The sequence below is a fragment of the Ruegeria sp. CG11 genome (assembly GCF_056537245.1).
In genome coordinates, this window is sequence record NZ_JBQFRE010000001.1 from 620,251 (window position 1) to 1,071,263 (window position 451,013).

Consider the following 451,013-nt stretch of genomic DNA (forward strand, 5'->3'; position numbering starts at 1 on the left):
TTGTCATTCGGAGCCATCATGCTGGCCACAAGGCTCGACAAGGTCGGCGAGGCCGCTGTCTTGCGGGAAACTTCGACCGTTTTTGCCGCGCTCATAGGCTGGCTGGTCCTGAAGGAAACCGTCGGGCCAAGACGGATCGCGCTGATGGCATTGATTGCACTCGGCGCCGTAATAGTTGAAATGGGCGGGTAAACAGCAGGAAACCGTTATGACAGGCAAAAAAGAGATCAACCCGTTTCTGAAACAGGTGCTGGAGCTTGGCCCCCCGCTGGCCTTCTTCTTCATCTACCTGCGCCTGCGCGACGAAAGCTTCCTGATCGGTGGCGTCGAGTATTCCGGCTTTATCGTCGCCACGATCCTCTTTGTGCCGCTGATGCTGGCCGCCATGGGCATCCTCTGGTACCTGACGGGCAAGCTCAGCCGGATACAAATTTTCACCGCAATCATGGTCATTTTCTTCGGTGGCCTGACCGCCTGGTTCAATGACGAGCGGTTCTTCAAGATGAAAACCACACTGGTCTACGGCTTCTTTTCGATCATGCTGGGTATCGGCCTGCTGCAGGGCAAATCCTACCTCGCCTATGTCCTGGACGAGATGCTGCCAATGCGCCATGAGGGATGGATGATCCTGACGCGGCGCCTGTGTGGCTGTTTCGCGGTTTTGGCTGTGGCCAACGAATTTGTCTGGCGCACGATGTCGACCGACCTCTGGGTCAAAATCGAGACATTCGGCTTTCCCATCGCGCTGATGGTATTTCTGATGCTGCAATTCAATCTGCTGCAAGGTTACATGGACGATCCCGACCACCAATAGGGGAACAGAGGCGGACTCTTTTCGCCTCATGCGGAAACTCAAATATTTGCTATTCCCAGACGTAACGTCGGACCAAACCGACAAAATCCTTGGAAAAACGGCAAAGCTGTGGAAAGTTGTGACACCACTCACAGCCGGAGCACCCGAAACTCATGACGGCTTTTCCAGACACTGGCTTTCTGTCCGAGGCATCGGACAGGTTGAAAGCCATGCTCTCCGCGCAGGCGACCGAAATTTCTCTGGAGCGTGGCGAGGTTCTGTTCGAGCAAGGCGATGAAGGCGACGCCCTTTATGCCATCCTCGAAGGTACGCTCGAGGTATCCTTTCTGGCAATGAGCGGCCGCAAACTGTCCCTGACCCTGATGCGTCCCGGAGAGATCTTTGGCGAGATTGCCCTGTTCGACAGCGGCCCACGTACTGCCACCATCGCAGCGGCCGAACCGTCCCGCGTTTTACGAGTGCGCCAAGGCGACGTAATGGAGCAGATCCGAGAACACCCCGACCTGGCCGTCGACCTGATCCGCCTTGCAGGATTGCGCATGCGGTGGATGGGATCGCAGCTGAACGAACAGGTCTTTCTGCCGATGCCGATCCGTTTGGCCCGCAAGCTTCTGCACCTGTCCGGACTGCAAGACGACCCGTCTACCCGGATCACCTTGTCGCAAAGCGAACTGGCCGAGTTCGTGGGCGCCACGCGGGAGGCGGTATCCAAGACCATTTCCACCTGGAAACGAGACAACGTGGTTGAAGCGTCGCGCGGCGGGCTGATGATCCAGGATTTCGAAGCGCTTCGGGAATTGGCCGAGTCCGACCTAATCTGACCCTTGTGACCTGCTTCACAGACCCGATGTAGCGTTAGGCCTATCGTTGTAACTGTTACCGTAGGAGGTCAGAGAATCATCCCCGATATCTGTCCACTGACCTCTCCCTGTATCAGAGCCACGCGCCTCCCCGGTGTGTGGCTCACTACCTTGCAGTACAAAAAAGGCCGGAACATCTGCTCCGGCCTTATCTCGTTTCTGATCAGGCGAACTACTCACCCAAGCTTAGCGCCACAAAGCGGGGATCGCCTCCGCGACGGACCAACAGCAACAGCGATTTGCGTCCGGCTTCGCGCGCCTCGTCCATGCGTGCCTCAAGATCTTCGATCGAGCTGACCTTCTGCTGACCGGCCTCGGTGATCAAATCACCGGCTCGCAAACCCTTGGAAAAGGCTTCCGATGCTTCGTCCACAGCGGTCACGACCAGCCCATCAGCGTCCGCATCCAAACCCATATCCGTACGCAACGTATCGGTCAGCGGCGAAATAGTCAGACCCAGAATATCGGCGTTTTCCTCGGCCGGAGCGTCCGGCGTTTCCTCATCGCCATTTTCGGCACGCTCTGCGTCCTCACGGCGACCCAGCGTCACCAGTACGGTTTGGGTGCCCCCATCGCGGTGGACCACCACACGAACCGACTTGCCAACGGTGGTTTCACCGACCTGTCGAACCAGACCGCGGGTATCCGCAACCTCGACACCGTCAAAGCTGAGGATCACGTCTCCGGCCAGCAGGCCCGCTTCCTTGGCAGGACCGTCCGGTACGTCACTGATCAGCGCGCCGCCGGGTTTGTCCAGCCCCATGGCCTCGGCCATATCCTCGGTCACGTCCTGAATGCGCACACCCAGCCAGCCGCGGCGAGTCTCACCGAACTCACGCAGTTGGTCGACGACCTTGACCACCACATTGGAGGCCATCGAGAAGCCAATCCCGATCGAGCCGCCATTGGGCGACAGGATCGCGGTATTCACGCCGATCACCTCGCCATCCATGTTAAACAGCGGACCGCCTGAGTTGCCCCGGTTGATGGCCGCGTCCGTTTGGATGTAGTCGTCATAAGACCCGCTCAGCGCACGGTTCCGGGCCGAGACAATGCCGGCAGAGACCGAGAAGCCCTGCCCCAGCGGGTTGCCCATGGCGATCACCCAATCGCCAACGCGCGCAATGTCGCTGTCACCGAATTTCACGTATTGCAGCGGGCCCGTGGCCTCTACCTTGAGCAGCGCGATATCGGTTTTCTCATCCGTGCCAATCACCTTGGCAGGCAATTCCTTCTTGGGCTGCCCGTCGCCGGGGAAGAATTCCACAAGGATTTCATCGGCTTCGGCGATGACATGATTGTTGGTGACGATGTAACCGTCCTCGGAAATCACAAACCCCGACCCCAGCGCATTGCTGCGGCGGGGGCGGTTGCCGTCGTCACCGTTACGATCCTGAAACTCGCGAAAGAAATCCTCGAACGGTGAGCCCTCGGGCACGATCCCCTGGGGGCCGGTCTGCCCTTCGATCAGGGTTGTGGTGGTGATATTGACCACCGCCGGGCTGATCTTTTCAGCCAGCGGCGCCAGGCTTTCGCCCCGCGCCTGTGCAGCGACGGTCTGGGCCAGAACAAGCAACATCCCTGCAAAAGCCAGCCACATCAGCCGCATGAAACCAACACTATCGTCCCGCCGGACGGAAATACTTCGTGCTTGTGCCTGCACTTGGGAACTCCTTGTCGACAATTCTTCTGTGGCCGCCCCTCGGCAACCTTTCTTAGCAACCAATGTAGTCAGTTTGTTCAAGCCCGCAACTCGGGATCGCGGGGAAATCACCGGCAATTGAAATGACTGCGCTAAAACCCGACCTGGTACGCGCCCCACAGCAACACCAGACCGCTGACCACGCAAAGCAGGCCTGCCAGTCGCCGCGCTTGCTCCGGCAAGGACCGCAGCGCCTCGAGCATACGTTCAATAAGCGAAGGGGCCAGCGCGTACGCCAGCCCCTCGACAATCAATACCAGCCCAAGGGCCAGAAGGATCATACCCATTATTCAGAGGGCGCTGCAGCCGGGGCTGACCGTCCGGTAGGAGAGCTGAGGTAGTTGAAGAACTCGGAATCCGGGCTCAGGATCAACGAGCTGTTACTGCCCTGCAAGGCATTCTCATACGCTGTCAGAGAGCGGTAAAACTCAAAGAACTCCGGGTCCGCACCGTAGGCTTCGGCGAAGATCGCGTTGCGTTCGGCGTCCGCCTCACCGCGAATGATTTCGGCCTCGCGGTTGGCGTCCGACACCAGTTCGACCACGGTCCGGTCGGCCTGAGCGCGGACACGCTGCGCTGCCTCGTTACCGCGGGCGCGTTCGTCGGTGGCTTCGCGCTCACGTTCGGCCTTCATCCGGTCGAAGGTGGCCTCAAGGTTCGCTTGCGGCAGATCGGTGGCCTTCAGACGCACGTCGATCACGTTAACGCCCAGCGCCTGAGCTTCGGCAATCGCGCTGTTGCGGATGCGCAGCATCAGCGCGGCACGGTCCGAGCTGAGGATATCGCGGGACGACACCGAACCCAGGACCTCGCGCGTTTCAGCGCGCAGGATGCGATCCAGACGATCTTCGGCAACCGGGATACCGCCGACACCTACAGCCTGACGGAAACGGTTTAGATCCGAAATCCGGTAGCGCGCGAAGGCGTCAACAACCAGACGACGATCATCCAGAGGCGTCACTTCAAGCGGTTGGACGTCAATCGACAGGATACGGTCATCGTAACGCACAACTTCCTGGATCACGGGAATTTTGAAGGCCAGACCCGGCTCTTCCTTCACCGCAACCACACGGCCGAATTGCAGAACCAGCGCACGCTCACGCTCGTCCACGATGAAAATCGACGACAAGCCGACGACGCCGAGAATTACAACGACGATGAGAAGAATGGGTGACTTACGCATCAGTTGCTCTCCCCGGTCTGGTTGCGGCGCAGTTCGTTCAGCGGCAGATAAGGCACGACGCCCTGTCCCTGACCGGTCGAGTTCTCGTCCAGAATGATCTTGTCGACATCACCCAGAACCTGCTCCATCCGTTCCAGATAGAGACGTTTTCGGGTCACATCAGGCGCTTTGGTATATTCCTCCAGAACCGCGCTGAAACGGCTGGCTTCACCCTGAGCACTGTTGATCTGCTGGGCGCGATAGGCTTCGGCCTCTTCCAGAACCTGCGCAGCTTCACCACGGGCTTCCGCGAGAACGCGGTTTGCATAGGCGTCGGCCACGTTCTGAAGGCGGTCACGCTCCTGCGCGGCAGCCTGAACGTCACGGAACGAGGCGATCACGTCTTGCGGTGGGTCAGCCTTATCGAAGTTGACACGGACGATGTTGATCCCGGAATCATAGCTGTCCATTGTGGACTGGATCAGTTCCTGAAGGCGATCCGCGATGATACCACGGTCCCGGTTCAGGATCGGGGCCAGTTCGCTTTGCGCAATGATCTCACGCATGGCCGATTCCGACACGGCGCGGATCGTCTGGCGCGGGTCACGCAGGTTGAACAGGAATTTGGCCGGATCGTTGATGTTCCAAACGACCTGATAGTCGATATCGACCACGTTTTCGTCGCCGGTCAGCATCAGGCCATCGTCGCTGCCGCGCGTGCCGCCCATGTCTTCGGTCTGTTCGCGGGTGACCGGGATGACCTCAGCGGTCACGAAGGGCCACGGGGCAAAGTTCAGACCCGGATTGCCGACGGCCGAGAACTCACCCAGAAACAGCTCAACCGATTGTTCTTCGGGCTTGACGGTATAGAAGCTGGCCGCACCCCAAAGCACGGCTGCAACAACCACACCGATCAGCACGGTGCCTTTGGTAAAGATGGGACCACCCCCACCGGCACCCTGACCGCCACCACGACCCGAACCGCCACGGCCGCCCATCAGGACGCGCAGCTGTTCCTGGCCTTTCTTCATCAGCTCATCGATCTCGGGGATCTGCGGGCCGTCGCCTTCGGGGGGCTTGCGCCCGTCCCCGTTGTTACCCCGATTTCCTCCACCGCCTGAAGAGCCTCCGCCCCCCCAGGGGCCACCGCTGTTGCCCGCCATATGTATCTATTCCCTTGTGTTGGACCGTGTGATCACGGTTTCCCTTGTAACTTGTGTGCGCGCAGTTGCAAATCAAGCAGTGCGCACAGGTTGCCGCAGTGTAACCAGTTCCTCGGCCATGACCGGGTGAACGGCAACGGTGCGGTCGAAATCTTCCTTGGTCGCGCCCATCTTTACGGCAATTCCGGCCAGCTGGATCATCTCACCCGCGCCCGGGGCAACGATGTGACAGCCCAGCACCTTACGAGTCGCCTGGCTGACGATCAGCTTCATCAAGACGCGCTGCGTGCCGCCGGCAAACGCTTTCTGCATCGGTTTGAACGAGGTCGCGTAAACCTCAATCGGTTCCTGCGCCGCGGCGTCTTCCTCGCTGAGGCCCACGGTGCCGAACTCCGGCTGAGTGAAGATCGCGGTTGGGATCAACTCGTGATCTACAGGCGTCGGGTTGCCTTTGAAGACGGTTTCGACAAAAGCCATGCCTTCGCGGATGGCAACCGGGGTCAGGTTGACGCGGTCGGTCACATCCCCGATGGCAAAGATCGAGGGCACACCGGTCTGGCTGTATTCGTCCACCAGGATCTCGCCCTTGCGGCCGCGTTCAACGCCCACGGCCTCAAGGCCCAGATCATCTGCATTCGGCGTACGCCCGGTGGCGTACATGACCACATCGAAAACCTGTTCGGTTCCGTTGGTGGCTTTGACCCAGATCTTGTCGCCCTGCTTTTTCATCTCAAGCACGTTTGTGCCAAGATGCAGGTCGATACCATTCTGGCACATCTCTTCGCTGATCAGCCCACGTGCTTCTTCGTCAAACCCGCGCAGAATCTGCGCACCGCGATAGAACTGAGTGGTCTTCACACCCATCCCGTTCATGATTCCGGCAAATTCACTGGCGATATAGCCGCCGCCGACGATCAGAATACTTTCCGGCAGTTTCTCAAGGTGGAAAATCTCGTTCGAGGTGATGGCCAGGTCCGAGCCCGGAAATTCGGGCACAACCGGGCGGCCACCGGTGGCGACCAGAATGTGCTTGGCGGTCTTGCGGGTGCCATCGGCCAGTTCGACCGTATGCGCGTCCACAATATGCGCCCGCTGATCAAAGCTCTCGACGCCGTTGTTCTTCAGGATGTTGCGATAGATGCCTTCCAGCCGGTCCAGTTCCGTAACCAGCTTGCCGTGAAACGTGTTCCAGTCCAACGCACCGGGCTGAATGCCCCATCCATAAGCCTGCGCATCCCCGACCATCCCCGAAAACTCGCTGGCGAACACCATCAGCTTTTTCGGCACACATCCCCGGATGACGCAGGTCCCGCCATAGCGGTCCTCTTCGGCCAGCGCCACTTTGGCGCCGTTTTCACCAGCCGCCACACGCGCCGCACGGACCCCGCCCGAGCCGCCTCCGATGACGAACAGATCATAGTCAAAGCTCATCCTGAGTTCCTTTATACCGTCAGGCCAAAATTCGATGATTATCTGGGGTCGAAAGACGCGCTGCCAACCCTTGTCGGTGTGTAAACTTCACTTAAGGCACTGCCACCATGTGTGTTTCACGCTTCTGCACTGGTGCCAGTCGCCGGTCTCAATCCGCCAGATCCGAGAACAGGTTGTCTCCACCCTCGACCAGTTGGTCCAGTTCGGTGGTGCCCGCATTGATGTCGCGCAGCTCGACCCGGCCATCACCGTGGCCGATCACAACCTTGTCACAGATGTCGATGAACAGCCCGTTTTCGACCACGCCCGGCACCTGATTGAGAACCAGGGCCAGCTGGCGCGCATTCCCGATGCGCTGCAGGTGCAGGTCCAGAATGTGGTTGCCCTCGTCTGTCACAAAGGGCGCCTCGCTATTCATCCGCAGCATCGCCGAGTTGCCCAGAACATCCATCGTGTCCAGCGCCTCTTCAATCAGGGTCCGCGTGGTTTGCCAGCCAAAAGGGATCACCTCGACCGGCAGGGGGAAGGCACCCAGCGTTTCGACCTCCTTACCGGCATCGGCAATCACCACCATCTGATCGCTGGCCGTGGCGACGATCTTTTCTTGCAGATGCGCGCCGCCGCCGCCCTTGATCAGGTTCAGCTCACCATCGAACTCATCCGCACCGTCGATGGTCAGATCCAGCCAGCCGGCCTGATCCAGTGAGACCACTTCGATCCCGACCTCACGGGCCAGTTGCGCGGTGCGGATCGAGGTCGGAACCCCTTTGACGCGCAGACCTTCGGTTTTCACCCGTTCGCCCAGGCGGCGCACCATCCAGGCGGCGGTCGATCCAGTGCCCAGCCCGACGCGCATCCCATCCTGAACCATATCGGCGGCACGGCGCGCGGCGACGTATTTGGCCTTGGCGATGGGGGACATATCTGGGGTCATGGCAGCGTTTCCCTGTATTGCTGCAGGGTTTATACGGAATGCAACCGCCGACTGCGAGAGCGAAATCGCCCTGCTGCCACCCAAACATCTATCGAAAATACGCGTTTCCGATTGGAAACGTCGCAATCGAGGCTTCCGCGCTTCTTCTGGCGTTATACATAGATTTCATGATCGCGCCCTATCGCCTGCACTATGCCCCCGACAACGCCTCTCTGGTGATCAGACTGGTGCTGGAAGAGATGGGCCAATTCTATGAAACCGTGCTGGTGGACCGTCGCCAGAACGAGCAGGACAGTGCGGCCTACCGTCAGTTGAACCCGAACGGGTTGATTCCGGTGCTGGACACACAGCAGGGACCGATCTTTGAAACGGCAGCCATCCTGTTGTGGCTGGCGGACACGCACGGGCAACTGGCCCCGTCCCCCGAAGCACCGGAGCGGGCGGCGTTTCTGAAATGGCTGTTTTTCGCATCGAACACGCTGCACGCCGATCTGCGCATTCTGTTCTATGCTGAGAAATATATCGACGCCGCACAGGCTGACACCCTGCGGGAAGGTATCCGCCCTCGCCTGCGTCGACATTTGCAGGTTCTGGATGCCGAAGCTCAGAAGGCGCCAATCTGGCTGCACTCGGATCAACCGTCGATTCTAACCTACTATCTGGCCTGCCAGATGCGGTGGATGGCGCTGTACCCCGCCAACGCCAATCGCGGCTGGTATCACCTGTCGGATACACCCCATCTGCAAGCGATCCTGACGCAGCTTGAAACCCGCCCCGCAGCCCAAGCCGCCATCGCGGCCGAAGGGTTGGGGGTGACACCGTTCACCTCTCCGAGTTACGCTACTCCTCAAGAAGGCTCAGCTACCTGACATGTTTCTATCTGTCTTCGATATGTTCAAAGTGGGCATCGGCCCGTCTTCGTCTCATACCATGGGGCCGATGGTCGCCGCTGCGCGGTTTCTGGACCTGATGCGCGCCTCGCCGTTCGAATTCGCGGGCCTGCGCGGCTCGCTGCACGGTTCACTGGCCTTTACCGGAGTTGGTCACGCGACCGACCGCGCCACCATCCTCGGGCTGGCCGGGTTCGTGCCCGACACCTATGACAACGACAAGGCCGAGGCCGCGCTGGCCGAGATCGCCGAAACCCATACGGTCACGCCCGAAGGCCTGCCGACACTGAATTTCGATCCCAAGACCGACCTGATCTTTGACTATGATCACAACCTGCCCGGCCACGCCAACGGCATGATCCTGATGGCAACCGATGCGCAGGGCGACGTGATCCTGCGGCAGGTCTATTACTCGGTAGGCGGCGGCTTTGTCCTGACCGAAGAGGAACTGGCCGAGGGCAAGGACACAAATGATGGCCCACCCGTGCCCTACCCGTTCCATTCGGCGGCAGAGATGCTGGAGATGGCGAAAGCCAGCGGCAAGAGCATCGCGCAGATGAAGCGAGAGAACGAGGTCGCCCGCGGATGCCCCATCAGTTTCGCCAAAGGCACCGCGCGCCTTTGGGAGGTTATGAACGACTGCATCGAACGCGGCCTGAAAACCGACGGTATCCTGCCCGGCGGTCTGAACGTGCGCCGCCGCGCCAAAGGCATTCACGAAGCTCTGCTGGCCGAACGGGGTATGAACCTGAACGCGCCGCACACCATCAACGACTGGATGAGCGTCTATGCCATGGCGGTGAACGAGGAAAACGCCGCCGGTGGTCAGGTCGTCACTGCGCCGACCAATGGCGCGGCGGGCACGCTGCCTGCGGTGCTGCGCTATTACCTCGACCACGTGCCGGGGGCCTCGGAAAGCCATGTCGAGGATTTCCTGCTGACCGCGGCCGCCATTGGCGGTCTGGTCAAGTACAACGCCTCGATCTCGGGCGCAGAGGCAGGGTGTCAGGCCGAAGTCGGCAGCGCCTCGGCCATGGCTGCTGCAGGTCTGTGCGCCGTGATGGGCGGCACACCGGAACAGGTGGAAAACGCCGCCGAGATCGCGCTGGAGCATCATCTGGGCATGACCTGCGACCCGGTCAAAGGGCTGGTGCAGGTGCCTTGCATCGAACGTAACGGGCTGGCGGCGATCAAGGCAGTTTCGGCCGCCTCGCTGGCGCTGCGCGGTGATGGTCAGCATTTCGTGCCGCTGGACGCGGCCATCGAAACCATGCGCCAGACCGGGCATGATATGCACGAAAGGTACAAGGAAACGTCTTTGGGCGGTCTGGCGGTGAACGTACCCAACTGCTGACGCCACGACAGGAGGGGATACCATGCGGGGTCATTGTCTGTGCGGCACCATCCGGTACGAGGTTGACCCTCCGGCACTGTCTTGCGTCACTTGCCATTGCGACAGTTGCAGACGGCAGTGTGCTGCACCGATGACCACCTATTTCGGCGTGCGCGACGGCCAGTGGCGCTGGACCGGAGAGGCGCCGAAAACCTTCAATTCCTCTCCGGGGGTCGAGCGCAGCTTTTGCCAGAACTGCGGCACGCCGATCTCGTTCCGCTCGCAATCCTTGTCGGACGTACTGCATCTGTACGTGGCGACGCTGGAAGACCCGAACCAGCTGGAACCCACGCTGCACGTGGCGCATGAGGAAAAGCTGCATTGGCTGAAACTTGGCGACGACCTACCCACCTGCATCGGGCCGGACTACACCAAGGTGCAGCCCCTGCCCTAGGCGCACTCCGCCATACGGCTGTCCGCTTGGATGTCAGTCATCGCGGGCGGGCCAGCGCCTGATGGGCCCCGACAAAAACGCCTGCATGACTTGATCCAGAGCGTCACGAGGCACCATCACCAACAAGCCCGGTCCGTCCACGGCCAGCTCCACATCAGACAGCGCCCGGTTCGACGTACCCACGCGACCGTTCGGTTCCAGCACCAAATCGTCGATTGGCCATTCCAGCCCCTTGCTGCAGCCGGTTACACGCTGAAACGGAAACAATGACACCACATCACCAGGCGTGAGGCTTAACGTAATCTGCGGTGGCGCGTGGAAAACAACCTCACGCTCTCCTATCAGAACGCAAGGCCGATCCTGCAACCGTACCAGAGCGTTAAGCACCGCCATCTGGTGATCCAGCCGACCACCCAGAAACCCGATCCCCAGCACCAGAGGCGCGTCGATGCTGCGCAGAGCCTTGTCGAAATCCGTGCTGTCCTGTTCACGTATTGGAAACAGACGGTCCTCTGGAATCCGGTCAAGATACGTGCCGGTCAGCGAATCAAAGTCGCCGATAACGGCGTCTGGCATCCGCCCCGAATCAATCACCGGAATCGCTCCACCATCCGCTGCCACAACCGTCTTGACGCGAATCAGCGTCTGCTTCAGGTCTTCAGGGCCGATTTCACCACCTCCAACCATCGCGATTGGCTCCTCAGACCGCACAATTTGACTATTTTTTCTAAGATTGATCATTTTTCCCGGATTTGGACACATTGAGACCACAAAATGATAGGTTCATGCTGAGAGTTTCGAGCCATGGGTGTGCCCGTCGCCGGGTGAATGGCTCTTGTAGTTTGTAAAGGACGTGCGTCTGATGGTACAGAATAACAAGGTTTTAACCGTCTCCTATGGAACCTTCTCGTGCACTTTAGAAGGTTTTGACGATTCCTTTGAGACGATGAAAGCGATTGCCGAATACTTCCGTGATCTTGCCGCCGATGATCGGTATTTCGGTTCTGAACCTCCGCAGCCTGATACAGAAATGCTGACAAAAATTGCGCAGCGCGATGCCTCGCGCAAGGTCGAAGCAAGCCAGAGCGACGCTGGCCTGCTGATCCGCGCCACGAACGAACCTGCCACCAGCGCGCCGGATCTGAACGTCATCAACACCCCTCCCCCCTCGCCCCCCTCTCAGCCCGTTGCCTCTGACGCCGAAGCTGTCGAAGACGCGCCTCCCCCTGCCGCTGACAGTATCGCCGCCAAACTGCAGCGTATCCGGGCCGTCGTATCCCATTCAGAGGAGAACTCGGTCATCTACACCGAGGATGAAGAGACGACCCTGATGAAAAACACAGCGGGTCCGTCTGATGCGGTCGCGGCGGCATTCGCGGCCGGCTCACTGAACCCGGCCGACCTGGAAACCACCGCAGAGGCCGACGCGCCTGTCGAAGCATCCGAACCCGAACCGGAAATGCCCAGGGCTGAAGAGATCGAGGAACCCGCCGCTCCGGCCCAGGAAACCGAACCCGAGCCCCCGGTCTCCGCTGTCGAGGAAGAGGTCGAAGACGAAACTACCACACTGGATGTTCTGCTCGCAGATTTCGACGAAACTGATGAGAGCGAGCCTGAAGGCGATGATGTAACCAACATCCTCAGCGATACCAATGCTGACGAGGAGCCTACCGCGGCAGCCTCTGAAGGGATCATGACTGAAGAGGACGAGGCCGACCTGCTGGATGAGATTTCAAGCGTGGAAGCCATCTTGGCCAGCCGTTCTAAAACCCCGGCCGCCGAAACACCGGATCTGGACCATGATGTTTCGCGCCTGATGGACAAGGTTGGAGAGCAACTGGACAATCCGGACACAAGCAACACGCGCGAAACCTATACCCAGCTGCGTGCAGCGGTTGCGGCAACCGAAGCTGAACGCAGCGAAAAAGGTGTGTCCAATCAGGACAACGATCAGGACTATCGTGGCGATCTGTCCTCGGTCGTCAGCCCACGCCGCCCGGAGGTTGAGGTCACCAGCAAACGCCCAACCAGCGACGCATCGGCCCCCCTCAAACTGGTTGCTGAGCAGCGTGTCGACAACCAGAGCAAAGATGCCGGACCGGTGACCCCCCGCCGCGTGACATCCGAGGCCGAGGGTGAAGAAGAAGCTGCTGAGGAAAGTGGTTTTGCCCTGTTCGCGCAAGAACAAGGTGCGCAATCGCTGTCGGATCTGCTGGAAGCAGCGGCCGCTTATCTGTCCTTCATCGAGGGTCAGGAGCAGTTCTCGCGCCCGCAACTGATGAACAAAATTCGCTCGCTCAAGCAGGACGAGTTCAATCGTGAGGAAAGCCTGCGTTCGTTCGGTCAGTTGCTGCGGGACGGAAAGATAGAAAAAGCAGGCGGCGGACGTTTTGCAGCCTCGACCGAGATCGGCTTCCGCCCGGGTGACGCGCGCGCCGCAGGGTAAAGCCCAATAAAATCACGTGATGATGGGCTGGAGACTTCTTCGGCCCATTTTTTTTTGCACAAGTGTACCCAGCTGTCCCTTTGACGCCCATTTGCGGGCGCACTTGCTATGCTGCACCGCAGAAAGCTGGTATATTGGATGATAGATAATAGATGTTTCTAAATTCGTTCAAACAAGGGCCGCGCCATGTATGAACTGCCTATTCGACGCCTCCGGGTATACGACAAACCAAAAATAATAAGCCATTTCAACAACCTGGATGACGAGGCTTTAGCGTCGAGATTCGGCACTCAGGTCAGTACCACATATATTCAGAGATATTTGTCCGGGTTATTCGACAACGCGGCATTGATCTTCGGCGCATTTCCGGATTCCTGTTTGCGTGGTGTGGGGGAACTACGCGTATTGCCAGACAGTCGGACGCATGTGGCCGAGGCTGCCTTTACAGTCGAAACCGCGTGGCAGGATCGTGGTATCGGGGATGCCCTGCTGTCGCGGATCATCACCGCGGCCCGGAATCGCGGAATTCGCGAAGTACACATGCTGTGCCTGGCCACCAACCAGAAAATGCGCCGACTGGCTGCGAAACACGAGGCAGATCTGAATCTGGTCACGGGACAGGTTCAGGCAACTCTGACCGCGCCCTGGCCTACCCCGCTCAGCGTTGCCGAAGAGATTTCAGGCGAGTACCACGCAATGGCCCGTGCCATCCTCAGCTGGCCCGGGCCGGATCAGCATCCGGAGTGAACTGACCTAATCAGTCACCCCGGCCTGTCATTCCGAAGGCTGATCCGGGTCTTCCTTGCCGACGCCTTTGAACACGAACTTGAACGGCAGCGCCCAGACAATGCCCAAAGCGACATAGACCAGCAGCTCCAGCCAGATCGGTGGGCGGTCGAGCCAATTCACAATTGTCACTACCGCCACGATATAGACCGGCAACCCAATCAACAGCAGCACCAGCGACCAGCGGCGCCGTGATTTGTAGCTGAGGCCGGTCTTTCCGTCGTCGCTCATCAGTCAGCAAACGGGTCGGTCACCAGAATGGTGTCGTCCCGCTCCGGGCTGGTGGACAGAAGGGCTACGGGGCATTCGATCAGCTCTTCGACGCGACGCACATATTTGATCGCGTTGGCCGGCAGATCGGCCCAGCTGCGCGCACCTTCGGTGGATTCGCTCCACCCCGGCATTTCTTCGTAGATCGGTGTGCAGCGCGCCTGCTGATCGGCCGCGGTGGGCAGATAGTCCAAACGTTCACCGTCCAGCTCATAGCCGACGCAGATCTTGAGCGTCTCGAACCCGTCCAGAACGTCCAGCTTGGTCAGCGAGATGCCGTTCACGCCACTGGTAGCGCAGGTTTGACGCACCAGACACGCGTCGAACCAACCGCAGCGGCGCTTGCGCCCGGTGGTGGTGCCGAACTCATGCCCGCGCTCGCCAAGGCGTTGACCGTCCGCATCGTCCAGCTCGGTCGGGAACGGCCCCTCGCCTACACGTGTTGTGTAGGCTTTGACGATGCCCAGAACAAAATCGATCGATCCAGGACCGATGCCAACACCCGTTGCAGCCTGACCGGCGATCACGTTGGACGAGGTCACAAAGGGATAGGTGCCGAAGTCGATGTCCAGCAATGCGCCCTGCGCCCCTTCGAACAGGATGCGTTTGCCCGCCTTGCGCTTTTCGTTCAGCACTTTCCAAACAGGCGCGGCGAAGGGCAGGATTTCCGATGCGATCTCTTTCAGTTGCGCAATCAGCGCGTCCCGGTCCACAGGCTCGATCCCCAGACCTTTGCGCAGCGGGTCATGGTGCTGCAGCGCACGGTCTACACGTGCCTCAAGCGTAGCCGCGTCCGCCAGATCGGCAACGCGCACAGACCGGCGGCCAACCTTGTCTTCGTAAGCCGGGCCAATGCCGCGGCCAGTGGTTCCGATCTTGGTGCCCTTGCTGGCAGCCTCTTCGCGGGCGCGGTCCAGTTCGCCATGGATCGGCAGGATCAGCGGCGTGTTCTCGGCGATCATCAGGGTTTCGGGCGAGATATCAACGCCCTGCGCGCGAATGGTGGCGATTTCCTTGATCAGATGCCACGGGTCCAGCACGACGCCGTTGCCGATGACACTCAGCTTACCACCACGCACAACGCCCGACGGCAGCGCGTGCAGCTTGTAGACCTCACCATCAATGACCAGCGTATGACCGGCATTATGCCCGCCCTGAAAACGCGCGATCACGTCTGCCCGCTCGCTGAGCCAGTCGACGATCTTGCCTTTTCCTTCGTCACCCCACTGGGCGCCGACAACAACCACATTGGCCATATCCGGTCCTTTTGCGCTGAATTACCAAACTCGGCTCGTATAACGAGGACAAAGCGACAGGGAAACCGGTAATTCGCCGCAGATAAGAACCGCGCTGCGTGCGCTGCCTCCGGCGGAGGTATTTTTGGCCAGATGAAGAGCGGACCCCCTGTTCATCTGGCTCGAAATACCTCAGGGAGTCGCCCGGAACGGGCGGCGGGGGCAGTGCCCCCTACCCGTCAGCAGTCAAACGGACCGGCTGGCCGTGAGGCGTTGTCAAGTAAGCCTCTTCCCAAGCGGACTTATATTGGATGACTTCCTCTGTGACAGCCGCGCCCAGTTCGTTCAGTAGCAGTTCGAGCGTTTCCAGCCACGCATGGAAATAGTCATCGCCCCCGTCTAGATCGCGATCCAGTCCGTGGTGCTTTAGCGTCTGCGAAAAACGCGTGGCCCAGTCGGGCCAGTCAAAGCATCCAGCCTCGTTCAGAGCCACAGTCACCGCAAATACTTGAGCGTGCCAGGGTTCGGCAAAAACAGGTTCAGGCACAGAATGGGCAGCGCAATCGCTCATGCTGGCTCCAGATAGCTTTGCCAGAGGTCCAGTACGACCTCGTCTTTGGGGTTTTCCGGGTCTGCCCACAATTCCGAGGCTGGGAAGACCACCGCATAGAGCGGCTCGGGCGCCTCGCCAAATCCATGCGCATTGGCGTCCGGCAGCACATGTGTGCCATGCAGCCGCATGACCTTCCCGGTCGCACCGGATGCGTAGATCGGCAGGCGCGTGTGGCCGCCATCAACCAGTCGATTGGCGGCCGGATGTACGGTACGTACACTCTGCCCAATCTTGAACTGAGCGGGCACATCTGACGGGCGGTCTGCTGGCCCGCCCTTGGCAAGGGCTGCAGCGACGGATTCGGCTTTCAGAGCGCGGGCAGACAAAGGATGCGGGTCGTCCGAAGCTGCCCCGGACAGATCATCCACAGTCAGCACACCCGATTCCACCAGCAGATCAGCAAGGCCCGATATCCACTTTTCGTAATAGGAGAACCGCGCATAATCCTTGGGGGACAATCTCTCGCGCGCGTGGCGCGAGACGTCGATGTTCCATTGCCCCAGAAACCCCGCGGCCAGCGTCACCGCCAGCGCCCGCCCGTGCCAATTTTCGGCAAAAACCGGTGCGTCATAGGATTCGGGCTGTACCGGGCCATCACCAAAGCGACCGCCCATATCGTGCACGCGGGTCATGAGGGCACCATGGGCAGGCCCGTTCCGATCATGCTGTCACGGGTGACGAGCGCGGCCAGATCGTCTTCGCCCATCCCTTCGGTGCCTGCGAGTCGCATCGGCAATACGAGGTAACGAATCTCGGCAGTCGAATCCCAGACACGAACGGCCGTCTCGGACGGCAGTGTGACCCCGAATTCGGCCAGAACCTTGCGCGGTTCCCGGACCGCGCGAGCCCGGTAGGCATCGGACTTGTACCAGCTCGGAGGAATACCCAGCAGAGGCCACGGGTAACAACTGCACAGCGTACAGACGACCATGTTGTGCAGGTCCGGCGTGTTTTCCACCGCGACGATATGTTCACCCTGACGCCCATAGAAACCCAGATCGGCAACAACCGGTGTCGCGTCGGCAAGCAGAGCTGTCCTGAAGTCCGGATCGACCCACGCCTTAGCAACCACGCGCGCGCCGTTTTGCGGGCCGATCTTGTTCTGGTAGGTGTCGATGATCTCATCCAACGCCGCCGGGTCGATCAGCCCCTTGCGGGTCAGAATCGTCTCAAGCGCCTTAACGCGCAGCGCGGGGTCAGGTGGCAACAAAGCGTGTGGGTGGTCGGGATCGTCATGTGGCATGGGTCGCAGCCTGCGTTACCTTTTGCCCAGCTGTCCAGTCTCTTTGCCGTGATGCTGCATATCAGGGGTCGTGATGGCAACTCCTCCCTTGCCCCCGATGGCAAACTTGCATAAGTACCACGCGATACACGCCACGCTGTACAGGACCACCATGGAAAACGTCGTTCTCATCATCCATCTTCTCTTGGCTCTGGGCCTGATCGCCGTTGTTCTGATGCAGCGGTCCGAAGGCGGTGGCCTGGGTATGGGTGGCGGCGGCGGTGGCGCCATGACCGGTCGCGCGGCGGCGACGGCTCTGGGCAAGGTCACCTGGATCCTTGCTGCATGCTTTATCGTCACCTCGATCACGCTGACCATTCTGGCCGCTCAGAAATCTTCGGGCAGCTCGGTAATCGACCGTCTGGGCGTTCCGGCCCCGGCCGCGACCGAGGAAAGCACTCCGGCCGTTCCGTCGACCGATGATCTTCTGCCTCCGGCTCAGGGCGACAACGCGCCGCTGATCCCGCAAGCGGACTGATCCACTACACTTAGAAATCTAAAAGAGAGCTGCAACAGCATCTTGCGGTTCTCTTGCGCTATTGGCGCGAATCCTTTATACGTGAAGTCCCGTGATGCAGCGGTTTTTCGGAGCCGCCGGGCAGCTGATATTGACGTCTCACGGGAGCAGCCGAAAAACATGGCGCGTTTTATTTTCATCACTGGTGGTGTTGTTTCGTCCTTGGGCAAAGGACTGGCTTCGGCGGCTCTGGGCGCTTTGTTGCAGGCCCGGGGATATTCGGTACGTCTGCGCAAGCTGGACCCCTATCTGAACGTCGATCCGGGCACCATGTCGCCCTTCGAACATGGTGAGGTTTTCGTCACAGATGACGGGGCCGAGACCGATCTGGACCTTGGCCACTATGAGCGATTCACCGGCGTGGCCGCACGCAAAACCGACTCGGTCAGCTCGGGGCGGATTTATTCCAACGTGCTAGAGAAAGAGCGCCGTGGAGATTACCTCGGCAAAACCATTCAGGTGATCCCGCACGTCACCAATGAGATCAAGGATTTCATCGCCATTGGCGAGGATGAGGTTGATTTCATGCTCTGTGAGATCGGCGGCACTGTGGGTGATATCGAGGGCCTGCCCTTTTTCGAGGCCATCCGTCAGTTCAGCCAAGACAAGCCGCGCGGTCAGTGTCTGTTCATGCACCTGACGCTGCTTCCCTACATCAAGGCCTCGGGCGAATTGAAAACCAAGCCGACCCAACACTCGGTAAAAGAGCTGCGGTCGATCGGTCTGGCCCCCGACATTCTCGTCTGCCGGTCCGAAGGCCCGATCCCAAAGAAAGAGCGCGAGAAGCTGGCATTGTTCTGCAACGTGCGCCCCGACAGCGTGATCGCTGCACAGGACCTCAGCACCATCTACGACGCCCCTCTGGCCTATCACAACGAAGGTCTGGATCAGGCGGTTCTGGATGCGTTCCAGATCAGCCCGGCCCCCAAGCCCGATCTGGCGAAATGGGAAGACGTCAGCGACCGCATTCACAACGCCGAAGGCGAAGTGAAGGTTGCCATCGTCGGCAAATACACCCAGCTGGAGGACGCTTATAAGTCGATCGCCGAGGCGCTGACCCATGGCGGTATGGCCAACCGGGTCAAGGTCAAGGTCGAGTGGGTCGATGCCGAGGTTTTCGACACCGAGGATGCTGCACCTTATCTGGAGGGCTTCCACGCCATCCTCGTGCCCGGCGGCTTTGGCGAGCGTGGCACCGAGGGCAAGATCAAGGCCGCGCAATACGCGCGCGAACATAAAGTGCCCTATCTGGGCATCTGTCTGGGTATGCAGATGGCAGTAATCGAAGCCGCCCGGAACGCTGCAGGCATCACCGAGGCGGGGTCCGAGGAGTTTGACCACGAAGCGGGCAAGAAACGGTTCGAGCCTGTTGTGTATCACCTGAAAGAGTGGGTACAGGGCAACCACAAGGTCGAACGCAAAGTCGGAGACGACAAAGGCGGCACCATGCGCCTGGGCGCGTATAACGCGGTTCTGGCCGAAGGCTCGAAAGTGGCCGAGGTTTATGGCGGCACACAGATCGAAGAACGCCACCGTCACCGCTATGAGGTGGACATCAAGTACCGCGAAAAGCTGGAAAAGGCGGGCCTGAACTTCTCGGGCATGTCGCCGGACGGACGTTTGCCGGAAATCGTCGAATGGTCGGACCACCCGTGGTTCATCGGTGTGCAATACCACCCGGAACTCAAGTCCAAACCGTTCGATCCGCACCCCCTGTTCCGCGATTTCGTGCGCGCAGCGAAAGAAAGCTCGCGTCTGGTCTGATCGCGGACCGTTGACTCTATTGTTTCGGTCGGCGCGAAACATCTTTACGCGCCGACTGATTGCACGGTTAACTGCCGCCATAGCAGCGACAGGAGATCGGCATGACCAACCAGATTACCCAAGCGGAAGAATTTGCAGCCCTGCATAAGAAGGGCGATCCGGTCATCCTTTACAACATCTGGGATGCAGGCAGCGCCGGGGCCGTGCGCGATGCGGGGGCCAAGGCGATCGCCACCGGCAGTGCTCCGGTTGCGATGGCGCAGGGGTTTGGCGATGGCCAGAACATCCCGATTGACGCCGCGCTGGACAATGCCCGCCGGATCGTTGCGGCGGTTGATCTGCCAGTCACGCTGGATTTCGAAGGGGCCTATGCCGAGGACGTGCTGGGCGTGGCCGCAAACGTTCAACGCGCGCTGCAAACCGGCGTCATCGGCTTCAACTTCGAAGATCAGATCGTTGGCACCAGCGATCTCTATGACATCGAAACGCAGGAAGCGCGGGTCAGCGCCATGCGCGAAGGCTGCGATGCAGCCGGTATCCCGGCCTTCATCAACGCGCGCACAGATATCTTTCTGAAGGCCAAACCTGAAACCCACTCAGACGCTATGCTGGACGAGGCGATTGCCCGGGCCAAAGCCTATGCTGATGCCGGTGCCAGCGGGTTCTTCGCACCTGGACTGAAAAACGAGGCAATGATTGCCCGGCTGTGCGAATCGACCCCTCTGCCGGTCAATATCATTGCCCTGCCTGGCACACCCGACACGGCCACGCTGGCCGGGTTGGGCGTGGCCCGGATCAGCCATGGTCCCGTCCCCTATCGACAGATGCTGGGATGGCTGCAGGAGCAGGCAAAACAGGCCATTCAGGCCGGTTGATCCCACAACTTCGGGATCATGCTCAGCGTGTTTTTGCCAGATGTAGCGATCCTGGAGTTATTTGAGCCCATGACAAGTAGTCCGCGCTTGGCGGTCTACAAAATATGGAATATCCTCGCGGCATGTTGAAGAAGTTCTTACAGGCTTTCCGCCCGCCGCAACACGACACCCTACCAGACCCGGATGCCGAACTGGCGCTGGGTGCGCTCATGGTGCGCGTGGCACAGGCGGATCGGGACTACAAGCTTGAAGAAATCAGCCTGATCGACCGCATCCTTGCCCGGCTGTATCAGCATAACGCGATTGAGGCCGCCAAGGTCCGCGCCACCTGTGAAAAGCTGCACGCCGCCGCACCAGAGACGGACACGTTCGGCAAACTGATCCGCGAAACCACCGACCTGCACGAACGTCTGGCCGCGCTGGACGCCTTGTGGGAGGTTGTTCTGGCCGATGGCAATTCCGACGAAGGCGAAATGAATATCGTGGAAGAGGCACGCATTGCCATGGGCCTGAGTTTCAACGACAGCCAAACCGCGCGCGAACGGGTGCAAAGGCGCTTGGAAGAGCGTTAGACCCCCTCTATATCTAACACATGTTCAGTGATTTTCTGGCCCGGCTGACACAGCCCGCCCCCGACCCGCTTGCCGATGATGACGCCCGTCTTGCCCTGACGGCCCTGTTGGTGCGTATCGCGCGGGCCGACAACGACTATGCCGACACCGAAATGGCCCGAATCGACAAGATTTCGGCCCAGCGATATGGCCTGTCTCCGTTCGAGGCCGCCGCCCTGCGTGCCCGGGCCGAGGATCTTGAGGCCGAAGCCCCCGACACAGTCCGTTTCACCCGCGCGATCAAGGAAGCCATTGCCTATGACGACCGGCTCGCCGTCGTGCAGGCGATGTGGTCGGTCGCTCTGGCCGACGGACAACGGTCTGGCGAAGAGGATTCACTGCTGCGGCTGGTGGTCAGCCTTCTGGGCGTAAGCGACGTGGATTCCGCTCTGGCCCGCCAAAAGGCCGCCAAATCGTGATTGCGATGCTGGGCATGTATAACATGCCCGCGCTGCAGCCGGCGAATGACCGGTTCTGGACTTTGATTCGGAATCATCTTGGCTATGGCCCCGATCGCCTGACCCGAGATGCGGATGTCTGGGACGTCTGGCTGAACCCTAAGCTGACCTTTGCCCAGACCTGCGGGATGCCCTATCGCACTCACCTACACGGCAAAGTGCAGCTGGTCGGAACGCCAGACTACGGGCTGGCAGGCTGCCCGCCCGGCTACTACCGCTCGGTTTTCGTTGCCCGTCAGGATGACCCGCGCGACCTGAGCCAACTTGCGACCAGCGCCTTTGCCTACAACGAAAAACTGTCGCAGTCGGGCTGGGCCGCGCCGATTGTTCATCTTGAAGGTCGCGGCTTGCGGCCCGGCAGCATTGTGACAACCGGCGGTCACGCGCAATCCGCCGCCGCAGTCGCAGATGGCAAGGCCGATTTTGCAGCGCTGGACGCGCTGACATGGGAAATTCTTAAAGCGCATACCGACCTTGGCGCGGATTTGCGCGAAGCGGGGACCACGGCCCCGACGCCCGCCCTGCCCTATATCACCGCCAATAGACAGGACGCCCCCGCAATCGCCCGCGCCGTTCGCGCCGCGATTGGCGACCTCTCCGCGACGGACCGCGATTTACTGCACCTCCGCGGACTGATCGATATCCCGGATGGTGATTATCTGTCGGTCCCAAATCCGTCTCAGGTTTAGACAACCGGGCTTATTCGCTGACCAATTTGGCCAATACCTTTGGTCAATTTGACTGTTTAAGCCCCCGATGATGTCAATTGCGCATTGCATTGCCCCGATTTTTAAGCCCTATTACCGCACCAACACCGATAACACATGGACCATCCGTGACAGATTCCACTCCCGTCATCGAAATCAAGAACCTCCACAAAAGTTTCGGCAATCTGGAAGTGCTGAAAGGCGTCGATATTACGGCAAGACGCGGGGACGTTGTTTCGCTGATCGGGTCGTCAGGATCGGGGAAATCCACCCTGCTGCGCTGCTGCAACCTGCTGGAAGACAGCCAGCAGGGCGAGATTCTGTTCAAGGGCGAGCCCGTGCGCTGGTCCGGCGACGCACACCATCGCCGCCCCGCCGATCCGAAGCAGGTCATGCGTATTCGCACCAACCTGTCGATGGTGTTTCAGCAGTTCAACCTGTGGGCCCACATGACCATCCTGCAAAACGTGATGGAGGCCCCCGTCACTGTGCTGGGCCGCGACCCGAAAGAGGTTGAGGACAGCGCCCGCAAGTACCTGGAAAAAGTAGGCATCGGCGACAAGTGCGACGTCTACCCGGCGCAGCTATCTGGCGGTCAGCAGCAACGCGCCGCCATCGCCCGCGGCCTTTGCATGGAGCCCGAGGCGCTGCTGTTCGACGAACCGACCTCGGCGCTGGACCCCGAGTTGGAGCAAGAAGTCATCAAGGTGATCAAGGATCTGGCCGCCGAAGGCCGCACCATGATCATCGTGACTCATGACATGAAAATGGCCGCCGACATCTCAAGCCATGTGGTGTTCCTGCACCAAGGCTTGATCGAAGAAGAGGGCCTGCCGGAAGATATCTTTACGTCCCCCGAATCCGAACGACTTCGGGGCTTTCTATCCGCCACCAAGGCGGCTTAACTTCAGGACAGAAAACAAACTGGGGAGTATCCAATGAAAAAACTGATTCTGACCACAGCAGCACTGGCGCTTGGCGCCGGTATGGCGATGGCGGACACCATCCGTCTGGGCACCGAAGGCGCCTATGCGCCGTGGAACTTCGTCAACGACGCCGGCGAAATCGACGGCTTCGAGCGTGAGCTGGGCGATGAACTGTGCAAGCGCGCAGAACTGCAATGCGAATGGGTCAAGAACGACTGGGACTCGATCATCCCGAACCTGGTATCCGGCAACTACGACGCGATCATCGCGGGTATGTCGATTACCGACGAGCGTGACGAAGTCATCGACTTCACCCAGAACTACACACCGCCGGACCCGTCGGCCTATCTGGCCATGTCCGAAGGTGTTGACCTTGCAGGTGGCGTGATCGCGGCACAGACCGGCACCATTCAGGCGGGCTATGTTGCTGACTCCGGCGCGACTCTGGTTGAGTTCGCAAACCCCGAAGAAACCCTCGCAGCCGTGCGCAATGGCGAAGCAGATGCGGTTCTGGCGGACAAATCCTTCCTCGCGCCCTTCACCGAAGATGGCTCGGGCCTGCTCTTTGTTGGCGATGAGGTCCCGCTGGGCGGTGGCGTCGGCATGGGCATCCGTGAATCCGACGGTGAGCTGAAAGAAAAGTTCAACGCAGCCATCCAGTCCATGAAGGACGACGGCAGCCTGAACGAGCTGATCACCAAGTGGGAAGTGTCCTCGACCTTCTGATTTGAACTCTGCGGCGCGCCTGTCCCTAGGGCGCGCCGCCTCAGAGCCTTTGCCAGTCAAAGAGGCCCGCTATTTTCTCGTTCTGCACTGATCCCGAAACACTCGGCACGTTCCGTTGGTTCTCCTGTTATCTGACCAACGGTGTGCACTGGTTGTTCTATCTGTCCTTCTTCAAGGTGCTGCTGTTGCTTGCGATCACCGCGCCGGTAGCACTTGGCTTTGGCTTTTTGGGGGCAATGGCGGCCCGGTCGCATTTTCCGCCTCTCAGCTTGTTGGGCAAGGGCTATATCGCGATCGTGCGCGGCGTGCCGGATATCGCCTTCTTCATGTTCTTCGTGATCGCACTGGATCAGGCATTCGAGTGGACGCGCCACAAGATTCTCTGCCCGGAATGGACCGATCCTGTACGTCAGGGCAATGACTTCATCGTCTGTCAGGCTGCCAAACTGCCTCTGGGCACTGCACCGGAATGGGTGCACGAAACCTACGGGTTCTTCCTGGCCGTCATTACATTCTCTATCGTTTTTGGCGCGTTTGCTGCCAACGTCTTGTTCGGCGGCATGCGCGCCGTCCCACACGCCCAGCTGGAAACGGCCGAGGCCTATGGCATGACCCGCCGCCAGACCTTCTGGCGCATTCTGGTGCCGCAGATGTGGGTCTATGCGCTGCCCGGCCTGTCGAACCTGTGGATGGTGCTGATCAAAGCCACGCCGCTGCTGTTCCTGCTGGGCATCGAGGACATCGTCTATTGGGCGCGCGAACTGGGCGGCTACAAGAACCCGAAATTCACCCAATACCCGCATGGCGACTGGCGCATGTGGTATTTCCTCGCCCTGCTTGTGTTCTATCTGGGCATGACCCGCGTTTCCGAGATTGGTCTTGAACGGTTGATGCGCCGCCTGTCCCACGGTCAGGCGACCTCGGGCGGAGAGCTGCTGCGCAAGGAGACCACCGCATGAGCTGTATCCAGACTATCCAGGACTATGGCCTGCGCTCGATCGGTATTGGTGAGCGTCTGCTTCCCCGTAACGATTTCACCTTGTGCGAGCAGTTCACTCTGATCGGCTCGGGCATGATCTGGAACATCTATTTCGGGATCATGGCGCTGGCGACCGGATTCTTTTTGGCCACCGCGCTCGCTCTTGGCAAAGCGTCCACGAACAAATGGCTGCGCAAACCATCGGAATGGTTCATCTTCCTGTTCCGAGGCTCACCGCTGTTCATCCAGTTCTTCTTTGCCTACTTCCTCTTCCTGTCGCTGAAACAGACCTTTCCGTTCCTCGACGCTCTGACCTCAGCTTGGCTGGGTGCGCTCATCGTGCTGTTCTGCAACACCGCAGCCTACTCGGGCGAGATTTTCTATGGCGCGCTGCGATCGATTCCCAAAGGTGATATCGAGGCTGCAGACGCCTATGGCATGACCGGCTGGTCCCGGTTCCGGCGTATCGTCTGGCCGACCATGCTGCGACTGGCATGGCCTGCCTACACGAACGAGGCGATCTTCCTGTTCCACGCCACCACACTGGTGTTCTTCTCGGCCTTCCCGGTGTGGCAACAGCGCGGTGACGCCCTGTATTACGCGGGCTATTTCGCGGACAAGACGTTCAACCCGTTCATCCCCTACCCGATTCTGGCCTTCTACTTCATCCTGCTGACGCTGGTCGTCATCTGGGGGTTCGGCGTGGTAAACAAACGGCTTAACCGACACCTGCCCGTAGCGAAACGGAGCAAAATGAAGCTGAGATTGAACCTGGCGCGCTGATCACAGGCGCGCCAATCACCCCTTTGGGTCAAGTATTCTGAAAGTCGAAACAGCAGAGCTGAGCGTGTTACGCGCGCTGCATCAAATGCTGTTTGAGAGAGATGGTACCGCCTCCCTGGCTTGAACAGGGGACCTCTGGATCCACAATCCAGCGCTCTAACCAACTGAGCTAAGGCGGCACTCGTGAGGGGCGATGTACCGAACGCGCCGGGGGAATGCAAGAGGATTAAAGCCGAAATTTCCAGCTTTGTTCGACAAGATCGACCCCAAAGGAATGTACCGGTTTGCTGTCCAGCAACTGCCACCCGTTCACCCGATACAGCGCACAGGCCGCCCGGTGGCTTTCATGGGTCCACAGCCGCATTTCCACGTATCCTACGCTGCGTGCAAAGCCCGTACAGGTGTCCAGCATCCGCTTTCCCAGCCCCTGCCCCCGGACCTCCGGCAGCAGCAGGAACAGCCGCAGTTTCGCAGTTTGATCATCCAGCGAGACGCAAAAGATACTGCCAAGCCGTTGCCCCGCGTGTTCGGCGATCCAACCCCGCTCGCGCGTCGAATCGTGATCGGTGTTAAAATCGTCCAGTATGCGCTGCACCAGAACACCGAACGAGGCGTCAAACCCTTCGTCCCTAGTGTATAGCCTGTGGTGTTGCTCTACCAGCCAAGCCGTGTCTGTGGGGCGAAAGGGTCTGATCCAGACGTTATCCATGATGTATCTGACCGCAAAGGCAGCTTGATTCTCGACCCTTTGCGCGCTAGCACGAACGCTCAGTCCCGGAGGCGAACATGGGCATCAACACCGAACGCGACATTCAGGCGAATCTGCAGATCGGCCCCACCGATCAAGGCATGATACGGCTGTTCATCGAGGCAGATGGTATCGAGATTCCAATGGATTTCGATCCCGAAGAAGCCGAGGAAATCGCAGACGAAATTCGCGCTGCCGCGCAGGCTGCCCGCGCCGTCAAAGGCTGATCCTTCAAATCCGGGGATCACGCAGCGCCTGTAGCCTGCGGGCGGCGTCCACCGCAAATTTCTGGATCATCTTCTTGCGTCGCGCCGGGGCTAGCTTATCTTCCGGCGCCATGTGGACAATCTCGGCATCATAAGCGTCGGCGATGATCAGGCCGGTTTCCGCAGGCAACAGATCGGTCGGGAAATCGATGTCCACGGCCCAGAAAAACCGATCGCACCACTCAAGATAGCCCTGCCACTTGGAATCCGACTGATAATCCGCACGGCTGGATTTGCATTCGATCACCCACAGCTCACCCTTGGGGCCCAGCCCCATGACATCGACACGCAAACCACGGGTCGGCACGAATTCCTCAATCGAAACAATCCCATGCGCCAACAGATGGCGGGCAACGCCGCGGGCCAATTTTTGTCCGGGTTGCAGATCGAGTGTCATGATTGAAATGTGAACAATTGGTGAACAAAAATCAAGAACCACTTTACGCTTGACATGATACCTTTTGGTACTGCATTTATATGATACCAAAAGGTATCTCTAATGGTGGAACAAATGCAGCCCCAAACCCAAAACGCATTCCGTGCGCTGGCCGACCCAACCCGCAGAGACATCGTGCAGATGCTCGCCGCGCAGGACATGACCATCGCCCAACTGACCGAGCGGTTCGACATGACCCGCGCCGCCGTCAAAAAGCACCTGACCGTATTGTCGGATGGTGGTCTGATCACGGTCGAGGCGCGCGGACGGGAACGTATCAACCGGCTGGAACCGCAGGGCATGGCCCCTGTTCTCGACTGGCTCAGCTATTTCGACCAGTTCTGGGACGAACGTCTGAACAAACTGAAAGAAGCCATTGAAAGGAAAGACACATGACACCTACTGTTCTGCAAAAAACAATCTTTTTAAGGGCCGAGCCCAAGACAGTCTGGGCCTATTTGACCGACCCGGACCGCCTGGCCGAATGGTTTCACAAACCCGAACGCCCTCTGGCCGCCGGGCAAAAACTTGAGATGTTCGGCACCACCAGCGGCAACCTGCTGATCTGGGGTGAAGTGCGCGTTGCCCGACCGCCGGAGTATCTGGAATACACGTTCACTGTCAAACCCATGGGGGATGCCGTCAGCGTGGTCAAATGGACGCTCGAACCCGTTCCGGGCGGCACGCGGCTGGCGTTGCAGCACGAAGGCTTGCCACAGGATGCCGAAGCCTTTGGCCTGATCCTGTCGCTTGATAAAGGCTGGGATGAACATTTCGGCAAGATGCGCACTGCCTTGCACGAAACAGTTGATGCCTGACCCCTTGTGCAAACCCGCCGCAACCCCTACTTAGGCGCGTGGCGGGTTCTGCCCTTCTTGTGACAGGTAGCATTCTGGTGGCCTTAAGCAATTCCGAGGGGGCTGGCTCTGTTCAGGTCCTGGCCTGATTACCTGGCGCCCACCTGTACATACAGGTCCTCGGGAATCACACCGCACGGTTGACTGGTGGTCCCGCCACAACACCACCCTAGTCGTCGACCGAAAGGTCCTGCTGGACAAACCCCTCGTCCGACAGAGCGAAATCATACAGATTCCTACCCTTCCACTGCGGCATGTATTCGTCGAACAACTGGTTCTTCTGTTCGGGCCAAGACGGTACAACAAAATCCACCTCAGGCAGCCCGACACCAAAGCTTAGGACATTTGCGTTCTGATACCGCCGAGCCGCCTGCAGAACCGCATGATGCAGCAGGACATGTTCGATGTGACCGTACTCTCCCACGTGATTATGGGTGATGATGGTCGACGGCCTGATCTGTTGCATCAGGGCAAAAGCCGATCCGCTCAGCAGGTCGAACAGAGGATGGCGGTGCAAAGGGCGCAGCAACTCAGGGGGATTGTCCGCCGGCTCGGACGGCATCTTGATAAAACGCCGTAACCGCCTGTGATCCTCCTCGACGGCAAAGGGAAACTGAATCCTGCGAGCCCCGACCGCATCGCATACGCGCTGCATGGCTGCCTCGCGCGTGTTTGTATCACGGCGGTTGGGCGCCGGTCGAAAGAAGCTGGCGACCGTCACATCTGCCTTGTCCTTCAGGCGTGACAGGGTTGAGCCGCAAAACAACGTCTCGTCATCCTGATGGCACACACACAGCAATATCCGTTGGCCCATCAAGTTTTCGAAATTGGCCTTGCTCGCGACTATATCCGGCCCGGTCGTCAACACATCGTAGGTGGCGCTTTGGATATCCTGAAACTGCGAAGAAGTGACCCGACGGGCCCGCCCCTCTGCGATCATTTTCTCGGAACTGGCCTGAACATGGCCGTTCTTATTATCGCCCTGCAACAGATAGCAGCGTCCGGCCAATCCCGGCCAAACTGCCTCGACTTCTTCAATTCTGGTTTTCTTCAAAGCATCCAGGTGCAACAGGTCAATCGGGCCAAAGGGTTTTTCTGCCGCCGCTTGACGTAACCCGTCAATGGCGTCCGACATGTACAGTTTCACCCGTCCAGGAAACTTGTCCGCCAACCATTTGAAGACAATCGGAACATAGATATCTACCGGCGGCCAAGACTCCCTGAGCCGTTGCCCGAGATCAATCCCGATAAACTTGAGTTCAGGATTAGAGTGCAACGCCAGCAAGGCCGCATGTCCCCCGGCGACGCCGACCTCGACAAAACAGGAACTGTCCTGTGCCAACAGATGCAGTGCCCGCCGCTTGGGTTCCATTCCGGGTTCCAGATCGCTCAGATGAAAGTCCGGCTGCATATGGCCGTAGCAAACATTCCCGTTGATGGCGACAGGTTCACCTGCCCGCTTCAACCCCTCTGCAATGGCATGGTTCAGGTCTGCAAGATCCTCGCGAAAGGCCCGAGAGGCGATGACCTCTTCGTAAGTTCTGGTGTTCACAGGATATGCTCTTTCGCTGCCGGTTGGTGTGTTTGGCCGACATCAGATGGCAACATGTTCCTACATTCAAGCGGTTTACGCGCAATCGCTGTGAAAAGGTCAGCCCGCCAACCCAGATTCAGGTATCAACTGTTATCGGCCTTGACCATCACGGGCTCGAATTCGGCGGCCACCGGCGTTCCGCGGCGGGGCCCCTGCGGCTTCTCGGCCATGCTCATGATCGCATAGGCGAATTGCACCCCTGCGAAGACGATCCCGTTCATGAACCAGATCATACCAAGCGCAATCAAGCCCATTTCCGAGCTTGTGATCAGATGGCGCAGATTTGCGACGTTCAGGGCCAGAAGAACACCGACAAACACCGCCGAAATCACGAACCCCCAGGCAACCTGAGTGATATACAGCCGGATCAGTTTGGGCATGGTGACTCTCCTTGCGCTATAACATTCAGTTTAGCGCATGTAAGTCTCGCGTAAAGGCGTCAGAACGCCTCGGGCTGGGCTTCGCGCGCCATGTGATCCAGGACGGCGTTGACGAATTTCGGTTCCTTGCCTTCGGGAAAAAAGGCGCGGGCTACGTCAACGAATTCGGTGATGACCACCTTGGGCGGCGTGTCGCTTTGGGTCAGTTCCGCCCCCGCCGCGCGGAAGGTGGCACGCAGGGTCGGGTCGATGCGCGCGATGGGCCATTTGGCCACCAGTGCGCGGTCCGTCATCTGGTCGATCGGGGCCTGATAGTTCACGGCGTCCTCTACCAGTTTGCGGAAGACGCGGGTATCGCCGTCCAGCATTTCCTCGCCCTCATAGACAGCGCCAAACCGGTGATCCAGAAACTCGTTCACAACCTGTTCGGTCGTCTGGCCCGACTGCTCCATCTGGAACAGCGCCTGCACGGCATAGAGGCGTGCGGCGGATTTCATCAGGCGTTTCTGGTTGGCCGGTTTCGGCGCGTCTGTCTGGGTCATGCTGTCGTGGGTCCGTTGCTGTCGCCCGCCACAAGGATGGACTCGGACGGGGGCTTGAAGCCGACGCCCTTTTTCGAAGCGCCCCACTTACGGCTGAGCGCGATCAGATGCAAGGCCGCAGCGGCTGCTCCGCCACCTTTATTCATCTTTTCAGGATTTGCGCGGACTTCGGCTTGATCGTCATTCTCGACGGTCAGGATGCCGTTGCCGATCAGCAGGCCCTGCAGGCCCATCAACTGAATGGCACGGCTGGAGTCGTTGCAGACGGTCTCATAGTGCGTGGTTTCGCCGCGAATGACGCAGCCCAGAGCGACATAGCCGTCGTAGTTACACTGGCGGTCGGCCATGGCGATGGCGGTGGGGATTTCCAGCGCGCCGGGGACTTCGACCACATCGCAGGTCCCGCCAGCGGCTTCTATCTCGGCCTTGGCTCCAGCGACCATGTTATCGGCGATGGCGCGGTAGAATGGGGCCACCACCAGCAGCAGTTTCACCGGATTATCGAAAGTCGGGGTCGGCAGGACGCCGTGTTTGTCTTGTTCAGCCACGATCAGTCTTCCTTGAGAATGGAGCGGGTTCCAACGATGGACAGCCCAAACGCGTCGAGCCCCAGATATACGGTTTCCGGTGAGTCGGTCAGCAGCACCAGTTCCTGAATACCCATCTTGGACAAGATCTGTGCGCCGAGGCCGGTTTGTTTGATGGTACGGGGGCCTTCGTCCTCGGCCGCATACAGCGAGTTGCGCGGCTGGCGGAACAGGCAAACGACACCACGGCCTTCTTCGGCGATCTTTTCCATCGCGCGCGGCAATTCGCGTGACGACTTGGGACCAAGGCCCAGAATGTCTGGCGCCTCGTGCAAGGCGTGGGTGCGGGTCAGGACCGGTTCGGGCGTGGTGATATCGCCCTTGATCATCACGACGTGTTCGATGCCGTGGGTCTGGTCGGTGAACAGACGCATCTCCCACTCGCCACCGTATTCCGACGTCACGGTTTCGCGCGAGGTTTCGACCACCAGATTGTCGTTGCGCGACCGATAGGTGATCAGGTCGCTGATCGTGCCGATCTTCATGTCGTGCTCTTTGGCGAACTCGACCAGATCGGGCAGACGCGCCATGGTGCCATCGGCCTTCATGATCTCACAGATCACGCCCGAGGGGTTCAGCCCGGCCAGGCGTGAGATATCCACGGCGGCCTCGGTATGGCCCGCACGCACCAGCACCCCACCCCGCTTGGCGCGCAGGGGGAAGATGTGCCCGGGGGTTGCGATATGCGCCATCGTGTTTTGTTCGTTGATCGCAGTCGCTACGGTCAGGGCACGGTCGGCGGCGGAGATACCGGTCGATACGCCCTCGCGGGCTTCGATCGAAACGGTGAATGCGGTTTCATGGCGGGACGAGTTGTTCACGGCCATCATCGGCAGGCCCAGCGCATCCACACGTTCGGCGGTCATCGGCAAGCAGATCAGCCCGCGCCCGTGGGTTGCCATGAAGTTGATCGCCTCAGCATCAGCAAACTCGGCAGCAATCACTAGATCACCTTCGTTCTCGCGATCCTCGTGATCGACCAGAATATACATCCGACCCTTGCGGGCCTCTTCGATGATGTCTTCAATCGGGCTGATCGCGTCGCGCAGCTGGGCTTCGACGGGTCCTGGGGTTTCAAAGCTCATGAAACAGCCTTTCGCAGAGCAAGTTTGAACGGGTGGATAGACCAACCGGAGGGTAAATGCCAGACCGCAAACGACTGCGACACACTGCCGGACGACGCGCCCTCTGGGATCTGTGACAAGACACTTTTGATCCCACATCTAGACCAATAACACTAACCGACGATCATTGAACGCGACACGGCCACAAAAAAGCCCAGATGCCGTCCACCCAGCGCCAAAATAAGTCGGGAGTTTTGCGGGGAATTTTGTCAAACGGATTTCAGTGAATGGCATACATAAACCGTGGGACCATTTTTACCGGTCTCAACGCCGCGATTCACACTCTCAGGTCAGCGCTGTGGCGCAACCGCCTGTTTCTTTCTATCGTTCTGCTGCACATGTTCGCCGGCGCGGTGATCAGTTCGCTCAACGGCATTCCATATTGGGCGCTGCTATTGGAAAGTCTCGGCGCAATACTGTTGATGATCCTCAAATTCACCAGTGTGTTTGCCGCCTTTTTTATTGGGTGGCGATTTTACTACGCCATATTTCGCGCAAAACCCGACAAGCCGATTCACTGGATGATCTCTGATATCCGAAAATACCTGTTTAAATACGTGAGGCTTGTTGATGGCACATTGTGCTTTGTCTTTGTCGCGGTACTTGCGAACACATTCTCCTGCCTCAAGAACATGATCTCGGTTTTTGCACCCTTTTCATGGGATCCAATGTTCGCGGAACTGGATAGAATGCTGCACGGTGGGTTCGACGTGTGGACGCTGCTTTGGCCCGTATTCGGATACCCCTTTGTGACAACCGTGATAAACGCCGCCTACCATATTTGGTTTGTACTGCTCTACGTGCTGGCGTTTGTTGCGGCGTATGACCGGCGTGAGCCCGAAAGAGGCATGGTCTACCTAGTGGCCTTTGCTCTTACATTCATCATAGGCGGCAATGTTCTGGCAACTCTGTTTTCTTCAGTTGGTCCAGTCTATTATCAAGAATTCGGGTTTGGCGACACGTATGTAGAGCAACTGCGCAATCTGGAAATGCTAAATGAGATCAGCCCTGTCTGGTCCCTCAACGTGCACGAAATGCTCTTGAACAACTACTACAACGAAGGCGTAATCCGCGGCATTTCCGCGATGCCCAGCATGCACGTCGCAAGCAGTGTCCTCATGGCACTCTACGCGTTCCGCTTCTCGCGCTGGCTTGGCTGGGCGTTCACCATATTCGCGGTAGTGATCCAAATCGGTTCGGTGCACCTTGCATGGCACTATGCGGTTGACGGCTACCTCGGAACCCTCGTCGCCTTGATCTGCTGGTATCTCGCCCAAGTCTTGACCAGAGCGTTCTATTCAGGCTCCGTCCGGTTCCAGTCAGCAAGTCTGGCCACATAGCGGGCCAGTGTGTCGATCTCAAGGTTCACACGGTCGCCGATGGATACATCACCCCAAGTTGTCACCTCTTTTGTGTGCGGGATGAAATTGATGCCAAAGTCGCACCCGTCCACATCATTGACGGTCAGCGAGGTTCCGTTCAGCGCGACGGACCCTTTTGGCGCGACAAAGCGCGCCAAATCTTTAGGGGCGCGCAGGGTAACACGCGTGCTGTCGCCTTCGTCCTGCACGGCGACCACTTCGGCCACGCCGTCCACATGACCCGACACGATATGCCCGCCCAGCTCATCACCAACCTTCAGGGCGCGTTCCAGATTGACGCGCTTGCCGACAGTCCAGTTGTCGAGATTGGTTTTCGATACCGTCTCGGCGCTGATCTGAACGTCGTACCAGTCATCGCCCAGCGCGATCACGGTCAGGCAGACACCATCGCTGGCGATCGAGGCACCGATATCGATGCCCGCCGTGTCATAATCCGTCTTGATCCGGGCCCGCAGATCGCCCTGTTGATCCAGCTCGGTGACGGTGCCCACATCGGTGACGATCCCTGTAAACATTCCGCTAACCCTTATTCCTGACCTGGTTCAATGTTCCCCGCCGAGGTAAGCCCAACCAGCCTTGCGGGCAAGCCCCACCTTGCCGCGAAAACCCTGAACAGGCATAATTTCATCAACAAACGGCCAGAGCAGCATTGATGTCACCCCCTACAACAGTACCGAAACGCCGTGTCTTCCTGTTTCTGCAGGGGCCGCACGGTCCGTTTTTCAGTGGTCTCGGGCGGATGCTGCATTCCACTGGGGCCGAGGTTTGGCGCGTCGGCTTCAACGCGGGCGATCAGGTCTTCTGGTTCGACAAGTCCTCTTACATCCCCTTTCGCGATGCGCCCGAGCGCTGGCCGGACAGGCTGTCAGAGCTCATCGACGACCGGGGTGTCACGGATATCGTCCTCTATGGCGATACCCGCCCGGTTCATGCCCGCGCCGTGAAGATTGCCCAGGCCAAGGGCGTTACAGTTCATGTTTTCGAGGAAGGCTATTTGCGCCCTTGGTGGGTGACGTATGAGCGGTTCGGCTCGAACGGCAACTCGCGCCTGATGTCGCTGGACGTCGGGCAGATGCAGCGGGCATTGGACCAGTCGGTTCTGCAGGTCCCACCACCACCGTCACATTGGGGGGATATGCGGCAACATATCTTTTACGGAGCACTGTATCATTGGTTCGTGTTGTTCCTGAACCAGAGCTACCGCAATTTTCGGCGGCACCGGGACCTGCCTGTCTCAAAGGAGTTCAGGCTGTATTTCAAACGTCTGGCCCTGATGCCGTTTCACCGGATACAGCGTCGGTGGGCAACGGCGCGAGTGCTGGGCAACGGTCACCCCTACCATCTGGTCCTGTTGCAGCTGGGACATGACAGTTCGGTTCAGGCGCATTCGGATTATTCCTGCATGTCCGATTTTCTTGAGGACGTGTTTCAGGACTTCGCAGATGGTGCCCCGGCGCATCACCGGCTGGTGGTCAAGGAACACCCGCTTGAAAACCACCGCGAGCCCCTGCACCGCCGCGTGCGTCAGATGGCAAAGGCGCATGGCATCACGGATCGTGTACATTATGTGCCCGGCGGCAAACTTGCAAAGCTGCTGGATGGTGCCAATTCAGCCGTCACGATCAACTCGACCGCCGGGCAGCAGGTTCTGTGGCGGGGCATCCCACTGCGCATTTTCGGAAGATCGGTCTATGACAAGCCCGAATTCGTGTCACGCCAGCCGCTGGCCGCGTTTTTTGCCGACCCGATGCCCCCGGATCAGGCCGCCTATCAAAACTATCGCCAGTTTCTGCTGAAAACCAGCCAACTGCCCGGGGGTTTCTATTCGCATCGCGGTCGACGGCAATTACTGCGGGGCGTGGCGGACATGATACTGGACGCCAAGGACCCCTATCAATCGGTCCTGACCCACAAAGAGGCGCTGACGCCACAGTTGAAGGTGGTTGAGTGAAATAGACTGCTTGGCGCTAGAAGTTGTCGTGCGAACCGGATAGCCTGCGCCAAACAAAAGACCACACAAAGAAGACTGAGGATACCCGGCAGTGCAGCGCTTTCCAATCCGATGGATACGGGGGATGTCCCTTGTGGCCGCAATTGGCCTGTTGGCCGCGTGCCAGCTTCCCAAAGCGGGGCCCAACAAGACCGAGATTCTGTCGGGTTCGACGACGAATGGTGGCAATGCCTTTGTGGTCGAGGTCGATGATCGGGTTTCACGGGCGACTTCAGCCGTCCCGAAATACGGATTTTCAGCTGCCTTCAGCACCACGCCTAACCTGACCGCCGATACGGTAAGGGCTGGCGACGTTCTGGGCCTGACGATTTGGGAAAATGTCGATGATGGCCTGCTGTCCGGCGAACTCAGTTCAGCCACTTCGCTTGAAGCGGTGCAGGTGGACAGCGACGGTTTCATCTTTGTGCCTTATGCCGGACGCATCCGGGCCGCCGGCAATACGCCCGAACAACTGCGCCAGTTGATCACCAGCAAGTTGCAGGACCAGACACCCGACCCACAAGTCGAAGTGCGCCGCACCGCCGGCAACGGATCAACCGTTTCCCTGTCCGGAGAGATCAGCGCGCCGGGCGTTTATCCAATTGAACGACCCAGCAGAACCTTGCTTGGAATGCTGTCCCAAGCCGGAGGTGTCGCTGTTGGTTCGGACATCGCGCTTGTGACGCTGATCCGAGGCAACGAACGCGGGACTGTCTGGTATGACGACCTGTTCCGCAACCCCAAGTTGGATGTCGCACTGCGCGGCGGTGACCGCATTCTGGTCGAGGCGGATAGCCGGTCCTACATCGCTCTGGGCGCGACCGGCCAGTCCCGCGTGGCATTTGATACTCAGGACCTGACCGCGCTTGAGGCCCTGGCACAGGTTGGCGGGCTGCAATCGTTGTCCTCGGACCCGACCGGTATCTTCATTCTGCGCAAGGAACGGCAGGACATCGCCCGCTCGGTCATGGGCCGTCAGGATTTGCAGGGCGATCAGCGCATGATCTACCTGTTGAACCTCACTGCGCCCAACGGGCTGTTCATCGCACGGGACTTTGTCATTCGGGACGACGACACGATCTATGTCACCGAAGCGCCGTATGCACAGTGGAGCAAGTCGATCTCGCTGATCGCGGGCGGCCTGACGCCGCTTGCAAATGTCACCACACTGACGGGCGGCTGATGCAAACCGACGCAACAGCCGGGACTCAGCGCGCCCGGCTGTACGTCTATAATGGTGGCTTCCTGACCCAGCGCCGTGTGCGGCGTATCCTGAACCTCTCTGGCTATGACATCCGACTGGGTTTTCCCGGCGAAAGGGATGTCGTCGGTGTTTGGGGCAACAGTCCAACGGCCCATCGCGGCTTGAAGATTGCCACCCAACGCGACGCCCCCATCCTGCGGGTCGAGGATGCCTTTCTACGGTCTTTGCATCCGGGACGGGCTGGCGAGCCCCCGTTGGGCCTCCTGCTCGACCGGTCCGGCGTGCACTTCGATCCGGCACAGCCTTCCGATCTCGAGACGTTACTGGCCACGCATCCGCTGGACGACACCGCGCTGCTGAACCGGGCCAGATATGGCATCGAACGAGTGCGCGAATTGCATCTGAGCAAGTATTCGGCGGTTGACCCTGCCCTAACGCCCCCCGATCCAGGTTATGTTCTGGTGGTTGATCAGGCGCATGACGACGCCTCGGTGGTTGCCAGCAAGGGCGACTATGCCCGGTTCCGCGAGATGCTGGTCATGGCGCAAGAGGAAAACCCCGCCGCCCGCATTCTGATCAAAACGCATCCGGAAACCGTCGCCGGGTATCGAGGCGGGTATTTCTCGGATCCAGACGTGTCTGACAGGGTTTCGTTCATCGACACGCCGATCAGCCCGTGGACCCTGTTGGAAGGTGCGACGGGCGTCTACACTCTGTCCTCACAGTTTGGGTTCGAGGCCATCATGGCCGGGCACAAACCACGTGTCTTTGGCCAGCCATTTTATGCCGGGTGGGGCCTGACACAGGACGAGGAACACTTTCCTCGCCGCCAGCGCAACCTGACCCGAGCGCAGCTGTTTGCGGCGGCAATGATCCTGTACCCCACTTGGTATGACCCATTCAGAGACCAGCTGTGCGAGCTGGAAACCGTTCTGGACACTCTCGAGGCGCAAACGCGCGCGTGGCGGCAGGATCACCAGGGATGGACCGCATCGGGTATGCGCCTGTGGAAGCGCAAGCACCTGCAACAGATGTTCGGGCGTGAGAAGAAAATCCGTTTCACGTCTGAACCGCCGGAGGCATCTGACCGCCCGCATATGGTCTGGGCCAGCCACGCCCGTGGTGCCGAAGACGCGACCCGGATCGAAGACGGGTTTCTGCGGTCCCGTGGGCTAGGCGCCAGTCTGGTGCCGCCCCTGTCGCTGGCGACTGATGATCTGGGTATTTATTACGACCCGACACATCCCAGCAGGCTGGAAGAACTGATCGCCATGCGCGAAACCCTGCGCCCGGATCAGGAGCTGCGAGCCGAACGTCTGGTGGCGCAAATCCTTGCGGGCCAGCTCAGCAAATACAATACCGGAGGCGCAGTCCCCGAACTGCCCCAAGGACACCGCATTCTGGTGCCGGGACAGGTGCATGACGATGCCTCGATCCTGTTGGGCACCACCACGGTGCGCACCAACACTGATCTGCTGCGCACAACCCGCGAAGCGAACCCAAACGCGATCCTGATCTATAAACCGCACCCCGATGTCGAGGCCGGGCTGCGCGAAGGCGAGTTAGAAGACGAAAGTCTTGCCGACGTGATCGCCAGCAACACCGATCCGACCGCCCTGCTATCGCAGGTGCAGGAGGTCTGGACCATGACCTCTCTGCTTGGGTTTGAAGCCCTGTTGCGCGGGGTCCGCGTCACCACGCTTGGCGCGCCTTTCTATGCTGGCTGGGGTCTGACACAAGATCTGGGTACGGTTCCGGTGCGGCGGGGGGCGCGACCTTCGATGCTGGGATTGGTACACGCGGCCCTGATCGATTATCCGCGCTATATGGACCCGGCCAGTGGACAACCCTGCCCTGTCGAAGTTGCGGTGCAACGCCTTGCTGAAGGATTGGAGCGCCAAGGGAGCGCGCGTCTCCGTTTGCTGTCCAAGTTGCAGGGCGCGTTTGCCACGCACGCGCATCTGTGGCGCCGTCGCTAGCGCAGCGACCGCGCCCAACGATGCAGAACGTCCGGCCCTACGGCACGAGCTTCGATCAACTCGAACCGAGGCGCCGCATCCAGTGTTTCCAACCCAAGCGATCCAATGGCCGACAACCCCTCGGCCCCGATCGTCAGACCCGCGCTGAAGCCCACCAGCTCATCCACTAGATCATCGGCCAGCAAGGACGCTGCCAAAGCCGATCCGCCCTCGCAGAACACACGCGTCAATCCCGCCTGCCCCAGCTGCTGCAACAGGTCGGCGGCATCGATGTGATGCTCTTGCAAGGCGCAGGGGATCAGACGTGCGCCCAAACATTCCCATGCGCGGGCGCGCTCGGGATCGGGGGACGGGCCATGGCAGAGCCAGACCGGGATCTGCGACGCCGTACGGGCCAATTGCCCCATCAGCGGGATTTCCAGATAGCGTGACACGACAACCCGTACCGGCTGCACCTCACCCCCCAGGTCACGAACCGTCAGCGACGGATCATCGGCCCGGGCCGTCCCAGCGCCAACCATCACCGCATCATGGCGTGCGCGCATAGCGTGAACCGCTCGCCGTGCCTTTGGCCCGGTGATCCACTGGCTGTGACCGCTGGACGTGGCAATACGCCCGTCAAAACTGCTGGCTAGCTTGAGCGTCACAAATGGCCGCCCCTGTTCCGTCTTCAGAAAGAACCCGGCGTGGTCCCGCGCGGCCTGCTCGGCCAGAACGCCGGTGGTGACCTCGATCCCCGCCTCTCGCAGCATGGCAAAGCCTTGCCCTGCCACACGCGGATCGCTGTCCTCAATCGCCGAAACCACCCGCGACACGCCGGCCTTGATCAGCGCCTCGGCACAAGGGGGCGTTTGACCGTGATGGGAACAGGGTTCCAGCGAGACGTAAGCGGTTGCCCCACGCGCCGCCTCACCAGCCTGCGCCAGCGCCTGGGTTTCGCCATGCGGACGACCTCCGGCCTGGGTCCAGCCGCGCCCCACGATCCGACCGTCGCGCACAATAACACAGCCCACAGCCGGGTTGGGCCAACACGTGCCCTGACCGCGCTGACCCAATGACAAGGCCAGCGCCATATATCGCTTATCAGTTTCGCTCACTCGTCCGTCGAAGGCTGCGGCGGGCGCAGTTCGTGGACAAACTCCTCGAAATCATCGGCCGCCTGGAAATTCTTGTACACACTTGCAAAACGAACATAGGCCACGGTGTCGATCCGCGCCAGAGCTTCCATGACGATCTCGCCGATCTTGCTGGAGGGAATATCGGTCTCGCCCATACTTTCCAGACGGCGCACGATGCCAGAGATCATCTGGTCGATCCGATCCGGTTCAATCGGGCGCTTCTGCATCGAGATCCGGATCGAGCGCTCCAGCTTGTCCCGGTCGAAATCTTCCCGTTTTCCATTGGTTTTGATCACCACCAGATCGCGCAGCTGCACGCGTTCATAAGTGGTGAACCGCCCCCCACAAGCGGGACAGAACCGGCGTCTGCGGATCGCGACGTGATCCTCTGCCGGGCGTGAATCTTTGACCTGAGTGTCGATATTTCCGCAAAACGGGCAGCGCATCCGCCGTCTCCTCGTCCCTTGTTCGGCCTCTTTTTGTAAGCTATGCGGCTTACTTATCCACAACTATAGGGTAGCCGCTAGGATTTGGGTAGTCGGAATTTTTCACCGCTATATCGTGAATCTACGCGAAATGCGCCGCGACCTTTCGATGGTGCGGCGCAATGCGGTGTTCGAACAGATAGATGCCTTGCCACGTACCCAGAACCGGTCGCCCGGACGCAACCGGAATCGACAATGATACCGGCAATAGCGCGGCCTTGATGTGGGCGGGCATGTCGTCTGGGCCTTCATAGGTGTGCCGCAGATACGCCATCGCCGGGTGATCCGACGGTGGCACCAGCCGATCAAAAAAGGCGCGCAAATCCGTCTGCACTTCGGCGTCCGCGTTTTCCTGGATGACCAGTGAACAGGACGTATGCCGCACGAACAAAGTCAGCAACCCATCGCCCCCGACCGAGTTCAGCCAGCGCCGCACGTCCAACGTGAACTCATAGAGCGCCGGACCCTGCGTTGAAATTGTAAACTCGGTCTGCATCAAGCGGGCGGCCTTACATCAATTAATGAAGGGGCGCGTGCTGCACCGGCCATTGGCTGCCTGAACCGACATGCTGAAACCCGGCTGAAACCCTGCCGAGAAAACGCCACTGCTCTGCTGCGGGGCCCCTTCTGGCGCCGTGAGCGAGAATTGCACCGCCGTTCTGCGGCCTGTCGCCTCGCTTGGGCCGTAGCCGCGCTTGACGTAAATTCTCTGCTGCCAGCCCGCCCCCAACGTCCTGCGCGCAAAGTCAGCCGCCGCACACCAATATCCGTCCACGTCGGTACGCCCTCTTGGGATCACTTCAAATTCCGTATTGCTCAACGCAACCGTCTGGAATCCGAAACGACCGTTAGACGCCGAGGCCGGTGTGCTCAGCACAAGGGCCGCAAACACTGCGTAAGTCAAAACCTTTTTCATAACCAAACTCTTTCCTGTTTCGAGGTAGGTATGGACCTAGTTTACTCTATTCTCAAACAATGCCGCTTCACGATGAATTCAGCCCGGGCGTTGCAGATCGTGAACGGGCGCCAGCCAGCCGCGATACCGGATCAACAAACCCAACACCGGCATATCAGCCGACACGTCGAAACAAAAATGCCCTGCTTCGTCCTGCCATTCCACGGTTGAGGAGCACGGAAGCAAAAAAGCAGGACAGCGCAGCCCCATCACACTGAGACGCCGGATATGGATCAGCAGACGGCCATCAGAGATTTCGGGCACCATCCAAATGGACAACCAACCCATTTGTTCACGAACACATTCAGCTCCGTGATCAAACGTCAGTTGGGATCGCGTGGTGTGACCGTCAAAATCCCGAACCCATTGCCACTCATGTCCGTTACGGTCGATCCTGATCTGCACCGGGATGTCACCGGCGTCTCGTGGGAAACGCCCAAGACGCAAGGCCCATGCGACCAGCCACCCCCTGCCCCCAACAACACTGCATCGTCCGGCGTAAAGACCGGTGGCCTCGTGCAAGCGCCGAACGGCGGCGGACACATCAGCCCCGGAAGACAGGGCTTGCAAAAAGGGATCAGGTTGCACTCAGAACCCCTCGGGCAGAAACCGCGCACGTAGCGCAGCGTCCGGGATCATACAGGTCCGCTTGCGCCCGAAGATCTTGTATCTGTTTCGCGCAATCGAGTGGTAGAACGGGTCCTTGATCCAACCGGGCAGGAACCTGCACAGCGACAGAACTGGCCAGCCCCCGGGCAGACCCTTCATCGCGGCGGCAAAAGCATCCAGACGCTGATGCACTTTGCCGTTAACGATAACCAGATTGGTTTCGAAATCCCGCGTTGGCAGGCCAAGCTCGCTGTACAACCGTTGTCCCAAAGGCGATTGCGCCGTTGCAAATTTGAAGCACCGCGCCTTGTCCCGCTCCAGCATGAAGCGAAAGAACCCCGAACACAGGAGGCATTCCCCATCAAATACAATGGCATCCTGGATGTCCTTGAAGTCTGCGGAAACAAGGTTCGGCATGTTTTTCGGATCCGATAGTTCTTGGACCCAAACCTTTCACTTCGGCCCCAACCCGGCAATGCGACAAGAGGACATCCAACCAACCACAGCATAGGAAACGTGCCGGGGAACCACCGGTGGGGGGACATCCAGGGCTCTGCCTCCAATCACTGACAAGGCGCCGACCCGGCAACGCGCGCAACATAAAAAATCTCGGCCATCGGGTCTTGTGTTCAGGCGCCAAAACCTTTCGAATTCCGGACAATGGACATTTGCTTTGCAGAGGAGCTTCGTACCCTGCCGCTTTGGCTGCAAGTACATTGAAAACACGTTGGATAATGCCATGGAAGTTGACATCGCCCGCATCCAGTTGCTGACCCGAGCGCTGGATCAGCGCACGAATGGCACCGAAATGTCCGACCGTATCCTTGAAAAATGCAATCTGACCCGGGCGAGCATCGCACCGCCAGCGACCACCTTTACCGCCCATCAAGAGGCCTTGTTCGTACGCTATGCGTGCGACGCATTGGGGGACATCACGTTTGCCGCTCAGACCGGACTGCAGTTCAAGTCCACCTCAAGTCTGACCGCCTATATCAGTAAATACTCCCGCGATCTGCGACAGGTCACGGAGAATACGTCGCGCTTTCACAGGATCATCGACCCGGCATTAATGTTCAACTTACGGCTTGCTGGCAATTTCGCCTCGATCGAAGCCGACTGGAAAGACGCGGGTTTCGCCCGATACCATCGGCGAACCGAGTTTTTGATGTTCGCTGGGCTGTCCCGTATGCGCGCTTTGACACAAACAAATTTCTTTCCCATCGAAATCCGGTTTCAGCACGAAGTAGGTGCAAACCAGAAAAAATTTCAAAAGCTTGCCGGGTGCCCTGTTTTATTCGGCGCTGAACGGCTGGAAATCGTCATTGCGCCGTCCGCGCTGGACTTACCGGTTCCGACCTATGATCCAAACCTTCGGTCACATCTTCTGGAATACGGAGAGCGCGTATTGGCCGAACGGCGCTCGCCCGATCAAAAGCTGCGCGCGCAGGTCGAGGGCCTTATCACCCGGTCCATGCCGGGAACGGTTATCAACGCCGACGAAGCCGCGGCAAATCTGGGGATGAGTCCGCGCACCTTTGCCCGGCGTCTCAAGGATGAGGGGGTCAGCTATCGCGATATCGTCGATGACCTGCGCTGCGATCTGGCGCAGACCTTCATCACCAACGGAATGCCCCTGTCCGAGATCGCCTTTTCCTTGGGCTATTCCGATCAGCCTGCGTTTTCCACTGCCTTCAAACGCTGGACCGGTCAGGCGCCCAGCACGTTCCGCAGCCGTCTGGATTTTCCGAAATGTCTTTGAAACGAGTGGCCGAGGGTCATCAGCGTTGCCACCTCGCCCCGGCCTGTCCCGCGAGTGGACAACAAGGATATAGTGGCACACAGGAAGTGAGGCTTGTGAGTTGCCGCCAAGTTGATCATTGAACCGATCAATGTGAAGACTAAAGGCTGACAAAAAAAGGCGCCTCGTCCGAGGCGCCTTTAACTTTATTGATCTAGGAAAGACCGCAGCTTTCGCGATCGGCTGGGGTGCTTGAGCTTGCGCAGCGCCTTCGCCTCGATCTGACGAATACGTTCGCGGGTCACGCTGAATTGCTGACCCACCTCTTCCAGTGTGTGGTCGGTGTTCATGCCGATGCCGAACCGCATCCGCAGAACCCGCTCCTCACGCGGGGTAAGCGAGGCCAGAACCCTAGTCGTGGTTTCCTTGAGGTTCTCCTGAATGGCGCTGTCCAGAGGCAGAACGGCATTCTTGTCCTCGATGAAATCGCCCAACTGGCTGTCTTCTTCGTCGCCAATCGGCGTCTCAAGGCTGATCGGCTCCTTGGCGATTTTCATCACCTTGCGCACCTTCTCAAGCGGCATCTGCAGCTTTTCGGCCAGTTCTTCCGGCGTCGGTTCGCGACCAATCTCGTGCAGCATCTGACGACCGGTCCGGACCAGCTTGTTGATCGTCTCGATCATGTGAACCGGGATACGGATCGTGCGCGCCTGATCCGCGATCGAGCGCGTGATCGCCTGACGAATCCACCACGTTGCATAGGTCGAGAACTTGTAGCCGCGACGGTATTCGAACTTGTCCACCGCCTTCATCAGGCCGATGTTACCTTCCTGAATAAGATCAAGGAATTGCAGGCCACGGTTCGTGTACTTTTTGGCGATCGAGATCACCAGACGCAGGTTGGCTTCGACCATTTCCTTCTTGGCCTGACGGGCTTCTTTCTCGCCCTTCTGAACCTGCTGCACGATGCGGCGGAATTCGCTGATGTCCAGACCGACATACTGACCGACCTGAGCCATGTCGTTGCGCAGTTCCTCGACCTTGGCGGTCGAGCGTTCGATAAACATCTGCCAGCCCCGGCCCGGCTTTTCGGCCATTTCGGCCAGCCAGTTCGGGTCCAGTTCGCGACCGCGATAGGCGTCGATGAACTCACGACGATTGATACGGGCCTGGTCGGCCAGTTTCACCATCGCACTGTCCAGCGACATGATACGGCGGTTGATGCCATACAACTGGTCGATCAGAGCTTCGATCCGGTTGTTGTGCAGGTGCAGACCATTCACCAGTTCAACGATTTCGGCGCGCAGTTTCTGATAGGTCTCTTCGTCCTTTTCGCTGAACGAGCCATCTTCGTTCAGGGTGGCCGAGATCCGGCTGTCCTGCATTTCCGACAGCATCGAGAAGTCGGTCGAAATGCGCTCCAGTGTGGTCAGAACCTGATCCTTCAGGGCCGCTTCCATCGCTGCCAGCGACATGTTGGCCTGATCGTCGTCGTCGTCATCATCGTCGTTGTTCAGCGGGTTGCCGTCGGCATCCAGCTCGGGGCCGGTGTCTTTGGCAGGCTTGGCCGCCTGCACGTTCGAGGTGTCTACAACCGGCTCTTCGACATCGCCGTCTTCGTCCATCTGGTTGCCGAACGTGGCCTCCAAATCGATGACGTCCCGCAGCAGAATGTCTTCGGACAACAATTCGTCGTGCCAGATGGTGATCGCCTGGAAGGTCAGCGGGCTTTCGCACAGCCCTGCGATCATCGTGTTGCGCCCTGCTTCGATCCGCTTGGCGATTGCAATCTCGCCCTCGCGGCTCAGCAGTTCGACCGAACCCATCTCGCGCAGGTACATGCGGACGGGATCGTCGGTGCGATCCAACTTTTCGGTGGCGGCCCCAGCCAGCGCAACCTCACGGTTGCTTTCGGTGGTGGTCAGTTCGGTCGAGCCTTTGTTCTCTTCCTCTTCGGCCTCTTCATCTTCAATGATGTTGATGCCCATCTCGGACAGCATCGACATAACGTCTTCGATCTGTTCCGAGCTGACCTGATCCGGCGGCAGAACCTGATTGAGCTGGTCGTAGGTGATGTAGCCTTTCTCGCGGGCCTCGGCGATCATCTTCTTGACCTGGGCCTGGCTCATGTCCAGCGAGATTTCCTGTTCCTGCTCTTCGGATTTGCGATCTTCGGTCGTGTCTTTGGCGGCCATTCAATGCTCCTGCAGGGATGGGTGATTCGTTTGTACCGAATCATTAGCGCGTAGAAGTGATTCGGCCACCCGTTTACCTGTTTTTCTTTTCCAGTGCCTTACGAAAACACCACTTTAGCGGCGTTTCCGTTCAAAATTGATCCCGGACATGATTGCCTTGAACGCGTCTTTCTCGTCGCGGTTGATTCGCGCGCCGTTGTCGGCGATGTCGAAAACGGCCCTGTCCTCGTTCTGGCTACGGCTCGTGCGGTTACGCTCCTCGGCGGCCTGCGCCAGCCGATATGTCAGCGCCTCATCGGCCAGATCGGACAGTTCCTCTTCCGCTTCGGCAATCTCAGCATCCAACCCCCGGAGCGCTTTGATCTTTGCGAGTTCCTCGGCCAGCGTCATCTCGGCCTTTTCAACCTCGCCTGGTTTGTACACACAGGGGATTACTGCGACATGGCGAAGGGCCAGCAGGTTTTCAAGGGCGTCCGGCCCCAATGTTTCAGCGATGTGATCTTTCAGGTTGTCCGGATCATCAATTGCGTGGCGCAGAATGGCATTGCGCAAGGCTGCATGGTCGGGATCAAGGCAGTCCAGTTCTTCCAACTGATGCTCGAACTGGATCACGACCTCCGGGTTCAGCGCAGCAATCGCCAGAATGGCCGCTTCACGCAGCTGGATTTCCGCCCCCTCGGACGAGGCCAGGAATGAGGCCCGCGCACCCGCTGTCGCAGTTGGCTTGGGCTGCCATTTTCCACGTGGTTGCCATGGACGGTTCTGTGGCTGCCGTTGCGGGCGGAACAGCTGCCAGCGCAGGTCCTTGATCTCTTGCCCATAATGCGAACGGATCGACGGATCGCGGATCAGTTTGATCTTGTCCCGCAGCACCTTGTCCAATGCCGCCTTGCGTTCGGGACTGTCAAATACTTTACCTTCGGTTTCGCGCTGCCACAGTAGTTTGACCATTGGGATGGCACCATCCAGCACGGCCTGCACGGCCCCGGCGCCTTCGGCGCGCAACAGATCATCCGGGTCCTTGCCCTCTGGCATCAACGCAAAGCGTAGGGATTTCCCAGCCTCTAACAGCGGCAAAGCCAGATCAACGGCCCGCATGGCAGCCCGCAAACCGGCCGTGTCGCCGTCCAGCGCGATGATCGGCTCGTCCGAGATACGCCACAGCAGTTGCAGTTGATGTTCCGTAATTGCCGTGCCCAAGGGCGCGACGGATGCACCAAATCCAGCCTCGGCCAGCGCGATCACGTCCATATACCCTTCGGCCACGATCAAGGGCAGCCCCTTCCCCGCAGCCTGCCTTGCGGGGCCGTGGTTATAAAGACTACGGCCTTTGTCGAACAACTCGGTTTCGGGCGAGTTCAGATATTTGGCGTTGTCATTCGGATCCATCGCCCGGCCGCCAAAGGCAATACAGCGGCCGCGTGGGTCACGGATCGGGAACATGATCCGGTTGCGGAAGGTGTCATAGGGCATTTTGCCCTTGTTCGACGGTTTGGCCAAACCCGCGCCGAGGATCAGGTCCTCGGCCACGTTTTTGCCACGCAGATGATCCCACAGCGCCTGCCATCCGTCCGGGGCAAATCCGATCTCCCACCGTTCCAGCGCCTGCGCGTCTAATCCACGGCGGTTCAGGTAGTCGCGGGCGGCGCCCCCTGCCCCGGTCTTGAGCTGCAGGCGGAAGAACTGCACCGCCTGCTCCATGACTTCGGCCAATTGCGACCGGCGGTCCTGTTTCTCTTGCGCTTTGGGATCACGCGCGGGCATCGGCATCCCGGCCTCACGCGCCAAAATCTCGACCGCTTCGATGAATGAGACGTTCTCGGTCTCTTTCACGAAGTTGATCGCGTCGCCTTTGGCGTGGCAGCCAAAGCAATAATAGAACCCCTTTTGGTCGTCGACATGGAAGGACGCCGTCTTTTCGTGGTGGAACGGACACGGGGCCCACATGTCACCCTTACCCTGATTGGACTTGCGCTGGTCCCATATGACTTTGCGCCCGACAACCTGAGACAAGCTCAGCCGGGTGCGCAGTTCATCCAGAAATCCGGGGGGCAAAGACATTCGTCAAACCTGCCAGAAATGAAAACGCGCGCCAAGGGGATGGCGCGCGGTTGTCCACAGGGAAATGCGGGGCCTGTGGATTATTGCTGCAGGCACAGTTCCAGCCACGCCGCGCCGAGATCCTTTTTACGGACGTCACGCATCTTTTGCTCGTAGACCCAAGGCGTGATCAGCGGGATGGCATTGTTGTAGCTTTCGGGCCATGTCGGACCTGTGTCGGCCACCGCCTGCGGCACGTCGCGCTCTTTTACCTTGTCCAAGCGCGCTTTCTGAATCGCCGCAACGACATCGGCCTGATACTGGCAGCTTTGTTCTTTGGTTTCCTGAGCAGCCAGAGGTGTGGCCAGCAAAACAGCCGCAACGGCGATACGCAACATGGGGGTCTCCCGGAATCGTTTCTTTCGCGGCAGCTTACCCGGCAGACGCATCGGCTGCTATCACCCTTTTCACCGCGCCCAATCACATTGGGCAGAGCGGCAACAGGGGCAACCGGGTCGCAACCCGACCGCCCCCAACGCCAAAAGCTACAGCCCCTTGGCGCGATAGCTTTTCGCGACGCGGTCAATGGCCACGATATAGGCCGCCGTCCGCAGATCCTCGACATCGTCGCGGCTGTGCCACACCTCGCGCATGGACTGGTAGGCAATGCGCATGGTGTCATCCAGGCCGGAACGCACCAGTTCCAGCTCATCCGCGCCACGAAGGTACTTGGCCTTGAAGTTTGGAGACATCGACCACGCTTCGCCCAGGTAGCGATCCAGCCGCTCCAACTCACTGACGATCAGCTCGTGCCGCGCCTCTTCCTGACGGCGCTGCATCCGGCCAAAGCGGATATGGCTCAGGTTCTTGACCCACTCAAAATAGGAAACCGTCACACCGCCGGCGTTTGCATACATATCGGGGATGATCACGGTGCCTTTCTTGCGCAGGATCTCGTCCGCTCCGGCTGTGACAGGACCATTCGCCGCCTCGATGATCAGAGGGGCCTTGATCCTCTCGGCATTGGTCAGGTTGATCACACCCTCAAGCGCCGCAGGGATCAGGATGTCGCATTCCGCCTCAAGAACCTCGCCCCCCTCGGCCGAATGCGTGGCATCCGGATAGTTGCTGACCCCGCCATGCTTCACGATCCACTGCCGCACGGATTCAACGTCGATCCCGTCGGGGTTATACAGCGCGCCGTCCCATTCAATGATGCCGACGATCCGCGAGCCGTCCTCTTCGCTTAGGAACTTGGCCGCGTGGTAGCCCACGTTGCCCAACCCCTGCACGATGATACGCTTGCCGTCCAGCTTGCCCGAAAGGCCTGCCTTCTGCACATCCTCGGGGTGGCGGAAGAACTCGCGCAGCGCGTATTGAATGCCCCGTCCGGTCGCCTCGACACGCCCCGAGATACCACCTGCATTCAGCGGCTTGCCCGTCACACAGGCTCGCGAGTTGATATCGGTCGTGTTCATCCGCGCATACTGGTCGGCGATCCAGGCCATCTCACGCTCACCCGTGCCCATATCCGGTGCGGGCACGTTCTGAGAAGGGTTGATCAGATCGCGCTTGGCCAGTTCATAGGCAAAGCGCCGCGTGATCTGTTCCAGCTCATGCTCTTCGTATTGGCGGGGATCGATGCGCAGGCCACCCTTCGAGCCGCCAAACGGCGTTTCGACAAGCGCGCATTTATAGGTCATCAGCGCCGCCAGCGCCTCGACCTCGTCCTGGTTCACCGCCAAGGCGTAGCGAATACCGCCCTTGACCGGCTCCATATGTTCGGAATGAACCGAGCGATAGCCGGTGAAGGTATGAATTTCACCCCGCAGACGCACACCGAACCGAACCGTGTAGGTGGCGTTGCAGACCCGGATCTTTTCCTCCAACCCCGGAGGCAGGTCCATCAGGGACGCGGCCCTGTTGAACATGAGGTCCACACTCTCGCGAAAGCTGGGTTCTTTGATGGCCGTCATTTAATCCTCCGTGCCAGCGAACGACTTACGTTCTGACGTTTTGTCGCACCCAATGCGTAAACGATCAATATTTAAGCGAAAATAAAACTGCCAATTCCCGAGATTTATTTTCGTAGCCACCTGAGTCGGCCAACCCGGACCGCCCCGCCGGAATTGTCGCCTGTGCGACAACAGAAACACCTAACACCCTAATATTATCCTTCTTTTTCCAGAAAACCGGTCAACACGGCGGCTTTTTCGCCTAAATCCTGCCACGATTCGGCGTTAATTTTCGGTTAATATTTCCTTTGCAGTTTAGTTGTCTGCTCGGCGAGGTCATCAAGATGATAATGCGCGTTTTTCAAAGCGGCTCTAAGAGATTGAAGAGCTTCACCCCTTCGGTTCGTCGTTTCGCCCTGGACGAAGATGGTGGCGTGTTCACGATCTTCGTACTGACGGGCTTTATCATCATCCTCTGTTTGACCGGCATGGGTGCCGACATGATGCACTTTGAGCGCGACAGGGCGAACCTACAGGCGACATTGGACCGCGCGGTTCTGGCTGCCGCCGACCTTGATCAGGAACTGCCTCCGGTGGAAGTCGTCAAAGACTATTTTGAAAAGTCCGGCGTGCGAGGCAAGTTGACGAAAGAACCCGTCGTTACGCCGGGTTTCGGTTCAAGACGAGTGTCGGCCGAGGCTGAAGTGGTCGTAAAAACAGCCTTCATGTATTTTGCGGGCATTCCCGAATTGAGGGCTTCGGTTACCAGCACTGCGGAAGAATCCGTGGGCGCGATCGAGGTTTCGCTGGTTCTCGACATGTCCGGTTCCATGGATGATCCGTCTGCGGAGGCTGGAAAAGACAAGATCCAGGTGCTGCGGGAAGCAGCCAAGGAATTTGTGACGACGATGTACGAAAAGGAAAATCCCGAAAAGATTTCGATCTCGATTATTCCTTACGCCACGCAAGTGAATGCCGGAGAGAACATTCTGGGCAAAATGACGGGTGTATCCAATGAACATAACTACTCGCACTGTGTGAACTTCACGAGCAGTCAATTCAAAGAACACGACCTGAAACCCTCGGCTGTGCTTGACCGAACGGCGCATTTTGACAGGTACAAATCGAACAACGATGCCTACCAGTGGGAGCACAACCGTAGACCAACCTGCCCCACCCGACCCGGCAGTGAGATTACACCGGTGACAAACGACATCACGGAACTTCACGCCCAGATCGGAGCGCTGACTGCGAGTGGCAACACGTCAATTGACATTGGAATGAAATGGGCTGCCGCGCTGGTCGACCCCGAGTTCCGGCCCATCATCACCAAACTGGCAGGTCAGAAAAAAGACCCGAACTCGGACGCCGAGGATGCACCGACGGTCGTCCCGAAAGAGTTCGCAAACCGCCCCAAAGAATACACGTCTGATGTTCAGAAGGTCATCATCGTCATGACCGACGGATACAACACCAGTCAGTGGAAACTGAAAAATTCGTTGCGCAGCGGTAATTCCCCTGTTTGGTACAACCCCAACTACTCCCAAGTGGAAACCAGGTACAATTGGGACACTTACAAATGGGAGACGGTGACAGTTCAAGGCGAGTACAGCATCCGAACGTCCAAAAACCCAAACAGGTATTACTGGTCTCGGCAGGAACGGTGGAACATGGATCACCGCTATGGGGACAGGGACGATGAAGACGGCACCGCCGTTCGCCTGACCTACCCAGAGCTTTTCGCTCTCACGTCGCTCCGCTGGAATGCAAGATACAACTTTTATCCATGGGATAGCAGCGCACTCAGCGACTGGTATTCGAATGCCTATAATTCGGTCTCAAGAACCTCGAAGAACACGCGTACGAATAACATCTGTTCCGCCATCAAAAACAAAGGTGTACTGGTCTACGGCATCGCGTTTGAAGCGCCTGACGCAGGTCTCACCACGATCAAAAACTGCGCCACCAAACCCAGCATGGTTTATGAGGTCAACAGCACTGGCAAGCTGGGTGACGAGAACCTGACGCTAGAAGAGGCATTCCGGTCCATCGCCTCGTCGATCAAACGTCTAAGGCTGACCCAATGATCCGAAGGTTTCTTAAGAACATCGTCCGTTTCAAACGGTCAGAAAACGGGTCGCTGGCAGTTGAGTTTGTCATAATTTTTCCGGCCTACCTGTTCTTCATCATGGGGGCCGTCGAATACTCGATGGTCACGATTCAGCAGTCGTTGCTGGAACGCTCCATGGACATTGTCGTGCGCGATATTCGCCTGGGAACCGATGCTGTGATCACTCACGACACGATCAAGAAGGATGTCTGTGACATGGCGGGAATTATCCCAAACTGCACCAGCAATCTCAGGCTGGAAATGATACTTCAGGACGCATTTACCGGCTTGGATTTCCCCGTGGAGCCGGATTGCGTCAACAGAGAGGAAGAGGCCAAACCAGCCCGGAACTTCGAAGCGGGCGCGTCGAACGCACTGATGATACTTCGCGCCTGTGCCAAAGTTGATCCAATCTTCCCGACCACCTCGATGGGGCGCGCTTTGCAAAGTGACGATGGCCTGGTCACGCTTACAGCGATCACCGCCTTTGTTCAGGAGCCTTAAATGAAACGCTATTTCTTAAGTATCCGGCAATTTCTGGGTCGGTTCGCCCGCAGCGAACAAGGAAACCTCCACTTGGAGGGAATTGTGGTTTTCCCTATTTTTGTTTGGTCCATTACACTTGGATACACGTTTTTTGACGGTTTCCGCCAAAGTACAGCGAACCTGAAAGCTGCGTATACTGTGGGTGACCTTATCTCGCGTGAAACGGACGAGTTAACCGATACCTATGCGGTTTCCATGTACACCCTGATGCGGCGGATGGTGAACAACAACTCGACGCTGAACATGCGTTTGTCATTCATCATGTATCAAGAGGACGATGACCGCCATTACGTCCAGTGGTCCACAACCTGCGGGTTTGTTGGAACGTGGGATGACTCCAACATCGACAAAATAAAAGAAAATCTGCCGCCGATGTCGGACCTGGACACTTTGATTCTTGTTGAAACATTAAACGACTATGACCCGTTGTTCAAAACCGGTTGGCTGACCAAAGATTATGAGTTTACCAACTTCGTTTTCACACGGCCGCGCTTTACCGATCTTGTAACAGCGCCCGATATTTCGGCTAATTTCTGTCAAGGGGATGCTGGTCCTGTGAGTGTAGCACCAACGAGCTAATCACATCCGTCATAAATTTGGTTTCGGCGGCGGCGGTCATGCCGCCGACGCCCACCCGGCGCCCTACACGCCACCACAGCCCGGGCGCCCAGCTGTTTTCCCCGCCGACGCGTGTTTTCAACAGAAACCCGTTCGAAGGTTTGAACGCAAAGACTCCCCGGTCGACAGCTTCGATATCCTCTACTTTCGCGATAATGTGCCCTGCCCCGGTGCGGAGTTCCGAGGACGTCAGCTCGATCCAATCGTTTGTCGCGTGCCACATGCGATACGCCAACCAGAACGCCGCGCCGCCAACCGCAAGCAGGAACACCATCCACAGGGGGTCAGGCGGCTGCGCCAGCGCTACAGAGAGGACCAGCACGCCAACGATGCTCAGCATCCCAACGCCAAGCCAACGTCTGGCAGGTGACGGCTTAATAGTGGCCAGAATGTCTTGTTGCATGTGAACCCCTGTTGTTTTCCCAAGGGTTTAGCGACTTCTGGCAGGAAAAGACAGGGGGGGCTACTACTGCTGATTTCTGCACATTTCCCGTTCTTTTCTGCCGATTGACGCTGCCCCTTGCGCAAATACATGGTGACCAAAGCTTTAGGAGGCCGCTATGTCCCTACGACCCGTTCTGGAAACCCGGAAAGCCCTCGCCACAATGGAAGGCGCTGGCGTCAAACTGCACCGTGCTTTTGGATTTCAGGATCCGTCCGAGCTTGACCCGTTCCTGTTGTTCGAGGACTTCCGGAACGAGCGGCCCCAAGACTATCAGGCCGGGTTTCCCTGGCACCCTCATCGCGGGATCGAGACAATCACCTATGTGCTTGCCGGATCGGTCGAACACTCGGATTCGCTGGGCAATACCGGCACACTTGGCGCCGGAGACGTTCAGTGGATGACCGCAGGGTCCGGGATTCTGCATCAGGAAATGCCGACTGGAAATCCTTCCGGTCAAATGCACGGCTTTCAGCTGTGGGGCAACCTGCCCTCGGCACAAAAGATGACCGCGCCGCGCTATCAGGATGTCCAGAGCAAGGACATCCCGGAAATAACCGATGACGATGGCACCACGGTGCGCGTGATCGTAGGTGAGTTCTGGGGCAAGACCGGCCCGGTCGATGGGATCGCAGCGGACCCGCAGTATCTGGACATCTCAATCCCCGCCGGGGTGAAGAAGACGTTTAAGATCGACAACTACCGCCGTGCTTTTGCCTATGTGTTCGAAGGTCAGGCGGCCTTTGCCGATGCCTCGCAACCCACCGGCGTACTGCTGGAAAAGGAAATTGCCGGGCAAGAGGTCAACATCCGCGACATGTCCGGTAACCGGACGCTGGTCCGGTTTGGCACCGGGGATGAAATCACGGTTCAGGCCGGGCCTGACGGTGTGCGTTTCCTACTGATCTCAGGTGCGCCAATTGACGAGCCGGTCGCCTGGCATGGGCCCATCGTGATGAATACGCGGACCGAGCTTGAGCAAGCCTTTCGCGAACTGCGCAACGGCACCTTCATTCGCCCTGCACATTAGGCTGCTCACGCCGAAACTGACCGGCGGACCATGTCCCAATAGACCTGCTCGACCTCATCCAGCGACAGGCGTCCGCCGGCGCGATACCACGTCATCACACCGTTCAGCATGGCGATCACCGCCAATGTCGCGATCTTTGTATCCGTGACATCAAACACGCTGGCCGCCTGCCCTGCGCGCAGGATCGCCTCAAGCGCGTCCTCATAGCGGCGGCGCAACGCTTCGATCTCTGCAAAGTTCTCGGGTGTCAGGTTGCGCAGTTCCATGTAGGCAATGAACACCTCATCTGGGCGCTCTAGATGAAAGCGGATGTGGAACCCGACGAACTGGCGCAAAGCTTCGGACGCATCCATGGACTGATCCAGATCGTCATAGGCCGACAACAGCTCTTGCATGTGTTCGTGCATCAGACGGAACAGCAGGCTCTGCTTGTCGGGCGTGTAGTTGTACAGCGCCCCCGCCTGCACCCCGACCTCACCCGCGATCTGACGCATGGAGACCGCGGCATAGCCGTGGCGAGCAAACAACCCGAGCGCCGCCTTGCGAATGCGCGGGCCGGTGATATCGGAATGTGAACCTTGCGTACGTGCCATTCCCGCACCGTATCTGAACGTTTGTTCAGATAGAACCCCGCTTGAACCAATGCCGTAAAAGGTGCATCACGTTTGCAATCGACCTTGAAAGGGTTCTGAATGAAGCCCCTGCCTTTGCTGATCCTGTTGCTCGCCTGTGCCGGATGCGCAGATTTTCCGGAACTGGAAGGGCGCGAGCAGCCCAATGTCGGATCGGCCCCCTATCCCACGCTTATTCCCATTCAGGAAAACCTCGGCCCGCCTGTTGACCCGTTGAACGAGGCCGCCGAAGTCGAGGAGGACCTGATAGCCCGGCGTGAAGCGCTGGAGAAAAAGGCAGAAGAACTTCAAGCTGCGGAAATCAACTGACCCAATGCGATTCCGGGCCTGCCCCGGGCCACGACGCATTGCACCCTAGCTCCGAACCCGCTAAGGCAGCGCTGAACGGGCGGCAGGCCCGATACCACGAAATTTTCGAGCGGAAAGGAACCCACGGGATGACACAGGCGCTGCGGCTGGGAATTGCGGGCTTGGGAACGGTTGGCGTGGGTGTCGTGAAGATCGTCCGCCGCCATGCGGACCTGTTGCAGGCGCGTACGGGGCGGTCTGTGGAAATCGTCGCCGTATCGGCGCGCGATGCCAACAAGGACCGCGGCGTGAACCTTTCGGACTATGCTTGGGAAACCGACCCGGTTGCGCTGGCAAAACGTGATGATATCGACGTGTTTGTCGAGCTGATCGGCGGCGAGAACGGCCCCGCCAAAGCCTCGGTCGAGGTAGCGCTGGCCACCGGCAAAGATGTCGTCACCGCAAACAAGGCTCTGCTGGCGATCCACGGTCAGGAGCTGGCCGAAAAGGCCGAGGCCGCTGGTCGCGTGATCCGGTTCGAGGCCGCCGTGGCCGGTGGCATCCCGGTCATCAAATCCCTGACCGAAGGGCTGGCCGGGAATGAGATCACCCGCGTCATGGGCGTGATGAACGGCACCTGCAACTATATCCTGACCCGGATGCAGTCGCAGGAACTGGGCTATAACGCCCTGTTCGAGGAATGCGCGCAGCTTGGATACCTGGAGGCTGATCCGAACCTCGACGTCGGCGGCATTGATGCTGCACACAAACTGGCGCTGCTGTCCTCGATCGCGTTCGGGACCAAGCCGAATTTCGACGGCATCCAGATCGAAGGCATTCAGCAGATCAGCCTGGATGACATCCACCAAGCCGACGACATGGGCTATCGCATCAAGCTGCTGGGCGTTGCGCAACGCTCGGCCCGTGGTCTGGAACAGCGGATGCAGCCGTGCCTGGTTCCCAGCAGCTCTCCCCTTGGGCAGCTGGAAGGCGGCACCAACATGGTGGTGATCGAAGGCGATGCGGTCGAACAGGTTGTCCTGCGTGGCCCCGGTGCCGGCGAAGGCCCCACAGCCAGCGCCGTGATGGGCGATGTTTGCGATCTGGCCCGTGGGCTGCAGATCCCAACCTTTGGCCGCCCAGCGACCTCGCTGCAAGACGCACGGCCTGCGGTGACCGGCCTGCCCGCGCCCTATTATCTGCGTCTTGCCCTGTTCGATAAACCCGGTGCGCTGGCCAAAGTGGCCGCCATTCTGGGTGATGCGGGTGTTTCGATCGACCGGATGCGCCAGTACGGCCATTCGGAAAGCACCGCGCCGGTTCTGATCGTGACCCACAAGACCACGCGCGCCACGCTGGACGTGGCCCTCGATGGTCTGCGCGAGACCGACGTGGTGGCCGGAGAACCCGTTGCATTGCGGATTGAAGAGGTTTGACCCTTGCGGCCTGCATGAAACGCAGGCTATCCCGAACAAAACGCCTTTACTGACCTGAGGATACCGAACATGAGTGCTGCCAAAGTAGATTTCAACGACCGCCTGCTGTCTCTGGGCCTTGCTCGGGTTGCGGAACAGGCCGCACTGGCTTCGGCCTCTCTGGTCGGTCGTGGTGACGAAAAAGCCGCCGACCAGGCAGCCGTGAACGCCATGCGGGAACAGCTGAACCTGCTGGACATCGCGGGCGTCGTCGTCATCGGTGAAGGTGAACGCGACGAAGCGCCGATGCTGTATATCGGCGAAGAGGTCGGCACCGGCGAAGGCCCCGGCGTGGATATCGCGCTGGATCCGCTGGAAGGCACCACTCTGACCGCCAAGGACATGCCCAACGCACTGACCGTGATCGCTATGGGGCCGCGCGGCTCAATGTTGCACGCGCCGGACGTTTACATGGACAAGCTGGCCATCGGTCCGGGCTTCCCCGAAGGTGTCGTGAATCTGGACATGAGCCCGCGCGAGCGTGTCGAAGCGTTGGCCAAGGCCAAAGGCTGTGAACCTGCCGACATCACCGTCTGCATTCTGGAACGCCCACGTCATGAGGCGATGATCGCCGAAGTGCGCGAAACCGGTGCCTCGATCCGCCTGATCACCGATGGTGATGTGGCTGGTGTTATGCACTGCGCCGAAAGCGAAGAAACCGGCATCGACATGTATATGGGCCAGGGTGGCGCGCCCGAGGGCGTTCTGGCGGCGGCTGCGCTGAAATGCATGGGCGGGCAGATCTTTGGCCGCCTGCTGTTCCGCAACGATGACGAACGTGGCCGCGCCGCCAAGGCAGGCATCACCGATCTGGACCGCGTCTATGCTCGGGACGAGATGGTGACTGCGGATGTGATCTTTGCCGCAACCGGCGTGACCGGTGGCTCGCTGCTGCCGCGCATCAAGCGCCAGCCGGGTTGGGTGGAAACCACCACCCTGCTGATGCGCTCGAAAACCGGATCGGTACGCCGCATGACCTACCGCACGCCGATGTGGCCGCACGACAACGCCTAACCGCTTGCGCCCGAACCACGGGCGAGGCTATCCATAAAGATAATGAGGCCGGGTCCGTGAGGGTCCGGCCTTGGCATATCAGGGGCAGGTCATGAGCTTTCTAGGGGTTGAACAATCATTGTCCGGGCGGCGCTGGGTCGGTCCCACGGCCGAGGTGGAACGCGCGACCGAGATGCTGGTGCAACAGGCCGGTCTGCCCCGCGCCGTGTGTCAGGTGTTGGCGCGGCGTAGCGTTCCAGCGATGGAGGCCGACGGGTTTCTGGAGCCCAAGTTGAAGGAACTGTTGCCCGACCCTCGGTCGATGAAGGACATGGAACCTGCCGCAACGCGGTTTCTGGCAGCGGTGCGGAACAAACAACGGATCGCGGTCTTTGCGGATTATGACGTGGACGGAGGCAGCTCGGCCGCGTTGCTGTTGGTCTGGCTACGTCAGATGGGCCTTCAGGCAACGCTCTATGTGCCCGACCGGATTGACGAAGGTTATGGCCCCAACGTCCCGGCCATGCAGGAGTTGGCGGCGAACCATGATCTGATCATCTGCGTCGATTGCGGGACGCTCAGCCACGAGCCTATCGCCGCTGCCAAAGATGCAGACGTGATCGTGCTGGACCACCACCTTGGCGGTGAAACCCTGCCCGATTGCGTGGCAGTGGTGAACCCGAACCGACAGGACGAAAGCGGCGATCTGGGCTATCTCTGCGCGGCTGGTGTTGTGTTTTTGATGCTGGTCGAGGCCGGGCGGCAGCTACGAGAGGCAGGTGTCAAAGGCCCCGACCTGATTTCCCTGCTGGACCTTGTGGCGCTGGCGACCGTAGCCGATGTCGCCCCGCTGATCGGGGCAAACCGGGCGCTGGTGCGTCAGGGGTTGAAGGTCATGGCGCAGCGACAACGGCCGGGTCTGGTGGCCCTGTCAGATGTGGCGAGGATGGACTCGGCGCCCAACAGCTATCATCTGGGCTTTCTGCTTGGCCCACGTGTGAATGCGGGCGGTCGGATTGGGCAGGCCGATCTGGGCGCGCGGTTGCTCAGCACAGAGTCGATCCGCGAAGCGCAGGCGCTGTCACAGCGGCTGGACGAACTGAATACCGAGCGCCGCGATATCGAAAACGCTGTGCGCGCTGCCGCACTGGAGCAGGCCGAGGAACGGGGATTGGACGCGCCCTTAGTCTGGGCGGCGGGCGAAGGCTGGCATCCGGGCGTGGTTGGTATCGTGGCATCACGCTTGAAGGAAAACGCGAACCGCCCGGCGATTGTCATCGGCTTTGAAGGGGATGAGGGCAAAGGCTCGGGCCGGTCAATATCTGGCGTTGATCTCGGGGCGTCCATCCAGCGGCTGGCCACCGAGGGGCTATTGGTCAAAGGCGGCGGTCACAAGATGGCAGCGGGGCTGACCGTGATGCGGGATCAGTTGGAACCTGCGATGGAACGGCTATCCGAGTTGCTGGCCAAACAGGGCGCAGGCGAAGGCGGACCGGCCGACCTGAAACTTGACGGCACCCTGATGCCGGGTGCGGCCACGATTGACCTGATCGAACAGATCGAAAAAGCAGGCCCGTTCGGAGCCAGCGCCCCTGCCCCGCGATACGCCCTGCCCGACCTGCAGGTGCGCTTTGCCAAACGCGTCGGTGAGTCTCATTTGAAACTGTCTCTGGCGGACGGTGTGGGCGGCGGTCTGGACGCCATCGCCTTTGGGGCCTTTGACGGGCCAATGGGCGAAAAGCTGTCCAATCACGGCGGCGCACGGTTCCATTTCGCCGGGCGGCTTGAGTTGAACACATGGGGTGGGCGCCAAAGCGTGCAACTCAGGCTCGAAGACGCGGCGCAAGCAAATTGAGCCCAAGTTCAGGCCTATAAAAAAACTTTCACATCCCTGCATTTTTCGGCTTGCGGGGGTCACGGCGAAACCGTAAAAGGCCCTCCACAAGCCAGCGTGGCCCGTTCGTCTATCGGTTAGGACGCCAGGTTTTCAACCTGGAAAGAGGGGTTCGATTCCCCTACGGGCTACCACTTGTGCTTATGCCATTGGCAAATGGCCCGTTCGTCTATCGGTTAGGACGCCAGGTTTTCAACCTGGAAAGAGGGGTTCGATTCCCCTACGGGCTACCATTTCCTCCTTACACCCCGAACTTGTCGCTGCACAGATCAGTGATCTGCCCCCAGATCGATTTGAATTCCGGCGTGTTTTCTGCCGCATAGTGGAAGTTCTTCATCAACCCGGTGAGCTGCGTGAACACCTGCTGCACCTCGGCCTTATCCGCGAACTCTGCCGTAGATTGGGTCACGCCATAGACCAGTTTGAAGGTCATCTTCTGACGCTCAAGCGGAACGGTTGCGTCCACTTTGTCGAACGCGTCCTGCTGTAGATAGACCATGTCCACGAACAGCGCCTTTTGCTGAGTGACGAAGTCCTCGATGGTGACCCCCTCTTCGCCCGTCACCTGCATCATCTGGTCGACCTGCTCACCCTTTTCGATCAGGTCCAGCAGATCGCGCACCTTGCCGGTCCAGCCAGGCTCGGCGTTTTTGTCGTACCAGTCCGATAGCTGATCGGTGTAGCGCGACCAGCTGAGCATTGGATCGACTGCAGGGTAGAACCGTTTGTACGCACGCTCCGAGGACAGCCCGAGGAAGCATTTCACCGTGGACAGGGTCGACTGGGTGACCGGCTCATCAAAGTTTCCGCCAGCGGGTGAGACCGTACCGATCAGGGTCAGACTGCCCAGCTCGCCATCATTGGTTTTCATCGCCCCGGCGCGCTCGTACAGCCCCTTGATTGAGCTTTCCAGATAGGCCGGAAATCCCTCCTCACCCGGAATTTCTTCAAGTTTACCAGAGGTTTCACGCATCGCCTGCGCCCAGCGGCTGGTACTGTCTGCGATCAGCAGCACGTCATAGCCCATCTGGCGGTAATACTCGCCCAGAGTGATTCCGGTGAAGATCGATGCCTCTCGCGCAGCGACAGGCATAGAGGACGTGTTACAGATGATGATCGTCCGGTCCATCAGGCTGCCGCCCGTCGTTGGATCGGTCATCTTGGGGAATTCGTGAATCGTCTCGACCACTTCGCCCGCGCGTTCGCCGCAGGCGACAACGATCACGATATCCACCTTGGCGTTCCGCGCGATCAGGTTTTGCAGCACCGTCTTACCCGCCCCGAACGGACCCGGAATACAGGCCGTCCCCCCGCGTGCAATCGGAAAGAACGTGTCGATCAGGCGTTGCGAGGTCAGAACCGGTTCCGTCGGGTACAGCCGCTCGGACAAAGCGCGTTTCAGGATGCTTTCCGGCAATGGGCGGCGAACCGGCCACTTCTGCGACAGAGTCAACGTGTGCTCTCCACCCTGCTCATCCTCAAGCCGCGCGACGATGTCGTGGATTGTGGCCGCTCCCTTCTGGACCCAGACCACCTTGTAGTCGCCCACCCAATTGAAGGGCAGCATGATCTTGTGACTAAAATGGCCCTCAGGCACGGTGCCGATACTGTCGCCAGCGGTCACCGTGTCGCCAACCTTGACCGACGGCGTGAATGACCACTTTGCCTGATCGTCCAGCGGAGCCACATCAGCACCACGAGGCAGGAAGGTCCCGAACTCGGCGGCCACCTTGGGCAGAGGGGATTGCAGCCCGTCAAACACCTGACCCAGCAGGCCCGGAGCCAGCTCAACCGACAGCAACTGCCCCGATTGTTCGACTGGATCGCCCACGGCTACCCCATCGGTGCTCTCGTAGACCTGCACGTCGGCGATGTCGCCGCGCACCCGCAGCACTTCGGCCTTCAAGCGTTCCTGACGCCCCCCCGGACCAGCGCGTGTCGGTAGGATAAACACCACCTCGTTCTTGACCAATTGCCCGGGCTCGCCGGAGGCATCGTGATTGGCCTGTATCTGCACCAGCCCCTCCTGTACCGAGACAACGCGTGCGGTGGCGGTCTGCGTGGTGGGGGTTGGGGCTGTCATGCGCTTGCTCCATCAAAGTCTATCTCGGCGACATCGGCCATAGCCTGCTGCGCCAGATGTTCAAATCTCTTGGCCGCGTCCTGCGCATTGCTTTGCGCCCAGCGGTCGAAAATGTTCCAGATCAGCACGTAGATCGCCACGGCCTCGAAATCGAATTGGTGGCGGGCGGCGTGCCTTTTCAGCTGCTTGTGACTGACCGACAAGAGCAACCGCTCCAATCCCAGCGGGTCTTCTGCGTCCAGCAACTGTTTGGCCTCTTTGATCCAGGGCATTGGCCCGTCCAGCTTGAAGGTTGGGTCTGTCCAGTTGGCCGGGATGTGTCGAGCCCAGCGCCCCATGCCAAACGTCCCGGCCGCCAGGTTCCCCCCCTGCTTGCGCAGGCGCAGCGCGGCGACAGCCGTGCGGAGGTCCATCCGCTCGAGCAACAGCTTGCGCAGGGTTGGTTGCAGGATATCGCGCAACGCCTCTTTGCACCGCTCAATGGCCTGCGCGTCCGTGACGTCCATGTCATAGTCGCTCCAGTTCAGAGCGTGCTCCAACACCTTCAAAACGCGCGCATCTTCAGCTGTCAGCGCGGTCAACCGGCGATCCAAACGCAACCGAGACAGTGGCGGCTGTTTGGCGACAAACAACCGTTCCGAGCCCGGCAGGCTGCTGACCAGCGCGATATAGGCGTCTGGGTCCGACATGTTACCGGATCACCCCTTCCAGCACCGCGCGGAAACGAGGCTGCAGATGCTCCATCAACAGCGAGGCGACGGCCTTGTCGGTCAGGTCCAACACCACACCCTGATCCTCGGCCCGGACACGGATGCCGTCCTGCGCACCGTCCGAGGCGTGCAGTTCGACCTCTTCGCGCAACATCTCGGCGGTCAGGCCCAGCACGTATTTGGTCAGCTTGCCGGACTGGATATCATCGGCGTTCTGCTTGATATCCTCTTGCGTGGCGACCTTAGCGGGCAGGATGACCTGCACCTTGCCGTCCAGCTTGGCCTCAGCGGCAGCACGGCCCACCACCTCGAGGATCATCTGTTTCAGCAAGTCCGGATCGGCCATTTCCTTGGTGACCAGCCGTTCAACATCTTCGCGGAACCGATCGGTCAGGCCTGCTTTCATAGTCAAGACCGCATCACGCATGGCGGTGTTCAGCGCCTCTTCACCCGCAGCACGGTAATTGTCGGATTCGCTGCGGGCCTTTTTCTGATACGCATCCGCCTCGCGTTTTGCGTCGGCCAGTATCTTGGCGGCCTCGGCCTTGGCGTCTGCGCGCAGTTTTTCGGCATCCGCCTGCCCAGCCGCCACGCCGTCACTGCGCAGCTTGTCGATCAGAGCATCGACACCGTGCGAAATCATGCCATCCTGTGCCATCAGCTGATCCCCGCGCTGATGACCAAGGCAAAGACAAAGGCAAAGACGCCAAAGCCTTCGATGATCGCGGCTGGTGCCAGCGACAGACCAAAGATTTCAGGCTTTTCCTTGGTCGCGTTGATCGCGGCGGCACAGGCGCGGCCCTGCCAGATACCGCAATACATCAGTGCGATGCCCGACAGGATACCGATCCCGAACAGCCCGCCTGCGTTTTCCGGCGTCACGTCGCGGTTCAGCGTAAACATGATGACGATGCCGTAGATCACCATGGTCGACGGAAAGGCAGAAACACCCACAAACCGGCCATAACCACCCTCGGTCTCGGTCATGGCGCCGATACTGGCCATCCCCGCAATCGAACAGCCAATTGCGCTCGCTGCCGCGCCCAGCGCCATGGGGGCGTAAATCCCCAGCCAACCCAATGTCAGAACAAGCTCATTCATTCCTGAACCTCCTTGCGGGCGAACGGGCGAAAGACGATGCCTTCGTCCGGCAGACCCCATTTAAAGAATTCGATGTAATTGAGACGCAATCCGTGGACGACGCCGCTCATCAACGCGAGGGCGAAGTTCAGGATGTGGCCAATGATCAGGATCAACAGACCGAACAGAATACCCGGCCCCTTCAACGCGTGGATCACGGACATGGCAAGATCGTTGAAGGTGATCGCCAGTGAGGCCGAGGCCAGACCCAGCGCAAACAGGCGCATATAGCTGAGCACGTCCCCAAACGCCCCCATAGCCCCGGCAAGGCCCAGCACACCGTCGATCAGACGCCACAGCCAATCCGTCGGCTTCTGGATCACCCGCTCGCTTGAGAACAGCAGGATCGCTAACGCACCCACGATCAGGATCGCTGTCCCCGGTGTTGGGGAGTTCCCTTTCATATAGCTGAGCCACAGAACAAACCCGCCGATCAGCGCCCCGATCCAACCCAGATTGGCGATGGCTTTCCTCTGCCCCAACGCCGCCCGCGCGGCCAGAGCATTGGCCAGCACCAGATGCAGGACACCGACGACAATCGACACCATCATCATGGCCCCGAAATTGTTCATATCCAGCAGCTTTAGCTTGGCCCAAATTGACCCGTCAGGCGGAGAAACGCCGAAATAGCTGCCGACCAGAATCCCGTACACAATCGTCGCGCTCGAGATGATCAGCCCGTAAAGCCGCCATGATCTTTGCCCGACAGTTCCGCCCATCCGTTTCCAGAACAGCAGCAGGCCCAGCATGATAACGGCCCCGTATCCGGCGTCGGCCACAATCATCGCAAAGAAGAATGCAAACGAGGCTGCGACGATGACGCTTGGGTCCCAATCCTTGTAGCCGGGCACTTGATAAAACAGCGCCAAGTCCACGGCAGCACTGCGTTTTTCCGGTTGTTCCAACAACGTGGGCGGGGCGTCATCCGGCCCCGGTTCTTCGATCAGAACGGCTGCATCCTTGGCTTTGGCCATCTCAAGTACGGCATCAATGCGATCCTCGGGCACCCAGCCTTGCAGGGCGAACATCGCTTCTTCGTCGCGGACCTTCTGGGTCGCATGTGCCAGCTCTGCCGCGCTCTCGGCCACGGACAGATTCCGCCGCATCAGCGTCAGATACCGGGTCTGAGCAACCCGTTCAGCCTCAAGCGCTTCGATGGCGATCTCGGCCTCTTCCAGTTGTGCTTCCAACTCGTGAATGGGCAGCGATCCGGTATGGGTACGCGCAACCGGCAGGATGTCGTCGGCGGGCTCTTCCGGGGCGATCAGGACGGCGTAGATGAACCGATGATCCTGCTCCAGAATGGCCCATGGCAGTGTCAGGTCAGACAGCGCATCGCGGTGCTTCACCGGCAATTGGTAGAACCACAGCCGGTTGCCCGCCAACACGTCATCGGGTGGGAAATCCAGATCTCCCCACGGTCGCACCTGAGCGATCCGATGGGCCAAAAAGTCCCGCCGGTCGGTCATGTCACGCGAGCGCTGCATCAGGTCCAGAACGTCCTTGACGAACTGGTCCATGTCAAAATCGGGGTCACGCTGTATTTGGCGGCGCGGTGAGGGCACATCGTTCAAAAACCTCAACGCCTTATAGGCATTTCTTGCACCACGTTCGCTGATCTTTTCGGGCTCGGCCGGCGGCGGTGCCAGCGGCAGAACGTGCATACAACCTAGCTCCTGCAACGCCTCCAGCGTCTCAGTCTTCTGCCCAGTACGTCCGACCAGCGACAGTTTCTTGAGGCGCGCAACACTCATGACACGGCCTCCTGCTCGTGTTTGCGTTTGGAGATTTTCGAGCGCACGACGGCCTGCATTTGCTCATCGCTCAGATAAATGCGGATTTTCTTGATGTTGGCCTTGGCGCGCGGGATCAGAACCTTTTCGAACAAGTTGACGCGTTGGGTGATCGTGGCGACGGCCTTGTCGAATATCTTTACCCTCTCCTCGGCCACTTTGACCCGAAGGCGGGCCTCAATCATGTCGTGCAGCAACTGTGCTGCGGCATCGACCCAGTGGGGTTTAGCCAACAGAGAATAGGGGCGCACCGAAACCTCGATCCGGTCGAGCGCGGGCATCTTCACACCAACGACGTTGACCTCTTTGACCTGATAGTCCTTGAGTTCAACCAACCCTTCCAGATCGACACCCTGCTGCGCCAGCATCGGCAGCTTCGCCCCGACCTGTTGCGCCAGTTCCTTCACCTCTTCCTCAAGCCGCCGTACATCCTCGCGCGCTTTGGCGCGTTCCGCCATCAACTGCTGGCGCTTCAGGTCCAGCGACGGCAGGAACCGCTCATAGCTTTTCAGCTGCGTCTGCTGGCGGGCCAGCGACGATTTATTCAGCTGCAACCGCGCCATTGGCATCCTTCGGGAAATACTTGTCGACCAAAGCCTGCTTCATCAGCAGTTGTTCGGGCGCAAAACACTCAGCCAGCGTTTTCCAGCCCAGATCCAGCGCCTCTTCCAGCGGGATCGAGACATTGATGTCCATGAAACGCGACCGGAACAACGCGCCGAATTTCAGCAACTGGTGATCGTAATCCGACAGATCAAACGCCATCGCCTGTTTCTGCGCGGCATCCCGGCTTTCGGAATAGAACCGGATCATCGTATTCATGATCTGCCCGTGATCCTCGCGCGTGGTCTTGCCGATGACGTTCTGCTTGAGGCGCGACAGGCTGCCGAACGGGTCGATCACACCCGAGTGCAGATAGAACTGCCCTTCGGTGATGTAGCCGGTGTTGTCCGGCACCGGATGGGTCACGTCATTGCCGGGCATGGTCGTCACGGTCAGAACCGTCACCGATCCACCCTTGGCATAGTCGCAGGCTTTCTCGTACCGCCGCGCCAGTTGCGAATAGAGATCGCCCATATAGCCGCGCTGCGAAGGAACGCGCTCCTGACTGATGCCGACCTCTTTCATCGCGTCGGCAAAGGCGGTCATGTCAGTCAGCAACACCAGTACGCGCTTACCCTCTTCCACCGCAAACTTCTCGGCCACCGCCAGCGCCATGTCGGGCACCAACAGGCGCTCGACCAGAGGGTCCATCGCTTGATTGACGAACATCACCGTGCGCGAGAACACGCCCGCATCCTCGAATGAAGTCCGGAACGTGTGGTAGTCGTCAAAGATCAGCCCCAGCCCACCGAACACCACGATATCGGCGTCGGCCTGAATGCCGATTCGGCTGAGGAAGGCGTTGAACGGCTCACCCGAAACCGAGAAGATCGGAATTTTCTGGCTTTCGACCAGCGTATTGAACACGTCGATCATGGGCACATCGGTGCGGATCATCTTGTTGGGCACCGCCCGTTCAGCCGGGTTCACGGTCGGCCCGCCAATATCGATTCGAGGCTCGGCCGACAGGTCCGGTCCGCCATCGATAGCCACCCCTGCCCCATCAAACACTCGGCCCAGAATGTTGGCCGAATACGGTGTTTGCATCGGGTGGCCAAGGAAAGTTGCGGTCGCTTCGGTCGAGATCCCTTTGGTGCCGGAAAACACCTGCAGCGTCACCACATCGTGGTCGATGAAGATCGCCTGTGCTAGGGTTTTATGCCCATCGACCGTTTCGATCACCGCCAGGTCATTGAATCGAACCGCAGCGTCCGCAGAGCCGTCCAACGGCACCCTAACCTTGATCGTATCTCCGACAATTTCCAGTACACGAGTGTATTTCAACAGACTCTGGGACATTGCCTATCCTAATACGTCCAAGTGAATTTCACCAATCGGCGCCACGTCAATCTGCGGCATTTTTTGTAATTACGGGTGAAGCTTACAACGAATTCACAAATTGGCAACCGAGGATGCGTTGTCGTCGCGGAAGCCCCTGCAAAACCAATTACTAAAAATTTAGTTTGACACATATGCAAAAAATCGCTGATGCTGTCCGGCATCCGGTTCGCGCCGGAAACCATAATCTTTGGGAGGAGACAGATGCGGAGACATCTACTTTCCGCAGTGGCGGCGGCTGCCGTCATTGCGGGGCACGGTCCTGCTTGGGCCGACGAAGCCGCAGCACAACGTTGGATCGACGACGAATTCCAGCCATCGACCCTGTCGAAAGACGAACAGATGGGCGAGATGAAGTGGTTCATCGAAGCTGCACAGCCTTATGCCGGCATGGAAATCAACGTTCTGTCGGAAGGTATTCCAACGCACTCGTATGAATCCGAGGTGCTGACCAAGGCGTTCGAGGAAATCACCGGTATCAAGGTCAACCACCAGATCCTCGGCGAAGGCGAAGTGGTTCAGGCGGTTCAGACCCAGCTGCAGACCGGTCGGAACCTGTATGACGGCTATGTCAACGATAGCGACCTGATCGGCACCCACTCGCGCTTGCAACTGGCCTATCCGCTGACCGACATGATGGCGGGCGACTGGGCGGCGACGACCTCGCCGACGCTGGACCTGGATGACTTCATGGGCATTCAGTTCACTACCGGCCCGGACGGCAAGCTGTATCAGCTGCCTGACCAGCAGTTTGCGAACCTCTACTGGTTCCGCAAGGACTGGTTCGACGACGAAGCCAACAAGGCCGCGTTCAAAGAAAAATACGGCTACGACCTAGGTGTTCCGGTCAACTGGTCGGCCTACGAAGACATTGCCGAATTCTTCACCAACGACGTGAAAGAGATCGACGGTGTGACAATCTACGGCCACATGGACTACGGCAAACGCGCGCCTGATCTAGGCTGGCGTATGACCGACGCATGGCTGTCGATGGCTGGTGCTGGTGACGTGGGTGAGCCGAACGGTGTACCAGTTGACGAATGGGGCATCCGCATGGAAGCGGGCACCTGTAACCCTGTCGGCGCCTCCGTCTCGCGCGGTGGTGCGGCCAACGGTCCGGCTGCGGTCTATGCGATCCGCAAATGGGATGAGTGGCTGCGGGCTTATGCTCCTCCGGGTGCGGCGTCATATGACTTCTACCAGTCGCTGCCAGCACTCAGCCAGGGCAACGTGGCCCAGCAGATCTTCTGGTACACCGCCTTTACTGCCGACATGGTGAAGCCGAAGTCCGAAGGCAACAACACCGTGGATGACGAAGGCACGCCACTGTGGCGGATGGCGCCCAGCCCGCATGGCCCCTACTGGGAAGAAGGTCAGAAAGTTGGTTATCAGGACGTGGGGTCCTGGACCTTCCTGAAATCGACCCCGGCGGATCGCGCTCAGGCAGCGTGGCTCTATGCTCAGTTCGTGACGTCCAAGACTGTTGACGTGAAGAAGTCCCATGTGGGTCTGACCTTCATCCGCGATAGCTCGGTCAACCACGATTCGTTCACCGAACGCGCACCCAAGCTGGGTGGTCTGGTCGAGTTCTACCGCTCGCCTGATCGTGTGGCATGGTCGCCGACCGGCATCAACGTTCCGGATTATCCGAAGCTGGCCCAGATCTGGTGGCAGCAGATTGGTGACGTGAACTCGGGCGCCTTCACCCCGCAAGAGGCGATGGACCGTCTGGCCGAAGAGATGGACATCACCATGGCCCGGATGCAGGCCGCGGATGAAAGCGCCGGTGTCTACGGTGGCTGTGGTCCCCGCCTGAACGATCCACAGGACCCAGAGTTCTGGCTGGAAAAAGCGGGCTCGCCGAAGGCCAAGCTTGAGAACGAAAAGCCGCAGGGCCAGACCGTCAACTATGACGAACTGGTTCAGCGCTGGCAGTCTCAGTAAGCCATTTAAACCCGGGGGTGCCGCTTCAGGCATCCCCACCCCAAAGACCAGTGCGCTGCACTGAAGGACCGGAACCCACGGACATGATCGAACTACAAGACGCCACCAAACGGGTTGGCAATGTCATCCACATCAAGCCCACGAACCTGACGCTGCAAACCGGCCATTTCAACGTGCTGCTGGGCGCGACGGGATCGGGCAAGACCTCTCTGATCAAGATGATGGCCGGGCTGGACCCGATCGCCTCGGGCAAGGTCTTTATGGATGGGCAGGACGTCACAAAGCTGAACACGCAGAAGCGGCAGATCAGCCTGGTGCACCAGTTCTTCGTGAACTACCCCCATATGACAGTTTTCGACAACATTGCCTCGCCCCTGCGCGTGGCAGGCATGGCAAAGTCAGAAATCGAGGGCCGCGTTGAAGAGGCCGCTGACCTGCTCCAACTGCGCCCGATGCTGCACCGCCGCCCGCATGAGCTGTCGGGCGGACAACAGCAACGAACGGCGCTGGCCCGCGCGATTGCCAAGGAAAGCCGCGCCGTCTTTCTGGACGAACCGCTGGCGAACCTCGACTACAAACTGCGCGAGGAACTGCGTGAACAGTTGCCGGACCTGTTTGCCGGACGCGGGGCCGTGGTGGTCTACGCCACCTCGGAACCCGAAGAGGCCCTATTGTTGGGCGGCTACACCGCGCTGATGGAGGACGGCCGCGTGACGCAGTTCGGGCCGACCGCAGACATTTATCGCAACCCCGAAAACATCGCTGCTGCACGGGTTTTCTCGGACCCACCGATCAACGTGGCCCGCATCACCGTATCCGGCGCTCAGGCGCAGTTGGCGGGCGGCGGCGGCTGGTCGGTCAAAGACATGGCAGACGGAGACTACATGGTTGCTGTACGCCCACACCGCGTGACCCCCTTCCGCACGTCCGACGCGGACGTGGAACTGACGGGCCGTGTGATTGTGACCGAACTTTCGGGCTCGGATTCCAGCGCACATTTCCAGCACGGAGACGAAGCATGGGTTTCGCTCGCTGCGGGCGTGCATCCGTATCAGGTGGGCGAAGACCACAGCTTCTACATGAACCCGGCCCACTGCCGGTATTTCGGCCAAGACGGCAAAAGGGTGGCCTGACATGGCACAGATCAAGCTTTCAAATCTGCGACACAGCTATATGCCGACGCCGAAAGGCCCCGATGATTATGCGCTGAAGGAAATCGACGTGACCTGGCGCGACGGTGGGGCGTATGCGCTGCTCGGCCCGTCGGGCTGCGGCAAGTCCACGCTGCTCAATATCGTCTCGGGCCTGCTGACTCCGTCAGAGGGGCAGATTTTGTTCGACGGCAAAGATGTCACCACCCTGCCCCCGGACCAACGCAACATCGCACAAGTGTTCCAGTTCCCGGTGATCTACGACACGATGACCGTGGGCGAAAACCTGGCGTTTCCGCTGAAAAACCGGGGCGTTGATGCAGCAACGATCAAGCGCCGCGTCGATGAGATTGCCGAGATGCTGGACGTCACGGATATGCTGAACACCCGCGCCAGCGGCCTCAGCCCGGACAACAAGCAGAAGATCTCAATGGGGCGCGGACTGGTCCGTGACGACGTGAATGCAGTGATGTTCGATGAGCCGCTGACCGTGATCGACCCACACTTAAAATGGAAACTGCGGTCGAAGTTGAAAGAACTGCACCAGCGCGTCAAAGCCACGATGATCTATGTGACGCACGACCAAACCGAGGCGCTGACGTTCGCTGACGAGGTCGTGGTGATGCAGGAAGGCGAAGTGGTGCAGATCGGCACCCCCGTCGAGCTGTTCGAGCGGCCCCAACATACGTTCGTCGGCCACTTCATCGGCTCACCCGGAATGAACGTTCTGCCCTGCGAAGCCAAGGGCGACCGGGCAGTATTCGAAGGCCACGAGGTTATACTGGAAGGTCCCACCCATGGAGACGGAGGCCGCACCGATCTGGGTATCCGCCCGGAATATGTGGGCTTTGGCGACACCGGCATCCCGGCGCATGTCACCAAGGTGTCGGACATCGGCCGCCACTATGTGGTCAGCGCAATGGTCGGCAACACGGCCCTCAAGGCCGTGACGGAACACAGTGTCCCCGAGCCGGGCTCGCAGGTCTTCCTGCAATTCAAACCTGAACAATCCCGCGTCTACCGCGACGGCTGGATCGCAACCGAGGAGCGGGCGCAATGAGAACGGAAAACCAAAAGGCGTGGTTCTTTGTCCTGCCCGTCCTGGCGCTAGTCGCGTTCAACGCGCTGGTGCCGATGATGACGGTGGTCAACTACTCGGTTCAGGAAACCTTCGGCAACAACCAGTTTTTCTGGGAAGGGCTGGGCTGGTTCGAACAAATCCTGCGCTCGGACCGGTTTCAGGCCGCTCTGGGACGGCAATTCCTGTTTACTTTCCTAATCTTGCTGATCGAAGTTCCACTGGGCATCATCGTGGCCCTGTCCATGCCGCGCAAGGGGTTCTGGGTGCCGGTCTGTCTGGTGCTGATGGCCCTGCCGATGCTGATCCCGTGGAACGTGGTTGGGTCGATGTGGAACATATTCACCCTGCCAAAGATCGGTCTGCTGGGCTATTTCCTGAATGACGTTCTGGGTATCAACTATGACATGACTCAACAGCCGCTGTCGGCCTGGATCACAGTCATTGTCATGGATGTCTGGCATTGGACGTCGCTTGTTGTCTTGCTCTGCTACGCGGGCCTCGTGTCGATCCCCGACGCCTATTACCAAGCCGCAAAGATTGACGGAGCCAGCCCCTGGTCGGTGTTCCGCTATATCCAACTGCCCAAGATGAAAACCGTTCTGACCATCGCCGTTTTGCTGCGCTTCATGGACAGCTTCAACATCTATACCGAGCCCTTCGTTCTGACCGGCGGCGGCCCTGGCAACTCAACCACCCTGCTGTCGATCGACCTTGTGAAGATCGCTCTGGGACAGTTCGACCTTGGCCCTGCGGCTGCGATGAGCCTGATCTATTTCGCCATCACGCTGCTGGTCAGCTGGGTCTTCTACACTCTGATGACAAAGGATGACGCGCAATGAAGAAGCGGTCCCTTATCCCGATCCTCTATATCGCATTCCTGATGCTGCCGATCTATTGGCTGGTAGCGATGTCCTTCAAGACCACGAACGAGATCCTGTCGGGCTTTTCCCTGTTTCCCCAGACCTTTACGCTGGAGAATTACATCACCATCTTTACCGATCCGACATGGTATTGGGGTTATATCAACTCGATCATCTACGTAACGATCAACACGGTACTTTCGGTCTGTGTAGCGCTGCCCGCGGCCTACGCGTTCTCGCGCTATCGCTTTCTGGGCGACAAGCAGCTTTTCTTCTGGCTGCTGACCAACCGGATGGCTCCGGCGGCGGTCTTTGCGCTACCGTTCTTCCAGCTATACTCGTCGATCCATCTGTTTGACACTTATCTGGCCGTAGCGCTGGCCCACACCCTGTTCAACGTGCCTCTGGCGGTGTGGATCTTGGAAGGGTTCATGCGGGGTATTCCGAAAGAGCTGGACGAAACGGCCTATGTCGATGGCTATTCCTTCCCGCGTTTCTTCGTAACAATCTTTCTGCCGAACATCAAAGCAGGCGTCGGTGTGGCGGCCTTCTTCTGCTTCATGTTCTCATGGGTGGAAATGCTTCTGGCGAAAACCCTAACAGCGGTCGAGGCCAAACCCATTGCCGCCGTGATGACCCGGACTGCCTCCAGCGCGGGGTACGAATTGGGCCTGCTGGCTGCCGCCGGGACCCTGACCATCATCCCTGGCGCCATCGTCATCTGGTTTGTCCGCAACTACATCGCGCGCGGTTTCGCGATGGGACGTGTGTGAGGTTCAATATGCGTAAACTTCTTCTCACCCTCCCCTTCCTGCCTTCGACGGCCTTTGCCCAGGCGCAGTCCGGATGGGGCAGTGTTGGTCAGCAAGAGGAAAAGGGTTTCTCATGGACCGATCCACTGTGGCCGGATTTCTGGATGGCCTGGACCCCCGCCACTCTAGCAGTATTCGTCGGAATATTCTCAGCCATTGCCCTGATCGGCTTGCTGGAAGGCTTCAAATACCGCGACGGGATTGAGCGGCGCGGCGTGCTGGGCCTTACGACCACACTGGGCGACCGTCTGTTCATCACCCTACTTGGGTCAGCCTACATCTTCCTAGCCTGGCTTGGGTTGGTCGGTCAGCCCGTCTGGACGCCTCTTTTCCTGTCCATCGGCTGGGGCATCTTCGTCTTCTGGAAAGTTTAAGCTTTGCGAAACAGCGAAAGGATGCTTGTCTGTCAGGCATACTAAAAATGCGACACGAAAGACCGATGCGAAAAAAGAAAACAACAAACCTGCTGACCGAAGTGGAACTCGAGTTCATGAACGAGCTCTGGGCGCTGGGTCGGGGCTCGGTCCGTGACGTGCTTGATCGCCTGCCACCAGAACGCAACCTGGCCTATACGTCTGGCGCTACCATCCTGCGGATTCTCGACGACAAGGGGTTTGTCGAAAGTCACAAGGACGGAAAGACGCTGATCTATACGCCGCTTCTGGAAAAAGACAGGTATCAGGCACGGTCGCTGCAGAACCTGTCCCGGACCCTGTTCGACGACACACCTGCCACGCTGGTCGCACGTCTGGTTGACGATGCGGGCCTCAGCGAAGCCGATCTGGAGGAAATTCGGGCACTGGTAGAGAGGAGACTGCAAAATGACAGCGGTTAAACCGGTTCTCGACGCGTATCTGGAATGGAATCTTGTCCTTGGCTTGGCCGCTGTTCTCTGGCTGGTTGCCCGGGGGCTTCTGTCCCGGACCTCATTCAGCCACGGATTTGTGGCGCAGCTGCAGGCGCTCAAGGCGCTTTGCTTGTGTATCGTTGTCAGCCCATTGCTGGCGCTTGGCGTATCTGCGCTCGCCACACTCACCCAGGCCAAAGGCACCGTGGCCATTGGCGACATCGCCGTGGCCGCCTATCTGCGCGGCGACATCGGCATGCCCGCCACCCAGTTCGAGGCACTGCTGAACACGCGCCAACGCTGGGTTGCGGTGTTGTTCAGCGGAGACCATTCGATTGTATCCGCGATCCTTGTGATGATGTCGCTTGCATCGCTGGTCTATGCCCTGCGCGTGCTCCGCGATGGTCTGGCGATCCGCGAAACGGTCAACACCAGCTTTTTGTGGCGCCGTTCGGCGAAGGTAGATATCCGCTTGTCCGACCGCATCTCCGTCCCCTTCGCGGTCCGGGGTCTGCGCCGGCGTCATGTCGTGTTGCCCAGCCACTTGCTGGATACCCCGCGTGAGCTGCGCTTTGCCCTTGCGCATGAGCTTCAGCACGTACGCGCCGGGGATGTTGAATGGGAGCTTGGGTTCGAACTTCTGCGACCCCTGCTGTTCTGGAACCCCGCTTACCTGGTGCTGAAATACCAGTTCGACCGCCTGCGCGAATTGGCCTGCGATCAGTCGGTCGTGGCCCGCAAGAACATCGATGCCCACGACTATACCAAATGCTTGCTGGACTATTGCGCCCGTACCGTCACGCGCGGCAGCCCGCGGGTTCTGAACGTTGCTCTAGTCACCGGTGGCAAGGCGAAACGCGTTCTGCGGCAACGGGTGATTGCGCTGGCGGATGCGCCCGCGATGCAATCGTCAATGCCGTTCATGTTCCTCGGCCTGTCGATCCTGTTCGCGCTTGTCCTTGGGTTGGCCGCCGCGTCGGTCCAACAGACCGAGGATTGGAGTCATGATCGTCTGATGCTGTCGACAGTGGTCAACCTCGAACGGTTGGAAGCGCGCAATCAGGGCAACTGACCCTCTTACCAGCCGCGACGCCCGAACAAGGCCTGCAACCGGTTCTGCCCGGCAAACGGGTCGGCAGGCTGCGGCGCGGCTAGATTCGCAACAACCCGTCGGACAAGAACCCAGCAGATCACGGCGAAGATGACCCCTCCCAATGCCTGCCCCAACAGCACGCCGGGTGCGCCTGCGATATAGGCCCCGGCAACAGCAAAGGGCCAGGTGCCCAACGTGTGCCGCCCCCAGTTCACCCAGGTCGAATACACCGGGTGGCCCAGATTGTTGAAACTGGCATTCGCGACAAAGATCACACCGTTGAAGAATGAGGCCAGAGCAAGCGGCCCACAGAACAGATAGATCAGCGCCCGTGTCTGCCCCTGCGCCTGAAACAGATCGGCAATCGGCGCGCGCAGTACGAACAGAGTTGCTGCCATCAGGCAAACATACACGGCCGTGAATTTCACACCGGCCAGAAAGGTCGCTTTCACGCGGTCATACTGCGCTGCTCCGGAGTTCTGCCCGACGATTGGCCCGATGGCTCCGGACAGGGCGAACACAACCGAAAACGCCACCGGCATCAGTCGCCCGATTACCGCCATACCGGCCACAGCTTCCGTTCCGAACTGCGCGATTTCACGAATGACAATGGCGTTGCCGATGGGCGTAGCGATATTGGTTAGAACGGCCGGTAACGCAATCGCGCGGACAGGTCGAACATCCGCCGCCAACTGCCGCAGCGATGGTCGGGCGAAACCACGATGCACGCGCACTGCCGGTCTAACCGCCGCAATTAACATGCAGATCCGTGCAATGACCGAAGCAATGGCCGCCCCATCCAGCCCCAACCCAACGGCGAAGATCAGGATCGGGTCCAGCACCGCGTTGGCCACCCCGCCGTAAATCGTGGCCTGCATCGAGCGTCGCGCATCCCCATACGCACGCAACACCGCCATACCGGTCATGGCAACCGCCATCACCCACATGGTCGGCAGGATGATCGAAACATAGCGTACCGCCAGACGCAGCACCTCACCGTCGGCGCCCAGCAGGGACAGGCAAAATGTCAGGTTGAAAAGCACAGCCACAGAGACGACCAACCCGACCAGAGCACCCAGAACCGCGACGCTGGTGCCGAATTGGCGCGCTTGCTCATGTCGACCGGCCCCCAGCTGCCGTGCCACCAAAGCGCCCGCGGCGATCGAAAGACCGACATTGATCGAGTTGGTGAAAAACAACAGCGTCCCGGCATAACCGACCGCAGCGGCCAGGGCGTCGTTGCCCAGCATCGAAATGAATATCATGTCGACGAAATCCACCGCGAAAATCGCCATCAGGCCAATGCTAGTGGTCAGCGACATGCGGGTGACGTGGCCCATCAAGCTGCCTGTCAGAAAGACCGCTCGACCTTCGGATTGTGTTGCCATATGTTGTTCAGCCTCTGCCCTCTCTGGCCAATGTGCCCGCGTTTCCTTGGGCGATGCAACGGCAATCAGAACCGCGTGCTCATGATACCACTCTGACAACGGCACAGGCTTTGGCATCCTGTGGTCAACCAGGCGGTTCAGAGGTTCGGGCATCACCCCTGCGGCACAAATCCTGAATTCCAACGGTTCCCGGGATGGCGTTGGCTGGCTAAGCTCTTTTCAGGAAAGGTACCAGCTATGAAAATCGTCTCAGGCGGGCAAACCGGCGTGGATATGACGGCATTGGAATTCGCGCGGCAAAACGGACTGACCTATGGCGGCTGGGTTCCGAGGGGCCGCACGAATGAGGCGGGCCTAATCCCGGCGCATTTCACCGGCCTGACCGAGACAGAGTCTGAGAACGTTGTGGAAAGAACCCGGTGCAACGTGGTTTCAAGCGATGCCACACTGATCTTTGTTGATGGGTCGGCAAGCCCTGGAACGCAGCAAACCGTCGTCTTCGCCGAAGAGGCCGGGAAGCCACATCTGGTTGTCGATGTCAGAGATGGAACGGCGGCCTGCGTGCGGCAGGTACGGGTATGGCTGCAATCCACCCCGGCCTCGGTCCTGAATATCGCAGGCCCCCGAGCGTCCGAGGCACCGCAGATCGGAGCGCAAGTCCGCGCGATACTGAATCAAATACTGGACCTGCTTGAGGCGTGAATCCTAAAGCGCCCTGCCCGCCCCACCAAACCTGACCAGCACGTTGCGTGTGACCTGTTCAACCTGCCAGTCCCGCCGGGCCAGCCCCATCACCCATTCGCAGGTGCCTGCGGTAAAGACCTCGCCCTCTCCTCGTTGCCAATGCACGATCGCGCCGTTTCCTCGGCTGCTGCGATCCAGTGTTTCGGGCGTGACCTCTCCGAACAGGGCGCGGGCTTTGAATATCGCGTCCGCGTCCGCAATGTAGGCGGTCTCGCCCCAAACACCGTGTGTGGGTTCAATATTGGTCGCCAGCCCGATCGCCACGATCTCAAGCGCAGGGTCGGCCCCATCCGCCCCGGTAGCAAAGGGCAGACCGTCCTCCATCCGGTAATCCACCCCATCGACTTCATATCCAAAGATGCGGGACGCGGCCCCCAGCTGATCTCCATAGCCCAACTGAGTCCCCGCCAGCGCCCAATGGTCGGGGCGATATACCGAAAAACCCCCGCTTCCCTGCCCGACGCAGCGGCCTAGACCGGTATAGACCCCTTTCAATCCGTTGACCCCAAAGGTCTGCGCACCTGGACGGTTTGCCGGAGCAACCTCCCACGCGGTGGTGACCAGATGCTCTTGATCCGAGCCGAAAAGCGGGTCCTGATCAGCCGTGTACTTGTAACAGATTTGGGTGCGCCCCTCATCCTCGATGCGGGTTTGCCACAGGAAATTGCCCCCGAACCGTGCAACCCTACCGCCCCCGGCGGTGTACCGATCCACCGCGTCGCGCATGTTTGCTGACCAGTATTCATCATGCCCCACGAAGACAGCGCACTTGTAGCGTTTCAACAAATCGGGATCGGCCTCCAGATCATGTTGCGTGGCGAAATCGAATACGAACCCCTGTTCCTCGGCCCAGGCCGCAAAATGGCGTTCATAACTTGCCCATCCGGCCGAGGCATATTTCTTGGAGTATCCATAGGCGTAGGCCCACTCCATATACGGATAGCGCACCATCGTCCCCGGTTGGTGCGGTGCATCAGGCACCGCGCGCGGTGCGCCTTCGGGAAGTTTGCAGAACCCCCGCGTCCAAGGGCGCTGCGTTGAAACCACCGGGGAAAACGCGTTGCGGTCTGGGCCGGTGATCCCTTCGTAGTGGTTGGACCCGCCCCAGCAATTATAGGCCAGCCAGGTTCCCGTGGCACAGATAAGGACATAAGGCGCAGGTGGCTTGTCGTCCGCGCGGCGCAGCAGGAACAAATGGTGCTCCTCAACCCGATCCCCGTCGCATTCGGCAGTCAAGGTCACCAGGTATCCGCCTTCGCGCCAATCATCGGGGATCGTGAACTCGTATGAGGCCTCCCACCCGCAGCCCCTAACAGAACAATCCTCGGGGGTGACCTGATGCATTCCCGTGATACCCGTTTCTGAATGCAGCGGCTCGTAGCGTGCGCCATCACGGCCGATCTCAAGATCCCAGTGTTCCGCCGTTGTCGACACCCGCAATGTCAGCCGATCACCCGGAGCATAGGTCATATGATCCGTATAGCCCCAAATCTCCAGAACCGAGGCGTCCCGGGCCGGTCCGATATAGTAATTATCCAGAATATGTCGCGCCTTGGCACGCGTTCTTGGAGTTGTTGCGGGGTCAGAAGATTCGGAACCTGTCATGGCCAAAGCACTACCACAGTACAACCGATCCAGGGGCTACTGTTTTGACGTTTTTTGATCGTGAAGTAGCCATGCTGGGACGCTGATAGACCCGCAGTCCGTATTAAACCCCGTTGCTCTGGTCCGACCAACGGCCGATTTCGTCGCCGTCTATGATGATCGCAAGATCCCAGAACTTTCTGATTTCCGCTTCGGCCGCCAGCGCCGCCGTCGGTTCGTCCGGAACGCGTTCGACTCGAAAGCCAAACTGCTCGAACCCGCTGTACTCGACGCGGCTTAGAATGACCGGGAAGACCTCTCGCTCCAGCGCAGCAGCGGCGAGAAGTCTTGCAACATTGTAAGCAGACTCAAGCGGTTTCAGAACCCGGATACCAATATAAGTGGGGCCGCCCTTGTCGTGTTCCCACAGGGCAATGGACGGTGTCAGCTCCACCTCGGGGAACACAACTTTTCCATATGCTTTCGGCTTTTGGTTGTCGGTGATCAAAGCATCCAGCTGAACCGGGCGCTTGGGTGACGTTCTGCCAAGAATTTCGAACCAAGAGATGTCTGTCATTTTTCGTGCCTGACCTCTGCTATGATTTCAGCTGCCCTGGACGCGCCCGCTTCGGGTAATTCAATAGCGTTCAACGCAGATCGATAAAGTTCCACCTCATCGTGATCCAGACAGTCAGACACGGTCCGCTCCAGTTTCATGAGGTCTTTTTCGGTGATGATCGCGCAGAGATCGCGGTCGGCCAAAGCGCGGGCGCGCCGCTCTTGATTGTCCAGATAGGGGGCCGATTGCGGGATCAGGATCGAGGGGATTTTGTTGTAAAGGATCTCAAGGACGGAATTGTACCCCGCCGCCGAAATGACCAGATCCGCCGCCAGACACAGGGATGTGGCCTCGAATGTCTGAACCACGCGGGTATTCGACCAACCGAACGTGGCGGGCTGAACCTTGCTGCCGGGCCATGTCACGACAAGATGCAGACAGTCCGTCCGATCCTCGAGCATCCCGGATATCGCCTGCAGCTGCGCTGACCGATCCGACGCCACGCCGCCGCCCAACATGCTGACGACCAACTGTTTGAACTCGCGCCCGAACCGCTCGGCCAGCCGGGCCCTGAGCCCGTCGCGTTCGTCTTCGGACTGAACCACTTGACGAAAAATCGGGCCGACATAGTGAACGTGGTCGCCATAGCTGTAGGCGTCGTTCAGCTCTTCAAAGGCTTCCGAGGGCACGATGACTCGATCAAACACCCCCTCTCGTCGAAGCATCTTTTGTCGGGGCCGCCCATCCGGCCACAGACCTCGCCGAACCCAAACCGCGGACAAATTGCGCTCGAGGATCACTCGGTAGACGGAATCGAAGACATGGCCACCGTCAAAGACCAAGCTGTCGTTTTCCTGCAATGCGGCGCCCAGTCGACGGTAAGTCAGGATATCGTTGCCGTCGGGATTGTCTGTCATGTCGATCCGCGAGACCAGCGGAATGCAATCGATACCTTCGCGGCGGATAAGCGGCACACAACTGGGAAAGGCCGCAAAAATTGATGACATGTCATCTGGCAGAGCGTTTGCGATCACCGCACATCGCTGTGCATGGCCCAATCCCACGCCATTGGTTGGGAAGAACAACGTTCTGTGCGTGCTGCGAACAGGTTCGCGTGCCTTGGACGTAAGTCCTGCGGCGCTTTCCAGCCGGGAAATGTCCACCGAATGAAGCCACTGGGATTTTCTGGCCTGTTCGGCAATTTGCGAGGTGTTGCCAAGTATTTTGCCTGTCAGATACCCATCCAGCGAAAACGGTGTCTTGGGGCCAAGCAATGCGGGTGCGCCAGACGAAACCAACGCTTCGTCATCCGTGCAATCAATCGCAACACCTCCGGCCGCGATCAATTCGACTGCAAACGCCGCGATACGTACTCCGGCAATGCCGTGGCCGAACATCACAAGAATGTCCGTCGAATTCACCAGGGTCAGCGACGAGAGATCGGTATACAGGTTGGTCGGCAAATCATGAAACGGCGACGCATTAATAGCCTCGTTCTGTGCCCCGCTGACGACCAGTCGCAGATTGTAACCGCCCCGGTTGCTCATCCGGGAAAAGCAGGACAGCGTCTCGGGGTTATCCAGTTCCATTGAGCCTAAAACGACCGTGACATTCGGCATCTCACGCGCAGGTCGGGGCTTTGTCCGAACCTCGGCAACCAGAGGGCTGACCGCCGAAGGCAACACCGAACGGGGCTGAAAATCCGTCAGGTCGATCACCGTAGCTTCGCGCCCAAGCGCATAGGCCAGACGCGCCTTTGCACCGATGTAACTTTGCTGGCTCAGGAACCGGCCTGTCGCGATTACCGGCACGTCCGGGCCAATCTGCTTTTGTCGAAGGGATGCGAGAAGCAGATCATCGATATCCTCGGCGCCAAGCACGAATATGGCCTCTGCCTCATGCTCTGCCGGGTCGACAAGAAATCTGGCCGCCTCGTATACTCTGCCGCGCCCTGCAACTTCCGGCAGATACTCGGCATCTATGCAGGCGGTGAACCCGCGCGCGGCAAGTTGCTCGGCAAAGATCAATTGCGCGTCGAAGGATCGTAAGGAGCGCGAACCGGCCTCAATAAAAATCATTCCGATACCCCGCTGTCAGCGGAAATGACATTCGACAGCCTCGCCCTGAAATTTTCCGCGGAATAGCGCGCCAGCGCCGCTTGTGACCTGGAAACCTGTTCGTGGTACCGGCGTGGGTGCGCGATTAGGTCGGAAATAATCGCGTCTACGTCCATTGGACGGCAGCTGAGCACTGCGTCTCCGAACGTCACTCCTATGTCGGAATTGGTCAGGACCACTTTACCCGCAGCCAGAGCTTCGGCAATGACGCGGCCGAAACTCTCTTGCCAGGTTGGCGCCGTGAAATAGACGAAAAAGTCAATCATCTCAAAAAACTCGTCCACGCGAATGGCGTTGAAAGGAAGCAAGGTCCAATGCGGCCGCAGAACACGCGCATCCAGCAAGGCGTCTGCACCCAGGATCACGTTGCTCTGCGCATGTTCGGGAAAACAACTGTCGAGATCGGCAAGAGCCGGGAACTTCTCGAAACCGGGCCGCGAATGCCTGCCGCGGCGGTCCGCGGGCACGTCGCAAGGGGCTTCTATCTCGGTCTCGCAGATGTTGAACCAGTCGGCACCCAGAACCTCCCAGTGCCGGGCCACACGGGACGCGGCCAACCAATCGGTTACGGTTTTCCGGTTATACGGCGAAATCGGTGCAAGCGATTTCCTGAGCGAGAGCGCCGATGACTCAATCTGGTTCAGGCAGGATGGAACGTCGAACCCCTCTTCTCCACCCGGACGCAGAAAGTTCTCATGTGTTACCACGATCAACTCGCGTGCAAAAATCCTTGTGTTCAATGCATCCTGAAACTTTAAAAATGCCGGATTGTGCAAGATCACGAAATCCGCACTGACACGCGGCGCATCCCAAACCAGAGGAATGCGCAATTCATCCAGCACACGCCGTAGCACCGGTGCAATATATTGGTCCTCGCCAAACGTCCTTGAGGTTACTGCGTGAACCTCAAGCTCTCCGAACTCCACGGCGACACGAAGCTCGGCCGCGACAGCCGCTGACGTACCGCCAGAAAATCGAGGTTCAATAATGTAGGCGATCTTCGGGCGGGAGGGGCAACTAATGGTGTCGAACACGGGCATGGGCCTAGTGCAGCTGTGAACTTGCGCGTGAGGTTGTCGCGGTCGGGGCATCAAACGGATTGGCAGGCGTATTGGCGGGATAGCCGAAGTCCAAACTGCCCGCAGACGCGGCGTCATAAAAGTCACGCAGTTCCCGAGATAATTCGTCTTCGCCCCTCAGTAACTCCGGGTTTCTCTCTAAATATGACCGGAGCGCCCTTGTGTCATTGGTTGATAAAAGCTGATCAATCGCGATCAGGTGCTCCAACGTGATCTCGGCACGCACACCCTCTGTCGATGCTAGGAAAAGTAGCGCAGTTACAATGCCGACGAGTCTGCTATCAGTCATTTAAAAAACCTTATCAATACTTGTTAACCATACTCTCCATTGCTTCAGTCTTTCGCACCCTAGAACAAGAATAGCGTCTTTAGTTTGTTGTTGCCCGAAGTTTTTTCAGAACCTGACTTCTGAGTTGATTGATCGGGTTGTTTACCGTCGCGCTGCGGCTGCTTCGCTTGGCTTTCCGCTTGACTGGAGCACTGCTAAAGCCGTCTCCGGCCAAATATAACTCCACCACACCGCTTGGAGTTTTGGTTTTTGCCCCGGTGAAATCACGCAGCAAGGCACCGGCATCTTTCGCAAGGGCTGCGGCTTTGGCGGCATCCTGCCTGTGATAGAACCGAACGTTGGATTGCGACACCCGGAACCCTACCCGCGCCGCCCCACTCAGCTCGTGACCGGTCGTTGTCAGCTCGGCGACAACCGAGTCCACAGCATCCTGCGGCAGCTTGTTGGGTGCATACAGTCTGAACGCCGCGCCCCCTACGCCGGAACTTGCTACTGGTGGTTCGACATCGTCACCAGGCAACGCCACAAGCTCTACCGCGACCGGTGGTTCAGACCGCGGTGTCAAAGTGGGAGGCTGCAACGCCTCAGGATCAATACCCGGGACATCAATAGGTACCGAAGGCACCAAAACCACAGTCGTCAAAACGATTGCGATGGATCTTATCGGTATGGGCAGATCGGGCCTAACAGCCTGAACCTGTGCACGCAATGACGCGGGCTTTGCGGCGGGAGGTAGAGGCGCAGGCTGTCTGAACAGAACAGGATGAGCCGCAAACTTAGGTGACCGCGCCGGGGGGGTGAAGGCATCCGCCTCAATTCCTAAGGGATCGGTTCCTACTGCGGCGCCAGCCGCCAGAGCGATTGCGGGGTCAAAGAACTCCGGTGCGATTTCATACGGCAGGAAGCTCGGGTTCGCCTCTCGTGTTGGCAAATAGCCGGGGCCACCCACCGGCAAAAACGGCTGTTCGAGCGCCGGAACATAGGCCAGAACGCTTGGGGCGGCATCTGTTGTTACCGGCTCGGGGGGCTCTGCCGCCACTGTCAAACCCGAGGCAGGAGGCATCAGCGACGCAAGGCTGTTCAGATCTTCCGCCTCAGCCGAACTGCTATCTGAGAATGCTTGCCCTGACGATGGGCCAACCACATCCGTTGATATGACAATTTCACTTTGCGGGATCGTTGGCAGATCTGGCTGCAATGGAACAACGCCCTCGCCCTGTAAAGCAGAGGTTATCTCGCTGTCAGCGGTCACCGGTCCCGCCGTTTCAAGGGAGTCTGGCCCGGAAAGGACCAAAAAAACCGAAGATGAAGCGATCGCACCGATGACGCAGCCAAGGGCAAGTAACCCCAATCTGACTTTACGGCGCGTGCGTTCCTGATCTTTCAGTTTTTGAAGCGTTTTGGACAGGCGATAGTCAAACTCTTCATTGGAATATCTTAAATTCCGCCTCACATCTGTCTGAGCGGGACCTGTCGAACTGGTTTTGCTTCGCAAGGACTTGAAAGTTTCCCTGACTTTTTCGCCAGAATCGACTTTTCGGACGCCTTCAGGCGCACCGGGTCCGGGCTCTTCCGACTCACCCGTCTTTTCGGCGTTTGCGGAATTTCTTTTCTTTCTGGCTTCTTCAAGCTGGTCTGACCACGGCTTTTGCCCGACCGGCGATGGCTCACCTGTGGTTGATTGCCCTTCACCGCGACCGGCTGTTTCGGGCGCCTCGGTCTTTTCACCTTTCTGCTCGCGCGCGGCGCGGATGCTCTCCCGCTCTATCCGAGCTTTTTCAAGCACCTTCTGCCATTCAGGGGATTGAACGAAATCATAGATACCCGACGCCTGAGCAACGCCTTTCTTGGCAACTTCTGGTCGTGTCCTTTGGCCGCTCGCCTTCGTCATGAATTACCCCCGACTGGCCGCTGAAATAAGCTCCAAGCTGTTGTAGTCCGGTCAAACCGAACACATGTCGGCGCGTCAAAAACGTAAAAAAATATGGCTTAGAGTATAAAAAATTGACCCCTCTCTGACAAGTCAGCCGGTGCCAACAGGAAGAACGCGAACACTTCCAGTCAAGGATAGGATCACTGAGCCTTGTCCCACCGGACAACGTTTCCAGCCATATTTTTTGTCCCATCGCCAATTTCAAGCTAGGTTGTGGTGATTGCTACGCGCCACGAGAACGCTGTTGCCGAGTATTCGGCGGCTGTTTGGGTAACCTGTATGCAAAACTCATGGGTTTTAAATGGAAGATATTCAAAACGAACTGGACGCATTTACTCTGATCGATCACTCCAATCCCGTTCATGCCAAAGTGGTCGTGGTGGACTGGATGCTGGGGAACGCCTGCAGCTATGCGTGCAGCTATTGCCCCAAGTCTTTGCATGACGGCTCGGTCAGGTGGCAGAAGACCAAGGACGTTCTGCATTTATATCACCAGATGAAACGTCACTATGTGGACGAGCGGGACAAGATAGTCTGGCTTCAGTTCACGGGTGGCGAACCCACGATGCATCCCCGGATCATCGATCTGTTGCGTCAGGCGTCAGAGATTGATTTCAAAGTCAGCCTGATCAGCAACGCATCGCGGACGCCCCGGTTCTGGGAAAAGATAAGCGGGTGTCTGAACAGCGTCATCCTGACCTATCACTCCGAGTTCGCAGAACTGAACCATTTCATCCGCGTGGCAAAGATGATGGAAGACCGCATCAGCGTTCATATCAATGTCACGATGCACCCGGACCGCTTTGATCAGACATTTGATGATGCCCAAGAGTTGCGCGCGGCTCTGCCCGCAGCCTCGATCTCGTTAAAGCCGCTGCGGCAAGAGTTCGGGGCAAAGCTGTACGACTACACCGAAGACCAGTTGCAAGTGCTTTCGAAAGGCTTGCCCTCGAAACACGCTCCGGTTGGTGAAAAGCCGCGCTCTTTGATGCGCGCGACCACACTGTCCGGGCAGAGCGAGACGCTGCCTCCTAATCAATTCATCATCAGGGGCCTGAACCGCTGGCGTGGATACAACTGCAATGTCGGCCTTGAATCCCTGCGGGTCAGAGGGAATGGCGAGGTCTATAGGGGTGTCTGCGGCGTCGGAGGGGTAATCGGCTATCTGGGCGAAGACATTGACCTGCCCCGCGAACCGATCCGCTGCACGAATGACTTCTGCTCCTGTCTGGCCGACATCCTGATCCGAAAGGAGCTGTGATCCCGCGCCAGTACAGCCAATCAGATCGAGTTTAGGCTGCCAAGGTCCACACCGCTCCAAGCCATACGCGGGTCGGCCAACACCTCAAGCAGGTCTTTGTGTTCGGAATGGTCCGAGGAACAGACATCCAGACTTTTGAACTCCTGCGGTGTGACATGCCCCCAATTGCGCAACCTCAGGAAATAGACACCATCAGCATTCATTTCATTGGCAAGATCCACGAAGCCGGGCATTTCCCTGAAATTCGCGGCCTGCACGACAAAGTCCAATCGGAGTGTATCAATGTCTCCGCGCGCATTCAGGTCGCCCAGGAAGCGCAGGTTTTTCCTTAACGCGGTGAAATCGCCACCGCGGCGGAGCACGCTGTAAGTATCGGCCTGTGCCGCGTCGATCGATACCCAGACCGACGAAACCTTGTCCCATAGTCCGAGATCATTCCAGGCCCTTTCATTGGCCAGCAACCCGTTGGTATGAAGCTGAATTCGTCGCCCGGGCGGACCTGACTGCGTCAACCGCCCGAGAAGATGACGGAAGTGCCTGCTGCCAAACGGATCCCCCGATCCGGTCACCTTGATTTTCGTGGCCTTGCTGACCAGCGGCAGCAGGTGGTCTTCAAACACCTGGTTCAAACGTTCCGTTTCTTTGTGCGGCAGGTTGATCAGTTGTGTTCGGCAACTGGGGCAAGAGATGTTGCAGGACCGGTCATGAGACAGGATGACCCGGTCGGGACCTTCTTCCAACTCCAGTTTCAGGCTTTGCGTTTCCACGGTGCGGGCCGGAAGCCTGCGACCTGCGATCTGCGGACAATGCCAACGGCTGCAATGCGAAAAGTCGCCGTCACGGACGGACCGTCTGATTTCGCGGGCCCGGTCAGAGTTCCAGAACCCACCCTCGTCCGCCGTTTCAAGACGCCCAATTGGAACCGGCTGCCAAGCCGAGCAGCAAAAATGAACCTCACCGTTAACCCGCGTCTCCATTTCCCGAAACGGTGCGCCACACGTCCGCGTCCGCAGCCAGCGGTCGGTTTCGGTTTCAAGATCCTTCGACGTTTCGCGCGCGGCATCTATAAGCCGTTGCGCCATGAGATCATGGTGATCACGGCTGACGACCTCGCGCCCAAGCGCTTCGGTTGCCTGCCATCGCTCCTCTTGAAGAGCGAGCCACCCGGCAGCCAATAATGTCAATATCTCATACTCTGTCGCGTTATCCGAAACCTGCGCGATAAACCGTTCCAACAGCGCCTGACAGCTGGCTTGTTTGATAGTTTCCCCGCATTCGATCACCAAGTCTTTTGCATGTGCGTCAGGACCTTCAAGGAGTCTTCGCCGTCTGAGATAGGTCGCGTTCTTTTCCGACAGAGACTCGATGATTGCTGCACAGTCGGCATCTTCTGTGTCGTAAAGCAATTTGGTGTTGTCGCGCGTTGTAGGCATTGCGACTGCCATAGTGACATACCGCGACATCAAATCAAGTACACGCTTGGAAGGCACAAATATCGGCAAAGAAATGAAAGAAGTACCGGGGCTTTGGCGTGTTTTTACGCCAAAACCGCGACCAGAGTAGCCTCGGCCATCACCGCGCCCAACGCTGCGCAGAAATTGCTGCGGAATTCCGATGGAAACGTTTGAACCAGAAGAATTCCGCCAATAGCAATCAGTTTCATGGCTTACTTCAATCCAAAGCTTACGCAGAAAATCTTCCACGTTTCGAAGCGACAGAGGAAGCCGAAGGCCCAATGGCACGGCCAGACGAATGATCCCGGGACAGGCTCTGAAACACTTGATGGCGATCGCTTATTCACATGCCATGGCTATGAATTGTCGCCCTCCCGCCTCAGTACAAGTTCTTCTTACAAGACCTTGCAAACAGCAAAATCCATAAGCCTGACCTATAACATCGAAGGTATAATCGATTTTTATTGAGGTTTGAATCTGTCAAACTGCCGATACGCAATAGGGAATTTGAACGCTGCTTTAGAATAGCGAACCCGACAAAAGCCACCAACAGAGGATAACAATGAAACACACAACATCATTTTTTACCGCTCTGGCCGTCGGCGCACTGACCGCGACGGTTGCGGCATCGGAAACAGAATTGACAGTGTACACCGCCGTCGAAGCTGAAGACCTTGCCCGATACGCCGAGACGTTCAACCAGAGTAATCCTGATATCAAAATCAACTGGGTTCGCGACTCGACCGGGATCATCACTGCCAAATTGCTGGCGGAAAGGGACAATCCACAGGCTGACGTGGTTTGGGGGTTGGCCGCTACGTCTTTGCTGCTGCTGAAATCGGAAGGCATGCTGGAGCCTTATGCGCCTGTCGGGGTCGAAGAATTGGACGTGAAATTTGTCGATGGCGACAACCCTCCGGCCTGGGTGGGTATGGACGCTTGGGTTGCGTCGGTCTGTTACAACACGGTCGAGGCCGAAAAGGCCGGACTGACGCCGCCGACATCCTGGAAGGACCTCACCGATCCGATGTACAAGGATCAGGTGATCATGCCGAACCCGAACTCGTCCGGCACCGGATTTCTGGACGTTTCAAGCTGGCTGCAAATGTTTGGTGAAGAAGGCGGCTGGGAATACATGGACGCGCTGCACGAGAACATTGCGCGCTATACCCACTCTGGCTCCAAACCCTGTAAACTGGCCGCTGCGGGCGAAATTCCAATCGGTATCTCGTTTGCCTTCCGCGGTGCAAAGTCCAAGGCCGATGGCGCACCTCTTGAGATCATCGTCCCGTCCGAAGGCGTAGGCTGGGACATGGAGGCAACCGCAATTGTCGCAGGCACTGCCAATCTGGAAGCCGCGCAGAAACTGGTTGATTTCTCGGTCACAAAAGAAGCCAACGAGATGTACAACACCGGCTATGCGGTTGTGGCCTATCCGGGCATCGCAAAACCGGTCGAGCACTTCCCAGAGGGCCTTCTGGATGCAATGATTGACAATGATTTTGAGTTTGCCGCGAACAATCGGGCGGCGATCCTGAAGGAATGGCAATCTCGCTATGACGGAAAGTCGGAAGCGAAATAAACACGTTGGCAGGAGGGGCTCTTTTGCCTCTCCTGCGCGCTACCCTTTTCTTCCAAAACCCGTGACCTGCGCACCAGGCTTTGCCCGGTACGGATCAGCCGTGCCCGAGGTGCAGATGTGAGGACTTCTCCCGTGCTTCAGAAAACACCACCCGGTGAACTGTATCTCAGCATCCAAAACTTGTGGAAAGCGTTCGGCAGCTTTCTTGCACTCAAGGATATTTCGCTGGAAATCAACGAAGGCGAGTTCGTTTGCTTTCTGGGCCCGTCAGGGTGCGGGAAAACAACCCTGCTACGAGCCATCGCAGGTCTGGATTTACAGACCAAGGGGACGGTCATGCAGGACGGCAAGGACGTGTCCAACCTGCCCCCCTCAGAACGTGATTTCGGGATCGTGTTTCAGTCCTATGCGCTGTTTCCGAACCTCACGATAGAAAAGAACATCGCCTTTGGTCTGGAAAACTCGGGCCGCAGCAAATCTGAAATTGCTGTCCGCGTAAACGAGTTGCTGCATCTGGTCGGGCTGCCCGATCAGGGCAAGAAATATCCGGCACAGTTGTCGGGCGGGCAGCAGCAGAGGATAGCCCTTGCCCGGGCCATTGCAACCAAGCCCGGACTGTTGCTGCTGGACGAGCCGCTGTCGGCGCTGGACGCCAAGGTTCGCGTCCACTTGAGACACGAAATCAAAGAGTTACAGCGCAAACTTGGTGTGACAACCGTGATGGTTACGCATGATCAGGAAGAAGCCCTAGCTATGGCGGACCGGATCGTGGTCATGAACCATGGCGTGATCGAACAGGTGGGATCGCCTACCGAGATTTATCGTCACCCAAGGAACCTGTTTGTTGCCGATTTCATCGGCGAGATGAACCAGCTGCCAGCCAATGCAGGCGACCCTCAGACGCTGGAACTGGGGGGGTCGGTTCTGAAATGTGCGCGACATTCTCATCAGAAAGGAAGCCGCGTCGTTGCAGCCGTCCGACCCGATGACGTCATCCCTCATGGCGAAGGTGCGCAGTCTCCGGGTGCGCCAGACACGATAACAACCCCGGAAAACGCGTTCGAAGTGCTGATCACCGAGATGGAGTTCCTTGGTTCGTTCTGGCGCTGCCGGTTAAGCAACAAGCGCTTCGGGTCTTCGGAGCTGATTGCAGATTTCTCCGTCAACGCCGTACGCCGCCTTGAACTGGAAGAAGGGCGGACGATGATGATCGAGCTTCCCGAGGACCGCCTGATGGCCTTTGACCTTCCGGAGACCGAGGCATGAGCACGATTTCCACCAACAGCGGCACCCTGCCTCCTGGCCCGGACATAAAACCCAAGCTCAGCCGGGACGACATCCTGATGCGCGGGAGCATGATGGTCATCGTGCTCTATCTGATCGTGACGCTAGCGCTTCCGCTTTACACGATGCTGTCCAAGTCGTTTTCCACTTACCGGATGGAATTGTCACAGTACGAGTTTCAGGTCAGTGACGACGCTGGCATTTTTGACGGAACTGTTCTGACGGGCGATGCGTTGAATCGGCAGACCGAGGTGTTTACGGATACCGATCTTGTCACGGGCTCGGACGGGCGCTTGCCTGTGACGGGCTTGTTCCCGGATTTCAGTTTCCGCAGCCCGGCCATGTACCAGATCAGGAATACGACGGATACCGGGCGGTTTCTGGTCGGGTCGACGTTGCACCAAGGAACCGAATGGGTCGAGCTTGATTCCAACACCTTCCGGCGGGTTCAGCTGCGGCCCGTTCAATCGCGGGGCCTCGGCAATTTCGTAAACTACTTCTCGACGCCCGCGCTGTTCAACTCGATCAAAAACTCGCTTTGGATCTCTGTTGTCAGCACCATTGTGACGGTAACTCTGGCCTTCTGGTTCGCCTATGCTCTCAATCGCAGCTGTATGCGGTTCAAGGGTGTCTTTCGTCTGATCGCAATGGCACCCATTCTAGTTCCCTCGCTGTTGCCGGGCATTGCCCTAGTATACCTGTTCGGCAATCAGGGTATGCTTAAAGAGCTGTTGTTTGGAGCCAGTATCTATGGCCCAATTGGCATCGTGATCGGATCGGTTTTCTTCACCTTCCCGCACGCTTTCCTGATCATCTCAACAGCACTCGCGATTTCGGATGCGCGACTTTACGAGGCCGCCGCAAGCCTGCGCTCGACCCCGTGGCGCACGTTCTGGACGGTCACCGTTCCGGGGGCCCGGTATGGCCTGATTTCTGCTGCGTTTGTTGTGTTCAATCTGGTCATCACCGATTTCGGCCTGCCAAAGGTCATCGGTGGGCAATTCAACGTGCTGGCAGTGGATATCTACAAACAGGTGATTGGACAGCAGAATTTTGAGATGGGTGCCGTTGTGTCCGTGGTTCTGGTGATCCCGGCCATTCTGGCCTTTGCCATCGACCGTATGGTCCAGTCCAAACAGGTGGCGCTGCTGTCGGCGCGGTCGGTGCCTTATCAGGCGACCCCGAACCCAAAGGCGGATCGCCTGTTTCTGGCCTATTGCAGCCTGATCGGCCTGTTCATTGTCGGCCTTCTGGCCGTGTGCCAGTTCGCGGCCTTGATCAAGTTCTGGCCCTATGATCTGAGCCTGAGCCTGAAGAACTATCAGTTCGACAAAATGGATGGCGGCGGTTGGGGGTCGTATTTCAACTCGATCCGGCTGGCTCTGCTGACCGCTGTGATCGGCACCTCTGTTGTTTTCTTCGGGGCCTATCTGGTTGAGAAATCAAAAGGATTCCGCACCGGCCGATCGATCTTCCAGATGTTCGCGATGTTGCCGATGGCCATTCCGGGCATGGTGCTGGGGCTGTCCTACATCTTTTTCTTCAACAACCCCTCTAACCCGCTGAACGGCATCTACGGCACAATGGCGATCTTGGTGATCTGTACCGTGACGCACTTTTACACTGTATCGCACCTGACGGCAGTTACGGCTCTCAAGCAGATGGATCGCGAATTCGAGTCGGTATCAGCGTCGCTCAAACAGCCGACGATGAAACTGTTTGCGCGGGTTACGGTTCCTGTCTGCCTGCCGGCGGTTCTGGATATTTCCATCTACCTGTTCGTCAACGCGATGACGACCGTATCGGCCGTGGTGTTCCTGTACTCCCCTAAAACAACACTCGCCTCTATCGCGGTGCTGAACATGGATGATGCCGGAGATATCGCACCGGCTGCGGCGATGGGAATGATGATTTTCTATACAAATGCCGCCGCCCGGATCATTCACCTTATTGCGTCCAGGGGAATACTTAGACGTACCCAGGCTTGGCGAAGTCGTTAACGACCACTTTTGATACCCTGCCCCGCCAATCAGCCATTGGCGGGGTTTTCATTCAAAGTTCGCTGAACAAACTCCATGAAGGCGCGGATAATCTTCACCTCGCGGCGTTGCGAAAGCGAAATTATGCTCTCGCCCATCTGCAGGTCGATCCCCTTCAATTCGATCTGCCGCAGCCGGTTGTCATGCCCGTATTCCGCCTTTGATACAAAACCGATTCCAGCGCCAGAGGCCACCAATTCCCGAATCGCTTCGCGCCCTTCGGCCACGATGGCCGGCTTCAGCACGACCCCCTGCTTTTTTGCCTCGTCCTCCAGTTTCTGGCGTGTTTTCGACCCGGTTTCGCGAAAGATCAGCGGCAGATTTGACAGCTCTTCCAGGGTCAGGGTCGGCTTGGACGCCAAAAGCACGCCCTGCGCTGCAAAGGCCACGATCTCGGTGGACCCAAGACTCAGAATTTCCATGTCATTGCCCGGAGACAGGCTGCCCACAACGCCGATTTCCGCGTTATATGACCGGAGTTCCTCTAGAATTTCTTCGGTATTGCCCGAGCGCACGGTGATTGTAACATTTGGGTTTTTCTTCTGAAAGGCACCCAGAAAGGCCGTCAAGTGGTACGCGGAATCCGCAATGATGCGCAGCTCACCGTCAACCACGGCCTTGGTTTCGGACAGGTAATCCTCGATCTGATCTTCGATCTCGAAATATTGCTTTGTGTACCTGTAAAGCTGCTCGCCCTCACGGGTCAGCGTCACTCGTTTCCGCTCGCGCTGGAACAGCAACAAATCGTGATCTTGTTCCAGCTTTCGCACCTGCTCTGAAATTGCCGGCTGTGTCAGATACATTGCCTCTGCTGCGCGGGAAAAACCGCCATGTTTAGCCACAAAATGAAAGGCTTTGAGCTGGCTGTGTCGCATTGCGTATCCCCGATTTGCCATACATAGGCTGAGCTTATGATTAGATTGATAATTGCAATTTCACATATAGCAACCATTGCTGCAAATCTGTTCTCGAAAATGCCTGTCTGGAGCCTGTTTATGACGTCTTCAAATCCTAGAATCGAACCACCTCGCCTCGGTGAGCCATATCTTTTGACGCCTGGCCCCTTGACGACTTCCTACGCGGTTAAGGAAGCCATGCTAAAGGATTGGGGCAGCTGGGATGACGACTTTCGCGCCATGACGCGCGAGGTCCGGTCAAGCCTGCTGGCCATGCTTGGTGAAGGTGCCGATGACTTCGACTGTGTGCCGATGCAGGGCAGCGGTTCATTCTCGGTCGAAGCGATGCTTGCGTCGTTCATTCCGCGCGATGGAAAGGCGCTGGTTTTGGCCAACGGCGCCTATGGGCAACGATCGGCCCTGACATTAGAGTATCTGGGCCGCGCGCATGTCGTTCTGGACAAAGGTGATTACCTGCCGCCCAGAGGAGAGGAAGTCGCCCGCATTCTCGCAGAGGATCCCGATATTTCCCACGTGGTCGCCATTCACTGTGAAACCAGCTCAGGCATCCTGAACCCCGTGGAGGAAATATCAGAAGCCACCTATGCCGCCGGTCGCAAACTTCTGATTGATTCCATGTCTGCCTTCGGGGCGGTCGAGTTGAAGCCGACCGAAATCCGGTATGAGGCAATGGTATCCTCGGCCAACAAATGCATTGAGGGCGTGCCCGGCTTTGGCTTTATCGTCGCCCGCAAATCCGAACTTGAGGCCGCGAAAGGCAACAGCCACTCGCTATCTCTGGATGTTCATGCACAATGGGCGCATATGAACAAAACTGGTCAGTGGCGATTCACACCTCCGACACATGTGGTCGCTGCATTCATCGAAGCGCTCAGGGCGCACGCGGCAGAAGGCGGCGTTCCCGGCCGCGGAGGGCGCTATACCCGCAACCGGGATATCATGGTCTCGGGAATGCGTGAACTTGGCTTTGAGACCTTGCTGGACAACCGCTGGCTCAGCCCGATCATCGTCACCTTCTTCTGTCCTGCGGACGAGAAGTTTGTGTTCGATCAATTCTACAACCTTGTGAAATCAAAAGGTTTCATCATCTACCCGGGCAAGTTGACCGTGGTTGACAGCTTCCGCGTAGGATGTATCGGCCAAATGGACGAAGACGTCATGCGCAAGGTTGTGACCGCCGCCAAAGAATCTTTGGAGGAAATGGGGGTAACAAGTGCAGCCCCCCCACTCCGAGCACTGGAAGAACGCGCCAAACTGGCCGCTTAACAATCAAGGACGAAGAAATGACTCATCACTCTCCCATTACTGCGAATGAGCGTGTTTATCCGCAGCCGAAAGTTTCTGCCATTGCGATCTGTCTGGACGGGTGCGAGCCGGAATATCTGGAAGTCGCCATTGCCAAGGGGCTGATGCCGACGCTCAAGCGTATTCGGGAAACCGGCACCGACCGCTTGGCGCATTCGGTGATCCCCAGCTTCACCAACCCCAACAACCTCAGCATCGCCACCGGGCGCCCGCCGATCGTGCACGGCATCTGCGGCAACTACCTGATCGACCCCGACAGCGGCGAAGAGGTGATGATGAACGACGTGCGGTTCCTGCGCGCGCCGACGATCTTCTCGCAATTCTACGACGCGGGCTATCGCGTCGCCATGGTCACCGCCAAGGACAAGCTGCGCGCGCTGCTGGGTGCTGGCCTGAAGTTCGACGAAGACCGCGCGGTTGCGTTTTCGTCGGAACGCTCGGGTGAGACCACCAAGGCCGAGCACGGCATCGACAACGCCAGCGACTGGCTGGGCATGCCGGTCCCCGAAGTCTATTCGGCCGACCTGTCCGAGTTCGTGTTCGCCGCGGGCGTCAAACTGCTCAAGGAATTCAAGCCGGACATCATGTACCTGTCGACCACCGACTACATCCAACACAAGTTCGCCCCCGATCAGCAGGGCGCGCTGGATTTCTACGCCATGTTCGACAAGTATCTGGGCGAGCTGGACGAGCTGGGCGCCGCCATCGTCGTCACCGCCGACCACGGCATGAAGCCCAAGCACAACGCAGCGGGCGAGCCCAACGTGATCTATGCGCAGGACCTGATGGACGAATGGCTGGGCAAGGACGCCGCCCGTGTCATCCTGCCGATCACTGACCCCTACGTGGTGCACCACGGCGCGCTGGGATCGTTCGCCACGGCTTATCTGCCGGAAGGGGCGGACAAGGCCGACATCATGGCCCGGCTGGACGCGATCGAGGACATGATCCTGGTGGTCGACAAGGAAGAGGCGATCCGCCGCTTTGAACTGCCTGCCGACCGGATCGGCGACATCGTCATGATCTCGGGCGAGACCATGACCATCGGCACCTCGGCCGACCGCCACGATCTGGCCGCGCTGAAGGAGCCGCTGCGCAGCCACGGTGGCCTGACCGAGCAGGAGGTCCCCTTTATCGTCAACCGCGTCATCGATCTGGGCAACGCGCCCGAACTGCGCAACTTTGACGCCTTCTTCTACGCCACCACAGCGGCGGCCCAGTAAATGGACGGGATCATGAACACATCCGACATCCGCAACGAGGGGATGCGCATCGGTGGAGAGGTTGTCTTCACCGAGGCCACCGTCCCTGTGCATTACCCCTATACCAACGAAGTGGTCGGCCATGTGCCGGCCGGTACCGCCGAGCACGCCCGCAAGGCGTTCGAGATCGCGGCGAATTACACGCCCAAACTGACCCGGTACGAGCGCAGCCAGATCCTGCAACGCGCAGGGGAACTGATCGGCGAAAAGCGCGAGTATCTGGCCAAGTGGCTGACGCTGGAGCTGGGCATCTGCCACCAGCACGCGATCTACGAGACCAAGCGCGCGCAGGACGTCTATCAGTTCGCCGCCGCCGAGGCGCTGAAGGACGATGGCGAGATCTTCTCGTGCGACCTGACCCACAACGGCAAGGAACGCAAGATCTTCACCAAGCGTGAGCCGGTCAAGGCCATCAGCGCGATCACCCCGTTCAACCACCCGCTGAACATGGTCAGCCACAAAATCGCGCCCGCGATTGCGACCAACAACTGCATGGTGTGCAAACCGACCGAGTTGACGCCGCTGACCGCGCTGACGCTGGCGGATATCCTCTATGAGGCCGGTCTGCCGCCCGAGATGTTCCAGGTGGTCACCGGCTGGCCGCAGGACATCGGCGAAGAGATGATCACCAATGAACACATCGACATCATCACCTTCACCGGCGGTGTTCCGGTGGGCAAGATGATCGCCTCGAAAGCGGGTTACAAACGTCAGGCGCTGGAACTGGGTGGCAATGACCCCCTGATCGTTCTCAACGACCTGAGCGATGCCGATCTCGAGAAAGCCGCGACCATCGCCGTGGCCGGGGCCACCGGCAACTCGGGCCAGCGCTGCACCGCGATCAAGCGCATTCTGGTACAGGAAAGCGTGGCCGACAGGTTCGTGCCGCTGGTGCTGGAGAAGGCCAGGAAGATCAAGTTCGGCGACCCACAGGACCCCGCGACCGAGCTGGGTTGCGTGATCCATGCCGAAGCCGCCGAGCTGTTCGAAAAACGCGTCTACATGGCCGAGGAAGACGGGGCGGAAATCCTCTATCACCCCGGCCGTCAGGGTGCTTTACTTCCGCCGATCGTGGTCGACAAGGTGCCCCATGACAGCGAGCTGGTGATGGAGGAAACCTTTGGTCCCATCGTGCCCATCGTGCGCGTGCCGGACAATGACGCCGAGGTCATGGCGATCTCGAACAGCACCGAGTTCGGCCTGTCCTCGGGCGTCTGCACCAACGACCTGAACCGCGCGATTGCCTATATCAACGGCCTGGACGTCGGCACCTGCAACATCTGGGAACAACCCGGCTACCGCATCGAAATGTCCCCCTTCGGCGGCATCAAGGACAGCGGAAACGGCGTCAAGGAAGGCGTCATCGAAGCGATGAAGTTCTTCACAAACGTCAAAACATACTCCCTACCCTGGCCAGGGTAACACCCTTGCCCTGCCCGCTTGCGGGCGGGGCCTCAGAAAGTTCTCCCCGGAACTGGCGGACCTTGCGGGGTCCGCATCTTTCCGAAAGCGACAACAAGGAGCGGACATGCCACAGATTGTCCATACCGAAGGGGAATCAAACACCTCGGAAGCTCGCAAAGCCTGGCTGAAAAAGTCCATCGGGCCCAAATCCTCGCCTTTGCTGAAACGCGATGCGGATGTGTTCCTGCATCAATCTCTGTCAAGCCCCTGCGTCAGTACGATTGCCAAGGCCGAAGGTATCTGGATCGAGGATCTCGACGGCCGCCGTTACATGGATTTCCATGGCAACTCAGTGCATCACATCGGCTATGGCCATCCCCGGCTGGTTCAGGCGATCAAGGATCAGCTGGACGACCTGCCCTTTGCCCCGCGCCGTTTCACCAATGACCCGGCGGTGGAGTTGGCTGAAAAACTGGTGGCGATTACTCCCGATGATCTGGGCAAGGTGCTGTTCACCACCGGCGGTTCGGACGCCAATGAAGTCGCGCTCAAGATCGCCCGCGCAGCGACGGGCCGTTTCAAGACGCTCAGCTTCTGGGACGCCTTCCACGGCGCAGGCTTTGGCGCAGCCTCGGTAGGTGGCGAGGCCACGTTCCGCAGCCACATCGCCGGACCGCTTTTGCCGGGAACCGAGCATGTGGCGCCCTTCCACCCCTCCCGTTGCCCCTATGGTCACACAACGCTTGAGGCCAGCGCCGAAGCCTGCGCCAACATGATCGACTATGTGCTGGAGCGCGAAGGCGATATTTGCGCCGTGGTGGCTGAGGCGATGCGCGCCGTGCCCATCGTGCCGCCGCCGGGTTTCTGGAAGCAGGTGCGCGAGATTTGCGACCGGCATGGTGCGTTGCTGATATTGGACGAGATCCCAACCGGGTTGGGCAAGACTGGGCAGATGTTCTCGTTCCAGCATGACGAGATTGTTCCCGACATTGTCACCGTCGGGAAATCACTGGGCGGGGGCATCTTGCCCATCGCCGCCTGCATCGCCCGGGAAAACCTGGATGTTTGCGGAGATTTTGCCATCGGGCACTATACGCACGAAAAAAACCCCGTGACCGCCCGCGCCGCACTGACAACACTCCAGATCATCGAAGATGAAGGGTTGGTCGAACGCTCGGCTAAATTGGGTGAGTACGCCATCGGGCGCTTGATGGACGCGCTTCAGAATGTTCCCGTTGTAGGCGACATCCGGGGCCGTGGCCTTATGTTCGGGGTTGAGATTGTCGATGACCGTTCCAGCAAGATACCGGGCAATGCGCGCGCGGAACGGATCTATTATGCCTGTCTCGAGGCGGGGTTGAGCTACAAGATCAGTCAGGGATGCGTTCTGACCCTGTCGCCGCCACTGACCATTTCTCAGGCTGAACTGGATCGGGCAATCGACATCGTCATTGCTGCGATCAAGGACGGAATTTGACCTGTCTGGCCGTAGTACGCGATAAACGCAAAAAATGCTGGGGGACATTCGTCTATTCAGATTGGCAATGGAAGCACACGGAGCAACTTGAAAAGGAAACTGCGAAATCGACTGAACCAACTGTGACGTCGGAGTGAAGTATGGCAATTGTCACATTCCTAATAAGCCTGACCGGGGCAACCATGCTACTGCTTTTCGCCGTACGCATGGTGCGCACTGGAATTGAACGCAGCTACGGCGCGTCATTCCAGCGGGTGATGACGCGGCAACGCAGTAACCTACAGGCATCGTTGGTTGGGGTGACGATGGCCGTTGTGTTGCAAAGTTCGGCGGCTGTGGCGCTGTTGACCTCGGGATTTTCCGCCAGTGGAATGCTGAGTTTTCCAGTAGGGCTGGCAATTGTGTTGGGTGGTGATCTGGGCTCGGCTTTGATTATCCAGGTCCTGTCCTTCCAGCTGGATTGGCTCGTGCCGATGCTTCTGGCGATCGGGGGCTATCTTTTCGTCAAGACCGAGGCCAAGAAAGCACGGCAGCTTGGGCGCATCCTGATGGGCGTCGCCTTTATCCTGATCTCGCTCAGATTCCTGCGTGAGGCGATGGACCCCATCCGGGACAGTGCGTTTTTACCCGCTGTGGCCGATTATCTGGCACGCGATTACATCACGGCCTTCCTTGTCGGCGGTGCACTGGCATTTGTCATGCATTCCTCGGTCGCGGCGATCCTTATGTGCGTGACACTTGTGCAGATCGGGGCAATCCCATTTGCTGCCGGTATGTCTCTGGTCTTTGGTGCGAATTTCGGCTCGGCGTTTCTTCCTGTCTGGCTGACCCGAGGAATGCCGGTGACCGCCCGGCGGATACCCTATGCAAATCTGGCGCTGCGTGGCAGTTGGGCGTTGGCAACCTTGTTTGCAGCGAACCTTGCCTTGCGAACCGGGCTATTGGGCGACCCGCAAGGGGGGCAAATGCTGGTCAACGTACATATTGCGTTCAACCTGTCGCTGTTGGTTTTGGCCCTTCCGTTTTGCGGACGCCTGGAAGCCTTGTACGAAAGGTTCATGCCGGGTCAGAAGAAAGAACAGAAACCACAAACCGCGCGACCGGTCAGCGCATTGGACATGGAAAACGTGGCAAACCCCAGCCAGGCCTTGCCGAGCCTCAAGCGTGAGCTGCTGCGGATGAGCGACCTTCTCGAAACCATGTTCCGCCCTGCCCTGGAGCTTTACCGCAGCGGAAACAAGGAACAGATTCAGTCGGTTCAGGCTATTGACGAGGACGTAAACCAGTGTCTCTCGGGTATTCGCGCCTTTGTCGCCGCGATCCCCCCTGATCTATACGAAAAACAGGATGCAAAAACCGCGCGCGATCTCATGGAGATTGCGATCCGTCTTGAAACGGCGGGGGATGTTGTCGCCAAACGCCTGACCGTGTTGGCCAGCGAAATGCGGACCAAGGGATCAAGTTTCTCACAGGAAGGTTGGTCGGAACTTGTTCAGATGCACGAGGGTATTCTGGCAAACATGAAGTTGGCTTCGAACGTGCTCATTTCAGATGATTTGGAAAGCGCGCGGCTTCTTAGTCTGGAAAAAACCGAAATCAAACGTGTGGAACGTGACAGCCGCAAGCGACACCTGCGCCGATTGCAACGCGGCACAACGGAAAGCTTCGAAACCAGCGACATTCATCTGGAGACTTTGCGCGCATTCCGGGAGTTCAACAGTCATATAGCTTCTGTCGCCTACCCGGTCCTTTACCGGAATGGTCAACTTCTTGAGACACGGTTGATAAAGGAAATTGCAGACTAGTAAGAACCAACCTTCCTTATCGCGGCTCACCTGTTCGTCTGACCGCCCACTTCTTCAATACATACAGCGCGAGGGTTGGCATTTACCCTTTCCAACATCCTCAACACTTCGGCTTTCCAGCCTGCTTTGATCTTTAACGCCAGTTGAGACGGTGGTCGGTGGTCGGGTTCAAGGATCGCGTATTCATATCTGAGTGGCTTCTCGAAGGGTAAAAACGCAATCTTTCCGTTGGATAGGTTCATTTCTCGCTCAGTAGCTACGGTTAACGGATCCACGATTGAATAACACTGACCTGAACTGACAAAGGGTATCAAAGGCAGAAAATACTGACAGGTCACCGTTGGATTGTAGGTAGCAGATACGTCCTGAAACTCTTGCCGAATTTTGCTTTGAAACGGATGCGCATCATGCAGTCCCCCCATCGGGACCCCGTCAAGATCGGAAATAGATAGGATCTTGCGGGAGGCAAGCGGGCTGTCGCGGTCAACAGCACAAAAACAATCTGCCCGGATCAGTTCGGCCGAATACTGAGGCTCTTTCCCGACCGAGTGTTCGAAGTCCGCAAAGCCAAAATCTATGTTCTGTGTCCCTGCAAGCTCCATAATCTGAGGCGAGCTGCGCGTTGACAAGGTGATGCGTATCTTGGGGTTTTCACCTACCGACTGGCTTATGAAGCGAGGGAACAAGAAGGCGGACGGGCCCGGCATTGTAGCGACGTTTAGGCTGCCGGAATGCCCTTTGATCAACCCCTCCATCGTGCTGGAAATCGTTGCAAGCCGGTCCAGAATACCTGTGGTTTCAGCCAATAGGTAATGCGCCTCGGGGACAGGCACCAATCGCCGCCCTTTTCGCTCGAACAGTGTCAGACCAAGGCCCTTTTCAAGGTTCTTCAGGGCTAGGCTGATCGCTGGTTGGGTGCGGTTCAGTTTTTTGGCGGTTTGAGAGATAGAGCCGGTCTCCATCACCTCGCGAAAGACGGTGAGCTGCGTAAGGTTCATGGTCAATATATAAGCTAAACCTTAGTTTTGTGAAATATAACAAATTTGTTTTTATGAAAATTGCCATTACGCTTGCAGGATCGAAATTCGGCCAAACCGAATCCGACGATCCAACAAGGGAGATGATGATGAAATTTGTGAAATGCTTGACCGGACTGGCCCTGGCTGGCGCGCTTGCCGCACCTGCGCTGGCGCAAGACCCAACCTTTTTCCGCATCGGAACCGGTGGCGCAGGCGGGACCTACTTCCCCATCGGTGGCACCATTGCAAATGGTATCTCTGCCCCTCCGGGCTCGCGTCCGTGTGAGGAAGGTGGTCAGTGCGGCGTTCCGGGCCTGATCGCCATTGCGCAATCGACCACCGCGTCCGTCTTCAACAACGCCGCTGTACAGAACGGAGAGCTCGAGGCTGGTTTGGCTGCCGCTGACGTCACCCGCTCGATGTATCTGGGCGAAGGCAAATTTGAGGGCAAACCCCACCCAAAGCTGCGCATCGTGGCCAACCTTTTCCCTGAAGATCTGCATCTGGTTCTGCCAGCAGGTCAGACGATCAATGATCTGGGTGATCTGGAAGGCAAACGGGTTGGTATTGCGCAGGCGGGTTCGGGCACGCAGGTTGCCGTGCTGCAGATGTTGGATGCCTGGGGCGTGAACCGTGACAATATGGACGAAGCCGAGCTGAACAACAGCCAGAGCGCCGAGCGTTTGGCTGACGGTCAGCTCGACGCCTATTTCTATGCCGCAGGTTGGCCGGTTGCCGCGATGGTTCAGCTGTCCTCGACCAAAGGCATGAACCTGCATTCCTTCTCGGACGAAGATCTGGCGAAGATCAACGAGATCATCCCGGCCTATATCCCCTCGGTCATTCCGGGTGGTGTCTATGAAGGCATTGACGCTGAAACCAAGACCCCTGCGGTCAGTGCAATGCTGGTTGTATCCTCGGACCTGTCGGACGATCTGGTCTATGAGCTGACCAAAGCCCTGTGGAACGACAACACCCGCAAGCTGTTGGATAACGGTCATGCCAAGGGCAAGCAGATCACGCCTGACACGGCTCTGGACGGTGTCGAGGCATTGGGTGTTCCGCTGCACCCTGGAGCAGAAAAGTTCTACAAAGAAGCAGGTCTTCTCTAATCCACCACTCACTGAACTGACCTGCAGAAGTGATGCCCCAAGAGGGGCATCACATTCTCAAAGTGCACCAAAGAAACAGGGAGGCCATCATGTCCGAGACCCAGCAACTTGATGACCACGAACTGACGGCCGAAGAACTGGCCGCCATTGAGGAACAATTCGACGAAGGCGCCGCTGTACGGCAAGTTACGCCCACTACGGGAAAGGTATTGCGCGTCGTTGCCCTGATCTTTGCGTTCTACGAATTTTTCACCGCCGGATTCGGCCTGCCTGCCGACCATTGGCACATGGGCATCTACTTGGCCCTGCTGTTCATCCTGGTTTATGCCACTATCCCGATTGTCGGCGCCAAAAGCCTCTACGCTCTCAAGGTCAGCCGGTTCCGGATTGGGAACATCCCTCTCTACGATCTGGTGTTCATGGCGCTTGGCATCATCGCTGCGCTGTATGTCGGGCTTGCCTGGCGCGGCATCCCGTTTCTGGGAATCGAGGAACAGACTTTCCGCATGGGCAACCCGAACGGTTATGACGTGTTTCTGGGCGTCATCATTATCCTGTTGGTGCTGGACATCGCCCGCCGTACGCTGGGCTGGGTGCTGCCGCTGATTATCTGTGTGTTCATCTCATACGCCCTGCTAGGGCCATATTTCCCCGGATTGCTGCAGCATCCCGGCGTGAACTTCAAAACCTTCGTGTCGTCGATGTATTTCCCGCAGGAAGGCATCTATGGCGTCACCCTTTGGGTCGTCTCGACCATCGTGTTCCATTTCGTGTTGTTTGGCGTGATCGCGCAACGCACGGGGTTGGGACAGCTTTTCATCGACAACGCAACGATTTTGGCGGGCCGCTATACCGGCGGTCCGGCAAAAGTGTCGGTGGTATCCTCGGCCTTCTTCGGCACGATTTCGGGCTCTTCGGTGGCGAACACCGTTTCGACCGGCGCGCTGACAATTCCCAACATGAAGCGCCTTGGATACCCCGGCCATTTTGCAGGCGGGGTTGAGGCCGCGTCGTCAGCCGGTGGCCAGATCACACCGCCGATCATGGGGGCCGCGGCCTTCATCATGGCAGAGTTTCTCGAAGTGCCCTACACGACCATCGTGATCGCGGCGATCTTCCCGGCGATCCTGCACTATGTGGGTGTCTTCGCGGTCGTGCACCTGATGGCGCGCAAGCTGAACCTGCAGGGTCTGGCGAAAGAGCAACTACCGCAGCTCAAGGCTGTCTGGGCCGAAGGCTGGGCCAATATTGTGCCTCTGATCGGCCTGCTGGTGGTGCTGTTCACCGGTTACACGCCCTTCATGTCGGCCTTTTGCGGTATCTCGCTGGCGGTGATAGCCGGCATGTCGCGCCTGAAACAACCTCCGACACTGATCTACGCTGCTGCTTTTCTGGCCTTTGTGCTATGGAAGTTTTCAGATGGCGGGTTTGACCTGACCATGACGGCGGTCTTGTGCGCTCTGTCCGTGATCGCGACGCTTAACCCACAAAAACGGATCGAAGTGCCCGAAATGCTGCAGGCGGTCGAGTTGGGCGTGAAGTACTCGCTGGCCGTGGGGGCTGCGGCCGCTGCAGTTGGCATCGTGGTAGGTGTGATCAACACGACCGGCATCGGCTTCCGCATCGGCTTTATGGTGACGCAAGGTGCGGGTAATCTGGCGGCTGACCTCTATAACATGATCTCATTCGGCAGCTTCCAGCTGTTTGCCATGGAAGACCTTCAGCTGTTCATCTCGCTCGTCTTCATTGCTGTTGTCTGCATCCTGATGGGCGCGGGCATCCCGACGACTGCGCTGTACATCATGCTGGTTTCCGTCGCCCAGCCCGCGTTGGCGCAGTTGGGCGTTCCGCCGATCGCGAGCCACCTGTTCGTGCTCTACTATGGCGTGGTGTCCGAGATCACTCCACCGGTCTGCACGTCCGCCTACGCGGCGGCGGCCATTGCGAACTCGAACCCGTTCCGAACCGGTCTGTCCGCCTTTACGCTAGGGCTGGGCAAGGTGATCGCACCGATGGCCTTTGTCTACGCTCCGGTTCTGCTGTTCGTGTCCTCAACCGGGTTCAATCTGTGGGAGTTCACCTACACCGCGACCAGCTGTATCGCCGGGGTCATTGCCCTGTCCGCAGCTGTGGTCGGTTACTGGCTGAAACCCCTGAACTTGGTATCGCGTATTCTGATGGCGATCGCGGGCGTAATCTTCGTCGCGCCGAGCCTGACGGCTGACCTGATCGCGCTGGCCGTGGCATCGCCGGTCATCATCACCCAGCTGATCTCGCGCAATCGCAGCCAGTCGCCGGCCTGATACGATGACAGAGCAAGTCACCATCATCGGCGCAGGGATCGTCGGCATCTGTTGCGCATTGTCTCTACAAGAGCGGGGCATACCGGTCCGCCTTGTAGACCGGGGTGACCCGGGGCAGGAAACCTCGTTCGGCAATGCGGGCGTGGTGTCACCCTGGTCGATCATTCCGCAGGCGGTCCCGGGCATTTGGAAGAAACTCCCCCAAATGCTGCTGGACCCGAAAAGTGCACTTTCGGTCAGGGCATCATTCTGGCCGAAGATGATCCCGTGGGGGTTGCGCTTTTTGGGTAAGTCCGGCGAAAAGTCTGTGCGCGAGGTTTCGGATGCGATGGAAATTTTGTGTCGCCCGTCCATTGATCTGTACCGTCGGCATCTCCAAGGCACTGGGCACGAACAGTTGATCGCCGACAGCTACTACATCCACGCGTTCCGCAACCCTGGCCAAGCCAACTTGGACGAGCTTGGTTATCAAATCCGCCGGGAAAAAGGTGGTGAGTTGGAACGTGTCGATGGTGCTGAACTGCGGCGCCTGGAACCTGCATTGTCAGAGGAGTTCAAGGCGGCGATCGTGATCAAAGGTCAGGCGCGCGCAACTTCTCCGGGACGTTTGGGTGCTGTACTGGCTGAAAAAGCACGTGCGCAAGGGGCCGAATTTGTGCGAGCCGAAGTCAGCAATCTGATCCGTGCTGAGGATGGCGCCTGGAAAATTTCCACATCGCAAGACACGTTGAATGCGCCTCATGTCGTCCTTGCGGCCGGAGTGTGGTCTGCCGACCTGCTGAAACCACTGGGACTACCCGTGCCCCTTGTGGCCGAGCGGGGTTACCATGTTGAGTTCCCAAACCCTTCAGCCGTGCTGAACAATTCGGTCATGGATGTGGATGCAAAGGTCGTCGCAAGTTCGATGCAGGGCGGCCTGCGGGTTGCTGGCACGGCTGAATTCGGCAGCGTCGATGCCCCAGCCGATCCGCGAAAAGAACAGATACTGACCGATCAGGCCAAGTCTTTGGTGCCGGATCTGAACACAGGCGAAGCGCAGTTCTGGATGGGCCGGCGGCCTTCTTTTCCCGACAGCCTGCCCGCGATTGGGCGGCTCAATGGCAAAGACGGGCTCTACACTGCGTTCGGGCATTCCCACTACGGCCTGATGATGGCGCCGAAGACAGGGGAACTTGTGGCGGATCTCGTGACTGATCGCAGCCCAAACATCAATTTGGCCCCGTTCTCGCTCGCCCGCTTCTAAACACCAAATTCGAAAGGATCTAAGCGCCATGCCAATTTACGAAGGTGGTCAAAACATCTGCGGGGCTTCGATCGGGGTTTTATGCCTTGAAAGCTACTTCCCTAAACCGCCCGGACACATCAAGAATCCGTCCAGCCTTCCGTTTCCGGTGCTTTACGAAATGATCGACGGCATCACCGTCCCCACCCTGCTGAACAACCCAACGCCTGAGTTGCTCGCCCCCTTTATTGAGGGCGCACGACGGCTTGAGGCCGAGGGTGTTCGCGCCATCACCGGAAGCTGCGGATTTCTGGCCTTGTTCCAGAAGGAACTGGCCGCAGCCGTTTCCGTACCTGTCTTTGCGTCCAGCCTGATCCAGGTCCCTCTGGCCTTTCACATGACCGGGGCAAATGCCCCAGTAGGCGTGCTGACCGCAGATGCGTCAGCACTGACGCCAAGGCATTTCGAAGGTGTCGGGGCGGCGGGTATTCCCGTCGCGGTACAAGGGTTGGAGGACACCAGTGAATTCGCCGAGGTAATATTGCGGAACACGCGGACCCGCATGGACACCGATCTGATCGAGGCCGAAGTGCTTGAGGCCGCACGGCGCCTGAAACATCAATCACCGGAGATACGGTCGTTGGTATTGGAATGTACCGACTTGCCGCCATATGCCGCGCGACTTCAGCAAGAACTGCAACTACCGGTCTTCGATTTGACCACACTGGCGCAGATGGCGCATACCGTTGCGACGCGCGAAACCTATACCGGCATCATGCCTTGGACATAAGGTTTCAGCAATATTGCGCGGGACATAGGGGAACTAAGTGCCCGTTGACCTTGCTATCCTGATGGTCGCCATAGGCCTTGGTGCAATGCTGCAAGTCGGCGTTGGTATCGGGTTCAGCATTATTGCGGGCCCACCAATGATGATACTGCTTGGTACGTCGACAGCAGTTCCCGTACTGCTGCTGTTGAATACCGTCGTTTCGGCAGTCGCGACAGATCGACATGTGCTCAAGACCGACCGTCAGACAATTCGCACGGCAATCATCGGTTGCCTCGCCGGAGTGGTTGCAGGTCTCGCCGTCTACCCCTGGCTGAGCGAGGTGTTTGTCCTGGCCCTGACTGCCAGCCTTTTGTTGATCGGGCTTCTTACAACCTTGCTACCCTTGCGCCGCTCAATTGGAACAGCAGGATTTTCCATTGTCTCAGGATCGTCTGGGCTGGCGACCGTTTGGGCGGCGACGCCGGGCCCACTTATGGTATTCGGATTGATTGCAAAGGGACGTTCAGCGAAAGAGGTCGCAAAGTTAGTTCAACCCATTGCGCTAGTGGCGTACGGCATCGCGTTCCTGTTGCACAGCCTATCAAAAACGCAGGCGTTCACTTATGGGCCGCAATTGTGGGGCTTCGTCGCGCTTACCCTGATTGGCAGCTTTCTCGGTCGCGCCGTAGGCCCATACTTGCCACAATCGCTCGTCACAACAGCTATCCGCGTGGTTTCTTTGATAGCCTGCGGTGTTCTCTTTCATCGCGCATTTACGATCGCGTAAAATCGAGGGGCAGACGATGACACAAAAACACAACCCGGACAAATTTCCCCGAGCCCATCTTATGACGGGTCCGACGCCCTTGGAACGGTTGGATCGGCTGTCTGCGGAACTGGGCATAGACCTTGGGCTGAAAAGCGACGATCTGACCGGGCTTGGCTTCGGCGGAAACAAAACGCGGCAGCTTGAATTCTATTTGGGGGATGCCCTTCAGCAAGGTGCCGATACCATTCTAATCAACGGCGCGGTTCAGTCCAACTTTGTCCGATCTGCCGTAGCCGCTGCCGCCAAATTGGGTATGCAATCCGTGCTGCAACTGGAAGAGCGTGTGCCGGATACCCGCACTCTTCGGATACCAAAACGAGTTAGTAAACGACCTACCCTAAAACCAACCAAAACCACCGTAAAATCCACTAACAGAAAAGACTCGAAACATGACCATCACACGGATCGAAACCGGCCAGCGCATGAGCCGGATCGTCAAGCACAACGGCGTCGCCTACCTATGCGGCCAGACATCGGACGCACCTACAGTCGCTGAACAAACACGCGACATCCTAGCTAAGGTCGAAGACCTGTTGACCAAAGCTGGCAGCGACAAGACCCGCATTCTGAAATGCGAAATCTGGCTGGCCGACATGGCGGACTTTGCCGAAATGAATACCGTGTGGGACGCCTGGGTTCCCGAAGGCCACGCGCCAGCCCGTGCCTGCGGAGAGTCCAGGCTTGCCCGTAGTGTATTGAAAGTAGAAATGATTGTGACGGCAGCCTACGACTGAACCGCTAGAACCCGGGACGGACAACACGTCGCTATCATCAATCAGGACGTCTGGAACCGGGTTCACGAGATAATGCAACAGGCGCCGGGCAGACCCCGAGACGTTCGCTATTCTGATGCGAGCCAACAGCCCAACAACCCCGGCGCTGGCTCACGGATCTGCTGCGGGAGGCAGCAGATCCGCATCGTGCCCTGGCGCTACCCGAGGCGCGATCGGCGGAGACGATACGGACTTAGATTGACATTCTCGTTGCGCGACTTCGCAACAAGGGCGGTTACAACAGAAAAACTTGCCGGTTCTCTAAACTGCACTCCAACTGTCACAAGAAGACATCTGATGCATAATCGGGTCATAGCCACAGACCGACGTTGCCATTGCGGAAACAACACTGCGCAACGAAACAACCAGACACTGCAAAGATCAAACTTGCATTCGCGCATCTATGCGTAGTCATTTGTTAACCGATGGTTGGAGGAAAGCTATGAAGCCATGGGCTATCGTGGTTTGTGTCGGTTGCACACTAGGTCTTGTCGCTTGCTCACCTAGAGTTCGAACTTATGAAAAGACCATAACGACTTCCCTGCCCGCAACCTCGAGCAGTTCTCTTGCGCAGACCGCCAACCGTCTCGGCAACCCAAATGACGGTCGCTCAGGCGTCAAGCTCGTCAGCGACGGGGAGCAAGCTCTCGTCTCACGGCTTCTGTTGGCCGCTGCGGCAGAGAGAACGATAGACGCCCAATACTACCTTCTCCACAACGACCCCACGGGACACCTTTTTGCGGCCAGTCTTTTGCGAGCCGCAGATCGGGGGGTACGTGTCCGACTGCTGTTGGATGACATGGATACATCCAGCTATGACGCAATGACGGCTGCGCTTGACTACCACGAGAATATCGAAATCCGGCTGTTCAATCCCTTCTGGCGAGATCAAAGCCTAATCGTCGCGGGACTGACTGATTTCAAGCGTATCAACCGCAGAATGCATAATAAGTCCATGACAGCGGACAACACGTTCACGATTGTCGGTGGGCGAAACATCGGAGCCGAGTACTTTCTGGCCCGCAAAGAAATGAATTACGCCGATCTGGATGTCTTGGCCGCAGGTCCGGTTGTGAACGAGGTATCCAACAGCTTCGACGCGTATTGGAACAGCGAGTTTGCCGTTCCAGCCCGTGTAGTGGTTGGAGAGCCGGAAACCTTCAGCTTGGGTGATGCGCGAGACAGGCTTGACGAACTCGTAGAAGAGGCGAAACAAACGCAATACGGCGCTGCTCTGAGAAGATCCGCGCAGGAAAACTTTGCAGACGGCGCTCTCTTACTGGATTGGGTTCCCGCTCGATTATATGCAGACCCGCCTTCCAAGGCTGCAGGCCTTGAAAACTCGGATCCCATTCTTGCATCTCAACTCCTCCCCTATTTCGAAAATGCCGATAGCGAGGTAAACATCGTTTCGGCCTATTTCGTACCACGCAACAATGGCGTGAAATGGATGACCGAACTGGAGAATCGCGGGGTTGACGTCAAAGTCGTGACTAACTCATTGGCGTCAAACGACGTTGCACCGGTCTACGCCCATTACGCCAAGAAACGCCGGGCATTGCTGCGCGGTGGGGTCGATCTCTATGAACTGCGACCTGATGCCTACCAAGTCCAACGTCGCGGCATCAACTGGGCTCAGTCCCGATCAGGTTTACACTCCAAGGCGTTCGCCGTTGATGACCGATATTTGTTCGTCGGGTCATTCAATTGGGACCCGCGGTCGGTCAACATCAATACCGAAATGGGCATTCTGATCGACTCACCAGCTCTGACTGTTCGGACTATGGGCGCATTGGATGAAGCACTGCCAGCGTACACCTATCACGTGACATTGGAGCCTGCTGGCCAGCTTAAGTGGAGAACCCGAGACGAGGATGGAACGATCCTAGAATACGACTCCGAGCCAACCGGCTCGGCATGGGATCACATCGTCGCAGGCTTTCTGAGTATTTTACCAATCGGCTCTCAGCTTTAGAAATGCTGGTTTAGGTCACCAATCTCGGTTGGCGCGCGGCCGGGGTAAATGACGGAAAGAACTCAACCGTGAAATTTTACAAACTCTACGCCGACGCCGCAGGAGAACGGTTCCACCAGAACCGTACTGTTTCATGACTAACCTCGCCTCCGCGCTCATGTAGTAGGTCTTCCACATTTCGAATGTGAAAGAGGAAGCCTAACGCAAAGCATGACTGCCAGACGAATGACTTCGGGACTGGTTTTGAAATACTTGAAGGGTGATCGCTTATTCATGTACGGAAGCTACGAAAGCCCCCCAGCCCGCCTCAAGGCGAGTTCTTCTGACACGACTTTTTCCTATTCTTTTCAGTCACGGTCACCTGTGAAGAGACTGTGTCATAAAGTGTTTCGGGAACATTGACCGCAGCATAAACAGGCAAACCTTCAATGCCTCCTCGGGTTTGAAGATATCGGAGTGCAAATGGTAGTCGGTCCAGAGCCCTTCCAGCAAAGCAATCAAGGCGTCTGTTGCAAGCTTGGCGTCGACGTCTTCGTATTCACCTTCGACCTTAATTTGCTCCAACAGCTCCAGTATCATCGCTCTGAAACCTGTGTCGCGCGAGTCGATGAAAGGAAATATTTTCGGATTCGAGAGCGCTTCAGCCCGAAACGAAAACCAGATCGCAACGTCCCTTGCATTAAGGACTAGGGGGTCGAAATCCGCCTTTATGACGGAGATCAGCTTGTTTGCTGGGTCTAATTCCGAATCGTCCGCGATGGCCTTCCACTGCCTTGCGTAGCGGGCTGACAACTCCTCAGCCACCGCAAGCAGCAGGTTTTCTTTGGAGCCAAAGTGCAGATTTACCATGCCTTGAGACAATCCCGACAATTCTTGGATTCTTGTCGAGGTCGTGCCGCGAATTCCAAATTTATGGATTGCATCCGCAGCAGCCTGGATCAGCTGCTTTCGGTTCTGAAACTTACTCAGATCGCGGGCATTGGTTGGGATATCGGGCTCAAGAGTAATCTTGCTTGTCCTTCGCTGGGGCGCTTGCCCTTTGTCTTCTCGCATCTAGTGAAGCAGAAGTTCAAGACTTGACACTGAATGAATGATTGTTCATTTTGTGATTTATATTACATCTTGGTGCGACATGACCCTTTGGAACTCCGACTTTCAGTCCCTTCGTGACTGGGACAACGAACACTTCCTCCACCCTTGGGAGGGGATGTCATATCTCGGTAAAAATGAACGAACCTTTGCCGAAAGCGGGCTTGGCGTTCACATCGTGACTGAGGACGGAAAGCGCCTGATAGACGGACCTGCCGGGATGTGGTGTGTACAATTGGGCTATGGAAACACCGAGATTGCCAACGCGATGGCCCAGCAGGCGAAAGAAATGGCGTATTTTTCGCCCTTCAACAACGCCAACTCAGCGCCGGCCCGGTTGGCACATGAGATCGCCAAGAGAACCCCGGGTGACCTGAACCATGTGTTCTTCACAACCGGTGGATCAACGGCCGTTGATAGCGCTCTTCGTTTCATGCAGTTCCGTAACAACTTGCTGGGTAAACCCGAAAAGAAGATCGTGATTTCGCGACAGAAAGCCTATCACGGATCGACCTATTTGGCAGCCTCGGTATCCGGAAAAGAGCGCGACAAAGGGTGGTTGGACCAGGCGTCTCACTTGACGCGTTTCCTGCCGAACGTGAACCCGTACACGCGTCGACCTGGTCAGACGGTTACTGACTTCCTGGATGAAAAAATCGCTGATCTGGAGAACATGATCCTACAGACCGGAGCAGACAGGGTCGCCGCTTTTATCGCCGAACCGATCTTGTGCTCTGGTGGGGTCATCGTGCCTCCGCAGGGGTATCATAAGCGCTGCCTGGATATCTGCCGGAAATACGATGTTCTGTATATTTCAGACGAGGTCGTAACCGGGTTCGGTCGGTTAGGCCATTGGTTTGCGTCCGAAGATGTCTTTGGGATTCAACCCGATATCATCACCTGTGCCAAAGGAATGACATCCGGGTATGTACCCATGGGGGCCTGCATCATCTCCGACCGACTGATCGAAGATGTGAGCGGTGACACCGCACAGGACGCCACCTTTTCAAACGGTTTCACTTATTCGGGCCATCCAGTGAGTGCTGCGGCGGGATTGAAAACGATCGAAATCATGGAGCGCGACGGTGTTCTGGAACATGTGCGCACGATTACACCTTTGTTCGAAGAGCGACTTCGGGCTCTGGCCGACTTGCCGCTTGTTGGGGATGCCCGCGGTATGGGGCTGGTGGGGTGCGTCGAATGTGTTGCCGACGCAAAAGCCGAAAACCTGTTGGATCTGGATAAGTCAGTTGGTGCATTGATTGACCAGCATTGTCAGGAGAACGGGTTGATCCTGCGGCCAATCATCAATATGTGCGTGTTTTCGCCACCGTTGATCATTACGGACGGCGAGCTGAACCAGATGTTCGACATTCTGGAAAAAGGCATCCGGCTGGCGACCGAGGACCTGACGCGCCAAGGCGCATTCAGAAGTTAGGTACAACCTCGTAGCGGCTTCGCAACGTTATGCGTTACGAAGCCTGCCCTACGCTCAGAGGCGCTTACCCAGCGCGCATCGCTTCACGCGGCAATTTGATCGGGAACTTGAACCGAACCTCTTCATCTACCTTGCTGCCAAAGTAATTCGGATAGTGATTGGATAGAATATCGTCCACTATTGACCGGCTCCGCTCGAACATGTCCTGACGACCGGCTTTTTCCCAAGTGTCGGTCAGCTCTCGGTCCATCAGGGTCGGGTAGACATACTCGGTTTCCATGTACTGCAAGGTCTGAGCGTTACCAAGGAAATGACCGGGGTCGATTGCGCATTCATGGATGACATCGACCGATAGCGTGTCGTCGCTCACCTCAATCCCGCGAAGCGTTCGCGAAATCATGCCCGCAGCCTCGTTATCAATGACCATTGACTCAAAGCTACAGCCCATCAGGCTGCCGAGCATTCCACCAAATTCGCAGAGCCGGTTCGCTCCAGCATGGGCTGCCAAAGCGAAAGTAAGCGCCTTTTCCAGCCCATATTGCGCGTCGGGGATTTTGGAATCGGTCATGCCGCATCCAACGCTGGTCGGCAGGTTGTAGAAGTTGCCCATCTGAATGGCTGCGGCTGATATCAATGCCTGTTCGCCACTGCCGCCCGTAAACGATCCAGTACGCAGATCGGTAATAAACGGCCATGCCGCAAAGACCACCGGAGTCCCCGGATTGATCAAATTGGCGATGGCCACACATGACAAGGTTTCGGCCACCGCTTGCGCCAGCGTGCCAGCCAACGGCGCAGGAGACGTAGCCCCAGCTTGCGGTGGGACGGCCAGATCGCAAATAAGCCCCATCTTCGCTGTATCAATCAGGATCTCCAGATTTTCCCGTCCAAATCTGAGCGGTGACACAATGGGGCACCCACCAAAAATCACTGAGGGTTTCTCAAGGAATTTGCCCTCGCCGCCGGACGCCAGATCGAACAGATGGATCGCGTCCTGAATATGCTCGCGCGTACGGAATGTCAGACAGGATGGCTTTTCGCTACCCGCCAAGATCGCGTAGAGCATGCTCATGTCGTGCTCGTAGTCCTGCGGTACATCAGTCGCCAGAACCGTGTCGCCAGTCATGTGAATGTTGTCGAGCCGGTCTACCAAACGGGTAAAATCGTAGATATCCTTGAGTGTTGATGGCCGATAACTGCGAGTCTCCGCGTCGAAAGTAGTCACAGCAGTGCCGGAGTTTGCGTAGTATACCTTGTCCTTGGTGCAATGCATGTCGTCCTTACCGGCACGCGATCCGCGTGCATGGACATAGAATTCGCTGGCCGCCTTGGCCAACAGGTCTTCCATCAAGGCCCGAGGAAAGCACAGCCTGCCATGCTCGTTCACCGTTGCCCCCTTTGGCACCACGAGATCGAGAACTTCTTGCGTGGGGTCCCCTACCCCTGTGCGTTCCAGAATGCTGAGTGCGGCTTCGTGAATGCACGCCATATCAGCGTCTGACAACGGCTTGTACCGACCACCGGGAATGCCCGGCCAGATCGCCTGCGAAGGGGCGTTGCTGGCTCGTACTGCTGCGCGCGCCTCACGTCCGCCCCCGCGCCGCCTTGATCTGCGCTGCGTTAGTTCTGTCATGTTCTTTCTCCGATTTTAGCGCGTCTCAGATCATGCTGAAGTAGTTGCGATAGAAGCCTGGAATGCTCCATTCCATCTCGGAAAGTGGTCCGGGTACGAAATGGTGCGAATTCACACCTTCCTGATTGTGACGGATGATCCGCTCGTCATCGAGCGACGTGACGTGCCAGAGCCATGTAAGGGCATCCTTATTGTAGTCACGGCCCTCTTCAGCGTCGCGGCGCACGTACCAGACGATCTGAATATCCGTTTCCTGCAGGGCGCGTGGGACGAACCTATACCCAACCACGTGATCTGCGTAGACGAGAAAGTAGTTAAGGGTCCCGATCCCCAGATCAGTGGCACCGCCATCGTGGCCTTTCAGTTCACCCAAAGGCGGTGCCAAGGGCTTGCCATCCTTGCTGCCGGTTAAATAGCCGGGGAACAGCGGGTATCGCCGCCAGTAGACATCTGCGCCTGGCGCGACCGCGTTTTCTCCGGTCAGGTCCAGTTCCTCCGGGGGAATTCCGGCTTCCTCCATCCGCTCATGAAGTGCCCCGCTGAACTCTAGAACCTGAGCGGGGTCTTTCAGGGAATGGCTGCGCGAATAATCCTGATGGGACGGCGCGCAGTGATAGCATTCCAGATAGTTCTCGAGGGCCAGCTTCCAATTTGCCGGAACCGGATACGAGGCTTCGTGAGCGATCTTCAGGTTTTCAAAGTCGAACGGCTTGGAAAGTGGGGCAAGTCTATCCAATGCAGCGTCCAACTGTGGCGCGTTATCAGAGGCACATACAAAAATCAGTCCCTGAAAGATCTTCACCTGAACCGGGAACAACCCGTACTGGCCTGGATCGAAATCCGGCCCCATTGCCCGCCCGTTTCGCAACCTGCCGTTCAGGTCAAATGTCCACGCGTGATAGGGGCAGATGAAATTGCGGGCCTTGCCTTTCTTTTCAACGCAAACACGCGATCCCCGGTGGCGGCACACGTTCAGATGCGCGCGCACCTCGCCCTCGCGATCCCGAACGACAATCACGGACTCCGGCCCGTAGTCGAAGAGGAAATAGTCGCCGGGTTCAGCAACCTGGCTGACATGGCCGACCCAGATCCAGTTACGATTCCAGAACGTACTGATATCGTTCTCGTATACTGCCTGAGACGTATAGAAGTGACGCGGCAAGGCGAACCCTTCCCGGTGCGCTTCCATCAAGTCGCGCATTAGTTGCAAGTCATCTTTTGGCATAGCGCACCTCATACAGTTTCAAGGGAAACGATTTCCCGGCGGAAAAATTCGCGGTCGATATCGTCCGCATTGCGTTCGAAATTTCGGGCAGCCATGTGACCAGAGTATACGGCGTCGGCTATCAAACCGGGGTTTGCAGCATCACCGATCAGCTCCAGCTTTGTCAGTGGGCTGTCGGGCAAACCACGAAGCTCATCGTATAGGGTGGTCTCTCGCGCTCGCTGCGTCACCAAAACGACAGAGCCGCATTCAATGGATTGCTCTCGTCCCGTGTAGGCGCAAAGCAATTTCGCTTTATCAGGCGCAATGCTGGAAAGGGTTTGGGACAGGGTCAGCCGAACGCCCTTCTCAATAAGACTGCGTTGCACTTTGGTCTGTTCCAACGTCAGTTCGGTAAACGGCGAAACCATCGAGGCCGGGGTGACAAAGATGACCTCATGCCCGGCCTGAGCCAAATGATCTGCCAGCACTCCACCGAGATAGCTCTGATCATCATCGTAGACCATAATTGAGCCGCCTTCTGGCATAACCCCAGACATGATGTCGTCCGGAGTATAAACCAGAGAGCCTGAATCTATTGATACGCCGTGAAACGCCGACTTCCCGCGCCCATCCCGCCGCCATGATGCGCCAGTTGCCAGAAAGACATTTGGAATGCCCAGTTCGACAACCTCACTTGCTGACAAACGGCTGTCGGTGAACAGTTGAACATTCCCGCGTTGTTGCAGGTCGTAGATCCTGTGATCTGTCACGCGTTTCCAGGCAGATAGTCCGGTGAGGCCAGATTCCTGCAACACACGACCTCCAAGCTCTTGCTTCGCTTCGGCCAACGTTACTTCGTAGCCCCGGCGCGCGAGTTGCATGGCGCATTCAAGTCCTGCGGGACCGCTGCCGACAACAAGTGCAGCTTCCTCGTTTCCCCGACTTTCAATGATTTCAGGATGCCATTCTCGCCGCCATTCTTCGCCCATCGTCGGGTTTTGGGTACACCGGATGGGAACCCCAAGCGCATCGGATGAAACACAGACATTACAGCCGATGCACTCGCGGATTTCTTCGGTGCGACCTTCCTTGATTTTGTTGGGCAGAAATGGATCAGCAATGGATGGTCGCGCCGCGCCGATAAAATCAAAGATACCCTTCCTGACCAGTGACACCATCAAATCCGGAGAAGTCAGGCGACCCACGCCGACAACGGGCTTGGACGTGACCTGTTTTACGAATTCAATATACGATGTTTGAAAGCCGTCGCGGGGTTCAAAGCGGGTCGTCGCGGAATCATTGCTCCAATCCGCGACGTTCACATCCCAAAGGTCTGGAAGCTCGGCCAGCAATTCGACTACGGCACGGCCTTCTTCCTGCGCTTGCATCCCGTCTGATCCCAGCATTTCATCGACCGCGAACCGCAGGGCAATGGCGCAATCATCTCCAACCTCTTCCCGGGTTTCTTCCAGAAGCTCGCGGGTCAGGCGCACCCTGTTCTCCAACGAACCTCCGTATTCGTCGGTCCGATCATTGAACTGCGGCAGCAGAAAATGATGCGGCAGGGTCATGTGATGCCCGGCATAAACATACACAATGTCAAATCCTGCCTCGCGCGAACGCCTGGCGGCGGCACGGTGCCACTTGCGGAACTCGCGAATGTCCGACTTGTCCATTGCCCTGGCCTGTTTCGGGTATGGCGTCTGCAGGACGAGCTCTGATGGCGCCAGCAAAGGCGCTCGGGTCAGGTGATTTTGTGCATGATGGCCGTTATGAGCCAGCTGGATTGCCGCAAGCGATCCCTTTGCTTTAACTGCGTTTGTTATCAGACGCAGTGCAGGAATGTCCCGATCGTCCCAGATCCGGTTCTCAGAATAAGGTGACAGATCCGAAGTTGGATGAATCTCGGCCTCTTGGGTGGACACCACGGCCCAGCCGCCCTCGGCCTTCATCGCCCGCATGGCCGCTTCGGCCTGAGGTCGTAAATGCCCCAGACCGTTGCAGTGGGGCACCTGATAGAACCGGTTTCGGGCCGTAACTGGCCCGATCTGAACCGGTTCAAAGAGAACAGAATATCCGTCAGCGCCTGACATTGCCGCGCTTCCTCCAGAAAATTGGAAATAGTTCCGTGGGAAGGGGTCGGTTGCCAACCTCCCGCCCTTCCCTGTTGTTTGGTCAGAAGTGCTTAGAAGCCCGCCTTGATGCGCTCGAACTCTTTCAACATCTTCGCTTCTAGCTCAGGGTTAACCGCGTCGAAGAACAGGCTGCCGTCAAAGAAGCTGTCCACGTCCGAGAAGCCATAGGTTTCCACCAGTGCCGGATCTGCCTGCGCAAATGCGTCTTCGTTGGCATGTGCGTACCCCCAGCTTTCGAGGATGTACTTACCGCTGGCGGCAGAACTCAGCGCGTTGAGCATGTCATAGACCTGCTCATCAGACTGTTTGGCTGATTTCAAATGCACATAGCCGCAGACCCAAGTGGCGATACCCTTGTTCACATCACGCATCATAACCGCCGGGGTTTCGTTCCAGATCAGGTTCAGTTCCGACTGGTTCCAGCCCCAACCCAGTGTGACCTCGCCGCTGGCAATTGCCTGATCCAGCTGGCCGGCGTCAGACCAGTAAAAGCGTACATTCGGATGGATCGCCCGCAGGTAATCCGCGGCTTTCTGGAATTCCTCATCGCTCATATCGGAATAGCTGGAGGCTCCGGTTGCCAACGCAGCCATGGCAAAGGCGCTGGAAGCAGCATCTGGAACAGCAACCTTCCCCTGATAGGCAGGATCCATCAACAATTGCAACGAAACGTCATCCGCTGAAATCATATCGGTGCGATAGATCAGGCCCGTGTTGCCCCATTCGAAGGGCACCATGTAGGTCTGGCCGTCGATTGTGATGCCATCGACCTCTTTGATCTTGGGCATCAGTTTGTCCCAATTCTCCAGCTTGCTGGTGTCGATCGGCTTGATCATATCCGCCGCGACCCATTTTCTCAGGGCGTCCGTGCAGGGGTGGGCCAAATCCGCCTCGAATCCGGATTGAAGCTTGGTAAACGCCTCTTCCACGCTGCCGAAATAGGTGTAGCTGGGCGCGCCACCATACTTTTCGACATAATCGCCGTAGAAACCCTGGTCCTCATATCCGGACCAGTCAAAAACGGTCAGATCAGCGGCATTAGCGAGCGCTTGGCTGGCGGTAAAGGTGGCAACTACTGCTGCTGTAAGTGATGCTGTTTTATTCATTTCTCTCCTCCCAAAGAATCACGTTTGCCCAAATCGATCACCGAGGCGCTTTGAACGCCAAGCCAGACGGTATCGCCCCGGCGGTGATCGACCGTGTGAAAGTAGTTTGGCACTGCGACGGCGATGCTGTCTTTCAGACCATCGACACGCACATAGTAGTGGACACTCTCACCATAGAAGGCGACATCCGAAACCTCGCCCTGAACAAGAGCATCGTACCCATCTGGTTTTTCCGCACTGATTTCCAGTTGCTCAGGCCGAACGCCGACAAGAAGTTCCTTGTCATGCGCCTGAACGTTAGGATTTACCCCGATTTTCATCTGCCCAAAGCCCTGAACGTTGACTTCCAGCACTTCAGGGTTCCCTGCCGTTACCTCGGCATCCAGAAAGTTCATCCCCCCGATGAAAGAGGCCACTTCCCGGTTACAGGGTTGGGAATACAAGACCTCGGGTTTATCGACCTGCTTGAGCCGCCCCGCGAACATGACGCCGATCCGGTCGGACATGGTCATCGCTTCGTACTGGTCATGTGTCACCATGACGAAGGTAATGCCAAGCTTTTGCTGCAGTCGGCGCATTTCCAACTGCATCGCTTCGCGCAGGTTCTTATCCAGCGCGGACAGAGGCTCGTCCAGCAACAACACCTTCGGACGCATGACCAGCGCGCGGGCCAACGCGACGCGCTGCCGCTGACCGCCAGACAACTCATTGGCCTTGCGGTCCTGCAAACCGCCGAGCTCAACCATCTCAAGCGCCTCGGCAACGCGCTCCTTGATCTCCTGCCGCGAAAGCTTTGTCTTGCGTAATCCGAACCCGACATTATCGCCTACATTCAGGTGCGGAAAAATCGCATAGCTTTGGAACACCATGTTGGTGGGTCGTTTGTTGGCTGGCACCTCACCCATCGTCCGACCGTCAATCCGGATCTCACCTTCTTCGTGGTCCTGAAATCCGGCGATGATGCGAAGGGCCGTTGTCTTTCCACAACCAGATGGGCCAAGCAGCGAAAAGAACTCACCCTCTTTCAAGGTCAGGTTCAGATCGGACACAGCAACAAAACCTCCAAAGCGCTTCTCAACGCCCTTGATTTCGATGATGTTCTGTTCGCTCATCTTGTTCGTTTCCTTTGGCTTCAATCGGAGGATTGGATGGAACGGCGGCGGAAGTATTCGGCAATCAACAACAGCAAGACCGAGGACATCAAAAGCAGCGACCCCAATGCCAACGTGTTGGGCAACTTTGCCGGGAAGCGGATCTGGCTCCAGATATAGACAGGCAGCGTCGGGCTGTTCCCGGACAGGAAAAAGGCCAAGACGAACTCGTCAAAAGACACGGTAAACGTGACCAAAAGGCTGGCGATGATGCCCGGCGCGACGATTGGCAGAGTAACGCGCCGAAACGTTCCCACAACGCTTTCACCAAGGTCGAACGCGGCCTCCTCCAAGGACTGGTCGAAATCGTCAAATGCAGACTTCATGATCGACACGGAAAAGGGCAGCGCCACAAAGACATGGCCAAGGATAACGGTTGTCAGCGACGGTTTCAGTCCGATGCTGATGAACAGAACCAGCATCGAACTGGCAACGATGATACCAGGAATGACCAGCGGAAGCATAACCAGTCCCTCAGACAACTCGCGCCCCGTGAAACGATACCGAACATAGGCGCGCGCAGCGAAGAGACCCAGTGATGTTGCCATCAGGGCAGTCACGCTGCCGACAATCAGCGAATTCACCATAGCTTGTAGCAGCGTGTCCTGCTGACCCAGCTGCGCGTACCACTTCAACGTGAACCCCTTTAGAGGGAAGGCCACGATAGTTCCGTCATTGAACGAGAACAGCGGCAACAGCAAAACCGGCAAGTAGAGAAACATCAGGTAGGAGATCGCATAAACCAGCAGCCATGGGATACGTAACGTCTTGGTCATCTGATCCTCCGGCCCAATGCGGTGACGACCACGACGAACAGGATTGCAACGCAGCCGACCGAAAGCATGGCCAGCAGAGAAAGGGTTGCACCCAACGGCCAGTTGTTGGCGGCGCCGAACTGCACTTGGATCAAGTTCGCCACCATTTTGCCCTGCGATCCACCGACCAAGGCCGGAGTGACGTAGTCGCCCACCGTTGGGATGAAAATGATCAGGCAGGCTGCAATGATCCCCGGCACTGTCAGGGGCAGTGTCACGCGCACAAACCGTTCTAACTTACTGCAGCCAAGGTCGGTTGCGGCTTCCAGCAGGCTACGGTCAATCTTTTGGAGCGACACATAAATCGGCAAGATCGCAAATGGCGCCCATGCATGAGCTAGCGTGAGAACAACGGCAAATTCGTTGTAGAGCAGGAATGTCAGCGGTTCCTGTATCAGCCCCAGCGAAATCAGGGCCGAGTTCATCACTCCGTTGAAGCCAAGGATCAGCTTCCAACTGAAAACTCTTAGCAGGTAGCTGCTCCAGAAAGGAATAGTTATCAGCAGCAACCAGAGCGTCTTCTTTTGCGTGCGAAATGCAATGAAGTAGGCGATAGGATAGGCCAAAAAGACGGTTGCCAGTGTTACCGCCCCCGCAATCGCAACTGACCGGATCATCAAGTGCCGAACCAAGGGATCTGTAAACGCCTCTTGGTAATTCGCCCAGGTCAGCGTGCGGTCAATCTCGACATAAGTCTGGGTCCAAAAACTATAGGCGACAAGAATGCAAAGCGGCACGGCCACAAGCAAGCCGACATAGAGCGTCGCAGGCGCGCTCAGTGCCAGGCCCTTGCCCGTTTCACTTCGTAGTACTCCGGCCATGCTTCCCTGCTGAACTTTGTTTTCGGTGGCGTGACGACTTTCATTACAAAATGGACAATCGTCCATTTAAATCTGGAGTTTTCGAACTAGGTGTGTCAACTGTTATTTTCACAGCCGATGCTGGCCAATTTCACAAGGGCGGCTAGAAAGCACCGCAACAGACTGAAAACAAACAGAACAGCCTGATCAACATGACTGGAAGACGACAAGAAATACGCGAACGAAATCGCCTTTCCCTGATCGAGGCAGTACTCGACTCGGTTGCGGAGAAAGGGATTTCTGAAACCTCAGTCAGCGAAATCATTCAACGCGCCGAGCTTTCCCGTGGCATGATTCACCTTCATTTTGGTGGCAAGGACAACTTGGTTGACGAAGCCGCTCGCTACTCGTCCGAACAATACTACAATGGCATTTATGACTTGTTGGAAACGACCGGGCAAACCGGACAGGAACATATTGAGATGATTGTTCGGGGCGACTTGAGTGAAGCCATTCTCAATAAGAAAAACGTTTCCATTTGGTACGCGTTTCGAGGCGAGGCCCGAAACAGAGCGGCAATCGCTGCGTTTTCAGATACCCGCGATGCTAAGCTTCGAAATCTGGTTTTCAACGCATTCGCTCGAATTGCAAAAGAAGCCGGAACCGAACACCCTAATCAAGTTGCTAGGGACGCTACGCACGGCACACTCGCAATGCTGGAAGGCATGTGGACCGATTATCTACTCCATCCGGATTCATTTGATCGCGACGAGGCAACGAGAATTGTTTTTCGATTTCTGCGAGCAATGTTTCCCAGGCATTTTGACCTGAGCGGCGCCTTGTTATTTAAGTAGAATTTGCGAAGAGTTGTTTTTGCATCAAGCTCGACGCGTGCCATCAATCAAGGTCCAATAAATCAATTTCACACTTAACCCTTATCGGCATGGACGTCTGCTTTGGGCATATTTCGTTGAAAACTTCTTGTTTGATCATGACGTAAGTCGCTGTTTCAATCCTTCATACGAGGAGGGGTTGGCAATGATGGGGCCGAGGCAGGAAGCACAGGCGGCATAGTTCTACGAGTTTTCGCTGGAGGATCATGTTCCTCAAGATCACCTGTTGCGATCCATTGATCGGTTCGTTGATCTGGGCAGCATCTGTCGGATTTCTACAGCCATACTGGTCGTCCGTCGGTCGATCCCGAACTGCTTATTCGGATGCTTCTGGTCGGCTACTGCTTCGGCATCCGGTCCGAGCGGCGGCTCTGTGAAGAGGTGCATCTGAACCTCGCCTATCGCTGGTTTTGCCATCTTGATCTGGATGATCGCATGCCGGATCATTCGACTTACTCGAAGACCCGGCATGGTCGGTTCCGCGAGAGTGAGCTGTTGCGCCACTTGTTCGAAGCGACGATGGCACGATGCATCAAAGAAGGCTTGGTCAGTGGTCAGCGCATGGCTGTCGATGCCAGTCTCATCGAAGCTGACGCCAACAAACAATTCTCCGCATCAAAGGAAGAATGGGACGTCACGCGGATTGATGTCGAGGCAGCGCCGCGCGCCGTGAAGGCATATTTGGACACCTTGGATGAAGCTGCCTTCGGGGCAGCGACGACTGTAGAGCCGAAGTTCACCTCTTACTCCGGCCCGATGCTCGGTTGGTTGGTGGATCGAAAGATCGCGCCCCACTTCCCGGGCATCGATAAGGCTGGCAGCACTGATGGCACCTGGTCTCGTGCCGACTTTGAATGGGATGATGAGAACAACCAATACATCTGTCCTGAGGGCGAAGCGCTGAAGCAGTTCCGCCGACACTACTCAGATCGCAATCGCGGCCTCACAGGCAAAGGTGTTGCTAAATGCCGCGCGCTGAAGAACACCTGCCAGACGTGTCCTTGCAAACCCAAGTGCTGCCCGAACACGGACTTCCGCTCCATCACCCGCGAAGAGCACGAAGACGCCCGTCAGGTTGCCCGCGACATCACCAAAACCCGCTAGTATGACATCTCGATGAAGCTTCGAAAGAAGGTCGAGATGCTGTTTGCCCACCTCAAACGCATTCTCGGCCTCGGGCGGCTCCGATTACGCGGCCCCTGCGGTGCAAATGACAAATTCCTCCTCGCCGCCAACTCACGGGAATTGCGGCATAATTCAGGAGCAGAAAACACAACAGGAGTGAGACGGGTATGGGTGGCGGGGAGACAGAGATTCGAACCAGTCTCATCTAGGTCAGTAGAGCTGTCATTTACGCCGTACAAAGATCGCGCCAGTCGGCAAGAACGGCGAACCGTGTCAGCTTCAATGTGCCTCGGCTGGTGACGGATCTCTCTTGATTGGAGTTGTTGTAGACAGATGAGTGGACGGCCACGAGTTTTGCAAACTCCGCATATACCTGAAACGCAGCACCGCTCGTTTTAGTCGTCGGAATGAGAGGTCTGAATTCTCAACCCGATTGTTGAACCAGCTGCCCGTCTTTTGCTTACCCGTCGCACCAAGCTCTCTAATAACGGCACGTTATGAGTGATGCAAAGCGTTCCGTAACGAAAGCGGAAGCCGAATGCACGATTCTGCTGCAGGGCAGATGGCATCAGGACCAATTTTAAAGTACTTGAATGGCGCGGGCTTGGTCATTCCCAAACGCTATGCAACCACCCTGTCCAGCAAAGGCAAAGTTAATCTGCTAAACTCGGCCTGCATAATACGGATTTTTCAAAACTTTTCGAATAGTGCTGTCGCATTTTTACGGGTGGTTCACCCAATTCGCCCAGCGCATATTTTGGAGCACACGGCATTTCTTCAGGAGCATACATGAACACCAAGTATTTCGCACCACATGGTGGGCATCCCGGACAAGATCAACTTTTGACGGATCGCGCCGTATTTACTGACGCTTATGCTGTGATCCCGAAGGGAACGATGCGGGATATTGTGACCAGCTTCCTGCCGTTCTGGGAAGACACACGACTGTGGGTGATCTCTCGTCCTTTGAGCGGCTTTGCTGAAACCTTTTCGCAATACATCATGGAGGTTCAACCCGGCGGTGGTTCTGACCGGCCCGAGACTGCGCCTGAGGCCGAAGGTGTATTGTTCGTGGTCGAAGGCACCGCGACCTTAATCGCTGAAGGCTCTACCTATGAACTCACCCCCGGAGGCTACGCCTATCTGCCCCCGGAATGTGAATGGACTCTGCGAAACCAAGGGGATGAGATCCTACGTTTCCATTGGATTCGAAAAGCTTACGAAGCCGTAGAAGGCCTTGATAGGCCTGACATACTTGTCCTCAACGAAAATGAGATCGCACCAACACCTATGCCCGGGACGGACGGCAAGTGGGCTACAACGAGATTTGTCGACCCAAGCGATTTGCGCCACGACATGCATGTTACAGTGGTCACGTTTGAGCCCGGCGCAGTCATCCCCTTCCTTGAAACCCATGTTATGGAGCATGGCCTTTACGTCCTGGAAGGAAAGGCGGTTTACCGGCTGAACAATGACTGGGTTGAAGTGGAAGCTGGTGATTATATGTGGCTACGGGCGTTTTGCCCCCAGGCTTGTTATGCCGGCGGGCCGGGCAAGTTCCGTTACTTGCTCTATAAGGATGTAAACAGACATATGGCGCTTTGACCGGGACCCGTCGCCTATCCATTGCACATGCGTCTCAGGGCCGTGGCTAAGTCACTGTTCCGCCAATAGCCAGTGTTAACTGATGGGCCGCCTCTATGACGGGGCGGCTTAGCCTTTCAATTTCAGCCTCACCGACCCGGCTTGTCGGTCCGGACACTGAAATCCCCGCAACCGCCTCTCTATTGATGTCGAAGACTGCCGCCGCAATACACCGCATGCCCTCGTTCTTTTCTTCATTGTCCACCGAGAAGCCCTGCGCCCTAATTGCTGCAAGATCGGCTTTCAACGCTGCCGGATTGGTGATCGACTTGTCCGTGAATGCCTGTAACTGCGCGTTGGCCAATAGTCTGTCCAACCGTTCTTCATCCATATGAGCCAGCAGAGCTTTCCCGATCCCCGACGCATGCATAGGCGATAACGTTCCTGGCGGAAAGAACGCGCGGATGCTGGCATGGGTTTCCACTTGGCTCAGGAAAAGCACTGAGCCTTCCTTTTCAATCCCTAAGTTAGCAGTCTCTCCCGTGGCTTCCATCAGTTTGCGCATGATCGGTCTGGCCCGGTCCACAAGGCTGGTGCGCCGTAGAAAGCGCGAACCAATAACGAAAGCACGCGGTCCGATATGCCATACTTGTTCGTCGTGATCGAATTCAACTAGCCCCCTGCCTTCCAGCGTCACCAGAATACGATAAACCGTTGCGGGTGACTGGCGCATTTCATCAGACAGTGTGGTCAATGCCTTGCCTTGCGCCTCGCTCAGATACTCGAAAACCTCCATCGCCCGATCCAGTGATTTGATCGTATTCTGAGCAGTTTTGTCATCCCATCCCCGTGGCCTTCCTCGGGCTTTACGGCGGGTCCCAGCGCCATTTTCTTGCGAATCCATAAAAACCCTCTGATTAATTGTGAAAGGCAAATTCACAACGTGAAAAATATAACACACTGACAACTATCAAGTAAATCCACCTACCTCGATTTTGAAATGCGTTTTCAAAATAATTTCGAGCTGACCATCTTGGGCTTATTGTGTGGGCAACGACGGAAGGAGACCATCCATGAGCTTTCAAAACCCCGTTTTCATCCCGGGTCCGACCAATATCCCCGAAAGCCTGCGCAAGGCCTGCGATATGCCCACGATCGACCATCGTTCACCGCTGTTCGGGCAGATCCTGCACCCCGCGCGAGAAGGTGTGCGAAAAGTTCTGAAAAGCGACAGCGCCGAGGTCTTTATCTTCCCTTCAACCGGAACCGGAGGCTGGGAAACCGCTTTGACCAACACCCTCTCCAAAGGTGACAAGGTTCTAGCGGCCCGCAACGGTATGTTCAGCCACCGCTGGATCGACATGTGCCAGCGCCATGGGCTGAACGTCGAGATCGTCGAAACCCCCTGGGGTGAAGGTCTGCCTGCTGATCGCTACGAAGAGATTCTGACCGCTGACAAAAACCACGAAATCAAGGTCGTCCTTGCCACGCACAACGAAACGGCAACCGGTGTGAAGTCTGACATTGCAGCCGTGCGCAAGGCGCTGAATGCCGCCCAGCATCCGGCCATGCTGTTCGTCGATGGCGTCTCATCAATCGCTTCCATGGATTTTCGTTTCGATGAATGGGGCGTCGATGTCGCTGTTACGGGTTCGCAAAAAGGGTTCATGCTGACTGCGGGTCTTGCCATCGTCGGTTTTAGCCAGAAGGCCATGGATGCGACCAAAACCGGCACCCTGCCCCGTACCTTCTTTGATGTGCACGACATGGCCAAGGGCTACGCCAACAACGCATACCCCTATACGCCTGCGGTTGGGTTGATGAATGGTCTTAATCAGGCCTGCGACATGCTGCTGAATGAAGGTCTGGAAAACGTTTTTGCACGGCACCACCGAATTGCCGAAGGAGTCCGCGCCGCCGTGGGTGCGTGGGGACTAGAGCTTTGTGCCGCCAACCCGTCGGTGTATTCTGACACCGTAAGTGCGATCCGTACGCCAGATGGTTTCAACGCGACGGATATCGTAACCCACGCCGCCGACAAATACGGCGTCGCCTTTGGCGTTGGCCTTGGTGAAGTCGCCGGCAAGGTGTTCCGCATCGGACACTTGGGAAGCCTGACGGATGTCATGACACTTTCCGGGATCGCCACCGCTGAAATGTGCATGGCTGACCTGGGCCTGAACATCGAACTGGGCTCCGGCGTAGCGGCTGCACAGGACTATTACCGTGGTCATCCAGCTGCCGCTCAGAAGGACGCTGCATAATGAAGGATTGTCACATGTACATCCCGACCTATGAGGACATGCTCGCTGCGCATGATCGGATCGAACCCTATATCCGCCGCACTCCGGTGCGGACATCCGACTATCTCAACGAACTGACCGGTGCGCAGCTGTTCTTCAAATGTGAGAACTTTCAGGAGCCGGGCGCCTTCAAGGTACGAGGCGCCACCAATGCGGTATTCGGCCTTGATGATGAACAGGCGAAGAAGGGCGTCGCAACCCATTCCTCAGGCAACCACGCCTCGTGCCTGTCCTATGCGGCGATGAAGCGGGGCATCCCCTGCAACGTGGTTATGCCGCGCACCGCGCCCCAAGCAAAGAAAGACACGGTACGTCGATACGGTGGTAAGATCACCGAGTGCGAGCCTTCGACGTCTTCTCGCGAAGCAACCTTTGCCGAGGTTCAGGCGGCCACAGGAGGAGATTTTGTCCACCCCTACAATGATCCGCGAGTGATCGCCGGACAGGGCACCTGTTCACGCGAGTTCATTGAACAGACCGACGGCTTGGATGCAGTGGTCGCGCCCATTGGCGGCGGCGGTATGGTGTCCGGCACGTGTTTGACCCTGTCCACTCTCGCCCCGGAAACCGCGATCATCGCGGCGGAACCCGAACAGGCAGACGATGCCTATCGCAGCTTCAAGGCCGGTCACATTATCGCAGATGACGCCCCAAAAACGATTGCCGACGGGCTGTTGGTGCCGTTGAAGGACCTCACCTGGCACTTCGTGTCTAACCACGTCTCCGAAATCTACACGGCTTCAGAGCAAGAGATCATCGACGCGATGAAACTGACGTGGAAACACCTGCGGATCGTGATGGAGCCGTCCTCGGCCGTACCGCTGGCCACAATCCTGAAGAACCCGGACGCTTTCAAAGGCAAGCGTGTCGGTCTCATCATAACCGGGGGCAATGTCGATCTGGACAAGCTGCCTTGGCTGAATGCGTGACCGCTACCCAACAGACATCAATCCCGACATAGGAAGACGGAAATGAAAGATATGACCAATCTCGACCAATTCGAAGTAGGCTATGACATTCCGGCCAAGCCCGGAATGGATGAAGCAGATATCCAGACCCCCAGCCTGGTACTGGATCTCGACGCGCTGGAGCGCAACATCAAGAAGATGGGCGATTATGCAAAGGCGCATGGTATGCGGCACCGCGTGCACGGGAAAATGCACAAGTCGGTGGACGTAGCGAAGCTGCAGGAACAAATCGGTGGTGCCGTCGGCGTCTGCTGTCAGAAGGTTTCCGAAGCGGAAGTCTTCGTTCGCGGTGGCATCAAGGACGTTCTGGTGTCAAACCAAGTGCGTGACCCTGCCAAAATCGACCGCCTTGCAAGCCTGCCGAAGCTGGGCAGTCGTATTATCGTGTGTGTCGATGATGTGGACAATGTCGCGGATCTTTCGGGCGCGGCAGTCGATCACGGCACTCAGTTGGAGGTCTTCGTCGAAATCGACTGCGGTGCAGGACGTTGCGGCGTAACCACGACACCGGAAGTGATCGAAATCGCCAAAGCTGTGGAAGCTGCCGAAAACCTGAAATTCACCGGCATCCAAGCTTATCAGGGGGCGATGCAGCACCTCGACAGCTACGAAGCGCGTAAGGAAAAACTCGATACAGCTATCGCGATGGTAAAAGATGCCGTTGAAGGTCTTAAAGCTGAAGGCATTGAATGCGAGCTGGTCTCGGGCGGAGGCACCGGTTCCTACTACTTCGAGTCCAACTCGGGCGTGTACAACGAACTGCAGTGCGGGTCCTATGCTTTCATGGACGCTGATTACGGCCGCATCCTGGACAAGGATGGCAACCGGATCGACCAAGGCGAATGGGAAAATGCCTTCTTCATCCTGACCAGTGTCATGAGCCACGCCAAGGACGACAAGGCCATCGTCGATGCAGGCCTCAAGGCGCAATCGGTGGACAGTGGTCTGCCAGTCGTCTTTGGGCGCGACGATGTCGAATACATCAAATGCTCGGACGAGCACGGCGTCGTCATGGACCAGAACGGGGTGCTGAAAGTAAACGACAAGCTCAAGCTTGTTCCTGGCCACTGCGATCCGACCGCAAACGTGCACGATTGGTATGTCGGCGTCCGCAACGGCAAGGTCGAATGCGTTTGGCCCGTTTCCGCCCGCGGCCGCGCCTATTGAGCTGGCCAATACAATGCAGGAAAGTCCGGCTCAGACGTAGCCGGGTAGCCGCCCGTGTGCACGCCCTTCGGGAAAGCACGCGGGCGCACGAATTCTGAACGGAGAAACACATGTTGATCGTACCCGAGCGTGAAATCGCTGACCTCATGACCCGCGAAGCGGCCTTTGATGCCGTGGAAAAGGTCTTTGCTGCAATGGCGTCCAACGACGCCTACAATTTTCCCGTCGTGCGCGAAGCCATCGGACATGAAGATGCACTGTACGGTTTCAAAGGCGGGTTTGACCGCGCGGGGCTGACGCTTGGCCTGAAGGCGGGGGGCTACTGGCCGAATAACTTGGAAAAACGCGGGCTGATCAATCACCAGTCTACCGTGTTTCTTTTCGACCCGGACACTGGCAAGCCTTCGGCAATGGTTGGTGGCAACCTTCTGACAGCCCTACGCACAGCTGCGGCCTCTTCCGTATCAATCAAACATCTCGCTCGCTCGGATGCCAAGGTAATCGGCATGATCGGCGCTGGACACCAGGCAGCCTTTCAGCTGCGTGCGGCGTTGGAACAGCGCGTTTTTGAAAAAGTCATCGGCTGGAATTATCACCCTGAGATGCTGCCCAATATTGAGAAAGTTGCCAATGAAGCCGGTGTTCCTTTTGAAGCCGTCGAGCTTGATGGCATGACTGATGCGGATGTGATCATCACGATCACCTCGGCATTTGCGCCGTCACTGATGGCGGAACATGTCAGCCCCGGAACCCATGTCGCCTGCATGGGGACAGACACCAAGGGAAAACAAGAGGTCGCGGCGGCCCTGCTGGTCAACGCGAAAGTCTTCACGGACGAAGTCGCACAATCCATCACCATCGGCGAAGCACAACACGCCGTCGCTCAGGGCTTGATCGAAGAAAGTGACGTGTCTCAGCTTGGCGCTGTCATCAATGGTACAAACCCGGGCCGGACATCGGATGATCAGATCACGCTGTTTGATGGCACCGGGGTGGGTCTTCAGGACCTTGCGGTTGCCGCATCGGTAGTTGATCTCGCCGTTCAGAAAGGGATCGCGATCGAGGTCGATATCTGAGGATCAATGAAGGTAACCTGTCATTGCGACTTGTCGGTGTTCGCCTTCCCAATGCAATGTTCATAGCGACAGGCGGAGGGGATATCGGCCTGTCGGCTTTGTCAGGTTACATTCTTCTTTTGAATTCCTTTTCGACGAAAACTTGAAACTCAAGCCTACCCTTGCCCCTTCGAATTTCGAAGCTGACGGAGTGGTGCCGCTAGAGCGTTTTGCAATGGTTCTTCAATGGGCGCGTGCCTCTCAATTAACATCCCATGACAGACCTTGGCGCGAACGCAGAGCTTGGATTCAACAATCTCACCGATGTCGATTGAGGTCGGCGGGGCGATTCCGGAGAAGCAAGTATACCGGGTGTGCCGAATGGGCATTCTGGAATTTCGTGACGATTACCATAGTGGCGCAATTGCTGTTGCCGCGACCCATAGCGCTTCACAAATTGCCGACAATATTTCCGAATGGTTTCGCAGATTGTGGCAATTGGCGCTGGCTCGGTGGGTCGCGCGGTTCTGACGTTGCCCACCAAAATGGTTTTTCCTTTATAGAACACGGCTGAGCTCAACCACTCGGGTGTTCTTCACCAAAAAGCGAAAAACTTGCACCAGATCGTTTGATCCTCGCCCAGGCAGCCGCAGACTTGGCATTGGAAAAAAGGTTGAATGGGCGCGCAAATACTCTGGTCTATGCCAATTCGCATGCGGTAGGGGCTTCCCGGCTTGCTTTGAAAGGCGGCGCGCAGTTGCTCAACGCCATTTTGTTCGGTGGTGACACTAAGCGTTTCACCTACCCCCATCAGACGTGATTGTCATGTCCGATGGACCCCAGGCCCTGACCTGCCATTCCGACAGAAACTTCTTCTGTCGCTTCGTCCGAAAGTTCCTCAGGAAGAACCAGGTTTAGGGTAATTGCAACTATCACCATGTTGCGTCGGTTCTAGTTCACGTCCGACAGCATCGAGACACCAGCCGCAACCACCATACCGAACACCACGATCACGCCCCCGCCAAGAACCTCGATCGGGATGGACGAGATAATCGCACCGATTTTGAGAATTAGGCCGCACACGATCAGGAACAGTGCACCGCTGGTAACGAGCATACGGCTCGTAATCCCAGTCATAGCAATCTGACCAACGTTCTGACTGAACGACGTGTTCGGAAATGCGCCAAATAGGCCGGATATCGCGGTGCCAATACCATCGGCATAAGTCGCACCCTTATTCTCCTTGTCGGTCGCCTCACGTCCGGCACCGCCTTTGGTGATGCCGGATACGCCCCCTACAGTTTCGACGACCGAAACAAAGGACATCGCGCAGAAACCGATGATGGCCACGACTGAGAACTCAATACCAAAATGCAGTGGGTTCGGAAGCGCGAACGGTGCGGCGCTGCCAACATTATCTAATGTTTACTTGGCCAAGTACAAATGCAACCGCGAATCCGACCAACAGGCCGATCAGAACCGCCGACGACCACGCCGCCCACCAAGACGGCAATGGCATCAACGCCCTTTCCGACCACAAAAGGGAGCATGATCGGGATGAAGGCAAACGACGCTCCTTGAACGATGGGCTGCCGGACACCAACGGGGCCCACACCAATGGATTGGAGCAATATTGCGACGCCTGCAATGAACATCGACATCTGAATCATTTAGATCATCTGCGGAAAATCGGGACTGTTCGAACCGAACCCAAACCCAGCCGCGCCGCACACGATAATGGCTGACGTGGCGTTGGAAACGAACATCGCCAGCACATGCTGAATTCCCAATTGCACCGCTTTAATGAGTGGTGGCTAAAAATTCGGATCGCGAAGCTGTTCCGACGTTCCGATGGATACATCTGTCATTGTGTCTTTCCGCCCTTGAGATTCGTCGACCGGCTCCTCTTCCGGCAACGTTTCTCATTCCGTGATAGCAAAGGCCTCCTCGAACCAATGTTCTTCGAGGTTGGGTCCGGTTCCTATTCGATCCACCACCGCAAAAAGCCCGGGAGCATGAAGTGGAGTTAGCACCCCATGCCAAGTGTTGCGGTGATAATTCACACCCTGCCCGGGCCCAGTTTTGAAGGCGATGGGTTGCCCCGGCGTCCCGTCTTCGTCGGGTGCCACAACCACAACAAAGGGTTTGTCCGACAAAGGCAGGAACGCCTGACTGCCATCCGGGTGGCGCTCGACCATTTCCAGTTTGATTGGAAGCCTGAAAGCTTCGGACTGAAACACGCTGATACCAGCGCGCCCGCCGTGGAAATCCAGAACGGCACGATCATGATACCGCGCGCACTTACCCTGATTGATATATTTGTCCACGTCGCCAGCCACTTCGATGACATCACCAAAAGGCGCAAAGGCCTCGGACGTCAGTGGGCGGAGCTTCAAATGCGCCGTCATGCAGCGAACTTTTCAATCAAACGCAGTTCAGCGATCCGTTCGACCTGACGGCACGCCTCGGCAAATTCTGTGTCCCGGTCACTGTCAATGCGGCGGTGAAAGGCTTCAAGTACGCTGGCCTTGGTGTTGTCTTTGACGGCAATGATGAAAGGAAAGCCAAACTTGGTTGTATATGCCTGGTTCAACCCCGTGAATGTAGCGCGCTCTTCGTCTGTCAGCATGTCCAGACCGGCGCCGGCCTGTTCAGCCGTGCTTTCCTTGGTCAAGCGACCAGCCGCGGCCAGCTTACCTGCCAGGTCCGGGTGCGCAGTCAAAACACCTAAACGTTGCTCTGGAGTAGCCGACCGGAACACTCTCGCCAGCGCACTGTGAACGCCAGCGGCATTGTCATGAGTCGGCCCCAGTTCCAGACCGAACGCACCTTCCGCAATCCACGGGCTATGCTCAAATATCCCGCCGAATTCGGAAACAAATGTTGACTGATCCATTTCGGAAGGGGTCAGACGTAGCATTGGTGGGTGCTCCTTAGCCCAGTGATCAGCGATCTGTTCGCGCGTGGCGAACCAGACACCGTCGTGATTTTTGAAATGTTCCAGCGCCCGCTTCAGCGCCATCGCGCGACCCGGACGACCAATCAACCTGCAATGCAGGCCAATCGACAACATTTTAGGCGTCCCGGCCTCGCCTTCGGCATACAGCAAGTCGAAGCTGTCTTTCAGATAGCTCTCGAACTGGTCGCCATTGGTGTAACCCGCCTGGATCGCAAAGCGCATATCATTGCAGTCCATCGTGTAGGGCACAATTAATTGATCCTTGCCGCCAGCCTTTGTCCAATAAGGCAGATCGTCGGCATAGCTGTCGGCGATATAGGCGAAATCACCTTCTTCAGCCGCCAGATTGATAGTGCTCATCGAGCAGCGCCCGGTGTACCAACCGCGCGGAGGCCGTCCCGTAACCTCGGTATGTAAGCGGATCGCTTCACGAATCTGGGCCCGCTCTTCTTCCGGGCCCATGTCCTTGTGTTCGATCCATTTAAGGCCATGGCTGGCAATCTCCCACCCGGCTTGTGTCATCGCCGAAACTTGCTGCGGTGCGCGCGCCAAGGCAGTTGCAACGCCGTAAACTGTTACAGGCAGGTCTTTTAAAAGGTGATGCACCCGCCAAAATCCGGCTCGGCTGCCATACTCGTAAATGGACTCCATATTCCAATGCCTTTGCCCCGGCCACGGGGCGGCGCCTGTAATTTCAGACAAAAACGCCTCAGAGGCAGCGTCACCGTGCAACACGTTGTTTTCGCCACCTTCTTCGTAGTTCAAAACGATCTGAACTGCGATCTTCGCCCCGTTCGGCCAGTTCGCCGTCGGTATGTCCTGACCATAGCCGGTCATGTCTCTTGGATAACGCGTCAAGTCACTTTCCTCTTTCTTGAAATGATGGATAACCCAGATAATCGGCGATGTTTTTCAAAAAATATGCGAAGGAGCCTTTGGGCAGACTGCCTTTGCCTCCTGTGACAAAATCAGACTAAAAACTTGAAAGCTTGAGGAGAGGCGCAAATGACCGGTTATCTTACAACGCATGTGCTGGATACGGCTCGTGGGTTGCCCGCCGAAGGATTGAAAATCGAACTGTTCCGTATTGAAGGCACAGATCGCACGTTGCTGAAGACTCTTTTCACAAACGATGATGGTCGTACCAACGAGCAGATACTGCCCGAAGCCGAATTTTCACTGGGCGAATACGAGCTGATCTTCTACGCCGGAGAATACCTCGATGCCTCTGGCACCCCGCCAGAAGACCCTCGTTTTCTGGATGTGATTCCAATACGCTTCGGGATGTCCGAGCATTCGCACTACCACGTCCCACTGCTACTCTCGCCCTTCGGTTACTCCACCTATCGCGGTAGCTAAACAACCGAGCGAGACGTATTTGTCGCGGCAATCGTTGATCCAATGCGTTCTATAATGAACTCCATGAAAAGTCGCGTTTTGGGGTCCTGCATCCGGCGGTGCGTAAACAGGCAGGCCATCTGAATTGGTTCCGGCGGTGTTTTTACTGCCACCGGAACCAAAGTTCCGGCCCCGAGATGCTGAGCAACCTCAAATATCGGTTTTAGGGCGATACCATGACCAGCAAGAGCCCAATCAGTCAGCACGTCGCCGTCATCTGACTCGTAGCGTCCTGAAACGCGAAACCGTTTTGGTCCTGTGTCTGTTCTCAACAGCCACTGGAATTCGGTCGCACCAGGAAAGCGCAAACTAAGACATTCATGCGCATCTGCAATGATGTCGTCACCGCTTGCGGGCATCCCTCGTTTTTTGATGTATTTCGGAGATGCACATAGAACCCTCTCGACATCAGCTATTTTTCGGATGCGTAAATTGCTGTCCTCAGGCTGACCCAAAAAAAAGGCCAGATCCAGACCTTCGGTCGTCAGATCCACCTTTCGATCAGTCAGCCGCAGTCGAACGTTAACCTCCGGGTATTCAGCAAGAAACTTTGGCACTTGGGGCGCGATCAATCGCCTACCAACACCCAATGGTGCCGCAACATAGAGTGAGCCTTTCAAGTTCTCTGTAATGTTGACAATTTGAGCTTCGGCCCTTTCGACCGCTTCAAGGATTTCAGCCGCCCCCCCATAGAAAGATTTTCCTTGCTCTGTAGGAGTGAGGCTGCGCGTAGTGCGCTGAAACAATCGCACACCAAGGTGCTCTTCGAGTTGTGAAATTCGCGCCGAGGTTACTGCCGGAGAGACCCGCAAATCACGACCTGCGGCAGACATACTGCCCAGTTCATAGACCCGGACAAAGGTTCTGATGTTATCAAGGTAAGACATTTTTCTGCATTTTTTGATACTGCTTGGTCTTTGCCAGCAATACCAGAATAAAACGGCCTCGCCTAGAGTGCTTGGAACTATAGAATCTAAGGAGCAAAGCCATGTATGACTTGGCCGTTATATGGGAGTGGATCGCTTTTTCCGTCCGCTGGCTACATGTGATCACCGCGATGGCCTGGATTGGGGCATCATTCTACTTTATCGCGCTTGACCTCATGTTGAATCCGAACCCCGCCCTGCCGGATGGGGCCTACGGCGAAGAATGGGAAGTGCATGGCGGCGGGTTCTACCACACCGTCAAATATCTTGTGGCGCCCGCCCGGATGCCTGAGCACCTTACCTGGCACAAATGGCAGAGCTATACGACATGGCTCTCTGGCGCCGCGTTGCTTATGATCATCTACTGGGTTGGCGGCGAGCTATTCCTGCTCGATCCAACCAAAGTAGACCTCGCGCTGTGGCAGGGTATCCTGATCTCTGGCGGTTCACTGACCATCGGTTGGTTGCTCTACGATCAGATGTGCAAATCGAAACTGAGCGATCACCCGACCGTTCTGATGCTGCTATTGTTCGTGATCCTTGTGATCATGTCCTGGGGCTACAACCAGATATTCACCGGTCGTGCCGCGCTTTTGCATCTTGGTGCGTTCACCGCGACGATCATGACCGCCAATGTGTTCTTCCAGATCATGCCCAACCAACGCATCGTGGTGGAAGACCTGAAGGCGGGTCGGACGCCCGACGCCAAATATGGGAAGATCGCCAAGGTACGCTCTACGCACAACAACTACCTGACCCTGCCGGTCGTGTTCCTGATGCTGTCGAACCACTACCCGCTGGCCTTCGGAACAGAGTACTCGTGGATCATTGCCAGCCTTATCTTCCTGACAGGCGTGACCATCCGGCACTACTTCAACACGATGCACGCAACCGGAAAGGGCCCACACTGGACCTGGGGAGTCACCGTAATTCTCATGGTTGTGATCGCTTGGCTTTCTTCGGTCAGAACAGGCGAAACATGGGAAGACGCAGAAGCACGGGCGCTGACGCCCTACGAACAGAAATATGCGTCGGCTACCGGCTTCGAGGAAGCTTACGACACTGTTCTTGGCAATTGCTCCATGTGCCATGCGCGTGAGCCTGTTTATGGCACTATGAAATGGGCCCCGAAAAAGGTTTACCTTGAAACACCCGGTGACGTAGCCCGCCAGGCCGACCAGATTTACCTGCAAGCCGGGATCAGCCACGCAATGCCGCCTCCATCGGCAGTTCAAATGGATGAAGAGGCGCGCCAGACAATCATCGCTTGGGTGCGTGAGGTTCGGGATCAATAGACGCGAGCCAAAATGGTGACCGCTGGGAAACTGGGCTTATACGCCCAGTTTTTATGCTTCTTATGACTCAGCAAAAAATCGTTTGCTGTGCTGCGCTATATGTTCGACGAACAGACGAATCTTGGGGTCCTGAAGCTTTTTGTGCGGGTAAAGACATCCAAAAATCGTTGGTAACGGCGGCGTCTTGGGCAGAACTTCGACCAACCGGCCATCCTCAAGATACTCCCGAACGTCGAAGCGCGGCTTGTTGACGATCCCTCTACCCGCCAATGCCCAATCAGTCAGCACATCACCGTCGTCTGCGTCGTACTTACCCCGGACTTCGAGTTTTCGCGGGCCCATGTCGGTGAGGAGCGTCCAGAAGTATTCGGGTGATCTGGGATAACGCAGCAACAGACAGTTGTGAGGGGTGTGCAGCAGGTCATCCGGTGTCGCGGGTACACCGAATTGCGACAGGTACTCCGGTGAGGCGCACAGAACGCGATCGCAATCCGCAAATTTCCGCAGTTTCATAGTGGAGTCTCCAGGCTCCCCTATGAAGAAAGCGATATCCAGGCCGTCCGCCATGATGTCCACCTTGCGGTCAGACAGGCGCATGCGAATCTCTGTTTCCGGGTAGCGATCCGAGAATTCCGGAACCAGTGGTGCAACAATTCTCCGCCCGACCCCCAGCGGCGCGGTAATGCGGATTGCCCCTCGGGGGGCATCTGAAAAACTGGCTACACGCGCTTCGGCATGATCGAGCGCCAGCAGAACCGCCTTGGCCTCATCGTAAAAGACCGTTCCCACCTCGGTTGGTGTCATCGATCGGGTCGTTCTGTTGAAAAGCCGCACTCCCAAATGGTTCTCCAGCTCTTTCAAACGTTTGCTGGCCACCGCAGGTGTTAACCGCAGGTCCCGTCCTCCGGACGTTATGCTGCCCAGCTCCATTACTCTGACAAAGACCCGCAGGCTTTCGATGTATGACATTTAGTCCTCCCACTACGGAAAGACTGCGTCATAGCCCTTTCTTTTTCAACGTTTCGTTGAAAGTATTTGCTGTTTCCGGCAATTTTCAGACTCAATCGTTGCTTCTATGGTCCCCCCGATCACCCACCGGAAGGCAGGGGTATAGGGAGAAGACCATGACGCATCGCACCGACATCCAGTTTGTCCTTAATGGCAGGGATGTGTCCGTTCCAAGCGTCGCAGCAGATCAGACACTTCTGGATTTCCTGCGTTTGGAACGTCGACTGACAGGAACGAAAGAAGGCTGCGCCGAGGGCGATTGCGGTGCATGTACCGTACTTGTCGGCCGGCTTGGCGACGGGGGTTTGACTTATGTTCCGGTCAACGCGTGTATCCGGTTTCTTGCCTCCGTCGATGGCTGTCATGTCGTGACGGTGGAACACCTGTCTGGCCCGGACGGTCGTCTACATCCGGTTCAGCAGGCGATGATCGATCATCATGGCAGCCAGTGCGGGTTCTGCACACCCGGTTTCATCATGGCACTATACGCGCTTTGGATGCAAACCCCCGAGCCGACCGAAGCGCAGGTCGAAACCGCGCTGCAGGGCAACCTGTGCCGCTGCACCGGATATGAACCGATAATCCGGGCAGCCGTTGCCGTAAGCCGCTATGGCACCCCAGCATCGGACCACCTGAACACCGAGCGCGAAACCATGACGGCACGTCTGGCTGCCCTCAATGATGGAAGGCGTGTGGTGTCCGGAGCAGAGGACAACCTGAGCATTATCCCGTCCAGTGTTGATGATCTTGCCGAGTGTCTGCAGACCTATCCCAATGCCACGATCGTGGCCGGGGCCACGGATGTGGGTCTTTGGGTTACCAAATTCTTGCGCAACATCGGGCCAGCCATTTTCACTGGTCATCTAGAAGATCTCAAATCGGTCAAGAAACAGGGTTCCCTCCTCCTGATCGGTGCTGGCGCCAGCTACACCGATTGCCAGGAACTTCTGTCCGAGCACTTGCCACACCTGTCCTCCTATTGGGATCGCATCGCAGGGTGGCAGGTGCGGAATATGGGAACCGTCGGCGGGAACATCGCCAACGGGTCCCCCATAGGGGATACGCCGCCGGTTCTTATTGCCCTTGGTGCGGAAATCACCCTGCGGCGCGGCACCGAATGCCGGACGCTGCCGTTGAATGAATTCTTCATCGACTACGGCAAGCAAGACCGCCAGCCTGATGAGTTTGTAGCAAGCATCCATGTCCCCCTGCCGGGGCCCAACGATCTGGACGCGGCATACAAGATTTCCAAGCGTCGTGATGAAGACATCTCTTCCGTGGCTGCCGGTATCCACATGACGGTTGCCGACGGAGCCATCAGCAACGCCCGCATCGCATTCGGCGGCATGGCCGCCACTCCCAAGCGCGCAACTGCCGCCGAAGCGGCACTAAACGGCAACCCATGGACGCGTGAAAGTTTTGAAGCGGCGGCTCTGGCGCTGACCGAGGACTACAAACCTCTGACAGATTGGCGAGCGTCTTCCGACTACCGAATGCTCACCGCACAAAACCTGCTGCGCCGGTTCTTCCTTGAAAACGACGCTCAGACCGACACCCCCGTTCAATTGGCTTCTGCCTAATAGGGAGACGAAAAGATGAAAGATAACGTTTCCATCATTGGGGCGGCCCACACCAACGTGAACCACGACAGCGCGATCAAGCATGTCACAGGACGGGCTGATTACACTGACGACATTGCTCAGCCCGAAGGCACCTTGCACGCATACCTTGGTGTGTCCGACGTCGCGCATGCCAAACTGATGGGCATCGACTTCACTGAAGTGCTGGCCACGCCCGGGGTCGTGGGTGTCCTGACCGCTGACGATGTACCGGGGGCCAATGACATCAGCCCAACACACCTGAACGACGAACCGGTTTTCCCGACTGACGCTATTCAGTTTCACGGACAGCCTCTGTTTGCTGTGGTTGCCGAAACCCGCGACATCGCGCGCCGCGCTGCGGAATTAGCGAAGATTGAATACGAAACACTGCCCCATGCGCTGGACCCGATCGCCGCGCTGGAAGCCGGATACCCGCATGTCACAGCACCGCTCAAGCTTGAGCGCGGAGACGTTGCCCCAGCACAGGCGACCGCACCGAACCGGATCAAAGGCCGGATGAATGTCGGCGGTCAGGATCACATGTACCTCGAAGGTCACATCGCCTTTGCCATTCCGGGCGAAGACGATGATGTCGTCGTACATTGCTCGACTCAGCACCCGTCTGAGGCGCAGCATATGGTGGCCCATGTTCTTGGGGTGCCCTCCAACGCCGTTGTGGTCAATGTGCGCCGCATGGGCGGCGGATTTGGCGGCAAAGAAAGCCAGATGAACCTCTTCTGCGCTGTCGCCGCCATGGCTGCCAAAAAGTGGAACCGCGCCGTGAAAATCCGCCCTGACCGGGATCAGGACATGACGGCAACCGGCAAACGCCATGACTTTGTGATCGATTATGATGTTGCCTTTGACGACGATGGCCGCATTCAGGCCGTTGAAGGCAGCTTTGCTGCGCGCTGCGGGTTTTCGGCAGACCTGTCGGGGCCCGTGACCGACCGCGCGCTTTTCCATGCGGACAACGCCTATTTCTATCCGAATGTGCGCCTGAACAGCCATCCGATGAAAACCAACACAGTGTCGAATACCGCGTTCCGCGGGTTCGGGGGGCCGCAAGGCGTGATCGCCGCAGAGCGGATGATCGAAGAGATTGCCTATGCCACGGGTCAGGACCCGCTGGATGTGCGCAAGGCCAATTTCTACGGCACCACGGACCGCAACATAACTCCGTATCATCAGGAGGTCGAAGACAGCATTCTCGACCGGTTGGTCGGAGAGCTGGAAGAGACGTCCGAATACCGCAAGCGCCGTCGGGACATCATTGAGTTCAACAAGACATCGCCGATCCTGAAAAAAGGCATCGCGCTTACACCCGTCAAGTTCGGCATCTCCTTTACGGCGACCTGGTACAATCAGGCCGGTGCGCTGGTTCATGTTTACAACGACGGCTCGATCCACCTGAACCACGGCGGTACCGAAATGGGGCAAGGCCTCAACACCAAGGTTGCGCAGGTCGTGGCCGAGGCGTTTCAGGTCGACTTCAGCCGGATCAAGATTACCAAAACGACGACCGAGAAGGTTCCCAACACGTCAGCCACTGCGGCCTCCAGCGGAACTGATCTGAATGGCATGGCGGCATTGAACGCGGTCGAACAAATTAAAGAACGCCTGGTGAAATTCGCGGCTGAGAACTGGGAGGTCGCCCCTGAGGAAGTAGCCTTCCTCGCCAACCAAGTGCATATCGGCCAAGAGGTTCTGCCCTTCGACGCGTTCATCAAGCAAGCCTACTTGGCGCGTGTGCAATTGTCGGCAGCCGGGTTCTACAAAACACCGAAAATCCACTGGGATCGGGCCAAGGGACAAGGCCGCCCGTTTTACTATTACGCCTATGGTGCGTCGTGCTCGGAAGTGACGATCGACACCCTTACCGGCGAGTACCGGGTAGAGCGCACGGATGTTTTGCACGACGTCGGGCGCTCGCTGAACCCCGTACTCGACAAGGGTCAGGTCGAAGGCGCCTTTATTCAGGGCATGGGATGGCTCACCACTGAAGAGCTTTGGTGGGATAATGCGGGCCGCCTGCGCACTCACGCTCCGTCGACATACAAGATCCCTCTGGCGTCCGACCGTCCGCGCATCTTCAACGTGAACCTTGCCGATTGGTCGGAAAACCGCGAGTTGACCATCAAACGGTCCAAGGCCGTTGGCGAGCCACCTTTCATGCTGGGGATTTCGGTGTTCGAGGCCCTGTCGATGGCCGTGGCTGCCGTCGCCGACTACCGTGAATGCCCGCTCCTTGACGCCCCGGCCACTCCCGAGCGTGTGCTGATGGCTGTCGCACGGCTGCAAGAAGGTTCCTGAGCCATGGCCACCCCGGGTTCCCTGAACGAATTTCTGTCCGCTCAGCGTCGCGTTATCCGCGTTGCGCTTACCCGCGTGCGCGGATCTTCTCCGCGCAACGAGGGGACAGAGATGTTCGTGGCTCCAAAGGCACTTTGGGGAACCATTGGTGGTGGCCAATTGGAGTTCATCGCTATCAATGCCGCCCGGGACATGCTGCGTGACGGCACGCTGCACCAGGATTTGGATGTTCCGCTTGGCCCTGAAATCGGGCAATGCTGCGGTGGGCGCGTTGAGTTGAAACTGACCCGTATGCGGGTGTCAGACAAATGGGCTGCAACAGAACGTGCGACCCGGCGCGAGGAAGCGTTGCCGCATGTATACGTCATGGGCGCAGGTCACGTCGGACGTGCGCTGGCCAATCAGTTTCAGCACCTGCCGGTACGCTGCATCCTCGTCGACACGCGGGCTGACGAAGTCGACCTTTGCACGGCAAATGTCGAAACCCGAGTAAGCGCAATTCCAGAAGCCGAGATATGGAGTGCCCCTGAAGGCAGCGCATTTATTGTTCTGACCCATGATCATGGCCTGGACTTCCTGCTGACGTCTGCCGCACTGGAACGTCAGGACGCCGCTTATGTGGGGATGATCGGATCCGCCACCAAGCGGGTAAAGCTCAGAAACTGGGCGCACAAAAACTGTGACGGACAGTCTATCGAACACTTGAATTGCCCCATTGGGGCAAGCGGTAGCCGCGACAAGCGGCCCAGCGTCATCGCCGCCTTCGTGGTGGCGGAAGTGATGGCTGAATTGACCTCTGAAACTGCCGCGACCGCCCTGACCGGGGCAAACCAAGCGCCCCTCGAGGGCCACCATCGCGACCGGAAAGGGAGAACGGCCTGACATCTGTCGGGCAATTCCGGTCAAATCAGAGGAGGAGACCGTCATGGACGGGAGGACCTATGAATACAAGCTGTTTACCCGCAGCGATTTTAGCGCTTTCTGGGCGCTATTTACCGATAACCTCGTAAACTTGCTGATCCTTTCCGGGGTCTGCCAGTTCGTGTTTCAGATGCCCGCAGAAATCGTCTTTGGCCGCATTGTCCCCGGTGCAGCCATTGCGATTTTAGCGGGCGTAGCTGTCTACACCTACCTCGCCAAATGGGCGGCAACCGCTCAAGGTAAAGACGTAACCGCATTGCCCTACGGCATCTCGACGCCAGTTATGTTTGTCTACCTGTTTGGCGTGATCGGGCCTATCTACTGGGCGACCAACGACCCGATGCTTGCATGGCAAGTGGGCATCGGTGCCGGGTTCATGGGTGGTATCGTTGCTGCTCTGGGTTCCGTGGTCGGACCATACCTCAAGCGGATCACTCCACGCGCCGGGATGCTGGGTACGCTTTGCGGTATTGCACTGGTCTTTATCGGTTCCGTACCGCTGGCGGAAGTTTTTGAAAACCCAATCATCGGCTTTACGTCGCTGCTGTTTATTCTTTGGGGCCTGATCGGTCGTTTCCGCCTCCCGCGCAATGTACCTGCAGGTCTTGTCGCGATTGCTGCCGGTACCGTGATCGCCCTTCTATTAGGTGAGTCCAAAATCGACGTGAGCGGCATCGGATTCTATCCGCCGGTCCCTTACATCGGTGACCTCATCGCGGGTGTACAGTATTTGTTCGCTAACCCCGAACTGTTTCTGGTGCTGATCCCTGTGCAGATCTACAACTTCATCGAAACGATGAACAATGTGGAATCGGCCGAAGCGGCAGGTGACCATTACCCTGTTGGACTTTGCCAGGTAACGGACGGTGCAGGCACAATGCTGGGCGCGCTCTTTGGCTCGCCTTTCCCAACGACCGTTTACATCGGCCACCCGGCCTACAAACGGCTTAATGCTCACGCTGGATACATCGTTGGTGTGGCTGTCGTAATTGCTGCGGCTGCTTTCCTCGGCTTCCTGTCTTTCCTTGCAGGCCTGATCCCGATTGCCGCCGCCGCACCAGTATTGGTCTTTGTCTCAGTGAGCCTGATTACCAATACGGCCTGGGCTGTAAAGCCGATGCACATGGCAGCGGTGTCCTTCGCAATCCTTCCCCACATTTCGGCTTTCCTGATGGTCAAATGGGGTTCGTTAATGAATGCGCTGCGCAGTACCGGTGTCGAAGGTTTACCTGCTCTGGGTGATGAGGGTCTGACTGCGGCCCTTCTCATGGAAGGTGCCCACTACGAAGGACACCTTGCCCTAAGCCAAGGTGCAATCATCACGGGTTTGATTTGGGGTGCCATTGTTGCCGATGTGATCGACGGTCGCTTCCGGATGGCAGGGGCGTTTGCTGTCGCAGGCGGGCTGATGTCTGCCGTCGGGATCATTCACTCTTACACGCTGCAGATGCCGCAATTCGACGGGATCACAATCGGCTACCTGATCGTAGGCGCGTTCCTCTACATCTACCCGGTGCTCGCACCGAAAGAGGACCTCGAGCACCGCGTCATCGTACCGGATGAGCCTGATCTCATCGACGACGACTCGCCTGCGCAACAGGCCTGATCCACAAAGGGGCAGCCGCTGGGCTGCCCCCACCCTTCCCTTTCGTACAATCGAGACGCTTCATGACACAGAGATTGCTTCGCGGTCGCCTGCTGACCTTTCATCGCGAACCGCTAAACGGCGAAGATTCCGACGCATACACTTATCTTGAAGACGGCGCATTGCTGATCCGAGACGGGATCATTCAGGATACCGGCCCCTTCACCGAGATCAGTGCAAAAGCTGGGGATGTGCCGATCACAGACCATCGTCCGCACCTGATGATGGCAGGCTTTATCGACACACACGTTCATTTCCCGCAGGTTCAGGTGATCGCCTCCTGGGGGGCACAGTTGTTGGACTGGCTCAACAACTACACGTTCCCGGAAGAAACCCGGTTCGCCTCGGACGAACACAGCGCGCTTATGGCGCGCGCTTTCTACGATCAGCTCATCTCGCACGGTACGACGACCGCAGTTGCGTATTGCTCGGTCCACAAGACTTCGGCGGATGCCTTCTTTACGGAGGCCACAAGGCGCAACATGCGCATGCTCGGCGGCAAAGTCCTGATGGACCGCAATGCGCCCGAAGACCTGCTGGACACACCACAAACCGGATACGATGATACCAAGGATCTGATCAGAGACTGGCATGGCAAGGGCCGAAACGGCTATGTTATTACACCTCGATTTGCGATCACTTCCACACCCGAACAAATGGCGATGGCACAAGCGCTTGCGCAGGAACATCCGGACTGTCACATCCAAACTCATCTATCAGAGAACAAAGATGAGATCGCCTATACTATCCAGTTGTATCCGCAGGCCCGGGACTATCTGGACGTCTACCAGTCTTATGGGTTGCTGGGACAAAAAACACTGCTTGGGCACTCCATCCACTTGGAGAAGCGTGAGATTGATGCGCTTGCAGAAACTGGCGCCCATCCGGTGTTTTGTCCAACTTCGAACCTGTTCCTTGGTAGCGGCCTCTTTGATCATGGTGGTCTGAGCGCGCGCGGTATCTCGAATGGTATAGCCACCGATATTGGGGCAGGAACCAGTTACTCGATGCTTCAAACCCTCAACGAAGGTTACAAGATTTTGCAGTTACAAGGTTTGGCACTGCATCCGCTACAAGCATTCCATTGGGCAACTCTTGGCAATGCATGTGTTCTGGGGCTGGAAGACAAAATCGGAACTCTGGACCCCGGCACTGAGGCCGACGTTGTTGTTCTGAATGCGCGCAGTACCCCCGCCATGGCCCTGCGCATGGATCGCATTGCCAGTCTTGCAGAAGAATTATTTGTTTTGCAGATGATGGGCGATGATCGCGCTATCGGAGAAGTGTATATTTCGGGAGCGCCAAGCGCCGAATTCCGAGGTAGTGAATTGAACAAGAGCACCGCAAGTACCCTGACACTGACGTGACATGTCGTACGCGACCTTACTCTGGTAAACGTGCAGGTCACGGCAAAAATTGATCCTGGTGCATCGACAAAGGGCATGTCACTCCGTAATTTCACTGGCTACACTTTTACGTCTCCGGGCGGTTGATCTCTGGCGGGAAAGATCCCTCGGTTCGGCAACTGCCTGGTACAGCACTTTAGTTGCCGGTACACGAACCTGCGCCTTACGTTCACGTTGACTGTCTGGAGCAGAATCTTGCCTCAGGGTGCCTAATTGCATCGGTGCTATCCGTTGAATTCGAACCAGTCTCAGTTAGGCCAATAGGGCTGTCCTTTATCCAAGCCTCGGAACCATTCGCTGGCATGGAAATCAACGTCCTGTCCGAAGGCATTCCAACGCACTCGTATGAATCCGAGATGCTGTCAAAGGCGTTCGAAGATATCACCGGGATCAAGGTCAACCACCAGATCCTCGGCGAGGGCGAAGTGGTTCAGGCCGTTCAAACCCAGCTGCAGACTGGCCGGAACCTTTATGACGGCTACGTCAATGACAGCGACCTGATCGGCACGCACTCGCGCCTGCAATTGGCCTATCCGCTGACCGACACGATGGCATGCGACTGGGCGGCGACAACCTCGCCAACGCTGGATCTGGATGACTTTATGGGAATCCAGTTCACAACCGGATCGGACGGTAACCTCTACCAATTGCCGGATCAGCAGTTCGCGAACCTCTATTGGTTCCGCAAGGACTGATTCGATGATCCTGAGTTGCAGGTGCAATTTAAGGAAAACTACGGCTACGATCTCGGCGTTCCGGTCAACTGGTCGGCTTACGAGGGCATCGCTGAGTTCTTCGCCAACGAGGTAAAGGAAATCGACGGCGCTCGCATCTACAGCCATATGGACTATGGTAAACGCGCCTGACCTGGGCTGGCGTATGACCGACGCGTGGCTGTCGATGGCCGGTGCAGCCTCCGTGGGTGAGCTGAACGGTGTTCCAATTGATGAATGGGGCATCCGCATGGAAGCCGGTTCCTGTAACCCTGCTGGCGCCAGCGTGTCGCGTGGAGGTGCCGCCATTGGCCCGGCTGCGGTTTAGGCGATCAGGAAGTGGGATGAGTGGTTGCGGGCCTATACCCCTCCCGATGCGGCATCTTATGACTGTTACCAGTTGCTGCCGGCGCTGAGCCTAGGCAACGTTGCCCAGCAAATCTTCCGGTACACAGCCTTCACCGCCGACATAGTGAAGCCGAAATGCAGCAAGAAAGTACTGGGCCTCCTTCATCAGTAGTCGGCTCAGTAAATCACCCCCAACATCAAATGTTTGAGAATCCAAATGGTCAAAAACTTGACCTTCATCGCTACTTTTATGCTCGCTCTGAGCTCCACCGCTTTACATGCTGAAAATGACGATGATGGCATGTTTGCCAAGGATGTCGGAGCCATGGTTGGCTTGGCAGAGGCATGTGAAATTATGCCCTCTGATATTCTCACTGCGGTCGAGACTGATGTCTCAAAGCAATTTCCACAAGAGGTTGAGGCGACCAAAGTTGTTGGAAAATGGCGACGGTAAGGGACAAAGGTCTTTGCGACAGAGCGCCCGAAATACTTCAGGACTTTGATGAGTACATTTCCAATAGAGGCTAAAATCCAGGCAAGCAGATACAACACTCCTGTCTTAAGCGGCCCAATCCAGCCTTCCGCAGCTGAGTCAAAATGCTGCGTCGCGGCACGTCAAAGGAGACATTCGCTGCGTTAGTATGATTTAGCGTCGCGCGAACTCACACATCGCGAACTAAGCTGTCATTTAATCGTGAGGCATATAACTCGATCGGACGCCGGCTCTCATTCCAACATTTGGTTCGCGGTCGCCTGAAATGCAGGCATTGCGTTTTCTATCATTTCGTCAGTAGCAGTAAGGCAAATACGAAAATCCGTTGGCCGGTCGAAAACTGTTCCTGGCATCACGTAAACGCCACGCTTTTGAAGACATTCAGCAAAGGTATCGCTATCACCGCCCGGGGCCCGCCCCCATAGATAAAAGGTGCCTTCTGGCCTCGTCATCCTGTATCCCCATCGGCCCAAAGCACCAAGCATACGTTCACGTCGGCGAGCCAGGGCCGCAATGTCGATTGAGACATTTTCAAGATCCGGCAGCGCATAGATCAATGGAGCATCCGGGACATTCCAACCATCCGCCATCTGCACGGCAAACCTCAGATTTTGAAGCTCTCTTCGTTCCGCCGCAGGCAAGGTTGGAGAGATCGCGAGGTAACCAAGGCGCAGACCGGGTGCGAGAAGAATTTTCCCATAGGAATAGTCGATCAGAGTGTGTGGATAGACAGCGGCCGGTGTCGTAAAGCCAATACCGTCAAACCGAATACGGCGATAGGGTTCGTCAGATAATATCCAAATTCGATGACCGATCTCAGCTGATTTAGCCTCGAGCAGGTCGGCGAGTTTTTGCAGATCAGAACGCGAGTAAATGCGACCTGTCGGGTTGTGAGGCGTATTAACAACCACGATCTTCGTACGCGGGGTAATGGCCTTGGCAATAGCCTCCAGATCAAAGTCAAAACTGTCTGGATCCAAAGGCACCTGCACTTCTTTGGCGTCGGCAGCGGCTAACATTGGACCATAGCAGAACCATCCCGGCAGCGGCACGATGCATTCGTCCCCGGGCTCAAGAAGCATGGTGAAACACATCTTGATGGCCCCAAAGGCGCCTTTGGTCAGCGCGATGTCTTCCGCCTCAAACGGAAGCCCCAACTCTTGGGACAAAGCGTCTGCCAGAAACGCGCACGGGTCCGCTTCGTTAGTCTTATACGCGAACCAGTCCACACTCTGAGGTTCGGCGTGTGTCTTCAACGCATCGACGACACTGGGCAAAGGCATTTCGTGCGGATTGCCAAACGTGAAATCCGCGACAGCTGGCGTTTCCTTCACCGCGGCATTGTAGGTTGTAAAGAAGGCTTCGACTTTTTGGATGGAATGCGCAGCAGTGTTTGCACGGCGAGCAGTCATGGACATTGAACTCTCCTAATAAGATGTCGGCCCTGCGATCACAGAACGAAAATTGTATTGTCGAACAGAATATAGATACCCGATCCACGGCATTTTGCAGCCTTTTTCACAATTTGACTTATGCAACGTCAAAGCCCACGCCGTGAAACTACTTCCATATTTGTCTAGGAACCGGCATCCATATCAGTGAACGCCAACGGCTATTGCCAGGCAAAATTGGCATCATCGCTTCGACAAACTGGAACAGCAAAACTCCAACTATTCGAATACAGCCAGGTAAATTATGTTAGGCTGAAGGATGAATTCATCAATTCCAATGAGTCATAGAACACAATTGTGAAATTCACTTCGGATAGTCCTCCTGTTGCAATTGTCGCGGTACAATCGGAGGTCTGGCTTCAGCAATCCGACGTTAAATGTCAGCAATCCGCCCCTCTTACCCCGTTCAAATCCGTTTTCTCAACGATCCGTGGCCTGTGGGCCTCCTCAACGGCTTATTGTGAAAGGGTGCTTATGGCACTATCTAGTCAGATCCCGCCCCTACCTGCCACCACCGCATGACGATCCTTCGGGACGATGGCCTGTACCGGCATATTCACGTCGCGATACCAGGATCGAGCGCCTATCATTTCAACATCACCACGTTCCCCGGATACCTCGTCTTCACGGGCGACATGGGCGCATACACGTTCAGCCGGGAGCGGGACATGTTCGACTTCCACCGTCTGCTGGATCGTCGCTGGAACGGCCCGGAAGGTCCGACCACCGACTACCGTTACTGGGCTGAGAAGTGCGAAGCGCAGGATACCCGATCTGGTGGTACAGTCGAATATGACCATGGCGCGCTGGAAGCCGCCGCGAAGCGCGACTGGCGGCAGCACCAGAAGGACGATGATTGCTTTTTCGAGTTGTCCAAACGCTCCCAGCGCCGGGTAGCAATGGACTTTCGCCTGGAGGTTTTGGGCGAACTCTGTAGCGACGATGAGCGTCAGAACTACGCGACCATCATGAATTGGGAATACGAGGACGACAACGGCAACACCATCGCCCCGTTCTCTGACTTCTGGGATCACGGGTCTTTCAAATCGCATACCTTCCGCTTTCGCTGGGCCTGCTGGGCCATTGCCTCAACCACTGCCCAGCGCCTTGGGTGTTCTGACAGCGTCGTCTACAAGGACGCTGCCAAGCTGAAAATGAAACTGCCCGGCGTGGTCCGCGGGCCGAAGCCTAAAGCGGCGTAGGAAACACGTCATGAGCCAGATTCCACCAATCGCCGTTAGTGAAAAGAACGCCGCAAAGATGCTCGATATGCCGGTCGGTAGCTTTCGGGATTTGGTGACTGGTGGCATTTTTCCCAAGCCTCGCAAAATTGGCCCTTATGAGCGCTGGGATGCTGACGAACTGCGCGCCATTCTGCGGGGCCAGATGATTGATGGCTATGAGGACGTCAAATGGTAAGAAAGAAGTTCACCACAACAAAAGTCATCAAGGGCCGGACTTACCAATATTTTCGCAAGGATGGCCGCTATGTGCGCTTACCCGATGATCCAAACAGCGAAGAGTATGACCGCGAATATTGGCGGTTGATGCGTGGCGGCAGTGAGTTAGCCAGCCGCTTCACATTTGAGAAGCTGATCGCCAGCTACAAGCAAAGCCCGAAATGGCAAAAGCTCGCGCCGCGTACGAAGTCGGATTACTCGAAAGTACTCGAATACCTGTCTGATACTGTGGGAAAAAAAGATCCCACCAAAATGCGGAGATCCACCATCATCGACGCCCCGATGGCGAACCGGCATCGTGCCAGGTTCGCGAATTACATCCCCCACATGCTTTCGATTCTGTTCGAGCATTCGATTGATTTGGATTGGCAGCGGGACAACCCGGCCAAGGGCATTGAAAAGCTGAAAACCGGTGACGGTCACAAACCTTGGCCGGCCTCTGCGATCAACACCTATCGCAGTAAAGTCGCGGGCCTACCGCTGCTGATCTTCGAACTGGCTATCGGAACCGGTCAGCGCGCAACGGACCTCACTCTTATGGAATGGGGGCACATCGAGGATGATGGCATTTGGGTTACACAGGGCAAAACTGAGACGCGACTTTGGATTCCATTCACCGATCGACTGCGCCAAGTTCTGGCTTCGACCCCGCGCCGCAGCCTGCGCTTCATCCTGTGTGATGAACACGGGCGACAACTGAATTACGACCAAATTCAGAAGGCTACGATCGCTGAACGCAAAAAGTTGGGGCTTGATGCCTACAGCCTTCACGGCCTGCGATACAGCGCGGCAAGTGAACTGGCGGAGACTGGATGCACCGACCACCAGATTGCGGCCATCACTGGCCACAAAAGCCTGTCCATGGTCCAGAAATACTCGAAAGGTGCCAGCCAAAAGCGACTCGCAAAGCAGGCTCAGACCAAACGGGACCAGAACAAGAACCGAACATGAACGTGGGAAACTTTTTGGGAAACCGCGAAATCTGCGGTTACGAAGCGTGGTCAGTGGGTGGTTGGATTTACCATATTTTTATGGCGGGGAGACAGGGATTCGAACCCTGGGGACGCTCTCACGCCCAACGGTTTTCAAGACCGCCGCATTCGACCACTCTGCCACCTCCCCGCGTGAGGCCGGGTCTAAGGCCAAGTTGAAACGGTGGCAAGAGCAAATAGGGAAATCTCGCCGAAGCGCGCGCAGTGGTCTTTCCATGACACTTTGCCCACGTTATGCTTTGCGGGAAAGACCGTACTAGGCTGGCACGACAGAACCGGCGATCGGCGGCGGGGCTCAGGAAACGAGGCCCCTTCAGGCAAGGGATGACAAAATGAAACGAGCGAGTGAGACACGCGCAAAACCGCGATCGCTGGCGGTACTTGTCGTAGCAATGGCGGTTCTAGCCGGTTGTGAGGAGGGCCTGTCTCCGGAGGGGGCCTCGACAGAGGCCGCAAATGAAGACGCCCAGACCGAGAGTAAGGTCGAGTTGTTCCCGGATTATTCGAACGCCTCAGGTGCATCTGTCGAGGCACCGGATGTGTTTAACGTGGTTGAGGCCGGTCTTTGGGATGGCCGCCCGTCTTTGGGCGGTATCTGGGTAGCCCATCCCGACGTCACCCAGCCGGAACGCGTCCTGATCAAGAATACGGCCAACAACAAATCCATCACCGGCGCCTTGTTCCGTCGGGAAAGAAGCCAGCCCGGACCGACGTTGCAATTATCGTCGGCAGCGGCTGAGAAGCTGGGCATCCTTGCAGGGGCGCCAACCAAGGTCGAGGTCGTCGCCCTGCGACGCAAACCGGCCGAGACCAAAGAGCCGGAACAGGAAGAGACCCCTGAAATCGAAGCGGCAGAAAACACCGCAGCGACGGCAGACTCCAAGTCCCAAGACGATGTGGTCGATACTGCTGCGGCTGACTCGGAAAAGCCCGCCAAGCGCAAGTGGTGGCAAAAGAAGGAAACGGTTGCCGCGGCTGGCGTAACCGGAGCAGCCGCTGCAACGGCAGCTGACACTGCAAGTGAGGCAACGATCGAGGCGGCAGAACAAGTGGTTGAAACAGCTGCCGAGGCGACCCCGACCCTGTCAGATCCTGAGGTCGATGCCCCCGAAGAGAAGCCCACCAAACGGAAGTGGTGGCAGAAGAAAGAAACGGTTGCTGCGGCCGGCGCCACCGAAGCAGCAACTGCAACCGCTACAGAAGCAACGAGCGAAGCGGCGGAAACAGTAGTTGAAACAGCTGCCGAGGCAACTCCAAGCCTGTCGGACCCTGAAATCACTGCACCCGCAGAAACACCTGCCAAACGGAAGTGGTGGCAGAAGAATAAATCTGACACGATCACCGAAACGCCGCTGGACCCAATCGCGGGAGCTGCCGCAGCCATTGACGCGGCAGAGCCGACCCCAGTCAGCACGGCCACCGCGACCTCTCAACCAAAGGCTGCGCGCTCGCTGCCCAAACCGTACGTTCAGGTCGGAACCTTCAATGTCGAAGCCAACGCCAAAAGCGCAGTCTCGAAGATCGAGCGGAATGGCATGTCCGCCAACATTCGTGAGCTGAAGACCGACGACAAAACGGTCTGGCGCGTGCTGGTTGGCCCGGCAAATACCCGCACGGAACGCAACGCGATACATCGCGACGTCAAAGATCTTGGCTTTACCGACGCGTTCACCGTCAAAAACTGAAACAAAGGAGGCCCCCTGTGCTGTCCTCACTGCGATCATCTGTTTTGACCCTCGGGCTGGCTCTGCTGGCCCTGCCCGCCCATGCTTTCGACACGCAGGCCCGCGCGGCCTATGTGATGGACCAGACAACGGGCACCGTGCTTTTGTCCAAAGAGGCGGATCAACCGCTCCCGCCAGCGTCGATGTCCAAGCTGATGACGCTTTACGTCGCGTTCGAAGCTCTGCGCGATGGCCGCCTGACGCTGGATGAAACCCTGCCGGTTTCCGAGCACGCGATGAGCTATGGCGGCTCGACCATGTTTCTGAACACGCAGGACCGCGTCCGGGTCGAGGACCTGTTGCGCGGCATCATCGTTCTGTCGGGCAACGACGCCTGCGTTGTGATCGCCGAAGCGCTCAGCCCCGATGGGACCGAGGCCGGGTTTGCCCGCTACATGACCCAACGCGCCAAGCAGATGGGCATGGACAACTCGAACTTCTCGAATTCCAACGGCTGGCCCGCGGCGGGTCACATGATGTCAGTCCATGACCTTGCCATTCTGGCGGATCGGCTGATTTCCGACTTCCCCGAATACTATCCCCTGTTCGCCGAGGAAGTGTTCGAGTTCGATGGCCGCGCGCCGTCGAACAAGCGCAACCGCAACCCGCTTCTGAAACTGGGGATCGGTGCCGACGGCCTGAAAACTGGCCACACGCAAGAGGCCGGGTATGGCCTTGTCGGCTCGGCCAAACAGGGGGATCGTCGGGTGATCTTCGTTCTCACTGGCCTCGACAGCACCGGCAAGCGGGCAGAGGAGGCTGAGGCCGTGGTTAACTGGTCGTTTCGAAATTTTGTCGAGAGGACAGTTGCCAACGCGGACACGCCGATAGCCCAAGCCAAGATCTGGATGGGTGCAAAAAAGACCGTGGATCTGGTACCCGAAGAGGATCTGTCCCTGTTGTTCCCGGTGCTGGGCGACAAGAATATCGAGGCCGAGGTGGTCTATGACGGCCCAGTAAATGCCCCTGTTGAAAAGGGTCAGCAACTGGCCGAACTGGTGATCAAGCCCGAAGGTCTGCCGGAAATTCGGCGCCCTCTTGTGGCCGCTGAAAGCGTCACGACCGGAGGTTTCGTAGTGCGCATGATGACCGTGGGCGGGATCGTTCTAACCGATGTGATCGGTAATCCACTGGACGCATTGTGACGGGATCCGGGTTGTTTCTGACCTTCGAAGGCATTGACGGATCGGGCAAATCCTCGCAGGCGCGAATGCTTGCGGATCACCTGCGCGATCTGGGCCATGAGGTTGTGCTGACGCGCGAGCCCGGCGGCTCGCCCGGGGCCGAGGAAATCCGGCGGCTGGTTCTGGAAGGCGACCCCGACCGCTGGTCGGCCGAAACGGAGCTGCTGCTCTTCACCGCTGCGCGGCGGGATCATCTGGAGCGCACCATCGAACCGGCGCTGGCCGCGGGCAAAGTGGTGATTTGCGACCGTTTCGCGGACAGCACCCGCATGTATCAGGGCCTGTCGCGGGGAAACCTGCGTGGGGTGGTCGATCAGTTGCACGCGCTCATGATCGGGCGCGAACCTGACCTGACCCTGCTGATCGACATGGACCCGCAAACCGGCCTGACCCGCGCCAAAGGCCGTCAGGGCACCGAGGAACGGTTCGAAGATTTCGGCATCGACCTGCAGGAAAAGATGCGCGCGGGCTTTCTGGCGCTGGCGGATGAGTTCTCGGACCGTTTCCGGGTGATCGATGGCAACCGGGACATGGACAGCGTTGCACAGGATGTGACAGAAATCGTTCTGCAAACACTGTGAACGGCGATAGATGAGCGACGACACCCCAACCCCGGATCAGGCCCCCGGAGCACCACACCCGCGCGAAACCCAGCACCTGTTCGGACAGGCCGAGGCCGAGCAAGCGTTTCTGAGCGCCTACACTTCGGACCGGCTGCACCACGGCTGGCTTCTGACCGGACCACGTGGGGTGGGTAAAGCAACGCTGGCCTGGCGGATCGCCCGTTTTCTGCTGGCAACGCCCCCGGCCGAGGAAGACGGGCTGTTCGGGGCACCTCCGCCTCCCGAGTCGCTGGAGATTGATCCCGATCATCCCGTTGCACACCGTATTCTGGCTGGCGCCGAGCCGGGTCTTGCCGCCATCACCCGTTCGCTGAACGATCAGGGGCGGTTGCGCAACGAAATTGTGGTTGATGACATCCGCAAGCTTGGGAAGTTCTTTGGCCTGTCGTCCGCCGATGGCGGGCGCCGGGTCGTGATCGTGGACTCGGCGGACGAAATGAATGTCAGCGCGGCCAATGCCTTGCTGAAGATGCTCGAAGAACCGCCCGCGCGCACGACACTGCTGCTGATCTCGCACCAACCGTCACGCCTGTTGCCAACGATCCGGTCTCGCTGCCGCACCTTACGGCTATCTCCGCTCGGCCCCGAGGATATGCAGGCCGCCCTGACACAAACGGGCGCGGAACTTCCCGGACAGACCGATCATCTGGCCGCACTGGCCGCCGGGTCCGTGGGGGATGCGGTGCGACTGATCAATCTGGGCGGATTGGAGATTTACGCCGAACTGATCGCCATTCTCGGCACCCTGCCCCGCATGGATCGCCAACGTGCTCTGGCGCTGGCCGAAGCCGCCGCTCAGCGCGGGGCGGCGGATCGGTTCGAGCTGCTGCTGACCCTGATCGACGTCGCCTTGTCCCGACTTGCACTGACTGGTGCCACCGGCGCGCCACCCAAGCCAGAGGCCGCCCCGAATGAGGCTGAAACACTGGCGCGCCTGTCCACCTCTCCGCAGCAGGCCCGCCAATGGGCCGAGGTCTCAGCGACAATCACAGCCCGCGCGCGTCATGGTCAGGCGGTGAACCTTGACCCTGCCGCTCTGGTCCTAGATACGGTGTTCAAGATACAGGAAACCGCCGGTCAGAGCAGATGAGCGACACTCCCCAGATCACCGACAGCCATTGCCATCTGGACTTCCCCGACTTCGAGGGGCAACTGGACCAGATCATCGCTAACGCCGCCGAGGCAGGTGTGACCCGCATGGTCACAATCTGCACCCGCCTGCGCAACGAACCCACCGTTCGCGCCATTGCCGAGGCCCACGCACCCGTTTTCTATGCCGCAGGTACCCACCCGATGAGCGCGGCAGATGAACCGATGGCGACCGTCGACGAACTGGTCGCGCTGTCCCAGCATCCAAAATTCGTGGGCATTGGGGAAACCGGGCTGGATTACCACTACACCGCCGACAGCGCCGACGTGCAGAAGCAATCGTTGCGTGTACATATCGAGGCGGCCCAACGCACCGGCCTGCCCCTGATCATCCATGCCCGAGCCGCCGACGATGACATGGCGCGCATTCTGGCCGAGGAACACCGCAACGCGCCCTACTCCTGCGTGATGCACTGCTTTTCGTCGTCGGCAGAACTGGCCAAAGCGGCGCTGGATATGGGGTTCTACCTGTCGATGTCCGGCATTGCAACCTTCCCCAAAAGCCAGGAGTTGCGCGATATCTTCGCCGCGGCCCCGGTCGACCGCGTTCTGGTGGAAACCGACGCGCCCTATCTGGCGCCACCGCCCTATCGGGGCAAACGCAACGAACCGGCCTACACCGCCCATACCGCCCGCAAAGGGGCCGAAGTGTTCGGCATGGACTACGCCGATTTCGCGGCCCAGACGCAGGCCAATTTCGACCGACTGTTTACCAAAGCCGCGACTTACAAGGCGGCCGCATGACCGAGCTGCGCTGCACCATCCTCGGCTGCGGCTCTTCCGGTGGCGTACCCCGGCTGGGCGGGCACTGGGGCGAGTGTGATCCGAACAACCCCCGAAACATCCGCCGCCGCTGCTCGATGCTGGTGGAACGCGACGGGCCCGAAGGCACCACATCCGTCCTGATCGACACCACGCCGGACATGCGCAGCCAGTTGCTGAGCACCGGTACAGGGCGGCTGGACGGCGTGGTCTACACGCACAGCCACGCGGACCATGTTCACGGCATCGACGACCTGCGAATGATCGTCTTCAACATGAAGGCGCGCGTTCCCGTTTGGGCAGATGGTGACACCCAAAACGACCTGTTGGGGCGGTTCGGATACGCGTTCATTCAACCCGAAAGCTCTCCTTACCCGCCGATTTTGGACCTGAAGACCATCGACGGCCCGTTCGAGATCGACGGCCCCGGTGGCCCGATCCCGCTTCATCCGTTCAAGGTCAACCACGGCTCGATCGACTCGCTGGGATTCAAAATGGGCAAGCTGGTCTATCTGCCGGACGTGGCCGAATTCTACGACGACTCCTGGCCCTTGTTGGAGGAGTTGGACTGTCTGGTCATCGACGCCCTGCGCCGGTCGCCCCACCCTACCCACGCGCATCTGGAAAAGACGTTGGGTTGGATCGACCAGTTGAAACCCAAACGCGCGGTTCTGACCAACATGCATATCGACCTCGACTATGCCACGGTCGAATCTGAAACCGCCGATCACATCACCCCGGCCTATGACGGCATGGTGATCCGTCAAGCTCTGTAAAACGCTGCGGATGCGGCCTGCGATATCCCCCGGGGTGGCAAGATGCTGCAAAATCTGATCGACGTCATTCTGCCGGTTTTTCTTGTGATCGGAGCGGGATACACCGCGACACTGTTGGGGTACTTCAAAGAGGTCCATGTAGACGGGTTGATGAAGTTCACCCAAGGTTTCGCCATCCCCTGCCTGCTGTTTCTGGCCATCGCACATCTGGACCTAAGCGCCAGCTTCGACCCTCGACTGTTGGCCAGCTTTTACACAGCGGCGGCGCTGTGTTTCACCGCCGGCCTGGTCGGCGCCCGCCTGATATTTCGCCGAGAGTGGGAGGACTGCGTCGCCATCGGGTTTTGCTGCCTGTTCTCGAACTCGGTGCTGCTGGGGCTGCCGATCACCGAGCGCGCCTATGGGCCCGGAAACCTGTCCGGCAACTACGCGATCATCGCCTTCCATGCCCCGTTTTGCTATGCGGTAGGCATCACCGTAATGGAGGTGGTCCGCAATCGCGGCAACGGCGGCACACTCATGGTGCGGTCGGTCCTGACGGCCATGTTCCGCAACGCCCTGATCCTAGGCATCGCGTTGGGTTTTGTCATCAACCTGTCCGGAATAGGCGTGCCATCAGTGGTGGACGAAGCGCTTGGCCTCATTACCCGCGCCGCCCTTCCCGGAGCCCTGTTTGCTTTGGGCGGTGTGCTGGTCAAATACAAGCCCGAGGGCGACCTGCGCGCGATTGCCTATGTCTGCGCCATTTCTCTGATGCTGCACCCCAGCCTCGTGTGGCTGTTCGGATCCACAGTTGGCCTGCCGCAGGATCTGTTTCGCTCGGGTGTACTGAACGCGGCAATGGCCCCCGGCTTCAACGCCTATATCTTTGCCAGCATGTATGGACGGGCCAAACGGGTCGCGGCTTCGTCCGTGCTGGTCGGGACGGCAGCTTCCATCCTGTCAGTCTGGTTCTGGCTGACACTTTTGGGCTGATGTTGGGACGGATCGGATTGACTTTGGCGCGTCAGGGAACACCTATCGGGAAAGCAGACAGGATCAATTAAATGCCCTACGCCCTTATAGTAGCCCATGGCCAACCTTCTGACCCGGTCCCGGCGGAACAGGCGCTGGCCGCCTATGCCGCCGAGGTGGACGCCCTGTGTGATGGCCTGACCGTTCGGTCAGCCACTCTGGCAGCTCCGGAAGCGTTCGAGCAGCGCGTGTCAGAGTTGCCGGACGATGCGGTGATCTATCCGCTATTCATGGCCAAGGGGTGGTTTGTAACCGGTGCCCTGCCCAAACGTCTTGCCGGGCGAAACCTGCGTATACTCGATCCGCTGGGGGTTGATGCTGATTTGCCAGGCCTGGTCGCGGCGGCATTGCGTGATACGCTGAACGAAAACCTGTGGGCTTCAGAAGAAACCGATCTGGTGTTGGCCGCCCACGGTTCCGGCCGCAGTCGCAACCCATCTGCGGTGGCCCGCGCCTTTGCAACTGACTTGGCGCAACACCTGTCATTCAAGTCGATACGTCTGGGGTTTGTAGAAGAACCCCCCTCCATTGCCGAAGCTGCAACTGGCCTGTCCGCTCAGGCCCTGTGTCTGCCGTATTTCGCCTGCCACGGCGGCCATGTGCTTGAGGACGTCCCGCAAGAGTTGAACGCAGCAGCGTTCCAGGGCCAAGTGATGCCGGTGGTCGGAGAATTGCCCCGGATCAAGCACCACATAGCAACCACCCTGTCCCGTCTATTCCACGAGACCTGACCGACCGAGAAGCCGTAAGGTTTGACGCACCCGGGGCTAGCCCAAGGTAACCGCGGAAGCGCGCCCTATCGCTGCCCTACAAGCGCCGAATAAAGGCAGTGTCGGGACCTGCCTTTTCTTTTGGCTTCATACAGCGCCAAGTCCGCCGCGTTCAGGATTTCAGCCGCTTTAGGGGGCTTGAACTGGGTGGACAATGCGGTTCCGATGCTGGCAGAAATCCGACAAGTATTGTTTTCGAACACCATCGGCTTTCGCAGCCGATCGATGAGGCGAGCGGCTATTGCCGATAGAACAGCTTCGTCCGACAGGCTTTTGAAAATAATAACAAACTCATCCCCACCTACGCGTGCAACCGTGTCATCGCTGCGGGTCTCTTCCACCATGATCCGGGCAGCCTGTTGCAGCACATAATCCCCTGCGGCGTGCCCGTACTGATCGTTGACCGATTTGAAGAAATCCAGATCCAGATGCATCAGGGCAAACGGTGAATTCCCGGAAACCAGATGACCCAACAGCACATCCATCGCCCGTCGGTTCTTTAGCCCGGTCAGCATGTCGGTAAAGGCTTGTTCTTCGGCGGCCAGCATCGCCCCCTGTAGCCGCAGGTTCAGCGACCGTGAGGCCTCCATCGCGGCGGACTTGGCCTCGACCAGATACAGCAATTCGATGGCCAGATCGGTGCCTGAGAAATCCGCACTGGTCAGCGCATAGTCGCGCACCGCATCCAGAATCGAGATACCAAAGGACAGGTTGATGACCGCACCCTTTCCCTGCGGCAGTGGGGCGATCAGCCCTTTGAGCGCCGTACGCGGCGTATCGTGAAGCTTGAGGTGCAGCTTGGCCCCGGCCAGTGCCATGAGCGCCGACAACGTCGTCACGGCGCGCGGTCGCACCAGTTCGAAGACCTCCAGAAAGTCTTTTCCGGCCATCGGCTGATCAGGGCGCAGTTTTTGCAATGTAGGCCCAACGCGCAGTATGCGTCCGCTTTCGTCTACCAACACAAACATCGGACACAGCGTTTCCAGAAGCGCCGCCAGGTCACCAGTACCCATCATGTTTTCCGCGCCCCCAGATCGAAATGACGCCCTTCGGCAAATGCGCTTTCCACAAGAACGATTGAAATGACCTCGGCCTCACCCTCCTGCCCGTCATGGGACAGCATCGCCAAAGCGCCGTAGTCATCGGCCATGGCGCGCAAAACTCCGACCATCACACTGGAATAGCCGGGCAGACCCGGGTGGCAGAAAAGTTGGTATTCCGTTGGCGCTATCTCTCTCAGCTCTAGCGCTGGCAGGCTGAGGTCCGAAACGGCCAGCCGCACCCGGTCGGACAGATCGTCAAGCGAATGCAGGAATTCGACATAGGTGACACCGCCAAAACGCAGCAACCGCCGTAAATCCTCCATGTTGGGGTGAGAAACCAGATAAGTTCCCAGATCCTCAAGAATTTCGGCGCGCGGGCGGTTCAGGTCAGCACGCAGCGCGTCCAGAACCCGAAGGGTCATGTCATCGTCGTAGACCAGCATGGCCTCAAACTCGACCAATCCCAACTCGGCGGTCGCGGTCACGCGCAGCCAGCACGATTGCCCGTAAGTCGCGCATACAAATGACTGTACCGCCCGATTGATCAGACCATGCATCGGATGCCCCAGATTGGTTTCTGCACCAATCTGGCCTGACAATCCTTAACAAAACACCAAGATGGTCGGTGAGATGCCGATAATCTGATTGAGTCTCACGGAGGAACCCGTTGACCGTAAACTAGAAATCCGTCGGCGCCCCACCTTCGGCCTTCCGCCGGGTTACAAATTCGGCCAGTTCTTCGCGGATACCCTCATCCATCGCCGGCGGCTCAAAGCTGGTGATGATTTCCTTGAACATGTGATGCGCTCGTTCCGCCGTCCAGATACCGCCCGCAACGTTCCATCCTTCGTAGTTTCTCCAGTCGCTGAGGAACGGCTGGTAAAACGCCGTGGAGTAACGGTCCTGCGTGTGCTGAACGCCAAAGAAGTGGCCATCATTGCCGACCGCGCGGATCGCCTCCAGAGCAATCTCATCCGGCCCGGTCGCAGTTACCTCGGGCTGCATATAGCGTTGGATTTGCTGCAGGATTTCGCAGTCCATGATGAATTTCTCGGGGCTGGCGATTAGCCCGCCCTCAAGCCATCCGGCCGCGTGATAGACCATGTTGGTACCCGACTGGACTGCCGCCCACAGAGAGTTCGATGTCTCCCACACCGATTGCCCATCCGGCACGTTGGCCGCACATACCCCCGACGACCGCATTGGCAGACCGTAGAACCGCGCCATCTGCCCGGTCATCTGAGTAGACCGCATATATTCGGGCGTGCCAAAGGCCGGAGCCCCCGACTTCATGTCCACATTGGACGTGAACGTCCCGATCACGCAGGGAATTCCCGGACGCACATATTGGAACAAAGCAATCGCACACAGCGCCTCGGCCAGTGATTGCGCCACAGCCCCGGCCATTGTCACCGGCGCCATCGCCCCTGCCAAAGTGAACGGAGTCACCACGATCGCCTGCCCCCGACGTGCCAGACGCAAACAGCCGTCGATCATCGGGTGATCATGTTTCAGCGGCGAGGTCGAGTTGATGTTGGTGTACATCCGCGGCGTGGCTTCGAACTCTTCATGGCTCAGGCCGCCCGCGATTCTGACCATCTCCATCACGTCTTCGACGCGCTCCTTACCCAGCGAATATGCATGCATCGCCTTGTCGGTCAGCGTGAGTTTATCGTACAGGACGTCCAGATGCCGGATGCTGGCGTGGATATCGACCGGCTCAACCGGATAGCCGCCAGCAAAGTGGATACAGTTGAAATACTGCGTCAGTTTCAAAAGGTTCCGGCACATCTCGCGGTTGCCAGGGACCTTGGTGCCGATTTCCATGTCCCAGTAGTTTGGCGGGGAGGACACGTTGCCGAACACCATGGTGCGGCCGCCAATTTCAATCGTCCGGCCGGGGTTGCGCGGCGTGATGGTAAAACGTGAAGGCGCCTTGGCCACCATCTCCATGACGAAATCCCGGCCCATGCGGACGTTGTCGCCATCGATGGTGCACCCTGCCTCACGTAGAATGCCGATGGCTTCTTCGTTGTAGAACTCGATCCCGATCTCTTCGAGAATACGCATGGCCCCGTCATGGATCGCCTCGATCCCCGCCTGATCCAGCGGCTCGGTTGGGTTGTCGACATTGACCGGAGGATTCCACGGCATCTGGTCGATGACCGCGCTGCCCCTGCGTTCGGCGGCACCGGCCCGCCCCCCACTGCGACGTCTACGCGTTTTCGTGTCAGCCATTTGATCCTCCGGAACTTGCGTACCCCCATGCAAGCCCCGAAGGCGGGTGTCTGGCCGCTCTGTCTGCGACAGTCTATGTCGGTTTCTTATTCCGAAGCGCCGAAATTGACCGCAACGCGGTCAGTTTTTGGACAGCCAGTCGGGAATGTGCCCGATATCCGGCAGCACCACATCCGCCATCGGCGCCAGCGCTTCGGCCGGGGCCATTCCCGTGAGGACACCGATCGTGGTCATCCCGGCGGCGCGACCGGCCTGCAGGTCATGCAAGCTATCCCCGACCATGGCCACATGCTCCGGGTCCACGCCAACATGGGCCGCGAAAGCCAGCAACTGTCCGGGACCCGGCTTGAACCCGTGGCCACTGTCATAGCCCGCGACAAAATCGAAATGGTCACGAATCCCGACCGAGGCCAGATGCTGTAACGCGGGCATCTCTCCGTCATTCGTTGCCACGCCAAGCTTGAACCCGGCCTGCCGCAACCCGTCGAGAAAAGGCTCCAACGGAACCGCCTGCGCCTGCGGGGCCGAGGCTGATTCGGCGTTCAGCACATCGATCAGCTCGTCCTGCGTCATATCCGGCAAATGCGGAGCGAGGTCCGCGGCGATTTCTTCGACCGTACCAGCGATGACAATGCTGTCTTCGGAATAGGTAACCTGCTCCAGATCAAACCCGATAAGCCGACCCAGTTCGGCGGCGCGCTCGTGGTCACCTTCGGCCAGACGCAGTACCATGTTGCGCCCAAACGCGCCCCATGTGTTAGCAAAATCAAACAAGGTTCCGTCCTTGTCGAACAGGATTGCGTCGATGGGCATTGAATGCTCCTGCAAGGTTGTTGGATCAGGTCCAGTGAACGTCGGCGGCACCGGACAACACCGTACGGGCCTGACCGGGCTGATCATAAGGCACGGAGTTGGCGTCACAGAAAGCGATCACCCACGAATCGTCAAGCATTAGAAACTCCAGCACCGATCCCAGGAACTCCGGTTCACCCGCCCGGTCGCGCAGGTCCTGCGCCGCGGCGCCGGTAGATCCCAGAAATATCGGCAGCAATTCATCGTTACCGACCAGCCAGCCCAGAACATTGAGCGCCAGCGTTTCTGCAGATTGGGCGGAGATTGACATAAAATTGCCCCGGATCAGGTCACGGAAAGGGTTTGTTAACCAGACTCATAAACACTTTGGCAACGCATGCAATCAATGGTGACTGATATGTCCGTGCAGGGAACCATCCTTGTCCTCGACGGGACCTCAACCAATCGCATCATGCTGAAGGTCCAACTGACGGCGGCATGGTACCACGTTGTACAGGGCGAACGGCTTCAGGGTCTCGCCGGGCTGTTGCGGCGCGCCAAACCCGATCTGGTGCTGACATCTCAGACCTTGCCGGATGGCACGGCGGCAGATGTCAAAAGGCTGGTCTTGGCTGATCCGGACCTGATCGGTGTGCCGGTGGTAGCGATCGCGCCGCAAAACGACAAGGCCGCCCGGTTGACGGCCTTGGCGGACGGGCTCGACGATGTTCTGGTGCACCCGTTCAAAGACACGTTCCTGCTGGCCAGAGTGCGCAGCCTGTTGCGCGCACGGGCTGAGACGCAGGATCTACATGTGGAATCCGGTTCGCATCCCATCGGATTTGCGGAACCCAATGCCTCACCCTTCATGCCACCCAAGACGGCCCGCGTGGCCATTCTGACGCAAACCGCACGGACCGGAGCGTTGTGGCAGAGCGCCCTGTCGAAACGCACGCGGCACAACCTGTCGGCGCATACTACGACAAATCTGCAGGGCGTTTTGTCCGGGCCTGTGCCGGACGCCATCATCTTTGAAATCAGCACGGACCCATCGGGCCTTAACCTTTTAGCCGATCTGAAATCCCGCAGCACCACCCGGCAAACGGTTCTGATCGGAGTTCTTGCCGAGGGCAACGCTTCACTGGCGTCTGAGGCACTCGACCGGGGCGCCGACGCTATCTGTATGGACGGGTTCTGTGCGGAAGAGGCGCTGTTGCGTCTAGACAGCCAGATCAAGCGCAAAACCCGGTTGGATCAGATGCGCGCCTCGCTGCGACGTGGATTGGTCGAGTCCTGGGTGGACCCACTGACCGGGCTGCACAACCGCCGCTATGCAATGCGTGCGATGGATCAGATCGCCCATCAGGCCACCCGCACCGGAAAAAGCTTTGCGGTGATGCTGGCCGACCTGGACCACTTCAAGGCCATCAACGACAAGTTCGGCCATACCGGCGGGGATCTGGTTCTGACCGAAGCGGCCAGACGGTTGAAACAGACAGTCGGTTCTGCCGGTTTCATTGCCCGGATCGGAGGGGAAGAGTTCATGATCGGCCTGTCAGAAACCACGCAGGCCCAAGCCCTCAAAGTGGCCCGCAGCCTGTGTGACTGCATCCGCGAGAGGCCTTTTGACCTGCCGGACGCCCCTGCCCCTGTCCCGGTCACGATCAGTATCGGGTTGATCGCAACCCAGCCCAATATGACATCACCTTCGTATCAGCCCGCAAGGCTGGAAGGGTTGATCAAATCGGCCGACACCGCGCTCTATGCCGCTAAGGCCGCCGGGCGCAATCAGGTTCGGGTCCGGCAAAGTGCGGCCTGAGACTATTAATCCTTGTGCTTACGGCCGTGACGTTTGCGCTGCACCACCTCTTGTAGGCGGTCTGCGTAAATCTTGCGTTCGGCATCCGTCATCGCGGTGATCCGGTCCAGCCATTCCTTCTGCAATGCGCCTTGCAACTCTGCCATGGCCTGAGCCTGTTGTTGCAGCAGGGCCTGAACAACCGTTGGATCGAACGGCTCTGCCCGCAATGCGGCCTCCAGCGCGGCAAAATCTTGTGACCGGAGTTTTGCCCCCTTCACATGCCGCTCGGACAATTCCCCGCGCAGGGCTTTCCGATCCTCTTTGGGCAGCGCCCGATAAATCGCTGGTCCAAACCCGGGAGGCGGCTTACCGCGATCCCCGCCCTTGACCCGGTAAACCGTGCCCAGAGCAACCCCGACTACCAACAGGTTCAGCGCCAGCGATACGGTCAAAAGAACCGTTACCCACCGTTTTTTGGGCTTGGTATTATCGCTCATTCGGCAACCTCCAGAAATGTTGTGTCCAGGCCAAGGTCAGCGACCACAAAGCTGGTCTCCTGCGGGTAGATAATCGTTGCCGGGTCGGGTAGAAACTCTGGCGCTGACAGTCCGATCCAAACCCCTGCTGCGCTGGCCGCAACAAGGCCGCTCATGCTCTGCCAGCCTCCAATCCCGTCCAGTATCCGCGACCAGACAGAGCGCGGCTGTGCGGTAGGTTTCAGCCGGTCCAGACGCACCGCTTCAGCATCCGTCAGAATGCGCACCGCCAGATCATCGGGCAGTTCGGGTCGGGTTTGCCGTGCTTGGGCAAACAACTGGTCAAGTTCCGTGTTGTTCTCAGCCATCTTCGTACCCCAGTTCATCCTGCCGCCCGGCCAAAATCGCCGCCAAGGCGCGTTTCCCACGCGCAGTCAGGCTTTCCACCGCTTCCGTCGAAACACCCATGATCCCTGCGATTTCCGGGTTGGGCAACTCCTCGATATGCCGCAAGATTACCGCCTGCTGTTGGCGGTCCGGCAATTGCGATAACGCCGCCTGAAGAGCATCCTTTCGCGCCGCGTCCTGCAATCGATCCGCTGCGCTGAGATCGCCGTCCTCGGGCTCGGGCACATCGTCCAGACGGTCCGGCCGTTTCTTGCGCTGTATGTCCACACACACGTTCAGCGTCACACGGTAGAGCCAGGTTGACACCTTGGCCTGACCGGGCACCCAATTCGGCGCCATCTGCCACAGCCGCATCATCGCGTCCTGTGTCACGTCTTCGGCTTCGGCCCGGTTTCCTAGCATCCGCATAGCCACCGACAAACACCGCGGCGCCAGCCGATCAGTCAGTTCGCGTGCAGCAGCAGCATCGCCCTTGGCGAACTGCCGCAACAACGCATCGTCCGACATATCCGCGGCGCAAGACGCGCCACGGATTTCGTGCAGGGGGGAGGTCAGATCCTCCATCCTTCATCAGCTGTCGTCAGAGCCCGCCTTGCCGTGCTTTTTGTGCTTCCGGCCCATCCGCTCTTTTGCATCGGCATATTCCTGTTCCGAGATCGTTCCGCTGTTATCCGCGTCGATACGGTCAAACATCTTGCCAGCGCGGCGAGGTTTGGGCAACTCGTCCTCGCTCAGAAAACCGTCCTTATTGGCGTCTTGCCTTTCGAACATCTTGGTCACGCGGTCATTGGCTCTCTTCTGCGCCGCGGCCTGCATTTCCTCGACGCTCAGCTTACCGTCGCCATTCGTGTCGGCCTCGGTAAATTTCTGCGTCCGGTGGGCCTCCATCTCTTCCTTGGTCAGTTGACCGTCACCATTGGCGTCCAGTTCCTGAAAGCTCACAGGTTCGCGATCTTTCGGACCGGCCGCCAGAACCGAAGTGCCTGTGACTGCAACGGCCGAGATCAGGATGGCCGGGATGAATTTCGCGCTTTTCATATCGTTTTCCCTTTGTTTCGCGGCCCCATCGCCGCTGCTCACATAGGTTCAAACGGCTCGACCAGCGGGTTCCGTCGCAAATACTGAAAAAATTTTGGCAGACGGTTGCAGCCGACCTAAGTCACAAAGCGCCGCACCCCCTTTTCAGCGGAACAAAACAAGCGCATTATCCTGCGCAATCGAACGCGCGAGTTTCAAAATGACAGATCAGACGATCGACACCACGACCGAGAATGACCGGCCGACACGGCCCGCTTTGATCAAAGGGTTTCGCGGCCGTTGCCCGAAATGCGGTGAGGGCAAGATTTTGCACGGCTACCTGAAGGTCAACGATACCTGCAGCGATTGCGGGCAAGAGCTGTTTCATCACCGGGCAGATGACGGCCCGGCCTATCTGACCATTCTGCTGGTTGGCCACCTGCTGGCTCCGGCGCTGCACGTGACATATGTCGAGTTCCGCCCCGAGCCCCTGACCATGTTCCTGATCTTTGCCATTGGATGCACGGCGCTGTCGCTGTTCCTGCTGCCCCGGCTGAAAGGCGCGATGATCGCCTATCAGTGGGCGCGTCGGATGCACGGGTTTCAAAAAGCGTAATGGCCCACGTGAACAGGTCGAGCAGCGTATGACAGAAGACAAATCAGCGATACGGAACGCGGCAACAGTCATCGTTCTGCGGGACCGTTTGACCGAACCGTCGATTCTGATGGGACAGCGCGGCGCAAAAGCCGTCTTCATGCCCAACAAGTTCGTGTTTCCCGGTGGTGCGGTCGATTCGGCGGACAGAGACATCCCTCTGGCCGCCCCCATGCCCGAGCTTTGCCGCGAACGGCTGGACGAGAGGTCCGAACCCGGGCTCCAGACTGCGCTGGCGGCGGCGGCAGTCCGTGAGCTGTGGGAAGAAACCGGTTTGATTCTGGGTGAGCCCGGCACGTGGGACGACACGGTACCCGAGGATTGGCAGGGCTTTGCCGCTATGGGGTTCCGCCCTGCTGCCGGTGCCCTGCAGTTCGTGTTCCGCGCAGTAACGCCGCCGGGCCGCCCCCGCCGCTTCGATGCGCGGTTCTTTCTGGTCGATGCCAGCGCGATTCAGGGCGATCTGGACGATTTCAGCCGCGCCTCGGATGAGTTGTCCCACCTGCAGTGGGTGCCCCTCAACCGCGCGCGCGATCTGGATCTGCCGTTCATCACCGAGGTGGTTCTGGCCGAAATCGCAGCCCGGGTTTCAAACCCCGAGCCGCCTGCGACCGTGCCCCTCTACCTGCATACCGAGGAACAAAGCCTGTTTCTGCAGCTAAAAGGCTATCCGATGCCGGACGCCGACTAGGCGTCACCTCATCCGGCTGATCACTGTGGTCACTTCGGGCTTTTTGCCGATCTCGGCCTTGGCAGTCTGACGGACGATGCGGCGCATGGCTTCTTCCAGCTTGTCATCGTCGCGCAAGGTCTTGGCGTCCGCACGCATCAGGAACTGGTTTAGATCCTCTTCCAGCACTTCGACCAGCGCGGCCTTGGAGGTTCCGATCTCGGGCAGACCCATCGTATCACACCATGGCTCGCCCAGCGGCTCGTCCTCTTCGTCCAGAACGACCGTCACCGTCACATGCCCGTTCAGGGCCATGCGAATCCGATCGCGCACGATCCCGTCCAGCGCACCGACCTTGACGGTGCCGTCCAGATAGGTGCGACCGGTTTCGATATAGTCAGCCACCTTAGGTTCATTGCCGGTCAGGTCCAGCATCGTGCCGTTCACGGCCAAGATGCCCGTGCGTCCACCGGCTTCGGCCAGCTTTGCGTGTTCGCGCAGATGCCGGTGTTCGCCATGCATCGGGATCACCATCTGCGGGTCGATCAGCGCGTGCACTCTCTCAAGATCGGGGCGATTGGCATGGCCGGACACATGGTACAGGCCCGAGCTGTCGTCCACCACGTCCACGCCCTTTTCACTGAGCTGGTTGATGATGAAGATTACGCCACGCTCGTTGCCGGGAATGGTCTTGGACGAGAACAGGAACAGATCGCCCTCTTTCAGTTCGATCCCGCGATACTTGCCACGCGCCAGTTGCGCGCTGGCGGCGCGGCGCTCACCCTGGCTGCCGGTCACGATCAGCATCAGGTTCTGACGCGGCAGGTCTACGGCCTCTTCGGCGCTGACGACCTTGGGGAAATCCGACAGGATGCCGGTTTCGGTCGCCGCTTCGATCATCCGACGCATGGCACGGCCCAGCAACACGACCGAGCGTCCGGCTCGCGCACCCGCCTCGGCCAGCGTTTTCACCCGCGCCACGTTCGAGGCAAAGGTGGTCGCAACCACCATGCCCTCGGCGCTTTCGACCAGCTTGGTGATCTCGGGGCCAACCTCGGATTCCGAGCGGCCATCATGGGGCGAAAACACATTGGTGCTGTCACAGACCAGCGCTTTGACGCCGGGTTTGGCAACTTCGGCCCACAGATCAGGATCGAACGGCTCACCCACCACCGGGTTTGAATCCAGCTTGAAATCCCCGGAATGCACGATCCGGCCTTCGGGTGTGTCGATCACCAGCGCCGCGCTTTCGGGGATCGAATGCGAAACTGGTAGGAACCCAACCTTGAACGGGCCAACGGAAATCTGTTCGGGCCAAGCGGAAACCGTCTGAACCGCGTCCTCCGGGTGACCATGTTCTTCCATCTTGCGGCGCGCAATATTGGCAGTGAAGGCACGCGCATAGACCGGAGCCCCCAGTGCTTCATAACAATGCGCAACGGCACCCACGTGATCCTCATGCGCGTGGGTTACGAACACGGCATCCAGTCGGTCGGCCCGTTCCTGCAGCCACGAGATATCGGCGTGGATCAGATCGACACCGGGCGTCGTGTCCATGTCCGGAAAGGTCACCCCCAGATCGACGAGGATCAGCCGCTCCTGCCCTGGCTTGCCGTAGCCATAGACATAGGCGTTCATCCCGATTTCACCGGCACCGCCCAGCGGCAGATAGATCAGTCGTTCACTGCTCATGATGAGCCATTTTCCTTGTTATAGCGATGGATCACGGTCAGCCCGTGCATCGTCAGATCATCTTCGATCGCGTCAAACCCGACATCCGCCTGATCGAACAAAGGCGCAAGCCCACCGGTGCCGACCACTTTCATCGGCATCCCGTATTCCTCTTTGATCCGTGCAATCAGTCCCTCGATCAAGCCGGAATAGCCCCAATACACGCCAGATTGAATGCAGCCAACCGTATTCGTACCAATCACTTTTTCCGGGCGGGTGATGTCGATATGCGGCAATGCCGCCGCCCCCTGGTGCAGCGCCTCGAGGCTGAGGTTCACACCGGGTGCGATGATGCCCCCGACATAGGCTCCGTCTGAGGCGACCACGTCGAAATTCGTCGCCGTCCCGAAATCGACAACCACAACGTCACCGCCGTGACGGTCAAACGCGCCGACCGCGTTGGCCAACCGGTCGGGTCCGGGAACGGTGCCCTCGTCAATGCGCGGCGCCACGGGCAACAGGCATTCCGGCTTGCCCACAACCAGAGGACGGCAGCCAAAGAAACGGTCAGCAAAGATGCGCAAGTTGAACACCACACGCGGCACGGTCGAGGCGATGACCACATCGGTGATATCTGCGTGAATCCCATAGTGTTTCACCAACGTTGAGTACCAGGTGAAATAGGCATCCGCCGTGCGGGAATGGTGGGTCGAGGTGCGCAGCGTGCACAGGAACTTTTCGCCATCCCAGATCGAGAAAACGGTGTTGGTGTTGCCGCAGTCAATTGCCAGAAGCATCTGCGCCTCCTTCAGAAAAACACGTCCGCCGCCGGAATGCTGACGCGGCCCTTGGCGGTCTTTAAGACAAGGTTGCCGTTCGAGTCCACGGTTTCAAAGGTTCCCACCGTCTCGGACGTCGAGGTCCGGGCGGTGATCACCTCGCCCAATTTGGCTGCGCGGGATAACCAGGCCGTTCGGATCGGTTCGAACCCGTAGGTGACAAATTGAGTTTCATACCTCGCGTACGCTGCGGCCAGTTCGGTTAGAAAATCCTCGGGGATGACTGCCGCACCGGTCTCCGACAGCAAAGACACTGGACGTACCGCGCTTTGTTCGACCGCATAGGCCGGGGGCGCCTCAGATAGGTTCACACCGATCCCAATGGCCAGATGAGACAGCTCACGCCCCTGTCCAGTGCTTTCCAACAGGATACCCGCCAGCTTGCCGCCGTTGAGCAGCACATCATTGGGCCATTTCAAAGACAGCCCCGCAGCCCGGCCGGTGACCGCAACGCAGGCGTCAAATAACGCCAGTGCCGCCACAAAGCTACGCAACGCGGCCTGTTCGGGATTGCCCTGCGGGCGCATCAACAGTGTCGCCGCCAGATTGCCCTTTGGGTTGGCCCAGGCGCGGCCTCGCCGGCCCCGCGCGGCAGTCTGATGATGCGCCATGATCCAGACCGGCCCCGGTGCCGTTGGGGCAAGCCGAGCGGCCTCGTTCAGAGTGCTGTCGACCTCCTGCACAATGTGCAGCCCGTATCCTTGCGGCCAATCGGTCATGGCAAAAAGGCCCGGTCCGTTGACCGAGCCTCCTGCAACTGGATGTTAGGCAAATCAGTTGACAAGCGTTGCCGCCGCAGCCGCAGCCGCGCCTTCAATTCCGAACTGATAGAACACACCTACCAGCATCAGCGCAGCTGAGCCCATCAGCGCCACCCACAGAACCGGAGTGGAGCGCGTTTCGATTGGATCTTCGTTCTCTTCCCCGAAATACATGTAGAACACGATACGCAGATAATAGAATGCACCGATCACGGACGCGATGGCCGAGACAATGACCAGCCCGGTCAGATCCGCACCGACACCAGCTTGCCAAACACCGAACTTGGCGAAGAAACCCAGCATCGGCGGCACACCGGCAAGGCTGAACATCAGGATCAGCACGGCCAGCGCCTTGCCAGGATCGCGCTTGGAGTACTGACGCAGCGCATCGATATCGGTGACGGGTTTGCCATCACGCTCCATCATCAGGATGAAGGCAAAGGTGCCGATGTTCATGGTCACATAGATCGCCAGATACATCAGCATCGCCTTGATGCCCAGTTCCGTACCGGCTGCCAGACCAATCAGCGCATAGCCCATATGGGCAATCGACGAGAACGCCATCAGACGTTTGATGTTACGTTGCCCAATCGCAGCAACTGCACCCAGCAGCATCGACAGGACGGACAGCAGCACGATCACTTGCTGCCAGTCCTTGATTACTCCGCCAAAGGCGTCGTGCATCAGGCGGGCAAACAGCGCCATCGCCGCCACTTTCGGCGCGGTAGCAAAGAAGGCGGTGATCGGCGTAGGCGAGCCTTCGTACACGTCCGGCGTCCACATGTGGAACGGCACGGCCGAGACCTTGAACGCCAGACCTGAGATCAGGAAGATCAGGCCGAACAGCAGGCCGACCGAAATGTCTCCGTGATGTACGGTTTGGATGATGCCCGAGAACAGAGTGGTTCCGGTAAAGCCATAGACCAGCGACGCACCATACAGCAGCAAACCAGAGCTGAGCGCGCCCAGTACAAAGTATTTCAGACCAGCTTCGGTCGATTTCGCGCTGTCACGGCGCAGGGCAGCCACGACGTAGAGCGACAGCGATTGCAGCTCAAGCCCCATATACAGGGACATCAGGTCGCCCGCGCTGACCATCATCATCATGCCGACAGCAGCCAGAGCCACCAACAGAGGATATTCGAAGCGCAGCAGCCCGCGGCGCGACATATAATCCTGGCTCATCACCAGAACAGCAGCGGCGGACAGCAGGATCGCAACCTTGGCAAAGCGCGAGAACCCGTCGTCGATGAACATGCCGTTGAAGGCCACGTTGACGCCATCGCCATTGGTGGCAATCCAGATGGCCAACAGCGCCATCAGGCCGGCTGTCGACCATACTAGGATCGGCGCCAGTGCGTCCTTCGCTGTGTAGACAGCCCCAATCAGAGCGGCCATCGCATATACGGCCAGAACAATCTCTGGCAGGATTATTGTCAGATCAGCCTGGATCATGTCTCCAAAGCCTCCTTAATGCGAAGCGGCCGTCTGGAGCGCGGCCTCAGCCGCGGCCAGAGCCGTGTCATAGTTCGAAATCAGTGCAGCGGTCGAGTTACCGATCACATCCGTTACCAGCGACGGGTAGACGCCCAGCAGAATGGTCATCACGATCAGCGGCGCGAAGATCAGCCGCTCACGCGAATTCATGTCGGTCATCGCCTTGAGGCTTTCCTTGATCAGATCGCCAAAGACGACCCGGCGGTACAGCCACAGCGCATAGGCCGCCGAGAAGATCACGCCGCTTGCAGCCACTGCGGTCACCCAGGTGTTGACCTGGAACGTGCCCATCAGGGTCAGGAATTCACCGATAAAGCCAGAAGTGCCCGGCAGGCCGACATTGGCCATGGTGAACAGCATGAAGACCAGAGCGTAGGCCGGCATCCGGATCACCAGACCTCCGTACGCGTCGATGTCGCGGGTATGCATCCGGTCATAGATCACGCCGACACACAGGAAGAGCGCGGCCGAGATGAAGCCGTGGCTGAGCATCTGGAAGATCGCGCCGTCGATCCCTTGCTGGTTCGCCGCAAAGATGCCCATGGTCACAAAGCCCATATGCGCAACCGAGGAATAGGCGATCAGCTTTTTCATATCCTCCTGCACCAGCGCCACCAGCGAAGTGTAGACAACCGCGATGGCCGACATCCACAGCACCAGATCGGTCATCACTGCCGAGCCCACAGGGAACATCGGCAGACTGAACCGTAGGAAGCCGTAGCCGCCCATCTTCAGCAGGATCGCCGCCAGCACGACCGAACCCGCCGTCGGCGCCTGAACGTGTGCGTCCGGCAACCAGGTGTGCACCGGCCACATCGGCATCTTCACCGCAAACGAGGCGAAGAAGGCCAGGAACATCAGCGTCTGCATCCCGCCTACGATATAGATGCCCAGAACGCTGAACCCTTCGGACGAGAAGTGGTGGCTCATCAGAGCCTCGATGTCCGTGGTGCCCGCATCCGCATACATTGCAACCATCGCCACCAACATCAGCACCGAACCGAGGAAGGTGTAGAGGAAGAACTTGAAGCTGGCATAGATGCGGTCCTTGCCGCCCCAGACGCCGATGATCAGGAACATCGGGATCAGGCCTGCCTCGAAGAACAGGTAGAACAACACCAGATCCAGCGCCATGAACACGCCCAGCATCAGCGTTTCCAGCATCAGGAAGGCGATCATGTATTCCTTGACCCGGTCCGTGACCTGCCAGCTGGCCAGAATGGTCAGCGGCATGATGAAGGTGGTCAGCAGCACGAACAGAACGCTGATGCCATCCACGCCCATCTTGTATTTCAGGCCCAGCAGCCACTCACCCTCTTCCACCATCTGGAAGCCGGTGTTGGATGGGTCAAAGCCCGTATAGATGCCGATCGAGACAAGGAAGGTCACCGTGGTCGCCACAAGTGCAACCCATTTCGCGTTGCGCTGCGCGGCCACGTCATCGCCATGCAGGAACAGGGCCAGAATACCGGCAGCCACTGCAGGGATGAAGGTGACGATGGAGAGGATATTATCCATTATTGTGCGCCTCCGCCGATCGACATCCAGGTGACCAGGGCGGCGATGCCCAGAACCATCCAGAAGGCGTAAGTAAAGATGTAGCCCGTCTGCGCCTTGCCTGCGAGGCGGGTGAAGAAGGGAACAACGCCCATGGCAACCCCATTCAGGAAGCCGTCGATGGTGTTGCCATCACCGCGTTTCCACAGGAACCGGCCAAGCGCCACGGTGGGTTTTACGAAGATCGCGTCGTAGATTTCGTCAAAGTACCATTTGTTCAACAGGAACAGGTACAGAGGCCGCTGGTTCTGCGCCAAGCGTCCCGGCAGGGACGGGTTCACGATATAGAACCAGTAGGCCATGACAAAACCCAGCACCATCGCAACGAATGGCGAAACCTTGACCCATTTCGGAGCCGCGTGTGCGTCGTCCAGAATATGGTTGTCCGGCGCGATATACAGGGCACCCTCGCCCGGCTTGCCCGCGAAGACATAGTGGTGATCCCCACCATGGGACGCCTCGTCACCGTGGCCTGCGTCAGCGTGCTCAGCCTCATCCCCGTGGCCGTCATCCGCATGAGTATCCGACGCGTGGTCGCCCTCCGCATCGGCCGTGTCGGCGTGCGCATCCGTCTGGCCGTGATCGCCCGCCTCAGCATGCTCGGACGCCTCGGCAACCGGAATGCCATAGAATTTGCCGACCTTGTCCGCGTGACCAAAGAAGTTGCCGTACCAGATCATGCCTGCAAAGACCGCCCCCAGGGACAACACGCCCAAAGGCACCAGCATGGACATCGGGCTTTCATGCGCGTGATCATGTGTATGCTGATCACCACGCGGCTTGCCGTAGAAGGTCAGAAAGATCAGACGCCAGCTGTAGAACGAAGTGAACGCAGCCGCGATCACCAGCAGCCAGAAGCCATAGGCCGAGCCGCCTGCATAGGCGCTCTCGATGATGGCATCCTTGGACAGGAACCCGGCGAACCCGAATGTGGTTAGCGGAATGCCGACACCGGTGATGGCCAGCGTACCGATCATCATCGCCCAGAAGGTATATGGAATCTTTTTCCGCAGCCCCCCGTATTCGGTCATCTCCTGCTCGTGATGCATGGCGTGGATCACCGAACCGGCACCAAGGAACAACAGCGCCTTGAAGAACGCGTGCGTGAACAGGTGAAACATCGCTGCCGAGTACATGCCCACACCCGCGGCCACGAACATGTAGCCCAGCTGCGAACAGGTCGAATAGGCGATGACGCGCTTGATGTCGGTCTGAACCAGACCCACGGTCGCGGCAAAGAACGCAGTCGACGCACCCAGCACGGTGATGAACCCGGTCGCGCCCGGCGCGAACTCCATCAGCGGCGACATACGGCAGACCAGAAATACACCGGCGGTCACCATGGTCGCGGCGTGGATCAGCGCCGAAACGGGCGTCGGGCCTTCCATCGCATCCGGCAGCCAGGTGTGCAGGATCAGCTGCGCCGATTTACCCATCGCGCCGATGAACAGCAGGACGCAGATCACTTCGATGGCGGTCCACTCACCCCACAGGAAGTGCAGCTGCGTTTCCGCAAGCTCCGGGGCCGACGCGAAGATGTCAGAAAAGTTGATGCTGTCTGTCAGGAAGAACAGCGCAAAAATCCCCAGCGCAAAGCCAAAGTCACCAACCCGGTTCACCACGAAGGCCTTGATCGCAGCGGCGTTGGCAGAGGGTTTGCGATAGTAGAACCCGATCAGCAGGTAGGACGCGACGCCCACGCCTTCCCATCCAAAGAACATCTGCACCAGATTATCCGCCGTCACCAGCATCAGCATGGCGAAGGTGAAAAAGGACAGATAGGCAAAGAAACGCGGCTTATAGCTTTCGCCTTCACGCCATTGCGGGTCGTGATCCATGTAGCCGAAGGAATAGAGGTGCACGAGCGCCGAGACGGTCGTCACTACGATCAGCATGATCGCGGTCAGCCGGTCCAGACGTACCGCCCAGCTTGTCGACAGCGAGCCGCTCTCGATCCAGCGCATGACTTCGACCTGTTGCGTCACCCCGTCGAAGGTGAAGAACACGATCCATGACAGCAAACAGGCCAGAAACAACAGGCCCGTGGCGGTCCACATGGCAGCTTTCTCGCCAATGAAGCGCCAGCCAAAGCCGCAGATCAGTGCGCCCACAAGCGGGGCAAAGAGGATGGTGGTTTCCATGTTCCCTTACCCCTTCATCATGTTGACGTCTTCAACCGCGATGGTGCCACGGTTGCGGAAGAAGCAGACCAGAATGGCCAGACCAATCGCAGCCTCGGCCGCCGCAACGGTCAGTACGAACAGCGTGAACACCTGCCCGACCAGATCGCCGAGGAAACTGGAAAACGCCACGAGGTTGATATTCACCGCCAGCAGCATCAATTCGATGCTCATCAGCAGGATGATGACGTTCTTGCGGTTCAGGAAGAGACCGAAGATGCCGATGACGAACAGCGTCGCCGCGACCGTAAGATAGTGTTCAAGTCCGATCATCGTCTCAAAGTCCCTGCCCCGGTTTAACGTCCTTAAGCTCCATCGCCTCGGCCGGGTCGCGCATCATCTGGCCGACGATGTCCTGACGCTTGATGTCCTTGCGATGGCGCAGGGTCAGCACGATTGCGCCAATCATCGCCACCAGCAGGATCAGGCCCGCTAGTTGGAACAGAAGGAAGTATTGATCGTAAAGAATGACGCCGAGCGCCTCTGTGTTGTGTCGGTCCGCCGGGACCGGCTGCGCCAGATTGGCTGCCGCACCCTGCGCGCTGTCCCATGCGCCAAAGGCCATGACGAACTGCATCAGGATCACCAGACCGATCAGCAAGGCCAGCGGCATATAGCGCGCCATCTCGGCCTTGAGCTCGGCAAAGTCCACATCCAGCATCATCACAACGAACAGGAACAGCACCGCGACCGCGCCCACATAGACGATGATCAGCAGCATCGCCACGAACTCGGCCCCGAGCAGCACGAACAGCCCCGCCGAGGACAGGAACGCCAGGATCAGCCACAGCACCGAGTGCACCGGCTGGCGGCTGATCACCGTGAACAGCCCGCCGGTGATGGCGCTGATGGCAAACAGATAGAAGGCAAAGACGGTCATTGATCCTCATCCTCGTTGTCGCCCATGACTTCTTGCGCCAGATCCAGCGCGCGGGTCATGGCCGGGATGCCGGCAAAGACCGACATCTGACCGATCGTTTCCACGATCTCTTGTTTCTTGGCACCCGCTTCCAGCGCGTGACGCACGGTCTGACGAACAGCCGAGTCCGCCTGTGCGCCCTGACAGGTCAAGCCGGCCAGCGTCAGCAGCAGGCGGGTTTTGGCATCCAGCCCGTCTTTGTTGACGGTGTTGCCGAACATCATCTCCATGACCTCTTTCGGCATGGTCGGCCACAGCGCCTCGAACCCCTTGGGCGAGAAGCTTTCCATCGCCGGGTTCATCGCCTTGGCCATGTCCTGAGCCTGCTTCATCATCAGCTCGAACGGATTTGTCGGCGTGTCACTCATCGGTACGGCGCGTCCATTTCCAGATTGCGGGCGATCTCGGCTTCCCAGCGTTCGCCGTTATCCAGCAGCTTCTGTTTGTCGTAGAACAGTTCTTCGCGGGTTTCCGTGGCGAATTCGAAATTCGGGCCTTCGACGATGGCATCGACCGGGCAGGCCTCTTGGCAGAAACCGCAATAGATGCACTTGGTCATGTCGATGTCATAGCGCGTGGTGCGGCGGCTGCCGTCTTCGCGCGGTTCGGCGTCGATGGTGATGGCTTGCGCCGGGCAGACGGCCTCGCACAGTTTACAGGCGATGCAGCGCTCTTCGCCATTCGGATAACGGCGCAGAGCGTGCTCACCGCGGAAACGCGGCGACAGAGGGCCCTTCTCGTGCGGATAGTTGATGGTGGCTTTGGGGGCGAAGAAATACTTCAGGCCCAGTTTCATTCCCACCCAGAAGTCCTGCAGCAGAAAGTATTTGGCTGCACGGGTATAGTCGATATTTGCCATATCAGCCTCCTACGGTCCAACGGGCGAAGATGCCCCAAAACCATTCGAATTTCGCCGCAAAGGCCACGAACACCACCCAGGCCAGCGAGAACGGCAGGAACACTTTCCAACCCAGCCGCATCAACTGGTCGTAGCGGTAGCGGGGCGTGATCGCCTTGACCATCGCAAAGATGAAGAAGAAGAACGCCATCTTGCCAACCATCCACAGGACGCCGTCGGGCAGACCCGGGATCGGAGACAGCCAGCCGCCAAAGAACAGCAGCGAGGTCAGCGCGCACATCAGGAAGATTGCGATGTATTCACCGGCCATGAACAGCAGGAACATGGTGGCGGAATATTCTACCTGATAACCCGCCACCAATTCCGATTCCGCCTCGGGAAGGTCGAACGGAGGGCGGTTGGTCTCAGCCAGCGCTGAGATAAAGAACAGGAAGACCATCGGGAAATGCGGCAGCCAGTACCAGCCGAAGAAGCCGTATCCGGTGTCCTGCGCATTGACGATCGCACCGAAATTCATCGAGCCGGTCGAGATGATTACGCCAATAATAATCAGACCGATCGAAACTTCGTAAGAGATCATCTGAGCGGCAGATCGCAACGAACCCAAGAACGGGTATTTCGAGTTCGACGCCCATCCCCCCATGATCACGCCGTAGACCTCAAGCGAGGATACTGCGAAAACGTACAGGACGGCCACATTGAGGTCTGACAAAACCCAACCGTCGTTGAACGGGATCACCGCCCAGGCGATCAGCGACAGAACAAAGCTGGTCATCGGGGCCAAAATGAACACAGCGCGGTCGGCCCCGGCGGGAATGACGACCTCTTTCACCACGTATTTCAGTGCGTCGGCCACCGATTGAAGGATGCCGTAAACGCCAACCACGTTCGGGCCGCGCCGCATCTGGACCGCGGCCCAGATCTTGCGGTCGCCATAAACAAGGAACAACAGCGAGATCATCACAAAGGCAACGACAGCAAGCACTTGCGCCAGAATGATGATGGCTATTCCGCCTGGGGTGTTAAAGAAATCAGCCATTGGTCCTCACACCGTGGGTATTCCGTTTTCCGCGAGCGATGCAAAGGCCTTGTGCCTGCGCAAACTGCGGCTGGGTCGGCGCGTTGGTGTAAACAGCATCTGCCGCCATTACGCCACCCTTAATCTTGGGTTTCACACACAAATCAGGCGCGGCGTACTGCCACCCGGCAGTCGCGTTTGCCTGCGATATGAAACAGGTCTGGTTCATTCCGCTGCGATCTTCTCGGATTTGCGGGCCTGCGCCTGTGCCGATAGCTCGGCCATCAGTTGCGAGGCACGCGCAATCGGGTTGGTCAGATAGAAATCCTTGACCGCGTTGCGGAAAGTTGCCTTGCCCAACGGCCCTGCCTTCAGCGCTTGAACCTCGTTCTGGGCCACTTCGTCGATACGGGCCAGATGCGGAACCGCTTCGATTAGTGCGGTACGCAGTTGCGCCAGCGAGTCGAAAGGCAGTGTTGCACCCAGCTCCGCCGACAGCGCCCGCAGGATGGCCCAGTTTTCCTTGGCTTCACCCGGAGCGAACCCGGCGCGCATCGCCAGTTGCGGGCGGCCTTCGGTGTTCACGAACAGGCCGTTTTCTTCGGTGTAGGCCGCGCCCGGCAGGATCACGTCTGCGCGGTGCGCGCCGCGGTCACCGTGGCTGCCCTGATAGATCACAAAGGCACCGTCACCGATTTCGACCTCATCCGCGCCGAGGTTGTAGATGACATCCGCCGCGCTGACCGCATCCATGCCGCCTTCGTTGGTGGCATCCACATCCATCGCGCCGACACGCGAAGCAGCGGTGTGCAGAACGATCAGACCGCTTTCGGTGTTGGTCGCAATGGCCTGAGCAGCGGCCAGAACGGCGGCACCATCAGCCTCTTGCAATGCGCCTTGCCCGATGATGACCAGCGAGCGCTTGCCCTTGATCTCATCATCGCCACCCATGTCGACAACCTTTTGCAGCGCCGCACGGTCGTCACCCATATGGTGATACTCATAAGTCAGATCCGCAGACGGACCGACCAGAGCAACCTCGGCCCCATGCGCCCACGCCTTGCGGATACGGGCGTTCAGCACCGGCGCTTCGTCGCGCGGGTTGGTGCCGATCAGCAGAATACGCTCGGCGCCGTCGATGTCTTCGATCGAAGCAGTACCGGCATAGGCCCCACGGTTCCCCGCAGGCAGCTTGGCACCATCGGTACGGCATTCCACAACACCGCCCTGCCCTTCGATCATCTGCTTCAGCGCAAAGATCGCCTCGACCGGGGCCAGATCACCCACGATACCAGCGGGCTTTTCGGCGCCCTTCAGCGCTTCGGCGGCTTTCGTCAGTGCCTCGGGCCACGTCGCAGGACGCAGTTTGCCGTTTTCGCGGATGTAAGGCTTGTCTAGACGCTGACGACGCAGGCCGTCCCAGACAAAGCGGGTCTTGTCGCTGATCCACTCTTCGTTCACGCCGTCATGGTTGCGCGGCAGGAAGCGCATCACTTCACGGCCCTTGGTATCCACGCGAATGTTCGAACCCAGAGCATCCATCACGTCGATGCTCTCGGTCTTGGTCAGTTCCCACGGGCGCGCGGTAAAGGCGTAGGGCTTCGAGGTCAGCGCGCCAACCGGGCACAGGTCGATGATGTTGCCCTGCATGTTGGAATTGAGCGTCTGGTTCAGATACGAGGTAATCTCGGCATCCTCACCCCGCCCGGTCTGGCCCATCTGGGTAATCCCGGCGACCTCGGTGGTAAAGCGCACACAACGGGTGCAGCTGATGCAGCGGGTCATCGCGGTGCTAACCAGAGGACCAAGGTTCAGATCATCCACCGCCCGTTTGGCTTCCTTGAAGCGCGTGCCTGACAGACCGTAGGCCATCGCCTGATCCTGCAGGTCACATTCGCCGCCCTGGTCGCAAATGGGGCAATCCAGCGGGTGATTGATGAGCATGAACTCCATCACCCCTTCGCGGGCCTTCTTGACCATGGGCGAGTTCGTCTTGACCACCGGCGGCTGACCTTCCGGTCCCGGGCGCAGATCACGCACCTGCATCGCGCAAGACGCCGCAGGTTTCGGCGGGCCACCCACGACCTCTACCAGACACATCCGGCAGTTCCCGGCGATCGACAGACGTTCGTGATAGCAGAAACGTGGCACTTCGACCCCAGCCTCTTCACAAGCCTGGATCAGGGTCATCGCACCATCGACTTCGATTTCCTGCCCGTCGATATTTACTTTGCGGAGGTCAGACATGGTCTAGTTCGCCCTCAAATACACGCCAATGGCGCTGTTTCTTTCGATTTCCTTCTGCCCCAACGTGCAGAAAGAGCTCGGATTTTCATACGTGACGCCGTTTTGGGCCAGATACGCCTCGCCCTTGGCGCGCATCCGGTCTTTTTCGGCGTCGGAATCCACATAAGCCCGGATTTCCTTGTCCGAGTAGCCCAGCTTGTTCGCCTTAGACCGCAGATCCCACATCACACCTATCGCCTTCAGACGGCGCCCGCTGATCGACGGGCAATACTCTGAAATCTCGTTTGCAATGGCGATGTAGTAGAGTTCGTCGTCGATCTCTTTGACTTCGCGCAAGGGCGGTTTGGCTTCGGCAAAGGTCGGCAGGGTCAGCACCGAGATCAATGCGAGCGTTTTCATACCAGACATGACAATTCCTTTCGTCTTGGGAAACCCAAGACGAACGGCACGCTGGGCGCTATGCAATAACACCCCCCGCTTCATGGCCTGATATGCAGAAACACGCATCATGGTCTCTGGCACGTTCCCGCAAATGTCAGTTTGTCGTCGCTGATGCGCAGGTTCTGCGGATCAGTATCCGGGCCGACCTTCCAAACGATTTTGGAAGAGCCGAAGTTCTTGATGCAGAACTTAGTCCCCTCAAACCGACCGGCCTCGCGCGCGCCATCCAGCGAGGCAGAGACTCCGTTGACCACAACAGTAAAGTCAGCCGGTGACGCTTTCTTGTCGACAGGTTTTGCCTTGGCCTTAAATGCGTGACCGTCAAACCGGACCTGATTTTCGGACGGCGTGACGATCCCGCAGGCCGAAACAACCGCCAGCGCGACAACCCCACCCAGCATGATGCCGTGTTTTTTGTGATGCCCTAGCCCGAACATAAGACGTTTCCCAAGCCCCACCATCAGAACGCCGCCACCAGCGCCATGAGGCCCATGACAAACATGCAGGCCCAGCCAACGACATAAAGAACCGACCGCAAACCGCTGTGAGGTTTGCCGATTCCGCGCATGTGCACGAACAGCATCGCCAGACGCGCCAACAGCGCGATCGAGGCGAGCAGGTTCACCCAAAACGGGCTGACACCCATCAGGATCGCCGCAGCTGTAACCGCCACATAAGCGGGCAACGTCTCGGTCCCATTCAGATATGCGCGGTTCAGACGATACGCCTTGTCGGAATAGTCCTGTTCGGGTGTCGCCCCCGGGGCCAGCCCCTTACCCTGCTTGGCCAAGGCTGAAAACGGCGACAAAAGCAGCACGACGAGAGTGAAAACCATCACTGACGCAACTGCATGGCCGTATTGTGCGAAGATCTCCATCTGGCTCACTCCGCCGCCATTGCGCCCATGCGACCCGACTTCTGTGCCTTGATGCGATCCTCGATCTCTTCGCGGAAATTGCGGATCAGGCCCTGGATCGGCCAGGCCGCCGCGTCACCGAGGGCGCAAATCGTGTGGCCTTCGACCTGCTTGGTAACGTCAAACAGCATGTCGATCTCTTCCAGCTCGGCCTCGCCTCGCACCAGACGGTCCATCACGCGCATCATCCAGCCGGTGCCTTCGCGGCACGGCGTACACTGGCCGCAGCTTTCATGCTTGTAGAACTTCGACAAACGCCAGATCGCTTTGATGATGTCGGTGGACTTGTCCATCACGATTACCGCCGCCGTTCCAAGCCCCGAGCTCAGATCGTTGCGCAGGTAGTCGAAATCCATGATCGCGTCGCGCATGTTTTCACCGCGCACACAGGGCACCGACGACCCACCCGGGATCACGGCCAGCAGGTTGTCCCAGCCACCGCGAATGCCGCCGCAATGGGTCTCGATCAGGTCCTCGAAGGAGATCGACATTGCCTCTTCAACGACACATGGGTTGTTCACATGGCCCGAGATCGCAAACAGCTTGGTGCCCGCGTTGTTCTGACGGCCAAAGCCCGCAAACCAGTCCGCGCCGCGGCGCAGGATGGTGGGTACAACGGCGATGGATTCCACGTTGTTCACCGTGGTCGGGCAACCATAGAGACCCGCACCCGCCGGGAACGGAGGCTTCATCCGCGGCATGCCCTTCTTGCCCTCAAGGCTTTCGATCAGGGCGGTTTCCTCACCGCAGATATAAGCCCCGGCCCCGTGATGCAGGAACAGGTCGAAATCCCAGCCCGAGCCAGCCGCGTTCTTGCCCAGCAGACCGGCGTCATAAGCCTCATCAATCGCGGCCTGCAGCGCCTCACGCTCACGAATGTACTCGCCGCGCAGGTAGATGTAGCAGGTATGCGCATTCATTGCGAAGGACGCGATCAGGCAGCCCTCGATCAGTGTATGCGGATCATGGCGCATGATCTCACGGTCTTTACAGGTGCCGGGCTCGGATTCGTCGGCGTTCACCACCAGATAGGCCGGACGCCCGTCGCTTTCCTTGGGCATGAACGACCATTTCAGACCTGTCGGGAAGCCCGCGCCACCGCGACCGCGAAGACCCGAGTCCTTCATGGTCTGGATGATCCAGTCACGGCCCTTTTCGATCAGGCCAGCAGTGCCGTCCCAATGCCCCCGGGCCTGCGCGCCTTTGAGCGTGCGCTCATGCATCCCGTAGATGTTGGTAAAGATCCGGTCCTGATCCTTCAGCATCGCGTGTTACCTTCAGCTGTCCTGACGCATGCGCCAGAGTTGAAAAATGTTGACGCCCGCATAGATAAACCCTGCCAGAGCGGCGAGATCGAAAAACAACGCGTGGCGCGCCGTCAGTCCCAATGCGGGGCCTATGAACATGTTCATGGCAAGCCAGATCACCATCGTCACCGCGATGACAATGCCGATATGTCGGCCCTTTCGGGCTATGGCCTGTTCCTTGTCCTTGTCCATCTTACCCTGATGCCCCGGATGGGCACCGTCGTTTAGTCTTCGTAAGTGCCGTCTTCCTTGGCACGTTTGGCGAATTCGGTTTCCTCACCCGCCGCAAGTTTGGCCGCCTGGTCGATCCAGCCATCGCGTTCGATCCGGCCCTTGAATTTCAGGCGTGCATCCACCCAAGCCACCTGTTCCGGCGTCCAGGCTGCAATCTGGTCGTAGTGGTAGAAACCCAGCTCGTTCAGCGTTTCTTCCAGCTTTGGCCCCACACCTTTCAGCAGTTTGAGGTCATCCGCCTTACCGTCCCGCGCCGCGGTCAGCGTTTCGGGCTGGTCTTCCTTGACTTCCTCCGGTTCGGGCTTGGCTTTCGCCTCTTCTGCCTGCTTTACAGCCGGCTTCGGCGTTTCAGGCGCTTTCGGAGGTTTCGCCGACGCCGACGCACCAGCCTGCTTGCCATCCTTGCCCAGCCAAGGGGTCAGGATCGGAACTTCGGTTCCGTCGATGCGCTTGACCGTGTCACGCAGATCCGTCGCCAATTCGACGCTTGCGTTGTACTGAGGTTTCCCGGCCTCGTACTCGGCCAGACTGCTCAGGCCCTTCAGCGGTTCCGCCGCATAGCGCCCGTTCTGCGGGCCCGGAGTCGGCACTTTGCCTGCCACTAGATCGTCGACGATCTTGCCAAAGCTCTCAGCGGTCAGGTCTTCGTAGTAGTCCTTGCCGATCTGCGCCATCGGAGCATTAGTGCAGGAGCCAAGGCATTCCACCTCTTCCCAGCTCAACTTACCATCGGCGGACAGCTCATGTGGTTTCGCCGCGATCTTTTCCTTGCAGACCGCGATCAGATCCTCGGCCCCGCAGATCATGCAGGAGGTCGTGCCGCAAACCTGAATATGCGCAACTGAGCCAACCGGCTGCAGCTGGAACATGAAGTAGAAAGACGCCACCTCAAGCACGCGGATATAGGCCATGCCCAGCATGTCGGCGACGGATTCAATCGCCGGGCGGCTGAGCCAGCCCTCTTGTTCCTGTGCACGCCACAGCAGCGGGATGACCGCACTGGCCTGACGACCCTCGGGGTATTTGGTGATCTGCGCTTCGGCCCACTGTTGGTTGGCAGCAGTAAAGGCAAAGCTTTCGGGTTGTTCGGGATGAAGACGGCGGAGCATTAGCGGTCAATCTCTCCAAATACGACGTCCATGGTGCCGATGATGGCGGCGACGTCGGCAAGTTGGTGGCCCTTGGCGACGTGGTCCATGGCTTGCAGGTGCAGATAACCCGGCGCGCGCAACTTGGCGCGGTAGGGTTTGTTGGTGCCGTCGGCGACCAGATAGACGCCGAACTCGCCCTTGGGGGCCTCAACGGCGGCGTAAACTTCGCCCGCGGGCACGTGGAAGCCTTCGGTGTACAGCTTGAAGTGATGGATCAGGCTTTCCATCGAGGTCTTCATGTCCGAGCGTTTCGGCGGGGTGATCTTGCCACGCGCAAGAACATCGCCGGGGCAGTCACGCAGCTTGCCGATAGCCTGACGGATGATGTGCAGCGACTGGCGCATCTCTTCCATGCGGACGAGATAACGGTCATAGCAGTCGCCGTTCTTGCCGACGGGGATCTGGAATTCGAACTCGTCATAGCATTCATAGGGCTGCGCGCGGCGCAGGTCCCATGCAAGGCCCGAGCCACGGACCATCACGCCCGAGAATCCGTATTTCTGGATGTCATCCTCGGTCACCACGCCAATATCGGCGTTGCGCTGCTTGAAAATGCGGTTTTCGGTCAGCAACCCGTCAATGTCGTCCAGAACGGCGGGGAATTCGTGGCTCCATGCTTCGATATCATCCAGCAATTCCGGCGGCAGGTCCTGATGCACACCGCCGGGGCGGAAATAGGCCGCGTGCAGGCGGGCACCGCAGGCACGCTCATAGAACACCATCAGCTTTTCGCGTTCTTCAAAACCCCAGAGCGGCGGGGTCAGCGCACCAACGTCCATCGCCTGTGTGGTCACGTTCAGCAGGTGGTTCAGAATGCGCCCGATCTCGGAATACAGAACCCGGATCAGCGAGCCCCGGCGCGGCACTTCCACACCGGTCAGCTTTTCGATGGCCAGACACCAGGCATGTTCCTGGTTCATCGGTGCCACATAATCCAGACGGTCGAAATACGGCAGATTCTGCAGATACGTCCGGCTTTCCATCAGTTTCTCGGTGCCACGGTGCAGCAGGCCGATATGCGGGTCGCAACGCTCGACAATCTCGCCGTCCAACTCAAGCACAAGACGCAAAACCCCGTGTGCCGCAGGGTGTTGCGGGCCGAAGTTAATGTTGAAGTTGCGGATCTTCTGTTCTCCGCTCAGCGCGTCCGTGCTGCCGTCATCGTATCTTGAGCCGTCCATCAACGCCCTCGTTTGTTCTTTTTCGCCTCAGCCCGGACTCGGACCTTTTCGGCTTCGGCCGCTTTTGCAGCAGCCCCTGCAAGCAAGACGCCCAATGCGCCCAAAATGATCAGTTCACCCATCATGTCAGCGTCGCTCCATCTCTTGCAGCTTCATCGCCATTATCCACAGCAGGACAATCACGACCGGAGAGATGATGCATGCAAACGCCCAGTTCTTGTTGATCCCGAAATGTGGCAGCAGCTTGGTCATCGGCACGACCGTAGCAACTACCAGTACAATCCAGATCAGGAACTCAAACATGATGATTACTCCTGTTTTTCATCCCCCGGCAGAATGTAATTCGCACCTTCCCACGGGGACATGAAATCGAATTGCCGGTATTCCTGCACCAAGCTGACCGGTTCGTAGACCACGCGCTTTTGCGCCTCGTCATACCGAACTTCCGTGTAGCCGGTGGTCGGGAAATCCTTGCGCAGCGGATGGCCGCGGAAACCGTAGTCTGTCAGGATGCGCCGCAAGTCCGGGTGACCCGAGAACAGGATGCCGAACATGTCGAACACCTCACGCTCGAACCAGTTGGCCGAGGGGTGAACATCCACGATCGAGGGCACCATGTCTTCCTCGCGGATCGACACCCGCAGGCGGATACGCTGGTTCTGGTACATCGACAGGAAGTGGTACACCACGTCGAACCGCTTGGCGCGCTCGGGGTAGTCCACACCAGTGATATCCACCAGGGTCGAAAATTTGCAGTTCTGGTCGGACCGCAGGAATTCAACAAATTCCACGATATTCGACGGGGCAACATCGACGTTCAGCTCACCGTGGGTCACGTCCCAGGACAGAACGCAATCCGCCCGTTTCAGTTCCAGCTGGGCGCCGAGTTCCTTGAGTGCTTCGCTCATCTGCCCTCTCCTCAGCGTACGATGGTGCCGGTGCGGCGGATTTTGCGTTGCAGCTGCATCAGACCGTACAACAACGCTTCAGCCGTCGGAGGGCAACCGGGCACGTAGATGTCGACCGGAACAACCCGGTCACAACCACGCACAACGGAATAAGAATAGTGGTAATAGCCACCGCCATTCGCGCAGGACCCCATCGAGATCACATAGCGCGGCTCGGGCATCTGGTCGTAGACCTTGCGCAGCGCCGGGGCCATCTTGTTGGTCAGAGTGCCAGCCACGATCATCACGTCCGACTGACGCGGAGAGGCGCGCGGCGCGATACCAAACCGTTCCGCATCATAACGCGGCATCGAGGTGTGCATCATCTCAACCGCGCAGCAGGCCAGACCGAATGTCATCCAGTGCAGCGAGCCAGTGCGCGCCCAGTTAATGATGTCCTCGGTCGAGGTCAGCAGAAACCCTTTGTCCTGCAACTCGGCATTCAGGGCCTGGGTCGCGACTTCTTTATCGACGCCAGCGGTGTTTGCACCCGTCATCACTCCCATTCCAGGGCCCCTTTCTTCCATTCATAGGCAAAGCCGATGGTCAGCACCGCCAGGAACACCATCATGGACCAGAAGCCCACATCGCTGATGTCCTTGAAGCCCACGGCCCACGGGAACAGGAAGGCGATTTCCAGATCGAAGATGATGAAGAGAATCGATACCAGATAGAATCGGACGTCGAATTTCATCCGCGCATCGTCGAAGGCGTTGAAACCGCACTCATATGCGCTGACCTTTTCAGGGTCGGGATTGCGGACGGCCAGAACTACAGCGGCCAGAATCAGTACGATTCCAAGGCCCACGGCGACGGCCAGAAACACCAGAATCGGGAGGTACTCCCGCAGCAGGTCTTCCACGAATAGCTCCTTTCCTGCGCATACCCCCCAGGGACGCGCCGTCAATTGGCGTGTTGACTGGACATTCTCTATCCGCGCCGGGTCAGAGGGTCAACCGAACACAAACGCGCAGGGGCTTAATATTCCACTTGCTTCCACAATTGGAAAATCTGGCATTTGAGCGAATCTGTTTTCACTCTGAAAACGCGCTAAACCTGAGTATTCCATGCAGGTTTTCGTTTGTCGAAGAAGGCGCTGATGCCTTCGCGCGCCTCGTCGGTTTCCCACCGTTCGACCAGCGATTGGATCGTCCGATCAATCACGGCATCGTCAATACGCGGACCCAGCGCCTGCACCAAGTTCTTGGCCGAAGCCACGGCTCCCGGCGCGCAAGAGAGGTAGGGCAGGACATCGGCCTCGACCGCATCCTGCAGATCCGCCGCTGGGACAGCTTTGGCCAACAGCCCAAGGTCCACGGCTTCCGAAGCATCAAACACCCGGGCCGACATGAACACGCGCCGGGCGTGGGCCGCGCCCATGCGGGCGATGACATAGGGGCCGATGGTTGCCGGGATCAGGCCCAGCCGTGTTTCGGTCAGCGCCATCTTTATCCCGTCTACGCCCACGGCCACGTCACAAACCGCGGTCAGTCCGATACCACCACCGAAAGCGTTGCCCTGAAGCGCCCCAATCAGGGGTTTGGGCATTGTGTTCAGCGCCTGCAGCATCTCGGCCAGTTTGCGTGCCTCAGCGAACCGGGTTTCGGGGTCGGCAGCCATTTGCGCTTGCATCCAGCCCAAATCCCCACCAGCACAAAAGCTTTTCCCTGCGCCGGTCAGAACCACGACCCGAACCGTGTCGTCCGCGCCCAACTGCGCCGCCGCCTGCGTCAGCTCGGAAATCATCTGCGCCGACATTGCGTTGTGCTTTTCCGGACGGTCGAGCGTCAGAGTCGCCACACCGCGCGCGTCCTGCGTGACCGAGATCGTTTCGAACATCGCCCTTTACTCCGCTCTCATTGCTCGGGCCATCTGGGCAGCCTCTTCGACAACCGCCTGATCAATCCCGGTCTGATATCCCAGCCGCTCCAGATGCGCGACGACGGCTTCGGTCGCAACATTGCCCGAAGCTCCCGGCGCATAAGGGCACCCACCCAGCCCACCGACGGCCGAGTCGAAGGTCCGGACGCCCAGCGCCAGCGCGGCGTCGATATTGTCGATGGCGCGGCCATTGGTGTCATGGAAATGGCCCGCCAACCGGGTGACCGGCACCCGCTCACGCACGGCCAGCAGCATATGCGCGATTGTATCCGGCGTCCCCTGCCCGATCGTGTCGCCCAGCGAGACCTCATAGCAACCCAATGCGAACAGACGATCCGCAACTTCGGCAACTTTCTCTGGCGGAGTTGGCCCGTCATAGGGGCAATCAGTCACGCAAGAGACATACCCACGCACCGGTAGATCAATGTGGCGGGCGGCCTCGAGGATCGGAGTGAACCGTTCGATGGATTCCTCAATCGTGGCGTTGATATTGGCCTTCGAAAACCCCTCGGACGCCGAGGCAAACACCGCGATCTCATCCGCCTTGGCCGCCAGGGCGTCCTCGTAGCCACGCATGTTTGGTGTCAGCGCGGCAAAGCGCACCCCGTCCGCCCGCTTGATCCCGGCCAACACCTCTGCGCTGCCCGCCATTTGCGGCACCCATTTGGGCGAGACGAAACTGGCCACTTCGATCCGGTTGAAACCGGCGCGACTGAGGCAATCGATCAGGGCTACCTTTTCAGCCACAGAGATTTCACGCTGTTCGTTTTGCAGGCCATCGCGTGGACCTACCTCGAAAATCTCGACCCGCTCATCCATTACAGCGTTCCTCCCGGTTTCGTTTCCAATATGTTGACCCGACTGTGCCACGCGATGCGGCGCAGGAACAGGCTACTCCTCTTCCAACCGAACCAAGGCGGCTCCGGCTTCGACCTGCGCGCCATCCTCGGCCAGTACCTCGGCCACGATTCCATCGCGAGCAGCCAACAGCGAGTGCTCCATCTTCATGGCCTCCAGAATGGCCAGCCGATCCCCTTCTTTCACCGCCTGCCCGACCGCGGCAAACACGGCCTTCACAAGACCCGGCATGGGAGCCTCGATCACATTGGTATCACCGGCAGCGCTGGTGTCACGGTCCAGCGGGTCAACGACATCGAAGGCCCGCCCATAATTCTCAAACACAGTGATCCGTGAACCAGACACCACAACACGCGGCATAGGCGCTCCTCCGACAGACCACCCTCGGCCGCTATGTTCCGCGATGAGAGTTTCCTCACCGACCTGCCAGACCTGCCGGTTTGGACCTTCAACCTGCACATCCAGATCGACCAACTCGTCGGCCATCAACTGAACCGCACGATGCAACGGTGCCCAAAGCGAGAACCCGGTCTCACCAGAACTCTCGGCCAATCCCAACGCCGTCATCGCAGCAGCCACGCATGTCGCGGCAGAGACCGGGGCGTCCCGTGTCAACGACTCCAAATCCCTACCGATCAGCCCGGTATCCACGTCACCCGCAGAAAACCCCTGATGCCGTGTGAGCGCACCCAGAAAGGCCAGGTTGGTAACGGTGCCCGCCACTTCGGTCTGCTGCAGGGCACGATGAAGTTGCTCCAACGCGACAGCGCGGGTTGGGCCGTGGACAATGACCTTTGCGATCATCGGGTCATACCACGGGCTGATCGTATCCCCCGCACGCACGCCACAGTCGGCGCGACAGGTAGTCGGGAATTGCAAATGCGTCAGGGTGCCAGTTGCAGGTAGGAACCCTTTGGGCACATCCTCGGCATAAAGCCGGGCTTCGAACGCGTGACCATTGATCGACAAGTCGTCCTGCTGCTTAGGCAACGTCTCACCCGAGGCGACACGCAATTGCCATTCGACCAGATCCACACCGGTGATTGCTTCGGTGACCGGATGTTCGACCTGCAGGCGCGTGTTCATCTCCATAAACCAGAACCGATCCGGACGCAGCCCCTCCGAGGCATCGACGATGAATTCAACCGTCCCAGCCCCTTTGTACCCAATCGCCTCAGCCGCACGCACGCCCGCCTGTCCCATCGCTTCGCGCATCTCAGCCGTCATGCCGGGGGCCGGAGCCTCTTCGATCACTTTCTGGTGCCGCCGTTGCAGTGAGCAGTCGCGTTCGAACAGATGCACGGCATGGGTGCCGTCTCCAAACACCTGCACTTCGATATGGCGGGGTTTGGCGACGAATTTCTCGACCAACACGGCGTCATTGCCAAAGGCAGTGCGGGCCTCGCCGCGTGCGCTATCCAATGCCGAGGCAAAGTCCTCGGGGCGTTCGACCAGCCGCATCCCCTTGCCACCGCCACCGGCCACCGCCTTGATCAGCACCGGATAGCCGATGGTATCCGCAGCCCCGGCCAGATGCTCGGGGTCTTGATTGTCCCCATGATAACCGGGCACGACGGGCACGCCCGCCTGCTCCATCACCACCTTGGCCGCATCCTTGAGACCCATCTGGCGGATCGCATCCGCCGAGGGGCCGATAAAAGTCAGACCCGCGGCCTCGACCGCATCCACGAATTCGGGGTTTTCGGAGAGAAAGCCGTACCCCGGATGGATCGCCTGCGCGCCAGTTTCCAACGCCGCCTGAATGATCACATCGCCCTTCAGGTAACTCTCTGCCGGAGTGGCGCTGCCAATATGCACGGCCTCATCCGCCAATTGCACATGCTTGGACGAGGCATCCGCATCCGAATAAACCGCGACGCAGGCCACCCCCATCTTCTGAGCGGTCTCCATCACGCGACAGGCGATTTCACCCCGGTTGGCAATCAGGATTTTGTTAAACATTGTCTCGTTTCCAATTGCGGATTGCATTGCCTAGATGCCTTTCTGTTCGCGCATCAAGCGCCACAAGCTTCACCTCAAGGTGGCTGCTCGCGACCGAGGCCACAGCGATCTCGGCCGCTTGCTCGTGCGGGAAGCCATACGCCCCAGTTGAAATTGCAGGAAACGCGATACTCTGGCAGCCATGTTCCACTGCCAAACGAAGGCAATTCGAATAGCACCGCGACAAAAGCTCGGCTTCGTTCGCCTCACCGTTCCGCCAGACCGGGCCAACCGTATGAATCACAATACGCGAAGGAAGATTGTAAGCATCGGTGACCTTGGCCTCTCCGGTTTCGCATCCGCCAAGTCCACGACATTCCTCAAGCAACTTCGGGCCCGCGGCGCGGTGAATTGCTCCGTCCACCCCGCCACCGCCAAGCAATGAGCGGTTGGCTGCGTTTACAATGGCATCTACCTGTATCTGTGTGATGTCAGATTTTACGATCACAAGCCCCATGATCACATCCTGAACACGCCGAAACGTGTCTCCTCAATCGGGGCATTCAGCGCCGCACTTAGCGACAGGGCCAGCACATCGCGGCTTTTGCGCGGGTCGATGATGCCGTCATCCCACAACCGCGCCGAGGCATAGAGCGGGTGCGATTGCTCCTCGAACATCTCAAGCGTCGGGCGCTTGAACTCGGCCTCTTCCTCGGCCGACCACGATCCGCCCTGCCGTTCGATCCCGTCGCGCTTGACGGTCGCCAGAACGCCAGCGGCCTGCTCCCCGCCCATCACGGAAATGCGCGAGTTCGGCCAGGTCCACAGGAAGCGCGGCTGGTAGGCGCGACCGGCCATGCCATAGTTACCGGCCCCGAAGGACCCGCCGACCAGCATCGTAACCTTCGGCACGTTCGTCGTAGCCACCGCCGTCACCATCTTGGCGCCATGCCGCGCGATGCCCTCGTTTTCGTATTTGCGGCCCACCATGAACCCGGTGATGTTCTGCAGGAAGACCAGCGGGATGCGGCGCTGAGAACACAGCTCGACGAAATGCGCGCCCTTCTGCGCCGACTCGGAAAACAGCACCCCGTTATTGGCGATGATCCCGACCGGGCAGCCTTTGACATGGGCAAAGCCGGTCACCAGTGTCTCACCGAACCGAGGCTTGAACTCATCAAATCGGGAACCATCGACCAGCCGCGCGATCACTTCGCGAATGTCATACGGCGTTCGAAGGTCGGCGGGAACGACGCCGAGGATTTCTTCGGGATCGTAGGCCGGGTCCTCGGGGTTGGCCCAATCCACGGTCTGCGGCTTGCGCAGGTTCAGCGACCCGACGGCGCGGCGGGCTAAGGCCAGCGCGTGGGCATCATCTTCAGCCAGGTAATCCGCCACGCCGGACAGGCGGGTGTGGACGTCGCCACCGCCCAAGTCCTCAGCACTGACCACCTCACCCGTCGCGGCCTTCACCAGAGGCGGACCGGCCAGAAAAATCGTGCCCTGTTCCTTCACAATAATGGTCACATCGGACATCGCAGGCACATAGGCTCCGCCAGCCGTACAGGACCCCATCACCACGGCGATCTGAGCGATCCCCTTCGCACTCATCCGCGCCTGATTATAGAAGATACGGCCAAAGTGGTCGCGGTCGGGGAAGACCTCATCCTGATTGGGCAGGTTCGCACCACCGCTGTCGACCAGATAGACGCAGGGCAGATGGTTTTCCTCAGCGATCTCCTGCGCGCGGAGGTGTTTCTTGACGGTCATCGGATAGTATGTGCCGCCCTTCACGGTGGCATCGTTGCAGACCACCATAACCTCACGCCCCTGCACCCGGCCAATGCCTGCGATGACCCCGGCACAAGGCGCAGCGTCGCCATACATCCCATGCGCCGCTGTCGCGCCGATTTCCAGAAACGGAGACCCCGGGTCCAACAGGTTCGCCACCCGACGACGGGGGAGCATCTTGCCCCGCGATTCATGCCGCGCGCGAGATTTCTCGCCGCCCCCCATGCGGGCCTTATCGGCAGCGTCTGAGATTTGGGCCAGCGCGTCGAGATGCGCCGCGCGGTTCGCTTTGAAGCCCTCGGAGGCGGGCATGGCTTTGGATGTGAGTTTCATTGTTGTTCGCCTTCTAGTTCAGCCAACCAGGCCGTTAGCGATGAAGCGGCTAAGTACTTCTGAATTGCCACATGCGCAGCGCAGTACTCTTTGCTTGAGTAATCTTTGCACTCAACACTCGTGTTTATTTCGCGAAGCGTTTCAAGTCGGGAGATATAGAATTCCGACTGCGGACTCTCGGCTTCTATCGTATTGGGAAGCCCAGAAAGTAGATTGCTACCAAGATCTCCGTATCTGGTTTCGAGATTGAGAAAACACACACGCTGGTCTTGGGCAAACTCGCAATAGGTTAGTATCACCGCCAGACATTCTTCCCGTTCGCTCAACCAATTCAGCTGAACCTCAGAGTTATCAACACACCTTTCTACCCAACCACTTGGATCAGGATCATCAGCGTGGGCAGTGGACGCGAGCGCAAAGATCACCATTAAAATAGCAAACAATAGTCGGTTCAATTTTGAGCCCTCACTTCCTCTGCCGCCCGCGCCTTCAATTCCTTGCGGATCACCTTCCCTGTCACCGTCATCGGCAGTTCCTCAAGAAAGGTCACCTCGCGCGGATAGGAATACTGCGCCAGACGGTCCTTGACCCAATCCTGCAACTCCTGCCCTGAGGCCTCGGCCCCCGGCTTCAACACCACATAGGCCTTCACGATCTCGGTCCGCAGCGGGTCAGGCTTGCCGACGACGCCGACGGTTGCCACCGCCGGGTGGGTCAGCAGGCAATCCTCGATCTCGGCCGGGCCGATGCGGTAGCCGGCCGAGGTAATAACGTCGTCATCGCGGCCGACGAAGCGCAGATAGTCGCCCTCCCACACGCCACGGTCTCCGGTGATCAGCCAATCGCCGCGGAACTTTTCAGCGGTCGCATCGGGCCGGTTCCAGTATTCCAGCAGCATCGAGGCCGAGCCCCGCCGGATGGCGACGTCGCCCTCCTCGCTGGTCGGGTTGCCGCTTTCGTCGATCACCACGACCTCATGCCCCGGCACCGACTTACCGATGCAACCGGGGCGCACCGGGAAATCCTCGGCGCAGGAAGACACGACCATGTTGCATTCGGTCTGACCGTAGAATTCGTTGATCGTCAGACCGAACGCCTTTTGCCCCCAGGCCAGCATCTCAGCGCCCAATGGCTCACCACCTGACGCAACCGAACGCAGGCCAGGGATGCTCTGATCCGCTGCCTTCAGCATCCGCAGAGCCGTGGGCGGGAAGAACACGTTGCGCACACCGCCGCGCGCGATCACATCGGCGCAGGCTTCGGGGGTGAACTTCTCGAGCCGCGCCGCGACCACCGGGATGCCCAGCGCCAAACCGGGCATCAACACGTCGAACAAACCGCCGATCCAGGCCCAATCAGCGGGCGTCCACAGGCAGTCGCCCTCACGCAGGTGATTGTGGCTGATCGACACGCCCGGCAGGTGACCGGTCAGGACTCGGTGCCCGTGCAATGCCCCTTTGGGGCTGCCGGTGGTACCCGAGGTATAGATCAACACCGCCGGGTCCTCGGGACCGGTGTCCGCATAGGGCAGCGCGTCATCGGACGGCGCGATCTGATCAACCCGGATCGGCTGCGCCAAATCGCCGAGCAATGCGGCACCGTCACCATCCGTCAGCACCACCTTCGCCCCAGCGTCGCCTACCCGAGAGGCCAGCGCATCATGTTTGAACAGCTTGAACAGCGGCACCGAAATCGCCCCAAGCTTCCAGATCGCCAGATGCGCGACCGCGCACCACGGCGATTGGCTGAGCAGCACACCCACGCGATCACCGGGCTGCACCCGATTCATCAACGCCCGCGCAATCCCGTCGGTCATGCGCCCAAGATGACCATAAGAGACGGCCTCGCGGCCACCCGCGGTCAGATCGATAATGGCTATGCTGTCGCAGGGGCGCGAAAGGCACTGCCGCGCCATGTTGAGTCGGCCAGGGATATCCCAGCCCCCCACCTCTCGCATACCGGGTATGCTTTCAACGGGACGCATGCGCGAAACCCCTTGTTTTCATAACATTTTCCGACCAGGAACGCGTCTCCGATCTCACCGAAACTTGATGCAGATCAGAGTTTACCTTGCCCCTGGTCGGCAAAACCAACCCATCATCAAATTCAAAGGCCTTAAAATGACCAAAACACTCGCCGCTTTGACACTCTCTACCGCGCTCGTCGCGCTTGCCGCCCCTGCAATGGCCCAAAACCAAGGTGACTGGACCGTGGGTGTTGGTGTTGGCTACCTCGACCCGAAATCCGACAATGGCACACTGGCCGGTGGTCTCGACGTCGAAGTGGATTCGGACACACGCCCGATCTTTACCGTGGAGTACTTCGTCCGCGACAACCTGGGCATCGAACTTCTGGCGGCTACCCCGTTCAAACACGACATCACTCTGAACGGCAGCATTGATGCGGGCAGCGTCAAGCAGCTGCCGCCCACCCTGTCGCTGAACTACCACTTCCCGACCAACAGCGTTTGGAAACCCTATGTCGGCGCAGGTCTGAACTACACAATTTTCTTCGACGAAGAGCTGCCCGGACTCGAGCTTGACAACTCCTTCGGCCTCGCGCTGCAGGCTGGTCTGGACTACATGGTCACCGAAAAAGGTGCCGTACGTCTGAACGTCCGCTGGTTCGACATCGACTCGGACGTTTCGTTGGGCGGCACCGATATCGGCACCGCCGAAATCGATCCTTGGCTGGTCGGCGTATCCTACGTCCATAGCTTCTGATCCTTTGAAAGAACGCCCCACAGTTCCCTCGTATGTGGGGCGTTTTTTCGTCACAGCATTTCGCTCATCAGTTCCCGCCCGATCAGCATCCGACGGATTTCGCTGGTCCCCGCGCCGATCTCCATCAGCTTGGCATCGCGGAAAATTCGGCTGACCGCCGAATCCGCCAGGAACCCGGCTCCACCCATTGCCTGTACCGCCTGATGCGCCTGCGCCATCGCCTGTTCCGAGGCGTAAAGGCAGCACGCCGCCGCGTCCTGGCGGGTCACGTCCCCCCGGTCACAGGCCTTGGCAACCTCGTACACATAAGCCCGCGCGGAATTCATCGCAGTGTACATGTCGGCGATTTTGCCCTGCATCAGTTGGAAACTGCCGATGGGTTTGCCGAACTGCTTGCGCTCAGCCAGATAGGGCATGATCTCGTCCAGACAGGCCGCCATGATGCCCGTCCCGATCCCGGCCAGAACCACGCGCTCATAGTCCAGACCGGACATCAAAACCGCGACACCCTTACCCTCTTCGCCCAGAACGTTTTCGAACGGCACTTCGACGCCCTCGAAAATTAGCTCGGCTGTGTTCGATCCACGCATACCCAGCTTGTCGAAATGGGGCGAGGTCGAAAACCCCTTCATCTCTTTCTCGATCAGAAAGGCCGTGATCCCTTTTGACCCCGCCTCCGGGTCTGTCTTGGCATAGACGACCAGAGTGTCCGCATCCGGCCCATTGGTGATCCAGTACTTGTTGCCGTTCAGCCGATAATGATCGTTGCGCTTTTCCGCGCGCAGTTTCATCGACACCACGTCGGAACCGGCCGAAGCCTCGGACATCGCCAGTGCGCCCACATGCTCCCCCGAGATCAGACGCGGCAAATACTTCGCCTTCTGCTCATCGGTGCCATTCAGCTTGATCTGGTTGACGCACAGATTCGAATGGGCCCCGTAAGACAACGAAACCGAGGCAGAGGCCCGCGCGACCTCCTCGACCGCAACAGTATGGGCCAGGTACGACATCCCCGCCCCGCCGTATTCCTCGGGCACCGTGACCCCAAGCATCCCGAGATCGCCCATCTCTTTCCACAACTCGTTGGGAAAAGCGTTGGACTTGTCGACTTCAGCCGCCATCGGCTTGACCCGATCCTGCGCCCAGCGATGCACCATCTCGCGCAGGGCCTTCACATCTTCGCCCAGATCAAATTGCATTGTGGCCGAGAACATACGCGATCTCCTCCTTCGCATAAATGAACACATGTTCAATAAACTGATAGCAGCCGAATTACATCTGGTCAACGACCCTGATCGACACGATCACCCAAAACGCAGACAGCCGCCCCAAAGGGCGGCTGTCAAAAAGAGCGTGCACTGCGGGTGCACTCAATTGGATCAGGATTGATAGACCGCGCCGACCTCGGACCGGATGATACGCGCGATCAGGCGGCAATCCTCTAGCGAAAAGGTCAGAGGCACTCGCATGTCCATGATACCGGCCAGAATGCGATCACTGGCCGGCATTGGCACGCTGTCCGCATAACGCCAACTGTCATAGCGAGAGGTAAACCCGCTCGGCTCCGCCCCGCCGAACCATTTGAGCTCCACCCCAAGCGCCGCACAGCGACGGATCACCTCGGCAATGCGCTCCGGCGACCAGTCGAGCAACAGGAACTGGATCGACGATCCGACATAGGCTTCCTCCTCGGGACGCTCGACAATGGTTAGCCCCGGCGTTCCGCGCAGCCCCGCCGCAATCTCATCGTAGCGTTCGTTCCAACGCTGAACCTGCCGGTCCAGATCGCGCAATTGCGGGCGCAGAATTGCCGCGCGCAGGTTATCCATACGGCCGGATACGTTCGGAGTGGTGTATTTTATCCGCTCAAAAACCTCAGGGGCCGGCGCGGCAAGGTGGCGCTCATAGAGCATATAGGACCCCGAAAGCATCGTCGCCTTAGCCGCCAGTTCTTCGTCATCGGTGATCAGCAGCCCGCCTTCACCAGAATTGACGTGCTTATAGGTCTGACAGGAATAGCACCCGATTGCCCCCTGCCGCCCCGAAAGCTGCCCGCGCCATGCCGCCCCCATCGTGTGGGCGCAATCCTCGATCACGATAACGCCAGCCGCATCGCACATTTGCATCAGCCGATCCATGTCGCACAAATGCCCGCGCATATGGCTGAGCATCAGGACCTTCGCCTGATCCAGCTTTGCCTCAAGGTCATCCAGGTCAATGGTCAGGCTCTCAGTCACACCCACAAAGATCGGCCGCGCCCCGACCGAGGCAATCGCCCCCGGCACCGGCGCCAGCGTAAAGGCATTCGTCAGCACAGGATCGCCCGGCTGTACCCCAACCGCCCGCAGCGCCGTCGCCAATGCATAGCCGCCGGAGGACACCGCCAGACAATATTTGGCGCCCATCTGCGCCGCGAATTCCTGCTCCAGCAACGCAGTTTCGCCCAGCTCTCCGGGGACGACGTTGTAGCGGTGCAGGCGTCCGTGGCGCAGGACGGCCATCGCTGCCTCGATTGCATCTTCGGGGATGGGTTCCTGCTGGGTAAAGCTGCCAGTGAATGTCTCGGTCATAGGCTTTTTCTGATGCTGCATGGGTTGAGGGTCAAGAGATCACGCCGCCGCACCGATCAGCCCTTCGACCACCGAATGCAGATCGTCGAAGTGATGCAACAAGGCCTCGGGCTCCAGCGCGGCCATGTCCTCGCCGGACGGGCCGAAGGTGACAAGAACCGAGGGCACACCAGCCGCGCGGGCGGTGTTACGGTCAGTATCAGAGTCTCCGATCAGCACGCACAAATCCGGATGTCCGCCCGCCCGACGCGCAGCCTCGCGCAGCGGTTCCGGATCTGGCTTGCGCACCGACAAGGTGTCGGCCCCGACCAGAGAGGCGAACGCATCCCGCACGCCCATCTGGGTCAGCAACTGATGCGCCAGCGCCTCGGGCTTGTTGGTGCAGATGCCCACGCCATAGCCCGCCGACCGCAAAACCTCGATTGCGTCCAGCGCCCCGGGATAGAACTGTGTATGCGTGTCGATGGCCTGGGAATACGCCTCGAGCAGCGTTGGGTAATAGGCGTGAACCATATCTTCGTCATAGGCCCCCACCCGCTTGAGCCCATGCGTCAGCATCATCCGCCCGCCCCGCAACGCAACCGCCGCGTCCTGCCCGTGCACCAGCACATCGCCATGCCCCATCTGCCGAAAACAGTGGTTCGCCGCGGCCAGCAGATCGCCCGACGTATCGGCCAGAGTTCCGTCCAGATCGAAGATAACCGTTCGCATCGCGCCTCCTGCTTCGGCGGTTTTTTGCCGTGTCCTGTTGCAAACGGCAATCTTGTTTGATGGCTGAACCGCTTGCGCCTTTGACCTCAGCGGATAAAACGGACGGCAACAAAACACAAAGAGAAATCGATTTCATGAGCACTGCCCTTGTCATCCTTGCCGCCGGAAAAGGCACCAGGATGCATTCGGATATCCCCAAAGTTCTGCACCCCATCGCCCAGGCCCCGATGCTGGTCCACGCCATGCGCGCCGGTGCCGTGCTATCGCCCGAGCGCACCGTGATCGTCACCGGACACGGGGCCGAGACCGTGGCAAAGGTCGCCGTGGACGAGGACGAAACCGCCCAGATCGCGGTTCAGGAAGAACAACTGGGCACAGCCCATGCCGTCGCACAGGCCCGCGACGCGCTGAAGGGTTTCGAAGGCGATGTGGTGGTCCTATACGGCGACACGCCGTTCCTGCAGCCTGACACGCTGGAGCGCATGATCGCAGCCCGGGCGGCTAACGATCTGGTCATTCTGGGCTTCGAGGCCGCCGACCCCGCACGTTATGGCCGCCTGGTCATGAATGGCGACAGCCTCGAGCGGATCGTCGAATTCAAAGACGCCTCAGATCAGGAGCGCGCCATAACCCTCTGCAACTCCGGGCTTTTAGCGTGTGACGCTGACACACTGTTTTCTCTTATCGATGCGGTAGGCAAAGACAACGCGGCAGGCGAATATTACCTGACCGACGTGGTTGAAATCGCCCGGAACCGCAATCTGAAAGTAACCGCCGTCGCTTGTGACGAAGCGCAGACGCTGGGCGTGAACTCGCGCGCTGATCTGGCTGCGGCGGACGCCGTGTTTCAGGCCAATGCACGTGCCGCCGTGTTGGAGCTGGGCGTCACCCTGATGGCCCCCGAAACCGTTTATCTGGCCGCCGACACCGTAATCGGCCGTGATACAGTGATCGAGCCCAACGTGGTCTTCGGCCCCGGTGTCACCGTTGAAAGCGGCGCAACGATCCGGGCATTTTCGCATCTGGAGGGTTGCCATGTCAGCCGTGGCGCCATCGTCGGCCCTTATGCCCGCCTGCGCCCCGGTGCAGAGTTGGCGGAAAACACCCGCATCGGCAATTTTGTCGAGATCAAGAACGCTGAAATCGCGGAAGGCGCCAAGGTCAACCACCTCAGCTATATCGGCGATGCGTCGGTCGGTGCGGCCACGAATATCGGCGCGGGCACGATCACCTGCAACTATGACGGCGTGATGAAGCACCGCACCACGATTGGCGAGAATGTCTTTATCGGCTCGAACACCATGCTGGTGGCCCCGGTGACGGTTGGGGACGGCGCAATGACGGCAACCGGAACCGTGGTGACCCGTGACGTAGAGGCCGATGCGCTGGCCGTGGCCCGCGCCAAGCAGGACAACAAGCCGGGGTATGCACGTAAATTGTTTGACATGTTGAAGGCGAAGAAGGCTCGCCGCGACAAAGGAGCCTGATCCATGTGTGGAATCGTAGGTGTTCTGGGCGAACACGAAGCCGCCCCCATTCTGGTCGAAGCCCTGAAACGGTTGGAATACCGCGGCTACGACAGTGCAGGTATTGCCACGGTCAATAAAGGCGCGCTTGGGCGGCGCCGGGCGGTGGGCAAGCTGGTCAACCTCAGCGATCTGCTGGTGCATGACCCTCTGCCGGGCAAATCCGGCATAGGGCATACCCGCTGGGCCACGCACGGAGCGCCCTCGGTCACCAATGCGCACCCCCACCAAGCCGGTCCGGTCGCAGTGGTACATAACGGTATCGTCGAGAATTACCGCGAGTTGCGGACGGAACTGGCCGAACATGGCGTGGATTTCGTGACCGAAACTGACACCGAAACCGTTGCCCTGATGGCCGAGCATTACCTGAACACCGGCCTGTCCCCGGTTGACGCCGCCTTCAAGACCATCAACCGCCTCAAGGGCGCTTTTGCGCTGGCCTTCCTGTTCGACGGCCAGGACGATCTGATCGTTGCGGCCCGCAAGGGTTCGCCCCTGGCAATCGGACATGGCGTGGGCGAAATGTTCGTGGGCTCAGACGCGATTGCACTGGCACCGCTGACCGACCGCATCACCTATCTTGAGGAAGGCGACCGTGCGGTCCTGACCCGCACCTCGCTGGAAATCCGCAACGAGGCCGGAGAGCTGGCCAACCGCGAGACCCGCCAGATCAAAATTGATCAGACGCGGGCCGACAAGGCCGGTCACAAACACTTCATGGCCAAGGAAATCGCCGAGCAGCCCGTTGTGGTGGCCGAGGCGATCCGGTCCTACCTGCCCACTGGCGGGGGTGAGGTCGTCCTGCCCGGTGGTCTGGACTTCACCAAGCTCGACCGCCTGACCATGGTCGCCTGTGGCACCGCTTTCTACGCCTGTCTGACCGCGAAATACTGGTTCGAACAGCTGGCCAAGATGCCCGTCGAGGTCGATATCGCCAGCGAATTCCGCTATCGCGAACCGCCGATCCCAGGTCGGACAGCGGCGCTGTTTGTCAGCCAGTCGGGTGAAACCGCCGACACGCTCGCCGCGCTGCGTTATTGCGAGGGGAAGGCCGACAAGATCGTATCAGTGGTCAATGTCCCCGAAAGCTCGATCGCGCGGGAAAGCGATCTCGCCCTGCCCATCCACGCTGGGGTCGAGATCGGCGTGGCCTCGACCAAGGCGTTCACCTGCCAGCTGAGCGTGTTGCTGATGCTGGCGCTGAAGGCGGCTGCGGATCGAGGAACGCTGAGCGACGAAGAACTGGCTGATCACGCCGCCGCGCTGCGCGGGCTGCCGACGGCGCTCAACACCGCGCTGGATCAGAACCGCGCCATAAAGAAATCCGCCCAGCGCCTGTCCGAGGCCCGCGACGTGCTGTTTCTGGGCCGCGGCCTGATGTACCCCTTGGCGATGGAGGGCGCGCTGAAACTGAAGGAAATCAGCTACATCCACGCCGAAGGTTATGCGTCGGGTGAGCTGAAACACGGCCCCATCGCCCTGATCGACAAGCATATGCCGGTTGTCGTCATGGCACCGCGGGATACCGTCTTCGACAAGACCGTCTCGAACATGCAGGAAGTCATGGCGCGCAAGGGTAAGGTCATCCTGGTCTCGGACGATGACGGAATTGCCGAGGCCAAAGACGGCGTCTGGAGCACTATCCGTATGCCCCACATCCACCCCAGCCTTGCCCCGATCCTGTACTCGGTCCCGGCGCAACTGCTGGCCTATCACACGGCGGTGGCAAAGGGCACGGATGTTGACCAACCGCGCAATCTGGCTAAGTCCGTCACGGTGGAGTGAAGCATGGCCAAGCAATTTCCGGAACTGGATGACGCCCAGCGCAAGTTCATTGAAGATCAGCATATTTTTTTCGTCGGCACCGCCGCACCTGACGGGCGGGTGAATATCTCGCCCAAGGGAATGGACTCGCTGCGCGTTCTGGGCCTGAACCGGATTGTCTGGATGAACCTGACTGGCAGCGGGAATGAAACCGCTGGGCATTTGCTGGAAACCGACCGCATGACGCTGATGTGGTGTTCCTTCACCACGCGGCCCCTGATCCTGCGCACCTATGGGACCGCGCGCACCTTGCATGTCGGGGATTCAGGCTGGGACGAGTCGGCCGATCTGTTCCCCGATCACCGCAGCGCACGGCAGATCTATGATCTGGACATTGATCTGGTTCAGACCTCCTGCGGTTATGCTGTGCCATTCATGGAGTATCAGTCCGACCGGGACACCATGCAGAAATGGGTCGACGGCAAATCGGATGACGACATCCGCGCCTATTGGGTGGAAAAGAACCAACAGACCATCGACGGCAAACCGACCCGCGCAAACTAATTCGATGCTGGACACTTACCTAGATCAGATCAAAGCTTATGCGGATGCCGAGCGCGCCGAGCAGATGGCGGCCTATCACAAGGCCGACCGCCCCTATCTTGGCGTTGGAAACCCGGTGCTGAATGACCTGACCAAAGCCTGGCGTCAGGAACTGGATGTGCCCGCGCGCGCGGAACTGGCAGACGCGCTCTGGCGGACCAACATCCACGAAGGTCGTCTGGCCGCCGCCAAACTACTGACCCAGGCGCGCATTCGCCCTGATGAGGCAGTTTGGAAGCTGCTGCAAAGCTGGCTGCCGGATTTCGATGCGTGGGCCGTGGCCGATCATGCCTGCATGGCGATGCAGAAACGCCTGTCAGCCGATCCGTCCCGGCTGGATCAGGTCGAAGACTGGACAACGTCGGATCATATGTGGACTCGGCGCGCGGCGCTGGTGGCCACGCTGCCCTGGACCAAACAAAACCACCCCAAACCCGACGATCTGGCGCGGCGAGACCGTATCCTCGGTTGGGCTGCAGGCTATGTGCTCGACCGCGAATGGTTTATCCAGAAGGCCATTGCATGGTGGCTGCGCGAACTGTCCAAACACGACCCGGATCGCGTAACCACCTTCCTGAATAATCATGGCGGCGGGATGAAACCGTTTGCCCGCCGCGAAGCCGGAAAGTTCCTGAAAGATCAGTTGGAATAGACTTCTAGTTCAACCAACTCGTCGAACGGCAACAGCAAGGCCCGCATCGCGTCCAGCGACAACCGGCTGCCGCCACTCTCCGGCCCCGGCGCGGGAACCAGAGTGATATAGGCCTGCGACCCGGTTTTCGGCACCACCACGCGCCCGGTGAATTCGGTATCGACCAGCGGCGTTTGCAGCCAACGGCCCGGCGTCGTCGGGTCGCCCAACCCGGCAATAGTGGTCTTTGCCCCGACCCAGCCAGCAGGCGCGGTCGCAACCAGTTCGGGTTCGACCGCTTCCTCGGTCACGGCCTCTTCTGCCTCGGCGGGTACACTATCAGCCCCCTGCACACGATCCGTCGTCGACCGCACAATATCGCAGCCCGCAACAAGAACACACAAAGTCAAAAGAATATATCTCATGCCAAGAGCCTACCGCCCTGCGCGCATCTGTACCAGCGCAAAGGAAACTTCGCCCTTGTCGCGACCATGTCGCAGCTTTACCTATACCGAATGACTGCTCCGCTTATCGACCCGTTCGCTCGTGCGATTACCTATCTCCGCGTCTCCGTCACGGACCGCTGCGATTTCCGCTGTGTGTACTGCATGTCCGAGGACATGAAGTTCCTGCCGAAGAAAGACCTGCTGACGCTGGAAGAGCTGGACCGCATGTGTACCACCTTCGTGAAGATGGGGGTGGAAAAGCTGCGGATCACCGGTGGCGAACCTCTAGTGCGCCGAAATATCATGACGTTTTTCAACAGCATGACCCGACATCTGGACAGCGGTGCGTTGAAAGAGCTGACGCTGACCACCAACGGCTCGCAGCTGCATCGCTTTGCTGACGATCTGTATGCCGCAGGCGTGCGCCGGGTGAATATCTCGCTGGATACGCTGGACGAGGACAAGTTTGCCCAGATCACCCGCTGGGGCCGCCTGAAACAGGTGCTGAACGGCATTGATGCTGCGCAAAAGGCCGGTCTGCGGATCAAGATCAATGCGGTGGCCCTGAAGGGCTTCAACGAAGCAGAGCTGCCGACGATCACGAAATGGTGTGCCGAGCGCGACATGGACCTGACCTGGATCGAGGTCATGCCAATGGGCGACATCGGAAACGAGGACCGTCTCGACCAGTACTGGTCGCTGAAAGACGTGCGCAAGGAATACGAGAACCACTATACGGTAACCGATCTGGCCGAACGTACCGGCGGACCTGCGCGCTATGTGCGGCTGGAAGAGACCGGGCAAAAGATTGGCTTCATCACGCCGCTGTCGCATAACTTCTGCGAAAGCTGTAACCGCGTGCGCCTGACCTGCACCGGCGAGCTGTATATGTGCCTCGGTCAAGAGGATATGGCCGACCTGCGCGGTGCCCTGCGCGACCACCCGGACACCGAGCAACCGCTTGAGGATGCGATCCGCGCCGCGATCAACCTCAAGCCCAAGGGCCACGATTTCGACTATTCCCGTCAGGCGGTTGACGGCCAGATGAGCCGTCACATGAGCCACACAGGCGGCTGACATGCCGGATCAACCGGGTCGACCAACGCTGCTCTATCACCTGTATTGCGGCCTGACTTCAGTTGCGGGTCCTCTGGTTTGGCGTACAGTGCGGAACAAGCTGCAGGCCGCTGACGTTCCCGAGGTCCGCCAACAAGAACGTCTGGGCCATGCCAGCCTGCCCCGCCCCGAGGGGCGCCTGATCTGGTTCCACGCGGCCAGCGTCGGCGAATCCCTGTCGGTGATCAGCCTGATCAAAAGGTTGGGTGAGCGTCTGCCCGATGCCGAGTTTCTGATCACCTCGGGCACGCCGACCTCGGCTGCGCTTATTGAAAAGCGAATGCCACCCCGCGCGCGCCACCAATACCCACCCCTGGACATGCCCGGCCCCGTCCGGCGCTTTCTGGACCACTGGCACCCGGATGCCGGTATTTTTGTCGAAAGCGAAATCTGGCCGCGCCTGATTGTCCAAGGCGCAGCGCGTGGTATCCCTCTGGCACTGCTCAACGCCCGCCTGTCGGACAAATCTGTAGAAGGCTGGAAGAAACGCCCCGACTCGGCACGTTTCATTCTGGACCACTTCCGCCTGTTCCTGACCCAGAATGACAAGACAGCCACCAACCTGATCAATATGGGTGCGCGGGCGGATCGGGTTCAACCCGGCACAAACCTCAAGGCGATGTCAGATCCGCTGCCGGTGGATGAGCTCACGCTGTCGGACATCCGCGCGCAAATCGGAAACCGCCCTGTTTGGATTGCCAGTTCCACCCATGCGGGCGAAGAGGAGACGGTTCTGGCGGCCCATGCAGATTTGCTCAAACGCTGGCCCGATCTGCTTTTGTTGCTGATCCCCCGCCACCCCGAACGCCGCAACGACGTGGCCGCACTGATTGAGCGAGCCGGACAAGCCGCGGCGTTTCGGTCTGCCGAGGACCAGATCACAGGGGAAACACAGGTCTACGTGGCGGACACTCTGGGCGAGACCGGCACATGGTACGCCCTCTGCCCCATCGTGTTTCTGGGCGGGTCCCTGAAAGAGATCGGCGGCCACAACCCATTCGAACCCGCACAGGCCGGAGCCGCCGTGATCACCGGCCCGGGCTATTTCAACTTTGCCGAAACCTTTGCGCCCCTCATCGAAACCGGTGGAGCGTTGCAAGTCCAGTCCGCCACCGACCTGACCGCCGCGGTAGCAGCCTGGCTGTCGGACCAAAACGCTCTGGATACGGCGCGCAACGCTGCGAAATCCTGCGTGAACACCCAAAAGTCCGCACTTGACGCAATCGTCGAAACGCTCTGCGTCCAACTCAGCTTGTCTGACCGGGATCCATCTTCATCTGGCTAAAAATACCTCGGGGAGCGCGAGGGGCTGGCCCCTCGCTTCGCAACCTCAAAATCAAGCCGCAGGTATCCGCTGTTCCACAATCTCGGCCCACCAACTGCACCCGGCCGGAATAGCCTCATCGTTGAAATTGTATTCGGGATGGTGCACCGCCGCCGTGTCGCCGTTGCCGACCAGAATATACGCACCGGGACGCTCCTCGAGCATAAAGGCGAAATCCTCGCCCCCCATGATCAAGGGCGCCTCGTCGCAGCTGCCCGAAACAGATCGCGCGACATCTGCGGCGAAATCGGTCTGCGCGTCACTGTTCACCATCACCGGATATCCCCGGTAATAGGTCACCTCGGCAGCGCCACCAAAGGTCGCGGCCACACCATTGCAGATTTCCTTGATGCGTTTTTCAGCCAGATCGCGCATCTCCGAACTCATCGTGCGGACGGTTCCTTTCAACTGCACCGTCTGCGGGATCACGTTGAAGGCCGTGGTCGAGGTCTCAAATGACGTCACCGAGACCACAACCTGATCCACCGGATCGGCATTGCGCGCGGCGACCGTCTGCAAGGCCAGCACTGCCTGCGCGGCCATCACGGTGGTGTCAACGGTTTCATGCGGTTTGGCGGCGTGCCCGCCCTTGCCTTCAAAGGTGATGTCGAACTGATCGGTGGCCGCAAAAAACGCGCCCGGACGAATGGCAAAACTGCCCACGGGCCGACCGGGCCAGTTGTGCATTCCGTAAACTTCCTGAATGCCCCAACGGTCCATCATGCCGTCTTCGCACATCTCACGGCCACCACCGCCGCCCTCTTCCGCCGGTTGGAAGATCACCACAACCGTCCCGTCGAAATTCCGGGTCTCCGAGAGGTATTTCGCCGCGCCCAACAACATCGCCGTATGCCCATCATGGCCACAAGCGTGCATCGCCCCGTCGGTCTTGGAGGCATAGTCCAGCCCCGTAGCCTCATGGATCGGCAACGCATCCATATCCGCCCGCAGGCCGATCACCTTGCCGCCCGTATCGACCTTGCCCTTGATGACGCCAACAACCCCGGTGCGGCCAATGCCGGTCACGACCTCGTCACAGCCAAACTCTTTCAGCTTGTCCGCGACCAATGCGCTGGTGCGGTGCGTCTCGAACAGAATCTCGGGGTTTTCGTGTATGTCGCGGCGCCATTCGGTGATTTCACCCTGCAACTCGGCGAAGCGGTTCTTGATCGGCATGGTCATCTCCCATCTTGTTCTTTTCACCGAGGCTCACCCCGGGCGTGCATTCGTAGCGTCAATCCAAAGGCGCAGGCCGCAGCGCGCCGGATAGCAGGACAATCAGAACGGCCAAAGGCAGCAAGGCCGTGAACGCCAGTCGTAATGTAAGCATTTCCGCCAGAAACCCAATAAGCGGCGGGCCGATCAACAGCCCTCCGTAGCCGAGCGTTGCCACGCTGGCTATGGCCTGCCCCGGTGGCACGTGCGGATCATTGGCGGCCCGGCTGAAGGCCAGCGGCATGATCACGGCATATCCAACACCCATCAGGGCAAAGCCTGCCAGCGCCAGCCCAGCCTCGCCTGCCGAGACGACACCAAACACGCCCAACGCCGCGCAAACACCGCCGAAACGGGCCGTGGCAACGGGGCCAAAGCGGGCGATCACAAAACCTCCGGCCAGCCGGAAAGCCACCATTGTCACTGAAAATACGGCGTAGCCGAGGGCCGCGATGCTTTCTGCCGCTCCGGTCACGTCGCGCAGGAAAATCGCACTCCAATCTGCCACGGCGCCTTCACCCAGCGCTCCGCACAGGGCAGTGAAACCCACGAGGATCAGCGCGCCGGAGGGTAGTGCAAAAAACGTGCCCCCAGGCGACGCGGCCTTGCGGGACGACCAACGCACCCAGGACAGAGCCAGTGCAAGGGCCACGACCACGCCACCGGCCAGCAAAAAGTGCTGCATCACCGTCAGCCCCATCTGAACGGCCCCATACCCACTGAGCGCCCCCAGCCCGGCCCCAAGGCTCCACATCGCGTGAAACGAGGACATGACCGGCTTGCGATAGGCCTGTTCCACCTCGGCCGCCCAGGCGTTCATCGCCACGTCCATCGAGCCGTGAAAGGCTCCGAACACGAACAGGAACGCCGCCAGAGCCCAGAACCCGCCTGCCGTGCCTAACAGGATCAGAGACAACGTGTAGAGAACCGCGATTACCCGCGTTAGCGCTACGGCACCAAACCGGTCGGTCAGTCGCCCGGTCACCGGGAACGAACACACCGCCCCTGCTGCCATGAACAAAAGGCCATATCCCAGCGCTTCATGTGTCAGGTCCAACCGGTCGCGCACAGCCGGGATACGAGACGCCCAAATGCCGAACAGCGCACCGTTAAGGATGAACATGGCAGCCACGGCCCGCCACGCGGCCACAAGTCCGATCACCGGGTTTCCTTTGCAGAAAGCGTCACTCGCCCCTGTTCTACAAGCTTCGGGTGGATTGGCAAATGCCGTTCATTCCAGTCGCTTGCGAACCTGCCGGATAAAGAACCAGACTGCCAACACCACCGGGATCGTCACGACTGCTGTCAGCATCCCCTTGCTCATCCCGGCCTTGGTCAGCGGGTACAGCACATAGCTGACCAGCGAGACAGCATAATAGCTGATCGCCACGACCGAGAGCCCTTCGACTGTGTGCTGTAGGCGCAGAGCCAGATCGGCGCGGCGATCCATGCTTTCCAACAGCGCCTGGTTCTGCGCGCTGCGCTCCACATCCACCCGCGTCCGCAATAGTTCCCCGGCCCGAATGGCCCGGTCGGACAACGCTTGCAGGCGACGTTCCGTGGACTTTACGGTACGCATGGCAGGATCGTAGCGACGCATCATAAAGTCGGCAAAGCTCTGACGCCCCTCGAACCGCTCTTCCCGCAGCACCTCGATCCGCTGGTTCACGATCGCCTCATAGGCACCTGTGGCCCCGAAGCGGAATGAGCATTGGGCCGAGAGGGTTTCAAGCTCGGTCGAGGTGGACAGAAGGTCAGGCAGCAATTCGTCGGCATGGGCCGAATTGTCGGTCATTTGCCCCATCAAGCCGGTCAGCCTGCTGTCCAATTCGCCAATGCGGGGCGTCAGTTGTTTGACCCGAGCGAAACCCAGCATCGACATCGCCTTATAGGTCTCGATCTCACACAGGCGCTGGATAATGCGACCGGTCCTGCGCCGCCCGGTGCCCTTGGTCACGAACAACGCAAACCGCATATGACCGGCCGGGTCGATGCGGAAATCGCAGGCGCAAATGGCTGCGTCGTCCAGCACCCGCGCCACGGCCAGGCTTTCCGGCTCGAACCAATCCCCCAGCGACGCCTGAACCGCTTCGTCCTCCTGCCGTTCGACCACACGGATCATTGCCGAGGTAACCCGCTGGCCGGGGCTGGACATCAACCAATCCGGCGGAAAGACCTCGAAGTCAGCAGGGTTGAAGGCACGGTCACTGACGTTTTGCGTGATCGCGGTGTAGGTGACGAACTCGGTGTGCTGTTCCCATTTCAACCAGTGACGACCGATCTGCCCGGCGTAGTGGGTGGCCTGCGGCTGAGGATGCTGCGCACCGTGACGATCCAGCAGGTTGATCAGATGGGCCAGATCCTCATCCCGATCCCGCGCCGCGGCGGCTTCGGGCTTTTTGATCGCAAGAAAAGCCACGGTGCACGGAGTACCCGCAACCGGAAAAGGGCGCGCGTGCAGCTCATTGGCCAGCGCATAGCGCAACGGATGGTCGTCGATGGGCGTCATACAGGGCTCCGATTCATCCCGGCACTATACGGGACATCGGAAATACATCAATTCTCTTTTTATTTCATACACTTACATGGATACGACAGTATACATTTCCCGCTATGTCATTGATTTGGCTGCCACAGCTCAATCGGATTGCCCTCGGGGTCGTGTATGCGGGCGAATTTTCCGACTTCACTGTCCCATTCATCGCGGGTTTCAACCTTGATCCCGGCACCTTGTAGCTGCGCAATCATCGCGGCCAGATCATCCACGCGGAAATTGATCATCCATTGCTGCTCGGCCTGCCCGAAATACTCGGTGTCCTGCGCAAATGGGGCAAACACCGTGTACCCCTCGCGCTGCTTCCATGGCAGTGGGTCGTAGTGATTGACCCCAAGATGCTTTTCATACCAGGCACTCAGGGTTTCGGGATCACGCGCACGAAAGAACACGCCGCCGATGCCGTTTACTTTCTCCATCACTCACCTCCTGAGATGTCAGGATACTTCAAAACGAAAAAAGGCGCCCGTTTTGAGCGCCTTTGTGTTTGGTATTGGCAATGATCAGTCGATCATCGGTAGCAGCTTGTCCAGTGACTGCTTGGCGTCGCCGTAGAACATGCGGGTGTTCTCTTTGAAGAACAGCGGGTTTTCGATTCCCGAATACCCGGTGCCCTGACCGCGCTTGGACACGAAGACCTGCTTGGCCTTCCAGCATTCCAGAACCGGCATGCCGGCGATGGGGCTGTTGGGGTCTTCCTGCGCCGCAGGGTTCACGATGTCGTTCGAGCCGATGACGATCGCCACATCCGTGTCCGGAAAGTCGTCGTTGATCTCGTCCATTTCCAGAACGATGTCGTAAGGCACCTTCGCCTCAGCCAACAGCACGTTCATGTGACCCGGCAGGCGGCCGGCAACGGGGTGGATCGCAAAGCGCACCTCTTTGCCTTTGGCGCGCAGCTTGCGGACCAGTTCGGACACCGACTGCTGCGCTTGCGCCACCGCCATGCCGTAGCCCGGGATGATGATCACGCTATCTGCATCGTTCAGAGCAGCTGCAACACCATCGGCGTCGATGGCCACCTGCTCACCTTCCACTTCCATCTGTGGGCCCGAGGTGCCGCCAAAGCCGCCCAGGATCACGCTGACAAAGTGACGGTTCATCGCCTTACACATGATGTAGGACAGGATCGCACCGGACGAGCCCACCAGCGCACCGACCACGATCAGCAGGTCGTTGCCCAGCGAGAAGCCAATGGCTGCAGCCGCCCAGCCCGAGTAGCTGTTCAGCATCGACACAACCACCGGCATGTCGGCGCCGCCGATGCCCATGATCAGGTGATAGCCGATGAACAGCGCCGCCAGCGTCATCAGGAACAGCGGGAAGAAGCCGCCCGATGCGGTGTACCAGATTAGGCAGATCAGCGAGAGACCCGCCGCTGCCGCATTCAGCGCATGACCGCCGGGCAGCTTGGTCGCCGCAGACGTTACCTTGCCCGCGAGCTTGCCATAGGCCACGACCGACCCGGTAAAGGTGATTGCGCCGATGAAGACGCCCAGGAACAGTTCCACATGCAGGATCGACAGTTCCGCCGGGGTTTTCTTGGCGATCAACTGCCCAAACCCTCCGAGACCCGTGTACAGCACCTCTTTCGAGGCATCCGCAACCGCCATCACTTCGGCGACGTTCAGAACTTCAAAATGCGCATTGAAGCCCACGAACACAGCCGCCAGACCGACCAGCGAGTGCATCGCGGCCACCAGCTGCGGCATCTCGGTCATCTGCACGCGCTGCGCCACGTATTGACCGATCAGACCGCCGCCGATGATCAGCAGGATCGAAAGCAGCCACAGGCCCGAACCCGGACCAACCAGCGTGGCAAAGACCGCCAGCGCCATACCGACGATGCCATACCAGACCGCGCGTTTGGCGCTTTCCTGGTTCGACAGACCGCCGAGCGAAAGGATGAACAGAACAGCCGCAACAACATAGGCGGCAGTGGTGAAGCCAAATTCCATGTGCCCGGCCTCCTTAAGATTTCTGGAACATGGCGAGCATGCGCCGGGTTACGAGGAAGCCGCCAAAGATGTTGATCCCGGCCATGAAGACAGACAATGCCGCCAGCAGAATGACCAGGAAGGATCCCGACCCGATCTGCATCAAAGCCCCAACGATAATGATCGACGAGATCGCGTTGGTGATCGCCATCAGCGGTGTGTGCAGGCTGTGCGAGACGTTCCAGATCACCTGGAAGCCCACAAAGATCGCCAGCACGAACACGATGAAGTGCTGCATAAAGCTGGCCGGAGCGATCAGCCCCACCAGCAGCATCAGCGCGCCGCCGACACCCAGCAAGGTGACCTGCTGCTTGGTCTGGGCCTTGAAGGCCGCAATCTCCTGCGCCTTTTTCTCTTCCGGGGTCAGTTCCTTGACCTCGGGCTTTTTCTGCGCCGCAATCGCCTGCACCTTGGGCGGTGGCGGCGGGAAGGTGATCTCGCCCTCATGAGTCACGGTCGCGCCGCGGATCACGTCATCTTCCATGTCGTGATTGATCTGACCGTCCTTCTCGGGCGTCAGGTCGGTCATCATGTGGCGGATGTTGGTCGCGTACAAAGACGAAGACTGCGCCGCCATCCGGCTGGGGAAGTCGGTATAGCCGATGATGGTCACGCCATTGTCGGTCACGATCTTCTCATCCGGCACGGTCAGCTTGCAGTTGCCGCCTTTTTCCGCTGCAAGGTCAACAATGACCGAGCCAGGCTTCATGCTTTCGACCATGTCCTTGGTCCAAAGCTCGGGCGCTTCGCGGTTCGGGATCAGCGCGGTGGTGATGACGATATCCATTTCTGGAGCTAGCTCACGGAACTTGGCCAGCTGCGCGTTGCGGAACTCTTCCGACTGAACCGAAGCATAACCGCCAGTGGCCGCGCCGTCCTGCTGGTCTTCTTCGAAGTCCAGATAGACGAACTCAGCCCCCATGGATTCGACCTGCTCGGCCACTTCCGGGCGCACGTCGAAGGCGTAGGTAATCGCACCCAGCGAGGTCGAGGTCCCGATCGCCGCCAGGCCAGCCACACCGGCACCGACGATCAGAACTTTTGCTGGCGGTACTTTACCCGCCGCCGTCACCTGACCGGTGAAGAACCGGCCAAAATTGTTACCGGCTTCGATTACCGCGCGATAACCGGCGATATTCGCCATCGAGGACAGCGCGTCCATCTTCTGCGCACGCGAAATACGCGGCACCATTTCCATGGCGATGACGTTGGCGCCCTTGGACTTGGCCACCTCCATGCCTTCTTCATTGCCCGCAGGGTTGAAGAAGGAAATCAGCGTCTTACCCTTGGTCAGACGCTTCATCTCGGCCTCAGTCGGGATCCGAACCTTGGCGACGATATCGGCGGTTTTCCAAAGCGACGCGGCAGTTTTCACGATCTCGACGCCCGCAGCCTCATAGGCCTCATCCGAAAAACCAGCAGCAGCACCCGCCCCTTTTTCGATGGCGCATTCATAGCCCAGTTTCTGCAACTGCACAGCCGAATCCGGGGTCATCGCGACCCGGTTCTCACCGTCCAGTATTTCCTTTGGTGTGCCTATCTTCACTGGCAATCCCCCTGATTCTCACTCAATCCGAGCGTGTGGTCGGTTATGTTTGTTAAGCAACACATGTATCCTGCGCAACATTATTTCGCAAGCGCAGCATTTTTTACGTGGTGTCATGGCACTGGTCACACTAAATCCACCGGCGAGTCTTACGCTCATACCGGGCGAAATCCGCTCGAAACGTGCGGCGCAGGCGGTCTTCTTCGGGCAGTATGAAGCGGCGTTCCAGCACCCATACGAAAACAGGAACCAAAATCAGAGACAACACCGCATCAAACCGCAGAACCAGACCAGCCAGGATCAGAACGTCACCCACATAGATCGGGTTGCGGCTGCGGGTGTAAATGCCCGTTTGCACCAAGGACGAGGGCGTTTCATGCGGAATGACCGTGGTCTTGTGACGGCGAAATTCGACGATTGCCAGAACCGCGAACAGGATACCGCCCCCAATCAGGATGCCGCTCAGCAGGTCAGTCAGGCCGCTGTCCAGGGACAGCCCCAGCGAAAAATGGCGCGCTTGCAGCCAGGCCAGCAAAGCAAATCCAACCAGCCAGACAGGCGGTAAGTCGATCCGGCGCATGTTCACTCTCCGCAATTGACGAAGCGAAAAAAGTGTCGCTTCTGGACGATGTCCTACCGTTTTCAGAACAAATTGGCAAAAGCTCAGTATGTCGCATCAATGGACAGGCAAATGCGGATCGGATAGTCCGAAGAACACCACCAATCCGTGACACAGTCTGGCGAGCCCCCGATGACCGATTTCTCCGCGACCAAAGCCCTGTTCGATCTGCCCGAAGGCGTTATCTACCTAGATGGCAACTCGTTGGGCCCGCTGCCGCGCGCCGCCACTGATCGGGTGAACGAGATGTTGGTCAACGAATGGGGCCAGATGCTGATCACCGGCTGGAACAAGGCTGGGTGGATGGCGCTGCCGACTGGACTGGGCGACCGCATCGGCCGATTGATCGGCGCAGAACCCGGCACGGTAGTGACCGGAGATACTTTGTCGATCAAAGTGTATCAGGCCGTGGCCTCGGCCCTAGAGCTTTGCCCGGATCGCAAGGTCGTGCTGTCGGACAACGGCAACTTCCCCTCGGACCTGTATATGGTGGATGGCCTGTTGCGCTCGCTGGGGCCTGATTACGAATTGCGGGTTGTCGCGCCCGAGGATGTAGCCGCGCATATCACAGAAGATGTTGCCGTCCTGATGCTGACAGAAGTCGACTATCGCAGTGGTCGAATGCACGACATGAAAGCACTGACCGAGCTGGCCCATGCCAACGGCGTTGTGACAGTCTGGGATCTGGCCCATTCCGCAGGCGCGGTTCCGGTGGACCTGTCCGGCTGCAATGCCGATTTTGCGGTGGGCTGCACATATAAGTACCTGAACGGGGGTCCCGGCGCGCCCGCCTTCATCTATGTCGCCCCACGTCTGGCCGACCGTGTGCGCCCTGCCCTGTCCGGCTGGTTGGGGCACGAGGCCCCCTTCGCCTTTGATCTGGACTATCGCCCCGGCAGCGGGATCGAGCGGATGCGGGTCGGCACTCCTCCGATCATCCAGATGACGGCGCTGTCCGCTGCGATGGATATCTGGGACATGGCCGACATGGCGGATGTGCGCGCCAAATCCATCGACCTGACCGAGCTGTTCATCGCCCGCGTCGAGGCCGCCTGCCCCGAGTTGGAACTGGCCAGCCCGCGTGATCCGAACCTGCGCGGCAGTCAAGTTTCGTTCCGGTTTGCCGACGGGTACGCCGCGATGCAGGCCCTGATCGCCCGCGGCGTGATCGGAGACTTCCGGTCACCCGATATCATGCGGTTCGGGTTCACGCCGCTTTACATCGACGAACAGGATGTGGAGCGCGCTGTCGAAATCCTGACCGACATCATGCAGAACCGTTTGTGGGATGCACCGGAATACATGGTGCGCCAGCGGGTTACCTGACCTCAAGCCCCGCGCCGATCAGCGCCGCAACCTGCGCCACCTGCTGTTCATAGACCTCGGCCCCCGCCCCAATCAGCTTGAGCCCCTTGAGCGTGGCCGTAATCGTTCGACCAGTCTCGGCCGCATCGGCCAGCAGGCGCACCCGCCCGGCTTGCGCCTGTTGCGTCAACCATTCGGCATAGAGGCCTGCCATCCTGGCCTCTCCTTCCGAAATGATCTCGGCTGCCATGGACTTGGTATTGTCCAGCATCTCAAGCCCGTGGGGCGAGGCCAGTATCGCCGCCATCCCCTCGGTCTGGGCTTTTATCGCGCGGGTCAGAACGTCGGGCACGGACCCAGAAGATGCCAGAGCCTCGGCGACTGCCGCGCTTTTCTCGGCATAGTAAATCTCGGTCAATTTGCTGACGATTGCCTCTTTGTTCCTGAAATGCAGATAGACCGCTGGCCGGGACATTCCCGCCCCGCGCGCTATGTCATCCATCGAGGTTTTTCGAAATCCATAAGTGGCAAAGGCCTGAAAAGCAGAATTCAGGATCGCCTTTTGCCGTGAATCGTCAACTGTTTCCGTCATGCTTGAACTGGTGACAGTTTTTGTTCATTTTGTCAATTGACATACTGACACTTTAAGCCAATTATGTCAAAGAACCAGCCACAGCTAGATGAGGTGCGCCATGGCGACCGCCCTTAAGATCAACGGAAAGCAACATCAGGTTGACCTGCCCGATGACGTTCCCCTGCTTTGGGTTTTGCGAGATGAGGTTGGCCTGACCGGAACCAAATTCGGTTGCGGTGTGGCCGCCTGCGGGGCCTGCACCGTGCATATTGATGGTGAAGCCGTGCGCTCCTGCCAAGTGGCGCTGTCCGATGTGTGGGGAGACGTGACAACAATCGAAGGGATCGGCTCGCCGGATGCAATGAATGCGCTTCAACAAGCCTGGGTCGATCATCAGGTGGCACAGTGTGGTTACTGCCAGTCAGGCCAGATCATGCAAGCCGCCGCTCTGCTGGCCGAAAACCCCACCCCCTCGGACGCCGATATTGATGAGGCGATGCAAGGCAACCTGTGTCGTTGCGGTACCTACCCCCGTATTCGCGCTGCGATCCATGATGCGGCTGGCAAACTGAAGGAGGCGTGACCGATGGCTTCTGTTGGAAAAATCCTGCGCCGCACTTTCCTGATTGGCTCGACCGCAATTGTGGGCGGCGTGGCGTTCGGTGCCTATTACGTGAGCCGCCCCGCCGCAAACCCGCTGAAACCCGGCGAGGGTCAGGCGGCGCTGAGCCCGTTTGTTCTGATCGACCAGAACGGGGTGACACTCTTTGCCCCCCGCGCCGAGATGGGACAGGGCGTCAAAACCACATGGGCCGCGCTGATTGCCGAGGAACTGGACGTGGACTTGGACCAGATAACCGTTCTGCACGGCCCGGCGGCAGCGGCCTATTACAACTCGGCCCTGATGGGGGAAAGCCTGCCCAACAAGGGCTATGACATCTCGGACTTCCAGCACAATCTGGGCGAGGCATTGGGAGTGCTTGGCAAGGCGCTGAGCCTGCAGGTCACCGGCGGGTCGACCTCGATGAAAGACGGGTTCGAGCGGATGCGTCAGGCCGGAGCCTCGGCCCGCGAGACATTGAAACAGGCCGCAGCAGACCGGCTGGGCGTTGATCGCAGTGAACTGAAAACCGCGTCGGGTTATGTCATCGCCCCGAATGGCGACAAGATCGCCTACACCGAACTTGCCGCTGAAGCCGCAAAGCTTGAGCCGATCGAGGCACCTTTGCGTGATCCGTCCGAGTGGCGCTATCTGGGCCAGACCCAACCGCGTCTGGACATGGTGGAAAAGGTGACCGGGACGGCTGAGTTCGGCGTCGACGTCCGCCTGCCCGGCATGAAGTTTGCTGCCGTCCGCATGAACCCCAAGTTGGGCGGTGCAATGAACGGTTTCGATGACAGCACCGCGAAATCCATGCCGGGGGTCGAGAGGATTGCCGATCTGGGCACCGGCGTCGCGGTGATTGCCAACAACACTTGGCTGGCCAATCAGGCGGTTGAGGCCATCGACGTGGATTGGGGTGACGCTCCTTACCCGCCCGACACGGATGGTATCTTTGCCAAGATTGCCGAAGCGTTCGACGACGCCCCGAACTCGACCATGCGCGATGACGGCGATGTCGACGTGACGCCCGAAGGCGCGACCGAAATCACGGCAGAGTATCGCCTGCCCTATCTGGCTCACGCCACGATGGAACCGATGAACGCCACCGCGCTTTTTACCGGTGACGCTTTGGAACTGTGGTGCGGCAACCAGGCTCCGACCCTGATCCGCTTCCGTGTGGCGAACACTGCTGGCCTCGACACCGAAGCCGTTCAAATCCACACCACCTATCTGGGCGGCGGATTTGGCCGACGTGGTGAGCTGGACTTTGGCGAAATCGCCACCAAGGTCGCCATGGCGATGCCCGGTACTCCGGTCCAGACCACGTGGAGCCGCGAAGAGGATATGCGCCATGACTACTTCCGCCCCGGCGCCATCGCCCGGATGCGCGGAGCGGTGCAGGATGGCAAAGCGGTTCTGATCGATGGCAAGGTGGCGGCGCAATCCTGCACTCAGCAGGCGGTGACGCGGTACACAGGCATGCCCGGCGCTGGCCCGGACAAGGTGCTGGTCGAAGGCTTTTTCAACCAACCCTACGCCGTGCCGAATTACCGGATGAGCGGTCACATCGCCAAGCTGGACGTGCCCGTCGGGTTCTGGCGTTCGGTCGGCAACAGCCACAACGGGTTCTTCCATGAAACCTTCATGGACGAGATGGCCCATGCGGCCGGTCAGGACCCGCTGGAATTTCGGCTGGAATTGATGAAAACCGAACACGCGCCTTCGGCGGGTTGCTTGGAAGCAGTGAAAGAAATGTCAGGCTGGACCGGTCAGACGCCGGATGGCGTAGGACGCGGCGTGGCCTTCACCTACAGCTTCGGCACTCCGGTCGCTCAGGTGATCGAAGTGGTCGACGAAGACGGCACGATCCGCATCAACAAGGCATGGATTGCCTGTGACATGGGGCTGGCTCTGGACCCCGAAAACGTCAAGGCACAGATGTTCGGCGGCATGATGTACGGCCTGTCTGCGGCCTGCTACGGCGAGATTACTTTTGCCGAAGGCGAGGTCGAGCAATTCAACTTCCCCGACTATGACGCGCTGCGTATGCACACCGCGCCGCAGGTCGAAGTGCGCGTACTGGAAACCAACCGCCATATGGGTGGCGCGGGTGAGCCCGGAACACCTCCGTCCATGCCCGCCCTTGGCAATGCTCTGTTCGACCTGACCGGAGAACGCGCCCGTACTCTACCGCTGATCAACCAGTTCAATCTACTGGTCTGATCGCGCTGCGCCGGCCCGGCCCCTCTCTTACGGGCCGGCGCGAAATTCACGCTGTTTGTGAAATCAGACCCGCGTCCGATCCCGTCGCCCAGGCGTTTACGGCTGCGCCGAACGCCTCGAACAGAGGGCGAGAGACCGGATCGTTGATCGCGTCCCATTCCGGGTGCCATTGCACCGACAAGGTAAATCCGGGTGCGTCCTTAATATAGATTGCCTCAGGGGTGCCGTCAGGCGCATGCCCGTCGATCACCACGCGTTGCCCCACGGTTTTGATCCCCTGACCATGCAGCGTGTTGGTCATCACTTCGGGGGCGCCGAAGAGTTTGTGAAACACACCGCCTTCATCCAACGACACGACGTGGCGCAGCGCGAACTTCTCCTCAAGCGTTCCGTCCGGTGGCATGCGGTGGTTCATCCGCCCCGGCAGATCGCGGATTTCGGGATAAAGCGTCCCGCCCATCGCCACGTTGACCTCTTGGAACCCGCGGCAGATGCCCATGAAAGGCTGGCCGCGTTCCACGCAGGCCCGGACCAGAGGTAAGGTGATTGCGTCCCGCGCCCGGTCGAACTCACCATGCGCGTCGGTGGGGTCCTCGCCATACTCCTCGGGATGCACATTCGGCCGCCCGCCGGTCAGCAGAAAGCCGTCGCAAACCTCAAGCAATTCCTCGACCGTGACAAAACGCGGATCAGACGGGATCAGCAGCGGCAAGCAGTGCGAAACGTTGGCCACGGCTTCGGAATTCATCGTTCCGCCCGCGTGTGTCGGGTATTCATCGTTCATGAGGTAAGAGTTGCCGATGATACCGACGACAGGCCGAGACATTCCGTATTCCTTGCAGTTAATTTGCTTAACAGGAAAGCTATCCGCAGCAATGGAAACGTGCAACAGAACACGCCCTGCATGACAGCGCAAGGACGTGTTCAACGACGCACACATCGTTCCGACTATTGCGAATAATTCAGAACTTTGTTTCGATATGAGAGTGTATTCTGGGAAATATTCCCGGAATACATGATTGATCGCTAGCGAAGATCGGTCGGGATCAGATTTCTCCGATCAGACCCGCTGCCTCAATTCCGGTCATTCCTGCGGTCGCATCATTGTCCGAGGTATCGCCGGTCACGCCGACCGCCCCGATGACCGCGCCCTTGCGGTCCCGCAGAAGAATGCCACCCGGAACCGGCACGACCTGCCCCCCATAAACGCCGTTCACAGCGGCCATGAAATAGGCCTGCGCCTCGGCCCGCTGCATTTGCGCCGCGCCCGCCATGCCCAGCATGACCGACCCGTAGGCTTTGCCATGCGCAATTGCGAAACGGCCCGGGGCCGCACCGTCCTCACGCTCAAACGCGATGACGTGGCCGCCTGCATCCAGCACCACGACGGAGAGAGGCTTCAGCTCCATCTCGCGGCCTTTATCCAGTGTTTTGCGAATGATCGTGCGTGCTTTGCGCAGAGAAACTGCCATGATGTGTCCTATCGTTCTTTGAGGTTAAAGGCTGGCTTTCAATTCCAGACGGCGTGCGTGCAGAACCGGCTCGGTATAGCCCGAGGGCTGAATCCGTCCCTTGAACACCAGATCGCAGGCGGCCTGAAAAGCGATGCCATCGAAACCCGGCGCCATCGGAATGTAGGCGACGTCGCCCGCGTTCTGACGATCCACCACAGCGGCCATTTTGCGCATCGCTGCCATGACCTGTTCTTCCGAGACAACGTCATGGTGTAGCCAGTTGGCTAGGGCCTGGCTGGAAATCCGGCAGGTCGCGCGGTCTTCCATCAGGCCGATATCGTTGATGTCGGGCACCTTCGAGCAGCCCACGCCCTGATCAACCCAGCGCACGACATATCCCAGAATACCCTGCGCGTTGTTCTCGATCTCACGCGTGATTTCTTCATCACCAAGGTTGCGGCCGCCCAGCAGCGGGATCGTCAGCAGGTCGTCCAGCGAGCCACGGGCACCACCGACGGCCAGTTCGTCCTGACGGGCCAGAACATCGATTTTGTGGTAATGCGTCGCGTGCAGCGTCGCGGCGGTCGGCGACGGCACCCAGGCGCAGGTGGCACCGGATTGCGGGTGGCCGATCTTGGCGTCCAGCATGTCGCCCATACGGTCGGGCATCGCCCACATGCCTTTGCCGATCTGCGCCTTGCCCTTAAGGCCGCAGGCCAGACCGATATCGACGTTGCGATCCTCATAAGACGCAATCCACGGCGTGTTCTTGATGTCGCCCTTGGGCAGCATCGGACCTGCTTCCATTGAGGTGTGAATCTCATCCCCCGTGCGGTCAAGGAAACCGGTATTGATGAAGGCCACACGCGATTTCGCGGCGCGGATACACTCCTTCAGGTTGACCGAGGTGCGGCGTTCCTCATCCATGATGCCCAGCTTCACGGTGTTGCGCGGCAGGCCGAGGATGTCTTCGACCATGTCGAAGATTTCGACCGAGAACGACACTTCTTCCGGCCCATGCATCTTGGGCTTCACCACATAGACCGACCCGGTGACCGAGTTCCCGCCTTCGCGCTGCAGATCGTGCATTGCAATCAGAGTGGTGCAGAGCGCGTCCATCAAGCCTTCACCGATCTCATTGCCCTCATCGCACAGAACGGCAGGGTTGGTCATCAGGTGGCCCACATTGCGCACCAACATCAGCGAGCGGCCTTTCAGTATGGCTTGGTCGCCATGGGCAGTGGTGTAGCCCACGTCGCCTGCCAGCTTGCGGGTGAAGGTGTTGCCACCCTTGGTAACTTCTTCGGTCAGATCGCCTTTCATCAGGCCCAGCCAGTTGCCATAGGCCACGACCTTGTCCTCGGCATCGACACAGGCAACCGAGTCCTCACAATCCATGATAGTGGAAAGAGCCGATTCCAGATGGACATTCGCGATACCCGCCGGATCGGACGCGCCAATTTCACTGGACGGATCGATCACGACCTTGATGTGCAGGCCATTGTTTTTCAGCAGCACGAAATTCGGTTGCTCTGCTGCCCCGCCAAAGCCAACAAAACGCGCGGCATCCGCCAGAGCGGGCACCAGCAAACCGTTCTCGACCCGTACTTCGGACACACCCGCCCAAGACCCGCTGACCAGCGGCACGGCCTCGTCAAGAAACCCTTTGGCCCACGCAATCACACGTGCGCCACGTTCTGCGTCATAGCCTTTGCCAGAGGGCAGATCGCCCATCGCATCGGTGCCATAAAGCGCATCATACAGGCTGCCCCATCGCGCATTGGCCGCGTTCAAAGCAAAGCGGGCGTTGGTGATCGGGACAACCAGTTGCGGACCGGGGATCTGCGCGATCTCGGGATCGACATTGGCGGTTTCGATCTGAAAATCTGCGCCTTCATCGATCAGGTACCCAATCTCGCGCAGGAAAGCCCGATACGCGGCAGCATCATGCGCCTGCCCCTTGCGCTCCAGATGCCATGTATCAACCTGCCCCTGAATCTTTTCCCGCTTGGCCAGCAAGGCGCGGTTCCTTGGACCCAGTTCGGCAACCATCCGCGACAGACCACCCCAGAACGTCTCAGCCGTGACACCGGTTCCCGGCAGCGCCTTGCCTTCGATAAACTCGGCCAAAACCGTATCGATCTGAAGTCCGCTGCGTGCCTGCCTGATGCTCATTTGGTGTCTCTCCGCCATTGTGCGCCACTGTATGCCGTCAGCATTTAGGCCGAATGTTTCCGATAGGCAACTTTCAACGCCACGTTAGAACCTTTCGGCTCTGCACGAAGCTGCTTCAAAGATGGCATGGCAATGAAGCTGCGGTTGCAGCCACCTGACGAAGCCCCTAACGTCGCGCCCGAACCAACTGATGCGAGGCCCCCCCGATGCGCGACGCTGCCCCCACGACGATCTACCTGAAAGACTACACGCCGTTCGGCTATCTGGTGGACAGTGTGCATCTGACATTCGATCTGGCCGCAAACGCCACCCGCGTGACCTCGCGCATTGCCTTCCGGCCAAACCCCGAGGCCACCGACCGCACCTTTTTCCTACATGGCGAAGACCTGACCCTGATCCGCGCGATCATCGACGGGGCAGAAATCACCCCCGAGGTCACCGACAAGGGCCTGACAGCAAACGCCCCCGACGCGCCCTTTGTCTGGGAGGCCGTGGTTGAAATCGACCCCGCCAACAACACAGCGCTCGAGGGGCTGTATATGTCGAACGGCATGTACTGCACCCAGTGCGAGGCCGAGGGCTTTCGCAAGATCACCTATTACCCCGACCGTCCCGATGTAATGTCGACCTTCACCGTGCGCATCAATGGTGACCTTCCGGTGCTGCTGTCCAACGGCAACCCCACGGGCAAGGGCGAAGGCTGGGCGGAATGGACTGATCCGTGGCCCAAACCGGCCTATCTGTTTGCTCTGGTCGCCGGAGACCTCATCGCCCACCCCGGCCAGTTCACCACCATGTCCGGCCGTGACGTGGAGCTGAACCTCTGGGTTCGCCCCGGTGACGAGGACAAATGCGCCTTCGGCATGGAAGCGCTGAAGAAGTCGATGAAATGGGATGAAGACGTCTATGGCCGTGAATACGATCTGGACGTGTTCAACATTGTCGCCGTCGATGATTTCAACATGGGCGCGATGGAAAATAAGGGGCTGAACATCTTCAACTCATCGGCCGTTTTGGCCAGCCCCGAGACCTCGACCGATGCCAACTTCGAACGGATCGAGGCGATCATCGCACATGAGTATTTCCACAATTGGACCGGCAATCGCATCACTTGCCGAGACTGGTTCCAGCTGTGCCTGAAAGAGGGCCTGACCGTGTTCCGCGATGCGCAGTTCACATCCGATTTGCGCTCTGCCTCGGTGAAACGCATCCAGGACGCCATCGACCTGCGGGCGCGGCAGTTCCCCGAGGATAACGGGCCTCTCTCACACCCCGTGAGGCCGGAAAGCTTTCAGGAGATCAACAACTTCTACACCGCCACCGTGTACGAAAAAGGTGCCGAGGTGATCGGGATGCTGAAACGGCTGGTGGGGGATGAGGCCTATGCGCAGGCGCTGGACCTCTACTTCGACCGCCATGACGGGCAGGCCTGCACCATCGAAGACTGGATCAAAGTGTTCGAGGATACGACGGGCCGTGATCTGACCCAGTTCAAACGCTGGTACAGCCAATCCGGCACGCCGCGCGTGTCCGTGACCGAGGAGTATTCCGACAGCACCTACACCCTGACCCTGTCGCAGCGCACCGAGCCTACCCCCGGTCAGTCCGAAAAACTGCCACAGGTGATCCCGGTCGCCGTTGGTCTCTTGGGCGCGAACGGGGATGAGGTCCGCGCAACCGAGATTCTGGAATTGACCGAGCCCGAGCAGAGCTTTGAGTTCTCCGGGTTGGCCGCCAAGCCGGTGGCCTCGATCCTGCGCGATTTCTCGGCCCCGGTCATTTTGGAGCATGACCACACGGACGCCGAACGCGCCTTTCTGCTGGCCCACGACACCGACCCGTTCAACCGCTGGCAGGCCGGACGGTCACTGGCAGAGGACACGTTGCTGCGCATGATCCGCGAAGACAGCGCACCCGGCACCGACTATCTGGACGGCATTCTGGCCGTGCTGCGTGACGGCGATCTGGACCCGGCCTATCGCTCACTGTTGCTGGGCCTTCCGACGCAATCCGAACTGGCCGCCGCGCAGTTCGAAGCCGGAGAAACCCCCGACCCGATGGCAATCTGGCGGGCCGTGGAAACCCTGCGGCAGGCGACAGCGCAACATGTGCAGGACCTGTTGCCCCGGCTGCACAGCGAAACCCTGATCGACGCGCCCTTCAGTCCCGATGCCGATCAGGCCGGAAAACGCGCGCTTGGCGGTGCGGCGCTGTATCTGACCTCGCGGCTGGATGGCGGCGCTAAAGCGGCCGAGGAATATGCGGCCGCCAACAACATGACGTACCAGTTGGCCGCCCTTTCGTGCCTGTTGCGCGCCGGAACGGGCCAGCAGGAGCTGGCCGCGTTTTATGACCAGTGGCAGCATGATCGGTTGGTAATGGACAAGTGGTTCGGCCTTCAGGTGACCACGGCCGCCCCCGAGGACACTGCGGGCATCGCACGCACGCTGACCGAGCACGCTGATTTCAATTGGAAAAACCCCAACCGCTTCCGCGCGGTGATGGGGGCGCTGGCGATGAACCACGCCGGGTTCCATCACGCAGACGGGGCCGGATATACGTTGCTGGCGGACTGGCTGATCCGGCTGGACCCGTTGAACCCGCAGACAACGGCGCGGATGTGCACGGCTTTCCAGACATTGAAACGTTATGACGCCGACCGTCAGGACCTGATCCGGGACCAACTGACCCGTATCGCCGACACGCCCGATCTGTCGCGCGACACCACGGAAATGGTGACCCGAATCCTCGGCGCATGACCCCGTTCACCTTCACGCGCCACAACCGGACGCCGCGCACGATCCTGATTCTGTTCTGCGTCTACGCGGCGCTGGCGGCCTTGCTGATCCTTTTCGATGCGGCATGGTGGCTGGTCGGGCTGCTGGCCCTGTCCACCCTGCCCGCCCTGTGGGACGTCGTGCATGGCACGCGCGCAGGCATGACGCTGGATCACGACCGGATAAAGTGGTTTTCGGGCAATCGCGAAGGTGAGGTCCTTCTGACGGATATCGACTACATCCGGTTCGACACCCGCTGGGATTTTTCGGTCCGCGTCTCTTTGGTGCTGGCATCGGGCAAGCGGATTCGGCTGCCTGACGAGTCCACACCACCCCACAAAGAGTTCGACATCACCCTGCAAGAGGTTGGTTTCCGGGTCGAGCGGCATCATTTCACCGTTTTCTGAAACAATGTGCCCTAAAGGATGCCATTCACCCGGCACATCCCCTCCTACCCCGCAAAAAGCTTGAATTTGAGGTGAATTTCAGCCAAAATCTCAAGTCAGCCTACCTGTTTGTTTCGGTTTCGAGTTTTACCATGTTTCGGTTTTTCAGGGCGCGTCAGGCCCGTTCTTCTTTGCCTTCCCGTCAATTCACGCAGGACATGCGCGCATCCGATTGCGCCGTAGCGGCAGGTCTGCCGGACACGGGGCAACTGAATATTCCACTGGCCCGTGCCGAGGACATGATTGCCCGCGATACCATTGAACAAGGGCGCACGCTGGCCAGACAGGACCGCTGGGCCGAACTGTCCCGACAGATGCGTGCTGCAGACGAATCCCGCGACACCGCGCCTGACGGGATGCCTATTGCAGATCTACTGGCCTTTGGTGCCCGGTCCGATGTTGTTCTGGCAGTCGAACACGCCCTGTCTGACGGGGCTGCCCTGTCCGAATATGACCTGCTGGGTGGAATCTCCGAGCTGGAAGACGAAATGCGCGCGCATCCCGATGATCCGATGATCGTACTGGTGGTCGCGCTGGCACATATCGACCTGGCCTGGGCGTGGCGCGGGACAGCCACGGACGCCACACTGCCTCCGCTACACCGGTCGCGCTGTGCAGCACATTTCGACCGGGCCGCGGCCCTTCTGCCGACATGCCGCGCGGCCGCGCCGGACAGCCCATTAGTGGCCGCAGCTGCATGCGCCCTTATGGCCGGTCAGCGCAAAACCGACCTACGCGTGGCCGAGGAATACGAACGTCTGATCACGCTGGACCCGCATAACCAACGCCACATGCGGGCGATGGGCACCCATCTTCTGCCGCGCTGGTTCGGCAGCTATGAAGAGCTTGAGGTTCAGGCCCTGCGCAACGCGGCGCGCACGCGCGATATCTGGGGTGCCGGCGGCTATACATGGGTGCAGTTTGACGCCATCGCCTTGGACGAAGAGGCGTGCGCGCGGCTGGATGTCGAGTATTTTCTGGAAGGCCTGCACGACATTCTGCACCGCCGCCCGGATCAGCAGACCGTCAACATGCTGTCAGCCTATTGCGCCACCACGATCCAAGGCGGGCTAGGCCTGAACGACAAGGCCGATTTGGTGCGCTCGCAAATTCACGAGGCCGCAAACTGGCTGATCCGCGACCACATGACGGAACTGCATCCTCTGATCTGGGCGCACGCCGCGAGCGGGTTCAACAACTCGGTCTGCATCAACTCGGCCGAACGGTTTGCAGCCCGCGGCCAACGTCAGGCTCTGCGTGCCATTGGTGATCTGTTCCGCGAGGAACTGCGCAGCGGCATGGACGTGACCTTCACGCCGTCGGGCTTGCGCCTGTCTCAGCACTGATTCCCCCTTGCCCCTAGCCCCTGCCGGGCCTAATACGCAGGCTTAGACTTCTGCGGAAATGAGGCGCGCCATGCTCGACCTGACATACGAAATGCCCAAACCCAAAACCATTGCCGGGGCCAAGCACGATTGGGAACTGGTGATCGGGATGGAGGTGCATGCTCAGGTCTCATCAAATGCCAAGCTGTTCTCGGGTGCATCGACCCAATTCGGGGCCGAGCCGAACTCGAACGTGGCCTTCGTGGACGCGGCAATGCCGGGGATGCTGCCAGTGATCAACGAGTTCTGCGTTGAGCAGGCCGTACGCACCGGGCTGGGCCTGAAGGCAGATATCAACCTGAAATCGGCGTTCGACCGCAAGAACTATTTCTACCCTGACCTGCCGCAGGGCTATCAGATTTCCCAGCTCTACCACCCCATCGTGGGCGAAGGTGAAGTGCTGGTCGAGATGGGTGACGGCACCGCACGTATGGTCCGCATCGAACGCATCCACATGGAACAGGACGCAGGCAAGTCGATCCACGACATGGACCCACATATGTCCTTCGTCGACCTGAATCGGACCGGCGTTTGCCTGATGGAAATCGTCAGCCGCCCCGATATCCGTGGCCCCGAAGAGGCCGCCGCTTATATCGCTAAGCTGCGCCAGATTATGCGCTACTTGGGCACCTGCGACGGCAATATGCAGAACGGCAACCTGCGGGCGGACGTCAACGTCTCGATCTGCCTGCCGGGCGCTTATGAGAAGTATCAGGAAACGCAGGACTTCTCGCATCTGGGCACCCGCTGCGAGATCAAGAACATGAACTCGATGCGCTTCATCCAGCAAGCGATCGAGGTCGAAGCCCGCCGTCAGATCGCCATCGTCGAAGCTGGTGGCAAGGTCGAGCAGGAAACCCGCCTGTACGACCCGGACAAGGGCGAGACCCGCTCGATGCGGTCCAAGGAAGAAGCGCATGATTATCGCTACTTCCCCGACCCCGACTTGCTGCCGCTGGAAATCGAGCAGGCATGGGTGGACGACATCGCCGCCAAACTGCCGGAACTGCCCGACGACAAAAAGGCGCGTTTCATCAGCGAGTTCGGTCTGACCGATTATGACGCGTCGGTGCTGACCGCCGAGGTGGAATCGGCCGCCTATTTCGAAGAGGTCGCCAAGGGCCGCAATGGCAAACTGGCCGCGAACTGGGTGATCAACGAACTGTTCGGCCGTCTGAAGAAAGAAGATCACGACATCACCGAATCTCCGGTTTCTCCGGCACAGTTGGGTGCGATCATCGATCTGATTTCCTCGGACGCCATCTCGGGCAAAATCGCCAAGGACCTGTTCGAGATTGTCTATACCGAAGGCGGTGACCCGGCGCAGATCGTCGAAGAGCGTGGCATGAAACAGGTGACGGATACCGGCGCCATCGAGGCCGCTTTGGACGAGATCATCGCCGCCAACCCGGCACAGGTCGAAAAGGCCAAGGTAAACCCGAAACTGGCGGGCTGGTTCGTCGGTCAGGTGATGAAAGCCACCGGCGGCAAGGCCAACCCCAAGGCGGTCAACGAACTGGTCAGCCAAAAGCTGGGTACGTAAACCGATCAGAGATTGAATTGTTGGCGGCGGGGTTTGCGCAAAACCCCGCCGTTTTTCTTTTCCGCCTCTTTCCGTGCGAAGATGACTTTCCCAAAATCTCCAGCATGTTAGATTGCCGGGAACCGACCACCAGGAAGATCCGATGCAGCGCTACGAATACAAAGTTGTCCCCGCTCCGCAAAAAGGCATCAAGGCCAAGGGTGAGAAAACCGCAGAAGGCCGGTTTGCCGCATCGGTTGAACAGGTCCTGAACCAGATGGGGCAGGACGGCTGGGAATATCAGCGTGCCGAACTGCTACCCAGCGAAGAACGCGTGGGCCTGACCGGTTCGACCGTGAACTGGCGCAATGTTCTGGTGTTTCGTCGCGAAGTCGACGTCGCCGTTGTCGCGACACCTGGCCCAATAGAGACGCCCGAAGGCGTTCCGCTAGCGCAACCGGTTCCGGGGCCAGTAGAAGTGCAAGCACCCGCACCAATTGCGGAACAAGTGAAAGAACCGCCTCTGACCCTCAAGGAGTCGGATTCGGTTGAACCAACCAAGGAATAGGTTGGCTGGTGCCTAGTGTTACTCTGCGGCGTTTGCCGACGGGGTCAAGTCTTGGGCCAACATCAGGGCATTTCCGTCGGGATCATAGAACGTTGCGGTACTGACCATCCCCTCGATGGTTTCGGTTTCGCCATCGAACTGGACGCCTGAACTTTCCAAAGACCGCCGAGCCTTCACGATATCAGACACACCGAACACCGGCACCGTATTTCCCGGTGCAGGCTCGGCCTGTTCACCTAATCCCAGCGTCACGCCTTCAGTCTTGGTTCGCATCTCACTCCATCCGGCCTCATCAATGTGGTGGATCAGCTCAAACCCCAGCTTAGCCTGATACCAATCGGCACTGGCATGTCTGTCCCGCACGGACATGGCCAGCGTTATCGTGTCCTCCAATGAAACGAGTGGCATTGAACTTTCCTTTTTAAAAAATAAAGTTACTATACTTTATGGACATAACGATTCTTGTCAAGCTCACGTCCCGCGCCTGGTCGCTAAACATCTTGGCGTTAATGCATGAGGGCACGCCTGGGCGACAGGCGCCATTGCTGGCTGCGACAACTGCAAGCAGGACAGCATTCGCCCAAAGCCTTGAGCACCTGATCCAGCTTGGTTTTTTGGAACGGAACCCCGGTCACGGCCACCCGCTGAGACCCGAGTTTCGGTTGACCCGAACCGGAGCTTCCGCGGCTGAAATCGCCAGCCGGATCGTAAACGCGGTACCTGATGACAAGAAATTTGCTTTGCTAAGGCGCAGTTGGAGCGTACCCATCCTGGCCCTGACGGATATGCCGCAGCGGTTTTCGGCAATCAGATCCAATCTGGTAACGATCACCGACCGCGCGTTATCGACGTCGCTGGTCCGACTTGAAGAGCAGGACTGGATTCGACGCGAAATCGACGCAACCCACAGGCTGCCCTTTCCAACTTACCGCGCGGTAAACCAAGGGTTCACGGTTAATCAGGCAATCGCTTTGGTCACCTGAGGCAAAGAACCAAGCTTAGGCATCAATATCCAGCGCCAGTGCATGAATGCGCGGCACGATATCGCCCAGCGCCTTGTGAACCGCGCGGTGGCAGGCGACGCGAGACTGGCCCTCGAACGCGCTGGCGCGGATGCGGACGTTGAAATGGCTCTCACCGCCGCCCTGATAGCCCGCGTGGCCGTGGTGGCTTTCGCTGTCGTCGACCACTTCCAGCTCGCGCGGGTCAAATGCTGCCTGCAGGCGGGTTCGGATTTCGTCGGTCACGGTCATTTTTTCGCTCAGCGGTAAAAATTTTACCGCCTCCCCTCTTCTACTTTCGGCTGCTTAGACTAAACTGCTGCCTCCGAGTCGAAAAGATGTGTTCGTAAGGATCAGAGCATGACGAAATCAGACCCCTTTGGATTCGATATGTCCGTTTCCAGCGCCAAGAAAAAGAACCCGCGCGGGCGTCGGGGTATGTCCGGCGCGTCTGAAACCTCGACGCGTATCTGCGATCACGAGGGATGCAACGAACCCGGCAAGTTCCGTGCACCCAAGGCACCTGATGTACTGGACGACTTTTTCTGGTTCTGCCAGCAGCACGTCCGCGAATACAACAACAAGTGGAACTTCTTCGACGGCACCACCGAAGCCGAGCTGAACGCGCAGCGCTCCAAGGACAAAGTGTGGGAGCGTGAGACCAAACCCATGGGCGACCCCGAGGCCCGCGCCTGGGCACGTCTGGGCATCGAGGACCCGCATCAGGTGCTGGGCGCAAACAGCACGCAAAACAAGGGGCGCACTTCAGGTGGCGGCGGCCGTCGCCTGCCCCCAACCGAACGCCGCGCCATCGAGATCCTCGAGGCCAAGGACAGCTGGTCCAAGGCCGAGGTGCGCAAGGCCTACAAAAAGCTGATCAAGGTGCTGCACCCGGACATGAATGGCGGCGACAGGTCTCAGGAAGAACAACTGCAAGAGGTCGTCTGGGCCTGGGATCAGATCAAGGACAGCCGGAACTTCAAATAAACTCTGTACTACTCTGGGAACATGCCCCGTAGCGCCTGCGCTTCGGGGCGTTTCAAGCAGCGCAGCCTAGTTCGCCGTATCGACGCACCGTCGTTCAATTCAGGAAAAAGCGCGCGCAGTTCATCTACGTCTTCCCGACCAAAAGAGTTTAGCACCCTGTCGCCAAGATACAGGCTTTCACTGCGCAAGCCGTGTGACGTCAGAATGGTGTGTCGTTCGCAGGCAATGTGAAAGTACGTCACAGGCTCATCCGCCTGTATCTGACGGATCGTGTCATCGTTGACGAGATGAATCGCGGCTGAAAAGACCATAGGTTCGCCAAATAGCAACTCGGCCCGCCATCCTTCAATTACGATCCGATGTTGCGGCGACACGTACAGGTCGCGATCTGGCAGCCCTTTGCCCAGCGCATCGCGCTTGATGAGCACAGGCCGAAACTTTGGTTGGAGATGCAATATCTGAGCGCTGAGTGTTCGTTTACCAATCCAAACTACCGGCAGAGTTTGGCCGTCGGACACGCAAACCCTGTCGCCAACCGTCAGCTCTTCGACCAATCGCGAGCCTGTCTCAGTTTCGATCAGCGTTCCAGCTACAAAGCACGGTGGGTTATCCGGGTTGAGGTCGCCCTCGGTAATTTTCCAATTGCCAGTAGACATTGGGCCCGTTGGGTTATTGGTATCCCAAGCGTAAATTTTCCCATTGACCTCAATGAATTCGCCGGATTCGCCTGAGTTCCCCCTAGTGCCTTGCCCAAGGTATTCATAGGACTGAAACGTAAGACCTCCGTCAAACGAGATCATTCCCCCATCAATAATTGCAGGTTCAGTCGTATTCTGGACGACCAAGTCGCCCGGACCACCGGTTGTGTGCACAGTATGAAGAAGAACATCAAACGTCATCGTGCCCCTCCTCTTCCCGAACTGTTGTCAGAAAAGGTGCACCACTTTGCACGAGCGGGGCGAACATGCCTAAACAGCTGATTTCGCTACTCATTAACTCTCGCACAAAAAACTCTCAGACAGACCCGTTTCGGGCAGCTTACAAAATCACAAATTAACCCAAATTTAACACTTTGGTTTTCGCTTCTAAGAATACCAAAAAATTTTTGGTGTGTAGCACGCGCACCTGCGATTGCCTTTTCTCTGCTCGTTCTGCGGCTGCCAGCTAAACTTGTTACAAATACGCGTTACGGCCAATCACATGGGCCGAACCCTTGACCCATATCAGATAATGACCTGCCCCGAATGGAATGCGATATGGAACACTTCATAATCCCTGTACATGCGATTGCTCTGTTAGCCGCCATCACCTCGGCGGTGCTGCTGAGCGGGTACCTCGCCCTGAACCTGCGCCTGCCGCATCTGGGTCTGTGGCCCAGCGCCAGCGGGTGGCGGCATCACACGGCCTTTGGTCTGTTCCGACTGTTCTGCGGCGCGACCGTTGTATTTGCTTTGTCCGAGGTCTGGATGAATGGCTGGGGTCACTGGCTGCGGTACGTGATCGGTGTTCCGGTGATGCTGCTGTCTTTCGGGATCACGCTGTGGGGCTATCGCTTTCTGGGGCTCGACAATACCTATTGCGAAAGCGACGGTTTGGTGACCGGCGGGATGTATGCCTATTCGCGCAACCCGCAATATGTGACCTCGGTGCTGGCCACGGTGGGACTGGGTATCGCCAGCGGTTCGTGGATGACGCTGGGTCTGGCCGCGACGCTATTCGTGATCTACTTCCTGTTTGTCCTGAACGAGGAACGCTGGCTGCTGCAGGGCTATGGGCAGGCGTTCCGGGACTACATGCAATCCACTCCACGCTTTGTGGACGAACGCAGCCTGATCCGGGTGCGGGACGCAATTCTCGACTGATCAATGCGCGCCGATAAGGCCAGTTTCAAAGAAAGATTTACCGAAGCCGAAGCACGCGCGGCTTTCCCTTGCCCTTGCCCGCAATATGTTGCACCACACACGGGTTCAAACCCGGCAATACGGGCCAAAGGATAAGGACCAGGCGAATGGCTGACGGATCGATCGACATCAACGCAAAACCTACCGAAGATATCTCGGTCCGTGACGTGTTCGGCATTGATACCGACATGGCGGTCAAAGGCTTTGCCGAAGCAAGTGATCGCGTCCCCGCCATCGACCACACCTACAAGTTCGACCCGGAAACCACACTGGCGATTCTGGCAGGCTTTGCCCACAACCGTCGGGTGATGATTCAAGGCTATCACGGCACTGGTAAATCAACCCATATCGAACAGGTCGCTGCCCGTCTGAACTGGCCCGCCGTGCGTGTGAACCTGGACAGCCATATCAGCCGGATCGACCTGATCGGCAAGGACGCGATCAAGCTGCGCGACGGCAAGCAGGTCACCGAATTCCACGAAGGCATCCTGCCCTGGGCCCTGCGCAATCCTGTTGCCATCGTGTTCGACGAATACGACGCGGGCCGCGCCGACGTGATGTTTGTGATCCAGCGCGTGCTGGAACATGACGGCAAGCTGACCTTGCTGGACCAGAACGAAATCATCACCCCGAACCCGAACTTCCGCCTGTTCGCCACCGCAAACACCGTTGGCCTGGGCGACACAACCGGCCTGTATCACGGTACGCAGCAGATCAACCAGGCGCAGATGGACCGTTGGTCGCTGGTCTCGACGCTGAACTACCTCAGCCACGATGCCGAGACGATGATCGTTCTGTCCAAGGCACCGCACTACAACACCGAAAAGGGCCGCAAGACCGTCAGCCAGATGGTCACTGTTGCCGACCTGACCCGGACCGCCTTCATGAACGGCGACCTGTCCACGGTGATGAGCCCCCGGACCGTGATCAACTGGGCCCAAAACGCCGAGATTTTCCGCGATGTGGGTTACGCGTTCCGCCTGTCCTTCCTGAACAAGTGCGACGAGTTGGAACGTCAGACCGTGGCCGAGTTCTATCAGCGCTGCTTTGACGAGGAGCTGCCGGAAAGCGCCGCGAGTGCTAGCTTGGGGTGACAACTGATGGTCGATTGGAAAACAGGTACCAATCCAGACTATGAGAACCTGAGCATGGCGTTCCTTGAAGCCTATGCGCTAAATTTGAAGCAAGCGTTCTTGGCGGAAGGAATTTCAGAAAAGAAGGCAGAAGCAGTTGTCGAAACGGCCGTTTTCAATCTTGCTGTACTGTTTGATCAGGGTAAAATTCGCCTCTCGGAACAGCCGTTCAAACCGCTTCTCGCGTTTCGTGACCAACTAGGACAGCTTGACACCGGGCAACATGCCCGGAAGTTTGAACTGCACGACTGTGCTCTAAGCATGGTCTCTTCTGCTTTCGATGGAAATGATTGGTAAGCCAATGAGCAAACCCAACGACAACCCCGCTGATCCGTTCAAGAAGGCTCTGGCCGAGGCCACCAAGGTCATGGCCGACGATCCCGAACTGAACGTCTCTTACACAGTCGATCCATCGGGTCTGTCGGGTGAATCGATGCGCCTGCCGCAGGTCAGCCGCCGGATGACGCGGGAAGAAGTTCTGCTGGCGCGTGGAACGGCGGATGCCTTGGCGTTGCAGCGCCGATATCACGACGACGCCACCCACGCACGTTATGCGCCACCGGGCGACATGGCGCGGGATCTGTATGAGGCCATGGAGGTCGCCCGGTGCGAGGCGATGGGCGCGCGGGACATGCCCGGTACGGCCAGCAATATCGACGTCAAGATCGGGCACGAGGCGCTGCGTCGTGGCTATGACCAGTGTAAGCAGCCTGCCGACGCGCCTCTGGCCGTTGCCGCGGGCTATCTGATCCGCCATCTGGCCACAGGGCGGGATTTGCCTCCGGCGGCCGAGAACATCATGAACCTTTGGCGCGGGTTTATCGAGGAACAGGCCGGCGGGACGCTGGAAAACCTGGATGAAACCCTCTCGGATCAAGCCGAATTTGCCAAATTCGCGCGGCAGATGATCAAGGATCTGGGTTACGGCGACCAGTTGGGTGAAGACCCAGATGAGCTGGACGACGAGCAGGAAGATCAGGCCGAGGACGACGCCGAAGAACAGCCCGATCCTGACAGCACCGGTCAGGATGATCAGGACGAGCAGGACGCCGACGCGACCCCTGAACAGACGCAGGAAGAACAGCAGGATCAGTCTCAGGCCCAGGTCTCAATGGACGAGATGGCCGAGGATGAGATGGGCGAAGAGGCCGAGATGCCCGAAGGCGAGGCCCCGCTGGAGCCCCCCGCCCCGCCGCCTGCATCCGAGGCCGATCCGGACTACAAGGTGTACCTGAGCACCTATGACGAAGAAATAGCAGCCGAGGATTTGGCGGAACCAGCCGAACTGGAACGGTTGCGCGCCTATCTGGACCAGCAACTGGAGCCGTTGAAAGGTGCGGTCAGCCGGTTGGCCAACAAGCTGCAGCGCCGCCTGCAGGCGCAGCAGAACCGCAGCTGGGAGTTCGACCGCGAGGAGGGTATTCTGGACGCAGGCCGCCTGGCACGCGTGGTGGCGAACCCGACTACACCGCTGAGCTTCAAGGTCGAAAAGGACACCGAGTTCCGCGATACGGTGGTGACGCTGCTGCTGGACAACTCCGGTTCGATGCGGGGCCGCCCAATCTCGATTGCCGCAATCTGCGCGGACGTTCTGGCGCGGACGCTGGAACGGTGCAACGTGAAGGTCGAAATTCTGGGCTTTACCACCCGCGCATGGAAAGGTGGTCAGGCACGTGAGGCATGGCTGAACGATGGCCGCCCGCAGCAGCCCGGACGTCTGAACGACCTGCGCCACATCATCTACAAAGGTGCGGATGCACCGTGGCGTCGTGCGCGGCCAAATCTGGGTCTGATGATGAAGGAGGGTCTTTTGAAGGAAAACATCGACGGTGAGGCGCTGGAATGGGCGCATCGTCGGATGTTGGCCCGGCGCGAGCAGCGCAAGATTCTGATGGTGATCTCGGACGGCGCGCCGGTTGACGATTCAACACTCAGTGTCAATCCTGCGAATTATCTGGAAAAACACCTGCGCGACGTGATCGCCATGGTTGAGAAGCGCAAGATTGTGGAACTACTGGCCATCGGGATCGGACATGACGTGACCCGCTATTATGACCGCGCGGTGACGATCACGGATGTGGAACAGCTGGCAGGTGCGATGACCGAGCAACTGGCGGCACTGTTCGACAGCGATCCACGGGCCCGGGCCCGCGTGATGGGAATGAAGAAGGCCAGCTGAGGCTGGCCTTGCCTCCGACGGCAGTTTTTTCCAAAAAGATGAAGGGGTAAGCCCGGGTTAGGAGAAGTAGGAAATGATTCAGTCCTTTGAAGTCACCGCGCGTCCGGAACAGGGGCCGCCACGGTTGGCTGCGTTGCGAAAAGAGATTGCGCGCGAGGGGCTGGACGGGTTCCTGATCCCACGCGCGGATGCTTATCAGGGCGAATATGTGGCCCCACGGGACGAGCGGCTGGCCTGGTTGACCGGCTTCACTGGGTCGGCAGGATTTTGCGCCGCTTTGGCCGACATCGCAGGAGTGTTCGTGGATGGTCGCTATCGTACGCAGGTGAAGGCGCAGGTCGCAGCAGATTATACACCCGTGCCCTGGCCCGAAGTCAGCCTGAGTGCGTGGCTGAAAGAGCAGTTGCCGAAGGGCGGCAAGGTGGGCTTTGATCCGTGGCTTCACGCCGCTGGTCAGATCGACAGCGTCCGGAAAGAACTGTCGGACACCGGGATCGAACTGCTGCGGTGTGACAATCTGGTGGACCGGGTTTGGGAAAATCAGCCTGCACCACCGATGAACCCGGTCAAGGAGCACCCGATCGAATTTGCCGGGGAATCGGCAGAAAGCAAAATCGCCCGTCTTTCTGAGGCTCTGCGCGAAACCGGTTGCACTGCGGCTGCTATCACATTGCCGGATTCGATCATGTGGCTGCTGAACATTCGCGGCTCGGATATCGGTCATAACCCGGTGGCGCATGGTTTTGCCATTCTGAACGCCGACGGGACAGTGGATCTGTTCATGGCCGAGGAAAAGCTGACGGTCGCTCTGGGTGATCAAGTTCGGGTCCACGCGCCGGATACGTTCCTGACCTATGTCGAAGCGTTGGAGGGCAAAGTTCAGGTCGATCTCGGCACCTTGCCTCAGGCAGTTGCAGACGTGTTGCAGAACCGGATGGTGGATAACGGTGATCCTTGCGCCCTGCCCAAGGCCTGCAAGAACGCCGCCGAAATCGCAGGCAGCGCCGAAGCGCATCTTCGCGACGCGGTGGCCGTGATCGAAACGCTGTGCTGGCTGGACGCGCAAGCGCCCGGCACGCTGACTGAAACTCAGGTAGTCACCCGGCTTGAGGAAAACCGCCGCAAGGACAATGCGCTGCAGGATATCTCATTCGATACCATCGCGGGCACCGGCCTCAATGGCGCGATCATGCATTACCGCGTGACCGAAGAGACCGACAGCCGCCTTGAGGATGGGCAGATACTGGTGCTCGACAGCGGCGGGCAGTATCTGGACGGCACTACGGACATCACTCGCACTATCGCCATTGGTGAAGTGGGTGACGAGGAAAAATCCTGTTTCACCCGCGTGTTGAAGGGCATGATTAACCTGTCCATGCTGCGCTGGCCCGTCGGGCTAGCCGGGCGCGATATCGAAGGTATCGCACGTGCACCGCTTTGGGCGGCGGGACAGGATTTCAACCACGGGGTCGGCCACGGGGTCGGCGCGTATCTGAGCGTTCACGAAGGCCCCCAACGCCTGTCGAAAGTCAGCCATGTTCCGCTTCAACCGGGCATGATCCTGTCGAATGAGCCGGGATATTACCGCGAAGGCGCGTTTGGCATCCGCATCGAAAACCTTGTCGTCGTGCAAGAGGCCCCGGCCCTGCCCGGCGGTGACGACGAACGCGCCATGCTGAACTGGCGCACGTTGACCTATGTGCCCATCGACCGGCGCTTGATTGTGGTCGACATGCTGACAAGCGCAGAGCGCGCCTGGCTGAATGCCTATCACCGCGACGTTGCGGAAAAGATCCGGCCAAGGCTGGGCGATGACGCTCAACTGTGGTTGGATGCCGCAACCGCGCCGGTCTGACACCGGACTGTTACATATACCGGGCAGAGGAGTGGCCCAGAAAAGACGAGGAAATCGATATGGTTGAGATCACGATCCGCAAGCTACCGGGCAAATGGAGTGTTCGCTCGGGCGGCGCCGTACTGGGTGAAAGCACCGGTGCCCTGGAATTGTCGGAAGGGGACCTGACCCCGGTGATCTATTTCCCGCGCTCGGACATTGCGATGGCCTTTCTGGACATGACCGAAAAGGTCACGCATTGCCCGCATAAAGGGGACGCAACGCATTTCTCGATCGTCAACAAATCATCAGTGACCGAGAACGCGGCCTGGAGCTATGAGAACCCATTGCCCGCAATGGCCGAGATCAAGGGCTATGTGGCCTTCTATCCAGTTGAATCGGTGAAGGTTGAACAGATTTAGTAGAAGACCTTTCAGAAGCTCTACCTACTGTTCAATCGGGTACTCATCCCAAACATTTATGGACGGGTCTCATGAATAACGCGACAGGTTGTTTGCGATTTTGGAGTTTTGTCACGTACTTTTTTCTTTATGCTCGCCAACCACTTGGCCACATCGGACACGCAAGCTAAAATTGCATTTTCCTGTGCTTCAATCGGGTCTGGAAACCCCCATGAATACCCAACGGAGCCGTTATCTGCGATTACGAATGCACCCGACGAAGATGCAGAGCTTTTCTTTTAGTATTCCCGGAAACTGGAATTTCCGTACTGCTAAGTGTTGTTCCTCCAAAATTCGGGTCATAGTCTTTTGGCACTGTCACAGCGTAAACCGCGCATGAATCTGGGTATTCAGAAAACAAGCGACAATCTCTTAGGCTTTGCTCTTTTGCGACCGAAAGTGAGTAGCGGTTGGAAACCCAACCACTGCTGTTTCGTCCAGAGACAACAAATACCGCGAAATACTCTTTGGTTTTAAATTCTCTGAACCTGGACTTTTGCCTTTTCGACAGCTTTACATCCATCAAAATAGAAGTTTTCTCGGAAGATCTGTGCAGCCTTATCTCTGCAGATGCGGTTGAGACAGTGACCGCAGTTACTGCCCCCAGTAAAGCAGCCAATTTAAAGCAAAATTTCACGCGCAGGCTGTTCTAAAATTCACGGTGCAAATTCCACTATTGGTGGTTTCGAAGCCACTATCCAGAAAGAATTTCTTTGATTTTGGCAAGGTCGGGGGAAGGCAAAGGCATCTATAAAAATCAGCAACAGTCTTGATGTGCCTCTTTTCCTCACGCACCTGTTGCATGCAAGTGAACAGCAACCGATGCACACTGGGTATGGACACCATCGGAGGATGCCATGTCGATCACTCGCCGCTTTTTCGTTGGACTTTTGGGCGTTGCCGCGTTGCCCAATGCGCTCTGGGCGCAACAGGATCCTGTGTTGGAGGCCATAAGAACCACGCTATACGGCAGCAACGCGGAATTCGAACAGGGCATGGCCTTTCTGGTGCAACGCGGCAACCCGGACGTTGTACCTGCCCTGATGACCGGGATGCGCTATGGTCGACGGCGCAGCGATGAGATCGTCGATGTCATACAAGCCCTGACCGGTGAGAACATAGGCGCCGATTGGTTCGATTGGATGCTGTGGCAGGAAAAGAACCCGCAACTGGTGCCCCACCCCTCTCTCATCCCGTTCAAACGCGAAATGTTGCTGGGGATCGACCAAAATTTCGACGATTTCCTGCGCCCCGAATACTTGCAGCGGGACAAAATGAAAATTCGGCTGGAAGAGATCGCTTGGGGCGGCGTGAGCAAGGATGGTATCCCGTCGCTGGACAACCCGACACTGATACAAGCCACGCAGGCCGATTACCTGAAAGGTGACGATTTGGTCTTTGGCGTTTCGATCAACGGAGACGAGCGCGCCTATCCGCTACGTATCATGGGCTGGCACGAGATGTTCAACGAGGTGATCGGCGGCGTTCCGGTGGCGCTGGCCTATTGCACGCTGTGCGGATCGGGCATTCTGTTCGAAACGCAGGTCTCGGGGCGGCGAAAGCCATTGATCTTCGGTTCTTCGGGGTTCCTGTATCGATCAAACAAGCTGATGTTTGACCGCGAGACGCATTCGCTGTGGAACCAGTATACCGGCAAACCCGTTGTCGGTCCGCTGGTCGATAGCGAGATCGAGTTAAAACAGCGCCCGGTAGTGATTACCACGTGGGAAAGCTGGCAGGCGTCACACCCCGGCACCCGCGTCCTATCGCTGAATACTGGGCACCGGCGCAACTATGGCTCGGGGGTGGTGTATCGCGAATATTTCGCCTCGCCCGAGTTGATGTTTCCTGCTTTGGTCGATCAGTCCGCACATCGACAGAAGGACTACGTCTTTGCCATCCGCCAGTTTGGCGCGGCGCGGGCCTGGCCGCTGAAGGCGTTCAGCAAAACCCGTGTGATCAATGACGCGATTGCCAATCGACCGCTGGTTCTGATCGGCAACTCTGAAAAGCGCACCGTGCGCGCTTATGAGCGGAAATCGCACAAATTCAAAGCCTTGGATGGAGGTCTTGTGGACCAGAATGGTCAGAAATGGACCCTGACCGAAGAGGCACTGATTGGGCCGGGCGGCACCCGGCTGCCGCGAGTTGCAGGGCATATCTCGTATTGGTTCGCGTGGGACAATTATCTGGGCGATGCGGCGAGCGTATATCCCGGCTAGGAATGCTCTTCGGCCGCCGTCGCCGCCAGCGCGCGGTTATAGGCCTTGAGCGCATCAATATGGTATAGCGCCCCCACCGGGTTTTCGCTGCCGTCTTCCTGCACGATCACAACTGGAATGCAGGGGATGTCACCCCGGTCGAAATAGGGCATCGCGGCCTCCAGCGTGGCACTGGCCTGCACGCACAGCCCCTGATCGATCAGTTCCAACGCCTCGTCTTTGGTGATCGAGCGCGCGTCGCCAATGGGCCGCATCACCGCCCCGGCGCGCAGCATCGCCAGCAGATACGCTTGCGGCCCGGCCGCCAGATGCACGTTGCGGCGTTCCAGCTGGGTCAGGAAGAACGACCGGTCCACAAGACGCGAGGCCAGCGCAGTGGACATCGAGACCGAGACCATCACGGCGATCCCGATCTGCCAGTCTCCGGTCAGTTCAAAGACGATCATGGTGGTGGAAATCGGCGCGCCCAGCACGGCGGCGGCCACGGCCCCCATTCCGGCAAAGGCGTAAAGCGTGTGCGTGCCCGACACATCCGGAAGCAGCCCGGTGGCGATCAGGCCGAATGCCAACCCGGTCAGCGCTCCAATCATCAGCGAGGGTGAGAATACCCCGCCCCCCATACGCCCGCCCATAGTGATGGCAAGCGCCACCGTCTTGATCACGGCAAACAAGATCGCCACCGACAAGGTCAGATCCCCGGCCAGGGCGCGGATCGTAGTTTCATACCCAACGCCGATGATATGTGGGAACCAAATCGCCAGCAGGCCCAGCATCGCGCCCGACACTGCCGGACGCAGCCAGCGCGGCAAGGACAATCGGCTTTGGATATGACTGCCGATATCCTCAGCGAAAAAGATCGAGCGCATCAGTAATAGGGAAACCAGCCCGCAGATCAGGCCGAGGATCAGGAACGCGGGCAGTTCGACGTAGAATTGCAGTGATCCCGGCGTTTCCAGAACGAACTCGGTCACATCGCCATATTCCAGCCGGTTGATCACCGTGCCGGCGACAGAGGCGATAACGATGGGCGCAAAGGCATGCACGGCAAAGTGGCGTAACACGACCTCAAGCGCGAATAACGCTCCCGCGATAGGAGAGTTGAAGCTGGCCGAAACCGCGGCCGCCACTGCACAGCCCAGCAGATCGCGCCCAGTGATGCCATCGGCGTGGATGCGATCGCTTACCCAGGTCGAGATCACACCGGCCATATGCACCACCGGCCCCTCTCGGCCAGACGACCCACCGGTGCTGAGTGTGATCAACGAGGCAAAGAACGAGGCGATCCCCGCCTTACCCTCGACCCGGCCATTTGTCAGTGCTGCGCCTTCGATCACGTCCGCGACCGAGCGCACCCGCCCGTCGTCAGTGAACTTGTGTAGAATGATGCCCACAACTAGGCCGCCTATGATCGGTATGATCAAGATCAGAAACCACGGCAGTTTCTCGGCGTGGCTGTGCAGCAGCAGGATGTCCTCGGTGTCGTAGACATAGGCCTGCAGCGCCCGGATGGCCTTGCGAAACCCCAGCGCCATGAACCCGGCAGCAACCCCGATGGCCAGCGCAATGAACCAAAACTGAATCTGGCTGGGCCCCCTGCGCAGCATGACCCGCCAGGCATCTTTCATCGCGGCCAATGCCTGATTGAGCTGGTTGCGCAGAACGGTGCGGGTCGATTGGGTCATTGGCCCTCGGGGATCAAGTCTTATCCCTTAGTAAGCCACCGGACGCCCTTATAAAAGTAGGATCGCGACGGTTTGAGGTTCGGAAAGCGTCAGGCGTCCAGCAAAGCACGGGCGGCGGCACGGGCCTCGTCGGTAATGGTGTCCCCGGCAACCATGCGGGCGATTTCGTCCACGCGGTCGGGATCGGCCAGCGGGATGACGGTGGACAGGGTCTGGCCATCGGCGACCTGCTTCTGCACCCGCCAGTGATGTGCCGCGCGGGCTGCCACTTGCGGCGAATGCGTCACCACCAGCACCTGCCCGCCCTGCGCCAGCGAGGCCAGACGACGCCCCACCGCGTCCGCAGTCGCGCCGCCGACACCGCGGTCGATTTCATCAAAGATCATGGTACGGGCGCTGTCGTCGCCGGTCAGACAGACCTTGAGCGCCAGTAAGAAACGGCTGAGTTCACCGCCCGAGGCGATCTTGTTCAGCGGGCCCGAAGGGGCACCAGGGTTGGTGGCGACGGTAAAGGCCACCGCATCTGTGCCTTCAGGGCCGGGATCGGCAACGGTGATTTCGGTCTGAAACACCGCACGTTCCATTTTTAGCGGTGCGAGCTCGGCCATCACCGCGGCGTCCAGCTGACCTGCAGCTTGCTTGCGTGCAGCGCTGAGCGCGGCGGCGGCGTTGTCATAGGCGGCCTGCGCAGCGTCGACCGCGGCCCGCTGATCAGCCAAATCAGCATCACCCGCGTCCAGCCTATTTAATCGGTCACGCAGCGTAACAGCAAAGGCCCCCAGATCGTCCGGGGCCACGTCATGCTTGCGCGCCAGCGCGCGGATGGCGAAAAGGCGCTCTTCAGCGGCCTCAAGCTCTGCCGGGTTGAAATCCAACGCCTGAAGGCAAGAATTCACGCCGTCCTGCGCTTCACCCAATTCGATAAGGGCACGGCCAAGAGCGGCGATCGGCTCCTCTAGCTGCCCGCCCGCATTGTCCGACACACCTTCCAACCAGCGGACTGCGTCGGACATGGACCCTTCAGCCCCGTCCCCGCCCAGCAGATCAAATGCACGGGCCACGTCATCGCGGATACGTTCCGCCCCCTGCATCATCCGACGACGCGCATCCAGTTCGGCATCCTCACCTGGCTGCGGGTCCAGCTTGTCCAGCTCCGCAACGGCGTGACGCAGGAATTCCTCTTCGGCGCGCATGGCGGTGAGCGTCGCCTCGGTCTCTGCCAGAGCCTTACGCATACGCGACATCTCGGTCCACGCCGCACGTACAGCGGCGAGGTACGCCCCTGCCCCGGCATAATCATCCAGCATGGTCCGGTGCCCGCGGGGGTTCAGCAGCCCGCGATCATCGTGCTGACCGTGCAGTTCGATCAAAGTTTCGGACAGCGCCCGCAGCACCTCGCCCGAGCAGCGCCGGTCATTGACCCAAGCGGTCTTACGACCCTCAGCAGTGTTAACCCGGCGCAGGATCAGTTCCTCGCCCCCAGGCAGACCGGCCTCGGCCAGAACCGCATGTGCAGCGTGATCGGGACCGAGTTCGAACTCGGCGACCACCTCACCTTGGGCCGCGCCCTGACGGACCAGTTCGGCCCGACCGCGCCAGCCCAGCACGAAACCCAAAGAATCCAGCAGGATCGACTTGCCCGCGCCGGTCTCTCCGGTCAACGCGTTCAGACCCGGCTGAAACGTCAGTTCCAGCCGGTCAATGATCAGCATGTCGCGGATATCAAGGGCGCGCAGCATCGGGTCTCAGCGTCCCACGCCTGTAGCCATGGCGATTACAACCACTCACCTTTGATCGTCTGGCGGTAGATCTGGCTGAGCCAGTTGTTGCCGCGGCTCTTCAACTCCAACCCGCGCGAGGTCAGCAGTTTGTAGCCCGCGTCGTACCACTCGGACGACTGGTAGTTGTAACCCAGAATCGCACCGGCCGACTGCGCCTCATCCACCAGACCCAGCGACAGATACGCTTCGATCAGACGATAGAGCGCCTCTGCGGTGTGGGTGGTTGTCTGGAAATCCTCGACCACCACACGGAACCGGTTGATGGCCGCGGTATAGTGATCCTGACGCAGGTAATAGCGCCCGATCTCCATCTCTTTGCCCGCCAGATGGTCAAAGGCCAGATCGAATTTCAGAACCGCCGAAGTGGCATACTCACTGTCGGGATAAACCTCGATCACCGTGCGCAGCGACTGCAGCGCCTGAAAGGTCAGGCCCTGATCGCGCCCGACCTCATCAATCTGGTCATAATAGCTGAGCGCCAAAAGATACTGCGCATAGGCGGCATCTTCGTCTGTCGGATAGAAATCGATATAGCGCTGTGCCGCCGCGCGGCTTTCTTCATAGTTCTTGTCCGTGTGGAACGAGAACGCCTGCATGATCAGCGCGCGTTTGGCCCAGTCGGAATAGGGATACAGACGCTCCACTTCCGAAAAATACCACGCCGCATCATCCGAGCGATTCTGCGACAGTTCATATTCGCCACGTGTGAAGATCTGTTCCGGCGTAAAGCCTTCCAGGTTCTGATTGCGGTCTGCGCCTGTGTTGCCGCAGGCCGTCAAAACTGCTGTCAGAAGTATCGCGCCCGCGATTCTGACTGCCGCTTTGGTGCCAACCATTCCGCCTATCCTTGTCGTATTGCTTATCGGGGTAAGCCCCGGATTGGGCTTTGGTTTAGCACATATAGTTCCGGGGCAAAACGCCTTAGTACGCCCGCTGGCGGAATTGTCGACCGAGTTGATCTAATCAGGCAACTTCGGGAATTTCGTCCCAGACAAGGCCCTGTCCGGGCAGGCGTGCAGCCTGTTCGGGGGTGCACAGCACCGGACGCACCGCGCCGGGTGTTTCGAACAACTTGCGCAGCAGCGTGTTCGTCATTGCGTGGCCAGATTTGTCACCGGTGAAGTGGCCCAGAATCGGACCACCCGCCAGATAGAGGTCACCCAGAGCATCCAGCATCTTGTGGCGCACTGCCTCATCCGCGTGACGGAAACCGCCCGGGGTCAGCACTTCGTCGCCTTGGACCACGACAGCGTTGTCCAGCGTTCCACCAAGGGCCAGGCCGTTTTCGCGCATCGCTTCTACGTCGGTACGACGGCAGAAGGTGCGGCAATCGCTGAGTTCGCGCGCGAACGATCCGTTGCGCATATCCAGTCGCTTGGTCTGGCTGCCGATGGCGCTGTCTTCAAAATCAATGTGGAAATCGATGATCAGCCCGTCTGCCGGTGCAATCGACGCGCTGGCGCCTTCGCGAGACGCGGTTACCGGCTTGAGAACCTCGAAGGCCAGAACCGGGCTGGCCTGACGGCGCACACCCTTGGCCATGATGCCGCGCACGAAATCGATTGACGAGCCGTCCATGATCGGAACTTCGGGGCCATCGATTTCAATCAGTGCGTTATGCACGCCGCATCCGGCCAGAGCGGCCATGATATGCTCGACAGTCGACACCGAGACGCTTGCTTCGTTCACCAGACGGGTACAGAGCGGCGTGCGCTCGACCACGTCATAGATCGCAGGAATCAACGCATTGCCTAGCTCGATATCCGTCCGTTTGAACCAGATGCCGTGACCGGCGGCTGCCGGCTTCAGGACCATCGTCGCAGGCTTGCCGCTGTGCAGCCCGACGCCTGTAAACGTGATCGGAGATTTGAGCGTATGTTGCAAGTTGAACCTCGGTGAGTGGTTTCCGGCCTTTTCGGTCCGTGTTGGACATTCAACTAAGGAAGGTCGGGTCAAGGCTCAACTCACTCTTTGTAACTGAATGAAACATGAATGTAACAGATCGGCAAAACCCTGCTTACATACGGTCAAGTCTATGTATTAAAAAAGAAAAGGGTCGCCAAACAGCGACCCTTTTTAGCAATTTTGTTACCGGGTTCAGTTGGCCTGACGGCGCAGGAACGCTGGTATTTCGATCCGGTCCTGCTCGGGGTCGGCCTCGTCATGCGCAGGTGCCGTAGCGTCAGCTTGGCGCATCGGAGGCTGCTGGCGCACCGGCTGGGCCGGGGTATCGGCGGCGTGGCCGGTCATCCGGTCGATCAGGCGGTTGAAGCCGAACCGGGGACGATCCTGCGCATCCGCCTGCGGTGCTGGGGCCGATTGATGGGCCTGCGGACGGGGCGCGGGGTGGCCACGCTCAGCCGCCGGAACATTCTGAACTGCGGCCTGCAGACGTTGCAGTGCCTCAGGCGACGGAGTGCCTGCCGCAGGCTGAGGCTGCGGTGCAACAAAGCTCTCGGGCGCGGGCTCAACCGGTTCGGGGGTCGGCTCGAATTCAGCCACACGCGGCTGATAGGCCGGAGGCGGCAAACCGTCATCGTCCTGCTCCGCGCGCGGCTGGAATTGCGGCTGCGCAGGCTCCTCGGCGGTTTCGAACAGCGAAGGTTCACGGTTCACTTCGGGCTGCGGCGCAGGTTCGGCCACATCAGCCACTGCGGCGGGGGTCTCTTCCTGCAGCGGCTCTTCTGCCGAAACGGTGCGGGTCAGCGGTGCCGACATGCTGCGGCGCGCAACCGGTACTTCCTCGGTTTTCTCGCTGGCATCGATGCCGGTGGCCACAACCGAAACGCGCATGCCGCCTTCCATCGCGGTATCCAGGGTCGAACCGACGATGATGTTGGCCTCTGGGTCCACTTCCTCGCGGATGCGGTTGGCGGCTTCGTCCAGTTCGAACAGGGTCAGGTCGTGCGAACCGGTGATGTTGATCAGCACGCCCTTGGCGCCTTTGAGGCTGATTTCGTCCAGCAGCGGGTTGGCGATCGCTTTCTCGGCCGCCTGAACCGCGCGATCTTCACCGGTGGCTTCACCGGTACCCATCATCGCCTTGCCCATTTCGTCCATTACGGCGCGAACATCGGCAAAGTCGAGGTTGATCAGGCCCGGACGCACCATCAGGTCGGTCACACCCTTAACGCCCTGATACAGAACGTCATCTGCCATCGAGAACGCCTCGGTAAAGGTGGTCTTCTCGTTGGCAAGACGGAACAGGTTCTGGTTCGGAATGATGATCAGCGTGTCGACGACCTTCTGCAGCGATTCAACGCCGTCTTCGGCCTGACGCATCCGCTTGGCACCTTCGAACTGGAAGGGTTTAGTGACAACACCAACGGTCAGCACACCCAGTTCCCGCGCGGCCTGCGCGATGATCGGGGCTGCGCCCGTACCGGTGCCACCGCCCATACCGGCGGTGATAAAGCACATATGCGCACCAGCCAGATGGTCGACAATTTGCTCGATGCTTTCTTCCGCGGCTGCGGCACCTACGGCGGGCCGTGCGCCGGCACCCAGCCCCTCGGTGACCTTCACGCCCAGTTGCACCCGCGCCGAGGACTGGCTTTGCTGCAGCGCCTGCGCATCGGTGTTGGCGACCACGAAATCTACGCCGTCCAGCTGTTTCTCAATCATGTTGTTGACAGCGTTGCCGCCTGCACCGCCTACGCCAAAAACTGTAATCCGAGGCTTCAGTTCGTCGTGCCCGGGCATCGAAAGATTCAATGTCATGCTCTGTCCGCCTGTTTTATTGACCCGCCAAAGCGGTGTTTTTCTTACCTATCCGCTTACAATCCTACCCATCCAAACCGCAAACGTCACGCCAAAAATCGTCGAATTCCACAAAATATGGAGGAAATAAGGCAGCTGAACGCGGTATTTTGCATTGAACGCCAGATGTTGCGGAAAGAACTCAATCCACCACAAAGCAAGCGACGCATGAGCCGCAGCCAACATGCACGTCACTTGGAGATTCTACCGATTTTCAGATGCGGAAAACTGCTCAAGTCCTGCCGCGGGGCCTCTGACGGGCCTTGTGGATATCTTGCGGGATAAAACAGCGGGCCGCAACCCATTTCTTTAGCTAATTGGGGCACTTGGGCAATTCAGACCGTCCTCGGTGATGCTGCGCACCTCTTGAATTTCGCGGCGGCTGAAACTAGCCAGTCGCACCATCAGGCGGTCTTTGTGCAGAAAGGGCCACCAGCATACCGGCACGTCATCCGGGTCATCGTCATACAAAAAGCAAATCTGGCCGTTCGGCGTGGTGATTTGCCCGTAAACGCAGCCCCGCCCCTCCATACGCCAGACGGACAGGGTGGGGCTGAGAAATTCTTCGATGCCCACCAGAAAGCCGCTGGGATAGTCGTAGAATGAAACCGTCTTGCCCTGAACCGCAGCCAGAAAGGCTTCGGGTGTGATCCGGGTCTGGGCGTGTGCGACGAACGGGGTCAGTGCGATCAGCGCCGCAACCCCTACCCCTTTACCAATTGTCACGGAACCAGCGCATCGCACGCTTGAAGGGCCGTGCCGCATAGGTATCGACCGGGATTTCGAAATCCCACCATTCATCCTGCGGATGCGCAGCAAATAGGCTAAGACCCACGGCCGAGGAGAACCCCGGCCCGGTTGCCGATTGCGGCAGGCCGTGAACACGCAGCGGACGGCCCAAGCGGACACGCTGGCCCAGAATGCGGGTCGCAAGCCCATCCAGCCCCATAATCTGGCTTCCGCCACCGGTCAGCACGATCTGCTGGCTGGGCATATGTTCGAATCCGGCTGCATCCAGGCGCACGCGCACCTCTTCCAGAATCTCTTCGACGCGTGGGCGCATGATGCCGATCAGTTCAGCACGGCTGACGGTGCGACGGTCATGTTCCCAATCACCGGTATCGCCGCCGATGTCGATCAGGTCACGATCATCGGCCCCGGTTGCGTGAACACCGCCGTTGAAGGTCTTGATCCGCTCGGCCACCGCCGCCGGAACGCTCAGGCCCATCGAGATATCGGCGGTCACATGATCCCCCCCCATGCGCACGCAATCGGCGTAGATCATGTGTTTCTTCATGAAGATCGACACACTGGTGGTGCCGCCGCCCATGTCGATACAGGCCGCGCCCAGCTCCTGTTCATCCTCGACCAGCGCCGAGATGCCCGACACATAGGCCGAGTTCGCAATCCCCGCCAGTTCCAGATCGCAACGCTTGATGCAGCGGACAATGTTCTGAATCGCCACCGCATCAACAGTCAGCATATGCATATCCACGGCCAGCGATTGCCCCATCTGCCCCCGCGGGTCGATCAGACCCGAGCGGTTATCCAGCGCAAAGTTCACAGGCTGCGCATGCAGCACTTCGCGGCCCGCCCCGTAGTCCGGCACGTCACATGCGTTCAGCACGCGGCCGACTTCGGCTTCGCTCACGACCTGTCCATCCAGATCAACCTGCGCATCCAGACCATAAGAGCGTGGGTTCGCGCCCGAGAAACAGGCGATCACGTGATCCACCCGGATATCGGCCATCTTTTGCGCGGCTTGCAGCGCCGTCCGGATCGCGCGCTCGGTCTCTTGCATGGCGGTGACTTCGCCGAATTGCACCCCACGAGACCGCGTGGTTGCCGCCCCGATCACCCGGAACCCGGTTTGCCCGGCCAGTGACCCGATGCTGTTATCCTCACTCAGCCGACCCGTGCCATCGAACCGCAGCACAAGACAGGCAATCTTAGAGCTGCCCACATCCAGAATGGCGACAACACCGCGTTGCATCGCCTGTCTGCGCATCTGCCGCATGGCCCGTTGGGACTGATAAAGATCGGTCATCATGGTCGTTACTGCCCGTTACCCACTGTCACTTTTGTATTCCACCAGTCTTCGCTGGCGGCTTTGGTCATTCTGATGGTCGGACGCTGCCCAAGGCGCATGTCCACCACCGCCACGTCGCGTTCCAAAAGGTCCTGCACCTCGTTTACCGCCAGCACACGCTCAAGCGCGCGCACGGGGCGTTCGGTCGGCAGCATGATGCGTTGGCCGCGATCCAGAACCAGATCCCAGCGGCGCTCACCGATCCGCACCAATCCACGCACCCGCGCACCCAAACTGCGCGCAGTTGTCATCAATTGCAGCGCCTCGCCCACATGTGCATCGGCCCCCTTGCCCGCGATCAGCGGTAGGTGCGAGTGATCCTTGCGTGACGCGATCCGCTCAACATGTGCACCGGTTTCATCCAGCAATTCGATTCCGCTGCGCGTGCGCCACACGATGACCGGCTTCCGCTCGACCACATCGACCTGCAGGATGCCACCAGGGCGGACGCGAACTGTGGCGGATTTAACCGGGTCCAGCCCGGTGATCGTGTCTCGGATCTGCTCGACATCCAGATCCCAGGAGCTCATCGGGAAATCCAGCGGCACAACTTCCCGGATATCCTCGGACAGGTTTGTGCCCGCCCCGTCGATCGCCATCAGGTTGACCATGAATTCGGGGCGTTGCTGGATCGAGGTCTTGATGTCGTTGACATAGGCCACCACGGCCTCGCGCCGGTCTTCCGAACTGAAATACAGCCCGACGGCGGCGCAAACTGCGGCAATCGGCAGCCCGACTTTAAGCCCACGCCGAACACCCGGCGTCAGCATCCAGCGCTGCAGGCGATAGCTCATCCGGGACGGTGCCGGGTCGAACCGTTGTGACTTGCGCCCGAACAGTTTGCCACCGCGCAGGCGCAGTTTCGGCTCGGCCTCGGGACGGTCACCCGATGCGAAATCGGCATCCGGTCCGGCCAGCGGTTTCGAGCGGTGGATCACCGGCGCGCGGGTGGCTCTCAGCGGTTGCACGAGGCGTCCTCCACCATCCATGCGCAAAGCTGCCCAAACGTCATGCCGCGATGCTCGGCCTGTTCCGGCACCAGCGAGGTCGGTGTCATTCCGGGTTGCGTGTTGGTTTCCAGCAGGAACAGCCCATCCACGCCTTTGCTGTCATCCCAGCGGAAATCGGTACGGGAAACGCCCTTGCACCCCAGCGCATTATGCGCGCGCAGGGCGTAATCCATGCAGAGATCAAAGATGTCCTGCGGGATATCTGCGGGCAGCACATGCCACGACCCGCCGGGCTTGTATTTGGCGTCATAGTCATACCAGCCGCCATCGGTCATGATCTCGGTCACGGTCAAGGCACGGTCGCCCATCACGGTCACGGTCAACTCGCGGCCTGCGATGTATTTCTCGACCATCACAAATTCGGGCATCTCATCCGACAGTTGCGGCGGCCCATTCGAGCCTTCGTGCACGATATAGATACCGACGCTGGAGCCTTCATTGTTCGGTTTGGCCACGTAAGGGGGTTCCATCACGTGGACCTTGATCACCTCGACCTTGGGCACGATCACGCTGGGAACGACGGGCAGGCCTTCGACCTGAAACACCTCTTTGCTGCGTTGCTTGTCCATCGCCAGCGCCGAGGCCAGCACGCCGGAATGTGTATAGGGAATGCGCATCCATTCCAGCAGGCCCTGCACGCAGCCATCTTCACCCCAGCGGCCATGCAGGGCGTTGAAAACCACATCCGGCTTGATATCCAAAAGGCGCGCGTAGAGGTCGGGACCTGCGTCCAGCTCAACCACTTCAAAGCCTTCTCCCCGTAGGGCGGCTGCGCATTCGCGCCCAGAGCTGAGAGACACCTCGCGTTCCGCCGAGGGGCCCCCCATCAATACCGCCACTTTGGGGTTTGTCCTGCTCGACTTACCCAACGTGCGCCTCAATGTCCCCGGACCTTATGTGGTGGTCCGTACTACGTTTATGCCTTTGATCCGTCGCCGTTAATTGCCTGTTATGGTCTGACGGTTGGGGCTTTATTCTGTCAGCGGATCACCGACCCGCATGATTTCCCATTCTAGCGTGATGCCGCTTGTTTCGTAAACCTTTTTTCGCACCTCTTCACCCAGACCTTCGAGATCGGCGGCAGTGGCGGTGCCGGTATTGATCAGGAAGTTCGAGTGCTTCGGGCTCATCTGCGCCCCGCCCATCGTGGCCCCGCGCATCCCGGCGTCGTCAATTACTTTCCACGCCTTGAGGTCATGCACATCATCCGCCCGCCCGGTCGACGAAAACCCGGCCGGGTTGCGGAACGTCGACCCGGCGCTGCGGTCCTTGGTGGGTTGGGTTTCGTCGCGTTTCTGCAACTGCGCCGCCATGCGGTCGTGCAGGTCCTGCGGATTACCCGTGGGGCCCTCGAAGGTGGCCGAAACCAGCACCGCCCCTTCGGGCAGATCGGATTGACGGTAGTGAAAGTTCAGGTCCTCGGGCGTCAGGTCCACGACCTCTCCCTGCCGGGTGACAATGGTGGCCTTGCGCAGCACGTCTGCGGTGTAGCTGCCGTAACAGCCTGCGTTCATCCGCACCGCGCCACCGACCGAGCCGGGGATGGTACGCAGAAAGGTCAGATCCACGCCCGCATCCGCTGCTTTGCGCGCCACATGCGCGTCCAGCGCAGCGGCACCTGCGGTCACAGTGTTGCCCTCGACCGAGATGCCGTTGAACCCACGCCCCAGCCGGATCACCACAGCACGCAGACCACCGTCCCGCACGATCAGGTTCGATCCGACACCCATCGGAAAGACCGGCACCTCAGCGGGCAGATCGCGCAGGAAGCTCTGCAAGTCTTCGATATCGGCAGGCTGAAACAGATAATCCGCCGGGCCACCGACACGCAGCCACGTCAAGTCGTTCAGAGGTCGTGCCTGTGTCAGGCGCCCCCGGACTTCGGTCACATCGATCATGTGTTTTCCCTTGCCGCCAGGCTGCGCCCCCCGACGCCACCCACTATGACCGCCAAAAGGAAGGGCAGGACGCCGCCGGTCAGCCAGATGAAAGGTCCAAAGGCCTGCTCTTCTTCGCCGGTGCCGACGCCCGCCAGCATCACGATCAGACCCAGCGAGACAACGCAGGTCAGCCCGATCAGCCACAGCAGACCCCTGAGGCCGATCCAGCGCCCCGCAACAAAGCCCGCTGCGGCCCCAAGGACCAGCGCGATCAGTGGCAGATAAGCGAATGTGGCGACGTCGACCATGACGGAGACTCCTGAATGCGACCGTTACTTGTTGGTCGCCTTCATGCCCTGCATTTTCGCCTTTGTCCAACGGGTCAGGTAAATTACCGGCCAGCGCAGCACCGACATGCCCATCGCCAGAACCAGCAACCCTATCCAAGGGCCGTTCTGCAAGGTGACATAGCCCAAGATCGGGATGCCGACTGCAATCAGGATATAGGCGCGCGTCCAGTGATTGTCTTTGCTGGGAAGCATCGCCAGCACGTTCGCGGCAATTCCCCACAGCGCGGCCAGGACGATGGACCAGTTCATTCCTCGACCTCCCTGCCCGTCCAGCGACGCCAGTAGTATTGGATCGGTTTGCGGAACATGGATGCAAAACCGGCGAAGGCCAGCACCGAAAGGAACCACCCGAAGTCATAGCCCAGCCAGACGATCAAAACAGGCGCAGAAATCAACAGCACAATGCCCGGAGGAAACTGCAGCCGCATCGGTAGCATGGCCACGACCGTCGCGGCCACGACCCATAGGGATGCGAACACAACTGAATACACCTGTTGCCCCTTCCAAGGACGTTGCGACGCGACACCATAAAGTTGCGTCGCCGGAAAGTCCATTGCCTCAAACGGCCTGTTTTTGCTGCAATCGCACAGGCAGACCATTGGCCCAGGCGCTGATCGTACCCGCACCCAGACAAACGACCATGTCACCGGGGCGGGCCTGCTCACGGACCAGGCGCTCCAGATCGTTTTCGTCCAGCAAAGCGCGGGCGTGGCGGTGGCCGTGGCGGATCAGGCCCTGCACCAGATCATCGCGGGATGCACCCTCGATCGGGTCTTCGCCGGCAGCAAAGATATCGGCAATGGCCACCACGTCTGCATCGTTGAAGCAGGTGCAGAAATCGTCGAACAGGTTGGACAGGCGTGAGTAGCGGTGCGGTTGATGCACGGCGATCACGCGCCCCTCGGTCGCCTGACGCGCGGCCTTCAGCACGGCGTTGATTTCAACCGGGTGATGCCCGTAATCGTCGATGATGGTGACACCATCCACCTCACCCACCTTGGTGAAGCGGCGGTTGACACCGCCGAAATTGGCCAGCGCATCGCGGATTTCCGAGGCCTTCATTCCCAGATGACGCGCCACCGCAGCCGCAGACAGCGCGTTCGAGACGTTGTGATCCCCCGGCATCGGCAGGGTACAGCCCTCGATCACCGTGTCTTCGTATTGCAGGTGGATGTCGAAATGCGCAACGCCACCCTTATATGTCAGGTTAACCGCCCGCACGTCGGCTTGCGCGTTAAAGCCATAAGTGCGCACGCGGCGGTCAGTGATGCGGCCCACTAGCGTCTGCACCTCTGCATGGTCGGTGCAGCAAACGGCAAGGCCATAGAAGGGCAGGTTCGAGACGAACTCGTAGAACCCGTCGCGCAGTTTGTCGAAATCGCCCCAATGCTCCATATGCTCGGGGTCGATATTGGTGACGATGGCGATGGTCGCGGGCAGACGGTTGAACGAGCCGTCGGATTCGTCGGCCTCAACCACCATCCATTCGCCCTGCCCCATCCGTGCGTTCGAGCCATAGGCGTGGATGATACCGCCATTGATCACGGTCGGGTCGAAATCACCCGCCACCATCAGCTCGGCCATCATCGTGGTGGTGGTGGTCTTTCCGTGGGTCCCGGCAATGGCGATGTTGGACTTCAACCGCATCAGTTCCGCCAGCATGTCGGCACGGCGCACCACCGGCAGGCCTTGCGCGCGGGCACCGTCCAGCTCTGGGTTGCCCGGCTTGATCGCAGTCGACACCACCACAACGGCAGCGTTTTCAAGGTTTTCAGCACGCTGACCGACAAAAATCTCAGCCCCCAAACCGGCCAGACGATCGGTGATCTTCGAGGCCTTCAGGTCCGACCCCTGAACCCGGTAGCCAAGGTTCAGCAGCACCTCGGCGATGCCCGACATCCCGATCCCACCGATACCAACGAAATGGATCGGCCCTACGTCTTGCGGCAGTTTGGTTGCGGGATTCATGCGGTCTCCTTCTGCGCCAGGTCTTCGACAAGGTGCACCAAACGCTCGGTCGCATCGGGGGCACCGGTCGAGAGGGCGGCATGGGCCATCTTTTGTGCGGCTTCGGGGTTTGTCAGAACTGCGGTGATTTGCTCGGTCAGCGCGGAAACGTCAAGCAGGTTTTCAGGGATCATGATCGCCCCACCGGCCTGCACCAGCCCACGCGCGTTGGCGGTTTGGTGGTCGCCAGCAGCGGCGGCAAACGGGATCAGGATCGAAGGCCGCCCGATCACCGAGATATCGGCGACGCTCGACGCGCCTGAACGCGAAATGACCAGCTGCGCGTCGGACATGCGCCGGGGGACGTCCTGAAAGAACGGTTTGACCTCGGCGCGAATGCCGTGATCGGCGTAGAAGGCAGTGACCCGCTCTCCGTCCTCGTCGCGGGCCTGATGGGCGACACGGATATGATCGCGAAGCGCGTCAGGCAATGCAGCAATCGCGCCCGGCACCACATCGCTAAGGATGCGCGCGCCCTGCGAGCCGCCCATCACAAGGATCGACATCGGATAGTCGCCGGGCGGAATATACCCGGCCGCCGCACGTTCAAGAACGGCGGCGCGAACCGGGTTGCCGGTATGGACGCCCTTGGCGCCCTCGGGCAGGTCAGTGGGCCAAATACCGCAAGCCACCTGCGACACACGGGTTGCGAACAACTGGTTCACTCGACCCAGAATGCCGTTTTGTTCGTGGATCATGCGCGGGATTTTCAGCATGGTCGCCGCACCCAACGCTGGGATTGACGGATAGCCGCCGAAGCCAACCACCACATCCGGGCGGTCACGCATCATCTGAACGGCCATGCCAGTCACACCAGCGGCAATCTTCGGCCCGACCAGAGCTTTCGCCGCCAGACCGCCTCGGGCGAAGGTGGCCGAGGATGCTTCGACAATCTCGGTCGAATGCGGAAAGCCGCTGGTATAGCGCGCGCCGCGCGCATCGGTGGACAGGCGCACGCGCCAGCCTTTTTGCAGCATCGCCTCGGTCAGGGCTTGCGCCGGGAACATGTGGCCCCCGGTGCCGCCCGCCGCAATCAGTAGATAGGGTTTGGTCATCAACCTCGTCCGCGCAGAATGTCACCAAGCTCGCCCTGTGGGCGGGTCCGGGTAAAGGCCAGCAGCATACCAACCGCGATACCGCCCGCAATCAGCGACGAACCGCCATAGCTGACAAAGGGCAGCGTCATGCCCTTGGCGGGCAGCAGGCGCACCGCGACGCCCATGTTGATCATCGCCTGTACGCCGAACATGCAGGCCAGACCAGTGCCCGCCAGACGGATGAACATGTCGCGTTCTTTCATCAGCCGCAGCAACGAGCGCACCACGATAATCGAATACAGCGCGATGATGATCAGCACCAGGATCAGGCCGAACTCTTCGGCCGCGACAGCGATGATGAAATCCGTATGCGCATCGGGCAGAGACCACTTCACCTGTCCTTCACCCACGCCAACGCCAAACAGGCCACCCTCGCGGATGGCGTTGGTTGCGTAACCGATCTGAGTGGTTGGATCGACCTCTTGGTTCAGAAAGCCATCAATCCGGCGCGCAAAATGTTCGGAGTTCGAATAGGCAAACATACCGCCCAGAACCACCGCTCCGGCCATGCCCACCAACAGCAGCATCGGCGCGCCGGCGACGAAATACATCACGCCCCAACCGAACAGGATCAGACAGGCCTGACCGAAATCGGGCTGCAGCACCAGCATCCCTACGATAGCCATGCACAGCGCAAAGGACCACAACCGCCCTGGAGGGCCATTAATCTCCTGCGACGCGGCCAGCAGCCATGCGGCCACAACGACAAAGCCGGGCTTCAGAAACTCGGACGGCTGCAGCGATGCAAAGCCCAGCGAGTACCAGCGCACCGCACCTTTACCGAAATCGGTGCCAAAGACCGGCAGAAAGGCCAGCGCCACGAAGGCTCCCAGAAAACCCAGAACTGCCAGACGCCGCACCAGCGTCGGCGACATCATTGAGGTCAGCAACATCGCAATCAGCGCCAATCCGCCGAACAGCGCCTGACGCTCGACATAGTGGAATGGATCGAACCCGTTACGACCGGCCAGCGGCGGCGATGAGGCCAGCCCCAGCAACAGCCCGATGACAAACAGGATCAGCACGCAGGACATCGTCCAGCGATCAATTGTTCGCCACCACTTTGGTAGAATCGGTTCGCCGCGCTGGTCCTGGACCGCGCCATACACCATCTCAGTCATGAGATACCGCCACTATCTGCCTCGTTAACGCCCCGTTTTCGGGGTCTGATTGAGACTCTACAGGGATTTTGGCGTTTGGGCTAGCAGAATGAAGTTCGAACCTCGAAATGTAATTAGGGCTCAGCCCAATCAATGAGAGCTGAAACACTTGATGAGGATCGAAACAAATGCGATTGTCGCAAATAGCGACAATGTTGCAAACGCAACTGGGGGAAGGACCTCAACCCCTCCCCCAAACTGCTCGTTGGGTTGAGAGGGTGTCCGTCGGACCAAACTGGCACCCTCCAACTGTTTGATCTGGCCTAGAAACTCTTTAGAACCAAGATCAGGCTCAGGATCGAAGCTACTGCGCCAAATAGCATCAGCAACTCTCGAACCCCGCCGAGAACGATGATAAATTCTGTCATCGTGAGAGCAGCATAGGCCAAAGCGTATTTGGTTGAAACAGGGTTGATCTAAGCGATCCACATTCACCCACGCATTGATTTTTTTCCTGTAGATAAATGCTGAACTTGTTGTCTTTAGGTCAAAAATTCTAATCGCTCAGACCTTCGTACAACAACCAACCTTGCCATCCCTGCCAATTCACGCCATCCCCCGCTGATGACCTATGACACGATCATCCTTGGTGCCGGTGCTGCCGGCATGATGTGCGCCGCCTATTGTGGCGGGCGCGTTTTAGTGATCGATCACGCGAAGGCTCCGGGTGAGAAAATCCGCATCTCGGGCGGCGGGCGCTGCAACTTTACCAACATGTACGCGGGGCCGAATAACTTCCTGTCACAGAACCCGCATTTCTGCAAATCCGCGCTGGCACGCTACACGCAGTGGGATTTCGTCGATCTGGTCGGGCGCCACGGCATCGCGTGGCATGAGAAAACGCTGGGGCAGCTGTTCTGCGACGGGTCCTCGAAACAGATCATCCAAATGCTGCTGGACGAGATGGCGCGCGTCGGCGCCGAGCTGTGGGTGCGGACCGAGGTGAAAGACCTGCGCAAGACCGAGGCCGGGTTCGCACTGGAGGTTGACCGCGAGGGCCAGCGCCTCAGCCTGACCTGCACCAACCTGGTGCTGGCCACAGGAGGCAAGTCGATCCCCAAGATGGGCGCAACCGGGTTGGCCTATGACATCGCAAAACAGTTCGGCTTGCGGATGACCGAAACACGCGCGGCACTGGTGCCATTCACGTTTTCGGACGGTAAATTCAAGGACCTCTCGGGCGTTTCCTTGCCCGCGCGCCTGTCGAACGACCGAACCAGTTTTGACGAGGCATTGCTGTTCACCCATCGCGGCCTCAGCGGGCCGTCGGTGCTGCAACTGTCCTCGTACTGGCATGAGGGTGAGGCGATCCGCGTCAACCTGATCCCCGACCTGCCCCTGTTCGACCTGCTGCGCGATCAGCGGCAAAACAGTGGCCGCAAGGCGCTGACGACGGAACTGGCCCGCCACCTGCCCGCGCGGCTGGTGGACTATCTGAGCGAACACTTCCCGATGCAGGGCAATCTGGCTGACCAGTCCGACACTGCGCTGAGCGAGCTGATCTCTGCGTTGTCCGACTGGCAACTGACGCCCTCGGGCACCGAAGGATATCGCACCGCCGAGGTCACGCTGGGCGGGATCGATACGGATGACTTGTCGTCAAAAACGATGGAGGCCAGGGATGTCCCCGGCCTCTATGCGATTGGCGAAGCGGTAGATGTCACCGGCTGGCTGGGCGGCTACAATTTCCAGTGGGCATGGTCCTCGGGCCACGCCGCAGGAATTGCAATCGCAGGCCGTTAACCGACGACGTTGTAACCGCGATTGCGCATGCAGTTGCGAACAATCACTTCCTTGTTCTGGTTCTTGGCTACGACATCCGCACCGGCACCCAAAAGCGCACCAGCAGCGGCCGCGCGACCCAAGTCGTCGCTGCTGTCCATAATGATTGCAGTCGTCGCAGCAGTACCCGCAGCAGCCAGGGCCGCATTACCAGCAGTCCGGCTGTCCACAGCAGGCTGAGATGCCGCAAGTTGTTGACACTGCTGCAGATCGAAGTTGTAGTTCGGACCGACCGGACCGTCGACAACCGGCTGATAATTGGCGCCGGTATTTGCACAGGCACCCACAACCAGAATGGCAGGTAGGACAAAAGAAAGCTTACGGTATGGCATAGTCATGACCTCGTGTTGAATTTGCCCGGACCCAATCCCAATTGTCGTGCCGCGTCAAGCTGATAGCACTGCAGCTTGGCCCAACCGGCGGTCTCTTGCAAACGGCTAGTTCGCCAACCGCCTCAGAACCTGTTCGGTAAAGTCGTCCCCACGCTGTTCGAAGTTATCGTATTGGTCAAAACTGGCCGCCGCCGGAGCCAACAGCACGGTCTCACCCGGTTGGGCGTCCGACATGGCTTGCGCCACAGCCTCATCCATGGTGGTGCAGACCTGCGCGTCAGCTTCAAGCTGCATGGCGAAACCGGCCGCCTCGCGCCCAATCACATAGGCTTTGAGAACCTGGTCCACCGCGCCGTTCAATGCCGCTAGACCACCTTCTTTCTCAAGCCCCCCACAAATCCACCGGATTTTCTTGAACGCCGACAATGCTTTCAGCGCACTGTCCACGTTGGTTGCCTTGGAATCGTTCACATAGGTCACACCGCCCGCATCGGCGATGATCTGGCTGCGATGCGGCAGTCCGGGATAGCTGTGCAGAGCGTCCTCGATCACGCGCGGTGCCAACCCCAGCGCACGGCAGGCGGCATAGGCTGCACAGGCATTCTGGTGGTTATGCGCGCCGGGCAGGCCCTTGATCTGACGCAGGTCGATCGACCCTGACTGCCGCCCCTTGCGGTACTCCGAAAGGAACCCCTTGCGCGCAAAAACCTGCCAACCCGGCCCTGTCAGTTTGCGCGCCACCGAGACGCGGATCACACGATCATCCGCTGCCCCTTCGGCCAGTTGCCCAGCCAAAAACGCGCCTTCCTTTTCGTCAATCCCGATCACCGCACGGTCCGGACCACCTTCGGCAAACAGGCGCCTTTTGGCTGCGAAATAGCCGCCCATCCCGCCATGCCGGTCCAGATGATCCGGCGACAGGTTGGTGAAAACCGCCACATCCGGCGTCAATGACCGGGCAAGTTCGGTCTGATAACTGCTTAACTCCAGCACCACGACCGAGCCATCTCCGCCCGGCTCGATATCCAGCACGCCGCGCCCGATATTCCCCGCCAACTGCGCCTCGCGCCCGGCTTCGATCAGGATGTGATGGATCAGGGCCGCCGTGGTCGATTTGCCGTTCGACCCGGTCACTGCGATCACACGCGGAGGAGTGTCATAGTTGCTCCATTCCGGGCCCGCAAAAGATCGGAAGAACAGCCCGATATCGTTGTCCACCGGCACTCCTGCCGCAAGCGCCGCAGCTACAACCGGGTTTGGTTCGGGATACAGATGCGGGATGCCCGGCGAAACGATCAGCGATGCGATATCGTCAAACGCCCCGTGGCGGTGCAGATCGAGGCAAGCAAACCCCTCGACCTCGGCCTTTTCACGCGCGGCTGGATTGTCATCCCAGCACACCGGTTCGGCCTTGCCCGCCCGCAACGCGCGCGCTGTGGCCAGACCTGACCGGCCAAGCCCCAGAACCGCAACCTTCTGCCCTGAAAACCCTTTGACCGGGATCATGCCGCCCACCTTCCTCTGACGTCGAATTGGCCGCCACACTGCGCAGAAGAAATCACCGATGGCAAGAGCGGCAAAAGGCTCGCGCATCAGCGCGAGCCGGGCCCAACAGGTGGCAGGTGGACCGCAGGTCCGCCGAACCTGCGGGAGCGTTACCGGACCTTCAAAGTCGCCAGACCAATCATCGCCAGGATCAGCGAGATGATCCAGAACCGGATCACGATGGTCGGTTCGGCCCAGCCCTTTTTCTCGTAATGATGATGGATCGGTGCCATCAGGAACACACGGCGTCCCGTACGTTTGAAATACAGGACCTGAACAATCACACTCAGCGCCTCAACCACAAACAGACCGCCAACTACGGCCAGAACCAGCTCGTGCTTGGTCGCGACCGCAATCGCGCCCAGCGCACCGCCCAAAGCCAGCGATCCGGTATCGCCCATGAACACTGCTGCAGGCGGAGCGTTGTACCACAGAAAGCCCAGCCCGCCCCCGAACAATGCGGCTGTAAAGATCAGGATTTCACCGGTTCCCGGCACGTAGTGCACGTCCAGATACTCGGTAAAGTCGACCCGGCCGACCGCGTAAGCAATCACCCCTAAGGTCGTTGCCGCGATCATGGCCGGCATGATCGCAAGACCATCCAGACCATCGGTCAGGTTCACCGCGTTGGCCGCCCCAACGATCACCACGATCGAGAACGGAATGTAGAACATCCCCAGATTGACCAGCGTGTCCTTGAACACCGGTACGGCCAGCTGGTACTGCAGCGCCTCAGGGTGGTGCAAGGTCGCCCATAGCGACGCCAGAACCGCAATAATCACGCCCAGCGCCAACCGCATTTTGCCGGACACGCCCTTGGTATTCTGTTTCGAAACCTTAGCGTAATCGTCTGCAAAGCCAATCGCAGCATAGGCCAGCGTCACGAACAGCACCATCCACACATAGGGATTGTCCAGCCGCGCCCAGACCAGCGTTGACGTCACCAATGCCCCCACGATCAGCAAACCACCCATGGTCGGCGTTCCGGCCTTGGAAAAATGCCCCTCGGGACCATCATCTCGGATAGGCTGACCCTTGCCCTGCTTGCGACGCAGCACGTTGATCAGCGGCTTACCGAAGATGAACCCGAAGATCAGCGCCGTCAAAAAGGCTCCGCCCGCACGGAAGGTTATGTAGCGGAAGAGGTTAAAGAAATCCCCCCCATCCGACAGGGCGGTCAACCAATAGAGCATTACAATACCTTTCCTAGGCGGCAATCATGGTTCAAGCGCGCTCCCTTGCCCCATTTTCCGCAAACCGTCAACAATCTGAGCCAGCGCCATGCTAAGCGAGCCCTTGGCCAGCACCGTGTCCCCCGCGTAGATCAATTTCGGCAGGCGCTCGGCCATCTCAGCGCTGGTCTCGAACCAGAGCCCGCGTTTTTCTTCGGGCAGCGCCTGGTGCAAGGCCTTCATCAAGGGGCCGATGCAGTGAACCTGATCCACGCGCGCCATTGCCGCGACATCAACCATTCCGGCGTGCATAGGAACTTCCTGCCCGCCCAACTCTTTCATATCGCCCAAAAACGCGATCCGGCGGGCGCCTTGCGACGCGGCCAACACATCCAGTGCTGCTTCCATCGAGGTGGGGTTGGCATTGTAGCTGTCGTCCAGCAATTCGATCTGCCCACCTGTTGCCAAAGGCAGCGTTTCCCGCACGCCTCGCCCTTTGACCGGAGACCATTGACGCAATCCGGCGATAGCCTCATCCAGATCGACACCCATCTCGACACAAGCTGCCAAGGCACCCAGTGCGTTCATCGCAAAATGCGTTCCTGCAGACTGCACGTCATACGTTATAGCCGTGCCGCCGACGGTCGCCCCGGCATGAACCGAGTCGGAACTTTGCATCACGTCGGTCAATTTGTAGTCCGCAGCATTGCGGCCGAAGCCCACGATCCCTGCCCCGTGTTCCTGCGCAGTCTGGCGCAGGATGTCCGCGTGATCGATATCGGCATTCACGATGGCCGCGCCGCCGGGTTCAAGCCCTTCGAAAATCGCGGCCTTCTCATGGGCGATGCCCGCAACCGACTCGAAGGCCTCAAGATGCACCGCCGCAACAGTCGTCACCAGCGCCACATGCGGGCGGGCCTGCTGCGCCAGCGGAGCAATCTCACCCGGGTGGTTCATGCCGATCTCAATCACGGCGAATTCGGTGTCACGCGGCATTCGGGCCAGTGTGAGGGGTACACCCCAATGGTTGTTGTAACTGGCCACGCTGGCGTGCGTTTTTCCCTGCGTTTCCAGAATAGTGGCCAGCATTTCCTTGGTCGAGGTTTTGCCAACACTACCGGTTACCCCCACGACGCGCGCGTCCGTCCGGGCGCGACCCGCCTGCCCGAGCGCCTCAAGCCCGGCCTGCACGTCATCGACGATCAACAGCCGCGCGTCTTCAGGTACGCCCTCAGGGATGCGAGACACCAACGCCGCGCCCGCCCCTTTTTCCAACGCCTGCGCCACGAAATCATGCCCGTCCCTCGCGGCCTTGAGCGCCACAAACAGATCTCCGGGCTGGAGGGTTCTGGTGTCGATCGAGACGCCGTTCACCGCCCAATCAGAGGTGGCGCGCCCACCGGTGGCTTCGGCGGCCTCAGCCGCAGTCCAGAGCGTCATGCCACCCTCCCGTCCAGCGCCGCGACGCTGATGCTGGCTTGTTCCACATCGTCGAAGGGCAGAACCTGATCGCCGACAATCTGGCCGGTTTCGTGCCCTTTCCCTGCGATCAACAAAGCGTCGCCGGGCTGCAAGGCATCAATACCTCGCAAGATCGCCTCGGCCCGGTCGCCGACCTCGGTGGCCTCTGGGGCGCCCAGCAAAACAGCTGCGCGGATGGAGGTCGGATCTTCGCTGCGCGGGTTGTCGTCAGTGACAAAGACTACGTCTGCATTCTCAGCGGCAGCCTGACCCATCAACGGGCGCTTGGTGGCGTCGCGATCGCCACCTGCGCCAACGATGGCAATCAGACGGCCCATGACATGCGGGCGCATCGCCTTAAGCGCCGTCGCCACCGCATCCGGAGTGTGGGCGTAATCGACAAACACTGCCGCGCCGTTTTCGCGCGTGGCGGCCAGTTGCATACGACCCCGCACGGTTGTCAGATGCGGCAAGGTCTCGAACACACGCTCAGGGTCCTCACCGGCGGCAATCACCAGACCGCAGGCCAGCAGGATATTCTCGGCCTGAAACCCTCCGATCAGGTTGAGGCGCGTTTGAAACACCTTGCCCTGCCATGAAAAGCGTAAGTCCTGTCCGGTCGAGTCGAAGCGTTGGTTCATCAGACACAAGTCAACATCACCCGATCCAACGGTCAGAACCGACTGACCGCGCGCCTCGGCGATCTTGCGGACCTCGGCGCCCTTAGGATCGTTCATGTTAATGACCATGGTCCCGTCCTGCGGCAGAACACGGTCGAACAGCCCAGCTTTGGCGGCGAAATAGGCCTCGAAGGTTTCGTGATAATCCAGATGGTCCTGCGTAAAGTTCGAAAACCCCGCAGCGGCCAGATGCACGCCATCTAGCCTGCGTTGTTCCAAACCGTGCGAGGACGCCTCCATCGCGGCATGAGTCACGCCGTTCTCGGCGGCTTCGGCCAAACAGCGGTGCAGGGTGATCGGCTCGGGCGTGGTATGCGCCAGCGGTGCGGTCCAGGCGCCCTCAACACCCGTGGTGCCGAGGTTGACCGCCGCATGACCAAGCTCCATCCAGATTTGGCGGACAAAAGTAGACACCGAGGTTTTACCATTAGTTCCGGTAACGGCCACAATCGTCTGCGGCTGAGCGCCAAACCATAGCGCAGCGCATCCGGCCAGAGCCTGGCGTGGGTCTTCAACCACGATCAATGCCGCATCTGATGCTGCCAGTTCTTCGGCTGCGATCTCGGCCCCTTCGGCATCGGTCAGAATCGCCGCGGCGCCCATGCGCAGGGCGAACTGGATGAACTCTCCGCCATGAACGCGGGTGCCGGGAAGGGCCGCGAAGAGGTAACCGTCCTTGACTTCGCGGCTATCAACGGCCAGCCCGGTGATCTCGGGGTTTGCGCCGCCCCGCGCGGTCAGGGCCAGTTGGCTGAGTGTTTTTGTCCTTGTGCCCATGACCCACCTTTTGTTGGACAGCCTAATTTGAGGTCAGGGTTATAGCAGCGCGTGCCTCAGGCTCAAGCCGGGGACGCAGGCCCAGCAACGGGGCAATGCGACCGATCAGTTCCGCGGCCACAGGAACCGCCGTCCAGCCCGCCGTGCGGCGCTTTTCGCCATAGGCCACGATGGACGGCTCATCCAGCGTGACGATCAGCACGTATTTCGGATCATAGGCCGGGAAGATCGTTGCAAAAGTCGCGATCACCTTGTCATCGTAGTAGCCGCCGCGCGGCTTTGGCTTGTCAGCCGTGCCGGTCTTGCCAGCCACATCATAACCGGCCACGTCGCCAAAGCTGGCCGTGCCGTCCGTTACCACCTTGCGCAGCATTCTCTGCGCCTGCGTGGCCGCGTTTTCAGACAACACACGCGGACCGTACTGAGGGCCGTTCTTGCGCAGGATGGTCGGGCTGACATAGTGCCCGCCATTGGCAATCGCTGCATAGCCAGCGGCAAGGTGCATCGGGCTGGTCGACAGCCCGTGGCCATAAGAAATGGTCACCGTGCTCAGTTCGCCCCATTTCTTGGGCTTGAGCGGTTCGCCACCCTTCGCCTCGACAATCTCGAACGGAGTCGGATCGAACATGCCCAGCGATTTCAGGAAGTTCTGCTGCCGTTTTGCACCGATCTGCAGCGCCAGCCGACCCGTGCCCCGGTTGGAGCTGTGGACGATCACATCCGCAACACTGATCTTGCCGTAGTTCTTGCCGTTGAACTCACCAATCGGGAACCGCCCGATCCGCATCGGGCCGGAGGTGTCGATAATCGTCTCGGAGTTCACCAGCCCCAACTGCACGGCCTGCGCCGCGGTGAAGATTTTGAAAACCGAGCCCAGCTCATACACGCCCTGCACATAGCGATTGAACAGCGGGCTATCCGACGGATCAAAGCCCGAGGTCGGTGGGCGCGGGCGATCGTTGGGGTCAAAAGACGGCAACGAGGCGGCCGAGACCACCTCACCCGTATGCGCGTTCATCAAAACCGCCGAAGCCCCCTTGGCGTTCATGATTTTCATACCGCCGTACAGCACCTGCTCGACCGCCGCCTGAACGGTCAGGTCCAGCGACAGTTGCAGCGGTTTGTTGCCGTTGGCCGGGTCACGCAGATAGTCGTCGAACTGTTTTTCAACGCCGGCCACACCGATCACCTCGGCGGCGCTAACGCCTTCGCGTCCAAAGCCGGACCCACCCAGAATATGCGCAGCCAGACGACCGTTCGGGTACAGCCGCATTTCACGCGGGCCAAATAGAATACCTGGATCACCGATATCGTGAACTGCCTGCTTCTGTTCGGGCGAGATACGCTTCTTGATCCACAGGAACTTGCGGTTGCCGGTGAAGTCCTTAACCAGCCGCTCTTTGTCCAGATCGGGGAAGATCGCCACCAGTTGATCAGCGGCGGCAACCGGATCAATCATCAGAGGCGGCTGAGCGTAAACGGAATAAGTGTCCAAATTGGTCGCCAGAATGCGCCCTTCGCGATCCACGATATTGGCGCGCTGCATGGCAATCGCGGCCCCGGGTGCGCTGGCAATCGGCTCTTGCGCCTCGGATGTAGCCAACATGCCCATACGGACACCAACCACCGAGAAGGCGCAGAAAAAGAACAGACCCAATACCAAAAGGCGCCCTTCGGCACGGGCGCGGGCGCGGTCTTTCATGTCTTCGTGACGCTGGCGGATGTTCTCGCGCTCAATCGCCTTGGGGTTTTCGCCCCGAGCGCGCGCGTCGAGGATTCGGGCCAGAGGGCGCAGGGGCGTGCGGGTCATGGAATCTGCACCTCACCCAGCGCCTGAATGTTGGTGATGGCCTGCAGCTCAATCGGATCGACGATGGGCAGATCCGGGTCTTCGGCGTATGAAATCTGATCGGCACGGCCGAATTGCTCTGCCCGCAGCGGCAACAGGCCGAGACGTTCAAAGTTCAGATCAGCCAGCTCGCGCAGCCGGTCGGGACGGTTGAGATAAGCCCATTCAGCATTCAAAACGGCCAGCCGGACCTGAGCCATGCCGATTTCCCGCTGCAGCTTCTGCGTTTCCTTTACGACCTGCTGGGTTCGGTAGTTCTCCTGATACGCCCAAAGCGCCAGTCCGAACACGGCCAGAGCGGTCAACATATACAAAACACTCTTCATTTCGCCCTTCCCCCAAGTTGCGGCATCCCAATGGCGCGGGCCTCAATTTCCCCCGCCGGAGCCTCGGTCCGCACCGCCACACGCAGCTTGGCCGAGCGCGCGCGCGGGTTTTCCTGCAATTCCTGCTCATCCGGACCCACGGCCTTACGGGTCTTGAGCGTGAATTGCGGCAATTCCTGTTCCACCTCGGGCGCGTAGCGGTTGGCGCGCCCGGTCTTTCCTGCACGGGACTGGAGGAACCGTTTGACCATGCGGTCTTCGATGGAATGGAATGTCACAACGGCCAGTTTCCCACCCGGTTTCAACGCCCGCTCAGCAGCCATAAGGCCCTGAAACAACTCTTCATATTCCGCATTCACTGCAATCCGCAGCCCCTGAAAGCTGCGCGTTGCAGGGTGCGATTGCCCCGGCTTGGGACGTGGCAGACAGGATTCGATGATCTCGACCAGACGCAGGGTTGTGGTGATCGGCTCCTCTGCCCGCGCTTTGACGATGGCCTTTGCGATACGACGGCTGGCGCGTTCCTCACCGAAATGGAAAAGGATATCAGCCAGTTGCGCTTCGGTCGCCGTATTCACCAGATCAGCAGCGCTTTCACCTTCCTGGCTCATACGCATGTCCAGTGGACCATCCTTCATGAAGGAAAAACCGCGCTCGGCCTGATCCAACTGCATCGAGGACACACCGAGATCTAGTACTACGCCATCCAGATCCTGCGCGTATTCGTCCATTCGCGAGAAGACGCCCGGCTGCATCACCAGACGGTCGCCGTAATCGCCTGCCCAGTTTGCCGCCATATCAAAGGCCAGCGGATCGCGATCTACGCCGATAACTTTGTCGGCCCCAGCTTCCAGCAATCCACGTGTGTACCCGCCTGCCCCGAAGGTGCCATCCAACCAAACGCCAGACACCGGAGCCACGGCTGCCAGTAATGGGCGCAGCAAAACGGGAATATGAGGTTTGTCGGAAGGGGTTTCAGCGCCGGCCATGCCGTTACGCGTCCCCGACGCCATCTAGGAACTCCAGAGGATCAAAGTCCTCGGGCTGTTCGTCCAGCCATTCCTCGGCGGCCGCCAGTTCCTCGGATTCGTAGGTTTCCGGCTTCCAGATCTGGAAGGTATCACCAGCGGCAATAAAGAATGCCTCACCCTCAAGCCCGATCTTTGTGCGCAGCTTGGCAGGCAGCACCAGCCGCCCCGTCTCATCCACCGTTGTCGGAAAGGACTGACCATGGAACATGCGCTGCAGCATCTTCCGCTGCATCGAGCCGCGCGGCAGCGCGTCAATCTTGTCGTCGACCTCGTCGATCGCTTGCATGGTATAGCATTCTAGGAACTTACGGCGGTGGTCGCCATAGACAATCACCAGTTCAGGAGTGTCACCGGGCTGCCAGTTCGGGTCAGAGGCCTCTAGCACACGGCGAAACGAGGCCGGGATCGACACCCTGCCCTTCGTATCCACCTTGTGGTGGCTTTCACCTCTAAACCTGCGCGCCAAGACGATTGTCCCTTTCGCTTGCGCCCCACCTAAATTTCACGTCCCCCCGGATGAAAAACGGCGGGTTGATCTGCTGCCACTGATCAACCCGCCGCATTGACCCGCTGTGCGGGATGTCCAGCTGCGCGCGCCACCTGGGGGGATGTCTGCTCGCCCGCGCGCCGGATCTCTTGAGTGATGAAAGCGAGATGCCTGTATGAAACCTGTTTTTATTGTTTCGGGGTCGTTTGGCGCCCCATGTGCCTCGTCCTCATCGGATGTATAAGGGATGCCATGGGAATTCATGGAAATCAACAGGAAATTTCACTGATTCACAAATGGACTCACAACATATCCAAACTAAAAACAAAAGGAAATCGGGAAAAACACACCACAATCGGACACCCTTAAAAACACAGGCACAATATGTAGACGAAACACCTGACCTCCATGAGGTCCCATGAATTCCCAAAAAACTTCCCTCATTTCCAAAAAATCTCATTTATGGACACCATTTCTAGCTGGAGATCCCCGCGAATCACTCAGAGCGGCGCGATTCAGGGCCACAAATCCAAACCACCCCACCCTGCACCCATGATTTCCCATGTACTGGAAATAGCGCCAACTGGCCCCACCATCTCTCGGCAATCTCATAACGCACAAATTTCGACAGAAGGCGCCCAAAGAGGAATCAGTCACACACGCGCCGCACCGCGCAACAACGTACAGAGGTCGTGAACAAAGTCGCAAAACCCTTACTTTAAAGGCCTTTAGGCACGCAGGTACCCAACGCATTGATAACTATGCAATTGCTGCATAGCGGCATTGACGACGTGAGCTATTGTGCAATTGCAGCATTTGCCTATTTTCAATCTCAAGCAAACGCCGGGCCACACCGGCAACGACAAGAACTATCGGGTAACGCAGATGGCAGCAGCAACACATCAGAGCGCAATCAAAGGCGCACCAGCAACTGGTCTGGCTTCGCTGATCGATGCCGTCAAAACGCGGTTCGTTCGGTATCGCGTCTACAGCCAGACAGTCAACGAACTGTCCGAGCTGTCGAACCGCGAACTGGCCGATCTGGGCCTGCACCGCTCGATGATCCGCCGCCTGGCACAGCAAGCGGCCGAAGAATACACCGCGCACTAAGCGCGAAACGACATAACCGAGATCAGGTCCTTCCTCCTCCCTTTTGGACCTGTATTTCTGCGGTGACATCTCTCCTCCTCCCTGATGTCGCCGCACCTTATACCGGCCCTGAACGCCGGAAACTGACACACCGGGTACTCCTCCTCCCTTTCCCGGTGTTGAAAGCGCGCGGCGACGTCTCTCCTCCTCCCTGACGTTGCCGCGTCTTCCTCATACCGGGATCAAACCCGGGTTCGGATACATCAGGGCTCTCCTCCTCCATGCTCTGGTGTTGAAAAGAACGGCGGTTCCCCTCCTCCTCCCTGGGAACCGCCGTTTTTGTTTTTTGCGCCTGTATGTAGAATGGAAGCTCGAACGAGTTGTGAGGAGTTTCCAATGGCCGCCTATTTCATCGCGCAGATTTCCATTCACGACCCCGAGGGATATCAGGCGTACCTAGAGGGCTTCATGCCGATCTTTGACCGCCACGGCGGTCGTTTACTGACAGTTTCATCCAAACCCGTCGACGTGATCGAAGGCATTTGGGCCGAAAACGGAATCGTCCTGATGGAGTTTCCCTCTCTTGAGGCAGCAAAGGCTTGGAAGGACGATCCGGATTATATCAAACTGGCCGAAATCCGGCAGCGGACTGCGACGACGAATATGGTTCTGGTCGAAGGACTTTAGAACGGCACGTCGTCCTTGGCTGACAAAAACCGTGAAACCACCTTTTTCGTGCCCGCCTTGTCGAAATCGACCTCGACCTTATCGCCTTCGATGCCAATCACCGCGCCATAGCCGAATTTCTGGTGAAACACGCGCTCGCCCAGCGTGAAACTGGCCAGCGCAGTGGCATCGATCACCGTGTTACGGCTTTCGCGCGGCTGCGACGTACCATATTGCCCCTGCCGCGCCTGCAACCGTTTCCAGCCGGGTGAGTTATAGACGTTCGCCTCAGCCGCGCGGGTTTCGATCCCCGCAGCTGGCTGTCCGCCGCCATACAGGCCCGGAGGCGTCAGCACTTCCACATGATCTTCGGGCAGTTCGTCGATGAATCGCGACGGCATCGCGTTCTGCCACTGACCGAACACCCGCCGGTTGGCGGCGAAAGAAATCGTGCAGACCTCTTCGGCGCGGGTGATACCGACATAGGCCAGCCGCCGTTCTTCCTCGAGACCCTTGAGCCCAGACTCGTCCATCGACCGTTGCGACGGGAACAGGCCGTCTTCCCACCCCGGCAGGAAAATTGAGGGAAACTCCAGCCCCTTAGCCGCGTGCAGGGTCATGATCGAGACTTTGGCCCCGTCGCCCTCCTGCTCATTGTCCATGACAAGGCTGACATGTTCCAGGAAGCCTTGAAGGTTCTCGAAGTTATCGAGCTGATTGACCAGTTCCTTGAGGTTTTCCAGCCGGCCCGGAGCCTCGGGCGTCTTTTCGTTCTGCCAGTGGGCGGTATAGCCGGATTCGTCCAGAATGATCTGCGCCAGTTCGATATGCGATACCTCGGGTTCCCCGAACCGCAGTGGCGCACCGTCATCAATCACCGAGTCATCCTCGACCTCGATACGAGGTCCGCGCGTCATCGCATTCCATCGCGCTAGCCCGTCGATCAACTCGCGCAGGGCCTTGCCGCCTTTGCCCTTGATCAACCCATTATCGACCGCGATCCGCGCCCCATCGATCAAGGACACGCCATTCTCGCGCGCCGTCATCTGGATTGTCTGCTGCGCCTTATCGCCCAAACCACGTTTCGGGGTGTTTACGATCCGCTCGAACGCCAGATCATCGCCGGGGCTAACCACCAGCCGGAAATAGGCCATAGCATCGCGAATCTCCATCCGCTCATAGAATCGGGGGCCACCGATCACCTTGTAAGGCAGGCCAATGCTAAGGAACCGATCCTCGAACGCGCGCATCTGGTGCGAAGCACGGACCAGAATCGCGATCTCATCCAGCCCGATGGGCCGCACGCCGCGCGTGCCGCCCTGCATCGCATCGATTTCCTCGCCGATCCAGCGGGCTTCTTCCTCGCCATCCCAATGACCGATCAGGCGGACCTTTTCGCCCTCTTCCGCGTCGGTCCACAGCTCTTTGCCCAAGCGGCTTTCATTGCCACGGATCACATTCGACGCGGCGGCCAGAATATGTGGGGTCGAGCGGTAATTCTGCTCCAGCCGCACCACATACGCTCCGGGAAAGTCCTTTTCGAACCGCAGAATATTGCCCACTTCGGCCCCGCGCCAGCCATAGATCGACTGGTCGTCATCCCCCACACAACAGATGTTCTTGTGCGCCCCGGCCAGCAGTCGCAGCCACAGGTATTGGGCGACGTTGGTATCCTGATATTCGTCCACCAGAATATAGCGGAACCAGCGTTGGTATTGCTCCAGAACGTCCTGATGGGTCTGGAAAATCGTGACCATGTGCAGCAGCAGGTCACCGAAATCCACCGCGTTCAGTTCGCGCAGTCGGGTCTGGTACTGGGCATAAAGCTCAATACCCTTGTTGTTGTAGGCCCCGGCATCCGCCGCAGGCACCCTATCGGGCGTCAGCGCGCGGTTTTTCCAATCATCGATGATCCCCGCCAGCATCCGCGCGGGCCACCGCTTGTCGTCGATATTGGCGGCCCGTATCAGTTGCTTGAGCAGGCGCAACTGATCGTCTGTATCCAGAATAGTGAAGTTCGATTTCAGATCGACCAATTCCGCGTGGCGGCGCAGCAACTTGACGCAGATCGAATGAAAGGTACCCAGCCACGGCATCCCCTCAGCCGGTTGGCCGAGCAGGCGGCCCACACGCTCTTTCATCTCGCGCGCGGCTTTGTTGGTGAAGGTCACCGACAGAATCTCGTTCGGACGCGCCCGGCCGGTACTCAGCAGATGCGCGATACGTGCAGTCAAGGCCTTGGTCTTGCCCGTCCCCGCCCCGGCCAGCATCAACACCGGACCGTCCAGCCGCTCCACCGCCTCGCGCTGCGCCGGGTTCAGTTCGTCCAGATAAGGCGTAGGCCGCGCGGCCATGGCCCGCTGTGACAGCGATGCGCCCTCAAAGGCGTCCATTTCGTCGAAACTGCTCATGCCCCCAAACTACGCTGGATACGCGCCAAGGGAAAGAGTTTGTTCACCCCTTGTTCGCACAGTTTTTTACCCCTCTTTTCCGTCAATTCTAACCAATACGCTTCCCTGCGCCGCGCCCGCGTTAACCCACTGTCAAAGCGTGCATCCGATGCTCAGGTCAAAGCTGTGGGAGCGCGGATCATGAAAAACACTGACGGGTCGGGCATGATGTCCTGTCTGAAACTTGCTGGCATCATTCTGACGATGGGAGGTCTCACGACCCTGTCAGCCTGGGGCATTTACGCGATTCCCGCGCCAGTGGTCGACCGGATGCTGGAATCCGACCTGCGCCACGCCGCGACACAGATGAACCGGCAGGTGGTCTCGCACCTTGAAGACGTTGACGCCACCTTTCGCACCGGCGCGCTGGACGCCCATGATAAAGAGTTTCTGGAACTGCTGCCCGCGACATCGGACATCTACCGGTTCAAACTCTTTAACGATGCGGGGCGCGTCCTGTGGTCAACCCGCCCGTCGGATGTGGGTAAGGTCAACAGCGACGCCTATTTCAGCGACGTGCTGGGCCGGGGAAACATCGTCTACAAACACGAAGAGAAACCCCTGACCGAAGTCGACAATTTGGACGGTAACATGCTTGAGGTCAGCGGGCCGCAAACTCGTCATGTCGCCGAAATCTATACCCCCGTCATCCGCGAAGGGCGTTTTGTCGGCGCGATCGAGTTCTACTCGGACATCACGCAGGTTCGAAACCTGTTCGTCAATCGGGTCCGGCTGTTGCTGACCGTACTCAGCGGCGTCGCCCTGCTTGCCCTTTCAGTCGTGACGCTGGTCATTTTCCGCGCGAACCGGCGGCAAGTGCGCAGCCTGCGGGGCCGCGCCGCGAAAGAGCGAGAGCTGATGGACGACCAACTGCGCCTTGCGCGCGAGGTTCGGTTGCTGGGCGAATTGAACGAATGGCTGCAATCCAGCCGATCACTGGACGAGTTGTTCGACATGGTCTCGCGCTTCATGACTCATATCCTGCCCGAGGCCGAAGGCAGTGTATATGTCTATTCCAATTCACGCGATGTGCTGGATGGTTGCGCCAGCTGGAATGGCGGCACGCACAAGGCCCATATCCATCCGGAAGGGTGCTGGGGCCTGCGGCGGGGGCGCACTTATGAATACGGTGCATCCGAGATCGACTTTGTCTGTGAACATGCCGAGCCGCATGACGGGCGACCCTATTTCTGCTTTCCCATTCTGGCGCATGGGGAAACGGTTGGTCTTTTACATCTGCGGGCGCATGAGGGCTGTGACGAGGTCTTTCATTCCAGCAAGAAGCTGGCCCAGCTTTGCGCCGAACAGATCAGCATGGCGATCGCAAACGTCCGGATGCGCGATCAGTTGCATGACCAGTCGGTGCGCGACCCCCTGACCGGATTGTTCAACCGTCGCCACATGACCGAAACACTGCGCAAATCCATCAGCCGCAGTCAACAGACCGGCGCCTCGCTAAGCCTCATTGCCGTGGATGTCGATCATTTCAAGAAGTTCAACGACACCCATGGCCATGACGCAGGCGACATGGTGCTGCGTGCGGTCGGATCGGCTCTGGAACAGGGCTGCGACCGGGATGAGGTCGCTTGCCGCATTGGCGGTGAGGAGTTCATGCTGATCCTGCCGGACAACACACCTGACGATGCCATGACCCGGGCTGAACATTTGCGGCAGGCGGTCGAGGCTGTCTCGGTCCGGTATGGTGAGAAATCCCTGCCGCGCATCACGATCTCTGTGGGCGTCGCCCACTACCCGGCACATGGCACCATGCCGCAGGATTTGATGCGCGCGGCGGACGACGCGCTGTACATGGCCAAAGACAAGGGCCGCAATCAGGTACAGGTTGCCAAAGGGGCAGCCTCGGTCACGTCGACGGTGGCGGATGCCAAGCACAAACGGCCGCGCAAATCCCCGCCTCCGGCCTCAGCCGCCTGAAAACCTTGCAGAATCGCCCGGCAGGTTGGATCAATTCATATGGACCTGCACAGCTCATTCCCCGGCATTGCCGACCTGAAGCGCCGCGCACAGCGCAGGATTCCGTTCTTTGTCTGGGAATATCTGGCAAGCGGCACAGGCATCGAGACCACGCTGCACCGAAACCGGACCGCGCTGGATCAGGTGGGGTTTCTGCCCGCGATCCTGCAGGGCCCGATTGAATGCGATACCGGCACGCGTTTTTTGGGACAGGATTTTCCCCTGCCCTTTGGTATTGCGCCCATCGGGATGGCCGGTCTGGTCTGGCCGGACGCAGAGGGGTTGCTGGCACGTGCTGCTGCCAAGGCGGGGCTGCCCTATACGCTTTCGACGGTCGCCAGCCAAAGCCCCGAGGATCTGGCCCCTCATCTTGGGCAAAACGCCTGGTTTCAGTTGTACCCGCCAAAAGACCCGGACATTCGCACAGATATCCTGAAACGCGCCAGATCGGCGGGGTTCTCGACCTTGGTGCTAACCGTTGACGTCCCGGTCGCCTCGCGCCGTGAACGGCAAATACGATCCGGCCTGACCAATCCTCCGCGGCTGACCCCACGCCTGCTGGCCCAGATTGCCCTGCGTCCGGCCTGGGCCTTGGGCATGGCGCAAAACGGGATGCCCCGGATGCGGACACTGGACAAGTATATTGACGGCGACAGCGCTCTGCCGCCGACCGCCCATGTGGGTTACCTGCTGCGCACCTCGCCCGACATGGAGTATGTTGAATGGCTGCGTGACGCGTGGGACGGGCCATTTATCGTAAAGGGCGTGATGCGGGCCGAGGACGCCGAGCGGCTGCAACAGGTTGGTGTTGATGCCATTTGGGTTTCGAATCACGGCGGCCGCCAGTTTGACGGAGCCCCCGCAAGTATCAATGTGCTACCGTTAATCCGAAAGGCTACAAATTTGCCTCTAATCTTCGACAGCGGCATAGAAGGCGGCCTGGATATCCTGCGCGCACTGGCACTGGGCGCGGATTTTGTCATGCTCGGGCGCGGATTCCTGTATGGTCTCAGCGCCTTGGGCGCAAATGGGCCCGCGCATGTCATCGACATCCTGCGTCAGGACATGCTTGCCAATATGGGCCAAATGGGCCTTTCAAACCTGCAGGAAATTCGTTCGGTGATCACAAATATTGATGCTGCAGCGCAGCGTGTGTAAGACAATCAAGCCGAAAGGCGGCGTTTGCGAGCGATAACATGCCGGTTCTACCCAGAAGGACTGATATACGAGCGCGTATTGTCCGCCTAATAACACGGCCAAACCACTAAGACCGGGACCTGATATGACCGACTTCAACAAGATCCTGATCGCCAATCGCGGCGAGATTGCCATTCGCGTGATGCGCGCAGCGAACGAGATGGGCAAACGCACCGTCGCGGTGTTCGCCGAAGAAGACAAGCTTGGCTTGCATCGTTTCAAGGCGGACGAGGCGTATCGCATCGGCGAAGGCATGGGACCGGTTGCTGCTTATCTGAGCATTGACGAGATCATCCGCGTAGCCAAGGAATGCGGCGCGGATGCGATCCACCCGGGCTATGGCCTGCTGTCCGAGAATCCCAACTTCGTGGATGCTTGCGTGCAGAACGGCATCACCTTCATCGGCCCCAAGGCGGAAACCATGCGCGCCCTGGGCGATAAGGCCAGTGCACGCCGCGTCGCTATTGCCGCCGATGTCCCGGTCATTCCGGCGACCGAAGTGCTGGGCGACGACATGGACGCGATCCGAGCCGAAGCCAAAGAGATCGGCTATCCGCTGATGCTGAAGGCCAGCTGGGGCGGCGGCGGTCGCGGTATGCGCCCGATCCACTCGGAAGACGAGCTGGAAGAGAAAGTTTTGGAAGGCCGTCGTGAGGCGGAAGCCGCATTTGGCAACGGCGAGGGTTATCTGGAAAAGATGATCACCCGCGCCCGTCACGTTGAGGTTCAGATCCTCGGTGACAAGCATGGTGAGATCTATCACCTCTATGAACGCGACTGCTCGGTCCAGCGCCGGAACCAGAAGGTCGTGGAACGCGCCCCTGCCCCGTATCTGTCCGAAGAACAGCGCGCGGAAATCTGTGAACTGGGCCGCAAGATCTGCGCCCATGTGAACTATGAATGCGCCGGCACGGTCGAATTCCTGATGGATATGGAAACCGGCAAGTTCTACTTCATCGAGGTGAACCCCCGTGTGCAGGTGGAACACACCGTCACCGAGGAAGTCACCGGCATCGACATCGTTCAGGCGCAAATCCTGATTGCCGAGGGCAAGACCCTGGCCGAGGCCACGGGTGCGGCCAGCCAGGCGGACGTGCATCTGACCGGCCACGCGCTGCAGACCCGGATCACCACCGAGGACCCGCAGAACAACTTTATCCCCGATTATGGCCGCATCACCGCCTATCGCTCGGCCACCGGCATGGGCATCCGTCTGGATGGCGGCACCGCCTATGCGGGCGGTGTGATCACGCGGTATTACGACTCGCTGCTGACCAAGGTCACTGCCAAGGCTCCGACGCCCGAAGCTGCGATTGCCCGCATGGACCGCGCCCTGCGCGAGTTCCGTATTCGCGGCGTCAGCACCAATATCGACTTTGTCATCAACCTGCTGAAGCACCCGACCTTCCTGTCGAACGAATACACCACCAAGTTCATCGACACGACGCCGGACCTGTTCACCTTCAAGCGCCGCCGTGACCGGGGCACCAAGGTTCTGACCTATATCGCGGACATCACCGTGAACGGTCACCCTGAAACCAAGGATCGCCCGGAACCCCGCGCCGATCTGAAAGAGGCCAAAGCCCCCGCGCCCAAGGCCGAACCGCAGATGGGCACCCGCAACCTGCTGGAGCAAAAAGGCCCGCAGGCGGTTGCTGACTGGATGAAGGCGCAGCGGCAGCTGCTGATCACCGACACCACCATGCGCGACGGGCATCAGTCACTGCTGGCGACCCGGATGCGGTCGATCGACATGATCAAGGTGGCGCCCAGCTATGCCGCCAACCTGCCGCAACTGTTCTCGGTCGAATGCTGGGGCGGCGCGACTTTCGACGTGGCTTATCGCTTCTTGCAGGAATGCCCATGGCAGCGTCTGCGCGATCTGCGCGAGGCGATGCCGAACCTGATGACCCAGATGCTGCTGCGCGGCGCGAACGGCGTTGGCTACACCAACTACCCGGACAACGTGGTGCAGGAGTTCGTGCGTCAGGCGTCGAAAAACATCGATGTCTTCCGCGTGTTCGACTCGCTGAACTGGGTCGAGAACATGCGCGTGGCGATGGATGCCGTCGTCGAGAACGGCAAGATCTGTGAAGGCACCGTCTGCTATACCGGTGACATTCTGGACCCGGATCGTTCGAAATATGACCTGAAATATTATGTCGGCATGGCGAAAGAGCTGCGCGATGCAGGCGCCCATGTTCTGGGCCTGAAGGACATGGCAGGCCTGCTGAAACCGGCCTCGGCCAAGATCCTGATCCGTGCGCTGAAAGAAGAGGTCGGCCTGCCGATCCACTTCCACACACATGACACCGCCGGTATCGCCAGCGCGACCATTCTGGCTGCCTCCGAAGCTGGCGTGGACGCGGTGGATTGCGCGATGGACAGCTTCTCGGGCAACACCAGCCAAGCAACGCTGGGCACCGTGGTCGAAGCTCTGCGCCACACCGAGCGTGACACCGGTCTGGACATCAAGGCGATCCGCGAGATCAGCGATTACTTCGAAGCGGTCCGCGGCCAATACGCTGCCTTCGAATCAAGCCTGCAGGCTCCGGCGTCCGAGGTGTACCTGCACGAAATGCCGGGCGGTCAGTTCACCAACCTCAAGGCGCAGGCGCGCTCCTTGGGTCTGGAAGAACGCTGGCACGAGGTCGCTCAGATGTACGCCGACGTGAACCAGATGTTCGGTGACATCGTGAAGGTCACGCCGTCGTCCAAAGTGGTCGGTGACATGGCGCTGATGATGGTCAGTCAGGGCCTGACCCGCGAAGATGTGGAAAGCCCCTCGACTGATGTGGCGTTCCCCGACTCGGTGGTCGATATGATGCGCGGCAACCTGGGTCAGCCTCCGGGCGGCTTCCCCGACACCATCATCAAGAAAGTCCTCAAAGACGAAGCTCCGAACACTGACCGCCCCGGCAAAGACGTGCCTGCAGTCGATCTGGAAGCCACCCGTGCCGAGCTGTCGAAGCAGTTGGAGGGCAAAGAGGTCGATGACGAGGATCTGAACGGATACCTGATGTATCCCAAGGTGTTCCTGGATTACATGGGGCGTCACCGGACCTATGGCCCGGTCCGCACTCTGCCCACACGCACCTTCTTCTATGGCATGGACCCGGGCGAAGAGATCACCGCCGAGATCGACCCGGGTAAAACGCTGGAAATCCGCTGTCAGGCCATCGGCGAGACCGATGAAAAGGGTGAGGTCAAAGTGTTCTTCGAACTCAACGGCCAGCCCCGCGTCATCCGGGTGCCTAACCGCATGGTGACCTCGACTACGCAGGCGCGACCCAAGGCCGAAGCGGGCAACTCGGACCATGTCGGTGCGCCGATGCCGGGTGTTGTCGCAACCGTGGCCGTGACCGCCGGTCAGGAAGTCAAGGAAGGCGACATGCTGCTGACCATCGAAGCGATGAAGATGGAGACCGGTATCCACGCGGAACGCGACGCCACAGTCAAAGCCGTCCACGTTCAACCCGGCGGCCAAATTGACGCCAAGGACCTGCTGGTCGAACTGGAATAACCGGTTTAGCTTTCTGGGCTAACAGGGGCCGCTCGGGGAACCGGGCGGCCTTTTTCTTGGCCCGAGGAGGATAAAGGCCCATGCTGTCCATCACACCTGTCTATGCCGCATTGCTGGCAATCCAGTTTATCGCGCTCAGCGTCAGGGTCATCAGCCAGCGGCGTAGTGACAAGATTTCCTACGGCGACGGCGGGAATACGACGATGCTCAAGGTGATGCGGACGCATTCCAACTTTGTCGAATACACGCCCTTTGCCTTGCTGTTGATCGCGATGGTCGAACTGCAGGGGGCAAGCGGGCTGTTGCTGAACCTTCTGGGCCTGACATTGCTGAGCGGACGGCTGTTGCACGCCTATGGGTTCGGGCGCAGCCCGCAGATCGTGATTCTGCGCCAAATCGGGATGCTGCTGACATTCGCCGCGATTCTGGTGGCCGCCATCGCGAATCTCGTACTGGCGCTGTGATCTGATGGGCGGGATTTACCCCGCCAGTACTCGCGTTTCGACCTGCGGTGCATCCCTCAGGACAGGCTCCACCTCACCCAGCCTGTCCTTCTCCGGCAAACAGAGCGCCGATGTCAGCACGATTAGCGCCGCCAGCAGGGCCATCTTCATATCAGCAATCCGTGTCATTTCCTCTCCTCGAACCCTCTTGTTTTTTAATGGTCTAAGATTTCAACGCGCCGCCCCCGGATTTCCGTCGAAAGATTTTTCTGCTTTTTTGTGTTTTTCCGCTTGCAGCCCCGCGTGGGAATTTATACATCCCTCCTCACTCAACGGCGCGGGCGTAGCTCAGGGGTAGAGCATAACCTTGCCAAGGTTAGGGTCGGGCGTTCGAATCGCCTCGCCCGCTCCATTGAGAGGTCCTTGGACCAACATATGTATCTGATGCGGGCGTAGCTCAGGGGTAGAGCATAACCTTGCCAAGGTTAGGGTCGGGCGTTCGAATCGCCTCGCCCGCTCCAGATACCAAACTCTCCGAACATGCTGGTTCTTCGTGACGCATTGCGTCATTCTGGTTGCGCTGCGCAACACAGGGTTCACTCATGTCTGAATACGTTATCCGCCCTCTCACCGCTGACGAGTTGCAGCAGGCCGTGGATTGGGCCGCACACGAAGGGTGGAATCCGGGGCATCATGATGCCGCGTGTTTCCACAGTACGGATACTGACGGGTTTCTGGGCGGATTCATGGATGGTGAGATGATCGCCTCAATCTCGGTGGTCCATTACGACGATGGGTTTGCTTTCCTTGGATTCTACATCGTACACCCCGAGCATCGTGGCGCGGGACACGGGCTGAAGCTTTGGCAGGGTGCATTGGCCAACTGCACTGCCCGCAACGTCGGGTTGGATGGGGTCGTCGATCAGCAGCACAATTACCGCAAATCGGGCTTTGCCTTCGCGTACAACAACTACCGATTCACCGGGACTGTAGCGGATATTCAGCGGGCGTTGCCACCGTCAGCCGGCACCGAAGCTTTGACTGCGGTTTCTGATGAATTGCAGGCGTACGATCGCCATCTGTTCCCGACCCCGCGTGACACGTTCCTGCAGGGCTGGATCAGCGCTCCAACTCATGTCTCACGTGTGTATTCCGAGGACGGACAGATCAAAGGCTATGCCACGTTGCGCCCATGCAAAAACGGCTACAAAATCGGGCCACTATTCGCGGACCGCGCCGACATTGCCGAAACCTTGCTGGCCAGCTTGCTGGAAACGTTACCGGAAGATCAAAGCGCGCAAGAGGTCTTCATCGACATGCCCCAACCCAACCAGGCCGCCTTTGATTTGGCGGCAAAGCTTGGGTTGGAAAAGGTTTTCGAAACGGCTCGGATGTATTCGAGCCATCAACCGGACATCGACCTAAACCGTATCTTTGGCGTGACCACTTTCGAGCTTGGTTAAAACGCCTTGAATGTCATCGTGGTCAGCGACCGCTCGATATTGGGAATCACCAGCAGATTTTCGTTGATGAAATGCCCCACATCCTCGGTTTCGGGGATGTAAAGTTTCAGCAGCAGGTCATATTCTCCGCTGGTCGAATAGAGTTCGGAATGGATTTCGCGCAGGGCGATTTCCTCGGCCACCTTGTAGGTAGTGCCGGGTTTACAACGGATCTGGATGAAAACGCAGGTGGACATGGGCCGGGCCTTGATGGTTCGTGTTGTCCGCAGGCTGGCATGGGCCGCTCCCGGGTGCAATCCCCTGCAACAGTTTGCGCTGAATGCGACGGGCGGTCTGGAAAAACCCGCCCTTCCCCGTCTATAAGCGCGCCTGTAGCAAAAGGAATTCGCCCATGCGCAGCGCAAAGATCAGCCGTCAGACCGCCGAGACCGAAATCTCGCTCGAGGTCAATCTGGACGGCACCGGCACCTATGACAATCAGACCGGCGTTGGCTTCTTTGACCACATGCTGGACCAGCTTGCGCGCCACTCGCTGATCGACATGACGATCCGCGCCAAGGGCGATTATCACATCGACGACCACCACACGGTCGAGGATACCGGCATCGCGCTGGGTCAGGCTTTGACGCAGGCTTTGGGCGACAAGAAAGGCATCCGTCGCTATGGCGAGTGCCACCTGCCCATGGACGACGCACAGGTGCGCTGCGCGCTGGATCTGTCGGCACGCCCCTTCCTGATCTGGAATGTGGACCTGCCCACACAGAAGATCGGCACGTTCGACACCGAACTTGTCCGTGAGTTCTTTCAGGCACTCAGCACCCATGGCGGCATCACATTGCACATCGACCAATTGCACGGGTTCAACAGCCACCACATCGCTGAGGCTGCCTTCAAGGCCGTCGCCCGCGCCCTGCGGCTGGCGGTTGAAACCGACCCGCGCAAAGCGGATGCAATTCCGTCGACCAAGGGTGCGTTGTAAATGCTGACCGCCATCATTGATTACGAGAGCGGCAACCTGCACTCGGCCGAAAAGGCGTTCCAACGCATGGCGCGCGAGATGGATGCGGGTGAGGTTGTTGTGACCTCGGACGCGGATGTTGTTGCGCGGGCTGATCGGTTGGTTCTGCCCGGTGACGGCGCCTTTCCGGCCTGTGCCGCCGAACTGCGCGGCCACAAGGGCATCTATGACGCGATGGTCGAGGCGGTCGAACAAAAGGGCCGCCCGTTTCTGGGCATCTGCGTCGGGATGCAGCTAATGGCCTCAAAGGGCCACGAATACACCGAAACCGACGGGTTGGACTGGGTCGCTGGTGACGTGGTCCGGATCGAGCCGTCAGATACTGCTCTGAAAGTCCCGCATATGGGCTGGAACGATTTGGTTCTGGAAAGCGATCATCCGGTGTTCAACGGTGTGAAATCCGGCGATCACGTCTATTTCGTCCACTCCTACCATTTCCGCGTCACCGATCCGGCACAGCGGCTGGCCTATGTGGACTATGGGCAGGAAGTCACGGCCGTAATCGGCCGCGACACGATGGTTGGAATGCAGTTCCACCCCGAAAAAAGCCAGGACGTGGGCCTGCGCATGATCGGGAACTTCCTGACCTGGGCGCCCTGACGGCTTACTGAACGCGTGTCCAGGTCTGACCCCGGCAGACCAGACCACCCGCGACACACCCTTTGACAGTCAGCTCGTTCTGGCTGTCGAGGGTCATTTTCGAGTTATAGGTCTTGTCCCGATCCGGTGCCCAGATCTTGCCGTTGGCATAGGTACCGTCGCCTTCAGCCTCCATGTCCCAGATGATCTGCTTGCCCAGATTCTCATAAGCCAGTTGCTGATTGCCGGATTTGTCAAAGGCGCTGTCGATGGTACCGCAGATCGCGCTGCCACACGGGGCGATCGTAACATGCAGATATCCGCCTTCGTCGCCCGGCTGCGTTTTCCACAGACCATCGACCGGATCCGCCAAAGACGCGGTTGCCAGTACTGCAAAGCCTGCCGCAAGGGTAATTTTCTTCATGATTTCCTCCCTGATTTGTCGTTACTCTGCCGGGCACGGCGCCCCCGGGCAAGAATGACTTAGCGTCGCGTTGCATCCCCTGCCCTGCCTGTGCGATATCCCGCGCGTGTAACACTGATATAGGGCCGCCGATCATGATCCTTTACCCCGCCATCGACCTCAAAGACGGCCAGGCCGTGCGCCTGCTGCGCGGAGAGATGGACAAGGCCACCGTGTTCAACGAAGACCCTGCCGCGCAGGCGCGTGCCTTTGTCGAGGCTGGCTGCGAATGGTTGCACCTTGTGGACCTGAACGGCGCCTTCGCGGGTGAGCCGGTCAACGCCGCCCCGGTTGAGGCGATCCTGAAAGCCTGCGACGTGCCCGCCCAGTTGGGCGGCGGCATCCGCGACATGGCCACGATCGAAACCTGGATCGACAAAGGGCTGGCCCGCGTGATTCTGGGCACGGTCGCGGTAGAAAACCCCGATCTGGTGCGAGAGGCCGCGCGGGAGTTCCCCGGCAAGGTCGCCGTAGGCATCGACGCCCGCAACGGCATGGTCGCCACCAAGGGCTGGGCCGAGGAAACCGATGTTCAGGTCACCGATCTGGCCCGCAGTTTCGAGGACGCGGGCGTAGCGGCCATCATCTATACTGACATCAACCGCGACGGCGCGATGCAGGGCCCGAACATCGAAGCCACCGCTGATCTCGCCCGCGCCGTATCGATTCCGGTCATTGCTTCAGGCGGCGTCAGCTCGCTGGACGATCTGATTGCGCTGCGCGATTGCGGGGTAGACCTGAACGGCGCAATTTCCGGCCGCGCGCTTTATGACGGCGCGATTGACCTGAAAGAGGCCTTGTCCACTCTGGCCCAGTGAAATCAGCAATTTAATCGTCCAATTATTCTTTTGGGGCTGCCCGTTTCTATACGGCTGCAGCTCCTTTTCGTTGATACGAACAAACTGAAAGCACCCGGCCCAATCGCCGGTTTCTTCGCACCACCTATCGCCATCGACGTACCATTTACCTTCGTATTTGCTGCCGCCAAAGTTACCGGCGAGCTTTCCCTTTTTTCTACCTTTACTGTAGGCCTGCGCCCATTGGGTTTTGTTATCCTGATTTGAAACAGCGTAAATTGTCGACCCGGGAATGGTCGCCAGAAGTTCTTTCTGTGTCATGAAATCCTGAGCCTGCGCGGCACTGGTCAGGGCCAGAAAAACAGCACCTGTAATCCCTATCATTTTCAATGATGATTTCATGGAGAACTCCTCCCAAATACTGTTTGAAATGCGGGATATTTACCATAATCCCAGCGACCAAACAAATTTTGAAAGGGTTGTGCGTCGGCAATCCGTTCCGCCGACGCACCTGTGCCTATTCGGCAGCAACCGCAGTCAACTTGGCCAATGCACCACGCATCTTTTCGATGACGGGGGAGTTTTCGACGGCATCCAGCTCGTCCATGGTCTCTTTCGGGTCTTCATAAGCCAGCCAGACCTGACCATTTTCATCCTCGTAGGCCTGCACTTTCAACGGCAGGAACAGGCCGGCGCGCGGGTCAATCTGCATCGCAGGCGTGCCCAGTGCAGGGTTGCCGAAGATCAGAACCTGGTTGGCCGGAATGGTCAGCCCGACCTTTTCGGCCCCCGCCGCGTGGTCGATGCGGGCGAACACGGTCGCGCCTGCGTTGCCAACTGCCGCCTCCAGTGCATCCATCGCCTCGGACACGGATTTGGCGGTGTTCACCTTGATGATGTCATCTGCCATGGCTGTGACAGCTCCTCCAATTACGAAAGCGGTTGTCAAAAAGAAATTGCGCATCTCATTGATCTCCTGATGAATTGGGGGACAGTGTTCACAGGATTTAGAGACGTGACAATCACAACTCCGGCATCGGCGAGGCTTTGCCGGTTCTTCGCGCACCCCATGAGCGGCACCCAGCGATCGATCACAAATCGTGAACAATTCCGCACAAACGCGCTGAATTTGCACTGATTAGCCGCAAAAAAGTCAAGATTCGCCAATACGGCTGAACCGCAATTTTATGCCGGAGTTTCACCGTGTCCTTTTCGAACATATCGCAGCCTACAAAGACTTGGCGCATCTACGCTCCGGTCGTCAGCTTTTGCGCGTCTATCTTCGTAAGCGCCAGCCTGTTGTTTTTTGTTCAACCGCTGTTTGCCAAGCTCGTTTTGCCCAAAATCGGCGGGACCCCTGCGGTCTGGACTACCGCCATGCTGTTTTTCCAGCTGATGCTGATCCTCGGATATCTGTATGCCCATATGCTGACCCGCTGGTTCACCCTGCGGTGGCAGCTTGTGACACATCTGGCCTTGTGGCTGCTGGCGCTCAGCTTTCTACCTTTGGCCACACAGGAAGGCTGGAGGTTCGATTCCTCTCAATCTATCGCTCTGCAAACGCTGTTGTTGTTTGCAGCGGGCGTAGGGGTTCCCTTTGCGGTGCTGTCTGCGAACGCGCCTCTGTTACAGGCTTGGTATTCACGGTCTGGCGGACCGTCGGCCAATGACCCCTATTTCCTGTATGCGGCAAGCAATGTCGGATCGCTGCTGGCTCTTCTGTCTTTTCCGCTGCTTGCCGATCCCTTCTTCGGTGCGCGAGACATCAGCCTGCTCTGGTCTGTCGGATTTGTGGTATTCGGCATCCTTCTGGCCATCAGCGGCCTGATCGCGCTACGCGGGCCTGCCGACACTGCCAACCCGGAAGAGCCCAGCAAGGCGGGCAAAACCCTGAGCGCAAAAACAATTGCGTCTTGGGTGTTCATTGCTTTCATCCCTTCGTCCTTGATGTTGGCTACCACAACAAAGCTCAGCATCGACCTTGGCGCCATCCCACTGATCTGGGTCGTACCGCTGGCGACCTACATCCTGACGTTCATTCTTGCTTTCGCAAAGCGGAGTCGGCATACCCTTGATAGCCTCAGGACCTCGGTTCTGCTGGTCATGGCCATTGGCATAGCCTTGCTGTCCAAAATCGGATCATCGCAACAGCCTCTGGCCGCCATTCTGGTATATATTCCACTACTGTTTTTGATCGCCCTGTTTGCGCACAGACTTCTCTACGAATTCCGACCTCCGGCGGAACACCTCACAACTTTCTACCTTGCGCTTTCGGTCGGCGGTGCCTGCGGTGGGTTGTTCAACTCGATCATCGCGCCTGCTGTGTTCAACCGGGAGATTGAGTTCGCCCTGACACTTCTTGCGGCCGGTGGTTTGTTTCTGCTTCAGGCCGGAGCATTCAGTATTCGCCACGCACTGGTGGGGATTGCCGTTGCCGCACCTATTTCAATCGTGATCAGCGTTTTGAACGAAGGGCGCGCAGGGGATGCAAACACGGTCATCACAATTGCAACTGCCGCTCTGGTCGCGATGGTATTGCTGACCTTCCGGAATGCGCCGACCCGCATAGCTACGGTTCTGGTGATTTTTCTGGTGCCAACCCTGATCCCAAAATACGAGATGCACTTCCGCGATCGCAGCTTTTTCGGAACCCATGCTGTTTTTGACAGCGGTGGGTTCCGGGTCTACCGGAACGGCACCACCATGCATGGCTGGCAAAAGCCCACCGAGCCCGGCACGCGACCGGTGGCGTCGTCTTACTACCACCCGGACGGGCCAATGGCCGAAATTCTGACGTCGGAATATGGCCTGAACGCTGAAAACATCGGAATTGTTGGCCTCGGGACCGGTGCGCTGGCCTGTTACGGGCAGCCTCATCAGACGTGGGAGTTCTTCGAGATCGATGAAACCGTCGACCGCATTGCCCGCGACCCGAACCTGTTCACGTATATGTCCGAATGTGCTCCGGATTCGGAAACCCACTTGGGCGATGCGCGGATCGTGCTGGAACATCAGAAGTTTGCGTTTGATATCATGGTGCTGGACGCCTACAGCTCGGATGCGATTCCGCTGCACCTGATCACGCGCGAAGCCATTGAGACCTATCTGAGCCAGCTAAATCAGGGCGGCACCTTGGTTTTTCACATATCGAACCAGTACTACGATCTGGCACCACAGCTGGCGCGCGTAGCCGCAACGCTAGACCTGCACGCCGCGCTTCAGGAACACAACCCTGACGAACAGTCAAAAAGTCAGGGCGCTTCTGACACGCATGTAGTCATCATGAGCCGCGACGAAAATCGCATTACCGCATTTGCCAACACCGGCAGGTGGACGAAGCTGACCTCTGACGGTCGGATTCCGTGGACAGACGACAAGGGTAACCTTTTGTCTGCCCTCAGGACGCTGGCCTCTCATTGATATTGTGCCGCACCGCATGGCCTGCGACACGGCATTCTCAAGTCCTTCAGCTCTGGCATCAGCGGGCCTTTGCCGTTAGAGGTGCGGCAACAAAGGACGCCGACATGCTGAAAACCCGCATCATTCCCTGTCTGGATGTCGCCGATGGCCGCGTGGTCAAGGGCGTGAATTTCGTTGGCCTGCGCGATGCGGGCGACCCGGTGGAATCGGCCAAGGCCTATGACACCGCCGGCGCGGACGAGATCTGTTTTCTGGACATCCACGCCACGCATGAAAACCGCGGCACCATGTTCGACGTGGTTCAGCGCACGGCCGAGCAGTGTTTTGTTCCTCTGACAGTCGGTGGCGGCGTGCGTACCAAGGATGATGTGCGCGCTCTGCTTTTGGCTGGCGCGGACAAAGTCAGTTTCAACTCGGCCGCCGTGGCCAACCCGGATGTGATCGCGGAAGCGGCGGATCAGTTCGGCAGCCAGTGCATCGTCTGCGCGATCGACGCCAAGACCGTCAGCCCCGGCAAGTGGGAGATCTTTACCCATGGCGGACGCAAACCCACCGGCATCGACGCGGTGGAGTTCGCCAAGACCGTTGTCGCAAAAGGCGCGGGTGAGATTCTGCTGACCTCGATGGATCGCGACGGCACCAAGGCGGGATTCAACCTGCCCCTGACCCGCGCCATCTCGGACGCGGTGGACGTGCCGGTCATCGCCTCGGGCGGCGTCGGCAATCTGGATCATCTGGTCGAGGGCGTGACCGAGGGCGGCGCCAGTGCGGTTCTAGCCGCTTCGATCTTCCATTTCGGCGAATACACCATCCGCGAGGCCAAGGAACACATGGCCGCCGCAGGTATCCCGATGAGGCTGACATGAGCATACTGCACGATCTGGCCGCCACCATCGAGGCCCGCAAAGTAGCTGATCCCGAGTCCAGCTGGACCGCCAAGCTGCTGGCTAAAGGCCCCGAGAAATGCGCCGAGAAGTTCGGGGAAGAGGCCGTTGAAGCCATCATCGAAGCCGTCAAGAACGACAAGGCCGGGCTGACGGCCGAGGCCGCGGATGTGCTCTATCACCTGCTGGTGATGCTGGCCGCACGGGACGTGGCGCTGGACGATGTTTTGGCCGAACTGGCCCGCCGCCAGGGCATCAGCGGTATCGCTGAAAAAGCCGCGCGCCCGAAGGGGTAAGCGACAGGGTTTCGTCCCCCCGCCCTACCCTTTATGATCGGACCTCACGGTCCACAGATCGAAGGGCAAATAATGATCCGAGTTTTGGCCATTGTTCTGGCCCTTGTGACGCTGGGCGCGTGTTCGACGCCGCCGCCCTCTTCGGGGGATGAGGTGCAGCGGCTGGCGACCGAATTCCGCAGCCTCGGCCCGGATATCGATCCGGAAGAGGCCGACCGTGCCGCCCGCATCGCCTATTCCTACACTGCGCAGCTGGTGCAGGAGTATGAGATCACCGACCCTCCGCTGATCCATAACGCCAAGGTCAACAAGGGCCTGCGCCCGCGCGGGCTGTGCTGGCACTGGGCTGAGGATATCGAGCGGCGACTGAAGCAAGAGAACTTCCAGACACTGGACCTGCACCGCGCCATAGCCAACGCGGACAACCCGTTCAGAATCGACCACAGCACCGCCATTATTAGCCGCAAGGGTGAGACGATGTATGACGGCGTGGTGCTGGACCCATGGCGCTATGGCGGAGTGCTGTTCTGGTCTCCGCTGGTCGAAGACACGAAATACGAATGGGTGCCGCGCGACGTCGTTCTGGAAAAGCGTCGGGTGGAACAATACGGTGAGCTATTGCCCTATGTCGGCGGCTAGATTTTGGACGAGATCACACCGGTGGCAAAACCGCCCATGCGCAGCTCTCCGAACAGGCGTTGATATTCGATCTTGGGACAGCGGTTCATGATCACATCCGCGCCGCGCGCCTGCGCTTTGGCAGCGGCGTCGGGGTGCTCGACACCGATTTGCATCCAGACCGTGCGCAGGTTCGGGAATGCGGCCAGCGCCTCATCTACAATCGGCGGCACGGCCTCGGACCGGCGGAAGATATCGACCATGTCCACCGGCTCGGAAATCTCGGACAGCGAAGCCCGGACGGTCTGACCAAAAAGCTCTGTCCCGGCATGGCCCGGATTGACCGGAATGACCGTATATCCCTTCAACGACAGATACCGCGCTACGTAATAGCTGGGCCTGACCGGGTTCATGGAAACACCAACAACAGCGATCACCTTTGTACGCTGTAGGATGTCTTTCAGGTATGCGTCGGAATGGTCGCTCATGCGGGCACCCTAATCCGAGCCTGCCAAAGAAAAAAGCGCCCAGGTCGAACCTGAGCGCCAGTTGTTGGAACGAGGGACAGTGAAATGACCCGCGGCAGTTCCGTTCCGCGGTCACTGTGACATTTAGGCATAAGTTGAGAGAAAAAAAGAGGTCGCGCGCATTTTTGTGATGACACACCGCAAAAAGCGGAACTTCGCCTATTGTTCGTAGAGGACAACGGGCCAATGCGCCTCGGCCATGCGGATATATTCGGCGGTTGCTTCGCGCCACATCTTCTCAATCTCAGGCGAGTGGGTCAGGTACAGACGGCCATCGATCACCTGCCATGCCAGTGGGTCTGTGCTGACCAGAATCCCCTCGGCCATGGCATAGGCACAATATCCCCCGAACTGGGGCGCAAAGGCGCGCGGATCACGCTCGAACGCTTCACGGTTTTCATCTGTGGCAAAGTGCCATTCGGCCCCTTTCCAGACGACCGCATATTGCGGCTGACCCAATACCGGTGCATCACCTTTGAAATAGGAGACCGGATCATACCCTGCCATGGCCGCGCCATCGGCCTCATAAAACACAGGCATCTCCTGCGCTGTCACGGCAGGAGCAATCATAGCGGCGGCCATCGCGCCAAAAAGGAAACGTCGGGTCAGCATAACGGTATTCGGGTTTCAGACATCAGGGTCTCAAGATGCAAGTTTTGTGGCCCAGTGGAACCCCTTTTAACGGGGTTGTGATCACCTGTGTCGCCCAGACGTCACGTTAGTCGAAGATGTCCTCGATGACGTCCCATGCCTCGTCGAACACGCGCGAGAACATGCTCTTCTTCTTTTTCTGCTTCTTTTTCTTGTTGTTGCCCGAGGCATTCACGGTGTCACGCCTTGTCTTGCCTTCGGTCAACTTGCGTTTTGGCACCATCTTCAGGTCATGCAACGGCGCACCGCAGCTTGTACAGCTCAGCTCATGACGTTGCTTTCCCTTCAGGACCAGCGCAGCACGGGTCCCGCAATAGCAGCAGGTGGCGATTTTTGACGGGCTGGGAATGGGGCTCTCCTGTCTATCTGTGCCTTGAGGCATATAGGGCGATTGCAGCCGCATTTGAGACATTGAGCGAGCCAAACCCACCGGCTGCGTCGATTTTCACCAGCCGGTCAACGGTTTCCTTGGTTTTCTGACGCAATCCCGGCCCTTCGGCCCCCAGCACCAACGCGACGGGCCGGTCCAGCTTTCCGCCCAAAGCCGATTCGATGGTGTCCTCAGCCTCGCCATCCAGACCCAGCACCAGAAAGCCCATGTTCTGCAGTTCCACGATGGCGTCCGCCAGATTGCGGACGCGCAGATAGGGCTGACGCTCCAGCGCACCGCTAGCAGTTTTCGCCAGCGCGCCGGTTTCCGGTGCCGAGTGGTGCCGCGTGCCGATCACCGCACTGGCCCCCAGAACCTCGGCCGAGCGCAGAATCGCCCCGACATTGTGCGGGTCGGTCACACGATCCAACAGAATCACGCGGGGGTGTTCGCGCCCGATGCAGTTTTCGGCCAGCCCGCCCCAGTCCAGCGGTTTGACCTCAAGCGCGGCACCCTGATGGACGGACCCCGGATCAATGGGGGCCGAGAACTTGCGCGGATCGACCATTTCGGCCTCAATCCCTGCAAATTCGATCGCTTCGGCCAGTTTATCGCGCGCGTTTCGCGTTACAATCAGCCGCAATTTCTGCCGCTTGGGGTTCATCAGCGCATCTCGAACCGCGTGCAGACCGAACAGCCAGACGGTCTCCGCTGCGGCCGCTTTACGCGCCTGTTCCTTTTCAACGACCCACTTGGGTTTCTTCATTTCTTGGGCCTCCGGGCCGGGATTTCGTTTTCCTGCGTCAAAGCGGTATTTTCCTGTTGACGCTCCTTTAAGGCGCTAGTAATCACGCCTCCACGTCAGGTGCAACGCCTGACAGTGGGCGACAGGCCGCAAGGTGTGGCAGGGGACTGTAACTCCCTCGCGGAGACGCACGCCTGGTTCGATTCCAGGGTCGCCCACCATTTTTCAACTCTCCAAAGTGTAACCTGCACTCTCCCATTCCGGTTCGCGTGTTCATCCGAAGTTCTGGAAACTGTTGATTCCTATTCTGCCGACCGTGGCTTTGCGTCTTCGACCGGCAAATCGGCGCTCAGAGCAAAACGGACAAGTTGGCTCTGCGATGACGTTCCGGTTTTTTGCATCACTGACGCGAGTTGGTTGCGTGTACTGCCTTCGCTGACATCCCGAAGATGAGCGACTTCTCTGACTGTGGTGCCATTGACCACCATTTCGCAGACCTCTGCTTCGCTTTGGGTCAACCCGCAAAGCTGGCGCAATACCTGAACGGACACACGGTCGGTAGATTCCGGGTCCTTGATTATAAGGGCCGCCAATTCCGAAGCTTTAGGATCTCCGGCAACCATCGGCGCAAGGGCGCACAGGCTGGCCACATAAGCGGTTTTACCCGACGGTCGGGCTATGGAAAATCGGAACTCGCCGCCGTCAGTGAGATCGCCAGATGTGATGGCCTGCAGCCCGGCGGAGTAGCGGGCCTGATCCTCGGTCAGAATGGACGGCGTCATCAGCTTTTTGGAACCGGACAGCGACAGACCATCGCCCTGCTGTAATATCGTGTCCAGCCGGTTATTCTGCAGAACTAGTTCACCTTTTTTTGTGAGCAGCCCGATTCCAATTTTCAGGCGATCAAGGACTGAAGCCACCGCATTGAAGCGCGCCTGCAACAGACGAAACGGCCGCAGCATTTCCAAGGCAGTGGAGAAATGCAGCATATAGTCCGCAGCGTCTCTGGCGGCTGTTTTTGTCAATCCCGAGTGCCCATTTGGAAAGTTGATCGTAATGACGTCAAACCAGATGGGTGTAATCGAAAGTCTGGCCGCATAGCGCCGATTCAAGCCCAGATGCTCTTTTTGCCACAGATTTGCCGGTATCTGCGAAGCTGGCATACCGTAGCCCTCTTCTTCGGACAGGAACTCAAAGCGCTGCTTTCGGGCGCCCAAGGCCTGAATTGTCACCTGCTCATCCTGACCGAATCTATCCATGAACTCGGCTATCAGAGGCGTGAGGTCAGGAAGACTCAGGTAGAGCTGCGACACCAGCGGCTCGGCATGGTCGTTAATCATTAGCGTCGAACCCCTTGCGCCATAGCGCCCGGCGAAAAGGTCCAGAGAACCGCTGAAGGGGAATTTCGAGTCGATACCGCTGTAGATGCGGGAAATCAGGGCGTGATCGGTCTTGTACATTGGGTCCATTCTGGACTCTTACGGCGAAACGGCGCACCACACCAGTGCGCCAGCCGCATGCACATTAATTGAAACGGCCTGTCAGGCCGCCGCTGAACGCAGCGCGTTAATCCGTTCAAACCACGCTATTATTGCGTCTAGATCGGGCTCCAGCATCTCTGCGGCGCCGCCTGTGAAGTCCTGAAACTTTTCTTCGTTCAGCCCGTTCACGCCAACAAGCACGGGAATGTCCAGACCCAGTGCCTCGCCAATCACCGGGCGGAAACCGCGACCATCGGATTCATGCTTGCCGAACTTGTTGATGATCAGCAGTTGCGGCGCGTCTTCAAGCGAGTTGGTGACATATCCCACCGCCTGCTCCAGCGCCGCCGGGTCCAACCGGCAGCCGCGCGCATGTTCACCCAGGGACTGCGAGATACGTATAACCTCTCCGTCCGGCAGGACACGTACGTCCATGTCGCATTTGCTGCTGTCGGCGCATTCGGTGTTGGTTTGAACCACACCAGCCAGACGGGCACCCTTGGCCTGCAGATGTTCGGCAACGGCGCTCAGCAGGCGGTCGGTGGCGCCGCGCTCGGTGGTGGTGACATAGGCCAGATACATTCTGAGACCCTCGTTTTAAAACTGTGACATTCCAGATAGCACGCATGCCCCTGCCCGGCCACTCCCCGCGTTACGGTAACGGGGACAGGCCGATCACAGGTGCGTGCAGGTGAAGAAGAACCGCAATGGCGGCAAGTGAAACCAGCCCAACCCACAGGCTGGGCCAGGGGCGCGGAGCCCGCAGCGAGAACCGCGCGGTATTGCGGGACAGGCGTGTCCATTCGATCCCCATCTCACGCGCCTTGCGGCGGTCGATCAGGTCCATGCCCATCGCTGCAAAACCCGCGAACAGACCAAACAGGATGACATGGGACAGGCTGCCATTGGCCAGCAGATGCGCCAGTGCCCACAGCATCAGCGCCGCCAGCAAAGGGTGGCGCGTTGTGCGCAGGATGCCGGGGTTTTCAGGATCGAACGGGCGGTGCCCCAAGCCGCCGAAGGAAAACGGGTTCTGGATCGACATTCCGGTCAAGGCCAACCAGCACACCACCGGCATCACCAGCAGCGTTACCCAGCGCAGAACTGCGAGCGGCGGGATGACCTCGACATAAGGCGCCTGTGCGGCGGCGACGATCAGCCAGCCGAGGACCAACAGAGACAGAACGGAATACGCGGCGAAATACGTCCTGCGCCCCATCACCTCGATCAACCGGCCGCGCATCGCGGGCCGCGCAGGAATCATGTGCGTCAGCAGAAATGTGACAAGTGCAGCAAGGAAAAGGCCCCAACCCAGCATGGTAGTCTCCGTAAGTGGTGCCCCGGTTTAAGCGCCAGTGGCACGGCGGTCTTTGTCCGAAGTCAAGTCGGGCGCGCAAGGCTATTCGAACAGAAGCAGAGCTTGCAACCCGGCGGCGAACACGCGACCCTGCCGTCGGAGGACTCTGATGCACCATTTCGACGACATCTTTACCCTGGCCGCCGACCGCCACGGCGGGCCGGACGCCTTGGAGGCAAAGCTGAGCAAGCCCAAAAGCGTGGCCGAGCTTGCCGCCATGCCGGACGATCGCTGGCTTTCGATCATCACCAAATGCATCTTTCAGGCCGGGTTCAACTGGAAGGTCATCGAAAACAAGTGGGACGGGTTCGAGACTGCATTTGACGGCTTCGATGTCGGCCGCTGCGCATTCATGGATGACGAAAAATTCGACGCCCTGCTGCAGGATACCCGTATCGTGCGCAATGGCACCAAGATTGCCACCGTCCGGGACAATGCGGCGTTCCTGCTGGAACTGCGGCAAGAAGGCGGGGTCGGTCAGATTCTGGGCGGCTGGCCTGCGACCGATTATATCGGCCTTTTGGCAATGCTGAGCAAACGCGGGTCGCGTCTGGGCGGGGCCTCGGCCCAATACGCCATGCGCTTTGCCGGGCGGGACAGTTTCATTCTGTCGCACGATGTCACCGCACGATTGATTGCCGAAGGTGTGGTCGATAAGGCCCCCAGTTCGAAAAAGACGATGGCGGCAGTGCAAGAGGCCTTTAACACATGGATGGATCAATCCGGGCGGTCGCTGACGGAAATAAGCCGCGTATTGGCGATGAGCCTGTGAAAACCGGTTGCAGAGAGGGCGCTTCACATTAGGCTTTGAACATGGCTTGGCGCGTTTTGATGACGTTTCTTTTACTGCTCGCCTCCTGTGGTCGCCCGCTGACGGATCAGGAGCGTGATTTTGCAAGCACTGTTCAGGGTGAGACGTTGAATCTGGACCGGGTACGTCTGGTAGAAGGTGCTCCGGTCGCGCCGATCACCTTCTACCGCAAGGAACGCCCGCGCCTGGCCTGCCGCGAACGTATCCTTCCGCCCCCGGTCGAGGGCATCGTGACCGCCAAGCCTGCCGCCGTGGCCCTGTTCAACAAGGTCTATTTCACGCGCGACTGGTATCTTGAGGACTATATGTCCGACTTCCCCGAGCAGATGAACCTGATCGCGGCCATGTTGCTGGCGCATGAGTTGACCCATGTCTGGCAGTGGCAGAACCGGGAAACCACCGGCTATCACCCGCTGCGGGCCGCTGCCGAACATGGCGGCAATAAGGACCCGTACCTGTTCGATATCGAAACTTCGTCCGATTTCCTGTCCTACGGGTTCGAACAACAGGGCGCGATTGTCGAAGAATATGTCTGCTGCCGGGCGCTGGACCCCAAAGCCCCGCGCACTCAGCGCCTGCACGAGATGCTGGGTGTGCATTTCGATCTGTCGCCCTTGCCGGATCAGCCGCGCGAGCGTGACATCCTGATCCCCTGGGCCGGGGCCGAGATCGACGGTATCTGTCGCTAGGGCCTACTGTCCCTGCAAAGTCTGCAGATAGGCAACCAGATCCACGATCGGTTGGCTTGTCAGGATCGGCTGCCCCTCGGGCGTTTTCATCGAGGTGTCCTGCCCATCGAAATAGGGCCCATAGACCGGCATCGGGCTGCCATGGCTGACCAGCGGGTCACGCCCGTCGATCCGCGCCACGACGCGGGCGGTTGGAAACACGCCGTCTTCTCGGGTCAGTTTGGTCAGGTCGACCGGTTGAATGACCAGCACTCCGGCCATCGGGCCGTGTCCGGTTGCGTCGATCCCGTGACACGTCGCGCAGTAGTGCCGATACAGCTCGGCACCCGTCTCGACATCCTGGGCACTTGCTTGCGACGCCAGCGCCAGCAGGCTTATTGAAACTGCATTCCGTATCGGTCCGATCATCATATCCTCCTGCCCTGATTGACATTTACAGGCTTGCCCGAGGGCCAGCTTGCCGCAATGATCCAGATCAACGCAGCAGGAGGATACGGGCAATGACACAATATGCAGCCATCATGCTGGCCGCCGGGATCGGCGTGCCTATCCTTGCGGCGCTGAATGCAGCTTTGGGTCGGTTGATTGGATCGCCGACCACCGCCGCCGTTGTTTTGTTTGCCATTGCCTTTGGTGCCTCGGCGGTGTTTATGCTGCTGTTTCCGGGGTTCGGAGCGCTGTCCAAAGTTGCGCAGGCGCCGAAACACCTGTTGCTGGCTGGCGTTCTGATTGCCTTCTACGTGCTGTCCATCACCCATGTCGCGCCGCATTTCGGCGTCGGAAACGCAGTGTTTTTCGTGCTGCTGGGGCAGTTGATCAGCACCGCCGCCATCGATCACTACGGCTTGTTCGGAGCACAGATCACCCCGCTGACATGGATACGCGCAGGCGGGATCGCCGTAATGGCCGCAGGGGTCGCCATCACTCAACTGGCTTAAGCACGCCGCCGTCCAGCCGCAGCCTGCGATCCATCCGCGCCGCCAGATCCATGTTATGCGTGGCGATCAACGCCGAAAGCCCCTCGTCCCGGACCAGCGCCATCAACGCGTCGAACACCTGGTCCGAAGTCTCGGGGTCCAGATTGCCAGTCGGCTCATCCGCCAGCAGGACCCGCGGTTTGTTGGCAAGTGCCCGACAGAAAGCCACGCGCTGTTGTTCCCCGCCAGACAGGGCCGCCGGGCGGTGAGCCGCGCGCGGCGCCACGCCAACGCGGTCCAGCAGAGCCATCGCCCTGTCTTGCGCCGCCTTTTCGGACAGACCATTGGCCAGTTGCGGCAGGGTGATATTCTCCAACGCGGTGAATTCGGGCAGCAGATGGTGAAACTGATAGACAAATCCCACGTCTTGCCGACGCCGAGCGGTGCGGGTCCGGTCGCCCTTACCCGTCACATTCTGACCGGCGACTTCAACCGACCCTTCATCGGGCGTGTCCAGCAGACCAGCAATGTGCAGCAGGGTTGATTTACCCGCACCCGAGGGCGCGACCAGCGCCACCGCCTCACCCGCGCGCAAGTCCAGGTCGGCGCCGCGCAGCACCTGCACCTCGCCCGGTGTGCCTTTCAGATAGGTCTTGGTCAGACCGTTCAGCCGCATCGTCACATCACTCATAGCGCAGTGCCTCAACCGGGTTCAGCCGCGCCGCGCGGCGGGCGGGAAAATAGGTGACAAAGAAGGACAGGCCCAACGACAACCCTATGGCCTTGAGCACATCCGACAGGTGCAACTCGGCTGGCAGGGCGTAGATACCACGAATGGAGGGGTCCCAGACACCTCCGCCCATGACGAAGTTCACAAAGCTAAAAATTGGATCGATATAGATCGCAAACAGGCAGCCCAGAATCACGCCCATCACGGTGCCGATGATCCCGGTGAACGCGCCGCAGATAAAGAACACCCGCAGGACCGAGCCTTCGCTTAGACCGATGGTGCGCAGGATGCCGATATCGCGCCCCTTGTTTTTTACCAGCATGATAAGGCCAGAGACGATATTCATCGCCGCGATCAGCACGAGGATCGACAGGATGATGAACATTACGTTGTCTTCGACCTCAAGCGCGCGAAGGAACCCGCCCGAGGCATCCTGCCATGTCCAGATCTGGCTGCGTTCGCCCGCGGCCTCAAGGATCGGGATCAGGATCGGGGTCAGCTCTTCGGGGCGTTCGACCATGACCTCGATCTCATCGGCGACGCCTTCGCGGTTGAAAAAGCTCTGTGCTTGTTCGAACGGCATATAGACCCGCGTCCGGTCGATGTCATAACGCCCGGCCGAGAACACATAGACCACCCGATATGCGCTGACGCGTGGAGAGGTGCCGAAAGCCGTTTTTACTCCGTTGGGCGAGGTCAGCTTGACCGTATCCCCCACCGTCGCCCCAATGCTGCGCGCCACGCCCGAGCCGATGGCGATGACGAACTCTTCATTCTGAAATTCGGACAGATCGCCTGCAGCCTGCTCGCTTTCGGCGACACCGGGCAGGTCAAGTAGGTCATCTGGTTGAATGCCGAACACTTCGACCCCGCTGCTGCGATTGCGATTGGTGATCAGCACCTGGCCTTTGACCAGAGGTGCTGCGCGGACCACGCCCGGTACTTGCGCGATGCGGTCGGCCACGCCGTCAAAATCCTCGATGGTGCGGTCCAGACGCCCTTGTTCATCCAAACTGCCAGCCGAATAGACCGTGACATGCGCGTTGGCACCCAGAATGGTGCCCACGAATTCTGAACGGAACCCCGAACGCACGGCGAGCGTGGCGATCAGAGCGAACACGGCCAGAGTAATCCCGATCAGCGAAATCCACGTCATCACGCTGACGCCGCCCTCGGCCTTGCGCGCGCGCAGATATCGCCAAGCGATCTTCCATTCGAATGGGGCAAAGGGCGGGGGCGTCTTGGCCATGTCTGCTCCGGATTTTTTGTTCGGCGCGACCCTTTCGGCATTTCACCGGATGGTCAAGCCGGTTATGCGCGCCCTGCCCCGCGATGGGCGGTCTTGCAGCCTGTTCGCGCTGCACGCGGGGCGAATCGCTTCAGAATTTGGATCGCCCACTCCGGCAAAAGGAGATGATGAAATCGAGTGTTACACCCTTGGTTGTGACGCCGTTCACAGACAATCCCTTATTGTTTCAGTTATGAAGTCAATACGGTCGTTGCGTGAGGTACTGAACCCAGAATGCAACATTTGCAAAGCAATATTATTTCGCCTTTTGCTTATTTTAAGAAACTTTGTCACCCTAGGAGTCAGGGGGATACCATTTTAAAGAGCGGGGGTCGCTCATGTTTGTAAAGAGTAATACGGAATTGTTGGATCCTATTTTGGTCCGAAACGCATCATCAGAACTGGATTGCGAGACTGCGGCGCTGTTGCGTGCCACGATGCGCCCACTTTTCGATACTGCAGCAAGTTGGGCAAGTTTGACCGATATCCTGAAAGACAAAGGCTATCGCCTGGCGTTTCGTCAGGGACGGTTGTGCATTACGGATCGCGCAACCGACGCAAGGGTTTGCGGTTTGCACTTTCTGGGTTTTGAATTCAGGGAACTGGTAAGACGCCTGGGTCGTCCCATCGTTGTGCCACGCGGCAACAGCGCAGACGGTGACGTTCTGGCGGAACGGCCTGAACCGAAACGAACCTAGAAGCGCAGCCAGCGCTTGACTGTGCGGCACAAGGGTTTTGAAAGCCCCGTGCGCCCGGCGGCTTTGACATCCAGCCTATTTTTCAAGTCTTGGCGCGGATTTCCGCATGCGCCCCACGGGATCAGTCCGCAAAGTAATCCCAGGTTCGCCACGGCTGAAGTCTACGCCTCAACGTCACTTTCAGACTATGCAGGGCAGCATTGCGCAATTGCGGCCGGTTGCGGGACTGGCGCAACAGATTCACACAGAACCCCAGCGGCAACTGGCCTATCCGGAACCAATTCAGCATTTCGTCTTCGGAATACGTCCGCCCACCAAAGAACGGAGCGTAGTTCTTGCGCCAGCTTTTCGTCATCTCCAGCGCCGTTTTCATCTGATCCGCCGAGACGCCTCCGGGATGGAAAACCGCAATTGGAACCGACAGCATCTGGTATTCGCAACCTGCAAACAACATGCGCAGCACGAGGTCATAGTCAGCCACAATGCGAAGATCCAAATCGTGACCTCCGAAACGCTCGAATACGTCGCGCCGGATCAGCATCGAATTGTGGCAGAACGGAATGCGTTGCAAAATCGAATGGACCTTGCGCTCTCGCGACAGACGGGTGCTTCCATCCTTTTCAACAAAGATGGTTCTTCCAAAGCAGAAATCGGGACGTTCCGAACCAATCTCTTCACGCGCTTTTTGCATACAATCCGGCGACACCAGCAGATCATCCGAATTGAGGAAGACCACGTATTCGCCCTGGGAAATCTCAACCCCCCGGTTCATGGCGTCATAGAGGCTTTTGTCCGGCAGGCTTTGAAAGCGGATCGGGACAAAGCTTGGGCGCGCCTCGATCTCGGCGATCAAGTCTTTCAACAGTTCAACCGTTCCGTCGGTTGACGCACCGTCCCAAATGACATGCTCGACAATCGCGTCGCCTTGATCTTGGGCGGCCTCCAGTGCCGCCCGTATCGCCTCGACGCGTCCCTCATCAATGAGGTTGCGCGTTACGGTAATGATCGAAACCGTAGGCAGAGCTATGTCCGATCCAGCCATATCAGGCGCTGTGTGCCAGCTGGTAGATTTCAGCGATCTTGGTCACCGCGGCCTCGGGGCTCAGCTCTTCGCTTTCGCCGGTGCGGCGGTTGGTCAGTTCGACCACGCCGTTCTTCAGGCCGCGCGGACCGACGGTGATGCGCCATGGCAGGCCGATCAGGTCCATGGTGGCGAACTTGCCCCCTGCCCGTTCGTTGCGGTCGTCATACAGCGGCTCCAGCCCCAGCGCGGTCAGGGCGCCATAGAGCTTCTCACACGCCGCATCCGCTTCATCGTCACCCTGCTTCAGGTTGACGATGCCGCAATGGAACGGGGTCACGCCTTCGGGCCAGATAATGCCTTTGTCGTCATGATTGGCCTCGATGATCGCGCCGATCAGGCGGCTGACACCGATGCCGTGGCTGCCCATGTGAACAGGAACCGGCTTGCCGTCGGGGCCTTGCACGGTCGCGCCCATCGCCTCAGAATACTTGGTGCCGAAATAGAAGATCTGGCCAACCTCGATCCCGCGCGCCACGCGGCGGCGCTCTTCGGGGATCTGGTTGAACAGAGCCTCGTCATGGGTTTCGTCCGTGCGGGCGTATTTCGACGTGAACTCTTCCAGGATGGCTTGACATTGTTCACGATTGTCAAAATCGATCTGACGGTCGCCAAAAGTCAGGTCGGTGACGGCGCTGTCATAGAAAACCTCAGACTCGCCGGTATCGGCCAGCACCAGGAATTCATGCGTGTCATCGCCACCGATGGGGCCGGAGTCGGCGCGCATCGGAATGGCCTGCAGGCCCATCCGTTCGTAGGTGCGAAGGTAGCTGACCAGATGGCGGTTATAGGCGTGCAGCGCGTCCTCTTTGGTCAGGTCGAAGTTGTAGCCGTCTTTCATGTAGAACTCACGGCCTCGCATCACGCCGAAACGCGGGCGGATTTCATCGCGGAATTTCCACTGGATTTGGTAGAGCGTCAACGGTAGGTCTTTGTAGCTGTTGACGTGGCCACGGAAGATGTCCGTGACCAGTTCTTCGGCGGTGGGGGTGAACAGCATGTCCCTGTCGTGCCGATCCTTCATCCGCAGCATTTCCTGACCGTAATCATCATACCGCCCGGATTCACGCCACAGGTCCGCCGATTGGATAATTGGCATCTGGATCGCGATGTGGCCTGCGCGCGCCTGCTCTTCGTGAATGATATTTTCCAGCTTACGCAGGACTTTGAAGCCCAGCGGCAACCACGAATAAATCCCGGCCGAGGCCTGCTTGATCATCCCCGCGCGCAGCATCAGCCGGTGGCTGACGATCTGAGCCTCGGACGGGTTTTCCTTGAGAACGGGCAGAAAGTAACGGCTGAGGCGCATTGGTGAACCTTCAAAGGTGAGAATTCGACTTCAAAGGTCCTTATTCCAAAGCCCAGCCGGGGGCAATCGGCCAATAGTGATTTTACGACCTCGGGTCAGTCGGTTTTTAGATTGACCCGCCAATCAGCCTTCAGGATGGTAGCGGAAACAAAATTCTCAGGAGGTCCCCGTGCAGACCATTCAGGAACCCGCCCGCCAGATCCCCGTAGTTCATCAAACCGACGTTCTGGTCGTTGGCTCAGGCCCTGCCGGGCTGGCCGCCGCATTGGCCGCAGCGCGAGCCGGGGCCGAGGTGTCTCTGGTCGACCGCTTCGGCTGCATGGGGGGCAATATCACCGCCGTGGGCGTCGAGGGGTTCGCCTGGTACCGCCACGAACAGACGGTCGAGGCCGGCGGCATCGGCATGGAGTTCGAGACCCGCGCCAAGGACATCGGCGCGGCAGTGCCCGAAAGCCAGTCACTCAGCTATGAACTGGACAGCGAAGGCTTCAAGCTGGTCGCCGACAAGCTGGTTGAAGAGGCTGGCGTGCACCCGATGCTGCACCGTCAGTTCGTCGCTCCGATCATGGAGGGCGACCGGATCACCGGCATCATCACCGAATCCAAGGCCGGGCGCGAGGCGATCTTGGCCAAGGTCGTGATCGACGCCACCGGAGACGCAGATGTGGCCCACCGCGCGGGCGCGCCGACCCACAAGACCGCCCGAGAGGAGATGATGGCGGCGTCCGTCATGTTCCATCTGGCAGGCGTCGACAAACGTGCCTTCATGGAGGGCGTTAAGGCTGACCCGCAGACTTACAAAGATTGGGGCGGCGGCGGTGAGTGGAACATCGAGACCAGTGGCAAAGAGGACGACATGTTTTCGCCCTTCGTCAAGAAACCGTTCCAACAAGCCATCGAAGAAGGGCTGATCCCACCACATCTGAACACCATCGCGGGCACATGGGGCGCGATGCACGATACGGGTGAGTTGACCTATATGAACCTCATCCACCTGGCCGAAATCGACGGCACCGACCCCGACAGCCTAACCCGTGGCGAGATCGAGGGGCGCCGTCAAACCATGCTGGCCATCGATGCTCTGCGGCGCTACATGCCCGGTTGCAAGAACGCCCGGCTGCGGAATTTTGGCATGACCATCGGCATCCGCGACACCCGCAAGATCGACGCGGTCTACAACATGACCGAGAATGACGCCCGCCATCAGGGACGGTTCGAGGATACCATCGGCATCTACCCCGAATTCATCGACGGCTATGGCATCCTGATCCTGCCCACGACCGGGCGGTACATGCAGGTGCCCTATCGTTCGATGCTGCCGAAAGGGATCAAGGGCCTGTTGGTTGCGGGGCGGTCGCACGGGGCGGACAAGGTGGCGCACGCTGCCACCCGCAACATGGCATGCTGCGCGGTCATGGGTCAGGGCGCCGGGATCGCGGCGGCACTGTCGCTGAAAAGCAATCAGGATGTGCACGAGTTGAACCTTGCTCCGGTCCATGCCGAGCTGAACCGTCAGGGTGTGAGGATTCACTGATGGGTCACATTCCCACAATCGACATCGCCCCGCTGCATGATCGCGCCCATGCCGACTATGACCGGACCGTCCAACAGGTGATGGACGCGTGCACCGAGATCGGATTTCTGTCGATCACCGGGACAGGCATCCCACAGGACACGGTCTCCGAGGTGCGCAGCTGTGTGCAGGCCATCTTTGCTATCGACGAAAGCGCCAAATGGGATCAGGCCATCACCCGCGAGAACTATCGCGGGTTCATCCCGATGGGGTTCTTCACACCCAATGACGGCTCGGGCAAGGCTGACAGGTACGAAGGATACAAGCTGCATTGCGAGACGGCGACTGATGCCCCCATTCGCAAGGACTGCGCGCTCTACGGCCCCAACATCTGGCCGCGCGAGGTGCCCGAAGCTGGCGCAGTGATCCTTGACTATTGGGCACAGCTGGATCGCGTGGCGGACATGCTGTTGGGCGCACTGGAAGTCGGATTGAGCCTGCCTTCCGGCCAGTTGCGCGATGCGTTCCGTGATCCGATGACCAACATGACGTTGCTGCACTACCCGCCGCAAGCACCGGATGAAGGGGGATACGGTATCCATCCGCACAAGGACACCGACGCGCTGACCATCATCGCCCCCGACCCCGTCGGCGGGCTTGAGGTGCAGACTCGCGACGGAGGTTGGATCACGCCCGACTGCCCGCCGGGCGGATTCATCGTCAATATCGGCGACATGCTCGAGCTGTGATCGGGCGGTCGTCTGAAATCCACGCCGCACCGGGTGGTCAACCGCTCGGGCCGGGAACGTTATTCATTTCCCTATTTCGCCGTGCCGCGCCACGATGTGGTGGTCGCCCCATTGCTGGACCCCCTGCCCGGCTTTGATCGCCCGTCCGTACATTGTGGCCACTGGTCGGCTGAAATCTGGCGCACCAACTGGCCGGACGAAACGGCGAACGCGGGAACTCCGGAACTGGGCACGCTCAGCGACTGAAACGCCGGTTTCCCCGGGACATGAAGCGCTTGCATCACGACGCTGCATAAGCGAAGAACATCTGCAAGAGCCGACAACAAGGGGACAGTCATGGCTTTGCCGGTGAAGGATCAGCTCAGATACTGGGGCGTTGCTGCCGCAGTTTTTGTGCTGCTGTTGTGGGCACTTGGCGACGTCTTACTGCCCTTCGTCATCGGCGGGGCGATTGCCTATTTCCTTGATCCAATCGCGGACCGTCTGGAAAACCTGGGCCTGTCGCGCATGGCGGCGACCGGGATCATCACGATTGTCGGCGTTCTGGGCTTTGTCCTGATGATCCTTATGGTGGTGCCGGCTTTGATCACCCAGTTGATCGATCTGGTCGAGGTCCTGCCCAGCCTGTTCAAAGAACTGCGCGGCTTTATCGAGAAACGATTCCCGTCTCTGCTGGACACCAATTCCAGTTCGCATCAGGCGCTGGTCTCAATCGGCGAAACGCTGCAATCGAAAACCGGCGATCTGCTGCAGTCGGTCGTCGCATCGCTTGGCTCTGCCATCAACGTTGCGGTTCTGTTGGTGATCGCGCCGGTTGTGGCAGTTTACCTACTGATGGACTGGGACCGCATGATCGCCCGCATCGGAGAGCTGCTGCCCCGCGATCACGCCCCTACGATCAAACGTCTAGCCGGTGAGATTGATGACGTGCTGGCCTCGTTCGTGCGTGGTATGGGCACTGTCTGTCTGATCCTTGGAACCTATTACGCGGTGGCGCTGATGATCGTTGGCCTGCAATTCGGCCTGATCGTCGGGTTCATTGCCGGGCTGGTCACCTTCATCCCCTATCTGGGCGCCCTGATCGGAGGCACTCTGGCGATCGGCCTCGCGTTGTTCCAGTTCTGGGGGGATTGGGTCCATATCGGGTTGGTTGCTGGTATCTTTGCCTTGGGTCAGGTGACCGAGGGCAACTTCCTGACCCCCAAACTGGTCGGCAGCTCGGTGGGATTGCATCCTGTCTGGTTGCTGTTGGCCTTGTCGGTATTCGGCGCATTGTTCGGCTTTGTGGGCATGCTGGTTGCTGTGCCCGTTGCCGCGGCGCTGGGTGTCGTGGCCCGGTTCCTGACCTCGCTCTATCTGGAAAGCCCTCTGTATACCGGCCTTGAAGGGCTGAAGCAGGAAGACGAATAAATGCCCCGACAACTGAGCTTTGATCTCCCGGCCAAAACTGCTCTGGGCCGCGAGGATTTCTTTGTCTCGCCCGCCAATGCGCTGGCTGTTGCGATGATTTCGGCCACATCCTGGCCCGGCAACAAACTGGTGCTCAGTGGCCCGGCCGGGGCCGGCAAGACCCATCTGGCCCACGTCTGGGCGGCCGAAACCGGGGGGCGGATCATTCAGGCCCGCGACCTTCGGTATGACGACGTGCCCGCATTGGCCCAAACGCCGGTTGCGGTCGAAGACGTGCCGATGATCGCGGACGATCCCGAACAGCAGAAAGTCCTGTTCCACCTGCACAATCTGGTTCTGGCCGAGGGCCACGCCCTGCTGATGACCGGGCGGCTGGTCCCAAAGCTGTGGCAATTGCCGCTGCCCGATCTGCAAAGCCGCATCGAAGGCGCGCATCACGTCGCGCTTGATCCGCCCGACGACGCGCTGTTGGGGGCCGTTCTGGCCAAGCTGTTCATCGACCGCCAGCTGAACCCCGGCCCCGAGGTCATTGCCTATCTGGTCAAGCATATGGACCGCCGCTTTGAAACCGCGGCCGAGGTTGTGGCGCGACTGGATCAAATTGCCCTCTCGGAAAAGCGCGAAATAACGCGCACTCTGGCAGTCAGAGTATTGAATTCGGACGGAAACGATGTCGAACCAGACAATTGACCCACACCCGGTGATTTCGCAAACTGTGACCGGAACATCTGGAACAGACATGAAACAGACCGTCGAAACCGACATTCCGGACTGGGGGTCTTTCGGTAAGCCATTGTTTGACAACCCCGAAGCCCGCGCCTTGTCGCGTGTCGGCGTTGTTGACGTTGGGTCCAACTCGGTCCGGATGGTGATCTTTGACGGGGCTGCGCGGTCTCCGGCCTATTTCTACAACGAAAAGGTGATGTGCGAGCTGGGCGCGGGTCTGTCCGAGACCGGCCGCCTGAATCCGCGAGGACGGGTGCGCGCGCTGGCCGCGCTGCGCCGCTTTCGACGTCTTGCCGACGATCTGGGATTGCCGGGTTTGCATGTCGTCGCCACCGCCGCCGTGCGTGAGGCCAAGGACGGCCCGGATTTCTGCGATGAGGTCAAATCCGAAACCGGGCTGACTGTTGCGGTCATTGATGGCGGGGAAGAGGCCCGGCTGTCCGCGCAGGGTGTGCTGCTGGGCTGGCCTGGTGCCTATGGGCTGATCTGCGACATCGGCGGCTCCTCAATGGAATTGGCCGAAATCGGTGAAGGCGACGTCGGTCGCCGTGTGACATCGCCCCTGGGTCCGCTGAAGCTGCGTGACATCAAAGGTGGGCGGCGGGCGCGCAAAGCCCATATCAAGGCCACTATGGAAGAGCTGCGCGGCGAGATGGGCAAGCAGCGTGACCGTCTGTTCCTTGTTGGCGGCAGCTGGCGCGCCTTCGCCCGGCTGGACATGTTGCGCCGGGGTTACCCGCTGAACGTGCTGCACGAATACCGCATGACCACCAAGCAGGTTCACCAGACCATCAAGTTCATCGAAAAGGGCGACCCGGACGAAATGCGCAGCCTGGCTGGTGTTTCCAGCTCGCGCATGGCGCTGATCCCTTATGCGATGGATGTGCTGGCGCGGCTGATCCGGACGTTCAAACCCAAGGACATCGCGATCTCAAGCTATGGCATTCGCGAAGGATTGCTTTATGAACAGATGCCGCAAATGCTGCGTGACCGTGATCCGCTGATCGAGGCCAGCCGGTTTTCCGAAGCCAAGGACGCCCGCCTGCCGGGGTTTGGCAAGCACCTCTATGACTTTGTGATGCCTCTATTCAAATCGGCTCCAGAGGCACGCGTGCGCTTGGTCAAGGCGGCCTGTCTGTTGCATGACGTCAGCTGGCGCGCCCATCCCGATTACCGAGCCGAGGTCTGCTTTGACTATGTCACCCGTGCTAATCTGGGCGGGCTGAAGCATTCTGAACGGGTCTTCATTGGCCTCGCCCTGCAGCACCGGTATCGCAACAAACGCGAAGGCAACAGGTTCGAACCGCTTTACAAGCTGTTGGACGAGAAGGACCAGAAACAGGCCGAAATTCTGGGCAAGGCCATGCGCTTTGGCGCCATGCTCTGGATGCAGAATGACGCCCCTATGGGGACTTTGCGCTTTTATCCCAAGAAACGCCAGCTTGATCTGATGCTGCCAAAGGCAGCACGCCCGTTGTTCAATGAAGTAGCCGAAGCGCGACTGACGTCACTGGCGAACGCCTTGAGGTCGGACACCCGTGTGGTCCTCCGGGACTAAACGTCAGATTTCGGTTCCCTCGTCCGGTTCTTCTTTCAAGTTTTCCGGGGTGTCCGGTTGGTCCTGCAGGGGCTTCTTGCGGATGATGATATCCCCATTGGGCAGGATCTCGGGCGGCTCATAGGCGCTCCAGTCCTCGATCTCGCCCACGAGGTCGGCCAAGGCGGGGCCCATCTGCTCAAAGAATGACTGCATCGCTGGGCCGAACTGGGTAACCAGCCCTTGCAGATCCTCAAGCGCGGGCTCCATTTCCTGCCGCAGCCCCTCAAAGAAAAGCTCGGCCCCCTGCTCCATCAGGGATTTGCCGGTTTCTTCTTCGGCATGGGCAGGCAAGGCCAGAGCAACCGTTACCGCACAGATCGGAACAAGATGTTTCATGCCCCAAATATAGGCTGTGACGCCCCATGATGAAAGGTCAGAGGTCGATATCCAATGTAACTGGGAAATGGTCGGATGCCGTCAGCAGGGCCTGCTGCAAGTCCGGCAGAGCCCGGAGATCGTCATCCTTGATCGGGTGCCAAATCCGCCAGACCGGACGCCGGGCACGCAGGGTTTCGCTGATCATGATGTAGTCCAGCAGCGCCTCGAGGTAGTCCCCCCCTTCGCGGGCAAACCGGGCCGTAGATGGGGTCGGATCGGCCCCATCTGCATGAGGATCAAACAACCCGGCCTGCAGCAAAATCTCGACCGAGGATCGCCCGAACAGGTGCTCAAACTCATCCAGCCCTGGTCCGTCGTTCAGATCACCCAGCAGAATGACATGCTCTTCGCCCCTGATATGCGCCCTGACCCTCCGAGACAGCCAGACGGCCTGCGCCAGCTGTTTCCGGCGGTTCGCGATTGAGATGCGGATCGCCTCATCCCGCGATCCCGCACCGTGCGGCGCCTTCGATTTCAGATGCGCGCCGATCAGCCGAACCTGCGCCCCGGCCTTGGTTTGCACTGCCAACTCCATCGGTGGCTTGGAAAAGCGCACGTGATCCTCGGTCGCGTCGATATCGAGGTCGATATGAAACACCTCGTCGAAACGGGGCGCTGCCCTGTCGCCTGTGATCGGATCATGTCGCACCGTTAGCGCGTCAGGATCATACAGCAAGGCCAGTTCCTGATGGGTGTCGTTGGCAAACCCCATCACGGCGTTCGTGGTGCGCAGATCGAAGGCTTCGGCAAAACTCTGCAACGCGCGGATCGTGTCCTGTGATTTGCCCGAGTTCGGTGCCTCGACAATCAGGATCGCATCCGCATCGATCGCGGTCAGAACCTTGGCGATGGCCTCGACCTGCTGTGCCTTGGTGACGTTGTGGCGACCAGACCAGCTGTCGTCCACGACCAGATTGTCCTTGCGATCAAACAGGTTGGCGAACCATTCGATATTGTAGGTCGCCAGTCGCATCCTGCTTAAGCCCGCGCGCCGTTGATCTCGTCCCAGGCACGGTTGATGTCGATCATCTTCTTTTCAGCCAGACGGATGGCTTCCTCGGGTATGCCACGGGCCATCATGGCATCTGGATGGGTGTCACGCACCAATTGCCGCCAGACTTTGCGAATATCAGGCAGCGGCATGTCACGGGGCACACCCAGAACCGTGTAGGGGTCCTTAGGCGCATCGGGAACAAAGCGTTCACGCAGGGCCATGAATTGCGCCTCGGACTGGCCAAAAATGCGGCTGACCTCTTCCAGAAACTCGTTTTCGTTGGGGTGATAGAACCCATCGGCCATGGCGATGTGAAACAGCCCCTCCATAAGGTCGCAAAGCGTGGTGCTGTCATCAGCAAACATGCGGGCGATCTTGCGGGCATAGTCCTGGTAGCCGGCAACATCCGTACGCGCCATATCGAACACACGGGCCGCGCCGGCCTCATCCTCGCGCGCGATCTGGAAGACGTCGCGAAAGGCGGTGACCTCGTCCCGAGTCACCTGCCCGTCGGCCTTGGCCATTTTTGCGCCCAGCGCGATCACGGCAATCGCAAACGCGACCGAGCGTTCGGGCGGCGTTCGCAGCTTCTCAAATACGGCCGTCAGGCTTTCGCCTTGGGCAAGCGCACTTAGCGCATCGGATATACGGGTCCAAATCGACATGAGCGCACCCTAGCGCCACAAATCGCAACTGTCAGGTGCGACCTATTCGTCGTATGCAAGAATTTTCTGCATCAGCACAAGATCCAGCCGCTTGCCCCACTTGAACCCGACCTCGGGCATGAGGCCCACCTGCGTGTAGCCAATCGCGGAATGAAAGGCGATTGCACTTGGATTGGCCGAGGAAATTCCAGCAACCAGCACATGCACGTCCTCGGACCGCGCCGTGTTTTCAAGCGCGGACATCAAGGCGCGACCCGCCCCCTGCCCGCGCATCTGCGGGGCCAGTTGGATCGTATGCTCGCGGCACTGTGCATAGCCCGGACCGCTGCGAAAGGGGCCGTAGGTGGCAAACCCCAGAACCCGCCCGTCCATTTCGGCCACCAAATAGGCGGGGCCGCGATTTTTGATATCCGCAACAATGACGTCCACGCTGCGTTCATCGGTGGTAAAGGTCACCAGCGTATCGCGAATGATCGCGTTGGTGATTTCAGCGATTGCAGGAGCATCTGAAACCTGCGCCGGTCTTATGATCATTCCAACACGCGCGGACCATGCGGCGTTTCGAACTCGGCTCGCAGCGCTGCGGGGCCAGTGTCAAACACCACGGTTTCCAAATCGCCCAGCAGCCGGGCCAGATCCAAAGCATCGGGGTGGAAAACCACAAGACGCCGCAGGCGGCATCCGCTGTCCTGCAGCATTTGCGCCGGGTGCAGATCGCCGTGCCATTGGATGAGGGCGGGAAACAGGTTATCGAAGGGCAGCCGTCCGTCGGAAGGAACCGCCATTTGCCACCGCAATGCGCCGCGGGTCAGTTCGATAGGTTGCCCGACCTCATCTGGAAAGGCGGAAAGTGTGGCAGCGATATCCGAAACCCGGCAAATCCAGTTGGTCAGGCGCGGCGCGCCTGCAAAACGATCCAAATCAAACCACCTCGTGCGCTCTACCGTGGGCGCCTGAGGATCGATTGCGATGGCCTCCAGATACAGACCATCCCGCAGCCCCAGCAGACGGTTATGGGTGCCGAAGGCTTCGTGCTTGCCACCGGCTTGCAGCGACACACCCAAGGCCTGCTCGACATGGGCCGAGGCTTCTTCGAGCGTCTCGCCGGCCACAGCCAGATGATCCAGTAACATGCGCAGCCTCCTACGAATTGCGACCAGACCCATGAAGGGCCTGGTCGCATGTTTCCGTCAAAGGCGCAGGATCACAAGATTTTTCGTCGAAAAATCTTGGCTGAGCTCAGCCTTTGGCTTCGCCGATCAGACGCAGGATGTCCTGCGCGGCCTCGGGGATGTTGGTGCCCGGTCCGAAGATCGCCTTGACGCCGTGATCATAGAGGAACTGGTAATCCTGCTGCGGGATCACACCACCGCAGATCACGATGATGTCCTCGGCACCCGCTTTCTTAAGTTCCTCGACCAACTGCGGCGCCAGAGTCTTGTGCCCCGCTGCCTGCGAAGAAATCCCGATCACGTGCACATCGTTGTCCACCGCATCCTGAGCGGCCTCGGCAGGGGTCTGGAACAGAGGGCCGACGTCCACGTCAAAGCCGATATCGGCAAAGGCGGTGGCGATTACCTTGGCGCCCCGGTCATGCCCGTCCTGCCCCATCTTGACGACCAGCAGACGCGGGCGACGCCCCTCGGCCTCGGCGAACTCTTCGATGGACTTCTGGATCGCGGCAAAACCTTCGTCACCTTCGTAAGCGGCGCCATAGACACCAGCCAGTGTCTTTACCTCGGCGCGGTGACGGCCGAATTCTTTTTCCATTGCCATGCTGATCTCTCCTACGGATGCGCGGGCACGAGCGGCCTCGACCGCGGCAGCCAGCAGGTTTCCGCCCTCTTGAGCGGCCTTGGTCAGGGCGTCCAGCGCCTGTTGGCACGCAGCCTCATCGCGGGTGGCGCGGATACGTTCCAGACGCGCGACCTGAGCCTCGCGCACGGCGACGTTGTCGACATCAAGAATGTCGATCGGGTCTTCTTGCTCCTTGCGGTACTTGTTGACGCCGACGATCACCTCGTCGCCCCGGTCGATCATGGCCTGACGGCGTGCGGCACTTTCTTCGATCCGCAGCTTGGGCATGCCCGAGGCTACGGCCTTGGTCATACCGCCCATCTCCTCGACCTCTTCCATCAGGGCCCAGGCTTTTTCGATCAGCTCGTTGGTCAGGCTTTCGACATAGTAAGAACCCGCCAGAGGATCGACCACATCGGTCACGCCGGTCTCTTCCTGCAGTACCAACTGCGTGTTCCGCGCGATGCGGGCCGAGAAATCGGTGGGCAGCGCAATCGCCTCATCCAGAGCGTTAGTGTGCAGAGACTGCGTACCGCCGAGAACCGCGCTCATCGCCTCATAGGCGGTGCGGATCACGTTGTTATAGGGGTCTTGTTCCTGCAGCGACACGCCCGAGGTCTGGCAGTGGGTACGCAGCATCTTCGACCGCTCGGATTTCGCGCCGAAATCTGTCATCACCCTGTGCCACAACGTACGGGCCGCACGCAGCTTGGCGATTTCCATGAAGAAGTTCATGCCGATGGCAAAGAAGAACGATAGACGGCCCGCGAACTTGTCGACGTCCATCCCGGCCTCGGTTGCGGCGCGCACATATTCGCGCCCATCGGCCAACGTATAGGCCAGTTCCTGGACCAGGTTCGCCCCGGCCTCTTGCATGTGATAGCCCGAGATCGAGATCGAGTTGAATTTTGGCATCTCGTTCGAGGTGAACTCGATAATGTCCGAGATGATCTTCATCGACGGCTCAGGCGGGTAGATATAGGTGTTGCGCACCATGAACTCTTTAAGAATGTCGTTCTGAATGGTGCCCGACAGCACGGATTTGTCGTGTCCCTGCTCTTCACCCGCTACGATAAAGCTTGCTAGGATCGGGATCACCGCACCGTTCATGGTCATCGAGACCGAGACCTTGTCCAGCGGGATACCGTCGAAGAGGATTTTCATGTCTTCGACACTGTCGATGGCCACGCCAGCCTTACCAACATCACCCACAACACGCGGGTGGTCACTGTCATAGCCGCGGTGCGTAGCCAGGTCGAAGGCTACCGAAACGCCCTGCTGACCGGCGGCCAGATTGCGTCGATAGAACGCGTTCGATTCCTCGGCTGTCGAAAAGCCCGCATACTGACGGATCGTCCAAGGGCGCCCGGCATACATCGTCGCTTTCACGCCACGCGTGAACGGGCCGAACCCGGGCAGCGAGTCCATATGCGGCAGATCGGCGGTATCGTCCTGCGTATAGAGCGGTTTGACGTTGATGCCTTCCAGCGTCTCCCGGGTCAGGTCTTCCAGCGGGCGACCGCGCAGTTCTTTCTCGGCCAGCGCCTGCCAGTCTTTCGTATCGGTCATAGCGATATCCTTTTCTCAATTCGGGTCGCGGCAGGGCATATCCCCCGCGATGTGATGTTCAGGGTGGCCTGTCCAGCCACGATCAGACGCAAGATTTTGAACGTCTGGTGCAATTCGCCGGTCGCATTCGTCGGCGCAGGGGCTATATTCAATTCAACAGGAGGCCCCATGACACGAACGCTTGCCCTTGTTTTCTCGGCACTATTCCCGCTGGCTGCGATGGCCGCCGACGGGTCTGCACCGGCTGAGGACGAATTTGTCCGCCCCGCTGGTGACAGCGAACTCAGCGAGTTTCTCTGGATCAACCGGCCCATCGTTGTCTTCGCCGACACGCCCGCCGACCCGCGGTTCCAGCAGCAAATCGACATGCTGGTCGAGGGCGAGGCAGCGATGCGCGACCGCGACGTGGTCGTGCTAACCGACACCGACCCTTCGGCGCGATCTCCGATCCGGTCGCAATTGCGGCCACGCGGGTTCCAGATGGTGTTCGTCGACAAGGACGGCATCGTCAAACTGCGTAAACCGTCCCCGTGGAGCGTCCGCGAAATCGGCCGGTCCATCGACAAAACCCCCCTGCGTGAACGCGAGATCCGCGAACGGCGCGAGGGCGGCTGAGCACCTTCGCCAAGCCCCTTGCCCCCGGCGCAGAACGCCGGGGACTCAAAGCGATATGGCAAAAGCGCTGTCATGATCATTCGAACTCAATGATCACATCGTCCACGGCGAGGCTGTCGCCGGGGCCTGCGTTGATCTTGGCGACGGTGCCCTTCTTCTCGGCGCGCAGGATGTTTTCCATCTTCATCGCCTCGACGGTACACAGCGCCTGGCCTTCCTGCACCTCCTGCCCCACTTCGACGTCGATCTTCACGATCAGGCCGGGCATCGGGCAGAGCAGCATTTTCGAGGTGTCAGGTGGCAGTTTCTCGGGCATCAGCTTGGCCAGGGCGGCCTGATGCGGACGGCGCACATGCACTTTCAGGTCTGCGCCCCGGTTGCGAATACGGAACCCGCCCGAGATTTTGCCGACCTTCATGACTAGCGGACTGCCGTCCACGTCAAGAACGGCCAGCTGATCGCCCGGCGTCCAGTCCGACACGACACGCAGGCTTTCTCCGTCGGCGAATTTGACGGTAGCGCCTTCCTTGTCGGCCTTGACCTTGACGTCGAACTCCTGCCCCTGCAGCGCCACGTTCCAGCGCTTGCCGACCTTGCGTTCGTGATTGTCCATACGGCCCGAAACACGGGTACGGCGGATCTCGGCCACACGGTACATCGCCGCGCAGGACGCCGCGATCCGGCGCAGATCAACTGCGGACAGCTCAACGCCTTCGAACCCGTCCGGATATTCCTCGGCAATGAAAGCCGTGGTCATGTCACCGCTTACGAATTTCGGATGGTCCATCACGGCGGACAGGAACGGCAGGTTGTGACCAATGCCTTCGACTTCGAAACTGTCCAGCGCTACGCGCATGGCCTCAATCGCCTGCTCGCGGGTCGGAGCCCAAGTGCAAAGCTTGGCGATCATCGGGTCATAATACATGCTGATCTCGCCGCCCTCATAGACGCCGGTATCGTTACGTACGGCGGCGTCACCTTCGGGCGCGTCGCCCTGCCATTTGCCGTTGACCAGCATCGGGCCAGCAGCCGTTTCCTGCGGTGGGCGATAGCGGGTCAAACGGCCGATCGACGGCAGGAAGCCACGATACGGGTCCTCGGCATACAGACGGTTTTCAATGGCCCAACCGGTCAGGGTCACGTCATCCTGAGTGATCGTCAGCTTCTCACCCGCAGCGACTCGGATCATCTGTTCGACCAGATCGACGCCGGTGATCAGTTCGGTCACCGGGTGTTCCACCTGCAGGCGGGTGTTCATTTCGAGGAAGTAGAAGTTCTTGTCGCCATCGACGATGAACTCCACCGTACCGGCACTGGCATAGTTCACGGCCTTGGCCAGAGCGACCGCCTGTTCCCCCATCGCCTTGCGGGTCTCGGGGTCAAGGAACGGCGACGGCGCCTCTTCTACAACTTTCTGGTTCCGGCGCTGGATCGAGCATTCGCGTTCGCCCAGATAGATGCCATTGCCATGGCTGTCGCACAGGACCTGAATCTCGATATGACGCGGCTGGGTCACGAATTTCTCGATGAAGATCCGGTCGTCGCCGAATGAGTTCGCAGCCTCGTTCTTGGAGGATTGGAAACCCTCACGAGCCTCGTCATCGTTCCACGCAATCCGCATGCCCTTACCGCCGCCGCCAGCGCTGGCCTTGATCATGACCGGATAGCCGATGTCGTTCGAGATTTTCACCGCCTCATCCGCGTCTTCGATCAGGCCCATGTATCCGGGAACGGTCGAAACGCCCGCATCCTGAGCGATCTTCTTCGAGGTGATCTTGTCCCCCATGCTTTCGATGGCACCAACCGGAGGGCCGACAAAGGCCACGCCTTCGGCATCCAGCGCCTCGGCGAATTTCGAGTTTTCGGACAGGAAGCCATAGCCGGGGTGAACGGCCTGCGCGCCGCTTTGGCGGATGGCATCCATAACCTTTTCGATCACGATATAGGACTGGTTCGCGGGCGGGGGACCAATATGAACGGCCTCATCCGCCATCGACACGTGCAACGCGTTTCTGTCCGCGTCCGAGTAAATGGCAACGGTGCCAATGCCCATCTTGCGGGCGGTCTTGATGACCCGGCAGGCGATCTCGCCCCTGTTGGCGATCAGGATCTTGTTGAACATGGAACGTCCTTTGTCTTGGTGTTCTGGAAACGCAAAACGCCGCCGCAGGGTATGAACCCCACGACGGCGTTTTGCGCGATGACGGTCGGAGCGGCTGGCGCCCCGAAATTTACGTTAGTAGCAGTTCTTCTGCGTCTTGCAGTAAAGCACGTTGCCCGCGGCACCGACCGCAGCGCCGACAAACGGATCGGCGCCCAGGACCGCTGAACCCAGCGCCCCTGCGCCACCGCCAAGCAACGCCTGTTCGCCGAACGAGTCGCCACAGGCAGCGAGTCCTGCAAAGGTCGCCACGGCAAGGAAGAATTTTGAGAATCGCATACGCTCTGCCCCTTTTGGTTTCTTGATGCGTTTGGGCGCAGATGGCGTAAGCGGGGGGTGTTATTCAATAACAGCCCCCGCAAATCTGAGATTTGCGCAGATTTATGCCACTTTAAGCGCCAGTTACACTTAAAGAAAAACGCGGGCGAGGTATTGTGAGTTTCACAAACCTGCCCGCGGAAGGAAGGGGTACGGAATAGTAGGTGCTTGTGCGGCGCAGGCAAAGTAGAGCCGCACGGCTTGTTTACTTTGCACGGCATAATAAAGGCCGCAAACAAAGTATTGTTTCCAAGCAAGATTCCGGCTGGAATTCGCCCATACGCTGAACATCCGCGCAGAATCGCGCCGACACGCTGTGCCATCAGGCGCGCGTTTCCACACGCCGAACTTGTCACATTGATGTTACAAAACTCACCATCAATGCGCGTTTCTGCATGTGCATCATCACGGCTGACCACCGACCAATGCAGCAAAATTTTGTTCGAAGGCGTATGGTTAACAGATCTGTTCACCCTGCTGTGAAATTCACCGAGCCTTCGCACAATTTTGCTTGAGAAATCGGAGCAATCCCGTCCCGTTCTCGTGATTTCCCACACTGACATTTGCGTGAAACCTTGCTCGTGCACCTCTGCACAAAAGGAAACATCCGCATGATTATAAAGAGAAAAAAGGCGCTTCTGCTTGCTGCCTCTGCTCTTAGCGTGTCCGGCACGCTGGCCTTTGCCCAGGATGCCGAGACCCAGGCCGAACTGGATGCGCTGCGTGCCCGGATCGAAGCGCTGGAATCCACAGGGCCAGGCACCACGCCCGGGGAATTCAGAATCGGCAACACCACTCTCGACGTCTACGGCTATGTCAAAGCCGACTTCTTTTATGACTTCGAGTTCGACCAGGGCGACACCGCATTCGTGAACGTCATCGGTGAGCCCTCGGCTGCCACCGACGGCACCTTTGGCGCCACAGTACGTCAGTCGCGGATCGGTTTGCTGACCACCACACCCAGCGCCATTGGCGACATTGGCGGTCAACTGGAAGTTGACCTTTTTGCGTCGAACGGCACCGCCGAATTTCGACTGCGCCACGCCAATATCCGAATCGGGGACACTTGGCTGATCGGTCAGTACTGGACCAACTTCCAGCCGCTGGACACCTATCCGACCTCGGTTGAATTCAATGGCCCCGTTGGTATTGCCTTCGCCCGAGTTCCACAGGTTCGCTACACCAACAGTTTTGGGACCAACACATCCTTTGCCGTTTCGGTCGAAGAAAACGTCAGCGGGTCGAATTCGGATGATCCGGTGCTGACCGCCTCGGCGGAATACAATGACGGCACCTATGTCGCCCGCGCGGCGGCCCTGTATGGCAAGGCCGAAGGCGGCGGGGTCGAGGTGGATCAGACCGGCTTTACCCTGTCCGGTTCGGTGCGCCCGTGGGCGGGTGGCCTGTTTCAGGTCAACTACGTGACCGGCGAAGCGCTTGGCCCCTATCTGATCGGTCTTGGTAATGCCGTTGTTGGTGGTCAGGCCAACGATGTGGACGGCTACACCATCGAATTCCGACAGGATCTTGGGGAAAAGTGGAATGTCGGCATCGCGTACGGCAAGGAAGACTATGACCTGCCCACCTCGACCGGCACGTTGTCCTTTACCGAGTTGGAAACGATCCACGTCAACGCCTTCTACCAGGCCACCGAAAACCTGACGCTGAGCGCCGAGTACATTTATGGTGAGCGGAACGACGAACCCACGGGCCGGACGTTTGACGGCAACCGTGTTCAGGTCGCCGCGCAGCTGAATTTCTGAACGCACAGAACCGCCCTGCCCGCGACCGGGCAGGGTTTTTTCCGAAGGTGCCTCCGGATGGATATGTGCGGCAGTGGTCTGCACAGCTCAGCGCACCCCGTCGAAGATATCGGGGAACGACATCCGCGCCGCATCCACATCAATCACCAGCAGCGCATCATAGCTGGCCGGATCAAACGGATCTTCGGCCGCAATCACTTCGCGCTCGAACAGCCAGCTCAGACGGCCGGCGTCCAGATTGCCTCGCTCGAACGGCTGATCGCCGAAATTCTGCCACAGGGCTTCCATGAACGCGGCGTCCGCACGACGGTCAGCCGGTTTGCGATCGCGGAAACGCTCGCGTCGCGTAATCGGAGTGACACCTTTGGGGTTGGCCCGGCGAATGGTGAACTGGAAATCCGTCCCCGGAAGACGTCCGGGAAAACCGCGATGCTTCAGCATGTCGGCACCTCGCTGTTCACAGAAATCAGGGAAGCAGAGTCGCCCCTAAAAGCAGACGGGATCATATCGCGCACCTCCAAAGCCGCATTGGTGTTCAGAAACGCTCTGAGGTGGTGAAAACGGGGTTTCATGGTCAGAGCCCCTCCCAGATACATTGGGATTGCTCCAGCCGGTAGGCTTCAAAAAACTGCGTGGCATCTGGTTCGGACCGACCGAATTCCACAGGCCGGTCAGACAGTGAGATCACGACACGTGCCGGATCAAGCTCATGGTGCGCCACATAGGCAACCGCGAGGGTCTGGCACAAGTGTGCCATGTCGTTCGAGGCGACGTCATAACCGATGCGGCCAGCAGTGTAGCCGATCTTGGGCGCGACGAAACGGAACCTGACCCACAACTCGCCCGGGTTGTTGTCCAGCAGAACATCACTCAGATGCACAGGCTGCCCCGAAGGAACAGGCAACAGGTTGTCGGCTTGCGCAACAGCGGTAGATGACCATCCCAGACACAAAAGAATAAAGGCGCGACCCCAGCCCCGGTTGACGCGGGCTCCTCTCTCCGGGGTCGCGCGCGCCTGGCTTTTGGCCCGCGCTATTCTATGTCTGATACGGTCAGTCATCTATCAGCTTTAGTCTCAAAGTCAAACTTGGATCCGACAGTTACGCCATGATCCGCCGACTGAGTGAGCTCTGGCAGGCGGATCATTTGAACACCCACTTACAGCGGGATGTTGTCGTGCTTCTTCCACGGGTTTTTCAGCTGCTTGTTGCGCAGGCTGGCGAACGCGCGCGACACACGGCGACGGGTGGATTGCGGCATGATCACCTCGTCGATGAAGCCACGCTCGGCTGCAACGAAGGGGTTGGCGAACCTGTCTTCATAGTCCTGCGTGTGCTGCGCGATCTTCTCCGCATCGCCCAAATCGGCGCGATGGATGATCTCGGTCGCGCCTTTGGCCCCCATCACCGCAATCTCGGCTGTCGGCCAGGCATAGTTGAAATCGCCGCGCAGGTGTTTCGAGGCCATCACGTCATAAGCCCCGCCGTAAGCTTTGCGGGTGATGACGGTGACCTTCGGCACGGTTGCCTCACCATAAGCAAACAGCAGCTTGGCGCCGTGCTTGATCACTCCGCCATATTCCTGGCTGGTCCCCGGCAGGAAGCCCGGTACATCCACGAGGGTCAGGATCGGGATTTCAAAACAATCACAGAAGCGTACGAACCGCGCCGCCTTGCGCGAGCTGTCGATGTCCAGACAGCCAGCCAGAACCATCGGCTGGTTTGCAACGACACCAACGGTCTGCCCTTCCAGCCGGATGAAACCGGTGATGATGTTCTTGGCGTAGTCTTCCTGAATCTCGTAGAAATCACCCTCATCCGCGATCTTGGTGATAAGCTCTTTCATGTCATAGGGCGTATTCGGATTGTCCGGGATCAATGTATCCAGCGAGGTTTCGACCCGGTCAGGTTCGTCGAAGAACGGGCGCACAGGAGGCTTTTCCCGGTTGTTGAGCGGCAGGAAATCGACCAGGCGGCGCACTTCGGCCAAGGCTTCAACATCGTTTTCAAACGCGCCGTCCGCGACCGAGGATTTCTTGGTATGGGTCGAAGCCCCGCCCAGCTCTTCGGCGGTGACGACCTCGTTTGTGACCGTCTTCACGACGTCGGGGCCAGTCACGAACATGTAAGACGTGTCTTTGACCATGAAGATAAAGTCGGTCATCGCCGGGCTGTAAACCGCACCACCGGCACAGGGGCCCATGATCACGCTGATCTGCGGCACCACGCCCGAGGCCATGATGTTGCGCTGGAACACCTCGGCATACCCTGCCAGCGAGGCCACGCCTTCCTGGATTCGCGCACCGCCCGAGTCGTTGATTCCAATGACCGGCGCACCGTTCTGGATCGCCATATCCATGATCTTGCAGATCTTCTGTGCATGTGTTTCCGACAGCGAGCCACCAAACACGGTGAAATCCTGGCTGAACACATAAACCATCCGGCCGTTGATCGTGCCCCAGCCGGTGACCACGCCATCGCCCGCAGTCTTTTGATTATCCATCCCGAAATCGGTGCAGCGGTGGCTGACGAACATGTCGAACTCTTCAAAGCTGCCTTCGTCCAGAAGCAATTCGATCCGCTCGCGCGCGGTCAGCTTGCCACGCCCATGCTGCGCGTCGATACGCTTTTGCCCACCGCCCATCCGGGCATCGTTGCGGCGGTCTTCAAGCTCGGTAAGGATGTCTTTCATGGCGCTCATTCCCTGTGAGATTTCGGGCGACACTATACGCATACGCATCAGGTCCAAAGCATCTTTCGGCAAATTTGCAAACTTACCGCAACAAACTTCTGGAAAACTGTAAATTTGCTAAGTATCATCGTGAAACGCAGTCTTGGATAGCATTCCCTGAAACGGTCACTATACCTGTGAACCATGCAGTTCAGTTCATCCCGGGTGCACCGCTCACCCCCTACGATCTCAACGCTGGTTTTACTTTCTGGGCTGTCCGCGCTCAGCCTGAACCTGTTCCTGCCAAGCCTGCCAAACATGGCACTGCATTTTCAGACTGACTACAAAGTCATGCAGCTGTCGATTGCGCTGTACCTTCTGGTCAATGCGGTACTGCAGATTCTGATCGGCCCGATTGCGGACAAGGCCGGGCGCCGCCCTGTCATGCTGTGGGGGCTGTCGCTGTTTCTGATCGCCACACTGGGCTGCATCTACGCCCCGAATATCGAAGTTTTTCTGGCCTTCCGCATGTGCCAGGCCATCGTGGTCGTGGGCATGGTGCTCAGCCGGGCGGCGGTGCGCGACCTGTACGATCAGAATCAGGCGGCCTCGATGATTGGCTATGTGACGATGGGCATGGCAGTAGTCCCCATGATCGGTCCGGCGATTGGCGGCCTGCTGGAAGAGAGCTTTGGCTGGAAGGCCAATTTCTGGCTGCCCTTCGCATTGGGCGTCATGACCCTGGCGTTGACCTATATCGACTTTGGTGAAACCTCGGCCAAAAGCGGCAAGACGCTGATACAACAGTTCCGCGAATATCCGGAGCTGCTGCTCTCACCCCGGTTCTGGGGCTATTCCCTGTCTTCCGCTTTGTCCTCGGGTGCGTTTTTTGCCTATTTGGGCGGAGCGCCTTTTATTGGCACCGAACTCTTCGGCCTCAGCGCCGCTCAGGTCGGCATTTATTTTGGTGCACCCGCCGTTGGGTATTTCTTCGGCAACTTCTTCAGCGGGCGCTATTCAGTTCGCTTTGGCGTGAACCGGATGGTGTTTTGGGGGTGCTGGCTGAACGCGATCGGTGTCGCCCTGTCGGCCACCCTGTTTCTGGCAGGCTTTGGCACCGCGCTCAGCTTTTTCGGCTTCATGACCTTCGTCGGCATCGGCAACGGCATGACAATCCCCAATGCCACCTCGGGCGCGCTGTCCGTACGGCCCCATCTGGCCGCTACCGCCTCGGGCCTGAGCGGTGCAATCATGCTGGGCGGCGGTGCTGGCCTTAGCGCCCTGGCCGGAGCCTTGTTGACCCGCGAAACCGGCGCGATGCCATTGCTATGGCTGATGCTGGCCACATCGGTTCTGGCAATCTGCGCCATCGTTTCGGTCATAAGACGCGAAAGACAACTGGGCCTGTAACGCGGCTTGCGCCGATCGGTTTGCAAAGTTAGCCTGCGGCGACAGAAAAGTTGCAAAGGCACGCCATGGCCACCCAAAAACTCTATGCCGGTGCAAAGCTGCGTGAAATGCGCACGCGCCTGACCCTGACGCAAAAGGAATTCGCCACGAAACTGGGGGTTTCGCTGCCTTACCTGAACCAGATGGAGAACAACAACCGACCGATCTCGACCACGGTTGTTCTGGCGCTGGCGCAGGAATTTGGCATGGACGTGACCGAGCTGAGCACCGGCGACAGCGAACGCCTGGTCTCGGACATGCGCGAGGCGCTGGCTGATCCGGTGTTTGACGACATGCCACCGCTGGCGGATCTGCGCCTGACGGCCTCGAACGCCCCGGCGCTGGCCCGTGCCTTCATCGCCCTACACCGCACGTACCGACAAACGCACGAACGGCTGGCTTCACTGGACGAGGCTCTGGGCCGTGAAGACGCACAGATTCAGGCTAGCCCGTGGGAGGAAGTGCGCGACTTCTTCCACTATTGCGACAACTACATTGACGCGGTTGACCGCGCGGCTGAACGGTTTTCCCAACGCGCCGAAGAGGCCGGAGGCATTCGCGCCGCAGCCATAAACAGCCTGGGAGAGCGCGGCATTCGGGTGCAGTTCGTGGACATTCCAGAAACCCGAAAATACGACGCTGACAGCAAAACGCTGAAACTCTCGTCGCGCACGGCACCGCAGACGCAGGCGTTTCAACTGTTGCTTCAGGTGGCGCTGATCAGTCAGGACAAGCTGCTCGAAGCCACGCTGGATTTTGCCAAGTTCCAAAGCGACGAGGCTCGCGCCATCGCCAAAATCGGCCTAGCCAATTATTTTGCTGGGGCTTCGCTGATGCCTTATGACGCGTTTTTGGCTGCCGCACAGGAATATCGTCACGACCTGGAACTGCTCAGCAATCGGTTTGGGGCATCCATCGAACAGATCGCACACCGGCTTTCGACACTGCAGCGCCCCGGCGCCAAGGGCATCCCGTTTTTCTTCGTGCGTGTCGATCAGGCGGGCACCATCACCAAACGCCACTCGGCCACACGCCTGCAGTTTGCCCGCTTCGGCGGTGCCTGCCCGCTGTGGAACGTTCACCGCGCCTTTGAAACCCCGGGCCATTTCCTGCGGCAACTGGCGGAAACACCGGACGGTGTCCGCTATATCTCACTGGCACGGGACGTATCGAAATCAGGCGGGTCCTACGGTGCACCCGTGCGTCGCTATGCCATCGCTTTGGGGTGTGAGGTCCGACACGCCGAGGCGCTGGTCTATGCCGACAACCTCGATATCAACAACGCAAGCGCCTACGAACCCATCGGCATTTCCTGCCGTATCTGCGAGCGGCAAAATTGCCACCAGCGATCAGTTCCACCTTTGGAACGCCGCCTAGCCATCGACGCCCATACCCGCGGCACCCTGCCCTATGAAGTCACCTGATCTTCACGTAGCCAAAAAATACCTCGGGGGAGTCGCGGCCTACCGCGACGGGGGCAGCGCCCCCGCCTTTTTGCCTTAAGCCTTGGACAGGATCGACCAGATCTCATCCTTCAGCGCAGCGCGCTTCTTGCGCAACTCGCCTTCGGCCAGATCTTCCATCGGCTCAATATTGGTCTCCGCGCGGTGAACGACGCGGTTGACCTCGTGATACTCATCCGCCAGCCGGGCGAAATGCGCATCCGATTGCTTGAGCTGGCTCATCAGTTCGACTTTGTCCGGAAACTCTTCGGCCAGTTCATGCGGGGTGTGGGACATTCCTGTTCGCTCCTAAATATGTCGTTGCGATTCAGGTCTATAGATAATTCTCACACCCCGCTTTGACGCGGATCAAATCACCGCTGCGCAGTTGCCCATGCCGGGTGAATCCACGGACGATCATTGGCCTTTGGCAAGGCATCTTTGCCCAGCAGGTGATCGGACATCTTCTCACCCACCATGATCGATGGCGCGTTGAGGTTGCCGTTGGTGATCTGCGGGAAGATCGAGCTGTCAGCGACCCGCAGCCCGTCCACACCGATCACCCGACCTTCTGGATCAACAACCGCGTTTTTGTCGTCGGCCCGACCCATGCGGCAGGTGCCACAGGGGTGATAGGCGCTTTCGGCATGTTCAGCGATGAACCCGTTCAGTTCTTCATCCGTCTGCACGTCGGCACCCGGCTGGATTTCCTTGCCCGCAAAGGGTTTGAACGCGTCCTGCCCGAAAATCTCGCGGGTCAGGCGGATACATTTGCGGAAATCTTCCCAGTCCTTTTCATGGCTCATGTAGTTGAACCGGATCACCGGCGCGTCCTCGGGCCGGTCCGAACGTAGCGTGACCGCTCCACGCGATGGCGAACGCATCGGCCCTACATGCGCCTGGAACCCGTGCCCTTCGGCCGCGGCTTGCCCGTCATAGCGAACAGCAATGGGCAGGAAATGGTACTGAATGTCCGGATACTCGACACCCGGGTTCGAGCGGATGAAGGCCGCGCTTTCGAACTGGTTCGACGCCCCAAGGCCGGTTTTCGTGAACAGCCACTGCGCTCCAATCAGGCCTTTGCTGACTAGATTCCAGTGCTTATACAGCGTGATCGGCTGCAGCGAGGCCTGCTGGATATACAGCTCAAGATGATCCTGCAGGTTTGCGCCCACGCCGGGCCGGTCGGCCACAACTTCGATCCCGTGCTCGGCCAGATGCGCCGCCGGACCGATCCCCGACAGCATCAGCAACTTGGGCGAGTTGATTGAGGACGCGGCCAGAACCACCTCGCGCCGGGCGCGGATGATTTCCTTTTTGCCGCCACGGATCAGTTCAACCCCGGTCGCACGACCGTTTTCTATGACCACACGCGACGCCAATCCACGCACGACTTCGCAATTGTCACGCTTGAGAGCGGGCTTCAAATAGGCATTTGCCGCCGACCAGCGCCGGCCTTTCCAGACGGTCTGCTCCATCGGGCCAAAGCCTTCCTGCTTTTCACCGTTATAGTCGCCGGTGACCTCATACCCTGCCTGCTGGCCCGCATCGACAAAGGCCTGGAACAGAGGGTTCTCACGCGGGCCGCGCGACACGTGCAGTGGGCCATCTTTGCCCCGCCATTCGGGATCACCACCGTGGCCGCCATCGTGCCATGTTTCCATGCGTTTGTAATACGGAAGCACGTCCGCATAGGACCAGCCATCCGCGCCCATATCGGACCACGTATCAAAGTCGCGGGCGTGGCCGCGCACATAGACCATCCCGTTGATCGAGGACGACCCGCCGATCACCTTGCCGCGCGGGCAGGCCAGGCGGCGGTTGTTCAGATGCTTCTCAGGCTCGGACTGGTAACCCCAGTCATAGCGCGCCATGTTCATCGGATAGCTCAGCGCGGCCGGCATTTGGATGAACGGCCCCGCATCGGTGCCGCCATGTTCGATCACCAGAACCGAGGCCCCTGCCTCGCTTAGGCGAAAGGCCATCGCGCAGCCTGCGGACCCTGCGCCAACGATGACGAAATCTGCTTCCATTTTTCAGGTCTCCATAACCTGCCGAACCAGGTTTGGAACCGTTCGGCAGGGGTATTTTTCAAAAGGTGAAGAGGTTATTCGCCGCGCGGGAAACGCTGGCTTTCCTCAACGGTGTTCAGATCCATGTGATTGCGCATGTAGCGTTCGGACGCTTTCTGCAGTGGCTGGTAATCCCACGGGTAATAACCACCCTGCCGCAACGCCTCGTACACGACCCAGCGGCGGGCCTGGCTGGCGCGGATATCGGCGTCGAACTGATCCAGATCCCAACGGGCTTCGGATTTCGCGCGCAGGGATTCCAGCGTGCCTGCATGGGCGGGATCTTCGGCAAGGTTGACCTGCTCGTGCGGGTCGGCCTCAACGTCGAACAGCTGATCGGGGTCCAACGCGCAGCGGTTGTACTTCCACTTACCGTAGCGCAGCGAAACCAACGGAGCGTAGGACGCCTCGGCCGCGTATTCCATTGCTACCGGCGCGGTCCGCTCAGCCCCTTGTGCCAATGGCACGAGGTCTTCGCCATCTGTCCATGGCGCAATCTCGGCCATATCTACGCCCGCTAACGTGCCCAAAGTCGGTGTGACGTCGATGGTCGAAACCGGCGTGTCGATCCGTCCGGCAGGCATGTCCGGCGCTGAGATCATCAGCGGCACGCGGGCTGAACCTTCGTAGAAGTTCATTTTGAACCACAGACCGCGCTCACCCAGCATATCGCCGTGATCCGAAACGAAGAGGATGATCGCCTCTTGCCGCGTGGTTTCCAGAACCTCGAGAATCTCTCCGATCTTGTCGTCCAGATACGAGATATTAGCGAAATACGCGCGGCGGGATTTGCGAATATCTTCCTCAGTGATGTTAAAACTGCGCCAGTCGTTGGCATCGAAAATACGCTTGGAATGCGGGTCCTGATTGTCATAGCCCAGATCCGAGACCTCGGGCAGCAGGTGTTCGCAATCCTCGTAGAGGTCCCAGTATTTCCGGCGGGCCACATAGGGATCATGCGGGTGGGTAAAGCTAACGGTCACGCACCACGGACGGTCATCATTGCCACGCGCCAGATCGTACAGCTTGGCCTTGGCGTTGTATGCGACCTCGTCGTCATACTCCATCTGGTTCGAGATTTCGGCCACGCCCGCACCGGTCACCGATCCCATGTTGTGATACCACCAGTCAATCCGCTCACCCGGCTTGCGATAGTCCGGCGTCCAGCCGAAATCGGCGGGGTAGATGTCGGTGGTCAGACGATCTTCGAACCCGTGCAGTTGATCCGGGCCGACAAAGTGCATCTTGCCCGACAGGCAGGTGTAATACCCGGCGCGGCGCAGGTGGTGCGCGTAGGTGGGGATGTCGCTGCGGAACTCGGCGGCGTTGTCATAAACCCCGGTACGCGACGGCAACTGGCCGGACATGAAGCTGGCCCGCCCCGGCGCGCACAGCGGCGAGGCCGTGTAGGTATTGGCAAATCGTGTCGACCGCTCTGCCAGCTTTTTCAGGTTCGGAGCATGCAGCCAGTCTGCGGGACCGTCGGGAAAGAGGGTTCCGTTAAGCTGATCCACCATCAGGATCAGAATGTTTGGTTTTGTCATTTTTCAGCCTCGAGCAGAGTGTTGAGAACACGCATCGCGTGGTCCACGGCCAGTTGGGGTTCCTCAGGGGCGCTGAGCGCAGCGCGAATATACAACCCGTCGATCAGCGCGATCATATTCTCGGCCGCTTCGACCGGTTCGCTCAGCAACGGGCGCAGAGCGTCAACCAGATTGGACCGGAGACGCGCCTGATAAATCTGCCACAAACGCAAGGCATCTTCGTTTGTCTGGGCCAGAACGTAAAACGTCATCCAAGCAGATATGACGTCGGGAGTAAAACAGGATGGAGCAAAGCAGGCGCGGATGATGGCCTGCGCCCGTTCCTTCGGCGCGGCTGTTTTCAGTTCCCCCCGCGCTTCGGCGCCAAAATCGGAAAGGATGCGCCGCATTGCGGCCAGAAATATCTGATCCTTGCCGCCAAAATAATGATGCGCCAGGGCGCTGGACATTCCGGCCCGTTTGGCGATTTGGCTGACGGTCACGTCGAGGGACTTTTTCGACCCAAGCTCGGCAATCGTCGCGCGAACGATCGCGTCGCGACGGATTGGCTCCATTCCGAGTTTCGGCATAGCAGTTCCCTCCCAACGATTAGTGGGAAAACGCTACGAGGTTTTTATTGACCCGTCAATTAATAACCGTATTCACGCGCCGAATGCCGCTAAATCTTGGGTGCAATACTAGGAGTCGTCAGATTGCCGCGGTTCAAAACCGCCTCGCGCCAGGCGATGAAGCTGACAGCCGACAGGATCAGTGTACCGCCCGCGACAACCCAGATGTCAATGCTTTCGTGAAAGACTAACGCTCCCAGCAATGTGGCCCAGATCAGTTGCAGGAAGGTCACCGGTTGCGTGACCGCCACAGGTGCCGCTTTCAACGCAATCGTCATGAAATAATGTCCCGCTGTGGCAAAGCTGGCGACCAGGAACAGCACACCCAGATCGCGAAGGCTGGGCGGCGTCCAGACGGCCACTGCAAACGGGATTAGGGCAATCGTCACCCAGATCGACATATGCGCGACGACAACCGATGGCGGAAGATCACGCACAAGCGCCTTTGCGATCAGGTAGGACCCGCCCAGCCCCAAAGACGTCCCCAACATTGTCAGGTGGCCTGGCGAAACCTCGCGAAAACCGGGGCGCAGAATAATGAGGACGCCGATCACCGCCATACAGATCGCGGCAATCCGGCGAAATGCCAGCTTCTCGCCTAGAAACAGCGCCGCGCCCAAAGTTACATAGACGGGAGTCATGTAGTTCATCGCCGTGACCTCGGCCAAGGGAATCTGCGTCATCGAGAAAAACCACAGCATCACTGCCACTGCGTGTACGATCCCGCGCACTCCAAACAGGGTCAGGTGTCGGCGTGTCAGATGCGTTGTCAGGACAAGTTTCAGGGCTGGAAGCAGAAAGACCAGACCGAAGACAAATCTGATGAACGCCGCCTGTATCGGGTCCATCGTCGAGCCCAGCGACTTGACCAGCGCGGTCATGACAACAAAGGACACCCCGGCAGCAAACATCCAGAACATGCCCACCAATGGGCGGTAAGTGGGGGCAAGAGTTGTCATGTTAACGGTTGAACACCGAAACCCCTGTCGGGGCAACCCATCACATCGCAACAAGTTTGTAAGCGATCCCCAGCATGACCACCCCGATCACAACATCCAGAACCTGCCAGGCGCGCGGACGAGCGAAGACAGGGGACAAAACTCCGGCCCCATAGCCCAAGGAAAAGAAGAACACGAAACTTGACGACATCGCGCCCAACGCAAAGGCCAGCCGGTCATCATATTGGGCCGAGATCGACCCGATCAGCACAACCGTATCCAGATAGACATGCGGGTTCAGCCAGGTGAAGGCCAGAACGGTTAGCAGTACCGACCGCAAGCTGGCACGCTTCCCTTCGGCCACGTCCATCACCGCACCGCCGCGCCAGGCCGATTGCAGGCTGCGCAGACCGTACCATGTCAGAAAGATCGCACCGCCGCAGCGCATGACCGTTTCGAACCAAGGCGCTGCCGAGGCCAGCGCGCCGAACCCCGCGACGCCCGCCGCGATCAGAATGGCGTCCGACACTGCGCAGGTCAGGCACAAGGGCAGCACATGCTCGCGCCGTAAGCCCTGACGTAGCACAAAAGCGTTCTGTGCTCCGATGGCGAGGATCAGGCTGAAGCCCAATGCGAAGCCTGCGATCAGGGATGTAGACATGTGACCTCCTGTGGTTTCGAGGCATTGACTACGAGTATTGCTGCCTTCTATCAAATTAAAGATGTTGACCTCAGTTAAGTATCACTAATGTTACTTGATCCCAATCATCTGTCGGCGCTGTCTTCCATTCTGCGCCACGGCAGCTTTGAAGCCGCCGCAGCCGAGTTGGCCGTGACGCCCTCGGCCATTTCACAGCGGATCAAAGCGCTGGAGGATCGCGTCGGCGCGGCCCTGATCCATCGCGGCACGCCCTGCACGGGCACCCCGGCCGGACTGCGGATTGCGCAACATGCCGAGGATATCGGGCTGCTTGAGGCCAAGCTGGCCCGAGAACTGACCCTGGACCAGGCAAGTGGTCCGGCCCGCGTTCGCGTGGCCGTTCCCGCCGACGTCCTGGCGACGTGGTTCATTGATGCCATGGCGCAGGTTGATGGCTTGCTTTTCGATCTGGTGGTCGATGATCAGGACCACTCCGCAGACTGGCTGCGACGCGGAGAAGTCAGCGCCGCCATCACGGTGGGTAGCCAACTGGTGGCAGGTTGCGATGCCTTGGATTTGGGGGCGCTGCGTTATATCGCGACTGCAAGTCCGGATTTCATGATCAAGTGGTTTGCCGATGGGGTGAACGCGGGCTCGTTGGCCGAGGCTCCCTGCCTGACATTCAACCGTAAGGACGGCCTGCAGAAATCATGGATCACCGAACAGACCGGCCAGAGGGTTGCTCCGCCCTCGCATTTTCTGCCCTCACCGCAAGGGTTCGTAGATGCGGCGATTGCCGGAATGGGCTGGGGCATGAATCCAATCGGGCTGGCACAGCAAGCGTTGGATGACGGGCGGTTGGTTCCGCTGCTGCCTGATGCCCCATTAGATGTACCGCTGACATGGCAAGTGGGCCGCGTATTGTCCCCTGCGCTGGCCCCACTAACCGGTGCGGTCAAACGGGTTGCGGCTCAGGCGCTGCTCCCCACTCAGCACTGACGGAACGCCTCAAGCCGCCTCAGGCTTCTTTGTGTTCGGCAACACCACCCGGTAACAGGTGATGGCCGCAAACAGGCTGACGAGCACGATGAAGAAAACCGCCCAGGCGACCTCGTGCATATGCGCGACCGCCGCCAGTGCGGCCGACAGGATAACCGCCGTAATCCGACAGATGCTCTTGATCGCCGCTGCCCCCTTGACGCGCTGATCCTTGGGGGCCACGTCCCAAAAATACAGTCTTCTGGCCCCGCTGATGCCCGTCACGGCCACGGTGACGATGAACAGCGCCACCGCGTGAAGATGCACCGCATGATCGATCCCCAGAAAATGCACCGCCAACAGCGTACCCCCGGTGAAGGCCACCATCAGGTTGCCCACCACCATCACGGCGCGGTGCGATTTCATATTCACCAATTGCCACAAAGGGGCCGAAACCAGATAACCCGACGCGGATGAAATGATCATGGCCGTCAGACCTTTGGCTGACGCGTGATGCGCTTCGGCTGCAATCAGGGCAAAGAAGGGCACAGACAGAGACACCACAACCAAAGGCATGCGCATCATCATATAGCAGCGGAACCAAGCCTGATCGAACATGGCAATGATGTCGGTGAAATTCTCCGAGAGCTTGCGTTTCCGCACAGCCGGTGCGTTGCCCTTGCCCTCAGTCTTCTTGGCGATCTCGGACATGGCAAGAATGCACAGCCCCGAAAGGACGAAAAACGTGACCGAGACGCCAATCACCGCGGAATGGCGCGCAAAGGGCGGGTTTTCCTTAGTGATCTCATGCACCAGCAGCGCCAGCCCGATGGCCCCCAACCCGCCAATGCCCAGCTGCAAATAGTGCAAGACCATCCGCGATTTGGAATGCACGTGATCACCGATGAGGTCGGTATACATCAACGACTGAATCTCTTCGATCAGGCCGATCAGGAAAAACGCCGCAACAAACGCCATGCCGATGGCGGGAACCACTCCGGTCGACGCCACCACCACCGCCATGACTAGGCAGGCCCCAATGGCGATTTCAGTCAGAGCAATCCCGCGTTTCTTCTGTTGGCGGGCCGCAATCGGCTGCGCCAGAAACACGTCCGAGATCATGCTGCCCGCCATCCGGATCGACACCAGAGCCCCGGCAATAAACATCGGTAGTTCCAGCGATACGGCCAGAAACGGCAGTACCACAGACGGGCTGCCCAGCGTCCACGCGACCTGAGACAGAATGCTCTGCCCGGCCAGAACCGGAATGTTCCGCTTGGGTATGGCGTCGGTCATACGATCTCTTGCTTCATCTGCCCCACGGGAAAACTGCCTGCCAGCCTATAGGGTTCCGGGCAACCGGCCAAGAAGCACATGAACGGAAAAAGAAAAACCCGACCAGTGGCCGGGTTTCAATGACTTCTATCTGGCGCGGATCAGAGCTGCGCCATGACCTCGTCCGTGGCCTCGAAGTTGGTGGTGACGCGCTGGACGTCATCATCGTCTTCCAAAGCATCGACCAGCTTCATCAGCTTTTGCATGTCGTCCAGACCCAACTCGGTCGTTGTGGTCGGTTTCCAGACCAGCTTGGTCGACTCGGACTCACCCAGCGCGGCTTCCAGCGCGTTCGACACGTCGTTCAGATCGGTATCGGCGCACCAGATGATGTGTCCTTCGTCCGAGCTCTCGACATCTTCGGCACCCGCCTCAATGGCTGCTTCGAACACGGTGTCGGCATCGCCAACAGCGGCGGTATAAACCACCTCGCCCTTGCGTTCGAACATGAACCCGACCGAGCCGGTCTCGCCCAGATTGCCGCCGTTTTTCGAGAAGGTCGAGCGCACGGTCGACGCGGTCCGGTTGCGGTTGTCGGTCATCGTCTCGACGATCACGGCGACGCCGTTCGGGCCATAGCCCTCGTACCGGATTTCTTCGTAATCGTCGCCCTCGCCTGCAACCGATTTTTTGATCGCGCGGTCGATCACGTCCTTGGGGACCGAGTTCGACTTGGCTTCCTTAACGGCCAGACGCAGGCGCGGGTTCTTGTCGGGATCGGGATCGCCCATCTTGGCGGCGACAGTGATCTCCTTCGACAGCTTGGAAAACAGTTTGGACCGCGCGGCGTCCTGACGCCCCTTGCGGTGCTGGATGTTGGCCCATTTGGAATGGCCTGCCATGTTGCGTCCTCATGATAGTGATTGCGTATTCGGCGCTCATATAGACGTTTGCGGGGCATGGGATCAAGAGAGCGGCTTGTCCAAGACCGCCTTGCGGGTATGGTGGCGGCATGACGACAGATCAGATTATTCTTTTTGCCCTTTTCGCCACTGTATTCGGAATGCTTCTCTGGGGGCGCTTCCGCTATGATCTTGTGGCTTTTTCCGCGCTGCTGTTCGGAGTCGTTCTGGGAGTTGTGCCTGTCGATGACGCTTTTGCCGGGTTCGGCCATCCGGCGACCATAATCGTGGCATTGGTTCTGGTCGTATCAGCCGGGTTGGTCCGGTCGGGCGCTGTGTTCCTGATCACCCGCACTCTGGTCGATGCCTCGCGGGGGCTGGGTGCGCATATCGCACTCATGGGCGGAATCGGCGCGGTTCTGTCGGCCTTTATGAACAACGTCGCCGCGCTGGCGCTGCTGATGCCGGTCGATATCCAGACCGCGCGCAAGGCGGGGCGGTCGGTGGGCCTGACCCTGATGCCGTTGAGCTTTGCCACCATTCTGGGTGGCATGGCGACGCTGATCGGCACACCTCCGAACATCATCATTGCCTCAATCCGGCAAGAGACACTGGGCGAACCGTTCAAAATGTTCGACTTTGCCCCGGTCGGTGGGCTGGCTGCGATTGCCGGGCTGGCTTTTGTCTCGCTGGTTGGTTGGCGGCTGATCCCGAACCGGGGCCCGCAGGAAGAAACCTCCAAAGCGCTGGCCGAATACATCGCCGAACTGACGGTTCCCCCGGAATCACCGCATATCGGCAAGCGGGTGAGCGAGCTTTATGAGGCCGCCGAGAAGTCCGACGTCGCCATCCTCGGCCTGATCCGGGACGGCAAGCGGCGCTATGGCCGCTCGGCCCATGCCACGCTGAAACAGGGCGATGCGCTGGTGCTTGAGGCCCGACCCGAGGCGCTGGACGAATTTCGTGCCGCACTGAACCTCGATTTCTCGGACACACGGCGGCAGGAATTGCTGACCGCCGAAGGCGACGGGCTGGAAGTGATCGAGGTCGTCGCCCCCGAAAGCTCCCGCATCACCGGACGCACGGCGCAAGGGCTGGGCTTGGCCTGGCGACAAAGCACCGTGTTGATGGGCATCTCGCGCCAGGGCCGCCGCATCACCGAACAGGTTCGCAAGACCGAGGTTGAGGCGGGCGATATCCTGCTGCTGCTTTGCCCGCGTGACCGAAGCGTGGATGTGACCGAGTGGCTGCGTTGTCTGCCGCTGGCCGAGCGTGGCCTGAACGTCACCGCCAATGACAAGGCCTGGCTGGCCATCGGCCTGTTTGCCGCCGCGGTGCTGGCGGCCAGTGTTGGGTTGATCTACCTGCCGATTGCTCTGGGGCTGGTCGTGGTGGCCTATGTGCTGACCAAGATCCTGCCGATCGCCGATCTCTACAATCATATCGAATGGCCGGTCGTCGTGTTGCTGGGCTCGATGATCCCGCTGGGCAGCGCGTTGGAGACCTCGGGCGGCACCGAATTGATCGCCAATGCGCTGGTGCAGCTCACCGACGGCCTGCCCGCATGGGCGATTTTGACGGTGCTGATGATCGTCACCATGACCCTGTCGGACGTACTGAACAACACCGCCACCGCCATTGTTGCCGCCCCGGTCGGCATCCAGATGGCACGCACGCTCGAGGTTTCGCCCGATCCGTTCCTGATGACCGTCGCCGTGGCGGCCTCGGCCGCGTTCCTTACGCCGATCGGGCACAAGAACAATACGCTGGTGCTGGGCCCCGGCGGTTATCGCTTTGGCGACTATTGGCGCATGGGGCTGCCGCTGGAAATCCTCATCGTTGCGGTTTCCATTCCCGCCATTCTTGTCTTTTGGCCGCTTTGACGGGTAAAGGCACCGCATGAAACGATTTCTGATCCTGCAACTGCGCCCCGAAACCGAGGCGTCGGACGCCGAATACGCCTCGATCCTGGACAAGACCGGCCTGTCGCCGGACCAGACCCACCGCATCCGCTTGGACTGCGAGGACCTGCCCGAGGGGCTGAACGTCACAGATTACGCCGGAGTGATCGTCGGCGGCGGCCCCGGCTGCGTCAGTGACGATCCGGCCACGAAATCCCCAATGGATGCGCGGATTGAGGCCGCCATCATGGGCCTGATGCCGCAGATCACTGCTTATGACCATCCGTTCATGGGCTGCTGCTACGGCCTCGGCATCCTGGCCGCGCATCTGGATGGAGATGTCAGCAAGGACCAGTACGGAGAACCCGTCGGCCCCTCGACCTGTCACCTGACCGAAGACGGCGCGCGCGATCCGTTGACCGCCGGGCTGGATCAGACGTTCGACGCTTTCGTCGGCCATAAAGAGGCTGTGCAGACCCTGCCCGACGGATGCGTTCACCTTGTGGCCTCGGACCCTTGCCCGTTCCAGATGATCCGCTGGGGCCAAAACGTCTATGCCACGCAATTCCACCCCGAGGCCAACGCGCGCGATTTTGAAGAGCGCATCAATATCTACAAGCACCACGGCTATTTCCCGCCCGAAGACGCCCAGCGCCTGATCGATATCTGCCACGCCGCCGATGTCACGCAACCCGGCGAAATCCTGCGCCGATTCACTCAGCGCTATATGTGACCCAACGGCGCGGTTGCCTGAATCTTCGCCCCTCGCATAGGCTGGTCCGACCGGCTTTGGGAGGAGTTGTTCTTGGATCTGCTTATCAATGTCGGCCTGCCGTTGTCGCTGGCCGTGATCATGCTGTCTCTGGGCGTCGGGCTGCATGTCGCTGATTTTCGGCGCGTACTGACACGGGGCTACCCCTTCGCCATTGGTGCACTAAGCCAGGTGGTGCTGCTGCCTATCGCGGCCTTCGTGACCGTCAAGCTGTTCGCCCTGCCGCCCGAGATCGCGGTGGGCTTCATGCTGCTCAGTTTTTGCCCTGGCGGCGTGACCAGCAACATCCTGTCGAAACTGGCCAAGGGGGATGTCGCCCTGTCGGTCAGCCTGACTGCGGTCATAAGCTTGCTCTCCATGCTGACCGTTCCCATTCTGGCGGCCTGGTCGATCACTCACTTCATGGGTGAGGACGCCCCCGAGGTCTCGATCACCGGTCTGGCGATCGCCCTGTTCCTGATCACCACCCTACCCGTGGCCATCGGCGTCAGCCTGCGCCATTTCGCGCCCAACATTGCGGAACGGATCGACGCGCCGCTGTCCAAACTGGCGACTGCTCTTTTTGTCCTGATCGTCCTCGCAGCACTCGCCGGGAACTGGCAGCTGTTCATCGACAATCTCGGGATCATAGGGGCCGGGTTGGTCACCTTGAACATCGCTCTGCTGGCCATCGGGCTGGGGTTGGCGCGTGCCGCGAAACTGTCGTGGAATGAGTGTAAGACGGTCTCAATCGAAACCGGCATCCAGAACTCGACACTTGGGATTACGCTGGCGGCGCTGATCACGGGAACGGATAGCGGGTTTAGTCCGCTGGCCCTGCCCTCGGCCGTTTACGGGATAATGATGTATGTCGTAGCCCTTCCCTATATCGCCTGGCTCCGCAGCCGCTGAAAGGACAAGACATGACCAACAACACTGCTGATGCCATCGTCGTGGGGGCTGGATTGGCTGGGCTGGCTGCCGCAGCCGAGCTGGGGGATCGTGGCAAGAAGGTGATCGTGCTGGATCAGGAGCCCGCGCATTTTCTGGGTGGGCAAGCCTTCTGGAGCCTTGGCGGTCTGTTCATGGTCGATACTCCGGAGCAGCGGCGGATGGGAATCAAAGACAGCCACGATCTGGCTTTACGCGACTGGATGGGCAGCGCACAGTTCGACCGCGAAGAAGACGCCTGGCCGCGCAAATGGGCCGAGGCCTATGTCGAATTCGCCGCCGGAGAAATGCGACCGTGGCTATACGAGATGGGCCTGCGCTGGTTCCCCATCGTCGGTTGGGCCGAGCGTGGCGGATCTTATGCAGATGGTCACGGCAACTCGGTTCCGCGGTTTCACATTACATGGGGCACCGGGCCGGGCGTTCTGAAACACTTCATCCGCCGCGTGCAGGACCATGTCAGCGCCGGGCTGATTGAGCTGAAATTCCGTCATCAAGTCAGCCACATCATCATGCAGAACGGCGGCACCAAGGGGGTGTCGGGCGAGGTTCTGGCCGATGACACGGCCCCTCATGGCGCGAAGACCAACCGCGACGAGGTGGGGGAATTCGAGGTCTATGCACCTTCGGTCATCGTCACATCGGGCGGGATTGGAGGCAATTTCGAGATGGTGCGCGAAAACTGGCCCCGCGACCGATTGGGCGAGCCACCAAAGGACATGGTTGCGGGTGTGCCCTTTCACGTGGATGGCCGCATGATCGGGATCAGCGAAAAGGCCGGTGGCCACGTGATCAACGGCGATCGGATGTGGCATTACACCGAAGGCGTCCGCAACTGGAACCCGATCTGGCCGTCGCATGGCATCCGTATCCTGCCCGGCCCCAGCTCAATGTGGTTCGACGCGCGGGGCAATCGGCTGAAACCGCCCTGTATGCCAGGGTTCGACACGCTGGGCACGCTGAAGGAAATCCTGAAAACCGGCCACGAATACAGCTGGTTCGTGCTAACTCAGAAAGTGATCAAGAAGGAATTTGCCCTGTCGGGTTCCGAACAAAACCCTGACATGACCGATGGCGGTTGGCGCGAGGTGTTGTTTCAACGCGTCCTGACCGGATCAAAAGCCACCGCGCCGGTTGAGGCGTTCAAGGAACACGGAGAGGATTTCATCGTCGCCAATACGCTGACCGAGTTGGTCAGCGGCATGAACCAATTGGGCGGCGGCCTGATCGACGAATCCCACCTGCGCGCCCAGATCGAGGCGCGGGACAGCCAGGTCGACAACCCCTTTACCAAGGACGCGCAGATGGCGGCCATTCTGGCCGCGCGAAATTATCGGGGGGATAAGCTGATCCGCACCGCCAAGCCGCACAAGTTCCTTGATCCGGCCAATGGCCCGCTAATCGCGGTGAAGCTGCACGTGCTGACACGCAAGACGCTGGGCGGGCTGCAAACCAATCTCGACAGCCAGATGATCGGCGCAGATGGTCAGGTCGTTTCCGGCCTGTTCGCCGCCGGAGAGGTCGCCGGGTTCGGTGGCGGCGGCTATCACGGTTACAACGCGCTGGAGGGCTCGTTTCTCGGCGGCTGCATCTTTTCGGGCCGCAATGCCGGGCGGTCGCGGGCGGTGGCTTGACCGCCCGGCCTTATGGCATACGCACAAATTTCAGCACCGGTTCACCCGAGCTGTCCAGCATGACCAGATTGTCCCCTGCCACAGCATAAGCAGTCACGTTTTGCAGCGCGTCCAAAAACTGGCGCTCAACCTGTTCCTGTTCGGGCGGACAGGCCATCAGGGTTGCCGCGATATTGTCCGGAAAGTCGATCTGTGCACCCGACATCTCGACCTGCCCTTTAAAGCGGTTGCAGCCTCCGCTGCCGCCAAAGGCCCCACCGGCCTCAAACGCAATTTCGGGACGTTTTTCCATATCCAGAACGCCACCGTTCAACCCGATAGCGGACCACTTGGTATTCTCAAGACTCACCGGTTCATTTGTGGATTGGGCCATGCTGTGACTACCCAATAACCCCAAAACAACCGCACTGGCCACAATGGCCTGACCAATCTTTGGAAAAGGCATAATCCTGTCCTTTCTCTTCAAACGCTTTGCAGAGAAAGATTGGGGCGGGATCAGAGATTACAAGCTAAGCCCCTAAAAACCGGCGGTTCCGCGCCGACCTTAAAGGGGCCAGATAAACGGGATCAGCAAAGAGGCCAGCAATCCGACCGTAAGGTTCAACGGCACGCCAACTTTCAGGAAGTCGGTGAACCTGTAGCCGCCGGGGCCGTAAACCATCATGTTGGTCTGATACCCGATCGGCGTCGCGAACGAGGCCGAGGCCGCCACCATCACCGCCACCACCAGCGGGCGCGGGTCGATCCCGACCGCCTGCGCCAAACCGATGGCAATCGGAGTCACCACCACGGCCACGGCATTGTTCGACACCAGTTCAGTCAGCACCGAAGTCAGCAGGTAGACGGCCCAGATGATCAGGAACGGTGGCAGTACACTTAGGCCCGGAGCGATCGCCTCAACAATCAGCGAAACGGCCCCGGATTTGTCCAGCGCCGCACCGATGGCCAGCATGGAAAAGATCAGCGCCAACAGGCGGCCCTCGACAAAGGAAAATGCCTCATCCGCGTCGATGCAGCGGGTCAGCAGCACCACCGCGACCGCCAGAACCGACAGCAGCAGGATCGGCGCCACGCCCAACGCGGCCAGTACGACGATGCCGACCAGCGCACCAATGGCGATCGGCGCATGGCTGCGCCGGAACGCACGGGCCGAAGGCTGGGTGACGTCAACCATATCCATGTCAGACGCCAGCTTCTGGATATCTGCAGGGGACCCTTCCAGCAGCAGCGTATCACCAACACGGACAACCAGATCATCCAGTTGACGCCCGATATTCTGGTTCCGCCGATGCACCGCCAGCACATAGACACCATACCGACGGCGCAGACGCAGCGTGCCAAGCGTTCGGCCCACCATGCGGCAACCGGGAGTGATCAGCACTTCGACCGTTTTAGTTTCAACCGCCGAAACCTGATCGACGCGCTTGAGTTCCTTGTTGCTTTGCAGGCTCAGCAACTCGGTCATTTCAGTACGCAGAACCACGCGGTCACCGAGTTTCAGCTCAACCCCTTTCAGGTTGCGCCGCAGCGACTCGTCGCCCCGGATCACGTCGATCAGACGCACGCCGGGGCGTTTGAACAGCTGCACCCCTGTCACTTCGCGCCCGATCAGGTTGCTTTCGGGGGGAATGACGGCCTCGGTAAAGAACTTCATCTTTGACCGGTCGGACAGCAGCGAGGCCATGCTGTCGCGGTCCGGCAGCAGGCGAGGCGCAATGAAACGCAGGTAGACCATGCCATAGATCACCAGCGCGATGCCCAGCGGCGTGACCTCGAGGATCGAGAACGCCTTCATCCCCTGTGCCCGGGCCACACCATCGACCAGCAGGTTGGTCGAGGTCCCGATCAGGGTCAGCGTACCGCCCAAAATTGCAGCGTAACTTAGCGGGATCAGCAGTTTCGAGGCCGGAACGTTCAGCGTGCGCGCGATCTGCACAAAGACCGGGATCATCACGACCACAACCGGCGTGTTCGACACCACGGCCGAGGCCAACACGACGAACGCCATCAACAGACCAATGGCAAAGCGCGGATTCACCTGCGCCTGCTTTTGCGCGGTCGAGGTAAACGCATCCAGCGCCCCGGTTCGCACCAAGGCCCCCATGATGATGAACATCGCCGCAATCGTCCAGGGCGCAGGGTTGGACAGCACCGCCAGCGCGCTCTGATACGGCAGAATGCCGGTCACCAGCATGATGGCGACGCCACCGATGGCGACCACCTCGGTCGGGTAAACCTCGCGCAGGAACATGACGAACATGCCCGCAACGACCATCAGCGCCACGATCGCACTGCCCGTTTCTGTCAGTTGAAGGAATTGCATTCTTGGTTTTGTGTCCGAACCTTGGCCTGGCTTGCGCGCCCGCCGGGCAGTTTCCCGCATTGCGCGCGGCAGAGCAAGCCTTACTGCGGACCAGCCTGGTGCAAGCGCCCGCCAACGCGGACCATCTGCACAGATTTTGCCTGCCCGTCGCGGTCATCGGTCTCGACGAACACACCGCTCAGCGTTGCCTCGCCATTCGCAGGGGTAAACCGCGCCTTGGGCATCCCGGTGATGAAGCGGCGCATCGGTTCGACCTTGTCCATGCCGATCACCGAGTCATAGTCCCCGCACATCCCAGCATCGGTCAGGTAAGCTGTGCCACCCGGCAGGATCTGCGCGTCTGCCGTGGGCACATGGGTATGCGTCCCCACCACAAGGCTGGCGCGTTTGTCGCAGTAATGGCCCATCGCCATCTTCTCGGACGTCGCCTCGCAATGCATGTCAACGATGATGGCGTTTGCCTGCCCCCCGCGCGGGTGGGACTTGAGGATCGGTTCAATCGCCGAGAACGGATCGTCAAAGGGCCGTTTCATGAACACCTGCCCTAGCACCTGCACCACCAGCACTTTGCGGCCTCCGGGTGCGTTGAACAAGCGATGCCCCCGCCCCGGCGCGCCTTTGGCAAAGTTCACCGGGCGTACGATGCGCGACTCTTTTTCAATGAATTGCAGCATGTCTTTCTGATCAAACGCGTGATCGCCCAGCGTCAGGCAATCGGCACCGGCGTCCAGCAGCAGCTTGGCGTGATCCCCGGTCAGGCCCATCCCGTTCGAGGCGTTCTCGCCATTGATAACAACAAAATCCAGCCGCCATTCGTCACGCAGACGCGGCAGATGTTGTTGTACGGCCGTGCGTCCAGCGCGGCCCATGACGTCACCCAGAAAAAGTATCCTCATCCAACCTGTCCTAAGTGTGGTAATGGCCAAGCACAAGTGGTTAAGCTGCCTGCATAAACTGCCAAAGCCCTTTCAACAGGAGATTCTTGATGCCTCGCCCTCTTATTGCCGCTCTTGGCCTGATCGCACTCACCGCTTGTGATGAGGTGCCCACGTCAGATTCATCGACGCAACTGGCAAACCCCGCTGCCACGTTCTGCGTGGAAAGTGGTGCAAAATACGAAATTCGCGATGGCGACAACGGGCAATCGGGTATCTGCATTTTGCCGGACGGGCGCGAAGTCGATGCCTGGGAATATTTCCGCGAAAACAGCCCGATCTGAGGCGATCAGGCCGAAAAGGTCAGCACCCGGCTTTCGGTGATCACCATATCCAGCGGCTGATCGGTGGGCTCCAGCGGCAGCCCTTCGGCCTCTTGCGCGTCAAAGGCAAAACCGATGGCCAGCGTCGGGCGTTTGGCGCGCAACCCTTGCAGCGTGCGGTCATAAAAGCCGCCGCCATAGCCCAACCGACCGCCCTGCGCATCAAATGCGACCAGCGGAACAACCAGGATCTCGGGGTCGAAATAATCATCAAACTCGGGCACCTTGGCACCGAAGGGGCCGTCTTTCAGTGCGCCCTCTGGCGTCCAGCGGGAAAATTTCAGCGGTTGTCCGGCGGCCTGAATAACCGGCACGCCGACCGGGCCATAGGCAGAGGCCTCGGCCATCGCAGCCAGCGGATCAATCTCGGTGCGGATCGGCATGTAGCCTGAAATCGGCACGCCCCGGTGCCCGGCCAGAACCTCGGATAAACGCCCGGCGGCTCCGGGCAAACGGGTGTCAAACGCAGCCTTGCGGCGCGCAAAAGCCGCCTTGCGTGCGGCAGCCTTAATGTCGGTCAGATCGGTCACAGTAGCACCACGCTGGCAAGCCCAAGAAAGATGAAGAACCCCATGACATCCGTTGTGGTCGTCACGAAAGTCCCCGACGCCAGCGCAGGGTCAACACCCATACGGTCCAGCACCACCGGTACTACCGTACCTGCAAAGCCTGCGATGATCATATTCACGACCAAGGCCGATCCGATCACGACACCCAGCATCGGAGAATCAAACCACATCATCCCAACGGTGCCCAGCACGATGGCAAAACACAGACCGTTCAGCATCCCCACCAGCAACTCCCGCCGGATCACCCGCATGACGTTGGCGTTGGTCAGGTCGCGCGTTGCTAGCGCCCGCACCGCAACCGTCAGCGACTGCGTCCCGGCATTGCCGCCCATCGACGCTACGATCGGCATCAGAATCGCCAGCGCCACCAATTGATCAATTGCCGCCTCGAACTGTGAGATCACCAGCGAGGCACAGATCGCAGTGCAAAGGTTCACGGCCAGCCACGGCAGACGCCGCCGACTAGTCGCGGCTACACTGTCCGAAATCGAGCTTTCGTCGCTCACACCTGCAAGACGCAGAATATCTTCTTCGTGTTCTTCATCCAGAACGACCATCGCGTCGTCGATGGTAATCACACCGACCAACCGCCCATCCGCATCCACAACGGGGGCCGAGATCAGGTGGTACTGGTTGAAGGCATAGGCCACATCCTCTTCGTCCTGATCGACGGGGATGGAGTGGAATTCCTCTTCGGCGATGTCATGCAGCGGCACGTCGCGCCGGGTTGCCATCAGCTTGCCCAGCGTGACCTGCGCCACGGGTTTCAGCCGCGGATCGACCAACACCACGTGATAGAACTGTTCCGGTAGATCGTCATTTGCGCGCATGAAGTCGATGGCCTGCCCTACCGCCCAATGCTCGGGCGCCATGACCACCTCGCGCTGCATGAGACGACCGGCCGAGTTTTCCGGGTAGGACAGCGCCTGTTCAGCCGCAACCCGTTCGGAATCTTCCAACGCGTCAAGGATCGCCTCCTGCTGCGGCTCTTCAAGGTCTTCCAGCAAGTCGACAACGTCGTCGCTTTCCATCTCGCGCACGGCGTCGGCCAGAACGTCGGGCTTCAGTATACCAATGATCTCCTCGCGCACCGCCTCATCGAGTTCCGAGAGGATGTCGCCGTCGAACTCCTTGTCATACAGACGGATCAGGCGGGCACGATCATACGGGTTGATCTGTTCCAGAAGGTCGGCGATGTCGGCCGGGTGCAGCGGTTCCATCAACTCAACCAGCTTGTCGCGGTCGTCTACATCAACCGCGTACAGAATGGCCGCGACGGTCTTGCGATCCAGCGCATAGACATCGTCGTCACTGGTGGACTCGTTTACGGGTTCATCAAAGCCTGTCGTCATGTCTGCCCCCGTATCATTCGGTCATTGGCCCCTAATTAGAAGAAGCTGCTACCGGAAAACAATGACAATGCGGCGATTTACCGACAAGTTTCACCCACCTATGCTGTTTCGCAGTCCCATACAGGCGGAGATGAAGGAAAATGGCGCAAAAAACGCTGCTGAAAGGACGTGTTCTGAGCTTCACCGGTTCCCCGTTCGAAGGTGAGCCGACCGAGGCTGTCAAAATCAGCGAGGCGGTTCTGGTCGAAGACGGCCGCATTTCCGCTGTGGCGGATGCCGACAGCCTGCGCGCCGCCCATCCGAACGCAGACCTGATCGACTACGGCCAGCACGTCATCATGGCCGGGTTCGTGGACGCCCATGTGCACTATCCGCAGACCGCCATGATCGCCAGTTGGGGCAAGCGCCTTATCGACTGGCTGAACACCTATACCTTTCCCGAAGAGATGAAGTTCGGCGACCCCGCCTATGCGTCCGAAATTGCCAACCGCTATCTCGACTTAACCGCGGCGCACGGCACGACGACCATGTGCAGTTTCTGCACCATCCACCCCGAAAGCGTCGATGCCTTCTTCACCGCCGCACAACAGCGCAATCAGCGCGTCGTCGCCGGCAAAACCTGCATGGACCGAAACGCGCCCACGGGGCTGCAGGACACGGCGCAGACGGCCTATGACCAGTCAGCAGCCTTGCTGGAGAAATGGCACGGTGTCGACCGGTTGTCTTATGCCATCACCCCACGTTTTTCCCCCACCTCTACGCCCGAACAGCTTGAGGCGATGGGCGCGCTCTGGGCCGAACACCCGCATTGTTTGATGCAAACCCATCTGAGCGAGCAGACCGACGAAATCGCGTGGGTCCGCGAGCTGTTCCCCGAGGCGCGCGACTATCTGGATACCTATGAGAAGTTCGGCCTGCTGGGCGCGCACGGTGTCTACGGCCATGTCATCCACCTGGAATCGCGCGAGCGTGACCGGCTGCGCGAGGTGGACGCGGCGCTGATCCACTGCCCGACCTCGAATACGTTCATTGGCTCGGGTCTGTTCGACATGACCGGGCTGATGCGTGACGGTCACCGGGTCGGGCTGGCGACAGATACCGGCGGCGGGTCCAGCTTTTCGATGCTGCGCACGATGGCTGCTGCCTATGAAATCGGGCAACTGCGGGGCGCACCGTTACACCCCGCACAGCTGCTGTGGCTGGGCACCGTCGGGTCGGCGCGCACATTGCGTATGGACGATTGTGCCGGCAACGTTGCACCGGGGATGGAGGCCGATCTGGTCGTCCTCGACCTCGCCTCGACCCCGGCCATCGCCCAGCGCGAGGCCTGCGCCGACGACCTGTGGGAGGCCATCTTCCCCACCATCATGATGGGCGACGACCGGGCAATCTCGGCCGTTTGGATCGGCGGAGAGCCCGTCGCACGGTAAAACGGGCATCGCCTAGTTTTGAGCGCGAACCGGAGACGAGGCGCTCAAGGCCTTTTGTCCGAACTATCGGGCAGCCAGATGACGGCTGCCTGATTTCCCCGATAAGTCGAAAGAGAAAGTAAGCCTATAGACCCAGCTTGCGGATATTCTTTCTTTTCTTCGATTTGAATTTGTCACCCTTCACTAGGGTGCTGTCCCCGGTTGCCCGCCACCATTCCTTGTCGTCCGGCCATTTGCGCCAGATTTGACCATCCGGAGCGACAACATGCTCGATACAGCCCAGCTCATCCGGCTCGGAGTCGACGGAATCGCCTTTTGGCCAGTACCAGACCAATTCACGGCAAACGCGGGCCTTGCGGTCCACTTTCCACGTACCGTTGGCCACGTTGTCGCTGTACTTTTTGCACCATGCGCTCGCCTGCCAGCCGGAACCAAAGTAAATTCCGCCCTCGCATCCTTTCCAGATTTGCGTCTTGCCCCCATATAGCTGCGCAATCACATTGGGGTCGGCGGGCTTCGCGCCCTGCGGTTTGGGGTCAGCCCAGGCGAACGCTGAATTCAGAACGATCAGGACGGCAGTGCCAACAGAAATTGCTTTAAATTTCATCTAACCACTCCTTCTAAAATGGTGGAAAGATACCACAAAAGCGCCGTTTTCTCAAAAATCCGACCGCCCCAAAAGCCTCACTACTGGGCGTCTTTTCTTGCTGCTGTAGCTAAACAGCCACCGCACCCAACCTTGTGAAAGCGACGATACTCAGCCTAGTGTTGCAAGGCCTGCGCCAGATCATTCTGGCGCTCGATGATCCTTGGCAGGTCTATCGTTGCAATCTGTCCGTGGCGCACAATCTGGCGCCCTTCCACGAACAGATGCTTCACATTCATCGGCCCAGACAAAAGCAACGCCGCCGGGTCCCAACTGCCGGCGCTTTCAATCCCGCGCGTGTCCCAAACGGCAATATCGGCGCGCTTGCCTGCTTCCAGCCGTCCACAGTCGGGCCGGTTCAGAACATCAGCACCGCCGCGCGTGGCAATCTCCAGCGCTTCACGGGACGACATCGCATCCGCACCTTTCGCGACGCGCTGCAATAGCATGGCCTGTCGCGCCTCGAGGATCAGGTTGCTGCTGTCGTTGCTGGCCGACCCATCGACCCCCAAACCAACAGGAACGCCGTGGTCGCGCATAGCACGCACCGGTGCGATACCTGACCCCAAACGGCAATTGGAACAAGGACAATGTGCGACACCGGTCTGGGTTCTGGCGAACAGATCGATCTCGGCCCCGTCCAGCTTAACGCAATGGGCGTGCCAAACATCCGAACCGGTCCAGCCCAGATCCTCGGCATATTGCCCCGGGCGACAGCCGAACTGCGCCTGCGAATAGGCGATGTCTTCGTCGTTTTCCGCCAGGTGGGTGTGCAGCATCACCCCCTTATCGCGCGCCAGAATTGCCGCATCACGCATCAGGTCGCGGCTGACCGAGAACGGAGAACACGGTGCCAGCCCGACGCGGCACATTGCGCCCTCGGAGGGGTTGTGAAACGCATCAACGACCCGGATCATGTCGTCGAGGATCGCGGCCTCGCCTTCGACCAGCGAATCCGGCGGCAGGCCGCCGTCACTTTCGCCAATGCTCATGGCACCGCGTGTGGGATGAAAGCGCAGGCCGATCTCAGCCGCCGCCGCAATCGTGTCATCCAGCCGCGCGCCGTTCGGGTACAGATACAGGTGGTCAGAACTGAGCGTGCAACCGGACAGAGCCAGTTCGGCCAGACCGATCTGGGCAGAGACGAACATCTCTTCCGGCCCAAAGCGGGACCAGATGGGATAGAGCGCCTTCAGCCAGCCAAACAACAGCGCATCCTGCCCGCCGGGCACCGCGCGCGTCAGGGTCTGAAAAAGATGGTGATGGGTGTTCACCAAGCCCGGCGTCACAACGCACCCCGCGGCATCGTGAACCTCGCCGGTGGTCTGCAGGCCGTGGCCAATCTGTTCGATCTGCCCGCCTCGGATCAGGATATCCGCGCCAGAGAGTTCACGGCGCGTGTCGTCCATTGTCAGGATGGTATCTGCGTTCTTGATCAGGGTTTCGGTCATTCCGCCCTCCTTGCGATACACCCGTTTCGTGCAAGAGGAGCGTCGGCTGGCGGAAAACGGGTACAAGAACCAGCCGGGCAAACCCTACCCGACCGGTTCAGACCCGGCAATCTTTTTCAGTGCTTGCGCAAAAGCTCCAGCGCTGCTGCGTGTAGATCAGCGTTCGCGGCCGCCAAAACGCGGCCACCTTCATGCGCGGGACCGCCCTGCCAGTCAGTGACAACTCCGCCCGCAGCTTCGATCACCGCGATCGGCGCCTGAATGTCATAGGCGTTGAGGCCAGCCTCGATCACCAGATCGACCTGCCCCGCAGCCAGCAGAGCATAGGCATAACAATCCATGCCATATCGCGTCAGCCGCACATGCTGTGCCACGGCCTCGAACCCGGCGCGTTCGTCGGGGGTCCCGACCTCTGGGAAAGTGGTGAACAGAATCGCTTGGTTTAGATCTGACGTCGGGCGGGTCTTCAGGGATGTCGTACCGGTTGGGCCGGTTACTTGCGCGATGTCGGCTGATCCCACGAAACGCTCACCGATATAAGGCTGGTCGATGACGCCCATGATCGGGCCGTCATGTGTGCTTAGCGCGATCAATACACCCCAGGTGGGCGTGCCGCTGATGAAACCGCGGGTGCCGTCAATCGGGTCCAACACCCATGTCCGGCCGCTGGTGCCCTCATCCTGGCCGAACTCTTCGCCAAAAATACCGTCATCGGGCCGGTGTTTGGCCAGCACCGCGCGCATGGCCTGTTCGGCGTTCCGATCAGCAACGGTTACCGGGTCGAAGCCCTCGTCCAACTTGTTGTCGGTTTCAAGATTGGATTGTCTGAAAAATGGAAGAATGGCCACGCGCGCAGCGTCGGCCATTTCTTCGGCAACTTCCAGATCGCTTAGAATGATCTCTTGCATACGCTACCCGTGCGGCCCGCGCGTGCCAGAGTCAACCCCGTTCGCTCAGGCGACGTCGCTCAGCACACGTGCGAGCTCAAACAAGCGGCGGCGTTGGTTTTCAGGGATCGCATAGTAGGAACGCACCAAGTCCAGAGCTTCCTTGTCCCCCATCAGATCAGCCGGAACCGATTTCTTGCCGGTTGTTTCCTTTTCGGCCTCTTCCAGACCTTCAAAGAAAAAGCTGACAGGCACATCCAATGCCTCGGCGATGTCCCACAGACGGGAAGCGCTGATGCGGTTGGCACCTGTCTCGTATTTCTGAATCTGTTGAAACTTAATACCAACTTGCTGCGCCAACTGCTGCTGGGTCATGCCAATCAGCCAGCGGCGATGCCGGACGCGCTTGCCCACATGGACATCGACGTGATGGGTCATTGGTATTCTCCTCTAAACTACACACACAACCGATCTGAGTGCGCGACATGCCTTTTTAACGCAACACTAGCGAGCCGCCCTTAACCACTTCCTAATCAGGAACATGCCCCCAAATCAGCACCTCAGACAATATTGCGCTTTTCAGGTATTTTTTCAAGAAGGTTGAATCCGTTTCACAGCGCAGAGATTTAAAGTTGTGCCACGCAAGCCTCGCACACGTCCCTGCCGTTAGGTAAGACTGACGCGGTTGCCACACCCACTTGCCGGGTAAGAGATTGACAAACCCCAAGCAGCACGAACCTATGCCCCAAACCACAGGAGCACACTCATGCTGGCCTATAGAATTCCATCCAAAGGCGCTACCGCTCAGCTTTGCGATATAGACATTCCTCAGCCTCTGAAAGGTCAGGTACGTGTCGCGATCAAGGCCTGCGGCCTGAACTTTGCCGACCTTCTGATGCAGAAAGGTACATATCAGGATACGCCGCCCGCCCCTTACACGCAGGGAATGGAAATCGCCGGTGTAGTCGATGCGACGGGGCTGGGCGTGTCACACTTGCAACCAGGTGACCGGATCGCGGTCTACTCCGGTCAGGGCGGCCTGGCGGAGTTCGGGGTGTTCGACGCGGACCGCGCGATCCTCCTACCCGATTCGATGAGTTTCGAGGACGCGGCGGCCATCCAGATCGCCCATGGCACCAGCCACATTGCATTGGATCACCGCGCCCGCCTGCAACCCGGCGAGACCCTGCTGGTCACGGGCGCGGCGGGCGGTGTCGGCCTGACGGCGGTCGAGATCGGCAAGCTTATGGGCGCAACCGTGATCGCTCAGGCCCGCGGCGCGGACAAGCTGGCCGTTGCGCAAGCCGCCGGGGCGGACCACCTGATCGACGCATCCGAGGATCTGCGCACGCGCGTCAAGGAACTTGGCGGCGCGGATGTCGTGTATGACGCAATCGGCGGCGATGTGTTCAAAGCCGCCTTCCGCGCCACCAACCCCGAAGGGCGCCTGCTCCCCATAGGTTTTGCGGGCGGAGAGGTTCCACAGATTCCTGCCAATCACCTGCTGGTCAAGAACCTGACAGTGATCGGATTCTACATCGGAGGGTACCTGACCTTCCGGCCTCAGATCGTGCAGAACAGCTTTAAAACTCTGTTTCGCTGGCACGCCGAGGGGAAAATCAAGCCCCATATCAGCCACGTCCTGCCCTTGTCGGACGCCGAAAAAGGCCTGCAACTGCTGCGAGACCGTACGGCGACCGGCAAGGTCGTGATCACACCCTAGCCGACAACGGCCTTTAGGGGGCTGCTGCCGAGCATACGGAAATTCTGCCGGACGAGGTCGGCCAGCGCCTCGACCACGGGGCCACGACCGGGCTCCCCACCGTACAGGTTGATCATATGCGCGGGCAGATCGGGCAGCACACCGCCGTCATCGATCTGAACCAGATGCGCGGCCTCGGTGCCATCCAGCATGGCGTGAATCGCCAGGTCGGCAGACACGGTAGCCTCGATGGTGCGGTCGTTTTCGGTTTCCACCGACAGCTCCCACGGAAGGCCCGCCTCATCCAGCGCCGCGATCATCTGCGGCCGGAACATGCAACGACGACCGACTGCAATGGGAATCGGTCGCTTGCGCCAAGCCGACCCGCCGGGCGCACCAATCCAGCGCAGCGGCAGTTCCGCGACGGTCTCCGCGCCATCGGCCCTGTTTGCTTCGGTCGTCAGGATCAGGTCGCATTCGCCGCGCTTGAGCATGTCTTTCAGTTGCAGCGAGTAGGAAGACACCAACTGCACCCGCACCCGTGGGAAATCCGCATTGAACCGCTGCAATACCCGGGGAATCGCTGGGTACACAATGTCATGTGGCACGCCCAGCACCACCTCACCCTCGAACGCCTGATCGGTGAGTTTCGAGATCACCTCATCATTCAGAGCAATCATACGGCGGGCATAAGCCAGCAGTTGTTCACCGGACGCGGTCAGCGCGATGGTGCGGCCGCTGCGGTCCAGCAGTTCAAGACCCAGCAGCTCCTCTAATCGCTTCAGCTGCATCGAAACGGCAGATTGCGTCAGGTGCAGGAATCCGGCGGCGCGCGTCACGCCACCCTGATCGGCCACCGCCACAAAAGAACGCAAGGTTGTAATGTCCAGATTTCGCATGTTCACGAATCCTTATGTGTTACTTCATAAACATTCATTTTCAAAATGTGCCTTATCGCGCCATATAAATCAAGGAACTTGATGAGACAGCAGAAACCCATCGAGAAACCAAGAAAGGACAAAAATTATGACCCAAATTGCGATTAACAGACACTGCCCACCCCGCCGCCGCTTTGGCCTGACCCTGCTGTGGGACGCGCTTTCCCTGCACCGCCAGCGACGCACTCTAGCACGGCTGGACGCCCGGGCGTTGGAAGACATCGGAATCACGCGTGAACAGGCCGAGGGCGAGGCCGCCCGCCCCATCTGGGATGCTCCGGAATTCTGGCAAAAATGATTCTGACACTCCCCTTTTCCCGATGAATGGCGACCCGCACCCGCAGGTCGCCATTTTTGTTTCGTGTTTTAGCCGGATTCCGGCGCTAAACCCTTGAAACGTGACCCGCAGTTGCCGATATTTGCGAGGAACGGGGTCTGATTTTCGGACCACGACAAGAATGATGTGAAGGGAGACCCTTTAATGGCACAATTTGACACGATCCGGACGGCGACCGGCGCGCGCGCTGCCCAGATTGACGAGGGCCTGCGCGCCCACATGAACAAAGTCTACGGCACGATGTCCGTTGGAATGCTGATTACTTTTGCAGCGGCCTGGGCAATTGCCGGCCTGGCGGTTTCGTCCGTCCCGACAGAATACCAGATCAGCGCAAGCACGTATCTGACACAGTTCGGTGCAACGCTGTTCGCCTCGCCCCTCAAGTGGGTCATCATGTTTGCCCCGCTGGCCTTTGTGTTCGGCTTCAGCGCCGGTATCAACCGCCTGTCCGCAGCAGCGGCACAGACGGTATTCTATGTGTTCGCGGCCGTTATGGGCGTGTCGATCAGCTGGATTTTCCTGGTCTTTACCGGGCAGTCGATCATCCAGGTGTTCCTGATCACATCCATCGCCTTCGCGGGCCTGTCTCTCTATGGTTACACCACCAAGAAAGACCTGTCGGGCATGGGCACGTTCCTGATGATGGGCCTGATCGGCCTGATCGTTGCAATGATCGTCAACTGGTTCCTGCAGTCGCCTGCAATGATGTATGCGATCTCGGTTATTGGTGTACTGATCTTCGCGGGCCTGACAGCTTATGACACGCAGAGCATCAAGAATACCTACCTTCAGATGGCTCACTCGGGCGATCAGGAATGGCTGGGTAAAGCCGCTATCATGGGCGCGCTGAGCCTGTATCTGGACTTCATCAACATGTTCATGTTCCTGCTGCAGCTCTTTGGCAGCCGCGAATAAGGCTACAGCGACATAAATGTCCAAAGGGCGGGTCTCTGCAGACCCGCCCTTTTCTTTTGATGAGTTGGGAAATCGACCGAAACGCCCCGTGATACTCTCGCCCCGGCACGCACAAAAAAGGCCCCGTCCAGATGGCGGGGCCTCAATCATTGCATATGTTTGTTCGGTCAGCTGCAGTTCAGCGCCACGGCGAAACCCGAACTGCGATCGGAATTGCCCTTGCGGTAGACATCACCCGCTGGCAGGCAGCCGGTGAACTGCTCGGCATCGCGGCCAAATGTTGCGCCGACCTTGTTATCCACGCGGGTGCTGTTGTTCGCGGTACGCAATACACCGAACATAGTACCGTTCACATTGACCGTGCTCAGGAACAGGTTGGTGTCAGATCCGGTCAGAACCACCGCGTCAGTGTCGCTGCGTCCGCCGTTGTCGATTGCGACACGTGCCACTTTCTGTGGATCGGTCTGGTCGGTCACCACAGGAACTGCGGGCAGCACGGCCAGCTCTGCGGGTACGTTCGTCGCAGGCGGCAGGAAGGAAGCCGCACCCGGCACATCCGAGATCGAGCGGGGTTCACCATCGATCCCCGTGAAGCCGACGCCTTCGCGGTTATAGGGATCCTCGCAGGCCGCAAGGGCCAGAACGGTCATTGTGGATAACAGGATTTTTTTCATGACGGCCAACATTTTGGAAAGGTTTGTTGAAGCGTATGGGCAAGCCCCCGAAAAAAGCAACCCACTGCGGACCCGATTGCCCTGCCTGCTGATGCTTCGTTGCAACGGCGTGAAACGCCATGAAACCCCGCGCCAAAATGTTCCGCAAAGAAAAAGGGCCCTGCCGAAGCAAGACCCTTTGAAACTGTCCAAGCTGGACGGCAGATTACTTAATCTTGCCTTCCTTGTACTCGACATGCTTCCGAGCGACCGGGTCGTATTTACGAACGGTCATCTTTTCGGTCATGGTGCGTGCGTTTTTCTTGGTCACGTAGAAGTGGCCCGTGCCCGCGGTCGAGTTCAGACGGATCTTGATTGTCGTCGGCTTCGCCATGGTTATCTCCTGCGTCCGGAAAGGCAGGGGCCTTTCGGTTGAATTCCTATGAGCGTGCGCTTTTACCCGGTCGCGCGGCTGAGTCAACCGGATTCCGCCCGGAAAGCGCACAAATCCTGCACTCGAAGTCCGCCCCAGTTTGGTTGGCTCACGGTTCTGTGATATGCTCACGCGATTATACCCTAAAAAAGAAGCCGACATCAGGCTCGAACCCCGAGGCGCCGCGACCAGGCAAGACGTTCTGCTAGCAGAATCGAAATGATCACTTTGGGGGAAGTTGTCATGACAGGTGAAGACACTGACGGGATGGCGACGCCGCATGTCTTCGACTCTAGGACTCCAACGACGCAAAAGTCTTCGCATGCCCCTATGGGCCAAAACTTGGACCGGGAAAGGCGCACGGGACGTTATTGCTTTCGCAATTCGCCACTGACGAGCAAGGCGATCAACCTGTCCTTTTCCGCCGGGTCCGCATGGCGTGCCCCCGGTCTCAGAGCGGCGTTGACTGGTCGCGGGCGGCAGGCTGACACGTGCAAGAAGGCTCAAGGACCAGCCTGATTACAGGTCCTGCATCAACTTTTTACAGGAGGTAGACATGCCTATTTTCATTACCTACGCGTCCTATTCGCAGGAGGGGGTCAAGGGAATGTTGAAGAAGCCCGTGGACCGTACAGCGCCTGTCCGGGCATTGCTGAAAAAGGTCGGCGGCAAGCTTTTGGGTTTCTACATGACAACAGGCGAAAATGACGTGGTGGTCATCAGCGAGGCCCCGGATGGCACGGACGCTGTGGCCGTCGGCATGGCGGTTGCGGCCTCGGGCGCAGTCTCGAAGGTTGAAACGGTACGCGCATGGAAGGCGAAGGACTTTGTCAGCGTTGCCAAGAAAGCCGCGAAACTAAGCGGCGCCTATGCGCCACCGGGCAAGTGACAGGGAATACGCGCGGAGGGCCTATAAGCCGGATCTTGTTCCGGGGTTGCCCCCTTCGATGACCATTCCTCTAGGCCGCGCATTGCTGCGCGGCTCAAGCTGCCAACCCGGTCCCTCTCGGCCAAGACGCGCTTAGCGGTGGTATCGGCTGACGCCGACCATCCCGCGCGGGGACCCTATTTGGCATTGCTCCCGGTGGGGCTTGCCGTGCCGCCACTGTTGCCAGCGGCGCGGTGGGCTCTTACCCCACCGTTTCACCCTTACCGTTGACCGAAGTCGCGGGCGGTCTGATTTCTGTGGCGCTTTCCGTCGGGTTGCCCCGCCCGGGCGTTACCCGGCACCGTTGTCTTGTGGAGTCCGGACTTTCCTCTCGGGCTTGCACCCCAGCAGCCATCCGGCCCTCCGCGCAGTGCGGTGGGTATGCTTTGGGTTGGGTGGCGTCAAGGGGTCAGGGCGCGAAGAGGTCAGCCCCTTCTTGGCCTGCGGCCAATTCAGCCCCGAGGTATTTTTGGCCCGATGAAGCCCGGATCGGTGTCTATCGGTCCAGCGGCGCGAAATCGGCGGGTTGCAGGCCGCCCGTGGCCCACGGACGGTATCTGAGCCGGACCGCAGCCAGCAGCGTGTCGTCGTCGGCCTCAAAGGAATACCCAGCCGCGTGGGCCGCGGCCCGGAAGGATTGCATCGTCGGGTGTTGTGGGGCTTTCCCCTCTCCGCGCCGTCCTGCGAGGTTCAGGCGCTCTAGCCGTTGCCAGGGGAATCGGGGGCCGGGGTCGCATTTTCGTCCCGGCGCCATGTCGGAATGGCCGATCACGTGGTCCGGGCTGATCGACCACCGTTTCTGGATCTGGCGCAGCAGGGTTTCAAGCACAGCTATCTGAGGTTCTGAAAACGGGTGCGCCCCGGTATTGTCCAGTTCGATGCCGATTGAGCGGGAATTGATGTCGCTCTGGCCGTGCCATTCACCTGCGCCTGCATGCCAGGCGCGGTGCTTCTCGTGCACCATCTGCCAAAGCGTGCCATCCCTGCCGATCAGGTAATGGGCCGAGACCTCATGTTCGGGATTACACAAGCGATCCAGCGCCGCCTGCGCGCTGTCCATCGCGGTGTAGTGGATGACCACCAAGGACGGAGGCAGCCCGTCCCTTCGCTCACCAAAATTCGGGGACGGTTGCCAGATGGGTGTCGGGGGTTCAGTTATTGACGGCACTGCGGAACGCGCTTGGGTCCCAGCCGCAGGCAAAACCGTCGCCATCCGGGTCCAGACCTTTGCGATCCTTCTGCGGGCCGCCATTGGACAGGAAATCGATCTGAGCCTGATCGGCCGACGGGTAGCGGGCGCAGTTGCGCTGCGCCTTGGCCTGCAGATTGAACCCGGCGCGGCTGTAGAGTTGGGTCCCGACCGGGTTCGAGGTGTTCAGCGCATATTGCACAATATTGGGCTGACCGTCCGAACCACGGGCCGGAACGGCTGTTGGTGAAACAACCTCATAGGTCTGGCGGTTCTGTTCGATGCGCGCGGCATCGGATTCGATGGTTCGGCGATCCGAAACCGCGTCGAAGTCCTGTTCGTCCGAGATCCCGTTGTTGATGGGATCTTCGACCGTTGACGCGGGCGGTACATATGCGGGCTGTCCGGACGTGCTGGCCAACGCGGCTGCGGTTGCCGAGGCAAGGTCAGCATTCTCGCCGGTCGGCAGAGGGGCGCCAGCGCCCGGCGCGCCCAGTTGTTCCTCGGTCACCTCAGAGGGGCCAAGCAGCGGGTTACCGGTGTGCCCCTGCCCTGCCAATTGCGCCTCACGCTGCGCCTGATAGGCGGGCGTGTTGAAATCCGGGCCACCTACCGGTGCCACCGTATCACAGGCGGCCACCAACCCGATTACGGGGATCAGAAGCGTAAAGCGCATCCAGCTGCTCCGTCTTGCGTTGTCTTGCCTGACCTGAGGCTTACCACCATTTGCCCGGCTTGGCCACAAACCCCGCTGCGTTCTCCAACGCGTAGGCTGTGTTCAGCAGATCACCCTCTTCCCACGGACGTCCGATCAGTTGCAGACCAAGCGGCAGACCTTGCTTGTCCAGACCGGCAGGTACCGAGACACCCGGCAGACCAGCTAGGTTCACCGTCACGGTGAAGACGTCGTTGAGGTACATCTGAACCGGATCAGCCTCGGTCATCTCGCCCAAGCCAAACGACGCTGATGGCGTGGCCGGGGTCAGGATCGCATCGACGCCTGCGGCGAATGCGTCCTCGAAGTCTTTCTTGATCAGAGTGCGGACGCGGCGCGCGCGGTTGTAATAGGCGTCGTAGAAGCCTGCTGACAGCACGTAGGTACCGATCATTACACGGCGCTGCACCTCGTGGCCAAAACCTTCGGCGCGGGTTTTTTCGTACATCTCAGTGATGCCGTCACCCTGCGCCAGTTGCGCGCGGCGGCCATAGCGGACACCATCATAACGAGCCAGGTTCGAAGACGCCTCGGCCGGCGCAATCACGTAATACGCGGGCAACGCGTATTTGGTGTGCGGCAGCGAGATATCGACGATCTCGGCACCCGCGGCTTTCAGCATCTCGGCACCGTCAGCCCAGAGCTTTTCGATCTCGGCGGGCATACCGTCCATGCGGTATTCCTTGGGGATACCGATCTTTTTGCCCTTGATGTCGCCAGTCAACATCGCCTCAAAGTTCGGTACGGCCAGTTCGGCGCTGGTCGAATCCTTGGGGTCGTGACCGCACATCGTCTCCAGCATGATCGCCGCGTCGCGCACGTTCTTGGTCATCGGTCCGGCCTGGTCCAGCGAGGAGGCAAAGGCGACGATGCCCCAGCGCGAGCAGCGGCCATAGGTCGGCTTGATGCCGGTGATGCCGGTGAAGGCGGCAGGTTGGCGGATCGAGCCGCCGGTGTCAGTACCGGTCGCGGCCAAACACAGGTCAGCGGCCACAGCCGAGGCTGAGCCGCCCGATGAGCCGCCCGGGGTCAACTGCGCATCATCGTTGCCACGACGCCACGGGCTGACCGCGTTGCCATAGACGGATGTTTCGTTGGACGAGCCCATGGCGAATTCGTCCATGTTCAACTTGCCCAGCATCACGGCCCCGGCATCTGCCAGTTGCTGGGACACGGTGGATTCGTAATCGGGTTTGAAGCCTTCCAGAATCTTCGAGGCCGCCTGCGAGGGCACGCCCTTGGTGCAGAACAGATCCTTGATGCCGATCGGCAGACCACACATCGACGGCGCGTCGCCGCCTTTGATCCGCTCATCCGCCGCCTTGGCGCGTTCCAGCGCGATTTCAGGCGTCTTGTGGACAAAAGCGTTCAGCGCGTCGGCTTCATCAATGGCCTTCAGGCAGGATTCGGTCAGCTCGACCGAGGTCACTTCACCCTTGCGCAGCGCGTCGCGGGCCTCAGCCAGGCCCAGTTTGTTCAGATCGCTCATGTCTTACTCCACCACTTTGGGGACTGCGAAAAAGCCTTCGCGCGCGTCGGGGGCGTTGGCCAGAACCTTGTCCTGCTGGTTTCCGTCGGTGACCACATCCTCACGACGCTTCAGGCGCATCGGCTCGACCGAGACCATCGGCTCGACGCCTTCGACATCCACTTCGTTCAGTTGCTCGATGAACCCAAGGATGGTGTTGAACTCAGACGCCAGCGCGGGCAGCGCGTCATCCTCGACCTTGATCCGGGCCAGTTTGGCCACCTTGGCGGCGGTGTTTTGGTCAATCGACATCGGAAAACCTCATATGCGTTAGGGGGCATTTACCTGTCTGGGGGCCGGGTCGCAAGACCGGCTAGGGATCGATCGGTCCCGTTTCGACCTGCGCATGGTTACTGCCATTCAAATTTGCATATCCCCTATACGCAAAAGTAAACCGTTTAGTTCATTTCGCACATTGAAAAAGTGAACCGAACTGTTCATTTCAAATATTACAGCACAGCCTTAAACCGGAGAAAGACAATGAAAACGTTCATGACTGCTTTTGTATTGGCCACCATAGTTCTTGCCGCCCAGGCGCAGGCTTTTGGCCCCACCATGAACACCCTGACGCGCGACCTGACATTCCCCGAAACTGTTTCTCAACCTGTCACGCAGGATCAGGCCAAGTTGGGCAAATGATATGACCCCCTGTCCGGGTCGGGTATTCGACGTCCGGCCCGGAAAAACTGCAATTGACTGCTGCGCTTATTACGTCCAACCGCTAGGGTGATCAAAGTGATCCGTCGAACCAAAATCAGGTTCGGCAAGCCAACGGAGCAGTAGATGAGCGCGCGCAAACAAGCAGTTCTGGACGCAATTGATGCGGCCAACACCCAAGACCCCAACCTTGATGACGGCCAGCCGGTCGAGCTGCTGTACGGCCAGCGCATGAGCGCAGAGCTGGACAGGCTTTTCCCGGACGCTTCGGATGTGCTGCAGATTGCGGCTCGGGGTCAGCATGTTGAACGTTGGAAACTGGCGCGCAGCGAATACCCCGAGGGCCGCGCCGGGTACTTGGCCTGGCGCAAGGCGCAAGGTGTCCATCACGCCGACGTTGTCATGGCGTTGATGGAACAGGCCGGTTACGGCGCGGATGAGATCGAAGCCGCCGGACGGATGCTGCGCAAACAGGGCATCAAACGGGATGACGACGTGCAGGCACTGGAAGATGTGATCTGCTTCGTGTTCCTGAAATGGTACTTCGCGCCCTTCGCCGAGAAACACTCAGCCGAGAAAATCCAGAGCATCGTCGAAAAGACCGCCCGCAAAATGTCGACTGAGGGCCGCGCGCGGGTTCTGTCTGAGTTTGACCTGCCAGAACATCTAGCCGCCGCGTTTTAAGTCTGAGTTTCAGGACTGAGACGCGCGGGCCATGTGCCTGCGATAGACCTCGATCATCCAGCCCAGCATTGTGGCGTTCAGGATGTGCCACATAAAATGTGTGCCCAGTGGAAGCTGGGCGCACAGGGGTTCGTCCAGTGCCCGGAAGGTGATCGAGGCCATCAGGATGCCCGCCCCGATCGCAAGGCCACGCGCTGTTTCGGGGACGCGATTGCGCAGCAAAAATGCGTAGATCAGAATCAGCAGCGGCACCGGAGCATATGCCGACGATCCACCCAGACCCGGAATGAACTGAAACAGCGGGACCGTAGCTGCAGCATAGGGCACGAACAGGACGGTGACGATCAGGGCATAGACTGGCCGCATCTGCCAGACATCCCGATTGATCGCGAAGATATAGACCAGAATGTACAGCAAGATCGGCGCGACATCGGCCATTGCGGCCCAGACACGCGCGTGGGTGTGGAACAGATAGCTGCCCACCCCGATCACCGCGAGGATGACTACTAGCCCCATCGCCAGAGGCATCCCCTGCCCGCGCACGCGCCGCCACATGATGAACGCCGCGATCAGAAAAGCTGCGTTTGTCACCGCGTTGATCGGCTCGGCCCAATAGGCGGGCGACAGGCGCTCGCAATATCCGTCAATTTCCTGAAACCAGTCCATGAACTTTTACATATCCGATGCTAGGTTGATGCCAAGAGTTTGTTTTGGGAGGACGTTTTCATGAACATCATTTGGCTGGGGCACGGCAGTTTCCGTATTGAAACCGAAGGGCAGGTTCTGCTGATTGACCCCTGGCTGACCGGCAATCCGGTGCTATCCGAAGACCAGCACGATGCCGCTGTGGACGGTGCGACGCATTTTCTTTTGACGCACACGCATTTCGATCATGTGGCCGATGTTGTGTCACTGGCCAAGCACCTGAAAGTGCCAGTGGTGGGCCAGTACGACCTGATGGGATATTGGAGCGAGGCCGAAGGGCTAGAGACCATCGGTTTCAACAAAGGCGGCACGGTGAACCTGAACGGGGTCATGGTGTCGATGGTGCCCGCGTCTCATAGTTCGACCTTCTCGACGCCAGATGGTCTGCGCACCGGTGGCAGCGAGGTCGGTTTCATGATCGCCTCGGAAGGGCACATGCTCTATGTGTCCGGCGACACCGATATCATGGCCGATATGGAATGGATGGGGGATTATTACAAACCCGATATCGGCATCCTGTCGGCGGGCGGCCATTTCACCATGGACATGAAAGCGACGGCCTATGCGGCCAAGCGGTACTTCAACTTCAAGACCGTGATTCCCTGCCACTACAAGACTTTCCCGATTCTGGAACAGTCCGCGCAGGCGCTGATCGATGGGTTGCCGGAAGTGGATGTGATCGAACCGGAGTTGATGAAACCGATCACTCTCTAGGATCACGCCGCGCGGCGAAGAAGGTTTTTAAAAGATCGGCGGCCTCCTGCCCTGCGATGTCGTCGTAGACCTCGGGGACATGGTGCGCCTGTTTGTGGGTGAACACCCGCGCGCCATGAGCTACACCGCCGGATTTCGGATCGGCAGCGCCGTAGTAGATGCGCCGGATACGCGCTGCGGCCAGCGCCGCGGCGCACATCGCGCAGGGTTCCAACGTGACGTAAAGATCATGGTCCGGTAACCGCTCGGACCCGGCCTCGGCGCAGGCGGCGCGCAGGGCCAAAATCTCGGCATGGGCAGTGGGATCGTTCAGCTCACGCGTCCGGTTGCCCGCTGCGGCCACCACACGGTCGCCCAGCACGATAACGGCGCCCACCGGCACTTCTCCGCGTTCTGCGGCTGCGCGCGCCTCAGCCAGCGCCTTGTTCATATGCGATCTGTACTCCATGCCCCTGACTGCATCAGAAACCTGTCTTTCGCAAGCGGGCGGGATGCGCTATGGGCTGCGGATGACCAAAACCCCTCCTCCCGGCGACCGGATCGCCAAAGTGCTTGCCCGCGCGGGCGTTGCCTCGCGCCGTGAAGCCGAACGCATGATCGAAGCCGGTCGTGTGACCGTGAATGGCAAGGCCATCGACAGCCCTGCCCTGAACGTCACCGGCAAAGACAAGATCACTGTTGATGGCAAACCGGTGTCCGAGCCCGAACCCTCGCGCCTGTGGCTGTATCACAAGCCCCCGGGGTTGGTGACCACGACACGCGACGAAAAAGGCCGCGCGACCATCTTCGACAACCTGCCAGAGGACATGCCCCGCGTCATGAGCGTTGGGCGTTTGGACCTGAACTCGGAAGGGTTGCTGCTGCTGACCAATGACGGCGGCATCAAGCGCAAGCTGGAGCTACCCTCGACAGGATGGCTGCGCAAATACCGCGTGCGGGTGAATGGACGCCCCAAAGACGAAGACTTTGCCCCCCTGCGCAAGGGGTTGGTGATCGACGGCGAGCGTTTTCTGCCCATGGACGTTTCACTGGACCGCCAACAGGGCGCAAACGCCTGGCTAACCATCGGTCTGCGCGAAGGCAAGAATCGCGAAATTCGCCGCGCGATGGAGGATATCGGCTATGCCGTGAACCGCCTGCTGCGCGTGTCCTACGGCCCGTTCCAACTGGGCAGCCTGAAGCCCGGAGGGGTCGAGGAAATCCGCCGCCGTGTGATGCGGGACCAGTTGGGGTTGGACGGCGAACCTGAAGCCAAGCCGAAACGCCCCGCGCGACCGCAACGAAAACGGCCCCCCATCGGCAAGAAAACTCGCAAGTGACGCGGGTTTGGCAACCTTCCCCCTAGCGCCAAGCCCTCGTATCGCCTAAATTTTCCCAGAGCGTTGCTTTTGGGGGGCGTCATGTCAGGGACCGGAGTGCAAAAACTGGCCTACGCGGCCCTGCTGGTACTGTTGTTCGGCGTCTGCACCGGCGTGCTGGGAGGGCTGTAGCGCATGTCACAGCGGTATGGCGGAAAATTCAGCCCTCAAGGTGGCGGGTCTGACGACGACACCCCCCCGCGCGAACAATTCCACGGCGCACGGGTCGAACCGGCGGGCGCGCGGGTGAATATCCTGTTTCTGCCAGCTATTCCTTTGGTGTTTCTATCCCTGAACGACGGCGCGATTGGTATGACGATCGGGCTGATCGCTGCGGGCTTGTTGACCGGTGCCGCGTTTATGCTGCGCGAGGGCTTGCGCGCCGAGGCCGCCTTTAACGCGCGCCGCACTGCCCGCCGCCCGGCCTTTCCCCGCAAGATTTTCGCCAGTGTTCTGACCGGGCTGGGCACCGCGCTGGCCGCGTATCGGTCCGAGTATCTGGACGCCGAAACCGCCGCGCAGGCTGGCCTGCTGGCCCCGATCCTGTTTGGGGCTGTGGCTACGGTGCTGCATTCCGTGTCCTTCGGGCTGGACCCGATGAAAGACAAGGGCATGGAAGGGATCGACACCTTTCAGCAGGACCGCGTGGCCCGGGTGGTCGAAGACGCCGAAACCCATCTGACCGAGATGACCGATGCCATCAAACGCGCCGGTGATCGTCGGGTCGAGGCGCGGGTCGAACGCTTTCAGGACACCGCCCGCGATCTGTTCCGCACGGTCGAGGAAGACCCGCGGGATCTGGCCGGCGCCCGTAAATACCTGACCGTCTATCTTCAGGGCGCGCGGGATGCGACGGTAAAGTTTGCCGATGTCTATGCCCGCACCCGGGATGCGCAGGCGCTGGCCGACTACACCGCCCTGCTGGACGATCTGGAACAGAATTTCGCGGCCCGCACCCGCAAGATGCTTTTGGATGACCGCAGTGATCTGACGGTTGAAATTGACGTGTTGCGCGAACGTCTGCAACGCGAAGGCGTCCGGTTGGACTGACCGGACAGTTATTTGAGAAAGGATTACCCCATGTCCGATGCGATCAAGAACAAGGCGGTCGAGGCCGAAACACTGGTGCAGGAAGTAACCGCCGTCGCCCTGCCCGAACCTGTGGCCGAAGTTGTTTCGCTGGAAGAGGCCGACGAACCCGTCAGCGCCGAGATCCGCAAGCGGATGGACGAGATCGACATGGAAAACACCAACTCGATCGTGTCTTTCGGCTCATCCGCTCAGGCCGAACTGCAGGAAATCAGCCAGGCGATGCTGGCCGATGTGCGCAATAAGGATGTTGGCCCAGCCGGGGACAGCCTGCGCAACATCGTGACCACGATCCGTGGTTTCTCGGTCAGTGAATTGGACGTGCGCCGCGAGCGGAGCTGGTGGGAAAAACTGCTGGGCCGCGCCGCGCCTTTTGCCAAGTTTACGGCTCAGTACGAAGAGGTTCAGGGCCAGATCGACCGCATCACCGACGACCTGCTGGGCCATGAACACACGCTGCTCAAGGACATCAAGTCGCTGGACCTGCTCTATGAAAAAACGCTGGACTTCTACGACGAACTGGCGCTTTACATCGCGGCGGGCGAGGAAAAGCTGACTGAGCTGGACAGCCACGATATCCCGGAAAAAGAGGCTGAGGTTCAGGCCGCGCCTGAAGATCAGCAGGTGATGAAGGCGCAGGAGCTGCGCGATATGCGCGCCGCGCGCGACGATCTGGAACGTCGGGTCCATGACCTGAAACTGACCCGTCAGGTGACGATGCAATCGCTGCCGTCGATCCGTCTGGTGCAGGAGAATGACAAGTCTCTGGTGACCAAGATCAACTCGACCTTGGTGAACACCGTGCCGCTGTGGGAAACCCAGCTGGCGCAGGCCGTCACCATCCAGCGCAGCACCGAGGCTGCCGCCGCCGTGCGTGATGCCAATGACCTGACCAACGAACTGCTGACCTCGAACGCGGCCAATCTGCGGCAGTCGAACAAGATGATCCGCGAAGAGATGGAGCGCGGCGTGTTCGATATCGAAGCCGTCAAACAGGCCAATGCTGACCTGATCGGCACCATCAACGAAAGCCTTGCCATCGCGGATGAGGGCAAAGCCAAACGCGCCGCCGCCGAGCAGGAACTGCAGAAGATGGAAGCAGAACTGCGCGACACGCTGGCCTCGGCCAAGGCGCGGCAGGACGGCATCGGTGACAATGCCGGAACGGCGGTTCCGGGCTGACGGCGGGTTGCGCGTGCGGTTTTCGGGATATCTGAAGCCCCTTTTGGGTTTTGTCGCGCTGTTGGTTTTGGCCAATTGCGATGAAACTCTGACGTCTTCTGTTGTCCCGCAACCGCGCCCCTCGACGCCCGCGCCTGCACCCAATGCCTATGTCCCTCCGTCCGCGGCCAGTCAGGATCTGGCCCGGTTCTATCAGCGAGTGGAACGAGACCTGCTGACCCGTGGCCTTCTGCGTGTGGATGGAGGCGGCCCCGATACGCCTTACGACGCCGACGATCTGGCGCGCAATTTCGAGGCCATTGCGTTCTATAGCGAATATCCCGACCACGCGGTGACCGCGTCTTCGCGCAAGACGGACGGGCAGCTCAGCCGGTGGACGGGCCCGGTACGTGTGCAGACCGAATTCGCCCCGTCAGTTGCCCCCGATGCACGTGAACAGGACGCCGCGCAGGTCGAGGCATTTACGGCGCGGCTGGCCAAACTGACCGATCATCCGATCTCGGTCGTCAATCGCAAGGCCAATTTTCACGTGTTCTTTGCGGGTAAGGATGACAGCAGCTATGTGGTCATGCGCCTCAAGCAGTTGATCCCGAACATCAGTCAGGCCTCGCTGGATCTGGTCGCAAATCCGCGCGCCAATATCGACTGTTTCGTGTTTGCCTCGGCCACAAGCAACGCACCGAACCGATATGTGCGGGCGGTGACGCTGATCCGAACCGAGTTGCCCGACCTGCTGCGCCGTAGCTGTATCCATGAAGAGATCGCGCAGGGCCTTGGCCTATCCAATGACAGCCCGGCTGCGCGGCCCTCGATTTTCAACGACGATGACGAGTTTGCGCTGCTGACCAGCCATGACGAGAAATTACTGACGATGCTTTATGATCCGCGTCTGACCCCCGGTGTGACGGCCGAAGACGCCCGCCCGGTGGTGCGGATCATTGCGCGTGAATTGATGGGCCAGCAGCTCTGAGCCCAAGGAAAGGAGACCCCGATGGGTATTTTCGATTTTCTGACTGGAGAGTTTATCGACGTCATTCACTGGGTCGATGACACCCGCGACACAATGGTCTGGCGGTTCGAACGTGAGGGGCACGAGATCAAATACGGCGCCAAGCTGACCGTGCGCGAAGGCCAGGCGGCTGTGTTTGTGCATGAGGGACAGCTGGCGGATGTGTTCACGCCGGGTCTCTATATGCTTGAGACCAACAACATGCCGATCATGACAACCCTTCAGCACTGGGATCACGGCTTTCAGTCTCCGTTCAAGTCCGAAATCTATTTCGTCAACACGACACGGTTCAACGACCTGAAATGGGGCACCAAGAATCCGATCATGCTGCGCGATCCCGAGTTCGGCCCGACCCGTATCCGGGCCTTCGGAACTTATACCGTGCGTGTGAAGGATGCGGCGAAATTCCTGGTTGAGATCGTAGGCACCGATGGTGAGTTCACCATGGACGAGATCAGCTTTCAGATCCGCAACATCATCGTGCAGGAATTCAGCCGTGTGATCGCCGGGTCGGGTATTCCGGTTCTGGACATGGCCGCCAACACCGCGGATCTGGGCAAGCTGATCGCAGCCGAGGTGTCTCCGGTTTTGGACGGCTACGGGCTGGAGATGCCCGAGTTTTACATCGAAAACATCTCATTGCCGCCCGCGGTTGAGGCTGCGTTGGACAAGCGCACCTCGATGGGGCTGGCGGGTGATCTGGGTAAGTTCACCCAGTATTCTGCAGCCGAGGCGATGACGGCAGCCGCCAACAATCCCGGTCAGGGTGGCGGTATGGGTGCAGGTCTTGGCATGGGGATGGGTATGGCAATGGCACAGCAGATGTCGAACATGGCAGCGGGTCAACCCAGCGGCCCGTGGGGCAGTCCCGCTCCCGCTGCCCCGCAACCGGCAGCGCATTTGGCACCGCCGCCCCCTCCGCCGGTTGAACATGTGTGGCATATCGCTGTCGGTGGGCAGACCAGCGGGCCATTCTCGAAGGCCAAAATGGGACGCATGGCGATGGACGGAGAAATCACCCGCGACACCTATGTCTGGACCGCTGGTCAGGACGGCTGGAAAAAGGCCGGAGACGTGCAGGAACTGGCGCAACTGTTTACGATCCTGCCACCGCCTCCGCCCGGAGCCTGACCTCTCAGACGCCGGCGTAGAAACAGGGTTGCACGATGACCGAAGAACACAGATTTCCCTGCGAGCAATGCGGCGCGGATTACCGGTTTAATCCCGATGACGGCAGCCTGACCTGCGATCACTGCGGACATTCCGAAGCTATCGGCGCTGGTCCCTGGGGCGGTGCCAGCCTGAAAGAACTGGATTTCGATGCGGCCATTGCGGATCGTCTGCCCGACAGCGAGATCGAGGAAACGCGTGTTCTGTCCTGCCCCAACTGCGCGGCTCAGGTCGAATTCGACCCGGCCACCCACGCCGCTGAATGCCCGTTTTGCGCGACGCCGGTTGTGACCGATACCGGGGTCAATCGGCATATCAAGCCCCGGGGCGTTCTGCCCTTTGCGCTGGACGAACGCGCGGCGCACAAAGCGATGGGGGATTGGCTGGGGCGACTATGGTTCGCCCCAAACGGGTTGAAGGACTACGCCCGCAAAGGCCGCAAGATGCAGGGTATCTATGTGCCCTATTGGACCTTTGATGCCGACACGCAATCCAGCTATCGCGGCGAGCGCGGTACCGTCTATTACGAGACCCGAACCACTATGCGGGACGGAAAGCGCGTGCAGCAGCAGGTGCCCAAGGTCCGGTGGTCTCCGAAATCCGGGCGGGTAAAGCGGTTCTTTGACGACGTGCTTGTGCTCGCCTCGCGATCTTTGCCCAAAAGCTATACCGACGCGCTGGAACCTTGGGATCTGCCGGCGTTGGAGCCCTATCAGCCGGAATATCTGGCGGGATTTCGGGCCGAGGCCTACACGGTCGAATTGCAGGACGGCTATACCGAGGCGCGCGGTTATATGGCACGCGTGATTGAGCGGGATGTGCGTTTTGACATCGGTGGCGACCGCCAGCGGATACACGCGATCGATACCGATGTACGCAACGTGACCTTCAAGCATATCCTGCTACCGGTCTGGATGGCGGCCTACAAGTATCGCGGCCAGACATATCGCTTCGTGGTGAACGGCCGCACCGGTCGCGTTCAGGGTGAGCGCCCCTGGTCCGCTATCAAGATCACTATCGCCGTTGTTCTGGGCCTGCTTGTGGCCGCTGGTGTCGGATATCTTATGGCGACCGGCCAGCAAGGCTAACACTGCTTCGAAAACCGCAACTGTTAGCGCTTGAACTTCGCGCGATCAGACGCCATTCTGCGCCGCGTCAACGCCGAGCGGGGAGGCCTGTGTGACACTATCCGATCTGAACCAGCTGCTGACCGCACGGCATTCGTGTCGCGCGTTCCGCCCCGACCCGGTGCCAAAAGAGCAGATCGAACAAATCCTGACCAGCGCCGCACGTGTGCCCAGTTGGTGCAATGCCCAACCTTGGCACGTGGTTCTCACCAGCGGTGAAGAAACCGACCACTTTCGAGAGGCGATGCAGAACGAGGCCATGACCGGCGCCCCTGCCCCTGATCTGCCCTTTCCGACCTCGTATTCCGGTGTCTATCAGAACCGCCGCAGGGCGTGCGGCTGGGCCTTGTATGAGGCGGTGGGCGTTGAACGCGGCGACCGCGCGGCCTCGGCCCGGCAGATGATGGAAAATTTCTCGCTGTTTGGCGCACCGCATTGCGCGATCATCACCAGCCCGAAAGAACTTGGGGCCTATGGCGCGCTGGATTGCGGAGGGTTCGTCACAGCCTTTTCACTGGCCGCACAGGCGCTTGGTGTGGCCACGATCCCACAGGCAGCGATCGCCACCTACAGCCCATTCCTGCGCCGCTATTTCAACATCCCGGACGACCGGATGATTTTATGCGCGATTTCCTTTGGTTATGCGGATACGGACCACCCAGCCAACAGGTTTCGCACCGACCGCGCCAATCTGAGCGAGATTGTCGAATGGGTCGGATAACAAACGCACCAAGCGGAGAGTAAATTTGCGCGCAGTCCTACAACGAGTTTCACGCGCCAGCGTATCAGTGGAAGGTCAGGTCATCGGCCAGACCGGACCGGGATTGATGATTCTGGTTTGCGCGATGCAGGGCGATGATGAAACGAAGGCGGATCAACTGGCCGCCAAGGTCTCGAAACTGCGCATCTTCAAAGATGACGCCGCAAAAATGAACCGCTCGGTGAAAGATATCGAAGGCTCGGCGCTGGTGATCAGCCAGTTCACACTGGCCGCCGATACATCCCGCGGCAACAGGCCCGGCTTTTCCGAAGCCGCGGCGCCGGACCTTGGCAAGCATCTGTATGAGGTGTTCGCCCAGCGACTTGCGGCGCATGGCGTGCCGGTGGAAACCGGTGAGTTCGGGGCGGATATGGCAGTAGAGCTGGTCAATGACGGGCCAGTCACGATTTGGGTGGAAAGCTGATGGACAGAAAAGAACAGGCAATTCGCATCTGGCAGGCCGGTGTCGATGCCGTGGGCGGTCATGCGGCGACCAGCAAGGTGCTGCACGATATCCCCGCCCCAGATCAGATCCTGGCCGTGGGCAAACCCGCTGCTGCTATGGCCCGTGCCGCATTGGAACATTTCGGCCCGCGCCCGACGCTGGTGGTCACCAAGGACGACCATGGACGCGACCTGCCGGATCATGTCACGGTGATCGAGGCGTCCCATCCCGTTCCCGACAACCGCAGCCTTCGGGGTGGTCAGGCCCTGCGCGAAGCGGTCGAAGCGATGCAGCCCGGCTCGCACCTGCTGTTGCTGGTGTCCGGCGGTGCGTCCTCGCTGGCCGAGGATTTGCTGCCGGGCAAAACGCTTTTTGATCTTGAGCGGTTAAACAAAAAGCTGCTGGCCGAAGGGCTGGACATCACGGCCATGAACGCCGAACGCCGCAAGCTGTCCCGGATTAAAGGCGGCGGGCTGCTGTCTCATTTCCAAGGGGAAATGGCGACCGTTCTGGCGATTTCGGATGTACCCGGGGATGACCTGAATGTTGTCGGCTCGGGGATCGGGGCACTGCCGGAGAGCTATGATTTCGAGGCAAGCACGCAGATCGTGGCATCGAATGCTCATGCCCGCGCGGCTGCTGCGGGTTTGGCGCAGGATGAGGGGCTGAAGGTGCTCGCTGACGAGGAATGCCTGCATGATGACTTTCTGAAAGTCGCCAAAGCGCTGGGTGAGCGTATCCGCTCCATGCCCAGCGGCGTCATGATCTTTGGCGGAGAGCCGACGGTCGTCCTGCCCGAAAAACCAGGGCGTGGCGGGCGCAATCAGGGGTTGGCGCTGGCATTGGCACGCGAGATTGCAGGAACAGAAGGGCTTACCGTGGTCGTAGGCGGTACAGATGGAACGGACGGCCCGACAGATGCGGCCGGGGCGGTCATTGATGGAACCACCTGGGGCGAAGGCGCGGAGCAGTCCCTGCAGCAGGCGGATAGCGGCAGCTATCTGGATCGCACGGGTGCGTTGCTGGTGACAGGCCCCACGGGAACAAACGTAATGGATCTACTTGTCGCAATCCGCAACTGATCTGACGATTTTGAGCCAACCTGATTTGAATTTCCCACGGACAGTGTGGAAATGACGCCGCCTGCCAATGCGCTACGCACCATCGAAGACCTTCCCGACGTAGGCATTGAAATGCCCGATGGCTGTCGCTTGTCTGCGCGCGTCTGGCGTCCGACGGATGCGACGGACAACCCCGTCCCCGCCATTCTGGAGTTTCTGCCTTATCGAAAACGCGACGGCACCACGGTGCGTGATGCGCTGACGCACCCGTGGATTGCCGAACGCGGCTATGCCTGCATCCGCGTCGACATGCGCGGTAATGGTGACAGCGAAGGGCTGATGGAGGACGAGTACACCCAGCAAGAGCTGGATGATGCCGTCGCAACGATCCATTGGCTGGCGCAGCAACCCTGGTGCACTGGCAATGTCGGGATGATGGGGATCAGCTGGGGCGGGTTCAACGCGCTTCAAGTGGCTGCGCTGCAACCCGAACCGCTGAAGGCGATCATCACCCTGTGTTCGACCGCCGACCGCTATGCGGACGACATCCATTATAAAGGCGGCTGCCTACTGAACGAGAATCTGGGTTGGGGCGCGACGATGTGGTCTTACTCGTCCCGTCCGCCCGATCCCGACCTGCGTGCGAACTGGCGTGAACTTTGGTTGGAACGGTTAAAGCATGAGCCGTTTCTACCCTCGGTCTGGCTGCGTCACCAACGGCGAGACGCGTATTGGCAGCACGGCTCAGTTTGTGAGGATTTCGGCGCCATTCAGGCGGCGACTCTGGCGATTGGCGGCTGGGGAGATGCCTATAAGAACACGGTACCTTTGCTGGTTGAGCAACTTAAGGCCCCGGTCAAAGGGATCGTTGGGCCTTGGGTGCACAAGTATCCTCATTTCGCGGTGCCCGAACCGCGAATCGGGTTCCTGCAAGAGGCCCTGCGCTGGTGGGATCGCTGGCTGAAAGACATCGATACTGGCGTCGACTCCGACCCCGCCTACCGTGCTTATCTGATGGACGGCGTGCGGCCGCAACGCTGGTACAGCGAACGATCGGGGCGTTGGATTGCCGAGACTAATGGGGCCACATCCCACCTGCCCGACCTGACGCTGAGCCTGTCGGATGCGGGTCTTGGACTGGACGGCCCGCTGGACATTCGTGTGCGGTCACCGCAGACCTGCGGCCTGGAGGGCGGAGAATACTGCGCCATCTGGCTTGGCCCTGACATGCCCGGAGATCAGCGCACGGATGATGCGCTTTCGGCCTGTTTCGACGGCGCACCGCTGGCCGAGGACATGGACATCGTGGGAGCTCCGCGCATTCGCCTGCGCCTGAGCGCCGACCGACCGCAGGCACAGATTGCCGTTCGGCTGAATCATGTACACCCGGATGGAGCCTCGACGCGCATTACTTATGGCGTGCTGAACCTGTCGCATCGTGACAGTCACGCGGAACCGACCCCGCTGACGCCGGGCGCCGATTATGACATTTCGCTGGATCTGGACCACATCGCCTATCGTGTGCCCAAGGGGCACAGGCTGCGGGTCGCAATCTCCAGCGCCTATTGGCCGCTGATCTGGCCCTCGCCCGAGCGTACCGAACTGCACCTGACGCGGGGCGATATCACCATACCGCAACGCCCATCCGGTGGTGACGAATACACGTTTCCACCTCCGGATTCTGCCCCACCCCTGGGTCAGACATCGCTACGTGAGCCGAAAAATTCGCGGCGGGTTGAAACGGACATGAACTCGGGCGAAACACACCTGATCATCGAGGATGACTTTGGCCTGGTTACCAACAACGACCACGGCCTGACCCATGGCGGGACGGCGTATGAACGTTGGACGATCCACCCGGATGATCCTCTCTCTGCGCGGGGGTATTGCAAGTGGTCTCAAGAAATTAGCCGGAACGGCATCGATTTGCGCACCGAAACCTCCTGCGAGATGTGGGCGGATAAGAACACCTTTTTCCTCAAGGCCCGTATAGATGCCTATGTGGGCGACACACTGGTATCGACCAAGCAACTGGAGGATGCCGTACCTCGTGATCAAATGTGATGCAGGTCACTCAAGTGCCAGACTTTTGTTCTTGCCCGTCCGACCGAATTCCGCCTACTTTGACTCATGCGTCAATAAAAAGCCCAAAAGGGCAACAATCCACTCAACTGGGAGACCATAATGAACGAACAAATCACTCACATGACCAAACAGGTCACAGCCGGCAAACTCACCCGCCGCGAATTTATGGGGAAAGCAGCGGCTCTGGGGGTGTCGGCGGCAATGGCCAGCACCATGTTTGCCGATGCAGCACGCGCCGCTGGTCCCAAAAAGGGCGGTGATCTGAAACTGGGACTGTTCGGTGGTGAATCCACAAACTCGCTGGACCCGGCCACCTATGCCAGCTCCGTCCCTTACATGAATGGCCGTCATTTTGGTGACACCCTGGTTGAGGTTGCGCCCGATGGTACGATCGAACCGCGCCTCGCCGAAAGCGTCGAGGGGAGCGCAGATGCGAAGGTCTGGACCTTCAAACTGCGTCAGGGCGTCGAATTCCACAACGGCAAGACCATGACCAGCGAAGACGTGCTGAAGACCATGGAGCGCCACTCGAACGAGGACTCCAAGTCCGGAGCCCTGGGCGTCATGAAGGGCATCGAGTCCATGAAAGCAGATGGCGACACCTTCCAGGTGACACTGGTTGAGGCGAATGCAGACCTGCCCTATCTGATGTCGGACTATCACCTTGTTATCCAACCAAACGGTGGCATGGATGACCCTGCCGCAGGCATCAGTACTGGACCGTACCAGGTCGAAGTCAACGAGCCGGGTGTAAGGCATGTGTTCACCAAGTTTGCAAACTACTGGAACGACGATGCGCATTTCGACAGTGTTGAAAACGTAGTGATCAACGACGCGACGGCACGGACCGCGGCGCTACAGTCCGGTCAGGTTCAATTGGCCAACCGGATCGAACCCAAGGTCGCCGATCTGCTGGGGCGCGCACCAAACATCACGGTTCAGTCGACACCTGGCCGGGGTCACTACGTGTTCATCATGCATTGCGACACCGCTCCGTTCGACAGCAATGAGCTGCGTCTGGCGCTGAAATACGCGATCAACCGTCAGGAACTGGTCGACAAGGTTCTGCGTGGCTATGGCTCGGTCGGAAATGACATGCCGGTAAACGCCGCCTATCCGCTGTTTGACGGTTCCATTCCGCAGCGTGAATTCAGCCTTGAAAAGGCGGCCGAGCACTACAAGAACTCGGGTCATGACGGATCGCCAATCATCCTGCGTGTTTCGGACGGCGCCTTCCCGGGTGCCGTGGACGCCGCCGCCCTGTTCCAGCAAACCGCCGCTCAGGCCGGTATTCCGCTGGAAATCAAACGCGAGCCCAATGATGGCTACTGGTCCGAAGTCTGGAATGTTCAACCCTTCTGTGCATCTTATTGGGGTGGCCGTCCGGTTCAGGATCAGATGTATGCCACCGCATATCTATCGACGGCTGACTGGAACGATACCCGTTTCAAAGTACCAGCTTTCGACGAACTGCTGTTCCAAGCACGCGCTGAGTTGGACAATGACACGCGCAAAGACCTTTACAGCCAGATGGGTCAGATGGTCCGCGACGAAGGCGGCCTGATCTGCCCGATGTTCAACAACTTTGTGGATGCGTCCAGCAATGTACTGGCGGGTTGGGAATCCGATCCGAATGGCGAACTGATGAATGGTCAAGTTTCGCGCAAGATGTGGTTCGCCTGATAGGAACCACGGATCATGCATCCTATCATCAAACTGGTTTCCCAGCGCCTTGCGCTGGGACTCCTGCTTCTCTTCGGTGCATCGGCTCTGATTTTCGGCCTCACCGAAGCCCTTCCCGGGGACGCGGCGCAAGCGGTCCTTGGCCAATCCGCAACCCCCGAGGCGCTGGCAAACCTGCGCGAGGAAATGGGCCTCAACCGTCCCGCTCTGACCCGCTATTTCGAATGGCTGGGCGGCATCCTACAAGGTGATCTGGGTCAGTCTCTGACTAACAAGCTCGACATCGCTGAGAGCATCGGCAAGCGATTGGGGAACACCCTGTTTCTGGCCTGTGTAGCAGCGATCGTGTCGGTTCCACTTGCCATCTTTCTGGGCCTGCTGGCCGTTCGGTTCCGCAACCGCTGGCCGGATAAACTGATCTCGGCGATCACGCTTACAACAGTTTCCATCCCGGAATTCCTGATCGGTTACGTAGTGATCTACTTCATCTCAGTGAAACTGGGCTGGTTTTCCTCGCTCGCAATGATCAATGAATCGATGTCTTTCGGGGAAAAACTCAATGCGATCGCGTTGCCTGCCTTCGTGCTGACGCTGGTGGTTCTGGCGCAGATGATGCGGATGACCCGCGCGGCGATCCTGAACCTGATGCAATCGGCCTATATTGAAACAGCTGAACTGAAAGGCCTGTCGAACTTTCAGGTCATTGCACGCCATGCCTTCCCCAACGCAATCTCCCCCATCGTCAACGTCGTGATGCTGAACCTGGCCTATCTGGTCGTGGGCGTCGTCGTTGTCGAGGTGGTGTTCGTTTACCCGGGTATGGGGCAGTACCTTGTGGACTCGGTGACCAAACGTGACGTGCCGGTCGTTCTGGCCTGCGGCGTCGTCTTTGCCGCCGTTTATATCGGACTGAACATGGTGGCCGATATTGTGTCGATCCTTGCCAACCCAAGACTGAGGCATCCGAAATGATGAAGAATGTTCCTATTTCGGCTATGATCGGTCTGTTTTTCACAGGGCTGTACTTTTTCATAGCCTTCGCAGCCCCACTGATCGCCCCCTACGGCATGGCCGAAGTGGTCGGCGATGTGTGGGAACCGTCAAGCGCCGAGCACCTGCTGGGCACTGACAACATCGGGCGCGATCTGTTGACCCGCATGATATACGGTGGCCGTACGACAATCTTTATCGCCGCGGCAGCCACGATCCTCAGCTTTGTCACCGGCACCTCGTTGGGCCTGTTGGCGGCCGTGCTGGGCGGATGGGCCGATCAGGTGCTCAGCCGGGCGGTTGATCTGGTCATGTCGATCCCGACACTGATCCTGGCGCTGGTTATTCTGGCGATTGTTCCGGTGACCGTTCCGATCCTGATCCTTGTTATGGGCCTGCTGGACGCCACACGCCCCTATCGCCTATCGCGCTCGGTCGCCGTGGACATCAACGTGATGGATTATGTCGAGGCCGCCAAGCTGCGCGGTGAAGGTCGGGGCTGGATCATCTTTCGGGAAATCCTGCCCAATGCTCTGTCGCCTCTGGTGGCTGAATTCGGGCTGCGGTTCATCTTCATGGTTTTGTTCATCTCGACCCTGTCATTCCTGGGTCTGGGCGTTCAGCCGCCGCTGGCAGACTGGGGTGGCATCGTGAAGGAAAACAAGGACGGCATCGTCTATGGCATCGGCGCGGCGCTTTACCCTGCTGTGGCCATCGCAACGCTGGCCATCTCGGTCAACCTCGTGGCTGACTGGGTCCTGAACCGTACCACATCGCTGAAAGGAGGCCGGGGATGAGTGATATCCTTCTCAAGGTCCGCGACCTCAAAATCGGCGCGACCGTCTATCCGCCGGGCGAAAAGCCCCATGACATCGAAATCGTGCACGGGGTCAGCTTTGACCTCGAACGCGGCAAGGTGCTGGGTCTGATCGGCGAATCCGGTGCCGGTAAATCCACAATCGGTTTGGCCTCGATGGCCTATGGCCGGGGTGGTGTGAAAATCACCGGCGGCGAGGTCTGGGTGAACGGGCGCGATATCCTCAAGACGTCTCATGGGGATATCCGCAAGCTACGCGGGGGAGAGGTCACTTATGTGTCCCAATCCGCCGCCGCATCGTTCAACCCCGCCAAGAAGATCATGGATCAGGTGGTCGAAGCGGCTGTCGAGCAGAAGAAATTCACCCGCAAAGAGGCCGAGGCCCGCGCGCGTGAGCTGTTCGCCAAGCTGGGTCTGCCGGATCCGGACAATATCGGTAGTCGTTACCCACACCAAGTTTCGGGCGGTCAGTTGCAGCGTTGCATGACGGCGCTTGCACTGTGCCCCGAACCTGATCTGGTGGTGTTCGACGAACCCACCACGGCTCTGGACGTGACCACTCAGATCGATGTTCTGATGGCCATCAAGGAAGCCATCGCAGATACAGGCGTTGCCGCGCTCTATATCACCCACGACCTTGCGGTTGTGGCGCAGGTGAGCGACGACATCATGGTGCTGCGGATGGGTAATACGGTCGAATACGGCAACACCGATCAAATCATCAACAACCCGCAGGAAGATTACACCAAGGCGCTCGTCTCGGTGCGGTCGATCGAGCACGAAGAGAAAAAGCCCACACCCGAACCGGTGCTGAGCGTTGACGGCATCACCGCGCGCTACAAGGGTCTGAACTTCGACGTTTTGCACAACGTCAATGTCGAGCTTCATCCGGGGCAGACACTGGCGGTTGTGGGTGAGTCCGGTTCGGGCAAATCGACGCTGGCCCGTGTGATCACCGGCCTGCTGCCGCCGCGTGATGGTGAGATCACCTTTAACGGGCGCAAGCTGAGCCCCGATCTGAAGGGCCGTTCACTGGAAGACCTGCGCGAGCTGCAGATGATCTATCAGATGGCTGACACGGCAATGAACCCGCGTCAGACCGTTGGCACGATCATAGGCCGCCCGTTGGAGTTCTACTTCAACATGCGCGGGTCCGAGAAACGTAAGCGCGTCATTGAACTGCTGGACGAGATCGAGTTGGGCGAAAAGTTCATCGATCGCTATCCGGCAGAGCTGTCCGGTGGTCAGAAACAGCGTGTCTGTATAGCCCGGTCACTGGCGGCCAAGCCCAAGATGATCATCTGTGATGAGGTTACCTCGGCGCTCGACCCGCTTGTTGCGGACGGCATCCTCAAACTGCTGCTGGACCTGCAACAGATCGAGGATGTGGCCTATCTGTTCATCACCCACGATCTGGCGACAGTCCGCGCGATCAGCGACAGCATCGCGGTGATGTATCAGGGCCGCGTGGCGCGGTACGGATCGAAGAGCGAGGTGCTGACGCCTCCGTTCGACGACTATACCGACCTGTTGCTCAGCTCGGTGCCCGAGATGCATCTGGGTTGGCTGGAAGAGGTTGTCGCCCACCGTAAGATGGAGAGCGCGGGGAACTGATCCCTGCTATCATAAAAAACTTCGAAATCCCGGCACTTGTCACAAACTGGTGTCGGGATTTTGCTATTCGGGGCGCGAATTGGCAGCCCATGCGCGACGAATCCCCTAGGCTCGGCTGAAATGTTTAAGAAAAGGGTCAGAACATGGACCGCAAACTCCTCCTCATCATTCTGGACGGTGTTCCGTGGCGCAACTTTCGCCGGTTGTTCGGCAATCTCGAAGGTTGGGTCGACAGTGGCGAGGCGCAGGTCTGGAAGCTGCGTGCGGTCCTGCCGTCGACTTCGGCCAGCTGCTATGCCTCGATCCATACCGGCGTCACACCGCAGGAACATGGCTGCACCGGCAATGGCAATGTCTTCCGCCTGAGCCACAAGGACGTGTTCAGCCAGGTGCGTGAGGCGAACGGTGTGACCGGGGCCGTGACCCACAGCTATTGGTCGCAGTTCTTCAACCGCCACCCGTTCGATTACGTGCGCGACATCGAATATGACGAGCCGGACAGCAAGACCATCAACCACGGTCGGTTCCACACCATGACCGGCTATGGTAAAGCCAACCAGATGACCCCGTCGGACGTTGATCTGTACGGGACACTGACCAATCTTTGTCTGCGGTTTGGGCTGGATTACGGCATCCTGCACACCTGTACGCTGGACAGCATGGGGCACCGTTTCTACCACGACTGTGAAGAGATGGACCACGCCTGTTTCGTTGCGGACGAAATGCTGGCCCCCTTCATCCCCCGCTGGCGGCAGTTGGGGTACGAGGTCATCGTCACCGCCGACCACGGCCAGGACGAGCGCGGCCACCACGGCGGACGCAGCCCGTTGCAGCAGGAAACCGCGCTGTACTATTTCGGCGACGCAAAAGGCCCCGAGGCGGACGCTGTGATCGACCAGCTACAGCTGGCGCCCACGATCCTGAACCGCATGGGCGCACCGATTGCCGAAACGATGAAGGCCGCGCCGTTCCTGAAATAGGGGATCAGTCGTAGGGCCAGACCTGTTGGCCCAACGCTTCGATAGCGATCGAAATCCGCTCAAAACTGTCTGCGGCGCGCTTTACTGAGGTTCGCGCCCGCAGGTAGCCATGCACGAGGCCGGGCTCGTTGACCCAATACGCCTGCCCGCCGGCGGCTGCGATCTGTTCGCAATAAATCGCCCCGTCATCGCGCAAGGGGTCGCAATCTGCCGTCACGACCACGGTCGGCGGCAAGCCCGAGAAATCGGTATCGTGCAAAGGCGCAAATGTCGGGTCGCTTTGCGGAACCGTGCCGCCACAGCGCACTTTCTCGTAGAACTTGATTTCGTCCAGCGTCAAAAGCGGCGCATGTGCGTGTTCGATGTAGGACCCGGTCGATGTGTCTCCGCCCAGACCGGGATAGACCAGGACCTGCCCCAGCACGCCCTCAAGGCGCCCGCGGCCATAATGCACGACCGCAGCCGCGAGGTTCGCCCCCGCGCTGTCCCCCGCCAGAACCAGAGGGTCGCCGAACTCTATTGCTGCCCAGTTGGTGGCTGTCCAGCCGTCCTCAAACTGCGCGGGATGCACATTCTCAGGGCACAGTCGGTAATCCACGGCAACCACCCGATACCCGGTCTGTGCGCAAATCTCGGCGCAGACGTCGTCGTGGCTGTCCAGCCCGCCGACGACAAAACCGCCGCCATGAAAATAGACGACGGTTCGTGTCGGATCTCCGGCGGTGTAAACGCGGACAGGCACGCCATCGGCGGACCTGTCCTGTACCTCCAGACCCGGAGGCCGGGGCTGGCGAAAGTCCTGACACATCTCGTTATAGACGCGGCGCTGGTCTTCGATTGAAAGATCAACTGCATCCTCAGGATAGCTTTCAGCCGTTCGTCTTATGAACGCCCAGGTTTCTTCATCGATCAGACGTTCATAATCCATTGTCCCTCCGCGGTCAGGCAGCCCATTCCCATGGCCGGGTGAACGATCCCAGCACCTTACCGACATCGTCCTCCGAGGAGCCGTTCGCGTCAAGCTGCGCGACAAGCCCGCGCTTCTTATCATCGATCACAGAGACAACGCGTGCATCCACCCCGGCCTTTTCCAGCGCGCCGTTATAGATGCGTGTAATCGCCTGTTTGCGAAGCTCGGGCTTGAACACCTTGCCCACCGCGGTTTTCGGCAGTTCATCCAGAATGGTCATGTGCTTGGGCTGTGCTGCGCGCTCATGGACATGCACACCGCAATACTCCATCAGCTCTTTCTCGGTCACGCTGGCCCCATCGACCAGTTCGACAAAGGCACAGGGCACCTCGCCCGAATAGGCGTCGGGCTGACCGATGGCACCTGCAAAGGCAACGGCATCGTGGCCCAGCAGAGCTTCTTCGATCTCGGCCGGGTCGATGTTGTGACCGCCGCGAATGATCAGATCCTTGGCGCGACCGGTGATCCACAGATAGCCATCCTCGTCAAACCGCCCCAGATCGCCGGTGCGCAGGTATTTGTCGAAGTGGTAGAGGTCTACGTTCTTGTCGACTTCGGTATAGGTGTTGCCCGCATAGACACCAGGGTTCGAGATGCAGATCTCGCCGATCTCATCCGCGCCGCATTCCTTGGGTCCATCCGGCCCGTCCTGCAGGATTTTCACATCCGTATAGGGGAACGGTATCCCGATCGAGCCAATCTTCTTTTCGCCATCTACAGGGTTGCACGACACAAGACAGGTTGCCTCGGTCAGACCATAGCCTTCGACAATGGTCACGCCAGTTGCGTCTTCAAAGCGGCGGAACAGTTCGACGGGCAGCGGGGCCGAGCCCGAGAACGCCGTTTTCACCGTCGAGATATCCGCATCCACCGGGCGCTGCATCTTGGCGGCAATGGCAGTGGGCACGGTGATGATGAAGGACACTTTCCAGCGTTCGATCAGCTTCCAGAAATTGTCGAATACGCCGTCGCCGCGATACCCTGCGGGGGTCGGGAAGACCACATGCGCGCCCGACGACACAGCGGCCATCACGATCACATGAACCGCGAAAACGTGGAACATCGGCAGCGGGCACATGATCACGTCTTCGTCCGAGAACAGCAGCGTGTTGCCCAACCATCCGTTGTAGATCAGGCCCGAATATTTGTGCTGCGCCACCTTGGGCATACCCGTGGTACCGCCGGTGTGGAAATAGCAGGCAACACGGTCTTCCTTGCTGTCCTCGAAGGTCAGCGTCGTGGGTTGCTTGGCCAGTTCCTGGTTGAAATTCTTGTAATCCGCATGGGCCAGATGCTCCTTGTCGCCCATCTTTGGGCGAAGGAATGGCACCAGCCAGGATTTCGGCGGTGTCAGGTATCGGTTGAGGTCAATCTCAAGAATGGTGTTGACCTTGGGCGCGTGACGCACCGCCTCTTCGACCTTTTGCGCCACGTCGGTCTTGGGGAAGGACTTCAGCGTCACCACCACCTTGGCGCCGGTTTCCCGAAGGATTGCGGCAATCTGTTCGGGTTCCAGCAGGGGGTTGATCGGGTTGACGATCCCGGCCACTGCACCGCCCATCATGGTGACCAGCGTCTCGTTACAGTTTGGCAGCACATAGGCCACTACGTCTTTTTCGCCAATGCCCAAGGACCGGAACAGGTTGGCGGCCTGGTTGACCTTGCCCAGCAGTTGGGACCAGGTCAGCGTCTCAGCCTTGTCGGTCGGGCCGGACAACAGCTGAAAGCTGATCGCATTGCTGTTGGGAAATTTCTCTGCCGTGCGTGACAGCAACTGGTGGAAAGTGACCGGAACGTCGCGGTCCTCCCACGGCATTTCCTGCTCCATCCTTGCCTTGTCTTCCAAACCCACAAAGGCCATGTGGTTCCTCCCTTATCTCTCCCATGTCCAGCACGGGTTTTGAATCCACCGCCAAGATGGAAGCAAAACCGCGCAGGTTCAAGAAAGGCCTTAGCTGTGAAGGCAGCAAAGAGGTAGAATTACGCTGCGGACTTAGCCGTATTGCCCCAGCGTCACTTTATTCGGCGGCCATACCGTCGGTGAACTGCAGACGCGCCAAGCGGGCATACAGGCCGTCCTGCGCCACAAGATCATCATGAGTGCCCTGTGCAACGATGCGCCCAGCCTCCATCACCACGATCCGGTCAGCCTTTTTCACTGTCGCCAGACGGTGCGCCACGATCAGCGTAGTGCGGCCCGCGCGCATCTGGTCAACAGCGCCCTGCACCGCACGTTCGCTTTCCGCATCCAGCGCCGAGGTCGCCTCGTCCAGCAACAGAACCGGCGCGTCGCGCAGGATCGCGCGGGCGATGGCGATGCGCTGTTTCTGGCCGCCCGACAGCATCACGCCGCGTTCGCCGACAAAACTGTCATAGCCTTCGGGCAGCGCAGAGATGAAATCATGCGCGGCGGCGGCGTGGGCGGCGGCTTCGACCTCAGCATCCGAGGCGTCCAAACGGCCAAAGCGGATGTTCTCACGGGCCGAGGTGGCAAAGATGATCGGGTCCTGCGGCACCAGCGCCATGTGACGGCGGAAGTCGGCGCGATCGATGTCCCGCAGATCGACGCCATCCAGCATGACCTGTCCCGAGGCCGGATCATAGAACCGCTGGATCATCTGAATGACGGTTGTCTTGCCTGCCCCCGAGGGACCCACAAACGCCACCGTCTCACCCGGATTGACCTGCAACGACAGGTGCTCCAGCGCCACGACATCGGGGCGCGAGGGATAGCGGAAGGTCACGTCGTCAAAGCGAATCTCACCCCGGACCGGTGACGGCAAAGCGGCTGGTTTTGCCGGGTCGTTGACCGTGTCTTGCGCGTTCAGCAGCTCGACCAGACGCTCGGTCGCGCCAGCGGCGCGCTGCAGTTCGCTCCAGATTTCGGACAGGGCCGCCACGGACCCGGCCATGATGATCGAGTAGATCACGAACTGGATCAGCACCCCTTCGGTCATCACGCCGTTGCGGACGTCATTGGCACCCATCCACAGCACGCCGACAATACCGGTGAACACCAGGAAAATCACGATGACCGTTAGAACAGCGCGAGTCTGAATGCGACGTAGCGAGACGACATAGGAAGTCTCGGTCATGTCATCGAACTGCTTACGGCTGGCCTGTTCATGGGTGAACGCCTGCACCGTTTGCACCGCGCTCAGCGCCTCGCCCGCGTTACCGGACGACGCCGCGATCCAGTCCTGATTTTCGCGGCTGATGACACGCAGACGCCGCCCCAGCAGCAGAATCGGCACCACGACGATCGGGATCAGCAGCATCACCATCCCGGTTAGCTTGGCCGAGGTCAGCAGCATCAGCACCAGACCGCCCAGGAACAACAGCATGTTTCGCAGAGCAATGGAGACGGACGAGCCCAAAACCGATTGAATCAGGGTCGTGTCGGTGGTGATCCGGCTCAGGACTTCTCCGGTCATGATGCGTTCGTAGAACTCGGGGCTCATGCCAATGACGCGATCGAACACCGCTTTGCGGATATCGGCCACTACGCGTTCACCCAGACGAGTCACCAGCGCATAGCGCAGGCCGGTTCCCACGGCCAAAACTGCGGCAATGACCAGAGCGGCCAGAAAATACCAATCCAGCAGTTCGCCATCTTCGATGCGGAAATTATCGACCACGCGGCGCACAGCCAGCGGCAGCGTCAGGGTCATGCTGGCGGTCAGAACCAGCGCCAGAGTCGCACCGATCATTAACAACCGGTATGGCCGCATGAACGGCCAGAGGGATGCCAGAACGCCAATTTTCTTGGACCCGGCGCGCTCTTCGCTGGCGCCTGGCGCGGATTGTTGTGCTGGACTGGCTGAGGCTCGTCTTGCCATGCTTGGCCCTTAACTCATGTTCGCATTCATTTGCCCGCTTCTTGGAGGTACCGAAACGCGGGGTCAAGCTATGCGTCGCGAATTGGTCCCTTCGCAGGGCCATTTGACGCAGAATTTTCGGGCTGACTTGGAGCGGGCGGCGGGAATCGAACCCGCTTCATCAGCTTGGAAGGCTGAGGTAATAGCCAGTATACGACGCCCGCTCAGCGCAGGTCGGTTTAAGCGATGCACCTGACGCCGTCAAGCGCCGTTCGACGGTAGAGTTCAATTTCTGCGCACACTCTTTAAGACGGGTCCGGTGAACCGCAAATACCAGCCCAACTAGCCCTGCGCCGGAAGCCATCCACATGAGTCGAGACCAGACGAAATCCGGACCGTCGCCGCATATTGCAGCGGCTGCGCAGCCGTTTGGCCGATCAATGACGCCGGATAGGTCGTTGCGGCGGCCAGCGCCTCGTGCAGCGGCACCCCCACTTGAGTGACAAGATTGTGGATGGCTGTGGTCAGGTCCAGATCGGCCCCAGCCAGGGTTCCGTCGTCAAGCGTCAAACGACCGTCGGTTCGCGCGATCCGGCGGCCTTCCAGTTCGAACGAGGTTTGATCCGTACCTGCAACGGCCATGGCGTCGCTGACCAGAAACACCTGACCGGGCGCGGTTTTGGCGGCCCACGCGGCGCGCATCACCTCGGAGTGAACATGGATACCATCGGCGATCAGACCCGCCGACAAGCCGCCATTGGCCAGCGCCGCACCGACCAGCCCCGGCTCACGGCTGCCCAACTGGCTCATGGCATTGAACAAATGCGTCACACAACGCGCACCCGCCGCCGCATAGCGCTGGCAGGTCGCGAAATCCGCATCGGTATGGCCCAGCGACACCAGAACACCGGCGTCAAACAACGCGCTCACCTGCAACTCGGACACGGATTCGGGCGCGAGGGTCACCTTGAGGCACGGCAGTTCCCCCGCCGCCGCGATCAGACCCCCCAGATCCGCGTCATTCATCGGGCGGATCAGCGCCCCATCATGGGCCCCCTTTCGCGCAACGGACAGGTGAGGCCCCTCCAGATGCAGCCCGGCCACCCCCGGAACACCGGCGCGCACTGCCTGTATAGCGGCATCGATGGCGGCCTGCGTTTTCTCGGGCGTGTCGGTGATCAAAGTCGGCAGCAAGGACGCCACACCCAACCGGCGATGCGCACCAGCAATGCGTCGGATCATGTCAACCGAGGGGTCGTCGTTGAACATCACCCCATCGCCGCCATTCACCTGCAGGTCGACATATCCGGGGCTCAGGATATCCCCATTCAGGTCAATGACCTGCCCTTCGTTCTTCGCCTGCTCTTCAGGCACAAGCGCGGCCAGTGCGCCGTCCCGAAATACAATCGCCTGACCGAAATGCAGGCGCCCGCCATCGAACAGGGCGCCATTGTGAAATGTCACTGAGCCTGAGGTCATACCGTCTCTGTCACCTTTCTCAGATGGCGCGGCGCGTCCGGATCGATTCCACGGGCGCGGGCCACGGCCTCGACCATACTGTAAAACGAGGTGATGGTGGCAATGGGGTCGGTCAGCCAGTGATCGGTTCGTGTGACCGGCAGGCTCTGTGCGCGGGTCACCTTGTCGGTGGCCGCGAACACCGCAGCCCCCTTGATGGCCAGGGCATCCGCAGCCTCGGCCGTCGTCTGCTCGGCCGCGTCCCCTGCGGCAAAAACGATGGTAGGGAACCCTTTTTCGACGATCGAGACCGGCCCATGCAGGACTTCGGCCGCCGAATAGCTTTCGGCGTGAATCTGGCAGGTTTCCTTGATCTTCAATGCGGCCTCATTCGACATCGCAAAGGACGGACCGCGGCCCAGCGTGAACAGTGACCGTCCCGTGATCGCCTCGGCTGCTGCCGACCAGTCGCATTGTGCAGCCTGTGCCAGATGGCCCGGCAGGGATCGGATCGCGCCGGACAATTCGCTGTCGCCCTTGATCTCTGCCAACAGCCACAGTCCTGCCACCAGCGAGGTGACAAAGGTCTTGGTTGCGGCCACACTCAACTCTGGCCCCGCGTGCAAGGGCAGCACTGCATCCGTCACCCCGGCCAGTCGCGAGCTTTCGTCATTGGTGATGGCCACGGTCACTCCGCCCCCGGATTTCAACGACCGTGTCATTCCCACGATATCTGGGCTTTGGCCGGACTGGGACACCGACAGGCACAACGCCCCCTTGGCCCGCAGATTCACACCATAGATCGAGCTGACAGACGGCCCGACCGACGCCGCAGGCAGGTTCAGCAGTAACTCGGCTGCGTATTTCAGGTACAGGCAGGCATGATCGGACGATCCCCGCGCCACCGTGATCAGAAACCGGGGATCGGCGTCTTTGACCAGCCTTGCCGCGCCCTGAATGTTGGCGGCACCCTGGCTCAGCAATCGATCAACGGCGTCGGGGATTTCCAGAATCTCCTGACGCATTTTCGAACTGTGTTCAGTCATGTTTTCCGGCCTTTCCGGTTACAACCGCAACTCGGCGACAAAATCATAGGCGTCACCGCGATAAAGCGACCGGGTCAGTTCCGCGACCCGTCCGTTCTTGAGGAATGAAATCCGTTCGATGTTCAACCCGGCGGCCCCTTCGGGCACGTCCAGCAACTCGGCCTCGCGCGCCGCCAGATTGAGCGCCGAAATCTTCTGCACCGCGCGCACCGGCCGCCGCCCCAAACCGTCCAACACCTCGTAAAGCGAGGTTGTCACCTCAATCGGGTTCGGCAGGATATCCAGTGGTAGTGCCGCGCGCTCCAACGCCAGCGGGCGGTCGTCAGCCTCGCGCAGGCGGTAGATACGGGAAATCTGTTCGCCGTCTTTCAGGCTCAGCGCTTCGACCTCTTCGGGGGTGGGCGCAAAGACACCACGCTCCAGCCATTTCGAGGTCGTGCGCATACCCCGGCTCGACATGTCCTCGGTAAACGATGTCAGATGCGTCAGCGATTGCTCGACCCGCGGCACACGTTCGCGAATGAACGAGCCTGAGCCCTGGCGCTGTTCTATCACGCCCTCCTGAACCAGCTCCTGAATTGCCTTCCGCACAGTAACCCGCGACAAATCGGTGATCTCTACCAGTTCCCGTTCCGAGGGTAGTGAAGCGTTCGGGGCCAGTACGCCGGTATCGATCCCCTCTTGCAGCCTGCGCCGCAACTGGACATAGCGCGGGCCTTTTTCGGGGCTCAGCCACTGATCCGCGCGCAGGAAGTCAGAGATGCTCATGACGTATCTCCTTAGCCATCGCCAATGCGCCGGTCAGGGGTTCACCTTGCGGAGGGCGAATGGCGGATTGCATCTCGTCCGGCAGATAGGGCGAGTAGAACCCCGCGATCCCGCCGGTCAGGCAGATCGCCCCACCCGACGTCCAGCCCAGCCGCTTCGCGATTTCGGCGACGTAATCGGCCCCTGATTGCAGGATTTCCACGGCAACAGAATCCCCCGCCTGCGCGGCGGCCGTGACGGCGGGCGCAAGCGCGCCGAATTGCGCAGGTGTCGCAGTTCCGGCGAAAGACACGATGCCTGCCGGACCGTGCAAGTCAGCCAGCAGCTTTTGCGTCAAGCCGGTCTGAACCTGAGTGCCATCATAGGCGCACAGCGTTTCGGACAAGGCCCGGCGCCCGACCCACTGGGCCGAGGCCTCATCCCCCAGAACCGACCCCCAGCCCCCTGCAAACCGCATCGCGCCGCCCAGCTGAACCGCAAGGAACGATCCGGTGCCGCAATGCGCGATCAAACCGTCCAGCGTGCCCAACGCGCCGCGCACGGCGGCAGGGCGATCATCCTCGACCCGCGCGCGGGTCAGGCCCAGCGCATCGCGCAAACGCCTGGCGATGACATCATCGGTCACACCTGCAAGGCCAACAAATGCAGGCCAACTGCGCAGGTCCGCGACCTCAACCTGACGGGACAAGGCGTCAAGCCCGGTTCGAATCTGGTCAAGCGCCCCGTCAAAATCGGTCGAGACATTAGCAGCGCCCGTTTCAACGCAATGGGTCACCCCATTGATTTCACAGGCCACCCGGCAGCGCGTTCCACCACCATCCACCGCCAATACGGCGCTATTTCGAGACTCGGTCATGACAATACCATTATAATACCTATTTAGGATAAGAAAGCCCGCATTTCGAAAAAACCTTGGCTTCAAGCCCAATTTCACCAAATAACCCAGAGAAATCTCACGATGAAAGAAAAATCTAGACAAGTGGTATTAGATAGGTATCGTATAACGGACACACGAGGGGGATTCTCTTGACGCTGCCGCCGACTGAACAATTGCACCCTGACGCCTTACAGCTGACCCCAGGCAATCTGGTAGGTGCGGCGCGCGCGTTGGCCGAGGGGCAGGTCGCCGCGGCCACCGCCGTCCGCGACGCGCTGGACAACATCGCGCGCGGCGCCGAGGCTATGGCCGAAACGATCCGCACCGATGGCGTGCTGCATTTCGTGGCCGCCGGATCGTCGGGGCTGATGGCGGCAGCCGACGCGCAAGAGTTGGGCGGCACTTTCTCAATCGCCCCTGCCCACCTGCGCATTCATATGGCCGGAGGCCTGCCAACTGGTGTCCAGATGCCAGGCGGAGCCGAAGACGCGACCGACGGTCTCGACGACGTACTGAGCGCACTGACCCCGCACGACACGGTGATCGCAGTGTCGGCCAGCGGATCCACGCCCTATACATTGGCGGCCGCGAAGATCGCCAGTGCACGCAACGCCACCGTGATCGGCATCGCCAACAACGCTGGCAGCCCATTGTTACAAGGCGCAAATATTCCGATCCTTCTGGCCACACCGCCCGAGCTGATCTCGGGCTCGACCCGAATGGGCGCGGGAACGGCACAGAAGATAGCGCTGAACATGCTGTCCTCGCTTATGGCGCTCGAGTTGGGCCATGTGCATGGTGGGATGATGGTCAATCTGCGTGCCGATAACGACAAACTGCGGACGCGGGCAACCGGGATCGTCGCCCGGATCGCTGACGTGGATGCCATCACCGCACAGCAGGCGCTGGATGCGGCAAACGGAGAGGTAAAACCCGCCATCCTGATCGCCGCGCAGGGCCTGTCGCTGGCACAGGCCCAAGCCCGGCTGCAGGCCAGCAAAGGGATTCTGGCTGCAGCACTGACGCAAAACAGACAACGACAAACAAACGGGAGAGAACAATGACATACAGAAGCCTGAAGTTGGCCTTGCTAGGTACGACCCTGATCGCCACAAGCGCCCTTGCCGAGGACGTGACGCTGACCATTGAAAGCTGGCGCAACGACGACCTGACCCTGTGGCAGGACCAGATTATCCCAGCCTTCGAAGCCGCGCATCCCGGCATCAAGATTCAGTTCACCCCCTCAGCCCCGGCGGAATACAATGCCGTGCTGAACTCGAAACTCGACGCGGGCTCGGCTGGCGACCTGATCACCTGCCGCCCGTTCGACGCCTCTCTGGCGCTGTATGAAGCCGGCCACCTGACCGACCTGTCGGGTGTCGAAGCAATGGGCAACTTCTCGGACGTTGCGAAATCGGCCTGGCAGACAGATGACGGCGCGGTAAGCTTCTGCGTTCCGATGGCCTCGGTGATCCATGGCTTCATCTACAACAAGGATGCGTTCAACGAACTGGGCATCGAGGTTCCCACTACCGAGGATGAGTTCTTTGCCGCCCTCGACAAGATCAGGGAGGACGGCACCTATGTCCCTCTGGCCATGGGCACCAACGACCAGTGGGAAGCCGCCACGATGGGCTACAACAACATCGGGCCGAACTACTGGAAGGGTGAGGAAGGCCGCCAGGCGCTGATCTCGGGCGAACAGAAACTGACCGATGAGGTCTGGACTGCCCCCTACGCGACCCTCGCCCGCTGGGCCGAATATATGGGCGACGGGTATGAGGCGCAGACCTATCCCGACAGCCAGAACATCTTTACTTTGGGCCGGGCCGCGATTTATCCCGCCGGATCTTGGGAAATCTCGGGCTTCAACGCGCAGGCCGATTTCGAGATGGGCGCGTTCAAGCCGCCGGTCCGCAATGCGGGTGACACCTGCTATATCTCGGACCACACCGATATCGGCATCGGCATGAATGCAGCCACAAAACACCCTGAGGCAGCTGAGACCTTCCTCGCCTGGGTTGCAAGCCCCGAGTTCGCCGAGATCTTCGGCAACGCCCTGCCCGGCTTCTTCCCGCTGTCCAGCACTCCGGTCGAGCTTCAGGACCCGCTGGCTAAGGAAATCGTCGGCTGGCGTGAGGAATGCGAGTCGACCATCCGCTCGACCTATCAGATCCTGTCGCGCGGCACGCCGAACCTTGAGAATGAGACCTGGGGTGCGTCGGTCGCCGCCATCAAGGGTGCAAAATCGCCCGAGGAACTGGGCGCCGAGCTGCAGGAAGGCCTGTCCAGCTGGTACGCCCCGCACCAGTAAACTGACACCTACCCGGGCGGAAATGCCCGCCCGGGTACACCCGACACTCCGTTGAAAGCAGTCCAATGAACCGCCCCCGCATCCGCTGGCATATCGTCGTGTTTCTGGCACCGGCCGTACTTGTCTATACGGCGGTGATGATCTTTCCGCTGTTCAACACGCTGCGTCTGGCGCTTTACACCGAGATCGATCAGAACCGTGTGTTCGTCGGGTTGCAGAACTTCCAAACACTGTTTTTCGATCCGATCTGGTCCGAGCAATTCTGGAACGCATTGGGCAACAATTTCTGGTTCTTCCTGATCCACATGCTGGTTCAGAATCCCATCGGCATCGCGCTAGCCGCCCTGCTTAGCCATCCGCGCCTGCGGTTTGCAGCGCTCTATCGGTCGGCAATATTCATACCCACAATCCTCAGTTTCGTGATCGTTGGTTTTGCGTGGAAACTGATCCTGTCGCCGATCTGGGGCATCGCGCCGTCGATGCTGGACGCCATCGGGCTGAAATCGCTTTTCGCGCCATGGCTGGGGAAAGAGGAATACGCCCTGACCACGCTGGCGCTGATCTCGGTCTGGCAGTTCGTCGGCATCCCGATGATGCTGATCTATGCCGCCCTGCTGACCATCCCCGAAGAAATCCTTGAGGCCGGAGAAATCGATGGCATCACCGGTGCCTCGGCCTTTTGGAAGATCAAGTTACCGCTAATTCTGCCGTCGATCGGCATCATCTCAATCCTGACCTTCGTGGGGAACTTCAATGCGTTCGACCTGATCTATGCGTCTCAAGGCGCGCTGGCGGGGCCGGATTTCTCGACCGATATTCTGGGCACCTTCATGTATCGCACTTTCTTTGGTTTCCAGCTGCAACTCGGCGACCCGCATATGGGATCAGCCATCGCCGGGGCCATGTTCGCGATCATCCTCGTGGGCGTCTGCATTTACCTGTTCGGCATCCAGACACGGATGCGCCGGTATCAACTGTGAGGGCGCAGGGATGAACAAAGCACGCCAAAACCCGTTGAATACTGCCGCGATGCACGGGGCGCTGATCCTCTACACGCTGATCGCACTGTTCCCGGTCTTCGTGATCCTGATCAACAGCTTCAAGACCCGCCGCGCGATCTTTCGCGAGCCGCTGGCCCTGCCGAATGCCGACAGTTTCTCGCTGATCGGATATGAGACGGTTATGAAGCAGGGCGATTTCTTCCTCTACTTCCAAAACTCGATGATTGTCACCGTGGCGTCACTGTTCTTCATCCTGCTGTTTGGAGCCATGGCGGCCTACGCCCTGTCGGAGTACCAGTTCAAAGGCAACCTGCTGATGGGGCTCTACCTAGCTCTGGGGATCATGATCCCAATCCGTATCGGCACCGTGGCGATCCTCGAGATGATGGTGGCCACCGGCCTGGTGAACACACTCTGGGCACTGATCCTTGTCTACACGGCGCAAGGCTTGCCCTTGGCGGTGTTCATCCTGTCAGAGTTCATGCGGCAAGTCAGCGATGACCTGAAGAACGCAGGGCGCATCGACGGGTTGTCGGAGTACACGATCTTTTTCCGGCTGGTGCTGCCTCTGGTCCGGCCCGCGATGGCGACCGTGGCCGTGTTCAACATGATCCCGATCTGGAATGACCTCTGGTTCCCGCTGATCCTTGCGCCAGCCGAGGAAACCAAGACGCTCACGCTGGGTAGTCAGGTCTTCATCGGCCAGTTCGTCACCGACTGGAACGCGGTTCTGTCTGCCCTGTCGATGGCGATCCTGCCGGTGCTAATTCTCTATGTCATCTTCTCTCGCCAGCTGATCCGCGGCATCACTTCAGGAGCTGTCAAATGACCCGTGTTCTGATTGCAGGCCTTGGCAACATGGGGCTGAGCCACGCGCTGGCCCACCACCACCACCCGGACGCGCAGATCGTGGGATTGGTGAACCGGTCCGGCCGCGTGGATCACCCGGACCTTGCGAACTATCCAGCCTATTCGGATTTTCAGACTGCCCTGACCGAGACGAAGCCCGATCTGGTCGTGATCGCCACCTATTCCGACAGCCATGCCGACTATGCCTGTGCCGCGATGGAGACTGGGGCGCATGTGTTTGTCGAAAAGCCCCTGGCCACCAACGTCGCCGACGCGCGGCGCGTGGTCGAAACCGCCACCCAGCTGAACCGCAAACTGGTCGTGGGTTACATCCTGCGCCATCACCCCTCATGGATGCGCCTGATCGCCGAGGCGCGGGATCTGGGCGGGCCGTATGTGTTTCGCCTGAACCTTAACCAGCAATCCTCAGGCGCGGAGTGGGAGACGCATAAGGCGCTGATGCAGACGACTTCGCCAATCGTGGATTGCGGCGTGCACTATGTCGACGTGATGTGCCAGATCACCGATGCGCAGCCGGTCCGCGTACACGGCATGGGCCTGCGCCTGTCCGATGAGATCGCCGAGGACATGTATAACTACGGTCAGTTTCAGGTGATCTTTGACAATGGTTCGGTCGGTTGGTACGAGGCCGGATGGGGCCCGATGATGTCCGAGACGGCGTTCTTCGTGAAAGATATCGTCTCGCCCAACGGTTCGGTTTCGATTACCGACGGCAACAAGGGGGCATCGGCCGATATCGACGGCCACACCAAGGTTGGCGGCTTACTGGTCCACACGCCAAACGGAGATCGCACTATCGAGATGCCCGATGAGCCCGGTCATCAGGAACTCTGCGATGCCGAGCAGGCCTATATGCTGCGCGCCATCGCGGAAGATATCGACCTGACGCGTCACATGAATGACGCCGTCCAATCCCTTGCCATTTGTCTGGCCGCCGATGAAAGCATCCGCACCGGCCAGCCCGTTTCGCTGAAGGAGCCCACATCATGACCGCTCTGACCCTGACCAATGTGAACAAATCCTTTGGCAATGTGCATGTCCTGAAAGACATCACTTTGGAGGTGGAAGAAGGCGAGTTTGTCGTCTTCGTCGGCCCCTCGGGTTGCGGCAAGTCCACCCTGTTGCGCGTGATCGCGGGACTTGAGGATGCCTCATCAGGCGAGATCAATATCGGCGGCCAACAGGTCAATCTGGTGCCCCCCTCCAAACGCGGGATCGCGATGGTGTTTCAAAGCTACGCGCTCTACCCCCACCTCAACGTGCGCGGGAACATGACGCTGGCGCTGAAGCAGGAAAAGCAACCCAAGGCGGTGATTGAAGAGCGCGTCGCAAAGGCCAGCCGAATGCTGAACCTTGAGGACTATCTGGACCGCTACCCGTCCGAGCTATCCGGTGGCCAACGGCAGCGCGTCGCCATCGGGCGCGCCATCGTGCGCGAACCGAAACTGTTCCTGTTTGACGAACCACTCTCGAACCTCGACGCCGCCCTTCGGATGAACACACGGATCGAGATCGCGAACCTGCACCGGGCGCTGGATGCCTCGATGATCTATGTCACCCATGATCAGACCGAGGCGATGACGCTGGCCGACAAGATCGTTGTGCTGCGCGACGGGCGGGTGGAGCAGATCGGCACACCGATGGAGCTGTATAACAACCCCGCCAACCAGTTCGTTGCCGGTTTTCTGGGATCTCCTTCAATGAACTTTCTACCCGAAGAGCTGCTGGGGGATGGTCAGAACACCATCGGCATCCGCCCCGAAGACCTGTTCCTGTCCGACGACGGCCCGTTGGTCGCCCGGGTCAGCCACGTGGAAAAACTGGGCGGAGACACCAACGTCATTGCCAAGGTGCAGGATCATGCGGTGACGGCACGGCTGTTCGGCCAGCACGCGATCGCGGAAGGTCAGGAGTTGAAATTCGCCTTTTCCGTCGACAAGGCCTATCGGTTCGATCCGGCGGGCCAACGCCTTCGCTGAGAGCACGTTTCACGAGAAGGTGATATTGGCCCGTTGTCATGATCCGCCGCGAAGCTTGTACTTATTTCAGTGTTCAGCCTGTTTTTTTAGCGTCGGAAAAGCCATTATTAGATGCCTCGGGCAGTGTCCTTCAGGTTGCTGTCAACACCCTGTCACAAAGACCCCCTAAGTCCATTTCATCACTCTTTATAGGACAGCCAGGAGCCATCCATGACCACCGTAGACCCCACCACTTTATCTGCTGACGATTGGGACGAATTGCACTTCCCCCGCCCCGAGGAAAACGACTTTGACCGCGTTGTCGAAAGCGCCCTTTCGCGCCGTGGCTTCCTAGGTGGTGCGCTGGCCTTTGGCTCGGGTGCTGCCGCTATGGGCGCGGGCCTGATGGGGTCGACTGCGGCCCACGCTGTCGGCGCCTCGCGCTTTGCCTTCACTCCTATTGCTGCACAAACCGATGGCACCGTGCATGTCCCGGAAGGGTACGAATGGAAAATGCTGATGCGCTGGGGCGACCCGCTGTTCTCCGACGCGGACGGCTATGACCTGACTGACGGCGGCGCGGTCGAGAAATCGGATCGCGTGTTTGGTGAAAACACCGACGGAATGGAGACCTTCTCGTTCCAGGGTCACGAGTTGATTGCGATCAACCATGAATACCCGAACCGCAAGATCAACCTGCCCGCCGCGAACGAAGGCGTTCCGGCAAATGCCGACGATGTTCTGAAACTGCAGAACCTGCAGGGCGTCACCGTGATGGAAATCACCGAAGGTCCCGACGGCTGGTCGGTTGTCAAAGACAGCCCCTTCAACCGCCGCATCCACCACAATACCCCGATGAAGATCGTCGGCCCCGCGGCCGGTCACGACCTGCTGAAGACCGCTGCCGATCCGACCGGCACTACTTCGCTGGGCACCATGAACAACTGTGGAGCGGGCAAGACCCCATGGGGTACCTACCTGACTTGTGAAGAGAACTTTAACGGCTATTTCGGCTCATCCAACGAAAACGCCAGCTATGACCAGAAAGTCGCGGGTGGCATGGCGCGCTACGGCATCAAAGCGACAAGCTGGAACGGGTATGAACTGTTTGATCCACGCTTCGACACCTCGAAAAACCCGAATGAACCGCACCGCGCGGGCTGGATCGTGGAAATCGACCCGACCAATCCTGACAGCACGCCAGTCAAACACACCGGTCTGGGCCGCTTCAAGCACGAAAACGCCGAGGTAACACTGGCCGCCGATGGCCGTGTGGTCGTCTATATGGGCGATGATGAGCGGGGCGAGTATCTGTACAAGTTCGTCTCGAACGGCACCTACCAGCCCGGCGGTGAGACCGAGAGCCTGCTGAACGATGGAACGCTTTATGTCGCCAAGTTCAATGATGACGCAACAGGTGCGTGGCTGCCTCTGACGCCGGAAACCACCGGCATGGACGCGGCCGAGATTCTGATCTTTACCCGCATGGCCGCGTCGGCCGCCGGCGGCACCACCATGGACCGTCCGGAATGGGTCGCCTCCAGCCCGGTTGCGGCCGAGGCCTATTGCTGCCTGACCAACAACAAGAATCGCGGCGTCAAACCGAATGCCGGTGGGGATGACACCTCGGTCAACGGTCCCAACCCGCGCGAGGCCAACAAGTACGGTCAGATCGTGCGCTGGCGCCCAGCGAATGATGACCATGCGGCCGAAGGGTTTGGTTGGGACCTGTACGTCATGGCAGGCAACCCGACCGTGCATTCCGACGACCGCGCTGGATCGCCGAATGTAAACGAAGGCAACCTGTTCAACTCGCCCGACGGCATGGCCATCGACTCGACGGGCCTGATCTGGATTCAAACCGACGGCAATGACGGCAACGAGGAAGATTTTGCCGGCCACGGCAACAACCAGATGCTGGTCGGTGATCCGGTCACCGGTGAAATCGCGCGCTTCATGACCGGCCCGAACGGCTGTGAGGTTACGGGGCTGGCCTGGTCCACCGACCTGCGCACCATGTTTGTTGGCATCCAGCACCCGGGTAGCAACTGGCCCGATGGCGGCACGCCACGGTCCTCGGTCATTGCGATCAAGCGCGCCGATAACAGTGTGATTGGCTAAACCTGAATGAAACGCCCCCGGCCTTTTGGTTCCGGGGGCGTTTTCCGTCAGATATCCTGACCCGGTGGCTCCAGTGGCCCACCCGGCCCCAGAAGATGGCGCTCCGATAGCCACGGGTTCAGTTCCAAAGCCTGGTTCAGAGCCTCCCGCGCTTCATCAAGCCTTTTCAACTCCAACAAGGTCAATGCCCGCCCGCTGATCGCAGCCACATGTTTCGGCGACAGTTCGATGGCCTTGTCCAGATCGGGCAAGGCGGCTTCGAAATCCCGCCCCAGATAAAACGCAAAGGCGCGTTGATTGTACCCTTCGGCATAAGCCGGGCAGTAGGCGATCAGCTTATTGAAATCCTCGATCGCACCCAGCAAGTCCGAAGCCCTGAGACGCGCCATTCCCCGATCCAGTGCGGCCTGCGCGCTTGCATCCGGCGCATCGGTCCAGAACTCCCACAACTGGCTCGACAAGGCGCGGGCGGCTTGTTCAGTTTCGGCCTGCTGGATTTGCGTAATTATTCCGTCAACATCGGCGGCGTGGTCCGGCGCAACAGGACAGTCCCCGGCCCGCACAGCCGTGGACGCGACAAGTAAGATGGAAGCAAGGGTTATCTGTTTCATGATCCAATGGTGACGCCACTGGACGTTTCGTCAACCCGTGCCTTCAATCGCTCCGGACACGCCCATCTCTTTCACCGCCTCCATCGCAACGAAGGTCGACGTATTCGCCACGTGCGGCAGGGATGAGATTTTCTCGGCCAGAACCGCGCGGTATTCCGACATCGAACCGGTGCGGATTTTCAGCAAATAGTCGAAATTTGATGCGATCATATGGGCTTGTTCGATCTCGGCCACCTTGCGCACCGCCGCGTTGAACTCGGCCAGGGCCTTCTCGCGGGTGTCAGTCAGGCGCACCTCGACAAAGGCGACATGGTCCAGCCCAAGGCGGATCGGGTCCAGCAAGGCGCGGTATCCGGTGATGATTCCTTCGGCCTCAAGCCTTTTCACACGTGCTTGAGTCGGGGACTTCGACAGCCCAATGCGCCGCGCCAGATCGGCGACCGAGATACGCCCGTCCTCGGCCAGAATCGTCAGGATCGACCGGTCAAACCGATCCAGATCAGGGCGGTTCATTTGCATCGTTTTACTTCACCAAATCAGTTCATTTGCCTTCAGAAACCATAAATCAAGGCAGTTGTCCCGCAAAATCGATCCTATATTTAACAAAAGCCCGGAGGATTCATGACACACAGCCTGCGCACCCATATCGACGGCCAGACCTATGCCGATCAGTCCGAAATTCTGAATGCCCTGATCGCACAGGCCGAGTTGAGCGAACCCGACCGCGCCGCGATCTGCGCGGCGGCGGCGCAGTTGGTGCGCGACATCCGCTCCAGCACCTCCCCCGGTATGATGGAGGTCTTTCTCGCCGAATATGGCCTGTCCACCGATGAAGGTGTCGCACTGATGTGTCTGGCCGAGGCGCTGTTGCGGGTCCCAGACGCCGAAACGATCGACGCGCTGATCGAAGACAAGATCGCGCCGTCCGATTGGGGTAAGCACCTGGGGCAGTCGTCCTCGTCACTGGTGAACGCATCGACTTGGGCGCTGATGCTGACGGGCAAGGTTCTGGACGAGGGCAAGACATCTCCGGTCAGTGCCCTGCGCGGAGCGATCAAACGGCTGGGTGAGCCGGTCATCCGCACCGCCGTCGGGCGCGCAATGAAAGAGATGGGGCGTCAGTTCGTTCTGGGCGAGACCATCCAGGCTGCTATGGACCGCGCGCAAGGGATGGAATCCAAAGGGTACACCTATTCCTACGACATGCTGGGCGAGGCCGCCCGCACCGAGGCCGATGCCGCCCGCTATCACCTGTCCTATTCCCGTGCGATCGCTGCCATTGCGGACGCCTGTACCCACAACGACATCCGCGCAAATCCGGGCATTTCGGTGAAACTGTCGGCATTGCACCCGCGTTATGAAATCGCACAGGAACAGCGGGTGATGGATGAACTGGTACCGCGTGTTCGGGCCTTGTGTCTGCTGGCCAAGGCGGCCGGAATGGGTCTGAACGTGGACGCCGAAGAGGCCGACCGTCTATCACTGTCCCTTCAGGTGATCGAAGCGGTAATGGCCGAGCCCGCCCTGGCCGGATGGGATGGGTTCGGGATCGTTGTCCAAGCTTACGGCCCGCGTGCCGGAATCGCTCTGGACACACTCTACGAAATGGCTGAACGCCACGACCGCAAGCTGATGGTACGTCTGGTCAAAGGTGCGTATTGGGATACCGAGATCAAGCGCGCTCAGGTCGAGGGCGTCGATGGGTTCCCCGTGTTCACCCGCAAAGAGGCGACCGATATCTCGTACATCGCCAACGCGCGCAAACTGCTGGGCATGACCAACCGGATTTACCCGCAATTCGCCACTCACAATGCGCATACGGTCAGCGCGATCCTGCATATGGCTGATGATCAGCCGTTCGAGTTTCAGCGCCTGCACGGGATGGGTGAAACCCTGCACCAGATCGTCAAGGATCAAAGCAAAACGCGCTGCCGGATTTACGCCCCCGTTGGCGCGCACCGGGACCTTCTGGCCTATCTTGTGCGGCGCCTGCTGGAAAACGGCGCGAACTCCTCGTTCGTGAACCAGATCGTAGATGAAGCAGTGCCGCCGGAAGAGGTGGCCGCTGACCCGTTTGTCACCATTCAGGGGCCGAAATCCCCCCTTCCGACCGGGCCCGAACTGTTTGAACCGGAACGGCCGAACTCCAAGGGGTTCGACCTGCACCATACGCCGACGCTCGACCACGTCGACGCGGCCCGAGACGAATTCCGTGCCCATCACTGGTACGCTCAGCCGCTGCTGTCGGCGGATGCGCATCCCGGCGAGGATGAACCTGTCATCAACCCGGCACAACCGCAGGATCGGCCAGGCGCCGTGGCCCCGGCCAGCGCAGAAGATGTTGAGCTGGCTTTGGCTTCAGCCAGCCCGTGGCAATCCCCCGCTGCGGATCGGGCACGCATCCTGAATGCCGCTGCTGATCTGTACGAGGCGCATTTCGGCGAGCTATTCGCCCTGCTGGCCCGAGAGGCAGGCAAGTCCGTTCCCGACGCAGTCGCCGAACTGCGCGAGGCGGTGGACTTCCTGCGCTATTATGCGGCCAACATCCCTCAGGCGGAACCAGCGGGCACGTTCACCTGCATCAGCCCGTGGAACTTTCCGCTGGCAATCTTTACCGGCCAGATTTCGGCGGCTTTGGCCACAGGCAACGCCGTGCTGGCCAAACCTGCGCCGCAGACACCGCTGATTGCCCATCGTGCAGTCCAGTTGCTGCACGAGGCTGGTGTCCCTCGCGATGTGCTGCAACTACTGCCGGGGGGACCCTCCGTTGGGGCAGCGCTGACGTCCGACCCACGCGTGTCGGGAGTGGCCTTCACAGGCTCGACCGCGACGGCGTTGAAAATCCGCCATGCTATGGCCGAGAACCTGCGGCCCGGCACACCTCTGATCGCGGAAACAGGCGGGTTGAACGCAATGATCGTGGACAGCACCGCACTGCCTGAACAGGCCGTGCAGTCCATCATCGAAAGCGCCTTTCAGTCGGCGGGTCAACGGTGCTCGGCCCTACGTTGCCTTTATGTGCAGGACGATATCGCGGACGATCTGCTGACCATGCTGACCGGCGCGATGGAGGCGTTGCAGGTTGGTAACCCATGGTTGCTGTCCACCGATTGTGGCCCGGTGGTCGATGAAGATGCACGTAAGGGCATTGCCGATCACATTGCCAAAGCGCGAACCGAAGGGCGGGTTTTGAAAGAACTGAACACGCCGCCCGAAGGCACCTACATCGCCCCTACCCTGATCGAGATCTTCGGCATAGCGGCGCTTGAACGCGAGATCTTTGGCCCCGTGCTGCATGTGGCTCGGTTCAAGGCATCCGAAATCGATCAGGTCATCGCCTCGATCAATGCCACTGGCTACGGGCTGACCTTCGGCCTGCACACCCGCATCGACGACCGCGTGCAGCACATCACCGAGGCGGTTCACGCAGGCAACATCTATGTCAATCGCAACCAGATCGGAGCCATCGTCGGCTCGCAACCTTTCGGCGGCGAAGGTCTGTCTGGCACCGGGCCCAAGGCGGGCGGACCGAACTATATGGCGCGTTTCTGTTCGCCCGACCGTCAGACCAGCGAGGCCAAATGGGACACTACCATGGGCGACATACCTGCCCCACAGGGCCAACCCGCCGCCGTTCGTACCCAGTCCTTGCCCGGCCCGACCGGTGAATCCAACCGGCTGAGTGAAATCCCCCGTGCGCCCCTGCTGTGCATGGGACCGGGGGCAGAGGCCACAAAGGCGCAGGTCGAGGTCGTCACAGCCTTGGGCGGCACAGCCATTCAGGCAACCGGAATGGTTGACCTGCACAGGCTGGAAAACGCCGCCGGGTTCTCGGGCGTGCTCTGGTGGGGGGACGAGGACACCGCGCGTGAGATCGAATGCCATCTGGCCCGCCGTGACGGCCCCATCCTGCCGATGATCCCCGGGCAGCCAGACCGCGCTCGGGTGCTGGGCGAGCGTCATGTCTGCGTCGATACCACCGCTGCAGGCGGCAACGCCGCGCTATTGGGTGGTGCGGCGTAACCGTACCTTGACGCTGGGCCGGGAAAAGCCCAGCGTCCCCCCATGTTTCCGATCCGTGACCATAACCCCTCGGGGCGCACGCCATATGTCGTCTATCTTCTGATGGCGGCCAATATACTGATTTTCATCAGCTATGTGGGGATCATGGATAACGACCGGCTGATCAGCCGGTTCTATTTCGACTACGCGGTCATCCCTGCGCGGATCACCGACGGGTTTGCGCTGGAAACGCTGTTGACCTCGATGTTCCTGCACGGCGGCTGGATGCATCTGGCAGGGAACATGCTGTTCCTGTGGATTTTCGGCGACAACCTCGAAGACGAGATGGGCCACCTACCCTTTCTGCTGTTTTATCTGGTTGCCGGCATTGGTGCAGGTCTGATCCATGTCGTCACTGCCCCGGACTCGGTGGTGCCGACCATCGGTGCGTCGGGTGCAATCGCCGGGGTGATGGGGGGCTATCTTCTGCTGTTCCCCAAGGCCCGTGTGGACGTCCTTTTGATCCTGATCGTGTATTTTCGGATCTTCACCATCCCGGCCTTTATCATGCTGGGCATCTGGCTGGGCATCCAGTTCGTAGGCAGCCTTGCCAGCAACCCGGACGAGGGCGGCGTCGCCTATTGGGCGCATACAGGCGGCTTCCTTGTCGGCCTTATCCTGTGCATCCCGCTTTGGCTGAAACGCGGCGGACCAGAGTACTGGAGCCGCACCCACGGACACCCGCCCCACCCCGAGCACAAATACAAGCTGTCGCAATCCCGCATTCCACGCGTCCCGCGCAAATAGGGCTCAGCCCTCGGATTGGGGCATCTGCCCCCCGCTAAGATGCGTAATCTCTTGCGCCGCGTCTTTGACCAAGGCGCCTAGTTCCGAGGCCCTGTCCGCGTGAAAGCGAACAGATGGGCCGGACACGGATATCCCGGCACAGGGTTCGGCGCGGTCGTTGTAGATGGCGGCCCCGATACAGGACATGCCTTCATACCACTCCTCGTGGTCATACGACCAACCGCGCGCGGGTTTTCTCCAAATCCGCCGTCAGGCCCGAACCGGCGGTCAGCGTGTGGTCCGTGAACCGCTCGGGGTCAACGGAACTGAGGGCTTTGTTGGCCGCATCCGGGTTCATCGCGGCCAGTATCGCCTTGCCCGTGCCAGACCCATATATTGGCGTCCGCGCACCGGGCGGAAAAAACGCCCGGATAGAGTTCAACGTCTCGACCTGACCGACAAAAACCACTTCAGCGCCATCCGGCACCGCCAGGTTTGCGGTCTCGCCACTACCCTGCATCAGACGCCGCAGGATCGGGCGCCGATCTCGATCACGCTGTTGCGGCGCAGGAAAGAGGCCCCGGTCCGGCAAGCATCGATCCCGATCATCCATTCCTGCCGCTCGTCGTCAAAAGAGGCGAAACCATGTTTTTGCGGAGTGGTCAGTATGCGGTGCGTCGCCGCCGTCGGCACGCCCAGCGCTCGATCCAGTGACTGCATGGTCCCGGCCGAGCTTTCCTTGAAAAGCGATTTCGGCCTGCCGCGCGGTCTTTTCTGAGACTCCTTTTCTGCCTCTCCCCGTTTTGTCCCCGTGATTTTTCGAAATCACCATTTTCGACCTTCGGGAATGAAAAACGGAAAAACCCGCCAATTCATTGACTTATAAATTTAAATGCAAAAATGAAAATATTTTTCAAGAAAATTTCAAGCGGGAGAGATTTCCCGGACACTGATTTCCATCTTGGAGGAAATTAGTGATGTCCACTCAGAACCCTGTTTTCGTACCCGGCCCGACGAACATTCCGGATCGCCTGCGACTGGCGGTGCAGGTTCAGACACAGGACCACCGTGCGCCGGATATTGTTGAGACTTTCTCGCCCGTACTGGAAGACAGCAAAAAGGTGTTCGGAACGACACCGGGTCAGGTCGTCACCTTCCCCGCCAGTGGTACGGGTGGATGGGAGGCTGCGGTGACTAATACACTCAGCCCCGGGGATGCGGTTCTGGTGGCCCGCTATGGCATGTTCAGCCATCGCTGGATCGAGCTGTGTCAGCGCCATGGGCTGGATGTTCGGATCATCGAATGCCCGTGGGGCAGCGGTGCACCGGTGGATAAGTTCGCCGAGGCTTTGGCTGCGGACAAAGCGCACGAAATCAAGGCAGTTCTGGTCACTCACAACGAGACAGCTACCGGGGTACGCTCGGACATTGCGGCAGTGCGTAAGGCGATGGATGCCAGCACCCATCCGGCAATGCCGTTCGTAGATTGCGTCAGTTCGCTGGCCTCGATGCCGTTCGAGTTTGATGACTGGGGCGTTGATATAGCCGTGTCCGGCTCGCAGAAAGGATTCATGCTGGCGACCGGCATGGCGGTCCTCTGCGTCAGCCCCAAGGCGCTGGCCGCAATGGGGACGGCCAAGCTGCCGCGCACCTTCTTTGACTTTCGTGATATGATGTCGCGAACGCCTCGGGTGGCTTCCCGTACACCCCGCCGCTGCGGCTGATCTACGGGATGCGCGAAAGCCTGAAGATGCTGTTCGAGGAAGGGCTCGACAACGTCTATGCCCGCCACTTCCGCCTGGCCGAAGGCGTGCGAAAGGCCGCCGCCTAGGGGCTGGAGCTGGTGGCGCAGTCGCCGAACCTCTACTCGGATACGGTCAGCGAGATCTATGTGCCCGACGGCTTCGACAGTAATGCGCTGACCGATCACGCTTTCAACGCCTATGGCGTCAGCTTTGGCATCGGGTTGGGCGAGATGCACGGCAAAGCTTTCCTTATCGGCCATCTGGGCAGCCTGACGGATGTGATGGCCCTGTCTGGTCTGGCCACAATCGAGATGGCGATGGCCGATCTGGACTACCCGATCGAACTGGGCAGCGGTATGGCTGCGGCGCAGGAGTACTTCCGCGTTGGCTACGCCACTCCCATGCAATCTGCGGCGTAAGGAGCGCCGGATGCCTGACGACATGCCCACAGCCGATTGCCTAACCCTTGCCGACATGCTCGCGGCGCATGAGAGGATCGAACCCCAAATAAACCGCACCCCCGTGCTGCGGTCCGACTATCTGGACGATCTAACCGGCGCGCAGTTGTTCTTCAAATGCGAGAACCTTCAGGAGGCCAGGGCCTTCAAGCTGCGTGGTGCCTGTAACGCGGTTTTTGGCCTGAATGACGAGACCGCCGAGCGCGGCGTCTGCACCCATTCCAGCGGCAACCACGCGCTCAACCTGTCTTATGCGGCGGGCCGCCGGGGCATCCCCTGTAATGTCGTGATGCTGCGCACCGCGCCGCAGACCAAGAAGGGCGCGGTGCGCCGCTATGGCGGGATCATCACTGAATGCGAGCCCTCGACCACCTCCGCGCGGCGGTGTTTGTCGAGGTTCAGGCGCGCACGGGGGCGAATTCGTGCACCCCTGCAACGACCCGCGCGTGATCGCTGGTCAGGCCACCTGCTCGGCATAACTGCTGGAACAGACCGGCGTCCTGGACGCGGTGGTCGCCCCCATAGGAGGCGGCGGCATGATCTCGGGCACCTGCCTGGCCCTGTCGAACCGGGCGCCTGAGGTGAAGAACTATGCCTCGGAACCGGAGCAGGCCGAGGATGCCTATCGCAGCTTCAAGGCAGGTCACATTATCGCCGATGACGCACCGGACACCGTCGCCGACGGGCTGAAAGTACCGTTGAAAGAGAACACCTGGCACTTTGTCTCGAACTTCGTCAGCGACATCCACACCGCCAGCGAAGACGTGATCATCGCCGCGATGAAGACCACCTGGAAATACCTGCGCATCGTGATGGAGCCCAGCAGCGCGGTGCCGCTGGCGACGAGCCTGAAGTACCCCGAGGTGTTCAAAGGCAAGCGTATCGGCGTGATCATCACCGGCGGCAATGTGGATCTGGATAAACTGTCCTGGCCCCGGGGCTAAGGAGGAAGATATGAACAAGCTCGTAAACATCGACCAGCTTGAGGTCGGCTTTGACATCCCCGCCGCAATCGGTATGGACGCGTCTGAGACACAAGCTCCGGCTCTGGTGCTGGATTTGGACGCGCTGGAGCGCAACATCAAGAAGATGGGTGACTACGCCAAGGCCCATGGCATGCGCCACCGGGTGCGTGGCAAAATGCACAAATCCGTCGATGTGGCCAAGCTGCAGGTCGAGCTGGGAGGGGCCTGTGGCATCTGCTGCCAGAAAGTGCCAGAGGCCGAGGTTTTTGCGCGCGATGGCATCAAGGATGTGCTTGTGTCCAATCAGTACGCGACCCGGCGAAGATCGACCGGCTGGCACAGATGCCCAAACTGGGCGCACGGACGATCTGTTGCGTCGACGATATCGGCAATGTCTCCGACCTGTCCGAGGCCGTACAGCGCCATGGCACCCAGATCGTATGCTTGGTCGAGATCGACTGCGGCGCGGGCCGTTGCGGCTTGACCACCACGCCCGAGGTGATCGCCATTGCCAAGGCCATCGACGCGGCCCCGGGGCTGATATTCGCGGGCATCTAGGCCTATCAGGGTGCGATGCAGCACATGGACCTGTACGAAGACCGCAAGGCCAAGATCGACATCGCCGTGGCGCAGGTAAAAGACGCCGTTGACGGGTTGAAGGCCGAAGGGCTGGACTGCGACATCGTCGGCGGTGGCGGCACCGGGTCTTACTACTTCGAGAGCACCTCGGGCGTGTATAACGAACTGTAATGCGGCTCTTACGCCTTCATGGACGCCGACTATGGCCGCGTCCTCGATGAGAACGGCAACCGCATCGACCGTGGGGAGTGGGAGAACGCCTTCTTCATCCTCACCAGCGTCATGAGCCACGCGAAGGCGGACAAGGCCATCGTTGATGCGGGCCTCAAGGCGCAGTCGGTGGGCAGCGGACTGCCGGTGGTGTTCGGGCGCATGGATGTCGAATACATCAAGTGTTCCCGACGAACACGGCGTTGTTGCCGACCCCGAGGGCGTTCTACAGGTCAATGACAAGCTGCATCTGGTGCCCGGCCACTGTGACCCGACCGCCAATGTCCACGACTGGTACGTGGGCGTGCGCGACGGCAAGATTGAAACCCTCTGGCCCGTCTCCGCGCGCGGCAAGGCGTTCTGAGGCGAACGAAGGATCATGAAAGATATGTCAGACAAACCCCTACTGATCGTCGGAGAAGACCTCTGCCAGAAACTCGTCCGCCGCGCCGAAGCCTTTGATGCGGTTCAGGACGTCTTCGCCGCTATGGCGCGTGGCGACGCCTATAACTTCCTAGTCATACGCGAAGCCATTGGTTACGCCGATGCTTCAAATCCGGCTTTGCCCGCGCCGGTCAGGTGCTGGGCGTCAAGTCTGGCGGCTACTGGCCGGGGAAAATGGAGAAAGGGCTGACCAATCATCAGTCCACCGTCTTCCTGTTCGACCCCGATACTGGACGGTTGTCGGCTTTGGTCGGTGGCAACTACCTGACCGCCGTGCGCACCGCAGCATCTTCGGTGTCTCCATCGCTCATCTTGCCCGCAGTGATGCCAAAGTACTGGGCATGGTCGGAGCGGGCCACCAATCCACCTTCCAATTGCGCGCCGCGGCCAAGCAACGAGATTTCGAAAAGTTGGTCGCATGGAACCCCCACCCCGAGATGTTGCCCCGTCTGGGCGAGGTCGCGCATGAGATCGGCCGGGAATTTGAAGCCGTCACTAAGGAAGAACTGGGCGCGCAGGCGGATGTCATCATCACAATCACCTCGGCCTTTGAACCGTTGCTAATTAAGGATTGGATCAAACCCGGCACCCATCTGGCCTGTATGGGCACCGATACCAAGGGCAAGCAAGAGGTCGACGCGGCACTGGTCGCTCACGCTACTGTTTTCACCGACGAGGTTGCCCAGTCCATTTCGATAGGCGAGGCGCAACACGCCTTCGGCAGCGGTAATCTTACCGAAGTCCAGATCGCCCCCATCGGCGCTGTCATCAACAACTCCCACCTCGGACGGGCCTCTGTCGAAGAAATCACTCTCTTCGACGGTACGGGCGTCGGCCTGCAAGACCTCGCCGTCGTGTCCGTTGCCGCAAAATTTGCAGACGAGGCCGGACTGGCAGAGCGGGCAACCCTCTGAAACGAAAAAGCGCGCCTCGAACGGGGCGCGCTTGTTCAACGGGTATATCGGATAATCAGCCCCGGATCACTTTGGCGAATTGATCAAAGATCGGTTCGTTCGAACAGATCACCTCACCATCTTCCAGCACGCTGCCTTCGGGGTCCAGGGCCTGCACGAAGCCGCCCGCCTCTTTCACGATGATGATCCCGGCAGCCACATCCCAGGCGTTCAGGCGGCGTTCCCAGAACCCCTCGTAACGGCCAGCAGCCACATAAGCCATGTCCAGCGCCGCAGCGCCCCAGCGGCGCACACCGGCACAGACGGGCATCAACCGGGCAAGATCCTGCAGCGTGGCAGGCAGGTCCGAACGACCTCCGAAAGGCAGCCCGGTCGCGAAGATCGACTCGATCATGCGGTGACGGCCCGAGACGCGAATACGGGTGTCGTTCATCCACGCGCCCTCGCCCTTTTCGGCAAAGAACATCTCGTCCTTGGCAGCGTCATAGATCACACCGGCGACGATCTTGCCCTTATGCTCCAGCGCGATCGAAATCGCCCAGTGCGGCAAGCCGTGCAGGAAGTTGGTGGTGCCGTCCAGCGGGTCCACGATCCAGCGGCGGGTCGGGTCTTCGCCGGCGATGGAGCCGCCCTCTTCGGCCAGCCAGCCATAGGTCGGACGCGCGCCCAGCAGTTCCTCTTTCAGGATTTCCTCGGCTGCAATATCGGCCTTGGAGACAAAGTCACCCGCGCCTTTCATCGACACCTGAAGGTTCTCGACTTCACGAAAATCCTTGACCAAAGAACGCCCCGCTTTGCGCGCGGCTTTGATCATGATGTTGAGGTTTGCACTGCCAACCATTGTCCAAAGGCTCCTGTCCGGTCAAACCGCGCGTATACTGGGGCAATGCGCCCTTGCCAAGAGGAATGATGCGCATAACAGACCCGCGTTTCGCGCTTATTGTGACTGCAGCTTGCGCGCCTCGGTTCCGGCCAGTTCGATCAGTTCCTGCACATAGGGTTTTTCCAGGTCTTCGGTGCGGACAGCAGCGTAAAGCCTGCGGGTGATCCCATCCTTGGTCAGCGGGCGGGTGACGTAGTCCGAGTTATACTTCACCTCACGCACGACCCAATCGGGCAACACAGACACACCGCGGTTCGACGCCACCAACAGAAGGATCACAGCGGTCAGTTCGACCTGCCGGATCGCAGCGGGTTCGACACGTGCAGGGATCAGCAACTGGCTGAAGATATCCAGACGGGTGCGTTCGACCGGATAGGTGATCAGCGTCTGGCCCCGGAAATCCTCGGCCTCGATGAACTCTTTCTGCGCCAAAGGGTGTGCAGAGGCCGCGACGAAAACCGCGTCATAGTCGAACAGCTCGATGAACTCGACGCCCGGCAGATCCTCAGGGTCGGATGAAACGACCAGATCGACCTCTTCCTTCTGCAACGCGGGCAAGGCGTCGAACGCAAGACCCGGACGAATATCGACATCCACATCGCCCCAGGATTTGCGGAACGATTCCAACACCGGGAACAGCCATTCGAAACAGGCATGGCATTCGATGGCGATGTGCATCCGGCCCGTACGCCCATCACGCAAGGATGAAAACTCCTGTTGCGTCGCCTCGACCTGCGGCAGGATCTGCTCCGCCAGCCGCAACAGGCGCAGCCCTGCTGCCGACAGCTTCATCGGCTTGGACCGGCGCAGGAACAGTTCGACCCCGGCCTGATCCTCCAACCCTTTGATCTGATGGCTCAAAGCCGATTGCGTGATGTTCAGCTGATCCGCCGCACGGGCCAACCCGCCGCATTCGTGTATGGCCTTGATCGTACGCAGGTGCCGGAATTCGATGTGCATTGCAATGAGACTCATGTTGTTCTTGAGTAATATGAGTTTGTCTCACAATGCAGGAACTGGCACAAGGGCCCCAGATTGGACCTGTGAGGCAGATATGACGACACCTGAGATTTCATTCGAGTTCTTCCCGCCGCAAACGCTGGAGGCGTCGTTCCGTCTTTGGGATACGGTTCAGACCCTGGCGCCACTGGAGCCGCGCTTTGTATCGGTCACCTATGGCGCGGGGGGCACAACCCGAGAGCTGACGCGCGATGCGGTGGCGACGCTGCACAAATCATCCGGCCTGCCCGTTGCGGCACACCTGACCTGCGTGGATGCCTCGCGCCAAGAGACGTTGCAGATTGCCGACACCTTCGCACGTGCCGGGGTTGAGAACATTGTCGCCCTGCGTGGCGATCCGCCCAAAGGTCACAACCGGTTCACACCCCACCCCGACGGATTCGCCAATTCGGTCGAATTGATCGAAGCCTTGGCCGAAACCGAAATGTTCAACATCCGCGTCGGTGCCTACCCTGACAAGCACCCAGAAGCGCAGGATTTTTCGGCGGATATCGAGTGGCTCAAGGCCAAGCTGGACGCTGGTGCGGACGAGGCACTGACCCAATTCTTCTTCGAGGCCGAGACGTTTTTCCGGTTCCGCGATGCCTGCGAAAAGGCTGGGATCGACAAGCCCATCGTGCCCGGCATCCTGCCGATCGAGAACTGGAAAGGCGCCCGCAATTTTGCCCGCCGCTGCGGGACACATATCCCCGACTGGATCGAACACGCCTTTGAAAAGGCGATTCGCGATGATCGTGAGGACCTGCTGGCCACCGCCCTATGCACCGAGCTGTGTTCTGACCTGATCGATGGCGGCGTGGACAAGCTGCACTTCTACACGTTGAATCGCCCGGAACTGACACGTGATGTGTGTTTTGCACTGGGTATTACACCGCGGGCCGAACTTCAGAATGTCGCCTGAACCTTCCTGTTGGTCACCTTCGCCCGGATCCTGCTCAGGCTCCGGGCTTTTTATTGGGTAGCGGCGGGTTTGGCGGCCGCAAAACAAACGCGAACAATAGCCTGCTGTTGAGCCAACTGTCCCCACCCCCGCAATAAAATTTCGCTAAAATTTGACAAGACCCTACGCCTCTTCAAACTGAGGTTGTAGTGTTTGTTTAACGAGTTGTTTGAGTATGGAGCCTGTCGAAAAGATAAATGCACGCGCAGATGCGCTGGCGGCTTTGGGATTGGACCAGACAGCAGGGTCCGACGATATCCGGGATGCCTGGCGCCATATCGCATTTCGCGCTCACCCAGATCATAGAAACGGCGACTGCACCCATTTCGCCCGCGCCAAGGAAGCATATGACTTTTTGCGCCGCGAAGGACTGACCAGCAAAGGGAAAACCACAGGTACTCCCCGGCGCCCGAAGCTGCGCAAGCGTGTGATCGAGCTGGAAAGCACCGATATCGCCGCCTGCCGCAGTTTGCTGAACACCGCTCTGGCGCATAATCCGGATGGTAACGAACCAAATCCGGACCCGCAGGGCACTTCAGATGCCGACCACGTCCCTGATGCGGTGGGATTCTATGGCCGTCATCTGACCTATTTCGTCCCGACCCCTGTGAAGGAAGGGCCGAACCGGGTGGCACTACCGACTTCGTTTCTGGCTTCGGCCCGGCGAATGGAAACCGAGGTGCTGAGCTTTCAGTCCAAGGATACCGGCGCGGGCGAGGTTGTGGTTCCGGAAACGATCGCTGCGTGCAAATTCCCCGGCGCCAAGAGCGTCCGGATCAAGTTCGACGCGGATCAGCAAATGCGCGACAATTTCTGGCTGGCGAGCTGACGAAAAACCCGGCCTAGTGAGAGCCGGGTTTGTTCTTGGTGAGTAGTAGTTTAGTTCACAACCGGGCCTTCCGAGGTGAATTTCGGGATCACGCTGGTCGATGCGTCATCAGCCTCGATCCCCGGCCAATTACCTTCGGCCAGATTGATGTTTCCCGGGATATCCTCTTCAAAGAAGCCAACAACAACATCTGTGATGTTCAGGTACAGTTTGTCGTCAACGATCCGCCACAGGTTCGGGTTTGCCGGAACCTTGCCGCCCCGCGACACTCCATAGGCGCAATGCCCGTCATAGGCAGGTGCGTAGTACGCCGGGTTTTCAAGGAACTTGTCACGGTTTTCCTCGGTCGAGAACGCCCAGGTCGCACCGTTAAATTCCGCTGTAATGTCCGCATGGCCACGTACTGCCTCGGGCTGGGATTGGCCAACTGGCGCCTGATCCAGACCGCGATAGGCGACAACGTCATAACCCGACACGGCAAACCCGGTGCCGTCCACATATTGATCCCCGGCAAAAGCCGGAACGGCAAGGGTCAGAGCAGTTGCGAAAGACAGGGCAAAGCTTTTCATATGGTCAATCCTTTTGTCCTTTGGGTTTGGCGTTGGAGAGAGAATAGGTATTTTCACCCCGATGGGCAGTCCTGCTCGCGCCGCTGTGAGGTCGGATGAAAAAACGTGAGAGGTTCGACCCCGTTTGTTACAAAACCTCTTTGACATCCGGGGTTGGACTCGGGGCTTTGCAACATTAGCTGTTGTGGCGGACGGACAATTCACCCGAACTTTGCTGAGAAAGACAACCGATGACCGAGCAATCCCCATACACGCCTCCCAAAGTCTGGACTTGGGACAGCGAGAGCGGCGGCCAGTTTGCCAATATCAACCGCCCCATCGCCGGCGCCACCCACGACAAGGACCTGCCGGTCGGGCGCCATCCGCTGCAACTGTATTCGCTGGCGACACCCAACGGCGTCAAAGTCACCGTGATGCTGGAAGAGCTGCTGGCGCTGGGTCATGAAGGCGCCGAATACAATGCCTGGCTGATCAATATTGGCGAGGGCGACCAGTTCAGCTCGGGCTTTGTCGAAGCGAACCCGAACTCGAAAATCCCTGCGCTGTGGGATCGTTCTGGTGACGCGCCTATGCGCGTGTTCGAAAGCGCCTCGATCCTGTTCCATCTGGCCGAGAAGTTCGACGCGTTCCTTCCGAAATCCGGCCCCGAGCGGACCGAGGTGATGAACTGGGTCTTCTGGCAAATGGGCAGTGCGCCGTATTTGGGTGGGGGCTTCGGCCATTTCTACGCTTACGCGCCCGAGAAATGGGAATACCCAATCAACCGTTTCGCCATGGAGGCCAAGCGTCAACTGGACGTGCTGGATCGTCAGCTGGCCGAGAACACCTATATCGCGGGTGAAGACTATACCATCGCCGACATGGCAATCTGGCCCTGGTACGGCCAGCTGGTTCTGGGCCGTCTGTACAGCGCGGCCGAGTTCCTGGATGTCGAATCCTATAAAAACGTGATGCGTTGGGCCAAAGCCGTCGATGCGCGGCCCGCCGTTCAGCGCGGCCGTATGGTCAACCGCGCGTTTGGTGAGCCGCATACTCAACTGCACGAGCGCCACGACGCCAACGACTTTGAAACCCGCACGCAGGACAAACTGGAAGCCGCAGCGGAATAACAACGCATGGCCCCGCGACCTGACCGGTTGCGGGGTCTGCTTATTTCAGAACCGGCGGCTTGTCCGGATCACTGCCCGGTGTGATGTGCTGAACGACCCTTTGTTCAGGCTGAGGTAGATCAAATCTCAGGCCGACACGCGCCAACGCGGCTGCGGCTGCTTCATGTGGGCTGAAAAACCCGACATCCATCGCTCCGGCCTCGATACCGGAAAAGGTCAGCGCCTCGGAGGCTGCTTTGGCCAGCGCAGCCTCAGCCCCCTCAACCGCGCCGACAAAGCCCAGCAGATGCCCCGCGCCTCCGTCCTCTGATTTGGTTCCGACCAGAAAGGCGGCCTCGGCTAAGCCAACGGCTGTGGCCAGCTTTGCGTCCAGCGCCTTCAGCAGATCATCCGGCAGGCCGGTCGGAGGCAGAAACTCGGCCAGACGCTGCTGCACCTCTTCCGGCGCATGTTCCAGCGTCCTAGCCAGCCAGCCCAGCGCCTCGGCCGGGATCAGCATCGAGGACGGCGCGACCTCGAGGTTCAGCCCAAGACCAATCCCCTGCCCTGCCAGCATCCCGGACAGAACCCGACCGGACAAGGCCACATAGGGCACCGGGCGTTCCGCAAACCGGGCCAGCCGGTCCTCGCGGTCAAAGGCCAGAACGAACCGGCCATCGGCAACATCGAACAGTTCCGGCGTGATGTTTTCATCCTGTGCCTCTTCGGCCAGCAACAGGAACAGCTCGCTGTCAGCGAGCCGTTCAAAGAACCGTAGTCGCGCCGCATCGTCCTGCGGGTTGGCCTCCATCGCGGCGTGGGCGGTATCAAGGGCGGTTTCGTCAGTCATTCAGAACCTCTTGCACCCGCGCGCGCAGAACCGGCAGCAGTTCGGCTTCGAACCACGGGTTTTTCTTCAACCATGCCGTATTGCGCCAGGACGGATGAGGCAAGGGAAAGACCTGCGGCGCATGGTCTTGCCAGTCCCGCACCGTGTCCGTGACCGAACCGCGCACTCCAAGATGGTATTTGTGCGCGTGCCCGCCGACCAGAACGGTCAGCGGCACCTGCCCCAGTTCGTCCATCACCCTGTTATGCCATGTCTGCCCACAGACCGGCGGAGGCGGCAGATCGGCCTTGCGTTCGTCATACCCCGGAAAACAGAATGCCATCGGCACGATCGACACGCGGGCGCGGTCATAGAATACGGTTTCATCGATCCCCAGCCAGTCGCGCAGACGGTCACCCGACGGATCGGTGAACGGACGGCCCGAGGCATGAACCCGCGCGCCCGGAGCCTGCCCTGCAATCAACAGCGGCGTCCCCTGCCGGAACCAGACCACCGGGCGCGGTTCATGTGCCGTATGCGTGGCCCGAAACCTGTCCGCGCAAATGCGGCAGGCTTCAATCTCTTTTTGCAGCGGGTTCATCGGATCGCAAGATTTCCTGCATCAAACTGGTTGACGGTCGAAGTGAAAGATAGTCAACGCGTTGCCGCGGTCCAACCGATGCATTAGTCACAGTGCCGAATGGTCGCTTTCACGCGCATTGATCATTTGTTTCATAATTCGACATAATGTAGCCAACATGGATCGGTAAGTATTCCGTTCTCTCATCGGCCCGACCGGTGCAACAAACGCAAGAGCAGCAGGCCTTGAATGCTTGAGTTCGAGAATGTCAGCAAGTCCTTCTGGACCGGGACCCGCCGCAAGGTGATCCTGGATCAGGTCTCGTTCCGGATCGAGCTTGGCCGGTCCATCGGCATTCTAGCCCCCAATGGCACTGGCAAGACGACCCTGATCAACATGATGGCCGGGCTGGAAAAACCCGACGAGGGTGTGATCCGCAAATCCTGCCGGATCTCGTTTCCGATGGGGTTCTCGGGCGGCGTGGCCAAGAAGCTTTCTGCGCTAGAAAACGCCCGTTATATCGCAAAAATCTACGGTATGGATCCCGATTATATCGAGGCGTACTGCAAATGGCTGTGTGGTCTGGGTGAGTATTTCGACCAACCGCTTGGAACCTATTCATCCGGTATGCGGGCACGCTTTACCTTTGCCCTGATGTTGGCGCTGGATTTCGACATGTACCTGATTGACGAAGGGATGCCGGCGACTACCGATGTGGAGTTCAACCGAAAAGCGGGCGACATCCTGAAAGAGCGGTTGCGCACCACGACGCTGGTCATTGTATCGCACAGCCCATCCGTTCTTGAGAAGTTTGCACAACAGGCCGCCGTTCTTCTGGACGGTCAGCTTTATATGTTCGAAACCTTGGAAGAGGCACGACAGCTATATGACTACCAAACCCAAGGCTAAGAAATACCGCTGGCGACGCAACCATCAGAGTTCCGACTCAGCTGACGCACGTGCCGATGCCATTTCGCGTATCAGGAAGGCTACGCAACCGTCCGAGGCCGCAAATGACGCGCAACCAGCGACTGATATCGACGCGATCAAACGAGAAGGCCTGACCGGGCGACAACTGCGCGTGGCGCGGCGTCTGGCGCAGAAGAACGGTCTGGCTGCAACGTCGGATTACGATGCGGTCCGATTGTTGCGTCAACAGGGCATTGACCCCTTTGAGCGGGCCAATCTGCTGGATCTGGCGGCCGAAAAGAAAGACTCGGAAGACAAGACCAAGGACAAAATCACCATCCAACTGCCGCAGACGGTCAAGGAATCGCCTCAAAGCCTGCCCGGGCCCGAGCTGAGCCCCGCGGAGCGGCGCAATCTGGAAATCGGTGAAATCCAAAAGGACATCGCACGCCGCCGCAGACGTAAACTGTTTGCGCTGTTCGCACGGCTGGCGGTGTTTGTTCTGCTTCCAACCGTGATTGTCGGCATTTATTTCTATCGGGTTGCGACACCGATGTACGCAAGCGACTCGGCCTTTTCGATCCTGCAGGCAGATGGGGGTGGCGCCTCCTTTGGCGGGTTCCTGGCTGGCACTCAATACGCAACAGCACAGGATTCAGTTGCCACGCAGGAATTCCTGGAATCAAAAGACGCGCTGGTCCGGCTTGAGAATGACACCGACTTTTCGGAAATCTTCAAGCATGAGTGGATAGACCCGATCCAGCGCCTGCCTCAGGATGCAACTCTTGAGGATACCTATAAACTGTACAAGCGGATGATCACCATCGGGTATGACCCAAGTGACGGCATCATCCGCATGGAGGTAGCGGCGCCGAGTCCCGAAATATCGGTCGAGCTGTCCTCTCTGCTGCTGTCCTACGCCGAGGAAACCATCAACGGTTTGACTGAATTGAAGCGTGAAGATCAAATGCGCGATGCCCGAGCCGGATTTGAACTGGCACAGGAAGAGCGCAGAAAAGCGCAGGAAGAGTTGATCGAACTGCAGCTGCAGGGGGCAGTGCTGGACCCGGAAAACGTCCTCGCCGGTCTGCGGGAGCGGATCAATGCGATCGAATTCGAGTTGCAGGAAAAGGAACTGCAATTGGCGGCCCTTCTGGACAACCTGCGCCCGAACCAGGCCAAGGTGGACGGCGTCCGCGCAGACATCAAACGGCTTGAGGTCGTGTTGGCAGAGTTGAACGAAGAAATGCTGGACGTCTCCGCTGGCGAAAACTCGCTTGCGCGGCTCAGCGTACGTATTCAGATGGCGCAGGCCGACCTGGTGGCGCGCGACATGATGCTGCAAACCGCGATGGAGCAGATGGAAACCACACGGACCGAAGCCAACCGCAAAGTGCGTTACCTGTCCGTTTCGGTAAACCCGGTGGCCAGCGAGGAACCCAGCTATCCGCGCGAGTTCGAAAATACGATTTTGGCTTTCCTGTTGTTTGCTGGTATCTACCTGATGATCTCGCTTACCGCGTCGGTCCTTCGTGAACAGGTATCCTCGTAAGACATATGAAACATGTAAAAATCTCCGACCTCACGGTCGGCAATGATCTGCCCCTGACGATCATCGCCGGTCCCTGCCAACTTGAAACCGCCGATCACGCTCAGATGATCGCCGGTAAAATGAAAGAGGCCTGCGATGCCGCCGGTGCGCAGTATGTCTTCAAGGCCTCGTACGACAAAGCCAACCGGACGTCGCTGTCCGGTGCCCGCGGCATGGGAATTGACGCCGGGCTGAATGTTCTGGACGACATCCGCAAGACAATGGGTATTCCGGTTCTAACCGATGTTCACACCGAGGCGCAGTGTGCCGTTGCCGCCGATGCGGTGGATGTTCTGCAGATTCCCGCCTTCCTGTGCCGCCAGACCGATATGCTGCTGGCTGCAGGCAACACCGGCGCTGTAATCAACGTCAAGAAGGGCCAGTTCCTCGCCCCGTGGGAAATGCCCAACATCGTCGCCAAGATCGAAAGCACCGGGAACAAAAACATCCTGCTGACGGAACGCGGTTCGTCATTTGGGTACAACACGCTGGTTGCCGACATGCGGTCGCTGCCCCAAATGGCCCAGACGGGCTACCCGGTGGTGATGGACGCCACCCATTCGGTGCAGCAACCCGGCGGACAGGGTGGTTCGTCTGGCGGACAAAGAGAATTCGCCCCGGTCATGGCACGGGCCGCGGTCGCCGTTGGTACTGGCGCTGTGTTCATGGAAACGCATCAGGATCCGGACAACGCCCCCTGCGACGGGCCCAACATGATCTATCTGGATCAGATGCCCCAACTGATTGACACATTGATGCGTTTTGATGCGCTGGCCAAAGCCAATCCGATTCAGATTTAATCAAGAGCGATAGTATGACCAAACCCATCCCCGAGGTGACCCCGAACACCTGGAGCTTTTTGCGCGACCCGATGATCAAACCCACCGGGTTTCGCGAATACGACGCTCGCTGGAAATACCCCGAAGAGATCAACCTGCCCGGCATGACGGCATTGGGTCTGGGTCTGGGCACCCAGATGCGCAAACGCGGGATCGAGCCTGTAATCGCGGTTGGAAACGACTATCGCGACTATTCGCTGGCGATCAAAAACGCCTTGATCCTCGGGTTGATGCAGGCGGGTATTCAGGTCAAGGATATCGGCCCGGCGCTCAGCCCGATGGCCTATTTTGCCCAGTTCCATCTGGACGTTCCGGCGGTGGCCATGGTGACGGCCAGCCACAACCCGAATGGCTGGACCGGGGTGAAGATGGGCTTTGATCGCCCGCTGACCCATGGCCCGGACGAGATGTCGGAGCTGCGTGACATCGTTCTGAACGGTGAAGGCGTTCCGCACGAGGGCGGCTCATACGAGTTCGTTGAAGGCGTGAAAGAGGCCTATATCGACGATCTGGTCGGGGATTTCAAAATGTCCCGCCCGCTCAAGGTTGTATGCGCGACCGGCAACGGAACGGCCTCGGCCTTTGCTCCCGAGATTTTCGAACGGATGGGCGTGGAAGTGGTGCCCAGTCACAACCGACTGGATTACACCTTCCCCAACTACAACCCCAACCCCGAAGCCATGGAGATGTTGCACGACATGGCCGAAACCGTGAAATCCAGCGGTGCCGATATGGCGTTGGGGTTTGATGGTGACGGTGACCGGTGCGGTGTTGTGGATGACGAAGGCGAGGAAATTTTCGCCGACAAGGTCGGCGTGATTATGGCCCGCGATCTGGCCAAGCTGTACCCCAACGCAACCTTCGTGGCCGACGTCAAATCGACCGGCCTGTTCGCCAGCGACCCTGAACTGCAGGCCCATGGCGTCAAGGCGGATTACTGGAAAACTGGGCACAGCCACATGAAGCGGCGGGTCAAGGAAATCAACGCTCTGGCCGGGTTCGAAAAATCCGGTCACTACTTCCTGGCCGAACCGATCGGGCGCGGTTACGACTGCGGTATGCGCGTGGCGGTTGAGATCTGCAAGTTGATGGATCGTAACCCGGACAAGAGCATGTCGGACCTGCGCAAAGCGCTGCCAAAAACATGGTCAACGCCCACCATGTCGCCCTATGCCGCCGACACCGAAAAGTACGACATCCTCAAGCGCCTGGTCGACAAGCTGGTCGCCAAGGCCGACGCGGGCGAGAATTTCGCCGGCCGCGCGATCAAAGAGGTCGTCACCGTCAACGGCGCGCGCGTCATTCTGGACAATGGCAGCTGGGGTCTGGTGCGTGCCTCATCGAACACGCCGAACCTTGTTGTGGTCTGCGAAAGCAGCGACAGCGAAGACGAAATGCGGGCCATTTTCGCAGATATCGATGCCGTGATCCGGACCGAACCCGGCGTTGGCGACTACGACCAGACGATCTGATCCAATCCGGATAGGGGCGCCCAAGGGCGCCCCTTTCAATTTCCGCCCAACAGTTTGAGCAGGCCTTTTTTGACTTCTTCTTCCAGCTTGTTTTTCAAAGCGTCCTCAGCGCTTTCGCTGTCGGTCACCACGGTTCCCAGCTCATCACTGACCTTTTCCAGAACCTTTTGCTTGGCGTCGTCTTCAATACCCTTGAGTTTCCCTTCGGCGGCGGCTTCGATCACCTTGCTCAGGTCTGGCTTGATAGACGGATCGCTCCACGGCCCGACAATCCGAACTGGCACCGCGAGCCCCTGACCGGAATTGGCACGCAGCGCGACAGGCGTGAACAGATAGTCAATCGTGCGCGCCCCAATGTTGACCTGCCCGGTTCCGTCCGCACGGAAATTATCCAGCGACATCAGCAGATCATTGTTGGTCAGAACACCCTGATCGATATTGAAACTGGCGGTCAGACTGTTGAACACCGTCGTCCCGCCTGCGTCCTTGCCCCGCCCCATCAGGCGATCCAGATCAATGCCCGCGATGACGCCCTGCCCCACATTCAGGCTGCCCTTCCCACTGAGGGACCGCATGATCTGGTCCTCGGTCTGGCCGACGCCCAAAAACTCGAAATCGCCAGACCCCGAACCTGTCAAACGATCGACCCCTGCAAGCGTGGACAGAGCTTGCTGTAGATCGATGCCTTGCGCATTCAGTTTACCGCCTACGGACAAGCCGTTTCTGTTATTGGCCACCACCTGCCCGGTCACTTGCCCTGCGAACAAAGTGGCCGGGTCCATCCGCAGAACCGCCCGGGACCGATCAAGGCTGAGAGTCAGGTCGCTGGGCCCCAGGGTGATTTCAGGCACTGCGATGGAAGAGGCCGTCAGGCGAATCTCTCCGTTTGCTAAGGCTAGGGCTGAGGCATCAATTGGATCGGTGGACCAACCACTGTACGGCGCCGATGCAGATGCCGTACCGGAACCACCCCCGGCCGTTGCGGGTGCATCATTGTATCGGGACAGGTCGATATCCCCGCCCTTCAGACGTGCGGTGATTTTGGGCGGGTCCGAAATCTCGATATCTGCCTCTCCGGTGAATCGGTTGTGATCCAGCTGCGCCACCAAGTTGCGCAGCGACGCGCGGCCTTCTTTCGTATACGTCATGTGCCCCGACACGTCGGCCACACGACCCAGCCCCAGCGGCACCCCGACACCCGCCTGACCAAAGGCGGCCAGCATCTTTTCGGTATCCTTGGTTTTGACTTCGAGATTGCCGTCCATCTCTCCGGCAAGGTTGACCCGACCGTCAAACCCGAACTCGCCGCCCGGCGCGGTCAGCGCCAGTTCCAGGGGCGTGACAGCACCTGAGGCATAGGCGGGCAGGTCGGGTATCCTGAGGTCCACATTCACCTTGCCACCCGGAACGGCCATCCGTGCTTCCATTATCAATGGCGCGGCTGGATCGGGCCAGCTGGCAGACAAGTCGACGTTCGAAAAGTCAAACTTTGTTGCGCCGTTTTCAGTATAGATCAGCCGCGCGTTGGTCAGTTCCAGCCGATCCAGTGTCACGACCCCCTGCGCCGAGGCTTCAGACGACGCGACGCTGTTATCAGAGCTGGGCTGAGAACTTGCAGCACTCATCTCCCAGTTTCCGCGCCCGTCCGACAATTCCAGCCGCAAAGTCGGTTGATCCGCAAAGACGCGACGAATCCGAAAATCACCATTCCACAAACCGGCGGCATCAACCCCAACGGCCAAACTCTCGGCACTCAACATAGGCTCCGAGCTTGCCCAAGGCGCATTGCCAAAGGTGACCGGGCCGGTCTCCATCCCCAGAACTGGCCAGAAGGACAGGTTCACATCGCCCGTCAACTTTAGCTCACGACCTGTCTCGCTTTTGACCTGTTTGGCCAGAATTGCGGCCAGTTTGTCGCCCGGCATCAGCAACAATGCGCCGATGACAAGGCCGAAGGCGACCACGAATAAGAAGAGTATGCGCAACAGCCATTTCATTTTCTGCTCTCCGCTTATTGGGCATGCGTTAAAAAGATCATTCAAAGACTAGCCCGCATTTGCAAGGGGAAGCGTTCCCTACTATATGCCGCGCCATGACCACGAACCCGCCGAACCTCCGCCCCGACCTGGCACCCTCTGCCCGGATCACCGACACGCCGCGCCCGAACCAGCCCACGATTGGTATGGTGTCGTTGGGCTGCCCGAAGGCGCTGGTCGATAGTGAGCGGATTCTGACCCGCCTGCGGGCCGAAGGATACGGTATTTCACCGGACTATTCCGGGGCCGATGCCGTGATTGTGAACACCTGCGGGTTCCTCGACAGTGCCAAGGCCGAGTCGCTGGATGCCATTGGCGAGGCGTTGGTGGAAAATGGCAAGGTCATCGTGACCGGCTGTCTGGGGGCGGAACCGGACTACATCCGCGAGCATCACCCGCGCATCATGGCGGTGACGGGGCCGCATCAGTACGAACAGGTGCTGGATGCCGTCCATACGGCTGTCCCGCCCGATCCGGACCCCTTCGTGGACCTGCTGCCCGCGGCCAGTGTGCAACTGACCCCGCGCCACTATAGCTATCTCAAGATCTCCGAGGGCTGTAATCACAAGTGCAAGTTCTGCATCATTCCCGACATGCGCGGCAAACTGGCCAGCCGTCCGGCCCATGCGGTGCTGCGCGAGGCCGAAAAGCTGGTCGATAATGGCGTGCGCGAGCTTCTGGTGATTTCGCAGGACACCTCGGCCTATGGGCTGGATCGCAAATACGATGTGAACCCGTGGAAAGACCGCGAGGTGCGCAGCCACATCACCGATCTGGCGCGTGAGCTAGGGCAGTTGGATGCCTGGGTGCGACTGCACTACGTCTACCCGTACCCGCATGTGCGTGAGCTGATCCCGCTGATGGCGGATGCGGGATGCAACGTGCTGCCCTATTTGGACATCCCGTTCCAACACGCCCACCCGGACGTTCTGAAACGCATGGCCCGCCCGGCCGCGGCCGCCAAGACGCTGGACGAGATTGCCGCGTGGCGCGCGACCTGTCCCGACATTACCCTTCGGTCGACCTTCATCGTCGGTTACCCAAGCGAGACCGAAGCTGAATTCCAGACCCTTCTAGACTGGATGGATGAGGCACAGCTGGATCGCGTCGGCTGCTTCCAATACGAAAACGTGGATGGCGCGCGGTCGAACGACCTGCCTGATCACGTCCCGGCCGAGGTCAAGCAAGAACGCTGGGAGAGGTTCATGGAAAAGGCGCAGGCGATCTCTGAAGCCAAGCTGGCGGCAAAGGTTGGCCAGACCATCGACGTGATCGTGGACGAGGTCGATGACGAGGCCGCCACCTGCCGCACCAAGGCGGATGCCCCCGAGATCGACGGCAACCTGTTCATCGACGAAGGCTTTGAAGCCCTTAAACCCGGCGACATCGTCTCGGTCGAGGTCGACGAGGCCGGCGAATACGATCTGTGGGGCAAACTGATCTGACCCTGTCACCCGACCTCGGCAAAGCGTGAGCCGAGTTTATTGGCCTTTTCTGCACGATTCGTGGATCATGACAGGACATTCCGCCTTGTGTGAAGGAGGGTTCAATGTCCTGTCTGCGCCCCTTTGGCCTGAAATGTATCGTGGTAATTCTGGCGACCCAGCTTTCTACTGTTCCCGCAATTGCTGAAAGCATCAGCTCGGGCGGTTTCATAGTCATCGGCTCCAAACAGCTGAGCCTTCATCTTCGCAGCACGCACCATGTGCACAGGTACTATGGCGCGCCCAAAGCTCACTACCCCAAGGCTAAGGTTTATCATCACAAGCCCAAACCCAAGGTCCACTATCAAAAGACCAGGCCCAGGGTGTATTACGTGAAGCCGAAAAAACGGCACCACCGTTCGGCGCGCGGCTTCCCCAATAGACACGCCTCGCCTTACCACATACCGCAAAACTACGGCATTCAGCGGCGGGGTTATCGCTTTGGCTGGTAGGAAAACAGTCGTTTCTTCAGAACAGGCTGACAAGCCCGACAATCCAGGCCACCCCGGTGGCCACGGCTGTCAACGCGACGGCCGCGCTGGCAGCATCCTTGGCCTGACCGGCCAGTTCACTATGGTTGGTTGAGGTGTGATCAACAGCACGCTCAATCGCGGTGTTGAGCAATTCAATTACCAGAACAAGCAGCCCCAAGACCAGTATCAACGCACGAATTCCGTCGTCCAATGGCAGCCAAAGCGCCAAAGCTGCGGATATCAGGTTCGCCCAAACCCATGTCCGGAACGAGTATTCCGCGTGCCATGTTGCGACGACACCCTGCCAGCTCCAGCGGGTGCGGTCCTTGAGACGGGTAAAAAAGATTCTCATCTGCCCTCGACTTTTTGGCTGAAACTGAAACCGGAATCGTGTCCTGCAGACAAGAAAAAACCGCCCCGCGGGCGGCCGTGTCGGTGAAATTTGTGCGGGCGGCTCAGGTAAAAGCCGCCCGCGGAATTCTTATTGTGCGACCGGATTACAGACGGTCTGACCAGCTTCGGTCGTGGCCAACTCGGTACCCGCCGGGCAGCTCGGCGTGCCGTACTTGTCGTACTCAGGCGTAATGTAAACCGGGGCCGGCTCTTCCTGTTGCGAGCAAGCAGCCAAAACAAGGGCAAATGCACCAACGGCAGCAAATTTAAGTTTCATGTCCGTCATTCCTCTATTAATTTCCTGATATTGCCCAAGAATCCGGGGCCGAGCACAGAATAGGGCCTTGATTGTATTTTTGCAACGAAATCAATCACGCGTTTGTGAGCAAAGGCGGAACCACGCTTGTAACCCCCTCAGAAACAGCGGATTTATGAGCAATTACTACCGTTCTCCACGTATCGTTCTACAGTGTTGAGGTGACACCAGCCAAGGACGGAGTAGCCCCATGTCAGACAGCCCCACCATCGCCCAAAAAGGCCCCTTCCCGGTTGAGGTGACCGAAGGGAAAAGCTATTTCTGGTGTGCATGTGGCCAATCCAAACGACAACCGTTTTGCGACGGATCGCACAAGGGCACCGAGTTTGAGCCGATCAAATACACCGCGGACAGCAGCAAGAAAGTATTTTTCTGTGGGTGCAAACACAGCACGAATCCGCCGCTGTGTGACGGGACTCACTCCAAGGTCTGATTAGGACTTCAACCCGTTTAACAGATCGGCATTGGCGCAAAAATCCGGGGCCGCGCGGGCCTCGGACTGTTGTTCCGACAACCAGATTGCGCATTGGCCACTGCAATTCGAAGCCCGGCAGCGAGTCACCAATTCAGCATATCGATCCGGTGACAGTCGACCTTCGGCCATTGCTTCGGTCAGCGAGATGTTCATGCACCTCGCCACAGACCGGGTGAGCCAAAAGTGTTTCTCGACATCTCCCAGAGCAACCCGTTTCATGCGTTTTCCTGCTCTAACGTTGTTTTCAGCGCCGCAAACCGTTGCCGGTTGCTGCAGGTATGCGGAGCACCGACCACGGTTTCATGTTGATCGAGCCAGTCGGGACACCGGTTGGCCCAGCTGCAGCCCCGGCAGTATTGGATCATCTCTGCCCAGTCCTGCTGGGTCAGGTGCCCTTTCTGATGCGCCTCGACCATGTCCGTTCCGGTCACCTGTCCCATATGCAGGACAAGACGCAGATGAGTCATGATCTCTCCGAGATGCGGCATCGAACTCTCCTGTCGTTAGGGGGCGAGCCTGCCAAGCAGTTCCTGATTGCGGCAATATTCCGGCGTACGGGCCACATGGGTGGGCTGGTCCAGAAAACGCAGGCAATGGCCGGGATTCGGGCAGTCCGTGCAGTTCAGCACGGCGTCGGACAACTGGTCGATCGAAACGTCACCGCCGATCGCCGCCTCTTGCAAATCAACCCCAAGCTTGGTCGCCATTCGGTCCACCAGACCGGCATGGAGTTTCAGAACTTCACGGTTGGGCATCGAAGATCCTTTCTGTCGCGTCCAGAACAGGATAACTCAACATCCCAAATGGGCCTTTGACTCAGGTCAAGGCCCTATTCCGATGTGATCCAGATAGGCGCGGGTGGCGTCCTGCACCCGGCGGAAACGATCTCCGCCCAGCTTTTTTCCGCCGTACCAGCGGGTGACAATCACCACGTGGCTCTGCATCTCGGCGCGTTCCAGCATACGCAGGATCACCATGCCCGCACCGCTTTCGCCGTCATCCGCCTTGAGCGCTCCCGTGGGCAAAACTGCTGCCCAGGTGTTGTGCGTCGCCTTGGCATAAGCCTTGTCCGACTTGAGGTCCTGCAGCACCGCATCGACATCGGCACGCGTGCTGACGGTCGCACCCGAAACGGCATATTTCGACCCGCGGTCTGTCAGGATCACCCCCAGCCGTGTCAAAGATGTCATTGCGATAGCCCCAGTTGCCTTGCTGTCTCCAAAACGATCTGAACCCGCTCTGCGTTTGGGGGATGCGTGCTCAGAAACTTATCGGCTGGATCGGGAAGCCGGTCGAAATACTTTGCGCCGATCAGCGGATTGTACCCCGCGTTATAAGTGATGATGGTGCCCAACTGATCCGCTTCCAGCTCAAATGTCTTCACGTTGACCTGCACCCCAACTTCGGCCCCAAGTTTCTGAGTACGTTCCAGGTCTTTCCCGTTTTCGCCGTGCAGCTTGCCCAGATCGTTGAAGATCGCCGCACTTTCCTGCGCATTTTTGGATTGCCGGTCGATATGTCCCAAAACATGATGCGCCGCTTCATGCCCCATCACAAAAGCCAGCTCATCGGCGTTTTGCGCCGATTGGATCATCGACCGGGTAAAGATGATCACCGGCTGATCATTGTCATCCAGCGTCTGAAACGCGTTGGCCTGAGCACGCGGGTTCAAATCGACAAGAACCGTGAAATCGCAATTGTCGACCCGAGCCTGTCGCAAACACTCTGCTCGGGCCTCTTTGCTCACCGCGCTGTTAACCTCGCGAAAGACTGCGGCGCTGGCGGATTCGGCAGACGTGAACCCACGCCATTCCGAGGCAGGCGCCACGCGCAGCCTGTCCGTCGCACATGCTGACAACAACAGGGAAACAAAAAGAAAAAAGAAAGAGCGCATCAAGTGTCCTCTGAGCCGGTCAGGCGTTGATCTCACCATAGCCGCAGCAATCAGGTTGTACCATTGCGGTCTGGGTTGGAAACGGGTTGCATTGCAGTTCCTTGCCCTGCACTCTCGCCACATGTTTTCGATTGAGCATGAATTCGACTCGACAGTCATTACTCTGGTGGACGAAGGCGAAAAGCCTTTGCAAGAGGATGTCGTCATCAACAGCTTCGCCGAATGTGTGACGCTTGAGCAATTGGACCCCCGTACGGACCAAATTCAAAAAATAACCTTGTCGCCCGAACAGGTGCGCGATCTGGCTGCTGCGCTGGACCTGCCCGAGGGCGTGTATCAGATCCACGAAAGACCGGATCAGGGCGCATAGACAAACAGCTTGTCGCGTGCGGTCTGCCCCTGTTTCAGGGTCAAGTCGGACGGGGCCACGCCCAAGGCCGTGGCCAGTATTCGTCGCACCGCGTCATTTGCTTTGCCGTTCTCGGGCGGGGCAGTCACGGTTATGCGGATTGCGCCCTTATCCACCACAATACTGTCTTTCGCCGCTTTGGGCGTCACCCGGACCGGAATCGCCGTGCCGGGTGTGGCATGGGCGCTTAAGTCCGGCACATCGCGCAGTTTTGGTTTCGCCATCTTTTTCCTCTTGCTCGCAAACACTCTTGCACGAGCGTTCGGGGAATGAAATTGATCCCACATCTCCAGCTGCTTGCACTTGAAACGCGCCAGAGGCTCAACCAGATACAGACTGCCCATGTAAAGGAAGTTAACATATGTCCTTGAAGAACCCGGCCGCCCTGGAATTTCTGCAATCGCGCCGCTCGCGCCCCGCGAAAACTCTGGTCGCTCCGGCCCCGACACGAGAAGAGCTGCTGCCCCTGCTGACCGCCGCGGCCCGGAGCCCGGATCACGGCAAGCTGGAGCCGTGGCGTTTTATCGTTCTCGAGAAGGGCACAATGGACCGCCTGTCGGCACTGACGCAAGACTGTGGCACGCGGCTTGGTAAAGCCCCCGAGGACATCGTGAAGGCCCGCAGCCAGTTCGACATGGGCCATCTGGCCGTGGCGGTGATCGAGGTTCAGAAGCCGTCGGAAAAAGTCCCGGCCATCGAACAGACTTATTCCGCTGGTGCCGTGTGTCTGGCGCTTCTGAATGCAGCCCTTGCGGCCGGTTGGGGCGCAAACTGGCTGTCCGGCTGGCAGGTCCATGACGCCGAGTTCTGTCGGCAGGCTTTTGGGTTGCAAGGCAACGAACGCGTCGCTGGCCTGATCCACATCGCCACCGAAGGCAAAGCCCCTCCGGAACGTCCACGCCCCGATATGGCGGCGCTGACCGAGTGGGTTTCTGAATGATGATCCTCAACGCGTTCTTTGCAGCGCTTGGCCAGATCGGAGACCCAAAGTTCCGCGCCGTCTTGCTGCGCGGAGTAGGTCTGACAATTGCCCTGCTGGTCGCCGCCTGCGCCGGTGCAATCTGGTTGATCAACTGGCTGTCGGGCGACGAGATTTCACTGCCCTGGATCGGTGCCGTGCCTTGGCTGAACGACGTGTTGAACTATTCCGGTATCTTTTTGGTGCTGATCCTACCGGTGTTCCTGATGATGCCGGTCGCCTCTGCCATCATCTCGATGTTTTTGGAAGAGGTCGCACAGGCGGTCGAGGACAAGCACTATCCCACCCTGCCCGCCGTACCTGGCATCCCGTTCAGCGAAGGGATGCGCGACGCGATGAGTTTTATGGGCGTGTTGGTCGTCGCCAACCTGCTGGCACTGATCCTTTATGCGATCTTCACGCCGCTGGCCCCGTTCATTTTCTGGGCAATGAACGGGTTCCTGCTGGGGCGAGAGTATTTCACGCTGGCGGCCATGCGCCGCATCGGGCGAGACGGAGCGCGCAAATTACGCGCAAAACACACACCCACAATCTGGCTGGCGGGCACCCTGATGGCCATCCCGCTGTCGGTGCCTCTGGTGAATCTGGTGATCCCGATCCTTGGGGCCGCGACCTTCACACATATCTTTCACAAGCTGTCAGGGCCTACGCCCTGACGCTTACTCGCGCGGTTCAAGCTGGTTCAGCCAATCGAAATCGCGCACCGAGATCACGCCCGAGATGATGATCCCGGCGATGATCGCCCAGAGCACCACCGAAATCCCGGTGGTGATCCAGAGCTTTTTCTTCATGTGATGCACTTCCGGCGCGCCCGCATGGGTACCCGGAACGATGTCCCCCAGATCACCTTGCGTCTTGATGCGGATCGGCAGCACGATCAACAGCGTCATGAACCAGATGACGGCAAACAGAACCAATGCGGCGGTGATCGTCATGACAACCTCGCTTGGGTCAGACCTGTTCCAGCTCGACCAGGCAGCCGTTGAAATCCTTGGGGTGCAGGAACAGCACCGGCTTGCCATGCGCGCCGATCTTGGGCTCTCCGGACCCCAGAACGCGGGCACCAGTCTCTTTCAGGTGGTCACGGGCGGCGATGATGTCATCGACCTCATAGCAGACATGGTGAATGCCACCGGCCGGGTTCTTTTCCAGAAACCCGTTGATCGGGCTGTCATCGCCCAGCGGGTAGAGCAGTTCGATCTTGGTGTTGGGCAGTTCGATGAACACCACGGTCACGCCATGATCGGGTTCGTCCTGCGGTGCCCCAACCTTGGCACCCAGCGCGCTGCGATACTGCTCGGATGCTGCCTCAAGATCAGGCACAGCAATGGCGACATGGTTCAGACGACCAATCATGGAACTCTCCTCCGTTTCTGCGTTGCAGCGGTTATGGGGGCTGTTTGGGCAAAGAACAAGTGCGCCAAATTGCCGTTAACGTCGTGTTAGCCAGAACTTCCTAGCGTGGGGCATCTGCTGATTAGGAGTTCTGCCATGGACGATTCGAGCCCCTTCGCCTCTCCCGCGCAGCCGACGGCCACGCGGCCTCTGCTGGGTCAAACCATTCTGGTTGTCGAAGACAGCCGCTATGCCTGTGACGCGATCCGGCTGATGTGCCTTCACAGTGGCGCCCGTATCCGGCGCGCGGATTGCCTGACCTCGGCGCGGCGTCATCTGCAGATATACCGCCCTTCGGTCATTCTGGTGGATATCGGCCTGCCGGATGGCTCCGGCTCCGAATTGATCGCCGAACTGACCGAGGCCAGCCCGCGCATCGGCGCAATTTTGGGGATGTCCGGCGATGATCACGCGCAGGACTCTGCGCTGCAGGCCGGGGCCGATGGTTTCTTGCACAAACCTCTGAAGTCACTTTCCCACTTTCAGAAGTTCATTCTGGAAAACCTGCCTGAGGATCGCCGCCCCAACAGTCTGCACGCGGTTCGGGATGAGGTCATTCGCCCCGACCCGATGGCCTATCAAGACGACATGGCACATATCGCGGACGTTCTGGCGGGGCCGAACGATCACCGTACATTGGATTATGCGGCGCAATTCCTGCGCGGTGTTGCCCGCGACGCCGAAGATACGATTCTGGCGGATGCAGCGCAGAAACTGGCGGAATCGCGTGCGGGTGGTACACCAGTCACGGCTCTGGCTGCGCAAGTTGCCGGCATCGTTCAGGCGCGTCTGGAACAGCGCGAGGCGATCTGAGATGGCAACGGCATACTTCCTGACCGCCACGCTCCTGAGCATCTGGGCTTACTATCAGACCAGAACAACAGCTCGGAATATTCGTATGGCGCGTGGTACACGCCCCTGCCCTTTGTGCTTAGCAACGCATTCAGGCGCGGCACCCCCATCAAAAGAAAAACCCGCCGCAGGGTCTGCGACGGGTCGTTGATCAATCCTGCGGGATGATGCGCAATCCCAGTTCCATCAACTGATCCGAGGTCGGATCGGATGGCGCGTCCATCATCAGGTCTTCGGCGCGCTGGTTCATCGGGAACATCATGACCTCGCGGATGTTGGCCTCATCTGCCAGCAACATCACGATCCGGTCGATCCCGGCAGCACAGCCACCGTGCGGCGGGGCACCATAGTGGAAAGCGCTGAACAGGGCGCCAAAGCGGGATTTCACTTCATCCTCGCCATAGCCTGCCAGCTCAAATGCCTTCAACATGATCTCGGGCTTGTGGTTCCGGATCGCACCCGACACCAGCTCATAGCCGTTGCAGGCCAGGTCATATTGATAGCCACGCACGTCCAGCGGATTGCCGTTCAGAGCTTCCAAACCACCTTGCGGCATCGAAAACGGGTTGTGTTCGAAATCGATCGCGCCGGTTTCTTCGTCCTGCTCGTAGATCGGGAAATCCACGATCCAGGCAAAGGCAAAGCGATCTTTCTCGGTCAGGTTCAGCTCGTCGCCGATCACATCGCGCGCCTTGCCCGCGACTTTCTCAAAGGCTTTCGGCTTGCCACCCAGGAAGAACGCGGCATCGCCGACGCCCAGCCCCAGTTGCTGACGGATCGCTTCGGTGCGCTCGGGGCCGATGTTCTTGGCCAGCGGACCTGCGGCCTCCATCCCTTCACCCTGGTCACGCCAGAAGATGTAACCCATGCCGGGCAGACCCTCTTTTTGCGCAAAGGCGTTCATGCGGTCACAGAATTTGCGGCTGCCGCCCGTCGGCGCGGGGATGGCGCGAATCTCGGTGCCTTCCTGCTCCAACAGCTTCGCGAAAATCGCGAAGCCAGACCCGCGGAAGTGGTCGGAGACCACTTGCATTTTAATAGGATTGCGCAGGTCCGGCTTGTCGGTGCCGTACCACAGGGCCGCATCCTTGTAGGAAATCTGCGGCCACTCCTGATCGACCTTGCGACCACCGCCGAACTCTTCGAACACGCCGGTCAGAACAGGCTGGATCGTGTCGAATACGTCCTGCTGTTCGACAAACGACATCTCTAGGTCAAGCTGGTAGAAATCGGTGGGCGAGCGGTCAGCACGCGGGTCTTCGTCGCGGAAGCATGGTGCGATCTGGAAATACTTGTCGAAGCCCGACACCATGATCAGCTGTTTGAACAGCTGCGGTGCCTGGGGCAGCGCGTAGAACTTGCCCGGATGCAGACGCGACGGCACCAGAAAGTCGCGCGCACCTTCGGGCGAAGACGCGGTGATGATCGGCGTCTGATACTCGCGGAAGCCTTGGTCCCACATGCGTTTGCGCATCGAGGCCACAACGTCCGAACGCAGGGTCATGTTCTGCTGCATCGCCTCGCGCCGCAGGTCCAGATAGCGATAGCGCAGACGGGTTTCTTCGGGGTATTCCTGATCGCCGAACACCATCAGCGGCAGTTCGTCGGCAGCGCCCAGAACTTCCAGTTCGCGCACGTAAACTTCGATCTCGCCGGTCGGCAGCTTCGGGTTCACCAGCTCGGGGTCGCGCGCTTTGACGTTGCCGTCGATGCGGATACACCATTCGGAGCGGACTTTCTCAAGCTCGGCAAACGCCGCGCTGTCGCCGTCACACAGAACCTGCGTTACTCCGAAATGGTCGCGCAGGTCGATGAACAGCACGCCGCCGTGATCTCGGACACGATGCACCCAACCGGACAGGCGGACGGTTTCACCGACATTGGCGGCGGTCAGAGCGGCGCAGGTGTGGCTGCGATAGGCGTGCATGGATCATATCCCTTCGGGCGCAGAATTCGTCGCGCCGATACACCCCGTCAGGCTTGGAAAGTCAAGGCAGGTATACTGCTCAAAACGGCCTTTGTACGTTGCCCGAGTAGAAATAGATGCCCAGACCGGCAGCAAAGATGATGTTCCCCGCAATCGCATGCAGCAGGACGGCATAGAAAAACGATCCGCGCCTGCGATAGGCCCAGGTGAACAGCAGCCCTCCGGCAAAGGTCATGAAGGCAACAATCCAGCTCCAATACATCAGATGCGCCAGCGAAAAGAGTGCGGCGTTCAGCAGATAAGACGACCGCCCATTCGGCAGGATCGCGTGGTAGCGGCGGAAGAACAGCGAGCGGAACAGAAGTTCTTGCGGCAAGGCCGACAGCAGCGGATAGCCAAGCCAGATAACCAGCAGAAACTCAGGCCGGTTACGCAGCAGAAAGAACGCGGCCTCGGGCCGGGTGGCCATCACAAGGACGGCGCAGAAAGAGGTCATCGCTACCGCGAATAACGTGACTTCGCCCCACGACCAGTTGCGCCAGTTGTATCGCAACTCGGCCCAGGCAAAACCCGGCGTGAAATGCAAAAGCACAATACCGATGGCCGTGAAGGCAAACAGCGACGGGAACATCCAGTTCGGAGGGAAAAACACCGCGATCAACACCGGTACGGCGATGAAGAACAGCCCAAATTCCAGTCGCAACCGCAGATGTGGGACTGCGCTGTCCGCCCATTCGGTTTGTTTGCTCACTGTTCTGCCAACTCCGCCCGGATCAGACCACGCAAGGAATTTCCCATATAGATTTTTGATGCGTTTTTCAGGTCGGTCAAGGTCAGGGTGGCTTCGGCAACCTGTTTATTATCCAGCAGTTCTTCGCGCAGGATGCCCGGCAGGACACCACTGGTCAAAGCAGGCGTCAGGCGGCGGCCATCGGGCATATGCAGAAACAGGTTGGTGATGGTGCCTTCGCACAGCTCATTGCGTTCATTCAGGAAAAGAACCTCGTCGGTCCCATCAGGCAAGGACGCACGGGCAGTGTCATAAAGCGCGCGTTGGGTCGTTTTGTGCCGCAACCAGATGTCGTCTGCGGTCAGGCGGGTCTGAGCAATCGCCACCCGCCAGACCGGAGGGTTATCGGCCAGCGCCCCGGTTGTCACGTCCAGTTGCCCCTCAGCGCCCAGCGTCAACCGACAGCGCAGCGGTGACACGCCCGCCACCGCATCCAGTTGTTCGGCGGCCAAGGCATCATCGAATGGAAAACCAAACGCCTTGGCCGAGCGCGCCATGCGGGCCAGATGCCGGTCCCGCCGCACAAATCCCTGCCCCGGCCGAAAAGCCAGCGTTTCAATCAGGCGGAAGTCAGGGTCAGTTGGTGCGCAAAGCGGGCTTTCCATAGCGCTTCCTCATATTCCGATGGGGCCGTGCTGTCCCAAACCACACCGCCGCCCACGTTCAGCGTGGCTTTGCCATCCTCAACCATCAGCGTGCGGATCGCCACATTGAACTCGGACCGTCCATCCGGCGCGGCCCAACCGATGGCGCCGCAATAGATATCGCGGGGCCAGGGTTCGAGGTCGGACAAAATCTCCATCGCGCGGATCTTCGGCGCGCCAGTGATCGAACCGCAGGGGAACAGGGCCATTAAGATATCTGACAGTTCCGCCCCCAGATGCAGTTGTGCCTGCACCAGCGAGATCATCTGATGCACGGTGGCGTAGGTCTCGACCTTGAACAGCTCAGGCACCTTGACCGAACCGGGCAGCGCGACGCGGCTGATATCGTTACGCAGAAGGTCCACGATCATCAGGTTCTCGGCCCGGTTCTTATCGTCGGTCGAGAGGAAGGCGCGGCGGCGCGCGTCTTCGGCCATATCTTCGCTGCGGGGCTGGGTGCCTTTCATCGGGCGGGTTTCAATCATCCGGTCCGCATCGGTGCGAAAGAACAACTCGGGGGAACGGCTTAGCAGATCGGGCAGACCGTCCTGCTCGACCAACGCGCCATGACCCACCGGCTGACCCGAGGCCAGCGCGGCATACAACTCGGCGCTCTCGCCCTCGACGGTCAGGTCAATTGGGAATGTCAGGTTGGCCTGATAGATATCCCCGGCCCCGATGGCATCGTGGACCTGCTGGAATGCACGAGTATAACGCGCCTCATCCCAGCGCGGCTCAAAACCGGTTACACCGCCCACCGCTCGGGGCAGATCACGTTGCGCAGGTGCATCATAGACGCCAAAGCACAGCAGAGGCAGGCGGCGGTCTTGTGGCAAACGGTCGGCCAGACGGGGCTCCAGCGCATAGCCCAGTTCATAGCTGGCATAGCCCGCCAGCCACGCACCCTCGGCGCGCGCCTCGTCCAGCGCCTCCAGCGCGTGGGGCACGTCCTCCGCCTTGTCTGCGCGGATCACATTGGCAGGCCGGTCGAAACTGGTTCCGGACCCGGCTGGCCCCTGATCAAAACGAATACGCAATTGCATCCTCATTTGCCGTGTTGCGCGGTATAGAGAATACGGCGGCAAGGGAAAGAGGGGAAAGCGGCAATTTCACACCCAATTCCGATACCCCTTGAACCTTTTCGCGCGGTCCCTATAACGCAGGACAATTTGGGCGCTTGGGGGCGCCCTGACTCGCGAACAATCGAAGGAACGTGGCCATGCCGAGAAGAACCGACATCAAGTCGATCATGATCATCGGGGCGGGCCCCATTGTTATCGGTCAAGCCTGCGAGTTCGACTATTCCGGTGCTCAGGCCTGTAAGGCGCTGCGCGAAGAAGGATACCGGGTCATTCTGGTGAACTCAAACCCGGCCACGATCATGACCGATCCCGGGTTGGCGGACGCCACCTATATCGAGCCGATCACCCCCGAAGTTGTCGCCAAGATCATCGAGAAGGAACGCCCCGACGCGCTGCTGCCCACGATGGGCGGGCAGACCGGCCTGAACACCTCGCTGGCGCTGGAAGAGATGGGCGTGCTGGACAAGTTCGGCGTTGAGATGATCGGCGCCAAGCGCGACGCCATCGAAATGGCCGAAGACCGCGCCCTGTTCCGCGAGGCGATGGATCGTCTGGGTCTTGAAAACCCCAAAGCGACCATCGTGACCGCCCCCAAGCGCGAGGACGGCAGCACAGACTTGGATGCAGGCGTTCAAATGGCGCTGGACGAGTTGGAAGAGATCGGCCTACCCGCCATCATCCGCCCCGCATTTACGTTGGGCGGCACCGGCGGCGGTGTGGCTTATAACCGTGAGGATTACATCCATTTCTGCCGCTCAGGCATGGATGCCTCGCCGGTGAACCAGATCCTCGTCGACGAAAGCCTGCTGGGCTGGAAAGAATATGAGATGGAGGTGGTGCGCGACACCGCCGACAACGCCATCATCGTCTGCTCGATTGAGAACGTCGATCCGATGGGCGTGCATACCGGTGACTCGATCACCGTGGCCCCTGCCCTGACCCTGACCGACAAAGAGTACCAGATCATGCGCAACGGCTCGATCGCTGTTCTGCGTGAGATCGGCGTGGAAACTGGCGGTTCGAACGTGCAATGGGCGATCAACCCCGATGATGGCCGGATGGTTGTGATCGAGATGAACCCCCGCGTGTCGCGTTCCTCAGCGCTGGCGTCCAAGGCGACCGGTTTCCCGATTGCCAAGATCGCCGCGAAACTGGCCGTCGGCTATACGCTGGATGAGTTGGACAACGATATCACCAAGGTCACCCCGGCCTCGTTCGAGCCGACCATTGACTATGTCGTCACCAAGATCCCGAAATTCGCGTTCGAGAAATTCCCGGGATCGGAACCCTATCTCACCACCGCGATGAAGTCGGTGGGTGAGGCGATGTCCATTGGCCGCACGATCCACGAATCGATGCAGAAGGCGCTGGCCTCGATGGAATCGGGTCTGACCGGGTTTGACGAAATCGAAATCCCCGGCCTGAACGTGGGCCTCTGGGACGAAGCCGACGACAAGGCCGCAGTGATCAAAGCGATCAGCCAGCAGACGCCCGACCGTCTGCGTACCATCGCGCAGGCCATGCGTCACGGTCTGTCCGACGATGAAATCTTCGGCGTCACCAAGTTCGACCCGTGGTTCCTGGCCCGCATCCGCGAGATCATCGAGGCCGAGCGTCAGGTGCGCAAGGATGGCCTGCCGGTGACCGAGGAAGGCATCCGCAAACTGAAAATGCTGGGCTTCACCGATGCGCGCTTGGGCAACCTGACCGGCCGTGAAGAAGACAACGTCCGCCGCGCCCGCCGCAATCTGGGTGTGAAGGCCGTGTTCAAACGCATCGACACCTGTGCCGCCGAGTTCGAAGCGCAGACGCCCTATATGTACTCGACCTATGAAGCCCCAATGATGGGTGAGGTCGAGTGTGAGGCCCGCCCGAGCGACCGCAAGAAGGTTGTCATCCTTGGCGGTGGTCCGAACCGGATCGGTCAGGGCATCGAGTTCGATTACTGCTGCTGCCACGCCTGCTTTGCGCTGACCGAGGCTGGGTATGAAACCATCATGGTCAACTGTAATCCCGAGACGGTCTCGACCGACTATGACACGTCGGACCGGCTGTACTTCGAGCCACTGACCTTCGAACACGTCATGGAAATCCTGACGAAAGAGCAGGAAAACGGCACCCTGCACGGCGTCATCGTTCAGTTCGGCGGCCAGACGCCGTTGAAACTGGCCAACGCGTTGGAAGCTGAAGGCATTCCGATCCTCGGCACCACGCCGGACGCGATTGACCTGGCCGAAGACCGTGAACGGTTCCAGGCGCTGGTCAACGATCTGGGCCTGAAACAGCCGAAAAACGGCATCGCCTCGACCGATGAGCAGGCGCTGGCCATTGCAGAAGACATCGGCTTCCCGCTGGTGATCCGCCCCTCTTATGTTCTGGGCGGCCGCGCGATGGAAATCGTCCGCGATATGGATCAGCTGAAACGCTATATCAACGAGGCCGTGGTGGTTTCCGGCGACAGTCCCGTTCTGTTGGACAGCTATCTGGCTGGCGCGGTAGAGCTGGACGTGGATGCGCTGTGCGACGGCACCGACGTGCACGTGGCAGGCATCATGCAGCATATTGAAGAGGCGGGCGTCCACTCGGGCGACTCGGCCTGTTCGCTGCCGCCCTACTCGCTGTCGAAAGAGATCATCGGCCAGATCAAGGATCAGGCATTCAAACTGGCCAAAGCGCTGAACGTCGTGGGTCTGATGAACGTGCAGTTTGCGATCAAGGATGATGAGATTTACCTGATCGAAGTGAACCCGCGTGCGTCGCGCACCGTGCCGTTCGTGGCCAAGGCCACCGACAGCGCGATTGCCTCCATTGCCGCGCGTGTGATGGCCGGCGAGAAACTGTCGAACTTCCCGATGCGCCCGCCGTATCAAGAAGGCAAGGACACCAAGATCGCCGATCAGATGACGCTGGCCGACCCGGACATGCCCTGGTTCTCGGTGAAAGAGGCCGTGCTGCCCTTTGCCCGTTTCCCCGGTGTCGATACGATTCTGGGCCCGGAAATGCGCTCGACCGGTGAGGTCATGGGCTGGGACCGCGACTTCCCGCGCGCCTTCCTCAAGGCGCAGATGGGGGCCGGTATGGTTCTGCCGTCCTCGGGTCGCGCCTTCATCTCGATCAAGGATGCCGACAAGACGGCCGCAATGCTCGAGGCCGCGCAGGTCCTGACCGAGCAAGGGTTCAAGCTGATTGCGACCCGTGGCACGCAAAGCTGGCTGTCCAACCACGGCGTGGACTGTGACGTTGTGAACAAGGTCTATGAGGGCCGTCCGGACGTGGTAGACATGCTGAAAGACGGTCAGGTTCAGCTGTTGATGAACACCACCGAAGGCGCTCAGGCGGTCGAGGACAGCAAGTCCATCCGCTCGATCGCTCTGTATGACAAGATCCCATACTTCACCACTGCCGCCGCAAGCCATGCAGCCGCGCTGGCGATCAAGGCGCAGGCCGAAGGGGATGTCGAGGTGAAATCGCTGCAGGGCTGACCGGCCCGAAACCGCTTAAATGCAACACATTTTACGCGCCCGTTGACCCCAGGTCTTCGGGAGCGCATCTTTTCTGCAAACGAGCAGAAGGAAAAAGAAATGCGCAGGTTTATGGTATTCGCCGCTTTGATGACGCTGGCCGCATGTGACGTACCGCTGGTTCCGCTGATCTGACGCTTCGGCACTGTTTTCACTGTCCCAACGCGTGCGCAGGCTGCATGATGCTGTCCTGAAACCAACAGGAAGCCATGCGCCTTTACACCACATACGGCACCAATGACCTGAAACGGGCCATCCGGTTTTACGACGCAATCTTTTCCGTTCTGGATCAGCCCCGCCTTCCAGGATGGACCAAAGATCGCGCGGGATGGGGAGACGAACCCGAAGCCGGAACCGGTTTTTGGGTCTGCACACCCTTTGACGGCGTGACCGCCAGCGTCGGCAACGGCACAATGATGGCCTTCCCCGCCAACAGCGCCGCGCAGGTCAGGCAGTTTCACGCGGCGGGGCTGGAACATGGCGGTGCTGACGAAGGGGCGCCGGGTACGCGGGACCGATACGCGTCCGATTTCTATGTTGCCTACTTACGCGACCCCGACGGCAACAAACTGTCCTGTTTTTACTATCACTACGACCCGGAAAAGGACCCGGGCGCCTAAGACAGCCGCCCGGCATTTATCAGGTCGTGGCGGCTTCGCGTTTCTCATCCCGCGCAAAGAACACGAGATAAAAGACCGGAGCCGCAACCATTGTCAGGATCGTGGCAAAGGCCAGACCGCCCATGATCGTCACCGCCATAGACCGGAAGAACGCATCCGTCAGCAGCGGAGCCATCCCCAGAATGGTGGTGATCGCCGCCAGCATCACAGGGCGCAGACGCGAGACCGAAGCCTCGACAATCGCCTCACGCAGAGGTTTGCCAGTGGCACGGACCAGGTCGATCTCCTCGACCAGAACGATGCCGTTCTTGATCAGCATCCCCGACAGGCTGAGCAAGCCCAGCAGCGCGGTAAAGGTAAACGGCAGACCAGTGCCCAACAGGCCGATCACGACCCCGTTCACCGACATCGGCACCAGCAGCCAGATGATGACTGGCTGACGGATGGCGTTGAAGATCAGCACCGAGATCAGCACCATGATAAGCAAGCTCAGCGGCAACTGGCGCCCCAAGCTTTCATTGGCTTCACCGGCGTTTTCGAACTCACCACCCCATTCCATCCGGTAACCCGGCGGCAGTTCCATGTCTTCGATGGCGGCTCGGACTTCCGAGTGGACCTGTGCCGCCGTCATATCCGGCGGGATGTCGGCTCCCACAGTAATCGTCAGCACTCGATCGCGGCGATGGACCAGCGTGCTTAGCGGCTTGTATTCGAACCCATCGACCATTTGCTCGATAGGAACAAACCGTTGCGACTCGTCCGAGTACACAACTTGATCCACGATCGAGTAATCCCCGTCCGCAGGGCGACGCAGGATGATGGGGATCAGGCGATCCCGCTCACGGAAGCCCCCGGCAGTGATCCCGTCCGTCGAAAACTGAAGGGTTGCGGCAATGTCCTCGCGTGAAACTCCAGCGGTTTGGGCCCGCTCGGTCGCGTAAATCGGCTGGACGGCCAGTTCCTGCTCACGCCAGTCGTGGTAAACGTTAAGCGCGTTGGGCGAAGCCTCACGCATTTTCAGTACCGCGGCGTCGGCCAGTTCACGCAGAACCGCCGGATCACTGCCCGAGAACCGCGCTTGAATCGGATCGCCGCCACCGGGGCCAAAGATCAGGCGTTTGGTGCGGAACTGGCCTTCGGGGAATTGTGCCTGACCGAAGGCTTCCAGATCGGCTTGAAGGGCCGGAATGTCATCCAGCGTTTCGGTTCGGATGATCATGTGACCATAACTTGAGTTCGGTTTTTCTGCCGAGTAGGTCAGAAGGAACCGGGTCGCGCCCTGCCCGACAAAGGTGGCAACAGACACAACATCGTCACGCTCGGCCAGCCAGTCTTCGAACACGGCCATGTCTTCGGCGGTGCGGGCAATCGGTGTGCCTTGGGGAAGGTTGTAGTGCACAAAGAACAGCGGCGTATTCGAATCCGGGAAGAACTGCTGTTTCACCAGACCGAAGCCCGCGAAACAAACCACCGTGACCCCGGTCAAGGCGGCAATCACCAGCCACCGCATCCGCAGCGACCAGCGCAGGATCGCTCCGTAGACGCGGAACATGATGCCGCCATAGGCATCAACCGCGCCCTCTTTGCCCTGTTTGAAGAAATAGTGCCCCAACAAAGGCGTCACGGTCAGCGCCAACACCCAGCTCAGCATCAGCGAGATACCGATCACCGCAAACAGTGAGAACAGGAACTCTCCTGTCGCATCGGGGCTGAGACCGATGCCCGCAAAAGCCATGATACCGATGACCGTCGCCCCCAACAGCGGGATCTGCGTCTTGGACGCAGCCTCGTCCGCCGCATCGCGTGAGTTCTTGCCGCGCAGCATGGCGATCTGCATCCCCTCGGCGACGACGATGGCGTTGTCCACCAGCATCCCCATGGCGATGATCAGGGCCCCGAGTGAAATCCGCTCCATCTCGATCGAGAAGAGCGACATGAACAACAGCGTCCCCACTACGGTAAGCAACAGGGTCGACCCCACGACCACCGCCGCGCGCCACCCCATGAAAATGCCCAGCACCGCAACCACGATACTGACAGACATTGCAAGGTTCACCAGAAAGTCATTCGAGGCCTGCTCGACCACCACATGCTGCTGATAGATCGGCAGGATCTCTACGCCAAAGGGGATCTGGGCGTCCAATTCGGCGAACTTGGCATCGGCGCGTTGGCCAACTTCGACAATATTCTCGGTCGATAGCCCCGCGATGCCCAGCGTGAACGCCTCGGCGCCGTTGAACCGGATCATGACATCCGGGTCAGTTTGGCGGCCGCGGTATACGTGGGACATATCGAACAGGTTGATCACCTGCCCTTGCGACCCCACGGACAACCCTGCAATGGCCGAAACAGAATCCGACCCTTCGGCCGTCAGGATGGTGGTGCGGTTGTTCTCGGACCGGACGGAACCCGACGCGTTCACCGAATCCGCGTTGGCAAGGGCTTCGTTCACGGTCTGGATCGGCACATTCTGGTTCACGGAAATGGCAAGGTCAGGCTCAACAAAGATCGCCTCTTGCGGCAGGCCCATCACCTCGACATCGGCCACACCGGAAACGGTCAGCAGCTCGCGCCGCAGAAAGGTTGCCAATTCGTGTTTCTCGGCATCTGAAAAGCCGTCAGCGGTGACTGCATAGAACAGGCCGAACACGTCCCCAAAGCCGTCATTCACCATGGGCTGACCAACGCCCGGCGGCAAGCTTCGCGCGGCATCGCGCATCTTGGCGCGCAGTTCGGTCCAGATGCGCGGCAGTTCAGTGCCGTCGTAGGTGGACTTGATTTCAACCTCAATAAGCGAAAATCCGGGTTGGTTGACCGACGTGATCGTCTTGACTTCACCCATTTGCTGAATCGCGGATTCCAAAGGCTCGGAAACCTCCAGCGCCACTTGTTCCGCCGTGGCGCCGGGATACTGTGTCGCAATGACCGCGTTTTTGATGGTGAAGGCCGGATCTTCCAGACGGCCCAGCGAAAAAAAACCCCAGATACCACCAAAAAGGGCAAGCAGGATTATCAGCCAAGTATAGAGCGGCCGATCAATTGAGGCGCGTGCGATGTTCATCTGTCTGCCCTCAATTCGCGAAACCGATAAAACGGCGCACCGCCTGACCGTCGGTCAGGGCCCCGCCTCCGGCGACAACGATTTCGTCGCCATCCGACAGGCCGGTCAGCACGCGAACCTCGCCTGTCTGGGTCGGCTCGATCGTGACAGGAACGTGACGAATGGTGCCTTCATCGGCACCTACCGGCGAAAACACCATGACGCCCAGCGCGCCGTCGGCATCCGCAACAATGGCCGAAGCCGGGATAACGATGCCGGTCCGGGTATCTTGCACCTTCACGTTCACGGTCACGGACGAGCCTGGAAGAATCTGCAGCCCCTCGGGCGGAGTCAGTCCGAACTGGATGCGGAACGTCTGGCCAACGCTGGAGGTTTCGGCATCAAACTCGCGGATCTCAAGGGGAAACACTTCATCACTGGCAGGAAACTTCGCCGTAATTGCCAGTTCATCTTCTTGAGAAGACCGCTGGAACAGAATTTCGGGCACATCGACCTCGATCCGCAACTCGGACATGTCGTGAATGCGGACAATGGGCGCACCAGCCGACACCGTGGTAAAGGCCTCGACCGTCCGGCTGGACACCAACGCATCGAACGGTGCGGATAGCGTAGCGTGTTCCAGATCGTATTCCGCATCCCGCACCGCGATCTCGGCCAGTTGTGCAGCCGTTTCCGCATCATCCACCGCCACTTGGCTGGCCGTCGTTCCGCGCAGGCGCGAAAGACGGGCCAGGGTTCGATCGGCCTGATCCTTTTGCAGCACAGCTCGGTCATAGCGGCGCTGGAACGGGGCCTGATCCAGTTGCGCAATCAACCCGCCCTCTGGGATCACAAAGCCCTCGGTCACCGGCATTTTCACAATTTGGCCAGAGACCTGAAAGGCTAGGTCAACAGTCTGCCGAGCGGCCACGCGCCCGAAAAACTGCCGTGAAAACCCAGGCGAGGTTTCTCGCACCTGCATCAGCTTGACCGGTTTGGCCGTGTCTTGTGCGACAACCGTAGTCGCCAGCGCGATCAGGGTCGCACTCAGAACAGAGAGGAGTTTCATTTCGTCAGTCCCTCGGGAATTCCCGTTTTCAAAATGTTGTCTCGGATTTTGCGCGCCAGTCGCGCGAATTGGGCAGTTTCTTCCGCATCCAGACCAGAGGCGCGGTGAAACAGGTCTCCGGCCACGGACACCAGCATGTTGCGCATCGCTTCGCCTTGCTCCGTAAGAACCAGCAGCCAGGCCCGGCGGTCTTCCGGGTCGCGTTCGCGGGTCAGCAGCCCCGCCTTTTCCAACCCGTCCGCCGTCGCCGTAATGGTCGAAGGAACGGTCAGCATATCCGCGGCCAGAACGCCCATGCGCTTGGGCTGATCCAGTTTAATCACCATGTGGCATTCGGCATGGCTGAGATCCGTTTCGACGCAGTCAAACGCCTCTTCCAGTTTCCAGTACAGTGCATACACCCCCATGATGGCCTGAATTTCAGGGCTGAGGCGGCCAAGCCTGGTGCTGATATCGTCTGACATACGTACTCTCCGGATGAGTCAGGCTGGTCATATACTTCGAATTTTGAACTATTCAAGATATGAAACGGAATTAGCTTGAACCCGGCGCATTCCGTTAGGTCACCATACCTTGATCAAACCCGGCTGTGACTGCATTTTAGGCGAACTCGAAACGTCCAGGACCCGCCATGTATACCCCTGCAATCACCGGCACCGGTGTTTTCACGCCCGAAAGCGTCATCACCAATGCCGAGCTTGTCGCCGCCTTCAACGCCTATGCCGACAAGCAGAACGTCGCGAATGCCGACGCGATAGCAGCGGGCGAGATGGAGCCGATGCAGCATTCGTCAGAAGAGTTCATCCTCAAGGCGTCGGGTATCGAGAACCGCTATGTCATGGACAAATCGGGCGTTTTGGACCCGGACGTGATGCACCCCCTGCTGCGCCAGCGCAGCGATGATGAGCCGGGCATCATGACCGAGATGGCGGTGGACGCCTGCAACAAAGCGCTGGCTCAGGCCGGTCGCAGCGCCGAAGACGTCGATCTGGTGATCTGCGCCGCGTCGAACCACGAACGCGCCTATCCAGCGATTGCGATCGAGATCCAGCAGGCGCTGGGGATCAAGGGGTTCGGCTTTGACATGAATGTCGCCTGTTCATCGGCCACGTTCGGCATCCAGGCGGCGGCGGACATGATCCGCTCGGGCTCGGTACGGTCGGCGTTGGTGGTGAACCCCGAGATTTGTTCGGGCCATCTGGAATGGCGCGACCGCGATTGCCACTTCATCTTTGGCGATGTGGCCACGGCCACGCTGATCGAACGGATCGAAGACGCGCAAGGCCCGCATTTCGAAATCCTCTCGACCCGCTGCGCCACCTCGTTCTCGAACAACATCCGCAACAACAACGGCTTCCTGCGCCGCTCGCGCCCCGCCGGGGTGGTTGATCGGCGCGACATGCAGTTCATGCAGAACGGCCGCAAGGTGTTCAAGGAAGTGCTGCCGATGGTCAGTAAACACATCTCGGATCACATGGAGTCCGAAGGCGTGAGCAGCGGCGACCTGAAACGCCTATGGCTGCATCAGGCCAACAAGACGATGAACGATTTCATCGGCAAAAAGGTGCTGGGCCGTGAGCCCGAAGCGGGCGAACAACCCAACATCCTGCAGGACTATGCCAACACGTCCTCGGCCGGGTCTATCATCGCGTTCTCCAAATATTCGGATGATCTAACGGACGGTGATGTCGGGCTGATCTGTTCGTTCGGTGCCGGGTATTCGGTGGGTTCGGTGATCGTGAAGCGGCACGGGTAGCCCCTTCGGGCCAGCCGAGGATTTCTTTACCCTATGTTCTTGCACCGGTTCTAAAAGTTGATCACGGTGGTGGTGAATACTACTGAGCAAAGTGAATTACTAACGCTGATCAAGGTCGCCTTTTGTGACAGAACCTACCTTTCGTCTTCAAGACCCGCGCCCGACGCAAAAAGAAAACCCTTACACATTCCATATCCCAAGCAAGGAAGAACTTGTCGAAGTCACCAAAGGAACAACCGTCAAACTGATCTTCAGTGCAGTTCCTGCTTCCGAGAAATACGATGCAGAGCGAATGTGGGTTATAGTTGAACACCGCGATGGCACCAACCTGGTGGGCAGACTCGACAATACTCCAGAAGACATTCCAGGGTTGAACCCCGGCGATCCGGTTGAGTTCCAAATTCATCATGTCATTGATGTTGATTGGGAAGACCCAGAACTGAATGCGCGCTTTGCAAGCGACTTCAACAACTGGTTTGCGCGTTGCTTCGTAGATGATGCGGTCTTGGAACGACGCGCCCGCGTCGGGTTTGTATATCGCGAAGACCCCGAACATGACGAGGAAGACAAGTATCCTGATACAGGCTGGCGAATCCGCGCAGATGTAGAACAGTTATCGCAAGAGGAATACGATGATACACCGTGCAGCTATGTCGCTATCGGGGCAGTCTTAAATCGCGACGACAGTTTTGTGCATCTGCTCTCAGAACCTGTTGGCAGCAGGTTTTTGAGAACCGAAGGAGACACCTACGAGCTTTGTCAGGAAAACGCGTAAGCGTGCTTAGCTGATAAAACCGATCAAAGCTGTTAGCCGCTCCACAACACCAGGATTGCTCAGCTCACGCTTTCCTCTTCCAGATGCAGCTTCATCTCGATCAGGACCTGTTGCAGCAGGCTGGTTTCCTTCAGCAGGCGCTTGGCTTCGTTCACGGTGATGATGCCGTCTTCGATGGCGGCCTGATATTCGGTCATCAGCATCGCGAACCGCTGACTCAGCGCGATGACGTCCGAGTTCACCCCTCCTGTACGCGGTTTGTCCGTGTTGCGGCCATCATAGGACAAGGTGATGTTCTTCAGATCGGCCAGCGCCGAGGTGACATGCGGATAGGTCGAAACGGCCTCAAGCCGAGCCACGGCGTCCACCGGCATGAACCGATCAACATGTTCGGCGTTGTCTGAATAATACCGGCCCAGAGTCGCCTTGGATTTGCCGGTGATGTCACAAGCGGATTCAATGCCAACATCTTTGACCAACGCTTCGGTGTGTTTCTTCAGATAGGCCCCGATATCTGCCATGTTTTTACCTTTTCTGCCTGTTTCCCCACTACATCTGCCACTGCGGGGGAAAGGGAAACGAAATTTCCCATACTCGATTCATAATTGAAATGCCATACATTGGCTATCCCTCAGATATTCGGGGGTTTTGTGAGTGAGTGACGGCAGTTCCGGCCAGTGATGAGTAATTGTGGGGCAGAATATTAGCCTCGCTCTGTATTGGCCGCCTGTTGGCCAACGGCGTCGTTGTTGTTGACGCGGGGAATCCATCCCCCTTGAGCTTCGCGCTCGGCCCCTGCAACAACAATGACGGCGTCGCTTCTTTCCGACGGTTTTGGCATCTTGCCCAAGGGGATCAGGCGTTCTAGACCCGGGCGCATGGCAAAGCTCTACTTCAATTATTCGACCATGAACGCGGGCAAATCGACCGTGTTGCTGCAGGCCTCGCACAACTATCGCGAACGGGGCATGGACACCTACCTGATGACCGCTGCGCTGGATGGGCGGGCCGGAGTGGGCAAGATCGCCTCGCGGATCGGGATTTCCGCCGATGCCGATACATTTTCGGTCGGCGATGACGTATATGCGATGATTGAAGCGCGCCTGAACCAGGGCGCGATCGCCTGCGTTTTTGTGGATGAGGCGCAGTTTCTAACCGAAGAACAGGTCTGGCAACTGGCCCGTGCCGTGGATGATCTGCGTGTTCCGGTGCTGGCCTATGGGCTGCGGGTGGATTTTCAGGGTCACCTGTTCCCCGGCTCGGCGGTCCTGCTGGCGCTGGCTGATGAGATGCGCGAGGTCCGCACGATTTGCAAATGCGGCCGCAAGGCGACAATGGTGATTCGCCAGGACGAGAACGGCAATACCATCACCGAAGGCGCACAGGTGCAGATCGGCGGGAACGAGACCTATGTCTCGCTCTGCCGCAAACACTGGCGCGAGGCGGTCGGAACCTAAACCGGATCCGGCAGCGCGCGGCCCGCAACAAAGGCGACGACGTTGTCCAGCGCCATATGACCCATATCGGTACGCACTTCCTCGGTTGCTGTGCCCAGATGCGGCAGCAGTGTCACGTTCTGCATGTCGAGCAGAGCCTGCGGGACGGCCGGTTCGAATTCGTAAACGTCCAGACCTGCACCCGCGATCTCGCCCGATTGCAGCGCCGAAATCAGGGCCGACTCGTCCACGACCTCTCCGCGCGCGATGTTGATCAGGATGGCCGACGGATTCATCGCCCCAAGCACCAAAGCACCGATCAGATGACGGGTATCCGCACCACCGGGGACGGCGAGGATCAGGAAATCGACAGAACCGGCCAGTGCTTTGAGATCGCTGGTGTACACGGCCGGAAAGTCCAAATCTTTCGGACTGCGCGACTGATAGGCGACCTGCATTCCGAATCCGAAATGGCAACGGCGGGCGATGGCCTGACCGATACGGCCCATGCCGACGATACCCACACGCTTGCCGGTGACGTGATGGCCCAGCATCTGCGTCGGGTGCCAGCCCTGCCAATCGCCCGCACGGACTAGACGTTCGCCCTCACCCGCACGACGGGCGGTCGACAGCAGCAGGGTCATGGCGATGTCGGCGGTGGCATCGGTCACCGCGCCGGGTGTGTTGGTGACGGCAACGCCAGCGGCACGGGCTGCGTCCACGTCAATGTGATTGTAGCCGACGCCAAAATTCGCCAGCAGTTTACAGCGCGGGTTGGGCGCTTCGGCGAATACTTGCGCCGAGAATAGATCACCTAGTGTGGGCACGACTACGTCGAAGTCCGTCAGCGCGCGCAGCATCTCATCGCGGGCCATCGGCAGCGTTTCACTGCGAATCTCGACATCGAACTCGGCGCGGGCACGGGCCTCGACGGCGGCGGTCATCGGGCGGGAAATCAGCAGCTTCATCAGTGCATCCGCCCGCCGACAGGAACCTCGCCATCTGGCCCGATCAGGACGATCTCACCGTTTTCATCCGGCAGGCCCAGCACCAGAACTTCGGACATAAAGCGGCCGATCTGGCGCGGCGGGAAGTTGACCACAGCCATCACCTGTTTGCCCACCAGCGACGCAGGATCGTAATGCGCGGTGACTTGGGCGGAGGTTTTCCGCTCCCCAATCTCATCGCCAAAATCGATCCACATCTTGATCGCGGGCTTACGGGCCTCGGGATAGGGCTCGGCGCGGGTCACCTCACCCACGCGGATATCGACCTTGAGAAAATCGTCGAAGGTAATCTCACTCATGGGACAGCTCCTTGGACCGGTCGGTGGCAGCTTTGACCGCACGGTGCAGCAGGTCTGGGAAGCCCTCTTCTTCGTGCATCAGCACCTCAAGCGCGGCTTGAGTGGTGCCGTTGGGCGAGGTCACGTTGATTCGCAATTGCGACGGATCTTCCTCGGCCGCCATCGCCAACGCCCCTGCCCCGGCCACGGTCGACTTGGCCAGTTTCATCGCCAGCTCATGCGGCAACCCCTGCGCCTGACCGGCGGCGGCCAGCGTTTCAATCAGGTGGAATACATAGGCCGGACCCGAGCCGCTGAGGCCAGTGACAGCGTCCATCTGCGCCTCATCGTCCAGCCGCACAGTTTCACCAATCGCCGACAGCAGGTTTTCCGCCAGCGCAACATCGGCATCTGAGGTTTTCGCGTTTCCAATCAGTGCCGTGATCCCCTGCCGGATTGCCGCGGGTGTGTTAGGCATGGCGCGCACGATCGGAGTAGCCTCGCCCAAAACGGTCTCAAACGTGGCAATGGATGTACCGGCTGCGACCGAAATGAACAGGCTGCCCCCACCGCCCAGCGCTTTGATCGCAGGCAGGGCGTCGCCCATCATTTGCGGTTTCACTGCGACTAGAACAACGGCCGGTGCTTCGGGCAACGGAGTGTTGATATTGACACCCTGCGCTTGCAGCCAGTCAGAAGGGTTGGGGTCGATTACCCAGACGGCTGACGAAGGAAGGCCATGCTCCAGCCATCCGGCGAGCATGGCCGATCCCATCTTGCCGCAGCCCAGAAGCACCAGCCCCTGCTCGGCGACGCGTGACATGTCCATGATTGCCCCTCCCCTTAGTCTGCTTGGGGCAAAGCTTTACGCGCGGCCGTAGGCCTCTGCAATGGCGACTTGCATCGCTTCTTCAGGGGTCCGGTTGCCCCATGTGACCAGCTGGATTGCCGGGTAGTAACGCTCGGCGCTCAGCACCGCTGCGTTGATCATCGTGTCGATCTGTTCGGGGCTGGCCATCTGACCGCCAGCCAGAACCAGACCGTAGCGATAGACCATCAGCTTCTGGTTGGCCCAGTACGTAAACGCCCCGGCCCAGCACTGATCGTTCATCTTGTTCAGCAGCTCGTACAGCTCGCTCTCACGCTCGGAGGGTGGCTCCATTTCAAAGGAGCAGACCATCCGCAGGGTTTCGTCATAGTGCGACCAGGCCAGAGTGATCGAGTATGTGCGCCACTGCCCTTCGACAGCCATGGCGATCTGATCATCCCCGATCCGGTCAAAGTCCCAGTCGTGATGTTCAGCCAAATGTTCAACAATATCGATCGGATGAAGGTCTTCTTCGAGAAACTGCTCGGAAAGGGCCATAATGCCACCTCACTAATCTCTAGCATTTCGGGGCTGGCAGCGCCCCAGCGCTAGTTGCCTGCTCTACAAGCCGGGCTTCCCCCGTAGGCCTGTACTAAATATGGTGCGACGCAAGATGGGTTCTGGCAACCCTATTTATTGGGGATAACAGCAATAAGTTGTGGACAGAAGGCAACTGAGGTCAAAATATTGGCACTTCACGCAGCTTTGTCTTGATTAAATTCCGCAAGACGGCAAGATGCACAACACCGCACAACCCAAGGCCCGGATTGCGCGGCGCATGTCTTTTTCCGAAAAACTCTGAGCTGGACGTTACTTGTCCAGTTTTGCCTCAAGCGCGGCAATA

General features: G+C 59.2%; 442 protein-coding genes, 8 tRNA genes, 1 other RNA gene and 9 pseudogenes (2 of these 460 only partly in view). 213 read left to right on the forward strand and 247 right to left on the reverse strand.

Features of this window, described 5'->3' with window-relative positions:
- From ACR0KW_RS03050 to ACR0KW_RS03060, 3 genes are all read left to right on the forward strand, one after another.
- Positions 1-192, forward strand: the end of a protein-coding gene (locus ACR0KW_RS03050) for an EamA family transporter (protein ID WP_480803679.1). The gene continues 711 nt to the left of window position 1, outside the view; only the last 192 of its 903 coding nucleotides appear in the window; its start codon lies off the left edge, out of view; the stop codon is at positions 190-192.
- 16 nt (positions 193-208) lie between these two features.
- Positions 209-814 carry an inner membrane-spanning protein YciB gene (locus tag ACR0KW_RS03055; RefSeq protein ID WP_480803680.1) on the forward strand — a complete coding sequence of 202 codons (606 nt, stop codon included), beginning with the start codon at positions 209-211 and terminating at the stop codon, positions 812-814.
- Between the two features lie 152 nt (positions 815-966).
- The gene (locus tag ACR0KW_RS03060) at positions 967-1,635 is read left to right on the forward strand and encodes a Crp/Fnr family transcriptional regulator (protein ID WP_480803681.1); all 669 of its coding nucleotides are present in this window, start codon (positions 967-969) and stop codon (positions 1,633-1,635) included.
- Between the two features lie 211 nt (positions 1,636-1,846).
- Here ACR0KW_RS03060 and ACR0KW_RS03065 read toward each other — a convergent pair whose 3' ends face one another.
- The 6 genes from ACR0KW_RS03065 to rpiA form a co-directional block, all read right to left on the reverse strand.
- Complete coding sequence (locus tag ACR0KW_RS03065) at positions 1,847-3,283, reverse strand: DegQ family serine endoprotease (protein WP_480804189.1); 1,437 nt, start codon at positions 3,281-3,283, stop codon at positions 1,847-1,849.
- Positions 3,284-3,468: 185 nt separating this feature from the next.
- Positions 3,469-3,663: a DUF2065 domain-containing protein gene (locus ACR0KW_RS03070; RefSeq protein WP_170742431.1), complete on the reverse strand. Its 195-nt coding sequence runs from the start codon at positions 3,661-3,663 to the stop codon at positions 3,469-3,471.
- Positions 3,663-4,559 (reverse strand): protease modulator HflC, encoded by an 897-nt coding sequence (gene hflC, locus ACR0KW_RS03075; RefSeq protein ID WP_480803682.1) that lies wholly within the window; start codon positions 4,557-4,559, stop codon positions 3,663-3,665. The genes ACR0KW_RS03070 and hflC overlap by 1 nt, the downstream gene beginning before the upstream one ends.
- A complete protein-coding gene (hflK, locus tag ACR0KW_RS03080; protein WP_480803683.1) occupies positions 4,559-5,701 on the reverse strand; it encodes an FtsH protease activity modulator HflK in 1,143 nt (380 codons plus the stop codon). Before hflK ends, hflC begins: the two co-directional genes overlap by 1 nt.
- Positions 5,702-5,773: 72 nt before the next feature.
- On the reverse strand, positions 5,774-7,132 hold the full coding sequence (gene gor, locus ACR0KW_RS03085) for a glutathione-disulfide reductase (RefSeq protein WP_480803684.1): 1,359 nt from the start codon (positions 7,130-7,132) through the stop codon (positions 5,774-5,776).
- Between the two features lie 148 nt (positions 7,133-7,280).
- Positions 7,281-8,066: a ribose-5-phosphate isomerase RpiA gene (rpiA, locus tag ACR0KW_RS03090; RefSeq protein WP_480803685.1), complete on the reverse strand. Its 786-nt coding sequence runs from the start codon at positions 8,064-8,066 to the stop codon at positions 7,281-7,283.
- 167 nt (positions 8,067-8,233) lie between these two features.
- On the opposite strand from rpiA, the gene ACR0KW_RS03095 reads away from it, so the two are divergent.
- Genes ACR0KW_RS03095 through ACR0KW_RS03105 form a run of 3 tightly spaced genes read left to right on the forward strand, consistent with a single transcriptional unit; the run spans position 8,234 to position 10,743 of the window.
- On the forward strand, positions 8,234-8,935 hold the full coding sequence (locus ACR0KW_RS03095) for a glutathione S-transferase family protein (RefSeq protein ID WP_480803686.1): 702 nt from the start codon (positions 8,234-8,236) through the stop codon (positions 8,933-8,935).
- A 1-nt stretch (position 8,936) separates the two neighbouring features.
- Positions 8,937-10,310 (forward strand): L-serine ammonia-lyase, encoded by a 1,374-nt coding sequence (locus ACR0KW_RS03100; protein ID WP_480803687.1) that lies wholly within the window; start codon positions 8,937-8,939, stop codon positions 10,308-10,310.
- A 22-nt stretch (positions 10,311-10,332) separates the two neighbouring features.
- Complete coding sequence (locus ACR0KW_RS03105) at positions 10,333-10,743, forward strand: GFA family protein (protein WP_480803688.1); 411 nt, start codon at positions 10,333-10,335, stop codon at positions 10,741-10,743.
- Positions 10,744-10,776: 33 nt separating this feature from the next.
- On the opposite strand, the gene ACR0KW_RS03110 is transcribed toward ACR0KW_RS03105, so the two are convergent.
- Positions 10,777-11,430 carry a thiamine diphosphokinase gene (locus ACR0KW_RS03110; RefSeq protein ID WP_480803689.1) on the reverse strand — a complete coding sequence of 218 codons (654 nt, stop codon included), beginning with the start codon at positions 11,428-11,430 and terminating at the stop codon, positions 10,777-10,779.
- Between the two features lie 175 nt (positions 11,431-11,605).
- Here ACR0KW_RS03110 and ACR0KW_RS03115 point away from each other — a divergent pair, with 175 nt between their 5' ends.
- Positions 11,606-13,189, forward strand: a complete 1,584-nt coding sequence (locus ACR0KW_RS03115) for a prolipoprotein diacylglyceryl transferase (protein ID WP_480803690.1) — start codon at positions 11,606-11,608, stop codon at positions 13,187-13,189.
- A 186-nt stretch (positions 13,190-13,375) separates the two neighbouring features.
- Positions 13,376-13,936, forward strand: a complete 561-nt coding sequence (locus ACR0KW_RS03120; protein WP_480803691.1) for an N-acetyltransferase family protein — start codon at positions 13,376-13,378, stop codon at positions 13,934-13,936.
- A 27-nt stretch (positions 13,937-13,963) separates the two neighbouring features.
- Here ACR0KW_RS03120 and ACR0KW_RS03125 read toward each other — a convergent pair whose 3' ends face one another.
- From ACR0KW_RS03125 to nthA, 5 genes are all read right to left on the reverse strand, one after another.
- Complete coding sequence (locus ACR0KW_RS03125) at positions 13,964-14,206, reverse strand: DUF2842 domain-containing protein (protein WP_480803692.1); 243 nt, start codon at positions 14,204-14,206, stop codon at positions 13,964-13,966.
- Entirely contained in the window at positions 14,206-15,501 is a 1,296-nt protein-coding gene (locus ACR0KW_RS03130; protein ID WP_480803693.1) for an adenylosuccinate synthase, read from the reverse strand. Before ACR0KW_RS03130 ends, ACR0KW_RS03125 begins: the two co-directional genes overlap by 1 nt.
- Positions 15,502-15,712: 211 nt before the next feature.
- Positions 15,713-16,051 (reverse strand): nitrile hydratase accessory protein, encoded by a 339-nt coding sequence (locus tag ACR0KW_RS03135; protein WP_480803694.1) that lies wholly within the window; start codon positions 16,049-16,051, stop codon positions 15,713-15,715.
- Positions 16,048-16,725 (reverse strand): nitrile hydratase subunit beta, encoded by a 678-nt coding sequence (nthB, locus tag ACR0KW_RS03140; protein ID WP_480803695.1) that lies wholly within the window; start codon positions 16,723-16,725, stop codon positions 16,048-16,050. The genes ACR0KW_RS03135 and nthB overlap by 4 nt, the downstream gene beginning before the upstream one ends.
- Positions 16,722-17,336, reverse strand: a complete 615-nt coding sequence (gene nthA, locus ACR0KW_RS03145; protein ID WP_480803696.1) for a nitrile hydratase subunit alpha — start codon at positions 17,334-17,336, stop codon at positions 16,722-16,724. Before nthA ends, nthB begins: the two co-directional genes overlap by 4 nt.
- Before the next feature lie 151 nt (positions 17,337-17,487).
- Here nthA and secG point away from each other — a divergent pair, with 151 nt between their 5' ends.
- The 10 genes from secG to ACR0KW_RS03195 all read left to right on the forward strand — a co-directional run bounded on the left by secG (position 17,488) and on the right by ACR0KW_RS03195 (position 25,721).
- Positions 17,488-17,853, forward strand: a complete 366-nt coding sequence (gene secG / locus ACR0KW_RS03150; RefSeq protein ID WP_170325501.1) for a preprotein translocase subunit SecG — start codon at positions 17,488-17,490, stop codon at positions 17,851-17,853.
- 159 nt (positions 17,854-18,012) lie between these two features.
- A complete protein-coding gene (locus ACR0KW_RS03155; protein WP_480803697.1) occupies positions 18,013-19,656 on the forward strand; it encodes a CTP synthase in 1,644 nt (547 codons plus the stop codon).
- Positions 19,657-19,757: 101 nt separating this feature from the next.
- Entirely contained in the window at positions 19,758-20,531 is a 774-nt protein-coding gene (locus ACR0KW_RS03160) for an isocitrate lyase/PEP mutase family protein (protein WP_480803698.1), read from the forward strand.
- Positions 20,532-20,653: 122 nt separating this feature from the next.
- On the forward strand, positions 20,654-21,103 hold the full coding sequence (locus ACR0KW_RS03165; protein WP_480803699.1) for a tellurite resistance TerB family protein: 450 nt from the start codon (positions 20,654-20,656) through the stop codon (positions 21,101-21,103).
- Between the two features lie 20 nt (positions 21,104-21,123).
- Complete coding sequence (locus ACR0KW_RS03170; protein WP_170324497.1) at positions 21,124-21,561, forward strand: tellurite resistance TerB family protein; 438 nt, start codon at positions 21,124-21,126, stop codon at positions 21,559-21,561.
- 14 nt (positions 21,562-21,575) lie between these two features.
- Positions 21,576-22,289, forward strand: a complete 714-nt coding sequence (locus ACR0KW_RS03175) for a phosphate/phosphite/phosphonate ABC transporter substrate-binding protein (protein ID WP_480803700.1) — start codon at positions 21,576-21,578, stop codon at positions 22,287-22,289.
- A 146-nt stretch (positions 22,290-22,435) separates the two neighbouring features.
- Positions 22,436-23,212: an ABC transporter ATP-binding protein gene (locus ACR0KW_RS03180; protein WP_480803701.1), complete on the forward strand. Its 777-nt coding sequence runs from the start codon at positions 22,436-22,438 to the stop codon at positions 23,210-23,212.
- Positions 23,213-23,245: 33 nt separating this feature from the next.
- Positions 23,246-23,959 carry a transporter substrate-binding domain-containing protein gene (locus tag ACR0KW_RS03185; RefSeq protein ID WP_480803702.1) on the forward strand — a complete coding sequence of 238 codons (714 nt, stop codon included), beginning with the start codon at positions 23,246-23,248 and terminating at the stop codon, positions 23,957-23,959.
- Between the two features lie 71 nt (positions 23,960-24,030).
- Positions 24,031-24,918 (forward strand): ABC transporter permease, encoded by an 888-nt coding sequence (locus tag ACR0KW_RS03190; protein WP_170325499.1) that lies wholly within the window; start codon positions 24,031-24,033, stop codon positions 24,916-24,918.
- Positions 24,915-25,721 carry an ABC transporter permease gene (locus ACR0KW_RS03195; RefSeq protein WP_170324493.1) on the forward strand — a complete coding sequence of 269 codons (807 nt, stop codon included), beginning with the start codon at positions 24,915-24,917 and terminating at the stop codon, positions 25,719-25,721. The genes ACR0KW_RS03190 and ACR0KW_RS03195 overlap by 4 nt, the downstream gene beginning before the upstream one ends.
- Positions 25,722-25,823: 102 nt before the next feature.
- Here ACR0KW_RS03195 and ACR0KW_RS03200 read toward each other — a convergent pair.
- A tRNA-His gene (locus ACR0KW_RS03200) sits at positions 25,824-25,900 on the reverse strand.
- Positions 25,901-25,947: 47 nt separating this feature from the next.
- Entirely contained in the window at positions 25,948-26,430 is a 483-nt protein-coding gene (locus ACR0KW_RS03205; protein WP_480803703.1) for a GNAT family N-acetyltransferase, read from the reverse strand.
- Between the two features lie 77 nt (positions 26,431-26,507).
- Here ACR0KW_RS03205 and ACR0KW_RS03210 point away from each other — a divergent pair, with 77 nt between their 5' ends.
- Positions 26,508-26,696, forward strand: a complete 189-nt coding sequence (locus tag ACR0KW_RS03210) for a DUF6324 family protein (protein WP_068334412.1) — start codon at positions 26,508-26,510, stop codon at positions 26,694-26,696.
- Positions 26,697-26,700: 4 nt separating this feature from the next.
- Here ACR0KW_RS03210 and ACR0KW_RS03215 read toward each other — a convergent pair whose 3' ends face one another.
- Positions 26,701-27,132 (reverse strand): MmcB family DNA repair protein, encoded by a 432-nt coding sequence (locus ACR0KW_RS03215; RefSeq protein ID WP_480803704.1) that lies wholly within the window; start codon positions 27,130-27,132, stop codon positions 26,701-26,703.
- Positions 27,133-27,246: 114 nt separating this feature from the next.
- On the opposite strand from ACR0KW_RS03215, the gene ACR0KW_RS03220 reads away from it, so the two are divergent.
- Together ACR0KW_RS03220 and ACR0KW_RS03225 are read left to right on the forward strand one after the other, a co-directional pair.
- Complete coding sequence (locus ACR0KW_RS03220) at positions 27,247-27,567, forward strand: ArsR/SmtB family transcription factor (RefSeq protein ID WP_480803705.1); 321 nt, start codon at positions 27,247-27,249, stop codon at positions 27,565-27,567.
- Positions 27,564-27,989: an SRPBCC family protein gene (locus ACR0KW_RS03225; RefSeq protein WP_480803706.1), complete on the forward strand. Its 426-nt coding sequence runs from the start codon at positions 27,564-27,566 to the stop codon at positions 27,987-27,989. The genes ACR0KW_RS03220 and ACR0KW_RS03225 overlap by 4 nt, the downstream gene beginning before the upstream one ends.
- Before the next feature lie 208 nt (positions 27,990-28,197).
- On the opposite strand, the gene ACR0KW_RS03230 is transcribed toward ACR0KW_RS03225, so the two are convergent.
- The 5 genes from ACR0KW_RS03230 to ribB all read right to left on the reverse strand — a co-directional run bounded on the left by ACR0KW_RS03230 (position 28,198) and on the right by ribB (position 32,216).
- Positions 28,198-29,580 carry a PIG-L deacetylase family protein gene (locus tag ACR0KW_RS03230; protein WP_480803707.1) on the reverse strand — a complete coding sequence of 461 codons (1,383 nt, stop codon included), beginning with the start codon at positions 29,578-29,580 and terminating at the stop codon, positions 28,198-28,200.
- Between the two features lie 125 nt (positions 29,581-29,705).
- Complete coding sequence (locus ACR0KW_RS03235; RefSeq protein ID WP_480803708.1) at positions 29,706-30,002, reverse strand: hypothetical protein; 297 nt, start codon at positions 30,000-30,002, stop codon at positions 29,706-29,708.
- Between the two features lie 59 nt (positions 30,003-30,061).
- Entirely contained in the window at positions 30,062-30,544 is a 483-nt protein-coding gene (nusB, locus tag ACR0KW_RS03240) for a transcription antitermination factor NusB (RefSeq protein WP_170324487.1), read from the reverse strand.
- A complete protein-coding gene (locus ACR0KW_RS03245) occupies positions 30,541-31,092 on the reverse strand; it encodes a 6,7-dimethyl-8-ribityllumazine synthase (RefSeq protein ID WP_480803709.1) in 552 nt (183 codons plus the stop codon). Before ACR0KW_RS03245 ends, nusB begins: the two co-directional genes overlap by 4 nt.
- A 2-nt stretch (positions 31,093-31,094) precedes the next feature.
- On the reverse strand, positions 31,095-32,216 hold the full coding sequence (gene ribB, locus ACR0KW_RS03250; protein WP_480803710.1) for a 3,4-dihydroxy-2-butanone-4-phosphate synthase: 1,122 nt from the start codon (positions 32,214-32,216) through the stop codon (positions 31,095-31,097).
- Positions 32,217-32,482: 266 nt separating this feature from the next.
- Here ribB and ACR0KW_RS03255 point away from each other — a divergent pair, with 266 nt between their 5' ends.
- Positions 32,483-33,595, forward strand: coding sequence for a phosphatase PAP2 family protein (locus tag ACR0KW_RS03255; protein WP_480803711.1), 1,113 nt, complete (start codon positions 32,483-32,485; stop codon positions 33,593-33,595).
- Here ACR0KW_RS03255 and ACR0KW_RS03260 read toward each other — a convergent pair.
- Entirely contained in the window at positions 33,550-34,152 is a 603-nt protein-coding gene (locus ACR0KW_RS03260; protein ID WP_480803712.1) for a riboflavin synthase, read from the reverse strand. The genes ACR0KW_RS03255 and ACR0KW_RS03260 overlap by 46 nt on opposite strands.
- A 137-nt stretch (positions 34,153-34,289) precedes the next feature.
- Here ACR0KW_RS03260 and ACR0KW_RS03265 point away from each other — a divergent pair, with 137 nt between their 5' ends.
- The 3 genes from ACR0KW_RS03265 to ACR0KW_RS03275 all read left to right on the forward strand — a co-directional run bounded on the left by ACR0KW_RS03265 (position 34,290) and on the right by ACR0KW_RS03275 (position 38,810).
- A complete protein-coding gene (locus ACR0KW_RS03265; RefSeq protein ID WP_480803713.1) occupies positions 34,290-35,588 on the forward strand; it encodes a capsule biosynthesis protein in 1,299 nt (432 codons plus the stop codon).
- 124 nt (positions 35,589-35,712) lie between these two features.
- Entirely contained in the window at positions 35,713-36,810 is a 1,098-nt protein-coding gene (locus ACR0KW_RS03270; protein WP_480803714.1) for a polysaccharide biosynthesis/export family protein, read from the forward strand.
- Positions 36,810-38,810, forward strand: a complete 2,001-nt coding sequence (locus tag ACR0KW_RS03275) for a capsular polysaccharide biosynthesis protein (RefSeq protein ID WP_480803715.1) — start codon at positions 36,810-36,812, stop codon at positions 38,808-38,810. Before ACR0KW_RS03270 ends, ACR0KW_RS03275 begins: the two co-directional genes overlap by 1 nt.
- Here the strand turns inward: ACR0KW_RS03275 and ribD are convergent.
- The 6 genes from ribD to ACR0KW_RS03305 form a co-directional block, all read right to left on the reverse strand.
- The gene (gene ribD, locus ACR0KW_RS03280) at positions 38,807-39,907 is read right to left on the reverse strand and encodes a bifunctional diaminohydroxyphosphoribosylaminopyrimidine deaminase/5-amino-6-(5-phosphoribosylamino)uracil reductase RibD (RefSeq protein ID WP_480803716.1); all 1,101 of its coding nucleotides are present in this window, start codon (positions 39,905-39,907) and stop codon (positions 38,807-38,809) included. The genes ACR0KW_RS03275 and ribD overlap by 4 nt on opposite strands.
- A complete protein-coding gene (gene nrdR, locus ACR0KW_RS03285) occupies positions 39,904-40,374 on the reverse strand; it encodes a transcriptional regulator NrdR (protein ID WP_170324479.1) in 471 nt (156 codons plus the stop codon). The genes ribD and nrdR overlap by 4 nt, the downstream gene beginning before the upstream one ends.
- 121 nt (positions 40,375-40,495) lie before the next feature.
- On the reverse strand, positions 40,496-40,909 hold the full coding sequence (locus ACR0KW_RS03290; protein ID WP_480803717.1) for a secondary thiamine-phosphate synthase enzyme YjbQ: 414 nt from the start codon (positions 40,907-40,909) through the stop codon (positions 40,496-40,498).
- Between the two features lie 18 nt (positions 40,910-40,927).
- Positions 40,928-41,329, reverse strand: a complete 402-nt coding sequence (locus ACR0KW_RS03295) for a hypothetical protein (RefSeq protein ID WP_480803718.1) — start codon at positions 41,327-41,329, stop codon at positions 40,928-40,930.
- Between the two features lie 78 nt (positions 41,330-41,407).
- Complete coding sequence (locus ACR0KW_RS03300; RefSeq protein ID WP_480803719.1) at positions 41,408-41,956, reverse strand: DUF4166 domain-containing protein; 549 nt, start codon at positions 41,954-41,956, stop codon at positions 41,408-41,410.
- Entirely contained in the window at positions 41,957-42,394 is a 438-nt protein-coding gene (locus ACR0KW_RS03305; protein WP_480803720.1) for a thiol-disulfide oxidoreductase DCC family protein, read from the reverse strand.
- 322 nt (positions 42,395-42,716) lie between these two features.
- Here ACR0KW_RS03305 and ACR0KW_RS03310 point away from each other — a divergent pair, with 322 nt between their 5' ends.
- Positions 42,717-43,736 carry a helix-turn-helix domain-containing protein gene (locus ACR0KW_RS03310; RefSeq protein WP_480803721.1) on the forward strand — a complete coding sequence of 340 codons (1,020 nt, stop codon included), beginning with the start codon at positions 42,717-42,719 and terminating at the stop codon, positions 43,734-43,736.
- Between the two features lie 185 nt (positions 43,737-43,921).
- On the opposite strand, the gene rpoD is transcribed toward ACR0KW_RS03310, so the two are convergent.
- The 4 genes from rpoD to ACR0KW_RS03330 all read right to left on the reverse strand — a co-directional run bounded on the left by rpoD (position 43,922) and on the right by ACR0KW_RS03330 (position 49,926).
- A complete protein-coding gene (gene rpoD, locus ACR0KW_RS03315) occupies positions 43,922-45,910 on the reverse strand; it encodes an RNA polymerase sigma factor RpoD (protein WP_480803722.1) in 1,989 nt (662 codons plus the stop codon).
- Between the two features lie 114 nt (positions 45,911-46,024).
- Positions 46,025-47,971: a DNA primase gene (dnaG, locus tag ACR0KW_RS03320; RefSeq protein WP_480803723.1), complete on the reverse strand. Its 1,947-nt coding sequence runs from the start codon at positions 47,969-47,971 to the stop codon at positions 46,025-46,027.
- 80 nt (positions 47,972-48,051) lie between these two features.
- A complete protein-coding gene (locus tag ACR0KW_RS03325) occupies positions 48,052-48,348 on the reverse strand; it encodes a hypothetical protein (protein WP_480803724.1) in 297 nt (98 codons plus the stop codon).
- A 147-nt stretch (positions 48,349-48,495) separates the two neighbouring features.
- Positions 48,496-49,926 (reverse strand): Glu/Leu/Phe/Val family dehydrogenase, encoded by a 1,431-nt coding sequence (locus tag ACR0KW_RS03330; protein WP_480803725.1) that lies wholly within the window; start codon positions 49,924-49,926, stop codon positions 48,496-48,498.
- Positions 49,927-50,285: 359 nt separating this feature from the next.
- On the opposite strand from ACR0KW_RS03330, the gene ACR0KW_RS03335 reads away from it, so the two are divergent.
- The 3 genes from ACR0KW_RS03335 to ACR0KW_RS03345 are packed head-to-tail and all read left to right on the forward strand — an operon-like array spanning position 50,286 to position 53,140.
- Positions 50,286-51,992 (forward strand): Tad domain-containing protein, encoded by a 1,707-nt coding sequence (locus tag ACR0KW_RS03335; protein ID WP_480803726.1) that lies wholly within the window; start codon positions 50,286-50,288, stop codon positions 51,990-51,992.
- Positions 51,989-52,519, forward strand: coding sequence for a TadE/TadG family type IV pilus assembly protein (locus ACR0KW_RS03340; RefSeq protein ID WP_480803727.1), 531 nt, complete (start codon positions 51,989-51,991; stop codon positions 52,517-52,519). The genes ACR0KW_RS03335 and ACR0KW_RS03340 overlap by 4 nt, the downstream gene beginning before the upstream one ends.
- A complete protein-coding gene (locus ACR0KW_RS03345; RefSeq protein ID WP_480803728.1) occupies positions 52,520-53,140 on the forward strand; it encodes a TadE/TadG family type IV pilus assembly protein in 621 nt (206 codons plus the stop codon).
- On the opposite strand, the gene ACR0KW_RS03350 is transcribed toward ACR0KW_RS03345, so the two are convergent.
- Positions 53,088-53,582 carry a hypothetical protein gene (locus ACR0KW_RS03350; protein ID WP_480803729.1) on the reverse strand — a complete coding sequence of 165 codons (495 nt, stop codon included), beginning with the start codon at positions 53,580-53,582 and terminating at the stop codon, positions 53,088-53,090. The two genes, ACR0KW_RS03345 and ACR0KW_RS03350, sit on opposite strands and share 53 nt — an antisense overlap.
- A 157-nt stretch (positions 53,583-53,739) precedes the next feature.
- Between ACR0KW_RS03350 and ACR0KW_RS03355 the strand changes: the two genes are divergently transcribed.
- Positions 53,740-54,651, forward strand: coding sequence for a pirin family protein (locus ACR0KW_RS03355; RefSeq protein WP_480803730.1), 912 nt, complete (start codon positions 53,740-53,742; stop codon positions 54,649-54,651).
- Between the two features lie 5 nt (positions 54,652-54,656).
- Here ACR0KW_RS03355 and ACR0KW_RS03360 read toward each other — a convergent pair whose 3' ends face one another.
- A complete protein-coding gene (locus tag ACR0KW_RS03360) occupies positions 54,657-55,244 on the reverse strand; it encodes a TetR/AcrR family transcriptional regulator (protein ID WP_480803731.1) in 588 nt (195 codons plus the stop codon).
- Between the two features lie 99 nt (positions 55,245-55,343).
- Between ACR0KW_RS03360 and ACR0KW_RS03365 the strand changes: the two genes are divergently transcribed.
- From ACR0KW_RS03365 to ACR0KW_RS03390, 6 genes are all read left to right on the forward strand, one after another.
- Positions 55,344-55,592 (forward strand): hypothetical protein, encoded by a 249-nt coding sequence (locus tag ACR0KW_RS03365; protein ID WP_480803732.1) that lies wholly within the window; start codon positions 55,344-55,346, stop codon positions 55,590-55,592.
- A 128-nt stretch (positions 55,593-55,720) separates the two neighbouring features.
- Positions 55,721-57,007, forward strand: a complete 1,287-nt coding sequence (locus tag ACR0KW_RS03370) for a homoserine dehydrogenase (RefSeq protein WP_480803733.1) — start codon at positions 55,721-55,723, stop codon at positions 57,005-57,007.
- Between the two features lie 69 nt (positions 57,008-57,076).
- On the forward strand, positions 57,077-58,060 hold the full coding sequence (gene glpX / locus ACR0KW_RS03375; RefSeq protein WP_480803734.1) for a class II fructose-bisphosphatase: 984 nt from the start codon (positions 57,077-57,079) through the stop codon (positions 58,058-58,060).
- 91 nt (positions 58,061-58,151) lie between these two features.
- The gene (recJ, locus tag ACR0KW_RS03380; RefSeq protein WP_480803735.1) at positions 58,152-59,894 is read left to right on the forward strand and encodes a single-stranded-DNA-specific exonuclease RecJ; all 1,743 of its coding nucleotides are present in this window, start codon (positions 58,152-58,154) and stop codon (positions 59,892-59,894) included.
- A 98-nt stretch (positions 59,895-59,992) separates the two neighbouring features.
- A tRNA-Glu gene (locus ACR0KW_RS03385) sits at positions 59,993-60,067 on the forward strand.
- A gap of 24 nt (positions 60,068-60,091) precedes the next feature.
- Positions 60,092-60,166: transfer RNA gene (locus ACR0KW_RS03390), tRNA-Glu, on the forward strand.
- An 8-nt stretch (positions 60,167-60,174) separates the two neighbouring features.
- Here ACR0KW_RS03390 and ACR0KW_RS03395 read toward each other — a convergent pair.
- From ACR0KW_RS03395 to ACR0KW_RS03425, 7 genes are read right to left on the reverse strand one after another with little or no spacing between them, the layout of a single operon-like run.
- Complete coding sequence (locus ACR0KW_RS03395) at positions 60,175-62,016, reverse strand: V-type ATP synthase subunit A (RefSeq protein WP_480803736.1); 1,842 nt, start codon at positions 62,014-62,016, stop codon at positions 60,175-60,177.
- Positions 62,013-62,705 carry a hypothetical protein gene (locus ACR0KW_RS03400; protein ID WP_480803737.1) on the reverse strand — a complete coding sequence of 231 codons (693 nt, stop codon included), beginning with the start codon at positions 62,703-62,705 and terminating at the stop codon, positions 62,013-62,015. Before ACR0KW_RS03400 ends, ACR0KW_RS03395 begins: the two co-directional genes overlap by 4 nt.
- A gap of 1 nt (position 62,706) precedes the next feature.
- Entirely contained in the window at positions 62,707-63,384 is a 678-nt protein-coding gene (locus tag ACR0KW_RS03405) for a hypothetical protein (RefSeq protein ID WP_480803738.1), read from the reverse strand.
- Entirely contained in the window at positions 63,384-63,827 is a 444-nt protein-coding gene (locus ACR0KW_RS03410) for an ATP synthase subunit C (RefSeq protein ID WP_170324458.1), read from the reverse strand. Before ACR0KW_RS03410 ends, ACR0KW_RS03405 begins: the two co-directional genes overlap by 1 nt.
- Positions 63,824-65,620, reverse strand: a complete 1,797-nt coding sequence (locus ACR0KW_RS03415; RefSeq protein ID WP_480803739.1) for a V-type ATP synthase subunit I — start codon at positions 65,618-65,620, stop codon at positions 63,824-63,826. The genes ACR0KW_RS03410 and ACR0KW_RS03415 overlap by 4 nt, the downstream gene beginning before the upstream one ends.
- The gene (locus tag ACR0KW_RS03420) at positions 65,617-66,222 is read right to left on the reverse strand and encodes a V-type ATP synthase subunit D (RefSeq protein WP_480803740.1); all 606 of its coding nucleotides are present in this window, start codon (positions 66,220-66,222) and stop codon (positions 65,617-65,619) included. The genes ACR0KW_RS03415 and ACR0KW_RS03420 overlap by 4 nt, the downstream gene beginning before the upstream one ends.
- On the reverse strand, positions 66,200-67,561 hold the full coding sequence (locus ACR0KW_RS03425; RefSeq protein ID WP_480803741.1) for a V-type ATP synthase subunit B: 1,362 nt from the start codon (positions 67,559-67,561) through the stop codon (positions 66,200-66,202). The genes ACR0KW_RS03420 and ACR0KW_RS03425 overlap by 23 nt, the downstream gene beginning before the upstream one ends.
- Before the next feature lie 243 nt (positions 67,562-67,804).
- On the opposite strand from ACR0KW_RS03425, the gene ACR0KW_RS03430 reads away from it, so the two are divergent.
- The 8 genes from ACR0KW_RS03430 to ACR0KW_RS03465 all read left to right on the forward strand — a co-directional run bounded on the left by ACR0KW_RS03430 (position 67,805) and on the right by ACR0KW_RS03465 (position 75,367).
- The gene (locus ACR0KW_RS03430) at positions 67,805-69,544 is read left to right on the forward strand and encodes an ABC transporter substrate-binding protein (protein ID WP_480803742.1); all 1,740 of its coding nucleotides are present in this window, start codon (positions 67,805-67,807) and stop codon (positions 69,542-69,544) included.
- 83 nt (positions 69,545-69,627) lie between these two features.
- The gene (locus ACR0KW_RS03435; protein WP_480803743.1) at positions 69,628-70,677 is read left to right on the forward strand and encodes an ABC transporter ATP-binding protein; all 1,050 of its coding nucleotides are present in this window, start codon (positions 69,628-69,630) and stop codon (positions 70,675-70,677) included.
- A 1-nt stretch (position 70,678) separates the two neighbouring features.
- Positions 70,679-71,755: an ABC transporter ATP-binding protein gene (locus tag ACR0KW_RS03440; RefSeq protein ID WP_480803744.1), complete on the forward strand. Its 1,077-nt coding sequence runs from the start codon at positions 70,679-70,681 to the stop codon at positions 71,753-71,755.
- Positions 71,752-72,615: a carbohydrate ABC transporter permease gene (locus tag ACR0KW_RS03445; RefSeq protein WP_170392846.1), complete on the forward strand. Its 864-nt coding sequence runs from the start codon at positions 71,752-71,754 to the stop codon at positions 72,613-72,615. The genes ACR0KW_RS03440 and ACR0KW_RS03445 overlap by 4 nt, the downstream gene beginning before the upstream one ends.
- Entirely contained in the window at positions 72,612-73,409 is a 798-nt protein-coding gene (locus tag ACR0KW_RS03450; protein WP_058280831.1) for a carbohydrate ABC transporter permease, read from the forward strand. Before ACR0KW_RS03445 ends, ACR0KW_RS03450 begins: the two co-directional genes overlap by 4 nt.
- A gap of 8 nt (positions 73,410-73,417) precedes the next feature.
- A complete protein-coding gene (locus tag ACR0KW_RS03455; protein ID WP_480803745.1) occupies positions 73,418-73,822 on the forward strand; it encodes a DUF2160 domain-containing protein in 405 nt (134 codons plus the stop codon).
- Positions 73,823-73,887: 65 nt separating this feature from the next.
- A complete protein-coding gene (locus ACR0KW_RS03460; RefSeq protein WP_170324448.1) occupies positions 73,888-74,283 on the forward strand; it encodes a BlaI/MecI/CopY family transcriptional regulator in 396 nt (131 codons plus the stop codon).
- Positions 74,270-75,367, forward strand: a complete 1,098-nt coding sequence (locus ACR0KW_RS03465) for a M56 family metallopeptidase (protein ID WP_480803746.1) — start codon at positions 74,270-74,272, stop codon at positions 75,365-75,367. The genes ACR0KW_RS03460 and ACR0KW_RS03465 overlap by 14 nt, the downstream gene beginning before the upstream one ends.
- 5 nt (positions 75,368-75,372) lie before the next feature.
- On the opposite strand, the gene ACR0KW_RS03470 is transcribed toward ACR0KW_RS03465, so the two are convergent.
- Positions 75,373-76,776 (reverse strand): MATE family efflux transporter, encoded by a 1,404-nt coding sequence (locus tag ACR0KW_RS03470; RefSeq protein ID WP_480804190.1) that lies wholly within the window; start codon positions 76,774-76,776, stop codon positions 75,373-75,375.
- A gap of 237 nt (positions 76,777-77,013) precedes the next feature.
- On the opposite strand from ACR0KW_RS03470, the gene ACR0KW_RS03475 reads away from it, so the two are divergent.
- Positions 77,014-77,478: a putative molybdenum carrier protein gene (locus ACR0KW_RS03475; RefSeq protein WP_480803747.1), complete on the forward strand. Its 465-nt coding sequence runs from the start codon at positions 77,014-77,016 to the stop codon at positions 77,476-77,478.
- 3 nt (positions 77,479-77,481) lie between these two features.
- Here ACR0KW_RS03475 and ACR0KW_RS03480 read toward each other — a convergent pair whose 3' ends face one another.
- The 6 genes from ACR0KW_RS03480 to ACR0KW_RS03505 all read right to left on the reverse strand — a co-directional run bounded on the left by ACR0KW_RS03480 (position 77,482) and on the right by ACR0KW_RS03505 (position 85,039).
- Positions 77,482-79,125, reverse strand: a complete 1,644-nt coding sequence (locus tag ACR0KW_RS03480) for a N,N-dimethylformamidase beta subunit family domain-containing protein (protein ID WP_480803748.1) — start codon at positions 79,123-79,125, stop codon at positions 77,482-77,484.
- Positions 79,126-79,228: 103 nt separating this feature from the next.
- Complete coding sequence (locus tag ACR0KW_RS03485; protein WP_480803749.1) at positions 79,229-79,681, reverse strand: hypothetical protein; 453 nt, start codon at positions 79,679-79,681, stop codon at positions 79,229-79,231.
- Complete coding sequence (locus ACR0KW_RS03490) at positions 79,678-81,741, reverse strand: glycosyltransferase (protein WP_480803750.1); 2,064 nt, start codon at positions 81,739-81,741, stop codon at positions 79,678-79,680. Before ACR0KW_RS03490 ends, ACR0KW_RS03485 begins: the two co-directional genes overlap by 4 nt.
- Entirely contained in the window at positions 81,738-82,814 is a 1,077-nt protein-coding gene (locus ACR0KW_RS03495; RefSeq protein ID WP_480803751.1) for a glycosyltransferase family protein, read from the reverse strand. Before ACR0KW_RS03495 ends, ACR0KW_RS03490 begins: the two co-directional genes overlap by 4 nt.
- Positions 82,815-82,824: 10 nt before the next feature.
- Positions 82,825-83,148, reverse strand: a complete 324-nt coding sequence (locus ACR0KW_RS03500) for a hypothetical protein (protein WP_480803752.1) — start codon at positions 83,146-83,148, stop codon at positions 82,825-82,827.
- Between the two features lie 79 nt (positions 83,149-83,227).
- Positions 83,228-85,039 (reverse strand): hypothetical protein, encoded by a 1,812-nt coding sequence (locus tag ACR0KW_RS03505; protein WP_480803753.1) that lies wholly within the window; start codon positions 85,037-85,039, stop codon positions 83,228-83,230.
- Between the two features lie 343 nt (positions 85,040-85,382).
- Between ACR0KW_RS03505 and ACR0KW_RS03510 the strand changes: the two genes are divergently transcribed.
- The gene (locus tag ACR0KW_RS03510) at positions 85,383-86,342 is read left to right on the forward strand and encodes a radical SAM protein (protein ID WP_480803754.1); all 960 of its coding nucleotides are present in this window, start codon (positions 85,383-85,385) and stop codon (positions 86,340-86,342) included.
- A gap of 20 nt (positions 86,343-86,362) precedes the next feature.
- Here ACR0KW_RS03510 and ACR0KW_RS03515 read toward each other — a convergent pair whose 3' ends face one another.
- Positions 86,363-87,775 carry a radical SAM/SPASM domain-containing protein gene (locus ACR0KW_RS03515; RefSeq protein WP_480803755.1) on the reverse strand — a complete coding sequence of 471 codons (1,413 nt, stop codon included), beginning with the start codon at positions 87,773-87,775 and terminating at the stop codon, positions 86,363-86,365.
- Between the two features lie 104 nt (positions 87,776-87,879).
- On the reverse strand, positions 87,880-88,005 hold the full coding sequence (locus ACR0KW_RS03520; RefSeq protein WP_480803756.1) for a hypothetical protein: 126 nt from the start codon (positions 88,003-88,005) through the stop codon (positions 87,880-87,882).
- 353 nt (positions 88,006-88,358) lie between these two features.
- Between ACR0KW_RS03520 and ACR0KW_RS03525 the strand changes: the two genes are divergently transcribed.
- The 3 genes from ACR0KW_RS03525 (at position 88,359) to ACR0KW_RS03535 (ending at position 92,662) form a co-directional block, all read left to right on the forward strand.
- On the forward strand, positions 88,359-89,378 hold the full coding sequence (locus ACR0KW_RS03525) for a putative 2-aminoethylphosphonate ABC transporter substrate-binding protein (RefSeq protein WP_480803757.1): 1,020 nt from the start codon (positions 88,359-88,361) through the stop codon (positions 89,376-89,378).
- A 132-nt stretch (positions 89,379-89,510) separates the two neighbouring features.
- Positions 89,511-90,644 (forward strand): putative 2-aminoethylphosphonate ABC transporter ATP-binding protein, encoded by a 1,134-nt coding sequence (locus ACR0KW_RS03530; RefSeq protein WP_480803758.1) that lies wholly within the window; start codon positions 89,511-89,513, stop codon positions 90,642-90,644.
- A complete protein-coding gene (locus ACR0KW_RS03535) occupies positions 90,641-92,662 on the forward strand; it encodes a putative 2-aminoethylphosphonate ABC transporter permease subunit (protein WP_480803759.1) in 2,022 nt (673 codons plus the stop codon). The genes ACR0KW_RS03530 and ACR0KW_RS03535 overlap by 4 nt, the downstream gene beginning before the upstream one ends.
- Positions 92,663-92,691: 29 nt before the next feature.
- On the opposite strand, the gene ACR0KW_RS03540 is transcribed toward ACR0KW_RS03535, so the two are convergent.
- Positions 92,692-93,597 carry a LysR substrate-binding domain-containing protein gene (locus ACR0KW_RS03540; protein ID WP_480803760.1) on the reverse strand — a complete coding sequence of 302 codons (906 nt, stop codon included), beginning with the start codon at positions 93,595-93,597 and terminating at the stop codon, positions 92,692-92,694.
- A 99-nt stretch (positions 93,598-93,696) separates the two neighbouring features.
- Here ACR0KW_RS03540 and ACR0KW_RS03545 point away from each other — a divergent pair, with 99 nt between their 5' ends.
- From ACR0KW_RS03545 to ACR0KW_RS03565, 5 genes are all read left to right on the forward strand, one after another.
- Positions 93,697-94,884, forward strand: coding sequence for a 2-aminoethylphosphonate--pyruvate transaminase (locus tag ACR0KW_RS03545; protein ID WP_480803761.1), 1,188 nt, complete (start codon positions 93,697-93,699; stop codon positions 94,882-94,884).
- A gap of 17 nt (positions 94,885-94,901) precedes the next feature.
- Positions 94,902-96,146: a phosphonoacetate hydrolase gene (phnA, locus tag ACR0KW_RS03550; protein WP_480803762.1), complete on the forward strand. Its 1,245-nt coding sequence runs from the start codon at positions 94,902-94,904 to the stop codon at positions 96,144-96,146.
- Positions 96,147-96,158: 12 nt separating this feature from the next.
- Positions 96,159-97,607, forward strand: coding sequence for a phosphonoacetaldehyde dehydrogenase (gene phnY, locus ACR0KW_RS03555; RefSeq protein WP_480803763.1), 1,449 nt, complete (start codon positions 96,159-96,161; stop codon positions 97,605-97,607).
- A gap of 106 nt (positions 97,608-97,713) precedes the next feature.
- Positions 97,714-99,066: a (R)-1-hydroxy-2-aminoethylphosphonate ammonia-lyase gene (gene pbfA / locus ACR0KW_RS03560; RefSeq protein WP_480803764.1), complete on the forward strand. Its 1,353-nt coding sequence runs from the start codon at positions 97,714-97,716 to the stop codon at positions 99,064-99,066.
- Positions 99,067-99,206: 140 nt separating this feature from the next.
- Entirely contained in the window at positions 99,207-100,871 is a 1,665-nt protein-coding gene (locus tag ACR0KW_RS03565; RefSeq protein ID WP_480803765.1) for a Na/Pi cotransporter family protein, read from the forward strand.
- 26 nt (positions 100,872-100,897) lie between these two features.
- Here ACR0KW_RS03565 and ACR0KW_RS03570 read toward each other — a convergent pair whose 3' ends face one another.
- A complete protein-coding gene (locus ACR0KW_RS03570) occupies positions 100,898-101,869 on the reverse strand; it encodes a LysR family transcriptional regulator (protein WP_480804191.1) in 972 nt (323 codons plus the stop codon).
- A gap of 128 nt (positions 101,870-101,997) precedes the next feature.
- On the opposite strand from ACR0KW_RS03570, the gene ACR0KW_RS03575 reads away from it, so the two are divergent.
- From ACR0KW_RS03575 to ACR0KW_RS03610, 8 genes are all read left to right on the forward strand, one after another.
- The gene (locus ACR0KW_RS03575) at positions 101,998-103,002 is read left to right on the forward strand and encodes a TAXI family TRAP transporter solute-binding subunit (protein ID WP_480803766.1); all 1,005 of its coding nucleotides are present in this window, start codon (positions 101,998-102,000) and stop codon (positions 103,000-103,002) included.
- A gap of 89 nt (positions 103,003-103,091) precedes the next feature.
- On the forward strand, positions 103,092-105,305 hold the full coding sequence (locus tag ACR0KW_RS03580) for a TRAP transporter permease (RefSeq protein WP_480803767.1): 2,214 nt from the start codon (positions 103,092-103,094) through the stop codon (positions 105,303-105,305).
- Positions 105,306-105,309: 4 nt separating this feature from the next.
- Entirely contained in the window at positions 105,310-106,548 is a 1,239-nt protein-coding gene (locus tag ACR0KW_RS03585) for an NAD(P)/FAD-dependent oxidoreductase (RefSeq protein ID WP_480803768.1), read from the forward strand.
- A 28-nt stretch (positions 106,549-106,576) separates the two neighbouring features.
- Positions 106,577-107,317 (forward strand): aspartate/glutamate racemase family protein, encoded by a 741-nt coding sequence (locus ACR0KW_RS03590; protein ID WP_480803769.1) that lies wholly within the window; start codon positions 106,577-106,579, stop codon positions 107,315-107,317.
- A 37-nt stretch (positions 107,318-107,354) separates the two neighbouring features.
- Positions 107,355-108,083, forward strand: a complete 729-nt coding sequence (locus tag ACR0KW_RS03595; RefSeq protein WP_480803770.1) for a TSUP family transporter — start codon at positions 107,355-107,357, stop codon at positions 108,081-108,083.
- A gap of 61 nt (positions 108,084-108,144) precedes the next feature.
- Positions 108,145-108,621, forward strand: a complete 477-nt coding sequence (locus ACR0KW_RS03600) for a pyridoxal-phosphate dependent enzyme (RefSeq protein WP_480804192.1) — start codon at positions 108,145-108,147, stop codon at positions 108,619-108,621.
- Positions 108,515-108,859 (forward strand): RidA family protein, encoded by a 345-nt coding sequence (locus ACR0KW_RS03605; protein ID WP_480803771.1) that lies wholly within the window; start codon positions 108,515-108,517, stop codon positions 108,857-108,859. The genes ACR0KW_RS03600 and ACR0KW_RS03605 overlap by 107 nt, the downstream gene beginning before the upstream one ends.
- Positions 108,860-109,340: 481 nt before the next feature.
- A complete protein-coding gene (locus ACR0KW_RS03610) occupies positions 109,341-110,873 on the forward strand; it encodes a phospholipase D family protein (protein ID WP_480803772.1) in 1,533 nt (510 codons plus the stop codon).
- 106 nt (positions 110,874-110,979) lie between these two features.
- On the opposite strand, the pseudogene ACR0KW_RS03615 reads toward ACR0KW_RS03610, so the two are convergent.
- Together ACR0KW_RS03615 and ACR0KW_RS03620 are read right to left on the reverse strand one after the other, a co-directional pair.
- Positions 110,980-111,148: pseudogene (locus ACR0KW_RS03615) on the reverse strand (IS6 family transposase); the annotation flags it as partial.
- 82 nt (positions 111,149-111,230) lie between these two features.
- Positions 111,231-111,926 carry a TetR/AcrR family transcriptional regulator gene (locus tag ACR0KW_RS03620; protein WP_480803773.1) on the reverse strand — a complete coding sequence of 232 codons (696 nt, stop codon included), beginning with the start codon at positions 111,924-111,926 and terminating at the stop codon, positions 111,231-111,233.
- A 79-nt stretch (positions 111,927-112,005) separates the two neighbouring features.
- Between ACR0KW_RS03620 and ACR0KW_RS03625 the strand changes: the two genes are divergently transcribed.
- Positions 112,006-113,400, forward strand: a complete 1,395-nt coding sequence (locus ACR0KW_RS03625) for an aminotransferase (protein ID WP_480803774.1) — start codon at positions 112,006-112,008, stop codon at positions 113,398-113,400.
- A gap of 64 nt (positions 113,401-113,464) precedes the next feature.
- Here the strand turns inward: ACR0KW_RS03625 and ACR0KW_RS03630 are convergent, their stop codons facing one another.
- From ACR0KW_RS03630 to ACR0KW_RS03660, 7 genes are all read right to left on the reverse strand, one after another.
- Positions 113,465-115,033 (reverse strand): trimethylamine methyltransferase family protein, encoded by a 1,569-nt coding sequence (locus tag ACR0KW_RS03630; protein ID WP_480803775.1) that lies wholly within the window; start codon positions 115,031-115,033, stop codon positions 113,465-113,467.
- Positions 115,034-115,058: 25 nt separating this feature from the next.
- A complete protein-coding gene (locus tag ACR0KW_RS03635; protein WP_480803776.1) occupies positions 115,059-116,258 on the reverse strand; it encodes an aromatic ring-hydroxylating oxygenase subunit alpha in 1,200 nt (399 codons plus the stop codon).
- 8 nt (positions 116,259-116,266) lie between these two features.
- Positions 116,267-118,333, reverse strand: coding sequence for an oxidoreductase (locus ACR0KW_RS03640; protein WP_480803777.1), 2,067 nt, complete (start codon positions 118,331-118,333; stop codon positions 116,267-116,269).
- A gap of 92 nt (positions 118,334-118,425) precedes the next feature.
- A complete protein-coding gene (locus tag ACR0KW_RS03645; protein WP_480803778.1) occupies positions 118,426-119,481 on the reverse strand; it encodes an ABC transporter substrate-binding protein in 1,056 nt (351 codons plus the stop codon).
- Positions 119,478-120,593, reverse strand: coding sequence for an ABC transporter ATP-binding protein (locus ACR0KW_RS03650; RefSeq protein WP_480803779.1), 1,116 nt, complete (start codon positions 120,591-120,593; stop codon positions 119,478-119,480). Before ACR0KW_RS03650 ends, ACR0KW_RS03645 begins: the two co-directional genes overlap by 4 nt.
- A gap of 20 nt (positions 120,594-120,613) precedes the next feature.
- A complete protein-coding gene (locus ACR0KW_RS03655) occupies positions 120,614-121,408 on the reverse strand; it encodes an ABC transporter permease (RefSeq protein ID WP_480803780.1) in 795 nt (264 codons plus the stop codon).
- Positions 121,405-122,268, reverse strand: coding sequence for an ABC transporter permease (locus ACR0KW_RS03660; protein WP_480804193.1), 864 nt, complete (start codon positions 122,266-122,268; stop codon positions 121,405-121,407). Before ACR0KW_RS03660 ends, ACR0KW_RS03655 begins: the two co-directional genes overlap by 4 nt.
- A gap of 191 nt (positions 122,269-122,459) precedes the next feature.
- Here ACR0KW_RS03660 and ACR0KW_RS03665 point away from each other — a divergent pair, with 191 nt between their 5' ends.
- Together ACR0KW_RS03665 and ACR0KW_RS03670 are read left to right on the forward strand one after the other, a co-directional pair.
- On the forward strand, positions 122,460-123,101 hold the full coding sequence (locus ACR0KW_RS03665) for a TetR family transcriptional regulator C-terminal domain-containing protein (protein ID WP_480803781.1): 642 nt from the start codon (positions 122,460-122,462) through the stop codon (positions 123,099-123,101).
- Positions 123,102-123,336: 235 nt separating this feature from the next.
- Positions 123,337-124,565: pseudogene (locus tag ACR0KW_RS03670) on the forward strand (transposase).
- Here the strand turns inward: ACR0KW_RS03670 and ACR0KW_RS03675 are convergent.
- A pseudogene (locus ACR0KW_RS03675) lies at positions 124,492-124,760 on the reverse strand (IS6 family transposase); the annotation flags it as partial. The pseudogenes ACR0KW_RS03670 and ACR0KW_RS03675 sit on opposite strands and share 74 nt — an antisense overlap.
- Positions 124,761-124,803: 43 nt before the next feature.
- Between ACR0KW_RS03675 and ACR0KW_RS03680 the strand changes: the two are divergent.
- Both ACR0KW_RS03680 and ACR0KW_RS03685 read left to right on the forward strand, forming a co-directional pair.
- Positions 124,804-125,058, forward strand: coding sequence for a hypothetical protein (locus tag ACR0KW_RS03680; protein ID WP_480803782.1), 255 nt, complete (start codon positions 124,804-124,806; stop codon positions 125,056-125,058).
- Positions 125,055-125,870 (forward strand): bifunctional allantoicase/(S)-ureidoglycine aminohydrolase, encoded by an 816-nt coding sequence (locus ACR0KW_RS03685; protein WP_480803783.1) that lies wholly within the window; start codon positions 125,055-125,057, stop codon positions 125,868-125,870. Before ACR0KW_RS03680 ends, ACR0KW_RS03685 begins: the two co-directional genes overlap by 4 nt.
- A 46-nt stretch (positions 125,871-125,916) precedes the next feature.
- On the opposite strand, the gene bhcR is transcribed toward ACR0KW_RS03685, so the two are convergent.
- Positions 125,917-126,753 carry an HTH-type transcriptional regulator BhcR gene (gene bhcR / locus ACR0KW_RS03690; protein WP_480803784.1) on the reverse strand — a complete coding sequence of 279 codons (837 nt, stop codon included), beginning with the start codon at positions 126,751-126,753 and terminating at the stop codon, positions 125,917-125,919.
- 169 nt (positions 126,754-126,922) lie between these two features.
- Here bhcR and bhcA (ACR0KW_RS03695) point away from each other — a divergent pair, with 169 nt between their 5' ends.
- The 5 genes from bhcA (ACR0KW_RS03695) (at position 126,923) to ACR0KW_RS03715 (ending at position 131,873) form a co-directional block, all read left to right on the forward strand.
- On the forward strand, positions 126,923-128,113 hold the full coding sequence (gene bhcA, locus ACR0KW_RS03695) for an L-aspartate--glyoxylate aminotransferase BhcA (protein WP_480803785.1): 1,191 nt from the start codon (positions 126,923-126,925) through the stop codon (positions 128,111-128,113).
- Positions 128,113-129,081, forward strand: coding sequence for a beta-hydroxyaspartate dehydratase BhcB (gene bhcB / locus ACR0KW_RS03700; RefSeq protein WP_480803786.1), 969 nt, complete (start codon positions 128,113-128,115; stop codon positions 129,079-129,081). Before bhcA (ACR0KW_RS03695) ends, bhcB begins: the two co-directional genes overlap by 1 nt.
- 42 nt (positions 129,082-129,123) lie before the next feature.
- Positions 129,124-130,287 (forward strand): 3-hydroxy-D-aspartate aldolase BhcC, encoded by a 1,164-nt coding sequence (bhcC, locus tag ACR0KW_RS03705; RefSeq protein WP_480803787.1) that lies wholly within the window; start codon positions 129,124-129,126, stop codon positions 130,285-130,287.
- Positions 130,288-130,397: 110 nt separating this feature from the next.
- On the forward strand, positions 130,398-131,363 hold the full coding sequence (gene bhcD / locus ACR0KW_RS03710; protein WP_480803788.1) for an iminosuccinate reductase BhcD: 966 nt from the start codon (positions 130,398-130,400) through the stop codon (positions 131,361-131,363).
- A 360-nt stretch (positions 131,364-131,723) separates the two neighbouring features.
- On the forward strand, positions 131,724-131,873 hold the full coding sequence (locus ACR0KW_RS03715; protein WP_480803789.1) for a hypothetical protein: 150 nt from the start codon (positions 131,724-131,726) through the stop codon (positions 131,871-131,873).
- Between the two features lie 279 nt (positions 131,874-132,152).
- Here the strand turns inward: ACR0KW_RS03715 and ACR0KW_RS03720 are convergent.
- From ACR0KW_RS03720 to puuE, 3 genes and pseudogenes are all read right to left on the reverse strand, one after another.
- A pseudogene (locus tag ACR0KW_RS03720) lies at positions 132,153-133,210 on the reverse strand (uracil-xanthine permease family protein).
- A 54-nt stretch (positions 133,211-133,264) separates the two neighbouring features.
- On the reverse strand, positions 133,265-133,750 hold the full coding sequence (locus ACR0KW_RS03725) for an ureidoglycolate lyase (RefSeq protein WP_480803790.1): 486 nt from the start codon (positions 133,748-133,750) through the stop codon (positions 133,265-133,267).
- On the reverse strand, positions 133,747-135,159 hold the full coding sequence (puuE, locus tag ACR0KW_RS03730; protein WP_480803791.1) for an allantoinase PuuE: 1,413 nt from the start codon (positions 135,157-135,159) through the stop codon (positions 133,747-133,749). The genes ACR0KW_RS03725 and puuE overlap by 4 nt, the downstream gene beginning before the upstream one ends.
- A 147-nt stretch (positions 135,160-135,306) precedes the next feature.
- On the opposite strand from puuE, the gene uraH reads away from it, so the two are divergent.
- Positions 135,307-135,660 carry a hydroxyisourate hydrolase gene (gene uraH, locus ACR0KW_RS03735; RefSeq protein ID WP_170325580.1) on the forward strand — a complete coding sequence of 118 codons (354 nt, stop codon included), beginning with the start codon at positions 135,307-135,309 and terminating at the stop codon, positions 135,658-135,660.
- On the opposite strand, the gene ACR0KW_RS03740 is transcribed toward uraH, so the two are convergent.
- Positions 135,657-136,586, reverse strand: a complete 930-nt coding sequence (locus tag ACR0KW_RS03740) for a LysR family transcriptional regulator (RefSeq protein WP_480803792.1) — start codon at positions 136,584-136,586, stop codon at positions 135,657-135,659. The two genes, uraH and ACR0KW_RS03740, sit on opposite strands and share 4 nt — an antisense overlap.
- A gap of 101 nt (positions 136,587-136,687) precedes the next feature.
- On the opposite strand from ACR0KW_RS03740, the gene ACR0KW_RS03745 reads away from it, so the two are divergent.
- The gene (locus ACR0KW_RS03745) at positions 136,688-137,920 is read left to right on the forward strand and encodes a urate hydroxylase PuuD (protein ID WP_480803793.1); all 1,233 of its coding nucleotides are present in this window, start codon (positions 136,688-136,690) and stop codon (positions 137,918-137,920) included.
- A gap of 60 nt (positions 137,921-137,980) precedes the next feature.
- Here the strand turns inward: ACR0KW_RS03745 and ACR0KW_RS03750 are convergent, their stop codons facing one another.
- Positions 137,981-138,889: a LysR family transcriptional regulator gene (locus tag ACR0KW_RS03750; RefSeq protein WP_480803794.1), complete on the reverse strand. Its 909-nt coding sequence runs from the start codon at positions 138,887-138,889 to the stop codon at positions 137,981-137,983.
- Between the two features lie 155 nt (positions 138,890-139,044).
- Here ACR0KW_RS03750 and xdhA point away from each other — a divergent pair, with 155 nt between their 5' ends.
- The 7 genes and pseudogenes from xdhA (at position 139,045) to ACR0KW_RS03785 (ending at position 148,329) form a co-directional block, all read left to right on the forward strand.
- Positions 139,045-140,508, forward strand: a complete 1,464-nt coding sequence (gene xdhA, locus ACR0KW_RS03755) for a xanthine dehydrogenase small subunit (RefSeq protein ID WP_480803795.1) — start codon at positions 139,045-139,047, stop codon at positions 140,506-140,508.
- Between the two features lie 15 nt (positions 140,509-140,523).
- Positions 140,524-142,842 carry a xanthine dehydrogenase molybdopterin binding subunit gene (gene xdhB / locus ACR0KW_RS03760; RefSeq protein WP_480803796.1) on the forward strand — a complete coding sequence of 773 codons (2,319 nt, stop codon included), beginning with the start codon at positions 140,524-140,526 and terminating at the stop codon, positions 142,840-142,842.
- Between the two features lie 3 nt (positions 142,843-142,845).
- Positions 142,846-143,724 (forward strand): xanthine dehydrogenase accessory protein XdhC, encoded by an 879-nt coding sequence (gene xdhC / locus ACR0KW_RS03765; protein ID WP_480803797.1) that lies wholly within the window; start codon positions 142,846-142,848, stop codon positions 143,722-143,724.
- 43 nt (positions 143,725-143,767) lie between these two features.
- The gene (locus tag ACR0KW_RS03770) at positions 143,768-145,369 is read left to right on the forward strand and encodes a xanthine/uracil/vitamin C permease (RefSeq protein ID WP_480803798.1); all 1,602 of its coding nucleotides are present in this window, start codon (positions 143,768-143,770) and stop codon (positions 145,367-145,369) included.
- A gap of 62 nt (positions 145,370-145,431) precedes the next feature.
- Entirely contained in the window at positions 145,432-146,775 is a 1,344-nt protein-coding gene (gene guaD / locus ACR0KW_RS03775; protein ID WP_480803799.1) for a guanine deaminase, read from the forward strand.
- A 311-nt stretch (positions 146,776-147,086) separates the two neighbouring features.
- Positions 147,087-148,011: pseudogene (locus ACR0KW_RS03780) on the forward strand (extracellular solute-binding protein); the annotation flags it as partial.
- A gap of 81 nt (positions 148,012-148,092) precedes the next feature.
- Positions 148,093-148,329: a hypothetical protein gene (locus ACR0KW_RS03785; protein ID WP_480803800.1), complete on the forward strand. Its 237-nt coding sequence runs from the start codon at positions 148,093-148,095 to the stop codon at positions 148,327-148,329.
- A 272-nt stretch (positions 148,330-148,601) separates the two neighbouring features.
- On the opposite strand, the gene ACR0KW_RS03790 is transcribed toward ACR0KW_RS03785, so the two are convergent.
- Positions 148,602-149,786, reverse strand: coding sequence for an aminotransferase class I/II-fold pyridoxal phosphate-dependent enzyme (locus ACR0KW_RS03790; protein ID WP_480803801.1), 1,185 nt, complete (start codon positions 149,784-149,786; stop codon positions 148,602-148,604).
- 551 nt (positions 149,787-150,337) lie between these two features.
- Here ACR0KW_RS03790 and ACR0KW_RS03795 point away from each other — a divergent pair.
- From ACR0KW_RS03795 to ACR0KW_RS03805, 3 genes are read left to right on the forward strand one after another with little or no spacing between them, the layout of a single operon-like run.
- Positions 150,338-151,021, forward strand: coding sequence for a hypothetical protein (locus tag ACR0KW_RS03795; protein ID WP_480803802.1), 684 nt, complete (start codon positions 150,338-150,340; stop codon positions 151,019-151,021).
- Positions 151,022-151,031: 10 nt separating this feature from the next.
- Positions 151,032-151,238, forward strand: coding sequence for a helix-turn-helix transcriptional regulator (locus ACR0KW_RS03800; protein ID WP_480803803.1), 207 nt, complete (start codon positions 151,032-151,034; stop codon positions 151,236-151,238).
- Positions 151,232-152,230: a tyrosine-type recombinase/integrase gene (locus ACR0KW_RS03805; protein ID WP_480803804.1), complete on the forward strand. Its 999-nt coding sequence runs from the start codon at positions 151,232-151,234 to the stop codon at positions 152,228-152,230. The genes ACR0KW_RS03800 and ACR0KW_RS03805 overlap by 7 nt, the downstream gene beginning before the upstream one ends.
- Positions 152,231-152,311: 81 nt before the next feature.
- Here ACR0KW_RS03805 and ACR0KW_RS03810 read toward each other — a convergent pair.
- A tRNA-Ser gene (locus ACR0KW_RS03810) sits at positions 152,312-152,401 on the reverse strand.
- A 202-nt stretch (positions 152,402-152,603) separates the two neighbouring features.
- Between ACR0KW_RS03810 and ACR0KW_RS03815 the strand changes: the two genes are divergently transcribed.
- From ACR0KW_RS03815 to ACR0KW_RS03850, 8 genes are all read left to right on the forward strand, one after another.
- Complete coding sequence (locus ACR0KW_RS03815; RefSeq protein ID WP_480803805.1) at positions 152,604-153,956, forward strand: SPOR domain-containing protein; 1,353 nt, start codon at positions 152,604-152,606, stop codon at positions 153,954-153,956.
- A 17-nt stretch (positions 153,957-153,973) separates the two neighbouring features.
- Positions 153,974-155,140, forward strand: a complete 1,167-nt coding sequence (locus ACR0KW_RS03820; RefSeq protein WP_480803806.1) for a D-alanyl-D-alanine carboxypeptidase family protein — start codon at positions 153,974-153,976, stop codon at positions 155,138-155,140.
- Positions 155,137-155,760: a dTMP kinase gene (gene tmk / locus ACR0KW_RS03825; protein ID WP_480803807.1), complete on the forward strand. Its 624-nt coding sequence runs from the start codon at positions 155,137-155,139 to the stop codon at positions 155,758-155,760. The genes ACR0KW_RS03820 and tmk overlap by 4 nt, the downstream gene beginning before the upstream one ends.
- Before the next feature lie 10 nt (positions 155,761-155,770).
- Positions 155,771-156,892 carry a DNA polymerase III subunit delta' gene (locus ACR0KW_RS03830; RefSeq protein ID WP_480803808.1) on the forward strand — a complete coding sequence of 374 codons (1,122 nt, stop codon included), beginning with the start codon at positions 155,771-155,773 and terminating at the stop codon, positions 156,890-156,892.
- Complete coding sequence (locus tag ACR0KW_RS03835; RefSeq protein ID WP_480803809.1) at positions 156,889-157,695, forward strand: TatD family hydrolase; 807 nt, start codon at positions 156,889-156,891, stop codon at positions 157,693-157,695. The genes ACR0KW_RS03830 and ACR0KW_RS03835 overlap by 4 nt, the downstream gene beginning before the upstream one ends.
- Positions 157,692-158,489, forward strand: coding sequence for an MBL fold metallo-hydrolase (locus tag ACR0KW_RS03840; RefSeq protein ID WP_480803810.1), 798 nt, complete (start codon positions 157,692-157,694; stop codon positions 158,487-158,489). The genes ACR0KW_RS03835 and ACR0KW_RS03840 overlap by 4 nt, the downstream gene beginning before the upstream one ends.
- 42 nt (positions 158,490-158,531) lie before the next feature.
- On the forward strand, positions 158,532-159,464 hold the full coding sequence (locus ACR0KW_RS03845; protein WP_480803811.1) for an AEC family transporter: 933 nt from the start codon (positions 158,532-158,534) through the stop codon (positions 159,462-159,464).
- A gap of 71 nt (positions 159,465-159,535) precedes the next feature.
- Positions 159,536-160,234, forward strand: a complete 699-nt coding sequence (locus ACR0KW_RS03850) for a CbiX/SirB N-terminal domain-containing protein (RefSeq protein WP_480803812.1) — start codon at positions 159,536-159,538, stop codon at positions 160,232-160,234.
- Positions 160,235-160,299: 65 nt separating this feature from the next.
- Here ACR0KW_RS03850 and ACR0KW_RS03855 read toward each other — a convergent pair whose 3' ends face one another.
- The 5 genes from ACR0KW_RS03855 to ACR0KW_RS03875 form a co-directional block, all read right to left on the reverse strand.
- Positions 160,300-161,289 carry a GGDEF domain-containing protein gene (locus ACR0KW_RS03855; protein ID WP_480803813.1) on the reverse strand — a complete coding sequence of 330 codons (990 nt, stop codon included), beginning with the start codon at positions 161,287-161,289 and terminating at the stop codon, positions 160,300-160,302.
- Positions 161,286-161,873 (reverse strand): heme NO-binding domain-containing protein, encoded by a 588-nt coding sequence (locus tag ACR0KW_RS03860; protein ID WP_480803814.1) that lies wholly within the window; start codon positions 161,871-161,873, stop codon positions 161,286-161,288. Before ACR0KW_RS03860 ends, ACR0KW_RS03855 begins: the two co-directional genes overlap by 4 nt.
- Positions 161,874-161,994: 121 nt before the next feature.
- Complete coding sequence (locus tag ACR0KW_RS03865) at positions 161,995-163,554, reverse strand: trimethylamine methyltransferase family protein (protein ID WP_480803815.1); 1,560 nt, start codon at positions 163,552-163,554, stop codon at positions 161,995-161,997.
- A 120-nt stretch (positions 163,555-163,674) separates the two neighbouring features.
- The gene (locus tag ACR0KW_RS03870) at positions 163,675-164,367 is read right to left on the reverse strand and encodes an HAD family hydrolase (protein WP_480803816.1); all 693 of its coding nucleotides are present in this window, start codon (positions 164,365-164,367) and stop codon (positions 163,675-163,677) included.
- Positions 164,368-164,392: 25 nt separating this feature from the next.
- A complete protein-coding gene (locus ACR0KW_RS03875; protein WP_480803817.1) occupies positions 164,393-164,677 on the reverse strand; it encodes a DUF3572 domain-containing protein in 285 nt (94 codons plus the stop codon).
- Positions 164,678-164,764: 87 nt separating this feature from the next.
- Between ACR0KW_RS03875 and ACR0KW_RS03880 the strand changes: the two genes are divergently transcribed.
- The gene (locus ACR0KW_RS03880; protein WP_480803818.1) at positions 164,765-166,165 is read left to right on the forward strand and encodes a diguanylate cyclase; all 1,401 of its coding nucleotides are present in this window, start codon (positions 164,765-164,767) and stop codon (positions 166,163-166,165) included.
- Between the two features lie 5 nt (positions 166,166-166,170).
- On the opposite strand, the gene ACR0KW_RS03885 is transcribed toward ACR0KW_RS03880, so the two are convergent.
- Genes ACR0KW_RS03885 through ACR0KW_RS03900 form a run of 4 tightly spaced genes read right to left on the reverse strand, consistent with a single transcriptional unit; the run spans position 166,171 to position 168,069 of the window.
- The gene (locus ACR0KW_RS03885; protein ID WP_480803819.1) at positions 166,171-166,644 is read right to left on the reverse strand and encodes a periplasmic heavy metal sensor; all 474 of its coding nucleotides are present in this window, start codon (positions 166,642-166,644) and stop codon (positions 166,171-166,173) included.
- Positions 166,641-166,991, reverse strand: coding sequence for a hypothetical protein (locus ACR0KW_RS03890; protein WP_480803820.1), 351 nt, complete (start codon positions 166,989-166,991; stop codon positions 166,641-166,643). Before ACR0KW_RS03890 ends, ACR0KW_RS03885 begins: the two co-directional genes overlap by 4 nt.
- Positions 166,984-167,595 (reverse strand): RNA polymerase sigma factor, encoded by a 612-nt coding sequence (locus ACR0KW_RS03895; RefSeq protein WP_480803821.1) that lies wholly within the window; start codon positions 167,593-167,595, stop codon positions 166,984-166,986. Before ACR0KW_RS03895 ends, ACR0KW_RS03890 begins: the two co-directional genes overlap by 8 nt.
- Positions 167,596-167,601: 6 nt before the next feature.
- Complete coding sequence (locus ACR0KW_RS03900) at positions 167,602-168,069, reverse strand: EF-hand domain-containing protein (protein ID WP_170325657.1); 468 nt, start codon at positions 168,067-168,069, stop codon at positions 167,602-167,604.
- A gap of 199 nt (positions 168,070-168,268) precedes the next feature.
- Between ACR0KW_RS03900 and ACR0KW_RS03905 the strand changes: the two genes are divergently transcribed.
- Positions 168,269-168,664 (forward strand): DUF983 domain-containing protein, encoded by a 396-nt coding sequence (locus ACR0KW_RS03905; RefSeq protein ID WP_480803822.1) that lies wholly within the window; start codon positions 168,269-168,271, stop codon positions 168,662-168,664.
- 28 nt (positions 168,665-168,692) lie between these two features.
- Positions 168,693-169,394: an NUDIX hydrolase gene (locus ACR0KW_RS03910; RefSeq protein ID WP_480803823.1), complete on the forward strand. Its 702-nt coding sequence runs from the start codon at positions 168,693-168,695 to the stop codon at positions 169,392-169,394.
- Between the two features lie 3 nt (positions 169,395-169,397).
- Here the strand turns inward: ACR0KW_RS03910 and ACR0KW_RS03915 are convergent, their stop codons facing one another.
- From ACR0KW_RS03915 to ACR0KW_RS04060, 30 genes are all read right to left on the reverse strand, one after another.
- Complete coding sequence (locus ACR0KW_RS03915; protein ID WP_480803824.1) at positions 169,398-171,065, reverse strand: ribonuclease J; 1,668 nt, start codon at positions 171,063-171,065, stop codon at positions 169,398-169,400.
- Positions 171,062-171,841 carry a type III pantothenate kinase gene (locus ACR0KW_RS03920; protein ID WP_170325660.1) on the reverse strand — a complete coding sequence of 260 codons (780 nt, stop codon included), beginning with the start codon at positions 171,839-171,841 and terminating at the stop codon, positions 171,062-171,064. The genes ACR0KW_RS03915 and ACR0KW_RS03920 overlap by 4 nt, the downstream gene beginning before the upstream one ends.
- A gap of 11 nt (positions 171,842-171,852) precedes the next feature.
- Positions 171,853-172,602: a biotin--[acetyl-CoA-carboxylase] ligase gene (locus tag ACR0KW_RS03925; RefSeq protein ID WP_170325661.1), complete on the reverse strand. Its 750-nt coding sequence runs from the start codon at positions 172,600-172,602 to the stop codon at positions 171,853-171,855.
- A gap of 54 nt (positions 172,603-172,656) precedes the next feature.
- On the reverse strand, positions 172,657-174,099 hold the full coding sequence (gene nuoN / locus ACR0KW_RS03930) for an NADH-quinone oxidoreductase subunit NuoN (RefSeq protein WP_480803825.1): 1,443 nt from the start codon (positions 174,097-174,099) through the stop codon (positions 172,657-172,659).
- Positions 174,100-174,114: 15 nt separating this feature from the next.
- A complete protein-coding gene (locus ACR0KW_RS03935) occupies positions 174,115-175,659 on the reverse strand; it encodes an NADH-quinone oxidoreductase subunit M (RefSeq protein WP_480803826.1) in 1,545 nt (514 codons plus the stop codon).
- A complete protein-coding gene (gene nuoL, locus ACR0KW_RS03940; protein WP_480803827.1) occupies positions 175,659-177,839 on the reverse strand; it encodes an NADH-quinone oxidoreductase subunit L in 2,181 nt (726 codons plus the stop codon). The genes ACR0KW_RS03935 and nuoL overlap by 1 nt, the downstream gene beginning before the upstream one ends.
- Before the next feature lie 6 nt (positions 177,840-177,845).
- Positions 177,846-178,151: an NADH-quinone oxidoreductase subunit NuoK gene (gene nuoK, locus ACR0KW_RS03945; RefSeq protein WP_005984024.1), complete on the reverse strand. Its 306-nt coding sequence runs from the start codon at positions 178,149-178,151 to the stop codon at positions 177,846-177,848.
- 4 nt (positions 178,152-178,155) lie between these two features.
- The gene (locus ACR0KW_RS03950; protein ID WP_170325666.1) at positions 178,156-178,758 is read right to left on the reverse strand and encodes an NADH-quinone oxidoreductase subunit J; all 603 of its coding nucleotides are present in this window, start codon (positions 178,756-178,758) and stop codon (positions 178,156-178,158) included.
- Positions 178,755-179,165: a carboxymuconolactone decarboxylase family protein gene (locus tag ACR0KW_RS03955; protein ID WP_170325667.1), complete on the reverse strand. Its 411-nt coding sequence runs from the start codon at positions 179,163-179,165 to the stop codon at positions 178,755-178,757. The genes ACR0KW_RS03950 and ACR0KW_RS03955 overlap by 4 nt, the downstream gene beginning before the upstream one ends.
- Positions 179,162-179,656 carry an NADH-quinone oxidoreductase subunit NuoI gene (gene nuoI, locus ACR0KW_RS03960; protein WP_170381673.1) on the reverse strand — a complete coding sequence of 165 codons (495 nt, stop codon included), beginning with the start codon at positions 179,654-179,656 and terminating at the stop codon, positions 179,162-179,164. Before nuoI ends, ACR0KW_RS03955 begins: the two co-directional genes overlap by 4 nt.
- Before the next feature lies 1 nt (position 179,657).
- Positions 179,658-180,695, reverse strand: a complete 1,038-nt coding sequence (nuoH, locus tag ACR0KW_RS03965; RefSeq protein ID WP_480803828.1) for an NADH-quinone oxidoreductase subunit NuoH — start codon at positions 180,693-180,695, stop codon at positions 179,658-179,660.
- Positions 180,696-180,899: 204 nt separating this feature from the next.
- Positions 180,900-182,921 (reverse strand): NADH-quinone oxidoreductase subunit NuoG, encoded by a 2,022-nt coding sequence (gene nuoG, locus ACR0KW_RS03970; protein WP_480803829.1) that lies wholly within the window; start codon positions 182,919-182,921, stop codon positions 180,900-180,902.
- A gap of 3 nt (positions 182,922-182,924) precedes the next feature.
- Positions 182,925-183,329 carry a DUF5333 domain-containing protein gene (locus ACR0KW_RS03975; protein ID WP_480803830.1) on the reverse strand — a complete coding sequence of 135 codons (405 nt, stop codon included), beginning with the start codon at positions 183,327-183,329 and terminating at the stop codon, positions 182,925-182,927.
- A 98-nt stretch (positions 183,330-183,427) separates the two neighbouring features.
- The gene (locus ACR0KW_RS03980; protein ID WP_480803831.1) at positions 183,428-183,799 is read right to left on the reverse strand and encodes a hypothetical protein; all 372 of its coding nucleotides are present in this window, start codon (positions 183,797-183,799) and stop codon (positions 183,428-183,430) included.
- 23 nt (positions 183,800-183,822) lie between these two features.
- Positions 183,823-184,239, reverse strand: coding sequence for an MAPEG family protein (locus ACR0KW_RS03985; protein ID WP_480803832.1), 417 nt, complete (start codon positions 184,237-184,239; stop codon positions 183,823-183,825).
- A 5-nt stretch (positions 184,240-184,244) separates the two neighbouring features.
- Entirely contained in the window at positions 184,245-185,543 is a 1,299-nt protein-coding gene (gene nuoF, locus ACR0KW_RS03990) for an NADH-quinone oxidoreductase subunit NuoF (RefSeq protein WP_480803833.1), read from the reverse strand.
- A gap of 12 nt (positions 185,544-185,555) precedes the next feature.
- Entirely contained in the window at positions 185,556-185,777 is a 222-nt protein-coding gene (locus tag ACR0KW_RS03995; protein ID WP_170325673.1) for a DUF5337 domain-containing protein, read from the reverse strand.
- A 32-nt stretch (positions 185,778-185,809) separates the two neighbouring features.
- Positions 185,810-186,928 (reverse strand): NADH-quinone oxidoreductase subunit NuoE, encoded by a 1,119-nt coding sequence (nuoE, locus tag ACR0KW_RS04000; RefSeq protein WP_480803834.1) that lies wholly within the window; start codon positions 186,926-186,928, stop codon positions 185,810-185,812.
- Complete coding sequence (locus tag ACR0KW_RS04005) at positions 186,928-188,151, reverse strand: NADH-quinone oxidoreductase subunit D (protein ID WP_480803835.1); 1,224 nt, start codon at positions 188,149-188,151, stop codon at positions 186,928-186,930. The genes nuoE and ACR0KW_RS04005 overlap by 1 nt, the downstream gene beginning before the upstream one ends.
- 126 nt (positions 188,152-188,277) lie before the next feature.
- A complete protein-coding gene (locus ACR0KW_RS04010) occupies positions 188,278-188,454 on the reverse strand; it encodes a hypothetical protein (RefSeq protein ID WP_480803836.1) in 177 nt (58 codons plus the stop codon).
- Between the two features lie 5 nt (positions 188,455-188,459).
- Positions 188,460-189,059 (reverse strand): NADH-quinone oxidoreductase subunit C, encoded by a 600-nt coding sequence (locus tag ACR0KW_RS04015; protein WP_170325677.1) that lies wholly within the window; start codon positions 189,057-189,059, stop codon positions 188,460-188,462.
- Positions 189,060-189,070: 11 nt separating this feature from the next.
- Complete coding sequence (locus ACR0KW_RS04020; protein ID WP_010442777.1) at positions 189,071-189,604, reverse strand: NuoB/complex I 20 kDa subunit family protein; 534 nt, start codon at positions 189,602-189,604, stop codon at positions 189,071-189,073.
- A complete protein-coding gene (locus ACR0KW_RS04025; RefSeq protein ID WP_170325678.1) occupies positions 189,595-189,960 on the reverse strand; it encodes an NADH-quinone oxidoreductase subunit A in 366 nt (121 codons plus the stop codon). Before ACR0KW_RS04025 ends, ACR0KW_RS04020 begins: the two co-directional genes overlap by 10 nt.
- A 188-nt stretch (positions 189,961-190,148) precedes the next feature.
- Entirely contained in the window at positions 190,149-190,937 is a 789-nt protein-coding gene (locus tag ACR0KW_RS04030; protein ID WP_480803837.1) for a crotonase/enoyl-CoA hydratase family protein, read from the reverse strand.
- A 6-nt stretch (positions 190,938-190,943) separates the two neighbouring features.
- A complete protein-coding gene (locus ACR0KW_RS04035) occupies positions 190,944-191,798 on the reverse strand; it encodes a hydroxymethylglutaryl-CoA lyase (RefSeq protein ID WP_480803838.1) in 855 nt (284 codons plus the stop codon).
- Positions 191,799-191,870: 72 nt separating this feature from the next.
- Positions 191,871-193,799 (reverse strand): acetyl/propionyl/methylcrotonyl-CoA carboxylase subunit alpha, encoded by a 1,929-nt coding sequence (locus ACR0KW_RS04040; protein WP_480803839.1) that lies wholly within the window; start codon positions 193,797-193,799, stop codon positions 191,871-191,873.
- Positions 193,792-194,295: an O-acetyl-ADP-ribose deacetylase gene (locus ACR0KW_RS04045; protein WP_480803840.1), complete on the reverse strand. Its 504-nt coding sequence runs from the start codon at positions 194,293-194,295 to the stop codon at positions 193,792-193,794. Before ACR0KW_RS04045 ends, ACR0KW_RS04040 begins: the two co-directional genes overlap by 8 nt.
- 2 nt (positions 194,296-194,297) lie before the next feature.
- On the reverse strand, positions 194,298-195,902 hold the full coding sequence (locus ACR0KW_RS04050) for a carboxyl transferase domain-containing protein (protein ID WP_480803841.1): 1,605 nt from the start codon (positions 195,900-195,902) through the stop codon (positions 194,298-194,300).
- On the reverse strand, positions 195,899-196,357 hold the full coding sequence (locus tag ACR0KW_RS04055) for a hypothetical protein (protein WP_480803842.1): 459 nt from the start codon (positions 196,355-196,357) through the stop codon (positions 195,899-195,901). The genes ACR0KW_RS04050 and ACR0KW_RS04055 overlap by 4 nt, the downstream gene beginning before the upstream one ends.
- A complete protein-coding gene (locus ACR0KW_RS04060) occupies positions 196,354-197,886 on the reverse strand; it encodes an AMP-binding protein (protein WP_480803843.1) in 1,533 nt (510 codons plus the stop codon). The genes ACR0KW_RS04055 and ACR0KW_RS04060 overlap by 4 nt, the downstream gene beginning before the upstream one ends.
- A 136-nt stretch (positions 197,887-198,022) precedes the next feature.
- Between ACR0KW_RS04060 and ACR0KW_RS04065 the strand changes: the two genes are divergently transcribed.
- Positions 198,023-198,625 (forward strand): OmpW/AlkL family protein, encoded by a 603-nt coding sequence (locus ACR0KW_RS04065; RefSeq protein ID WP_480803844.1) that lies wholly within the window; start codon positions 198,023-198,025, stop codon positions 198,623-198,625.
- Between the two features lie 50 nt (positions 198,626-198,675).
- Here the strand turns inward: ACR0KW_RS04065 and ACR0KW_RS04070 are convergent, their stop codons facing one another.
- The 3 genes from ACR0KW_RS04070 to ACR0KW_RS04080 form a co-directional block, all read right to left on the reverse strand.
- Positions 198,676-199,839, reverse strand: coding sequence for an isovaleryl-CoA dehydrogenase (locus ACR0KW_RS04070; protein WP_480803845.1), 1,164 nt, complete (start codon positions 199,837-199,839; stop codon positions 198,676-198,678).
- Positions 199,840-200,004: 165 nt separating this feature from the next.
- The gene (locus ACR0KW_RS04075) at positions 200,005-201,195 is read right to left on the reverse strand and encodes a DegT/DnrJ/EryC1/StrS family aminotransferase (RefSeq protein ID WP_480803846.1); all 1,191 of its coding nucleotides are present in this window, start codon (positions 201,193-201,195) and stop codon (positions 200,005-200,007) included.
- A gap of 39 nt (positions 201,196-201,234) precedes the next feature.
- Positions 201,235-201,906: an HAD-IA family hydrolase gene (locus ACR0KW_RS04080; RefSeq protein WP_480803847.1), complete on the reverse strand. Its 672-nt coding sequence runs from the start codon at positions 201,904-201,906 to the stop codon at positions 201,235-201,237.
- 134 nt (positions 201,907-202,040) lie between these two features.
- Between ACR0KW_RS04080 and glmU the strand changes: the two genes are divergently transcribed.
- The 4 genes from glmU to ACR0KW_RS04100 are packed head-to-tail and all read left to right on the forward strand — an operon-like array spanning position 202,041 to position 206,451.
- On the forward strand, positions 202,041-203,393 hold the full coding sequence (gene glmU / locus ACR0KW_RS04085; protein WP_480803848.1) for a bifunctional UDP-N-acetylglucosamine diphosphorylase/glucosamine-1-phosphate N-acetyltransferase GlmU: 1,353 nt from the start codon (positions 202,041-202,043) through the stop codon (positions 203,391-203,393).
- 3 nt (positions 203,394-203,396) lie between these two features.
- Positions 203,397-205,217, forward strand: a complete 1,821-nt coding sequence (glmS, locus tag ACR0KW_RS04090) for a glutamine--fructose-6-phosphate transaminase (isomerizing) (RefSeq protein ID WP_480803849.1) — start codon at positions 203,397-203,399, stop codon at positions 205,215-205,217.
- Positions 205,218-205,220: 3 nt separating this feature from the next.
- Positions 205,221-205,760: a pyridoxamine 5'-phosphate oxidase family protein gene (locus ACR0KW_RS04095; protein ID WP_480803850.1), complete on the forward strand. Its 540-nt coding sequence runs from the start codon at positions 205,221-205,223 to the stop codon at positions 205,758-205,760.
- Between the two features lie 4 nt (positions 205,761-205,764).
- Positions 205,765-206,451: a DNA alkylation repair protein gene (locus ACR0KW_RS04100; protein ID WP_480803851.1), complete on the forward strand. Its 687-nt coding sequence runs from the start codon at positions 205,765-205,767 to the stop codon at positions 206,449-206,451.
- Here the strand turns inward: ACR0KW_RS04100 and ACR0KW_RS04105 are convergent.
- A complete protein-coding gene (locus ACR0KW_RS04105) occupies positions 206,439-206,855 on the reverse strand; it encodes a hypothetical protein (RefSeq protein WP_480803852.1) in 417 nt (138 codons plus the stop codon). The genes ACR0KW_RS04100 and ACR0KW_RS04105 overlap by 13 nt on opposite strands.
- Positions 206,856-206,945: 90 nt before the next feature.
- Here ACR0KW_RS04105 and moaA point away from each other — a divergent pair, with 90 nt between their 5' ends.
- Together moaA and ACR0KW_RS04115 are read left to right on the forward strand one after the other, a co-directional pair.
- Entirely contained in the window at positions 206,946-207,953 is a 1,008-nt protein-coding gene (gene moaA / locus ACR0KW_RS04110; protein WP_480803853.1) for a GTP 3',8-cyclase MoaA, read from the forward strand.
- A 1-nt stretch (position 207,954) separates the two neighbouring features.
- A complete protein-coding gene (locus ACR0KW_RS04115) occupies positions 207,955-209,277 on the forward strand; it encodes a 3-deoxy-D-manno-octulosonic acid transferase (RefSeq protein WP_480803854.1) in 1,323 nt (440 codons plus the stop codon).
- A 51-nt stretch (positions 209,278-209,328) separates the two neighbouring features.
- Here ACR0KW_RS04115 and ACR0KW_RS04120 read toward each other — a convergent pair whose 3' ends face one another.
- The 7 genes from ACR0KW_RS04120 to ACR0KW_RS04150 form a co-directional block, all read right to left on the reverse strand.
- Complete coding sequence (locus ACR0KW_RS04120) at positions 209,329-210,492, reverse strand: M20 aminoacylase family protein (RefSeq protein ID WP_480803855.1); 1,164 nt, start codon at positions 210,490-210,492, stop codon at positions 209,329-209,331.
- 58 nt (positions 210,493-210,550) lie between these two features.
- Entirely contained in the window at positions 210,551-211,693 is a 1,143-nt protein-coding gene (locus tag ACR0KW_RS04125; RefSeq protein ID WP_480803856.1) for an MFS transporter, read from the reverse strand.
- A 69-nt stretch (positions 211,694-211,762) separates the two neighbouring features.
- Positions 211,763-213,040, reverse strand: a complete 1,278-nt coding sequence (locus ACR0KW_RS04130; RefSeq protein WP_480803857.1) for a DUF3422 family protein — start codon at positions 213,038-213,040, stop codon at positions 211,763-211,765.
- A gap of 107 nt (positions 213,041-213,147) precedes the next feature.
- Positions 213,148-213,504 (reverse strand): VOC family protein, encoded by a 357-nt coding sequence (locus tag ACR0KW_RS04135; RefSeq protein ID WP_480803858.1) that lies wholly within the window; start codon positions 213,502-213,504, stop codon positions 213,148-213,150.
- A gap of 84 nt (positions 213,505-213,588) precedes the next feature.
- The gene (locus ACR0KW_RS04140) at positions 213,589-215,043 is read right to left on the reverse strand and encodes an NAD(P)(+) transhydrogenase (Re/Si-specific) subunit beta (RefSeq protein WP_480803859.1); all 1,455 of its coding nucleotides are present in this window, start codon (positions 215,041-215,043) and stop codon (positions 213,589-213,591) included.
- Positions 215,044-215,056: 13 nt separating this feature from the next.
- Positions 215,057-216,628 carry a Re/Si-specific NAD(P)(+) transhydrogenase subunit alpha gene (locus ACR0KW_RS04145; protein WP_480803860.1) on the reverse strand — a complete coding sequence of 524 codons (1,572 nt, stop codon included), beginning with the start codon at positions 216,626-216,628 and terminating at the stop codon, positions 215,057-215,059.
- 130 nt (positions 216,629-216,758) lie between these two features.
- Positions 216,759-217,208, reverse strand: coding sequence for a methyltransferase family protein (locus ACR0KW_RS04150; protein WP_480803861.1), 450 nt, complete (start codon positions 217,206-217,208; stop codon positions 216,759-216,761).
- A gap of 171 nt (positions 217,209-217,379) precedes the next feature.
- On the opposite strand from ACR0KW_RS04150, the gene kynU reads away from it, so the two are divergent.
- On the forward strand, positions 217,380-218,573 hold the full coding sequence (gene kynU / locus ACR0KW_RS04155; protein ID WP_480803862.1) for a kynureninase: 1,194 nt from the start codon (positions 217,380-217,382) through the stop codon (positions 218,571-218,573).
- Here the strand turns inward: kynU and ACR0KW_RS04160 are convergent.
- Entirely contained in the window at positions 218,566-219,144 is a 579-nt protein-coding gene (locus ACR0KW_RS04160) for a TetR/AcrR family transcriptional regulator (RefSeq protein WP_480803863.1), read from the reverse strand. The two genes, kynU and ACR0KW_RS04160, sit on opposite strands and share 8 nt — an antisense overlap.
- 100 nt (positions 219,145-219,244) lie before the next feature.
- Here ACR0KW_RS04160 and ACR0KW_RS04165 point away from each other — a divergent pair, with 100 nt between their 5' ends.
- Together ACR0KW_RS04165 and ACR0KW_RS04170 are read left to right on the forward strand one after the other, a co-directional pair.
- On the forward strand, positions 219,245-219,709 hold the full coding sequence (locus ACR0KW_RS04165) for a (2Fe-2S)-binding protein (RefSeq protein WP_170489746.1): 465 nt from the start codon (positions 219,245-219,247) through the stop codon (positions 219,707-219,709).
- 3 nt (positions 219,710-219,712) lie between these two features.
- Positions 219,713-221,953: a xanthine dehydrogenase family protein molybdopterin-binding subunit gene (locus tag ACR0KW_RS04170; protein ID WP_480803864.1), complete on the forward strand. Its 2,241-nt coding sequence runs from the start codon at positions 219,713-219,715 to the stop codon at positions 221,951-221,953.
- Between the two features lie 46 nt (positions 221,954-221,999).
- On the opposite strand, the gene ACR0KW_RS04175 is transcribed toward ACR0KW_RS04170, so the two are convergent.
- The 3 genes from ACR0KW_RS04175 to ACR0KW_RS04185 all read right to left on the reverse strand — a co-directional run bounded on the left by ACR0KW_RS04175 (position 222,000) and on the right by ACR0KW_RS04185 (position 225,582).
- Positions 222,000-222,779, reverse strand: a complete 780-nt coding sequence (locus ACR0KW_RS04175) for a gamma-glutamyl-gamma-aminobutyrate hydrolase family protein (RefSeq protein WP_480803865.1) — start codon at positions 222,777-222,779, stop codon at positions 222,000-222,002.
- 220 nt (positions 222,780-222,999) lie between these two features.
- A complete protein-coding gene (locus tag ACR0KW_RS04180) occupies positions 223,000-223,425 on the reverse strand; it encodes a GlcG/HbpS family heme-binding protein (protein WP_480803866.1) in 426 nt (141 codons plus the stop codon).
- A gap of 24 nt (positions 223,426-223,449) precedes the next feature.
- On the reverse strand, positions 223,450-225,582 hold the full coding sequence (locus ACR0KW_RS04185) for a malate synthase G (protein ID WP_480803867.1): 2,133 nt from the start codon (positions 225,580-225,582) through the stop codon (positions 223,450-223,452).
- A 206-nt stretch (positions 225,583-225,788) separates the two neighbouring features.
- On the opposite strand from ACR0KW_RS04185, the gene pepN reads away from it, so the two are divergent.
- From pepN to ACR0KW_RS04210, 5 genes are all read left to right on the forward strand, one after another.
- Positions 225,789-228,341, forward strand: coding sequence for an aminopeptidase N (pepN, locus tag ACR0KW_RS04190; RefSeq protein ID WP_480803868.1), 2,553 nt, complete (start codon positions 225,789-225,791; stop codon positions 228,339-228,341).
- A complete protein-coding gene (locus tag ACR0KW_RS04195) occupies positions 228,338-228,766 on the forward strand; it encodes a hypothetical protein (RefSeq protein ID WP_480803869.1) in 429 nt (142 codons plus the stop codon). The genes pepN and ACR0KW_RS04195 overlap by 4 nt, the downstream gene beginning before the upstream one ends.
- A 197-nt stretch (positions 228,767-228,963) precedes the next feature.
- Positions 228,964-230,151 (forward strand): hypothetical protein, encoded by a 1,188-nt coding sequence (locus ACR0KW_RS04200; protein ID WP_480803870.1) that lies wholly within the window; start codon positions 228,964-228,966, stop codon positions 230,149-230,151.
- Between the two features lie 70 nt (positions 230,152-230,221).
- Positions 230,222-231,733, forward strand: a complete 1,512-nt coding sequence (gatB, locus tag ACR0KW_RS04205) for an Asp-tRNA(Asn)/Glu-tRNA(Gln) amidotransferase subunit GatB (protein ID WP_480803871.1) — start codon at positions 230,222-230,224, stop codon at positions 231,731-231,733.
- 142 nt (positions 231,734-231,875) lie between these two features.
- A complete protein-coding gene (locus ACR0KW_RS04210) occupies positions 231,876-232,280 on the forward strand; it encodes a DUF4177 domain-containing protein (protein WP_480803872.1) in 405 nt (134 codons plus the stop codon).
- An 18-nt stretch (positions 232,281-232,298) separates the two neighbouring features.
- Here ACR0KW_RS04210 and ACR0KW_RS04215 read toward each other — a convergent pair whose 3' ends face one another.
- Positions 232,299-232,688: a VOC family protein gene (locus ACR0KW_RS04215; protein WP_480803873.1), complete on the reverse strand. Its 390-nt coding sequence runs from the start codon at positions 232,686-232,688 to the stop codon at positions 232,299-232,301.
- A gap of 38 nt (positions 232,689-232,726) precedes the next feature.
- On the opposite strand from ACR0KW_RS04215, the gene ACR0KW_RS04220 reads away from it, so the two are divergent.
- Positions 232,727-233,263 (forward strand): winged helix-turn-helix transcriptional regulator, encoded by a 537-nt coding sequence (locus ACR0KW_RS04220; RefSeq protein ID WP_480803874.1) that lies wholly within the window; start codon positions 232,727-232,729, stop codon positions 233,261-233,263.
- A gap of 15 nt (positions 233,264-233,278) precedes the next feature.
- On the opposite strand, the gene ACR0KW_RS04225 is transcribed toward ACR0KW_RS04220, so the two are convergent.
- The gene (locus ACR0KW_RS04225) at positions 233,279-233,533 is read right to left on the reverse strand and encodes a BolA family protein (protein ID WP_480803875.1); all 255 of its coding nucleotides are present in this window, start codon (positions 233,531-233,533) and stop codon (positions 233,279-233,281) included.
- Positions 233,534-233,641: 108 nt separating this feature from the next.
- On the opposite strand from ACR0KW_RS04225, the gene ACR0KW_RS04230 reads away from it, so the two are divergent.
- Positions 233,642-234,268: a J domain-containing protein gene (locus tag ACR0KW_RS04230; RefSeq protein WP_480803876.1), complete on the forward strand. Its 627-nt coding sequence runs from the start codon at positions 233,642-233,644 to the stop codon at positions 234,266-234,268.
- An 8-nt stretch (positions 234,269-234,276) separates the two neighbouring features.
- Here the strand turns inward: ACR0KW_RS04230 and ACR0KW_RS04235 are convergent, their stop codons facing one another.
- The gene (locus ACR0KW_RS04235; protein ID WP_480803877.1) at positions 234,277-235,167 is read right to left on the reverse strand and encodes a Hint domain-containing protein; all 891 of its coding nucleotides are present in this window, start codon (positions 235,165-235,167) and stop codon (positions 234,277-234,279) included.
- A 357-nt stretch (positions 235,168-235,524) separates the two neighbouring features.
- Between ACR0KW_RS04235 and ACR0KW_RS04240 the strand changes: the two genes are divergently transcribed.
- The 7 genes from ACR0KW_RS04240 (at position 235,525) to ACR0KW_RS04270 (ending at position 243,998) form a co-directional block, all read left to right on the forward strand.
- Positions 235,525-236,130, forward strand: coding sequence for a methyltransferase family protein (locus ACR0KW_RS04240; protein ID WP_480803878.1), 606 nt, complete (start codon positions 235,525-235,527; stop codon positions 236,128-236,130).
- 146 nt (positions 236,131-236,276) lie between these two features.
- Complete coding sequence (gene cobS, locus ACR0KW_RS04245; RefSeq protein WP_170325720.1) at positions 236,277-237,263, forward strand: cobaltochelatase subunit CobS; 987 nt, start codon at positions 236,277-236,279, stop codon at positions 237,261-237,263.
- A 6-nt stretch (positions 237,264-237,269) separates the two neighbouring features.
- Complete coding sequence (locus ACR0KW_RS04250) at positions 237,270-237,599, forward strand: hypothetical protein (RefSeq protein ID WP_480803879.1); 330 nt, start codon at positions 237,270-237,272, stop codon at positions 237,597-237,599.
- A 4-nt stretch (positions 237,600-237,603) separates the two neighbouring features.
- Positions 237,604-239,481 (forward strand): cobaltochelatase subunit CobT, encoded by a 1,878-nt coding sequence (gene cobT, locus ACR0KW_RS04255; RefSeq protein WP_480803880.1) that lies wholly within the window; start codon positions 237,604-237,606, stop codon positions 239,479-239,481.
- Positions 239,482-239,554: 73 nt separating this feature from the next.
- A complete protein-coding gene (locus ACR0KW_RS04260; RefSeq protein ID WP_480803881.1) occupies positions 239,555-241,336 on the forward strand; it encodes an aminopeptidase P family protein in 1,782 nt (593 codons plus the stop codon).
- 59 nt (positions 241,337-241,395) lie between these two features.
- Complete coding sequence (locus ACR0KW_RS04265; RefSeq protein WP_480803882.1) at positions 241,396-241,737, forward strand: DUF427 domain-containing protein; 342 nt, start codon at positions 241,396-241,398, stop codon at positions 241,735-241,737.
- A gap of 896 nt (positions 241,738-242,633) precedes the next feature.
- Positions 242,634-243,998 (forward strand): DUF3179 domain-containing protein, encoded by a 1,365-nt coding sequence (locus ACR0KW_RS04270; RefSeq protein WP_480803883.1) that lies wholly within the window; start codon positions 242,634-242,636, stop codon positions 243,996-243,998.
- Here the strand turns inward: ACR0KW_RS04270 and ACR0KW_RS04275 are convergent.
- The 16 genes from ACR0KW_RS04275 to ftsW all read right to left on the reverse strand — a co-directional run bounded on the left by ACR0KW_RS04275 (position 243,995) and on the right by ftsW (position 260,774).
- Positions 243,995-245,680 (reverse strand): chloride channel protein, encoded by a 1,686-nt coding sequence (locus ACR0KW_RS04275; RefSeq protein ID WP_480803884.1) that lies wholly within the window; start codon positions 245,678-245,680, stop codon positions 243,995-243,997. The genes ACR0KW_RS04270 and ACR0KW_RS04275 overlap by 4 nt on opposite strands.
- 89 nt (positions 245,681-245,769) lie before the next feature.
- Positions 245,770-247,419, reverse strand: a complete 1,650-nt coding sequence (gene recN / locus ACR0KW_RS04280; RefSeq protein ID WP_480803885.1) for a DNA repair protein RecN — start codon at positions 247,417-247,419, stop codon at positions 245,770-245,772.
- A gap of 35 nt (positions 247,420-247,454) precedes the next feature.
- Entirely contained in the window at positions 247,455-248,297 is an 843-nt protein-coding gene (locus ACR0KW_RS04285; protein WP_480803886.1) for an outer membrane protein assembly factor BamD, read from the reverse strand.
- Between the two features lie 127 nt (positions 248,298-248,424).
- Positions 248,425-249,345 (reverse strand): UDP-3-O-acyl-N-acetylglucosamine deacetylase, encoded by a 921-nt coding sequence (gene lpxC, locus ACR0KW_RS04290; protein WP_480803887.1) that lies wholly within the window; start codon positions 249,343-249,345, stop codon positions 248,425-248,427.
- A gap of 213 nt (positions 249,346-249,558) precedes the next feature.
- Positions 249,559-251,181 carry a cell division protein FtsZ gene (gene ftsZ / locus ACR0KW_RS04295; protein ID WP_480803888.1) on the reverse strand — a complete coding sequence of 541 codons (1,623 nt, stop codon included), beginning with the start codon at positions 251,179-251,181 and terminating at the stop codon, positions 249,559-249,561.
- 348 nt (positions 251,182-251,529) lie between these two features.
- Positions 251,530-251,946 (reverse strand): hypothetical protein, encoded by a 417-nt coding sequence (locus ACR0KW_RS04300; protein ID WP_480803889.1) that lies wholly within the window; start codon positions 251,944-251,946, stop codon positions 251,530-251,532.
- Entirely contained in the window at positions 251,933-253,267 is a 1,335-nt protein-coding gene (gene ftsA / locus ACR0KW_RS04305) for a cell division protein FtsA (protein WP_480804194.1), read from the reverse strand. The genes ACR0KW_RS04300 and ftsA overlap by 14 nt, the downstream gene beginning before the upstream one ends.
- A gap of 8 nt (positions 253,268-253,275) precedes the next feature.
- Entirely contained in the window at positions 253,276-254,277 is a 1,002-nt protein-coding gene (locus tag ACR0KW_RS04310) for a cell division protein FtsQ/DivIB (protein WP_480803890.1), read from the reverse strand.
- Positions 254,265-255,188, reverse strand: coding sequence for a D-alanine--D-alanine ligase (locus ACR0KW_RS04315; protein ID WP_480803891.1), 924 nt, complete (start codon positions 255,186-255,188; stop codon positions 254,265-254,267). The genes ACR0KW_RS04310 and ACR0KW_RS04315 overlap by 13 nt, the downstream gene beginning before the upstream one ends.
- Positions 255,189-255,290: 102 nt before the next feature.
- On the reverse strand, positions 255,291-256,217 hold the full coding sequence (murB, locus tag ACR0KW_RS04320) for a UDP-N-acetylmuramate dehydrogenase (RefSeq protein WP_480803892.1): 927 nt from the start codon (positions 256,215-256,217) through the stop codon (positions 255,291-255,293).
- Positions 256,214-256,507, reverse strand: coding sequence for a hypothetical protein (locus ACR0KW_RS04325; RefSeq protein WP_480803893.1), 294 nt, complete (start codon positions 256,505-256,507; stop codon positions 256,214-256,216). The genes murB and ACR0KW_RS04325 overlap by 4 nt, the downstream gene beginning before the upstream one ends.
- A gap of 24 nt (positions 256,508-256,531) precedes the next feature.
- On the reverse strand, positions 256,532-256,798 hold the full coding sequence (locus ACR0KW_RS04330; protein WP_480803894.1) for a DUF2484 family protein: 267 nt from the start codon (positions 256,796-256,798) through the stop codon (positions 256,532-256,534).
- On the reverse strand, positions 256,795-257,040 hold the full coding sequence (locus ACR0KW_RS04335; RefSeq protein ID WP_480803895.1) for a DUF2484 family protein: 246 nt from the start codon (positions 257,038-257,040) through the stop codon (positions 256,795-256,797). The genes ACR0KW_RS04330 and ACR0KW_RS04335 overlap by 4 nt, the downstream gene beginning before the upstream one ends.
- Positions 257,041-257,107: 67 nt before the next feature.
- Entirely contained in the window at positions 257,108-258,517 is a 1,410-nt protein-coding gene (murC, locus tag ACR0KW_RS04340; protein WP_480803896.1) for a UDP-N-acetylmuramate--L-alanine ligase, read from the reverse strand.
- Positions 258,514-259,611, reverse strand: a complete 1,098-nt coding sequence (locus ACR0KW_RS04345; RefSeq protein ID WP_480803897.1) for a UDP-N-acetylglucosamine--N-acetylmuramyl-(pentapeptide) pyrophosphoryl-undecaprenol N-acetylglucosamine transferase — start codon at positions 259,609-259,611, stop codon at positions 258,514-258,516. Before ACR0KW_RS04345 ends, murC begins: the two co-directional genes overlap by 4 nt.
- Positions 259,611-260,774, reverse strand: a complete 1,164-nt coding sequence (ftsW, locus tag ACR0KW_RS04350; RefSeq protein ID WP_170325742.1) for a putative lipid II flippase FtsW — start codon at positions 260,772-260,774, stop codon at positions 259,611-259,613. The genes ACR0KW_RS04345 and ftsW overlap by 1 nt, the downstream gene beginning before the upstream one ends.
- A 603-nt stretch (positions 260,775-261,377) precedes the next feature.
- Here ftsW and ACR0KW_RS04355 point away from each other — a divergent pair.
- The gene (locus ACR0KW_RS04355) at positions 261,378-262,556 is read left to right on the forward strand and encodes a BaiN/RdsA family NAD(P)/FAD-dependent oxidoreductase (RefSeq protein ID WP_480803898.1); all 1,179 of its coding nucleotides are present in this window, start codon (positions 261,378-261,380) and stop codon (positions 262,554-262,556) included.
- Here the strand turns inward: ACR0KW_RS04355 and ACR0KW_RS04360 are convergent.
- The 9 genes from ACR0KW_RS04360 to mraZ form a co-directional block, all read right to left on the reverse strand.
- A complete protein-coding gene (locus ACR0KW_RS04360) occupies positions 262,553-262,927 on the reverse strand; it encodes a glycine zipper family protein (protein ID WP_480803899.1) in 375 nt (124 codons plus the stop codon). The two genes, ACR0KW_RS04355 and ACR0KW_RS04360, sit on opposite strands and share 4 nt — an antisense overlap.
- A gap of 105 nt (positions 262,928-263,032) precedes the next feature.
- Positions 263,033-264,433, reverse strand: coding sequence for a UDP-N-acetylmuramoyl-L-alanine--D-glutamate ligase (gene murD / locus ACR0KW_RS04365; RefSeq protein WP_480803900.1), 1,401 nt, complete (start codon positions 264,431-264,433; stop codon positions 263,033-263,035).
- 149 nt (positions 264,434-264,582) lie between these two features.
- Positions 264,583-265,665, reverse strand: coding sequence for a phospho-N-acetylmuramoyl-pentapeptide-transferase (mraY, locus tag ACR0KW_RS04370; protein ID WP_480803901.1), 1,083 nt, complete (start codon positions 265,663-265,665; stop codon positions 264,583-264,585).
- A 24-nt stretch (positions 265,666-265,689) separates the two neighbouring features.
- Positions 265,690-267,084: a UDP-N-acetylmuramoyl-tripeptide--D-alanyl-D-alanine ligase gene (locus ACR0KW_RS04375; RefSeq protein ID WP_480803902.1), complete on the reverse strand. Its 1,395-nt coding sequence runs from the start codon at positions 267,082-267,084 to the stop codon at positions 265,690-265,692.
- Entirely contained in the window at positions 267,081-268,562 is a 1,482-nt protein-coding gene (locus ACR0KW_RS04380) for a UDP-N-acetylmuramoyl-L-alanyl-D-glutamate--2,6-diaminopimelate ligase (protein ID WP_480803903.1), read from the reverse strand. The genes ACR0KW_RS04375 and ACR0KW_RS04380 overlap by 4 nt, the downstream gene beginning before the upstream one ends.
- A 22-nt stretch (positions 268,563-268,584) precedes the next feature.
- Positions 268,585-270,372 (reverse strand): peptidoglycan D,D-transpeptidase FtsI family protein, encoded by a 1,788-nt coding sequence (locus tag ACR0KW_RS04385; RefSeq protein WP_480803904.1) that lies wholly within the window; start codon positions 270,370-270,372, stop codon positions 268,585-268,587.
- Positions 270,369-270,737, reverse strand: coding sequence for a cell division protein FtsL (gene ftsL / locus ACR0KW_RS04390; RefSeq protein WP_480803905.1), 369 nt, complete (start codon positions 270,735-270,737; stop codon positions 270,369-270,371). Before ftsL ends, ACR0KW_RS04385 begins: the two co-directional genes overlap by 4 nt.
- Complete coding sequence (gene rsmH, locus ACR0KW_RS04395; protein WP_480804195.1) at positions 270,734-271,726, reverse strand: 16S rRNA (cytosine(1402)-N(4))-methyltransferase RsmH; 993 nt, start codon at positions 271,724-271,726, stop codon at positions 270,734-270,736. Before rsmH ends, ftsL begins: the two co-directional genes overlap by 4 nt.
- 4 nt (positions 271,727-271,730) lie before the next feature.
- The gene (mraZ, locus tag ACR0KW_RS04400; RefSeq protein WP_475210650.1) at positions 271,731-272,234 is read right to left on the reverse strand and encodes a division/cell wall cluster transcriptional repressor MraZ; all 504 of its coding nucleotides are present in this window, start codon (positions 272,232-272,234) and stop codon (positions 271,731-271,733) included.
- Between the two features lie 906 nt (positions 272,235-273,140).
- On the opposite strand from mraZ, the gene ACR0KW_RS04405 reads away from it, so the two are divergent.
- Together ACR0KW_RS04405 and ACR0KW_RS04410 are read left to right on the forward strand one after the other, a co-directional pair.
- Positions 273,141-273,365 carry a DUF1127 domain-containing protein gene (locus ACR0KW_RS04405; protein ID WP_480803906.1) on the forward strand — a complete coding sequence of 75 codons (225 nt, stop codon included), beginning with the start codon at positions 273,141-273,143 and terminating at the stop codon, positions 273,363-273,365.
- A gap of 375 nt (positions 273,366-273,740) precedes the next feature.
- Positions 273,741-274,031: a DUF1330 domain-containing protein gene (locus ACR0KW_RS04410; RefSeq protein ID WP_170325754.1), complete on the forward strand. Its 291-nt coding sequence runs from the start codon at positions 273,741-273,743 to the stop codon at positions 274,029-274,031.
- On the opposite strand, the gene ACR0KW_RS04415 is transcribed toward ACR0KW_RS04410, so the two are convergent.
- Positions 274,028-276,421, reverse strand: a complete 2,394-nt coding sequence (locus ACR0KW_RS04415; RefSeq protein ID WP_480803907.1) for an ATP-dependent helicase — start codon at positions 276,419-276,421, stop codon at positions 274,028-274,030. The two genes, ACR0KW_RS04410 and ACR0KW_RS04415, sit on opposite strands and share 4 nt — an antisense overlap.
- 180 nt (positions 276,422-276,601) lie before the next feature.
- On the opposite strand from ACR0KW_RS04415, the gene ACR0KW_RS04420 reads away from it, so the two are divergent.
- The 4 genes from ACR0KW_RS04420 (at position 276,602) to ACR0KW_RS04435 (ending at position 283,618) form a co-directional block, all read left to right on the forward strand.
- Positions 276,602-278,395, forward strand: a complete 1,794-nt coding sequence (locus tag ACR0KW_RS04420) for a sensor domain-containing diguanylate cyclase (protein ID WP_480803908.1) — start codon at positions 276,602-276,604, stop codon at positions 278,393-278,395.
- Between the two features lie 39 nt (positions 278,396-278,434).
- Entirely contained in the window at positions 278,435-279,592 is a 1,158-nt protein-coding gene (locus ACR0KW_RS04425; RefSeq protein ID WP_480803909.1) for an alpha-hydroxy acid oxidase, read from the forward strand.
- A 124-nt stretch (positions 279,593-279,716) separates the two neighbouring features.
- Entirely contained in the window at positions 279,717-283,154 is a 3,438-nt protein-coding gene (locus ACR0KW_RS04430; protein WP_480803910.1) for a pyruvate carboxylase, read from the forward strand.
- An 80-nt stretch (positions 283,155-283,234) separates the two neighbouring features.
- On the forward strand, positions 283,235-283,618 hold the full coding sequence (locus ACR0KW_RS04435; RefSeq protein WP_480803911.1) for an MAPEG family protein: 384 nt from the start codon (positions 283,235-283,237) through the stop codon (positions 283,616-283,618).
- Between the two features lie 15 nt (positions 283,619-283,633).
- Here the strand turns inward: ACR0KW_RS04435 and ACR0KW_RS04440 are convergent, their stop codons facing one another.
- Complete coding sequence (locus ACR0KW_RS04440; RefSeq protein WP_421599321.1) at positions 283,634-283,786, reverse strand: hypothetical protein; 153 nt, start codon at positions 283,784-283,786, stop codon at positions 283,634-283,636.
- Positions 283,787-283,934: 148 nt separating this feature from the next.
- Between ACR0KW_RS04440 and ACR0KW_RS04445 the strand changes: the two genes are divergently transcribed.
- The 3 genes from ACR0KW_RS04445 to ACR0KW_RS04455 all read left to right on the forward strand — a co-directional run bounded on the left by ACR0KW_RS04445 (position 283,935) and on the right by ACR0KW_RS04455 (position 285,060).
- A tRNA-Gly gene (locus tag ACR0KW_RS04445) sits at positions 283,935-284,009 on the forward strand.
- Positions 284,010-284,043: 34 nt separating this feature from the next.
- Positions 284,044-284,118 (forward strand) — tRNA-Gly (locus ACR0KW_RS04450).
- Between the two features lie 81 nt (positions 284,119-284,199).
- Positions 284,200-285,060, forward strand: a complete 861-nt coding sequence (locus ACR0KW_RS04455) for a GNAT family N-acetyltransferase (RefSeq protein ID WP_480803912.1) — start codon at positions 284,200-284,202, stop codon at positions 285,058-285,060.
- Here the strand turns inward: ACR0KW_RS04455 and ACR0KW_RS04460 are convergent.
- Entirely contained in the window at positions 285,057-285,296 is a 240-nt protein-coding gene (locus ACR0KW_RS04460; protein ID WP_170325761.1) for an Lrp/AsnC family transcriptional regulator, read from the reverse strand. The genes ACR0KW_RS04455 and ACR0KW_RS04460 overlap by 4 nt on opposite strands.
- A gap of 155 nt (positions 285,297-285,451) precedes the next feature.
- On the opposite strand from ACR0KW_RS04460, the gene hisB reads away from it, so the two are divergent.
- Positions 285,452-286,039 (forward strand): imidazoleglycerol-phosphate dehydratase HisB, encoded by a 588-nt coding sequence (hisB, locus tag ACR0KW_RS04465; RefSeq protein ID WP_480803913.1) that lies wholly within the window; start codon positions 285,452-285,454, stop codon positions 286,037-286,039.
- Entirely contained in the window at positions 286,040-286,678 is a 639-nt protein-coding gene (gene hisH / locus ACR0KW_RS04470; protein WP_480803914.1) for an imidazole glycerol phosphate synthase subunit HisH, read from the forward strand.
- A gap of 4 nt (positions 286,679-286,682) precedes the next feature.
- On the opposite strand, the gene ACR0KW_RS04475 is transcribed toward hisH, so the two are convergent.
- Positions 286,683-287,081, reverse strand: a complete 399-nt coding sequence (locus ACR0KW_RS04475; protein WP_480803915.1) for a DUF2147 domain-containing protein — start codon at positions 287,079-287,081, stop codon at positions 286,683-286,685.
- Between the two features lie 134 nt (positions 287,082-287,215).
- On the opposite strand from ACR0KW_RS04475, the gene hisA reads away from it, so the two are divergent.
- Entirely contained in the window at positions 287,216-287,938 is a 723-nt protein-coding gene (gene hisA / locus ACR0KW_RS04480; RefSeq protein ID WP_480803916.1) for a 1-(5-phosphoribosyl)-5-[(5-phosphoribosylamino)methylideneamino]imidazole-4-carboxamide isomerase, read from the forward strand.
- A 496-nt stretch (positions 287,939-288,434) separates the two neighbouring features.
- On the opposite strand, the gene ACR0KW_RS04485 is transcribed toward hisA, so the two are convergent.
- Entirely contained in the window at positions 288,435-288,827 is a 393-nt protein-coding gene (locus tag ACR0KW_RS04485; RefSeq protein WP_480803917.1) for a DUF302 domain-containing protein, read from the reverse strand.
- A gap of 467 nt (positions 288,828-289,294) precedes the next feature.
- Between ACR0KW_RS04485 and ACR0KW_RS04490 the strand changes: the two genes are divergently transcribed.
- From ACR0KW_RS04490 to ACR0KW_RS04505, 4 genes are all read left to right on the forward strand, one after another.
- A complete protein-coding gene (locus ACR0KW_RS04490; RefSeq protein ID WP_480803918.1) occupies positions 289,295-291,337 on the forward strand; it encodes a spermidine synthase in 2,043 nt (680 codons plus the stop codon).
- Between the two features lie 104 nt (positions 291,338-291,441).
- Positions 291,442-292,203 carry an imidazole glycerol phosphate synthase subunit HisF gene (gene hisF / locus ACR0KW_RS04495; RefSeq protein ID WP_480803919.1) on the forward strand — a complete coding sequence of 254 codons (762 nt, stop codon included), beginning with the start codon at positions 291,442-291,444 and terminating at the stop codon, positions 292,201-292,203.
- Positions 292,200-292,517, forward strand: a complete 318-nt coding sequence (locus tag ACR0KW_RS04500) for a phosphoribosyl-ATP diphosphatase (RefSeq protein ID WP_480803920.1) — start codon at positions 292,200-292,202, stop codon at positions 292,515-292,517. The genes hisF and ACR0KW_RS04500 overlap by 4 nt, the downstream gene beginning before the upstream one ends.
- 72 nt (positions 292,518-292,589) lie before the next feature.
- A complete protein-coding gene (locus ACR0KW_RS04505; RefSeq protein ID WP_480803921.1) occupies positions 292,590-293,156 on the forward strand; it encodes a hypothetical protein in 567 nt (188 codons plus the stop codon).
- Here the strand turns inward: ACR0KW_RS04505 and ACR0KW_RS04510 are convergent.
- The 4 genes from ACR0KW_RS04510 to rlmB form a co-directional block, all read right to left on the reverse strand.
- The gene (locus ACR0KW_RS04510) at positions 293,153-293,623 is read right to left on the reverse strand and encodes a CoA-binding protein (RefSeq protein ID WP_480803922.1); all 471 of its coding nucleotides are present in this window, start codon (positions 293,621-293,623) and stop codon (positions 293,153-293,155) included. The genes ACR0KW_RS04505 and ACR0KW_RS04510 overlap by 4 nt on opposite strands.
- 198 nt (positions 293,624-293,821) lie before the next feature.
- On the reverse strand, positions 293,822-294,274 hold the full coding sequence (locus tag ACR0KW_RS04515; protein ID WP_480803923.1) for a YHS domain-containing (seleno)protein: 453 nt from the start codon (positions 294,272-294,274) through the stop codon (positions 293,822-293,824).
- A gap of 106 nt (positions 294,275-294,380) precedes the next feature.
- A complete protein-coding gene (locus ACR0KW_RS04520; protein WP_480803924.1) occupies positions 294,381-294,536 on the reverse strand; it encodes a hypothetical protein in 156 nt (51 codons plus the stop codon).
- Between the two features lie 139 nt (positions 294,537-294,675).
- A complete protein-coding gene (rlmB, locus tag ACR0KW_RS04525) occupies positions 294,676-295,449 on the reverse strand; it encodes a 23S rRNA (guanosine(2251)-2'-O)-methyltransferase RlmB (RefSeq protein ID WP_480803925.1) in 774 nt (257 codons plus the stop codon).
- A gap of 116 nt (positions 295,450-295,565) precedes the next feature.
- On the opposite strand from rlmB, the gene ACR0KW_RS04530 reads away from it, so the two are divergent.
- Positions 295,566-295,649, forward strand: a tRNA-Tyr gene (locus ACR0KW_RS04530).
- 81 nt (positions 295,650-295,730) lie between these two features.
- Here ACR0KW_RS04530 and ACR0KW_RS04535 read toward each other — a convergent pair.
- From ACR0KW_RS04535 to ACR0KW_RS04545, 3 genes are all read right to left on the reverse strand, one after another.
- Positions 295,731-296,888, reverse strand: coding sequence for a helix-turn-helix transcriptional regulator (locus tag ACR0KW_RS04535; protein WP_480803926.1), 1,158 nt, complete (start codon positions 296,886-296,888; stop codon positions 295,731-295,733).
- 81 nt (positions 296,889-296,969) lie between these two features.
- Entirely contained in the window at positions 296,970-297,491 is a 522-nt protein-coding gene (locus ACR0KW_RS04540; RefSeq protein WP_480803927.1) for a DUF2478 domain-containing protein, read from the reverse strand.
- 70 nt (positions 297,492-297,561) lie between these two features.
- Complete coding sequence (locus tag ACR0KW_RS04545) at positions 297,562-298,227, reverse strand: NnrU family protein (RefSeq protein ID WP_480803928.1); 666 nt, start codon at positions 298,225-298,227, stop codon at positions 297,562-297,564.
- Between the two features lie 148 nt (positions 298,228-298,375).
- On the opposite strand from ACR0KW_RS04545, the gene ACR0KW_RS04550 reads away from it, so the two are divergent.
- Both ACR0KW_RS04550 and ACR0KW_RS04555 read left to right on the forward strand, forming a co-directional pair.
- Positions 298,376-299,038, forward strand: a complete 663-nt coding sequence (locus tag ACR0KW_RS04550) for a DNA-3-methyladenine glycosylase I (protein WP_480803929.1) — start codon at positions 298,376-298,378, stop codon at positions 299,036-299,038.
- 41 nt (positions 299,039-299,079) lie between these two features.
- Positions 299,080-299,766: a hypothetical protein gene (locus ACR0KW_RS04555; RefSeq protein ID WP_480803930.1), complete on the forward strand. Its 687-nt coding sequence runs from the start codon at positions 299,080-299,082 to the stop codon at positions 299,764-299,766.
- Between the two features lie 3 nt (positions 299,767-299,769).
- Here ACR0KW_RS04555 and ACR0KW_RS04560 read toward each other — a convergent pair whose 3' ends face one another.
- Positions 299,770-300,174, reverse strand: a complete 405-nt coding sequence (locus tag ACR0KW_RS04560) for a c-type cytochrome (RefSeq protein WP_480803931.1) — start codon at positions 300,172-300,174, stop codon at positions 299,770-299,772.
- Between the two features lie 92 nt (positions 300,175-300,266).
- Between ACR0KW_RS04560 and ACR0KW_RS04565 the strand changes: the two genes are divergently transcribed.
- Entirely contained in the window at positions 300,267-300,704 is a 438-nt protein-coding gene (locus ACR0KW_RS04565) for a DMT family transporter (RefSeq protein WP_480803932.1), read from the forward strand.
- Here the strand turns inward: ACR0KW_RS04565 and ACR0KW_RS04570 are convergent.
- The 4 genes from ACR0KW_RS04570 to proS all read right to left on the reverse strand — a co-directional run bounded on the left by ACR0KW_RS04570 (position 300,688) and on the right by proS (position 305,789).
- Positions 300,688-301,374, reverse strand: a complete 687-nt coding sequence (locus tag ACR0KW_RS04570) for an ABC transporter ATP-binding protein (protein WP_480803933.1) — start codon at positions 301,372-301,374, stop codon at positions 300,688-300,690. The two genes, ACR0KW_RS04565 and ACR0KW_RS04570, sit on opposite strands and share 17 nt — an antisense overlap.
- Complete coding sequence (locus tag ACR0KW_RS04575; protein ID WP_480803934.1) at positions 301,367-302,662, reverse strand: lipoprotein-releasing ABC transporter permease subunit; 1,296 nt, start codon at positions 302,660-302,662, stop codon at positions 301,367-301,369. Before ACR0KW_RS04575 ends, ACR0KW_RS04570 begins: the two co-directional genes overlap by 8 nt.
- 858 nt (positions 302,663-303,520) lie before the next feature.
- Positions 303,521-304,441, reverse strand: coding sequence for a glycosyltransferase family 2 protein (locus tag ACR0KW_RS04580; RefSeq protein WP_480803935.1), 921 nt, complete (start codon positions 304,439-304,441; stop codon positions 303,521-303,523).
- A gap of 1 nt (position 304,442) precedes the next feature.
- The gene (gene proS / locus ACR0KW_RS04585) at positions 304,443-305,789 is read right to left on the reverse strand and encodes a proline--tRNA ligase (protein WP_480803936.1); all 1,347 of its coding nucleotides are present in this window, start codon (positions 305,787-305,789) and stop codon (positions 304,443-304,445) included.
- 169 nt (positions 305,790-305,958) lie between these two features.
- Here proS and ACR0KW_RS04590 point away from each other — a divergent pair, with 169 nt between their 5' ends.
- From ACR0KW_RS04590 to ACR0KW_RS04615, 6 genes are all read left to right on the forward strand, one after another.
- Positions 305,959-307,323 carry an FAD-dependent oxidoreductase gene (locus ACR0KW_RS04590; protein WP_480803937.1) on the forward strand — a complete coding sequence of 455 codons (1,365 nt, stop codon included), beginning with the start codon at positions 305,959-305,961 and terminating at the stop codon, positions 307,321-307,323.
- The gene (locus ACR0KW_RS04595) at positions 307,323-308,051 is read left to right on the forward strand and encodes a 2-oxoglutarate and iron-dependent oxygenase domain-containing protein (protein ID WP_480803938.1); all 729 of its coding nucleotides are present in this window, start codon (positions 307,323-307,325) and stop codon (positions 308,049-308,051) included. The genes ACR0KW_RS04590 and ACR0KW_RS04595 overlap by 1 nt, the downstream gene beginning before the upstream one ends.
- A 33-nt stretch (positions 308,052-308,084) precedes the next feature.
- A complete protein-coding gene (locus tag ACR0KW_RS04600) occupies positions 308,085-308,297 on the forward strand; it encodes a hypothetical protein (protein WP_480803939.1) in 213 nt (70 codons plus the stop codon).
- A 90-nt stretch (positions 308,298-308,387) separates the two neighbouring features.
- A complete protein-coding gene (locus tag ACR0KW_RS04605) occupies positions 308,388-309,461 on the forward strand; it encodes an AI-2E family transporter (RefSeq protein WP_480803940.1) in 1,074 nt (357 codons plus the stop codon).
- On the forward strand, positions 309,462-310,151 hold the full coding sequence (locus tag ACR0KW_RS04610) for an HdaA/DnaA family protein (RefSeq protein ID WP_170325789.1): 690 nt from the start codon (positions 309,462-309,464) through the stop codon (positions 310,149-310,151).
- Positions 310,152-310,200: 49 nt separating this feature from the next.
- Positions 310,201-311,745: a Ppx/GppA family phosphatase gene (locus ACR0KW_RS04615; RefSeq protein ID WP_480804196.1), complete on the forward strand. Its 1,545-nt coding sequence runs from the start codon at positions 310,201-310,203 to the stop codon at positions 311,743-311,745.
- A 3-nt stretch (positions 311,746-311,748) separates the two neighbouring features.
- On the opposite strand, the gene ACR0KW_RS04620 is transcribed toward ACR0KW_RS04615, so the two are convergent.
- The 6 genes from ACR0KW_RS04620 to scpA all read right to left on the reverse strand — a co-directional run bounded on the left by ACR0KW_RS04620 (position 311,749) and on the right by scpA (position 317,190).
- The gene (locus ACR0KW_RS04620; protein WP_480803941.1) at positions 311,749-312,123 is read right to left on the reverse strand and encodes a hypothetical protein; all 375 of its coding nucleotides are present in this window, start codon (positions 312,121-312,123) and stop codon (positions 311,749-311,751) included.
- A gap of 37 nt (positions 312,124-312,160) precedes the next feature.
- Positions 312,161-313,138 (reverse strand): endonuclease/exonuclease/phosphatase family protein, encoded by a 978-nt coding sequence (locus tag ACR0KW_RS04625; RefSeq protein ID WP_480803942.1) that lies wholly within the window; start codon positions 313,136-313,138, stop codon positions 312,161-312,163.
- Between the two features lie 5 nt (positions 313,139-313,143).
- Entirely contained in the window at positions 313,144-313,824 is a 681-nt protein-coding gene (locus ACR0KW_RS04630; protein ID WP_480803943.1) for a TerB family tellurite resistance protein, read from the reverse strand.
- A gap of 42 nt (positions 313,825-313,866) precedes the next feature.
- Positions 313,867-314,358, reverse strand: a complete 492-nt coding sequence (locus ACR0KW_RS04635; RefSeq protein WP_480803944.1) for an N-acetyltransferase family protein — start codon at positions 314,356-314,358, stop codon at positions 313,867-313,869.
- The gene (locus ACR0KW_RS04640; RefSeq protein WP_480803945.1) at positions 314,355-314,957 is read right to left on the reverse strand and encodes a VOC family protein; all 603 of its coding nucleotides are present in this window, start codon (positions 314,955-314,957) and stop codon (positions 314,355-314,357) included. Before ACR0KW_RS04640 ends, ACR0KW_RS04635 begins: the two co-directional genes overlap by 4 nt.
- A 106-nt stretch (positions 314,958-315,063) precedes the next feature.
- Complete coding sequence (gene scpA / locus ACR0KW_RS04645; RefSeq protein ID WP_480803946.1) at positions 315,064-317,190, reverse strand: methylmalonyl-CoA mutase; 2,127 nt, start codon at positions 317,188-317,190, stop codon at positions 315,064-315,066.
- A gap of 168 nt (positions 317,191-317,358) precedes the next feature.
- On the opposite strand from scpA, the gene ACR0KW_RS04650 reads away from it, so the two are divergent.
- Positions 317,359-317,805 carry a DUF4174 domain-containing protein gene (locus tag ACR0KW_RS04650; RefSeq protein ID WP_480803947.1) on the forward strand — a complete coding sequence of 149 codons (447 nt, stop codon included), beginning with the start codon at positions 317,359-317,361 and terminating at the stop codon, positions 317,803-317,805.
- Between the two features lie 76 nt (positions 317,806-317,881).
- On the opposite strand, the gene ACR0KW_RS04655 is transcribed toward ACR0KW_RS04650, so the two are convergent.
- Positions 317,882-319,927, reverse strand: a complete 2,046-nt coding sequence (locus ACR0KW_RS04655) for an acetyl-CoA carboxylase biotin carboxylase subunit (RefSeq protein ID WP_480803948.1) — start codon at positions 319,925-319,927, stop codon at positions 317,882-317,884.
- A 114-nt stretch (positions 319,928-320,041) separates the two neighbouring features.
- Positions 320,042-320,245 carry a hypothetical protein gene (locus ACR0KW_RS04660; protein ID WP_480803949.1) on the reverse strand — a complete coding sequence of 68 codons (204 nt, stop codon included), beginning with the start codon at positions 320,243-320,245 and terminating at the stop codon, positions 320,042-320,044.
- Positions 320,246-320,895: 650 nt separating this feature from the next.
- Here ACR0KW_RS04660 and ACR0KW_RS04665 point away from each other — a divergent pair.
- Positions 320,896-322,047, forward strand: a complete 1,152-nt coding sequence (locus ACR0KW_RS04665) for a DcaP family trimeric outer membrane transporter (RefSeq protein ID WP_480803950.1) — start codon at positions 320,896-320,898, stop codon at positions 322,045-322,047.
- Positions 322,048-322,134: 87 nt separating this feature from the next.
- Here ACR0KW_RS04665 and ACR0KW_RS04670 read toward each other — a convergent pair whose 3' ends face one another.
- The 3 genes from ACR0KW_RS04670 to ACR0KW_RS04680 all read right to left on the reverse strand — a co-directional run bounded on the left by ACR0KW_RS04670 (position 322,135) and on the right by ACR0KW_RS04680 (position 324,738).
- Positions 322,135-322,488, reverse strand: coding sequence for an alpha-amylase family protein (locus tag ACR0KW_RS04670; RefSeq protein WP_170325801.1), 354 nt, complete (start codon positions 322,486-322,488; stop codon positions 322,135-322,137).
- 133 nt (positions 322,489-322,621) lie between these two features.
- Positions 322,622-323,107, reverse strand: a complete 486-nt coding sequence (locus ACR0KW_RS04675; RefSeq protein WP_480803951.1) for a DUF6497 family protein — start codon at positions 323,105-323,107, stop codon at positions 322,622-322,624.
- 98 nt (positions 323,108-323,205) lie between these two features.
- Complete coding sequence (locus ACR0KW_RS04680; protein WP_480803952.1) at positions 323,206-324,738, reverse strand: acyl-CoA carboxylase subunit beta; 1,533 nt, start codon at positions 324,736-324,738, stop codon at positions 323,206-323,208.
- Between the two features lie 183 nt (positions 324,739-324,921).
- Between ACR0KW_RS04680 and ACR0KW_RS04685 the strand changes: the two genes are divergently transcribed.
- Together ACR0KW_RS04685 and ACR0KW_RS04690 are read left to right on the forward strand one after the other, a co-directional pair.
- On the forward strand, positions 324,922-326,127 hold the full coding sequence (locus ACR0KW_RS04685) for a multidrug effflux MFS transporter (RefSeq protein WP_480803953.1): 1,206 nt from the start codon (positions 324,922-324,924) through the stop codon (positions 326,125-326,127).
- A gap of 65 nt (positions 326,128-326,192) precedes the next feature.
- Complete coding sequence (locus ACR0KW_RS04690) at positions 326,193-327,590, forward strand: helix-turn-helix domain-containing protein (RefSeq protein WP_480803954.1); 1,398 nt, start codon at positions 326,193-326,195, stop codon at positions 327,588-327,590.
- Positions 327,591-327,665: 75 nt separating this feature from the next.
- Here ACR0KW_RS04690 and ACR0KW_RS04695 read toward each other — a convergent pair whose 3' ends face one another.
- The 6 genes from ACR0KW_RS04695 to ACR0KW_RS04720 all read right to left on the reverse strand — a co-directional run bounded on the left by ACR0KW_RS04695 (position 327,666) and on the right by ACR0KW_RS04720 (position 333,431).
- The gene (locus tag ACR0KW_RS04695) at positions 327,666-327,905 is read right to left on the reverse strand and encodes an HP1242/YdcH family protein (protein WP_170325806.1); all 240 of its coding nucleotides are present in this window, start codon (positions 327,903-327,905) and stop codon (positions 327,666-327,668) included.
- Between the two features lie 77 nt (positions 327,906-327,982).
- Complete coding sequence (betA, locus tag ACR0KW_RS04700) at positions 327,983-329,641, reverse strand: choline dehydrogenase (RefSeq protein WP_480803955.1); 1,659 nt, start codon at positions 329,639-329,641, stop codon at positions 327,983-327,985.
- A gap of 74 nt (positions 329,642-329,715) precedes the next feature.
- Entirely contained in the window at positions 329,716-331,224 is a 1,509-nt protein-coding gene (gene betC, locus ACR0KW_RS04705) for a choline-sulfatase (protein ID WP_480803956.1), read from the reverse strand.
- The gene (betI, locus tag ACR0KW_RS04710; RefSeq protein ID WP_480803957.1) at positions 331,221-331,793 is read right to left on the reverse strand and encodes a choline-binding transcriptional repressor BetI; all 573 of its coding nucleotides are present in this window, start codon (positions 331,791-331,793) and stop codon (positions 331,221-331,223) included. The genes betC and betI overlap by 4 nt, the downstream gene beginning before the upstream one ends.
- An 89-nt stretch (positions 331,794-331,882) precedes the next feature.
- Positions 331,883-332,791, reverse strand: a complete 909-nt coding sequence (locus tag ACR0KW_RS04715; protein ID WP_480803958.1) for a DMT family transporter — start codon at positions 332,789-332,791, stop codon at positions 331,883-331,885.
- 40 nt (positions 332,792-332,831) lie between these two features.
- A complete protein-coding gene (locus ACR0KW_RS04720) occupies positions 332,832-333,431 on the reverse strand; it encodes a LysE/ArgO family amino acid transporter (protein ID WP_480803959.1) in 600 nt (199 codons plus the stop codon).
- 87 nt (positions 333,432-333,518) lie between these two features.
- Here ACR0KW_RS04720 and ACR0KW_RS04725 point away from each other — a divergent pair, with 87 nt between their 5' ends.
- Positions 333,519-334,409: a LysR family transcriptional regulator ArgP gene (locus ACR0KW_RS04725; protein WP_480803960.1), complete on the forward strand. Its 891-nt coding sequence runs from the start codon at positions 333,519-333,521 to the stop codon at positions 334,407-334,409.
- A 9-nt stretch (positions 334,410-334,418) separates the two neighbouring features.
- On the opposite strand, the gene ACR0KW_RS04730 is transcribed toward ACR0KW_RS04725, so the two are convergent.
- Both ACR0KW_RS04730 and ACR0KW_RS04735 read right to left on the reverse strand, forming a co-directional pair.
- Entirely contained in the window at positions 334,419-335,684 is a 1,266-nt protein-coding gene (locus ACR0KW_RS04730; RefSeq protein WP_480803961.1) for a permease, read from the reverse strand.
- Positions 335,685-335,824: 140 nt separating this feature from the next.
- Entirely contained in the window at positions 335,825-336,565 is a 741-nt protein-coding gene (locus ACR0KW_RS04735; protein WP_170325814.1) for a YebC/PmpR family DNA-binding transcriptional regulator, read from the reverse strand.
- A gap of 110 nt (positions 336,566-336,675) precedes the next feature.
- Here ACR0KW_RS04735 and ACR0KW_RS04740 point away from each other — a divergent pair, with 110 nt between their 5' ends.
- The 4 genes from ACR0KW_RS04740 (at position 336,676) to ACR0KW_RS04755 (ending at position 341,802) form a co-directional block, all read left to right on the forward strand.
- Positions 336,676-338,448, forward strand: coding sequence for an SLC13 family permease (locus ACR0KW_RS04740; protein ID WP_480803962.1), 1,773 nt, complete (start codon positions 336,676-336,678; stop codon positions 338,446-338,448).
- Positions 338,449-338,464: 16 nt separating this feature from the next.
- The gene (locus ACR0KW_RS04745; RefSeq protein WP_480803963.1) at positions 338,465-339,199 is read left to right on the forward strand and encodes a glutamine amidotransferase; all 735 of its coding nucleotides are present in this window, start codon (positions 338,465-338,467) and stop codon (positions 339,197-339,199) included.
- Positions 339,200-339,271: 72 nt separating this feature from the next.
- Positions 339,272-340,129 (forward strand): bile acid:sodium symporter family protein, encoded by an 858-nt coding sequence (locus ACR0KW_RS04750; protein WP_480803964.1) that lies wholly within the window; start codon positions 339,272-339,274, stop codon positions 340,127-340,129.
- Between the two features lie 11 nt (positions 340,130-340,140).
- Positions 340,141-341,802, forward strand: a complete 1,662-nt coding sequence (locus tag ACR0KW_RS04755; protein WP_480803965.1) for an FAD-binding dehydrogenase — start codon at positions 340,141-340,143, stop codon at positions 341,800-341,802.
- 10 nt (positions 341,803-341,812) lie between these two features.
- On the opposite strand, the gene ACR0KW_RS04760 is transcribed toward ACR0KW_RS04755, so the two are convergent.
- From ACR0KW_RS04760 to ACR0KW_RS04770, 3 genes are all read right to left on the reverse strand, one after another.
- Positions 341,813-342,247, reverse strand: a complete 435-nt coding sequence (locus ACR0KW_RS04760) for an META domain-containing protein (protein WP_480803966.1) — start codon at positions 342,245-342,247, stop codon at positions 341,813-341,815.
- A gap of 99 nt (positions 342,248-342,346) precedes the next feature.
- A complete protein-coding gene (locus ACR0KW_RS04765) occupies positions 342,347-344,125 on the reverse strand; it encodes an SLC13 family permease (protein ID WP_480803967.1) in 1,779 nt (592 codons plus the stop codon).
- 80 nt (positions 344,126-344,205) lie between these two features.
- The gene (locus tag ACR0KW_RS04770) at positions 344,206-345,021 is read right to left on the reverse strand and encodes a TIGR00282 family metallophosphoesterase (protein WP_480803968.1); all 816 of its coding nucleotides are present in this window, start codon (positions 345,019-345,021) and stop codon (positions 344,206-344,208) included.
- Positions 345,022-345,110: 89 nt separating this feature from the next.
- Here ACR0KW_RS04770 and ACR0KW_RS04775 point away from each other — a divergent pair, with 89 nt between their 5' ends.
- Entirely contained in the window at positions 345,111-345,344 is a 234-nt protein-coding gene (locus ACR0KW_RS04775; RefSeq protein WP_480803969.1) for a putative hemolysin, read from the forward strand.
- Positions 345,345-345,349: 5 nt separating this feature from the next.
- Here the strand turns inward: ACR0KW_RS04775 and ACR0KW_RS04780 are convergent, their stop codons facing one another.
- Together ACR0KW_RS04780 and mgtE are read right to left on the reverse strand one after the other, a co-directional pair.
- Entirely contained in the window at positions 345,350-345,913 is a 564-nt protein-coding gene (locus ACR0KW_RS04780; protein WP_480803970.1) for a 5-formyltetrahydrofolate cyclo-ligase, read from the reverse strand.
- Positions 345,910-347,304, reverse strand: coding sequence for a magnesium transporter (mgtE, locus tag ACR0KW_RS04785; RefSeq protein WP_480803971.1), 1,395 nt, complete (start codon positions 347,302-347,304; stop codon positions 345,910-345,912). Before mgtE ends, ACR0KW_RS04780 begins: the two co-directional genes overlap by 4 nt.
- Positions 347,305-347,444: 140 nt before the next feature.
- Between mgtE and guaD (ACR0KW_RS04790) the strand changes: the two genes are divergently transcribed.
- A complete protein-coding gene (gene guaD, locus ACR0KW_RS04790) occupies positions 347,445-348,734 on the forward strand; it encodes a guanine deaminase (RefSeq protein WP_480803972.1) in 1,290 nt (429 codons plus the stop codon).
- A gap of 124 nt (positions 348,735-348,858) precedes the next feature.
- Here the strand turns inward: guaD (ACR0KW_RS04790) and ACR0KW_RS04795 are convergent, their stop codons facing one another.
- From ACR0KW_RS04795 to ACR0KW_RS04810, 4 genes are all read right to left on the reverse strand, one after another.
- Positions 348,859-349,341, reverse strand: a complete 483-nt coding sequence (locus ACR0KW_RS04795) for a DUF995 domain-containing protein (protein WP_480803973.1) — start codon at positions 349,339-349,341, stop codon at positions 348,859-348,861.
- Positions 349,342-349,496: 155 nt separating this feature from the next.
- Positions 349,497-350,831: an 8-oxoguanine deaminase gene (locus ACR0KW_RS04800; RefSeq protein ID WP_480803974.1), complete on the reverse strand. Its 1,335-nt coding sequence runs from the start codon at positions 350,829-350,831 to the stop codon at positions 349,497-349,499.
- 116 nt (positions 350,832-350,947) lie between these two features.
- Positions 350,948-351,739, reverse strand: a complete 792-nt coding sequence (gene hisN, locus ACR0KW_RS04805; RefSeq protein WP_480803975.1) for a histidinol-phosphatase — start codon at positions 351,737-351,739, stop codon at positions 350,948-350,950.
- A 45-nt stretch (positions 351,740-351,784) separates the two neighbouring features.
- Positions 351,785-352,156 carry a helix-turn-helix domain-containing protein gene (locus tag ACR0KW_RS04810; RefSeq protein WP_170490074.1) on the reverse strand — a complete coding sequence of 124 codons (372 nt, stop codon included), beginning with the start codon at positions 352,154-352,156 and terminating at the stop codon, positions 351,785-351,787.
- A 328-nt stretch (positions 352,157-352,484) separates the two neighbouring features.
- On the opposite strand from ACR0KW_RS04810, the gene ACR0KW_RS04815 reads away from it, so the two are divergent.
- The gene (locus ACR0KW_RS04815) at positions 352,485-353,441 is read left to right on the forward strand and encodes an NADPH:quinone oxidoreductase family protein (RefSeq protein WP_480803976.1); all 957 of its coding nucleotides are present in this window, start codon (positions 352,485-352,487) and stop codon (positions 353,439-353,441) included.
- On the opposite strand, the gene ACR0KW_RS04820 is transcribed toward ACR0KW_RS04815, so the two are convergent.
- Entirely contained in the window at positions 353,438-354,319 is an 882-nt protein-coding gene (locus tag ACR0KW_RS04820; RefSeq protein WP_480803977.1) for a LysR family transcriptional regulator, read from the reverse strand. The two genes, ACR0KW_RS04815 and ACR0KW_RS04820, sit on opposite strands and share 4 nt — an antisense overlap.
- A 127-nt stretch (positions 354,320-354,446) precedes the next feature.
- On the opposite strand from ACR0KW_RS04820, the gene ACR0KW_RS04825 reads away from it, so the two are divergent.
- Both ACR0KW_RS04825 and ACR0KW_RS04830 read left to right on the forward strand, forming a co-directional pair.
- On the forward strand, positions 354,447-354,656 hold the full coding sequence (locus tag ACR0KW_RS04825) for a DUF1127 domain-containing protein (RefSeq protein ID WP_480803978.1): 210 nt from the start codon (positions 354,447-354,449) through the stop codon (positions 354,654-354,656).
- Positions 354,657-354,839: 183 nt separating this feature from the next.
- Positions 354,840-355,610 (forward strand): Bax inhibitor-1/YccA family protein, encoded by a 771-nt coding sequence (locus tag ACR0KW_RS04830; protein WP_480803979.1) that lies wholly within the window; start codon positions 354,840-354,842, stop codon positions 355,608-355,610.
- 167 nt (positions 355,611-355,777) lie between these two features.
- On the opposite strand, the gene ACR0KW_RS04835 is transcribed toward ACR0KW_RS04830, so the two are convergent.
- Entirely contained in the window at positions 355,778-356,284 is a 507-nt protein-coding gene (locus tag ACR0KW_RS04835) for a hypothetical protein (protein WP_480803980.1), read from the reverse strand.
- A 205-nt stretch (positions 356,285-356,489) separates the two neighbouring features.
- Positions 356,490-356,657, reverse strand: a complete 168-nt coding sequence (gene rpmG / locus ACR0KW_RS04840) for a 50S ribosomal protein L33 (protein ID WP_005630270.1) — start codon at positions 356,655-356,657, stop codon at positions 356,490-356,492.
- Positions 356,658-357,252: 595 nt separating this feature from the next.
- On the opposite strand from rpmG, the gene ACR0KW_RS04845 reads away from it, so the two are divergent.
- Positions 357,253-357,585, forward strand: a complete 333-nt coding sequence (locus ACR0KW_RS04845) for a GYD domain-containing protein (RefSeq protein WP_170325834.1) — start codon at positions 357,253-357,255, stop codon at positions 357,583-357,585.
- A gap of 8 nt (positions 357,586-357,593) precedes the next feature.
- Here the strand turns inward: ACR0KW_RS04845 and rnpB are convergent.
- The 5 genes from rnpB to gatC all read right to left on the reverse strand — a co-directional run bounded on the left by rnpB (position 357,594) and on the right by gatC (position 361,308).
- An RNA gene (rnpB, locus tag ACR0KW_RS04850) (RNase P RNA component class A) lies at positions 357,594-357,991 on the reverse strand.
- Positions 357,992-358,120: 129 nt separating this feature from the next.
- Positions 358,121-358,783: an N-acetylmuramoyl-L-alanine amidase gene (locus tag ACR0KW_RS04855; protein WP_480804197.1), complete on the reverse strand. Its 663-nt coding sequence runs from the start codon at positions 358,781-358,783 to the stop codon at positions 358,121-358,123.
- Positions 358,776-359,489, reverse strand: a complete 714-nt coding sequence (locus ACR0KW_RS04860) for a hypothetical protein (protein WP_480803981.1) — start codon at positions 359,487-359,489, stop codon at positions 358,776-358,778. Before ACR0KW_RS04860 ends, ACR0KW_RS04855 begins: the two co-directional genes overlap by 8 nt.
- Before the next feature lie 40 nt (positions 359,490-359,529).
- Entirely contained in the window at positions 359,530-361,017 is a 1,488-nt protein-coding gene (gene gatA, locus ACR0KW_RS04865) for an Asp-tRNA(Asn)/Glu-tRNA(Gln) amidotransferase subunit GatA (RefSeq protein WP_480803982.1), read from the reverse strand.
- Positions 361,018-361,020: 3 nt separating this feature from the next.
- Positions 361,021-361,308, reverse strand: a complete 288-nt coding sequence (gene gatC / locus ACR0KW_RS04870; protein ID WP_480640960.1) for an Asp-tRNA(Asn)/Glu-tRNA(Gln) amidotransferase subunit GatC — start codon at positions 361,306-361,308, stop codon at positions 361,021-361,023.
- A 228-nt stretch (positions 361,309-361,536) separates the two neighbouring features.
- Between gatC and ACR0KW_RS04875 the strand changes: the two genes are divergently transcribed.
- Complete coding sequence (locus tag ACR0KW_RS04875) at positions 361,537-361,695, forward strand: hypothetical protein (protein ID WP_480803983.1); 159 nt, start codon at positions 361,537-361,539, stop codon at positions 361,693-361,695.
- A 144-nt stretch (positions 361,696-361,839) separates the two neighbouring features.
- Entirely contained in the window at positions 361,840-362,397 is a 558-nt protein-coding gene (locus ACR0KW_RS04880) for a DUF4202 domain-containing protein (RefSeq protein WP_480803984.1), read from the forward strand.
- A 9-nt stretch (positions 362,398-362,406) separates the two neighbouring features.
- Here ACR0KW_RS04880 and ACR0KW_RS04885 read toward each other — a convergent pair whose 3' ends face one another.
- Positions 362,407-363,063 (reverse strand): ceramidase domain-containing protein, encoded by a 657-nt coding sequence (locus ACR0KW_RS04885; RefSeq protein ID WP_480803985.1) that lies wholly within the window; start codon positions 363,061-363,063, stop codon positions 362,407-362,409.
- 60 nt (positions 363,064-363,123) lie between these two features.
- Here ACR0KW_RS04885 and ACR0KW_RS04890 point away from each other — a divergent pair, with 60 nt between their 5' ends.
- Positions 363,124-363,816, forward strand: coding sequence for a metal-dependent hydrolase (locus ACR0KW_RS04890; protein ID WP_480803986.1), 693 nt, complete (start codon positions 363,124-363,126; stop codon positions 363,814-363,816).
- Here the strand turns inward: ACR0KW_RS04890 and ACR0KW_RS04895 are convergent.
- Positions 363,806-364,264 carry a nucleoside deaminase gene (locus ACR0KW_RS04895; RefSeq protein ID WP_480803987.1) on the reverse strand — a complete coding sequence of 153 codons (459 nt, stop codon included), beginning with the start codon at positions 364,262-364,264 and terminating at the stop codon, positions 363,806-363,808. The genes ACR0KW_RS04890 and ACR0KW_RS04895 overlap by 11 nt on opposite strands.
- On the opposite strand from ACR0KW_RS04895, the gene ACR0KW_RS04900 reads away from it, so the two are divergent.
- The 15 genes from ACR0KW_RS04900 (at position 364,263) to ACR0KW_RS04970 (ending at position 381,186) form a co-directional block, all read left to right on the forward strand.
- Positions 364,263-365,135 carry a pseudouridine synthase gene (locus ACR0KW_RS04900; protein WP_480803988.1) on the forward strand — a complete coding sequence of 291 codons (873 nt, stop codon included), beginning with the start codon at positions 364,263-364,265 and terminating at the stop codon, positions 365,133-365,135. The genes ACR0KW_RS04895 and ACR0KW_RS04900 overlap by 2 nt on opposite strands.
- A gap of 174 nt (positions 365,136-365,309) precedes the next feature.
- Complete coding sequence (locus ACR0KW_RS04905; protein ID WP_480803989.1) at positions 365,310-366,224, forward strand: 5-bromo-4-chloroindolyl phosphate hydrolysis family protein; 915 nt, start codon at positions 365,310-365,312, stop codon at positions 366,222-366,224.
- Positions 366,225-366,254: 30 nt separating this feature from the next.
- The gene (locus ACR0KW_RS04910) at positions 366,255-367,445 is read left to right on the forward strand and encodes a toxic anion resistance protein (RefSeq protein ID WP_480803990.1); all 1,191 of its coding nucleotides are present in this window, start codon (positions 366,255-366,257) and stop codon (positions 367,443-367,445) included.
- Positions 367,420-368,415 (forward strand): DUF2927 domain-containing protein, encoded by a 996-nt coding sequence (locus ACR0KW_RS04915; RefSeq protein WP_480804198.1) that lies wholly within the window; start codon positions 367,420-367,422, stop codon positions 368,413-368,415. The genes ACR0KW_RS04910 and ACR0KW_RS04915 overlap by 26 nt, the downstream gene beginning before the upstream one ends.
- A gap of 21 nt (positions 368,416-368,436) precedes the next feature.
- Positions 368,437-369,585 (forward strand): SPFH domain-containing protein, encoded by a 1,149-nt coding sequence (locus ACR0KW_RS04920; RefSeq protein ID WP_480803991.1) that lies wholly within the window; start codon positions 368,437-368,439, stop codon positions 369,583-369,585.
- A gap of 35 nt (positions 369,586-369,620) precedes the next feature.
- Entirely contained in the window at positions 369,621-370,712 is a 1,092-nt protein-coding gene (locus ACR0KW_RS04925) for a TFIIB-type zinc finger domain-containing protein (RefSeq protein WP_480803992.1), read from the forward strand.
- Between the two features lie 91 nt (positions 370,713-370,803).
- Positions 370,804-371,472 carry a nitroreductase gene (locus ACR0KW_RS04930; RefSeq protein ID WP_480803993.1) on the forward strand — a complete coding sequence of 223 codons (669 nt, stop codon included), beginning with the start codon at positions 370,804-370,806 and terminating at the stop codon, positions 371,470-371,472.
- Between the two features lie 25 nt (positions 371,473-371,497).
- Positions 371,498-371,935 (forward strand): D-aminoacyl-tRNA deacylase, encoded by a 438-nt coding sequence (gene dtd / locus ACR0KW_RS04935; RefSeq protein WP_480803994.1) that lies wholly within the window; start codon positions 371,498-371,500, stop codon positions 371,933-371,935.
- Entirely contained in the window at positions 371,935-373,038 is a 1,104-nt protein-coding gene (locus ACR0KW_RS04940) for a glycerate kinase type-2 family protein (protein WP_480803995.1), read from the forward strand. The genes dtd and ACR0KW_RS04940 overlap by 1 nt, the downstream gene beginning before the upstream one ends.
- Positions 373,039-373,089: 51 nt before the next feature.
- Positions 373,090-375,081, forward strand: coding sequence for a CocE/NonD family hydrolase (locus ACR0KW_RS04945; protein ID WP_480803996.1), 1,992 nt, complete (start codon positions 373,090-373,092; stop codon positions 375,079-375,081).
- 120 nt (positions 375,082-375,201) lie between these two features.
- Positions 375,202-376,785, forward strand: coding sequence for an ABC transporter substrate-binding protein (locus tag ACR0KW_RS04950; RefSeq protein ID WP_480803997.1), 1,584 nt, complete (start codon positions 375,202-375,204; stop codon positions 376,783-376,785).
- 15 nt (positions 376,786-376,800) lie between these two features.
- Complete coding sequence (locus tag ACR0KW_RS04955) at positions 376,801-377,757, forward strand: ABC transporter permease (RefSeq protein WP_480803998.1); 957 nt, start codon at positions 376,801-376,803, stop codon at positions 377,755-377,757.
- Positions 377,757-378,572, forward strand: a complete 816-nt coding sequence (locus tag ACR0KW_RS04960) for an ABC transporter permease (protein ID WP_170326022.1) — start codon at positions 377,757-377,759, stop codon at positions 378,570-378,572. Before ACR0KW_RS04955 ends, ACR0KW_RS04960 begins: the two co-directional genes overlap by 1 nt.
- Positions 378,569-380,206 carry an ABC transporter ATP-binding protein gene (locus ACR0KW_RS04965; protein WP_480803999.1) on the forward strand — a complete coding sequence of 546 codons (1,638 nt, stop codon included), beginning with the start codon at positions 378,569-378,571 and terminating at the stop codon, positions 380,204-380,206. Before ACR0KW_RS04960 ends, ACR0KW_RS04965 begins: the two co-directional genes overlap by 4 nt.
- Before the next feature lie 143 nt (positions 380,207-380,349).
- Positions 380,350-381,186 (forward strand): alkaline phosphatase family protein, encoded by an 837-nt coding sequence (locus ACR0KW_RS04970; RefSeq protein WP_480804000.1) that lies wholly within the window; start codon positions 380,350-380,352, stop codon positions 381,184-381,186.
- Positions 381,187-381,190: 4 nt separating this feature from the next.
- Here the strand turns inward: ACR0KW_RS04970 and ACR0KW_RS04975 are convergent, their stop codons facing one another.
- The 8 genes from ACR0KW_RS04975 to ACR0KW_RS05010 form a co-directional block, all read right to left on the reverse strand.
- Positions 381,191-382,114, reverse strand: coding sequence for an alpha/beta hydrolase (locus ACR0KW_RS04975; RefSeq protein WP_480804001.1), 924 nt, complete (start codon positions 382,112-382,114; stop codon positions 381,191-381,193).
- Between the two features lie 13 nt (positions 382,115-382,127).
- On the reverse strand, positions 382,128-384,017 hold the full coding sequence (locus ACR0KW_RS04980; protein ID WP_480804002.1) for an acyl-CoA synthetase: 1,890 nt from the start codon (positions 384,015-384,017) through the stop codon (positions 382,128-382,130).
- Positions 384,018-384,174: 157 nt separating this feature from the next.
- The gene (locus ACR0KW_RS04985; protein WP_170325860.1) at positions 384,175-385,995 is read right to left on the reverse strand and encodes an ABC transporter transmembrane domain-containing protein; all 1,821 of its coding nucleotides are present in this window, start codon (positions 385,993-385,995) and stop codon (positions 384,175-384,177) included.
- Positions 385,996-386,123: 128 nt separating this feature from the next.
- Positions 386,124-386,198 (reverse strand) — tRNA-Gly (locus ACR0KW_RS04990).
- Positions 386,199-386,316: 118 nt separating this feature from the next.
- Positions 386,317-387,453, reverse strand: coding sequence for an N-acetylglucosamine-6-phosphate deacetylase (gene nagA / locus ACR0KW_RS04995; protein ID WP_480804003.1), 1,137 nt, complete (start codon positions 387,451-387,453; stop codon positions 386,317-386,319).
- Positions 387,450-388,478, reverse strand: a complete 1,029-nt coding sequence (locus tag ACR0KW_RS05000) for an SIS domain-containing protein (protein ID WP_480804004.1) — start codon at positions 388,476-388,478, stop codon at positions 387,450-387,452. The genes nagA and ACR0KW_RS05000 overlap by 4 nt, the downstream gene beginning before the upstream one ends.
- Positions 388,479-388,496: 18 nt before the next feature.
- A complete protein-coding gene (locus tag ACR0KW_RS05005; RefSeq protein ID WP_480804005.1) occupies positions 388,497-389,246 on the reverse strand; it encodes a GntR family transcriptional regulator in 750 nt (249 codons plus the stop codon).
- Positions 389,233-390,102 carry a glucosamine kinase nucleotide-binding domain-containing protein gene (locus ACR0KW_RS05010; RefSeq protein WP_480804006.1) on the reverse strand — a complete coding sequence of 290 codons (870 nt, stop codon included), beginning with the start codon at positions 390,100-390,102 and terminating at the stop codon, positions 389,233-389,235. The genes ACR0KW_RS05005 and ACR0KW_RS05010 overlap by 14 nt, the downstream gene beginning before the upstream one ends.
- Positions 390,103-390,272: 170 nt before the next feature.
- Between ACR0KW_RS05010 and ACR0KW_RS05015 the strand changes: the two genes are divergently transcribed.
- The 7 genes from ACR0KW_RS05015 to ACR0KW_RS05045 all read left to right on the forward strand — a co-directional run bounded on the left by ACR0KW_RS05015 (position 390,273) and on the right by ACR0KW_RS05045 (position 398,387).
- Positions 390,273-391,187 (forward strand): N-acetylmuramic acid 6-phosphate etherase, encoded by a 915-nt coding sequence (locus ACR0KW_RS05015; protein WP_480804007.1) that lies wholly within the window; start codon positions 390,273-390,275, stop codon positions 391,185-391,187.
- Positions 391,184-392,437: an ABC transporter substrate-binding protein gene (locus ACR0KW_RS05020; RefSeq protein WP_480804008.1), complete on the forward strand. Its 1,254-nt coding sequence runs from the start codon at positions 391,184-391,186 to the stop codon at positions 392,435-392,437. The genes ACR0KW_RS05015 and ACR0KW_RS05020 overlap by 4 nt, the downstream gene beginning before the upstream one ends.
- Positions 392,438-392,502: 65 nt before the next feature.
- Positions 392,503-393,417: a carbohydrate ABC transporter permease gene (locus ACR0KW_RS05025; RefSeq protein ID WP_480804009.1), complete on the forward strand. Its 915-nt coding sequence runs from the start codon at positions 392,503-392,505 to the stop codon at positions 393,415-393,417.
- A 10-nt stretch (positions 393,418-393,427) separates the two neighbouring features.
- Positions 393,428-394,267 (forward strand): carbohydrate ABC transporter permease, encoded by an 840-nt coding sequence (locus ACR0KW_RS05030; protein ID WP_480804010.1) that lies wholly within the window; start codon positions 393,428-393,430, stop codon positions 394,265-394,267.
- Positions 394,264-395,298 (forward strand): Gfo/Idh/MocA family protein, encoded by a 1,035-nt coding sequence (locus tag ACR0KW_RS05035; RefSeq protein ID WP_480804011.1) that lies wholly within the window; start codon positions 394,264-394,266, stop codon positions 395,296-395,298. The genes ACR0KW_RS05030 and ACR0KW_RS05035 overlap by 4 nt, the downstream gene beginning before the upstream one ends.
- Entirely contained in the window at positions 395,295-396,287 is a 993-nt protein-coding gene (locus tag ACR0KW_RS05040) for an ABC transporter ATP-binding protein (RefSeq protein ID WP_480804012.1), read from the forward strand. The genes ACR0KW_RS05035 and ACR0KW_RS05040 overlap by 4 nt, the downstream gene beginning before the upstream one ends.
- 210 nt (positions 396,288-396,497) lie before the next feature.
- Positions 396,498-398,387 carry a PhoX family protein gene (locus tag ACR0KW_RS05045; RefSeq protein ID WP_480804013.1) on the forward strand — a complete coding sequence of 630 codons (1,890 nt, stop codon included), beginning with the start codon at positions 396,498-396,500 and terminating at the stop codon, positions 398,385-398,387.
- 47 nt (positions 398,388-398,434) lie between these two features.
- Here ACR0KW_RS05045 and ACR0KW_RS05050 read toward each other — a convergent pair whose 3' ends face one another.
- Together ACR0KW_RS05050 and ACR0KW_RS05055 are read right to left on the reverse strand one after the other, a co-directional pair.
- Positions 398,435-398,998 carry a tetratricopeptide repeat protein gene (locus ACR0KW_RS05050; RefSeq protein WP_480804014.1) on the reverse strand — a complete coding sequence of 188 codons (564 nt, stop codon included), beginning with the start codon at positions 398,996-398,998 and terminating at the stop codon, positions 398,435-398,437.
- Between the two features lie 30 nt (positions 398,999-399,028).
- Entirely contained in the window at positions 399,029-399,517 is a 489-nt protein-coding gene (locus ACR0KW_RS05055; protein WP_480804015.1) for an Lrp/AsnC family transcriptional regulator, read from the reverse strand.
- A 102-nt stretch (positions 399,518-399,619) separates the two neighbouring features.
- Here ACR0KW_RS05055 and putA point away from each other — a divergent pair, with 102 nt between their 5' ends.
- Both putA and ACR0KW_RS05065 read left to right on the forward strand, forming a co-directional pair.
- Positions 399,620-403,021, forward strand: coding sequence for a bifunctional proline dehydrogenase/L-glutamate gamma-semialdehyde dehydrogenase PutA (gene putA / locus ACR0KW_RS05060; RefSeq protein WP_480804016.1), 3,402 nt, complete (start codon positions 399,620-399,622; stop codon positions 403,019-403,021).
- 42 nt (positions 403,022-403,063) lie between these two features.
- Complete coding sequence (locus tag ACR0KW_RS05065) at positions 403,064-403,807, forward strand: rhomboid family intramembrane serine protease (protein WP_480804017.1); 744 nt, start codon at positions 403,064-403,066, stop codon at positions 403,805-403,807.
- A 3-nt stretch (positions 403,808-403,810) separates the two neighbouring features.
- Here the strand turns inward: ACR0KW_RS05065 and ACR0KW_RS05070 are convergent.
- Positions 403,811-404,399: pseudogene (locus ACR0KW_RS05070) on the reverse strand (IclR family transcriptional regulator).
- The gene (locus tag ACR0KW_RS05075) at positions 404,306-404,506 is read right to left on the reverse strand and encodes a hypothetical protein (RefSeq protein ID WP_480804018.1); all 201 of its coding nucleotides are present in this window, start codon (positions 404,504-404,506) and stop codon (positions 404,306-404,308) included. The pseudogene ACR0KW_RS05070 and the gene ACR0KW_RS05075 overlap by 94 nt, the downstream one beginning before the upstream one ends.
- Before the next feature lie 257 nt (positions 404,507-404,763).
- Between ACR0KW_RS05075 and bhcA (ACR0KW_RS05080) the strand changes: the two are divergent.
- The 6 genes and pseudogenes from bhcA (ACR0KW_RS05080) to bhcD (ACR0KW_RS05105) all read left to right on the forward strand — a co-directional run bounded on the left by bhcA (ACR0KW_RS05080) (position 404,764) and on the right by bhcD (ACR0KW_RS05105) (position 409,101).
- Positions 404,764-405,950 (forward strand): annotated as a pseudogene (gene bhcA / locus ACR0KW_RS05080) (L-aspartate--glyoxylate aminotransferase BhcA).
- Between the two features lie 10 nt (positions 405,951-405,960).
- Positions 405,961-406,933: pseudogene (locus ACR0KW_RS05085) on the forward strand (pyridoxal-phosphate dependent enzyme).
- A 363-nt stretch (positions 406,934-407,296) separates the two neighbouring features.
- Complete coding sequence (locus ACR0KW_RS05090) at positions 407,297-407,512, forward strand: alanine racemase (RefSeq protein WP_480804019.1); 216 nt, start codon at positions 407,297-407,299, stop codon at positions 407,510-407,512.
- A gap of 24 nt (positions 407,513-407,536) precedes the next feature.
- Positions 407,537-407,704 (forward strand): hypothetical protein, encoded by a 168-nt coding sequence (locus ACR0KW_RS05095; RefSeq protein WP_480804020.1) that lies wholly within the window; start codon positions 407,537-407,539, stop codon positions 407,702-407,704.
- Between the two features lie 145 nt (positions 407,705-407,849).
- On the forward strand, positions 407,850-408,107 hold the full coding sequence (locus ACR0KW_RS05100) for a hypothetical protein (protein WP_480804021.1): 258 nt from the start codon (positions 407,850-407,852) through the stop codon (positions 408,105-408,107).
- 15 nt (positions 408,108-408,122) lie between these two features.
- Positions 408,123-409,101, forward strand: a pseudogene (gene bhcD / locus ACR0KW_RS05105) (iminosuccinate reductase BhcD).
- 55 nt (positions 409,102-409,156) lie between these two features.
- Here bhcD (ACR0KW_RS05105) and ACR0KW_RS05110 read toward each other — a convergent pair.
- Together ACR0KW_RS05110 and ACR0KW_RS05115 are read right to left on the reverse strand one after the other, a co-directional pair.
- On the reverse strand, positions 409,157-409,942 hold the full coding sequence (locus tag ACR0KW_RS05110) for an inositol monophosphatase family protein (protein WP_480804022.1): 786 nt from the start codon (positions 409,940-409,942) through the stop codon (positions 409,157-409,159).
- Positions 409,943-410,038: 96 nt separating this feature from the next.
- Positions 410,039-410,944 (reverse strand): LysR family transcriptional regulator, encoded by a 906-nt coding sequence (locus ACR0KW_RS05115; protein ID WP_170440916.1) that lies wholly within the window; start codon positions 410,942-410,944, stop codon positions 410,039-410,041.
- Positions 410,945-411,038: 94 nt separating this feature from the next.
- Between ACR0KW_RS05115 and metF the strand changes: the two genes are divergently transcribed.
- Positions 411,039-411,905, forward strand: a complete 867-nt coding sequence (gene metF / locus ACR0KW_RS05120) for a methylenetetrahydrofolate reductase [NAD(P)H] (RefSeq protein WP_480804023.1) — start codon at positions 411,039-411,041, stop codon at positions 411,903-411,905.
- A 214-nt stretch (positions 411,906-412,119) separates the two neighbouring features.
- Positions 412,120-412,773, forward strand: coding sequence for a DnaJ domain-containing protein (locus tag ACR0KW_RS05125; RefSeq protein WP_480804024.1), 654 nt, complete (start codon positions 412,120-412,122; stop codon positions 412,771-412,773).
- A gap of 50 nt (positions 412,774-412,823) precedes the next feature.
- Here ACR0KW_RS05125 and ACR0KW_RS05130 read toward each other — a convergent pair whose 3' ends face one another.
- Positions 412,824-413,342 carry a YHS domain-containing (seleno)protein gene (locus ACR0KW_RS05130; protein WP_480804025.1) on the reverse strand — a complete coding sequence of 173 codons (519 nt, stop codon included), beginning with the start codon at positions 413,340-413,342 and terminating at the stop codon, positions 412,824-412,826.
- Positions 413,343-413,572: 230 nt separating this feature from the next.
- Between ACR0KW_RS05130 and yghU the strand changes: the two genes are divergently transcribed.
- On the forward strand, positions 413,573-414,451 hold the full coding sequence (gene yghU, locus ACR0KW_RS05135) for a glutathione-dependent disulfide-bond oxidoreductase (protein ID WP_480804026.1): 879 nt from the start codon (positions 413,573-413,575) through the stop codon (positions 414,449-414,451).
- A 40-nt stretch (positions 414,452-414,491) separates the two neighbouring features.
- Here the strand turns inward: yghU and ACR0KW_RS05140 are convergent, their stop codons facing one another.
- Positions 414,492-415,280, reverse strand: a complete 789-nt coding sequence (locus ACR0KW_RS05140) for an SseB family protein (RefSeq protein WP_480804027.1) — start codon at positions 415,278-415,280, stop codon at positions 414,492-414,494.
- Positions 415,273-415,860 carry a uracil-DNA glycosylase family protein gene (locus tag ACR0KW_RS05145; protein ID WP_480804028.1) on the reverse strand — a complete coding sequence of 196 codons (588 nt, stop codon included), beginning with the start codon at positions 415,858-415,860 and terminating at the stop codon, positions 415,273-415,275. Before ACR0KW_RS05145 ends, ACR0KW_RS05140 begins: the two co-directional genes overlap by 8 nt.
- A 228-nt stretch (positions 415,861-416,088) precedes the next feature.
- Between ACR0KW_RS05145 and ACR0KW_RS05150 the strand changes: the two genes are divergently transcribed.
- The 4 genes from ACR0KW_RS05150 to ACR0KW_RS05165 are packed head-to-tail and all read left to right on the forward strand — an operon-like array spanning position 416,089 to position 420,650.
- Positions 416,089-416,748: an ABC transporter ATP-binding protein gene (locus ACR0KW_RS05150; RefSeq protein WP_480804029.1), complete on the forward strand. Its 660-nt coding sequence runs from the start codon at positions 416,089-416,091 to the stop codon at positions 416,746-416,748.
- Positions 416,726-418,300 (forward strand): KpsE/RkpR family capsule polysaccharide export protein, encoded by a 1,575-nt coding sequence (locus tag ACR0KW_RS05155; protein ID WP_480804030.1) that lies wholly within the window; start codon positions 416,726-416,728, stop codon positions 418,298-418,300. The genes ACR0KW_RS05150 and ACR0KW_RS05155 overlap by 23 nt, the downstream gene beginning before the upstream one ends.
- Before the next feature lie 5 nt (positions 418,301-418,305).
- On the forward strand, positions 418,306-419,139 hold the full coding sequence (kdsA, locus tag ACR0KW_RS05160) for a 3-deoxy-8-phosphooctulonate synthase (RefSeq protein ID WP_480804031.1): 834 nt from the start codon (positions 418,306-418,308) through the stop codon (positions 419,137-419,139).
- Between the two features lie 14 nt (positions 419,140-419,153).
- Positions 419,154-420,650, forward strand: coding sequence for a phosphomannomutase/phosphoglucomutase (locus ACR0KW_RS05165; RefSeq protein ID WP_480804032.1), 1,497 nt, complete (start codon positions 419,154-419,156; stop codon positions 420,648-420,650).
- 35 nt (positions 420,651-420,685) lie between these two features.
- Here ACR0KW_RS05165 and ACR0KW_RS05170 read toward each other — a convergent pair whose 3' ends face one another.
- Positions 420,686-422,647 carry an AsmA family protein gene (locus ACR0KW_RS05170; RefSeq protein WP_480804033.1) on the reverse strand — a complete coding sequence of 654 codons (1,962 nt, stop codon included), beginning with the start codon at positions 422,645-422,647 and terminating at the stop codon, positions 420,686-420,688.
- A gap of 95 nt (positions 422,648-422,742) precedes the next feature.
- Here ACR0KW_RS05170 and rimO point away from each other — a divergent pair, with 95 nt between their 5' ends.
- Positions 422,743-424,131: a 30S ribosomal protein S12 methylthiotransferase RimO gene (rimO, locus tag ACR0KW_RS05175; protein ID WP_480804034.1), complete on the forward strand. Its 1,389-nt coding sequence runs from the start codon at positions 422,743-422,745 to the stop codon at positions 424,129-424,131.
- A 104-nt stretch (positions 424,132-424,235) separates the two neighbouring features.
- Positions 424,236-424,622, forward strand: a complete 387-nt coding sequence (locus ACR0KW_RS05180) for a hypothetical protein (protein ID WP_480804035.1) — start codon at positions 424,236-424,238, stop codon at positions 424,620-424,622.
- 16 nt (positions 424,623-424,638) lie between these two features.
- Here the strand turns inward: ACR0KW_RS05180 and ACR0KW_RS05185 are convergent, their stop codons facing one another.
- Together ACR0KW_RS05185 and ACR0KW_RS05190 are read right to left on the reverse strand one after the other, a co-directional pair.
- The gene (locus ACR0KW_RS05185; RefSeq protein ID WP_480804036.1) at positions 424,639-424,995 is read right to left on the reverse strand and encodes a diacylglycerol kinase; all 357 of its coding nucleotides are present in this window, start codon (positions 424,993-424,995) and stop codon (positions 424,639-424,641) included.
- Between the two features lie 129 nt (positions 424,996-425,124).
- Positions 425,125-425,313, reverse strand: coding sequence for a hypothetical protein (locus tag ACR0KW_RS05190; RefSeq protein ID WP_170325890.1), 189 nt, complete (start codon positions 425,311-425,313; stop codon positions 425,125-425,127).
- 229 nt (positions 425,314-425,542) lie between these two features.
- Between ACR0KW_RS05190 and ACR0KW_RS05195 the strand changes: the two genes are divergently transcribed.
- Positions 425,543-425,785: a CDGSH iron-sulfur domain-containing protein gene (locus ACR0KW_RS05195; protein WP_480804037.1), complete on the forward strand. Its 243-nt coding sequence runs from the start codon at positions 425,543-425,545 to the stop codon at positions 425,783-425,785.
- Here the strand turns inward: ACR0KW_RS05195 and ACR0KW_RS05200 are convergent, their stop codons facing one another.
- The 5 genes from ACR0KW_RS05200 to ACR0KW_RS05220 form a co-directional block, all read right to left on the reverse strand.
- Positions 425,786-426,046, reverse strand: a complete 261-nt coding sequence (locus ACR0KW_RS05200) for a DUF6455 family protein (RefSeq protein WP_170325892.1) — start codon at positions 426,044-426,046, stop codon at positions 425,786-425,788.
- A complete protein-coding gene (locus tag ACR0KW_RS05205; RefSeq protein WP_170325893.1) occupies positions 426,043-426,315 on the reverse strand; it encodes a DUF6455 family protein in 273 nt (90 codons plus the stop codon). The genes ACR0KW_RS05200 and ACR0KW_RS05205 overlap by 4 nt, the downstream gene beginning before the upstream one ends.
- A 15-nt stretch (positions 426,316-426,330) precedes the next feature.
- A complete protein-coding gene (locus tag ACR0KW_RS05210; protein WP_480804038.1) occupies positions 426,331-426,582 on the reverse strand; it encodes a DUF6455 family protein in 252 nt (83 codons plus the stop codon).
- A gap of 66 nt (positions 426,583-426,648) precedes the next feature.
- Positions 426,649-427,017 (reverse strand): YigZ family protein, encoded by a 369-nt coding sequence (locus tag ACR0KW_RS05215; RefSeq protein ID WP_480804039.1) that lies wholly within the window; start codon positions 427,015-427,017, stop codon positions 426,649-426,651.
- Entirely contained in the window at positions 427,014-427,721 is a 708-nt protein-coding gene (locus tag ACR0KW_RS05220; protein ID WP_480804040.1) for a M48 family metallopeptidase, read from the reverse strand. The genes ACR0KW_RS05215 and ACR0KW_RS05220 overlap by 4 nt, the downstream gene beginning before the upstream one ends.
- 121 nt (positions 427,722-427,842) lie before the next feature.
- Here ACR0KW_RS05220 and ACR0KW_RS05225 point away from each other — a divergent pair, with 121 nt between their 5' ends.
- Complete coding sequence (locus tag ACR0KW_RS05225; protein WP_170326025.1) at positions 427,843-428,091, forward strand: hypothetical protein; 249 nt, start codon at positions 427,843-427,845, stop codon at positions 428,089-428,091.
- Here ACR0KW_RS05225 and ACR0KW_RS05230 read toward each other — a convergent pair.
- Positions 428,079-428,354 (reverse strand): DUF167 domain-containing protein, encoded by a 276-nt coding sequence (locus ACR0KW_RS05230; protein WP_480804041.1) that lies wholly within the window; start codon positions 428,352-428,354, stop codon positions 428,079-428,081. The genes ACR0KW_RS05225 and ACR0KW_RS05230 overlap by 13 nt on opposite strands.
- Positions 428,355-428,491: 137 nt before the next feature.
- Between ACR0KW_RS05230 and ACR0KW_RS05235 the strand changes: the two genes are divergently transcribed.
- The gene (locus ACR0KW_RS05235; RefSeq protein ID WP_480804042.1) at positions 428,492-429,070 is read left to right on the forward strand and encodes a nitroreductase family protein; all 579 of its coding nucleotides are present in this window, start codon (positions 428,492-428,494) and stop codon (positions 429,068-429,070) included.
- The gene (locus ACR0KW_RS05240) at positions 429,070-429,765 is read left to right on the forward strand and encodes an EI24 domain-containing protein (protein WP_480804199.1); all 696 of its coding nucleotides are present in this window, start codon (positions 429,070-429,072) and stop codon (positions 429,763-429,765) included. Before ACR0KW_RS05235 ends, ACR0KW_RS05240 begins: the two co-directional genes overlap by 1 nt.
- A 3-nt stretch (positions 429,766-429,768) precedes the next feature.
- Here the strand turns inward: ACR0KW_RS05240 and ACR0KW_RS05245 are convergent, their stop codons facing one another.
- A complete protein-coding gene (locus ACR0KW_RS05245) occupies positions 429,769-430,044 on the reverse strand; it encodes a DUF1467 family protein (RefSeq protein ID WP_170400548.1) in 276 nt (91 codons plus the stop codon).
- 16 nt (positions 430,045-430,060) lie between these two features.
- Positions 430,061-430,465, reverse strand: coding sequence for a methylmalonyl-CoA epimerase (gene mce, locus ACR0KW_RS05250; protein WP_170325901.1), 405 nt, complete (start codon positions 430,463-430,465; stop codon positions 430,061-430,063).
- 135 nt (positions 430,466-430,600) lie between these two features.
- Here mce and ACR0KW_RS05255 point away from each other — a divergent pair, with 135 nt between their 5' ends.
- Complete coding sequence (locus tag ACR0KW_RS05255) at positions 430,601-431,317, forward strand: response regulator (protein WP_480804043.1); 717 nt, start codon at positions 430,601-430,603, stop codon at positions 431,315-431,317.
- Positions 431,318-431,507: 190 nt separating this feature from the next.
- On the opposite strand, the gene aspS is transcribed toward ACR0KW_RS05255, so the two are convergent.
- The 4 genes from aspS to ACR0KW_RS05275 form a co-directional block, all read right to left on the reverse strand.
- Positions 431,508-433,283 carry an aspartate--tRNA ligase gene (aspS, locus tag ACR0KW_RS05260; RefSeq protein ID WP_480804044.1) on the reverse strand — a complete coding sequence of 592 codons (1,776 nt, stop codon included), beginning with the start codon at positions 433,281-433,283 and terminating at the stop codon, positions 431,508-431,510.
- Between the two features lie 79 nt (positions 433,284-433,362).
- Positions 433,363-434,034 (reverse strand): CPBP family intramembrane glutamic endopeptidase, encoded by a 672-nt coding sequence (locus tag ACR0KW_RS05265; protein WP_480804045.1) that lies wholly within the window; start codon positions 434,032-434,034, stop codon positions 433,363-433,365.
- Positions 434,031-434,678 carry an aminotransferase class IV family protein gene (locus ACR0KW_RS05270; protein WP_480804046.1) on the reverse strand — a complete coding sequence of 216 codons (648 nt, stop codon included), beginning with the start codon at positions 434,676-434,678 and terminating at the stop codon, positions 434,031-434,033. Before ACR0KW_RS05270 ends, ACR0KW_RS05265 begins: the two co-directional genes overlap by 4 nt.
- Positions 434,633-435,760, reverse strand: coding sequence for an aminodeoxychorismate synthase component I (locus tag ACR0KW_RS05275; protein ID WP_480804047.1), 1,128 nt, complete (start codon positions 435,758-435,760; stop codon positions 434,633-434,635). The genes ACR0KW_RS05270 and ACR0KW_RS05275 overlap by 46 nt, the downstream gene beginning before the upstream one ends.
- Positions 435,761-435,936: 176 nt before the next feature.
- Between ACR0KW_RS05275 and carB the strand changes: the two genes are divergently transcribed.
- Together carB and ACR0KW_RS05285 are read left to right on the forward strand one after the other, a co-directional pair.
- A complete protein-coding gene (gene carB, locus ACR0KW_RS05280; protein ID WP_480804048.1) occupies positions 435,937-439,281 on the forward strand; it encodes a carbamoyl-phosphate synthase large subunit in 3,345 nt (1,114 codons plus the stop codon).
- Positions 439,282-439,529: 248 nt separating this feature from the next.
- Positions 439,530-439,940 carry a VOC family protein gene (locus ACR0KW_RS05285; RefSeq protein WP_480804049.1) on the forward strand — a complete coding sequence of 137 codons (411 nt, stop codon included), beginning with the start codon at positions 439,530-439,532 and terminating at the stop codon, positions 439,938-439,940.
- A 19-nt stretch (positions 439,941-439,959) separates the two neighbouring features.
- On the opposite strand, the gene ACR0KW_RS05290 is transcribed toward ACR0KW_RS05285, so the two are convergent.
- The 3 genes from ACR0KW_RS05290 to ACR0KW_RS05300 are packed head-to-tail and all read right to left on the reverse strand — an operon-like array spanning position 439,960 to position 444,513.
- On the reverse strand, positions 439,960-443,001 hold the full coding sequence (locus ACR0KW_RS05290) for an efflux RND transporter permease subunit (RefSeq protein ID WP_480804050.1): 3,042 nt from the start codon (positions 442,999-443,001) through the stop codon (positions 439,960-439,962).
- A gap of 10 nt (positions 443,002-443,011) precedes the next feature.
- On the reverse strand, positions 443,012-444,049 hold the full coding sequence (locus tag ACR0KW_RS05295) for an efflux RND transporter periplasmic adaptor subunit (protein WP_480804051.1): 1,038 nt from the start codon (positions 444,047-444,049) through the stop codon (positions 443,012-443,014).
- Positions 444,046-444,513, reverse strand: coding sequence for a MarR family winged helix-turn-helix transcriptional regulator (locus ACR0KW_RS05300; protein ID WP_480804052.1), 468 nt, complete (start codon positions 444,511-444,513; stop codon positions 444,046-444,048). Before ACR0KW_RS05300 ends, ACR0KW_RS05295 begins: the two co-directional genes overlap by 4 nt.
- A 167-nt stretch (positions 444,514-444,680) precedes the next feature.
- Between ACR0KW_RS05300 and ACR0KW_RS05305 the strand changes: the two genes are divergently transcribed.
- Together ACR0KW_RS05305 and ACR0KW_RS05310 are read left to right on the forward strand one after the other, a co-directional pair.
- The gene (locus ACR0KW_RS05305) at positions 444,681-445,805 is read left to right on the forward strand and encodes a beta-ketoacyl-ACP synthase III (protein WP_480804053.1); all 1,125 of its coding nucleotides are present in this window, start codon (positions 444,681-444,683) and stop codon (positions 445,803-445,805) included.
- 124 nt (positions 445,806-445,929) lie between these two features.
- Positions 445,930-446,580, forward strand: a complete 651-nt coding sequence (locus ACR0KW_RS05310) for an immunity protein Imm33 domain-containing protein (protein ID WP_480804054.1) — start codon at positions 445,930-445,932, stop codon at positions 446,578-446,580.
- 59 nt (positions 446,581-446,639) lie between these two features.
- Here ACR0KW_RS05310 and ACR0KW_RS05315 read toward each other — a convergent pair whose 3' ends face one another.
- Complete coding sequence (locus tag ACR0KW_RS05315; protein ID WP_170325914.1) at positions 446,640-447,101, reverse strand: hypothetical protein; 462 nt, start codon at positions 447,099-447,101, stop codon at positions 446,640-446,642.
- Positions 447,102-447,458: 357 nt separating this feature from the next.
- On the opposite strand from ACR0KW_RS05315, the gene ACR0KW_RS05320 reads away from it, so the two are divergent.
- Positions 447,459-448,037 carry a thymidine kinase gene (locus ACR0KW_RS05320; protein ID WP_170325915.1) on the forward strand — a complete coding sequence of 193 codons (579 nt, stop codon included), beginning with the start codon at positions 447,459-447,461 and terminating at the stop codon, positions 448,035-448,037.
- On the opposite strand, the gene ACR0KW_RS05325 is transcribed toward ACR0KW_RS05320, so the two are convergent.
- From ACR0KW_RS05325 to ACR0KW_RS05345, 5 genes are all read right to left on the reverse strand, one after another.
- Positions 448,034-448,984 carry a 2-hydroxyacid dehydrogenase gene (locus ACR0KW_RS05325; RefSeq protein WP_480804055.1) on the reverse strand — a complete coding sequence of 317 codons (951 nt, stop codon included), beginning with the start codon at positions 448,982-448,984 and terminating at the stop codon, positions 448,034-448,036. The genes ACR0KW_RS05320 and ACR0KW_RS05325 overlap by 4 nt on opposite strands.
- Positions 448,984-449,322, reverse strand: coding sequence for a tRNA-binding protein (locus tag ACR0KW_RS05330; RefSeq protein ID WP_170331928.1), 339 nt, complete (start codon positions 449,320-449,322; stop codon positions 448,984-448,986). The genes ACR0KW_RS05325 and ACR0KW_RS05330 overlap by 1 nt, the downstream gene beginning before the upstream one ends.
- On the reverse strand, positions 449,315-450,130 hold the full coding sequence (gene proC / locus ACR0KW_RS05335) for a pyrroline-5-carboxylate reductase (protein WP_480804056.1): 816 nt from the start codon (positions 450,128-450,130) through the stop codon (positions 449,315-449,317). The genes ACR0KW_RS05330 and proC overlap by 8 nt, the downstream gene beginning before the upstream one ends.
- 36 nt (positions 450,131-450,166) lie before the next feature.
- Positions 450,167-450,667: a type III secretion system chaperone family protein gene (locus ACR0KW_RS05340; RefSeq protein ID WP_170325919.1), complete on the reverse strand. Its 501-nt coding sequence runs from the start codon at positions 450,665-450,667 to the stop codon at positions 450,167-450,169.
- A gap of 312 nt (positions 450,668-450,979) precedes the next feature.
- Positions 450,980-451,013 carry the final stretch of an accessory factor UbiK family protein gene (locus ACR0KW_RS05345; RefSeq protein WP_050604795.1) on the reverse strand. Its footprint extends 215 nt past the window's final position, so only the last 34 of its 249 coding nucleotides appear in the window; its start codon lies beyond the right edge, outside the window — the gene reads right to left on this strand; the stop codon is at positions 450,980-450,982.

Bases quoted from the DNA above. Each gene is read 5' to 3' on its own strand.
- ACR0KW_RS03055 (WP_480803680.1), top strand. From the start codon at position 209: ATGACAGGCAAAAAAGAGATCAACCCGTTTCTGAAACAGGTGCTGGAG.
- ACR0KW_RS03060 (WP_480803681.1), top strand. From the start codon at position 967: ATGACGGCTTTTCCAGACACTGGCTTTCTGTCCGAGGCATCGGACAGG.
- ACR0KW_RS03065 (WP_480804189.1), bottom strand. From the start codon at position 3,283: ATGCGGCTGATGTGGCTGGCTTTTGCAGGGATGTTGCTTGTTCTGGCC.
- ACR0KW_RS03070 (WP_170742431.1), bottom strand. From the start codon at position 3,663: ATGGGTATGATCCTTCTGGCCCTTGGGCTGGTATTGATTGTCGAGGGG.
- hflC (WP_480803682.1), bottom strand. From the start codon at position 4,559: ATGCGTAAGTCACCCATTCTTCTCATCGTCGTTGTAATTCTCGGCGTC.
- hflK (WP_480803683.1), bottom strand. From the start codon at position 5,701: ATGGCGGGCAACAGCGGTGGCCCCTGGGGGGGCGGAGGCTCTTCAGGC.
- gor (WP_480803684.1), bottom strand. From the start codon at position 7,132: ATGAGCTTTGACTATGATCTGTTCGTCATCGGAGGCGGCTCGGGCGGG.
- rpiA (WP_480803685.1), bottom strand. From the start codon at position 8,066: ATGACCCCAGATATGTCCCCCATCGCCAAGGCCAAATACGTCGCCGCG.
- ACR0KW_RS03095 (WP_480803686.1), top strand. From the start codon at position 8,234: ATGATCGCGCCCTATCGCCTGCACTATGCCCCCGACAACGCCTCTCTG.
- ACR0KW_RS03100 (WP_480803687.1), top strand. From the start codon at position 8,937: ATGTTTCTATCTGTCTTCGATATGTTCAAAGTGGGCATCGGCCCGTCT.
- ACR0KW_RS03105 (WP_480803688.1), top strand. From the start codon at position 10,333: ATGCGGGGTCATTGTCTGTGCGGCACCATCCGGTACGAGGTTGACCCT.
- ACR0KW_RS03110 (WP_480803689.1), bottom strand. From the start codon at position 11,430: ATGGTTGGAGGTGGTGAAATCGGCCCTGAAGACCTGAAGCAGACGCTG.
- ACR0KW_RS03115 (WP_480803690.1), top strand. From the start codon at position 11,606: ATGGTACAGAATAACAAGGTTTTAACCGTCTCCTATGGAACCTTCTCG.
- ACR0KW_RS03120 (WP_480803691.1), top strand. From the start codon at position 13,376: ATGTATGAACTGCCTATTCGACGCCTCCGGGTATACGACAAACCAAAA.
- ACR0KW_RS03125 (WP_480803692.1), bottom strand. From the start codon at position 14,206: ATGAGCGACGACGGAAAGACCGGCCTCAGCTACAAATCACGGCGCCGC.
- ACR0KW_RS03130 (WP_480803693.1), bottom strand. From the start codon at position 15,501: ATGGCCAATGTGGTTGTTGTCGGCGCCCAGTGGGGTGACGAAGGAAAA.
- ACR0KW_RS03135 (WP_480803694.1), bottom strand. From the start codon at position 16,051: ATGAGCGATTGCGCTGCCCATTCTGTGCCTGAACCTGTTTTTGCCGAA.
- nthB (WP_480803695.1), bottom strand. From the start codon at position 16,725: ATGACCCGCGTGCACGATATGGGCGGTCGCTTTGGTGATGGCCCGGTA.
- nthA (WP_480803696.1), bottom strand. From the start codon at position 17,336: ATGCCACATGACGATCCCGACCACCCACACGCTTTGTTGCCACCTGAC.
- secG (WP_170325501.1), top strand. From the start codon at position 17,488: ATGGAAAACGTCGTTCTCATCATCCATCTTCTCTTGGCTCTGGGCCTG.
- ACR0KW_RS03155 (WP_480803697.1), top strand. From the start codon at position 18,013: ATGGCGCGTTTTATTTTCATCACTGGTGGTGTTGTTTCGTCCTTGGGC.
- ACR0KW_RS03160 (WP_480803698.1), top strand. From the start codon at position 19,758: ATGACCAACCAGATTACCCAAGCGGAAGAATTTGCAGCCCTGCATAAG.
- ACR0KW_RS03165 (WP_480803699.1), top strand. From the start codon at position 20,654: ATGTTGAAGAAGTTCTTACAGGCTTTCCGCCCGCCGCAACACGACACC.
- ACR0KW_RS03170 (WP_170324497.1), top strand. From the start codon at position 21,124: ATGTTCAGTGATTTTCTGGCCCGGCTGACACAGCCCGCCCCCGACCCG.
- ACR0KW_RS03175 (WP_480803700.1), top strand. From the start codon at position 21,576: ATGTATAACATGCCCGCGCTGCAGCCGGCGAATGACCGGTTCTGGACT.
- ACR0KW_RS03185 (WP_480803702.1), top strand. From the start codon at position 23,246: ATGAAAAAACTGATTCTGACCACAGCAGCACTGGCGCTTGGCGCCGGT.
- ACR0KW_RS03195 (WP_170324493.1), top strand. From the start codon at position 24,915: ATGAGCTGTATCCAGACTATCCAGGACTATGGCCTGCGCTCGATCGGT.
- ACR0KW_RS03205 (WP_480803703.1), bottom strand. From the start codon at position 26,430: ATGGATAACGTCTGGATCAGACCCTTTCGCCCCACAGACACGGCTTGG.
- ACR0KW_RS03210 (WP_068334412.1), top strand. From the start codon at position 26,508: ATGGGCATCAACACCGAACGCGACATTCAGGCGAATCTGCAGATCGGC.
- ACR0KW_RS03215 (WP_480803704.1), bottom strand. From the start codon at position 27,132: ATGACACTCGATCTGCAACCCGGACAAAAATTGGCCCGCGGCGTTGCC.
- ACR0KW_RS03220 (WP_480803705.1), top strand. From the start codon at position 27,247: ATGCAGCCCCAAACCCAAAACGCATTCCGTGCGCTGGCCGACCCAACC.
- ACR0KW_RS03225 (WP_480803706.1), top strand. From the start codon at position 27,564: ATGACACCTACTGTTCTGCAAAAAACAATCTTTTTAAGGGCCGAGCCC.
- ACR0KW_RS03235 (WP_480803708.1), bottom strand. From the start codon at position 30,002: ATGCCCAAACTGATCCGGCTGTATATCACTCAGGTTGCCTGGGGGTTC.
- nusB (WP_170324487.1), bottom strand. From the start codon at position 30,544: ATGACCCAGACAGACGCGCCGAAACCGGCCAACCAGAAACGCCTGATG.
- ribB (WP_480803710.1), bottom strand. From the start codon at position 32,216: ATGAGCTTTGAAACCCCAGGACCCGTCGAAGCCCAGCTGCGCGACGCG.
- ACR0KW_RS03255 (WP_480803711.1), top strand. From the start codon at position 32,483: ATGGCATACATAAACCGTGGGACCATTTTTACCGGTCTCAACGCCGCG.
- ACR0KW_RS03260 (WP_480803712.1), bottom strand. From the start codon at position 34,152: ATGTTTACAGGGATCGTCACCGATGTGGGCACCGTCACCGAGCTGGAT.
- ACR0KW_RS03265 (WP_480803713.1), top strand. From the start codon at position 34,290: ATGTCACCCCCTACAACAGTACCGAAACGCCGTGTCTTCCTGTTTCTG.
- ACR0KW_RS03270 (WP_480803714.1), top strand. From the start codon at position 35,713: ATGTCCCTTGTGGCCGCAATTGGCCTGTTGGCCGCGTGCCAGCTTCCC.
- ACR0KW_RS03275 (WP_480803715.1), top strand. From the start codon at position 36,810: ATGCAAACCGACGCAACAGCCGGGACTCAGCGCGCCCGGCTGTACGTC.
- nrdR (WP_170324479.1), bottom strand. From the start codon at position 40,374: ATGCGCTGCCCGTTTTGCGGAAATATCGACACTCAGGTCAAAGATTCA.
- ACR0KW_RS03290 (WP_480803717.1), bottom strand. From the start codon at position 40,909: ATGCAGACCGAGTTTACAATTTCAACGCAGGGTCCGGCGCTCTATGAG.
- ACR0KW_RS03295 (WP_480803718.1), bottom strand. From the start codon at position 41,329: ATGAAAAAGGTTTTGACTTACGCAGTGTTTGCGGCCCTTGTGCTGAGC.
- ACR0KW_RS03305 (WP_480803720.1), bottom strand. From the start codon at position 42,394: ATGCCGAACCTTGTTTCCGCAGACTTCAAGGACATCCAGGATGCCATT.
- ACR0KW_RS03310 (WP_480803721.1), top strand. From the start codon at position 42,717: ATGGAAGTTGACATCGCCCGCATCCAGTTGCTGACCCGAGCGCTGGAT.
- rpoD (WP_480803722.1), bottom strand. From the start codon at position 45,910: ATGGCCGCCAAAGACACGACCGAAGATCGCAAATCCGAAGAGCAGGAA.
- dnaG (WP_480803723.1), bottom strand. From the start codon at position 47,971: ATGTCTTTGCCCCCCGGATTTCTGGATGAACTGCGCACCCGGCTGAGC.
- ACR0KW_RS03325 (WP_480803724.1), bottom strand. From the start codon at position 48,348: ATGTTGCGTATCGCCGTTGCGGCTGTTTTGCTGGCCACACCTCTGGCT.
- ACR0KW_RS03330 (WP_480803725.1), bottom strand. From the start codon at position 49,926: ATGACGGCCATCAAAGAACCCAGCTTTCGCGAGAGTGTGGACCTCATG.
- ACR0KW_RS03340 (WP_480803727.1), top strand. From the start codon at position 51,989: ATGATCCGAAGGTTTCTTAAGAACATCGTCCGTTTCAAACGGTCAGAA.
- ACR0KW_RS03345 (WP_480803728.1), top strand. From the start codon at position 52,520: ATGAAACGCTATTTCTTAAGTATCCGGCAATTTCTGGGTCGGTTCGCC.
- ACR0KW_RS03350 (WP_480803729.1), bottom strand. From the start codon at position 53,582: ATGCAACAAGACATTCTGGCCACTATTAAGCCGTCACCTGCCAGACGT.
- ACR0KW_RS03355 (WP_480803730.1), top strand. From the start codon at position 53,740: ATGTCCCTACGACCCGTTCTGGAAACCCGGAAAGCCCTCGCCACAATG.
- ACR0KW_RS03360 (WP_480803731.1), bottom strand. From the start codon at position 55,244: ATGGCACGTACGCAAGGTTCACATTCCGATATCACCGGCCCGCGCATT.
- ACR0KW_RS03365 (WP_480803732.1), top strand. From the start codon at position 55,344: ATGAAGCCCCTGCCTTTGCTGATCCTGTTGCTCGCCTGTGCCGGATGC.
- ACR0KW_RS03370 (WP_480803733.1), top strand. From the start codon at position 55,721: ATGACACAGGCGCTGCGGCTGGGAATTGCGGGCTTGGGAACGGTTGGC.
- glpX (WP_480803734.1), top strand. From the start codon at position 57,077: ATGAGTGCTGCCAAAGTAGATTTCAACGACCGCCTGCTGTCTCTGGGC.
- recJ (WP_480803735.1), top strand. From the start codon at position 58,152: ATGAGCTTTCTAGGGGTTGAACAATCATTGTCCGGGCGGCGCTGGGTC.
- ACR0KW_RS03395 (WP_480803736.1), bottom strand. From the start codon at position 62,016: ATGACAGCCCCAACCCCCACCACGCAGACCGCCACCGCACGCGTTGTC.
- ACR0KW_RS03400 (WP_480803737.1), bottom strand. From the start codon at position 62,705: ATGTCGGACCCAGACGCCTATATCGCGCTGGTCAGCAGCCTGCCGGGC.
- ACR0KW_RS03405 (WP_480803738.1), bottom strand. From the start codon at position 63,384: ATGGCACAGGATGGCATGATTTCGCACGGTGTCGATGCTCTGATCGAC.
- ACR0KW_RS03410 (WP_170324458.1), bottom strand. From the start codon at position 63,827: ATGAATGAGCTTGTTCTGACATTGGGTTGGCTGGGGATTTACGCCCCC.
- ACR0KW_RS03415 (WP_480803739.1), bottom strand. From the start codon at position 65,620: ATGAGTGTTGCGCGCCTCAAGAAACTGTCGCTGGTCGGACGTACTGGG.
- ACR0KW_RS03420 (WP_480803740.1), bottom strand. From the start codon at position 66,222: ATGGCGCGGTTGCAGCTGAATAAATCGTCGCTGGCCCGCCAGCAGACG.
- ACR0KW_RS03425 (WP_480803741.1), bottom strand. From the start codon at position 67,561: ATGTCCCAGAGTCTGTTGAAATACACTCGTGTACTGGAAATTGTCGGA.
- ACR0KW_RS03430 (WP_480803742.1), top strand. From the start codon at position 67,805: ATGCGGAGACATCTACTTTCCGCAGTGGCGGCGGCTGCCGTCATTGCG.
- ACR0KW_RS03435 (WP_480803743.1), top strand. From the start codon at position 69,628: ATGATCGAACTACAAGACGCCACCAAACGGGTTGGCAATGTCATCCAC.
- ACR0KW_RS03440 (WP_480803744.1), top strand. From the start codon at position 70,679: ATGGCACAGATCAAGCTTTCAAATCTGCGACACAGCTATATGCCGACG.
- ACR0KW_RS03445 (WP_170392846.1), top strand. From the start codon at position 71,752: ATGAGAACGGAAAACCAAAAGGCGTGGTTCTTTGTCCTGCCCGTCCTG.
- ACR0KW_RS03450 (WP_058280831.1), top strand. From the start codon at position 72,612: ATGAAGAAGCGGTCCCTTATCCCGATCCTCTATATCGCATTCCTGATG.
- ACR0KW_RS03455 (WP_480803745.1), top strand. From the start codon at position 73,418: ATGCGTAAACTTCTTCTCACCCTCCCCTTCCTGCCTTCGACGGCCTTT.
- ACR0KW_RS03460 (WP_170324448.1), top strand. From the start codon at position 73,888: ATGCGAAAAAAGAAAACAACAAACCTGCTGACCGAAGTGGAACTCGAG.
- ACR0KW_RS03465 (WP_480803746.1), top strand. From the start codon at position 74,270: ATGACAGCGGTTAAACCGGTTCTCGACGCGTATCTGGAATGGAATCTT.
- ACR0KW_RS03470 (WP_480804190.1), bottom strand. From the start codon at position 76,776: ATGGCAACACAATCCGAAGGTCGAGCGGTCTTTCTGACAGGCAGCTTG.
- ACR0KW_RS03475 (WP_480803747.1), top strand. From the start codon at position 77,014: ATGAAAATCGTCTCAGGCGGGCAAACCGGCGTGGATATGACGGCATTG.
- ACR0KW_RS03480 (WP_480803748.1), bottom strand. From the start codon at position 79,125: ATGACAGGTTCCGAATCTTCTGACCCCGCAACAACTCCAAGAACGCGT.
- ACR0KW_RS03485 (WP_480803749.1), bottom strand. From the start codon at position 79,681: ATGACAGACATCTCTTGGTTCGAAATTCTTGGCAGAACGTCACCCAAG.
- ACR0KW_RS03490 (WP_480803750.1), bottom strand. From the start codon at position 81,741: ATGATTTTTATTGAGGCCGGTTCGCGCTCCTTACGATCCTTCGACGCG.
- ACR0KW_RS03500 (WP_480803752.1), bottom strand. From the start codon at position 83,148: ATGACTGATAGCAGACTCGTCGGCATTGTAACTGCGCTACTTTTCCTA.
- ACR0KW_RS03505 (WP_480803753.1), bottom strand. From the start codon at position 85,039: ATGACGAAGGCGAGCGGCCAAAGGACACGACCAGAAGTTGCCAAGAAA.
- ACR0KW_RS03510 (WP_480803754.1), top strand. From the start codon at position 85,383: ATGGAAGATATTCAAAACGAACTGGACGCATTTACTCTGATCGATCAC.
- ACR0KW_RS03515 (WP_480803755.1), bottom strand. From the start codon at position 87,775: ATGCCTACAACGCGCGACAACACCAAATTGCTTTACGACACAGAAGAT.
- ACR0KW_RS03520 (WP_480803756.1), bottom strand. From the start codon at position 88,005: ATGAAACTGATTGCTATTGGCGGAATTCTTCTGGTTCAAACGTTTCCA.
- ACR0KW_RS03525 (WP_480803757.1), top strand. From the start codon at position 88,359: ATGAAACACACAACATCATTTTTTACCGCTCTGGCCGTCGGCGCACTG.
- ACR0KW_RS03535 (WP_480803759.1), top strand. From the start codon at position 90,641: ATGAGCACGATTTCCACCAACAGCGGCACCCTGCCTCCTGGCCCGGAC.
- ACR0KW_RS03540 (WP_480803760.1), bottom strand. From the start codon at position 93,597: ATGGCAAATCGGGGATACGCAATGCGACACAGCCAGCTCAAAGCCTTT.
- ACR0KW_RS03545 (WP_480803761.1), top strand. From the start codon at position 93,697: ATGACGTCTTCAAATCCTAGAATCGAACCACCTCGCCTCGGTGAGCCA.
- phnA (WP_480803762.1), top strand. From the start codon at position 94,902: ATGACTCATCACTCTCCCATTACTGCGAATGAGCGTGTTTATCCGCAG.
- phnY (WP_480803763.1), top strand. From the start codon at position 96,159: ATGAACACATCCGACATCCGCAACGAGGGGATGCGCATCGGTGGAGAG.
- pbfA (WP_480803764.1), top strand. From the start codon at position 97,714: ATGCCACAGATTGTCCATACCGAAGGGGAATCAAACACCTCGGAAGCT.
- ACR0KW_RS03565 (WP_480803765.1), top strand. From the start codon at position 99,207: ATGGCAATTGTCACATTCCTAATAAGCCTGACCGGGGCAACCATGCTA.
- ACR0KW_RS03570 (WP_480804191.1), bottom strand. From the start codon at position 101,869: ATGAACCTTACGCAGCTCACCGTCTTTCGCGAGGTGATGGAGACCGGC.
- ACR0KW_RS03575 (WP_480803766.1), top strand. From the start codon at position 101,998: ATGAAATTTGTGAAATGCTTGACCGGACTGGCCCTGGCTGGCGCGCTT.
- ACR0KW_RS03580 (WP_480803767.1), top strand. From the start codon at position 103,092: ATGTCCGAGACCCAGCAACTTGATGACCACGAACTGACGGCCGAAGAA.
- ACR0KW_RS03585 (WP_480803768.1), top strand. From the start codon at position 105,310: ATGACAGAGCAAGTCACCATCATCGGCGCAGGGATCGTCGGCATCTGT.
- ACR0KW_RS03590 (WP_480803769.1), top strand. From the start codon at position 106,577: ATGCCAATTTACGAAGGTGGTCAAAACATCTGCGGGGCTTCGATCGGG.
- ACR0KW_RS03600 (WP_480804192.1), top strand. From the start codon at position 108,145: ATGACGGGTCCGACGCCCTTGGAACGGTTGGATCGGCTGTCTGCGGAA.
- ACR0KW_RS03605 (WP_480803771.1), top strand. From the start codon at position 108,515: ATGACCATCACACGGATCGAAACCGGCCAGCGCATGAGCCGGATCGTC.
- ACR0KW_RS03610 (WP_480803772.1), top strand. From the start codon at position 109,341: ATGAAGCCATGGGCTATCGTGGTTTGTGTCGGTTGCACACTAGGTCTT.
- ACR0KW_RS03620 (WP_480803773.1), bottom strand. From the start codon at position 111,926: ATGCGAGAAGACAAAGGGCAAGCGCCCCAGCGAAGGACAAGCAAGATT.
- ACR0KW_RS03625 (WP_480803774.1), top strand. From the start codon at position 112,006: ATGACCCTTTGGAACTCCGACTTTCAGTCCCTTCGTGACTGGGACAAC.
- ACR0KW_RS03630 (WP_480803775.1), bottom strand. From the start codon at position 115,033: ATGACAGAACTAACGCAGCGCAGATCAAGGCGGCGCGGGGGCGGACGT.
- ACR0KW_RS03635 (WP_480803776.1), bottom strand. From the start codon at position 116,258: ATGCCAAAAGATGACTTGCAACTAATGCGCGACTTGATGGAAGCGCAC.
- ACR0KW_RS03640 (WP_480803777.1), bottom strand. From the start codon at position 118,333: ATGTCAGGCGCTGACGGATATTCTGTTCTCTTTGAACCGGTTCAGATC.
- ACR0KW_RS03645 (WP_480803778.1), bottom strand. From the start codon at position 119,481: ATGAATAAAACAGCATCACTTACAGCAGCAGTAGTTGCCACCTTTACC.
- ACR0KW_RS03650 (WP_480803779.1), bottom strand. From the start codon at position 120,593: ATGAGCGAACAGAACATCATCGAAATCAAGGGCGTTGAGAAGCGCTTT.
- ACR0KW_RS03655 (WP_480803780.1), bottom strand. From the start codon at position 121,408: ATGACCAAGACGTTACGTATCCCATGGCTGCTGGTTTATGCGATCTCC.
- ACR0KW_RS03660 (WP_480804193.1), bottom strand. From the start codon at position 122,268: ATGGCCGGAGTACTACGAAGTGAAACGGGCAAGGGCCTGGCACTGAGC.
- ACR0KW_RS03665 (WP_480803781.1), top strand. From the start codon at position 122,460: ATGACTGGAAGACGACAAGAAATACGCGAACGAAATCGCCTTTCCCTG.
- ACR0KW_RS03680 (WP_480803782.1), top strand. From the start codon at position 124,804: ATGCACGATTCTGCTGCAGGGCAGATGGCATCAGGACCAATTTTAAAG.
- ACR0KW_RS03685 (WP_480803783.1), top strand. From the start codon at position 125,055: ATGAACACCAAGTATTTCGCACCACATGGTGGGCATCCCGGACAAGAT.
- bhcR (WP_480803784.1), bottom strand. From the start codon at position 126,753: ATGGATTCGCAAGAAAATGGCGCTGGGACCCGCCGTAAAGCCCGAGGA.
- bhcA (WP_480803785.1), top strand. From the start codon at position 126,923: ATGAGCTTTCAAAACCCCGTTTTCATCCCGGGTCCGACCAATATCCCC.
- bhcB (WP_480803786.1), top strand. From the start codon at position 128,113: ATGAAGGATTGTCACATGTACATCCCGACCTATGAGGACATGCTCGCT.
- bhcC (WP_480803787.1), top strand. From the start codon at position 129,124: ATGAAAGATATGACCAATCTCGACCAATTCGAAGTAGGCTATGACATT.
- bhcD (WP_480803788.1), top strand. From the start codon at position 130,398: ATGTTGATCGTACCCGAGCGTGAAATCGCTGACCTCATGACCCGCGAA.
- ACR0KW_RS03715 (WP_480803789.1), top strand. From the start codon at position 131,724: ATGGGCATTCTGGAATTTCGTGACGATTACCATAGTGGCGCAATTGCT.
- ACR0KW_RS03725 (WP_480803790.1), bottom strand. From the start codon at position 133,750: ATGACGGCGCATTTGAAGCTCCGCCCACTGACGTCCGAGGCCTTTGCG.
- uraH (WP_170325580.1), top strand. From the start codon at position 135,307: ATGACCGGTTATCTTACAACGCATGTGCTGGATACGGCTCGTGGGTTG.
- ACR0KW_RS03740 (WP_480803792.1), bottom strand. From the start codon at position 136,586: ATGTCTTACCTTGATAACATCAGAACCTTTGTCCGGGTCTATGAACTG.
- ACR0KW_RS03745 (WP_480803793.1), top strand. From the start codon at position 136,688: ATGTATGACTTGGCCGTTATATGGGAGTGGATCGCTTTTTCCGTCCGC.
- ACR0KW_RS03750 (WP_480803794.1), bottom strand. From the start codon at position 138,889: ATGTCATACATCGAAAGCCTGCGGGTCTTTGTCAGAGTAATGGAGCTG.
- xdhA (WP_480803795.1), top strand. From the start codon at position 139,045: ATGACGCATCGCACCGACATCCAGTTTGTCCTTAATGGCAGGGATGTG.
- xdhB (WP_480803796.1), top strand. From the start codon at position 140,524: ATGAAAGATAACGTTTCCATCATTGGGGCGGCCCACACCAACGTGAAC.
- xdhC (WP_480803797.1), top strand. From the start codon at position 142,846: ATGGCCACCCCGGGTTCCCTGAACGAATTTCTGTCCGCTCAGCGTCGC.
- ACR0KW_RS03770 (WP_480803798.1), top strand. From the start codon at position 143,768: ATGGACGGGAGGACCTATGAATACAAGCTGTTTACCCGCAGCGATTTT.
- guaD (WP_480803799.1), top strand. From the start codon at position 145,432: ATGACACAGAGATTGCTTCGCGGTCGCCTGCTGACCTTTCATCGCGAA.
- ACR0KW_RS03785 (WP_480803800.1), top strand. From the start codon at position 148,093: ATGGTCAAAAACTTGACCTTCATCGCTACTTTTATGCTCGCTCTGAGC.
- ACR0KW_RS03790 (WP_480803801.1), bottom strand. From the start codon at position 149,786: ATGTCCATGACTGCTCGCCGTGCAAACACTGCTGCGCATTCCATCCAA.
- ACR0KW_RS03795 (WP_480803802.1), top strand. From the start codon at position 150,338: ATGACGATCCTTCGGGACGATGGCCTGTACCGGCATATTCACGTCGCG.
- ACR0KW_RS03800 (WP_480803803.1), top strand. From the start codon at position 151,032: ATGAGCCAGATTCCACCAATCGCCGTTAGTGAAAAGAACGCCGCAAAG.
- ACR0KW_RS03805 (WP_480803804.1), top strand. From the start codon at position 151,232: ATGGTAAGAAAGAAGTTCACCACAACAAAAGTCATCAAGGGCCGGACT.
- ACR0KW_RS03815 (WP_480803805.1), top strand. From the start codon at position 152,604: ATGAAACGAGCGAGTGAGACACGCGCAAAACCGCGATCGCTGGCGGTA.
- ACR0KW_RS03830 (WP_480803808.1), top strand. From the start codon at position 155,771: ATGAGCGACGACACCCCAACCCCGGATCAGGCCCCCGGAGCACCACAC.
- ACR0KW_RS03835 (WP_480803809.1), top strand. From the start codon at position 156,889: ATGAGCGACACTCCCCAGATCACCGACAGCCATTGCCATCTGGACTTC.
- ACR0KW_RS03840 (WP_480803810.1), top strand. From the start codon at position 157,692: ATGACCGAGCTGCGCTGCACCATCCTCGGCTGCGGCTCTTCCGGTGGC.
- ACR0KW_RS03845 (WP_480803811.1), top strand. From the start codon at position 158,532: ATGCTGCAAAATCTGATCGACGTCATTCTGCCGGTTTTTCTTGTGATC.
- ACR0KW_RS03850 (WP_480803812.1), top strand. From the start codon at position 159,536: ATGCCCTACGCCCTTATAGTAGCCCATGGCCAACCTTCTGACCCGGTC.
- ACR0KW_RS03855 (WP_480803813.1), bottom strand. From the start codon at position 161,289: ATGATGGGTACTGGTGACCTGGCGGCGCTTCTGGAAACGCTGTGTCCG.
- ACR0KW_RS03860 (WP_480803814.1), bottom strand. From the start codon at position 161,873: ATGCATGGTCTGATCAATCGGGCGGTACAGTCATTTGTATGCGCGACT.
- ACR0KW_RS03865 (WP_480803815.1), bottom strand. From the start codon at position 163,554: ATGGCTGACACGAAAACGCGTAGACGTCGCAGTGGGGGGCGGGCCGGT.
- ACR0KW_RS03870 (WP_480803816.1), bottom strand. From the start codon at position 164,367: ATGCCCATCGACGCAATCCTGTTCGACAAGGACGGAACCTTGTTTGAT.
- ACR0KW_RS03875 (WP_480803817.1), bottom strand. From the start codon at position 164,677: ATGTCAATCTCCGCCCAATCTGCAGAAACGCTGGCGCTCAATGTTCTG.
- ACR0KW_RS03880 (WP_480803818.1), top strand. From the start codon at position 164,765: ATGTCCGTGCAGGGAACCATCCTTGTCCTCGACGGGACCTCAACCAAT.
- ACR0KW_RS03885 (WP_480803819.1), bottom strand. From the start codon at position 166,644: ATGAGCGATAATACCAAGCCCAAAAAACGGTGGGTAACGGTTCTTTTG.
- ACR0KW_RS03890 (WP_480803820.1), bottom strand. From the start codon at position 166,991: ATGGCTGAGAACAACACGGAACTTGACCAGTTGTTTGCCCAAGCACGG.
- ACR0KW_RS03895 (WP_480803821.1), bottom strand. From the start codon at position 167,595: ATGGAGGATCTGACCTCCCCCCTGCACGAAATCCGTGGCGCGTCTTGC.
- ACR0KW_RS03900 (WP_170325657.1), bottom strand. From the start codon at position 168,069: ATGAAAAGCGCGAAATTCATCCCGGCCATCCTGATCTCGGCCGTTGCA.
- ACR0KW_RS03905 (WP_480803822.1), top strand. From the start codon at position 168,269: ATGACAGATCAGACGATCGACACCACGACCGAGAATGACCGGCCGACA.
- ACR0KW_RS03910 (WP_480803823.1), top strand. From the start codon at position 168,693: ATGACAGAAGACAAATCAGCGATACGGAACGCGGCAACAGTCATCGTT.
- ACR0KW_RS03915 (WP_480803824.1), bottom strand. From the start codon at position 171,065: ATGAGCAGTGAACGACTGATCTATCTGCCGCTGGGCGGTGCCGGTGAA.
- ACR0KW_RS03920 (WP_170325660.1), bottom strand. From the start codon at position 171,841: ATGCTTCTGGCAATTGACTGCGGCAACACCAACACCGTTTTCTCGATC.
- ACR0KW_RS03925 (WP_170325661.1), bottom strand. From the start codon at position 172,602: ATGACCGATTGGCCGCAAGGATACGGGCTGCACATTGTGCAGGAGGTC.
- nuoN (WP_480803825.1), bottom strand. From the start codon at position 174,099: ATGATCCAGGCTGATCTGACAATAATCCTGCCAGAGATTGTTCTGGCC.
- ACR0KW_RS03935 (WP_480803826.1), bottom strand. From the start codon at position 175,659: ATGGATAATATCCTCTCCATCGTCACCTTCATCCCTGCAGTGGCTGCC.
- nuoL (WP_480803827.1), bottom strand. From the start codon at position 177,839: ATGGAAACCACCATCCTCTTTGCCCCGCTTGTGGGCGCACTGATCTGC.
- nuoK (WP_005984024.1), bottom strand. From the start codon at position 178,151: ATGATCGGACTTGAACACTATCTTACGGTCGCGGCGACGCTGTTCGTC.
- ACR0KW_RS03950 (WP_170325666.1), bottom strand. From the start codon at position 178,758: ATGACCGTCTTTGCCTTCTATCTGTTTGCCATCAGCGCCATCACCGGC.
- ACR0KW_RS03955 (WP_170325667.1), bottom strand. From the start codon at position 179,165: ATGAGTGACACGCCGACAAATCCGTTCGAGCTGATGATGAAGCAGGCT.
- nuoI (WP_170381673.1), bottom strand. From the start codon at position 179,656: ATGGCAAATATCGACTATACCCGTGCAGCCAAATACTTTCTGCTGCAG.
- nuoH (WP_480803828.1), bottom strand. From the start codon at position 180,695: ATGGCTGATTTCTTTAACACCCCAGGCGGAATAGCCATCATCATTCTG.
- nuoG (WP_480803829.1), bottom strand. From the start codon at position 182,921: ATGTCTGACCTCCGCAAAGTAAATATCGACGGGCAGGAAATCGAAGTC.
- ACR0KW_RS03975 (WP_480803830.1), bottom strand. From the start codon at position 183,329: ATGTCTGGTATGAAAACGCTCGCATTGATCTCGGTGCTGACCCTGCCG.
- ACR0KW_RS03980 (WP_480803831.1), bottom strand. From the start codon at position 183,799: ATGTTCGGGCTAGGGCATCACAAAAAACACGGCATCATGCTGGGTGGG.
- ACR0KW_RS03985 (WP_480803832.1), bottom strand. From the start codon at position 184,239: ATGGAGATCTTCGCACAATACGGCCATGCAGTTGCGTCAGTGATGGTT.
- nuoF (WP_480803833.1), bottom strand. From the start codon at position 185,543: ATGCTGAAGGATCAGGACCGGATCTTTACCAACATCTACGGGATGCAT.
- ACR0KW_RS03995 (WP_170325673.1), bottom strand. From the start codon at position 185,777: ATGGACAAGGACAAGGAACAGGCCATAGCCCGAAAGGGCCGACATATC.
- nuoE (WP_480803834.1), bottom strand. From the start codon at position 186,928: ATGCTCCGCCGTCTTCATCCCGAACAACCCGAAAGCTTTGCCTTTACT.
- ACR0KW_RS04005 (WP_480803835.1), bottom strand. From the start codon at position 188,151: ATGGACGGCTCAAGATACGATGACGGCAGCACGGACGCGCTGAGCGGA.
- ACR0KW_RS04010 (WP_480803836.1), bottom strand. From the start codon at position 188,454: ATGTTTGAGTTCCTGATCTGGATTGTACTGGTAGTTGCTACGGTCGTG.
- ACR0KW_RS04015 (WP_170325677.1), bottom strand. From the start codon at position 189,059: ATGAGCGAAGCACTCAAGGAACTCGGCGCCCAGCTGGAACTGAAACGG.
- ACR0KW_RS04020 (WP_010442777.1), bottom strand. From the start codon at position 189,604: ATGGGAGTGATGACGGGTGCAAACACCGCTGGCGTCGATAAAGAAGTC.
- ACR0KW_RS04030 (WP_480803837.1), bottom strand. From the start codon at position 190,937: ATGTTCGAAACGATCTCGGTCACGCAGGACGCGCGCGGTGTGGCGACT.
- ACR0KW_RS04035 (WP_480803838.1), bottom strand. From the start codon at position 191,798: ATGGATGAGCGGGTCGAGATTTTCGAGGTAGGTCCACGCGATGGCCTG.
- ACR0KW_RS04040 (WP_480803839.1), bottom strand. From the start codon at position 193,799: ATGTTTAACAAAATCCTGATTGCCAACCGGGGTGAAATCGCCTGTCGC.
- ACR0KW_RS04045 (WP_480803840.1), bottom strand. From the start codon at position 194,295: ATGGGGCTTGTGATCGTAAAATCTGACATCACACAGATACAGGTAGAT.
- ACR0KW_RS04050 (WP_480803841.1), bottom strand. From the start codon at position 195,902: ATGAAACTCACATCCAAAGCCATGCCCGCCTCCGAGGGCTTCAAAGCG.
- ACR0KW_RS04060 (WP_480803843.1), bottom strand. From the start codon at position 197,886: ATGCGTCCCGTTGAAAGCATACCCGGTATGCGAGAGGTGGGGGGCTGG.
- ACR0KW_RS04065 (WP_480803844.1), top strand. From the start codon at position 198,023: ATGACCAAAACACTCGCCGCTTTGACACTCTCTACCGCGCTCGTCGCG.
- ACR0KW_RS04070 (WP_480803845.1), bottom strand. From the start codon at position 199,839: ATGTTCTCGGCCACAATGCAATTTGATCTGGGCGAAGATGTGAAGGCC.
- ACR0KW_RS04075 (WP_480803846.1), bottom strand. From the start codon at position 201,195: ATGACCGAGACATTCACTGGCAGCTTTACCCAGCAGGAACCCATCCCC.
- ACR0KW_RS04080 (WP_480803847.1), bottom strand. From the start codon at position 201,906: ATGCGAACGGTTATCTTCGATCTGGACGGAACTCTGGCCGATACGTCG.
- glmU (WP_480803848.1), top strand. From the start codon at position 202,041: ATGAGCACTGCCCTTGTCATCCTTGCCGCCGGAAAAGGCACCAGGATG.
- glmS (WP_480803849.1), top strand. From the start codon at position 203,397: ATGTGTGGAATCGTAGGTGTTCTGGGCGAACACGAAGCCGCCCCCATT.
- ACR0KW_RS04095 (WP_480803850.1), top strand. From the start codon at position 205,221: ATGGCCAAGCAATTTCCGGAACTGGATGACGCCCAGCGCAAGTTCATT.
- ACR0KW_RS04100 (WP_480803851.1), top strand. From the start codon at position 205,765: ATGCTGGACACTTACCTAGATCAGATCAAAGCTTATGCGGATGCCGAG.
- ACR0KW_RS04105 (WP_480803852.1), bottom strand. From the start codon at position 206,855: ATGAGATATATTCTTTTGACTTTGTGTGTTCTTGTTGCGGGCTGCGAT.
- moaA (WP_480803853.1), top strand. From the start codon at position 206,946: ATGACTGCTCCGCTTATCGACCCGTTCGCTCGTGCGATTACCTATCTC.
- ACR0KW_RS04115 (WP_480803854.1), top strand. From the start codon at position 207,955: ATGCCGGATCAACCGGGTCGACCAACGCTGCTCTATCACCTGTATTGC.
- ACR0KW_RS04120 (WP_480803855.1), bottom strand. From the start codon at position 210,492: ATGCCGATCAAGAACCGCTTCGCCGAGTTGCAGGGTGAAATCACCGAA.
- ACR0KW_RS04130 (WP_480803857.1), bottom strand. From the start codon at position 213,040: ATGACGCCCATCGACGACCATCCGTTGCGCTATGCGCTGGCCAATGAG.
- ACR0KW_RS04135 (WP_480803858.1), bottom strand. From the start codon at position 213,504: ATGGAGAAAGTAAACGGCATCGGCGGCGTGTTCTTTCGTGCGCGTGAT.
- ACR0KW_RS04140 (WP_480803859.1), bottom strand. From the start codon at position 215,043: ATGGAATTTGGCTTCACCACTGCCGCCTATGTTGTTGCGGCTGTTCTG.
- ACR0KW_RS04150 (WP_480803861.1), bottom strand. From the start codon at position 217,208: ATGCGCCGGATCGACTTACCGCCTGTCTGGCTGGTTGGATTTGCTTTG.
- kynU (WP_480803862.1), top strand. From the start codon at position 217,380: ATGACCGATTTCTCCGCGACCAAAGCCCTGTTCGATCTGCCCGAAGGC.
- ACR0KW_RS04160 (WP_480803863.1), bottom strand. From the start codon at position 219,144: ATGACGGAAACAGTTGACGATTCACGGCAAAAGGCGATCCTGAATTCT.
- ACR0KW_RS04165 (WP_170489746.1), top strand. From the start codon at position 219,245: ATGGCGACCGCCCTTAAGATCAACGGAAAGCAACATCAGGTTGACCTG.
- ACR0KW_RS04170 (WP_480803864.1), top strand. From the start codon at position 219,713: ATGGCTTCTGTTGGAAAAATCCTGCGCCGCACTTTCCTGATTGGCTCG.
- ACR0KW_RS04175 (WP_480803865.1), bottom strand. From the start codon at position 222,779: ATGTCTCGGCCTGTCGTCGGTATCATCGGCAACTCTTACCTCATGAAC.
- ACR0KW_RS04180 (WP_480803866.1), bottom strand. From the start codon at position 223,425: ATGGCAGTTTCTCTGCGCAAAGCACGCACGATCATTCGCAAAACACTG.
- ACR0KW_RS04185 (WP_480803867.1), bottom strand. From the start codon at position 225,582: ATGAGCATCAGGCAGGCACGCAGCGGACTTCAGATCGATACGGTTTTG.
- pepN (WP_480803868.1), top strand. From the start codon at position 225,789: ATGCGCGACGCTGCCCCCACGACGATCTACCTGAAAGACTACACGCCG.
- ACR0KW_RS04195 (WP_480803869.1), top strand. From the start codon at position 228,338: ATGACCCCGTTCACCTTCACGCGCCACAACCGGACGCCGCGCACGATC.
- ACR0KW_RS04200 (WP_480803870.1), top strand. From the start codon at position 228,964: ATGCGCGCATCCGATTGCGCCGTAGCGGCAGGTCTGCCGGACACGGGG.
- gatB (WP_480803871.1), top strand. From the start codon at position 230,222: ATGCTCGACCTGACATACGAAATGCCCAAACCCAAAACCATTGCCGGG.
- ACR0KW_RS04210 (WP_480803872.1), top strand. From the start codon at position 231,876: ATGCAGCGCTACGAATACAAAGTTGTCCCCGCTCCGCAAAAAGGCATC.
- ACR0KW_RS04215 (WP_480803873.1), bottom strand. From the start codon at position 232,688: ATGCCACTCGTTTCATTGGAGGACACGATAACGCTGGCCATGTCCGTG.
- ACR0KW_RS04220 (WP_480803874.1), top strand. From the start codon at position 232,727: ATGGACATAACGATTCTTGTCAAGCTCACGTCCCGCGCCTGGTCGCTA.
- ACR0KW_RS04225 (WP_480803875.1), bottom strand. From the start codon at position 233,533: ATGACCGTGACCGACGAAATCCGAACCCGCCTGCAGGCAGCATTTGAC.
- ACR0KW_RS04230 (WP_480803876.1), top strand. From the start codon at position 233,642: ATGACGAAATCAGACCCCTTTGGATTCGATATGTCCGTTTCCAGCGCC.
- ACR0KW_RS04235 (WP_480803877.1), bottom strand. From the start codon at position 235,167: ATGACGTTTGATGTTCTTCTTCATACTGTGCACACAACCGGTGGTCCG.
- ACR0KW_RS04240 (WP_480803878.1), top strand. From the start codon at position 235,525: ATGGAACACTTCATAATCCCTGTACATGCGATTGCTCTGTTAGCCGCC.
- cobS (WP_170325720.1), top strand. From the start codon at position 236,277: ATGGCTGACGGATCGATCGACATCAACGCAAAACCTACCGAAGATATC.
- ACR0KW_RS04250 (WP_480803879.1), top strand. From the start codon at position 237,270: ATGGTCGATTGGAAAACAGGTACCAATCCAGACTATGAGAACCTGAGC.
- cobT (WP_480803880.1), top strand. From the start codon at position 237,604: ATGAGCAAACCCAACGACAACCCCGCTGATCCGTTCAAGAAGGCTCTG.
- ACR0KW_RS04260 (WP_480803881.1), top strand. From the start codon at position 239,555: ATGATTCAGTCCTTTGAAGTCACCGCGCGTCCGGAACAGGGGCCGCCA.
- ACR0KW_RS04265 (WP_480803882.1), top strand. From the start codon at position 241,396: ATGGTTGAGATCACGATCCGCAAGCTACCGGGCAAATGGAGTGTTCGC.
- ACR0KW_RS04270 (WP_480803883.1), top strand. From the start codon at position 242,634: ATGTCGATCACTCGCCGCTTTTTCGTTGGACTTTTGGGCGTTGCCGCG.
- ACR0KW_RS04275 (WP_480803884.1), bottom strand. From the start codon at position 245,680: ATGACCCAATCGACCCGCACCGTTCTGCGCAACCAGCTCAATCAGGCA.
- recN (WP_480803885.1), bottom strand. From the start codon at position 247,419: ATGCTGCGCGCCCTTGATATCCGCGACATGCTGATCATTGACCGGCTG.
- ACR0KW_RS04285 (WP_480803886.1), bottom strand. From the start codon at position 248,297: ATGGTTGGCACCAAAGCGGCAGTCAGAATCGCGGGCGCGATACTTCTG.
- ftsZ (WP_480803888.1), bottom strand. From the start codon at position 251,181: ATGACATTGAATCTTTCGATGCCCGGGCACGACGAACTGAAGCCTCGG.
- ftsA (WP_480804194.1), bottom strand. From the start codon at position 253,267: ATGACCGATCTTTATCAGTCCCAACGGGCCATGCGGCAGATGCGCAGA.
- murB (WP_480803892.1), bottom strand. From the start codon at position 256,217: ATGATCGATGTGACCGAAGTCCGGGGGCGCCTGACACAGGCACGACCT.
- ACR0KW_RS04325 (WP_480803893.1), bottom strand. From the start codon at position 256,507: ATGGTCGACGTCGCCACATTCGCTTATCTGCCACTGATCGCGCTGGTC.
- ACR0KW_RS04330 (WP_480803894.1), bottom strand. From the start codon at position 256,798: ATGAACTGGTCCATCGTCCTGGCCGCGCTGTGGGGAATTGCCGCGAAC.
- murC (WP_480803896.1), bottom strand. From the start codon at position 258,517: ATGAATCCCGCAACCAAACTGCCGCAAGACGTAGGGCCGATCCATTTC.
- ACR0KW_RS04345 (WP_480803897.1), bottom strand. From the start codon at position 259,611: ATGACCAAACCCTATCTACTGATTGCGGCGGGCGGCACCGGGGGCCAC.
- ftsW (WP_170325742.1), bottom strand. From the start codon at position 260,774: ATGACTGAGATGGTGTATGGCGCGGTCCAGGACCAGCGCGGCGAACCG.
- ACR0KW_RS04355 (WP_480803898.1), top strand. From the start codon at position 261,378: ATGACCTATGACACGATCATCCTTGGTGCCGGTGCTGCCGGCATGATG.
- ACR0KW_RS04360 (WP_480803899.1), bottom strand. From the start codon at position 262,927: ATGCCATACCGTAAGCTTTCTTTTGTCCTACCTGCCATTCTGGTTGTG.
- murD (WP_480803900.1), bottom strand. From the start codon at position 264,433: ATGATCCCGGTCAAAGGGTTTTCAGGGCAGAAGGTTGCGGTTCTGGGG.
- mraY (WP_480803901.1), bottom strand. From the start codon at position 265,665: ATGCTCTATTGGTTGACCGCCCTGTCGGATGGGGGGGATTTCTTTAAC.
- ACR0KW_RS04375 (WP_480803902.1), bottom strand. From the start codon at position 267,084: ATGACGCTCTGGACTGCGGCTGAGGCCGCCGAAGCCACCGGTGGGCGC.
- ACR0KW_RS04380 (WP_480803903.1), bottom strand. From the start codon at position 268,562: ATGGGCACAAGGACAAAAACACTCAGCCAACTGGCCCTGACCGCGCGG.
- ACR0KW_RS04385 (WP_480803904.1), bottom strand. From the start codon at position 270,372: ATGACCCGCACGCCCCTGCGCCCTCTGGCCCGAATCCTCGACGCGCGC.
- ftsL (WP_480803905.1), bottom strand. From the start codon at position 270,737: ATGAAGAGTGTTTTGTATATGTTGACCGCTCTGGCCGTGTTCGGACTG.
- rsmH (WP_480804195.1), bottom strand. From the start codon at position 271,726: ATGGCCGGCGCTGAAACCCCTTCCGACAAACCTCATATTCCCGTTTTG.
- ACR0KW_RS04405 (WP_480803906.1), top strand. From the start codon at position 273,141: ATGGCAGCAGCAACACATCAGAGCGCAATCAAAGGCGCACCAGCAACT.
- ACR0KW_RS04410 (WP_170325754.1), top strand. From the start codon at position 273,741: ATGGCCGCCTATTTCATCGCGCAGATTTCCATTCACGACCCCGAGGGA.
- ACR0KW_RS04415 (WP_480803907.1), bottom strand. From the start codon at position 276,421: ATGAGCAGTTTCGACGAAATGGACGCCTTTGAGGGCGCATCGCTGTCA.
- ACR0KW_RS04420 (WP_480803908.1), top strand. From the start codon at position 276,602: ATGAAAAACACTGACGGGTCGGGCATGATGTCCTGTCTGAAACTTGCT.
- ACR0KW_RS04425 (WP_480803909.1), top strand. From the start codon at position 278,435: ATGGACCTGCACAGCTCATTCCCCGGCATTGCCGACCTGAAGCGCCGC.
- ACR0KW_RS04430 (WP_480803910.1), top strand. From the start codon at position 279,717: ATGACCGACTTCAACAAGATCCTGATCGCCAATCGCGGCGAGATTGCC.
- ACR0KW_RS04435 (WP_480803911.1), top strand. From the start codon at position 283,235: ATGCTGTCCATCACACCTGTCTATGCCGCATTGCTGGCAATCCAGTTT.
- ACR0KW_RS04440 (WP_421599321.1), bottom strand. From the start codon at position 283,786: ATGACACGGATTGCTGATATGAAGATGGCCCTGCTGGCGGCGCTAATC.
- ACR0KW_RS04455 (WP_480803912.1), top strand. From the start codon at position 284,200: ATGTCTGAATACGTTATCCGCCCTCTCACCGCTGACGAGTTGCAGCAG.
- ACR0KW_RS04460 (WP_170325761.1), bottom strand. From the start codon at position 285,296: ATGTCCACCTGCGTTTTCATCCAGATCCGTTGTAAACCCGGCACTACC.
- hisB (WP_480803913.1), top strand. From the start codon at position 285,452: ATGCGCAGCGCAAAGATCAGCCGTCAGACCGCCGAGACCGAAATCTCG.
- hisH (WP_480803914.1), top strand. From the start codon at position 286,040: ATGCTGACCGCCATCATTGATTACGAGAGCGGCAACCTGCACTCGGCC.
- ACR0KW_RS04475 (WP_480803915.1), bottom strand. From the start codon at position 287,081: ATGAAGAAAATTACCCTTGCGGCAGGCTTTGCAGTACTGGCAACCGCG.
- hisA (WP_480803916.1), top strand. From the start codon at position 287,216: ATGATCCTTTACCCCGCCATCGACCTCAAAGACGGCCAGGCCGTGCGC.
- ACR0KW_RS04485 (WP_480803917.1), bottom strand. From the start codon at position 288,827: ATGGCAGATGACATCATCAAGGTGAACACCGCCAAATCCGTGTCCGAG.
- ACR0KW_RS04490 (WP_480803918.1), top strand. From the start codon at position 289,295: ATGCTGTTTTTCCAGCTGATGCTGATCCTCGGATATCTGTATGCCCAT.
- hisF (WP_480803919.1), top strand. From the start codon at position 291,442: ATGCTGAAAACCCGCATCATTCCCTGTCTGGATGTCGCCGATGGCCGC.
- ACR0KW_RS04500 (WP_480803920.1), top strand. From the start codon at position 292,200: ATGAGCATACTGCACGATCTGGCCGCCACCATCGAGGCCCGCAAAGTA.
- ACR0KW_RS04505 (WP_480803921.1), top strand. From the start codon at position 292,590: ATGATCCGAGTTTTGGCCATTGTTCTGGCCCTTGTGACGCTGGGCGCG.
- ACR0KW_RS04510 (WP_480803922.1), bottom strand. From the start codon at position 293,623: ATGAGCGACCATTCCGACGCATACCTGAAAGACATCCTACAGCGTACA.
- ACR0KW_RS04515 (WP_480803923.1), bottom strand. From the start codon at position 294,274: ATGCTGACCCGACGTTTCCTTTTTGGCGCGATGGCCGCCGCTATGATT.
- ACR0KW_RS04520 (WP_480803924.1), bottom strand. From the start codon at position 294,536: ATGGTGCCAAAACGCAAGTTGACCGAAGGCAAGACAAGGCGTGACACC.
- rlmB (WP_480803925.1), bottom strand. From the start codon at position 295,449: ATGAAGAAACCCAAGTGGGTCGTTGAAAAGGAACAGGCGCGTAAAGCG.
- ACR0KW_RS04535 (WP_480803926.1), bottom strand. From the start codon at position 296,888: ATGTACAAGACCGATCACGCCCTGATTTCCCGCATCTACAGCGGTATC.
- ACR0KW_RS04540 (WP_480803927.1), bottom strand. From the start codon at position 297,491: ATGTATCTGGCCTATGTCACCACCACCGAGCGCGGCGCCACCGACCGC.
- ACR0KW_RS04545 (WP_480803928.1), bottom strand. From the start codon at position 298,227: ATGCTGGGTTGGGGCCTTTTCCTTGCTGCACTTGTCACATTTCTGCTG.
- ACR0KW_RS04550 (WP_480803929.1), top strand. From the start codon at position 298,376: ATGCACCATTTCGACGACATCTTTACCCTGGCCGCCGACCGCCACGGC.
- ACR0KW_RS04555 (WP_480803930.1), top strand. From the start codon at position 299,080: ATGGCTTGGCGCGTTTTGATGACGTTTCTTTTACTGCTCGCCTCCTGT.
- ACR0KW_RS04560 (WP_480803931.1), bottom strand. From the start codon at position 300,174: ATGATCGGACCGATACGGAATGCAGTTTCAATAAGCCTGCTGGCGCTG.
- ACR0KW_RS04565 (WP_480803932.1), top strand. From the start codon at position 300,267: ATGACACAATATGCAGCCATCATGCTGGCCGCCGGGATCGGCGTGCCT.
- ACR0KW_RS04570 (WP_480803933.1), bottom strand. From the start codon at position 301,374: ATGAGTGATGTGACGATGCGGCTGAACGGTCTGACCAAGACCTATCTG.
- ACR0KW_RS04575 (WP_480803934.1), bottom strand. From the start codon at position 302,662: ATGGCCAAGACGCCCCCGCCCTTTGCCCCATTCGAATGGAAGATCGCT.
- ACR0KW_RS04580 (WP_480803935.1), bottom strand. From the start codon at position 304,441: ATGGCTGGATCGGACATAGCTCTGCCTACGGTTTCGATCATTACCGTA.
- proS (WP_480803936.1), bottom strand. From the start codon at position 305,789: ATGCGCCTCAGCCGTTACTTTCTGCCCGTTCTCAAGGAAAACCCGTCC.
- ACR0KW_RS04595 (WP_480803938.1), top strand. From the start codon at position 307,323: ATGGGTCACATTCCCACAATCGACATCGCCCCGCTGCATGATCGCGCC.
- ACR0KW_RS04605 (WP_480803940.1), top strand. From the start codon at position 308,388: ATGGCTTTGCCGGTGAAGGATCAGCTCAGATACTGGGGCGTTGCTGCC.
- ACR0KW_RS04610 (WP_170325789.1), top strand. From the start codon at position 309,462: ATGCCCCGACAACTGAGCTTTGATCTCCCGGCCAAAACTGCTCTGGGC.
- ACR0KW_RS04615 (WP_480804196.1), top strand. From the start codon at position 310,201: ATGAAACAGACCGTCGAAACCGACATTCCGGACTGGGGGTCTTTCGGT.
- ACR0KW_RS04620 (WP_480803941.1), bottom strand. From the start codon at position 312,123: ATGAAACATCTTGTTCCGATCTGTGCGGTAACGGTTGCTCTGGCCTTG.
- ACR0KW_RS04625 (WP_480803942.1), bottom strand. From the start codon at position 313,138: ATGCGACTGGCGACCTACAATATCGAATGGTTCGCCAACCTGTTTGAT.
- ACR0KW_RS04630 (WP_480803943.1), bottom strand. From the start codon at position 313,824: ATGTCGATTTGGACCCGTATATCCGATGCGCTAAGTGCGCTTGCCCAA.
- ACR0KW_RS04635 (WP_480803944.1), bottom strand. From the start codon at position 314,358: ATGATCATAAGACCGGCGCAGGTTTCAGATGCTCCTGCAATCGCTGAA.
- ACR0KW_RS04640 (WP_480803945.1), bottom strand. From the start codon at position 314,957: ATGTTACTGGATCATCTGGCTGTGGCCGGCGAGACGCTCGAAGAAGCC.
- scpA (WP_480803946.1), bottom strand. From the start codon at position 317,190: ATGACCGATACGAAAGACTGGCAGGCGCTGGCCGAGAAAGAACTGCGC.
- ACR0KW_RS04650 (WP_480803947.1), top strand. From the start codon at position 317,359: ATGACACGAACGCTTGCCCTTGTTTTCTCGGCACTATTCCCGCTGGCT.
- ACR0KW_RS04655 (WP_480803948.1), bottom strand. From the start codon at position 319,927: ATGTTCAACAAGATCCTGATCGCCAACAGGGGCGAGATCGCCTGCCGG.
- ACR0KW_RS04660 (WP_480803949.1), bottom strand. From the start codon at position 320,245: ATGCGATTCTCAAAATTCTTCCTTGCCGTGGCGACCTTTGCAGGACTC.
- ACR0KW_RS04665 (WP_480803950.1), top strand. From the start codon at position 320,896: ATGATTATAAAGAGAAAAAAGGCGCTTCTGCTTGCTGCCTCTGCTCTT.
- ACR0KW_RS04670 (WP_170325801.1), bottom strand. From the start codon at position 322,488: ATGCTGAAGCATCGCGGTTTTCCCGGACGTCTTCCGGGGACGGATTTC.
- ACR0KW_RS04675 (WP_480803951.1), bottom strand. From the start codon at position 323,107: ATGACTGACCGTATCAGACATAGAATAGCGCGGGCCAAAAGCCAGGCG.
- ACR0KW_RS04680 (WP_480803952.1), bottom strand. From the start codon at position 324,738: ATGAAAGACATCCTTACCGAGCTTGAAGACCGCCGCAACGATGCCCGG.
- ACR0KW_RS04685 (WP_480803953.1), top strand. From the start codon at position 324,922: ATGCAGTTCAGTTCATCCCGGGTGCACCGCTCACCCCCTACGATCTCA.
- ACR0KW_RS04690 (WP_480803954.1), top strand. From the start codon at position 326,193: ATGGCCACCCAAAAACTCTATGCCGGTGCAAAGCTGCGTGAAATGCGC.
- ACR0KW_RS04695 (WP_170325806.1), bottom strand. From the start codon at position 327,905: ATGTCCCACACCCCGCATGAACTGGCCGAAGAGTTTCCGGACAAAGTC.
- betA (WP_480803955.1), bottom strand. From the start codon at position 329,641: ATGGAAGCAGATTTCGTCATCGTTGGCGCAGGGTCCGCAGGCTGCGCG.
- betC (WP_480803956.1), bottom strand. From the start codon at position 331,224: ATGACAAAACCAAACATTCTGATCCTGATGGTGGATCAGCTTAACGGA.
- betI (WP_480803957.1), bottom strand. From the start codon at position 331,793: ATGCCGAAACTCGGAATGGAGCCAATCCGTCGCGACGCGATCGTTCGC.
- ACR0KW_RS04715 (WP_480803958.1), bottom strand. From the start codon at position 332,791: ATGACAACTCTTGCCCCCACTTACCGCCCATTGGTGGGCATGTTCTGG.
- ACR0KW_RS04720 (WP_480803959.1), bottom strand. From the start codon at position 333,431: ATGTCTACATCCCTGATCGCAGGCTTCGCATTGGGCTTCAGCCTGATC.
- ACR0KW_RS04725 (WP_480803960.1), top strand. From the start codon at position 333,519: ATGTTACTTGATCCCAATCATCTGTCGGCGCTGTCTTCCATTCTGCGC.
- ACR0KW_RS04730 (WP_480803961.1), bottom strand. From the start codon at position 335,684: ATGACCGACGCCATACCCAAGCGGAACATTCCGGTTCTGGCCGGGCAG.
- ACR0KW_RS04735 (WP_170325814.1), bottom strand. From the start codon at position 336,565: ATGGCAGGCCATTCCAAATGGGCCAACATCCAGCACCGCAAGGGGCGT.
- ACR0KW_RS04740 (WP_480803962.1), top strand. From the start codon at position 336,676: ATGACGACAGATCAGATTATTCTTTTTGCCCTTTTCGCCACTGTATTC.
- ACR0KW_RS04745 (WP_480803963.1), top strand. From the start codon at position 338,465: ATGAAACGATTTCTGATCCTGCAACTGCGCCCCGAAACCGAGGCGTCG.
- ACR0KW_RS04755 (WP_480803965.1), top strand. From the start codon at position 340,141: ATGACCAACAACACTGCTGATGCCATCGTCGTGGGGGCTGGATTGGCT.
- ACR0KW_RS04760 (WP_480803966.1), bottom strand. From the start codon at position 342,247: ATGCCTTTTCCAAAGATTGGTCAGGCCATTGTGGCCAGTGCGGTTGTT.
- ACR0KW_RS04765 (WP_480803967.1), bottom strand. From the start codon at position 344,125: ATGCAATTCCTTCAACTGACAGAAACGGGCAGTGCGATCGTGGCGCTG.
- ACR0KW_RS04770 (WP_480803968.1), bottom strand. From the start codon at position 345,021: ATGAGGATACTTTTTCTGGGTGACGTCATGGGCCGCGCTGGACGCACG.
- ACR0KW_RS04775 (WP_480803969.1), top strand. From the start codon at position 345,111: ATGCCTCGCCCTCTTATTGCCGCTCTTGGCCTGATCGCACTCACCGCT.
- mgtE (WP_480803971.1), bottom strand. From the start codon at position 347,304: ATGACGACAGGCTTTGATGAACCCGTAAACGAGTCCACCAGTGACGAC.
- guaD (WP_480803972.1), top strand. From the start codon at position 347,445: ATGGCGCAAAAAACGCTGCTGAAAGGACGTGTTCTGAGCTTCACCGGT.
- ACR0KW_RS04795 (WP_480803973.1), bottom strand. From the start codon at position 349,341: ATGAAATTTAAAGCAATTTCTGTTGGCACTGCCGTCCTGATCGTTCTG.
- ACR0KW_RS04800 (WP_480803974.1), bottom strand. From the start codon at position 350,831: ATGACCGAAACCCTGATCAAGAACGCAGATACCATCCTGACAATGGAC.
- hisN (WP_480803975.1), bottom strand. From the start codon at position 351,739: ATGCAAGAGATCATTCTAAGCGATCTGGAAGTTGCCGAAGAAATGGCC.
- ACR0KW_RS04810 (WP_170490074.1), bottom strand. From the start codon at position 352,156: ATGACCCATCACGTCGATGTCCATGTGGGCAAGCGCGTCCGGCATCGC.
- ACR0KW_RS04815 (WP_480803976.1), top strand. From the start codon at position 352,485: ATGCTGGCCTATAGAATTCCATCCAAAGGCGCTACCGCTCAGCTTTGC.
- ACR0KW_RS04820 (WP_480803977.1), bottom strand. From the start codon at position 354,319: ATGCGAAATCTGGACATTACAACCTTGCGTTCTTTTGTGGCGGTGGCC.
- ACR0KW_RS04825 (WP_480803978.1), top strand. From the start codon at position 354,447: ATGACCCAAATTGCGATTAACAGACACTGCCCACCCCGCCGCCGCTTT.
- ACR0KW_RS04830 (WP_480803979.1), top strand. From the start codon at position 354,840: ATGGCACAATTTGACACGATCCGGACGGCGACCGGCGCGCGCGCTGCC.
- ACR0KW_RS04835 (WP_480803980.1), bottom strand. From the start codon at position 356,284: ATGAAAAAAATCCTGTTATCCACAATGACCGTTCTGGCCCTTGCGGCC.
- rpmG (WP_005630270.1), bottom strand. From the start codon at position 356,657: ATGGCGAAGCCGACGACAATCAAGATCCGTCTGAACTCGACCGCGGGC.
- ACR0KW_RS04845 (WP_170325834.1), top strand. From the start codon at position 357,253: ATGCCTATTTTCATTACCTACGCGTCCTATTCGCAGGAGGGGGTCAAG.
- ACR0KW_RS04860 (WP_480803981.1), bottom strand. From the start codon at position 359,489: ATGCGCTTTACGCTTCTGATCCCCGTAATCGGGTTGGTGGCCGCCTGT.
- gatA (WP_480803982.1), bottom strand. From the start codon at position 361,017: ATGAGCGATCTGAACAAACTGGGCCTGGCTGAGGCCCGCGACGCGCTG.
- gatC (WP_480640960.1), bottom strand. From the start codon at position 361,308: ATGTCGATTGACCAAAACACCGCCGCCAAGGTGGCCAAACTGGCCCGG.
- ACR0KW_RS04875 (WP_480803983.1), top strand. From the start codon at position 361,537: ATGAAAACGTTCATGACTGCTTTTGTATTGGCCACCATAGTTCTTGCC.
- ACR0KW_RS04880 (WP_480803984.1), top strand. From the start codon at position 361,840: ATGAGCGCGCGCAAACAAGCAGTTCTGGACGCAATTGATGCGGCCAAC.
- ACR0KW_RS04885 (WP_480803985.1), bottom strand. From the start codon at position 363,063: ATGGACTGGTTTCAGGAAATTGACGGATATTGCGAGCGCCTGTCGCCC.
- ACR0KW_RS04890 (WP_480803986.1), top strand. From the start codon at position 363,124: ATGAACATCATTTGGCTGGGGCACGGCAGTTTCCGTATTGAAACCGAA.
- ACR0KW_RS04900 (WP_480803988.1), top strand. From the start codon at position 364,263: ATGCCCCTGACTGCATCAGAAACCTGTCTTTCGCAAGCGGGCGGGATG.
- ACR0KW_RS04895 (WP_480803987.1), bottom strand. From the start codon at position 364,264: ATGGAGTACAGATCGCATATGAACAAGGCGCTGGCTGAGGCGCGCGCA.
- ACR0KW_RS04905 (WP_480803989.1), top strand. From the start codon at position 365,310: ATGTCACAGCGGTATGGCGGAAAATTCAGCCCTCAAGGTGGCGGGTCT.
- ACR0KW_RS04910 (WP_480803990.1), top strand. From the start codon at position 366,255: ATGTCCGATGCGATCAAGAACAAGGCGGTCGAGGCCGAAACACTGGTG.
- ACR0KW_RS04915 (WP_480804198.1), top strand. From the start codon at position 367,420: ATGCCGGAACGGCGGTTCCGGGCTGACGGCGGGTTGCGCGTGCGGTTT.
- ACR0KW_RS04920 (WP_480803991.1), top strand. From the start codon at position 368,437: ATGGGTATTTTCGATTTTCTGACTGGAGAGTTTATCGACGTCATTCAC.
- ACR0KW_RS04925 (WP_480803992.1), top strand. From the start codon at position 369,621: ATGACCGAAGAACACAGATTTCCCTGCGAGCAATGCGGCGCGGATTAC.
- ACR0KW_RS04940 (WP_480803995.1), top strand. From the start codon at position 371,935: ATGGACAGAAAAGAACAGGCAATTCGCATCTGGCAGGCCGGTGTCGAT.
- ACR0KW_RS04945 (WP_480803996.1), top strand. From the start codon at position 373,090: ATGACGCCGCCTGCCAATGCGCTACGCACCATCGAAGACCTTCCCGAC.
- ACR0KW_RS04950 (WP_480803997.1), top strand. From the start codon at position 375,202: ATGAACGAACAAATCACTCACATGACCAAACAGGTCACAGCCGGCAAA.
- ACR0KW_RS04955 (WP_480803998.1), top strand. From the start codon at position 376,801: ATGCATCCTATCATCAAACTGGTTTCCCAGCGCCTTGCGCTGGGACTC.
- ACR0KW_RS04960 (WP_170326022.1), top strand. From the start codon at position 377,757: ATGAAGAATGTTCCTATTTCGGCTATGATCGGTCTGTTTTTCACAGGG.
- ACR0KW_RS04965 (WP_480803999.1), top strand. From the start codon at position 378,569: ATGAGTGATATCCTTCTCAAGGTCCGCGACCTCAAAATCGGCGCGACC.
- ACR0KW_RS04970 (WP_480804000.1), top strand. From the start codon at position 380,350: ATGGACCGCAAACTCCTCCTCATCATTCTGGACGGTGTTCCGTGGCGC.
- ACR0KW_RS04975 (WP_480804001.1), bottom strand. From the start codon at position 382,114: ATGGATTATGAACGTCTGATCGATGAAGAAACCTGGGCGTTCATAAGA.
- ACR0KW_RS04980 (WP_480804002.1), bottom strand. From the start codon at position 384,017: ATGGCCTTTGTGGGTTTGGAAGACAAGGCAAGGATGGAGCAGGAAATG.
- ACR0KW_RS04985 (WP_170325860.1), bottom strand. From the start codon at position 385,995: ATGGCAAGACGAGCCTCAGCCAGTCCAGCACAACAATCCGCGCCAGGC.
- nagA (WP_480804003.1), bottom strand. From the start codon at position 387,453: ATGACCTCAGGCTCAGTGACATTTCACAATGGCGCCCTGTTCGATGGC.
- ACR0KW_RS05000 (WP_480804004.1), bottom strand. From the start codon at position 388,478: ATGACTGAACACAGTTCGAAAATGCGTCAGGAGATTCTGGAAATCCCC.
- ACR0KW_RS05005 (WP_480804005.1), bottom strand. From the start codon at position 389,246: ATGAGCATCTCTGACTTCCTGCGCGCGGATCAGTGGCTGAGCCCCGAA.
- ACR0KW_RS05010 (WP_480804006.1), bottom strand. From the start codon at position 390,102: ATGACCGAGTCTCGAAATAGCGCCGTATTGGCGGTGGATGGTGGTGGA.
- ACR0KW_RS05020 (WP_480804008.1), top strand. From the start codon at position 391,184: ATGACATACAGAAGCCTGAAGTTGGCCTTGCTAGGTACGACCCTGATC.
- ACR0KW_RS05025 (WP_480804009.1), top strand. From the start codon at position 392,503: ATGAACCGCCCCCGCATCCGCTGGCATATCGTCGTGTTTCTGGCACCG.
- ACR0KW_RS05030 (WP_480804010.1), top strand. From the start codon at position 393,428: ATGAACAAAGCACGCCAAAACCCGTTGAATACTGCCGCGATGCACGGG.
- ACR0KW_RS05035 (WP_480804011.1), top strand. From the start codon at position 394,264: ATGACCCGTGTTCTGATTGCAGGCCTTGGCAACATGGGGCTGAGCCAC.
- ACR0KW_RS05040 (WP_480804012.1), top strand. From the start codon at position 395,295: ATGACCGCTCTGACCCTGACCAATGTGAACAAATCCTTTGGCAATGTG.
- ACR0KW_RS05045 (WP_480804013.1), top strand. From the start codon at position 396,498: ATGACCACCGTAGACCCCACCACTTTATCTGCTGACGATTGGGACGAA.
- ACR0KW_RS05050 (WP_480804014.1), bottom strand. From the start codon at position 398,998: ATGAAACAGATAACCCTTGCTTCCATCTTACTTGTCGCGTCCACGGCT.
- ACR0KW_RS05055 (WP_480804015.1), bottom strand. From the start codon at position 399,517: ATGCAAATGAACCGCCCTGATCTGGATCGGTTTGACCGGTCGATCCTG.
- putA (WP_480804016.1), top strand. From the start codon at position 399,620: ATGACACACAGCCTGCGCACCCATATCGACGGCCAGACCTATGCCGAT.
- ACR0KW_RS05065 (WP_480804017.1), top strand. From the start codon at position 403,064: ATGTTTCCGATCCGTGACCATAACCCCTCGGGGCGCACGCCATATGTC.
- ACR0KW_RS05075 (WP_480804018.1), bottom strand. From the start codon at position 404,506: ATGCAGTCACTGGATCGAGCGCTGGGCGTGCCGACGGCGGCGACGCAC.
- ACR0KW_RS05090 (WP_480804019.1), top strand. From the start codon at position 407,297: ATGCCCAAACTGGGCGCACGGACGATCTGTTGCGTCGACGATATCGGC.
- ACR0KW_RS05095 (WP_480804020.1), top strand. From the start codon at position 407,537: ATGGACCTGTACGAAGACCGCAAGGCCAAGATCGACATCGCCGTGGCG.
- ACR0KW_RS05100 (WP_480804021.1), top strand. From the start codon at position 407,850: ATGCGGGCCTCAAGGCGCAGTCGGTGGGCAGCGGACTGCCGGTGGTGT.
- ACR0KW_RS05110 (WP_480804022.1), bottom strand. From the start codon at position 409,942: ATGGTTGGCAGTGCAAACCTCAACATCATGATCAAAGCCGCGCGCAAA.
- ACR0KW_RS05115 (WP_170440916.1), bottom strand. From the start codon at position 410,944: ATGCACATCGAATTCCGGCACCTGCGTACGATCAAGGCCATACACGAA.
- metF (WP_480804023.1), top strand. From the start codon at position 411,039: ATGACGACACCTGAGATTTCATTCGAGTTCTTCCCGCCGCAAACGCTG.
- ACR0KW_RS05125 (WP_480804024.1), top strand. From the start codon at position 412,120: ATGGAGCCTGTCGAAAAGATAAATGCACGCGCAGATGCGCTGGCGGCT.
- ACR0KW_RS05130 (WP_480804025.1), bottom strand. From the start codon at position 413,342: ATGAAAAGCTTTGCCCTGTCTTTCGCAACTGCTCTGACCCTTGCCGTT.
- yghU (WP_480804026.1), top strand. From the start codon at position 413,573: ATGACCGAGCAATCCCCATACACGCCTCCCAAAGTCTGGACTTGGGAC.
- ACR0KW_RS05140 (WP_480804027.1), bottom strand. From the start codon at position 415,280: ATGACTGACGAAACCGCCCTTGATACCGCCCACGCCGCGATGGAGGCC.
- ACR0KW_RS05145 (WP_480804028.1), bottom strand. From the start codon at position 415,860: ATGAACCCGCTGCAAAAAGAGATTGAAGCCTGCCGCATTTGCGCGGAC.
- ACR0KW_RS05150 (WP_480804029.1), top strand. From the start codon at position 416,089: ATGCTTGAGTTCGAGAATGTCAGCAAGTCCTTCTGGACCGGGACCCGC.
- ACR0KW_RS05155 (WP_480804030.1), top strand. From the start codon at position 416,726: ATGACTACCAAACCCAAGGCTAAGAAATACCGCTGGCGACGCAACCAT.
- kdsA (WP_480804031.1), top strand. From the start codon at position 418,306: ATGAAACATGTAAAAATCTCCGACCTCACGGTCGGCAATGATCTGCCC.
- ACR0KW_RS05165 (WP_480804032.1), top strand. From the start codon at position 419,154: ATGACCAAACCCATCCCCGAGGTGACCCCGAACACCTGGAGCTTTTTG.
- ACR0KW_RS05170 (WP_480804033.1), bottom strand. From the start codon at position 422,647: ATGAAATGGCTGTTGCGCATACTCTTCTTATTCGTGGTCGCCTTCGGC.
- rimO (WP_480804034.1), top strand. From the start codon at position 422,743: ATGACCACGAACCCGCCGAACCTCCGCCCCGACCTGGCACCCTCTGCC.
- ACR0KW_RS05180 (WP_480804035.1), top strand. From the start codon at position 424,236: ATGTCCTGTCTGCGCCCCTTTGGCCTGAAATGTATCGTGGTAATTCTG.
- ACR0KW_RS05185 (WP_480804036.1), bottom strand. From the start codon at position 424,995: ATGAGAATCTTTTTTACCCGTCTCAAGGACCGCACCCGCTGGAGCTGG.
- ACR0KW_RS05190 (WP_170325890.1), bottom strand. From the start codon at position 425,313: ATGAAACTTAAATTTGCTGCCGTTGGTGCATTTGCCCTTGTTTTGGCT.
- ACR0KW_RS05195 (WP_480804037.1), top strand. From the start codon at position 425,543: ATGTCAGACAGCCCCACCATCGCCCAAAAAGGCCCCTTCCCGGTTGAG.
- ACR0KW_RS05200 (WP_170325892.1), bottom strand. From the start codon at position 426,046: ATGAAACGGGTTGCTCTGGGAGATGTCGAGAAACACTTTTGGCTCACC.
- ACR0KW_RS05205 (WP_170325893.1), bottom strand. From the start codon at position 426,315: ATGCCGCATCTCGGAGAGATCATGACTCATCTGCGTCTTGTCCTGCAT.
- ACR0KW_RS05210 (WP_480804038.1), bottom strand. From the start codon at position 426,582: ATGCCCAACCGTGAAGTTCTGAAACTCCATGCCGGTCTGGTGGACCGA.
- ACR0KW_RS05215 (WP_480804039.1), bottom strand. From the start codon at position 427,017: ATGACATCTTTGACACGGCTGGGGGTGATCCTGACAGACCGCGGGTCG.
- ACR0KW_RS05220 (WP_480804040.1), bottom strand. From the start codon at position 427,721: ATGCGCTCTTTCTTTTTTCTTTTTGTTTCCCTGTTGTTGTCAGCATGT.
- ACR0KW_RS05225 (WP_170326025.1), top strand. From the start codon at position 427,843: ATGTTTTCGATTGAGCATGAATTCGACTCGACAGTCATTACTCTGGTG.
- ACR0KW_RS05230 (WP_480804041.1), bottom strand. From the start codon at position 428,354: ATGGCGAAACCAAAACTGCGCGATGTGCCGGACTTAAGCGCCCATGCC.
- ACR0KW_RS05235 (WP_480804042.1), top strand. From the start codon at position 428,492: ATGTCCTTGAAGAACCCGGCCGCCCTGGAATTTCTGCAATCGCGCCGC.
- ACR0KW_RS05240 (WP_480804199.1), top strand. From the start codon at position 429,070: ATGATCCTCAACGCGTTCTTTGCAGCGCTTGGCCAGATCGGAGACCCA.
- ACR0KW_RS05245 (WP_170400548.1), bottom strand. From the start codon at position 430,044: ATGACGATCACCGCCGCATTGGTTCTGTTTGCCGTCATCTGGTTCATG.
- mce (WP_170325901.1), bottom strand. From the start codon at position 430,465: ATGATTGGTCGTCTGAACCATGTCGCCATTGCTGTGCCTGATCTTGAG.
- ACR0KW_RS05255 (WP_480804043.1), top strand. From the start codon at position 430,601: ATGGACGATTCGAGCCCCTTCGCCTCTCCCGCGCAGCCGACGGCCACG.
- aspS (WP_480804044.1), bottom strand. From the start codon at position 433,283: ATGCACGCCTATCGCAGCCACACCTGCGCCGCTCTGACCGCCGCCAAT.
- ACR0KW_RS05270 (WP_480804046.1), bottom strand. From the start codon at position 434,678: ATGGAAAGCCCGCTTTGCGCACCAACTGACCCTGACTTCCGCCTGATT.
- ACR0KW_RS05275 (WP_480804047.1), bottom strand. From the start codon at position 435,760: ATGCAATTGCGTATTCGTTTTGATCAGGGGCCAGCCGGGTCCGGAACC.
- carB (WP_480804048.1), top strand. From the start codon at position 435,937: ATGCCGAGAAGAACCGACATCAAGTCGATCATGATCATCGGGGCGGGC.
- ACR0KW_RS05285 (WP_480804049.1), top strand. From the start codon at position 439,530: ATGCGCCTTTACACCACATACGGCACCAATGACCTGAAACGGGCCATC.
- ACR0KW_RS05290 (WP_480804050.1), bottom strand. From the start codon at position 443,001: ATGAACATCGCACGCGCCTCAATTGATCGGCCGCTCTATACTTGGCTG.
- ACR0KW_RS05295 (WP_480804051.1), bottom strand. From the start codon at position 444,049: ATGAAACTCCTCTCTGTTCTGAGTGCGACCCTGATCGCGCTGGCGACT.
- ACR0KW_RS05300 (WP_480804052.1), bottom strand. From the start codon at position 444,513: ATGTCAGACGATATCAGCACCAGGCTTGGCCGCCTCAGCCCTGAAATT.
- ACR0KW_RS05305 (WP_480804053.1), top strand. From the start codon at position 444,681: ATGTATACCCCTGCAATCACCGGCACCGGTGTTTTCACGCCCGAAAGC.
- ACR0KW_RS05315 (WP_170325914.1), bottom strand. From the start codon at position 447,101: ATGGCAGATATCGGGGCCTATCTGAAGAAACACACCGAAGCGTTGGTC.
- ACR0KW_RS05320 (WP_170325915.1), top strand. From the start codon at position 447,459: ATGGCAAAGCTCTACTTCAATTATTCGACCATGAACGCGGGCAAATCG.
- ACR0KW_RS05325 (WP_480804055.1), bottom strand. From the start codon at position 448,984: ATGAAGCTGCTGATTTCCCGCCCGATGACCGCCGCCGTCGAGGCCCGT.
- ACR0KW_RS05330 (WP_170331928.1), bottom strand. From the start codon at position 449,322: ATGAGTGAGATTACCTTCGACGATTTTCTCAAGGTCGATATCCGCGTG.
- proC (WP_480804056.1), bottom strand. From the start codon at position 450,130: ATGGACATGTCACGCGTCGCCGAGCAGGGGCTGGTGCTTCTGGGCTGC.
- ACR0KW_RS05340 (WP_170325919.1), bottom strand. From the start codon at position 450,667: ATGGCCCTTTCCGAGCAGTTTCTCGAAGAAGACCTTCATCCGATCGAT.